The 458,420-nt window shown below is 71.7% G+C and carries 430 protein-coding genes, 7 tRNA genes, 3 rRNA genes, 2 other RNA genes and 2 pseudogenes (2 of these 444 running past the window's edge); 246 read left to right on the top strand and 198 right to left on the bottom strand.

Annotated features, from left to right (window positions below):
- The 3 genes and pseudogenes from AB0F89_RS02790 to glgA all read right to left on the bottom strand — a co-directional run.
- A pseudogene (locus AB0F89_RS02790) lies at positions 1-52 on the bottom strand (LysR substrate-binding domain-containing protein); its annotated part reaches 278 nt to the left of the window's first position; the annotation flags it as partial.
- 210 nt (positions 53-262) lie between these two features.
- On the bottom strand, positions 263-1,615 hold the full coding sequence (locus AB0F89_RS02785) for a hypothetical protein (protein ID WP_367132224.1): 1,353 nt from the start codon (positions 1,613-1,615) through the stop codon (positions 263-265).
- A gap of 102 nt (positions 1,616-1,717) precedes the next feature.
- Positions 1,718-2,881, bottom strand: coding sequence for a glycogen synthase (glgA, locus tag AB0F89_RS02780; RefSeq protein WP_367132222.1), 1,164 nt, complete (start codon positions 2,879-2,881; stop codon positions 1,718-1,720).
- A 103-nt stretch (positions 2,882-2,984) separates the two neighbouring features.
- Here glgA and glgC point away from each other — a divergent pair, with 103 nt between their 5' ends.
- The gene (gene glgC / locus AB0F89_RS02775; protein WP_367132220.1) at positions 2,985-4,199 is read left to right on the top strand and encodes a glucose-1-phosphate adenylyltransferase; all 1,215 of its coding nucleotides are present in this window, start codon (positions 2,985-2,987) and stop codon (positions 4,197-4,199) included.
- Positions 4,200-4,241: 42 nt separating this feature from the next.
- Here the strand turns inward: glgC and AB0F89_RS02770 are convergent, their stop codons facing one another.
- Positions 4,242-4,868: an O-methyltransferase gene (locus tag AB0F89_RS02770; RefSeq protein WP_367132218.1), complete on the bottom strand. Its 627-nt coding sequence runs from the start codon at positions 4,866-4,868 to the stop codon at positions 4,242-4,244.
- A 259-nt stretch (positions 4,869-5,127) separates the two neighbouring features.
- Between AB0F89_RS02770 and sigE the strand changes: the two genes are divergently transcribed.
- From sigE to AB0F89_RS02745, 5 genes are all read left to right on the top strand, one after another.
- The gene (sigE, locus tag AB0F89_RS02765; protein ID WP_367132216.1) at positions 5,128-5,703 is read left to right on the top strand and encodes an RNA polymerase sigma factor SigE; all 576 of its coding nucleotides are present in this window, start codon (positions 5,128-5,130) and stop codon (positions 5,701-5,703) included.
- Positions 5,700-6,308, top strand: coding sequence for an anti-sigma factor (locus tag AB0F89_RS02760; protein ID WP_367132214.1), 609 nt, complete (start codon positions 5,700-5,702; stop codon positions 6,306-6,308). Before sigE ends, AB0F89_RS02760 begins: the two co-directional genes overlap by 4 nt.
- 81 nt (positions 6,309-6,389) lie before the next feature.
- Positions 6,390-7,916, top strand: a complete 1,527-nt coding sequence (locus AB0F89_RS02755) for a trypsin-like peptidase domain-containing protein (RefSeq protein ID WP_367132212.1) — start codon at positions 6,390-6,392, stop codon at positions 7,914-7,916.
- Positions 7,917-7,965: 49 nt separating this feature from the next.
- Positions 7,966-8,346, top strand: coding sequence for a sec-independent translocase (locus AB0F89_RS02750; RefSeq protein WP_367132210.1), 381 nt, complete (start codon positions 7,966-7,968; stop codon positions 8,344-8,346).
- Positions 8,347-8,454: 108 nt separating this feature from the next.
- Positions 8,455-9,087 (top strand): hypothetical protein, encoded by a 633-nt coding sequence (locus AB0F89_RS02745; protein ID WP_367132208.1) that lies wholly within the window; start codon positions 8,455-8,457, stop codon positions 9,085-9,087.
- Between the two features lie 18 nt (positions 9,088-9,105).
- Here the strand turns inward: AB0F89_RS02745 and AB0F89_RS02740 are convergent, their stop codons facing one another.
- Positions 9,106-10,239, bottom strand: coding sequence for a P-loop NTPase (locus AB0F89_RS02740; RefSeq protein WP_367132206.1), 1,134 nt, complete (start codon positions 10,237-10,239; stop codon positions 9,106-9,108).
- Positions 10,240-10,413: 174 nt separating this feature from the next.
- Between AB0F89_RS02740 and AB0F89_RS02735 the strand changes: the two genes are divergently transcribed.
- On the top strand, positions 10,414-10,833 hold the full coding sequence (locus tag AB0F89_RS02735) for a MarR family winged helix-turn-helix transcriptional regulator (RefSeq protein WP_367138668.1): 420 nt from the start codon (positions 10,414-10,416) through the stop codon (positions 10,831-10,833).
- 6 nt (positions 10,834-10,839) lie between these two features.
- Here AB0F89_RS02735 and AB0F89_RS02730 read toward each other — a convergent pair whose 3' ends face one another.
- Genes AB0F89_RS02730 through AB0F89_RS02715 form a run of 4 tightly spaced genes read right to left on the bottom strand, consistent with a single transcriptional unit; the run spans position 10,840 to position 13,887 of the window.
- Positions 10,840-11,394 carry a DUF1003 domain-containing protein gene (locus AB0F89_RS02730; RefSeq protein ID WP_367132204.1) on the bottom strand — a complete coding sequence of 185 codons (555 nt, stop codon included), beginning with the start codon at positions 11,392-11,394 and terminating at the stop codon, positions 10,840-10,842.
- On the bottom strand, positions 11,387-12,640 hold the full coding sequence (locus AB0F89_RS02725) for a CBS domain-containing protein (protein ID WP_367132202.1): 1,254 nt from the start codon (positions 12,638-12,640) through the stop codon (positions 11,387-11,389). Before AB0F89_RS02725 ends, AB0F89_RS02730 begins: the two co-directional genes overlap by 8 nt.
- A 57-nt stretch (positions 12,641-12,697) precedes the next feature.
- Positions 12,698-13,555, bottom strand: a complete 858-nt coding sequence (locus AB0F89_RS02720) for an aminoglycoside phosphotransferase family protein (RefSeq protein WP_367132200.1) — start codon at positions 13,553-13,555, stop codon at positions 12,698-12,700.
- Positions 13,552-13,887, bottom strand: coding sequence for a hypothetical protein (locus AB0F89_RS02715; protein ID WP_367132198.1), 336 nt, complete (start codon positions 13,885-13,887; stop codon positions 13,552-13,554). Before AB0F89_RS02715 ends, AB0F89_RS02720 begins: the two co-directional genes overlap by 4 nt.
- 113 nt (positions 13,888-14,000) lie before the next feature.
- Between AB0F89_RS02715 and AB0F89_RS02710 the strand changes: the two genes are divergently transcribed.
- The 12 genes and pseudogenes from AB0F89_RS02710 (at position 14,001) to AB0F89_RS02655 (ending at position 25,523) form a co-directional block, all read left to right on the top strand.
- On the top strand, positions 14,001-14,960 hold the full coding sequence (locus AB0F89_RS02710) for a CoA ester lyase (RefSeq protein WP_367132196.1): 960 nt from the start codon (positions 14,001-14,003) through the stop codon (positions 14,958-14,960).
- A gap of 50 nt (positions 14,961-15,010) precedes the next feature.
- Complete coding sequence (locus AB0F89_RS02705; protein WP_367132194.1) at positions 15,011-16,078, top strand: AAA family ATPase; 1,068 nt, start codon at positions 15,011-15,013, stop codon at positions 16,076-16,078.
- Positions 16,033-16,275 (top strand): annotated as a pseudogene (locus AB0F89_RS02700) (hypothetical protein); the annotation flags it as partial. The gene AB0F89_RS02705 and the pseudogene AB0F89_RS02700, both read left to right, overlap by 46 nt.
- 113 nt (positions 16,276-16,388) lie before the next feature.
- A complete protein-coding gene (locus AB0F89_RS02695; RefSeq protein ID WP_367132192.1) occupies positions 16,389-16,736 on the top strand; it encodes a DUF4276 family protein in 348 nt (115 codons plus the stop codon).
- A gap of 150 nt (positions 16,737-16,886) precedes the next feature.
- Complete coding sequence (locus tag AB0F89_RS02690) at positions 16,887-18,083, top strand: acyl-CoA dehydrogenase family protein (RefSeq protein ID WP_367132190.1); 1,197 nt, start codon at positions 16,887-16,889, stop codon at positions 18,081-18,083.
- Between the two features lie 107 nt (positions 18,084-18,190).
- The gene (locus AB0F89_RS02685) at positions 18,191-18,727 is read left to right on the top strand and encodes a general stress protein (RefSeq protein ID WP_367138666.1); all 537 of its coding nucleotides are present in this window, start codon (positions 18,191-18,193) and stop codon (positions 18,725-18,727) included.
- A gap of 172 nt (positions 18,728-18,899) precedes the next feature.
- A complete protein-coding gene (locus AB0F89_RS02680) occupies positions 18,900-20,156 on the top strand; it encodes an ABC transporter substrate-binding protein (RefSeq protein ID WP_367132188.1) in 1,257 nt (418 codons plus the stop codon).
- Positions 20,157-20,215: 59 nt separating this feature from the next.
- A complete protein-coding gene (locus AB0F89_RS02675; protein WP_367138664.1) occupies positions 20,216-21,124 on the top strand; it encodes a carbohydrate ABC transporter permease in 909 nt (302 codons plus the stop codon).
- On the top strand, positions 21,124-21,969 hold the full coding sequence (locus AB0F89_RS02670) for a carbohydrate ABC transporter permease (RefSeq protein ID WP_367132186.1): 846 nt from the start codon (positions 21,124-21,126) through the stop codon (positions 21,967-21,969). The genes AB0F89_RS02675 and AB0F89_RS02670 overlap by 1 nt, the downstream gene beginning before the upstream one ends.
- A 4-nt stretch (positions 21,970-21,973) precedes the next feature.
- Positions 21,974-23,155 (top strand): ABC transporter ATP-binding protein, encoded by a 1,182-nt coding sequence (locus AB0F89_RS02665; protein ID WP_367132184.1) that lies wholly within the window; start codon positions 21,974-21,976, stop codon positions 23,153-23,155.
- Positions 23,156-23,429: 274 nt separating this feature from the next.
- A complete protein-coding gene (locus AB0F89_RS02660) occupies positions 23,430-24,317 on the top strand; it encodes an SDR family NAD(P)-dependent oxidoreductase (protein ID WP_367132182.1) in 888 nt (295 codons plus the stop codon).
- Positions 24,318-24,551: 234 nt separating this feature from the next.
- A complete protein-coding gene (locus AB0F89_RS02655) occupies positions 24,552-25,523 on the top strand; it encodes a hypothetical protein (RefSeq protein WP_367132180.1) in 972 nt (323 codons plus the stop codon).
- 214 nt (positions 25,524-25,737) lie between these two features.
- Here AB0F89_RS02655 and AB0F89_RS02650 read toward each other — a convergent pair whose 3' ends face one another.
- Positions 25,738-26,577 carry a chromosome partitioning protein ParB gene (locus tag AB0F89_RS02650; RefSeq protein ID WP_367132178.1) on the bottom strand — a complete coding sequence of 280 codons (840 nt, stop codon included), beginning with the start codon at positions 26,575-26,577 and terminating at the stop codon, positions 25,738-25,740.
- A gap of 11 nt (positions 26,578-26,588) precedes the next feature.
- Positions 26,589-27,245 (bottom strand): metallophosphoesterase, encoded by a 657-nt coding sequence (locus AB0F89_RS02645; RefSeq protein ID WP_367132176.1) that lies wholly within the window; start codon positions 27,243-27,245, stop codon positions 26,589-26,591.
- 105 nt (positions 27,246-27,350) lie between these two features.
- Between AB0F89_RS02645 and AB0F89_RS02640 the strand changes: the two genes are divergently transcribed.
- Positions 27,351-28,436: a DUF2332 domain-containing protein gene (locus tag AB0F89_RS02640; RefSeq protein WP_367132174.1), complete on the top strand. Its 1,086-nt coding sequence runs from the start codon at positions 27,351-27,353 to the stop codon at positions 28,434-28,436.
- Between the two features lie 136 nt (positions 28,437-28,572).
- On the opposite strand, the gene corA is transcribed toward AB0F89_RS02640, so the two are convergent.
- Positions 28,573-29,649 (bottom strand): magnesium/cobalt transporter CorA, encoded by a 1,077-nt coding sequence (gene corA, locus AB0F89_RS02635; protein ID WP_367132172.1) that lies wholly within the window; start codon positions 29,647-29,649, stop codon positions 28,573-28,575.
- A gap of 296 nt (positions 29,650-29,945) precedes the next feature.
- Between corA and AB0F89_RS02630 the strand changes: the two genes are divergently transcribed.
- Complete coding sequence (locus AB0F89_RS02630) at positions 29,946-30,452, top strand: MaoC family dehydratase (RefSeq protein WP_367132170.1); 507 nt, start codon at positions 29,946-29,948, stop codon at positions 30,450-30,452.
- Between the two features lie 103 nt (positions 30,453-30,555).
- The gene (locus AB0F89_RS02625) at positions 30,556-31,641 is read left to right on the top strand and encodes a DUF2332 domain-containing protein (RefSeq protein ID WP_367132168.1); all 1,086 of its coding nucleotides are present in this window, start codon (positions 30,556-30,558) and stop codon (positions 31,639-31,641) included.
- A 14-nt stretch (positions 31,642-31,655) separates the two neighbouring features.
- On the opposite strand, the gene AB0F89_RS02620 is transcribed toward AB0F89_RS02625, so the two are convergent.
- Complete coding sequence (locus AB0F89_RS02620; protein WP_367132166.1) at positions 31,656-32,069, bottom strand: NUDIX hydrolase; 414 nt, start codon at positions 32,067-32,069, stop codon at positions 31,656-31,658.
- A gap of 143 nt (positions 32,070-32,212) precedes the next feature.
- Here AB0F89_RS02620 and AB0F89_RS02615 point away from each other — a divergent pair, with 143 nt between their 5' ends.
- From AB0F89_RS02615 to AB0F89_RS02595, 5 genes are all read left to right on the top strand, one after another.
- Positions 32,213-32,371 carry a hypothetical protein gene (locus AB0F89_RS02615; RefSeq protein WP_367132164.1) on the top strand — a complete coding sequence of 53 codons (159 nt, stop codon included), beginning with the start codon at positions 32,213-32,215 and terminating at the stop codon, positions 32,369-32,371.
- A gap of 37 nt (positions 32,372-32,408) precedes the next feature.
- Positions 32,409-32,969, top strand: a complete 561-nt coding sequence (locus AB0F89_RS02610) for a PH domain-containing protein (RefSeq protein WP_367132162.1) — start codon at positions 32,409-32,411, stop codon at positions 32,967-32,969.
- A gap of 14 nt (positions 32,970-32,983) precedes the next feature.
- Positions 32,984-33,841 carry a PHP domain-containing protein gene (locus AB0F89_RS02605; protein ID WP_367132160.1) on the top strand — a complete coding sequence of 286 codons (858 nt, stop codon included), beginning with the start codon at positions 32,984-32,986 and terminating at the stop codon, positions 33,839-33,841.
- A 169-nt stretch (positions 33,842-34,010) separates the two neighbouring features.
- Positions 34,011-34,850 carry a RecB family exonuclease gene (locus tag AB0F89_RS02600; RefSeq protein WP_367132158.1) on the top strand — a complete coding sequence of 280 codons (840 nt, stop codon included), beginning with the start codon at positions 34,011-34,013 and terminating at the stop codon, positions 34,848-34,850.
- A gap of 10 nt (positions 34,851-34,860) precedes the next feature.
- The gene (locus tag AB0F89_RS02595; protein WP_367132156.1) at positions 34,861-35,163 is read left to right on the top strand and encodes a hypothetical protein; all 303 of its coding nucleotides are present in this window, start codon (positions 34,861-34,863) and stop codon (positions 35,161-35,163) included.
- A 60-nt stretch (positions 35,164-35,223) separates the two neighbouring features.
- Here the strand turns inward: AB0F89_RS02595 and AB0F89_RS02590 are convergent, their stop codons facing one another.
- From AB0F89_RS02590 to AB0F89_RS02575, 4 genes are all read right to left on the bottom strand, one after another.
- Positions 35,224-35,697 (bottom strand): RICIN domain-containing protein, encoded by a 474-nt coding sequence (locus tag AB0F89_RS02590; protein WP_367132154.1) that lies wholly within the window; start codon positions 35,695-35,697, stop codon positions 35,224-35,226.
- A 159-nt stretch (positions 35,698-35,856) separates the two neighbouring features.
- On the bottom strand, positions 35,857-36,729 hold the full coding sequence (locus AB0F89_RS02585; RefSeq protein WP_367132152.1) for an alpha/beta fold hydrolase: 873 nt from the start codon (positions 36,727-36,729) through the stop codon (positions 35,857-35,859).
- 42 nt (positions 36,730-36,771) lie between these two features.
- Entirely contained in the window at positions 36,772-38,091 is a 1,320-nt protein-coding gene (locus AB0F89_RS02580; RefSeq protein ID WP_367132150.1) for a PQQ-binding-like beta-propeller repeat protein, read from the bottom strand.
- A gap of 164 nt (positions 38,092-38,255) precedes the next feature.
- A complete protein-coding gene (locus tag AB0F89_RS02575; RefSeq protein WP_367132148.1) occupies positions 38,256-39,914 on the bottom strand; it encodes a DEAD/DEAH box helicase in 1,659 nt (552 codons plus the stop codon).
- 353 nt (positions 39,915-40,267) lie between these two features.
- Here AB0F89_RS02575 and AB0F89_RS02570 point away from each other — a divergent pair, with 353 nt between their 5' ends.
- Positions 40,268-40,966: a ferritin-like fold-containing protein gene (locus AB0F89_RS02570; protein ID WP_367132146.1), complete on the top strand. Its 699-nt coding sequence runs from the start codon at positions 40,268-40,270 to the stop codon at positions 40,964-40,966.
- A gap of 41 nt (positions 40,967-41,007) precedes the next feature.
- A complete protein-coding gene (locus AB0F89_RS02565) occupies positions 41,008-41,238 on the top strand; it encodes a DUF3107 domain-containing protein (protein ID WP_367132144.1) in 231 nt (76 codons plus the stop codon).
- Between the two features lie 81 nt (positions 41,239-41,319).
- On the opposite strand, the gene AB0F89_RS02560 is transcribed toward AB0F89_RS02565, so the two are convergent.
- Complete coding sequence (locus AB0F89_RS02560) at positions 41,320-41,622, bottom strand: DUF4873 domain-containing protein (protein ID WP_367132142.1); 303 nt, start codon at positions 41,620-41,622, stop codon at positions 41,320-41,322.
- Positions 41,622-42,359 carry a TetR/AcrR family transcriptional regulator gene (locus AB0F89_RS02555; RefSeq protein ID WP_367132140.1) on the bottom strand — a complete coding sequence of 246 codons (738 nt, stop codon included), beginning with the start codon at positions 42,357-42,359 and terminating at the stop codon, positions 41,622-41,624. Before AB0F89_RS02555 ends, AB0F89_RS02560 begins: the two co-directional genes overlap by 1 nt.
- Positions 42,360-42,424: 65 nt before the next feature.
- On the opposite strand from AB0F89_RS02555, the gene AB0F89_RS02550 reads away from it, so the two are divergent.
- Complete coding sequence (locus AB0F89_RS02550) at positions 42,425-43,324, top strand: diiron oxygenase (protein ID WP_367132138.1); 900 nt, start codon at positions 42,425-42,427, stop codon at positions 43,322-43,324.
- Entirely contained in the window at positions 43,321-44,190 is an 870-nt protein-coding gene (locus AB0F89_RS02545) for an alpha/beta fold hydrolase (RefSeq protein WP_367132136.1), read from the top strand. The genes AB0F89_RS02550 and AB0F89_RS02545 overlap by 4 nt, the downstream gene beginning before the upstream one ends.
- Before the next feature lie 46 nt (positions 44,191-44,236).
- Here AB0F89_RS02545 and AB0F89_RS02540 read toward each other — a convergent pair whose 3' ends face one another.
- Complete coding sequence (locus tag AB0F89_RS02540; RefSeq protein WP_367132134.1) at positions 44,237-44,884, bottom strand: TetR/AcrR family transcriptional regulator; 648 nt, start codon at positions 44,882-44,884, stop codon at positions 44,237-44,239.
- 139 nt (positions 44,885-45,023) lie between these two features.
- On the opposite strand from AB0F89_RS02540, the gene AB0F89_RS02535 reads away from it, so the two are divergent.
- From AB0F89_RS02535 to AB0F89_RS02475, 13 genes are all read left to right on the top strand, one after another.
- The gene (locus AB0F89_RS02535) at positions 45,024-46,007 is read left to right on the top strand and encodes an alpha/beta fold hydrolase (protein ID WP_367132132.1); all 984 of its coding nucleotides are present in this window, start codon (positions 45,024-45,026) and stop codon (positions 46,005-46,007) included.
- A 64-nt stretch (positions 46,008-46,071) separates the two neighbouring features.
- Complete coding sequence (locus AB0F89_RS02530) at positions 46,072-47,103, top strand: DUF3152 domain-containing protein (RefSeq protein WP_367132130.1); 1,032 nt, start codon at positions 46,072-46,074, stop codon at positions 47,101-47,103.
- 115 nt (positions 47,104-47,218) lie between these two features.
- Positions 47,219-48,391, top strand: a complete 1,173-nt coding sequence (gene moeZ / locus AB0F89_RS02525; RefSeq protein ID WP_367132128.1) for an adenylyltransferase/sulfurtransferase MoeZ — start codon at positions 47,219-47,221, stop codon at positions 48,389-48,391.
- A gap of 233 nt (positions 48,392-48,624) precedes the next feature.
- Complete coding sequence (locus AB0F89_RS02520) at positions 48,625-49,422, top strand: TIGR02569 family protein (RefSeq protein ID WP_367132126.1); 798 nt, start codon at positions 48,625-48,627, stop codon at positions 49,420-49,422.
- Between the two features lie 94 nt (positions 49,423-49,516).
- A complete protein-coding gene (locus tag AB0F89_RS02515) occupies positions 49,517-51,562 on the top strand; it encodes a molybdopterin oxidoreductase family protein (RefSeq protein ID WP_367132124.1) in 2,046 nt (681 codons plus the stop codon).
- Positions 51,559-53,001, top strand: coding sequence for an FAD-dependent oxidoreductase (locus AB0F89_RS02510; RefSeq protein WP_367132122.1), 1,443 nt, complete (start codon positions 51,559-51,561; stop codon positions 52,999-53,001). Before AB0F89_RS02515 ends, AB0F89_RS02510 begins: the two co-directional genes overlap by 4 nt.
- Before the next feature lie 100 nt (positions 53,002-53,101).
- Complete coding sequence (locus AB0F89_RS02505; protein WP_367132121.1) at positions 53,102-54,454, top strand: MFS transporter; 1,353 nt, start codon at positions 53,102-53,104, stop codon at positions 54,452-54,454.
- A gap of 119 nt (positions 54,455-54,573) precedes the next feature.
- Positions 54,574-57,078, top strand: a complete 2,505-nt coding sequence (gene nirB / locus AB0F89_RS02500; RefSeq protein ID WP_367132120.1) for a nitrite reductase large subunit NirB — start codon at positions 54,574-54,576, stop codon at positions 57,076-57,078.
- Positions 57,075-57,395 (top strand): nitrite reductase small subunit NirD, encoded by a 321-nt coding sequence (nirD, locus tag AB0F89_RS02495; protein WP_367132118.1) that lies wholly within the window; start codon positions 57,075-57,077, stop codon positions 57,393-57,395. Before nirB ends, nirD begins: the two co-directional genes overlap by 4 nt.
- Entirely contained in the window at positions 57,392-58,507 is a 1,116-nt protein-coding gene (locus AB0F89_RS02490; protein ID WP_367132116.1) for a uroporphyrinogen-III synthase, read from the top strand. Before nirD ends, AB0F89_RS02490 begins: the two co-directional genes overlap by 4 nt.
- Entirely contained in the window at positions 58,504-59,169 is a 666-nt protein-coding gene (locus tag AB0F89_RS02485) for a sirohydrochlorin chelatase (RefSeq protein WP_367132114.1), read from the top strand. The genes AB0F89_RS02490 and AB0F89_RS02485 overlap by 4 nt, the downstream gene beginning before the upstream one ends.
- A 170-nt stretch (positions 59,170-59,339) precedes the next feature.
- Positions 59,340-60,299, top strand: a complete 960-nt coding sequence (locus tag AB0F89_RS02480; RefSeq protein WP_367132113.1) for a pirin family protein — start codon at positions 59,340-59,342, stop codon at positions 60,297-60,299.
- Positions 60,296-60,685, top strand: a complete 390-nt coding sequence (locus AB0F89_RS02475; RefSeq protein ID WP_367132111.1) for a tetratricopeptide repeat protein — start codon at positions 60,296-60,298, stop codon at positions 60,683-60,685. Before AB0F89_RS02480 ends, AB0F89_RS02475 begins: the two co-directional genes overlap by 4 nt.
- Here the strand turns inward: AB0F89_RS02475 and AB0F89_RS02470 are convergent.
- Positions 60,648-60,974, bottom strand: coding sequence for an MGMT family protein (locus AB0F89_RS02470; protein WP_367132109.1), 327 nt, complete (start codon positions 60,972-60,974; stop codon positions 60,648-60,650). The genes AB0F89_RS02475 and AB0F89_RS02470 overlap by 38 nt on opposite strands.
- A 199-nt stretch (positions 60,975-61,173) precedes the next feature.
- On the opposite strand from AB0F89_RS02470, the gene AB0F89_RS02465 reads away from it, so the two are divergent.
- Together AB0F89_RS02465 and AB0F89_RS02460 are read left to right on the top strand one after the other, a co-directional pair.
- Positions 61,174-64,344: an ATP-dependent helicase gene (locus AB0F89_RS02465; protein WP_367132107.1), complete on the top strand. Its 3,171-nt coding sequence runs from the start codon at positions 61,174-61,176 to the stop codon at positions 64,342-64,344.
- Between the two features lie 90 nt (positions 64,345-64,434).
- Complete coding sequence (locus AB0F89_RS02460; RefSeq protein ID WP_367138662.1) at positions 64,435-67,737, top strand: UvrD-helicase domain-containing protein; 3,303 nt, start codon at positions 64,435-64,437, stop codon at positions 67,735-67,737.
- On the opposite strand, the gene AB0F89_RS02455 is transcribed toward AB0F89_RS02460, so the two are convergent.
- Together AB0F89_RS02455 and AB0F89_RS02450 are read right to left on the bottom strand one after the other, a co-directional pair.
- Positions 67,734-68,270: a hypothetical protein gene (locus AB0F89_RS02455; protein WP_367132105.1), complete on the bottom strand. Its 537-nt coding sequence runs from the start codon at positions 68,268-68,270 to the stop codon at positions 67,734-67,736. The genes AB0F89_RS02460 and AB0F89_RS02455 overlap by 4 nt on opposite strands.
- Before the next feature lie 79 nt (positions 68,271-68,349).
- Positions 68,350-68,730 (bottom strand): hypothetical protein, encoded by a 381-nt coding sequence (locus tag AB0F89_RS02450; RefSeq protein ID WP_367132103.1) that lies wholly within the window; start codon positions 68,728-68,730, stop codon positions 68,350-68,352.
- Between the two features lie 58 nt (positions 68,731-68,788).
- Here AB0F89_RS02450 and AB0F89_RS02445 point away from each other — a divergent pair, with 58 nt between their 5' ends.
- Positions 68,789-70,201: a M20/M25/M40 family metallo-hydrolase gene (locus AB0F89_RS02445; protein WP_367132101.1), complete on the top strand. Its 1,413-nt coding sequence runs from the start codon at positions 68,789-68,791 to the stop codon at positions 70,199-70,201.
- On the top strand, positions 70,198-71,265 hold the full coding sequence (locus AB0F89_RS02440; protein ID WP_367132099.1) for a TrkA family potassium uptake protein: 1,068 nt from the start codon (positions 70,198-70,200) through the stop codon (positions 71,263-71,265). Before AB0F89_RS02445 ends, AB0F89_RS02440 begins: the two co-directional genes overlap by 4 nt.
- A gap of 13 nt (positions 71,266-71,278) precedes the next feature.
- On the opposite strand, the gene AB0F89_RS02435 is transcribed toward AB0F89_RS02440, so the two are convergent.
- A complete protein-coding gene (locus AB0F89_RS02435; protein WP_367132097.1) occupies positions 71,279-72,742 on the bottom strand; it encodes a sensor histidine kinase in 1,464 nt (487 codons plus the stop codon).
- Positions 72,739-73,422, bottom strand: coding sequence for a response regulator transcription factor (locus AB0F89_RS02430; protein WP_367138660.1), 684 nt, complete (start codon positions 73,420-73,422; stop codon positions 72,739-72,741). Before AB0F89_RS02430 ends, AB0F89_RS02435 begins: the two co-directional genes overlap by 4 nt.
- A 508-nt stretch (positions 73,423-73,930) precedes the next feature.
- On the opposite strand from AB0F89_RS02430, the gene AB0F89_RS02425 reads away from it, so the two are divergent.
- Positions 73,931-74,368 carry a hypothetical protein gene (locus tag AB0F89_RS02425; RefSeq protein WP_367132095.1) on the top strand — a complete coding sequence of 146 codons (438 nt, stop codon included), beginning with the start codon at positions 73,931-73,933 and terminating at the stop codon, positions 74,366-74,368.
- Here AB0F89_RS02425 and AB0F89_RS02420 read toward each other — a convergent pair.
- Entirely contained in the window at positions 74,338-75,237 is a 900-nt protein-coding gene (locus tag AB0F89_RS02420; protein WP_367132094.1) for a neutral zinc metallopeptidase, read from the bottom strand. The two genes, AB0F89_RS02425 and AB0F89_RS02420, sit on opposite strands and share 31 nt — an antisense overlap.
- 15 nt (positions 75,238-75,252) lie before the next feature.
- The gene (locus tag AB0F89_RS02415; RefSeq protein ID WP_367132092.1) at positions 75,253-76,566 is read right to left on the bottom strand and encodes a neutral zinc metallopeptidase; all 1,314 of its coding nucleotides are present in this window, start codon (positions 76,564-76,566) and stop codon (positions 75,253-75,255) included.
- 75 nt (positions 76,567-76,641) lie between these two features.
- On the opposite strand from AB0F89_RS02415, the gene AB0F89_RS02410 reads away from it, so the two are divergent.
- The 6 genes from AB0F89_RS02410 to AB0F89_RS02385 all read left to right on the top strand — a co-directional run bounded on the left by AB0F89_RS02410 (position 76,642) and on the right by AB0F89_RS02385 (position 83,843).
- A complete protein-coding gene (locus AB0F89_RS02410) occupies positions 76,642-78,294 on the top strand; it encodes a DUF2207 domain-containing protein (RefSeq protein ID WP_367132090.1) in 1,653 nt (550 codons plus the stop codon).
- A 332-nt stretch (positions 78,295-78,626) separates the two neighbouring features.
- Positions 78,627-79,913, top strand: a complete 1,287-nt coding sequence (locus tag AB0F89_RS02405; protein ID WP_367132089.1) for a M16 family metallopeptidase — start codon at positions 78,627-78,629, stop codon at positions 79,911-79,913.
- A complete protein-coding gene (locus AB0F89_RS02400; RefSeq protein ID WP_367132087.1) occupies positions 79,910-81,298 on the top strand; it encodes a M16 family metallopeptidase in 1,389 nt (462 codons plus the stop codon). The genes AB0F89_RS02405 and AB0F89_RS02400 overlap by 4 nt, the downstream gene beginning before the upstream one ends.
- On the top strand, positions 81,295-82,245 hold the full coding sequence (gene nudC, locus AB0F89_RS02395; RefSeq protein ID WP_367132085.1) for an NAD(+) diphosphatase: 951 nt from the start codon (positions 81,295-81,297) through the stop codon (positions 82,243-82,245). Before AB0F89_RS02400 ends, nudC begins: the two co-directional genes overlap by 4 nt.
- Positions 82,246-82,420: 175 nt before the next feature.
- Positions 82,421-82,591 (top strand): hypothetical protein, encoded by a 171-nt coding sequence (locus AB0F89_RS02390; RefSeq protein WP_367132083.1) that lies wholly within the window; start codon positions 82,421-82,423, stop codon positions 82,589-82,591.
- A gap of 49 nt (positions 82,592-82,640) precedes the next feature.
- On the top strand, positions 82,641-83,843 hold the full coding sequence (locus AB0F89_RS02385; protein WP_367132081.1) for an ROK family protein: 1,203 nt from the start codon (positions 82,641-82,643) through the stop codon (positions 83,841-83,843).
- Here the strand turns inward: AB0F89_RS02385 and AB0F89_RS02380 are convergent.
- The 3 genes from AB0F89_RS02380 to AB0F89_RS02370 are packed head-to-tail and all read right to left on the bottom strand — an operon-like array spanning position 83,840 to position 90,752.
- Positions 83,840-88,102 carry an SbcC/MukB-like Walker B domain-containing protein gene (locus AB0F89_RS02380; RefSeq protein ID WP_367132080.1) on the bottom strand — a complete coding sequence of 1,421 codons (4,263 nt, stop codon included), beginning with the start codon at positions 88,100-88,102 and terminating at the stop codon, positions 83,840-83,842. The genes AB0F89_RS02385 and AB0F89_RS02380 overlap by 4 nt on opposite strands.
- On the bottom strand, positions 88,099-89,271 hold the full coding sequence (locus AB0F89_RS02375; RefSeq protein ID WP_367132078.1) for a TIGR02678 family protein: 1,173 nt from the start codon (positions 89,269-89,271) through the stop codon (positions 88,099-88,101). The genes AB0F89_RS02380 and AB0F89_RS02375 overlap by 4 nt, the downstream gene beginning before the upstream one ends.
- A complete protein-coding gene (locus AB0F89_RS02370) occupies positions 89,271-90,752 on the bottom strand; it encodes a DUF2397 domain-containing protein (RefSeq protein WP_367132077.1) in 1,482 nt (493 codons plus the stop codon). The genes AB0F89_RS02375 and AB0F89_RS02370 overlap by 1 nt, the downstream gene beginning before the upstream one ends.
- Positions 90,753-90,803: 51 nt before the next feature.
- Here AB0F89_RS02370 and AB0F89_RS02365 point away from each other — a divergent pair, with 51 nt between their 5' ends.
- Complete coding sequence (locus AB0F89_RS02365; protein ID WP_367132075.1) at positions 90,804-91,772, top strand: cobalamin biosynthesis protein; 969 nt, start codon at positions 90,804-90,806, stop codon at positions 91,770-91,772.
- On the opposite strand, the gene AB0F89_RS02360 is transcribed toward AB0F89_RS02365, so the two are convergent.
- The 4 genes from AB0F89_RS02360 to AB0F89_RS02345 are packed head-to-tail and all read right to left on the bottom strand — an operon-like array spanning position 91,714 to position 94,402.
- Positions 91,714-92,517 (bottom strand): SURF1 family protein, encoded by an 804-nt coding sequence (locus AB0F89_RS02360; protein ID WP_367132073.1) that lies wholly within the window; start codon positions 92,515-92,517, stop codon positions 91,714-91,716. The two genes, AB0F89_RS02365 and AB0F89_RS02360, sit on opposite strands and share 59 nt — an antisense overlap.
- A gap of 16 nt (positions 92,518-92,533) precedes the next feature.
- Positions 92,534-93,097: a DUF1349 domain-containing protein gene (locus AB0F89_RS02355; protein ID WP_367132071.1), complete on the bottom strand. Its 564-nt coding sequence runs from the start codon at positions 93,095-93,097 to the stop codon at positions 92,534-92,536.
- Between the two features lie 7 nt (positions 93,098-93,104).
- Entirely contained in the window at positions 93,105-93,950 is an 846-nt protein-coding gene (locus tag AB0F89_RS02350; protein WP_367132069.1) for a fructosamine kinase family protein, read from the bottom strand.
- A complete protein-coding gene (locus AB0F89_RS02345) occupies positions 93,947-94,402 on the bottom strand; it encodes a low molecular weight protein-tyrosine-phosphatase (RefSeq protein WP_367138658.1) in 456 nt (151 codons plus the stop codon). Before AB0F89_RS02345 ends, AB0F89_RS02350 begins: the two co-directional genes overlap by 4 nt.
- 111 nt (positions 94,403-94,513) lie before the next feature.
- Here AB0F89_RS02345 and AB0F89_RS02340 point away from each other — a divergent pair, with 111 nt between their 5' ends.
- The 6 genes from AB0F89_RS02340 (at position 94,514) to AB0F89_RS02315 (ending at position 99,944) form a co-directional block, all read left to right on the top strand.
- Positions 94,514-94,987, top strand: a complete 474-nt coding sequence (locus AB0F89_RS02340) for a hypothetical protein (protein WP_367132067.1) — start codon at positions 94,514-94,516, stop codon at positions 94,985-94,987.
- A gap of 242 nt (positions 94,988-95,229) precedes the next feature.
- Entirely contained in the window at positions 95,230-96,222 is a 993-nt protein-coding gene (locus tag AB0F89_RS02335; protein ID WP_367132065.1) for a polyprenyl synthetase family protein, read from the top strand.
- Between the two features lie 26 nt (positions 96,223-96,248).
- The gene (gene cobC, locus AB0F89_RS02330; RefSeq protein WP_367132063.1) at positions 96,249-97,292 is read left to right on the top strand and encodes an Rv2231c family pyridoxal phosphate-dependent protein CobC; all 1,044 of its coding nucleotides are present in this window, start codon (positions 96,249-96,251) and stop codon (positions 97,290-97,292) included.
- Positions 97,289-98,116, top strand: a complete 828-nt coding sequence (locus AB0F89_RS02325) for a Nif3-like dinuclear metal center hexameric protein (RefSeq protein WP_367132062.1) — start codon at positions 97,289-97,291, stop codon at positions 98,114-98,116. Before cobC ends, AB0F89_RS02325 begins: the two co-directional genes overlap by 4 nt.
- Positions 98,113-98,850: a zinc ribbon domain-containing protein gene (locus AB0F89_RS02320; protein WP_367132060.1), complete on the top strand. Its 738-nt coding sequence runs from the start codon at positions 98,113-98,115 to the stop codon at positions 98,848-98,850. Before AB0F89_RS02325 ends, AB0F89_RS02320 begins: the two co-directional genes overlap by 4 nt.
- Positions 98,847-99,944 (top strand): bifunctional RNase H/acid phosphatase, encoded by a 1,098-nt coding sequence (locus AB0F89_RS02315; RefSeq protein ID WP_367132058.1) that lies wholly within the window; start codon positions 98,847-98,849, stop codon positions 99,942-99,944. Before AB0F89_RS02320 ends, AB0F89_RS02315 begins: the two co-directional genes overlap by 4 nt.
- Here the strand turns inward: AB0F89_RS02315 and AB0F89_RS02310 are convergent.
- Positions 99,941-100,510, bottom strand: a complete 570-nt coding sequence (locus AB0F89_RS02310; RefSeq protein ID WP_367132057.1) for an NAD(P)H-dependent oxidoreductase — start codon at positions 100,508-100,510, stop codon at positions 99,941-99,943. The genes AB0F89_RS02315 and AB0F89_RS02310 overlap by 4 nt on opposite strands.
- A gap of 221 nt (positions 100,511-100,731) precedes the next feature.
- On the opposite strand from AB0F89_RS02310, the gene rnpB reads away from it, so the two are divergent.
- Positions 100,732-101,130: RNase P RNA component class A (gene rnpB, locus AB0F89_RS02305), an RNA gene on the top strand.
- Positions 101,131-101,447: 317 nt separating this feature from the next.
- On the opposite strand, the gene AB0F89_RS02300 is transcribed toward rnpB, so the two are convergent.
- Complete coding sequence (locus AB0F89_RS02300) at positions 101,448-101,672, bottom strand: hypothetical protein (protein ID WP_367132055.1); 225 nt, start codon at positions 101,670-101,672, stop codon at positions 101,448-101,450.
- A 503-nt stretch (positions 101,673-102,175) separates the two neighbouring features.
- Here AB0F89_RS02300 and AB0F89_RS02295 point away from each other — a divergent pair.
- The 11 genes from AB0F89_RS02295 (at position 102,176) to AB0F89_RS02245 (ending at position 112,944) form a co-directional block, all read left to right on the top strand.
- Positions 102,176-102,448, top strand: coding sequence for a hypothetical protein (locus AB0F89_RS02295; protein WP_367132053.1), 273 nt, complete (start codon positions 102,176-102,178; stop codon positions 102,446-102,448).
- A gap of 3 nt (positions 102,449-102,451) precedes the next feature.
- The gene (locus AB0F89_RS02290) at positions 102,452-102,922 is read left to right on the top strand and encodes a hypothetical protein (protein ID WP_367132051.1); all 471 of its coding nucleotides are present in this window, start codon (positions 102,452-102,454) and stop codon (positions 102,920-102,922) included.
- 25 nt (positions 102,923-102,947) lie between these two features.
- Positions 102,948-105,764, top strand: coding sequence for an ATP-binding protein (locus tag AB0F89_RS02285; RefSeq protein ID WP_367132049.1), 2,817 nt, complete (start codon positions 102,948-102,950; stop codon positions 105,762-105,764).
- Positions 105,761-107,638 (top strand): hypothetical protein, encoded by a 1,878-nt coding sequence (locus AB0F89_RS02280; protein ID WP_367132047.1) that lies wholly within the window; start codon positions 105,761-105,763, stop codon positions 107,636-107,638. Before AB0F89_RS02285 ends, AB0F89_RS02280 begins: the two co-directional genes overlap by 4 nt.
- On the top strand, positions 107,638-108,246 hold the full coding sequence (locus tag AB0F89_RS02275; protein ID WP_367132045.1) for a hypothetical protein: 609 nt from the start codon (positions 107,638-107,640) through the stop codon (positions 108,244-108,246). Before AB0F89_RS02280 ends, AB0F89_RS02275 begins: the two co-directional genes overlap by 1 nt.
- A gap of 1 nt (position 108,247) precedes the next feature.
- Positions 108,248-109,249: a C40 family peptidase gene (locus AB0F89_RS02270; RefSeq protein WP_367132043.1), complete on the top strand. Its 1,002-nt coding sequence runs from the start codon at positions 108,248-108,250 to the stop codon at positions 109,247-109,249.
- A gap of 12 nt (positions 109,250-109,261) precedes the next feature.
- Positions 109,262-109,789 (top strand): hypothetical protein, encoded by a 528-nt coding sequence (locus tag AB0F89_RS02265; protein ID WP_367132041.1) that lies wholly within the window; start codon positions 109,262-109,264, stop codon positions 109,787-109,789.
- 37 nt (positions 109,790-109,826) lie between these two features.
- On the top strand, positions 109,827-110,015 hold the full coding sequence (locus AB0F89_RS02260) for a hypothetical protein (RefSeq protein WP_367132039.1): 189 nt from the start codon (positions 109,827-109,829) through the stop codon (positions 110,013-110,015).
- Positions 110,016-110,036: 21 nt separating this feature from the next.
- On the top strand, positions 110,037-111,443 hold the full coding sequence (locus AB0F89_RS02255) for an RNB domain-containing ribonuclease (RefSeq protein ID WP_367132037.1): 1,407 nt from the start codon (positions 110,037-110,039) through the stop codon (positions 111,441-111,443).
- 92 nt (positions 111,444-111,535) lie between these two features.
- Positions 111,536-112,204 (top strand): NADPH-dependent F420 reductase, encoded by a 669-nt coding sequence (gene npdG, locus AB0F89_RS02250; RefSeq protein WP_367132035.1) that lies wholly within the window; start codon positions 111,536-111,538, stop codon positions 112,202-112,204.
- Positions 112,204-112,944, top strand: a complete 741-nt coding sequence (locus tag AB0F89_RS02245; RefSeq protein WP_367132034.1) for a helical backbone metal receptor — start codon at positions 112,204-112,206, stop codon at positions 112,942-112,944. Before npdG ends, AB0F89_RS02245 begins: the two co-directional genes overlap by 1 nt.
- A gap of 4 nt (positions 112,945-112,948) precedes the next feature.
- Here the strand turns inward: AB0F89_RS02245 and AB0F89_RS02240 are convergent, their stop codons facing one another.
- From AB0F89_RS02240 to panB, 4 genes are all read right to left on the bottom strand, one after another.
- Entirely contained in the window at positions 112,949-118,141 is a 5,193-nt protein-coding gene (locus AB0F89_RS02240) for a hypothetical protein (RefSeq protein WP_367132032.1), read from the bottom strand.
- On the bottom strand, positions 118,134-119,558 hold the full coding sequence (locus tag AB0F89_RS02235) for a hypothetical protein (RefSeq protein ID WP_367132030.1): 1,425 nt from the start codon (positions 119,556-119,558) through the stop codon (positions 118,134-118,136). The genes AB0F89_RS02240 and AB0F89_RS02235 overlap by 8 nt, the downstream gene beginning before the upstream one ends.
- A 126-nt stretch (positions 119,559-119,684) precedes the next feature.
- Positions 119,685-120,629, bottom strand: a complete 945-nt coding sequence (gene pip, locus AB0F89_RS02230; RefSeq protein ID WP_367132028.1) for a prolyl aminopeptidase — start codon at positions 120,627-120,629, stop codon at positions 119,685-119,687.
- Positions 120,630-120,709: 80 nt separating this feature from the next.
- On the bottom strand, positions 120,710-121,567 hold the full coding sequence (gene panB, locus AB0F89_RS02225) for a 3-methyl-2-oxobutanoate hydroxymethyltransferase (RefSeq protein ID WP_367132026.1): 858 nt from the start codon (positions 121,565-121,567) through the stop codon (positions 120,710-120,712).
- 123 nt (positions 121,568-121,690) lie between these two features.
- Between panB and AB0F89_RS02220 the strand changes: the two genes are divergently transcribed.
- Positions 121,691-122,050, top strand: a complete 360-nt coding sequence (locus AB0F89_RS02220; protein WP_367132024.1) for a VOC family protein — start codon at positions 121,691-121,693, stop codon at positions 122,048-122,050.
- Here AB0F89_RS02220 and AB0F89_RS02215 read toward each other — a convergent pair.
- On the bottom strand, positions 122,028-123,761 hold the full coding sequence (locus tag AB0F89_RS02215) for a right-handed parallel beta-helix repeat-containing protein (protein ID WP_367138656.1): 1,734 nt from the start codon (positions 123,759-123,761) through the stop codon (positions 122,028-122,030). The two genes, AB0F89_RS02220 and AB0F89_RS02215, sit on opposite strands and share 23 nt — an antisense overlap.
- A 65-nt stretch (positions 123,762-123,826) precedes the next feature.
- Here AB0F89_RS02215 and AB0F89_RS02210 point away from each other — a divergent pair, with 65 nt between their 5' ends.
- Entirely contained in the window at positions 123,827-124,645 is an 819-nt protein-coding gene (locus AB0F89_RS02210; protein WP_367132022.1) for a TetR/AcrR family transcriptional regulator, read from the top strand.
- A 45-nt stretch (positions 124,646-124,690) separates the two neighbouring features.
- Here the strand turns inward: AB0F89_RS02210 and AB0F89_RS02205 are convergent, their stop codons facing one another.
- Positions 124,691-125,440 carry an SDR family oxidoreductase gene (locus AB0F89_RS02205; RefSeq protein ID WP_367132020.1) on the bottom strand — a complete coding sequence of 250 codons (750 nt, stop codon included), beginning with the start codon at positions 125,438-125,440 and terminating at the stop codon, positions 124,691-124,693.
- A 120-nt stretch (positions 125,441-125,560) separates the two neighbouring features.
- On the opposite strand from AB0F89_RS02205, the gene AB0F89_RS02200 reads away from it, so the two are divergent.
- Entirely contained in the window at positions 125,561-126,385 is an 825-nt protein-coding gene (locus tag AB0F89_RS02200; RefSeq protein ID WP_367132018.1) for a helix-turn-helix transcriptional regulator, read from the top strand.
- On the opposite strand, the gene AB0F89_RS02195 is transcribed toward AB0F89_RS02200, so the two are convergent.
- The 4 genes from AB0F89_RS02195 to AB0F89_RS02180 are packed head-to-tail and all read right to left on the bottom strand — an operon-like array spanning position 126,350 to position 128,654.
- Complete coding sequence (locus AB0F89_RS02195) at positions 126,350-126,868, bottom strand: Imm1 family immunity protein (RefSeq protein WP_367132016.1); 519 nt, start codon at positions 126,866-126,868, stop codon at positions 126,350-126,352. The genes AB0F89_RS02200 and AB0F89_RS02195 overlap by 36 nt on opposite strands.
- A 4-nt stretch (positions 126,869-126,872) precedes the next feature.
- Entirely contained in the window at positions 126,873-127,622 is a 750-nt protein-coding gene (locus AB0F89_RS02190) for a hypothetical protein (protein ID WP_367132014.1), read from the bottom strand.
- 28 nt (positions 127,623-127,650) lie between these two features.
- Positions 127,651-127,827, bottom strand: a complete 177-nt coding sequence (locus AB0F89_RS02185) for a DUF397 domain-containing protein (protein ID WP_367132012.1) — start codon at positions 127,825-127,827, stop codon at positions 127,651-127,653.
- Entirely contained in the window at positions 127,824-128,654 is an 831-nt protein-coding gene (locus AB0F89_RS02180; protein ID WP_367132011.1) for a helix-turn-helix domain-containing protein, read from the bottom strand. Before AB0F89_RS02180 ends, AB0F89_RS02185 begins: the two co-directional genes overlap by 4 nt.
- A gap of 108 nt (positions 128,655-128,762) precedes the next feature.
- Here AB0F89_RS02180 and AB0F89_RS02175 point away from each other — a divergent pair, with 108 nt between their 5' ends.
- Positions 128,763-128,975 carry a hypothetical protein gene (locus AB0F89_RS02175; protein ID WP_367132009.1) on the top strand — a complete coding sequence of 71 codons (213 nt, stop codon included), beginning with the start codon at positions 128,763-128,765 and terminating at the stop codon, positions 128,973-128,975.
- A 73-nt stretch (positions 128,976-129,048) separates the two neighbouring features.
- Positions 129,049-129,330: a DUF4287 domain-containing protein gene (locus AB0F89_RS02170; RefSeq protein WP_367132007.1), complete on the top strand. Its 282-nt coding sequence runs from the start codon at positions 129,049-129,051 to the stop codon at positions 129,328-129,330.
- 12 nt (positions 129,331-129,342) lie between these two features.
- Here AB0F89_RS02170 and AB0F89_RS02165 read toward each other — a convergent pair whose 3' ends face one another.
- Positions 129,343-130,905 (bottom strand): alpha/beta hydrolase, encoded by a 1,563-nt coding sequence (locus AB0F89_RS02165; protein ID WP_367132005.1) that lies wholly within the window; start codon positions 130,903-130,905, stop codon positions 129,343-129,345.
- A 73-nt stretch (positions 130,906-130,978) separates the two neighbouring features.
- On the opposite strand from AB0F89_RS02165, the gene AB0F89_RS02160 reads away from it, so the two are divergent.
- Complete coding sequence (locus tag AB0F89_RS02160) at positions 130,979-132,694, top strand: NAD+ synthase (protein WP_367132004.1); 1,716 nt, start codon at positions 130,979-130,981, stop codon at positions 132,692-132,694.
- 101 nt (positions 132,695-132,795) lie between these two features.
- Here the strand turns inward: AB0F89_RS02160 and AB0F89_RS02155 are convergent, their stop codons facing one another.
- Positions 132,796-133,428 (bottom strand): HdeD family acid-resistance protein, encoded by a 633-nt coding sequence (locus AB0F89_RS02155; RefSeq protein ID WP_367132002.1) that lies wholly within the window; start codon positions 133,426-133,428, stop codon positions 132,796-132,798.
- A 167-nt stretch (positions 133,429-133,595) separates the two neighbouring features.
- Here AB0F89_RS02155 and AB0F89_RS02150 point away from each other — a divergent pair, with 167 nt between their 5' ends.
- Positions 133,596-134,765 (top strand): MFS transporter, encoded by a 1,170-nt coding sequence (locus AB0F89_RS02150; RefSeq protein ID WP_367132001.1) that lies wholly within the window; start codon positions 133,596-133,598, stop codon positions 134,763-134,765.
- Here AB0F89_RS02150 and AB0F89_RS02145 read toward each other — a convergent pair.
- Genes AB0F89_RS02145 through AB0F89_RS02135 form a run of 3 tightly spaced genes read right to left on the bottom strand, consistent with a single transcriptional unit; the run spans position 134,749 to position 137,532 of the window.
- Positions 134,749-135,336, bottom strand: a complete 588-nt coding sequence (locus AB0F89_RS02145) for a TetR family transcriptional regulator (protein ID WP_367131999.1) — start codon at positions 135,334-135,336, stop codon at positions 134,749-134,751. The two genes, AB0F89_RS02150 and AB0F89_RS02145, sit on opposite strands and share 17 nt — an antisense overlap.
- 31 nt (positions 135,337-135,367) lie before the next feature.
- Positions 135,368-136,882 (bottom strand): MFS transporter, encoded by a 1,515-nt coding sequence (locus AB0F89_RS02140; RefSeq protein ID WP_367131998.1) that lies wholly within the window; start codon positions 136,880-136,882, stop codon positions 135,368-135,370.
- Positions 136,879-137,532 (bottom strand): LppX_LprAFG lipoprotein, encoded by a 654-nt coding sequence (locus AB0F89_RS02135; protein ID WP_367131996.1) that lies wholly within the window; start codon positions 137,530-137,532, stop codon positions 136,879-136,881. The genes AB0F89_RS02140 and AB0F89_RS02135 overlap by 4 nt, the downstream gene beginning before the upstream one ends.
- A gap of 151 nt (positions 137,533-137,683) precedes the next feature.
- Between AB0F89_RS02135 and glnA (AB0F89_RS02130) the strand changes: the two genes are divergently transcribed.
- The 6 genes from glnA (AB0F89_RS02130) (at position 137,684) to AB0F89_RS02105 (ending at position 149,671) form a co-directional block, all read left to right on the top strand.
- Complete coding sequence (glnA, locus tag AB0F89_RS02130) at positions 137,684-139,027, top strand: type I glutamate--ammonia ligase (protein ID WP_367131994.1); 1,344 nt, start codon at positions 137,684-137,686, stop codon at positions 139,025-139,027.
- Positions 139,028-139,086: 59 nt separating this feature from the next.
- Positions 139,087-143,091: an FkbM family methyltransferase gene (locus AB0F89_RS02125; RefSeq protein WP_367131992.1), complete on the top strand. Its 4,005-nt coding sequence runs from the start codon at positions 139,087-139,089 to the stop codon at positions 143,089-143,091.
- Positions 143,092-143,559: 468 nt separating this feature from the next.
- A 16S ribosomal RNA gene (locus tag AB0F89_RS02120) occupies positions 143,560-145,078 on the top strand.
- Positions 145,079-145,420: 342 nt separating this feature from the next.
- Positions 145,421-148,501: ribosomal RNA gene (locus AB0F89_RS02115) — 23S ribosomal RNA — on the top strand.
- Positions 148,502-148,629: 128 nt separating this feature from the next.
- Positions 148,630-148,746 (top strand): 5S ribosomal RNA (rrf, locus tag AB0F89_RS02110).
- The 16S, 23S and 5S rRNA genes sit together here, the layout of an rRNA operon.
- 67 nt (positions 148,747-148,813) lie before the next feature.
- On the top strand, positions 148,814-149,671 hold the full coding sequence (locus tag AB0F89_RS02105) for a GNAT family N-acetyltransferase (protein ID WP_367131990.1): 858 nt from the start codon (positions 148,814-148,816) through the stop codon (positions 149,669-149,671).
- Here the strand turns inward: AB0F89_RS02105 and AB0F89_RS02100 are convergent.
- The 3 genes from AB0F89_RS02100 to AB0F89_RS02090 form a co-directional block, all read right to left on the bottom strand.
- Entirely contained in the window at positions 149,652-149,858 is a 207-nt protein-coding gene (locus tag AB0F89_RS02100; RefSeq protein ID WP_367131988.1) for a helix-turn-helix domain-containing protein, read from the bottom strand. The genes AB0F89_RS02105 and AB0F89_RS02100 overlap by 20 nt on opposite strands.
- Positions 149,855-150,466 carry a hypothetical protein gene (locus AB0F89_RS02095; RefSeq protein ID WP_367131986.1) on the bottom strand — a complete coding sequence of 204 codons (612 nt, stop codon included), beginning with the start codon at positions 150,464-150,466 and terminating at the stop codon, positions 149,855-149,857. Before AB0F89_RS02095 ends, AB0F89_RS02100 begins: the two co-directional genes overlap by 4 nt.
- A gap of 131 nt (positions 150,467-150,597) precedes the next feature.
- A complete protein-coding gene (locus tag AB0F89_RS02090) occupies positions 150,598-151,062 on the bottom strand; it encodes an Lrp/AsnC family transcriptional regulator (protein WP_367131984.1) in 465 nt (154 codons plus the stop codon).
- Between the two features lie 79 nt (positions 151,063-151,141).
- On the opposite strand from AB0F89_RS02090, the gene AB0F89_RS02085 reads away from it, so the two are divergent.
- The 6 genes from AB0F89_RS02085 to AB0F89_RS02060 all read left to right on the top strand — a co-directional run bounded on the left by AB0F89_RS02085 (position 151,142) and on the right by AB0F89_RS02060 (position 157,723).
- A complete protein-coding gene (locus AB0F89_RS02085; RefSeq protein WP_367131982.1) occupies positions 151,142-151,576 on the top strand; it encodes a rhodanese-like domain-containing protein in 435 nt (144 codons plus the stop codon).
- A gap of 15 nt (positions 151,577-151,591) precedes the next feature.
- Positions 151,592-152,317, top strand: coding sequence for a type 1 glutamine amidotransferase (locus AB0F89_RS02080; RefSeq protein WP_367131980.1), 726 nt, complete (start codon positions 151,592-151,594; stop codon positions 152,315-152,317).
- Between the two features lie 126 nt (positions 152,318-152,443).
- Positions 152,444-153,577, top strand: coding sequence for an anion permease (locus AB0F89_RS02075; protein ID WP_367131978.1), 1,134 nt, complete (start codon positions 152,444-152,446; stop codon positions 153,575-153,577).
- On the top strand, positions 153,574-153,798 hold the full coding sequence (locus AB0F89_RS02070; protein WP_367131977.1) for a hypothetical protein: 225 nt from the start codon (positions 153,574-153,576) through the stop codon (positions 153,796-153,798). The genes AB0F89_RS02075 and AB0F89_RS02070 overlap by 4 nt, the downstream gene beginning before the upstream one ends.
- Before the next feature lie 40 nt (positions 153,799-153,838).
- Entirely contained in the window at positions 153,839-156,781 is a 2,943-nt protein-coding gene (locus AB0F89_RS02065) for a bifunctional [glutamine synthetase] adenylyltransferase/[glutamine synthetase]-adenylyl-L-tyrosine phosphorylase (protein ID WP_367131975.1), read from the top strand.
- 12 nt (positions 156,782-156,793) lie between these two features.
- Positions 156,794-157,723, top strand: a complete 930-nt coding sequence (locus AB0F89_RS02060) for an NADP-dependent oxidoreductase (RefSeq protein ID WP_367131973.1) — start codon at positions 156,794-156,796, stop codon at positions 157,721-157,723.
- A 42-nt stretch (positions 157,724-157,765) separates the two neighbouring features.
- On the opposite strand, the gene AB0F89_RS02055 is transcribed toward AB0F89_RS02060, so the two are convergent.
- Positions 157,766-157,981, bottom strand: a complete 216-nt coding sequence (locus AB0F89_RS02055; protein WP_367131971.1) for a hypothetical protein — start codon at positions 157,979-157,981, stop codon at positions 157,766-157,768.
- A 189-nt stretch (positions 157,982-158,170) separates the two neighbouring features.
- Between AB0F89_RS02055 and AB0F89_RS02050 the strand changes: the two genes are divergently transcribed.
- Positions 158,171-158,836, top strand: a complete 666-nt coding sequence (locus AB0F89_RS02050) for a hypothetical protein (protein WP_367131969.1) — start codon at positions 158,171-158,173, stop codon at positions 158,834-158,836.
- Positions 158,837-159,229 (top strand): YkvA family protein, encoded by a 393-nt coding sequence (locus AB0F89_RS02045; RefSeq protein ID WP_367131967.1) that lies wholly within the window; start codon positions 158,837-158,839, stop codon positions 159,227-159,229.
- A 126-nt stretch (positions 159,230-159,355) separates the two neighbouring features.
- On the opposite strand, the gene glnA (AB0F89_RS02040) is transcribed toward AB0F89_RS02045, so the two are convergent.
- Positions 159,356-160,780, bottom strand: a complete 1,425-nt coding sequence (gene glnA, locus AB0F89_RS02040) for a type I glutamate--ammonia ligase (RefSeq protein ID WP_367131965.1) — start codon at positions 160,778-160,780, stop codon at positions 159,356-159,358.
- 194 nt (positions 160,781-160,974) lie between these two features.
- Here glnA (AB0F89_RS02040) and AB0F89_RS02035 point away from each other — a divergent pair, with 194 nt between their 5' ends.
- Entirely contained in the window at positions 160,975-161,448 is a 474-nt protein-coding gene (locus AB0F89_RS02035) for an RDD family protein (RefSeq protein ID WP_367131963.1), read from the top strand.
- Positions 161,449-161,517: 69 nt separating this feature from the next.
- Here the strand turns inward: AB0F89_RS02035 and AB0F89_RS02030 are convergent, their stop codons facing one another.
- Entirely contained in the window at positions 161,518-162,258 is a 741-nt protein-coding gene (locus AB0F89_RS02030; RefSeq protein ID WP_367131961.1) for a DUF4191 domain-containing protein, read from the bottom strand.
- Positions 162,259-162,330: 72 nt separating this feature from the next.
- On the opposite strand from AB0F89_RS02030, the gene AB0F89_RS02025 reads away from it, so the two are divergent.
- From AB0F89_RS02025 to AB0F89_RS02000, 6 genes are all read left to right on the top strand, one after another.
- Complete coding sequence (locus AB0F89_RS02025; RefSeq protein ID WP_367131959.1) at positions 162,331-164,388, top strand: ATP-dependent DNA helicase UvrD2; 2,058 nt, start codon at positions 162,331-162,333, stop codon at positions 164,386-164,388.
- Positions 164,389-164,788: 400 nt separating this feature from the next.
- Complete coding sequence (locus AB0F89_RS02020) at positions 164,789-165,013, top strand: hypothetical protein (protein ID WP_367131957.1); 225 nt, start codon at positions 164,789-164,791, stop codon at positions 165,011-165,013.
- A 148-nt stretch (positions 165,014-165,161) separates the two neighbouring features.
- Positions 165,162-165,560: a WhiB family transcriptional regulator gene (locus tag AB0F89_RS02015; RefSeq protein WP_367131955.1), complete on the top strand. Its 399-nt coding sequence runs from the start codon at positions 165,162-165,164 to the stop codon at positions 165,558-165,560.
- Positions 165,557-165,781 (top strand): hypothetical protein, encoded by a 225-nt coding sequence (locus AB0F89_RS02010; RefSeq protein ID WP_367131953.1) that lies wholly within the window; start codon positions 165,557-165,559, stop codon positions 165,779-165,781. Before AB0F89_RS02015 ends, AB0F89_RS02010 begins: the two co-directional genes overlap by 4 nt.
- 124 nt (positions 165,782-165,905) lie before the next feature.
- On the top strand, positions 165,906-166,835 hold the full coding sequence (locus tag AB0F89_RS02005) for a trans-aconitate 2-methyltransferase (protein WP_367131951.1): 930 nt from the start codon (positions 165,906-165,908) through the stop codon (positions 166,833-166,835).
- Positions 166,832-167,011: a hypothetical protein gene (locus tag AB0F89_RS02000; RefSeq protein WP_367131949.1), complete on the top strand. Its 180-nt coding sequence runs from the start codon at positions 166,832-166,834 to the stop codon at positions 167,009-167,011. Before AB0F89_RS02005 ends, AB0F89_RS02000 begins: the two co-directional genes overlap by 4 nt.
- A gap of 243 nt (positions 167,012-167,254) precedes the next feature.
- On the opposite strand, the gene AB0F89_RS01995 is transcribed toward AB0F89_RS02000, so the two are convergent.
- The 4 genes from AB0F89_RS01995 to AB0F89_RS01980 all read right to left on the bottom strand — a co-directional run bounded on the left by AB0F89_RS01995 (position 167,255) and on the right by AB0F89_RS01980 (position 170,655).
- The gene (locus tag AB0F89_RS01995; protein ID WP_367131947.1) at positions 167,255-167,878 is read right to left on the bottom strand and encodes a hypothetical protein; all 624 of its coding nucleotides are present in this window, start codon (positions 167,876-167,878) and stop codon (positions 167,255-167,257) included.
- An 81-nt stretch (positions 167,879-167,959) separates the two neighbouring features.
- Positions 167,960-169,270 (bottom strand): ABC1 kinase family protein, encoded by a 1,311-nt coding sequence (locus AB0F89_RS01990; RefSeq protein WP_367131945.1) that lies wholly within the window; start codon positions 169,268-169,270, stop codon positions 167,960-167,962.
- 85 nt (positions 169,271-169,355) lie between these two features.
- Positions 169,356-170,366, bottom strand: coding sequence for a ThiF family adenylyltransferase (locus AB0F89_RS01985; protein WP_367131943.1), 1,011 nt, complete (start codon positions 170,364-170,366; stop codon positions 169,356-169,358).
- A 133-nt stretch (positions 170,367-170,499) separates the two neighbouring features.
- Positions 170,500-170,655 (bottom strand): DUF5679 domain-containing protein, encoded by a 156-nt coding sequence (locus tag AB0F89_RS01980; protein WP_015098458.1) that lies wholly within the window; start codon positions 170,653-170,655, stop codon positions 170,500-170,502.
- 204 nt (positions 170,656-170,859) lie between these two features.
- Here AB0F89_RS01980 and AB0F89_RS01975 point away from each other — a divergent pair, with 204 nt between their 5' ends.
- Positions 170,860-171,387: a M48 family metallopeptidase gene (locus AB0F89_RS01975; protein ID WP_367131940.1), complete on the top strand. Its 528-nt coding sequence runs from the start codon at positions 170,860-170,862 to the stop codon at positions 171,385-171,387.
- Positions 171,388-171,394: 7 nt separating this feature from the next.
- Here the strand turns inward: AB0F89_RS01975 and AB0F89_RS01970 are convergent, their stop codons facing one another.
- Positions 171,395-172,744: a zinc-dependent metalloprotease gene (locus AB0F89_RS01970; RefSeq protein ID WP_367131938.1), complete on the bottom strand. Its 1,350-nt coding sequence runs from the start codon at positions 172,742-172,744 to the stop codon at positions 171,395-171,397.
- Positions 172,745-172,825: 81 nt separating this feature from the next.
- On the opposite strand from AB0F89_RS01970, the gene AB0F89_RS01965 reads away from it, so the two are divergent.
- Positions 172,826-173,911 (top strand): PDZ domain-containing protein, encoded by a 1,086-nt coding sequence (locus AB0F89_RS01965; protein ID WP_367131936.1) that lies wholly within the window; start codon positions 172,826-172,828, stop codon positions 173,909-173,911.
- On the opposite strand, the gene AB0F89_RS01960 is transcribed toward AB0F89_RS01965, so the two are convergent.
- Entirely contained in the window at positions 173,908-174,450 is a 543-nt protein-coding gene (locus AB0F89_RS01960) for a PPA1309 family protein (protein ID WP_367138654.1), read from the bottom strand. The genes AB0F89_RS01965 and AB0F89_RS01960 overlap by 4 nt on opposite strands.
- 130 nt (positions 174,451-174,580) lie before the next feature.
- On the opposite strand from AB0F89_RS01960, the gene AB0F89_RS01955 reads away from it, so the two are divergent.
- The 3 genes from AB0F89_RS01955 (at position 174,581) to AB0F89_RS01945 (ending at position 177,944) form a co-directional block, all read left to right on the top strand.
- Positions 174,581-177,565: a UPF0182 family protein gene (locus tag AB0F89_RS01955; protein WP_367131934.1), complete on the top strand. Its 2,985-nt coding sequence runs from the start codon at positions 174,581-174,583 to the stop codon at positions 177,563-177,565.
- 94 nt (positions 177,566-177,659) lie between these two features.
- Positions 177,660-177,736: transfer RNA gene (locus AB0F89_RS01950), tRNA-Met, on the top strand.
- A 134-nt stretch (positions 177,737-177,870) separates the two neighbouring features.
- Positions 177,871-177,944 (top strand) — tRNA-Met (locus AB0F89_RS01945).
- A gap of 56 nt (positions 177,945-178,000) precedes the next feature.
- On the opposite strand, the gene AB0F89_RS01940 is transcribed toward AB0F89_RS01945, so the two are convergent.
- Positions 178,001-178,198 carry a hypothetical protein gene (locus tag AB0F89_RS01940; RefSeq protein WP_367131932.1) on the bottom strand — a complete coding sequence of 66 codons (198 nt, stop codon included), beginning with the start codon at positions 178,196-178,198 and terminating at the stop codon, positions 178,001-178,003.
- 391 nt (positions 178,199-178,589) lie between these two features.
- On the opposite strand from AB0F89_RS01940, the gene AB0F89_RS01935 reads away from it, so the two are divergent.
- The 6 genes from AB0F89_RS01935 to AB0F89_RS01910 all read left to right on the top strand — a co-directional run bounded on the left by AB0F89_RS01935 (position 178,590) and on the right by AB0F89_RS01910 (position 183,342).
- On the top strand, positions 178,590-179,090 hold the full coding sequence (locus AB0F89_RS01935; protein ID WP_367131930.1) for a PadR family transcriptional regulator: 501 nt from the start codon (positions 178,590-178,592) through the stop codon (positions 179,088-179,090).
- A gap of 51 nt (positions 179,091-179,141) precedes the next feature.
- The gene (gene prfB / locus AB0F89_RS01930) at positions 179,142-180,242 is read left to right on the top strand and encodes a peptide chain release factor 2 (RefSeq protein WP_367131928.1); all 1,101 of its coding nucleotides are present in this window, start codon (positions 179,142-179,144) and stop codon (positions 180,240-180,242) included.
- A gap of 77 nt (positions 180,243-180,319) precedes the next feature.
- Complete coding sequence (gene ftsE / locus AB0F89_RS01925; protein ID WP_360797428.1) at positions 180,320-181,009, top strand: cell division ATP-binding protein FtsE; 690 nt, start codon at positions 180,320-180,322, stop codon at positions 181,007-181,009.
- Between the two features lie 52 nt (positions 181,010-181,061).
- Positions 181,062-181,964: a permease-like cell division protein FtsX gene (ftsX, locus tag AB0F89_RS01920; protein WP_367131926.1), complete on the top strand. Its 903-nt coding sequence runs from the start codon at positions 181,062-181,064 to the stop codon at positions 181,962-181,964.
- Positions 181,965-181,993: 29 nt separating this feature from the next.
- Positions 181,994-182,470 (top strand): SsrA-binding protein SmpB, encoded by a 477-nt coding sequence (gene smpB, locus AB0F89_RS01915; RefSeq protein ID WP_367131924.1) that lies wholly within the window; start codon positions 181,994-181,996, stop codon positions 182,468-182,470.
- Positions 182,467-183,342, top strand: a complete 876-nt coding sequence (locus AB0F89_RS01910; protein WP_367138652.1) for an amidohydrolase family protein — start codon at positions 182,467-182,469, stop codon at positions 183,340-183,342. The genes smpB and AB0F89_RS01910 overlap by 4 nt, the downstream gene beginning before the upstream one ends.
- Here AB0F89_RS01910 and AB0F89_RS01905 read toward each other — a convergent pair.
- Together AB0F89_RS01905 and AB0F89_RS01900 are read right to left on the bottom strand one after the other, a co-directional pair.
- A complete protein-coding gene (locus tag AB0F89_RS01905; protein WP_367131922.1) occupies positions 183,329-183,973 on the bottom strand; it encodes a response regulator in 645 nt (214 codons plus the stop codon). The genes AB0F89_RS01910 and AB0F89_RS01905 overlap by 14 nt on opposite strands.
- Positions 183,961-185,208 (bottom strand): sensor histidine kinase, encoded by a 1,248-nt coding sequence (locus AB0F89_RS01900; RefSeq protein WP_367131920.1) that lies wholly within the window; start codon positions 185,206-185,208, stop codon positions 183,961-183,963. The genes AB0F89_RS01905 and AB0F89_RS01900 overlap by 13 nt, the downstream gene beginning before the upstream one ends.
- Before the next feature lie 166 nt (positions 185,209-185,374).
- Here AB0F89_RS01900 and ssrA point away from each other — a divergent pair.
- Positions 185,375-185,747: a transfer-messenger RNA gene (ssrA, locus tag AB0F89_RS01895) on the top strand.
- Positions 185,748-185,804: 57 nt separating this feature from the next.
- Here the strand turns inward: ssrA and AB0F89_RS01890 are convergent.
- From AB0F89_RS01890 to AB0F89_RS01880, 3 genes are read right to left on the bottom strand one after another with little or no spacing between them, the layout of a single operon-like run.
- Positions 185,805-186,197 (bottom strand): hypothetical protein, encoded by a 393-nt coding sequence (locus tag AB0F89_RS01890; protein WP_367131918.1) that lies wholly within the window; start codon positions 186,195-186,197, stop codon positions 185,805-185,807.
- Positions 186,198-186,249: 52 nt separating this feature from the next.
- Positions 186,250-186,576, bottom strand: coding sequence for a hypothetical protein (locus tag AB0F89_RS01885; protein WP_367131916.1), 327 nt, complete (start codon positions 186,574-186,576; stop codon positions 186,250-186,252).
- Complete coding sequence (locus AB0F89_RS01880) at positions 186,573-187,151, bottom strand: bifunctional DNA primase/polymerase (protein WP_367131915.1); 579 nt, start codon at positions 187,149-187,151, stop codon at positions 186,573-186,575. Before AB0F89_RS01880 ends, AB0F89_RS01885 begins: the two co-directional genes overlap by 4 nt.
- A 599-nt stretch (positions 187,152-187,750) precedes the next feature.
- Between AB0F89_RS01880 and AB0F89_RS01875 the strand changes: the two genes are divergently transcribed.
- The 4 genes from AB0F89_RS01875 to AB0F89_RS01860 all read left to right on the top strand — a co-directional run bounded on the left by AB0F89_RS01875 (position 187,751) and on the right by AB0F89_RS01860 (position 192,953).
- Complete coding sequence (locus AB0F89_RS01875) at positions 187,751-188,911, top strand: helix-turn-helix transcriptional regulator (protein WP_367131913.1); 1,161 nt, start codon at positions 187,751-187,753, stop codon at positions 188,909-188,911.
- A 10-nt stretch (positions 188,912-188,921) separates the two neighbouring features.
- The gene (locus AB0F89_RS01870) at positions 188,922-189,644 is read left to right on the top strand and encodes a 5-formyltetrahydrofolate cyclo-ligase (RefSeq protein WP_367131912.1); all 723 of its coding nucleotides are present in this window, start codon (positions 188,922-188,924) and stop codon (positions 189,642-189,644) included.
- A 92-nt stretch (positions 189,645-189,736) separates the two neighbouring features.
- The gene (locus tag AB0F89_RS01865; RefSeq protein WP_367131910.1) at positions 189,737-191,176 is read left to right on the top strand and encodes a HEPN domain-containing protein; all 1,440 of its coding nucleotides are present in this window, start codon (positions 189,737-189,739) and stop codon (positions 191,174-191,176) included.
- 133 nt (positions 191,177-191,309) lie between these two features.
- Positions 191,310-192,953, top strand: coding sequence for a hypothetical protein (locus tag AB0F89_RS01860; protein WP_367131909.1), 1,644 nt, complete (start codon positions 191,310-191,312; stop codon positions 192,951-192,953).
- Here AB0F89_RS01860 and AB0F89_RS01855 read toward each other — a convergent pair.
- The 4 genes from AB0F89_RS01855 to hrpB form a co-directional block, all read right to left on the bottom strand.
- Positions 192,950-193,261: a resolvase gene (locus AB0F89_RS01855; RefSeq protein WP_367131907.1), complete on the bottom strand. Its 312-nt coding sequence runs from the start codon at positions 193,259-193,261 to the stop codon at positions 192,950-192,952. The two genes, AB0F89_RS01860 and AB0F89_RS01855, sit on opposite strands and share 4 nt — an antisense overlap.
- A 66-nt stretch (positions 193,262-193,327) precedes the next feature.
- Complete coding sequence (locus tag AB0F89_RS01850) at positions 193,328-194,206, bottom strand: SDR family NAD(P)-dependent oxidoreductase (protein WP_367131905.1); 879 nt, start codon at positions 194,204-194,206, stop codon at positions 193,328-193,330.
- A 105-nt stretch (positions 194,207-194,311) separates the two neighbouring features.
- Positions 194,312-194,890: a TetR/AcrR family transcriptional regulator gene (locus tag AB0F89_RS01845; protein ID WP_367131903.1), complete on the bottom strand. Its 579-nt coding sequence runs from the start codon at positions 194,888-194,890 to the stop codon at positions 194,312-194,314.
- 37 nt (positions 194,891-194,927) lie between these two features.
- Positions 194,928-197,279, bottom strand: coding sequence for an ATP-dependent helicase HrpB (gene hrpB / locus AB0F89_RS01840; protein ID WP_367131901.1), 2,352 nt, complete (start codon positions 197,277-197,279; stop codon positions 194,928-194,930).
- 40 nt (positions 197,280-197,319) lie between these two features.
- On the opposite strand from hrpB, the gene AB0F89_RS01835 reads away from it, so the two are divergent.
- The 5 genes from AB0F89_RS01835 (at position 197,320) to AB0F89_RS01815 (ending at position 201,625) form a co-directional block, all read left to right on the top strand.
- Positions 197,320-198,420: a glycosyltransferase family 2 protein gene (locus AB0F89_RS01835; RefSeq protein WP_367131899.1), complete on the top strand. Its 1,101-nt coding sequence runs from the start codon at positions 197,320-197,322 to the stop codon at positions 198,418-198,420.
- Between the two features lie 4 nt (positions 198,421-198,424).
- Positions 198,425-199,237, top strand: a complete 813-nt coding sequence (locus tag AB0F89_RS01830) for a GNAT family N-acetyltransferase (RefSeq protein ID WP_367131897.1) — start codon at positions 198,425-198,427, stop codon at positions 199,235-199,237.
- Positions 199,238-199,298: 61 nt separating this feature from the next.
- On the top strand, positions 199,299-200,606 hold the full coding sequence (locus AB0F89_RS01825; RefSeq protein WP_367131895.1) for an MFS transporter: 1,308 nt from the start codon (positions 199,299-199,301) through the stop codon (positions 200,604-200,606).
- Positions 200,607-200,672: 66 nt separating this feature from the next.
- A complete protein-coding gene (locus tag AB0F89_RS01820) occupies positions 200,673-201,428 on the top strand; it encodes a DsbA family protein (protein WP_367131893.1) in 756 nt (251 codons plus the stop codon).
- 124 nt (positions 201,429-201,552) lie between these two features.
- Positions 201,553-201,625, top strand: a tRNA-Ala gene (locus AB0F89_RS01815).
- A gap of 290 nt (positions 201,626-201,915) precedes the next feature.
- Here the strand turns inward: AB0F89_RS01815 and AB0F89_RS01810 are convergent.
- Genes AB0F89_RS01810 through AB0F89_RS01800 form a run of 3 tightly spaced genes read right to left on the bottom strand, consistent with a single transcriptional unit; the run spans position 201,916 to position 202,898 of the window.
- The gene (locus AB0F89_RS01810; protein ID WP_367131891.1) at positions 201,916-202,404 is read right to left on the bottom strand and encodes an Imm1 family immunity protein; all 489 of its coding nucleotides are present in this window, start codon (positions 202,402-202,404) and stop codon (positions 201,916-201,918) included.
- Entirely contained in the window at positions 202,401-202,553 is a 153-nt protein-coding gene (locus AB0F89_RS01805; RefSeq protein WP_367131889.1) for a DddA-like double-stranded DNA deaminase toxin, read from the bottom strand. The genes AB0F89_RS01810 and AB0F89_RS01805 overlap by 4 nt, the downstream gene beginning before the upstream one ends.
- A gap of 18 nt (positions 202,554-202,571) precedes the next feature.
- Positions 202,572-202,898, bottom strand: coding sequence for a hypothetical protein (locus AB0F89_RS01800; RefSeq protein WP_367131887.1), 327 nt, complete (start codon positions 202,896-202,898; stop codon positions 202,572-202,574).
- Between the two features lie 87 nt (positions 202,899-202,985).
- On the opposite strand from AB0F89_RS01800, the gene AB0F89_RS01795 reads away from it, so the two are divergent.
- The 4 genes from AB0F89_RS01795 to AB0F89_RS01780 all read left to right on the top strand — a co-directional run bounded on the left by AB0F89_RS01795 (position 202,986) and on the right by AB0F89_RS01780 (position 204,610).
- Positions 202,986-203,489 carry an RHS repeat-associated core domain-containing protein gene (locus AB0F89_RS01795; protein ID WP_367131885.1) on the top strand — a complete coding sequence of 168 codons (504 nt, stop codon included), beginning with the start codon at positions 202,986-202,988 and terminating at the stop codon, positions 203,487-203,489.
- A 66-nt stretch (positions 203,490-203,555) separates the two neighbouring features.
- The gene (locus AB0F89_RS01790) at positions 203,556-203,831 is read left to right on the top strand and encodes an HNH/endonuclease VII fold putative polymorphic toxin (RefSeq protein WP_367131883.1); all 276 of its coding nucleotides are present in this window, start codon (positions 203,556-203,558) and stop codon (positions 203,829-203,831) included.
- 52 nt (positions 203,832-203,883) lie between these two features.
- Positions 203,884-204,282 carry a hypothetical protein gene (locus AB0F89_RS01785; RefSeq protein WP_367131882.1) on the top strand — a complete coding sequence of 133 codons (399 nt, stop codon included), beginning with the start codon at positions 203,884-203,886 and terminating at the stop codon, positions 204,280-204,282.
- Positions 204,269-204,610, top strand: a complete 342-nt coding sequence (locus AB0F89_RS01780; RefSeq protein ID WP_367131881.1) for a hypothetical protein — start codon at positions 204,269-204,271, stop codon at positions 204,608-204,610. Before AB0F89_RS01785 ends, AB0F89_RS01780 begins: the two co-directional genes overlap by 14 nt.
- 6 nt (positions 204,611-204,616) lie before the next feature.
- Here the strand turns inward: AB0F89_RS01780 and AB0F89_RS01775 are convergent, their stop codons facing one another.
- The 3 genes from AB0F89_RS01775 to AB0F89_RS01765 form a co-directional block, all read right to left on the bottom strand.
- On the bottom strand, positions 204,617-206,281 hold the full coding sequence (locus tag AB0F89_RS01775) for a hypothetical protein (protein ID WP_367131880.1): 1,665 nt from the start codon (positions 206,279-206,281) through the stop codon (positions 204,617-204,619).
- 682 nt (positions 206,282-206,963) lie between these two features.
- Positions 206,964-208,115: a serine hydrolase domain-containing protein gene (locus AB0F89_RS01770; protein WP_367131878.1), complete on the bottom strand. Its 1,152-nt coding sequence runs from the start codon at positions 208,113-208,115 to the stop codon at positions 206,964-206,966.
- 241 nt (positions 208,116-208,356) lie between these two features.
- Positions 208,357-209,487 carry a serine hydrolase domain-containing protein gene (locus AB0F89_RS01765; RefSeq protein WP_367131877.1) on the bottom strand — a complete coding sequence of 377 codons (1,131 nt, stop codon included), beginning with the start codon at positions 209,485-209,487 and terminating at the stop codon, positions 208,357-208,359.
- Between the two features lie 279 nt (positions 209,488-209,766).
- Between AB0F89_RS01765 and AB0F89_RS01760 the strand changes: the two genes are divergently transcribed.
- Together AB0F89_RS01760 and AB0F89_RS01755 are read left to right on the top strand one after the other, a co-directional pair.
- Positions 209,767-210,969 carry a sensor histidine kinase gene (locus AB0F89_RS01760; RefSeq protein ID WP_367131875.1) on the top strand — a complete coding sequence of 401 codons (1,203 nt, stop codon included), beginning with the start codon at positions 209,767-209,769 and terminating at the stop codon, positions 210,967-210,969.
- On the top strand, positions 210,957-211,613 hold the full coding sequence (locus AB0F89_RS01755) for a response regulator (RefSeq protein WP_367131873.1): 657 nt from the start codon (positions 210,957-210,959) through the stop codon (positions 211,611-211,613). Before AB0F89_RS01760 ends, AB0F89_RS01755 begins: the two co-directional genes overlap by 13 nt.
- A gap of 203 nt (positions 211,614-211,816) precedes the next feature.
- Here AB0F89_RS01755 and AB0F89_RS01750 read toward each other — a convergent pair whose 3' ends face one another.
- From AB0F89_RS01750 to AB0F89_RS01735, 4 genes are all read right to left on the bottom strand, one after another.
- Positions 211,817-212,674 (bottom strand): hypothetical protein, encoded by an 858-nt coding sequence (locus AB0F89_RS01750; protein WP_367131871.1) that lies wholly within the window; start codon positions 212,672-212,674, stop codon positions 211,817-211,819.
- A 465-nt stretch (positions 212,675-213,139) separates the two neighbouring features.
- On the bottom strand, positions 213,140-213,925 hold the full coding sequence (locus tag AB0F89_RS01745; protein ID WP_367131869.1) for a hypothetical protein: 786 nt from the start codon (positions 213,923-213,925) through the stop codon (positions 213,140-213,142).
- Between the two features lie 137 nt (positions 213,926-214,062).
- Positions 214,063-214,584: a hypothetical protein gene (locus AB0F89_RS01740; RefSeq protein WP_367131867.1), complete on the bottom strand. Its 522-nt coding sequence runs from the start codon at positions 214,582-214,584 to the stop codon at positions 214,063-214,065.
- Positions 214,585-214,804: 220 nt separating this feature from the next.
- Positions 214,805-215,248 (bottom strand): ATP-binding protein, encoded by a 444-nt coding sequence (locus tag AB0F89_RS01735; protein ID WP_367131865.1) that lies wholly within the window; start codon positions 215,246-215,248, stop codon positions 214,805-214,807.
- Positions 215,249-215,474: 226 nt separating this feature from the next.
- Between AB0F89_RS01735 and AB0F89_RS01730 the strand changes: the two genes are divergently transcribed.
- The 4 genes from AB0F89_RS01730 to AB0F89_RS01715 are packed head-to-tail and all read left to right on the top strand — an operon-like array spanning position 215,475 to position 221,435.
- The gene (locus AB0F89_RS01730; RefSeq protein ID WP_367131863.1) at positions 215,475-216,065 is read left to right on the top strand and encodes a TIR domain-containing protein; all 591 of its coding nucleotides are present in this window, start codon (positions 215,475-215,477) and stop codon (positions 216,063-216,065) included.
- Positions 216,065-217,693, top strand: coding sequence for a tyrosine-protein kinase family protein (locus AB0F89_RS01725; protein ID WP_367131862.1), 1,629 nt, complete (start codon positions 216,065-216,067; stop codon positions 217,691-217,693). Before AB0F89_RS01730 ends, AB0F89_RS01725 begins: the two co-directional genes overlap by 1 nt.
- Before the next feature lie 11 nt (positions 217,694-217,704).
- Positions 217,705-218,313, top strand: a complete 609-nt coding sequence (locus tag AB0F89_RS01720) for a hypothetical protein (protein ID WP_367131861.1) — start codon at positions 217,705-217,707, stop codon at positions 218,311-218,313.
- Positions 218,310-221,435: a DUF87 domain-containing protein gene (locus tag AB0F89_RS01715; protein WP_367131859.1), complete on the top strand. Its 3,126-nt coding sequence runs from the start codon at positions 218,310-218,312 to the stop codon at positions 221,433-221,435. The genes AB0F89_RS01720 and AB0F89_RS01715 overlap by 4 nt, the downstream gene beginning before the upstream one ends.
- Positions 221,436-221,489: 54 nt before the next feature.
- On the opposite strand, the gene AB0F89_RS01710 is transcribed toward AB0F89_RS01715, so the two are convergent.
- Positions 221,490-222,386 (bottom strand): hypothetical protein, encoded by an 897-nt coding sequence (locus AB0F89_RS01710; RefSeq protein ID WP_367131857.1) that lies wholly within the window; start codon positions 222,384-222,386, stop codon positions 221,490-221,492.
- A gap of 246 nt (positions 222,387-222,632) precedes the next feature.
- Here AB0F89_RS01710 and AB0F89_RS01705 point away from each other — a divergent pair, with 246 nt between their 5' ends.
- Both AB0F89_RS01705 and AB0F89_RS01700 read left to right on the top strand, forming a co-directional pair.
- Positions 222,633-222,812, top strand: a complete 180-nt coding sequence (locus AB0F89_RS01705) for a hypothetical protein (RefSeq protein WP_367131855.1) — start codon at positions 222,633-222,635, stop codon at positions 222,810-222,812.
- 108 nt (positions 222,813-222,920) lie between these two features.
- Positions 222,921-224,138, top strand: coding sequence for a helix-turn-helix transcriptional regulator (locus tag AB0F89_RS01700; RefSeq protein WP_367131853.1), 1,218 nt, complete (start codon positions 222,921-222,923; stop codon positions 224,136-224,138).
- Positions 224,139-224,192: 54 nt separating this feature from the next.
- Here the strand turns inward: AB0F89_RS01700 and AB0F89_RS01695 are convergent, their stop codons facing one another.
- Positions 224,193-227,123, bottom strand: a complete 2,931-nt coding sequence (locus AB0F89_RS01695) for a tetratricopeptide repeat protein (RefSeq protein ID WP_367131851.1) — start codon at positions 227,121-227,123, stop codon at positions 224,193-224,195.
- A 160-nt stretch (positions 227,124-227,283) separates the two neighbouring features.
- Between AB0F89_RS01695 and AB0F89_RS01690 the strand changes: the two genes are divergently transcribed.
- Both AB0F89_RS01690 and AB0F89_RS01685 read left to right on the top strand, forming a co-directional pair.
- Positions 227,284-227,859: a hypothetical protein gene (locus AB0F89_RS01690; protein WP_367131849.1), complete on the top strand. Its 576-nt coding sequence runs from the start codon at positions 227,284-227,286 to the stop codon at positions 227,857-227,859.
- Between the two features lie 85 nt (positions 227,860-227,944).
- Positions 227,945-228,868, top strand: coding sequence for a hypothetical protein (locus tag AB0F89_RS01685; RefSeq protein WP_367131847.1), 924 nt, complete (start codon positions 227,945-227,947; stop codon positions 228,866-228,868).
- Between the two features lie 15 nt (positions 228,869-228,883).
- Here the strand turns inward: AB0F89_RS01685 and AB0F89_RS01680 are convergent, their stop codons facing one another.
- A complete protein-coding gene (locus tag AB0F89_RS01680) occupies positions 228,884-230,284 on the bottom strand; it encodes an endonuclease NucS domain-containing protein (protein ID WP_367131845.1) in 1,401 nt (466 codons plus the stop codon).
- Positions 230,285-230,422: 138 nt separating this feature from the next.
- Between AB0F89_RS01680 and AB0F89_RS01675 the strand changes: the two genes are divergently transcribed.
- Positions 230,423-230,788, top strand: a complete 366-nt coding sequence (locus AB0F89_RS01675) for an STAS domain-containing protein (protein ID WP_367131843.1) — start codon at positions 230,423-230,425, stop codon at positions 230,786-230,788.
- A gap of 52 nt (positions 230,789-230,840) precedes the next feature.
- On the opposite strand, the gene AB0F89_RS01670 is transcribed toward AB0F89_RS01675, so the two are convergent.
- From AB0F89_RS01670 to AB0F89_RS01650, 5 genes are all read right to left on the bottom strand, one after another.
- Complete coding sequence (locus AB0F89_RS01670; RefSeq protein WP_367131842.1) at positions 230,841-231,524, bottom strand: dihydrofolate reductase family protein; 684 nt, start codon at positions 231,522-231,524, stop codon at positions 230,841-230,843.
- A gap of 100 nt (positions 231,525-231,624) precedes the next feature.
- A complete protein-coding gene (locus AB0F89_RS01665) occupies positions 231,625-232,872 on the bottom strand; it encodes an RNA polymerase sigma factor (protein ID WP_367131840.1) in 1,248 nt (415 codons plus the stop codon).
- Positions 232,873-232,882: 10 nt separating this feature from the next.
- Positions 232,883-233,242 carry a YciI family protein gene (locus AB0F89_RS01660; RefSeq protein ID WP_367131838.1) on the bottom strand — a complete coding sequence of 120 codons (360 nt, stop codon included), beginning with the start codon at positions 233,240-233,242 and terminating at the stop codon, positions 232,883-232,885.
- Positions 233,243-233,261: 19 nt separating this feature from the next.
- A complete protein-coding gene (locus tag AB0F89_RS01655; protein ID WP_367131836.1) occupies positions 233,262-234,401 on the bottom strand; it encodes a hypothetical protein in 1,140 nt (379 codons plus the stop codon).
- Complete coding sequence (locus AB0F89_RS01650; protein WP_367131834.1) at positions 234,398-234,721, bottom strand: PadR family transcriptional regulator; 324 nt, start codon at positions 234,719-234,721, stop codon at positions 234,398-234,400. The genes AB0F89_RS01655 and AB0F89_RS01650 overlap by 4 nt, the downstream gene beginning before the upstream one ends.
- A gap of 82 nt (positions 234,722-234,803) precedes the next feature.
- Between AB0F89_RS01650 and AB0F89_RS01645 the strand changes: the two genes are divergently transcribed.
- Positions 234,804-235,493, top strand: coding sequence for a hypothetical protein (locus AB0F89_RS01645; RefSeq protein WP_367131832.1), 690 nt, complete (start codon positions 234,804-234,806; stop codon positions 235,491-235,493).
- A 40-nt stretch (positions 235,494-235,533) separates the two neighbouring features.
- On the opposite strand, the gene AB0F89_RS01640 is transcribed toward AB0F89_RS01645, so the two are convergent.
- Together AB0F89_RS01640 and AB0F89_RS01635 are read right to left on the bottom strand one after the other, a co-directional pair.
- Positions 235,534-237,054: an arabinogalactan endo-beta-1,4-galactanase gene (locus tag AB0F89_RS01640; RefSeq protein WP_367131831.1), complete on the bottom strand. Its 1,521-nt coding sequence runs from the start codon at positions 237,052-237,054 to the stop codon at positions 235,534-235,536.
- Positions 237,051-239,111 carry a beta-galactosidase gene (locus AB0F89_RS01635; RefSeq protein ID WP_367131829.1) on the bottom strand — a complete coding sequence of 687 codons (2,061 nt, stop codon included), beginning with the start codon at positions 239,109-239,111 and terminating at the stop codon, positions 237,051-237,053. The genes AB0F89_RS01640 and AB0F89_RS01635 overlap by 4 nt, the downstream gene beginning before the upstream one ends.
- Before the next feature lie 168 nt (positions 239,112-239,279).
- Between AB0F89_RS01635 and AB0F89_RS01630 the strand changes: the two genes are divergently transcribed.
- The 4 genes from AB0F89_RS01630 to AB0F89_RS01615 are packed head-to-tail and all read left to right on the top strand — an operon-like array spanning position 239,280 to position 243,360.
- Positions 239,280-240,563: an ABC transporter substrate-binding protein gene (locus AB0F89_RS01630; protein ID WP_367131827.1), complete on the top strand. Its 1,284-nt coding sequence runs from the start codon at positions 239,280-239,282 to the stop codon at positions 240,561-240,563.
- Positions 240,564-240,567: 4 nt separating this feature from the next.
- Positions 240,568-241,497 (top strand): carbohydrate ABC transporter permease, encoded by a 930-nt coding sequence (locus AB0F89_RS01625; protein ID WP_367131825.1) that lies wholly within the window; start codon positions 240,568-240,570, stop codon positions 241,495-241,497.
- The gene (locus tag AB0F89_RS01620) at positions 241,494-242,330 is read left to right on the top strand and encodes a carbohydrate ABC transporter permease (RefSeq protein ID WP_367131823.1); all 837 of its coding nucleotides are present in this window, start codon (positions 241,494-241,496) and stop codon (positions 242,328-242,330) included. Before AB0F89_RS01625 ends, AB0F89_RS01620 begins: the two co-directional genes overlap by 4 nt.
- 7 nt (positions 242,331-242,337) lie before the next feature.
- Entirely contained in the window at positions 242,338-243,360 is a 1,023-nt protein-coding gene (locus AB0F89_RS01615) for a LacI family DNA-binding transcriptional regulator (RefSeq protein WP_367131821.1), read from the top strand.
- A gap of 18 nt (positions 243,361-243,378) precedes the next feature.
- Here the strand turns inward: AB0F89_RS01615 and AB0F89_RS01610 are convergent, their stop codons facing one another.
- Together AB0F89_RS01610 and AB0F89_RS01605 are read right to left on the bottom strand one after the other, a co-directional pair.
- Positions 243,379-244,518: a hypothetical protein gene (locus AB0F89_RS01610; RefSeq protein WP_367131819.1), complete on the bottom strand. Its 1,140-nt coding sequence runs from the start codon at positions 244,516-244,518 to the stop codon at positions 243,379-243,381.
- 347 nt (positions 244,519-244,865) lie between these two features.
- Complete coding sequence (locus AB0F89_RS01605; protein WP_367131817.1) at positions 244,866-245,489, bottom strand: GTP cyclohydrolase II; 624 nt, start codon at positions 245,487-245,489, stop codon at positions 244,866-244,868.
- An 89-nt stretch (positions 245,490-245,578) separates the two neighbouring features.
- Here AB0F89_RS01605 and AB0F89_RS01600 point away from each other — a divergent pair, with 89 nt between their 5' ends.
- From AB0F89_RS01600 to AB0F89_RS01585, 4 genes are read left to right on the top strand one after another with little or no spacing between them, the layout of a single operon-like run.
- Positions 245,579-245,977, top strand: coding sequence for a 6-pyruvoyl tetrahydropterin synthase family protein (locus AB0F89_RS01600; protein WP_367138650.1), 399 nt, complete (start codon positions 245,579-245,581; stop codon positions 245,975-245,977).
- The gene (locus AB0F89_RS01595) at positions 245,974-246,993 is read left to right on the top strand and encodes a glycosyltransferase family 4 protein (protein WP_367131815.1); all 1,020 of its coding nucleotides are present in this window, start codon (positions 245,974-245,976) and stop codon (positions 246,991-246,993) included. The genes AB0F89_RS01600 and AB0F89_RS01595 overlap by 4 nt, the downstream gene beginning before the upstream one ends.
- The gene (locus AB0F89_RS01590; RefSeq protein ID WP_367131813.1) at positions 246,990-247,769 is read left to right on the top strand and encodes a class I SAM-dependent methyltransferase; all 780 of its coding nucleotides are present in this window, start codon (positions 246,990-246,992) and stop codon (positions 247,767-247,769) included. The genes AB0F89_RS01595 and AB0F89_RS01590 overlap by 4 nt, the downstream gene beginning before the upstream one ends.
- Positions 247,770-247,788: 19 nt before the next feature.
- The gene (locus AB0F89_RS01585; protein ID WP_367131811.1) at positions 247,789-248,706 is read left to right on the top strand and encodes a lysylphosphatidylglycerol synthase transmembrane domain-containing protein; all 918 of its coding nucleotides are present in this window, start codon (positions 247,789-247,791) and stop codon (positions 248,704-248,706) included.
- Here the strand turns inward: AB0F89_RS01585 and AB0F89_RS01580 are convergent.
- Positions 248,629-249,318, bottom strand: a complete 690-nt coding sequence (locus AB0F89_RS01580; protein ID WP_367131809.1) for a creatininase family protein — start codon at positions 249,316-249,318, stop codon at positions 248,629-248,631. The genes AB0F89_RS01585 and AB0F89_RS01580 overlap by 78 nt on opposite strands.
- Positions 249,305-250,270: a zinc-binding alcohol dehydrogenase gene (locus tag AB0F89_RS01575; RefSeq protein ID WP_367131807.1), complete on the bottom strand. Its 966-nt coding sequence runs from the start codon at positions 250,268-250,270 to the stop codon at positions 249,305-249,307. Before AB0F89_RS01575 ends, AB0F89_RS01580 begins: the two co-directional genes overlap by 14 nt.
- 33 nt (positions 250,271-250,303) lie before the next feature.
- Here AB0F89_RS01575 and AB0F89_RS01570 point away from each other — a divergent pair, with 33 nt between their 5' ends.
- Complete coding sequence (locus AB0F89_RS01570) at positions 250,304-251,041, top strand: CDP-alcohol phosphatidyltransferase family protein (RefSeq protein WP_367131805.1); 738 nt, start codon at positions 250,304-250,306, stop codon at positions 251,039-251,041.
- Positions 251,034-251,426 (top strand): DoxX family protein, encoded by a 393-nt coding sequence (locus AB0F89_RS01565; RefSeq protein WP_367131803.1) that lies wholly within the window; start codon positions 251,034-251,036, stop codon positions 251,424-251,426. The genes AB0F89_RS01570 and AB0F89_RS01565 overlap by 8 nt, the downstream gene beginning before the upstream one ends.
- Here the strand turns inward: AB0F89_RS01565 and AB0F89_RS01560 are convergent.
- Entirely contained in the window at positions 251,408-252,079 is a 672-nt protein-coding gene (locus tag AB0F89_RS01560; protein ID WP_367131801.1) for a RibD family protein, read from the bottom strand. The genes AB0F89_RS01565 and AB0F89_RS01560 overlap by 19 nt on opposite strands.
- Positions 252,080-252,153: 74 nt before the next feature.
- Here AB0F89_RS01560 and AB0F89_RS01555 point away from each other — a divergent pair, with 74 nt between their 5' ends.
- The 4 genes from AB0F89_RS01555 to AB0F89_RS01540 all read left to right on the top strand — a co-directional run bounded on the left by AB0F89_RS01555 (position 252,154) and on the right by AB0F89_RS01540 (position 258,119).
- Complete coding sequence (locus tag AB0F89_RS01555) at positions 252,154-253,761, top strand: sulfatase (RefSeq protein WP_367131799.1); 1,608 nt, start codon at positions 252,154-252,156, stop codon at positions 253,759-253,761.
- A 189-nt stretch (positions 253,762-253,950) separates the two neighbouring features.
- A complete protein-coding gene (locus AB0F89_RS01550) occupies positions 253,951-255,261 on the top strand; it encodes a serine hydrolase (protein WP_367131797.1) in 1,311 nt (436 codons plus the stop codon).
- A 178-nt stretch (positions 255,262-255,439) separates the two neighbouring features.
- The gene (locus tag AB0F89_RS01545; RefSeq protein WP_367131795.1) at positions 255,440-257,800 is read left to right on the top strand and encodes an NACHT domain-containing protein; all 2,361 of its coding nucleotides are present in this window, start codon (positions 255,440-255,442) and stop codon (positions 257,798-257,800) included.
- Positions 257,801-257,888: 88 nt separating this feature from the next.
- The gene (locus AB0F89_RS01540) at positions 257,889-258,119 is read left to right on the top strand and encodes a hypothetical protein (RefSeq protein ID WP_367131793.1); all 231 of its coding nucleotides are present in this window, start codon (positions 257,889-257,891) and stop codon (positions 258,117-258,119) included.
- A 17-nt stretch (positions 258,120-258,136) separates the two neighbouring features.
- Here the strand turns inward: AB0F89_RS01540 and AB0F89_RS01535 are convergent, their stop codons facing one another.
- From AB0F89_RS01535 to AB0F89_RS01520, 4 genes are all read right to left on the bottom strand, one after another.
- Positions 258,137-260,167, bottom strand: coding sequence for an iron ABC transporter permease (locus AB0F89_RS01535; RefSeq protein WP_367131791.1), 2,031 nt, complete (start codon positions 260,165-260,167; stop codon positions 258,137-258,139).
- The gene (locus tag AB0F89_RS01530) at positions 260,167-261,132 is read right to left on the bottom strand and encodes an ABC transporter substrate-binding protein (protein WP_367131789.1); all 966 of its coding nucleotides are present in this window, start codon (positions 261,130-261,132) and stop codon (positions 260,167-260,169) included. Before AB0F89_RS01530 ends, AB0F89_RS01535 begins: the two co-directional genes overlap by 1 nt.
- Before the next feature lie 40 nt (positions 261,133-261,172).
- Positions 261,173-261,991, bottom strand: a complete 819-nt coding sequence (locus AB0F89_RS01525) for an ABC transporter ATP-binding protein (RefSeq protein ID WP_367131787.1) — start codon at positions 261,989-261,991, stop codon at positions 261,173-261,175.
- 89 nt (positions 261,992-262,080) lie between these two features.
- On the bottom strand, positions 262,081-262,539 hold the full coding sequence (locus AB0F89_RS01520) for an SRPBCC family protein (protein ID WP_367131784.1): 459 nt from the start codon (positions 262,537-262,539) through the stop codon (positions 262,081-262,083).
- A 200-nt stretch (positions 262,540-262,739) separates the two neighbouring features.
- Between AB0F89_RS01520 and AB0F89_RS01515 the strand changes: the two genes are divergently transcribed.
- Positions 262,740-264,947 (top strand): germacradienol/geosmin synthase, encoded by a 2,208-nt coding sequence (locus AB0F89_RS01515; protein ID WP_367131782.1) that lies wholly within the window; start codon positions 262,740-262,742, stop codon positions 264,945-264,947.
- 48 nt (positions 264,948-264,995) lie between these two features.
- Here AB0F89_RS01515 and AB0F89_RS01510 read toward each other — a convergent pair whose 3' ends face one another.
- Both AB0F89_RS01510 and AB0F89_RS01505 read right to left on the bottom strand, forming a co-directional pair.
- Complete coding sequence (locus AB0F89_RS01510; RefSeq protein WP_367131780.1) at positions 264,996-265,157, bottom strand: DUF397 domain-containing protein; 162 nt, start codon at positions 265,155-265,157, stop codon at positions 264,996-264,998.
- A 9-nt stretch (positions 265,158-265,166) separates the two neighbouring features.
- Positions 265,167-266,006 carry a helix-turn-helix domain-containing protein gene (locus AB0F89_RS01505; RefSeq protein ID WP_367131778.1) on the bottom strand — a complete coding sequence of 280 codons (840 nt, stop codon included), beginning with the start codon at positions 266,004-266,006 and terminating at the stop codon, positions 265,167-265,169.
- 87 nt (positions 266,007-266,093) lie between these two features.
- Here AB0F89_RS01505 and AB0F89_RS01500 point away from each other — a divergent pair, with 87 nt between their 5' ends.
- Both AB0F89_RS01500 and AB0F89_RS01495 read left to right on the top strand, forming a co-directional pair.
- Positions 266,094-266,324, top strand: a complete 231-nt coding sequence (locus AB0F89_RS01500; RefSeq protein WP_367131777.1) for a hypothetical protein — start codon at positions 266,094-266,096, stop codon at positions 266,322-266,324.
- 197 nt (positions 266,325-266,521) lie between these two features.
- Positions 266,522-268,291: a family 20 glycosylhydrolase gene (locus AB0F89_RS01495; protein ID WP_367131775.1), complete on the top strand. Its 1,770-nt coding sequence runs from the start codon at positions 266,522-266,524 to the stop codon at positions 268,289-268,291.
- Positions 268,292-268,425: 134 nt separating this feature from the next.
- Here the strand turns inward: AB0F89_RS01495 and AB0F89_RS01490 are convergent, their stop codons facing one another.
- On the bottom strand, positions 268,426-269,241 hold the full coding sequence (locus tag AB0F89_RS01490) for a hypothetical protein (protein ID WP_367131773.1): 816 nt from the start codon (positions 269,239-269,241) through the stop codon (positions 268,426-268,428).
- Between the two features lie 258 nt (positions 269,242-269,499).
- Here AB0F89_RS01490 and AB0F89_RS01485 point away from each other — a divergent pair, with 258 nt between their 5' ends.
- Both AB0F89_RS01485 and AB0F89_RS01480 read left to right on the top strand, forming a co-directional pair.
- Positions 269,500-270,591 carry an XRE family transcriptional regulator gene (locus AB0F89_RS01485; RefSeq protein WP_367131771.1) on the top strand — a complete coding sequence of 364 codons (1,092 nt, stop codon included), beginning with the start codon at positions 269,500-269,502 and terminating at the stop codon, positions 270,589-270,591.
- 176 nt (positions 270,592-270,767) lie between these two features.
- Complete coding sequence (locus AB0F89_RS01480) at positions 270,768-271,763, top strand: hypothetical protein (protein WP_367131769.1); 996 nt, start codon at positions 270,768-270,770, stop codon at positions 271,761-271,763.
- 46 nt (positions 271,764-271,809) lie between these two features.
- Here the strand turns inward: AB0F89_RS01480 and AB0F89_RS01475 are convergent, their stop codons facing one another.
- Complete coding sequence (locus AB0F89_RS01475; RefSeq protein ID WP_367131767.1) at positions 271,810-274,068, bottom strand: tetratricopeptide repeat protein; 2,259 nt, start codon at positions 274,066-274,068, stop codon at positions 271,810-271,812.
- A 304-nt stretch (positions 274,069-274,372) separates the two neighbouring features.
- Here AB0F89_RS01475 and AB0F89_RS01470 point away from each other — a divergent pair, with 304 nt between their 5' ends.
- From AB0F89_RS01470 to AB0F89_RS01450, 5 genes are read left to right on the top strand one after another with little or no spacing between them, the layout of a single operon-like run.
- On the top strand, positions 274,373-275,497 hold the full coding sequence (locus tag AB0F89_RS01470; protein ID WP_367131766.1) for an acyl-CoA dehydrogenase family protein: 1,125 nt from the start codon (positions 274,373-274,375) through the stop codon (positions 275,495-275,497).
- Positions 275,497-276,504 (top strand): s-methyl-5-thioribose-1-phosphate isomerase, encoded by a 1,008-nt coding sequence (locus AB0F89_RS01465; RefSeq protein WP_367131764.1) that lies wholly within the window; start codon positions 275,497-275,499, stop codon positions 276,502-276,504. Before AB0F89_RS01470 ends, AB0F89_RS01465 begins: the two co-directional genes overlap by 1 nt.
- Positions 276,497-277,162: an acireductone synthase gene (mtnC, locus tag AB0F89_RS01460; RefSeq protein WP_367131762.1), complete on the top strand. Its 666-nt coding sequence runs from the start codon at positions 276,497-276,499 to the stop codon at positions 277,160-277,162. Before AB0F89_RS01465 ends, mtnC begins: the two co-directional genes overlap by 8 nt.
- The gene (gene mtnB, locus AB0F89_RS01455) at positions 277,159-277,743 is read left to right on the top strand and encodes a methylthioribulose 1-phosphate dehydratase (RefSeq protein WP_367131760.1); all 585 of its coding nucleotides are present in this window, start codon (positions 277,159-277,161) and stop codon (positions 277,741-277,743) included. The genes mtnC and mtnB overlap by 4 nt, the downstream gene beginning before the upstream one ends.
- Positions 277,744-277,748: 5 nt before the next feature.
- Positions 277,749-278,321, top strand: coding sequence for an acireductone dioxygenase (locus AB0F89_RS01450; protein ID WP_367131758.1), 573 nt, complete (start codon positions 277,749-277,751; stop codon positions 278,319-278,321).
- Here AB0F89_RS01450 and AB0F89_RS01445 read toward each other — a convergent pair.
- From AB0F89_RS01445 to AB0F89_RS01435, 3 genes are read right to left on the bottom strand one after another with little or no spacing between them, the layout of a single operon-like run.
- Positions 278,296-278,904 (bottom strand): hypothetical protein, encoded by a 609-nt coding sequence (locus AB0F89_RS01445; protein WP_367131756.1) that lies wholly within the window; start codon positions 278,902-278,904, stop codon positions 278,296-278,298. The genes AB0F89_RS01450 and AB0F89_RS01445 overlap by 26 nt on opposite strands.
- The gene (locus tag AB0F89_RS01440) at positions 278,897-280,183 is read right to left on the bottom strand and encodes a histidine kinase dimerization/phospho-acceptor domain-containing protein (protein WP_367131754.1); all 1,287 of its coding nucleotides are present in this window, start codon (positions 280,181-280,183) and stop codon (positions 278,897-278,899) included. Before AB0F89_RS01440 ends, AB0F89_RS01445 begins: the two co-directional genes overlap by 8 nt.
- Positions 280,180-280,848, bottom strand: coding sequence for a response regulator (locus AB0F89_RS01435; protein ID WP_367131752.1), 669 nt, complete (start codon positions 280,846-280,848; stop codon positions 280,180-280,182). Before AB0F89_RS01435 ends, AB0F89_RS01440 begins: the two co-directional genes overlap by 4 nt.
- 371 nt (positions 280,849-281,219) lie before the next feature.
- Here AB0F89_RS01435 and ctaD point away from each other — a divergent pair, with 371 nt between their 5' ends.
- The 4 genes from ctaD (at position 281,220) to AB0F89_RS01415 (ending at position 286,458) form a co-directional block, all read left to right on the top strand.
- Positions 281,220-283,007 carry a cytochrome c oxidase subunit I gene (gene ctaD, locus AB0F89_RS01430; protein WP_367131750.1) on the top strand — a complete coding sequence of 596 codons (1,788 nt, stop codon included), beginning with the start codon at positions 281,220-281,222 and terminating at the stop codon, positions 283,005-283,007.
- Between the two features lie 89 nt (positions 283,008-283,096).
- Positions 283,097-284,323 carry a phosphoserine phosphatase SerB gene (gene serB / locus AB0F89_RS01425; RefSeq protein ID WP_367131748.1) on the top strand — a complete coding sequence of 409 codons (1,227 nt, stop codon included), beginning with the start codon at positions 283,097-283,099 and terminating at the stop codon, positions 284,321-284,323.
- A 14-nt stretch (positions 284,324-284,337) separates the two neighbouring features.
- A complete protein-coding gene (locus AB0F89_RS01420; protein WP_367138648.1) occupies positions 284,338-285,018 on the top strand; it encodes a peptidyl-tRNA hydrolase in 681 nt (226 codons plus the stop codon).
- 30 nt (positions 285,019-285,048) lie between these two features.
- Positions 285,049-286,458, top strand: a complete 1,410-nt coding sequence (locus AB0F89_RS01415) for a phosphatidylserine/phosphatidylglycerophosphate/cardiolipin synthase family protein (protein ID WP_367131746.1) — start codon at positions 285,049-285,051, stop codon at positions 286,456-286,458.
- Here the strand turns inward: AB0F89_RS01415 and AB0F89_RS01410 are convergent.
- Both AB0F89_RS01410 and AB0F89_RS01405 read right to left on the bottom strand, forming a co-directional pair.
- A complete protein-coding gene (locus AB0F89_RS01410; RefSeq protein ID WP_367138646.1) occupies positions 286,455-288,392 on the bottom strand; it encodes an ATP-dependent DNA helicase in 1,938 nt (645 codons plus the stop codon). The genes AB0F89_RS01415 and AB0F89_RS01410 overlap by 4 nt on opposite strands.
- 165 nt (positions 288,393-288,557) lie before the next feature.
- Positions 288,558-289,133, bottom strand: a complete 576-nt coding sequence (locus AB0F89_RS01405; RefSeq protein WP_367131744.1) for a biotin transporter BioY — start codon at positions 289,131-289,133, stop codon at positions 288,558-288,560.
- 425 nt (positions 289,134-289,558) lie between these two features.
- Between AB0F89_RS01405 and AB0F89_RS01400 the strand changes: the two genes are divergently transcribed.
- The 4 genes from AB0F89_RS01400 (at position 289,559) to AB0F89_RS01385 (ending at position 292,535) form a co-directional block, all read left to right on the top strand.
- Positions 289,559-290,323: a choice-of-anchor P family protein gene (locus AB0F89_RS01400; protein ID WP_367131742.1), complete on the top strand. Its 765-nt coding sequence runs from the start codon at positions 289,559-289,561 to the stop codon at positions 290,321-290,323.
- Positions 290,324-290,325: 2 nt separating this feature from the next.
- Entirely contained in the window at positions 290,326-290,493 is a 168-nt protein-coding gene (locus AB0F89_RS01395) for a peptidase (protein ID WP_367131740.1), read from the top strand.
- Positions 290,494-290,580: 87 nt separating this feature from the next.
- Positions 290,581-291,744, top strand: coding sequence for a non-hydrolyzing UDP-N-acetylglucosamine 2-epimerase (gene wecB, locus AB0F89_RS01390; protein ID WP_367131738.1), 1,164 nt, complete (start codon positions 290,581-290,583; stop codon positions 291,742-291,744).
- 131 nt (positions 291,745-291,875) lie between these two features.
- The gene (locus tag AB0F89_RS01385) at positions 291,876-292,535 is read left to right on the top strand and encodes a hypothetical protein (protein ID WP_367131736.1); all 660 of its coding nucleotides are present in this window, start codon (positions 291,876-291,878) and stop codon (positions 292,533-292,535) included.
- A gap of 141 nt (positions 292,536-292,676) precedes the next feature.
- Here AB0F89_RS01385 and AB0F89_RS01380 read toward each other — a convergent pair whose 3' ends face one another.
- Positions 292,677-293,246, bottom strand: coding sequence for an isochorismatase family protein (locus tag AB0F89_RS01380; RefSeq protein WP_367131734.1), 570 nt, complete (start codon positions 293,244-293,246; stop codon positions 292,677-292,679).
- 11 nt (positions 293,247-293,257) lie between these two features.
- The gene (locus AB0F89_RS01375) at positions 293,258-294,532 is read right to left on the bottom strand and encodes a nicotinate phosphoribosyltransferase (RefSeq protein WP_367131732.1); all 1,275 of its coding nucleotides are present in this window, start codon (positions 294,530-294,532) and stop codon (positions 293,258-293,260) included.
- A gap of 78 nt (positions 294,533-294,610) precedes the next feature.
- Here AB0F89_RS01375 and clpS point away from each other — a divergent pair, with 78 nt between their 5' ends.
- From clpS to AB0F89_RS01340, 7 genes are all read left to right on the top strand, one after another.
- Positions 294,611-294,910, top strand: coding sequence for an ATP-dependent Clp protease adapter ClpS (gene clpS / locus AB0F89_RS01370; protein ID WP_367131730.1), 300 nt, complete (start codon positions 294,611-294,613; stop codon positions 294,908-294,910).
- Complete coding sequence (locus AB0F89_RS01365) at positions 294,907-295,464, top strand: DUF2017 domain-containing protein (RefSeq protein ID WP_367131728.1); 558 nt, start codon at positions 294,907-294,909, stop codon at positions 295,462-295,464. The genes clpS and AB0F89_RS01365 overlap by 4 nt, the downstream gene beginning before the upstream one ends.
- Positions 295,464-296,042, top strand: a complete 579-nt coding sequence (locus AB0F89_RS01360; protein ID WP_367131726.1) for a peptidase S58, DmpA — start codon at positions 295,464-295,466, stop codon at positions 296,040-296,042. Before AB0F89_RS01365 ends, AB0F89_RS01360 begins: the two co-directional genes overlap by 1 nt.
- A 161-nt stretch (positions 296,043-296,203) precedes the next feature.
- Positions 296,204-296,752 (top strand): DUF2231 domain-containing protein, encoded by a 549-nt coding sequence (locus AB0F89_RS01355; RefSeq protein WP_367131724.1) that lies wholly within the window; start codon positions 296,204-296,206, stop codon positions 296,750-296,752.
- A gap of 51 nt (positions 296,753-296,803) precedes the next feature.
- Positions 296,804-297,259: a Mov34/MPN/PAD-1 family protein gene (locus AB0F89_RS01350; RefSeq protein ID WP_367131722.1), complete on the top strand. Its 456-nt coding sequence runs from the start codon at positions 296,804-296,806 to the stop codon at positions 297,257-297,259.
- A gap of 83 nt (positions 297,260-297,342) precedes the next feature.
- The gene (locus AB0F89_RS01345) at positions 297,343-297,615 is read left to right on the top strand and encodes a MoaD/ThiS family protein (protein WP_158846499.1); all 273 of its coding nucleotides are present in this window, start codon (positions 297,343-297,345) and stop codon (positions 297,613-297,615) included.
- A gap of 34 nt (positions 297,616-297,649) precedes the next feature.
- Entirely contained in the window at positions 297,650-298,600 is a 951-nt protein-coding gene (locus AB0F89_RS01340; RefSeq protein ID WP_367131720.1) for a PLP-dependent cysteine synthase family protein, read from the top strand.
- Between the two features lie 49 nt (positions 298,601-298,649).
- On the opposite strand, the gene AB0F89_RS01335 is transcribed toward AB0F89_RS01340, so the two are convergent.
- Together AB0F89_RS01335 and AB0F89_RS01330 are read right to left on the bottom strand one after the other, a co-directional pair.
- Complete coding sequence (locus AB0F89_RS01335; RefSeq protein WP_367131718.1) at positions 298,650-299,963, bottom strand: PHB depolymerase family esterase; 1,314 nt, start codon at positions 299,961-299,963, stop codon at positions 298,650-298,652.
- Complete coding sequence (locus AB0F89_RS01330; protein WP_367131716.1) at positions 299,960-300,631, bottom strand: polysaccharide deacetylase family protein; 672 nt, start codon at positions 300,629-300,631, stop codon at positions 299,960-299,962. The genes AB0F89_RS01335 and AB0F89_RS01330 overlap by 4 nt, the downstream gene beginning before the upstream one ends.
- Positions 300,632-300,983: 352 nt before the next feature.
- On the opposite strand from AB0F89_RS01330, the gene AB0F89_RS01325 reads away from it, so the two are divergent.
- On the top strand, positions 300,984-301,754 hold the full coding sequence (locus tag AB0F89_RS01325; RefSeq protein ID WP_367131714.1) for an MBL fold metallo-hydrolase: 771 nt from the start codon (positions 300,984-300,986) through the stop codon (positions 301,752-301,754).
- Positions 301,755-301,763: 9 nt separating this feature from the next.
- Here AB0F89_RS01325 and AB0F89_RS01320 read toward each other — a convergent pair whose 3' ends face one another.
- On the bottom strand, positions 301,764-302,609 hold the full coding sequence (locus AB0F89_RS01320; RefSeq protein ID WP_367131712.1) for an SMP-30/gluconolactonase/LRE family protein: 846 nt from the start codon (positions 302,607-302,609) through the stop codon (positions 301,764-301,766).
- A gap of 130 nt (positions 302,610-302,739) precedes the next feature.
- Here AB0F89_RS01320 and AB0F89_RS01315 point away from each other — a divergent pair, with 130 nt between their 5' ends.
- The 5 genes from AB0F89_RS01315 to AB0F89_RS01295 are packed head-to-tail and all read left to right on the top strand — an operon-like array spanning position 302,740 to position 305,907.
- A complete protein-coding gene (locus AB0F89_RS01315) occupies positions 302,740-303,384 on the top strand; it encodes a rhomboid family intramembrane serine protease (RefSeq protein ID WP_367138644.1) in 645 nt (214 codons plus the stop codon).
- Positions 303,381-304,178, top strand: a complete 798-nt coding sequence (gene murI, locus AB0F89_RS01310) for a glutamate racemase (RefSeq protein ID WP_367131711.1) — start codon at positions 303,381-303,383, stop codon at positions 304,176-304,178. The genes AB0F89_RS01315 and murI overlap by 4 nt, the downstream gene beginning before the upstream one ends.
- A gap of 17 nt (positions 304,179-304,195) precedes the next feature.
- Positions 304,196-305,005 carry an MBL fold metallo-hydrolase gene (locus tag AB0F89_RS01305; RefSeq protein ID WP_367131710.1) on the top strand — a complete coding sequence of 270 codons (810 nt, stop codon included), beginning with the start codon at positions 304,196-304,198 and terminating at the stop codon, positions 305,003-305,005.
- Positions 304,995-305,498 carry a hemerythrin domain-containing protein gene (locus tag AB0F89_RS01300; protein ID WP_367131708.1) on the top strand — a complete coding sequence of 168 codons (504 nt, stop codon included), beginning with the start codon at positions 304,995-304,997 and terminating at the stop codon, positions 305,496-305,498. Before AB0F89_RS01305 ends, AB0F89_RS01300 begins: the two co-directional genes overlap by 11 nt.
- 10 nt (positions 305,499-305,508) lie before the next feature.
- Positions 305,509-305,907: an OsmC family protein gene (locus tag AB0F89_RS01295; RefSeq protein WP_367131706.1), complete on the top strand. Its 399-nt coding sequence runs from the start codon at positions 305,509-305,511 to the stop codon at positions 305,905-305,907.
- A gap of 162 nt (positions 305,908-306,069) precedes the next feature.
- Here AB0F89_RS01295 and AB0F89_RS01290 read toward each other — a convergent pair whose 3' ends face one another.
- Positions 306,070-306,588, bottom strand: a complete 519-nt coding sequence (locus AB0F89_RS01290; RefSeq protein WP_367131704.1) for a DUF2231 domain-containing protein — start codon at positions 306,586-306,588, stop codon at positions 306,070-306,072.
- Between the two features lie 54 nt (positions 306,589-306,642).
- Between AB0F89_RS01290 and rph the strand changes: the two genes are divergently transcribed.
- Together rph and rdgB are read left to right on the top strand one after the other, a co-directional pair.
- Positions 306,643-307,407 (top strand): ribonuclease PH, encoded by a 765-nt coding sequence (gene rph, locus AB0F89_RS01285; RefSeq protein ID WP_367131702.1) that lies wholly within the window; start codon positions 306,643-306,645, stop codon positions 307,405-307,407.
- Positions 307,404-308,009: an RdgB/HAM1 family non-canonical purine NTP pyrophosphatase gene (rdgB, locus tag AB0F89_RS01280; protein WP_367131700.1), complete on the top strand. Its 606-nt coding sequence runs from the start codon at positions 307,404-307,406 to the stop codon at positions 308,007-308,009. Before rph ends, rdgB begins: the two co-directional genes overlap by 4 nt.
- Before the next feature lie 71 nt (positions 308,010-308,080).
- Here the strand turns inward: rdgB and bcp are convergent, their stop codons facing one another.
- The 3 genes from bcp to AB0F89_RS01265 all read right to left on the bottom strand — a co-directional run bounded on the left by bcp (position 308,081) and on the right by AB0F89_RS01265 (position 310,431).
- Positions 308,081-308,554, bottom strand: a complete 474-nt coding sequence (bcp, locus tag AB0F89_RS01275; protein ID WP_367131698.1) for a thioredoxin-dependent thiol peroxidase — start codon at positions 308,552-308,554, stop codon at positions 308,081-308,083.
- Positions 308,555-308,573: 19 nt separating this feature from the next.
- Entirely contained in the window at positions 308,574-309,104 is a 531-nt protein-coding gene (locus tag AB0F89_RS01270) for a hypothetical protein (RefSeq protein ID WP_367131696.1), read from the bottom strand.
- A 289-nt stretch (positions 309,105-309,393) separates the two neighbouring features.
- Entirely contained in the window at positions 309,394-310,431 is a 1,038-nt protein-coding gene (locus tag AB0F89_RS01265) for an LLM class flavin-dependent oxidoreductase (protein WP_367131694.1), read from the bottom strand.
- 94 nt (positions 310,432-310,525) lie between these two features.
- Between AB0F89_RS01265 and AB0F89_RS01260 the strand changes: the two genes are divergently transcribed.
- Positions 310,526-311,566, top strand: coding sequence for an NAD(P)-binding domain-containing protein (locus tag AB0F89_RS01260; protein ID WP_367131692.1), 1,041 nt, complete (start codon positions 310,526-310,528; stop codon positions 311,564-311,566).
- On the opposite strand, the gene AB0F89_RS01255 is transcribed toward AB0F89_RS01260, so the two are convergent.
- Entirely contained in the window at positions 311,532-312,818 is a 1,287-nt protein-coding gene (locus AB0F89_RS01255) for a styrene monooxygenase/indole monooxygenase family protein (RefSeq protein WP_367131690.1), read from the bottom strand. The two genes, AB0F89_RS01260 and AB0F89_RS01255, sit on opposite strands and share 35 nt — an antisense overlap.
- Before the next feature lie 113 nt (positions 312,819-312,931).
- On the opposite strand from AB0F89_RS01255, the gene AB0F89_RS01250 reads away from it, so the two are divergent.
- Both AB0F89_RS01250 and AB0F89_RS01245 read left to right on the top strand, forming a co-directional pair.
- A complete protein-coding gene (locus tag AB0F89_RS01250; protein WP_367131688.1) occupies positions 312,932-314,005 on the top strand; it encodes a sensor histidine kinase in 1,074 nt (357 codons plus the stop codon).
- Positions 313,996-314,634 (top strand): response regulator, encoded by a 639-nt coding sequence (locus AB0F89_RS01245; protein WP_367131686.1) that lies wholly within the window; start codon positions 313,996-313,998, stop codon positions 314,632-314,634. Before AB0F89_RS01250 ends, AB0F89_RS01245 begins: the two co-directional genes overlap by 10 nt.
- Here the strand turns inward: AB0F89_RS01245 and AB0F89_RS01240 are convergent.
- Together AB0F89_RS01240 and AB0F89_RS01235 are read right to left on the bottom strand one after the other, a co-directional pair.
- On the bottom strand, positions 314,619-315,263 hold the full coding sequence (locus AB0F89_RS01240) for a DedA family protein (RefSeq protein WP_367131684.1): 645 nt from the start codon (positions 315,261-315,263) through the stop codon (positions 314,619-314,621). The genes AB0F89_RS01245 and AB0F89_RS01240 overlap by 16 nt on opposite strands.
- A gap of 87 nt (positions 315,264-315,350) precedes the next feature.
- Positions 315,351-315,767, bottom strand: a complete 417-nt coding sequence (locus AB0F89_RS01235) for an SRPBCC family protein (protein WP_367131682.1) — start codon at positions 315,765-315,767, stop codon at positions 315,351-315,353.
- 35 nt (positions 315,768-315,802) lie between these two features.
- Here AB0F89_RS01235 and AB0F89_RS01230 point away from each other — a divergent pair, with 35 nt between their 5' ends.
- On the top strand, positions 315,803-316,357 hold the full coding sequence (locus AB0F89_RS01230; RefSeq protein ID WP_367131680.1) for a TetR/AcrR family transcriptional regulator: 555 nt from the start codon (positions 315,803-315,805) through the stop codon (positions 316,355-316,357).
- 11 nt (positions 316,358-316,368) lie between these two features.
- On the top strand, positions 316,369-317,319 hold the full coding sequence (locus AB0F89_RS01225; RefSeq protein ID WP_367131678.1) for a GTP-binding protein: 951 nt from the start codon (positions 316,369-316,371) through the stop codon (positions 317,317-317,319).
- Positions 317,320-317,359: 40 nt separating this feature from the next.
- Here AB0F89_RS01225 and AB0F89_RS01220 read toward each other — a convergent pair.
- Positions 317,360-317,433: transfer RNA gene (locus AB0F89_RS01220), tRNA-Leu, on the bottom strand.
- A 130-nt stretch (positions 317,434-317,563) separates the two neighbouring features.
- On the opposite strand from AB0F89_RS01220, the gene AB0F89_RS01215 reads away from it, so the two are divergent.
- Positions 317,564-317,785 (top strand): DUF3618 domain-containing protein, encoded by a 222-nt coding sequence (locus AB0F89_RS01215; protein WP_367131677.1) that lies wholly within the window; start codon positions 317,564-317,566, stop codon positions 317,783-317,785.
- 19 nt (positions 317,786-317,804) lie between these two features.
- On the opposite strand, the gene AB0F89_RS01210 is transcribed toward AB0F89_RS01215, so the two are convergent.
- Positions 317,805-318,419 (bottom strand): TetR/AcrR family transcriptional regulator, encoded by a 615-nt coding sequence (locus AB0F89_RS01210; protein WP_367131675.1) that lies wholly within the window; start codon positions 318,417-318,419, stop codon positions 317,805-317,807.
- Between the two features lie 95 nt (positions 318,420-318,514).
- Positions 318,515-318,775, bottom strand: a complete 261-nt coding sequence (locus AB0F89_RS01205; RefSeq protein ID WP_367131674.1) for a hypothetical protein — start codon at positions 318,773-318,775, stop codon at positions 318,515-318,517.
- A gap of 211 nt (positions 318,776-318,986) precedes the next feature.
- On the opposite strand from AB0F89_RS01205, the gene AB0F89_RS01200 reads away from it, so the two are divergent.
- Positions 318,987-319,487: an LPXTG cell wall anchor domain-containing protein gene (locus AB0F89_RS01200; RefSeq protein ID WP_367131672.1), complete on the top strand. Its 501-nt coding sequence runs from the start codon at positions 318,987-318,989 to the stop codon at positions 319,485-319,487.
- Here AB0F89_RS01200 and AB0F89_RS01195 read toward each other — a convergent pair.
- Entirely contained in the window at positions 319,465-320,094 is a 630-nt protein-coding gene (locus AB0F89_RS01195; RefSeq protein WP_367131670.1) for a TetR/AcrR family transcriptional regulator, read from the bottom strand. The genes AB0F89_RS01200 and AB0F89_RS01195 overlap by 23 nt on opposite strands.
- A 77-nt stretch (positions 320,095-320,171) precedes the next feature.
- Between AB0F89_RS01195 and AB0F89_RS01190 the strand changes: the two genes are divergently transcribed.
- Positions 320,172-321,659: a flavin-containing monooxygenase gene (locus AB0F89_RS01190; protein WP_367131668.1), complete on the top strand. Its 1,488-nt coding sequence runs from the start codon at positions 320,172-320,174 to the stop codon at positions 321,657-321,659.
- A gap of 142 nt (positions 321,660-321,801) precedes the next feature.
- Here AB0F89_RS01190 and AB0F89_RS01185 read toward each other — a convergent pair whose 3' ends face one another.
- The 5 genes from AB0F89_RS01185 to AB0F89_RS01165 form a co-directional block, all read right to left on the bottom strand.
- Positions 321,802-322,518 (bottom strand): type 1 glutamine amidotransferase, encoded by a 717-nt coding sequence (locus AB0F89_RS01185; protein WP_367131666.1) that lies wholly within the window; start codon positions 322,516-322,518, stop codon positions 321,802-321,804.
- Positions 322,515-323,693 carry a MurT ligase domain-containing protein gene (locus AB0F89_RS01180; RefSeq protein ID WP_367131664.1) on the bottom strand — a complete coding sequence of 393 codons (1,179 nt, stop codon included), beginning with the start codon at positions 323,691-323,693 and terminating at the stop codon, positions 322,515-322,517. The genes AB0F89_RS01185 and AB0F89_RS01180 overlap by 4 nt, the downstream gene beginning before the upstream one ends.
- Positions 323,694-323,808: 115 nt before the next feature.
- Entirely contained in the window at positions 323,809-324,291 is a 483-nt protein-coding gene (locus AB0F89_RS01175; protein WP_367131662.1) for a helix-turn-helix domain-containing protein, read from the bottom strand.
- Positions 324,292-324,421: 130 nt separating this feature from the next.
- Positions 324,422-325,093, bottom strand: coding sequence for a vancomycin high temperature exclusion protein (locus AB0F89_RS01170; protein ID WP_367131660.1), 672 nt, complete (start codon positions 325,091-325,093; stop codon positions 324,422-324,424).
- 23 nt (positions 325,094-325,116) lie between these two features.
- Positions 325,117-326,793: an LCP family protein gene (locus AB0F89_RS01165; protein WP_367131659.1), complete on the bottom strand. Its 1,677-nt coding sequence runs from the start codon at positions 326,791-326,793 to the stop codon at positions 325,117-325,119.
- A 372-nt stretch (positions 326,794-327,165) separates the two neighbouring features.
- Between AB0F89_RS01165 and AB0F89_RS01160 the strand changes: the two genes are divergently transcribed.
- Complete coding sequence (locus tag AB0F89_RS01160; RefSeq protein ID WP_367138642.1) at positions 327,166-330,126, top strand: glycine--tRNA ligase; 2,961 nt, start codon at positions 327,166-327,168, stop codon at positions 330,124-330,126.
- 64 nt (positions 330,127-330,190) lie between these two features.
- Here AB0F89_RS01160 and AB0F89_RS01155 read toward each other — a convergent pair whose 3' ends face one another.
- On the bottom strand, positions 330,191-330,364 hold the full coding sequence (locus AB0F89_RS01155) for a hypothetical protein (protein WP_367131657.1): 174 nt from the start codon (positions 330,362-330,364) through the stop codon (positions 330,191-330,193).
- A 310-nt stretch (positions 330,365-330,674) separates the two neighbouring features.
- Here AB0F89_RS01155 and AB0F89_RS01150 point away from each other — a divergent pair, with 310 nt between their 5' ends.
- Positions 330,675-331,784: a sugar ABC transporter substrate-binding protein gene (locus AB0F89_RS01150; RefSeq protein ID WP_367131655.1), complete on the top strand. Its 1,110-nt coding sequence runs from the start codon at positions 330,675-330,677 to the stop codon at positions 331,782-331,784.
- 3 nt (positions 331,785-331,787) lie between these two features.
- On the opposite strand, the gene AB0F89_RS01145 is transcribed toward AB0F89_RS01150, so the two are convergent.
- On the bottom strand, positions 331,788-332,282 hold the full coding sequence (locus AB0F89_RS01145) for a winged helix-turn-helix transcriptional regulator (protein WP_367131653.1): 495 nt from the start codon (positions 332,280-332,282) through the stop codon (positions 331,788-331,790).
- A gap of 80 nt (positions 332,283-332,362) precedes the next feature.
- Between AB0F89_RS01145 and AB0F89_RS01140 the strand changes: the two genes are divergently transcribed.
- Together AB0F89_RS01140 and AB0F89_RS01135 are read left to right on the top strand one after the other, a co-directional pair.
- Complete coding sequence (locus AB0F89_RS01140; RefSeq protein WP_367131651.1) at positions 332,363-333,019, top strand: DUF899 domain-containing protein; 657 nt, start codon at positions 332,363-332,365, stop codon at positions 333,017-333,019.
- 5 nt (positions 333,020-333,024) lie between these two features.
- On the top strand, positions 333,025-333,459 hold the full coding sequence (locus tag AB0F89_RS01135; protein ID WP_367131649.1) for a pyridoxamine 5'-phosphate oxidase family protein: 435 nt from the start codon (positions 333,025-333,027) through the stop codon (positions 333,457-333,459).
- On the opposite strand, the gene AB0F89_RS01130 is transcribed toward AB0F89_RS01135, so the two are convergent.
- Positions 333,456-334,178 carry a hypothetical protein gene (locus AB0F89_RS01130; RefSeq protein ID WP_367131647.1) on the bottom strand — a complete coding sequence of 241 codons (723 nt, stop codon included), beginning with the start codon at positions 334,176-334,178 and terminating at the stop codon, positions 333,456-333,458. The two genes, AB0F89_RS01135 and AB0F89_RS01130, sit on opposite strands and share 4 nt — an antisense overlap.
- Positions 334,179-334,200: 22 nt before the next feature.
- Positions 334,201-334,533, bottom strand: a complete 333-nt coding sequence (locus AB0F89_RS01125; protein ID WP_367131645.1) for a hypothetical protein — start codon at positions 334,531-334,533, stop codon at positions 334,201-334,203.
- 245 nt (positions 334,534-334,778) lie between these two features.
- On the opposite strand from AB0F89_RS01125, the gene AB0F89_RS01120 reads away from it, so the two are divergent.
- Positions 334,779-334,985 carry a cold-shock protein gene (locus AB0F89_RS01120; protein WP_015098655.1) on the top strand — a complete coding sequence of 69 codons (207 nt, stop codon included), beginning with the start codon at positions 334,779-334,781 and terminating at the stop codon, positions 334,983-334,985.
- Between the two features lie 93 nt (positions 334,986-335,078).
- On the opposite strand, the gene AB0F89_RS01115 is transcribed toward AB0F89_RS01120, so the two are convergent.
- The 10 genes from AB0F89_RS01115 to AB0F89_RS01070 all read right to left on the bottom strand — a co-directional run bounded on the left by AB0F89_RS01115 (position 335,079) and on the right by AB0F89_RS01070 (position 346,731).
- Complete coding sequence (locus AB0F89_RS01115; RefSeq protein ID WP_367131642.1) at positions 335,079-335,498, bottom strand: ester cyclase; 420 nt, start codon at positions 335,496-335,498, stop codon at positions 335,079-335,081.
- Between the two features lie 146 nt (positions 335,499-335,644).
- Positions 335,645-337,351, bottom strand: a complete 1,707-nt coding sequence (locus tag AB0F89_RS01110) for an acyl-CoA dehydrogenase (RefSeq protein ID WP_367131640.1) — start codon at positions 337,349-337,351, stop codon at positions 335,645-335,647.
- A gap of 73 nt (positions 337,352-337,424) precedes the next feature.
- Positions 337,425-338,234, bottom strand: a complete 810-nt coding sequence (locus AB0F89_RS01105) for an SWIM zinc finger family protein (protein WP_367131638.1) — start codon at positions 338,232-338,234, stop codon at positions 337,425-337,427.
- Complete coding sequence (locus AB0F89_RS01100) at positions 338,227-340,371, bottom strand: DEAD/DEAH box helicase (protein WP_367131636.1); 2,145 nt, start codon at positions 340,369-340,371, stop codon at positions 338,227-338,229. The genes AB0F89_RS01105 and AB0F89_RS01100 overlap by 8 nt, the downstream gene beginning before the upstream one ends.
- Before the next feature lie 2,040 nt (positions 340,372-342,411).
- Positions 342,412-342,681, bottom strand: coding sequence for a GlsB/YeaQ/YmgE family stress response membrane protein (locus tag AB0F89_RS01095; RefSeq protein WP_367131634.1), 270 nt, complete (start codon positions 342,679-342,681; stop codon positions 342,412-342,414).
- 39 nt (positions 342,682-342,720) lie between these two features.
- Entirely contained in the window at positions 342,721-343,251 is a 531-nt protein-coding gene (locus tag AB0F89_RS01090; protein ID WP_367131632.1) for a hypothetical protein, read from the bottom strand.
- A 51-nt stretch (positions 343,252-343,302) separates the two neighbouring features.
- The gene (locus AB0F89_RS01085) at positions 343,303-344,391 is read right to left on the bottom strand and encodes a DNA cytosine methyltransferase (protein ID WP_367138640.1); all 1,089 of its coding nucleotides are present in this window, start codon (positions 344,389-344,391) and stop codon (positions 343,303-343,305) included.
- A gap of 13 nt (positions 344,392-344,404) precedes the next feature.
- On the bottom strand, positions 344,405-344,791 hold the full coding sequence (locus tag AB0F89_RS01080; protein WP_367138638.1) for a very short patch repair endonuclease: 387 nt from the start codon (positions 344,789-344,791) through the stop codon (positions 344,405-344,407).
- 53 nt (positions 344,792-344,844) lie between these two features.
- Complete coding sequence (locus AB0F89_RS01075) at positions 344,845-345,561, bottom strand: hypothetical protein (RefSeq protein WP_367131630.1); 717 nt, start codon at positions 345,559-345,561, stop codon at positions 344,845-344,847.
- A gap of 48 nt (positions 345,562-345,609) precedes the next feature.
- A complete protein-coding gene (locus AB0F89_RS01070) occupies positions 345,610-346,731 on the bottom strand; it encodes a DUF2786 domain-containing protein (RefSeq protein ID WP_367131629.1) in 1,122 nt (373 codons plus the stop codon).
- Between the two features lie 84 nt (positions 346,732-346,815).
- Here AB0F89_RS01070 and AB0F89_RS01065 point away from each other — a divergent pair, with 84 nt between their 5' ends.
- Positions 346,816-347,487, top strand: a complete 672-nt coding sequence (locus AB0F89_RS01065) for a hypothetical protein (protein ID WP_367131627.1) — start codon at positions 346,816-346,818, stop codon at positions 347,485-347,487.
- Positions 347,488-347,639: 152 nt separating this feature from the next.
- Here AB0F89_RS01065 and AB0F89_RS01060 read toward each other — a convergent pair.
- Positions 347,640-347,712: transfer RNA gene (locus tag AB0F89_RS01060), tRNA-Lys, on the bottom strand.
- A 297-nt stretch (positions 347,713-348,009) separates the two neighbouring features.
- On the opposite strand from AB0F89_RS01060, the gene AB0F89_RS01055 reads away from it, so the two are divergent.
- Positions 348,010-349,149, top strand: a complete 1,140-nt coding sequence (locus tag AB0F89_RS01055) for an Ig-like domain-containing protein (protein WP_367131625.1) — start codon at positions 348,010-348,012, stop codon at positions 349,147-349,149.
- Positions 349,150-349,177: 28 nt separating this feature from the next.
- Here the strand turns inward: AB0F89_RS01055 and AB0F89_RS01050 are convergent, their stop codons facing one another.
- The 11 genes from AB0F89_RS01050 to AB0F89_RS01000 all read right to left on the bottom strand — a co-directional run bounded on the left by AB0F89_RS01050 (position 349,178) and on the right by AB0F89_RS01000 (position 361,513).
- A complete protein-coding gene (locus AB0F89_RS01050) occupies positions 349,178-350,809 on the bottom strand; it encodes an ABC-F family ATP-binding cassette domain-containing protein (protein WP_367131623.1) in 1,632 nt (543 codons plus the stop codon).
- A 58-nt stretch (positions 350,810-350,867) separates the two neighbouring features.
- A tRNA-His gene (locus AB0F89_RS01045) sits at positions 350,868-350,943 on the bottom strand.
- A 62-nt stretch (positions 350,944-351,005) separates the two neighbouring features.
- A complete protein-coding gene (gene orn / locus AB0F89_RS01040; protein WP_367131621.1) occupies positions 351,006-351,617 on the bottom strand; it encodes an oligoribonuclease in 612 nt (203 codons plus the stop codon).
- A gap of 153 nt (positions 351,618-351,770) precedes the next feature.
- The gene (locus AB0F89_RS01035) at positions 351,771-354,848 is read right to left on the bottom strand and encodes a BTAD domain-containing putative transcriptional regulator (RefSeq protein WP_367131619.1); all 3,078 of its coding nucleotides are present in this window, start codon (positions 354,846-354,848) and stop codon (positions 351,771-351,773) included.
- Between the two features lie 248 nt (positions 354,849-355,096).
- Positions 355,097-356,587: a PH domain-containing protein gene (locus AB0F89_RS01030; protein WP_367131617.1), complete on the bottom strand. Its 1,491-nt coding sequence runs from the start codon at positions 356,585-356,587 to the stop codon at positions 355,097-355,099.
- Positions 356,584-357,075, bottom strand: coding sequence for a PH domain-containing protein (locus AB0F89_RS01025; protein WP_367131615.1), 492 nt, complete (start codon positions 357,073-357,075; stop codon positions 356,584-356,586). The genes AB0F89_RS01030 and AB0F89_RS01025 overlap by 4 nt, the downstream gene beginning before the upstream one ends.
- 59 nt (positions 357,076-357,134) lie before the next feature.
- Positions 357,135-357,278, bottom strand: coding sequence for a hypothetical protein (locus tag AB0F89_RS01020; RefSeq protein ID WP_367131613.1), 144 nt, complete (start codon positions 357,276-357,278; stop codon positions 357,135-357,137).
- 225 nt (positions 357,279-357,503) lie between these two features.
- Positions 357,504-358,841, bottom strand: coding sequence for a response regulator transcription factor (locus tag AB0F89_RS01015; protein ID WP_367131611.1), 1,338 nt, complete (start codon positions 358,839-358,841; stop codon positions 357,504-357,506).
- Between the two features lie 49 nt (positions 358,842-358,890).
- Entirely contained in the window at positions 358,891-360,471 is a 1,581-nt protein-coding gene (locus AB0F89_RS01010) for an AMP-binding protein (RefSeq protein WP_367131609.1), read from the bottom strand.
- Between the two features lie 166 nt (positions 360,472-360,637).
- Positions 360,638-360,841 carry a hypothetical protein gene (locus AB0F89_RS01005; protein WP_053722955.1) on the bottom strand — a complete coding sequence of 68 codons (204 nt, stop codon included), beginning with the start codon at positions 360,839-360,841 and terminating at the stop codon, positions 360,638-360,640.
- A 204-nt stretch (positions 360,842-361,045) separates the two neighbouring features.
- Positions 361,046-361,513, bottom strand: a complete 468-nt coding sequence (locus AB0F89_RS01000; RefSeq protein ID WP_367131607.1) for a MarR family winged helix-turn-helix transcriptional regulator — start codon at positions 361,511-361,513, stop codon at positions 361,046-361,048.
- Between the two features lie 104 nt (positions 361,514-361,617).
- Here AB0F89_RS01000 and AB0F89_RS00995 point away from each other — a divergent pair, with 104 nt between their 5' ends.
- The 6 genes from AB0F89_RS00995 (at position 361,618) to AB0F89_RS00970 (ending at position 367,591) form a co-directional block, all read left to right on the top strand.
- Positions 361,618-362,229, top strand: coding sequence for an FMN-dependent NADH-azoreductase (locus AB0F89_RS00995; RefSeq protein ID WP_367131605.1), 612 nt, complete (start codon positions 361,618-361,620; stop codon positions 362,227-362,229).
- A gap of 101 nt (positions 362,230-362,330) precedes the next feature.
- Positions 362,331-363,323 carry a tetratricopeptide repeat protein gene (locus AB0F89_RS00990; protein WP_367131603.1) on the top strand — a complete coding sequence of 331 codons (993 nt, stop codon included), beginning with the start codon at positions 362,331-362,333 and terminating at the stop codon, positions 363,321-363,323.
- Between the two features lie 22 nt (positions 363,324-363,345).
- Positions 363,346-363,678, top strand: coding sequence for a hypothetical protein (locus AB0F89_RS00985; protein WP_367131601.1), 333 nt, complete (start codon positions 363,346-363,348; stop codon positions 363,676-363,678).
- A 37-nt stretch (positions 363,679-363,715) separates the two neighbouring features.
- The gene (gene secD / locus AB0F89_RS00980; RefSeq protein WP_367131599.1) at positions 363,716-365,869 is read left to right on the top strand and encodes a protein translocase subunit SecD; all 2,154 of its coding nucleotides are present in this window, start codon (positions 363,716-363,718) and stop codon (positions 365,867-365,869) included.
- A 709-nt stretch (positions 365,870-366,578) separates the two neighbouring features.
- Positions 366,579-366,848: a hypothetical protein gene (locus AB0F89_RS00975; protein WP_367131597.1), complete on the top strand. Its 270-nt coding sequence runs from the start codon at positions 366,579-366,581 to the stop codon at positions 366,846-366,848.
- A complete protein-coding gene (locus tag AB0F89_RS00970; protein WP_367131595.1) occupies positions 366,845-367,591 on the top strand; it encodes a DUF6338 family protein in 747 nt (248 codons plus the stop codon). Before AB0F89_RS00975 ends, AB0F89_RS00970 begins: the two co-directional genes overlap by 4 nt.
- Here the strand turns inward: AB0F89_RS00970 and AB0F89_RS00965 are convergent.
- Complete coding sequence (locus AB0F89_RS00965; protein ID WP_367131593.1) at positions 367,562-368,377, bottom strand: inositol monophosphatase; 816 nt, start codon at positions 368,375-368,377, stop codon at positions 367,562-367,564. The genes AB0F89_RS00970 and AB0F89_RS00965 overlap by 30 nt on opposite strands.
- Positions 368,374-369,261: a DUF5919 domain-containing protein gene (locus tag AB0F89_RS00960; RefSeq protein WP_367131591.1), complete on the bottom strand. Its 888-nt coding sequence runs from the start codon at positions 369,259-369,261 to the stop codon at positions 368,374-368,376. Before AB0F89_RS00960 ends, AB0F89_RS00965 begins: the two co-directional genes overlap by 4 nt.
- Positions 369,262-369,406: 145 nt before the next feature.
- On the opposite strand from AB0F89_RS00960, the gene AB0F89_RS00955 reads away from it, so the two are divergent.
- The 9 genes from AB0F89_RS00955 to AB0F89_RS00915 all read left to right on the top strand — a co-directional run bounded on the left by AB0F89_RS00955 (position 369,407) and on the right by AB0F89_RS00915 (position 377,369).
- The gene (locus AB0F89_RS00955; protein WP_367131589.1) at positions 369,407-369,916 is read left to right on the top strand and encodes a hypothetical protein; all 510 of its coding nucleotides are present in this window, start codon (positions 369,407-369,409) and stop codon (positions 369,914-369,916) included.
- A gap of 3 nt (positions 369,917-369,919) precedes the next feature.
- Positions 369,920-370,255, top strand: a complete 336-nt coding sequence (locus AB0F89_RS00950) for a hypothetical protein (protein ID WP_367131587.1) — start codon at positions 369,920-369,922, stop codon at positions 370,253-370,255.
- Positions 370,236-370,487, top strand: coding sequence for an AMED_5909 family protein (locus AB0F89_RS00945; protein ID WP_367131585.1), 252 nt, complete (start codon positions 370,236-370,238; stop codon positions 370,485-370,487). Before AB0F89_RS00950 ends, AB0F89_RS00945 begins: the two co-directional genes overlap by 20 nt.
- Positions 370,477-371,199: a hypothetical protein gene (locus AB0F89_RS00940; RefSeq protein WP_367131583.1), complete on the top strand. Its 723-nt coding sequence runs from the start codon at positions 370,477-370,479 to the stop codon at positions 371,197-371,199. Before AB0F89_RS00945 ends, AB0F89_RS00940 begins: the two co-directional genes overlap by 11 nt.
- Before the next feature lie 339 nt (positions 371,200-371,538).
- The gene (locus AB0F89_RS00935) at positions 371,539-373,053 is read left to right on the top strand and encodes an FtsK/SpoIIIE domain-containing protein (protein ID WP_367131581.1); all 1,515 of its coding nucleotides are present in this window, start codon (positions 371,539-371,541) and stop codon (positions 373,051-373,053) included.
- Positions 373,050-374,654 (top strand): replication initiator, encoded by a 1,605-nt coding sequence (locus AB0F89_RS00930; protein ID WP_367131579.1) that lies wholly within the window; start codon positions 373,050-373,052, stop codon positions 374,652-374,654. Before AB0F89_RS00935 ends, AB0F89_RS00930 begins: the two co-directional genes overlap by 4 nt.
- Before the next feature lie 18 nt (positions 374,655-374,672).
- Positions 374,673-374,861 (top strand): helix-turn-helix domain-containing protein, encoded by a 189-nt coding sequence (locus tag AB0F89_RS00925; RefSeq protein ID WP_360789187.1) that lies wholly within the window; start codon positions 374,673-374,675, stop codon positions 374,859-374,861.
- Between the two features lie 35 nt (positions 374,862-374,896).
- Positions 374,897-376,177, top strand: a complete 1,281-nt coding sequence (locus tag AB0F89_RS00920; RefSeq protein ID WP_367131577.1) for a tyrosine-type recombinase/integrase — start codon at positions 374,897-374,899, stop codon at positions 376,175-376,177.
- Between the two features lie 28 nt (positions 376,178-376,205).
- On the top strand, positions 376,206-377,369 hold the full coding sequence (locus tag AB0F89_RS00915; RefSeq protein ID WP_367131575.1) for a lactate 2-monooxygenase: 1,164 nt from the start codon (positions 376,206-376,208) through the stop codon (positions 377,367-377,369).
- Here AB0F89_RS00915 and AB0F89_RS00910 read toward each other — a convergent pair.
- Genes AB0F89_RS00910 through AB0F89_RS00895 form a run of 4 tightly spaced genes read right to left on the bottom strand, consistent with a single transcriptional unit; the run spans position 377,341 to position 380,569 of the window.
- Positions 377,341-378,159: an ESX secretion-associated protein EspG gene (locus AB0F89_RS00910; protein ID WP_367131573.1), complete on the bottom strand. Its 819-nt coding sequence runs from the start codon at positions 378,157-378,159 to the stop codon at positions 377,341-377,343. The two genes, AB0F89_RS00915 and AB0F89_RS00910, sit on opposite strands and share 29 nt — an antisense overlap.
- A gap of 27 nt (positions 378,160-378,186) precedes the next feature.
- Positions 378,187-379,533 carry a hypothetical protein gene (locus AB0F89_RS00905; RefSeq protein WP_367131571.1) on the bottom strand — a complete coding sequence of 449 codons (1,347 nt, stop codon included), beginning with the start codon at positions 379,531-379,533 and terminating at the stop codon, positions 378,187-378,189.
- Positions 379,534-379,538: 5 nt separating this feature from the next.
- Positions 379,539-380,150 (bottom strand): DUF3558 domain-containing protein, encoded by a 612-nt coding sequence (locus tag AB0F89_RS00900; protein ID WP_367131569.1) that lies wholly within the window; start codon positions 380,148-380,150, stop codon positions 379,539-379,541.
- A complete protein-coding gene (locus AB0F89_RS00895) occupies positions 380,147-380,569 on the bottom strand; it encodes a hypothetical protein (protein WP_367131567.1) in 423 nt (140 codons plus the stop codon). Before AB0F89_RS00895 ends, AB0F89_RS00900 begins: the two co-directional genes overlap by 4 nt.
- A gap of 149 nt (positions 380,570-380,718) precedes the next feature.
- Here AB0F89_RS00895 and AB0F89_RS00890 point away from each other — a divergent pair, with 149 nt between their 5' ends.
- The gene (locus AB0F89_RS00890; protein ID WP_367131565.1) at positions 380,719-381,582 is read left to right on the top strand and encodes a hypothetical protein; all 864 of its coding nucleotides are present in this window, start codon (positions 380,719-380,721) and stop codon (positions 381,580-381,582) included.
- On the opposite strand, the gene AB0F89_RS00885 is transcribed toward AB0F89_RS00890, so the two are convergent.
- The 3 genes from AB0F89_RS00885 to AB0F89_RS00875 form a co-directional block, all read right to left on the bottom strand.
- Positions 381,564-382,238 (bottom strand): helix-turn-helix domain-containing protein, encoded by a 675-nt coding sequence (locus tag AB0F89_RS00885; RefSeq protein WP_367131563.1) that lies wholly within the window; start codon positions 382,236-382,238, stop codon positions 381,564-381,566. The two genes, AB0F89_RS00890 and AB0F89_RS00885, sit on opposite strands and share 19 nt — an antisense overlap.
- 57 nt (positions 382,239-382,295) lie before the next feature.
- A complete protein-coding gene (locus tag AB0F89_RS00880) occupies positions 382,296-383,693 on the bottom strand; it encodes a carbohydrate-binding protein (RefSeq protein WP_367131561.1) in 1,398 nt (465 codons plus the stop codon).
- A 115-nt stretch (positions 383,694-383,808) separates the two neighbouring features.
- Entirely contained in the window at positions 383,809-385,482 is a 1,674-nt protein-coding gene (locus tag AB0F89_RS00875) for a bifunctional 3'-5' exonuclease/DNA polymerase (protein ID WP_367131560.1), read from the bottom strand.
- A gap of 99 nt (positions 385,483-385,581) precedes the next feature.
- Between AB0F89_RS00875 and AB0F89_RS00870 the strand changes: the two genes are divergently transcribed.
- The gene (locus AB0F89_RS00870; protein WP_367131559.1) at positions 385,582-388,392 is read left to right on the top strand and encodes a hypothetical protein; all 2,811 of its coding nucleotides are present in this window, start codon (positions 385,582-385,584) and stop codon (positions 388,390-388,392) included.
- Here AB0F89_RS00870 and AB0F89_RS00865 read toward each other — a convergent pair.
- Positions 388,379-389,302, bottom strand: coding sequence for a proline dehydrogenase family protein (locus AB0F89_RS00865; protein WP_367131558.1), 924 nt, complete (start codon positions 389,300-389,302; stop codon positions 388,379-388,381). The genes AB0F89_RS00870 and AB0F89_RS00865 overlap by 14 nt on opposite strands.
- A 2-nt stretch (positions 389,303-389,304) precedes the next feature.
- Positions 389,305-390,930 carry an L-glutamate gamma-semialdehyde dehydrogenase gene (gene pruA, locus AB0F89_RS00860; protein WP_367131557.1) on the bottom strand — a complete coding sequence of 542 codons (1,626 nt, stop codon included), beginning with the start codon at positions 390,928-390,930 and terminating at the stop codon, positions 389,305-389,307.
- A gap of 117 nt (positions 390,931-391,047) precedes the next feature.
- On the opposite strand from pruA, the gene AB0F89_RS00855 reads away from it, so the two are divergent.
- Complete coding sequence (locus AB0F89_RS00855; protein WP_367131555.1) at positions 391,048-392,589, top strand: PucR family transcriptional regulator; 1,542 nt, start codon at positions 391,048-391,050, stop codon at positions 392,587-392,589.
- A 32-nt stretch (positions 392,590-392,621) separates the two neighbouring features.
- Complete coding sequence (locus tag AB0F89_RS00850) at positions 392,622-393,656, top strand: fatty acid desaturase (RefSeq protein WP_367131553.1); 1,035 nt, start codon at positions 392,622-392,624, stop codon at positions 393,654-393,656.
- Here AB0F89_RS00850 and AB0F89_RS00845 read toward each other — a convergent pair.
- From AB0F89_RS00845 to AB0F89_RS00825, 5 genes are all read right to left on the bottom strand, one after another.
- Positions 393,565-394,233: a YidC/Oxa1 family membrane protein insertase gene (locus AB0F89_RS00845; protein WP_367131551.1), complete on the bottom strand. Its 669-nt coding sequence runs from the start codon at positions 394,231-394,233 to the stop codon at positions 393,565-393,567. The genes AB0F89_RS00850 and AB0F89_RS00845 overlap by 92 nt on opposite strands.
- A 40-nt stretch (positions 394,234-394,273) precedes the next feature.
- Entirely contained in the window at positions 394,274-394,549 is a 276-nt protein-coding gene (locus tag AB0F89_RS00840; RefSeq protein ID WP_367131549.1) for a DUF6412 domain-containing protein, read from the bottom strand.
- A gap of 27 nt (positions 394,550-394,576) precedes the next feature.
- Positions 394,577-395,182, bottom strand: a complete 606-nt coding sequence (locus AB0F89_RS00835; protein WP_367131547.1) for a uridine kinase — start codon at positions 395,180-395,182, stop codon at positions 394,577-394,579.
- Positions 395,179-395,778, bottom strand: coding sequence for a DUF402 domain-containing protein (locus AB0F89_RS00830; RefSeq protein WP_367131545.1), 600 nt, complete (start codon positions 395,776-395,778; stop codon positions 395,179-395,181). Before AB0F89_RS00830 ends, AB0F89_RS00835 begins: the two co-directional genes overlap by 4 nt.
- A gap of 76 nt (positions 395,779-395,854) precedes the next feature.
- Positions 395,855-397,264 carry a GAF domain-containing protein gene (locus AB0F89_RS00825; RefSeq protein WP_367131543.1) on the bottom strand — a complete coding sequence of 470 codons (1,410 nt, stop codon included), beginning with the start codon at positions 397,262-397,264 and terminating at the stop codon, positions 395,855-395,857.
- 132 nt (positions 397,265-397,396) lie between these two features.
- Here AB0F89_RS00825 and AB0F89_RS00820 point away from each other — a divergent pair, with 132 nt between their 5' ends.
- Positions 397,397-398,704, top strand: a complete 1,308-nt coding sequence (locus AB0F89_RS00820) for an aldehyde dehydrogenase family protein (RefSeq protein WP_367131542.1) — start codon at positions 397,397-397,399, stop codon at positions 398,702-398,704.
- A gap of 7 nt (positions 398,705-398,711) precedes the next feature.
- Here AB0F89_RS00820 and AB0F89_RS00815 read toward each other — a convergent pair whose 3' ends face one another.
- The gene (locus AB0F89_RS00815; RefSeq protein ID WP_367131540.1) at positions 398,712-400,301 is read right to left on the bottom strand and encodes a beta-N-acetylhexosaminidase; all 1,590 of its coding nucleotides are present in this window, start codon (positions 400,299-400,301) and stop codon (positions 398,712-398,714) included.
- A gap of 86 nt (positions 400,302-400,387) precedes the next feature.
- Positions 400,388-401,878 (bottom strand): CHAD domain-containing protein, encoded by a 1,491-nt coding sequence (locus tag AB0F89_RS00810; RefSeq protein ID WP_367131539.1) that lies wholly within the window; start codon positions 401,876-401,878, stop codon positions 400,388-400,390.
- Positions 401,879-402,027: 149 nt separating this feature from the next.
- On the opposite strand from AB0F89_RS00810, the gene AB0F89_RS00805 reads away from it, so the two are divergent.
- Complete coding sequence (locus AB0F89_RS00805; protein WP_367131537.1) at positions 402,028-402,819, top strand: hypothetical protein; 792 nt, start codon at positions 402,028-402,030, stop codon at positions 402,817-402,819.
- Positions 402,820-402,855: 36 nt separating this feature from the next.
- Here the strand turns inward: AB0F89_RS00805 and AB0F89_RS00800 are convergent, their stop codons facing one another.
- Together AB0F89_RS00800 and AB0F89_RS00795 are read right to left on the bottom strand one after the other, a co-directional pair.
- On the bottom strand, positions 402,856-403,512 hold the full coding sequence (locus tag AB0F89_RS00800) for an HNH endonuclease family protein (protein ID WP_367131535.1): 657 nt from the start codon (positions 403,510-403,512) through the stop codon (positions 402,856-402,858).
- 85 nt (positions 403,513-403,597) lie between these two features.
- Entirely contained in the window at positions 403,598-404,545 is a 948-nt protein-coding gene (locus AB0F89_RS00795) for a methionyl-tRNA formyltransferase (RefSeq protein ID WP_367131533.1), read from the bottom strand.
- A gap of 72 nt (positions 404,546-404,617) precedes the next feature.
- Between AB0F89_RS00795 and AB0F89_RS00790 the strand changes: the two genes are divergently transcribed.
- Positions 404,618-406,207, top strand: a complete 1,590-nt coding sequence (locus AB0F89_RS00790) for an amidohydrolase (protein WP_367131531.1) — start codon at positions 404,618-404,620, stop codon at positions 406,205-406,207.
- A gap of 52 nt (positions 406,208-406,259) precedes the next feature.
- On the opposite strand, the gene AB0F89_RS00785 is transcribed toward AB0F89_RS00790, so the two are convergent.
- Both AB0F89_RS00785 and AB0F89_RS00780 read right to left on the bottom strand, forming a co-directional pair.
- Positions 406,260-406,889, bottom strand: coding sequence for a hypothetical protein (locus AB0F89_RS00785; RefSeq protein ID WP_367131529.1), 630 nt, complete (start codon positions 406,887-406,889; stop codon positions 406,260-406,262).
- Between the two features lie 106 nt (positions 406,890-406,995).
- Positions 406,996-407,421: a MarR family winged helix-turn-helix transcriptional regulator gene (locus AB0F89_RS00780; RefSeq protein ID WP_367131527.1), complete on the bottom strand. Its 426-nt coding sequence runs from the start codon at positions 407,419-407,421 to the stop codon at positions 406,996-406,998.
- A gap of 123 nt (positions 407,422-407,544) precedes the next feature.
- Here AB0F89_RS00780 and AB0F89_RS00775 point away from each other — a divergent pair, with 123 nt between their 5' ends.
- Entirely contained in the window at positions 407,545-408,336 is a 792-nt protein-coding gene (locus AB0F89_RS00775; RefSeq protein ID WP_367131525.1) for an SAM-dependent methyltransferase, read from the top strand.
- Between the two features lie 223 nt (positions 408,337-408,559).
- The gene (locus tag AB0F89_RS00770) at positions 408,560-409,834 is read left to right on the top strand and encodes a hypothetical protein (RefSeq protein ID WP_367131523.1); all 1,275 of its coding nucleotides are present in this window, start codon (positions 408,560-408,562) and stop codon (positions 409,832-409,834) included.
- Between the two features lie 733 nt (positions 409,835-410,567).
- Here the strand turns inward: AB0F89_RS00770 and AB0F89_RS00765 are convergent.
- The gene (locus AB0F89_RS00765) at positions 410,568-411,977 is read right to left on the bottom strand and encodes a hypothetical protein (protein ID WP_367131521.1); all 1,410 of its coding nucleotides are present in this window, start codon (positions 411,975-411,977) and stop codon (positions 410,568-410,570) included.
- 81 nt (positions 411,978-412,058) lie between these two features.
- On the opposite strand from AB0F89_RS00765, the gene AB0F89_RS00760 reads away from it, so the two are divergent.
- Positions 412,059-412,631 carry an NUDIX hydrolase gene (locus AB0F89_RS00760; protein WP_367131519.1) on the top strand — a complete coding sequence of 191 codons (573 nt, stop codon included), beginning with the start codon at positions 412,059-412,061 and terminating at the stop codon, positions 412,629-412,631.
- Here the strand turns inward: AB0F89_RS00760 and AB0F89_RS00755 are convergent.
- On the bottom strand, positions 412,599-413,618 hold the full coding sequence (locus tag AB0F89_RS00755) for a tetratricopeptide repeat protein (RefSeq protein WP_367138636.1): 1,020 nt from the start codon (positions 413,616-413,618) through the stop codon (positions 412,599-412,601). The genes AB0F89_RS00760 and AB0F89_RS00755 overlap by 33 nt on opposite strands.
- 303 nt (positions 413,619-413,921) lie before the next feature.
- On the bottom strand, positions 413,922-414,296 hold the full coding sequence (locus AB0F89_RS00750; RefSeq protein ID WP_367131518.1) for a hypothetical protein: 375 nt from the start codon (positions 414,294-414,296) through the stop codon (positions 413,922-413,924).
- Between the two features lie 199 nt (positions 414,297-414,495).
- Between AB0F89_RS00750 and AB0F89_RS00745 the strand changes: the two genes are divergently transcribed.
- The 5 genes from AB0F89_RS00745 to AB0F89_RS00725 are packed head-to-tail and all read left to right on the top strand — an operon-like array spanning position 414,496 to position 418,334.
- Positions 414,496-414,732 (top strand): helix-turn-helix domain-containing protein, encoded by a 237-nt coding sequence (locus tag AB0F89_RS00745; protein ID WP_367131516.1) that lies wholly within the window; start codon positions 414,496-414,498, stop codon positions 414,730-414,732.
- Positions 414,729-415,070, top strand: a complete 342-nt coding sequence (locus AB0F89_RS00740) for a WhiB family transcriptional regulator (RefSeq protein ID WP_367131514.1) — start codon at positions 414,729-414,731, stop codon at positions 415,068-415,070. The genes AB0F89_RS00745 and AB0F89_RS00740 overlap by 4 nt, the downstream gene beginning before the upstream one ends.
- Positions 415,067-415,396, top strand: a complete 330-nt coding sequence (locus tag AB0F89_RS00735) for a hypothetical protein (protein ID WP_367131512.1) — start codon at positions 415,067-415,069, stop codon at positions 415,394-415,396. The genes AB0F89_RS00740 and AB0F89_RS00735 overlap by 4 nt, the downstream gene beginning before the upstream one ends.
- A 14-nt stretch (positions 415,397-415,410) precedes the next feature.
- Entirely contained in the window at positions 415,411-416,202 is a 792-nt protein-coding gene (locus AB0F89_RS00730; RefSeq protein ID WP_367138634.1) for a hypothetical protein, read from the top strand.
- A gap of 47 nt (positions 416,203-416,249) precedes the next feature.
- Positions 416,250-418,334, top strand: coding sequence for a cell division protein FtsK (locus tag AB0F89_RS00725; protein WP_367138632.1), 2,085 nt, complete (start codon positions 416,250-416,252; stop codon positions 418,332-418,334).
- A 176-nt stretch (positions 418,335-418,510) separates the two neighbouring features.
- Here the strand turns inward: AB0F89_RS00725 and AB0F89_RS00720 are convergent, their stop codons facing one another.
- The 3 genes from AB0F89_RS00720 to AB0F89_RS00710 are packed head-to-tail and all read right to left on the bottom strand — an operon-like array spanning position 418,511 to position 419,892.
- On the bottom strand, positions 418,511-419,365 hold the full coding sequence (locus tag AB0F89_RS00720; RefSeq protein WP_367138630.1) for a helix-turn-helix domain-containing protein: 855 nt from the start codon (positions 419,363-419,365) through the stop codon (positions 418,511-418,513).
- Positions 419,349-419,693 carry a hypothetical protein gene (locus AB0F89_RS00715; protein ID WP_367131511.1) on the bottom strand — a complete coding sequence of 115 codons (345 nt, stop codon included), beginning with the start codon at positions 419,691-419,693 and terminating at the stop codon, positions 419,349-419,351. The genes AB0F89_RS00720 and AB0F89_RS00715 overlap by 17 nt, the downstream gene beginning before the upstream one ends.
- The gene (locus AB0F89_RS00710) at positions 419,671-419,892 is read right to left on the bottom strand and encodes a hypothetical protein (protein WP_367131509.1); all 222 of its coding nucleotides are present in this window, start codon (positions 419,890-419,892) and stop codon (positions 419,671-419,673) included. The genes AB0F89_RS00715 and AB0F89_RS00710 overlap by 23 nt, the downstream gene beginning before the upstream one ends.
- A gap of 131 nt (positions 419,893-420,023) precedes the next feature.
- Between AB0F89_RS00710 and AB0F89_RS00705 the strand changes: the two genes are divergently transcribed.
- Positions 420,024-421,178, top strand: a complete 1,155-nt coding sequence (locus AB0F89_RS00705; protein WP_367131507.1) for a hypothetical protein — start codon at positions 420,024-420,026, stop codon at positions 421,176-421,178.
- Between the two features lie 3 nt (positions 421,179-421,181).
- Here AB0F89_RS00705 and AB0F89_RS00700 read toward each other — a convergent pair whose 3' ends face one another.
- The 3 genes from AB0F89_RS00700 to AB0F89_RS00690 all read right to left on the bottom strand — a co-directional run bounded on the left by AB0F89_RS00700 (position 421,182) and on the right by AB0F89_RS00690 (position 424,130).
- On the bottom strand, positions 421,182-422,762 hold the full coding sequence (locus tag AB0F89_RS00700) for a tyrosine-type recombinase/integrase (protein ID WP_367131505.1): 1,581 nt from the start codon (positions 422,760-422,762) through the stop codon (positions 421,182-421,184).
- 113 nt (positions 422,763-422,875) lie between these two features.
- Positions 422,876-422,948 (bottom strand) — tRNA-Arg (locus AB0F89_RS00695).
- A gap of 126 nt (positions 422,949-423,074) precedes the next feature.
- A complete protein-coding gene (locus tag AB0F89_RS00690; protein ID WP_367131503.1) occupies positions 423,075-424,130 on the bottom strand; it encodes a LacI family DNA-binding transcriptional regulator in 1,056 nt (351 codons plus the stop codon).
- A gap of 62 nt (positions 424,131-424,192) precedes the next feature.
- Here AB0F89_RS00690 and AB0F89_RS00685 point away from each other — a divergent pair, with 62 nt between their 5' ends.
- Positions 424,193-425,380 carry an MFS transporter gene (locus tag AB0F89_RS00685; protein WP_367131501.1) on the top strand — a complete coding sequence of 396 codons (1,188 nt, stop codon included), beginning with the start codon at positions 424,193-424,195 and terminating at the stop codon, positions 425,378-425,380.
- On the opposite strand, the gene AB0F89_RS00680 is transcribed toward AB0F89_RS00685, so the two are convergent.
- Entirely contained in the window at positions 425,346-425,921 is a 576-nt protein-coding gene (locus AB0F89_RS00680) for a DUF3558 family protein (protein WP_367131499.1), read from the bottom strand. The genes AB0F89_RS00685 and AB0F89_RS00680 overlap by 35 nt on opposite strands.
- A 79-nt stretch (positions 425,922-426,000) precedes the next feature.
- On the opposite strand from AB0F89_RS00680, the gene AB0F89_RS00675 reads away from it, so the two are divergent.
- A complete protein-coding gene (locus AB0F89_RS00675; RefSeq protein ID WP_367131497.1) occupies positions 426,001-427,953 on the top strand; it encodes a cytochrome c oxidase assembly protein in 1,953 nt (650 codons plus the stop codon).
- On the opposite strand, the gene AB0F89_RS00670 is transcribed toward AB0F89_RS00675, so the two are convergent.
- The 3 genes from AB0F89_RS00670 to AB0F89_RS00660 are packed head-to-tail and all read right to left on the bottom strand — an operon-like array spanning position 427,950 to position 430,345.
- Positions 427,950-428,756, bottom strand: coding sequence for an ABC transporter permease (locus tag AB0F89_RS00670; protein ID WP_367131495.1), 807 nt, complete (start codon positions 428,754-428,756; stop codon positions 427,950-427,952). The genes AB0F89_RS00675 and AB0F89_RS00670 overlap by 4 nt on opposite strands.
- Before the next feature lie 13 nt (positions 428,757-428,769).
- On the bottom strand, positions 428,770-429,699 hold the full coding sequence (locus AB0F89_RS00665) for an ATP-binding cassette domain-containing protein (RefSeq protein WP_367131493.1): 930 nt from the start codon (positions 429,697-429,699) through the stop codon (positions 428,770-428,772).
- 10 nt (positions 429,700-429,709) lie between these two features.
- Positions 429,710-430,345 (bottom strand): TetR/AcrR family transcriptional regulator, encoded by a 636-nt coding sequence (locus AB0F89_RS00660; protein ID WP_367131491.1) that lies wholly within the window; start codon positions 430,343-430,345, stop codon positions 429,710-429,712.
- Between the two features lie 174 nt (positions 430,346-430,519).
- On the opposite strand from AB0F89_RS00660, the gene AB0F89_RS00655 reads away from it, so the two are divergent.
- From AB0F89_RS00655 to AB0F89_RS00635, 5 genes are all read left to right on the top strand, one after another.
- Entirely contained in the window at positions 430,520-431,011 is a 492-nt protein-coding gene (locus tag AB0F89_RS00655; RefSeq protein ID WP_367131489.1) for a single-stranded DNA-binding protein, read from the top strand.
- Positions 431,012-431,332: 321 nt separating this feature from the next.
- Positions 431,333-433,009 (top strand): energy-dependent translational throttle protein EttA, encoded by a 1,677-nt coding sequence (gene ettA, locus AB0F89_RS00650; RefSeq protein WP_367131487.1) that lies wholly within the window; start codon positions 431,333-431,335, stop codon positions 433,007-433,009.
- 54 nt (positions 433,010-433,063) lie between these two features.
- Entirely contained in the window at positions 433,064-436,462 is a 3,399-nt protein-coding gene (locus AB0F89_RS00645; RefSeq protein WP_367131485.1) for a hypothetical protein, read from the top strand.
- A gap of 195 nt (positions 436,463-436,657) precedes the next feature.
- Complete coding sequence (locus AB0F89_RS00640; RefSeq protein WP_367131483.1) at positions 436,658-441,634, top strand: NAD-glutamate dehydrogenase; 4,977 nt, start codon at positions 436,658-436,660, stop codon at positions 441,632-441,634.
- 111 nt (positions 441,635-441,745) lie between these two features.
- Positions 441,746-442,534, top strand: a complete 789-nt coding sequence (locus AB0F89_RS00635) for a hypothetical protein (protein WP_367131481.1) — start codon at positions 441,746-441,748, stop codon at positions 442,532-442,534.
- Between the two features lie 82 nt (positions 442,535-442,616).
- On the opposite strand, the gene AB0F89_RS00630 is transcribed toward AB0F89_RS00635, so the two are convergent.
- Entirely contained in the window at positions 442,617-444,224 is a 1,608-nt protein-coding gene (locus tag AB0F89_RS00630) for a carbohydrate-binding module family 20 domain-containing protein (RefSeq protein ID WP_367131479.1), read from the bottom strand.
- A gap of 172 nt (positions 444,225-444,396) precedes the next feature.
- Between AB0F89_RS00630 and AB0F89_RS00625 the strand changes: the two genes are divergently transcribed.
- From AB0F89_RS00625 to AB0F89_RS00605, 5 genes are all read left to right on the top strand, one after another.
- Positions 444,397-445,947, top strand: coding sequence for a glycoside hydrolase family 13 protein (locus AB0F89_RS00625; RefSeq protein ID WP_367131477.1), 1,551 nt, complete (start codon positions 444,397-444,399; stop codon positions 445,945-445,947).
- Positions 445,948-445,958: 11 nt separating this feature from the next.
- The gene (locus AB0F89_RS00620; RefSeq protein ID WP_367131475.1) at positions 445,959-446,948 is read left to right on the top strand and encodes a LacI family DNA-binding transcriptional regulator; all 990 of its coding nucleotides are present in this window, start codon (positions 445,959-445,961) and stop codon (positions 446,946-446,948) included.
- Positions 446,949-447,027: 79 nt separating this feature from the next.
- The gene (locus tag AB0F89_RS00615; protein WP_367131474.1) at positions 447,028-447,459 is read left to right on the top strand and encodes an acyl-CoA thioesterase; all 432 of its coding nucleotides are present in this window, start codon (positions 447,028-447,030) and stop codon (positions 447,457-447,459) included.
- Positions 447,452-448,078 (top strand): hypothetical protein, encoded by a 627-nt coding sequence (locus AB0F89_RS00610; RefSeq protein WP_367138628.1) that lies wholly within the window; start codon positions 447,452-447,454, stop codon positions 448,076-448,078. The genes AB0F89_RS00615 and AB0F89_RS00610 overlap by 8 nt, the downstream gene beginning before the upstream one ends.
- 64 nt (positions 448,079-448,142) lie before the next feature.
- Positions 448,143-451,145: a BTAD domain-containing putative transcriptional regulator gene (locus tag AB0F89_RS00605; protein WP_367131472.1), complete on the top strand. Its 3,003-nt coding sequence runs from the start codon at positions 448,143-448,145 to the stop codon at positions 451,143-451,145.
- Between the two features lie 107 nt (positions 451,146-451,252).
- On the opposite strand, the gene AB0F89_RS00600 is transcribed toward AB0F89_RS00605, so the two are convergent.
- Positions 451,253-452,848, bottom strand: coding sequence for a glycoside hydrolase family 13 protein (locus AB0F89_RS00600; RefSeq protein WP_367131470.1), 1,596 nt, complete (start codon positions 452,846-452,848; stop codon positions 451,253-451,255).
- A gap of 57 nt (positions 452,849-452,905) precedes the next feature.
- Positions 452,906-453,292, bottom strand: coding sequence for a globin (locus AB0F89_RS00595; protein ID WP_367131468.1), 387 nt, complete (start codon positions 453,290-453,292; stop codon positions 452,906-452,908).
- Positions 453,293-453,454: 162 nt separating this feature from the next.
- Between AB0F89_RS00595 and AB0F89_RS00590 the strand changes: the two genes are divergently transcribed.
- Entirely contained in the window at positions 453,455-454,819 is a 1,365-nt protein-coding gene (locus AB0F89_RS00590; RefSeq protein ID WP_367131466.1) for a hypothetical protein, read from the top strand.
- Between the two features lie 36 nt (positions 454,820-454,855).
- On the opposite strand, the gene AB0F89_RS00585 is transcribed toward AB0F89_RS00590, so the two are convergent.
- Both AB0F89_RS00585 and AB0F89_RS00580 read right to left on the bottom strand, forming a co-directional pair.
- Positions 454,856-455,701, bottom strand: a complete 846-nt coding sequence (locus AB0F89_RS00585) for a mechanosensitive ion channel family protein (RefSeq protein WP_367138626.1) — start codon at positions 455,699-455,701, stop codon at positions 454,856-454,858.
- A gap of 67 nt (positions 455,702-455,768) precedes the next feature.
- Positions 455,769-457,862, bottom strand: coding sequence for a prolyl oligopeptidase family protein (locus AB0F89_RS00580; RefSeq protein WP_367131464.1), 2,094 nt, complete (start codon positions 457,860-457,862; stop codon positions 455,769-455,771).
- Between the two features lie 152 nt (positions 457,863-458,014).
- Between AB0F89_RS00580 and AB0F89_RS00575 the strand changes: the two genes are divergently transcribed.
- On the top strand, positions 458,015-458,420 hold the 5' portion of the coding sequence (locus AB0F89_RS00575; protein ID WP_367131462.1) for an HNH endonuclease. Its footprint extends 260 nt past the window's final position; only the first 406 of its 666 coding nucleotides appear in the window; the start codon lies at positions 458,015-458,017; the stop codon falls past the right edge of the window.

Raw genomic sequence — 458,420 nt, 5'->3', positions numbered from 1 at the left:
ACTCCTCGCCCGCCAGCTCCGCCACCCGCACCGCCACCCGCACCGCCACCCGCACCGCCACCCGCACCGCCACCCGCACCGCCACCCGCACCGCCACCCGCACCGCCACCCGCACCGCCACCCGCACCGCCACCCGCACCGCCACCCGCACCGCCACCCGCACCGCCACCCGCACCGCCGCGCGCCCGTCCAGGCAGTGGCCCGGCGGGACGCCGAGGACCAGTTCCTCCTCCCGCACGCCGGCCGTCGCCGCGCACCGGCTTCAGAAGTCCAGCGGCACCTCGACCCCCGCCCCGCCGGCCACCCCGACCGTGCCCAGCTGCGGCACCGTCACCGTCCCCGCCGCCACCGAGAACGTCACCGCCCGCACGTCCTCCGGCACCTCGAACACGACCACCGCCGGGAACATGTCACCGCCGTAGCGCGCGCCGACCTGCTGCGCGGGCCGCCCGTCCGGCAGCGTGACGCTCGCCAGCCGCGCGGTGTGCCCGGCCCCGAGCGCGCTCGGCACCCCGTGCCCGACCATCCGCAGCTCCAGCAACGCCGTCCCGGGCGACGCCGTGGCCAGCTCGTACTGCCCCTGCTTCGACACCGGCCGCTGCCGCCCCAGCCGGGCGCGCACGACCTCCAGCGTCCCGGCGGCCGTGCCGACGGTCACCGGCGTCGACAGCGCCACCGACTCCGGTCCGGGCGCGCGCCGCAGCACCGCCGGCGCCTCGCCGACGACCTGCCCGGACGGCACCTCGACCCGCTGTTGCAGCGACTTCGTCCCCACCGTGTCGAGCACCAGCGCCTCCGGGCCGCCGGCCGCCGGCACCGTGTAGACGATCAGCGCCGACCCGTCGTCCGGCAGCCGGTCGGCGGGCAGCCGGTGCCGCCGGCCCGGCACGTCCAGCGCCAGCTCCGGCCGCTGCGGCAGCCAGCCGCGCCACGGCGTCTGCCCGAACGCGGAGTCGACCTCGCTGTGCCGCGTCACCCGCACCCGCAGCACCCGCAGCGCGACCCCGTGCTCGGCCCGCAGCTCGCCCTCGGCGGTCGGCCACGACGTCGGCGACGCGTACCCGGTGGCGTGCACTTCGAGCTGGTCGTCGCGCACCATCGCGAACGCCGGGTCGAGCACCTGCCCGTCGTCGGGCAGCACGGCGAGGAAGTCGGGCCCGGCCGCGCCGACGCCCTGGTCGGCCTCGGTCTCCCGGCCGTCGGTGCGCACCAGCTTCCCCACCGGTGTGCTGCGGGCGCCCTGCGCGGGCACCTGCGGCGGCTGCACCTCCAACCGGACGCCGGGGCCGTCGTGCCCGACCTCCTTCAACGGCACCGGCACCCAGTCGGTGGTCGCCGCGGTGCCGGGCACCTGCACGGGGCCGCACCACAGCCGGGTGTCGATCTCGAACGCCTCGCCGGTCCGGGCGAACCAGCAGCTCACCGCGTCCCGACCGGTCCGGGCGACGTACCCGAACGACAACGTGTAGCTCAGCTCGGCCTCGGCCCGCGACTGCAGGCCGGGCGCGTCCAGCACCGCCTTCCCCCCGATGGTCAACCTGACCTGCTCCGCGCTGAACGCGGGCGTGGCACACCCACCGGCCACCAGCGCGAGCAGGAGCACAAGCCACCGCATGCAACCCCCACCCAGTAGTCGCCCTACTGGTTAAAGGCGGTCGTCGTGCCGAGGCGTTGCATCACGTTCGAGTGGCGACCGTCACAGTGCGGCGCCGAACGATCACCTGACGCTGTTCAGCGCCGTCTCGTACACGGCCACCGTCTGCTCGGCGACCGTCGCCCACGAGAACTCCTCGACGGCCCGCTGCCGCCCCGCCGCGCCGAACGCCGCTGCCCGCTCCGGGTCGCCCAGCACCTCGTTGACGGCGTCGGCCAGCGCCACCCGGTACGCCTCGACGTCCTTCTCGTCGTAGTGCACCAGCAGCCCGGTGCGGCCGTGGTCGACCACCTCGGGGATGCCGCCGACGTCGGAGGCCACCACGGCCGTGCCGCACGCCATCGCCTCCAGGTTCACGATGCCGAGCGGCTCGTACACCGATGGGCACACGAACACCGTCGACCGGCTCAGGATCTGCCGCACCTCGGCCGGCTGGAGCATCTGCTGGATCCAGAACACCCCCGGCCGCGACGCCGCCAGCTCCGCCACCGCCAGCCGCGTCTCCTCGGCGATCTCCGGCGTGTCCGGGGCGCCCGCGCACAGTACGACCTGCGCGTCCGGCGAGATCCGGTGCGCGGCGGCGACCAGGTGGCCGACGCCCTTCTGCCGGGTGATCCGCCCCACGAACGTCGCGATCGGCCGGTGCGGGTCGATCCCGTGCCTGGTCAGCGCGTCGGTCTCGGTGACGGGGTGGTACGCGGTGGTGTCGATGCCGTTGCGGACCACGTGCACCCGCGCCGGGTCCAGCGAGGGGTAGCAGTCGAGCACGTCGGCCCGCATGCCCTCGCTGACCGCGATCACCGCGTCCGCCGCCTCGTACGCCGTCCGCTCCACCCAGGAGGAGATCCGGTAGCCGCCGCCGAGCTGCTCGGCCTTCCACGGCCGGCGCGGCTCCAGCGAGTGCGCGGTCACCACGTGCGGCACGCCGTGCAGCAGTTTGGCCAGGTGACCGGCCATGTTCGCGTACCAGGTGTGGGAGTGCGCGAGCTGCACGTCACCCAGCGCGGCGGCCATCTCCAGGTCGACCGACAGCGTGGCCAGGGCGGCGTTCGCCTGCTCCAGGCCGTGCGCCGGGTTGTGCGCCCTGGCGTCCGCGCGCGGTCCGCCGAAGGCGTGCACGTCCACGTCCACCAGTTCGCGCAACCTCGGCACGAGGAAACCCACGTGAACCCCGGCTCCGCCGTAGACCTCCGGCGGGTACTCCCTTGTCAGCAGTCCAATTCGCACGGGCTCACCGTAACCCCGAGGTCGGGGGCAGCCGGGTGAACGAGTGGAGTTTGCGTTACTTCGCCGTTGGTGGGCCGGTGCTCACCCGGTTAGGGTCGTTGCTGTGAAAGGGCAACCGCACGTTCTAGGAATTGTCCTCGCCGGTGGCGAAGGCAAACGGTTGTGGCCGTTGACCGCCGACCGGGCAAAGCCGGCGGTGCCCTTCGGCGGTAACTACCGGCTGGTGGACTTCGTCCTGTCCAACCTGGTGAACGCGGGTTTCGTCAAGCTCTGCGTGCTCACCCAGTACAAATCCCATTCCCTGGACCGGCACATCTCGACGACCTGGCGCCTGTCCAATGTGCTCGGCCAGTACGTCACGCCGGTGCCGGCGCAGCAGCGGCTCGGGCCGCGCTGGTACACCGGCAGCGCCGACGCCATCTTCCAGTCGCTGAACCTGGTCAACGACGAGAAGCCGGAGCACGTGATCATCTTCGGCGCCGACCACGTCTACCGGATGGACCCGGGCCAGATGGTGGAGCAGCACGTGGCGGCCGGCGCGGGCGTGACCGTCGCCGGCATCCGGGTGCCGCGGGCCGAGGCCAAGGCGTTCGGCTGCATCGACTCCGACGAGACCGGGCTGATCACCCGGTTCCTGGAGAAGCCGTCCGAGCCGCCGCACGTGCCGGGCGACCCCGAGGTCACCTTCGCGTCGATGGGCAACTACGTGTTCACCACGGAGGCGCTGATCGAGGCGTTGCGCGCGGACGCCGCCAACCCCGACTCCGACCACGACATGGGCGGCGACATCATCCCGATGCTCGTCGACCAGGGGCAGGCGCACGTCTACGACTTCGCCGACAACAAGGTGCCGGGCGAGACCGACCGCGACCGCGGCTACTGGCGCGACGTGGGGACCATCGACGCCTACTACGAGGCGCACATGGACCTGGTGTCGGTGCGGCCGGTGTTCAACCTCTACAACCAGGCGTGGCCGATCCGGACCGCGACCCCGCCGCTGCCGCCGGCGAAGTTCATCGCGGGCGGCAGCGCCGAGGACTCGATGGTGGGGCCGGGTTCGATCATCTCCGGCACCGTCCACGGGTCGGTGATCAGCTCGGACGTGATCGTGGAGTCCGGGTCGGTGGTGCAGGGCAGCGTGCTGCTGCCCGGCGTGCGGATCGGGCGCGGCGCGGTCGTGCGGCGGGCGATCCTGGACAAGAACGTCGTGGTGCCCGACGGCGCGCTGATCGGCGTCGACCCGGCGACGGACCGGCAGCGCTACACCGTGTCGGCCGCGGGTGTGACGGTGCTCGGCAAGGGCGTCACGGCTCACTGAAAGCCCTGGTGACGAGGGTCGGGGACCTCGGTCCCCGACCCCTCAGCCCGCCTTGGCGGCCACCAGCAGGCCGTCGCCCAGCGGCAGGATCACCGGCACCAGGCGGTCGTCCTCCCGCACCGCCCGGGCCACGTCCCGCATCGCGGTCGTGTCCGGGTCCCGGTGGGACGGGTCGACCACCCGCCCGTGCCACAGCACGTTGTCGAACGCGATCACCCCGCCGGGGCGCAGCAGCCGCACGCCCTCCGCCAGGTACCGCGGGTACTCGGACTTCGCCGCGTCCACGAACACCAGGTCGTACGCGCCGTCGGTCAACCGGGGCAGCACCTCCAGCGCCCGGCCCATGATGAGCCTGGTCCGCGACACCGCGATCCCCGCCTCGGCGAACGCCACCCGCGCCGCCCGCTGGTGCTCCGGCTCCACGTCGATCGAGGTCAGCACCCCCGCCGCGGGCATCCCGCCGAGCAGGTACAGCGCGCCGACCCCGGCGCCGGTGCCGATCTCCACCACGGCCCTGGCCTGCAGCGCCGCGGCGAGGAACCGCAGCGCCGCCCCGCCGCCGGACCCGATCGGCACGCACCCCAACTCGGCGCCACGAGCCCGGGCGGCCTTGATCACCGCGTCCTCGGGCAGGTAGCGCTCCACGTACTCGCGCGTCGGCGCATCCACAGCACGAAGGCTAACGCCGCCGACGGCGGTTCGGGCGAATCCCGCCGCATCCGGAGCGCGACCGACCGCGCCCCGGGGCGCAACCCGCCGAATCCCGGATTCTCAGCGTGCTCTCAGCCGCCTCTCACGATGGTTATAAGGGAGGACGTCACTCTGGTCTCAACGCTTGACGAGCTTGATCAACGGGAACACGTGGGGAGACCCGGGCGTTGACCCGTGCAGCAGGGCAGCCAGCCCACTGGAGGTGCTTAACCGCCCGATGCCAAAGCAGCCGACCGCCGCACTGACGGCGCCCATCGACGACGTGGAGTGGATCCCGCCCACGTGGGACGAAGTCGTGCGCGAGCACGCCGACCGGGTGTACCGGCTGGCCTACCGCTTGACCGGCAACCAGCACGACGCCGAGGACCTGACCCAGGAGACCTTCATCCGGGTGTTCCGCTCCCTCGCGTCCTACAAGCCCGGCACCTTCGAGGGCTGGCTGCACCGCATCACCACCAACCTGTTCCTCGACATGGCCCGCCGCCGCTCGCGCGTGCGGATGGAGGCCCTGCCCGAGGAGACCGACCGCATCCCCGGCGACGACCCGACCCCCGAAGAGGTCTACGACGACACGCACCTGGACCCGGAGCTGCAGGCCGCGCTGGACGAGCTGCCGCCCGAGTTCCGCGCCGCCGTGGTGCTCTGCGACGTGGAGGGTCTCTCCTACGAGGAGATCGGCGCCACCCTCGGCGTCAAACTGGGTACCGTGAGGAGCAGGATCCACCGGGGCCGCCAGGCCCTGAGGGTCGCACTGGAACGCCGTCGGGGTCTCGCCCAGGAGGACTCTGCATGACCGACCTGCGAGGTTGGCAACTGCCCGAGCAGCACCTGCTGCCCGACGCGGTCGTCGCCTTCGTCGACGGCGAGCTGTCCGCGTCGGCGCACGGCCGGGCGTCCGCGCACCTCGCGCGCTGCCCGTTCTGCGCGGCCGAGGCGTACTCGCAGCAGCAGGCGCGCTCCGCCGTGCGCGCCGCCGACGCGCCCTGCGCGCCCGCGAGCCTGCTGGCCAGGCTCGGCGCGATCCCGCAGGAGGTCGAGCTGCCCAGCGCGCCGGACGGCCTCGCGGTCACCGAGGACGGCCAGCTCGTCACCGTGCAGCGACCCGACCGGGCCGCGTTCGGCAGCGGTCCCGTGCTGGGGTCCAGCCGCCCTTTCGGCACCGGCGGCGCAAGCCGCTTCGGCGGTAAGCGGGCCAGGCAGGGCGCCGGCGTCGTCGTCTCCGGCCTCATGCTCGGCGCCCTCGCCCTCGTCGCGCCCGGCGGCGACGACCCCGCGCCGCGCCCCGCGCAGGGCAACACCCCGCAGCCCACGCCCGCCGTCGCGCCGTCGCTGACCGACGCGCCGCACGACCGGATGGACGTGCTCCAGCCCGTGTCCGACACCCGCCTGGGTCGCTGACCGGCCCGCTGACGGCAACTTCACCGGTGGCCGGGCACGATTGCCCCGCGACGACCATGGTGTGACGACGTGCGGGGAGCGATGAGCGAGCCAGAGCAGGGCAACGGGACCCCCAGGTCGGGTGTTGACGACGGGGCGCACCGCAGGCTCGCACCCCGTCCGCTGAACCGCCCGCCCGTCGACCCCGGCCAGCAGGCCGTGTTCGGCCGGCCGCGGGGCGTGGCGGGCGCGTTCTCCGCCGACCGGCCCGATCTCGACGGCAACGGCTCCGTCCGGTACGCCCCACCGCCGCCGGAGGCGTTGACGACGGCGTTCGGCCGGCCGCGGGGCGACGCCGGGACCAAACTCCAGCGCCCGCCGGTCGACGCGAACGGCGAGCCGGAGGTGGAGCCCGTCTTCTGGGAGGGCAGGCCCGCGGGCGACGCGTGGCGCGACCCGGGCGCGTCGGCCGTCATCGGCCCGCCCGCCGTCACCGAGCAGCCCGAGGCCGACCCGGAGCCCGCGCCGCGGCCGGGTCCCCAGCTCAGCGTCCCGGAGCTGCTGTTCGGCCGGCGCGTCAAGCCGATGGGCCTGGTGCTGCTGATGGTGGCGGCGCTCGTGGTCGGCGCGGGCGGCGGCGTGGTCGGCTGGCTGCTCGGCCGGGCCGGCAACCCGCTCACCGACGGCGGCGTCACGCTCGCCGAGGTCAAGGCGGCGAAGGAGCGCCCCGTCGGCTCCGTCGCCGAGATCGCGGGCCGGGTCACGCCCAGCGTCGTGTCGATCGAGTTCAAGGGCGCGAACGTGGCGGGCGTCGGCTCCGGCGTGGTCATCGACGGCGAGGGGTACGTGCTGACCAACGACCACGTGGTCGCCCCGGCGGTGCAGGACACGTCGGCGAAGCTGACCGTGGTCTTCACCGACGGCAAGCGCGCCGCGGCGGAGGTCGTCGGCCGGGACTCCAAGACCGACCTCGCGGTGATCAAGGTCGCGGTGGACAACCCGACCGTGCTGCAGTTCGGGAACTCCGACGAGCTGGCCGTCGGCGACACGGTGCTGGCCATCGGCTCGCCGCTGTCGCTGTCGAACACCGTGACGGAGGGCATCGTCAGCGCCCTGCACCGGCCGGTGACGGCGGCGGGCGAGAACGGCGGGCCGCAGGTCACCTACGACGCGATCCAGACCGACGCGGCCATCAACCCGGGCAACTCGGGCGGCGCGCTGGTCGACTCGTCCGGCGCGCTGGTCGGCATCAACTCGTCGATCCGCACCGAGACGGGCGGCTCGGTCGGGCTCGGGTTCGCCATCTCCGGCAACTACGCGCGCAAGGTGTCGCAGGCGCTGATCCGCGACGGCCAGGTCAAGCACGCGGACATGAACATCAACGTGCGGTCGGCGTCGGCGGAGACGGCGGAGGGCGCGCAGGTGCAGAACGTCCCCGACGGCGGCGCGGCCGACGCGGCGGGCATCGAGGAGGGTGACGTGATCACCCGGGTCGGTGACCGGGTGGTGCGCAACGCCGCCGAGCTGACGGTCGCGGTGAGGGACCGTGAAATCGGCGAGACGGTGCCGGTCGTGCTGGCCAGGCAGGGCCGCGAGCTGACCGTGCAGGTGACTTTGAGGTCCGACTGACGGCTAGGCTGGCGGTCAGGGGCCGGGGCGCGGAAGGTGGGGCACGCGGGTGTTCGACAGCATCGGGTGGCTTGAAATCCTCGTCATCGTGGTGGCGGGGCTGTTCATCCTCGGTCCGGAACGACTGCCCTCGGCGGCGGCCTGGGTCGGCAAGACCATCCGCCAGGTCCGCGAGTACGCGACCGGCGCGCGGGACCAGCTGAAGCAGGAGATGGGCCCGGAGTTCGAGCAGCTGCGCAAGCCGCTGGAGGACCTGCGGGAGCTGCGCAACTTCGACCCGAAGCGCGCGATCACGAAGCACCTGTGGGACGACGACCCGGCGGAGAAGCCGAACGGCCACCCGGCGGTCCCGCCGGCCCGCGACGCGGTCAGCCGGGACCGCCCCCTGCAGCAGGGCGAGCGCCCGCCGTACGACCCCGACGCCACCTGACCCGTCCCGCCGCCCGACCCGTCCCGCCGCGCCCCCGTTGGGGTGAACGTCGCGGCCGGTCGTTGTGCGGGAGCCGCCGCCCGGCCACGTTGAGCGCGGAGGTGGCGCATGGAGGGACCCTGGACCAGGACCGGGGCGCTCGCGGGTGTGGGGGCCTTCCTGGTGGGCGTGCTGGCGCTGGTGGTCGCGGTGCTGGCCTGGACGCTCCCGCGGCAGCCCGCCGCGTCGCAGTCGACCGGGTCGTCCACCGACCGGCTCGACGTGCGCGTCCCGCCGTCGTCCTACGACGTCACGGCCTCGTGGTGGCACAACCACGGGCCCATCTACGAGGCCGACAGCGGGCTGCACTCCGACTACGGGGTGACCCACGCCCACGCCTACGGCAACGCCGTCGGTCGCTTCGTGTACCGGGTGACCCTCGGCGAGTTCGCCGGCGAGCGGGTCGAGCTGGGGGCCCGCCTGTCCGCCGACACCCACGGCTACCACGACCCCGAGAACCGGCACACGGACGTCACGGTGATCGTGAACGGCGTGCGGCTGCCGGTCCGGAGCGTGGCGCCCGACGACGGGCGCGGCACGCGCTACCGGTGGTGGTTCGACGCCTCGGTGCTCCGACGCGGCCAGAACACCGTCGAGTTCGCCGTCGAGGAGAGCGCGGCGCTGCCCAACGGCCTGGCGATCTACGGCGCGGCGATCGCCGCCGGCGAAGCCGACGAGCACATCACGCTCCGCAGCGAGTAGGGCTCCGGCGCCCCGCCGTCAGCGGCCGGCGGGGGAGACGCTCAGCAGGCGGCCGGCCAGGCCGCGGGAGCGGGTGGAGAGCTTGCCGGCCACGGCCGTCAGCGACTGCCCCGCCACCGAGTCCGGGTGGGTCAGGACGATCGGGGTGCCCGCGTCGCCCTGCTCGCGCAGCCGCGGGTCGAGGGGGACCTGGCCCAGCAGCGGCACGTCGGCGCCGACGGCCTGGGTCAGGGAGTCGGCGACGGCCTGGCCGCCGCCCGAGCCGAACACGTCCATCCGGGTGCCGTCCGGCAGCTCCAGCCACGACATGTTCTCGATGACGCCGGCGATGCGCTGGCGGGTCTGCAGCGCGATCGAACCGGCCCGCTCGGCCACCTCGGCCGCCGCCTGCTGCGGGGTCGTCACGACCAGGATCTCGGCGTTCGGCACCAGCTGCGCGACCGAGATGGCGATGTCGCCGGTGCCCGGCGGCAGGTCCAGCAGCAGCACGTCCAGGTCGCCCCAGAACACGTCGGCCAGGAACTGCTGCAACGCCCGGTGCAGCATGGGCCCGCGCCACACCACCGGGGTGTTGCCCGGCGTGAACATGCCGATCGAGATGAGCTTCACGCCGTGCGACTGCGGCGGCATGATCATCTTCTCCACCTGGGTCGGCCTGGCCTCCGTGCCCAGCATGCGCGGGATGGAGTGGCCGTAGATGTCGGCGTCCACGACGCCGACCGACAGGCCGCGCGCGGCCATCGCGACGGCCAGGTTCACCGTCACCGACGACTTGCCGACCCCGCCCTTGCCGGACGCCACGCAGTACACCCTGGTCAGCGAGCCGGGCTGGGCGAACGGGATCACCGGCTCCTCGACGCCGCCGCGCAGCGACTTGCGCAGGTCGGTGCGCTGGGCGTCGCTCATCACGTCCAGCTCGACCCGGACGCCGGTCACGCCGCCCAGCGCCGACACCGCGGCCGTCACGTCGGCGGTGATCTTGTCGCGCAGCGGGCAGCCGGCCACGGTGAGGTACACCGCCACGTCGACCACCCCGTCGTCACCGACCACGACGCCCTTGACCATGCCCAGGTCGGTGATGGGACGCCGGATCTCCGGGTCCTGCACACCGGCCAACGCCTTCTGCACGTCGTCAACGGAGGGAAGAGTCACGGGAACGCCTTCGGGAGAGGTGGTGGGACCGCCATGCTACGGCGGGCCGTGCACCTCCAAGCTACCGGTTGGTCACCCCCGATCCGGGGGCAGCGCGCACCCGGTCGCGTGCTTTCCGTAACATCGGTATCCGTGCCGGAAACCGGATCTGCCCGGTTGCCCACCCGTACCGAGCTGGGGGTGTGGCGATCCTTCCTCCGGGCGCACGCGAGGCTCACCCGGGTCCTGGAAGCCGAACTGATCGGCGAGCAACGCCTGTCGCTCGCGGCCTACGACGTCCTGGTGCAGCTGGCCGAGGCGCCGCAGCACCGACTCCGGATGACGGAGCTGGCCGACGCGGTGCTGCTGTCCCGCTCCGGCGTCACCAGGCTCGTGGACCGGCTGGAGCGCGCGGGCCTCGTGCTGCGGGAACGCGCCGACGGCGACGGCCGCGGCGTGGTGGCGGTCCTCACGTCGCAGGGCCTGGAACGGCTGCGCGTCGCGTCGGGCACGCACCTCGCGGGCGTGGTGCGGCACTTCGCCGAGGCGTTCGGGCACGCCGAGCTGGAGGCGTTCGGCCGCACGTGCGACCGGCTGGGCGCCGATGAGCCCTGAGCGGGCTCACGGTGACGGCACGTCGTCCTTGACGGCGTCCTTGGCGTCCCTGGTGTCCTTGACGGCGTCCTTGGCGCCCTTGGCCTCCTTGTTGGGGCGCTTGCGCTCGCGGAACACCCGCTCCAGCTCGCTGCGCAGGTAGTCGCGGGTCACCACCTCGCCGACGGCGAGCCGCAGCGCCGCCAGCTCGCGCGCCAGGTACTCGGTGTCGGCCTTGGTCTGCGCGGCCCGCGCCCGGTCCTCCTCCAGCGACACCCGGTCGCGGTCGTCCTGCCGGTTCTGCGCGAGCAGGATCAGCGGCGCGGCGTACGCGGCCTGGGTGGAGAAGGCCAGGTTGAGCAGGATGAACGGGTACGGGTCCCAGCGCAGCGACACCGCGACCAGGTTGGTGGTGATCCACGCGATCACGGTCAGCGTCTGCCAGAACAGGAACTTGCCGGTGCCCAGGAACCGGGCCAGCCGCTCGGAGAACCGGCCGAACGTGTCCGGGTCGAGCGACAGCCGGAACCGGCCCTCGGTGCGCGGCTGGTCGAGCCGTCGGCGCGGCAGCAGCTCAGGCATGGGACAGCCCCGTCTCGCGCCAGTTGGCGGGCAGCAGGTGGTCCAGCACGTCGTCCACGGTGACCGCGCCGAGCAGGTGGTCGCTCTCGTCCACCACCGGCCCGCACACCAGGTTGTAGGTGGCGAAGTAGCGGGTCACGTCGCCGAGCGACGCGGTCGGCGACAACGTCGCCAGGTCCGTGTCCAGCACGCCCGCGACCAGGCCGGACGGCGGTTCCCGCAGCAGCCGCTGGATGTGCACGCAGCCCAGGTAGCGGCCGGTGGGCGTGGCCGTCGGCGGTCGGCAGACGAACACCATGCTGGCCAGTGCGGGCGTCAGGTCGGGGTTGCGCACGTGCGCCAGCGCCTCGGCCACCGTCGAGTCCGGGGCGAGCACCACCGGCTCCGGCGTCATCAGGCCGCCCGCGGTGTCGTAGCTGTACTCCAGCAGCCGCCGCACCGGCGCGGACTCCTCCGGCTCCATCAACCCGAGCAGCCGGTCCTGCTCCACCTGGGGCAGCTCGGCCAGCAGGTCGGCGGCGTCGTCGGGGTTCATGGCCTCCAGGACGTCCGCGGCGCGCTCGTCGTCCAGGTGCGCCAGCAGGTCCTTCTGGTCCTCCTCGGCCATCTCCTCGATGACGTCGGCGAGCCGTTCGTCGTCCAGCGCCTCGGCCACCTCGTAGCGGCGCTTGAACGGCAGGCTGTGCAGGGCCAGCGCCACGTCGGCGGCGCGCATCGTCTCGAACACCGCGACCAGGTGCTGCGCGCCCTGCGGCTGGCCCGCCAGCTCGGTCACCGACAGCCCGGTCAGCTCCTCCCAGCGCAGCACCTGCACCGGGCCGCGCCGGGCCAGCCGGCCGGTGCGCTCCCGCACCGCGACCCGCGTCATCCGCCAGTCGCGGGTGCGGCTGGGCTCCATCGCGGCGTCGACCAGCACGGCCTGCGCGCCCGAGCCGAGCGTGACGCGGGCGTCGAGCAGTTCGCCGACGACCAGCACCTCGTTGCTGCGCTGGTGGAACTGGCGCAGGTTGACCGAGCCGGTGGCGAGGCCCACGGCGTTCGGCTCGATCGAGGTGACCCGCAGCATCGGCACGAAGATGCGCCGCCGGGTGGCCAGTTCCAGCACCAGGCCGAGGACGCGCGGCGGTTGGCGGTCCACCCGCAGGCCGATGACCAGGTCACGGACCTTGCCGATGGACTCGCCGTCCGGTCCGAACACGGGCAGGCCCGCGAGCTGAGCGGCGAAGACCCGGTTGGCGGCGACCACGTGATCAGGTTAGTCCGCCGGCCGGGCCGCCGCTGCGCTCCACAGTGGACGGGGTGCTCACGGCCGCAGGGCGTCGGCGATGGCCTCGACCGACACGGCCATCCGGTCCAGCTCCTCCTCCAGGCACCACAGCCAGTTGTCGACCGCGCGGCAGAACGTCCAGGCGCGGGCCCGTTCGGCGTCCAGCTCGCCGACGTCGCACAGCGCGGCGAACCGGTCGCGCAGCCCGCGCGCGCCGTCCAGCTCGTCGAACCTGTTCCACAGCAACGGGATCACGCCGAACTCGGGGTCGCCGGACAGCGGTTTCGGGTCGATCAGCAGCCACGGCTCGCGGTCGCCGCGCAGCACGTTCCCGTAGTGCAGGTCCTGGTTGACCAGGGTGTGCCCGGCGCTCGACGCGAGGTCGCGGCCCAGCTCGTCGGCGTGCCCGAGCAGCGCGGCGGGCAGCGGGTCGCCCAGCGCGGCGTTGCGCGCGACCAGGTCGGACGCCTCGTGCCGGCGGAACTCCGGGTCCGCCGGGACGCGCAGCCGGCGCAGCAGCCCGCCGGCGACAGCCAGCGCCTCCTCGATCGGCGCGTCCTCCAGCGACCGGGTGTGGTCGAGGCGTTCCAGCAGCAGCGCGCCCCGCTGGTCGTCGTGCTCCAGCAGCTCCACCACGCCCTGCCCGCGCCACGCCCGCAGGGCCAGGGGCTCCTGCCGGGTCTCCACGTCCAGCCAGGTCAGCTTGAGCGCGGCCGGGTGGCCGTCGGCGCGGCGCACCGGCAGGACGACGGCGATGTTGCCGTGCAGCGGGTCGCCGTCCGGGGTGAGGCGCCACCGGGCGCAGAAGTGCGTGGCCAGCGACGGCAGGGTGGCCCGCCACGGCAGCGCCTCGTCGCCCAGGATCGAGCCGAAGCCGGCCGGGACGGTGATCACGCGAACTCCAGGCGGTAGACCGATTCCCACTCCGACCCGCCGTTGAGCCGGGCCGCCCGCAGGGCCGCCGCCACGGCGTCGTCCGGTTCGACCAGCCGGGCCGTCGCGGGCGCGTCGAGCAGGTGCGAGTGGGTGGTGGGCGAGCGGACGGTGACCGTGCAGGCGACGCCGTCGGCCAGGCCGGGCACCGGTTGCTCCGCGCCGCCGACCGCCACCAGCACCGCGCCGTCGCGCCACAGCGCCCACACCAGCCGCGGCCCGTGGCCGGCGGGAGCCACCCAGATCGCGGCGGCCTTGCGCAACGCGTTGTCCAGCACCTGCTCGATCTCCACCGGTTCAGCCTGCCACGGACCTGTGAATCGGGACTCACGAAATAGCGGGCGGCACCCGTGCGTGCCACCCTTCGCACGTCAGTAGTTACCGGCCGGTACGAGGAGGTACCCCAGTGGTCGACCAGCAGCGCCCCCGTCGCTCGTGCCTGGCCGTGCCCGGATCGAGCCAGAAGATGATCGACAAGGCTCGCACGCTGCCCGCGGACCAGGTGTTCCTCGACCTGGAGGACGCGTGCGCGCCGCTGGCCAAGCCGGGCGCGCGCAAGACCATCGTGGCCTCGTTGAACGAGGGCGACTGGGGTTCGCGGACGCGGGTGGTCCGGGTCAACGACTGGACGACCGAGTGGACCTACCGCGACGTCACCGAGGTCGTCGAGGGGGCGGGTGCGAACCTGGACTGCGTCATGCTGCCGAAGGTGCAGACCGCGGAGCAGGTGCACGCGCTGGACCTGCTGCTCACCCAGATCGAGAAGACCATGGGCTACGAGGTCGGCCGCATCGGCATCGAGGCGCAGATCGAGAACGCCCTGGGCCTGATCAACGTCAACGCGATCGCCACCGCCTCGCCGCGGGTGGAGACGATCATCTTCGGCCCGGCCGACTTCATGGCGTCGATCAACATGAAGTCGCTGGTCGTCGGCGAGCAGCCGCCCGGCTACGACGTCGGCGACGCGTACCACTACATCCTGATGCAGATCCTGATGGCGGCCCGCGCGCACGACAAGCAGGCCATCGACGGGCCGTACCTGCAGATCCGGGACGTCGAGGGGTTCAAGCGCGTCGCCGGCCGGTCGGCCGCCCTGGGCTTCGACGGCAAGTGGGTGCTGCACCCCGGCCAGATCGACGCGGCGAACGAGGTGTTCAGCCCGAAGCAGGAGGACTACGACCACGCGGAGAACATCCTCGACGCGTACGACCACTTCACCTCCGAGGCGGGCGGCAAGCGCGGCGCGGTGATGCTCGGCGACGAGATGATCGACGAGGCGTCGCGCAAGATGGCCCTGGTGATCTCGTCCAAGGGCCGCGCCGCCGGCCTGTCCCGCACGAACGTGTGGTCCCCGCCGGAGGAGTGAGCTTCGCGAGCGCTCCCGGTCGGTAGTGTGATCGAGTGACCGGCCGGTAGTTGACGTCGATCGAGGTGGAGGGTTACACCTCGATCCGCTCGGCGCGCGTGGAACTCGGTCGGCTGAACGTGCTGATCGGCGCGAACGGCGCGGGCAAGAGCAACTTCACCCGGGTCTTCGAGTTGCTGGGACGGCTGGTCGAGTCGGACCTGGGCTACTTCGTCGGCCTGAACGGCGGGGCCTCGGCGCTGCTCAACGCGGGTGGGGATCGACTCCGCATCGCGATCGAGGCGGCTCCCGGCGAGTACGAGATCGAGCTGGTCCCGGCGAGCGAGGACCGGCTGATCACCGAGCGCGAGGTGCTGACCCCGGCAACGTCCAGGCCGTTCGAGTTCTCGCGGGGGGAGCGCGAGGCGATCCTGCCCGGCGCCCCCGGCGTCCTCCCGCGAGGGGACGAGATGGTCGGCCTGCTGCGCGGTTGTCGGGTCTACCACTTCCACGGCACGAGCCAGAACGCGCCGGTCAAGCAACTGGTGCCCACCGCCGACAACCTGTCGCTGCGCAACGACGCCGGCAACCTCGCGGCCGTCCTGCTGGCGCTCTCGGACAGCGACGACCGGGCCGACCAAGCGGCCTACCGGCGGATCGTCGGCGTCACCCGGCAGGTCGCGCCGTTCTTCCGCGACTTCGTCCTGCGTCCCGAGAAGAACGACCGGCTCCGGCTCAGGTGGCGGCAGAACGGGTCGGACGCGGTGTTCTCCGCCGACCAGATGTCCGACGGCACCCTGCGGTTCACCTGCCTCGCGACCCTGCTGCTGCACCCCGAGCTGCCCGCCTTGGTCGTCCTGGACGAACCGGAACTCGGGTTGCACCCCCACGCCGTGGTCCAGTTGGCCGGCCTGCTGCGACAGGCGTCCGCGCGCGGCCAGGTGCTCGTCGCGACCCAGTCGGTCACCCTGGTGAACCAGTTCGACCTCGATGACCTGATCGTGGTGGAGCGCGTCGACGGCGGCTCGACGTTCACCCGACCCGACCGCGAACGGCTCGGTCGGTGGCTCGAGGAGTACTCGCTGGGTGAGCTGTGGGAGAAGAACCTGATCGGGGGCAGGCCGGGCGGGCGGACGTGACCGGTGCCATCCGGCGAGTCCACCTGCTGGTCGAGGGGCAGACCGAAGAGGTGGTGGCCGACTCCGTCATCCGCCCGCACCTCGAAGAGCTCGGGTGGGTCACCAGCCTTTCGCTGGTGAAGACCAAGAGGCCGGCGGCGGGACCGTCGCACAAGGGTGGCGTCACCGGCTGGGCCCAGGTCCAGCGGGACGTCGGGCTCCTGTTGCAGGACACGAGCCTGGACGTGCTCACGACCCTGTTCGACTACTACGCGTTCCCCTCGGACTGCCCCGGCATGGTCGACCGGCCGCCGGTGACGTCCACCAGCGGGTGGCGCACGTCGAGCGCCGCCTGGCCGAGGAGGTCGGCGACCGGCGGTTCCGGCCGAACCTGGTGGTCCACGAGCTGGAGGCGTGGGTATTCGCCGCCGCTGACGAGCTGGGGCAGTTCCTCGGCCCCGAACTGGCGGACCGGCTCCGCGGCGACGTCCGCGCCGCGGGCGGTCCCGAGTCGGTGAACGACGGACCCGCCACCGCGCCGTCGAAGCGGCTGCTCGCCTACTGCCCCGGGTACGTCAAGACCCTCGACGGTCCGCTCGCGATCCAGGCCCTGGGGCTCGTGCGCCTCCGGGCGGTGTGCCCGCACCTCGACGCCTGGCTCCGGACCTTCGAAGGCTGATCGGCCGGTGCGCCGCCGGGAGCCGGCGGCGCGCTGGAGCTGCGGGCGTCCTGACCGGTTCAGCGCGTGGCGAGGAGCACTCTCGTGGCGCGAACGGGCGTTAACCGGGCCATACTCGCCGGTAACCCGTGAGCTACGAAGGGAAACGCGATGGCGCGCCTGGCCCGGACCGCTGGACTGACCGACGTCCAGGAGGAGATCCTGTCGACGGTCCGCACCTTCGTGGACAAGGAGATCATCCCGCACGCCCAGGCGCTGGAGCACGGCGACACCTACCCGGCCGACATCGTCGAGGGCATGAAGGAGATGGGCCTGTTCGGGCTCACCATCCCGGAGGAGTTCGGCGGGCTCGGCGAGTCGCTGCTGACCTACGCGCTGGTGGTCGAGCAGATCGCCCGCGGCTGGATGTCGGTGTCCGGGGTGATCAACACCCACTTCATCGTGGCGCACATGCTCAAGCAGCACGGCACGCCCGAGCAGCAGCGCAAGTACCTGCCGCGGATGGCCGCCGGCGAGGTGCGCGGCTCGTTCTCGATGTCCGAGCCGGAACTGGGCTCCGACGTGGCGGCGATCCGCACCAGGGCCGTGCGCGAGGGCGACGACTTCGTGGTCGATGGCCAGAAGATGTGGCTGACCAACGGCGGCACGTCCAACCTCACCGCCGTGCTGGTGAAGACCGACGAGGGCGCCGAGAAGGCGCACCAGAACCTGACCGCGCTCCTGGTCGAGAAGCCCGAGGGCTACGGCGAGGTCGCGCCCGGCCTCACCATCCCCGGCAAGATCGACAAGATGGGCTACAAGGGCGTCGACACCACCGAGATGGTGTTCGACGGCTACCGGCTGCCCGCCGAGCAGGTGCTGGGCGGGCGGACCGGCCAGGGCTTCCGGCAGATGATGGACGGCGTCGAGGTCGGCCGGGTGAACGTCGCGGCGCGGGCGTGCGGCATCGCGCTGCGGTCCTTCGAGCTGGCCATCGAGTACGCGCAGCAGCGCAAGGCGTTCGGCAAGCCGATCGCGGAGCACCAGGCCATCGCGTTCAAGCTGGCCGAGATGGCGACCAAGGTCGAGGCCGCCCACCTGATGATGGTCAACGCGGCCCGGCTGAAGGACTCCGGCGCGCGCAACGACGTCGAGGCGGGCATGGCCAAGCTCATCGCGTCCGAGTACTGCGCCGAGGTGACGCAGGAGGCGTTCCGCATCCACGGCGGCTACGGCTACTCCAAGGAGTACGAGATCGAGCGCCTGATGCGCGAGGCGCCGTTCCTGCTGATCGGCGAGGGCACCAGCGAGATCCAGAAGACGATCATCAGCCGGGGCCTGCTGCGCGACTACCGCTCCCGCGGCTGACCGGCGCGCCCCCCGGCCCAGGTCACGTTCGAGTCAGTTTCCCGGCGGTCCGTTTCGCGTCGGTCGCCCGGTGTTGGCAGGATGGGGTGATCAGCACCGCGATAGGGGTGGTCACCGTGACGGGTTCCTTCTCCAACCAGAACCGACCCGGGGGGCCTCCCCGCCTGCCCACCCCGCCCACCGGCTGGCCCATCGGCTCGTACGGCACGTACGAGGAGGCGCAGCGCGCGGTCGACCACCTGGCCGACGGTGACTTCCCGGTCCAGGAGGTCACGATCGTCGGCGTGGACCTGATGCTCGTCGAACGGGTCACCGGCAAGCTCACCTGGGGCCGCGTGCTCGGCACCGGCGCGGCTTCGGGCGCTTGGTTCGGGCTCTTCGTCGGCGTCCTGCTCAGCCTGTTCAACACCAGTCCCGGCACCAGCCTCGGGCCGATCGTCGCCGGTCTGGTGGTCGGCATCGCGTTCGGACTGATCTTCGCGGCCGTCGGGTACGGCTCGGCGCGCGGCAAGCGCGACTTCCAGAGCGCCAGCCAGCTCGTCGCCGGCCGCTACGACGTGCTCTGCCAGCCCCGTTCCGCCGAACGCGGTCGCGACCTGCTGGCCAAGCTGGCGATGCGCCCCGCCGATCCCGGCAAAGATTGAGGTTTCCGCTCCCGCACCTTCGGGTAACGCCGTTCCGTGCTTCGGTGGTTGCGGCACCTGATCATCGGGCCTAGGTTCGTCCCACCCGGTCGGCAGGGTCGGCCGGTGGGGCACGACGAGGTGCCGGGCACTGCGGTCTGGCTCCTCCGTTGTCAGGAAGGAGGCAGGACCGATGAGGGGCAAGGGTCATCGGTTGGCCGCCGCAGGGGGCGCCGCGCTGATCGCGACGTCCGTGCTGGCGGGCTGTGGTTCAGGTGACGGCGGGATCACCATCAACGTCTACAAGTACCCGCAACAGAACTTCCAGAAGATCGTCGACAACTGCAACGCGGCTGCCGACGGCTACGAGATCGTCTACCACAAGCTGCCTCGCGAGGCGGACGGCCAGCGCGAGCAGATGGTCCGCAGGCTGGCCGCCGAGGACGCCGGGATGGACGTGCTGGCGCTCGACGTCACGTGGACGTCCGAACTGGCCAAGGCGGGCTGGATCAAGGAGTTCACCGGCGAGGCCAAGGCCGAGGTCGAGGACGGCACGCTGGAGACGCCGCTGGAGACCGCCCGCTACGAGGGCAAGCTGTACGGCGCTCCGGACAACACCAACGTCCAGCTCCTGTGGTACCGCGCCGACCTGGTGCCGACGCCGCCGAAGACCTGGGACGAGATGATCGAGATGGGCTCCCGGCTGGAGGCGGACGGCAACGACGAGACCCCCGGCCTGGTGGCCGCCCAGGGCAAGCAGTACGAGGGCCTGGTCGTCCTCTACAACACCCTGGTCAACTCCGCGGGCGGGCAGATCATCGACGAGTCCGGCACCAAGGCCGTCGTGGACGACGGCGCGGTGAAGGCGCTGGAGGTGCTGAAGAAGTTCGCCACCTCCGACGTGGTGGACCCGTCCTTCTCCAACGCCGCCGAGGACGACGCGCGCCTGGCCATGGAGGGCGGCAAGGCCGCGTTCGAGCTGAACTGGCCCTACGTCTACGCCGCGGCGCAGGCGAAGCCCGAGTTCGCGAAGAACTTCAAGTGGGCGCCGTACCCGGCGATCGAGGGTGGCTCCGCCGAGGTCACCGTCGGTGGCATCAACTACGCGGTCAGCTCCTACACCCGGCACCCCGACGAGTCGTTCGACGCGGTGATGTGCCTGCGCAACGCGGAGAACCAGAAGTTCGCCGCGATCAACGACGGCGTGCCGCCCACCATCGAGTCCGTCTACGAGGACCCGGAGATGGCCAAGCCGTACCCGATGAAGGAAGCGATCCTGGAGACGCTGAAGAACGCGAGCTCGCGCCCGGTGACCCCGGCGTACCAGAACGTCTCCACCGTCATCTCCACGATCCTGTCGCCGCCGGCGTCCATCGACCCGCGGAGCACGGCCGAACGGCTGCGCTCGGAGCTGCAGGACGCCCTCGACTCGAAGGGGGTGCTGCCGTGAGCCAGCCGTTGAGCGCCACCGGCGCCGAGGTCCAGGCGGAGGCGGCGGCCGGCCCGGCGCTGTCGCCGAAGGCGAAGGCCGCGCTGAGCGAGGGCAAGAAGGCCGAGCGCAGGCTGGGCCTGCTGCTCTGCGCGCCCGCGATCATCATCATGGCCGCGGTCGCGGGCTGGCCGATCCTGTACTCGGTGTGGCTGTCCCTGCAGCGCTACGACCTGAAGTTCCCGGACCGCACCGAGTTCGTCGGCCTGGACAACTACGTCACGGTGCTGTCCAACCCGTACTGGTGGAACGCCATGTGGGTGACGGTGCTGATCACCGTCGTCTCCGTGGTGATCGAGCTGGTGCTCGGCATGGCGCTGGCGCTGATCATGCACCGGACGCTGGTCGGCCGGGGCATCGTGCGCACGTCGTCGCTGATCCCGTACGGCATCGTCACGGTCGTGGCCGCGTTCTCCTGGCGCTACGCGTGGACGCCGGGCACCGGTTACCTCGCCGAGACCTTCGCGGGCGGCGAGCCGGTGCTCACCGAGAAGATCCCGGCGATCATGGTGGTGACGCTGGCCGAGATCTGGAAGACCACGCCGTTCATGGCCCTGCTGCTGATGGCGGGCCTGGCGCTGGTGCCGGACGACCTGCTCAAGGCCGCCGCGATGGACGGCGCGAGCGCGTGGCAGCGGTTCACCAAGGTGATGGTGCCGGTGATGAAGCCCGCGATCCTGGTGGCGCTGCTGTTCCGCACCCTCGACGCGTTCCGCATCTTCGACAACCTGTTCGTGCTCACCGCGGGCTCGCAGGGCACCGCGTCGGTGTCGATGCTGACCTACAACAACCTGATCAAGGGCCTCAACCTCGGCATCGGCTCCACCATGTCGGTGCTGATCTTCATCGCGGTGGCGATCATCGCGTTCGTGTTCGTCAAGCTGTTCGGCACCGCTGCCCCCGGCAGCGACGGCGGGGGGAGGCGCTGATGGCGGGCATCGGCGGGGCCGTGACCACCGGCCGCAAGGCGCGCTGGACCGTCCTCAACGTCCTGGTCGTGGCGTACGCGCTGATCCCCGTGCTGTGGATCGTGTCGCTGTCGTTCAAGACCAAGGAGACGCTGGCCGACGGCAACTTCATCCCGCGCCAGTGGACGTTCGACAACTACAAGGCGATCTTCTCCACCACCGAGTTCGTCCGCGCGCTGGTCAACTCGATCGGCATCGCGCTGATCGCCACGGCCGTCGCGGTGGTGTTCGGCACGATGGCCGCCTACGCCATCGCCCGGCTGGACTTCCCCGGCAAGCGGCTGCTGGTCGGGGTGTCGCTGCTGATCGCGATGTTCCCGCAGATCTCGCTGGTCTCGCCGCTGTTCGAGATCGAGCGGACGCTGGGCCTGTTCGACACGTGGCCCGGCCTGATCCTGCCCTACATCACGTTCGCGCTGCCGCTGGCGATCTACACGCTGTCGGCGTTCTTCCGCGAGATCCCGTGGGAGCTGGAGAAGGCGGCGAAGATGGACGGCGCGACGCCGGGCCAGGCGTTCCGGCGGGTCATCGCGCCGCTGGCCGCGCCCGGCGTGTTCACCACGGCCATCCTGGTGTTCATCTTCTGCTGGAACGACTTCCTGTTCGCGATCTCGCTGACCTCCACCGAGAGCTCCCGCACGGTGCCGGTCGCGCTGTCGTTCTTCACCGGCAGCTCGCAGTTCGAGGACCCGACCGGGACGATCGCCGCCGCCGCGGTGGTGATCACCATCCCGATCATCCTGTTCGTGTTGTTCTTCCAGCGTCGGATCGTCGCCGGGTTGACCTCCGGCGCCGTCAAGGGGTGAAGCAATGGCCGAGATCGTTCTGGACAGCGTGACCAAGCAGTACCCCGACGGCGCGGTGGCCGTGCGGGACGTGGACATCGAGATCGCCGACGGCGAGTTCATCATCCTGGTCGGCCCGTCCGGCTGCGGGAAGTCCACCACCCTCAACATGATCGCGGGCCTGGAGGACATCACGTCCGGCGAGCTGCGCATCGGCGGCGAGCGGGTCAACGAGCGGGCGCCCAAGGACCGCGACATCGCGATGGTGTTCCAGTCCTACGCGCTGTACCCGCACATGACGGTGAAGGAGAACATGGCCTTCCCGCTGCGGCTGGCCAAGGTGGACGACGCCACGGTGGAGAAGAAGGTCCGGGACGCCGCCGAGATCCTGGACCTGACCCAGCACCTGGACCGCAAGCCGTCGAACCTGTCCGGCGGGCAGCGGCAGCGGGTCGCGATGGGGCGGGCGATCGTGCGCAGCCCCAAGGCGTTCCTGATGGACGAGCCGCTGTCCAACCTCGACGCCAAGCTGCGCGTGCAGATGCGCACCTCGGTGTCGCGGCTGCAGAAGCAGCTGGGCACGACCACCGTGTACGTCACGCACGACCAGACCGAGGCGATGACCCTCGGCGACCGGGTCGTGGTGATGCGCGGCGGCGCGGTGCAGCAGGTCGGCGCGCCGCAGTTCCTCTACGACAACCCGGCCAACCTGTTCGTCGCGGGGTTCATCGGCTCGCCCGCGATGAACTTCGTGCCGGCCGCGCTGGAGAACGGGGTGCTGCGCTCGCCGCTGGGCGACGTGCCGCTCACCGACCGGGTGCGCGGGCTGGTGGAGAGCGCCGACGCGCCCCGCGAGGTGATCGTCGGCCTGCGGCCCGAGCACTTCGAGGACGCCCGGCTGGTGGACGACGCCGTCCGGTCGAGGGGCGTCACGTTCACCGACCACGTGGACGTGCTGGAGTCGATGGGCTCGGACAAGTTCGCCTACTTCAGCCTCCAGGGCGAGCAGGCGACGTCGGCGGAGCTGGCCGAGCTGGCGGCCGACACGGGCTCGGCCGACGTGCCCGGCGGCGGCGTGTCGCTGGTCGCCCGGATCTCCGCCACGTCCGGCGCGACCGAGGGCGAGCCGGCCGAGATCTGGTTCGACGCGGACAAGGTGCAGCTGTTCGACCCGAAGAACGGTCGCAACCTCACCTACAGCGGCTGAGCCCGAGCGCGCGAACAGGGGCCGTTCCCGGTGCGACCGGGGACGGCCCCTGCGTGTTCAGCGGGGTTTTCACAGAGGTGACGGACGTCGCTGACCAGCCGAGACCATCGGCTAGGACGAACTCCGTAGTCCATTCAGCGCAGCAAACGGACATCTCGTCGCAATTGTCGCGCCGCCGTTGCCCCGGTTCCCCACCCTGGGTCGCAGGCGGAAACGACTCCGGCCGGAAAGCGCCGGGGCAGGGGAGTCCGCCGAGCACAGAGAAGAGCGCGAGATGGGGATTCTTGACGGCAAAGCGGTCGTGATCACCGGGGCGGGACGAGGGTTGGGCGAGGCCTACGCGATGCACGCGGCACAGGCCGGTGCGGCGGTCGTGGTCAACGACGTAGACGCTGACCAGGCAGAACAGGTCGCGGAGCACATCCGGGGGTACGGCGGGCGGGCGGTGGCGAGCACGCACACGGTCGCCGACCCCAGCGAGGCCGAGAAGATCGTGGGAATGTGCGTGACCGAGTTCGGCCGGGTCGACGGCCTGGTCAACAACGCGGGGCTCAACTACGAGGCGCTGCCGTGGGCGGACGAGCCGGAATCCATCCGGCGGATCGTCGAGGTGAACCTGCTGGGCGTCATGTTCACCGGAATGGCGGCGATGCGCGTGATGCGCGAGCAGGGTTCCGGCTCGATCGTGAACATTTCTTCAGGAGCGTTCCTGGGGCAGCGCAAACTGGCCGCCTACGCCGCGACCAAGGGCGCGGTGGCCTCGCTCAGCTCGTCGTGGGCGCTGGACCTGGAAGGGGACAACGTCCGGGTCAACGCCGTCTGCCCGGTCGCGCACACCCGGATGGTGTGGAAGTCGGAGCGCTCGCTGCGGGCCATCCCCGCCGACCGCACCCCCGGCAAGGTCGCGCCGCTCGTGCTGTTCCTGCTCAGCGACGCGGCCGACGGCATCACCGGGCAGATCGTCCGGTGCAACGGCAGGCAGCTGCACCTGGTCGGCCACCCGTACTTCAAGCAGCCGATCCTGGAGAGCGACACCTGGGACACCACCTCGGTGAAGCGCGCGTTCGACGGCGTCCTGCAGGCCCACCTGGAGCCGTTCGGCCTGGAGAAGCGGATGCCCCCGCGGCTGCGGGAACTGGTCGAGCCGAGCCGTTCGGCCTGACGCCTGGGTCTGACGCCGGAGCCTGGGCCTGACGCCTGGGCCTGACGCCTGGGCCGGAGCCTGACGCCTGGGCCGGAGCCGGTAAGTCGAGCGGGGGAAGTGCCTTCCGAGCCGGCGCTTCCCCGCTCGTGTGCGAGGTTCACCTGTTTGCCGGGGGCTCAACCGTCCTTTTCCGCCTGACCACCCCTTCGGGTGATCGCCTGACCGTCGGACGTGCCTGTCACGATGCTGGTCATGGGCGCGCGCACCCCCCGGGTCACCGACTGGCGGCTGGTCGTGCAGTCGCGCCTGGACCGGGTCCGCGCCGACCTGGCCGCGCTCGGCCCACCCGATCCGCTCGACCCGGAGAGCCGGCAGTGGCGGGCGGCGGCCGAGCAGGAGGCCGCCGTGGTCGAGGACATGATCACGCGCGCCGAGTCGCGGTGGCGGACGGTGGCGTCCTGGTGGTCGGGGTGGCACATCGAGCGCGCCTGGCGATCGCTGCACGAGGCCGAGATCGCCGTGGTGGCCGCGGGCAGCGGGTTCCTCGGCAGGTTGCCGGGCCTGAGGGCCAGGGTCGCCGAGAACCTGGACGAGGACGACCCGCGCCGCGTCGCGCTGGAGGAGCTGCGTCCCGGCGAGCTCCCGCTGGCGGTGGAGCGGGAGCTGGTGGTCGACGCGCTGCGGGCGGCGTTCGACGCGTCCGACTTCGCCCACGCCGGGTCGCGGGCGCTGCGCAACAAGCTGATCGCGACGTCGGTGGTGCTGTTCGCGGTGAACACCGCGCTGGGCGTCATCGGCCTGCTCGAACCGGGCCTGATCCCGATGTGCGTCAGCGCCGAGAAGCTGCCGACGGTGTGCCCGGCGGGCAAGACCGCGGCCGGTCCGGACGTGTGGCTGGTCCAGTTGTTCGGGGCGTTCGGCGCGGTGCTGTCGGCCGTCGTGCTGCTGCTGCGAAGACGCCCCAGCCTCTCGCCGTACGTGATGGTCGGTTACCAGGCGATGATCAAGGTGCTGCTCGGCGCGGCGCTGGCGGTGGTCGGCATCCTGGCCCTCGGCGCCGGCGTGACGACGGGCCTGATCGGCGTGGCTTCGCAGGCGGCGCTACTGCTGTGGGCAGTGATCCTCGGCTACGGCCAGCAGGTCGCCACACGCCTGCTCGACAGCTACACCGACCGAGTGATGGACCGCGCCCGCCCGATACCGAAGCTGGAAGAACAGCGCTAACCCCGCCTACTGCCCCATCACCACCCAGCCCCGCCAGCACCACCCGCGCCGCCTCTCCGCCGGTACGGCCCCTCGCCAACACCAGCGCTGCCCCGCGCCACCCGCCCGGTCCTACCTCGCCGGCGCCACCCGAACCGCCGGCCACCCGCGCCACATGAGGTCGGCGCTACCTGCGCCTCTAGCGCCGCTAGAAATTTTGGCAGTGCTAGAGGCGCTAGCGTTGCGTTCGGAGCGTGGAGATCACGTCCTGGTCCCACCGGTGCGTGCGGATCAACCGGTACCGCTCGCCCGCGACCCACAGGTACGCCTCGGTCTCGGTGCGGTCGCCGACCAGGTCGGCCTGCCGCAGCATCCCCACCACCGGCTGGTACTCCTCCTCGAACCACCTCCCGGCGACCGCGACCCGGTCCAGGAACGCACCCTCGTCCTGCATCAACCGAAAGCCCCACGCCTCCACGTGCTCACCCAACTCGGCGTAGTCCCACGGATCCGACAACAGCACAGCCGCCCGCGCCTGCCCACCCAGCGGCACCCGCTCCAGGAACAGCCGCCGGTAGTCCTTCACGATCAAGTCACCCCGGTGCCGGATGCCGTGCGCGGCCACCCGCGTCACCACCTCCGTCACGTACGCGTCGATCACCTCCAACCCCAACGCGTGCGCCACCGACACCCGGTGGTGACCGTCCTGGACGAAGTGCAGGTCACCGACCCGGTACACCTCGATGGGCGGCACCGCCTCGCCGCGCCGCTGCGCCAGCGCCAGCCGCTGCCACCGCTCCCGCACCCGGACCGACGTCGGCCGGAACCGCCGGTCGAAGTCGCGGGTCCGGTCCACGCTGCCGACGACCGAGTCCAACCGGACCACCTGGAGCCCCAGCCGCCGCTCGCCGACCATCCCCAGCGCCTCCACCACCTCGTGGAACGGCAGCATGATGTTCACGTCGTCCGGCTCGCGCCGCAGCCAGGCGGCCAACCGCGACAGCACCTGGCGCCGCCGAGCGCGCAGGAAGTCGTTCTCCGCGTCGGCCCGCGGGAAACCGGTGTCACGTGGCACGGCACTCCTCCTCAGCCCGCCGGGATGTCCAGCACCTTGTAACCGACCACGTTCACCACGCGGGTCGAGCCGAGCACCCGGTCCTCCTTCACCGCCCCGTGCGGGTGGATGTGCCCGTGCAGCATCAACGGCGGCCGCAACCGCGCCACCGCGTCGCGCAGGCACGCGAACCCGCGGTGCGGCGGGTCCGGCTCGTCACCGCACCCCAGCGGCGGCGAGTGGGTGAGCAGCACGTCCACCCCGCGCCCGTCGCGCCACCGCCGCCACCGGGCCGTCCGCAGCACCCGTCGCAACCGCCGCGCCTGCTCCCGCTCGGTCCACTGGTTCGGCCCGCCGCTGTACCGGATCGACCCGCCCAGGCCCGCGATCCGCAACCCGGCGACGTCGACCACCCGCAGGTCCGCGTTCACCCCGCCCACCGGACCCGGCCAGCTCGCCGGCAGACCCGCCCGCGTCCACAGGCCGCGGACGTCGGCGTACCCGGTCAGGTCGGCGTCGTGGTTGCCCGGCACGAACACGCACGGCCGGTCCAGCGCGTCCGCCAGGAACTCCAGGTAGTCGAACGGCAGGTCGCCCGCCGCGACGACGAGGTCCACGTCGTGCCGGCGCACCTGCTCGGTCCACAGCCGCTCGACGACCTCGTCCGCCACCGCGAGCACCTTCGGCATCCACCGAGCCTAGGCGCTGCCACCGTCGGCGACACCTCGTCGGTGAAAGGGTGAAACCGGCGTCGTCCCGGCGCTCGGCGTGGAAAACCGGGTTAGCGTCACGGGGTGCTCGCCGAGCTGTTCCTCGACGCGTCCCGCTCCTGCCTGCCGCACAGCCCGCTGACCCACGCGCTGCTGGTGTCGGCCGCGGCCGACCTGGCCCGCGGCGGCGTCACCGCGCGGGTCATGGCGGGCGCCGAGTGCGACCGCCGCGGCACGGTGCCCGGCCTGCGGTTCGCCGGCGCGCTGCACCGGCTGGTGCTGGAGGGCCGCGCGCCCGCGCTGGCCGCGCACTACCCGACCGCGGGCGGCGAGCCCGACCTCGACACCCTGTGGGGCGACGCGCTGGCCGTGCTGCACGAGCAGGCCGAGGAGCTGCGCGCCCTGGTCTCGTCCACCGTCGTGCAGACCAACGAGCCGGGCCGCAGCGCGCCCCTGTTCGGCGGCCTCCAGACCGCGACCCACCTGGCCGCGGGAGCGGTCGGCCGGCGCGCCGCGTTCCCGGTCCGGCTGCTGGAGGTCGGCGCGTCCGGCGGGCTGAACCTGCGGCCGCACCGGATCGCCTACCGGGTCGACGGCGCCACGTTCGGCGACCCGGGCAGCCCGTTCACCCTCGACCCCGGCTGGACCGGCCGGCCACCGGTCGACCCGCGGCACGCCCTGCGCCTGGTCGGGCGGGCCGGCTGCGACCTCGAACCGGTCGACGTGTCCACAGAGGACGGCCGGCTGCACCTGTCGTCGTTCGTGTGGGCCGACCAGCTGCCCCGCTTCCGCCGCCTCCAGGCCGCCGTCGACCTGGCCAGGCTCGACCCGGTGCCGGTGCGGCGGGCCACCGGCCCGGAGTGGCTGGCCGAGCAGCTGGCCCGACCGGAGCGCGACGTGCTGACCGTCGTCTGGCACTCGGTGGTCTGGCAGTACGCGTCACCGGCCGACCGCGCCGCGGGCCGCGCCGTCCTCGCCGACGCCGCCGCCCGCGCCACCCCGATGGCCCCGCTGGCGCTGCTGGTCTACGAGCCGCGGCGCGCGTCGGCGGGGGAGCGGTACGAGTTCCGGCTGCTGCTCAAGCTCTGGCCGGCCGGCGTCTCGCTGTGCCTGGGCACGGGCGGCGGCCACGGCGTCCCGTTCACGTGGGACACCCGGCCGTGGTCCTAGTGGCCGGTGGCGATCAGCAGGGTCACCGTGGCGAGCCAGCCGAGCAGGAACGTGAGCACCCAGAACCGCAGGTTGGTGAGCATTCTGGTCATGTCGGATCATCCCGTCGCAGGAGGGGGCAGGTGGTGGGCGGACCTCAGAGCCACTGGTTGCGACGGAATATTCGGTACAGCGTCAGGCAGACCACCAGGATCACCGCGATCACCATGGGGTAGCCGTACTTCCAGCTCGTCTCCGGCATGTGGTCGAAGTTCATGCCGTACACGCCGACCACCATCGTCGGCACGGAGATGATCGCCACCCAGGCGGCGAGCTTGCGCATGTCCGAGTTCTGCTGGAGCGTGATCTTCGCCAGCACCGCGTTGACCAGCGTGGTCAGCAGCTCGTCGAAGTTGATCACGCGCTCGGACACCTCGGTGAGGTGGTCGTCGACGTCGCGGAAGTACGAGCGCACCTGCTCGGGGATCAGCGGCGTGTAGCCCTCCGCCAACCGCCGCAGCGGCACCGCCAGCGGCATCACCGCCCGGCGCAGCTCCAGCACCTCGCGCTTCATCAGGTAGATCTGGTCGGCGCTGACCCGGCTGCGCGGCTGGAAGACCAGCGCCTCCATCTGGTCGATGTCGTCCTCGATGTGGTCGGTCACGTCGAGGTAGTTGTCCACCACGTGGTCGGCGATCGAGTACAGCACCGCGGCCGGGCCGTGCCGCAGCCGCTCCGGCTCCTCCTCCAGCTCGCGCCGCACCGCGGCCAGCCCCGAGTGGTTGCCGTGCCGGACCGTCACCACGAAGTCGCGGCCCAGGAACACCATGATCTCGCCGCTCTCGACGATCTCGTTGGCCGTGTCCGGCGAGGAGTTCTGGATGTAGCGCACGGTCTTGAGGACCATGAACAGCATGTTGTCGTAGCGCTCCAGCTTGGGCCGCTGGTGCGCGTGCACGGCGTCCTCGACGGCCAGCTCGTGCAGCCCGAACGTCTCCGCGACGCCCTGGATCTGCTCCTCGTCCGGCTCGTGCAGCCCGATCCAGACGAACCCGTCGCCGCGCTTGCGCACCTCCTCGACCGCGTCGACGTGCGACCAGCGGCCGGGCAGGCGCGCGCCGTCGACGTACACGCCGCAGTCCACGACGTACGCCGACAGCGGCACGGGGATGGGCACGCGGGGACGGTCCGGCGCACGGCCTCTCAGGCCGCCGAGCGAGGGCAAGCTGGGCACGGGTCCTCCAGTGGGGGAGCGTCGACTCGACGAACGACGACGGCACGTCCCCGACCGGTACCGCTGGGCCTAGCTGTGGAAAGCCGGCTCCCCGATGAGGACGCGCGAGGTACTCGCAGGATGGGGGTCGTTACTCATCGGTAGTCCTCACCTCCTCGGGTTGGCGGCCGCAGCGGTGTAGTCGCTCACAGACCAGTTGCCGAGGGTACTCCCCCGGTGCTCACACTGTCGTCCCGGCCGCCGCGGTCCTCGACCGCGGCGGCCGACGACCAGTTGCCGGCCAACGGAGGCGTGCGGTGCAGTTCGGGCGTTACTACGAGGAGTTCGAGGTCGGCGCGGTCTACAAGCACTGGCCCGGGAAGACGGTCACCGAGTACGACGACCACCTGTTCTGCCTGCTCACGATGAACCACCACCCGCTGCACCTGGACGCGCACTTCGCCGCGGAGACCACCGAGTTCGGCAAGAACGTCGTCGTGGGCAACTACGTCTACTCGCTGCTGCTGGGCATGTCGGTGCCCGACGTGTCGGGCAAGGCCATCGCGAACCTGGAGGTCGAATCGCTCAAGCACGTCAAGCCGACCTTCCACGGCGACACCATCTACGGTGAGACCGAGGTGCTGGCCAAGACCCCCTCCAAGTCCAAGGACGACCGCGGTGTGGTCCACGTCGAGACCCGCGGGTACAAACAGGATGGAACGGTCGTCTGCGTGTTCCGCCGCAAGGTCATGGTGCCCAAGCGCTCCTACGGCGAGGCGCGCGGCGGCGAGCAGCCGGGCAGGCCCGAGCCTTCCACCGGCTGAGCCGGCAATCTGGCGCGAGCCGGCTGAGCCGGCGACCTGGCGCGAGTCTCCTGGCCCGGCGCGAGTCGGCCGGGCCAGGAGATCGACACGACGGAGGAGCGACGTGACCCCGCTGGACCTGGTGCGGCAACGACTGGCCTCGTTCGCGCGGCGGGAGGCGCACGGCGTCTCACCGCTCTACGAGCACCTGGCCGCGCACGCCGCCGACGATCCGGAGGTCGCCGGGCTGCTGACCGCCGCCCCGGAGCGGTTCGCGCACGCGACCCTGTTCCTGGCGGCGGCGCACCGGCTGGTGCAGGCCGAGCCGTTCCACGAGCTGTCGCACTACTACCCGTCCCTCGGCGGCACGTACGGCGCGGACGACAACACGTGGCCGCTGTTCCGGCGGTTCGTGCTCGACCGCGCCGACCGGGTGCGCGAGCTGGTCTCGACCCGCACCACGCAGACCAACGAGGTGCGCCGCGCCACCCTGCTGTACCCGGCGCTGGCGCAGGTCAAGGGACCGGTGGGGCTGCTGGAGGTCGGCTGCTCGGCCGGGTTGCTGCTCAACCTCGACCAGTACGCCTACCGCTACCAGACCCAGCAGGTCGGGCAGCTGGCCGCCGGACCGGCCAAGGCGGCGCTCGGCCTGCACTGCGCGCTGGAGCTGGAGCCGGGCGCGGAGCTGCCGAAGATCCCCAAGTCGGTGAAGGTCGCGGCCAAGGTCGGGCTGGACCGGGCGCCCGCCGACCTGACCGACGAGGACACCTACGCCTGGCTGGAGGCGTGCGTCTGGGCCGACCAGCCGGAGCGGCTGCGGCTGTTCGGCGTGGCGGCGACCGTGCAGCGCAAGTCGCCGCCGGAGTTCGTGGTCGGCGACGCGGTGGCGGACCTGCGGCGGGCCGCCGACCGGGTGCCCGCCGAGCTGCCGCTGGTGGTCCTGACCAGCAGCGTGCTGGCGTACCTGCCGGGGGAGGAGTTCGTGCGCGCGCTGCGCGACCTCGGCCGGCCGGCGTGGTGGCTCAGCCACGAGGGGTACGCGGCGGGGCTGGCGCACGTGCTGCCGGGGCGGGAGGACCTGCGGCCCGGACCGGACGAGCCGGCGTTCGGCGTGGTGGGCCTGGTCCGGGTCGAGGACGGCGAGGTGCGGTCCGCGCGGGCGCTGGCGAAGACCGCCCCGCACGGCCAGCGGCTCACCTGGCTCGCCTGATCGGGCGAAGTCGATCAGCGGCGGGGGAGCTGGTCCCAGTCCCGCAGGGTGTCGTGCAGCATCTCGACCAGTGGAAGTGTGGCCAAGATCGCAGCGTCGGCCCAGCGCGTGTCCGAAGCGTCGTCGCCCGCCCGGAGCACCCCCGATCGCACCTGGCAGGCGTAGTCGTGGATCTCGTAGAGACCCCGCGGCGCCGGCCTGGTGACGGTCCCGATCAACGCTCCGACGGTCACGGAGAGTCCCGTTTCTTCGAAAAGTTCCCGCACTATTGCGGTCTCGTCATCCTCTCCGGGCTCAACTCGGCCACCCGGTAACGACCACAGTCCCTCACCTGGGGGATTGCGTCGTCTAACGAGTAATAGTCGTCCGTCGGGGTCGTGCACGATGCCCCCGACACAGCGGATCCGGGGCTCACGTTCGGCCGTCACAGTTACTCAGTGTAGTGACCCCGGGTTGGCGGTGCTGATCGCTGACCCAAGTGCGGTACAAATCTCCCGACGTGTCGCGGAGTGCGGTACAACGGTTTTCACTGGCGCCAAACGGGTGCGGGTAGCGAACGGGGTTGATCACCGTGAATCTGAAGAAGATTCTCACTTTCGCCGGGGTCGGCTTGGTCCTGTTCTTCCTCATCGCCGAGCCGCAGAACGCGGCTCAGCTGGTGCAGAACATCCTGGGCACCCTCCGGGAAGCAGCTGAGGCGCTCATCACCTTCGTGCAACAATTGTTCTGAGTCGCCCGGTCCTCCCCCACGGCGAGAGGTCGAAGGCATGTTCGCACCACGGGACCCCGACGAGTACCTGCTCCCCACGGAGCGTCGGGTCATCCGGGTCCGCAGGCACTGGAGCAGTCTGCTCTGGGATCTCCTCGAGGCGGCGGCGCTGCTCGCCGGCGCGATGATGATCTCGTACCTGCTGCCCGACAACGCGACGATCATCCAGAACATCCTCTGGTACGCCGCGCTGTTCGTGCTGCTCAGGCTGGCCTACTTCGTCATGGAGTGGTGGGTGGAGCGGATCGTCGTCACCGACAAGAGGTTCATGATCTCCTCGGGGGTCTTCGAGACCAAGGTCGCCATGATGCCGATCAGCAAGGTCACCGACCTCACCTACGAGCGGACGGTGCTCGGGCGCATGTTCGGCTTCGGGACGCTCGTGGTCGAGTCGGCCGGTCAGATCCAGGCCCTGAACCGGATCGAGTACCTGCCCAACCCCGAGGAGGTCTACGACGCCATCTCGGAGTTGACCTTCGGCGACAAGAAGGCACAGGCGGAGCGCTTCTCGATGATCAAGGCCCAGCGGGCGGCGCGCGGCAAGAAGATGGTGCCGTAGTTCAGACTGGTCGGGTGCGCATCGACCTGCACACCCACTCGACCGAGTCCGACGGCACCGACACGCCCGCGGAGTTGGTGGCGGCCGCGGCCGCCACCGGCTTGAGCGCGGTCGCGCTCACCGACCACGACACCGCCGCGGGCTGGGCGGAGGCGGCCAACGCGCTGCCCCCCGGCCTGAAGCTGGTGCGCGGCGCCGAGCTGTCCTGTGCCTCCGACGACGGCCGGGGCCGGGTCATCACCGTCCACCTGCTCGCCTACCTGTACGACCACACCTCGCCCGCGCTGGTCGAGGAGCAGCTGCGGCTGCGGCTCGAACGACGCCAGCGGCTGCGCCGGATGGCCGAGCGGATGGTCGCCGACGGCTTCCCCGTCGACCCGGACGAGATGATGGCGTCCATGCCGGCCGACGCGCCCGCCGGACGCCCGCACCTGGCCATGGCGCTGATGCGGGCCGGCGTCGTGTCCAGCGTCGACGAGGCGTTCGCCAGGTACCTCACCGGCGGCCGCTACTACGTGCCGCGGACCGACACGCCGGTGGAGCGGGCCATCGAGATGATCACCGAGGCCGGCGGCGTGACGGTGCTGGCGCACCCGTTCGCCGTGTCGCGGGGGCCGATCGTCGCCGACCGGGTGCTGGCCGACCTCGCGGGGCTGGGGCTCGCCGGCGTCGAGGTCGACCACCCCGACCACGACCAGGGGACGCGGGCGCGGCTGCGCGGGCTGGCGGGGGAGCTGGGCCTGCTGACCACGGGGTCCAGCGACTACCACGGCACGAACAAGACCGTGCGCCTCGGCGCCGAGACGACGTCACCGGACGTGCTGGACGCCCTGGCCGACCGGGCCACCGGCTGCAAGATCCTGGTGGGCTAGGGCTAGGGCTAGGGCGAGGTCGCGTCGACCGTTCGTGCCCGGTTTCCGGCGATCACGCCCTTCGATCGCCGGAAACCGGGCACGAACGGCCGACTTCCGGCGACCTCGCCCCGCGACGCCGGAGGCGGCGCAATCCAACACTGTCGGTGGTCATCGGTAGCTTGTCCCCGTGGAGGAACAGCTGGGGTTCGACTTCGGCGCGATGCCGAAGAAGCTGGTGCGGGTGACGCCGGCGAAGCTCGCCACGTGGGCCGACTGCCCGCGTCGCTTCCGCATGGCCTACCTCGACCGGCCGTCGCCGCCGCGTGGTGGGGCGTGGGCGCACAACACCCTCGGCGCGGTGGTGCACAACGCGCTCAAGGCGCTGTTCGACCTGCCCGCCCAGCGCCGCACCCCGGAGCAGGCGGTGGCGCTGCTGCACCGGCAGTGGAAGAACGACGGCTTCCGGGACGCCGAGCAGGCCGCCGGGTACCGGGACCGGGCGGTCGGGTGGGTGCGCGACTACGTCACCGACCTCGACACCTCGATCGAGCCGGTCGGCATCGAGCGCTGGGTGTCCACGCCCACCTCGAAGATCGTCGCCGAGGGCCGGGTGGACCGGATCGACCTGCGCGACGGCGAGCTGGTGATCGTCGACTACAAGACCGGCCGGCACGCGCTGACGGTGGACGACGCGCGCGGCTCGCAGGCGTTGGCGCTGTACGCGCTGGCCGCCCGGCGCACGTTGCGCAAGCCGTGCCACCGGGTGGAGCTGCACCACCTGCCGACCGGCACGGTCGCGGTCTGGGAGCACACCGAGGAGAGCCTGGGCCGGCACGTGACCCGGGCCGAGGAGGCGGCGGACGAGCTGCGGCTGGCCACCGACACCCTCGACGCGGGCGGCGACCGGGAGATCCTGTTCCCGCCGCGCACCGGCAGGCAGTGCACCTGGTGTGACTTCCGCCGCTCCTGCCCCGAAGGGCAGCAGGCGGCGCCGACGCTCGACCCGTGGGCGTTGCTCGCGCCGTAGAGTTGGCCGCGTGACGATGGTGGACAGCGGCCCCGAACCACGCCTGGCGAGGCTGTGGCGCGGCGTCAGCGGCGCCCTCGCCGTCGGCCTGGTGCTGCTGGCGTTGGCCTTGATCGGCGTGCAGGTCTACGCGGGCAGCCAGGACCTGCCCGGCCCCGGGCTGGACGTGGTGGCGGGCCACGTCGGCGCGGCCGTGGCCGCGGTGGTGGCGCAGGTCGTCGCCGACCGCCGCAAGGGCTGGGCGGTCGGGGTGTGCGGCCTGGTGGTCGTGCTGCTGGCGGTGTTGACGCTGTGGTTCTTCTGGTGGGCCTGATCCCGCGCTGACCGGGCCCGTCGGCCGGGACCCGCCCGGCCGACGGGCCGCGTCGGCCCGTCAGAAGGCGGGAACGCGCCAGCGCTGAGCGCTCAGGTTCACGTTGCAGTTCGCGAGGAGCAGCGGTCGCCCGGCGCCGTCGTGCTCGACGCAGGCGGCCGTCGCGAGGTTCTGGAACACCACGACCGTGCCGCTGCTCAGGAACGAGACCTTCCACCTCTGGGCGGGGACGCCGACGCACGCCCTGCCGACGACCTTGCCCCCCTCCGCGGTCGCGCAGAGCCCTTGCCCCTGCTCCCTGATGGCGCCGTAGTCGACGACCACCCACCCCTCGTTCGCGCTCCCGCTGAAGGGCCGCGCGATGACCGGCGCGCCGGCCTGGTCGGACTGCTTCCACACCGTGCCCGGCTCGGCCACGCTGTCGATCCTGATCACCGTTTCCGGAGCGGCAGCCTCTCGGGCGTCGGCCGCCGGCGCGACCGACAGCGCCGAAGCGGCCACGACGACGGCGGTCAACGCACGTCGGAACGTCATTCGAACCTCCCCTGTCGAGGGCACCCACGTTAGGGCGACGGCAGGGTGTCCGAGCGGCGTTCGGGCGGCGGAACACCCCTGGTGGCGGTGAACGACACCTCCGGCGCAGCGCGGCCGGCAGTCGTCACGCTCGGCGAGCCCGCACCGGTCGCAGCGGGGTCAGGAGAGCCAGGCCCGCCAGGTCGGCAGGAGCGTGGCCAGCAGGGCGTCCGGCGCCTCGGTGTTCGGGCTGTGCACGGCACCGGGCAGCACGGCGAAGTCGGCGTCCAGGCGCTCGGCCATGTCCCGCTGGCTCGCCGCCGACCAGGCGTCGTCCAGCTCGCCGCACACCACCAGGCACGGGACGCGCGCCGACCGCGTGGCGCGGGCCAGCTTGGCGACCAGGTCCGGCTCGGTGCGCAGCGCCTCGCCCATGCCGAGCAGCCCGGCGGGCGACGAGCGGACGAACCGCTCCCGGTAGAAGTCCTTCAACCGCTGCGGCACCGCCCGCCACGCCGGGTCGAGCGCGTACCGCGTCTCGTTGACCTCCTGCGCCGCCTCGACGCCCTGCTCGCGCAGCACCACCTCGCCGTACTCCAGAGCGGTGCGCCGCGCGCCCGGCGGCAGCTCCGACGGCCCGGACGCCATCAGCGTCAACCCGGCCACCGGCGCGCCCGCCAGCACCGCGCCGCGGGCCACGAGCCCGCCGTACGAGTGGCCGAGCAGCAGCACGCGCCTGCCCTCGGCGGCCAGCTTCGCGACCAGCTCGGCCACCACCGCGCCCAACGCCTCGGGCCGGTAGTCCGACTCCGGCACCGGGCCGACCGACTCGTACTGGCCGGGCAGGTCGACCGCGACGGCCTCGACGCCGGCGTCGGCGATCGGGTCGAGCAGCGGCGCGAAGTCCTCCTTGGACCCGGTGTAGCCGGGCAGCAGGAGGGCGGTGGCGCCGAGGTCGCGGCCGGCGGCGGGCGCGCGCAGCGCCGCGATCGGGCCGTGCCTGCCGGGCAGGTCCACGCGTTGGCCGCGGTGCGGGCTGAACTGCGAGTGCACGCCTGGCAGTCTGCCGCACCGGCCGGCTGGGCGCGTGGCGCGTTACCGCAGTGCGACGAGCGTGCCGCCGCGCTGCTCCAGCACCACGGGTCCCTCGGTGGCCATCTCGATCGGGCCGGTGTGGTCGCCGCGGTCGACCGGCACCCGGCCGACCTCCTCGCCGGTGACCTGGTCGAGCACCGCCAACGCGCCCTGGACCGGCAGCAACAGCCGACCGGCGAGCGTGGTGCCCGCGCCGAGGGTGTCGTCGGCGGTCCACAGCGGGTTCAGGTCGTTCAGCGACAGCGCCACCGTCTTCGACCCGGTGAACCAGTAGGTGTTCGCGGTGCTGGTGAAGGTCGACGCCACCCGACCGGGCGGATCGCCCGCCAGCTCGTCGGCGGTGACGTCGACCGGGTAGGTCCCGATCGAGCTGCCGGTCTCGGAGTCGAACACCACGATCCGGCCGGGCACGGCCAGCGCGACCCGGTTCGCCGTCACCGCGATCACCCGCGCGCCGGTCTCGCCGGTCAGCACGGTGGTGATGACCTGCGGCTCGTCCGACTTCTCCGGGTTCGGCTTGAGGATCGTGAGGCGGTCGGACGGGTCCTGCGCGGGGCAGCGCTCGATCAGCGCGACCTTGCCGCCGGTGACCGCGAACGAGTGGTACGTGCAGCCGGTGCGCGGCTGCTTGCCCGGGTTCACGATGGCGCGCAGCGCGCCGTACTCCATCGAGCGGACCAGGTCGTCGCGGCGGTAGACCTCGACGTAGCTCCCGCCGGTGGTGAGCACGTGCGAGCCCTCGTTCAGCAGCCGGGCGCCCAGCTCGGCGTCGCCGTTGCGCTGCGGGCCGCGCTTGCCGGAACCGGTTTCGAGGGTGGTGACCTCGGAGCAGTTGGTGTCCTTGCGGTGCACCGCGAACACCCGGCCCCAAGCCGTGGTGACGGTGCACAGCGGCCAGTCGCGGGCGTAGCGCCAGCGGACGTCGCCGCTCAGCGCGTCGCGGCCGACGACCTCGCCGCCGTCACCGGTGACCACGACCGAGTCGAGGTTCACCGGGACCGGCGTCGCGCCGCTGGGGGCGCGCCAGCTCTCGGCCAGCGTCGGCGGCATGGCGGTGACCGGTTGGAGCGGGGTGATCGCGGACGGGCCGGTCTGGCTGACGGTGTTGCGGGCGTCGCTGGTCAGCCACACGGTGAGGGTCGCGACCAGCACGCCGACCACGACCAGGGCCAGGCCGATGAAGTCGCCCCTGGTGCGCCACGACCGGGCCGGCAGCCGTTCGGGGGTGTCCTCGTCCCGCGGCTCGACGGGCTCGGCCAGGACGTCTTCCCCGTCCAGCACGACCTGCCCGTTCGACTCCGCCTGCTCCGGCTGGCCCACTGCCCGGCTCCCGATGGTCGGTGATCTCGTCTGGCGACATGCTGCCACCACCGGGACGAGGTCGGTGTGAGGCGGCGGCACCCGACCGTTCCCGCGTGCGGCGGCTCGGCGAGCGCGTCGCGCCGGGCAGCGCCCGGATGCGCGCTGCCCACCACGATCCTGCCCTACTCGGCCGTCGGCGCGGCCTCGCCCGCCTCGCCTCCGGTGCGCCGGCGACGACGCCTGCGCGGGCGCTCGCCCTCGCCCGCCGCACCGGACGCGGCCGACTCCGCCGGCGCGCCCGCAGTGACCTCGGCCGACGCTTCGGCCGTCGCACCGCCCTCGCCGGCCGCCACCCCGCCGCGGCTGCGACGGCGACGACGCGGACGGGTGCCGCCTTCCTCGCCCGAGCCGGAGCCGGTGGTGCCGCTGCCCGCCGTCGAGCCCGAGCCGGACTCGGTGGCCGGGGCCGCCTCGCCGCCGGAACGACCGCCGCGGCGGCGCTTGCGGGTCTTCTTCTCGCCCTTCAGGTTCTCCTCGGGCTCGGCGTCCAGCCCCGCGCGGGTGCGCAGGCCGAGCGGCAGCCGTCCGGTCGAACCCGCCGGGATGTCCAGCTCCGCGAACAGGTGGTCCGACGTCGAGTACGTCTCCACCGGCTCCGGCTTGCCCAGGTCGAGCGCGTCGCTGATCATCTTCCAGCGCGGCATCTCGTCCCAGTCCACCAGCGTGACCGCGACACCCGTGCGCCCCGCGCGACCCGTGCGGCCGATGCGGTGCACGTAGGTCTTCTCGTCCTCGGGGCACTGGTAGTTGATCACGTGCGTGACGCCCTCGACGTCGATGCCGCGGGCCGCCACGTCGGTGGCCACCAGCACGTCGATCTTGCCCGAGCGGAACGCCCGCAGCGCCTGCTCGCGCGCGCCCTGCCCCAGGTCGCCGTGCACGGCCGCCGCGGCGAAACCGCGCTCGACCAGCTCGTCGGCCACCTTCTGGGCGGTGCGCTTGGTCCGGGTGAACACCATGGACAGGCCGCGCTCGCGGGACTGCAGCGCCCGCGCCAGCAGCTCGGACTTGTCCAGCGCGTGCGCGCGGTAGACGAACTGCTCGGTGCGCTCGTGGATCGCGCCGGCGTCGTTCTCCTCGGCCCGCACGTGCGTGGGCTGGTTGAGGAACGTGCGGGCCAGCGTGATGATCGGGCCGGGCATGGTCGCCGAGAACAGCATGGTCTGCCGCTCGTCGGGCACCATCCGCAGGATGCGCTCGATGTCGGGCAGGAAGCCCAGGTCCAGCATCTCGTCGGCCTCGTCCAGCACCAGCCCGCGCACCTTGCCCAGCACCAGGTGCCGCTGCTCGGCCAGGTCGAGCAGCCGGCCGGGGGTGCCGACGACCACGTCGACGCCCTTGCGCAGCGCCGCGATCTGCGGCTCGTAGGGCCGGCCGCCGTAGATGGCCAGCACCCGCACGCCCAGGTGCTTGGCCGCGTCGGTCAGGTCGTGGGTGACCTGCAGGCACAGCTCGCGGGTCGGCACGACGACGAGCGCCTGCGGCGTGCCGTCACCCGGAACGGTGATCCGCTGGAGCAGCGGGATGCCGAACCCGAGCGTCTTGCCGGTGCCCGTGCGAGCCTGGCCGATGACGTCGCTGCCGGCCAGCGCCAGCGGCAGGGTCAGCTCCTGGATGGCGAACGTCCGGTGGATGCCCGCCTCGGCGAGCGCGCGCACGATCTCGTCGCGCACGCCCAGCTCGCCGAACGCGGGCGAGTCGGGCTTGACCGGGGCGTCGGCCACCAGGGGGTGGGAGGTGTCCTCGGCGGGCACGCCCGCCTCGCTGTGCTCCAAGGCCACCGGGTCTGCGTGGTTCTGTTCGTTTGTCGCGGTCAGGGTGATCGCCTCTCTCGTACCAGCGCGCACGGCCTGTACGGGCCGCTCGACCGCGTCACCGCCGGCTCGGGCCACCGGGAAGGGGCCGGGCGGGTCGCGGGAGGGCCAGCGAGGTGTGTGCGCGCACCCTCTCCTGGCGGCACGGTGCCGCCGCAGTTCAGCCTTCGGCACCGCTGCGAGCCCCCACTGGGCCGCGCCGCGCCGGGCGTCGTCTGCCCAGTCTACCCGCCGACTAGGCCGATCGGGCTGGTTCGCGTCGCAAGGTGCGGTTTCACGTGCGTGGGTGTCGCGAAGGACACCCGACTAGGCTCGCCGCCATGAGCGACCCTGGTGTGGAGCGAGCGGCGGGTCAGGCGGTTGCGGTGGGTGACGGGGGCCAGGTGGCGGAGGGGGTCGTCGACCTGCTCGGCGCCCTCGCGTACGGCGAGCTGTCGGCGTTCGACCGCCTGGCCGAGGACGCCCGGACCGCGCCCACGCTGGCCGGGCGGGCCGCGTTGTCGCGGATGGCGGCGGCCGAGATCGGCCACTACGCGCTGCTGGACCGGTACCTGGCCGAGCGCGGCCACTCGCTGGAGGAGGCCATGCGGCCCTTCGCCGCGGGCTTCGACGCCTTCCACGCCTCGACCGCGCCGCGCTCGTGGCTGGAGTCGCTGGTGAAGGCCTACGTGGGCGACGCGCTGGCGGCCGACTTCTACCGCGAGGTCGCCGGGTGGCTGGACGAGCCGACCGGCGAGCTGGTGCTCGCCGTGCTGGCCGACACGGGCCACTCGGCGTTCGCCGAGCGCGAAGTCCGGGCCGCCTGCGAGGACGACCCGACGCTGCGCGACCGGCTCACGCTCTGGGGCCGCCGGCTGCTCGGCGAGGCATTGACGCAGGCCCAGTACGTGGTGGCGGAGCGGGACGGGCTCGCGGAGCTGATCGTGCGCGGCTCGGGCGACCTGGCGGGCATCGCGGCGCTGTTCCGGCGGCTGCAGCAGAGCCACACGCGACGCATGACGGCGCTCGGGCTCGGCTAGGGTTGGTGTTCGAAAGCCATCAACGCCGCACGGAGGTCAGCGTGGAGGTCAGGGTCGGGATCGCGGACAGCCCGCGGGAGCTCGTGGTGTCCAGCGGGCTCACCCCCGAAGAGGTCGAGGCGCAGGTCGCGGACGCGCTGAAGGCGGGCACCGGGCAGCTCGTGCTGGTCGACCAGAAGGGCGCCCGCTACGTGGTGCCCGCGGCGCGCATCGCCTACGTGGAGATCGGTCCGAGCGATTCCCGCCGGGTCGGCTTCATCTCCGGCGGCTGAGCGGCGCGAGACTTCGGGTCCGGGTGGCCGGGCACGGGAAGGGGCGCCCGTTCGGGCGCCCCTTCCGCGTTCCCGTCCGCGTCAGCCGACCGCGAACGGCGGGGTGGAGGTGCCCGCCACCCGGTAGCGCCGCCACGGGTCGGGGTCGGTCAGCGAGCCGGTCGCCGAGCCGTCCGGCGTGCGCAGCAGCGCGGTCCGCGCACCGCCCTCCACCAGCTCGGTGACCTGCTCGTTCGCGCCGACCCGGCCGTACCAGTGGTAGCGGCCGTCGATGGGCTGGAAGTAGCCGCGCAGCTGCACGCTCACCGGCACCTCGCGCTCGTCGAACACCAGCACGGCCTCGCCGGTGTAGCCCTCCTCGTCGTGCTCGTGCTCCTCGGACATCACGCCTCCTCGACGTCGACGACCCGCAGCCGGGGTCCCTCGTGCGGCTGCCCGGCGGGCAACCCGGTGGTCAGCGGCGCGTCCGGGTCGAGTTCCACGCCCGCGGAGCGGAGCAGGCCGTCGATGGCGTGCCAGATGATCGTGGTCAGGTAGTCGCTCAGGCTCGCCCGCGACATCGACTGCCGGTCCAGCCACCAGTCACCCGCGTTCTGCACCATGCCGACCAGCGCGTGCGCCCACGGCTCGGCGCCGCCGGAGTCCATCCCGAACGCGCGCAGGTAGTCGCCGAGCAGCCGGGCCAGGGCCGCCGCGATCAGCTGCTTGTCCTCGGTCACCACGTCCTGCTCGACCGGCCGGTCGGCGAACGACTTGCGCACCACGAACCGGTACAGGTTCGGGTGCTCCTCGATCACCGACAGGTAGGCGTCCACGATCCGCTTGATCCGGGTGCGGATCGAGCCGTCGTCGTGGCCGATCGCGGGGCCCATCCGGTCCATCAGCATCTCGGTGCCGCGCTGGCCGACGGCCAGGTACAGGTCCGACTTGTCGGCGAAGTGCCGGTAGAGCACCGGCTTGCTGACGCCCGCCTCGGCGGCGATCTCGTCCATGCCCACGTCCGGGCCGTGCTTGGCGACGGCGCGGACGGTGGCCTCCACGAACTCGGCGCGCCGCGCCTCGCGGTGCCCCTTCCAGCGCTCCCGGCGCGCGTCCGTCCCGCCCTTGACAGTTCGAGCCATGTGACGCACGCTACCAGAAGTAACCGTTACCTCAAGTAACAGATAACCGCTGGGGAGGGACCCCGATGACGAGGACTCTGAAGGTCGCGGACCGCGAGAAGACCGCCGAACGGCTGCTCAACTCCTCGGCCGACAAGTTCTACGACCCCGAGGTCGACATCGACTGGTCCGCGCCGCTGGTGGACGGCCTCCGGTACACCCCCGAGCACCGGTGCTCGCTCTACGGCACCGAGCTGTGGGACCGGATGAGCCCCGAGCAGCGCATCGACCTGTCCCGGCACGAGGTCGCCAGCGTGGCCAGCGTCGGGCTGTGGTTCGAGATCCTGCTGATGCAGATGCTGCTCAAGGAGGTCTACCGGACCGATCCGACCACCAAGCACGCCCAGTACGCGCTGACCGAGGTCGCCGACGAGTGCCGGCACTCCACGATGTTCGCGCGCATGGTCGAGGCCATCGGCTGCCCGCCCTACGGGCCCCGGCAGCACACCTACCAGCTGGGCAAGCTGCTCCCGGTGGTCGGTTACGGGCCCGCCCTGTACGGGTCGATCCTGGTCGCCGAGGAGGTCCTGGACCGGTTGCAGCGCGAGACGATGGCCGACGAGACCGTGCAGCCGCTGGTGCGCATGGTCAACCGGATCCACGTGCTCGAAGAGGCGCGGCACGTGCGGTTCGCCCGGGAGGAGGTCGTCCGGGGCATGGAGAAGCTGACGAAGAAGGAGCTGCCCTACCAGCGGTGGCTGATCGCGACCACGTCCATGTTCATCACCCGGTCGTTGATCAACCCCGAGGTGTACGCGGCCGTCGGGCTGGACAAGGAGCAGGCGCACAAGGCCGCGCTGGGCAACCCGCACTGGCAGGAGAGCATCCGCTGGTCCGGCGAGCGGATCATGAAGTTCCTGGACGAGGTCGGCCTGGTCGGCAAGCCCGGCATGCGGGCGTGGCGCCGGTCCTTCCTGCTCGGATGAGCGCCCCCGCGCAGGTCGACCAGCGGTTCGTGACGTCCGACGGCACGGCGCTGCACGTCGTGGACGAGGGCCCGCGGGACGCCGGGGTGACCACCGTGCTGCTGCACGGCTGGACGTTGGACCACACGTCGTGGGACGCGGTGGCGGCCGGGCTGCCGGGCCGCGTGCTGCGGTACGACCACCGCGGCCACGGCCGCTCCGACCCCGCGCCGGTCGGGACCGCCACCATCGCGCGGTGCGCCGACGACCTGGCCGAACTGCTCGCGGCCAGGGCCCCGACCGGGCGGGTCGTGCTGGTCGGGCACTCGATGGGCGGCATGACGGTCATGGCGCTGGCCGAGCAGCACCCCCCGCTGCTCGACCGCGTCGCCGGGGTGGTCCTGGTCGCCACCTCATCGGGTGAACTCGCGGGGTCGACGCTGGGGCTGCCCGGCGCGGTCGGCCGGGCGTTCGTGCTGGGGGAGAAGGCGGTGAACCGCCGGATCGCCCGGTTGCGCCGGGCCGAGCTGCTGAAGCGCACCGGCGCGGCCCGGCCGGGGCTGCGGTGGCTGCTGTTCGGCAGGCGGGCGTCGTGGCGGCACGTGGCCCTGACCGCCGCCATGGTCGGCCGGTGCCACCCGGTCAGCATGGTCGGGTTCCGCGACTCGCTGGACGAGCACGACCGGCGGAAGGCGCTGGCGGAGTTCGCGGGCGTCCCGGCGGTGGTGCTGGCGGGCGCGCAGGACCGCCTCACCCCGCTCCGGCACGCCCGCGTGCTGGCCGACGAGCTGCCGCACGCCGAGCTGGTCACCTATCTGGGCGCCGGCCACATGCTGCCCTTGGAGAGGGCGGACGAGGTCACAGCAAGAGTAACCGCGTTGCTGTGAGCACGGGTGAAGGGCCGTCGTCGGGGACGGCCCTTCACCGCGCGGCTCAGTGTTGCAGGGGGAAGCCGCCGCCGATGCCGCGCCAGGCGAGGTTCGAGATCAGCGCGATCGCGTCCTCCTTGGCGAGCTTGCGGTCGTCCGCGAGCCACGACCGCGCCGTGACCTGCGACAACCCCACCAACCCGACCGCCAGCAGCCGGGCCCGGTGCTCGTCCAGGCCCGCGTCGGCGGTGATGGTGTCGGTGATGGCCTCGACGCTGTCGGTCGTCGCCCGCTCCACGGCCCGCGCCACCGCGGGCTCGCTGCGCAGGTCCGACTCGAACACCATCCGGAACGCCTGGCCCTCGCCGTCCACGAAGTCGTAGAACGCGGCCACGGCGGCCTTCACCCGCTGCTTGTTGTCCGTCGTGGACGCCAGCGCGCCGCGCACCCGGTTCACCAGCTCGTCCACGTGGGACTCGAGCAGTGCCATGTACAGCTCGAGCTTCCCCGGGAAGTGCTGGTAGAGAACCGGTTTGCTGACCCCGGCCCGCTCGGCGATCTCGTCCATCGCCGCGGCGTGGTAGCCGTTGGTCACGAACACGTCCTGCGCCGCGGCCAGCAACTGGGCACGCCGAGCGGTCCGCGGGAGCCGTACACCCCGCCCCGCCGCGCCGCCTTGGTGCCCGACCGCAGTCTGGGCCGTCTCCGTCATGGTGCCTCCAGCCGACCAATCACATCGCGGAACCGGAAAGGGGTTGCCCCGCCGGCTCGTCCGGCAACCTTACTCGCTGGTAGCAGCGATCCGGGAAAGCTTCTCGTTTCGTAGGACGCCCGGGAGGCATCCTGGGGTGGTGACCGAGACGCTGGAGGCGCGCCGAACCGCCATCACCCACGTGCCCCTGTCCACCACGCCGCTACCTCCGCTGGACACAACGATCCAGCCGTGGCCTGGTGACTACGTCGAGGTGGGCGGCCACAGCCTGTACGTCCGGCGCACCCCCGGGCCGCCCGGTTCGAGGGCCGTCTACGTGCACGGGCTGGGCGGGTCGTCGACGAACTGGACCGACCTGGCCGCCCAGCTGAGCGGGCACGTCGAGGGCCACGCGCTGGACCTGCCGGGGTTCGGCCGGTCCGAGCCGATCGACGGCTACGACTTCCGGATGGCCACCCACGCGCGGGTCGTCATCGAGTACATCGAGTCCCTGGGTCCGGGCCCGGTTCACCTGTTCGGCAACTCCATGGGCGGCGCGATCACGCTGATGGTCGCCTCCGCCCGGCCCGACCTGGTGCGCACCCTGACCCTGGTCTCGCCCGCCGTGCCGGACCTGCGGCTGAGCCTGCGCCGGGTGTCGGACCGCCGGCTGCCGCTGGCGTTCCTGCCGGTCGTGGGCGCGCGGGTGCGGCAGCAGCTGGCCGCGGTGTCGGCGCGCGAGCGCACCGACCAGATGCTGCGGCTGTGCTTCGCCGACCCGACCACGGTGCCGGAGAACCGCATCGAGCAGAGCGAGGAGGAGTACACCGAGCGGTCCGCGCAGGCGTGGGCGGGCAACGCGCTGAGCGCCAGCACGATCGACCTGATCCGCACCTGGCTGGTGCCGCGGTCCAAGTCGATGTGGCTGCTGCCGCCCCGGATCGCCGCGCCGACCCTGGTCGTGTGGGGCACCGAGGACCGGCTGGTCAGCGTGCGCAAGGCGCCCAGGGTGACCAGGCTGATCCCGCGCGGCCGGCTGTTCGTGCTGCCGCGCACCGGCCACGTGGCGCAGATGGAGCGGCCGGTGACGGTGGCCCGCGCGGTGGTCGGGATGTGGGAGGCGGCCGAGCGGGGCGAGTGGTGACGGCGGGGAGCGCACAGGTCACCTGGAATCCGCCCCGGTGGCGCGCTTGTGGCACCCTGGTCGCGTGAACCGGACGTCGCAGGGCGAGCGCGACGCGGCGCCGTCCGCCGATGACCGGCCGCCGCTGTCGGAGGACCGCTACCGCCGCGGCACGCGCCGCACCGGCGCGGAGCCGCTGGCCGCGTCCTGGGAGCCGGCCGGGCAGAGGCGCCGCAAGCGCCGCAGGGGGCTGAAGGGCCTCGTCGCCAACTACGGCTGGCGGATCTACGCGATCCCCGTGCTGCTCGTGCTGACCGCCCTGGTCGTGCTCGACACCGCCGCGCCGGGCAACACCGGTGGCTCGACGGACGCCGCGGGCGACCCGGCCACCAGCGCGCCGACCACGTCCACCCCGGAGGCGCCCGCGGCCGTCGAGAAGCCGCCCGTCCCGATCGACCTGAAGAGCGTGCCGACGGCCGTGCTGCCGGAGGGGCCGAAGTACTCCGAGCAGGGCGCGGGCACGTTCCAGGTGGTGCCGGGCGCGACCGAGAAGCTGGGCGGCGGCGAGCTGTACCGGTACAACATCGCGATCGAGGACGGCGTCGAGCCGGCCGACTACAACGGCGACCGCGACGCGTTCGCCCGCACGGTCGACGGGTTCCTGGCCGACCCGCGCAGCTGGACGGGGACCGGCACCACCGCCCTCCAGCGGGTCGAGGGCGACGACGTCGACTTCACCATCGCCCTGACCACGACGAACACCGCGCACGCCATCTGCGGCTACTCGATCCAGTTCGAGGCGTCGTGCTGGCACCGGTCGTCCAGCCGGGTGATCATCAACGTCGCCCGGTGGGTGCGCGGCGCGAAGGCGTACGGCAACGACATCGGCGCCTACCGCACGTACGCCATCAACCACGAGGTCGGGCACGCCCTGGGCAACCCGCACGTGGGCTGCGCGGCCGACGGCGGCTTCGCCCCGGTGATGATGCAGCAGTCGTTCGGCGTGGCCAACGACTACGTCGCCCAGCTCAACTCGGTGCCCGGCGGCGACGCCAACGCGGTGCCCGCCGACGGCAAGGTGTGCAAGCCCAACCCGTTCCCGGTGGCCCCCCAGTAAGGGCTGGTGCGGCCGGGCCGTCCCGCGCCTTGGGACGACTTCCCATCGGGGAAGACGGACGGGCAGGCTGGTGTTGTCCGTCGGTACAGGACATGTTTCGTCTAGGAGGACTCAGATGGCGCTTCCGCCGCTCGTGGAGCCCGCAGCGGAGCTGACCAAGGAAGAAGTCGCGCGGTACAGCCGCCACCTGATCATCCCGGACGTCGGGGTCGACGGGCAGAAGCGGCTGAAGAACGCGAAGGTCCTGGTCGTGGGCGCGGGCGGGCTGGGCAGCCCGGCCCTGCTCTACCTCGCCGCGGCGGGCGTCGGCACGCTGGGCGTGATCGACTTCGACATCGTCGACGAGTCGAACCTCCAGCGCCAGGTCATCCACGGTCAGTCCGACATCGGCAAGCCCAAGGCCGAGTCGGCGCGCGACTCGGTGGCCGAGATCAACCCGTTCGTGAAGGTGGTGCTGCACCAGGTCCACCTGAACTCGGAGAACGCGCTCGACATCTTCCGCGACTACGACCTGATCCTGGACGGCACGGACAACTTCGCCACCCGGTACCTGGTCAACGACGCGGCCGTGCTGCTGGGCAAGCCGTACGTGTGGGGCTCGATCTTCCGGTTCGAGGGCCAGGTGAGCGTCTTCTGGGAGGACGCCCCGAACGGCCAGGGCCTGAACTACCGCGACCTCTACCCCGAGCCGCCGCCGCCCGGCATGGTGCCGTCGTGCGCCGAGGGCGGCGTGCTGGGCGTGCTGTGCGCGTCGATCGGCTCGATCATGGTGACCGAGGCGATCAAGCTGCTGACCGGCATCGGCGACCCGCTGCTCGGCAGGCTCATGGTGTACGACGCCCTGGAGATGTCCTACCGGACCATCAAGATCCGCAAGGACCCGGAGAGCGTCAAGATCACCGAGCTGATCGACTACGAGGCGTTCTGCGGCGTGGTGTCCGACGACGCCCAGCAGGCCGCCGCGGGCAACACCATCACGCCGCTGGAGCTGAAGCAGAAGCAGGACGCCGGTGACGACTTCCTGCTGGTGGACGTCCGCGAGCCGCACGAGTACGAGATCGTGAAGATCCCGGGCTCGGTGCTGATCCCGAAGGACCGCATCCTGTCCGGCGAGGCGTTCGCCGAGCTGCCGCAGGACAAGCAGGTCGTGCTGCACTGCAAGTCGGGCGCGCGTTCGGCGGAGGCGCTGGCGGCGCTGCACCGGGCCGGCTTCAAGGACGCCGTGCACGTGGGCGGCGGCGTGCTCGCCTGGGCCCGCGAGGTCGACCCCTCGCTGCCGACGTACTGATCTGCGCCGCCTTCGGCGTCGCGGGCTCGGTCGCTGGGAAGTCGACCGTTCGAGCCCGGTGTTCGAGGACCGGAAAGCGTGGTCCTCGAACACCGGGCTCGAACGGTCGACGCGACCTCGCGGGTCGGGTCGGGTGAGACCGCAATAGTGCGGTTGGGCCGAATGCGTGGACACCGCGCGTTCCGGGCATGAGGTCCACCAAACGGGCCCCCGGTGCAGGTAGCGTGCCCCGCGTGACCTCGACTCCGGAGCCGCCACCGTCGCACGTGCGCGCCGCGTTCGGCGCGCGGGACGCCGAGCCGGAGCTGATCGACGGCGGCCCGGTGTGGCGGTGCGGTGACGCGGCCATCCGGCCCGCCAACAAGCCCGCCGAGGCCACCTGGGTCGCCAAGACCCTCGACGCGCTGGACGTCGACGGCCTGCGCGTGGCCAGACCGCTGCGCTCCACCGACGGCCGCTACGTCGTCGGCGGTTGGGCCGCGACCAAGTACCTGTCCGGCCGGGCCGAGCCGCGGCACGACGAGGTCGTCGACGTGGCCGTCAAGCTGCACCGGGCGACCGCCGAGCTGGCCAGGCCGCGCTTCCTGGACGCCCGCACCGACCTGTTCGCCACCGCCGACCGCTGCGCGTGGGACGAGGAGAAGGCCGACCTCGACCCCGACCTGGGCGGCCGGTTGTTCGAGGTCTGCGCGGGCTACCGCAAGCCGGTCGCGGTCGAGCCGCAGGTCGTGCACGGCGACCTGTTCGGCAACGTGCTGTTCGCGGGCGACGCCGCGCCGGCCATCATCGACTTCGCCGCCTACTGGCGCCCCGGGCCGTACGGCGCGGCGGTCGTCGTGGTCGACGCGCTGTCCTGGGGTGGCGCGGATCACGGTCTGGCGCAGCGCTGGTCCCACCTGGACGAGTGGCCGCAAATCCTCCTGCGCGCGACCCTGTTCCGGCTCGCGGTGCACGCGTCGCACCCCCGTTCCAGCAGACAATCCCTCGCCGGGCTCGAACGGACCGCCGCGCAGGTGCTCGACCTGATGTGACCTCACCCCCTGCGGGGGTGTGCTGAGCAGTCAAGTTCGCGTGGACGAAACAATCCGCGTCCTGCCGTTAACAGCCACTTCCTACCGTCGGCTCGTGACCGCCTCCGCGAGCATCGACACGACCAGGGTCGACACGCACTGCCCGTACTGCGCGCTGCAGTGCGCCATGTCCCTCGACAACGGCAAGGTGTCGCCCCGGGAGTTCCCGACCAACCGGGGCGGCCTGTGCCAGAAGGGCTGGACGTCGGCCGAGCTGCTGACCTCGCCCGCCCGGCTCACCACGCCGCTGGTCCGCCGCGACGGCGAGCTGCGCCCGGCCACCTGGGACGAGGCCCTGGACCTCGTCGCCGCCAAGCTCGCGGAACTCCGGCGGGTCCACGGCCCCGACTCGGTCGGCGTGTTCGGCGGCGGCGGGCTGACCAACGAGAAGTCCTACCTGCTCGGCAAGTTCGCCCGGGTCGCGCTGGGCACGTCCCAGATCGACTACAACGGCCGGTTCTGCATGTCGAGCGCCGCCGCCGCGGGCCTGAAGGCGTTCGGGCTGGACCGGGGGATGCCGTTCCCGGTCACCGACCTCGACCACGCGGACGCGATCCTGCTGGTCGGCAGCAACCCGGCGGAGACCATGCCGCCGTTCGTGCAGCACCTGAAGAACGCCGAGCTGATCGTCATCGACCCCCGGCGCACGCCCACCGCCGAGCTGGCCACCCTACACCTGCAGCCCGCGCCCGGCACGGACCTCGCGCTGGCGCTCGGCCTGCTGCACACCGCCGTCGCCGACGGCCACCTCGACCAGGCGTACCTGGACGAGCGCACCACCGGCTTCGCGGACGCCTGGCGCGTCGCCGCGACGTGGTGGCCGGAACGGGTCGAGCGGGTCACCGGCGTGCCGGTGGCCGACCAGCGGGCCGCGGTCCGCGTCCTGGCCGAGGCCGCCAACGCCTACGTCCTCACCGGCCGCGGCACCGAGCAGCACGCCAGCGGCGCGGACACCGTGTCGGCGTGGATCAACCTGGCCCTGGCGCTCGGCCTGCCCGGCGTGAAGGGCTCCGGCTTCGGCTGCCTGACCGGCCAGGGCAACGGCCAGGGCGGCCGCGAGCACGGCCAGAAGGCCGACCAGCTGCCCGGCTACCGCAAGATCACCGATCCGGCGGACCGCGAGCACGTGATGAACGTCTGGGGCGTGGACGAGCTGCCCGGACCCGGCCGCTCGGCCTACGAACTCCTCGACGCCCTCGGCCGACCGGGCGGGCCGAAGGCGCTGCTGGTGTTCGGCAGCAACGTCGTCGTCTCCGCGCCGCGCTCGCAGCACGTCGCCGACCGCCTGGCGGCGCTGGACCTGCTGGTCGTCGCCGACCTGGTGCTGTCGGAGACGGCCGCGGTCGCCGACGTCGTGCTGCCGGTCACGCAGTGGGCCGAGGAGAGCGGCACGATGACCAACCTCGAAGGCCGCGTCCTGCTCCGCCAGGTGGCCGTGGCGCCGCCGGAGGGCGTGCGCAGCGACCTGGACGTGCTGCGCGGCCTGGCCACCCGGCTCGGCCAGCCCGCCGAGCGGTTCCCGACCGAGCCCGAGGTGGTGTTCGAGGAGCTGCGCCTGGCGTCCGAGGGCGGCGCGGCCGACTACTCCGGCGTCACCTACGAGCGCCTGCGCAACGGCGAGGCGCTGCACTGGCCGGTCGTGCGGGAGAGCACCCCCCGCCCCTTCCTGGACCGCTTCGCCCACCCCGACGGCCTGGCCAGGTTCGTCCCGGTCGAGCACCGCGGTCCGGCCGAGCCGCCGGACGCCGAGTACCCGCTGCAGGCCACCACCGGCCGGGTGCTGCAGCACTACCAGTCCGGCGCGCAGACCCGGCTGGTGCCCGAGCTGAACCGGGCCGAGCCCGAGGCTTACGTGGAGGTCCACCCGGACACCGCGACCAGGGCCGGCCTGGCCGACGGCGCGATGGCGGCCGTGGTGTCGCGGCGCGGTCGGACCGCGGCCCGGGTGCGCTGCGTGCCGTCCATGCGGATCGACGTGGTGTTCCTGCCCTTCCACTACGCGGGCGAGGGCCGGGCCAACCTGCTGACCAACCCGGTGCTGGACCCGACCAGCCGGATGCCCGAGTTCAAGGTGTGCGCGGTCCGATTGGAGTCGCTATGAGGAACGTTGTCATCGTGGGCTACGGCATGGCCGGCGCCCGGCTGGCCGACGAGCTCCGCCACCGCGACCCGAAGGCGGAGCGGGTCGCGGTGACCGTGCTGGGCGACGAGGAGCACCCCGCGTACAACCGGGTGCTGCTGTCCAGCGTGGTGGCCGGCTCGCTGACCCCGGAGGCGGTCCGGCTGCACGGCCCGGACTGGGCCGCCGAGCACCACGTCGACCTGCGGCTCGGCGGTTCGGTGACCAAGATCGACCGGACCCGCCGGGTCGTGCACGTGGACGACACCGAGGTGCCCTACGACGCGCTGGTGCTGGCCACCGGGGCGCGGTCCTGGATGCCGCCGACCGAGGGGCTGCTGGACGGCAACGGCGCGCCGGCCGCCGGCGTGGTGGCGTTCCGCTCGCTGGACGACTGCGCCCGGATCGTGGCCAAGGCGTCGCCCGGCACGCCGGTCGCCGTGCTCGGCGGCGGGCTGCTCGGGCTGGAGGCCGCCCGCGGCCTGGCCGGCCGGGGCTGCCTGGTCACCGTCGTGCACCCGGTCGGGCACCTGATGGAGCGCCAGCTCGACCCCGGCGCGGGCCGGGTGCTCGCGGGCACGCTGCGGGGCCTGGGCATCGAGTTCCGGCTCGGCGTGCCGGCCACCCGGTACTCGTCCGGCGAGGGGCTGGAGCTGGCCGACGGCACGCACGTGCCCGCCGACCTGGTCGTCGTCTCGGCCGGCGTGCGCGCCGAGACCGGGCTGGCCGAGCAGGCGGGCATCGAGGTCGACCGGGGAATCCTGGTGGACGACGCGCTGCGCACCAGCGACCCCAGGGTGCACGCCATCGGCGACTGCGCGCAGCACGTCGGCACGGTGTCCGGCCTGGTCCAGCCCGCGTGGGAGCAGGCGGCGGTGCTCGCCGACCGGCTCACCGGCGTCGCGCCGGCCGCCCGCTACGCCGGCACCACCGTGGTGACCAGGCTCAAGGCCCGCGACGTCGACCTGGCCGCGCTGGGCGACGTGCACGTGGGCGTCGACTCGGCCGACGACGAGGTGCTGTGCTTCCAGGACCCGGCCCGCGGCCGGTACGCCAAGCTCGTGCTGCGCGACGACAAGGTCACCGGGGCGATCGTGCTCGGCGCGCCGGACGCGGCGGCGGCCATCACCCAGCTGTTCGACCGCGGCCTGCCCGCGCCGACCGACCGGCTCGCGCTGCTGCTCGGCCGCGCGCTGCCCGCCGAGAACGAGGCCAGCCCGGCCGACCTGCCCGCGTCCGCCGTGGTGTGCCGGTGCAACACGGTCAGCAAGGGCCAGTTGGTCGGCGCGTGGCGCGGTGGCGCGACCACGTTGTCCGCGATCGCCGAGGTCACGCGCGCCGGCACCGGTTGCGGGGGTTGCAAGGATGCTGTGTGCGGGATCGTCGACTGGCTCGCGGCCTCACAGCCCCAGTCCGCGTGATGTGCGGGGGAGTTGCCGCCGACGACACCTGCCCGAACGTCGGGGTAACTGGTCTTCTTTACGTTTCCCACAACGGGAAATCGGTGTCCGGGAGGGTCCAATGAGCACGGTGGTGGAGACCGACAGCGTTGCGCCGCAGGCGAAGCGGCGCGGCCGGTGGATCGAGCACTGGGAGCCGGAGGACCCGTCGTTCTGGGAGGCGACCGGCAAGCGGGTCGCCCGCAAGAACCTGGTCCTGTCGATCCTGGCGGAGAACCTGGGCTTCACGGTGTGGAGCCTGATGAGCATCGTGGTGGTCAGCCTCGGCCCGGTCGGCTTCGACTTCAGCGTCGGCCAGACGTTCTGGCTGCTGATCGTGCCGAACCTGGTCGGCGCGGTGCTGCGCATCCCGTACACCTTCGCGGTGCCGAAGTTCGGCGGCCGGGCGTGGACCGCGATCAGCGCGGCGCTGCTGCTGATCCCCTGCGCGATGCTGATCATCGCGGTCACCGACACCGGCACGCCGTACTGGTTCTTCCTGCTCACGTCGGCCGCGATGGGCTTCGGCGGCGGCAACTTCTCGTCGTCCATGGCGAACATCTCGTTCTTCTACCCGGAGGGCAAGAAGGGCCTGGCGCTCGGCCTGAACGCGGCGGGCGGCAACCTCGGCGTGGCGATGGTGCAGCTCGTCGTGCCGATCGTCATCTCCATCGGGACCGGCGTCAACCTGGCCTACGCGGCGGTGTTCTGGCTCCCGTTCATCGTGGTCGCCGCGGTGTGCGCGTGGTTCATGATGGACAGCCTCACCCAGGCCAAGCCGGACGGCACGTCCTACAAGAAGGCGATGTCGAACAAGCACACGTGGGTGATGTCGTTCCTGTACATCGGCACGTTCGGCTCGTTCATCGGGTTCTCGTTCGCGTTCCCGTCGCTGATCAAGCTGAGCTTCGTCGACTACAAGAGCTTCGTCGGGCTGGCCTTCATCGGCGCCCTCATCGGCTCGGTGAGCCGGCCGTTCGGCGGGTGGCTGTCGGACCGGTTCGGCGGCGCCCGGATCACCGTGGCCACCTTCTTCGGCCTGGCGATCGGCACGGTCGGCCTGCTGGTCAGCATCGAGGTCCGCAGCTTCCCGCTGTTCTTCGGCTCGTTCATCGCGCTGTTCGTGCTGGCCGGCGTGGGCAACGGCTCCACCTACCGGATGATCCCGGCCATCTTCGCCACCCAGAGCGACGACCCGCGGTCGGCCAAGCGGCAGGCCGCGGCGGTGGTCGGCATCGCGGGCGCGGTCGGCGCGTTCGGCGGCGTGCTGGTCAACCTGGTGTTCAAGTTCTCGCTGGAGGGCAGCAAGACGCTGGCGCCCGCGCTGACCGCGTTCCTGGTGTTCTACGGCGTGTGCGTGGCCACCACCTGGTGGTTCTACATGCGGCGTCGCGTCTTCGCGCGCGTGCCGAGCCTCGCCTACGCCGGTGTATGACCCACACAACGCCCTGAAGTGCGGTGTGAGGCTGCTTTAACGCCTGCGCAACATTCGCGACCTTGGCACGACACGGTGCCCGGTGAGCATTGACCCCGGCAGAAGGAGGGATTGGTCCCATGACGCGAACGCTCGTGGTGGTCGGTCACGGCATGGTCGGTCACCGGTTGGTGGAAGCCCTTCGCGAGAAGGACGTCGCCGGCCGGTGGCGGATCGTCGTGTTCGCCGAGGAGACCCGTCCCGCGTACGACCGGGTCGCGCTGTCGTCCTACGTGGACACCTGGGACGCGGGGTCGCTGAGCCTCCCGCCGCACGACGACGACACCGTGGAGCTGCACCTGGACGACCGGGTCGCGGACGTCGACCGCGCCGCCAAGGTCGTCCGCAGCGCCAAGGGCCGGGTCCAGCCCTACGACGCGCTGGTGCTGGCCACCGGCTCGACGCCGTTCGTGCCGCCGGTGCCCGGCCGCGACCTGCCCGGCTGCCACGTCTACCGCACCATCGACGACCTCGACGGCATCCGCGCCACGGTCGAGTCGGCCCGCGGCGTCGGCCGGCACGCCGGCATGGTCCTCGGCGGCGGCCTGCTCGGCCTGGAGGCGGCGAACGCGCTGCGCGGCATGGGCATCTCGCCGCACGTGGTCGAGCTGGGCCCGCGGCTGATGCCGCTGCAGGTGGACGAGGGCGGCGGCGGCCTGCTCAAGCGCCTGGTCGAGAAGCTGGACCTGACCGTGCACACCGGCACGTCCGCGTCGTCCATCGAGCGGGACCGCGGCCGGCTGCTCGCCAAGCTGTCCAACGGCGTCGAGCTGGACCTCGACGTCGTGGTGTTCTCCGCCGGCATCCGGCCGCGCGACGAACTGGCCCGGGCGTCCGGCCTGGAGGTCGGCCCGCGCGGTGGCGTCATCGTGGACGAGGCGTGCCGGACCTCCGACCAGGACGTCTACGCCATCGGCGAGTGCGCCAACCTGGACGGCGTGGTGTACGGCCTGGTCGCGCCCGGCTACTCGATGGCCGAGGTGGTGGCGGACCGGCTGCTCGGCGGCGCCGCCGAGTTCCCCGGCGCTGACCTGTCCACCAAGCTCAAGCTCCTCGGCGTGGACGTCGCCTCGTTCGGCGACGCGCACGCCGAGGAGGAGGGCGCGCTGGAGGTCGTGGTCAACGACGCCGTGGCGGGCACGTACGCCAAGGTCGTGGTGTCCGACGACGCGAAGACCCTGCTCGGCGGCGTCCTGGTCGGCGACGCGACCAAGTACACCGTGCTGCGGTCCCTGGTCGGCAGGCCGGTGCCGGGCGACCCGGTCGCGCTGATCGGGCCGGAGGGCGGCGTCGAGCTGACCATGCCGCACGACGCGCAGGTCTGCTCGTGCCACGCGGTCACCAAGCAGCAGGTCGTGGACGTCGTCGACTCCGGCGACGCCGTCGACGTGCCCGGCATCAAGGCGTGCACCAAGGCGGGCACCGGCTGCGGCTCGTGCGTGCCGATGCTGAAGAAGCTGCTGGCCGAGTGCGGCGTCGAGCAGTCCCGGGCGCTGTGCGAGCACTTCGACCACTCGCGCGCCGACCTGTTCGAGATCGTCCGCTCCACCGGCATCACCACGTTCTCCGAGCTGATCTCCCGGCACGGCCGCGGCCTCGGCTGCGACCTGTGCAAGCCCGCCGTCGCCTCGATCCTCGCGTCGCTGGACAACGGCCACGTGCTGGAGGGCGAGCAGGCGGCGTTGCAGGACACCAACGACCGCTACCTGGCCAACATGCAGCGCAACGGCACCTACTCGGTCGTGCCGCGCATCCCCGGCGGCGAGATCACGCCGGAGAAGCTGATCGTCATCGGCGAGGTCGCCCGCGACTTCGGCCTCTACACCAAGATCACCGGCGGGCAGCGGATCGACCTGTTCGGCGCGACCGTCGACCAGCTGCCGCAGATCTGGAAGCGCCTGGTGGACGCCGGGTTCGAGTCCGGCCACGCCTACGGCAAGGCGCTGCGCACGGTGAAGTCGTGCGTCGGCACCACGTGGTGCCGCTACGGCGTGCAGGACTCGGTGTCGCTGGCCATCGAGCTGGAGCTGCGCTACCGCGGCCTGCGGTCGCCGCACAAGCTCAAGTCCGCCGTGTCCGGCTGCGCGCGCGAGTGCGCCGAGGCGCGCGGCAAGGACTTCGGCATCATCGCGACCGAGAAGGGCTGGAACCTCTACGTCGGCGGCAACGGCGGCTTCACGCCGCGCCACGCCGACCTGATCGCGTCCGACGTGGACCACGAGACCCTGATCAAGCTGATCGACCGGTTCCTGATGTTCTACATCCGCACCGCGGACCGGTTGCAGCGCACCTCGACCTGGATCGAGTCGCTGGAGGGCGGGCTGGACCACCTGCGCGCGGTCGTGGTGGACGACAGCCTCGGCATCTGCGCCGACCTGGAGGCCGCCATGGCCAAGCACGTCGACAACTACGCCGACGAGTGGCGCGGCGTGCTGGAGGACCCGGAGAAGCTGTCCCGGTTCACGTCGTTCGTCAACGCGCCCGGCACGCCCGACCCGACGATCTCGTTCCGCGAGGAGCGCGGGCAGAAGGTGCCGGTCCTGCTCGGTGTCCCCAGTGTCGGCCAGGCGGAGGTTCCCCGATGACACCCGTGTGCGAGTTGAGCGTCCTGCGACCCGACCAGGGCGTGGCGGCCCTGCTGCCGGACGGCTCCCAGGTGGCGGTGTTCCTCACCGCCTCCGGGGCGGTGCACGCGCTGGGCAACGTCGACCCGTTCAGCGGCGCGGCCGTGCTGTCGCGCGGCATCGTCGGCGACCGGGGCGGCGTGCCGGTGGTCGTGTCACCGGTCTACAAGCAGGCGTTCGAGCTGAGCACCGGCAAGTGCCTGGACGACCCCTCGACCGGGGTGCCGGTGCACCCGGTGGTCGTGACCGACGGCGTCGTCCAGGTCGGGTCGCCGTGACCGCCGCCCCGCTGGCGGGGTACACGGTCGGGGTGACCGCCGCCCGGCGGGCCGACGAGCTGGGCGCCCTGCTGGAGCGCAAGGGCGCGACCGTGCTGCACGGTCCCGCCATCAGGATCGTGCCGCTGCCCGACGACGCGGAGCTGCTGGCCGCGACCAGGGCCGTGGTGGACGAACCGGTGGACTTCGCCGTGGCGACCACCGGCATCGGCTTCCGGGGCTGGGTGGAGGCCGCCGAGGGCTGGGGGCTGGGCGCGCGCCTGCTGTCCCGGCTGTCCGGGGCGCGGGTGCTGGCCAGGGGGCCGAAGGCCCGGGGCGCGGTGCGCGCCGCCGGGTTGGTCGAGACGTGGTCGCCGGAGGGCGAGAGCAACGCCGAGCTGCTGGAGCACCTGGTGCGGTCCGGGGTGGCCGGTCGGCGGGTGGCCGTGCAGCTGCACGGCGACGTGCTGCCGGAGTTCACGTCGACCCTGCGCGCGGCCGGCGCCACGGTCGTCGAGGTCCCGGTCTACCGCTGGACCGGCCCGTCCGACCCCGCGCCCCTGGAGCGGCTGCTGGAGGCCGTGCTGGCGGGTCAGGTGGACGCGCTCACGTTCACCAGCGCGCCCGCCGCCGCCTCCGTGCTGCGCACCGCCGCCGCGATGGGCCGGCGCACCGAGCTGCTGGCCCTGCTCAGCCGCGAGGTGCTGGTGGTGGGCGTCGGCGCGATCACCGCCGGACCGCTGGTCGGGGCCGGTGTCCCGGTCGTGCAGCCCGCGCGGGCCCGCATCGGCGCGCTGGCCCGCGAGCTGACGCTGGAACTGCCGGCGCGGGCGACCAGGCTGCGGATCGCCACCCGTGACGTCGAGCTGCGCGGCCAGGCCGTCGTGGTGGACGGCGAGCTGCGGCCCGTCCCGCCCGCCCCGATGGCCGTGCTGCGCGTCCTGGCCGCCGCGCGCGGCCGGGTGGTGTCCCGGCGCGACCTGCTGGCGGCGTTGCCGAGCGGTGGGGAGGAGCACGCCGTGGAGACCGCGATCGGCCGGCTGCGCTCGGCGCTGGGCGAGCCGCGGATGGTCGCGACCGTCGTGAAGCGCGGCTACCGCCTGGCCCTGGATCCCGCGGAGGTGGCGGTATGACCCTGGTGCTCGTCGCGCACGGCACCCGTGACCCGGCCGGGGCCGTGGTGGTGGAGGAGATCGCGTCGCTGGTGCGCGCCCGCCTGGGTGGCGTGCCGGTGCGGGTGGCCTACGCCGACGTGCGGCAACCGGACGTCACGTCGGTGCTGTCGTCCACCTCCGGCCCGGCCGTCGTCGTCCCGGCCTTCCTGGCGGCGGGCTACCACGTCCGAACGGACATCCCGGCCCAGGTCGAGGCATCGGGTCACCCGGACGTGGTGATCACCGACCCGATCGGCCCGGCCCTGCTGCCCGCCCTGCTGGCCCGCCTGGTCGAGGCGGGCTGGACCGCGGGCGACTCCGTCGTGCTGGCCGCCGCGGGCTCCTCGGACCCCCGCGCGCTGGCCGACGTCCGCGCCGTGGCCGCCGCCCTGGCCCGCCGGGTGGGCCCGGTGGCCATCGGCTACGCCGCCACCGCCGAACCCCGCGTCGGCGACGTCGTCGCGTCGGCGCCCGGTCGGGTGGCCGTCGCCTCCTGGCTGCTGGCGCCCGGCCTGTTCCACCGCGTCGTCGCCGACTCCGGCGCCGCCGTCGTCGCCGCCCCGATCGGCGCCCACCTGCGCGTCGTCGAAGCCGTCCTGCTGCGCTACTACGAGGCCCGCTGCTTCCAAGACGCCGCCTGACCCGCGTGTCCTACCTCCAGAACGCGAGAGTCCTACGTTCAGGACCACCGTGTCCTACGTTCACGACCCCCGAGTTCAACGCTCGGCACTGTCGGAATAGTTGAGGCTTCAACTAGGTTGACGCGGGTACGACCGCCGGAACCGGGCGGTCACCGCCCGAGGAGGCAGTCATGCCCGCCGTCACCGCCGACACCCTGACCCTGCCCCGCCTGCCCGAGCTGCCCGAGGCCACGACGCCGTGGCGCGGGGTGCGGAAGGTCGTCCGGGCGCGCCGGTTCCTCGAAGGCGAGGGCTTCGGCGTCCGCCGCCCCTTCCCGGGCGTCGAACTGCCCGACGCGGACCCGTTCCTGCTCCTGGACCACATGGGCGCGGTCGAGTACGCGCCCGGTGAGGCGAAGGGCGCGCCCTGGCACCCGCACCGCGGCTTCGAGACCGTCACCTACATGATCGACGGCGTCTTCGAGCACCGGGACTCGACCGGCGGCGGTGGGGTGATCACCAACGGCGGCACGCAGTGGATGACCGCCGGCAGCGGTGTCCTGCACTCCGAGCTGCCGTCCCAGGAGCTGGTGGCCAAGGGCGGGCTGTTCCACGGCGTGCAGCTGTGGGTCAACCTGCCGAAGGCCGCCAAGTGGACCCCGCCCCGCTACCAGGACATCAACGCGGCCGACACCGTGCTGCTGTCCAGCGACGACGGCGGCGCGCTGGTCCGCGTGATCGCGGGCGACGTGGCGGGCCACCGGGGTCCCGGACGGACGCGCACGCCGATCACCTACCTGCACGCCACGCTCAGCCCGAACGCCCGCCTGACCCTGCCGTGGCCGCGCGACTTCACCGCGATGGTCTACGTGCTGTCCGGTCGCGGCACGGTCGGCGCGGACCACCGCCCGCTCGACGAAGGCCACCTGGCCGTCTTCGACGACGGCGCCGCGCTGACCATGCGGGCGGACACCACCTGGGACGTCCTGGTCCTGGGCGGACTGCCGCTGCGCGAGCCGGTCGCGCGCTACGGGCCGTTCGTGATGAACACGCGTGCCGAGATCCTGCAAGCCATCGAGGACTTCCAAGCCGGGCGACTGGGCGTGACCGACGTCCCGCACGTCACCTCGGCGGACGAGGAGCTGTCATGACCGACGTCCTGGAACTGCTGCGCAAGGGCCGCCTGTTCCGCGCCTCCGGCGACCCCAGCGGCGCCGCCCGCTACCTGGCGGAGGCCGCCGAGCACGCGCCGCGCGACCGGACCGTGCTGACCGAGCTGGCGCTGGCGCACTTCCAGTCCGCCGCGCTGGGCAAGGCCGAGGACGTCCTCACCGCCCTGGTCGACCTCGACCCGTCGGACGGCTACGCGCGCCTGCTGCTCGGCCGCACGCTCAGCAGGCAGAGCAGGCACGCCGAGGCGCTGCCCCAGCTGCGGCTGGCCGCGGCGCTGACGCGCGACCCCGAGGTCGAGGCCGAGGTGACCCGCGTCGAGGCGAGGGTCACCACAGACCGGGGGGCTCCTCCGCCTCTTCCTTGACCGCGTCCTCCCAGCGGTACGTGCGCAGGTCGACCTTGCCGTCGTCGGCCACCACGCCTTCTTCGCGCAGCAGTTGCAGCTGCCAGTCGGCGATGTGCGGCGCGCACGTGCCGTTGGCGCGCAACACCCGTTGCCACGGCAGGTCGTGCCCGTCCTGGTTGAGCACCTGCCCGACCATCCGGGGCGACGGGGCGCGGGCGATGTCGGCGACGTCCCCGTAGGTGGCGACCCGGCCGCGCGGGATCCTGCGCACGACCTCGCGGATCATCTCGTGCAGTTCTTCCTCCACCCGCACAGCTTCGCACGCGAGGTCGCGTCGATCACCCGCACCGCTTCGCACGCGAGGTCGCGTCGATCGTTCGCGCCTCATTTCCGGCGATCACGCTTTCCGATCGCCGGAAATGAGGCGCGAACGATCGACTTCCCGGCGACCTCGCCGCCGCCTGCGGAGCAGCGGCCGTTCAACACTGTCGGGGGCACGTGGTTGTATGCCCTCCGTGGTCAACCGCGCCCCTCTGCTGGTGCGCCGGGTTCGCGAGGAAGAGCCCCGGCGCGAGTGGGACGCGTCCGCACGCGCCGTGTTCGAGCACGTCGGCGGCCCGCTGAGGGTGCTCGGCGGGCCCGGCACCGGCAAGACGACCCTGCTGGCCGAGGTGGTCGCGCACCGCGTGCTGGAAGGCGGCGTGCACCCGGAGAACGTGCTGGTCCTCACCGCGAACCGCCGCGCGGCCGAGGCCATGCGCGCCCACATCACCCGCCTGCTCACCGGCGCCGGGGCCGACGGCGTGCTGCCGACCACGCAGGAACCGCTGGTCCGGACCGTGCACTCGTACGCGTTCGCCGTCCTGCGCGCCCAGGCCGTGCGGACCGGCGACCCGGCGCCCCGCCTGCTGTCCGGTCCCGAGCAGGACGCGGTGGTGCGCGAGCTGCTGGCCGGCGACGTCGCCATGGGCGCGTCGAAGTGGCCGGAACGGCTGCGGCCCGCGTTGGCGCTGCCCGGTTTCGCCGGCGAGCTGCGCGACCTGATGCTGCGCGCCACCGAACGCGGCCTCGCCCCCGAGGACCTGACCGAGCTCGGCCGCAAGCACGCGCGCGAGGAGTGGGTGGCGGCCGGCCTGTTCGCCACCCAGTACGAGCAGGTCAACCTGCTGTCCAGCAGCGGCCAGGGGCACGCGCCGTCGTTCGACGCGGCCGAACTGGTCGGCAGCGCGCTGCTGGCGTTCGAGACCGAGCCGGACGTGCTGGCCGGCGAGCGCGAACGCGTCCGCCACCTGCTGGTGGACGACGCCCAGCACCTCGACCCGCTGCAGCACGAGTTCATCCGCGTCCTCGGTGGGACGGCTCGGGAGTTCGTCCTGGCGGGCGACCCGGACCAGGCCGTGTTCACCTTCCGCGGCGCGGACCCGGCGGCGCTGACCGAGGCGGACGGGCCGGTCGTGGTGCTGCGGCACGGCCACCGGATGGCGCCGGAGGTCCGGGCCGCGGTCGGCAGGCTCGCCGCGCGGCTGCCGGGCGCGTCCCCGACGCGCGAGGTCACGCCGGTGGACGGCACGGGCAACGTGCAGGTGCGGCTGTTCGCCTCGGCCGCGCAGGAGGCGAGCTGGGTGGCCGACCAGCTGCGCCGGGCGCACCTGATCGACGAGGTGCCGTGGTCGCGGATGGCGGTGGTGGCGCGGTCGGCGGTCCGGTCGCTGCCGGTGCTGCAACGGGCGCTGCTGGCGGCGGGCGTGCCGGTGGCGGTGCAGCGCGACGAGCTGCCGCTGGCGCGACAACCCGCGGTGGTGCCGTTCCTGGCGTTGCTGCGCTGCGCCGCCGTGCCCGGGAGCCTGGACGAGGACACCGCGGCGATGCTGCTGTCCTCACCGCTGGGCGGCGCGGACCCGTTGGCGCTGCGGCGGTTGCGGCGCGGTCTGCGCCGGCTGGAGCTGGCCGCGGGCCGGGACCGGCCGAGCGGCGAGCTGCTGGTCGAGGTGATCGAGTCGGCCGACCGGCTGGCCGCGCTGGAGGACGCCGAGGCGCAGCCGGCGCGGCGGGTCGGCGGCCTGCTGCGCAAGGCGCGCAAGGGCATCGCGGACGGCCTGACCGTCGAGCAGGTGCTGTGGGAGCTGTGGCAGGCCACCGGCCTGGAGCTGCGGTGGGTGGCGCAGTCCGGGCGGCACGGCACCGTCGGCATGCAGGCCGACCGGGACCTGGACGCGATCGTGGCGCTGTTCGAGTCGGCGGCGAAGTACGTGGACCGGCTGCCCGGCTCGGGCGCCGAGGGCTTCGCGGACTACCTGGCGGCGCAGGAGATCGTCGGCGACACGCTGGCCGCGTCCGCGCCGATCGGCGAGGCGGTGTCGGTGCTGACCGCGCACGCCGCCGCCGGTCGCGAGTGGACGGTCGTGGCGGTGCCCGGCGTGCAGGAGGGCAGCTGGCCGGACCTGCGGCTGCGCGGGTCGCTGCTCGGCGTGGAGCGGATGGTCGACGTGGTGGCGGGCGTGTCGGCGGAGACGGTGTCCGCGGTCGCGCCGATCCTGGCCGAGGAACGGCGGCTGCTGCTGGTCGCGGCGAGCCGCGCGCAGCGGACGCTGCTGGTCAGCGCGGTGCGCGGCGAGGACGAGCAGCCGTCTCGGTTCCTGGACGAGATCGAGGAGCTGTCCACCGACGAGCCCGAGCGGCCGACGTTCACGCCCGAGCGCGGCCTGGTGCTGGCCGAGCTGGTCGGCGAGCTGCGCCGGGTGGTGTGCGCGGACGAGGAGCCGGCCGAACGGCGGGAGCGGGCGGCGGCGCAGCTGGCCCGGCTGGCGGCGGAGGGCGTGCCGGGCGCGCACCCCGACTCCTGGTACGGCCTGGCGGAGGTGACCACCGACGATCCACTGTGGACCGAGGAGCACACGGTCAGCGTGTCGCCGTCCACGGTGGAGGTGCTGGCGAAGTGCCCGCTGCGGTGGGTGGTCGAGCGGCACGGCGGGCAGGACCCGGCCGAGCTGGCGTCGATCACCGGCACCCTCGTGCACGCGCTGGCGCAGGCCGCCGCGAACGGCGCGGACGAGAAGGAGCTGCGGGTCCGGCTGGACGAGGCGTGGGCCGCGGTGGACGCGGGCGCGCCCTGGTTCTCCCGGCGCGAGCGGATCCGGGTGGAGCGGATGCTCGACACGTTCCTGGCGTGGCTGGCGTCCAGCCGCTCCCAGCTCACCCAGGTCGCGGTCGAGGAGGAGATCTCGGTCGAGGTGCCCAAGCGGGAGGGCGGGCCGTTCCTGCGGGTGCGCGGCCGGGTCGACCGGCTGGAGACCGACCGCGACGGCCGACCGGTCGTGGTGGACGTCAAGACCGGCAAGAGCCCGGTGAGCAAGGACAAGGCGCAGGAGCACCCGCAGCTCGCGATCTACCAGCTGGCGTCCGCGCTGGGCGGCTTCACGCACCTCGGCCTGGGCAGCGACCCGGGCGGCGCGCGGCTGCTGTACGTGGCCAAGGAGGACCGCAAGACCGGCGCCGTCGAACGGGAGCAGGCGCCGCTGGACGAGCAGGGCGTGCGGGTGTGGCTGGAGGCCGTGCAGCTGGCCGCCGGTTCCAGCGTCGGGCCGCGCTACCAGGCGGCGGAGAACGCGGACTGCGACCGCTGCCCGGCCCGCACCACCTGCCCGGTGCACTCCTCCGGCCGCCAGGTCAGCCAGTAGCCGCCGGCCCCGGCCGACCTGCGGATACGTCCTCGGTCTGCGGGTCGCCGAAGGTATCGGCGAGCGACCACGGAGAATGCCCGTGTGGTCCTGCCGAGCGGAGTCGAGCGCGCGGGCGAGCAGCCGGTGGCGCTCGCCGGCCCGTTCGAGGTCGCCGAAGCCCTGGGCCTGCCCAAACCCACCCCCGAACAGGCCGCGGTCGTCGCCGCGCCCACCGCGCCCGCGCTCGTCGTGGCCGGCGCCGGCGCCGGCAAGACCGAGACGATGGCCGCCCGCGTCGTCTACCTGGTCGCCAACGGCTTCGTCACCCCCGACCGCGTCCTGGGCCTGACGTTCACCCGCAAGGCCGCGCGCCAGCTGGCCGACCGGGTCCGGCTGCGGCTGCGCCGGCTCGGCGGCTCGCCGCTGCTGGACCGGCTCGACCCCAGCGGTGAGCGGCGGGCCGCCGTGCTCACCACCGAACCGGTGATCCTGACCTACCACGCCTACGCGGGCAGGCTCGTCGGCGAGCACGGCCTGCGGCTGCCGGTCGAACCCGGCGTGCGGCTGCTCACCGAGACCGCCGCGTGGCAGCTCGCGCACCGCGTGGTGTCGACGTGGAACGACGACCTGGACACCGACAAGGTGCCCGCCACCGTCACCGGCTACCTGCTCGCGCTGGCCGGGGAACTCGGCGAGCACCTGGTCGACCCGGTCGCGCTGTGGCGGCACGCCGAACGGCTGTGCGCGGCCATCGAGAACGCGCCGAAGACCGCGCGGCAGCGCGACGGCCTGCCCGAGTCGCTGAAGGCCGTGGTGTACGCCCAGCGCCTGCGCGTCAACCTGCTGCCGCTGCTGGAGGCGTACCAGGCGCGCAAGCGGCGGGAGGCGGCGATGGACTTCGCCGACCAGATGTCCCTGGCCGCACGGCTCGCGTCCGAGCACCCGGAGGTGGTGCGCGGCGAGCGCGAGCGCTACGGCGCCGTGCTGCTGGACGAGTACCAGGACACCGGTCACGCCCAGCGCGTGCTGCTGCGGTCGTTGTTCGGGCGGGGCGAGCCGATGCCGGTGACCTCGGTCGGCGACCCGGCGCAGGCGATCTACGGCTGGCGCGGCGCGTCCGCGGCCAACCTGCCCCGGTTCGTCCACGACTTCCCGCCCGCGCGCAAGTACGGCCTGCTCACCAGCTTCCGCAACCCGCCGGAGGTGCTGGCGCTGGCCAACGCCGTGTCCGCGCCGCTGCGCGCCATGGGCCTGGACGTGGACGAGCTGCGCGCCCGTCCCGGAGCCGGACCCGGCGACGTGCGGGTGGCGTTGTTCGGCGACGTGCGCGAGGAGCTGGACTGGCTGGCCGACACGGTGGCCGCGCAGTGGGAAGCGCACCTGGACTCCAGCGACGAGCCGCCGACCGCGGCGGTGCTGGTGCGCCGCCGCTCGGACATGGCGGACATCGCGGCGGCGCTGCGGCAGCGCGGCCTGCCGGTGGAGGTCGTCGGCCTGGGCGGGCTGCTCGACGAACCCGAGGTGCGCGACCTGACCAGCGCGTTGCGCGTCCTGGTCGACCCGCTGGCGGGCACCGCCGCCGCCCGGCTGCTCACCGGTTCCCGCTGGCGGGTCGCCGCCTACGACCTGGCCGCGCTGTGGACGCGGGCGCGTGACCTGGCGGGCGCGCCGAGCAGGCAGGCCGTGGTGGGCGACCCGCTGGCCGTGCTGGCCGACGCCCTGCCCGGCGAGCACTCCGAGCAGGCCGGTCTCGCGGACGCGCTGGACGACCCGGGCGACCCGAGCGCGTACTCCGCCGAGGGCTACCGGCGGATCCGGCGGCTGGGCGCGGAACTGGCGTCGTTGCGGCGACGGCTGGACCAGCCGCTGCCCGAGCTGGTCGCCGACGTGGAGCGCACGCTGCTGCTGGACATCGAGGCGATGGCCCGGCCGGGCGGCGTCGGCCGGGCGCACCTGGACGCGTTCGCCGACGTGGTCAACGACTTCGCCGCGGCCAGCCCGTCGGCCACCCTGCCCGCGCTGCTCGACTACCTCTACACCGCCGAGCAGGCCGAGGACGGGCTGGAGCCCGGCGAGGTCGAGGTGGCCGAGAACCGGGTGCAGGTGCTGACCATGCACTCGGCGAAGGGCCTGGAGTGGCACATCGTCGCCGTGCCGCACGTGGTCAAGGACGTGTTCCCGGGCCGGAAGAAGTCGTCCAGCTGGCTGCGCTCGGTGGCCGAGCTGCCCGCCGACCTGCGCGGCGACGCCGAGGACCTGCCCGTGCTGCGCATCGCGCCCGACGCCAACCGCAAGGAGGTCGAGGAGGCGCTGGTCCGGCACGAGGACGACTTCGACGCCCGCCGGCTGGTGGAGGAGCGCCGGCTGCTGTACGTCGCCCTGACCCGGTCCGAGCACAGCCTGCTGGTGTCGGGGCACTGGTGGGGCGAGACGGGGGACAAGCCCAAGGGCCCCTCGGCGTTCCTGACCGAGATCCGCGAGTCGGTGCTGGCCGCCGACCACCCGCCCGCCGACATCGCCCACTGGGCCGACCGACCGGCCGAGGACGACCCGAACCCCCTGGCCTCCCAGACGAAGACGGCCCAGTGGCCGGCCGACCCGCTCGGCAAGCGCCGCGCCGCCGTCGCCGAGGGCGCCGACCTGGTCCTGACCGCCCTCGACCACCTCGACCGCGAGTCGAACCCCCAGGACCCGCGTGTCGAACCTCCAGGACCCCCGAGTTCAACGCTCGACGACGACCCGGAGGGCTGGGCGCGGGACGTCGACGTGCTCCTGGCCGAACGGGCCGCCGCGGCCGACCGGCGGGAACGCGTCGTCCTGCCCGACCACCTCTCGGTCAGCCAGCTGGTCGAGCTGGCGGCCGACCCGGACCTGCTCGCCCGCAGGCTGCGCCGCCCGCTGCCGTTCCCGCCCAACCCGCTGGCCCGCCGCGGCACGGCGTTCCACACCTGGCTGGAGCAGCGGTTCGGCGCGAGCCGCCTGTTCGACCTGGACGACCTGCCCGGCGCGGCCGACGACGGCGCGGCGCCCGACACCGACCTCACCCGCCTCCAGGAGGCGTTCCTGGCCAGCGGCTGGGCCGACCGCGTCCCGCACGACGTCGAGGTGCCGTTCGAGGCGGAGGTCGACGGCCTGTCCGTGCGCGGCCGGATGGACGCCGTGTTCGCCGACGACGACGGCGGCTGGACCGTGGTCGACTGGAAGACCGGCGCGGTGCCCGAGCCCGACCGGCTGCCCGCGCTGTCCGTGCAGCTCGCCGCGTACCGGCTGGCGTGGGCGGCGCTGACCGGCACACCGGTCGACAAGGTGCGGGCGGCGTTCCACTACGTCCGCCAGGACCACACGCTGCGCCCCGCCGACCTGCTCGACGCCGACGGCCTGCGCGCGCTGATCCGCTCGATCCCGAGCTAGCTGCTCACCCGCGCGTTGGCGGGCACGTCCTTCACCACGCGCTCGTAGAGCACTTCCAGCAGCCACCGCCCGAACAGCGACGGCCCGAACTCCTTGGACCGGTCCTCCGGCGGCACCAGCAGCTCGGCGGCGCCCGCCTCGTCCACCGCGACCACGCCGATGCCGTAGTAGTCCAACTCCAGCAGCGGCCACGACTCCGCGCCCTGGGCCGCGGGCAGCACCACCGAGCAGGGCGCGAGCGTCATCAGCGTGCCGCACGACTGCAACGCGCGGTCCGCCGTGGACTCGCCCACCAGGACACCGATCAGCTCCACCGCGGGCACCGGCAACCGGTCGTGCGTGGCGGGCTCCAACCAGGACAGGAACCACGACGGGTCGGCCTGCGGCGGCCAACCGTTCGCACTGCGCCACTCGTGCACGTCGGCACGGACCCGCACGACGGCCGAAACCTGGTGGCCCAGCACGGCGACGTCGGGGACGACGATGCCGCGCCAACCCAGCGCCGACGCGGCATGGTGGAGGAGCGGTTGCACTCGGGCATCCTAGGACTGGTGGCGGTGTCGATGACAGACCCTCGGCCGCGCTGGGTGTCGAGCCCAGTGCGCAGGGTGATCAGGGAGTTGAGCGCCCCACGCGCAAGGCCCACAGGATCAGCGGGACCTGCAACGGCAGCCGGCCGTACGCGATCGCCCTCGCCTTGGGCGACTTCGAGCGGAGGTCGTAAGCCATTTTGATGTTGGCCGGGAACACCGCCGCGAAGAACCCGGCCGCCAACTTCCCGCCCAGACCGCGGGTGCGCGGCGCGGCGACCGCCGCGGCCAGCGCCAACTCGGCGACGCCCGACGCGTAGGTCCAGGTCCGGGGCTTGCCGGGCAGGGACCGGGGAACGATGGCGTCGTACGGCTTCGGCTTGGCGAAGTGCGTGACACCGGCGGCGCCCAGCAGCCCGGCCAGCGCGAACGCCGACCAGGAACGGGAACGAGTGGGTTCCATGGGACCACCCTGTCATGACCGCCACCGCACGGCGCTGCCAGGGTTATCCTCCCGCACCGTGAGCGGTGATCCCGAAGAACCCGAACATCCCGAGCGGACGGCCGTGGCCGCCCTCGCGGACGACTTCCTGAGCGGCCTGCGCGAGTGGCTGGCCATCCCGTCGATCAGCGCGGACCCGGCGCACCACGCCGACGTGGGCGCCTCGGCGCACTGGCTGGCCGAGGCGCTGCGCCGCGACGGCTGGCCCGACGTCCGCGTCTGGGACGAAGGACCCGCACTGCCCACCGTCTACGCCTGCTGGCCCGCCGCCGACCCGAACGCGCCGACGGTGCTGGTCTACGGCCACCACGACGTGCAGCCGGTCGACCCGGTCGAGCAGTGGCAGCGCCCGCCGTTCGAGGCGGAACTGGTCGGCGAGGAGCTGTTCGGCCGGGGCGCCAGCGACGACAAGGGCCAGGTCGCGATGCACCTGCTCGGTGTGAAGGCGCACCTCGCGGCGACCGGCGCCGAACGGCCCGAGGTGACGTTGAAGCTGCTCGTCGAGGGTGAGGAAGAGTCCGGCTCGCCGTACCTGACCCGACTCCTGGACGACCACCGCGACGACCTCTCGTGCGACCTGGTCGTGTTCACCGACACGCCGCTGTACGGGCGCGACGCGCCGACGGTGTGCACCGGTCAGCGCGGCGTGTACGGGGCCGAGGTGGTGTTCACCGGCGGCACGTCCGACGTGCACTCCGGACGCGCGGGCGGCAGCGTGCCGAACCCGGCGACCGCCATCGCCCGCCTCGTCGCGGCCCTGCACGACGCCGACGGGCGGGTGCGGCTGCGCGACTTCTACACCGACGTGACGGAGCCCACGGCGGCCGAGCGCGCCGACTACGCAGCGTTGCCGTTCGAGGAGTCGGTGTGGCTGGCGAACGCGGGCGGCGCCCAGGGACTGGCCGGTGAGCCCGGTTGGTCGACCCTCGAACGGGTCTGGGTGCGCCCCACCGCCGAGGTGAACGGCATCCAGGGCGGCTACACCGGACCCGGGCTGAAGACGATCGTGCCCGCTCAGGCGTCGGTGAAGCTGTCGTTCCGGCTCGTCCCCGACCAGCGGCCGGAGCGGGTCGCCGACGCGCTGCGCGAGTTCGTCGCCGCCCACACCCCGGCCGGTCTGCGCGCCGAGGTGATCGCGAGCGGGGACGGCGCGCCGCCCTACGCGGTGGACGTGTCCCACCCGGCCGTGGGCGCCGTGCGGGACGCGGTGCAGGCCGCGTTCGAGCAGCCCGTCAGGTTCAGCCGGACCGGTGGTTCGGGTCCGGCGGCGCTGCTGCACGGGTGGCTCGGCGTGCCGGTCGTGTACCTCGGGGCCACACTGCCGGATGATCGGATCCACGCGCCGAACGAGCGCGTCGTCGTGCCGCTGCTCCTGCGCGGAGCCGAGGCCGCCGCCCGGCTGTGGCGACTACTCCCCGAGAGGCTGTCATGATCCGCCGCACCACCGCGGGCGAGCCGCTGGCCAGCCGGCCGGGGCACTCGCTCGTCGGTGTGATCAGGATGCCGGACACGGTGCAGAGCCCCGTCCGGGCGATCCTCAAACGGGTCATCGGCGCGCTGACCGCGCTGATGGCGGCTGTGCTGATCGTGTTCATCGACCGCGACGGCTACCGCGACGTCAACGGCGACGGCCTGTCCTTCCTGGACGCCGTGTACTACGCGACGGTGTCGCTGTCGACCACCGGCTACGGTGACATCGCACCCGCCAGTTCCTCGGCCCGGCTGGTCAACGTCCTGGTTATCACCCCCCTGCGAGTGCTCTTCCTCATCGTCCTGGTCGGTACGACGCTCGAAGTGCTCACCGAGCGTTCACGGCAGGCGCTGCGCATCCAGAAGTGGAGGATCAAGGTGCGGGACCACGTGGTCGTCGTCGGGTACGGCACGAAGGGCCGCTCCGCCGTCAGCGCCCTGATGGGCGACGGGGTGGAGGCAGGCGCGATCGTCGTGGTCGACACGACCCAGGAGGCCCTGGACGCGGCGTCGGCCATCGGCCTGGTCACCGTGCACGGTTCGGGGACGAGCAACGACGTCCTGCGCGTCGCCGGCGTCCCCCGCGCCCGCGCGGTGGTCGTCGCCGCCAACCGCGACGACACCGCGGTCCTCGTCACCCTCACCGCGCGCGAGCTGGCCCCGAAGGCCCAGATCGTGGCGTCGGTGCGGGAACGCGAGAACGAACACCTCCTGCGCCAGTCCGGCGCCGACTCGGTGGTCGTCTCCAGCGAGACGGCGGGCCGGCTGCTCGGGATGGCCACCGCCACCCCGTCGGTGGTCAACATGGTGGAGGACCTGCTGACCCCGGACGCGGGCCTGGCGATCGCCGAACGCGACGTCGAACCCTCCGAGGTCGGCGGCTCGCCACGCCACCTGCCGGACATCGTGCTGGGCGTCGTCCGCGACGGCACCCTGTACCGGGTGGACGCCCCCGAAGCCGACGCCGTCGAGGCAGGCGACCGCCTCCTCTACGTCAAGAAGGTGACCCCACCAAGGGAATCCTGACCCGCTCGCGGGCTCACTCGACCACCGGAATCCACACCTCGAACGCGGCCCCGCCCCTCGCCGGCCACGTGCCCCCGCTCACCTCCTCTTCTTCGTCATCCTGACCGTCCGTTTCCACAACCCGCGCGTCACCTCCTTCGCCCGCACCCGTGCCCCGGGCACCGGTGTCGTACTCGGCCGAGGTGGCGAGGTGGGCAGACCTGGCTGCCTCGGACCTGGCCGTCTCGGACCGGACTGCCTCGGACCGAGCTGCCTCGGGCCCGATGCACGTCAGGTCCCCACCGTGTGCCCGGACCACACCGCGGGCGATGGGCAGGCCCAGCCCCGAGCCGCCGGAGCGCTGGTCGCGTGCCTCGTCCAGCCGCACCAACCGGTCGAAGATCCGCTCCCGGTCCTCCGGCGGCACGCCCGGCCCGTCATCGACCACCACCAGCCGCGCGCAGCTGCCCGCCCTCGACACGCGCAGCCGCACCCGACCCGTCGGACCGGTCGCCTGGCGGGCGTTGTCGGCGAGGTTCGCCAACACCTGCGCCAACCGCTGCGGGTCGCCCGAGACGAACGCCGACTCGCCCTCGGCGGCGATGTCGAAGTCCGGCGCCAGCAACTGCGTCCGCCCCACCTCGGCCTCGGCCAGCGCGAGCAGGTCCACCCGTTCCCAGTGCAGTTCGAGACCGGCCTCGATGCGCGCCAACGCCAACAGGTCGTCCACCAACCGCCCGGCCCGCCGCGACTCACGCACCAGCAGCAGGTTCAACCGCTCCCGCTCCTCGGCACTGGCCGTCTGCATCAGGGCTTCCGCGACCGCCTGCACACCCGCGATGGGTGTGCGCAGCTCGTGCGCCGCGTCCGCCACGAATCGCTTCGTCCGCTCCTCCGATCCCTCCAACGAGTCCAACATGTCGTCGAACGCGGCCGCCGTCCGACCGAGCTCGTTGTCCGCCCGCGACGGGTTGAGCCGGTACCCCCGGTCACCCCCGGCGATCGAACGGGCCAGCGTGGTCATCGCGTCCAGCGGCGCCAACGCCCGCCGCACCACCCACACCATCGCCCCGGCCGTCACCGCCAGCGCACCGATCCCGGCCAGCAGCAGCAACCGCCGCAACCGCGCCTGCGCCGCCGTGATGACCGACGCCTCGGCGTACACGGTGATCTCCGACCCGTCGACCAGCGGTCGGCTGACCTCGTTCGCCACCTCCTCTCCCGGCGCCTTCCCGAACGCCGACCCGTCCGGCATGACCAGCCGGACCTCCACACCCCGGCCCGACAGCCGCTCCACCAGCTCCGCGCCCTGCACCCGCTGCTTGACCAGCTGCTGCGCCACCCGCGCCTTCTCCAACAGCGCCGTGTCGACGTCCCGCCTGGACTGCGCTGCGAACAACGCGTCCACCGACAACACGACCCCGATCAGCACCACCCCGAGCACACCGATCGCCGAGAACGTGACCCGGCGGCGCAACGAGACGGTCCGCAGGCTCACGTCTCGTCCGCCCGGAGCACGTAACCGAGCCCTCGCACGGTGTGCAGCAGCCGCGGCCCGTGCTCCTCCAACTTCCGGCGCAGCGCACTGACGTGCACCTCGACCAGGTTCGGGTCGTAGTCCTCGTAACCCCACACCGCGGTGAGGATCTGGGTCTTGCCCACGACCCGCCCCCGCTGCGCGGCCAGGTACCGCAGCAGGCGCAGCTCGGTGGCGGTCAGCTCGACCTGCGCGTCGCCCCGGAGCACCACCGCCGAGTCGGCGTCCACCACCAGGTCGCCGATCTGCGCGGTCGACGGCGTGCGCCCCAGCCGCCGCAGCACCGCGCTCACCCTGGCCACCAGCTCGGCCAGCACGAACGGCTTCACCACGTAGTCGTCCGCGCCCCGGTCGAGCCCGCGCAGCCGATCGGACACCCCGTCCCGGGCGGTCAACATCACCACCCCGGCCCCGCTGGCCCGCCGGATCACCTCCAGCAGCGCGAAGCCGTCCCGGCCGGGCAGCATCACGTCGAGGACCACCAGGTCCGGGCGGAACCGGACCAGATCGCCCTCCAGGTCACGGCCGTCCGACCGGACCTGCACCTGGTAACCCGCATCCCGCAGGGCGGAACTCACGGCAGCGCCGATCGCCTCCGCGTCCTCGATCACCAGCACCCTGGCAGCAGTCGACACCCCCACATTCTCCGTCGCGTCGCCCGGCACGGCCCGGAACCGGTGAGCCGTGACGATCTTGATCACCTGACCGCCACCGACAACCCGGCGCCGCGCCGCCGCCGTGCTGCCATCGCTCCGCGAGCGGTGGACGTGACCTATCAACCGGACCCGGGCGTGGGCCGACCCCGGGCAGTGCGAGTGCACCCGGGCCGTGCGAACTCAGGGGGGCGTCGGCGCACGCTCCCGGCACGACGGCCACCGAAGCCGCGCCGAGCCGGGCTCGCGGACCCGCCCGGAACCTCTTCGCCGCGGTGGGCAGGCCCAGGGTCGGAGACCTCGACGCGCGCGGTGCGGCATCCGGCGGTGCGCCGGCGGTCGGACGGGTTCGGTGAGCTTGTTCTTGAGGTTCATGGAGTTAGTGTCGAACAGGAGTTCGAGGGTGGGCAAGATCACGATCGAGTGATGTTCGGCGTGGCGGAACACCCGGCCGCCCCCACGACAACCGACCGCCGGGTCTGCGACCATCCACGCTGTGGCGGTTCCGCGAAGCCCGGTCAGACGGGCGCTGGTGCTGCTGGTCGTGGGGCTGGCAGCCGTCGCGGCAGCGGTCGCGTTGTGGTGGCCCCGCACGTCGGCCGACGTCCAGCGGGTCGCCGCCACCGTCGTCGCACCGGCCTCCTGCGGCGGGGCCGACGCCTACGACCGGGTCGAACTCACGATCGGTGACCGAGTGCACACCGCGAAGCTCGACGGCTGCGGCCACCAGCCGGACGAGGTCGTCGATGTGGTCGTCCCAGCCGAGACCGACGGTGAGTTCACCGTGCAAGCGGCCGCCAGCGCACCCGTCGGCACGCCGTTCGGAACCAGGCTGGCGTTCCTGCTGGTGTGCCTGAGCGGACTGGCCGGCGGCCTCTACGCCTACCTGCTGATCAGGCGCTCTCAGGCCACGTCTGCCGCTGACGCCGTGTAGGTGTTGCACGCCGTCGTGACGCCCGTCGTGAACCCCTGGGACGCCCACTCGGCCTGATTGTCCGGGTTGCCGTGGGCGTTCTTCTCCGGCGGCTCCTCCATGGCGTACTGGAAGTCGCCCGCCGCCTCCTGCGCCAACCCGGTCCCGATCGACCCGGACGCCGCCGCCAGGAACATCCCGGCGAAGCAGTTCGCCTGCAGCTCGATCCGCCGCGACATCTCCAGCCCGGCCGGCGTCTGCTCGCCCGCGGCGACGATCTTGCTGTCCGCGGCGCGCAGCATCCCCGTCAACGCCTGCACGTGGTGCCCGTACTCGTGCGCCAACGTCGCCAGGTGCGACCCCGCGCGCTCGCCGCCGCCGTTGTCCCGCAACCGCCGCGTGGGCATGTAGATCGTCCTGTTGCGACCGCAGTAGTACGCGACCGCCTCGCTCTCCGCGGGCGCCGAGCCGCACGGCCCCTCGACCAGGTCCGGCGACGTGTCCAGCGCGGGCGGGTCGAACGGCAGGTTCGCCTGCTCCAGCACCGGCTTCCACGCCTGGTCCAGGCACAGCACCCCGGCCCGGTAGTACGCCGACAGCTCGCTGTCGGACACCCCGAACCCCGGCAGCGGGCACGCCACCGCGGGCAGCTGGACGGGCGTCGTGAGCAATGGGTGGTCGTCGAGCCGGTGCACCGCACGCGGCCTGGGGGCCTCGGTCTCGGCGGGCTGGGCGACCTGGACGCCGGGCGCGGCCATCGCGCGGCCGTTGATCCGGCGGGACGTTTCGAGCTGTGTGATACCGCCGAGGCCCAGCACGCACAGGACGATCAACGAGAACACGCCGATGAGGACGATCGGGTTGTTCTTGGGCTCCTCGGGCGTGTGCACGGTCCTCCAGTCGGGTCAGCTGACGTCCGCCGCGCTCGCGACCCAAGTGTTGCACGCGCTCGTCTCGTTGTTCTTGAAGCCGTGGTTGACCCACGCGGCGTTCCTCTCGGGCGCGCCGTGGTCCCGGTTGGGGTAGATCGGGTAGTCACCGCGGTTGCCCGCGTCCGTGAGGGCCACCGAGATGACGTCGGAGGGCACCGCGCCGTGCGACAGGGGCGCCAGCGTCATCCCGCCGAAGCAGGTGGCCTGCAGCTCCTTGCGCCGGTTCAGGTCGAGCCCTTCCGGGGTGTCCCAGCCGCCCTTGTCGTACTGGGCCTGGCCGGAGGCGCGCAGGATGCCGGACAGCCACTGGATGTGGTGGCCGTACTCGTGCGCGAGCTGGCCCAGGTACTTGCCGGGGTGGTTCGGGTTCGCCGAGCCCTGCTCGTTGGCGTAGTGGTTCGGCGTCCAGTAGATCGTGCCGTCGCAGTACATGGCGGTCCGGTCGGGACCCATGGAGCCGCACGTGTTGGTGATCTGGGACGTCACCATGACCAGCTCCACCGGCTGGTAGGGCAGGTTCGCGCGCTCGAACGACGGCTTCCACATCGCCTCGATGCACGGCAGCGCGGCGCGCAGGAACCGGTCCTGCCCGGCGGGCGAGTAGTCCATCGAGGGCAGGGCGCAGCCGTCGATGTCGAACGCGCCCAGGCCCGCCGCGTGGATCGGGTTGTCACCGAGCGTGAAGACGGCCTTGGGACCGGCCTTCGTCGAGGTGGTGGACGGGGACCGGCTGCTGCTCTCAGTGGTCGCCGTCGTCTCGGGGGCAGTGGTCGTGGTGGTGCGCTCCGGCGAGTACGTGCTGCTGGAGTAGCCCGCGTTGGCCGAGTCGTTCGCCGACTTCGAACCGCTGTTCGCGGCCACGATGCCGATCACGGTGACGCCGAGGACGAGGAAGCCGACGACGATCACCGCCACCAGCGGGCCCTTGTTCTTCTGCCGCGGCAGCGGCGGGTAGGGCATCGGCGGGGGACCCCAGCCGGGTGGCGGCCCGGGTGGCGGCCCCCAGTTGGCGGGCGGCGGCTGCGGCGGCGCCACCGGCGGCGGCATCACGGGGCGCTGCTGGGGCCACTGCGGCGGCGGACCGGCGGGCGGCTGCTGGGGGAACGGACCGGCGGGCGGCTGCTGAGGGGGCGCGGGCCACTGCTGCTGCGGTTGGGGACCGGTGGGCGGTTGCCGGGGCCACTGCTGGGTCGGGCGGGGCTGCTGGGGGTCGAGCGGGGCGGGCATCGGCGGCGGTCCGACCGGTCGTGGTGGCGGCCAGCCACCCGGCGGCGGTGGTTGCGTCATCGCTGGTGGTCCCCCATATCGCGGATGCCCGAATCAGCACAAGAGCTTAGGGGAACTCCGCTATCCTCCGCGGCCGTGTTAAAAAACTGGGGAGCCGCGCTGATCTGCGCGGTCGCGCTGTGCGCGGGGGCCGGCGCGGGGGCCGGCGCGGCGTCCGCGCAGCCGAGCAGCACGGCCGGGCTGCCCGGGACGGTCGGCGCCGACGTGCGGCTCAAGCTGGAGCGCGACGGCAGGCTGACCGTGATCGAGGCCGTCACCGTCCCCGAGGGCCGGACGGCCACCCGGGTCGTCCCGCTGCGCGTCCCGGCCGGCGCCGACCGGGACCGCGTGTTCCAGGTCGCCGACGCGTCCGTGGAGGGCGAGGGCACGGCTACAGCATCGGCCGACGAGCTGACGATCGCACTCCGGGCGGGCACCTCGACGGTCAGGTACTCGGTGCTCGGCGCCGTCGCGAAGATCGGCGACACCCTGGAGCTGGGCTGGCAGCCCGCGAGCGGCTGGGACACCGCGCTCGACTCGGTGAAGGTCTCGGTGATCACGCCGGACACGCCGAGGTCGGTGAGCTGCCTGGCGGGCGAGCCGGGCACGACCAAGCCGTGCACCAGCGCCGACCTGGGCGACGGCCGCGGCGTGCGGGCGACCGAGATCGGCCTGGCGGCCGGCGAGCGGGTCGACGTGGTGGTCGGGCTGCAGGAGGGCGCGGCGCCGGTGAACGCGGTGGTCGAGGAGTCGGCGGGGTTGGCGGCGGCGTTCGCGCTGACCCCCGCCACCGGCGCGGGCCTCGGCGGTCTCGTCGTGCTGCTGCTCGGTGGCGGGGTGATGCTGTGGTACCTGCGCGGTCGGGACGCGCGGGCGCTGGCCGGTGACGTCGCACCGGTGGACGTGCTGGTCGCCGACGGCTCCGGGCGGGTGGCGTTCGCCTCGCCGGACGGGGTGCTGCCCGGCCAGGTGGGGACCGTGGTGGACGAGCACGTGGACGTGGTCGACGTGACCGCGACCGTCGTGGACCTCGCCGTGCGCAACTACGTGTGGATCGAGGAGGTCGACGGGCACGACTGGCGGTTCGTGCGGCGCAACCCGGCCGACCCGTCGCTGTCCGGGTACGAGCGCGCGGTGTACGAGGCGCTGCTGCCCGACGGGGTGGACGCGGTGCTGCTCTCGGAGCTGCGCGGCAGGCGGATCGACCTGTCCCGGGTGCGCGACGAGCTGTACGCCGACGTGGTGGCGAAGAACTGGTTCGCCCGCAGGCCGGACGCCGAGCGCAGCCTCTGGTGGTGGGCGGGCGTCGGGGTGGCCGTGCTCGGCGCGGTGCTGACGGTGGTGTTGGCCCTGGTCGGCGCGGCGGCGTTGTTCGGGCTGGTGGTCGTGGTCGCCGGGGTGGCGCTGGCGGTGGGCGCGCGGACCATGCCCGCTCGGACCAAGCGCGGCAGTGCCTTGTTGGAGCACGTGCGCGGGTTGCGCGGGTACCTGCACACGGCGACGCCCCAGGACATCCCGGAATCCGACCTGGAGATGGTGTTCTCGCGGTCGCTGCCCTACGCGGTGGTGCTGGGCGAGGCGGAGCGGTGGCTGGAGGCGTTCGCGGGCGCGCGGCCGGGGCTGTACTGGTTCGGCGAGGCCGAGCAGGGCGGTGACCTGCGGCGGTTCGCGCAGCGGTTCCCGGCGTTCCTCGGCGCGCTGGACGGCGTGCTGGCGCAGGCCGGTCACCTGCGCTCGCTGCGGGGCTGACCTCCTTTCACCCGAACGTGATCTTGCCATCCCTCGAACACCGGTTCGACAATTGACCCATCCCGGAGCCGAGCCCCAGGGCAGGGGCGAAGTTTCCGGGCAGTAGGCCGAAGCCAACCCGGTGTCCACACGCGCCGGCTCCACCGGGTGGGCGGCCTGCTGAGACAGGTGGTGGTCCGGCCTGGGCGAGGCGTGTCCCCGTGGTCGGATCAAGCCCTCCCGCGCTGGTCGACCGGTCCCGGTCCGGTCGGTTCGCGCTGGGCTTAGCGGGGTGCTCCGACAGGCGGGCGACCATCGAGCCCGGTGGTGGTGTGAACCCGTAGGCTGCGTCCATGGCGCTACCCGAACTGCACAGGTTCACGCTCCCCAACGGTCTGCGGGTGGTGCTCGCACCCGACCGCAGCGCCCCGGTCGTCGGGGTGAGCGTGCACTACGACGTGGGCTTCCGCTCCGAGCCCGAGGGGCGGACGGGGTTCGCGCACCTCTTCGAACACCTCATGTTCCAGGGCAGCGAGAGCCTGGAGAAGCTGGCCCACTTCCGGCACGTGCAGTCCTCGGGCGGCACGTTCAACGGGTCCACGCACCCCGACTACACCGACTACTACGAGGTGCTGCCGTCGGCGGCACTGGAGCGGGCTCTGTTCCTCGAGGCGGACCGCATGCGGGCGCCGAAGATCACCGAGGAGAACCTGCGCAACCAGATCGACGTCGTGAAGGAGGAGATCCGACTCAACGTATTGAACCGACCGTACGGGGGGTTCCCGTGGATCCTCCTGCCGCCGGTCCTGTTCCAGACCTTCCCGAACGCGCACAACGGCTACGGCGACTTCACCGACCTGGAGAACGCCACCGTGGACGACTGCGCCGCGTTCTTCGACACCTACTACGCGCCGGGCAACGCCGTGCTGACGGTGGCGGGCGACTTCGACCCCGAGCGGGCGAAGGCGCTCGTCGAGGAGCACTTCGGTGACGTGCCCGCCCGACCGGTGCCGGTCCGGCCGTCGTTCGCCGAGGCCGCGCCCAAGGGCGAGCTGCGGTCCGAGCACATCGACAAGCACGCGCCGATGCCCGCCATCGCCGTGGGCTACCGCATCCCGGACCCGGTCAACGAGGTGGAGGGCTACCTCGCCTACCTGGTCCTGGCCGGTGTGCTGACCGACGGTGACGGGTCGCGGCTGCAGCAGCGGCTGGTGCACCGCGACGCGATCGTGGTGGACGTCGGCGCGGGGTGTGGTCTGTTCGGGCCGTTGGAGGCGCGCGACCCCGACACGTTCAGCATCACCGCGATCCACCCGCCGGAGGTCACCTCCGAGCAGGTGCTCGCGGCGGTGGACGAGGAGCTGCTGCGACTGGCCGAGGAGGGACCGACGGAGCAGGAGCTGGCGAAGGTCACCGCCCGCTGGGTGTCGACCATGCACCGCGAGCACGACCGGCTCACCAGCCGGACGCTGGGCCTCGGGTCGGCCGAGCTGCTGTTCGGGCGTGCCGAGCTGCTGTACGAGCTGCCGGACAAGCTGGCCGGCATCACCACCGACGCGGTCGCCGCGGCGGCCAAGGCGCTGCGGTCGGACTCGCGCGCCGTCCTGACCCTCAAGCCCGCCAGTGGAGGTAACGAGTGAGCGCCCCGACCAAGCACCGCAGCGCCGACGAGATCGGCCGTACGGAGCTAGGGCCTCGCCCGTTCCCGGAGCTGGGCGAGCAGCGGGCGGCGGCGGACCTGGACACCGTCGACACGACGCTGGCCAACGGTCTGCGGGTGCTCGCGGTGCGCCGGTCGTCGGTGCCGCTGGTCGAGGTCCGGCTGCGGATCCCGTTCGGCGACCCGGCGTCCACCAGCGTCGGCTCGACGCACGCGGCGCGGGCCGAGGTGCTGGCGAGCACGGTCCTCACCGGCACCGCGACCCGGAGCCGGGTGGACGTCGACACCGAGCTGGCGCTCGTCGGCGGCGAGCTGGACGCGGTGGTCGACCCGGAGCGGCTGGCGTTCTCCGGCAACGCGCTGGTGTCCGGCTTCGGCACGGTGCTGGACGTGCTGCGGGACGTGCTGACCGGCGCGACCTACCCGGCCGAGGAGGTCGAGCGGGAGCGCGCGCGGCTGGTGGAGCGGATCAGGCTGGCGCGGTCGCAGCCGAACGTGATCGCGCGGGAGGCGCTGCAGCGCCACCTGTACGGCGACCACCCGTTCGCCAAGGAGATGCCCGAGGCCGAAGAGGTCGCGGCCGTGACGCGGGACGACGTGCTCGCGCTGCACGCGTCGGCGGTGCTGCCGCGCGGGTCGGTGCTGGTCGTCGTCGGCGACGTCGCGCCGGACGCGGCGGTGCGCGCGGTCGAGGAGGCGTTGGGCGGCTGGACCGGCGAGGGCACCGCGGTGGCGCTGTCGCCGCTGTCCCCGGTGCAGGGCGGCGACGTGCTGCTGGTGCACCGGCCTGGCGCCGTGCAGTCGCAGATCCGGCTCGCCGCGCGCGGGGTGGCGCGGACCGACGAGCGGTACCCGGCGCTGCAGCTGGCGAACCTGGTGTACGGCGGGTTCTTCTCCTCCCGGCTGGTGGAGAACATCCGCGAGGACAAGGGCTACACCTACAGCGCGCGGTCGCACCCGGAGTTCACGCCGGGCGGGGCGACGCTGCTGGTGGACGCCGACACGGCCAGCGAGGTGACCGCGGCGGCGCTGCTGGAGACCCGGTACGAGCTGGGTCGGCTCGGCCTGGTGCCGCCGACGGAGTCCGAGGTGGACACCGCCCGCCGGTACGCGATCGGGTCGCTGCTGACCGCGACGTCGTCGCAGGGCGGGCTGGCGTCGTTCCTGGTGAACCTCGCCGGTCTGGGCCTGGACGTCGAGTGGTTCACCGGGCACCCCGAGCGGCTGGCGGCGGTCACCGTCGAGCAGGTCGCCGAGGTGGCGCTGGAGTTCTTCGCGCCGACCGCGTTCACCGGCGTGCTGGTGGGCGACGAGGAACTGCTGGCGCCGCAGCTGCGGGCGTTGGGCGGTGTGACCCTGCCGTGAGCTTCGAGCTGGTGGAGCTGCCGGCCCTGTCGCGGTTCACCGTGGACCGGCGGGAGCCGTTGCGCGGTGACGCGCAGCGCCTCGCGCAGTCGTGGCCGAAGGCGCGCGTCCTCACCGTGGACGTGCACGGCCGCGCATTGGTGGTCGACCGGGCTTCGCGCCTGGTCGACCACCCGGCCACCGACTTCGGCGACGGTCCGCCGGACACCGCCGTGCTGCTGGGCGAGCAGGACGGCGTCGCGTACTGGGCGGTGCCGCTGGCCGAGGACGAGACCGACGTCAGCGCGCCGACCGGTCGGTCGTGGGTGCGGCCGGAGCTGACCGACGAGCCGCAGTGGCTCGACCTGCGGGCGTGCGGCGCGACGCTGGACGACACCGGCGCGGGCCTGTTCACGTCGGCGGTCGCGTTGTTCCACTGGCACCGCTCGGCGAAGTTCTGCGCGGTGTGCGGCGGGCCGACGGAGTCGATCAAGTCCGGGTGGGCGCGGGTCTGCGAGCGGTGCGGGCACGAGGAGTACCCGCGCACCGACGCGGCCGTGATCTGCCTGGTGCACGACGGCGCGGACCGGGTGCTGCTGGCGCGCGGCGCGGGTTGGCCCGAGGGGCGGTACTCGGTGCTGGCCGGGTTCGTCGAGGCGGGCGAGTCGCTGGAGGCGTGCGTGGCGCGGGAGGTCGAGGAGGAGGTCGGCGTCGAGGTGCGCGGCATCCGCTACCTCGGCAGCCAGCCGTGGCCGTTCCCGCGGTCGCTGATGGTGGGGTTCGAGGCGGTCGCCGACCCGACCGAGCCACTGCGGCTCGCGGACGACGAGATCGCGCAGGCCAAGTGGGTCGACCGGGCCGACGTGCGGCGGGCGTTGGCCGAGCCGGGCAGCGTGCCGGACCTGCTGCTCGCGCCGGGCGCGTCCATCGCCTACCGGATGATCCAGTCGTGGGTGGCGGCAGGCTGATCCGGAGGCCGCCGTCCGGCAGTGGGCGGTGGTGACGGATCGGGCGGCATCGGCAGAGTGACGGGCGCCGTCCCGCAAGCCCCGTGACGTCCAGTCGCCGGACTTGTCGGCGATGAACGCCGCCGGTCCGAGGACCGTCCACCGAGGACCGGCGGCGACCAGGTGTTCCCCTGATGTGCTGTTCGCTGGGACGACGTCCGCCCCGGCGGAGTTCTTGCGCGGCAGCGCTGTCCGGGGTTCGGGTGAGAGCTCGGACGTGGTGCGGGTCGCCGATCTCAAGCGCATCGGGCGGAAACTGCTGGAGGCGCACGGCGAATGGGGCACCAAGCGGTTCGCAACCGACTAACGTCGGAACTTCGACGCGCCCGTGTGGCGGCCGTGGTCCTACTCGCCCGTTGGGGGTCGCCGTGCACCGCAAGCTGACCGTGCGCGACCTGCGCGCCGGTAACCGGGCGCGGGTGCTGCGCGCGCTGTACTTCGACCAGCCGCGCAGCCGGCAGGAACTCGCCGGCGTCACCGGGCTCAGCCAGGCGTCGGTCAGCAACGTCGTCGCCGAGCTGATCGCCGACGGCGTGGTGGTCGAGGCGGGCCAGGTCGACTCCGACGGCGGGCGCCCGCGCGTGCTGCTGCGGGTGAACCCCGCCTACGCGGCCGTGGTCGGGGTCGACGTCGGCGAGACGCACGTGCTGGTCGAGGTGTTCGACCTGACGTTGCGGCGGCTGGCGGAGGCGACGTTCCCGATGGAACCGGACGTCCACTCGGTGCACGACGTGGCGCGGCGGGTGCTCGAAGGGCTCGAACGCTGCCTGGCCGACAGCGGGGTCGGCGACGTGCTCGGCGTCGGCATCGGCGTGCCCGGCCAGGTCGAGCAGGGCCTGGTGTACGCGCAGACCGTCGGCTGGCACGGCGTCGAGCTGGAGCAGCTGCTGCGCACCGGCACCGACCTGCCGCTGTTCCTGGACAACGGCGCGAACACGCTGGGGCAGGCGGAGGTCTGGTTCGGCGCGGGCCGCGGCACGGGTGACGCGGTGGTCGCGCTGATCGGGTCCGGCGTCGGCGCGAGCGTCATCACCGGCGGCGTGCTGTACCGGGGCTCGTCGGGCGGCGCGGGGGAGTGGGGCCACACGACGGTCGCGCTGGACGGCCGCCCGTGCCGCTGCGGCGCCCACGGGTGCCTGGAGGCGTACATCGGCGCGTCGGCCGTGGTCGACCGGTACCGCGCGGTCCGGGGCGACGCGCCCGCCGAGCAGGAGGCGGCGCTGGCGGCGCTGGTCGCCGACGGGTCGCGGGCCGCGCGGGACGTGCTCGCCGAGACCGCCCGGTACGCCGGGCTCGGCATCGCGAACCTGATCAACCTGTTCAACCCGTCGCAGGTGATCGTCGGCGGGTGGGCCGGGTTGCTGCTCGGCGCGCGCATCCTGGACGACGTGCGCTCGCAGGCGTCCCGCCACGCCCTGCACCGGCCGTTCGAGCAGGCGTCGATCACCCTGTGCGAGCTGGGGCCGGAGTCGGTCGCGCTCGGCGCGGCCACCCTGCCGGTCGCCGAGTTCCTGGCCGCGGGCGGGGTGCGCCACCGCGCGGCCAGCGGCGTCCGCTAGGGGTCGACGCGGTCCAGCGCCGCGCCGTCCCACGTCGTCTGCGTGCACGCCACGCCGCGCCCGTTCTTGGGCCGCAGCACGTCGTAGATGTGCATCCGCGGGATCTTGTCGGACACGCCCCAGCCGCTCGGCCAGGTGATCACCCAGTCCATGTCCAGGTCCACCAGCAGGCCGAGCATGCGCGCGATCGTCGGGTCGTCCAACCGCTCGAACGCCTCGTCCAGCAGCACCAGCCGCAACGGCGAGAACTCGCCGCTGACCGCGTCGTAGAACGAGGCCGCCGCCGCGAACAGCGTCACGTACGAGATGAGCCGCGTCTCACCGGACGACAGCTGCCGCAGCCTGCGCTCCCGCGGCCCACCGTCCGGGCCGGTGTCGGCGACCGTAACGGTGAACTGGTGCCACGTCCGGTAGTCCAGGGCGCGGGACAGGATCTCGGCGTAGTTGCCGGTGTGGGCGTCGCGCTCGGCTTCGATGCGCTCGGTGAACACCCGCCGCAGCGTCGCGTCCTGCTCGGGGTCGCGTTCCGCGTACGGCAGGCGGACCAGCGCCAGCGCGTCGCGCGTCCCCTCCTCCAACGCCGCCGACGGCTTCCACGCCAGCTTCACGTGCACGCCCTGGCTGGACCGCGCCCGGCCCAGCACCTCGTTCATCCGCTTGCACAGGTCCTCGGCGACGGCGATCTGGCCGCGCAGCCACTCGGCCAGGTCGCGGATCAGGTAGTCGGCGAAGATGTCCTGGTACCGCTCGTCCAGGAAACCGCGCTGCTCGGCCAGCTTCGTGGTCACCTGACGTGCGGCGACGGCGACCGGGCGGGCGCCCTCCTCACCGGTGACGGTGACGGTCAGCAGGCCGACGTGCTGCTCGGCGGCGATGTCGTGGCTGCCCGCCAGCGACGTCTGGAGCGCCTGGAGCTTGGTGATCACCGTCGCCTCGCCCGCGCCGCGCCGGTCGGACGCCATCAGCGCCGCGCGGACCGACGTGACGTCGTCGGGCACGTCCGGCAGCGCGGCCACCAGGATGCCCGGCGCCCGCACGGTCGCCTTGAAGTGCTCGTTCGCGCGGGTCAGGGCGTCACGGGCGGAGGTGAGCTGCTCGGCTGACGTTTCGAGCTGGGCGCTCAACTTGGCCGCCTGCTCGCGGGCCGAGACGACCTGCTCGCGGACGCCCTTCAGCTCGCCGCGCATCTCCCGCCGCGAACGCTCCAAAGTGGACAACTGGTCGGCGATCTCCCGCGCCTCGCCGCCGATCGCGTCGGTCAGCTCGGCCAACGTCGACGCCTGCGACGCGTAGTCCACGCACCGCGCCTCCGCGTCCGCCTCCGCCGCGACCCGGTCCTCCACCGCCGCGTGGTACCGGTGCGCGGCGTCGGTCAGGTCGACCACGGTGCCGCGGCACTGGCGGCGCAGCACGTCACCGAGCCGGTCGGCCGTCCGCTGCGCCTCGGCCGCCGCCTGCCGGGCCTGCTGGAGGCCGTCGGTGGTGGCCGGGAGGCCCGCGTCGCCCGCTTGGCGCACCACGTCGGCGGCGGCGGCCTCGCCGCGGGCCTGGGCGGTGGCCAGCTCGTCGCGCAGCTCCTCGGCGCGGCGGGCGGCGCGGTCGGCGGATTCCTGGGCGGCCTGCAGGCGGCCGTGGCGGGCGACCAGGTCGCGGTCGGCGGGGAAGCGGTCGAGGTGGGTCTCCCAGCGGTCGACCAGGCCGTGGGCGGCGGCGAGGTCGGCTTCGGCCACGCCCAGGGCGGCGCGCAGGGCGGCCAGCTCGTCCTCCAGCTCCGCGATGCGACGGTGGCGGGCGGCTTCGCGGGCGCCGGCGCCGATGAACTCGGCGGCGTCCTTGCGCCACGCGCCGGTCAGCACGCCCGCCTGCCAGCGCCCGTCCGGCGACACCGCGAAGGCGGTCGGGGTCAGGGTGCGCAGGGACACCGACGCGAGCAGGTCCGCGACCACGGCGGCCGGGACGGGGGAGTTCGGCTCGACGGCCGGGACCAGGGCGGTGGCCAGGGACGGGCCGTCCACGGGGGCGCCGGGCACGGCCAGGGTCGTGGCGAGCGGGGGGTGGTCGGCGGAAGTGGGCGGGGTGGCTGGGGACGGGGTGGCTGGGGCTGGGGACGGGGTGGCCGGCAAGGCGCCGGAAGTGGCCGGGGTCGTGGTGGTCGGCGGGGTGTCGGAGGCGGTCGGGGTCGTGGTGGGTCGGGGGTGGTCGGCAGGGGTGGGGGTCTCGGCCGGTTCGGTCTCTCTCAACCGAGGTGGCGTAACGGCGTTTCCGTACATCTCCGGGCCATGTTCACCCGATGGTGTAACCCAGGCGTCCAGCAGGCCCGACGCCTCCAGGGCCGCCTCCAACCCCGCACGAGCGGCATCGTCCACCTCGGGGCGGAAGTCCACCAGTCGGTAGAACGGCGCGCCGGTCGCGTCGTCCCGCGTCGCCACGCCGAACCGGCCGGGTTCCGGGACCCGCGCGGTGCCCGAGCGCAGGCCCGCCAGTTCGGCGTCCAACGCGTTGATCGACGCCGCCAGCTCCGCCCGCCGCCTCGCGGCGGTGTGCGCGCCGTCCCGCGCCGACGTCACCAACGGCCCGACCCAGTCGCGGGCGGCACTGGTCAGGGAGCGGGCGCCGGCCGGGTCGACCGACGTCGGTAGCGCCAGCGGCGACGACGGCCGCACCTCCGCCAACGGGCCGGACCCGCGCCAGGCGTCCACCTCCGCCAGCCACGACTGGGCGACCTCGGCCAGCTCCTGCGCCTCCTGGTTCCGCAACGCCGCCGCCTCGGTCGCCGCGTGCTGCGCGTCCCGCGCGGTCTGCCGCAGGGCATCCACCCGCCGCTGCGCGGAATCCAGCTCCGCCGCCTGCGCACCCAACGCCAACGCCAAAGCCCCGCGCTGCCGCGCCGACGAAGCGATCTCCCCGGCCCGCGCCGCCACCGCCTCCAACGCGCCCTCGTCCACCCCGACCGCCGGCGGCACGCGACGCTCGATCGGGAGCGGTCCGGCCTCGGGGTCCGGCTTGGCCCGCACGGACTCCACCCGCACGACCGCGTCCGAAGTGGACACCCGGGGCACGTCCGGCACGGCGTCGGACGGCAGGCCGGCCGCCCGCAGGTGGCGCCCCAGCGGTTCGACCAGCTCGTGCGCCGTGCCCAGGTCCTCGGCCAACCGCCGCAGCAGCCGCAGCACGCCGTCGACCGCGCCGTCCTCCTGCGACCGCTGCTTGTTCGCCATGTCCAGCGCGGCCACCGCCGACGAGCGCTTCTCGGCCACCAGCTTCTCGCGCGTCCGCAGGTCCTGCAGGTCGCGGAACGCGGGCAGCTCCTTCAACGCCCCGATGGTCTCCTCGGCCTGCTGCTCACCGGTCTCCAACGACGCCAGCGAGTGCTCCGCCGCCGCACGGGCCGCCAGCGTCTCCTCCAGCGACGCCGACAGCCGGGCCGCCGCCCGCTCCTGCTTGCGCACACCGTCCTCGGCCGCGCCCAGCGACACCGCCGCCGCGCGCAGCCCGCCGAACGCGTAGTCCGAGTACGTCTTCAGGAACGTCCCGAGCGCCGCGTCGGCCGACGACAGCCGGGTGATGTTCTCCCGGATCGACTCCAGGTCGTCGAACGACGTCGCCAGCTGCTCGACCATCACCTGGTCCAGCGGCGGCAGCGCGTCGGACAGGATCTGCTCCAGCTGCCCCTCCAGCACCTTCAACCCGACGTCGGGGTTGCGCAGCGTCCGCTGCAGGTGCAGCAGGTCGCCGTACCGGGGCGCGGGCACGCCGTACACGGTCTCCGCGACGCGCGCCCGGAACGCGGCCTCCTCCAGCACGCAGTCCGCGCCGATCAGGTCGCGCAGCTGCACGGGTCCCAGCGGCGTGCGGTCCGGGCCGACCAGCGCCAGCGAGGAACCGACGCGCAGGGGCGTGACGAACCGCCACGAGTCGGTGATCGCCTGCGACGTTTTGGACGCCTTCACGCCCAACCCGCAGGTCAGGTACTCGTCGGGACCTCGGGTCAGCTCCACCCACGCGTACCCGATGCGGTTGGGCCCGCCGTCGTAGTCGTCCAGCATGAGCCGCCGCAGCGACACGGTGTCGAAGCCCTTGGAGCCGACCTGCCGCAGGTCGCCGTCCAGGCACAGCGGCAGCAGCAGCTCCAGGGTGCGCGACTTGCCGGACCCGTTGGTGCCCTGGAAGATCGCCCGCCCGCCGGAGAAGTCGAACGTCTGCTCGGTGTACTGCCAGATGTTGACGATGCCGCCCCTGTGCAGCCGCCACCTGTTCACGCGGTCTCCTCATCGAACAACGACCAGCTCCGCACTTCCGGCACGACGGCGGCCGGCTCGACCTCGCGCTCCGGATCGCCGTCGGGCATCGGCAGCCACCGGTGCGCGACGGCGTTCAGCAGCCACCCGCCCCCCGCGGCCGGCACCGCCAACCCCATGCGGCGCAACAGCTCCAGCACCTCGTCGACCAGCCGGTCGAGGTCTTCGGTGAACTGCTTGGACCACGCGGTCGGGTAGTCCTCCACCAACCGCGCGCACACCTCGCGCAACGCCGCCACGTCCACCTCGTGCCGCCCGTCGGGCCGGGGGTCGGCGGCCGACAGCTCCGGCAGCGCCAGCAGCGCGAGCCGCGCCACCGTGGACGTGCCCGGGAAGTACAGGTCGGTCAGGTAGTCCTCGGGGTCGGCCGCCAGCACGCCCTCGACCCGGCACTCGGTGCGCAGGCCGAAGCACGTCTCCAGCAGCGCGGACTCCTTGCGCTGGTTGCGCCGCAGCCACTCGGCCTGCTCGGGCGGCAGGTCGGCGTACAGCACCACGGGGTCCTCCACCAGCTTGCGCCGCACCGCGTGCTCGACGCCGCGCGGTCCCGGCCGGGCCGCCAGCTCCACCAGCCGCGCCGGCGACGTCGCCTCGGCCACCGGCCCGGTCAGCAACCGGCCCAGCAGGTCGGTGTCGATGGTGATCAACGCCTCGGCGTGCACGTCCACCGTGCCCTCGGTCTCGTGCAGCACGCCGAGCGACACCAGGTGCCGCAACGCCGCCGTCAGCGCCCGCCGGTCCGCCACGTCGTCCACCACGGTCAGCCCGGCCTCCACCGCCGCCGCGCGGACGTCCGCCACCAGCCGCGACAGCAGCGCCTGCCGCCCGACGCCGGTCAGCACCGCCATGGTCAGCGCCACGTAGGCGTAGCCGCGCGGCGACATGCCGAGCAGGCCGCGCGAGTCGTCGGGACCCGGTCCGGCCTTGTGGAGCCGCGCGAACCGCCGTTCGACCACCAGCCGGTAGCCGAGCACGCGGGCGAACAGGTCCTGCAGCGCGGCCCGGTGCCGGTAGACGAGGGTCAGCAGCTCGCCGTCGGGCCCGTCGGCGCGCAGCAACGGCCGCCGCAGCAGCGCGCGGGCGCAGCGCACGACGTTCGCCGCGTCGATCTCGGACAGGTCCTCGAACATCAGTCGAGCACCAACGTCGAGTCGTGCAGGGTCAACGTGCCCGCCGCCGAGCGGATGCGCGTCGAACGCCCGCGCGCGTGCTCGACGGTCACCCGCAGCCCGCGCACCGGGTCGGTCGCCGAGCCCGCGTCGGCCGCCGTGTCGCGCTGCGCCATGGCCAGCGTCAGCAGCTCGCACAGCACGCCGAGGGCTTCGCCGGACAGCGTCGCCTCGGCCAGCCGGGGCGCCGCCTCGGCCAGCTCGGCCACCGACGCGGCCCGCCGCTCGTCGGCCTCCCGCGCCTCGGCCAGCAGCGACTGCTCGGTCATCGGGTCGTCCAGGATGCGCGACGTCCGGCCGCGCGCGCCCCGGTCGCCGCGGCTGCGCACGCTCACCGGCACGTCGACCACCGGCCCGTCGCGCCACGCCGTGCGCTCGTTGTCGCTGTCGTGCTCGGGCGCGGGCGACAGGTGCCGCGCCGAGTGCAGCCCGAACGCCGCCGCGTACAGCTCGTGCGCCTGCGACCGGGTGCCCGAGTCGAACCACGCGGCCAGCTTCAGCAGCTCGGCCCGCCTGCCCGGCAGCAGCCCGCCGCCGGACGTGGCCCGCTTCACGCTGGCCAGCAGCGACCCGATCGCCCGCGCGGTCGCCTCGCGCAGCGCCGTCACCTGGCTCGGCCTGCCCGGCCGGTCCACGAACCAGTCGGTCAGCTCCTGCCAGTCCTCCGGGGACCGGCCGCGGGCCCGCTCGACCCGGTCGCCGAGGTCGGCGCGGCCCAGCAGGCGCAGCAGCTCCGAGCGCGCCGGGCCGATCCGCGCCAGCGCGTCGGCGATGGCCGGGGTGTGCCGCAGCACGTCCTCCACGACCATCTGGATGTACTCGACCAGCAGGTCGCGGAACCCGGAGATCTCGTCCGGCGCCAGGTGGTGCCTGGTCACGACCTGGCCGAGGTAGGCGTAGAAGTCGCGCACGGTCGCGGCCAGCTCGGCGTGCTGGAGGAACAGCGTGGTGACCTGCTCGGCCAGCGCCTCGCGGGACCGGGGAGCGCCGCCCGCCACCGCCTCGGCCAGCGACCGGCCCAACCGGTCCAGGCCGCGCTCGACGGCGGGCAGCAGCTCGCGCGACACCTCCCGCGCGCCCTCCGGCACCCGCAGCAGCTCGTCCACGTCCCGCTGCACCCGGACCGCGAGCTTGCCGACCTGGTAGCGCACGCTGCCGTGCTGGAACTCGGCGATGCTGGTGGCCACCACCTCGCGCCTGCCCTGCACCAGGTTGCCCCACTCGACCAGCTGCCGCAGCCGGTTGATCACGTTCTCGATGCGGGACTCGCCCGGCTCGACCCGGCCCTCCCGCTCGGCGCCCGCCAGCGCGCCCGCGACCTCGCCCGCGGACAGGTCCGCGAGCAGCGTGGACGTGAACAGCCGCATGATCGCCAGGTACGTGCGCTGGTGGTCGCGCGCGTCCAGGTAGGCGTACAGCTTGAGGCGGCCGGCTGGTTCCACGGTGCGCCACCCTAGTGCGGCGGTCCGACAGGTGCGGGCTACCGTGCTTCCGTGAGTCTGGGGCGCGCGGTGGGGTTGGTGCTGGGCGTGGCCGCTGACGCGGTGTTCGGCGACCCCCAGAGGTATCACCCGGTGGCCGGGTTCGGGCGGGCGGCGGCGGCGCTGGAGCGCAGGCTGTACCGCGACCGCGAGGTCGCCGGCGCGGCGCACACCGCCGCGCTGGTCGGCGGCGCGGTCCTCGCCGGGATCGCGGTGCAACGGCTCGGCGGGCGCGGCCAGGTGGCGCAGGCGCTGACCACGGCCGCGGCCACGTGGGTCGTGCTCGGCGGCTCGTCGCTGGCCGACGAGGGCACCGCGATGGGCCGCGAGCTGGACGCCGGCGACCTGGCGGCGGCGCGCGACCGGCTGCCGCACCTGTGCGGGCGCGAGCCGCGGAAGCTGGACACGATGGGCCTGGCGAAGGCGACCGTCGAGTCCGTGGCGGAGAACACGTCGGACGCGGTGGTCGCGCCGCTGTTCTGGGGCGCGGTCGCGGGCGTGCCCGGCCTGCTGGCCTACCGCGCGGTGAACACGCTGGACGCCATGGTCGGCCACCGCAACGAGCGGTACCGGCGGTTCGGCTGGGCCTCGGCCAGGCTGGACGACGTGGCGAACCTGCTGCCCTCGCGGCTGGCCGCGCTGCTCACGGTGGCGGGCGCGCCGGTCGTCGGCGGGTCGGCGGGCGAGGCGTGGCGCACGTGGCGGCGGGACGCGGCGGCGCACCCCAGCCCCAACGCCGGGCAGGTCGAGGCGGCGTTCGCGGGCGCGTTGGAGGTCCGGCTGGGCGGTCGCACGGTGTACGCGCACGGCGCGGAGGACCGGCCGGTGCTCGGGCACGGGCGCAACCCCGACGCGGGTCACGTGACGCGGGCGGTGGAGCTGTCGCGGGTGGTCGGCGCGTCGGCGGCGGCCGTGACCGCGGTCATCGCGCTGGCGCGGCCTCGTCTTCGGCGAGCTGTTCGGCGACGGACTTCCGCCTGACCCTGGCGCCCGGGTCGGCTTCGCGCAGCGCGCCGCCGGGGCGCACCTCGCGGACGGTGAAGTACAGCCAGCCGCCGAGCGCCATCGCGCCGAACGCGATCCACTGCAGCGCGTAGGAGAAGAACGGGCCCGCGTCGAGCTTCGGCAGCGGCAGCGCCTCCTCGACGCCGGGCTGGCCCTCGGTGAGCTGGAAGTAGCCGGGGCGCAGGTCGAGCCCGGCGGCCCGGCCGACCACGGCGGAGTTCACCGAGTACACCTGCCGGTGCCGGTCCTCCTGGAACGCGTCGCGGCTGTCCGACTCGTCCCGGCGGGCCAGTGCGACCAGCGTCACGTCGCCGGTCGGCACGGGGTCGAGGTCGGGCACCTTGATGCCGTTCACCGGCCGCACGTAACCGCGGTCGACCAGCACGACCGGACCGTCGACCAGCTGGAACGGGGTCAGCACCTCGAACGCCGCCTCGCCCTGCACGGTCCGCAGCCGGGCCACCGCCTGCCCCTCGGGCAGGTAGCGGCCGGTCAGCGCGACGCGCCGCCACTCGACGTCGGCGTTGGGCCGGTCGAGCAGCGTCGCCACGGGGACCGGGTCGGTGCGGACGGACGAGGTGACCGCGTCGTTCTGCGCCTCGCGCTCCGCGTCGCGGGTGAACTGCCACGGCGCGAGCAGCGTGAAGCACGCGCCCGCGAACACCCAGACCGTCAGCGTCAACGCCAGCCAGCCGGGCTGCAACAGGAACTTCCACCGCACGTGACCACGGTAAGCCCTAGGCCGTTGTGACCTGCACCCGGTCGAAGCGGGTGGTGAAACCGGGGCCCGTCGGGGCCGCCGCCATCACGCCGGCCAGCGCCGGGACCTCGGGCGGGAAGTACGCCAGCCGCAGCATCGTGGTCGGCTCGGCGTCGCCGATGCCGTAGCGGACGGTCACCGCGTCGCCCTCGCGCACGGCGGCGATGGTCACCCGGCCGACGTGCCCGACCGGCACCACCGACCAGTCGGAGAAGTCCCTGGTCACGACCGTGCTGACCTGGAACTCGTCGTCCACCAGCTCGACGCCCGCCTTGATCCAGTTCCGGTCGTCCACCCGCAGCGCGATGCCCGCCTGGTCGTACTGGGCGGCGTAGTCGGCGGTGAACGACGCGCTGATGGTGAAGTCGCCCGGGAGGCGCACGCCGAGCACGTGCCCGCTGTCCCGGTCGTAGCCGTAGTGGGTGGTGCGCCAGAAGTCGGTCTCCGGGTCGCTGGTGACGGTCAGCCCGTCACGGTCGCTCCAGGAGCGCGGCTCGTTGAGCCACTGCCAGTCGTCCCGGCCGAACGCCTCGATCCCCATCGGGCCATCATCGCAGCGAACGCGCCGCTGACAAGACCTGTCGGGCGTAGCCGCGGCCGAACAGCGCGGCGTGCACGAGCAGCGGGAAGAGCTGGTGCAGCGGGACGCGCTCGCGCCACCCGTCGGCGAGCGGGGCGGTCTCGTCGTAGGCGGCCAGCACGCGGTCCAGGTGGGGGCAGCCGAACAGGGCCAGCATGGCCAGGTCGGTCTCCCGGTGACCGCCGTGCGCGGCCGGGTCGACCAGCCACGCGCGGCCGTCGGCGGCCCAGTGCACGTTGCCGCTCCACAGGTCGCCGTGCAGCCGGGCCGGTGGTTCGGCCGGGGCCTCGACGCGCACGGCCTCGACGGTCCGCGCCTCGGCGGGCGTCAACGCGCCCGCGTCCACCGCGAGCCGGGTGTAGTGGGCGATCCGGTGTTCGCGGAACCACTCGGACCAGGTGTCGGACGGGACGTTGAGCAGGGGCGCGAGGCCGATGGCGGCCCTGGTCGGGCCGCCGGGCGGGGGAGCGCCGAACGCCGGCGCGCCGCACGCGTGCAGCGCCGCGAGCCCGCGCCCGAACTCCTCGGCGGCCCGCGGCGACGGCCGTCCCGGCGGGACGTGGTCCAGCGCCAGCCACCGCTCGTCGTGCCCGCGAACCCGCGGCACCGGCGGCGCCGGCGGCACCTCCGGCGGCCCGGCGGGCTCGGCCAACCACGCCAGCGACGCCACCTCGGCCACCACCGCGCCCGGCTCGTCGTGCCGCTTGACGACGACCGGCCCGACCTCCCACACGGCCGCGCCGAGCTGCCGCACTTCACCCGCCGCCGCCCCGGCCAACCGCGCCGCGGCCCCGGCCGCCTCCGTCGCCGTCACAGCCGCTCGCGCACCCACGCCAGCAGCCCCGGCACGGCGGCCTCCACCATGTCCACCACGCGGTCGAAGCCCTCCTTGTCCCCGTAGTACGGGTCGGGCACGTCCACGCCGTCCGCGTCCGGGTCGAACGAGCGCAGCAACCGGACCCGCTCCGGGTCCCCGACCATCCGCCGCAGCGCCCGCGCGTGCCCCGTGTCCAGCGCCACCAGCAGGTCGGCGTCCAGGTGGTTCCCGCCGACCTGGGCTGCGGTGTGGTCGGTCGGGTAGCCGTTGTCCGCCAACGACTGCTCGGCCCGCGGGTCGGCCGGGTCGCCGACGTGCCAGCCCCCGGTGCCCGCGCTGGTCACCTCCACAAGATCACCCAGGCCGGACCGGCGCAGGTGCTCGCGGAATATGATCGCGGCCACGGGGGAACGGCAGATGTTGCCGGTGCAGATGAACGAGACGGTCAGCGCCACGGCGGGTGAGTCTGCCAGGTTGGGCGCTCCGGGTGAGGGCGCTGGACGACGGCGCGCCACGCGCACGACCATCGGATGGACCGGCTCTCGTTGGGGGTTGCGCGCATGTCCGGGGTCGTGGTCGCTGTCGTCGTGCTGCTCGCGGTCCTGGTGGCCGCCGGGGCGGTGGTGGCGCTGCGCCGCCACGCCCGGCCGAAGACGCCCGCGTTCGCCCGGCCGCGCCCGGTGGCCTCGCCCGGCGGGCTGGAGCGCGACCCGAACGCCGGCTTCTTCACGCACCGCCGCTTCGCGTTCCGGAAAAGGCATTTCTTCGTCGCCACCGGGTGCCCGCCGGTGCCGGTCCCCGATTTCCCGTCACTCGACGTGTCACGTCGGGAACAGCCCGTGCGCATTGCCCGGCACGGCATTCGGGTGTGGTGGTGGTTCGAGGACGACTTCTACCGCGAGGCGGCCGGCCTGGGCGCCGACGACGTGCGGGCCTGGGTGCGCGAGCAGGAGCGGAAGCGACTGGCCAGGCAGGACCGGGCCCGGCTGCTGGAGGCCGCGGAGGAAGTCCTGCGAAAGCGCGAGAACGGGTAACGAACCGGACCGCAATTCCGACGCCATTGTGTGGGGAATGTCCGGGGAGGAAAGCGGATGATTCGCAAGGGTAACGGGGTGCGCCGGTGACCGAACCGTCGCTGTGCCGCGCGGTCAGGTGTGCCACGCCGACGCTCGCGCACCTGGTGATGAGCTTCGCCGTGCTGCTGCTCGCGGTGGCCGTCTCCATCGTCTGACCGGTCCTCAGCGGCCTCTCAGGTCGGTCGGGAGACGATCACGGCGTGTCCACCGTGAAGCCGCCGACCATGCCGACCATGCCGGCGCTCGCCCGCGCGCTGCCGAAGGTCGAGGACGAGATCCGGGAGCTGGCGACGTCGTCGTCGCTGCCGATCGTGAACAGCCACGCGGGCCGCATCACGGCGGCCGGCGGCAAGCGGCTGCGCTCGGTGCTGATCCTGGCCGGCTCGCTGGCCGTGTCCGGCGGGATCACCGACCGGGCCGTCACCGCCGCCGCGTGCGTCGAGCTGCTGCACGCCGGCTCGCTCGTGCACGACGACCTGATGGACGACGCCGAGCAGCGGCGCGGCGTGCGCACCGTCAACGCGGACTGGGGCACCGGCCCGGCCGTGCTGGTCGGCGACTTCATGCTGGCCCGCGCCAGCCAGGCCGCGCTGGACCGGATCTCGCCGTTCGCCGCGAGCCTGCTCGCCAAGGCGGTGACCGACCTGGTCGAGGGCCAGGTGCTGGAGGTCGTGGACCTCTACGACCCGCACCGCGCGCCGGAGAGCGCCCTGCGGTCCATCGAGCTGAAGACCGGCGCGCTGTTCGAGGTCGGCTGCGTGCTGGCCGCGCACTGCGCCGACGCCGACGAGGCGACCACCGCCGCCATGGCCCGGTTCGGCGCGCTGTTCGGGCTGATGTTCCAGGTCCTGGACGACCTGCTCGACCTGGCGTCCACCGCGCAGCGGCTCGGCAAGCCCGTCGGCAACGACATCCGCCAGGGCGTCTACACGTTCCCGCTGCTCAAGGCCCTCACCGACGACCAGCGCGCGCTGCTCGCCGAACGGGGCCGCGAGCTGACCGACGCCGAGGTGACCCGGCTGCTGGTCGAGCTGCGGCAGACCAGCCTGGTCGCCGACACGCTCGCGCACTGCACGTCGCTGGCCGCCCAGGCCGTGCGCGCCCTGCCGGACCTGCCCGACTCCGACGCGCTGGGCATCCTGCGCGAACTGCCGGCCGCCTACCTGGACTGGGCCGCCTCCCAGCTGGGGTAGGCCGCAGGTCGCCTAGACTCGCGGCGATGACCAGCCAGGATCCCGGCCGGGCGCTGCTGCGCCACCACGGCGACGTCGACGCCGCGCCCGGACTCGCCGACTTCGCGGTCAACGTGCGGGCGCCCGCGCCGCCCGCGTGGCTGCGCGACCGGCTGGTCGCCGCGCTCGACTCCCTCGGCGCCTACCCGGCCGCCGCCGCCGACGACCGGGCCCGCGCCGCCGTCGCCGCGCGGCACGGCCGCTCCGCCGACGAGGTGCTGGTGCTCAACGGCGCCGCCGAGGGCTTCGCGCTGCTGCCGGACCTGCGCCCCGCGCTGGCCGCCGTGGTGCACCCGTCGTTCACCGAGCCGGAGGTGGCGCTGCGGGACGCGGGCGTGCCGGTGCGCCGGGTGCTGCTGCGGCCGGAGGACGGCTACGCGCTGCGGCCCGACCTGGTGCCCGACGAGGCCGACCTGGTGGTGCTCGGCAACCCGACCAACCCGACGTCCGTGCTGCACCCGGCGGACGTCGTCGCCTCGCTGAGCCGGCCCGGCCGGGTGCTGGTGGTGGACGAGGCGTTCGCCGACACCGTCCCCGGCGAGCCGGGGTCGCTGGCCGGCCGCGCCGACGTGCCCGGCCTGCTGGTGCTGCGCAGCCTGACCAAGACCTGGGGCCTGGCCGGACTGCGCGCGGGCTACCTGCTCGGCGCGCCGGAGCTGCTGGCCCGGCTCGCGCTGCGCCGCCCGCCGTGGCCGGTGGGCAGCCTGGTGCTGGAGGCCGTCGCGGCGTGCTGCGAGCCGGCGGCCGTCGCGGAGGCGGACGAGCTGGCCCGTGCGGCGCGCGAGCACACCGCGCACGCCGTCGCGCGGCTCGGCGACCTGGTCGTCGTGCCGCCCGACGCGCCGTTCGCGCTGCTGCGCGTGCCGGACGGCGTACGGGTGCGGCAGGCGTTGCGGGACAAGGGGATCGCGGTCCGGCGCGCCGACACGTTCCCCGGCCTGACCCCCGACCACCTCCGGGTCGCGGTCCGCGCGCCCGAGGAGTTCGACGTGCTGGTGGACGCGCTGCGAGTCGCCTTGGAGGAGCTGTGACCACGCTCGGGGACGTGCTGGCGGTCCTGGAGGCGGCCTACCCGCCCGCGACCGCCGAGTCCTGGGACGCCGTCGGCCTGGTCTGCGGCGACCGCGCCGAACCGGTGTCCAGGGCGCTGTTCTGCGTCGACCCGGTCGAGTCCACAGTGGACGAGGCCCTGGCGGTGGGCGCGCAACTGCTGGTGGCGCACCACCCGCTGATGCTGCGCGGCGTCACCGGCGTGCCCGCCGACGACCCGAAGGGCGCGCTGGTGCACCGGCTCATCCGCAACGGCGTCGCGCTCTACACCGCGCACACCAACGCAGACGTGGCCAACCCCGGCGTCTCGGACGCCCTCGCCGAGGCCATCGGCCTGCGCGTCACCGGCCCGCTCGTCCCCTCGCCCGACGACCCCGCGACCGGCGCCGGCCGCATCGGCGAGCTGGACCGGCCCGAACCGCTGCGCGAGTTCGCCGACCGCGTCGCCGCCGCACTGCCCGCCACCGCGTGGGGCGTGCGCGCGGCGGGCGACCCGGACCGCCCGGTCCGCCGGGTCGCGGTGTGCGGCGGCGCGGGCGACAGCTACCTGGCCGCCGCCACGAGCGCGGGCGTCGACGCCTACGTCACCGCGGACCTGCGCCACCACCCGGCGGGCGAGCACCTGGCCGCCGGCGGACCCGCTCTGGTCGACGTGGCGCACTGGGCCAGCGAGCAACCCTGGTGCGGCCAGGCGGCGCACGTCGTGCGCGCCGCGCTCGGCGGTACCGTCGAAGTCCTCGTCTCGACCCGCCGGACCGACCCGTGGACCGTCGGCGCGACGAGCCGAACAGGAGGATCCCAGTGAAAGCCGATCCCGCCGTGCAGCGCAGGCTGCTCGACCTCGCGCAGGTCGACGCCGAACTGTCGCGCGTCACCCATCGGCGCCGCACGCTGCCCGAGATCGCGGAGATCGCCGAGGCGGAGAAGCAGGTCCGCGCCAAGCAGGACGCGCTGACCACGATCGAGACGACCCTGGGCGACCTGGACCGCGAGGTCAAGCGGCAGGAGACCGAGATCGACCAGGTCCGCGCCCGCGAGGAGCGCGACCGCAAGCTGCTCCAGGGCGGCTCCGTCGGCGCCAAGCAGCTCACCGACCTGGAGCACGAATTGGCCACCCTCGGCCGCCGGCGCGGCGCGCTGGAGGACGACCTGCTGGAGCTGATGGAACGCCGGGAGGCCGTCGAGGCCGACATCCAGCACGCCCGGGTCGCGCTGGACAAGGCGCAGGAGGCCCTGTCGGACGCGGCCCGCCGCCGGGACAGCGCGCTGGCCGACCTGGAGTCGACCGAGACCAAGCGCACCGCCGACCGCTCGCAGCTGACCGGCCAGTTCCCCCAGCCGCTGCTGGCGCTCTACGACCGGGTGCGCGCGCACAAGGGCATCGGCGCGGCGCTGCTGCAGTCGCGGCGCTGCGGCGCGTGCCGGATCGAGCTGGACCGCAACGCGTTCGCCAAGGTCAAGGATTCGGCGGCGGACGAGGTCGTGCAGTGCGACGAGTGCGGCGCGGTCATGGTGCGCACCGGGGAATCGGGGCTGTGAGGGTCGTCGTCGAGGCCGACGGCGGCTCGCGCGGCAACCCCGGGCCCGCCGGGTACGGCGCCGTCGTGCTGGACGGGTCCGGCGCGGTGCTGGCCGAGCGGGCCGAGGGCATCGGCGTCGCCACCAACAACGTCGCCGAGTACCAGGGGCTCATCGCGGGGCTGCGCGCGGCGGCCGACGTCGGCGCGTCCGAGGTGGCCGTGCGGATGGACTCCAAGCTCGTGGTCGAGCAGATGGCCGGCCGGTGGAAGGTCAAGCACCCGTCCATGCAGCCGCTGGCCGCGCAGGCCCGCGAGCTGGCGCGGGCGTTCGACCGGGTGAGCTACGAGTGGATCCCGCGCGAGCGCAACCAGCGCGCCGACCGGCTGGCGAACCGGGCGATGGACGACCAGGCGGGGCTGCCCCGGCAGGAGGCGGAACCGGAGCCGCAGCAGCCGGACGCGGCGATCACGTCACCGGCGTCGTGGACCGGCGCGGTCGGCGAGCCGACCCGGCTGTACCTGCTGCGGCACGGGCAGACCGAGCTGTCGGTGGCCCGCCGGTACTCCGGGCGCGGCAACCCGCCGCTGACCGAGGTCGGCCGCGGCCAGGTCGAGGCCGCAGCCCGCCGGTTGGCCAAGGTCGAGGGCCTGACCGCGGTGGTGGCGTCGCCGCTGGCCCGCGCGCAGGAGACGGCGCGGGCCGTCGCCGCGGCCACCGGCGTCGACCTGACGTCGGACGACGACCTGGTCGAGACCGACTTCGGCGGCTGGGAGGGGCTGACCTTCACCGAGGCCGCCGAGCGCGACCCCGACGCGCACCGGCGGTGGCTCGGCGACCCGTCCGTGCCGACGCCCGGCGGCGAGAGCTTCGACCAGGTGCACCACCGGGTGCGGCGGGCGCGCAACGCGATCGTCGCCCGGCACGGGGGCGCGAACGTGGTCGTGGTCAGCCACGTGACGCCGATCAAGGCGCTGCTGCGGATGGCGCTGGACGTCGGCCCGAACCTGCTGTTCCGGCTGCACCTGGACCTCGCGTCGCTGTCGGTGGTCGAGTTCTACCCGGACGGCCACGCCTCCGTCCGGCTGGTCAACGACACCTCGCACCTGGGCTAGCCGGCGGGCCGCAGGCGGGCGCGGTCCCGGCGGGAGCGGGCGTCCTCGACGGCCGAGGCGAACCGGTCCACCGCGCCGCGGACCGCCTCGGCCGCCCTCGGCGCGAAGGTCCCGCCGCCGGTGCCCGGGTCGATGTCCCGGTCGAGCAGGAATTCACCGCGCAGCACCGAGTCCGCGCCTTTCCCGGCGAGCAGCGGGTTCAACGCGTAGTCCATCGCGACCACGAAACCCTGGCTGCCGCCGGTGGCCAGGGGCAGGATCACCCGGCCGCGCAGCGCTTTCTTCGGCAGCAGGTCCAGCAGCGCTTTCACCAGCCCGCTGTACGCCGCCCGGTAGACCGGGCTGACGACCACGATGCCGTCCGCGCGCAGCACGGCGGCGACCGCCTCGCCGACCTGCGGGTCCCGCAGGTCCTCGGTGAGCAGCGACAACGCGGGCAGCTGCCGGACGTGCAGGGTGCGCACCCCGTGCCCGGCCTCGTGCAGCAGCCGTTCGACGCGCGTGACGACGACACCGGCGTGCGAGGTCGGTGACGGGCCGCCGGAAATCACCAGAATGGAGGACATGGTTCGCTGACGCCTTTCACTGGAAATGCTCGGGGTCCGAGGTAAAAGGTCAGCGACAACAGATCGCGGCGGCGGTGCGGCCGAAGTCGACGTGCCGGCGGCGGGTGAGTCCCCCGATTCCTGCCATGGTGGCGAGTAGAGCACCGGGACCGCGCCGCGACAACGTTCCCGGGACCTGTTTCCACCGACTGGGAACCCGCCGGTACCCTGGTGCCCGCGGATGAGTCGGCAGGGCGGCCGCGTCGACGGGTTCACCCCCGTCGCCGAGGAAAGTCCGGACTCCACAGGGCAGGGTGGTTGTCAACGGCAACCAGGGGCGACCCTCGGGACAGTGCCACAGAGAACAGACCGCCTCGGCGCGAGCCGGGGTAAGGGTGAAACGGTGGTGTAAGAGACCACCAGCGCCGCCGGTGACGGCAGCGGCTAGGTAAACCCCACCCGGAGCAAGGCCAAGAGGGCGCCTCAGGGCGCCTGCGCAGGCGTTCGAGGGCTGCCCGCCCGATGCCTGCGGGTAGGCCGCAAGAGCCTGTCGGCAACGGCAGGCCGAGATGGATGGCCGCCGAACGGGACCGCCGCGAGGCGCCCGGGAACAGAATCCGGCTTACACGCCGGCTCATCCGCCCCTCTTCGCCGTGACGGCGCACTCGCCCGCCTGTACATCCCTGGTGCGCCGACGGCGTTACCGGAATGGGGCCGTTCGAGTGGTTCTCGGTATCAACCCCGGCCGACGCGAGTCCTCTTCGCAGACCGCGCCGCTGGACGACTGCTCCTGGAACAGGGGACCGGTCGGCCGGACACCCTTCAGAACAGCGGCTTCCGGCGCATCTCCGGTTGGAGTGACGCCGCGCGTGGGTCGAGGGGGTCCCTTCCGCACCTGGGGGTCGGAAGGGGCCCTCTCGCGTTGCCCGGCAGTCGGCCCGGGGATCGGGCGCGGAGGTCAGGCGCGGCGGGAGGGGCGGCCGGGTGGCATCCGGAAGACCGGGCGGAACGCCTCGCCGCCGTTGTAGCGGCGCTCCAGCTCGGCCACGTACGCCTCGACGGCCGGGTTGACGATGTCGGCCAGGCTGCGCACGCCCGCGTCCGCCTCGTACGCCGCCAGGTACGTCGCCGCCGCCCGGGCCCGTTCCAGCACGTCCTGGTCGAAGTTGACGGTCCGCTGCACCCGCCGCCCCGCCGGCCGGTCCGCACCGGTAATCTGATCTTCGCCCGAAACGGTCACGGAGACGGTGATTTCGTTCACTCCGGTGGCTGGTTCGGGCGCGGCCTCGGGCGGCTGGGTCATCGGCGAGCCTCCTCGGCGTCATCACTCCGCTGTGCGGACCGTTCGGGTGTCCGGCGCTCGGCCGGTCGGGGGAGTCGAAGTGGCCGGCGGCTGAGGGGCCGGAAGTCGCGCACACGGTGCGTGACCAGGGTGTTCGCAGGTGGGTGAAGTATCCCGGCAATCGGGAGAATCCCGGGACGTCGGTTCTCCACCGGCCTCCCCCGAACCATGATGTCTGTGGTCAGATTAGACGTAATCGACTGCCAGGGGAACGGTTATTGATCTACCCACCGCCAGCCGCTCGCCACCCCTCGTGACGAAGACGTGTTCTACTCGATAGCGCACCAACCGGACGGGCACCCCTCGGCCCGCCCGGCGAAGTCCTGCGTACTCAGGAGTACGAGATGACCGCCATGACCCTGGTAACACTCGCCCAGGAACAGCCCAACCTGGGCACAGGTGGGTTGCGCCAGTGGATGCTCGACAACTTGGTCCCCCTCCTCTTGCTGACAGTCGCCGTCCTGCTGCTCTGGCTCGGTGGCGGCAAGGGCGACAACGCCGGGGTCATGCGCCGCCTGGGCGGCGTCATCATCGCGCTGGCGATCATCGGACTGGCCGTCGGCGGCAACGCGGGCGCCATCGGTTCGTGGATCGCCGGCCTGTTCACCGGCGGGTGACCCTTGCGGGTACGCACTGACGACGAGGTCTACCGGGTCGACGCCGTCTGGCTCGGCCCGCCCAAAGCGACTTTCCCGTGGCGTGCCCGATACGTCGCGTGGGGTGTCGGCATCGTGGTGTTCTTGCTGGTCACCGCTGTCCAGCGGCAGGTCGGCTTCGGGTTCGACTTCATCAACACCGGCTGGGGCTTCGTGATCACGGTCGCCCTGACCAGGTTCATCTGCGCGCGGATCAGCCACGAGCGCCCGCTGTCGTCGGTCACGACGATGTGGGTGCGCGAGCTGACCGCGCCGCGGGAGACCACCTCGGGCCGGGGCGGCGCGGCCAGCGCCGCCCGGATCCGGGTCAACCCGAACCGGCCGCGCAAACGTCCCAAGAAGGGCGCGGGCAGCGCCGGCGCCGCCACCCGGTCCCAGCAGCGCAAGCAAGACCGCCGTCAGAAGGAGGTGCGCGGTGTTCGGACGCCGGCGTGACCGTGACCGACGCTCCGCTGCGCACGTGGCCCAGCACGCCGCCGCGGCGCGCGACGACCGCAAGGTCTACAGCAAGCGCGGTCGGCGCCTGCCGGGCGAGCAGGCCGTGCCGAGCTACACACCGTCGATCGCCGCCCGCAGCATCGACGGCCACCTGCTGCGCACCGGCCAGGAGGTCTACGCCTGGTACCGGCTCGCGCCGCAGCGCTGGTCGTTCCGGTCGGACTCGCAGCGCCAGGACCTGATCGCCGCCATCGCGGGCCAGTACGCCGAGCTGCAGGGCCGCTGGATGCACCTGCGCGTGACGACCCGCCCGTACCCGATCCGGATGTGGGCCGAGGCGCACGTGCACAACGCCGTGCGCCGGCTGCCGGACGCGCCCGGCACGCTGAGCTTCGACGACTACATGGTCGGCGAGCAGCAGCAGCTGATGGGCCGGTCGATGGCCGAGAAGGAGGTCTACCTCGGCGTCCAGGTGCAGACCCGCAACATGATGGACCGCGCGGTCGAGCGCGCCGCCCCCGTGCTGCGGAAGGTGTTCCCGGACGCGGTGGACGCCGAGCTGGTCGCGATCGAGTCCGAGATCGACCACCTCGACCAGGTGATCGGCTCGGCCGGCCTGGAGGGCCGCCCGGCGACGGCCGAGGAGATGTCCTGGCTGATGCACCGGTCGTGCTCGCTGGGCCTGCCCGCGCCGCGCAACCTGCCCGCCGTGCCCGGCGCGCCGTGGGAGCCGGAGGACCTGGCCAGCTTCACCGACGCGGCCGACTTCCACCAGGAGCCGTACTCGCCGACGGTCACCGTGCGCGGCCGGACCGGCTCGAACGCGGGCGTCAAGCGGCACGTCGCGGTGCTCACCGTCGGTCTGATGCACGGCCTGCAGATCCCCGAGGTGGACGACCCGTGGGTGCAGCGCTCGGACCGGCTGCCCGCCGCCGTCGAGTGGTCGGCGCGGATCTACGTCCGGCGCCCCGAAGAGGTCTCCGGCGAGCTGCAGCGGCAGATGAGCAAGGTGCGCTCGCAGGTGCGGCACTACACCGACGAGCACGAGCTGGACCCGCCGCAGTCGCTGGCCCGCCAGGCGTCCCGGGTGCTGGAGATCGACGACGAGATGACGTCGGGCTTCACCGCCCTGGGCACCAGGGTGCGCAGCTGGTGGCGGCTCGCGGTGTCCGGCCCGACCGAGCGCGAGGCGCTGCGGCTGGCCCAGGGCCTGCTCGACCTCTACAAGCCGAAGGTGGCCATCGAGCACCCCGAGGCGCAGTACGCGATCGCCCGCGAGTTCATCCCGGGCGAGCCGCTGTCGTCGTCGGCCTACCTGCGCCGCGGCTCGGTGCTGTGGGCGGCCTCGGCCGTCCCGACCGCCACCGCCGAGGTCGGCGACCGGCGCGGCATCCTGCTGGGCGAGACGGTGACCGCGACCCGCCGGCCGGTGGCGTGGGACCCGTGGATGGCGCAGGAGCTGCGCGACTCGTCCGGCCTGACCGCGATGGTCGCGGGCCTGGGCGCGGGCAAGTCGTTCCTGGGCGGCGGCATCGTCTACAAGACGTTGCGCTCCGGGGCGCACTGGACGCTGCTCGACCCGTCCGGCCCGCTGGCCGCGCTGTGCGAGCTGCCCGAGCTGAAGCCGTACGCGCGGCCGATCAACCTGCTCAACGCGCAGGCGGGCATCCTCAACCCGTACCGGGTGGTGGCCGAGCCGCAGCTGGACCACTTCATGGACGAGGAGGACCCGGAGCGGGCCTGGCGGCGGGAACGCGCGCTGGCCGCCGCCACCCGCCGTCGCCTGGTGCTCGACGTGCTGTCCGGCCTGCTGCCGTTCGAGGTGGCCAGGCTGCCGCAGACCCGGATCGTGCTGCTGCGCGCGGTCCGCACGGTCGGCGGCCGGCCCGACGCGCACCCCGGCATGGTGTTCGAGGCGCTGCGGCGGGACGCGAGCGAGCACCACGAGCACGCGGTCGTCGTCGCCGACTTCCTGGACGAGATGCGGGAGCGCATGTCGCTGCTCATCCCCGAGCAGGACGCGGACCCGTACAACGAGGCGCGGGACGACCGGCTGACCGTGCTGACCATGGCCGGGCTGAACCTGCCGAAGGACGGCGTCGGGCGCGAGCACTGGACCGACGCGGAAGCGCTCGGCGTCGAGATGCTGAACCTGGCGGCGTGGCTGACCCAGAGGTCGATCTACGAGCGGCCGAAGGACCTGCGCAAGGGCGTCTGGATCGACGAGGCGTTCTTCCTGTCCGAGGTGCCGACCGGTCGCGTGCTGATGAACCGGTTCGCCCGCGACTCCCGCAAGTGGAACGTGCGGGTGCTGCTGTCGTCGCAGATCCCGGCGGACTTCCTGAAGATCCAGGGCTTCGTCGCCCTGCTCGACTCGGTGTTCGTCGGCAGGCTGGACGACGACGACGCCCAGGCGGACGCGCTGCGCCTGCTCAAGGTCCCGGTCGGGGCCGGCTACGAGCAGGTCGTCGCGTCACTGGGCCGGCGTCCCGGCGTGGTGCAGAACAACGTCGAACGCGACCGCGCGCCGCGCCAGTTCATCTTCGGCGACGGCGCGGGCGGCGTGGAGCGCATCCGCATCGACTTCTCCGGGCCGCACCTGGAGCACCTGCGCAACGCCCTGGACACCACCCCGGACGCCATGCGCGACGGCGGGGAGTCGGCCGAGGTGGAGGTCTCGTCGCCACCCCAGGACCCGTTCGCCTACGCGGAGCAGTACACCGACGAGTACGACGACGAACTGGCCGCCGACCTGGAAGTCGGCCTGGCCGACGAACTGGTCGACTCGGCGCACGGTGAGGGAGGAAACCGCCGACCGGGCCGGGAAGGTGCGGCATGAGCACCCTCGTCCTGGTGGCACTGGTCGCCGTCGCGCTCTACGCGCGACGGCGCTTCAGACGGGCGCAGGACCACGCCCGCACCCCGGGCCGCGCCCGGTGGCGGGCGATGGTCGTGGTGGTGGCGATCACCGGTCTCCAGGTCGTCATCGGCGCCGCTCCCGCCCAGGCCGCGCCCTGCGGTGAGGCGCCCAACCCGGAACGGCCCGGGTCGGGCATGGTCGGCGCGATCGACCCGCCGATCGGCAACGGGCTGCCGAACACGCCCTACCTGACCTACGGGTACGCGGGCATGATCTGGCACACCTACCAGGAGAAGTGCCTGGTGCCCAACGCCACCCCGGTGCTCGACACCTGGATGGGCAACGAGCTGTTCAACGTCGGCAAGAACATCGTCGGCGCGACGAACGCCCTGCACTACACGGTCGTGGGCCAGGGCCTGCTGCAGCCGCTGGACGAGGCGGTGAAGGAAGGCGTCCAGCGCGTCTACGACAACGTCTACCTGCGCTGGTTCGGCCTGGTCGCGCTGATCCTGGCGGTCTTCATGTTCCGCCAGATCTGGCAGGGCGACCTGGCCGCGATCAGCAAGCGGGGGCTGTGGGCGCTGGCCGCGATGTGGCTGGCGACGTCCACCCTGGCGCTGCCCCAGTTCTACGACCTGCTGGACAACACGCTGGTCACCAAGACGTCGGAGATCCAGGCGGGCTTCATCAGCGTCGAGGAGGGCCAGGACCAGCTGGACGTGCTGCCGTCGAGGCTGCACGACTCGGTGGTGTACCAGAGCTGGCTGCGCGGTGAGTTCGGGTCGCCCGACGCGCCGCAGGCGACCGAGTTCGGCCCGCAGCTGCTGGCCGCGCAGGCGTGGAGCGTGCAGGAGCTGGCCGAGCACAAGGACGGCGACCAGACCGCGCTCAACGCGAAGAAGGCCCAGTTCGACAGCATCTACAAGCAGCTGGGCCCGACCCAGGGCTACTTCACCGGCGACGACGGCGGCCGCACCGGCGCCGGGTTCCTGTCGCTGCTGCAAGCCGTCGCGTTCTCGCTGTTCCAGCTGTTCGCGAAGGCCGCCGTGCTGCTGGCGCAGCTGCTGCTCCGGGTGCTCACGCTGGCCGGCCCGCTGATCGGCCTGGTCGCGCTGATCCACCACGACCTGCTGCGCAAGGTCGCCCGCGCGGCCGCGGTGACGGTGTTCAACGTGCTGGTGCTCGCGGTGCTGGCGGGCACGCACGCGCTGCTGCTCCAGGCGATCTTCAACGCGACCGGGCTGACGCTGCTGACCAAGGCGCTGCTGGGGCTGATGCTCACGCTCGTCTGCTTCATGGTGGGCAAGCCGCTGCGCCGGATGTGGCAGATGGTCGAGATGTCGGTCGGCTCGGCCAGCAACGCCCTGCCCATGCGCGGCGGCGTGCTGTCCAGGCTGCGCAAGAAGAAGGAAGGCCCCTCGCCCCAGGAGGAGTTCTGGGACACCGTGCGCGACTCCGACCCCGACGGCCCCGAGGTGCCGCAGCGGGACCGGCGGCGGGTGCGGCCCGAGGCGGCCAACCCGGTGGTCGCCACCGCGCAGCGGTTGGACCGGAACGGGAACAGCGAGGTCGGCGGGGGCAGTGCGGCGCCGGCGCTGCCCGCCGGGTACGGCGGTGCGGCGGCGTTGCCGGTCGCGCGGTCCAGGGTGGTCGACGCGCCGCCCGTCGCCGACCGGAACTACGACCGGTTGGACGACGCGGTGCTGGTGCCCTCACGGGTGAGCGGGAGCGGTCGGGTGCTGGACGCGCCCTCGGTCCCCGGGCCGCGGCGGGCGGGGACCGAGGTGGTGGCGGGACGGCAGGTGCACGTGATCTACCGGCCGTCACGCGGGCTTGAGGTCAGGGACAGCTGATGCCGATTCGGACCAATCGTGGCCGGGTGGCCGTGTACCGACGCCTGTGGGGGTGGCCGCTGCGCTCGCCGCGGCACCTGATGGGCACGATCATCGCGGTGATCGCGCTGATCACCACGATCAGCGTGGTGGTGCCGAGCGCGATCGACCCGAAGCGCGGCGGTGGCACGGCGGGCACCACGTCGGTCGTCCCGACCGGCGGCAGCGGCGGCAACCAGGTCGGCGTGCTGCCCAGCACGACGTCCACCCCGTTGCCGACCAAGGCGCCGAGCCCCACCGCCGCGCTCACCTCCGCCCCGGTGAACCCGAACACGCAGCTGGTCGCGGACATGTGGGTGGACGCGTTCAGCTCGTTCGAGCCGGGCAAGACCACCAAGGCCCAGTGGCTGGCCGGGCTGGAGCCCTACACGGCGGACGAGAAGTTCCCTCAGTTGGAGTCGGTCGACCCGGTGCAGGTGCCCGCGGTGGTCGACAAGGCGGTCAAGCCGATCAAGTCGTTCACCGATTCGGCGGAGTTCGAAGCGGAGCTGGAGGACGGCAGGCTGATCGTCACGGTGGCGAAGCTGCCGGAGGGTTGGGTCGTGACCGACTGGGCCAAGGTGGGGTGACATGCTGAAGATCGGAATCGTGGTCGCCGCGGTGGTGGCGGTGGTCGCCGTGACCGTGACCAACGGCGTCTCCACCGTGATCAACGAGAACACCCCCTCCGAGGAGGCCGCCGGCATCCGGATGGCCAGCTGCAACGCCTCGATCGGCCCGTGGGGCGGTGGCGGCGAGGAGAAGGGCCGCGCGGAGGCGGACCGGCTCACCGAGGAGCAGCGCACCACCGTCGCCAACATCATCTCCATCGGCCGCAAGCGCGAGCTGCCGCCGCTGGCCTGGCAGATCGCCATCCAGGCGGGCATGACGGAGTCCGGGCTGCGCAGCCTCGACTACGGCGACCGCGACTCGCTGGGCATCTTCCAGATGCGCCCCTCGATGGGCTGGGGCACGCCGGAGCAGGTGACCGACCCCGAGTACGCGATCAACAAGTTCTACGACGTGCTGCTCAAGCTGCCGGACTGGGAGGAGCGGCGGCCCGGCGACTCGGCGCAGAACGTCGAGCGCTCGGCGTTCCCGGACCGGTACCACAACTGGGAGGCCATGGCCGCGTTCCTGATCGCCCAGGAGGGCGACGTCAGCGACCCGGCCGGGTGCGGCGAGAGCGTCGGCGACTTCCTGCTCGCGTCGAACGCGGCGGCCACCGCGATCGACTTCACGAAGGAGCAGCTGGGCGAGCCGTACCTGTGGGGCGGCAACGGCCCGGACGCGTGGGACTGCTCGGGCATCCTGGTCAAGGCGTTCGCCGCGGCCGGGGTGAAGATCCCGCGGGTGGCGAACGACCAGTACATGTCCGGCGGGGCCTACCTGCCCGTGCGGGAGGCCAAGGCCGGTGACCTGATCTTCTGGGCGACCAACCCGGGCAACCCGGTCACCGTGCACCACGTCGCCATGTACCTGGGTGGCGACGAGTACATCCACGCGCCGCAGACCGGTGACGTGGTGAAGATCAGCAAGATCAACTGGGACTACTACGAGTTGATGCCGCTGGCCGTCCGGCCGGGCGTGTAGGGAGGCACGACGGTGTTCAACCACGACCCCATCCGGCGGCATGCCGGGCCGCCCGCGTCGAGCACGCCGACGCGGGACTACCTCAACACCCGGCCGCCCGGCACCGACCAGTCCTACGCGGTGCTGCCGCGGTCGCTGGTCGAGGCGATGCCGCTGCCGTGGCAGCAGCAGATGGCGCACCTGCTGGCCGACTTCCACCGCGCGTACGCGCACCTGAACTGGCCGGTGTACCGGGTGGTGCCGTCCCGGGTGGAGCGGCTGGTCGACCTGGACGAGGACCAGCTGGCCGAGGTCGGCGCGATCGTCGAGATCGACTCGGACGGCGAGCTGGTCTACCGGGACCGCAGCGGCGCGCTGATCCCCGACCCGGAGCACCGCACGGTGCTGGTGTCGGTGCTCGACCCGATCCCCGGCGAGCACGCCAACGCCAACCAGAGCACGCCGCCGCGCGGCTTCCCCCAGCCGCCCGCGGTGCCGCAGCCGTCCTACCCGCAGTCGGGTCCGCTGCCGGTGCAGGCGCCCGCGCCGCCCAAGTGGTGAACATGACATGCGCCCCCGCGCGTGGAAACCTGGGGGCATGGCTGCTGATCCGAACGCTTGGTACTACTGCCTGACCCACAAGACGGTCGAGCACGGCGTTGGCTGCCGGGGCGGCGACCGCATGGGTCCCTACCCGGACGAGGCCACCGCGCAGCGCGCCCTGGACCTGGCCCGGGAGCGGACGAAGGCCGAGGACGAGTCGGACAAGGAGTGGGGGAAGCGCTGAAGCCGGCCTAGGGTGCACCCCATGGTGATCCGCACCGGCCGAGCGGACCTGGACTTCGGCGGCATCCGCACCGAGTTCGGCCTGCCCGAGGACTTCCCGGCCGCCGCCCTGGCCGAGGCGCGGGCGGCGGTGTCGCGCGACGTCGACCCGGCCGACCGCGAGGACGCGACCGCGCTGCCGCTGGTGACGATCGACCCGCCCGGCGCGAAGGACCTGGACCAGGCGCTGCTGGTGCAGCGGGTCGGGTCCGGCTTCCGCGTGCACTACGCCATCGCCGACCTGGGCGCGTTCGTCGTGCCGGACGGCGCGCTGGACGCCGAGGTGCGCCGGCGCGGCCAGACGCTGTACCTGCCCGACGGCAACGTGCCGCTGCACCCGCCGGTGCTGTCGGAGGGCGCGGCGAGCCTGCTGCCCGAGCAGACCCGGCCCTCGGTGCTGTGGACGTTCGAGTGCGGCCCGGACGGCGAACCGGTCGACGTGCGGGTGCGCCGGGCGGTGGTGCGCTCGACCGCGCGGTTCGACTACGAGGGCGTGCAGGCGCAGTTCGACGCGGGCACGCCGCACCCGTCGGTCGAGGCCCTGCCGGACTTCGGCCGGTTGCGCCGGGAGCGCGCGGTCGAGCGCGGCGCGGTCGAGCTGCAGCTGCCGGAGCAGGAGATCGTGCCGAACGGCGACGGCGACTGGAAGCTCGCCGTGCGGCCGCGCGCCGACGTGGACGCCTGGAACGCCGAGATCTCCCTGCTGACCGGCATGTCGGCGGCGAAGATCATGCTGGACGCGAAGGTCGGCGTGCTGCGCACGCTGCCGGACGCGGATGACGGCGCGGTGGACGCGTTGCGGCGGTCCGCGCACGCGCTCGGCGTGCCCTGGCCGGACGGCGTGACGCCGGCGAAGCTGCTCGCGGGCCTGGACCCGAGCCGGCCGGAGGCGCTGGCGCTGTTCGTCGACGCGACCCGCCTGCTGCGCGGCGCGGGCTACACGGCGTTCAACGGCGAGGTGCCCGCGATCTCCACGCACGCCGGCCTGGGCGCCGCGTACGCGCACGTCACCGCGCCGCTGCGCCGGCTGGTGGACCGCTTCGCCACCGAGGTGTGCCTGGCCGTGACCGCCGGGGAGGAGGTGCCGGAGTGGCTGGCCAAGGCGCTTCCCCAGCTGCCGGGCCTGATGGGCGGGTCGGACGCGCTGGCGGGCAAGGTGGACCGGGCGTGCCTGGACCAGGTCGAGGCGTGGGTGCTGGCCGACCGGGTCGGCCGGCACTTCGAGGCGGTCGTGCTGCGGTCCGACGCGAACGGCGCGGACGTGTTCGTCGCCCAACCGCCGGTGATGGGCCGCTGCACGGGTGAGGACCTGCCCGAGGGGGAGCGGATCGGGGTGCGCCTGGTCGAAGCCGACCCCGAGCGCCGCAAGGTCGTCTTCGAACGGGCCTGACGCCTCATGCGACGCAGCGGCCCCCGCGGCTTGACCGGTCAGGTGATCGTCATCGCACGGCCGGTCCCGACCACCTGTGATGTGATGGCCGGGTGACTGATATTCGTGCGCTCACCGTCGGCGTGCTGGGTGGCACCGGCGCGCAGGGCAGGGGCCTGGCGCTGCGGTGGGCCAAGGCCGGCCTGGAGGTCGTCATCGGGTCGCGCAGCGCCGAGCGCGCCGAGGCCGCCGCCGAGGAGGTGCGCGCGCAGACCGGCGTCGGTCACGTCAGCGGCGCGGACAACGAGGGCTGCGCCCGGCGGGCCGACGTGGTGCTGATCGCCGTGCCGTGGGACGGGCACGCGGAGACCGTGGCGGCGTTGCGCGAACCGCTCGCCGGCAAGGTCGTGATCGACTGCGTGAACCCGCTCGGCTTCGACAAGCAGGGGCCGTTCGCCCTGCCCGTCGAGGAGGGCAGCGCCGCCCAGCAGGCCGCCGCGCTGCTGCCGGACTCCCGGGTCACGGCCGCGTTCCACCACGTCTCCGCGGTCAACCTGGCCGACCTGTCCGTCGAGCGGGTCGACAACGACGTGCTGGTGCTCGGTGACGACCGCGAGGCCACCGACCTGGTCCGCGCGCTGGCCGAGGTCGTGCCCGGCTTCCGCGGCGTCTACGGCGGCCGGCTGCGCAACGCCCACCAGGTGGAGGCGTTCACCGCGAACATCATCGCGATCAACCGCCGGTACAAGGCGCACGCCGGCCTGAAGATCACCGACATCTGATGCTGCCGGTCGACGACCTCGGCGAGCCGGTCGCGCTGCCCGGCCCGCCGCGGCGCGTGGTCAGCCTGGTGCCCTCGCTCACCGAGTCCGTCGACCCGGCCGTGCTGGTCGGCGCCACGGACTACTGCACCCACCCGCCGGACCTGGACGTCACCCGGGTCGGCGGCTCGAAGTACCCGGACGTGGACCGGGTTTTGGCGCTGCGACCGGACCTCGTGCTGGCCAACAGCGAGGAGAACCGGCCGGAGGACGTCCAGCGGCTGCGCGCCGACGGCGTCCCGGTGTGGGTCACGGCCGCGCCCGCCACCGTTCCCGCCGCCCTGGGCTCGCTGCGCCGCCTGCTCGGCACGGCGTGGGACGCGGAGCCGGAGTGGCTGGTCGAGGCCGAACGGCTGTGGCGCGACGTGACGCCGCCGTGGACCCGCGCCGTGGTCCCGGTGTGGCGCAAGCCGTGGGTCGTCCTGGGCCGCGACACGTTCGCCGGCGACGTGCTGCTGCGCCTGGGCGTGGTCAACGCGTTCGCCGACCACGCCGAGCGCTACCCGCGCCCCGCCCTGGCCGAGCTCCAGGACGCCGAGGTCGTGGTGCTGCCCGACGAGCCGTACCTGTTCACCCCGGACGACGGCCCGCAGTTCTTCCCCGACCTGCGCCCGGTGCACGTCTCGGGCCGCTTCCTCACCTGGTACGGCCCGTCGCTGGTCCCGGCGCGGGCGGCGCTGGCAGCGGCGCTCAGACCATGAGGATTCAGTCGGAGAGGTCTTGGCTCTCGGCGCTCTGCACCGCATCCAGCACCCCTTCGACAGCGGTGTGCTCAGGGTGCGCCCGTGTCCAGGCGAGTGCGGCCCCGACAACTCGTGTGCGGTCGGTCGGTGCTGCTGCGGGCGTGGTGAGCAGCGACCGCAACAATTCCGGCACAGCCTCCTCTCCGGAATGTCCGTCGACCCAGTCGAGGCCCTTCCGCATGGCCGACTCCGCGAGTAGCGGGTCGACGAGGGGGTTGCCCACCATCGCGCGCACCAGTTGAGGCACGGCGTCGCTGTCGGGATGGTCGTCGATCCAGCCGAGCGCCAGGCTCGCCCCCCGGTTCACGTGGCCCTCGTCGGCCAAGACCTCAGTCAACGAGCGCAGCAAGTGTGGGGTGCTGTCACCGTTGGGGTGGGTCTCGACCCAGGTCAGAATGGTTCGTGCGGCTTTGTCCACGTTGTCTTGGGTGGCGTTGGGGTTGCCGATCAGCGACCGCAGGATCTCGGGAGCCGACTGGTGCTCGACGTGGGTATCGAGCCAACGCCACGCCTCGGCCGTGATGCGTTCGAGGTGGGTGAAGTCAGGGTGCCACGTGCTCGTCATCGATTTGAGGAGCCGCGGGGTCTCCTCGTGGTCGGGGTGGGTGCGGGCCCAGGCCAGACCTGTCCCGGCCGCGCGGTTGACGTGTCCGATATCGGCGGAGCTGCCGCCGAGAGCGCGTAACAGGTCTGCGGTGGCCACATCGTCGGAGTGGTTTTCGAGCCAGGCGACGATGGTCTGTGCGGCTTTGTCCACGTTGCCTTGAGCGGCATGGGGGTTGCCGATCAGTGAGCGCAGGAGGCGGGGTGTCATGTCGTGCTCGGGGTGGGTGTCGAGCCATTTCCATGCTTTTTCGGCTACTTGTTCGAGGTAGGTGAATTCGGCGTCCCACTTGCTTGCCATCGATTGCAGGAGTCCGGGGACGTGTTCGCTCTCGTGATGGGTGTCCATCCAGTCGAGCGCCGTGTCCATGACCATGTTGACCTGCTGTACGTCGGAGTTGGGGTTGCCGATCAGTGAGCGCAGCAGGTGGACCACCTGTTCATGGCCAGGGTGTTCTTCGATCCACTTCCTTGCCGTCTTCGCCGCCCGAGTGGCGTTGGCCTGCTTCACTGTGGGGTTGCCGATCAGTGAGCGCAGGAGGCGGGGTGTCATGTCGTGCTCGGGGTGGGTGTCGAGCCATTTCCATGCTTTTTCGGCTACTTGTTCGAGGTAGGTGAATTCGGCGTCCCACTTGCTTGCCATCGATTGCAGGAGTCCGGGGACGTGTTCGCTCTCGTGATGGGTGTCCATCCAGTCGAGCGCCGTGTCCATGGCCATGTTGACCTGCTGTACGTCGGAGTTGGGGTTGCCGATCAGTGAGCGCAGGAGGCGGGGTGTCATGTCGTGCTCGGGGTGGGTGTCGAGCCATTTCCATGCTTTTTCGGCTACTTGTTCGAGGTAGGTGAATTCGGCGTCCCACTTGCTTGCCATCGATTGCAGGAGTCCGGGGACGTGTTCGCTCTCGTGATGGGTGTCCATCCAGTCGAGCGCCGTGTCCATGGCCATGTTGACCTGCTGTACGTCGGAGTTGGGGTTGCCGATCAGTGAGCGCAGCAGGTGGACCACCTGTTCATGGCCAGGGTGTTCTTCGATCCACTTCCTTGCCGTCTTCGCCGCCCGAGTGGCGTTGGCCTGCTTCACTGTGGGGTTGCCGATCAGTGAGCGCAGGAGGCGGGGTGTCATGTCGTGCTCGGGGTGGGTGTCGAGCCATTTCCATGCTTTTTCGGCTACTTGTTCGAGGTAGGTGAATTCGGCGTCCCTCTTGCTCGCCATCGATTGCAGGAGTCCGGGTAATTGCTCGCTCTCGCGGTTTTCCGTCATCCACTCGAAAGTCATCTTGGCGACCCGGTTCGCGTGCGCCGAATTCACTTCAGGTTGGCTGATGACCAGCCTCGCAAGAGATGGAAAGTCTGGTGAGGACCGATGCGTGGCCAGCCAGTCGTCGGCAGTGGCGCAGATTTCATCCATATGCTCCGGCAGGGCTTCCCGCACCAAGTGGATGAGGGTGGACGGGACTGTGGAGTGTTCTGCGTGTTTCACCACCCAAGTAAGCGCGAGGGTGATGATCTGGGACCGCTCGGACTGGGCTGGCCACGACGCCGTGGCGAGCAACCCGAAGATCTGACCGGCTTCCGGCTCGTCGAGGTTGGATCCCAGCCAGGCAAGTGAGTGGTCGAGGGCCTTGGCCTTGATGTCGGCGCTCTTCACCTCTTTGACGCAACCGATCAGCGAGCGCAGGACGTAGAACGCGTTGGTGGCCTCATCTCGGTGATCCAGCCATTGCAGGGCATACCGCGCGTGTTGCGCGGCATCGGCCGGTGACACCGGAGACGCGCTGAGGAGTCGCGGCAGCACGAAAGACGCTGCCGCAGTGTCACTGCGGACCCGCACCCACGCACTGGCATAGCTCACCAGACGCGCGTGGTCGGGTGACTCCGGTGTCACCCAATCGAACAGCGGGCGCAGCACGTGGCTGGAGCGCTGGTCCTCCCGGTATCGCTCGGCCCAGTCGAGGGCGAGCGAGACGAGCCGTGCCGATCGCCCGTCGTCCAGGCCGGTCATCCGCAACAGCCGCGACAGCACGAAACTGGCGCGGCTCTGTCGCCCGTAGCGGTCCAACCACTGCAGTGCGTGGTCGACCGCGGACGACCGGTCGTCGGACAGCACGCGATGGGCGAGCAACCCGCTGAGCACGAAGTCCGCGTCCGGAGCGACGGGGTTGACCGCCAACCAAGCCAGGGCGGCGGCGATCGACCGGCGGTCGACCTCCTCGACCTCTGTCGGGAAGTCGAGGAGGCCCCGCAGCGCGAAGGTAGCGTTCTCGATGGTCGTCCCCGAGGACAACCACTCCAGGGCGTGCTTGACCGCGACAGTGCGTTGCTCGCGGCTGAGGTCACTGCGGCGTAGTAGCCTGCTCAGGACGGGTTCGACGTTCTCCCTGTTGCCGGCCAACCACACCAGGGCGGCGATGGCCAGTGGCCCCGCACCGTGCTCGGGCACGCTCGCCAGTGAGTAGCGGAAGAACCTGACCTGGTCGACGTCGGGGATTGCGGTGCGCAGCCAGGGCTCGACGACGGTATCCCACGCAGAGATGACACCCGTCTGCCACGGTTCTGCGTGCAGCAGCGTGTACAACGTGTGACCGCCGTCCGGGGAAGCGGCGAAGGTCGCTCCCAGTTCGTGAGAGCGCTCATCGATCCACTTCACGCATGCATCGGTCAATTGCTGCGCGTGAGTCGAGCGGACGAGGTCCGCGTGCATCCGAGCGATGTTCCCGGTGACGTGGTCCAGCGCGTCGGCCTCGGTCCGCACCAGGTCCAGCAGTGTGTTCAGCGCGGTGTCGCGGACCCGCAGCGCGGCTGCCGGCGCCAGGGCTTCGACCAGGAACTGGTCTGTGACGATGTCGTGGACGATGTCCAACTCGCCACTTCTTGATTCCAACCAGCCCATCGTCAGCAGGACATCGATCAGCACCTCGGCGCGGGTGGGATCGCCGAGCCGGTCGAGCAGCAGTTGGATCGTTTCCCGCACCCGGGCCACGGGCATCGGGCACAACGCTGTGGCGAGGGCGCATGCGAGTAGCACCGCTTGCGGCGCGTCGTCGACGAAGGGCGAATCGCCGGGTGTGTCGGCTGACGACGGGATGATCCCGTCCTCTTCGAGGCGTCGGTGCAACCAGCGCACGAGCACGTCGGGCCCGCCACCGGCACGTGGTGTCCGCCCGAGCCGCACCCGGCGCTCGACGTCCCCGGCCACCAGCAGCGCGATCACCGGTCGACGGCTGCAGATCTCGATCATGGTCTCCATGCCGAGCCTCTTGAGTGCTGTTGGCGCGACCGAGGCGAAGATGTGCTCGGCCACCTCGTCCTGATAACCGGTGTCAAGGCGCAGTTCGACCTGGTCGAGCACGTCCAGGGCACCCAACGAGCGCACGTGCCGCAGCCTGTTGGGCCTGCTCGTCGCGATGATGGCCAGGTGCCGCCCGCGTTCGGCGAGGTAGGGACCTGACTTCGCAAGCAGGTCCGGTAGGTCGAGGCTGCCGCACACCTCCAGGTAGTCGATCACCAGCAGGGTCCGGTGCGAGGAGGTGTCGCGCACCGCTGCGGCCAAGTGGTCGTTCGAGACCTCGCTGTCGGGACGGACGTGCAGCACTCGCCATCCCTTGCGTTGGGCGCGGATGGCGACCTCCAGCGACGTCCTGGACTTGCCCGCACCTGCCGGGCCGATCAGCAGGACGCCGGTGCCGCTCTCCAGCCGCCCGATGAGGCCGGCCGGGTCCGCCTCGTGGTCGGCGCCCGGGGTTACGAACCTCAGCTGCTTATCCAGCAGGTACTTCGCCCGGCCGCTCAACTCCCGGATCGCCTGATTGTGCGGGATGACGTACTGGTTCATCTCGGCTTCGACGGCGAGGGCGCGCAGGTTCGGCAACCTGTGGGGCTCGACTCGCTGTACGTTGCGCATGATCGCCACGTCGAAGGCGAACCGGAACCCCGCTTCGCCGTCGAGCACCTTCTTCCTGCCGACCTCCACCGCCCGGTCGAACCGGAGCATGCCGTTCACCCGCTCCGCAGCAGCCAGGGTGCCGTCCGGATCGGACCCGGTGGAGGCGAAGCCGGTGCACTCCACCGCGATGAAGCGCCCCGACTCCACGAGGCGGCGCGCGACCGCGGGATCGGCGACCACGCCCGAGCGGAACTCCTCGGACCCGGGGCGGTAGTCGTTCCACTCGCGGATGCCGTGATCCGGGGAGAATAGGACCAAGGCGTGCGAGTCCAGCACCACCACGACGGCCAGGAGTTCGTAGTCCGCCAGGAGGCCGGCGTACACCAGGGCCAGGTCGAGGCAGGTACCGCGGCGCGGCGCGGAGAGGACCTCAACCGGGGTGCGAATGCGCTGGAGCGCCTCGGACGGGTGGTAACCCTCCACGTCGTAGTGGATATCTTGGTCGACGAGCCCTTCGTACAACGCCTTCGCGACGGCAACCAACTTCCCTGGCCCGTCGGAGAGCTCACGCCGGTTCACCCCCGGGAGGAGCCGTTCCACCCCGGGGACGACGTATCGGCTGAGGCCCACCTGGTCGATCAGGGGCCACGGTGGCCACTCCTCACTCATCCACGACCTCGAAGAGGTCGTGGATGTCCGGTGGGAAACGCCCATTGCCGCGCGCACGCACCGTGACCCGGTACGTGCCGGGCCGCAAGCCCCCCATAGTGGTCGACCACTCGTGCCCCGACCGCGACAGCACCGCGGTGTCGGTTTTCCCGGTGGCCACCTCCACCACCTCGGCGATCACATCCGCGGGTTCGGCCGCGCAGTGCACTACAGCTGTGATGGTGACGGGTTCGCCGACCCCGTACTCGTCGTCGATCTCGAGACTGGTTCCCTCCAGGCCCGGGTCCACTTGAGGTTCGGGGCCGCGCAGCTTTTCGAGCTGGCGAGCCTGCATCTTCGCCAACCTGCCCACGAGCGTGTTAAGCACCTCCGGGTTGCACTGCAGCGAGCCGTGCTTCTCGGGGTGGTACACGTCGAAGTAAGTGTTCGACTGGTCGATCGGCGACGCGGATGAGATGGGCACGGTGCCGTCCCCGTCCTTCAGCCCGTCACCGAAGTAGCGGTCGACGCCGTCGCCGACATCGGGCCGCAGGGCGAGCGTGCCGCCTTCCAGCACTGCGGACTGCATGGTGGTCTGGTGCGTGCCGACCACTGGCAACAACGCGTACCGGTGTGGGTCCACGAGGTCGTTCGCCGCTACGGCGGCCTCTATTTCCCGGTGGAACGCGAGCCCGGACACCGCCAGTTCCCCGTCGATCCCCGCTATGTCGCCCGCTTCAGTGACGCGGTGCGCGCCCGTTGCGCTGTGGATCGCCTTGTAGATCGGGAGCAGCTGGTAGACCGACGGGAACGTCCGCATCGTGTCGGTGAGGTCGACCCGCAGCTTCTTGTACCCGTTCGCCAGATACCCGAGCGAGTCGAGCGAACCCCGGAACGGTGTGCCCAGGGTGATGAGAGCGCGGCACAGCTTCCAGCCTTCGAGGACTTCCAGGAAGTAGCGCGCCACCAAGCCTCCCATGCTGTGGGCGATGATGACCAGCCGTGCGTCCGGGATGCCCGTGTGGACCTGCCACCGGCCCAGCGCGCGTTCGGCGACCTCGCCGAGGCGGCGGGCGTTCACCCTGTTGTCGAGGCGCCAGTCGTAGGGGAACTCGATCAGGTTGGCGGGCGGGAGCTCACCGGGACGCGCGGTGTTGACCCGCCGGACGTCGAAGTTGTTCGCCAGGGCGTCGATCAGCCGGGTGTAGCCGTCGACCTTCTTGAGCCCGCCCACCAGCTTCGCGTCGGGCATCAAGCCATCGGCTGTGATCCCATCACCGTCTCCCGACCGCAGCGCCTGGGCCAAGGCCTCGGGGCGGAGCACGGATTCGGCGGCCAGTCGGTGAGTCGGCGCCCAGATCACCTTGCCGCGTCGGCTCAACGTGCTGCCGGTGATACCGGGCACGACGACCACGACGTCGTGCAACCGTCGCTTCACCGGAGCACCCGTTCCGCCGGTCGGTCACATGCGTAGCCCATGATCGCTCCTCGTCGTGACTCCTAGTGACGGCTTATCGCCTACCGGGAGTGCTCCGTTATCGGTGGCGCGCCGAGTAGGGGCCGATCAGGCGCTGCGGAACCGGTCGGTCGCCGCGAGCAGCGCGCGCAGGGTGCCCGGCTCGTCGAACGCGTGCCCGGCGTCCGGCACCACCACCAGCTCCGACCCCGGCCACGCCCGGTGCAGGTCCCAGGCCGTCGTGGCGGGCGTGGCCACGTCGTAGCGCCCCTGCACGATCACGCCCGGGATGCCCGCCAACCTGCCCGCGTCCCGCAGCAGCTGCCCCTCGTCCAGCCACCCCGCGTGCCGGAAGTAGTGGTTCTCGATCCGCGCGAACGCCAGCGCGTACCGGGGCTCGGCGAACGCCTCCACCAGCTCCGGCCGGGGCAGCAGGGTGACCGTCGACCCCTCCCACACGCTCCACGCCACCGCCGCCGACTCGCGCACGACCGGATCGGGGTGGTTCAACAGCCGGTGGTACGCCTCGATCACGTCGTCGCCCTCGGGCACGAGCGCCACCACCCGCTCCCACACCTCCGGGAACAGGGACCCCGCGCCGCCGCCGTAGTACCAGTCCAGCTCCGCGCGCCGCAGCGCGAAGATGCCCCGCAGCACCAGCTCGGTCACCCGCTCCGGGTGCGCCTGGGCGTACGCCAGCGCCAGCGTCGAGCCCCACGACCCGCCGAACACCTGCCAGCGGTCGACGCCCAGGTGCTCGCGCACCCGTTCCAGGTCGGCGACGAGGTGCCAGGTGGTGTTGACCGACAGGTCCACGTCGGGGTCGGACGAGTGCGGGACCGACCGCCCGCAGCCGCGCTGGTCGATCAGCACGATCCGGTACGCCGCCGGGTCGAACAACCTCCGGTGCACGGGCGCGCAGCCGCCACCGGGCCCGCCGTGCAGGAACACGACCGGCTTGCCGTAGGGGTTGCCGCACACTTCCCAGTAGACGCGGTTGTCGTCGCCGACGTCGAGCAGGCCCTGGTCGTAGGGCTCGATCTCGGGGTACATGGGCACCACTCTGCCCGAGGAGGACCCTGGGTGATCAAGTCGCCGCACGGGCGACCAACCCGTGCGGCGACCGAAACCCGTCAGTGGAAGGTGTGCTCGGGCCCGGGGAACTGGTGGCCCTTCACCTCGGCGGCGAACTGCTCCGCCGCCGACTTCATCACGCCGGCCACGTCGGCGTACCGCTTCACGAACCGGGGCGCCCGGCCGCGCCGCAGGCCCATCATGTCCTGCCACACCAGCACCTGCGCGTCGGTGTCCGGTCCCGCGCCGATGCCGACGGTCGGGATGCGCAGGTCGTGCGTGATCTGCTTGGCGACCTCGCCGGTCACCATCTCCAGCACCACGGCGAACGCGCCCGCGGCCTCGACGGCGTGCGCGTCCTCCACCACCGAGTCGAACGCCTCCCGGCGTCCCTGCACCCGGTAGCCGCCGAGCTGGTGCTCGCTCTGCGGGGTGAAGCCGACGTGCGCCATGACCGGGATGCCCGCCCGCACGATGGCCTCGACGTGCGGTGCGAAGTGCTTCCCGCCTTCGAGCTTCACCGCGTGCGCGCGGCCCTCCTTCATGAACCGCACCGCGGTCGCCACGGCCTGCTCGACCGAGACCTGGTAGGAGCCGAACGGCAGGTCGGCCACGACCAGCGACCGCTGCACCGCCCGGGTCACGCCCCGGACCAGCGGGATCAGCTCGTCCACCGTCACCGGCAAGGACGTGTCGTAGCCGTAGACGTTATTGGACGCCGAGTCGCCGACCAGCAGCACCGGGATGCCGGCCTCGTCGAACAGCTCCGCGGTGTACATGTCGTAGGCGGTGAGCATGGGCCACGGCTCGCCGCGTTCCTTCATCTCCCGCAGGTGGTGGATGCGCACCTTCTTGCCGGTGGGGGCGTTGTTGCCGGCCCCGTTCCCGTAGGGCGCGGTTACCTCAGTCGAGGCCATGTCGACCGTCCTCCCTCGAGGCCCGCTCCGTCGCGGGTCCCCGGGCGCTTGTTGCACGGTTACCCACTCAGCCTGACACCGACGCAAGGGGAATTGCACGGAGTGCGAGTAGCTTCACACGCCATGGCCTGCCGCATCACAGAACTGGTCCTGGACTGCGCCGACCCGGGAGCGCTCGCCGCGTTCTGGTGTGAAGTGCTCGACTACCAGGTGCTCGACCGCGACGAGGAGAGCGTCGAGATCGGCCGCGCGGGCGAGTTCCCGACGCTGCTGCTCCTGGCCGTCCCGGAGCCGAAGGCGCAGAAGCTGCGCCTGCACATCGACGTCAACGCCACCGACCGCGAGCAGGACGCCGAGCTGGAACGCCTGCTCGCGCTCGGGGCGCGTCACGTCGACATCGGCCAGGGGGACGTCGGCTGGCACGTCCTGCAGGACCCCGAGGGCAACGAGTTCTGCCTGCTCAAGCGCCGCGTGGAGCCCTGAGCCCCGGAGCCCTGAGCCCCGGCGTCGCGGGCCCGCGGGCCGTGAGCAGGCCCGCCCGCGCCCGGACCTCGGCGGTGGCGGCGGCGAAGTCCGGGCCGGTGACCGTGGTGTTCCCCCGGTAGGTGACGCCGGGCGGCACGTCGTCGCCGCCCACCGGGTCGGCGTCCCACGTGTTGCCCTCGAACACGACGTGCTCCAACGGCGGGCCGACGTGCAGCACGGCGGTGTTGTCCGCGCGGGAGACCGCGTTCCCCTCGATCCGCACCCACCTGGCGCCGTAGTCGGCGTAGAGGCCGAAGTTGTACGGCGTGCGGACGTTCTCGATGACGTTCCCGCTGATCAGCGCGCCGCTCTCGAAGGAGTCGCCCTGCGGTCCGGACAGGTAGACGCCACCGCCGTCGGCCAGCACGCCCATGGAGTCGGTGACCAGGTTGTGCGCGATCCGGGTGCCCCGACCCGGGTTGGCGACGATGCCGTTGTGCGGCACGTCGTGCACGTGGTTGTGCTCGACGGCGCACCCCTCGGTGCCCTGGACCGTGATCCCGGCCGACCCGGAGTGGTCCAGCCCCACCCGTTCCACGAGGTTGTCCTCGACCAGCGCCCCCCTGGTGCCGGTGACCGCGATGGCGGACGCGGCGATCGCGTCGAAGTCGCAGCCGCGCACCACGAGGTCCGCGCCGCCGGTCGCGCCGAGCCCGGTGGCGCCCAACCTGGTGAACCGGCACCCCTCGAACCGCACACCGGTCGTCCCGTCGAGCCGCACGCCCGCGGGGATCAGCTCGTGCTCCTCCGGCACGGTCAGCCACGCGCCCTCGGCCACGTCGACCCTCCCGATCCGGCCGCCGTCGTAGTAGCCGTTCGCGTGGTAGTGCAGGAACCCCCGCTCGCCACCGGGCCGCAGCCACGTCGTGTCGGCGAACACCAGGCCCCGGAACGCCACGTCACGGGTGCCGGTGGCGCGCAGCAGCACCTCCAGCGCGGGCGCGACGACGTGCGGGTCGTCCTCGTCCGGGAGGGGGAGGTAGTGCAGCACGTGGTGACCGGGCCGCGACCGGTCCAGGGCGAACGTGCCGGGCGTCAGGAACGCCGGGTCGTTCTCCACCCGGGTCGGCTCGGGCAGCCCCGACGACACCTGGCCGGACCACTCCGAGTTGTAGACGTCCTGGGCCCAGCCGAACGCCGGCTGCGCCATGGTGATCACCGTCCCGTCGCCCTCGCGGGTGGTGGAGGCCACCGCCGCGCGCGCCTCGGTCCACGGGTAGACGCCCCGGTGCACGAACTCGACGCCGGTGGTGCTGTGCCAGTCCAGCGGGGCGTCGGTGACGTAGCCGGTGGCCGTGCGGCGGACCGCGCCGGGCAGCCCGTCGACCCCCGCCCGCTCGACCCGCCGCCCGTCGACCACGAGGTGCCGGGTGACGAGGTCGCCGACCTCGGCCCGCCAGACCCCGTCCGGGTCGCGCCGACCGGTGACCGCGCGCCCGCCGCTGATGACCGCCTCCTCCCGCTCGAACGCCTGGTAGACGACCCCGGAGTCGTCCTCGTCCAGCTCGAACGGCTCGGTGAGCACGTGCGTGCCCGCCCTGAGGTGCACGGTGACGTCGCCGCGCACCTCCCGTGCCGCCCGCCGTGCGCGTTCGACCGTGCCGAACGGCCGGTCGGCGGTGCCCGCAGTGGAATCGTCCCCGGTGGGGGAGACGTAGAACTCGACCATGATCACGCCCCAGGTTGTTTATGCCGTAAACCGCGAGATGTATATCATGGAATCGGAGGTGGGTGATGGGGAAGGCGGACGACCCGGACCGCGGCGTCGAGCTGCTGTGGGGCGCCCGGTCGGGGCTGAACCTGGAGGTGATCGTCGGCGCCGCGGTCGGGGTGGCCGACGCCGAGGGCCTGGCCGGGCTGTCCATGCGCAAGGTCGCCGAACGGCTCGGCTTCACCACCATGTCCCTGTACCGCCACGTGCCCGGCCGCGACCACCTGGTCGACCTGATGCGCGACGCCGTGCTCGGCGAACCGCCCGCGACGACGCCGGGCAGCGGGTGGCGGTCGCAGCTGGAGGAGTACGCCCGGTTCGCCTGGGAGCTGCGGGAACGCCACCCCTGGCTGGCCGAGGTGCGGGGCGGTCGGCACGTGCCGGGGCCGAACGCGCTCGCCCACTACGAGCACGCGCTGGGCATCCTCGTCGGCACCGGCCTCACCCCCGCCGAGGTGGTCGCGTCGGTCGGCCTGGTCGGCCGGTTCGTGGACGCCGAGGCGTCGGCCCTGGTCGAGGCCGCGCGGGCGGAGCGCAGCACGGGGGTGAGCGACGAGCAGTGGTGGGGGGCGCGTGACACGCTGTTCGCCCGCTTCGACCGCTACTCGACGTTGTCCGGGCTGTGGGAGGCCGGCGGTTACGACCAGCCGGAGTCGCCCTTCGAGTTCGGCCTGGCCCGCCTGCTGGACGGCATCGAACTGCTGGTCAACAAGCGTGATGTAAAGCGTGATGAAAGCTGTCAGGTGTGCGGCAATCCGGTGGTGCAACCCGCCTCCGGCCGACCGCGCGCGTACTGCTCGCGCGCGTGCCAGCAACGCGCCTACCGCCGGCGCAAGACGTGAACCGCCCACCGACCGGGGTCGGTGGGCGGTGTCCGCGTCCGGGGCTCAGACCTGCACGGTCGGCAGCACCACGAGCTGCCGCAGGTTCACCTGCCTGGGTCGGCTGGTGGCGAACCCGACCACGTCGCCGATGTCGGCCGGGCTCAGCGGCGGCACCTCTTCCCGCCACGCCGCCAGGTGCGCGTCGACCTCGGGGTTGTCCATGTGGTCGGCCAGCTCGCTGCTGACCAGGCCGGGCTCGACGTTGGTCACCCGCACGCCCTTCGGGCCCAGCTCGGTGCGCAGGTTCGCCGACAGGTGCGTGACCGCCGCCTTGGTCGCGGTGTAGACGGCGTAGTTGGGGAACGTCAGGTGCGCGCCGACGGACGAGATGTTCACCAGGTCCGCGGCGCCGGTGGCGCCCGCCTCGACCAGGTCGGCGGTGAACGCCCGGGTCACGTTCAGCAGGCCCTTGAGGTTGGTGTCGATCATCCGGTGCCACTCGTCGTCCCGGCCCGCGGTGAGGGGGTTCGCGAGCATCACGCCCGCGTTGTTCACCACCAGGTCGACCCGGCCGAAGGCGGCGTGCACCGCCTCCACCGCCCCGGTGAGGTCACCGGTCACGTCGGCGGCCACCGCAAGCGCTTGCCCGCCCTCGGCGGCGATCTGGTCGGCCAGCTCGGCGAGCCGGTCCGCCCGGCGGGCCAGCAGCGCGACCCTCGCCCCCGACCGGGCCAGGACGAGCGCGATCTCGGAGCCGATGCCACTGGCGGCGCCGGTGACGACGGCGGTGCGGTTGTTCAGGTCGTAGGTCATGGCACCAACACTGGGCCTGTTCGGGCGAGGTACCGGAGGCCCTGCTCCACCTGTGGAACCGCGTTCCCCAGGTCCGGCAGTACCCAGGCTCCGGGGGTCGCCGGCCGCCATACTGGGTGGGTGAACCACGACCTCGGCGAATTCCTCCGCAGCCGCCGGGCTCGCGTCCGCCCGGACGACGTCGGCCTGCCCGGTGGCGGTCGCCGACGCGTGCCCGGCCTGCGACGCGAGGAGCTGGCGCTGCTGGCCGGCGTCAGCGTGGACTACTACATGCGCCTGGAACAGGGCCGGACCCCGGCGGTGTCGGACGCGGTGCTGGACGCGGTCGCCCGCGTGCTGCGCCTGGACGAGACCGAACGCGCCCACCTGCGCAACCTCGTCCGCCCCGCGCCGTCCAAGCGCCCGGCCCCCCAACGAGTCCGCCCGGGACTGCGCCGGTTGCTGGACATGGTCGACGACGTCCCCGCGTTCGTGATGGGCCGCCGCGCCGACATCCTGGCCTGGAACCCCCTGGCCGACGCCCTGTACGGCTTCACCGACCAGGCGCCGGAGGAGCGGAACTCCGCCAGGCACACGTTCCTGCGCCCGGAATCCCGCACCTTCTACCGCGACTGGCCCGCCGTCGCCGCCGACATGGTGGCGTTCCTCAGGTTGGACGCGGGCCGGAACCCGAACGACGCCAGGCTGGCGGCGCTGGTGGGGGAGCTGTCGGTGAAGGACGAGACGTTCCGGAAGCTGTGGGCGCAGCACAAGGTGCTGGAGAAGACGCACGGCACCAAGCTCGTCCACCACCCGGTCGTCGGCGACCTGGACCTGGACTACGAGACCCTGCAACCGGTCGGCGACCAGGACGTGGTCCTGGCCGTCTACACCGCCAAGGTCGGCTCACCGACCGAGGACCGCCTGAAACTACTGGCGAGCTGGGCCGCCTCCGTCGACGCCTGACGGTTCGATCAGCACGAAGTGCCGGGCCTCCTCCGGCTCGTCGGCCACCCAACCGGGGAGTTCGTACACCTCGAACACCTGCGGCTCCCACTCCACGGCCGTGGGCTGCCCACCGGTCTCCACGTACTGGTACAACGCCTCCCGCGCCACCTCCACCGAAACGTACGAGCTCCGCGCCATGTGGATCAACGGGTCGTCGTCGTAGTTGTGCGCGATCAGCGGGGCGTCGGCGAAGGGCGTCGGGTTCTTCGACTGGAGGTACCCGCTCCAACTCAAGGTCACGTAACCGGTCCCCGGATCGACGATGACCTCGATGCCGTCGACCGTGTCGCTCCGCGAGACCACCACCTGCGTGTCCTCCTCAGAGGGGGAAGTGGTCAGGAGGTGATCGACCACCGCCTTCGCCTCCTCCACCGTGGTGGCCAGGGGCTCCTCGCTGCGGTTGTACCTGCCCTTCACGTGCCCGAAGAAGTTGAAGTGCACTCCTTCACCCCCTTGCCTTGCCGCGGATGACGATCGGCCGTGCCTCGCCGACGACCCACACCCGCATGGTCTGCCCCCTGCGGAGGATGAGTTCGACGGCCTGGAAACACCGCACTGCGGCTTTCGTCTCCACGTGTGTCGCAGCTTGCTTGAGCATCCGGGCGTGACCGACGACGAACCGGACCGGCTTGCCTTCGAAGAATCCGTTGCCGATGGCTTGCGGGATGTGCTTTTCGGCTTCTCCGGTCAGTCCGCCGTTGCGGTCCACACCACTGAGCAACCGCCAGGAGCGGTCGCTGTCCACGTACAGGGCGCCGTCAGTCTTGCCGGCTTCGTACTCGGGTAGTCCCCGTCGCACCCGGGTGGCCCAGGTGTTCGTCCGGTGCGCCGGTTCACCGGCTCTCACCAACGGCACCTTCACGAGGGCCGGGTAGTGGCGGTTCGGATTCGGGCCGAAGTGGGCGTCGGGTTCCACGTGGCCGGGGAACTCGACAGCCCTCGGCGGTGGGGTGCCGTCGAGGCTCTTGATGTACGCGTTGATCAGCCGTTCGGCGTCGAGGTACGCCAGCTGGAGAGCCCAGAGCACCCTGGCGGCCACCGCAACGGTGTCCAGCACCTCCTCCACGGCCGCTCGCGTGCCGCCCTGGCTGCCGTGGAGCGTCGTGTGCAGGCGGTCGATCGCGTCGCAGAACAGGCCGAAGGCGGTGTTGAGGTGGTGGGCCGCCTCGGCTGCCCTGTCGAGCGCCGTGACCACCTGCGTCCAGACCCCGGCGAGGAGGGAGTCAGCCGTCGAGGACACCTGCCTTCACAGCGCCCACGAAGGCCCGCAAGCGATCCGGCTCGAACTCCAGCACCGGCCCGTCCGCGTTCTTGGAGTCCCGAACGGCGTCCAGGCCCGCCCGCAACTCGACGCAATCACCACCGCTGTTCCCGCTGTAGCTGCTCTTCCGCCAAGTCATGCCTCAACGCTATCAAGCAGATCGGTGACCGAGATCGCCAGAAGTTCCCGGAAAACGGCTTCGTAGTGGGAGATCCGGCTCTCCTCGTCCACCAACAGCCCGTCCGTCAACGTCTCCAGGTACACGGTCTTGGCGCGGTCCGCAGGCGGCGTGAGGATCATGAACGGGAAGTAGAGCGCGCTCGTCAGGCCGACGCTGTCCGGGATGACCCGGATCGTCACGTGTGGCAGCCCGGCCAGCTTCTTGAGGTGCGCCAACTGCTCGAACCGGATCTCCGGCGTCCCGACCGGTGCCCGCAGCACCGACTGCCTGATCACCAGCGTGTAGTCCGGCGGGTTCGGCCCGGTCAGCCGCGCCTGCCTGGCCATCCGCGCCTGGACCAGGCGCTCGACGTCCTCCGGGCGCAGCGTCGCGTTCGTTTCGATCACCGCCCGCGCGTAGGCCTCGGTCTGGACGAGACCGTGCAGCAGGTCCGGCCGGTACAGCTCGATCCGCCGCGCCGTCTCCTCGGTGTTGAAGAACTTCCGCAGCCGGTCCGGGATCGCCGATCCCCACGGCGTCTTCGGCCGCCGCCGACGCGCCTCCTCGCCCAGGTGCAGCAAATCCGCCCGCTCCTCGCCCTCGACCCCGAACAGGTCCAGCAGCGCGGCCAGCTCCAACGGCGGGACCGAGGTGTCGCCGCGCAGGATCGTGCCGACCTTGGACACCGAGCAACCCAGCGTCCGCATGATGTCGGCGCGCTCCTTGCCGCTGCGCCGCATCAACTCCTTCAGCCGCTCGGCGAGTCGTGCGCGATAGTCGGTCGGGCTCTGACCGCTGGTGGTCACTCTGTCTCCTCGAAGTCGATCGCCGCCAGTCTGCCCGAGCCCCGGCGGCCATCTCGTCACCTGATCAGGCGACTGGTCAACCTGAACGTTCAGATTTAGCGTTCAGGCATGACCGAAGAAGAGCGCGAGTCGGTGTCCGAGGTGGCTCCCCGCCTGTTCGCCGTGGTGGAGCGCGACCCGGACCTGCAGGTCGCCGCGTGGGGTTTGGCGTTCGAGGAGAGCGCTCAGGTCGTCACCGAGGACGGCATGCTTCGCATGGACCTCCAGGGTCCCGAGAGCTGCCTGCACCTGTTCAAGGGCTCCGAGCTGCTCTGGCTATGACCGAATAAAAAAGTTGTCATGACAGACAAACTTGTCCTACGCTGAAGCGGCACCCGACGAACAGGAGCCGACGATGTCCTTCCAGGCGTACCTCGACACCATCGAGCGGAAGACCGGCAAGACACCGGCGGAGCTGCTGGCGGAGGCCGGTGACCGCGGCTACGGCGCGACCACCAAGGCGGGCGTCGTCCTCGACTGGCTGAAGAACGACTACGACCTGGGTCGCGGTCACGGGATGGCGCTGTACCACGTGCTCAAGAACGGCACCGCGATCAGCGACAAGCACGTCGGCGGCTCCGGCGCCCACCGGGACGCCTCCGCGACCCTGCGGGTGGACGGCCTGGCCAACCGCTGACCCGCCACGAGGTCAGGAGCAGCGCGTCCCCTCGGCGGGCAGCTCCAACCCGATCAGGTACTCGTCCCCGGCGTCGTCCACGCACGAGTTGCCCTGCAGGTAGACGGTGTGCTGGTTGCCCTCGAACGTCAGCAGCCCGCCGCCCAGCTCCTTCGCCAGGCTGACGCCCGCCTCGTACGGCGTGGCCGGGTCGCCGGTCGTGGAGATCACCAGCACCGGCGGCAGGCCGGACACCGGCTCCTGCTCCTGCACGGTCGGCGGCACGGGCCAGAACGCGCACGAGTCCAGCGCACCGGCCGCCGGCTGGCCGTCGTCCAGGAACGGCGCGGCCGCCTTGTACCGCCGCGCGACGTCGTCCAGCACGGCCCTGTCCGTGATCCGCGGCTCGTCCACGCACTTCACCGCGACGAACGCGTCCGTGATGGTCGAGTACCGGCCTTCCTTGTCGCGGTCGAAGTAGTTGTCCGCCAGCAGCATGAGCACGTCACCGCGGTTGTTCTTCAGCTCGGTCAACCCGGCGTTCAGCGGCGCCCACAGCTCCTCCGAGTACATCGCCTGGATCGCGCCGGTGATCGCGTCGTTGTACGACAGCTTCCGCTCGCCCACCGCCACCGGCCGCTGCACGAGCGGCAGCGTCAGCTCGCGGAACGCCTGGTTGGCCTTCGCCGGGTCGCTGCCCAGGGCGCAGTCCTGCCGGGTCGCGCACCACGCGGCGAACGCGTCGAACGCCTTCTGGAACCCGGCGCCCTGCGCGATCAGCGACTCGACCTGGTTCTGCGTGGGGTCCACCGCGCCGTCCAGCACGAGCGCCCGCACGTTGCCGGGGAACGCCTGCGCGTAGGCCGCGCCGATGTGCGTGCCGTAGGAGTAGCCGAGGTAGGTCAGCTTCTCGTCGCCGAGCGCGGACCGCATCACGTCCAGGTCGCGCACCACGTCCCGGGTGCCGATGTTGGCCAGCACGTCGACGCCGGTCGCCTCGGCGCACTTCTCCGCGTACGCCTTGTTCTCGGCCTCGGTCTCCGCCACACCGCTGGGTGACGTGTCCACGTCGGTGTCCAGCCGGTCGGCGTCCCGTTCCTCGTTGGTCAGGCACCTGACCTGCGGCTCGCTCGCCCCGACGCCGCGCGGGTCGAACCCGATCAGGTCAAAGCTGTCACCCACCGGGGAACCCTTGACCTGCGTGCCCAGGCTCGCCGCCGCCGCCATGCCGGACGCGCCCGGACCGCCGGGGTTGATGATCAGCGACCCGATCCGGTCACCGGCCGCGCGCTGCCGCAGCAGGCCGACCCGGATCGTGCGGCCCTCGGGCTCGGCGTAGTCGAGGGGCACTTCCAGCCGGGTGCACTCGATCGACTTCTTGTTCTTGAACAGCGTCGTGGACGACCCGGTCGTGGCGTAGGGCGCGCAGTCCTCCCAGCCCAGCTGCTGGCCGTAGAACCGCTCCAGCCCCGCCGGCACCGCCCCGGCCGGCCCTCTCCGCTCCAGCGCGGTGCCGGCGGTGGGCGACCCGGGCAGCACGCTCGTGCACGACGCGAGCAGCGGGAGGGCGAGGAGGAGCATCATCCGACGGCGCACGCGTTCGATCGTAGGTGTGACTCGTCCGCCACAACGCCCGCCAAGGCCGCCCCGGGTGAGCGAGAATGCCTGCATGCCACAGCTCCGACTCGCCCTCGCCCAGGTCAACGCCTGTGTCGGCGACCTGACGGGCAACACCGAACTCGTCCTCGAGTGGTCCCGCAAGGCCGTCGAGGCCGGCGCCCACCTGGCGGTCTTCCCCGAGATGGCGCTGACCGGGTACCCGGTCGAGGACCTGGCGCTGCGGGTGTCGTTCGCCGAGGCGTCCAAGGACGCCCTGACCGGGCTCGCCACCGCGCTGGACGACGCGGGGTGCGGCGAGCTGGCGGTGTTCGTCGGCTACCTCGACCGCGACGAGCACGGCATGCGCAACGCCGCCGCCGTGCTGCACCGGGGTGAGGTGGTGGCTCGGCAGTACAAGCACCACCTGCCCAATTACGGGGTGTTCGACGAGCGCCGGTACTTCACGCCCGGCGACACTCTGGACGTCGTGCGCGTGCACGGTCTTGAGGTCGGCATGGTGATCTGCGAGGACCTGTGGCAGGACGGCGGTCCGATCGCGGCGCTCGGCGAGGCCGGGGTGGACCTGGTGGTCTCGCCGAACGCGTCGCCCTACGAGCGCAAGAAGGACGACGCCCGGCTGCCGCTGGTGGCGCGGCGGGCGGTCGAGGCGGGCGCGCCGCTGGCGTACGTGAACCTGATCGGCGGGCAGGACGAGCTGGTGTTCGACGGTGACACGATGGTGGTCACCGCGGACGGTTCGCTGATCACCCGCGCGCCCCAGTTCGTGGAGCACCTGGTCGTGCTGGACCTGGACCTGCCGGGCGGGACGCCCAGGACCGAAGGTGGTTACGGCGGGTTTGTGGTCCACCGCCGATCCTTGACCCATGACCCGCTCCCGACCTACGACCCGCTGCCCGTCCCGCAGCCCGCCGAGCCGCTGTCCGACGAGGCGGAGGTGTGGCACGCCCTCGTCACCGGCCTGCGGGACTACGCGCACAAGAACGGCTTCCGCTCGGTCGTCCTCGGGCTGTCCGGCGGCATCGACTCGGCCGTGGTGGCCTCCCTGTCGGTGGACGCCCTCGGCGCCGACAACGTGTACGGCGTGTCCATGCCGTCGGTGTACTCGTCGGACCACTCGAAGTCCGACGCGCACGACCTGGCCCAGCGCACCGGCTGCCACTACTCGGAGCAGCCGATCGCGGACATGGTCGCCGTGTTCGTCGACCAGCTCGGGCTGACCGGGCTGGCGGAGGAGAACGTCCAGGCCCGGTGCCGCGGCGTGACGTTGATGGGGTTGTCGAACCAGCACGGCCACCTGGTGCTGGCCACCGGCAACAAGACCGAGCTGGCGGTGGGCTACTCGACCATCTACGGCGACGCGGTCGGCGGGTTCGCGCCGATCAAGGACGTGCTCAAGACGCTGGTGTGGGACCTGGCGCGGTGGCGCAACGCGCAGGCGGAGAAGCTGGGGGAGGTGCCGCCGATCCCGGAGAACTCGATCACCAAGCCGCCGTCGGCCGAGCTGCGCCCGGGCCAGGTCGACACCGACTCGCTGCCGGACTACGACCTGCTCGACTCCGTGCTGGACGACTACGTGGAGGGGGACAAGGGGTACCGCGACCTGATCGCGATGGGCTTCTCGCACGAGCTCATCGACAAGGTCCTGCGCATGGTCGACAAGGCCGAGTACAAGCGCCGCCAGTACCCGCCGGGCACCAAGATCACCTTCAAGGCCTTCGGCCGCGACCGCCGCCTGCCGATCACCAGCGGCTGGCGCGAGGGCTGACAGAGGGGCAACCGGCACCCCACCCCGCTGCCCGCGCCCATCCCTCCGAGCTGTCGGCCGTGCAATCCCACCGGCCGCAGTCGGCGTGCGTCGAGCGTGGCCTAGGCGGTTGCCGTGGTGCCGGTCGTGCCCGTCGGCCCGCTCGTGCCGGTGGTGGGCGCGGTGCGGGTGCCGGCCTTCGGCGAGTGACCGGCGCCGATCGCGCCCGCGATGGCCAGCGCCCCGAACACCACCAGCACGACGGCGAGCAGCCAGGCCAGCGCGATCACGCTCGCCACCGGCCACACCAGCACCACAATTCCCCCGATCGTGGTCACCACCCCGGAGAACACCGCCCACCCGCTGTTCCCGAACCCGTGGAAGACCTCGGCCACCCCGCCGACGACCCAGGTCGCCCCCAGCAGCAACGCCAGCACCGCCACCGTCTGGAACGGCTCGCGCAAGCACAGGATCCCCGCCACCAGCGCCAGCAGCCCGGCCACCGCCGACAACCACCGCCGGTGGCCCATCGAGTCCGCGCTGAACGAGCCCACCAGCCAGAACACCCCGGTGACCAGCAGCTGCACGCCGAACAGGACGGCCGCCGCGAGCACCGTCAGGCCCGGCCACAGCATCACCGCCAGTCCGATCACCACGGTGATCACCCCAAAGGTGATCCACAACGCCTTCGGCTGACCGGCCCGCAACTCACCCCGCGCGGCCTGACCAGCGGTGTTCGCCTCTGGATACGTCATGCGGGCCATGGTCCGTCCGTTGCCGCCCGCCCGCAGCGCATGTCACCCGCCCGAGTGGTCCACCTGCACCCCGGTGACTCGCCGCACATTCCATCTCCACCGTTGGAGTCGGCGACGGCTCCGGCGTACGGTCAAGTCCAACCCGAGCGTTGGAACCGAGGAGCGCCGTGCCCAGGCCGACCCGCCCACCCCTGCTGATCGCCACCCTCGTCGCCGCCGTGATCCTGGCGGTGGGCCAGCTCTACCTGACCGTCCCGCTGCTCCCCGGCGTGGCCGACCGCTACGACGTCACCCTCTCCGCGGCCTCGTGGGTCGGCGGCGGCTTCGGGTTCGCGTTCGCGCTGGGCAACCTGGTCTTCGGCACCATCTCCGACCGCTACGACCGCCGCCACGTGATGGCCTTCGGCCTCGCCGCGGGCGCCGTGGTCGGCCTCGTCGCGGGCACGTCCACCGCCTTCGCCCCGCTGCTGGCCGCCCGCGCCGTCCAGGGCTTCCTCGCCGCCGCGATCCCGTCCGTGTCCCTGGCCTACGTCGCCGAAGCCCTCCCGCCCGCACGCCGCGCGGTGGGCGTGACGGCGGTGTCCGGCTCGTTCCTGCTGGCGGGCCTGATCGGCCAGGCGTACGCCCTGGGCGTGGACAAGGCCATCGGCTGGCGCTGGGTCTTCTGGCTCCTGGTCCCCGCACTGCTGGCAGTGGCACTGGCGGTCACCCGCCTGCCCAAGATCCCCCGCCCGACTCCCACCCCACTGGCGACGACGTTCACCAGCCTGGGTGGTCTTCTCCGCCGTCCGCCACTCCTCGTGGCCTACGCGGGCGCGATCACCCTCCTGCTGACGTTCGTCGGCATGTACACCGCCCTGACCACGACCGTCGGTGAGCGCTACGGCATCCACGCCGCCGCCGACCTCCTGCTACTGCGCCTGCCCGGCCTGCCCGGCATCGCGCTGGGCCTGTTCGCCGGCCCGCTGATCACCCGCTTCGGCCCGCACCGGGTCGCGCCCGCGGCGTTCCTGGTGGCCGCCGCCGGCCTGGCGCTGGAAGCCGGCTCCACCACGCTCCCGGTGCTGCTCGTCGGCAGCGCGGTCTTCGTGGCGGGCCTGGCGGTCACCATCCCGGCCCTGGTGGCGCTGGTCGGCCGGGCGTCCGGCGAGTCGAGGGGCGCGGCCCTGGCGGGCTACGGCTTCCTGGTCGGCCTGGGCTGCGGCATCAGCCCGGTCCTGGTGACGGCCCTGGCCCCGGCCGGTTTCGCCGCGATCTGCCTCACCCTCGCCGCCCTGCTGGTGGTCGCGGCGGGCGTCGTCGCCCTCGGCCCGGCGCCCGCTACCGCGCCGGCGTGACCTGCGCCGCCAGCCGCCGCGCCGCCTCGACCACGGCCGCACGGCGGCGGTCGGCGTCCTCCGGGCCCGTCACCATCCGGGCCACCTGGGGCACGGCCAGCCACCACGACGTCAACGACATGATCATGAACACCAGGTCGGCCGCGCCCGGCGACGCGTCCAGCACGCCGTCCGCCTGCGCGGTCCGGAAAGCCTCGACCTTCCGCCGGTAGTGCGCCGCCCGCCCCTCCTCGTCGGCCACCGCGCCGTCCCCGTACGCCAGCGCCTCCCACTGCAGCAACCGCACCAGGTGCGGGTTCGCCAGGTGGTAGTCGAAGCACCGGCCCGCGTACTCGCCGACGTCCCGCACCGGCTCGAACGGCACCGCCGCCGCGATCCTGGCCAGCTCGTCCGACAGCACGGCGTTGAACAACTGCTCCTTGTCGCCGAAGTAGTTGTAGAGCCGTTCCTTGTTCACCCCGGCCCGCGCCGCGATCCGCTCCACCCGGGTGCCCGCCAACCCGTGCGCGGCGAACTCGACGACCGCCGCCTCCTTCAGGCGCCGACGCGTCTCCTCGGTGTTCCAGGCCACGCCGCGATGATAACCAACCGAACCGTTGCGATCACCGGACGCGGGGCAGCAGCAACGACACCGCCGCGCCGACCGCGCAGATCACCGCCGTGATCCAGAAGATCTCGTGGTACTCGGTCAGCAGCGCGGCCGTCAGCGCCTCCCGGTAGGCCGCCGCCTTCTCGGCGAACTCCTCCGGCGACACCCCGAACGGCAGCGGCGTGTCCAGGTCCGCCGTCAGCTCCCGGAACCGGTGCAGCCCCCAGGCCGACAACCCGGCCACGCCGACCAGCATGCCCGTCATCCGCGCGACCACCACGGCGGCGGAAGCGACACCGTGCCGGTCGTCGGGCACCACCCGCAGCACCGCCGCCGACACCGGCGCGATCACCAGCCCCAGCCCGAACCCGGCCACCGCCAGGTCCCGCCCCACCACGAACGACGACACCGACGCGGGCCACTGCGCGATCAGCACGTACGCGCCCGCCGCCAGCGCCAGCCCCGCGAACGACACCCACCGGTCACCGAGCCGCGTCCGCGCCGCCAGCCACCCGCCGACCAGCGCGCCCACCGGCAGCGCGACCAGGAACCGCGCCAGCATCCCCGCCGCCGCGGCCGAGTCGCGCCCCAGCACGGTCTGCGCGAACAGCTCCACGTCCACCAACGTCACCATCAGCGCCGCACCGGTCGCCAACGACACGCCCAGCGACGCCAGGAACGGCCGCATGGCCACCCCCGCCGGGTCGAGCAGCCGCACGGACGACCGCCGCTCCCACAGCACGAACCCGGCGAACACCACCGCCGACGCCCCGAGCGCGGGCCACCCCCACGGCGGCAGCACCGCGCGCGCCGGGTCCGGGTTGTAGAGCCCGACCACCAGCGACGACAGCGCCAGCGCCAGCAACCCGCCGCCGACGACGTCGATCCGCACCGCGGACCGCACCGACCGCGGCACGGTCAGCTGCACGACCACCATCGCGACCGCGGCCAGCGGCAGGTTCACCCAGAACACCCACCGCCAGCTCTGCGGCTCGACGGACTCGAAGAACGACCAGGCGTTGAACAACGACGCCAGCCCCACGCCGTACAACGTGCCCAGCACGCTGCCCAACTCCTGCGCCGCGCCCACCACGCCCAACGCCGACGCCCGCCGTTCGGCCGCCCACAGGTCGGCGACCAGCGCCATCGTCACCGGCAGCAGCGCGCCACCGGCCAGCCCCTGCACCACCCGCCCGGCCACCAGCAGCGGCAGGTCGCCCGCCAGCGCGGTCACCGCCGAGCCGACCGCGAACCCGATCAGGCACAGGTGCAGCACCAGCCGCCGGCCGAACCGGTCCGACAGCTGGCCGAGCAGCGGCATCCCGGCCACGTACCCGAGCAGGTAGCCGGTCACCACGGGCGTCGCGCGCTCCAGGTGGTTCACCGGGATGCCGAGGTCGCGCACCACGTCCACGAGCACGCCGACGACCACGTACGCGTCCAGCGCGCCCAGCAGCACCGCCGTCGCGCCCGCCCCGATCGCCAACCGCCGCGCCCGGACCGCCGAGCCGGCCACCACCGCGCTCACGCCGGCGGCGACACGGTGACGGGCTTGTTGAAGTCGGACAGCCCGATCGTCACCTTCGCCCCGCCCGGCAGCGTGAACAGCGCCTTCTGCAGCTTGTCGTCACGGATCGAGAACTCCGACGCCACGTCCGCGTCGATGCCCGGCACCAACCCGGCGACCACGTCCTTCGGCACGGTCGCCGTCACGACGGTCACCCCGTCGTCCGAGGACACCGTCTTCGCGTCCCGCGCGTCGGCCAGCACCCTGGCCACGCCCTCGTCCGGGTCGAGGATCGCGGTCGGGTCGTACACCTGGCCCGCCAGCGCCGCGGGCAGCTTGGTGAACCCGCCGGTCGGCCCCTTGAAGTACAGGTCCTGCTCGACCAGCACGTACTCGACCTCGATGAGCTGGCCGAACTGCACGACCTTCGCCCGACCCGTGGACTCGCCCCGGGCGTTCAGGTCGCCCTCGGCGTCCTTCACCGGCACGTCCGGCAGCTCGCCGTCGACCTCGATCGTGAAGTGGGTGCTGGTCACCGCCTTCATGCCCTCGGCGGTCCTGGCCAGCAGTTCCGGTCCGGCGGGCAGGGAACCGGCGCCGCCGCCGGAGGACGTGCAGCCCGCCACGAGCGCGAGCACGAGCGACCCGATCAGGGCGCGACGAGGGAGCATGGGTCGAATCGTAGATCCAGCCGCCCCGCGGGTTCGGCCGAACACCGACGCGAACCCGTGACCAGCGCAATCGCCGGACGTCGGCGACGGCTCGGCGCTTTCCGCCGAGTCGGCAACGCGGGGTTAACCGTCCTTACCTAGGCTTCGGGTCATGAACCGCCAGCAGGAGTTCGTGCTCCGCACCCTTGAGGAACGCGACATCCGGTTCGTCCGGCTCTGGTTCACCGACGTCTTGGGCTTCCTCAAGTCGGTGGCCATCGCGCCCGCCGAGCTGGAAGGCGCCTTCAGCGAGGGCATCGGCTTCGACGGTTCGGCCATCGAGGGCTTCGCCCGGGTGTACGAGTCGGACATGGTGGCCAAGCCGGACCCGTCGACGTTCCAGGTGCTGCCCTGGCAGACGCCGGACAAGAGCCACTACTCGGCGCGGATGTTCTGCGACATCGCGATGCCGGACGGCTCGCCGTCGTGGGCGGACCCGAGGCACGTGCTGCGCCGCGCCCTGGCCAGGGCCAGCGAGGCGGGCTTCACCTGCTACGTGCACCCCGAGATGGAGTTCTTCCTGCTCAAGGGCCTGCCGGACGACGGGCGCGAGCCGGTCCCGGCGGACAACGGCGGTTTCTTCGACCAGACCAGCCACGAGACCGCGACCCACTTCCGCCGGCACGCCATCGAGGCGCTGGAGGCGATGGGCATCTCGGTCGAGTTCAGCCACCACGAGGGCGCGCCCGGCCAGCAGGAGATCGACCTGCGCTACGCCGACGCCCTGACCATGGCCGACAACGTGATGACGTTCCGGTACGTGATCAAGGAAGTGGCGATCACCCAGGGCGTGCGGGCCTCGTTCATGCCGAAGCCGTTCACCGACCAGCCGGGCAGCGGCATGCACACGCACGTCAGCCTGTTCGAGGGCGACCGCAACGCGTTCTACGACGCCGAGGACCCCTACCAGCTGTCGGACACCGGCAAGATGTTCGTCGCGGGCCTGTTGAAGCACGCCCGGGAGATCTCCGGTGTGACCAACCAGTGGGTGAACTCCTACAAGCGCCTGATCGTGGGCGGCGAAGCGCCGACGGCGGTGTGCTGGGGCCACGCGAACCGGTCCGCGCTGGTCCGCGTGCCGATGTACTCGCCGGGCAAGTCGTCGTCCCGCCGGGTGGAGATCCGGTCGCTGGACTCGGCGTGCAACCCGTACCTGGCGTACGCGGTGATACTGGCCGCCGGCCTCAAGGGCATCGAGAAGGGCTACGAGCTGCCGCCGCCCGCCGAGGACGACGTGTGGTCGTTGACAGACCGGGAGCGCCGCGCCGCCGGGTACGACAACCTGCCGCAGAACCTGGGCGAGGCGTTGACCGAGATGGAGAACTCCGAACTGCTGCCCGAAGCCCTCGGGGAGCACGTGTACGACTTCTTCCTGCGCAACAAGCGGGCAGAGTGGGACGGGTACCGCCGCAGCGTGACGCCGTACGAGCTGCGCAACCTCCTTCCGGTCCTGTGAAGGACACACCGGTGCGGGTGGTCCACACCGGGCACTCGGAGAAGCTAGGTTTGCAGACCGTGACCGAGGTGCCCGCGCGTTCGGAATCCCGTCCCACGTTCATCGCCTGCACGGTGGCCACCGCCGCCGAGCTGCCCGCGGTGAAGGTGCTGTCCAGCTCGTTCCTGGCCAACCACCCGCAGGCCAGGTTCATGGCGCTGGTGGTCGACGCCCAGCCGGAGAACTCCGGTCCCGGCCTGGTCACCCCCGCCGACCTGGGGATGAGCCGGGAGGAGCTGGCCGAGCTGGCGACCGGCTGCACGGCGTCGCAGCTGTGCGGCGTGCTGCGGCCCGCGCTGCTGGAGCAGCTGCTCGGCCAGGGCGTGCCGGTGCTGTTCCTGGACCCGTGGGTGCAGGTGCTCAGCCCGTTGACCGACCTGGTGGAGGCGGCGGTCCGCCGCGGCCCGCTGGTGCTGCTGCCGAGGTCGCTGCGGCCGTTGCCGGACGACGGCCTGCGGCCGACGCCGACCGAACTGCTGGAGACGGGCGTCTTCGACCCGGGCTTCCTGCTGGTCGCGCCGGGCGCCGAGCCGTTCCTGCGCTCGCTCGGCGAGCAGCTGCGCCGCACGCCGGATGCCACCAAGGCCGTGCTCGACATGGCGCCCGCGCTGGTGAACGTGCACGTGCTGCGGGACGCGACGGTCGGCCTGTCGGTGTGGAACGCCGCCCAGCGGGACCTGCACCGGCGGCCGGACGGGACGTTGACGACCGTCGGCGAACCGGTGCGCAGCGTGCACTTCGCGGGCTTCGACCCGAACCGGCCGTGGCTGCTGTCCGCGGCCTTCGCCGACCGGCCGCGCGTGCTGTTGTCGGAACACCCGCTGCTGGCGGACCTGTGCACGGCGTACCGGGCGGAACTGGTGCGCAAGGGCCACACGCCGCAGCGGGTCCGGTACGGCTTCGGGCAGCTGCTGGACGGCACCCAGCTCCCGGACGAGTTGCGAGCGGACTACCGCGAGGCGGCCCGCACCCACCCCGGCTCCGCCTTCAGCCCGGACGGCTGGTCAGCGCCCGAACCACCCGCCGACCCTGCCGCCGACGCCGCACCGACCAGGGTGAACGGCACCAAACCGAGCTTCGCCCCGGCCGCCCCTGTCGCTCCTGCCGCGCTGAGCGACACCCCGGCCACCGAGCCCGACACCGAGCCCGACACCGATGCCGCCGTCGGGGCGAGCACCGAACCCGCCGCCGAGCCGCCCCAGGCCGGGCAGCTCCCCCTCGACCGGCCTGCCGACCCCGCCGAGCCGCCCGCCGCCGACCAGGTCACCCCCGACCCGGCCGCCGAGCAGCCCCAGGCCGAGCAGCCCGCCGCCGAGCCCGACTCCGAGCCCGTTGCCGCACCACCGCGCCCCGCCGCACCACCGCGCTCGACCGAAGCCCCCAAGCCACCCCGCTCCACCCCACCCCCGGCCTTCGGTCCCGACAACGGCGCGGCCTTCGTGGCCTGGGCCAGCGAGCCCGCACCCGACCTCCCCGGCAGCACGCGCTGGTCCGCCGCCCTCTGGCGCTCCGACCAGGCCCTCCGCACCCAGTTCCCCCACCCCTTCGACAACGACGCCCAGGCGTTCCGCGACTGGTGCGCGAGCGTCGGCGTCGCCGCGGGCCGGCTGCCCGTGGAAGCCGTGCCGAGCGCCCGCGCCGACGCGCCCGTCCTGCACGACCAGCTCGGCGTCAGCGTCCTCGGCTCCGGACCGATCGCCGAACTCGTGCACGCCGCCGCCCGCGCGTCCGGCCTCCCGACCTCGACCACCGCCGGCTACCCGGTCGTGGTCCGCGTCGGCACCGCCGAACGCGTCCCGGACAGCCGCTTCGTGGTCGACTACCTCCTGGACGACGACCAGCCGACCGGCGCCACCGAGGTCTGGGTCCCCTCCGAGACGACCCGCGCCGCACTCGAACGCCAAGGCGGCCCGACCGTCCGGGTCCTCCCGCTCCCGGTCCCGGAAGCCGAGCCCGCGACCCCCGGCGACGACACCGAAGGGGTGATCTTCGGAGCCCTCGCCGACCACGCCATCGACCGCGAGGGCAACGTGCTGGGCGCGGTCTCCGCGTTCCTCTCCGCCTTCCCCGACCGCAACGACGTGACGCTGCGCATCGAGGTCACCAACGCCGCCGCGCACCCCGAGGCCGCCGAACGGCTGCGGCTGGCCACCGCCGCCGACCCGCGCATCGAGCTGGTCGACGCGCTCGGCGCCGTCGACTGCCTCGTGCACCTGCACCGGGGCGGCGCGTGCGACCGGGTCGCGCACGTCCTCGCCGGGCACGCCGCCGCGGCCACCCCGATCCTCACCTCGGACCACGGCGCGGTCGCCGAGCTGTTCGACAAGGCCGCGGTGATCTTCGTGCCGTGCCGCCACGGCGTCGAGCCGGACGTCCAAGCCGCCGCCAAGCTCATGCGCGCCCTCGCCGAGGACCTGCCGGCAGCCGCCGCCATCGGCATCAAGGGGCGCGACCACGTCCGCGCCACCCGCGACGTCGCCAAGATCGGCGACCTCCTCCGCGAACGCGTCGAGCACGCCTACCGCGGCTGGCGCGCCCGCCGGGCCAAGCCCGCGCCGACCGTCGACCCGCTGACGGCGCTGCACTCGGCGAAGCACGCCCTGCTGCGCCAGCCGGACGTGGGCACGGCCAGCCGCACGCCGATGGCGCCGCAGCTGCGCAAGGTCGTCCTGCGCGTGCTCGACCACTACGACAACCACATGCGCGACGTGCTCGGCACCCTGGTCGACGGGGTCGAGCGCACCGCTTCCGAGCTGGTCCGCCGCCAGGACGACCTGTCCACCGGCGTCGGCCTCGGCGAGCTGGAGGTGCTGCGCGCCGAGCTGGAGCAGCACGCCGAGCACCAGGGCCACCTCGCCGACCAGCTCGTGGGCGTGGACGACGGCGTGGTCCGCGTCCGCGCCGACATGGCGGGCCAGGGGCGGCGGCTGCGCGAGATCGAGGACGCCGTCGTCGCCGAGGCCGCGAAGCGCGCCAAGCAGAGCGACGCCCTGGCCAAGCGCATCGACAAGCTCACCGTCGCGCTCGAACGCACCCTCGACCGGATCGACTCGCTGGAGTCCAAGGTCGTCGACGTGCTGCGGGACCGCGACACCAAGCTCGACGCCGGGCTGCGCGCGGCCAACCAGGCCCAGCACACCGCCGACGCCCTGCGCCGGGTCGTGGTGCGCGAGCACGAGCGGCACAGCGACGGTGTGCCGCGCAGCTCGCTCGTGCTGACCGACGTCGGCCTGCTGCGGCTGCCGTCGGACGACGCGTTCATGCTCCCGATGCTGTCCAGCAACGGGGTGTGGGAGACCGACCTGTCGGAGCTGATCGACTCGGTGGTCGAGCCGGACGGCATCTTCCTCGACGTCGGCGCGTACGTCGGCTACCAGACCGTGCGGATGCTCAGCCGGTTCGGCACGGGCGGCGCGGTGGTCGCGGTCGAGCCGTGCCCGTCCGCGCGGGCGCTGCTGCGGCACAACGTCGACGTCAACCTGCCCGAACGGGTGGCGCAGCAGCTCGTCCTGGTCGACGCCGCCGCGTGGGAGACCACCGGCGAGCTGATCACCCAGCCCGCGCTGACCGGCGGGGTGTCGGTGGCGCCGCTGCCGGAGGACGCCGGTGACGACGTGCCGAAGGTGCGCGCGGCCAGGCTCGACAAGGAGCTGGAGGCCGTGCCGTCGCTGCAGGGCCGCAAGCTGTCCGTCGTTCGGGTGGACGCGCCGGGCCGAGGTCACCGCGCGTTGGCCGGACTGGTGCGCCTGCTGCGCCGGGATCGCCCGCACGTGTTCCTGGAGTTCTCCGCCTCGGCGACGGAGGGTTTCGGCGACGATCCGGTCACGGTGCTGAAGGAGTTCCGGATCTGGGGCTACGACCTGGTGCCGGTGGCGACCCGCGAAGCGGCCTCGCCGGAGCAGATCGTGGCCGCGATGCGGGGCGTGCGGACCACTTCGCTGTGGCTGCGCCCGCGCCCGATCCAGGCGAAGGCGCCCGGTCCCCAGCTCGCCGTGCCGGCCCGCACCGCTCCCGCAGCGCCCTGACCAGGCGATTTGACACGGGCGAAGGTCATGAGTAACTTTTACCGAGTCGCCAGCAAGAACCTCGGAACGAGCGGTTGACACCGCGAATCGGGCCGAGTAGACTACTGCGGCGTCAAGCCTCCAGAAACGAATAAGCAGCACAGCGTGCTGCCTCCGCTCTGGGACTCAGAACAAATTGAATGCAAAGCGAGTTTGTCGCGGCGCCGAGCAGGTCGAAACGGCCGATTTGACACCGCGAAAACGAACGAGCTAAGCTTCAAACACAAGCGAAACACCGGAAACACAAAGCCCCGGAATGAACTGCGGTAAGACGCGGGACGTGATGGTGAGCGCGTGTTCTTTGAGAACTCAACAGCGTGCCGAATAGCCAGTAAATTGTATGACCTCGTCAAGAGGTTTTCCTTTGAGATTGTTACTGGACAACTGACATTACTTGTCAGTGTTGTTCGGAGCGATCGAACTCATTCCTTATTGGAGAGTTTGATCCTGGCTCAGGACGAACGCTGGCGGCGTGCTTAACACATGCAAGTCGAGCGGTAAGGCCCTTCGGGGTACACGAGCGGCGAACGGGTGAGTAACACGTGGGTAACCTGCCCTGTACTCTGGGATAAGCCTGGGAAACTAGGTCTAATACCGGATATGACCTGCCTCTGCATGGGGGTGGGTGGAAAGTTCCGGCGGTATGGGATGGACCCGCGGCCTATCAGCTTGTTGGTGGGGTAATGGCCTACCAAGGCGACGACGGGTAGCCGGCCTGAGAGGGTGACCGGCCACACTGGGACTGAGACACGGCCCAGACTCCTACGGGAGGCAGCAGTGGGGAATATTGCACAATGGGCGAAAGCCTGATGCAGCGACGCCGCGTGAGGGATGACGGCCTTCGGGTTGTAAACCTCTTTCAGCAGGGACGAAGCGTGAGTGACGGTACCTGCAGAAGAAGCACCGGCTAACTACGTGCCAGCAGCCGCGGTAATACGTAGGGTGCGAGCGTTGTCCGGAATTATTGGGCGTAAAGAGCTCGTAGGCGGTTTGTTGCGTCGGCTGTGAAAACTTCACGCTTAACGTGGAGCCTGCAGTCGATACGGGCAGACTTGAGTTCGGCAGGGGAGACTGGAATTCCTGGTGTAGCGGTGAAATGCGCAGATATCAGGAGGAACACCGGTGGCGAAGGCGGGTCTCTGGGCCGATACTGACGCTGAGGAGCGAAAGCGTGGGGAGCGAACAGGATTAGATACCCTGGTAGTCCACGCCGTAAACGGTGGGTGCTAGGTGTGGGGGACTTCCACGTCCTCCGTGCCGCAGCTAACGCATTAAGCACCCCGCCTGGGGAGTACGGCCGCAAGGCTAAAACTCAAAGGAATTGACGGGGGCCCGCACAAGCGGCGGAGCATGTGGATTAATTCGATGCAACGCGAAGAACCTTACCTGGGCTTGACATGCACTGGAAACCAGTAGAGATATTGGCCCCCTTGTGGCCGGTGTACAGGTGGTGCATGGCTGTCGTCAGCTCGTGTCGTGAGATGTTGGGTTAAGTCCCGCAACGAGCGCAACCCTCGTTCCATGTTGCCAGCGCGTTATGGCGGGGACTCATGGGAGACTGCCGGGGTCAACTCGGAGGAAGGTGGGGATGACGTCAAGTCATCATGCCCCTTATGTCCAGGGCTTCACACATGCTACAATGGCCGGTACAGAGGGCTGCTAAGCCGTGAGGTGGAGCGAATCCCACAAAGCCGGTCTCAGTTCGGATCGGGGTCTGCAACTCGACCCCGTGAAGTCGGAGTCGCTAGTAATCGCAGATCAGCAACGCTGCGGTGAATACGTTCCCGGGCCTTGTACACACCGCCCGTCACGTCACGAAAGTCGGTAACACCCGAAGCCCGTGGCCCAACCAGCTTGCTGGGGGGAGCGGTCGAAGGTGGGACTGGCGATTGGGACGAAGTCGTAACAAGGTAGCCGTACCGGAAGGTGCGGCTGGATCACCTCCTTTCTAAGGAGCATCTGCACTCCGGTTTTCCGGAGTGGAGGCCACGCTGGCGGCGAACGATCGTCGGGTGGAGCTCATTATTGTGGATGCTGGCTATATGCAGGACTTCGGGTTGTCTGGAGAGTTAGTACTGTCCGCTTGCGGGCGTGGAAGGGTCTTCAGAGGGTTCAAAGCTTCTGTTCGGTACGCTGTTGGGTCCTGAGAGAACACGTGAGTGTTTTCCTCAGCGAGAAACGACAGGGCTGTCTCAGTCTTCGAACCGCCGGGTTGCCGGTAGGCGTTGGCAGGGAAGAGATGGTGTCTGGTTGTTCTTTGAGAACTGCACAGTGGATGCGAGCATCTTTGTGGCAAGTTATTAAGGGCACACGGTGGATGCCTTGGCACCAGGAGCCGATGAAGGACGTAGGAGACTGCGATAAGTCTTGGGGAGCTGTCAACCGAGCTGAGATCCAAGAATTTCCGAATGGGGAAACCCGGCCTCAGTCATGTGGGGTCACCCACGCCTGAACACATAGGGCGTGTGGAGGGAACGCGGGGAAGTGAAACATCTCAGTACCCGCAGGAAGAGAAAACAACCGTGATTCCGTGAGTAGTGGCGAGCGAAAGCGGAAGAGGCTAAACCGTATTCGTGTGATACCCGGCAGGGGTTGCGTGTGCGGGGTCGTGGGACCTACTGGTCAGTTCTGCCGGACTGGCAAGGAGTCAGAAAATGTCGCGGTTAGCGGAACGCGTCTGGAAAGCGTGGCCGTAGAGGGTGAGAGTCCCGTACGTGAAAACCCGACATCTCCTAGTGGTGTTCCCAAGTAGCAGCGAGCTCGTGGAATTTGCTGTGAATCTGGCGGGACCACCCGCTAAGCCTGAATACTCCCTGGTGACCGATAGCGGACTAGTACCGTGAGGGAAAGGTGAAAAGTACCCCGGGAGGGGAGTGAAATAGTACCTGAAACCGTGTGCCTACAATCCGTCGGAGCCTTTAGGGGTGACGGCGTGCCTTTTGAAGAATGAGCCTGCGAGTTAGTGCTGCGTGGCGAGGTTAACCCGTGTGGGGTAGCCGTAGCGAAAGCGAGTCCGAATAGGGCGCCCATAGTCGCGTGGTCTAGACCCGAAGCGGAGTGATCTAGCCATGGCCAGGGTGAAGCGTGGGTAAGACCGCGTGGAGGCCCGAACCCACCAGGGTTGAAAACCTGGGGGATGAGCTGTGGTTAGGGGTGAAAGGCCAATCAAACTCCGTGATAGCTGGTTCTCCCCGAAATGCATTTAGGTGCAGCGTCGTGTGTTTCGTGCCGGAGGTAGAGCACTGGATGGTCTAGGGGGCCCACAAGCTTACCGAAATCAACCAAACTCCGAATGCCGGTACGTGAGAGCGCGGCAGTGAGACTGCGGGGGATAAGCTTCGTAGTCGAGAGGGAAACAGCCCAGAACGCCGGCTAAGGCCCCTAAGTGTGTGCTAAGTGGGAAAGGATGTGGGGTCGCCCAGACAACCAGGAGGTTGGCTTAGAAGCAGCCACCCTTTAAAGAGTGCGTAATAGCTCACTGGTCAAGTGGTCCTGCGCCGACAATGTAGCGGGGCTCAAGCACACCGCCGAAGCCGTGTCATTCAGATGTATGTCTGGATGGGTAGGGGAGCGTCGTTCAGCCATCGAAGCGCCGGAGGAATCCAGGTGTGGAGGCTGGACGAGTGAGAATGCAGGCATGAGTAGCGAAAGCAGAGTGAGAAACTCTGCCGCCGGATGACCAAGGGTTCCTGGGCCAGGCTAATCCGCCCAGGGTAAGTCGGGACCTAAGGCGAGGCCGACAGGCGTAGTCGATGGACAACGGGTTGATATTCCCGTACCCGTGTGAACGCGCCCATGGCGAACCTTGTGATACTAACCGCCCAAAGCCTGTCCTGAGTCTTCGGACGAGGGACTACGTGGAGCGCGGGACCTGAACTTGTAGTAGTCAAGCGATGGGGTGACGCAGGAGGGTAGCTCCGCCAGTGAGTGGTAGTACTGGTGTAAGCGTGTAGGGAGAATCGTAGGCAAATCCGCGGTTCATATATCCTGAGACGTGATGCATAGCCGATTGAGGCGAAGTAGGGTGATCCCATGCTGCCGAGAAAAGCCTCTAGTGAGTGTTCATGCGGCCCGTACCCCAAACCGACACAGGTGGTCAGGTAGAGAATACCGAGGCGATCGGGCGAACTGTGGTTAAGGAACTCGGCAAAATGCCCCCGTAACTTCGGGAGAAGGGGGGCCGAGGGATTTGAAGCCCCTTGCGGGCTAGGATTTTTCGGCCGCAGAGACCAGCGAGAAGCGACTGTTTACTAAAAACACAGGTCCGTGCGAAGTCGCAAGACGATGTATACGGACTGACGCCTGCCCGGTGCTGGAACGTTAAGGGGACCGGTTAGCTCTTCGGGGCGAAGCTGAGAACTTAAGCGCCAGTAAACGGCGGTGGTAACTATAACCATCCTAAGGTAGCGAAATTCCTTGTCGGGTAAGTTCCGACCTGCACGAATGGCGTAACGACTTCTCGACTGTCTCAACCACAGGCCCGGCGAAATTGCACTACGAGTAAAGATGCTCGTTACGCGCGGCAGGACGGAAAGACCCCGGGACCTTTACTATAGCTTGGTATTGGTGTTCGGTTCGGCTTGTGTAGGATAGGTGGGAGACTGTGAAGCGGCCACGCCAGTGGTTGTGGAGTCGTCGTTGAAATACCACTCTGGTCGTACTGGATGTCTAACCTCGGTCCGTGATCCGGATCAGGGACAGTGCCTGGTGGGTAGTTTAACTGGGGCGGTTGCCTCCCAAAGGGTAACGGAGGCGCTCAAAGGTTCCCTCAGCCTGGTTGGCAATCAGGTGTCGAGTGCAAGTGCACAAGGGGGCTTGACTGTGAGACCGACGGGTCGAGCAGGGACGAAAGTCGGAACTAGTGATCCGGCCATGGCTTGTGGAAGCGTGGTCGCTCAACGGATAAAAGGTACCCCGGGGATAACAGGCTGATCTTGCCCAAGAGTCCATATCGACGGCATGGTTTGGCACCTCGATGTCGGCTCGTCGCATCCTGGGGCTGGAGTAGGTCCCAAGGGTTGGGCTGTTCGCCCATTAAAGCGGTACGCGAGCTGGGTTTAGAACGTCGTGAGACAGTTCGGTCCCTATCCGCCGCGCGCGTAGGATACTTGCGGAAGGCTGTCCCTAGTACGAGAGGACCGGGACGGACGGACCTCTGGTGTGCCAGTTGTCCTGCCAAGGGCATTGCTGGTTGGCTACGTTCGGAAGGGATAACCGCTGAAAGCATCTAAGCGGGAAGCCTGTTCCTAGATGAGGTATCCCACCCTTTGTGGGTTAAGGCCCCCAAGAGACCATTGGGTTGATAGGCCGGAGATGGAAGGTCGGTAACGGCTGGAGTTGACCGGTACTAATAGGCCGAGGACTTGTCATGAAGGCGCTACGCATCCACTGTGCGGTTCTGAGAGAGCCGAACCGGACCACCACGGTCCACCTGTCCCCGACGGAGGTCGGAGGGTTTGGGTGGGTCGGGGTGCCTACGGGTTGGTAATTTCATAGTGTTTCGGTGGTCATAGCGGTTGGGGAACACCCGGTCCCATTCCGAACCCGGTAGTTAAGCCTTCCAGCGCCGATGGTACTGCACTCGTGAGGGTGTGGGAGAGTAGGACGCCGCCGAACAATTCTTCCCTCAGGGGCACTCGGTTATCCGAGTGCCCCTGAGGGCTTTTTGCGTTACGGTCCGGACATGGCCGAGGTGACCAGACACGACGACCTGGCGGAGTTCTGGGCGTTAACCAGCGACTTCTTCAACACCGATCCCGTCTTCCACACGATCCCGATCGCGGCGGTCGACCGGCGGCTCAACCACCCGGACCCGGACGACGAACCGCCGCTGCTGGTGACGGTCGCCGAGGACGGCGTCCTGGTGGCCGCCGCACTGCGCACGCCGCCCTGGCCGTTCACGCTCAGCGGTGTCGCGCCCCGGTGGGCCGAGACCGTCGCGGACGCCTTGGCCGGTGAGGTCGAACTCCCCGGTGTGAACGGACCGCGCGAGTCGGTGGAGCCGTTCGTCGTCGCGTGGGCCGCCCGCACCGGCTGCGCCGCCCGGGAGCACATGGCGCTGCGCCTGTACCAGCTCGACGACCTGGCGCCGCCCGATGACGTGCCCGGCGCGGCCCGCTTGGCCACCGAGGACGACCTCGACCTGCTGGTCGGCTGGCGCACGGACTTCGCCGTCGAAGCGACCGGGCAGGCTCGTGACGCGGAGCGGTCGCGGCTCATGATGCGCGCCGGCCTGGCCGCCGGGCACGGCCACCTGATCTGGCAGCACGGCGACACGCCGGTGGCGTGGGCGGTGGCGGGCGCACCGGCGTCCGGCATGTCCCGCATCGGTCCCGTCTACACCCCGCCCGAGCACCGCAGGCACGGCTACGGCGCGGCGGTCACCGCGGCCTGCGCGTCGTGGGCGAGGGAGAGCGGCGCCGAGCACGTCGTGCTCTACACCGACCTGGCGAACCCGACGTCCAACTCGATCTACCAGCGGATCGGGTTCCGGCCGGTGGTCGACTCGGCGGAGTTCGTGTTCACCCCGGCCGGTGGCTGAGCAGGTCGCCCGGCTGGCAGTCCAGCACCTCGCACAGCGCGGTGAGCGTGCTGAACCGGATCGCCCGCGCCCGGCCGTTCTTCAGCACGGACAGGTTGACCACCGTCACGCCGACCCGGTCGGCCAGCTCCGTCAACGTCATCCCGCGCTCGGCCAGCAGCCGGTCGAGGTGCACCTGGATGCTCACACCGTTCCCTCTAGGTCCTCTCGCATGTCCGCGCTCGTGCGCATGATCTTGCCAAGCGCCAGCAGACCCACGCCGGTGACCACCGCCCACCACGGCACGTCCCAGTCGGCGAGGAACCGGATCGCCTCGTGCTCCCGGTCCACGACGCGCCGAGACAGCCAGTCGGCCGCGAGCGCCTGGACCAGGGTCGCCGTGGGCAGGGCGATCAGCACGAACCACCCGAGCCGGCGGAGCCCGGAGGCCGTCGCCTCGGTGTGGACGCCGTCGCGGGACGCGCGTTCTAGCACCAGGAGCAGCAGGAGCAGCGCGATGGCGTAGCCGAACGCGCTCGGTCCCGCGTTCAGGAACCCGAGCACCCGCTCCGCGCCGGTCGGCTCCTCGACGCAGATCCGGAACTGCTCGGCGGAACTGCTCGCCCCCGTCCGGAGGGCTTCGCCGTCGACGTACCCGCCGGGCGGTCGGCCGGTCCGGAAGCACACCGGCAGCGACTGCACGGCCCCCATGACCGCGGACACGGTCGTCAGGCCCGCGGTCAGCACGACCGTGACCGACCACAGGAGCCGGACGACCTTGGTCAGCGGCCGCAACGGGTCCGCGGTCGCGCTCACACCGTTCCTTCCAGGTCGGCGCGCAGTTCGGCGCTCGTGCGCATGGTGAACAGCGCCGACACCGCGCCGGTCAACGGCTCTAACGGATTCCCCCTCGACATGACATGCCCCCCGCATATCGTTTATCGATGTTATCGAGAAACGATACCGCCGAACACCTCCCGCGTCACGGGGCGGTTGCGCGCGTGCGACGAGAACACCAGCGACGTGGTGGTGTCGCCGTACCGCTGGGCCAGCTCCACGAACTCCTCCAGCTCCACCATCGACCGGCACACCACGCGCAGCAGCCAGCAGTCGTCCCCGGTGACGTGGTCGGCGTCGCGCACCTGCGCCATCGTCACCACCCGCTCCCGGAACCGGGGCGTGTCGAGGCTGCGCACCCGCACCCGCACGATGGCCTCGATCGGCAGGCCGAGCCGCTGCGGGTCGACCACCGCCGCGTACCCGGTGACGATCCCGGCCTGCTCCAACCGCCGCACCCGCTCGGTCGTCGCGGGCGCGGACAGCGAGACCCGCTTGGCCAGCTCGGTGAACGTCATCCGCCCGTCGCGCTGGAGCAGGTCCAGCAACTTCCAATCCAGGTCGTCCAGTTCCACCGTGGAATCGTAAGTCGGACCGGCCGAACGCCGTGACTTCTCCCTGGGGCGGAACGCGCTGGTCAGCCACCATTTCCCCATGACCAACACGCTCCGCTTCCCCGCCGCCGACCCCGCTGCCGCCGCCGCGTTCTTCGCCGCCGAACTCGCCTTCGAGGCCGACCCGGACGACGTGGTCCGCGACCTGGCGGCGGGGTCGACCGAGGGCTTCCGGCTGGTCGAGACGCGCAGCCCGGAGGCGTTCGCCCGGCTCCGCATCCCCGGCGCGATCAACCTCCCGCACTGGGAGGTCGACGCGACGACGACCGCCGCCTGGGACCGGGACCTCGTCTACGTCTGCTACTGCGAGAGCTCCGAGTGCAACGCCGCCACCAAGGGCGCGCTGGCGCTGTCCCGGCTGGGGTTCAAGGTGAAGCGGCTGGCCGGCGGCATCACCGCCTGGCACGCCTCGGGCTACCCGGTCGAGGGCGATGCCGGCGGCGCGGACCTGCACGGCATCTCCTGCGACTGCTGAATTACCCTCGGTCAGGTGACGCGCCTGCTCGTGCTGCAACTCGACCACGACAACCAACCCGCCCGCCTCGGCGAGTGGCTCTCCGCCGCCGGGGCGGTGCTGGACGTGGTGAAGCCCTACGAGGAACCACTGCCGGCCGCGCTCGACGGCTACCAGGGCGTGGTGTGCCTGGGCGGCGCCATGGGCGCGCTGGACGACGTCGAGCACCCGTGGCTGGCCGACGTGCGCAAGCTGCTGTCCCACGCGGTGTCCAAGAGGGCGCCGCTGCTGGCGATCTGCCTCGGCGCGCAGCTCCTGGCGGCGGCCACCGGCGGGCAGGTGCGGCGCAGCCCGCAGGGGCCCGAGGTCGGGGTGCAGCTGGTGGCCAAGCGGGACGCGGCGAGCGGTGACCCGCTGTTCGCGGACCTGCCGTGGACGCCGGACGTGCTGCAGTTCCACCACGACGAGGTCTCGCTGCTGCCGCCGACCGCGCTGCTGCTCGCGTCGTCGCCGAAGTGCGCCAACCAGGCGTTCCGGATCGGTGACCGCGCCTACGGCGTGCAGTTCCACATCGAGACCACGCCGGAGGTGGTTCTGCGCTGGGCGGCGGGGTACCCGGAGGTGCGGCCGCGGTCGCTCGAACCGGACCGGCTCGACCGAGGGCACGAGGACATTCGGGAGGTGTGGCAGCCGTTTGCCGAACGATTCGTGCGCCTGGCGGCGGGTGAGCTGACGATCCACCGGAGCCTGCCCCTGGTGTGACGAACATCCGTTGATGCCGGCGTTCACCCAGTGGACAGGTAGCGTTCACCTCGTTGTTGTGAGCGTTCATCGACCAGACAGGTAGCGTTTACCTTCGACTGTGTCGATTCAGTTGGAGGAATCAGCGTGGATGCCTCGCTCCTCGTCATCATCGTGGTCATCACGGCGTTGGTCTTCGACTTCACCAACGGCTTCCACGACACCGCGAACTCGATGGCGACCTCCATCGCCACCGGCGCGCTCAAGCCGCGCACGGCCGTCGCGTTCTCCGCGGTGTTGAACCTGGTGGGGGCGCTGCTGTCGGTCGAGGTCGCCAAGACCATCTCGGGCGGGATCGTGGACGACGCCCTGATCACGCCCGCGATCGTGTTCGGCGGGTTGATCGGGGCGATCATGTGGAACCTGGTGACCTGGTACGTCGGGCTGCCGTCCAGCTCGTCGCACGCCCTGTTCGGCGGGCTGATCGGCGCGACCTGGATCGCGTCCGGCGCGGACGCCGTGCACTTCGGGAAGGTCGTGGACAAGGTGATCGCGCCCGCGATCGCCGCGCCGCTGGTGGCGGGCATCGTCGCGCTGCTGGCCACCTACCTGACCTACCGGCTGACCAAGCGCGCCCGCGCGTCGGTGACCGACAAGGGCTTCAAGAGCGGGCAGATCGCCTCCGCCGCGCTCATGTCGCTCGCGCACGGCACGAACGACGCGCAGAAGACCATGGGCATCATCACGCTGACCCTGATCACCGCCGGGACCCTCGCGCCCGGCGCGGAACCGCCCCTCTGGGTGATCCTGAGCGCGGCCGTCGCCATCGCGCTGGGCACCTACCTGGGCGGTTGGCGGATCACCAAGACCCTCGGCTCGGGCCTGACCACGATCGAGGCGCCGCAGGGCTTCGCCGCGCAGACCAGCGCGGCGACCGTGATCATGGCGTCGTCGCACCTGGGCTTCGCGCTGTCCACGACGCACGTCGCGTCCGGCGGCATCATGGGCTCCGGCCTGGCCCGCCAGCGCGACGGCGTGCGGTGGGGCGTGGCCGGTCGGATGGCGGCGGCGTGGGGCCTGACGCTGCCGGCGGCGGGCCTGGTCGGCGCGCTCGCGGGCAAGGTCGCGTCGCTGGGCACGGCCGGCGTGGTGGCCGTGGCGGTGGTCGGGATCGGGGTGTCGCTGGGCATCTGGCTGCTGTCCCGCCGCGAGCCGGTGCGACCCGAGCACGTGGTGGACGAGATCGCGGCGCAGGCCGAGACGCACAAGGTGGCGGTGTGAAGATCGACTGGGCGGCGCTCGGCGCCGTGTTCGGGGTGAGCCTCGCCGTGGTGCTGGGGCTGGTCCTGCTGTTCTCCGGCGGGTTGCGCGCGCTGTCGGCGCGGGAGGCGGCGCAGGAGCGCCAGGCGTCCACCGCGCTGCCGACGGCCGCGGCGGCGGCCTGCCTGCTGGCGTGCGTGACCGTAGTGTTGTTCGGCATCTACTTGATCGTGGCCGGCTGAACCGCTCCCGCGGCGGCGGAGCCGACTACCGTGTCCTCCGATGACCGATCCATCCCGCCTCCCCACGTCGCCCGCGCGGTTCGGCCTGACCGGGGCGCGCGGCGGTGAGCACCTGCACGACGCCGGCTGGTGGGAGGGCCGCAGGCCGAGCGAGGGCAACGAGCCGATCCTGGTGGCGTTGTCCCGCAGCCCGGACCCGGACCTCGCGCTGCTCGGCGTCGACCGGCTGAGGGTCGCCCTCGGCGACCGGTGGCCCGAGCTGGACCAGGCGTTGCGGGACGACGACGCGCTGCGCGGCAGGCTGCTGGCGGTGCTGGGCTCGTCCACCGCGCTGGCGGACTTCCTGGTCGCCAACCCGGACCGCTGGCGCGGCCTGGCCGGGGGCGAACCGGTGGACGCCGGGGCGTTCGCGCCGGCGCTGGTCGCCGCGGTCGACGGGCTGACCGGCGCGGAGGCCGTGCGGGCGCTGCGGCTGGAGTACCGGGCGCTGCTGTGCCGGATCGCCGCCGCCGACCTGGCGCACGTGGTCGAGCCGGACCAGCCGTACGTCCACTACGACGACGTGGCCGCCCTGCTGTCGGACCTGGCCGTGGCCGCGCTGCGGGCCTCGCTGGACGTCGCCGCGCGGCAGGTGCCGCGGTCGGACGAGTGCCGGCTCGCCGTGATCGCCATGGGCAAGTGCGGCGCGCGTGAGCTGAACTACGTCAGCGACGTCGACGTGGTGTTCGTCGGCGAGGGCGACCTCGCGGTGGCCACCCGGTTGGCGGGCGCGGTGATGCAGGTGGCCGGGCAGGCGTGCTTCGAGGTGGACGCGGCGCTGCGGCCGGAGGGCAAGGCGGGCGCGCTGGTGCGCACCCTGGACGGCCACGCCACCTACTACCAGCGGTGGGCGCGGACGTGGGAGTTCCAGGCGCTGCTCAAGGCCCGTCCGGTGGCGGGCGACGAGGAGCTGGGCCTGCGGTACATGGACGTCGTGCGACCCCTGGTGTGGACGGCCGCCGAACGGGAGAACTTCGTGCCCGACGTGCAGGCCATGCGCCGCCGCGTCGAGGACCACGTGCCGGCGGACCTGACCGACCGCGAGCTGAAGCTGGGCCGCGGCGGGCTGCGGGACGTCGAGTTCGCCGTGCAGCTGCTGCAGCTCGTGCACGGGCGCGGTGACGAGGAGCTGCGCATCACCACGACCACCCAGGCGCTGGCCACGCTCGGCCGCGGCGGGTACGTGGGCCGGGCGGACGCCGCCGACTTCGGCCGCGCCTACCGGTTCCTGCGCACGCTGGAGCACCGGTTGCAGTTGCAGCGGCTGCTGCGCACCCACCTGTTCCCGGCCGACGACGACACGAGCGGGCTGCGGTGGCTGGCGCGCGCGTCGGGGCTGCAGGCCGAGGGCGGGCTGTCGGAGAGCCAGGTGCTGCTCGCCGAGTTCCGCAAGCGGGCCAACCAGGTGCGCAGGCTGCACGAGAAGCTGTTCTACCGGCCGCTGCTCCAGGCCGTGGCGAACGTGCCCACCGAGGCGCTGCGGCTGACCACGTCCCAGGCGGCGGCACGGCTGGCCGCGCTCGGCTACGCCGCACCGGACGGCGCCCTCAAGCACATCGAGGCGTTGACCAAGGGCGTCTCGCGGCGGGCGCGGATCCAGACGGCGCTGCTGCCCGTGCTGCTGGACCTGTTCGCCACCACGCCGGACCCCGACCGGGGGCTGCTGGCGTACCGGCGGGTGTCGGAGGCGCTGGCCGAGACGCCCTGGTACCTGCGGCTGCTGCGGGACGAGGGCACCGTGGTCGACCGGTTGGCCGCGCTGCTCGGCACGTCGAAGTTCGTGCCGGACCTGCTGGTGCGCGCGCCGGAGGTGCTGCGGCTGCTGGCCGACACCGCGGCGCTGGTCGGCGGCGACCCGATGGCGATCGGCAACCCGCTGCGCAGCACCGTGTCCCGGTACAGCGACCTGGACCGCGCGGTCACCGCCGCCCGGTCGCTGCGCAGGCAGGAGCTGCTGCGGGTGGCGTCGGCGGACCTGCTCGGGCTGGTGCCGCTGCGCACGGTGTGCGTGTCGCTGTCCGAGGTGTGGGTGGCGGTGCTCCAGGCGGCGCTGGACGCGGTGGTGCGCTCGGCCGGCGAGCGGGTGGCGTCCATCGCGGTGATCGGCATGGGCCGGCTCGGCGGGCGCGAGCTGGGGTACGGGTCGGACGCCGACGTGATGTTCGTGTGCGAGCCCGCTCCCGGCGTGACCGACGCGGACGCCGCACGGTACGCGTCGTCCGTGGTCGAGCAGGTGCGGCGGCTGCTCAGCGCGCCCAGCCAGGACCCGGCGCTGCAGGTGGACACCGACCTGCGGCCGGAGGGCAGGCAGGGGCCGCTGGTGCGCACGCTCGACTCCTACCGGGCGTACTACGCGCAGTGGGCCGAGCTGTGGGAGGCGCAGGCGCTGCTGCGGGCCCGGCACATCGCGGGCGACGCGGAGCTGGGCGCGCGGTTCATCGAGATGATCGACCCGGTCCGCTACCCGGAGCGCGGGCTGGACGCGGGCGCGGTGCGCGAGATCCGGCGCATCAAGGCGCGCGTCGAAGCCGAGCGGCTGCCGCGCGGCGCCGACCCGTCCACCCACACCAAGCTGGGGCGCGGCGGGCTGGCCGACGTCGAGTGGACCGTGCAGCTGCTGCAGCTGCAGCACGCGTTCGAGGTGCCCGGCCTGCGCACGCCGTCGACCGTGCGCGGGCTGCGCGCGGCGACCGACGCGGGACTGGTGTCGGCGGACGACGCGTCCGCGCTGACCGACGCGTGGGTGATGGCCACCGAGGCGCGCAACGCGGTCGTGCTGGTCCGCGGCAAGCCCGGCGACCAGCTGCCGACCGCCGGGCGCGACCTGGCCGCGGTGGCGTCGGCGATGGGGCACGCGGGCGACCCCGGCGAGTTCCTGGACTCCTACCGGCGCACGACCAGGCGTGCGCGGGCCGTGATCGAGCGCATCTTCTACGGGTCCTGAACACTGGGGTCCGTGAGAGCGATCGCGCAGAACGAATTCGGAGACGCCGAAGTCCTCGTGGTGCGGGAGCTGCCGGACCCGCCGATCGCGCTGGACCAGGTGCTGGTCGAGGTGCGGGCGGCCGGCGTGAACCCGGTCGACCGGCTGGTGCGGATGGGGTACGCGGCCGCGTCGATGCCGCACCACTTCCCGCTGGTGCCGGGCTGGGACGTGGCGGGCGTGGTGCGCGCCGTCGGACCGGCGGTGGACGGGTTCGCCGTCGGTGACGAGGTGTTCGGCTACCAGCGCAAGGACCACGTGCAGCACGGCGCGTACGCGGAGCTGATCGCGGCCACCGAGCGCGGGCTGGCGCACAAGCCCGCGTCGCTGTCGTTCGAGGAGGCCGGTGGGCTCGCGCTCACCGGGCTGACGTCGTTGCAGGCGTTGCGGAAGGTCGGCGTCGGCGAGGGCGACACGGTGCTCGTGCACGCCGCCGCCGGCGGTGTCGGGCACCTCGCCGTGCAGGTGGCGCGCATCCTGGGCGCCGCGCGGGTGATCGGCACGGCGTCACCGCGCAACCACGGGTTCCTGCGGTCGCTCGGCGTGGAGCCGGTGGCCTACGGCGACGCGCTGGTCGACAACGTGGCCGAGCTGGTGGGTGGCGACGGGCTGGTCGACGTGGCGTTCGACTGCGTCGGCGGCGCGGCGCTCAACGACTCGCCCGCGCTGGTCCGCGACCCGTCCCGGATCGTGTCCATCGTGGACACGAACGTGCTGGAGCTGGGCGGGCGGTACGCCTACGCCAAGCCCGTGCGGGCCGACCTGGACTGGCTGGCCGAGCAGGCGGGCTCGGGGACGTTGAAGGTGGAGGTCCAGCAGACGTTCCCGCTGGAGCAGGCCGCCGACGCGCACCGGCTGCTGGAGGGCAGGCACGTGCGGGGCAAGGTCGTGCTGATCGTGTGAGGCGGTGGAGTGCCCCCGTCGAGGCGAGGGCACTCCGGCCGGTCACTCCTCGTCGACGGTCGGGACCGTGGTGAGCAGTTCGACGATCCACTCCTCCACGAGCGAGTCGTCGGACTCCTCGTCCTGCACGAGGCGGTTCGAGACGCGGACGCCGAGGCCGAGCACGTCGGCTGCGGCGATCGCCTCGATCGCCTCGGCGGCGGAGTCGAAGATGTTGGTGGACAGCACCTGCGCGGGGGTTGCGACGTCATCAGACACGGCGCGACCCTAACCGCACATCCCGATGGTGGGACGGGCAGCCCTGGTGTCGACGGCGTGTTCACCGAGGGCTACGCACCGTTGAACTGGGGTTCACCTGCATTGACTATTGGTGTGGCTTGTGTCGAGACTGTCGTCACTCATGGGGGGTGCTCACGTTCGCACGCGTGCGCCCGGACGAAGGACGTCATGGTCGACGGAACCCATCGCAAGAAGAGCAGCGCGGCTCTGAAGATCAGCTTGGTGGTGCTCGGCGTGCTGGTGGTGCTCGGGGTGGTCCAGGCGGTCACCGCGGGCACGATCGGTGTCGGCGCGCTGAGCGTCACCCTCGGTGGCACGTCTTCGACGGCGCCGACCCCGCTCCCCACCGGGGAGTCGACCGGGTCCGAGGAGCCCACCGGCAGCCTGGAGGGCGCGGTGGGCGCGGCGCCGTCGTCCGCTTCGGAGTCTGCCTCCGAGTCCTCTTCGGAGCCCGTGGCGCAGAGCGCGGTCCTCACCGGATCGTGGAAGCAGGCGCGCGGCCTGCTCACCGTCGAGGTCACCAAGGTGGAGAACGTGGGCGGTCGGCTGAAGGTGTTCGTGACCGCCGTCAACGCCAGCACCGCGAAGATGGACCTGCCGGTCGCGTCCATCTCGGCCGTGGACGACGCCGAGCGCTCGTACGGCGCGTCCCTGTCGACCAGCCGGTGGCCGGTGTCGATCGCCAAGGGCGGCAGCGTCAACGGCTACGTGGAGCTGGACAAGAAGGTCGGCGCCGGGAGCACGTCGTTCTCGTTGACGTTCGCCGGGATCATCGGTCAGCTCGCGCCCACCGGGGGCGCGGTGACCGTGACCGGCATCCCGGTCCCCAAGTAGGTGGACGTCCTCCTCGGCGTCGCCATCGGGCTGGTCGGCGCGTGGCTGCTGCTGCTCCTGGGCCTGTTCCTGGTGCGTCCGCGCGGCAACGCGCTGTCGCTGGCGATGCGCCTGCTGCCCGACGTCCTGCGCCTGGTCGCCCGCCTGGCCCGCGACCCGCGCGTGCCCCGTTCGGCCAGGGTCCGGCTGTGGGTGCTGCTGGGGTACTTGGCCCTGCCGTTCGACCTGGTCCCCGACTTCATCCCGGTGCTGGGGTACGCGGACGACGTGATCGCGGTGAGCTGGGTCCTCCGCTCGGTGATCCGCTCCGCGGGGCCCGAGGTGGTCGCGGAGCACTGGCCGGGCACGCCGGAGGGGCTGGCCGTGGTGCGGCGGTTGACGAGGACCCTGTAGTGCTCTGTGCCGGCCTTTCTCCGCTTCCGTGAGAGCGGGAGAAAGGCCGAAGGCCGGGGGACTGTGGCAGTCACCCGGCCTTCGGCCTGTGGAGGCGTTGAGCGGGACCTCAGGGCCCCGCACCGATCACACGTCGTAGTAGAGCGCGAACTCGTACGGGTTCGGGCGGAGGCGCAGGGGGTCGATTTCCTGCTCGCGCTTGTACGAGATCCAGGTGTCGATGACGTCCGGCGTGAAGACGCCGCCCTCCAGCAGGAACTCGTGGTCCGCTTCGAGGTTGTCCAGCACCGCGTCGAGGGACGCCGGCACCTGCTTGACGTCGCGGGCCTCCTCGGGCGGCAGCTCGTAGAGGTCCTTGTCGATCGGGGCCGGCGGCTCGATCTTGTTCTTCACGCCGTCCAGGCCGGCCATCACCATGGCCGAGAACGCCAGGTACGGGTTGCCCGACGAGTCGGGGCAGCGGAACTCGATGCGCTTGGCCTTCGGGTTGTTGCCGGTGATCGGGATGCGCACGCACGCCGACCGGTTGCGCTGGGAGTAGACCAGCGACACCGGGGCCTCGTAGCCCGGCACCAGGCGGTGGTAGGAGTTCACCGTCGGGTTGGTGAACGCCAGCAGCGACGGCGCGTGGTGCAGGATGCCGCCGATGTAGTGGCGCGCCGCGTCCGACAGGCCCGCGTAGCCGGACTCGTCGTGGAACAGCGGCTGGCCGTCCTTCCACAGCGACTGGTGCGTGTGCATGCCCGAGCCGTTGTCGCCGAACAGCGGCTTCGGCATGAACGTCACGGTCTTGCCGGCCTGCCAGGCGGTGTTCTTGATGATGTACTTGAACAGCATCAGGTCGTCCGCGGCGTGCAGCAGCGTGTTGAACCGGTAGTTGATCTCGGACTGGCCGCCGGTGCCCACCTCGTGGTGCGCGCGCTCGACGGTGAAGCCCTGGGCCTCCATGTTGAGGACCATCTTGTCGCGCAGGTCGGCGTAGTGGTCGGTCGGCGTGACCGGGAAGTAGCCGCCCTTGTACTTGACCTTGTAACCCCGGTTGCCGCCGTCCTCCTCGCGGCCGGAGTTCCACGCGCCGGAGATGGCGTCGATCTCGTGGAACGACGCGTTCGCCGTGGTGTCGAAGCGGATCGAGTCGAAGATGTAGAACTCCGCCTCGGCGCCGAAGTACGCGGTGTCCGCGATGCCCGACTCGGTGATGTACTGCTCGGCCTTGCGCGCGATGTTGCGCGGGTCGCGGCTGTACGCCTCACGCGTGAACGGGTCGTGCACGAAGAAGTTGACGATCAGCGTCTTCTCGATCCGGAACGGGTCGAGGCGCGCGGTGTACAGGTCGGGCAGCAGCAGCATGTCCGACTCGTGGATCGACTGGAAGCCGCGAACCGACGAGCCGTCGAACGCGAGGCCCTCGGCGATGGCCTCGGCGTCGAACGCGGAGGCGGGGAGCGTGAAGTGCTGCATCACGCCGGGCAGGTCGCTGAAGCGGACGTCGATGAACTTCACGCCCTCGTCGGAGATGAACTTCAGGACCTCGTCGGGATTCTTGAACACCCTCGTCGACTCCTCTGCTGCGGTGGGGGCGTGGTTGTACGCCGCTGCGTGGTGCGGCCTGCCATCGTGGCGAAACTATGACTGCGGTGTTGCCCAGCCATCACCCGCGTGTTTCGCCAGTGTTAACGGGCCGCCCCGGTCGGGCAACCCGACCGCCGGTCCTCACCCGCTGAGCACGGCCTTACTCTGGAGGGGTGAGCAAGTGGACCGGTTCGTGGCTGTCAGGACCCCGCTCGGCGCTGGAACCCGGCGCCGACTCCGGCGACGGCGCCGGGCAGCGCTGGCGAGGTGAACGCCTCGGCCTGCCGCAGTCCGGTCCCGGCTCGATCGCGTCCACCGGCCGCCGCGCGATCGCCATCCTGGTCGACTTCGCGCTGTCGGCGGGCGTCGCGGGCCTGTTCACCATGCCCGACCTGCCGAAGAACTGGAGCCTGCTGGCCTGGTTCGCCATCACCGTCACCGCGGTCGGCTTCTTCGGCTTCACCCCTGGTCACGCGTTGTTCGGGCTGCGGGTCGCGCGGCTGGACGGCGCCGGGACCGTCGGCGTGCCCCGGGCCGCGCTGCGCACGGCGTTGATCTTCCCGATCATCCCGGCCGTGGTCTGGGACGCCGACGGCAGGGGGCTGCACGACAAGGCCGCCGGCACGGTCGTCATCCGAGTCCGCTGACGCGCCCGGCAACGCGCCAGGCCCGCCCCGGATGACTGCCGGAACGGGCCTGAGCTGCGAGGACGTCGGTCAGCGACGCCGCATGGCGCGCTGCACGTTGCGCATCTTGGCGCCCTGGGGCATCGGGCCCTTGGGCAGCGCCGCGCCGCGGCTGGCCAGCGCGGCCAACCGGTTGTCGATCGTCTCGACCTGCGCGGTCGTGATGTTGCGCGGCAGCTTCATCAGGTGGGCCTGCAGCTTGCGCAGCGGCACCTGGCCGTCCTCCGCGCCGACGATGACGTCGTAGATCGGCGTCTCGCCGATCACCCGCGCCACCCGCTTCTTCTCCTGCGCGAGCAGGCCCTTCACCCGGTGCGGGGCGCCCTCGGCGACCAGCACCACACCCGGCCTGCCGAGCACCCGGTGCACCATGTCACCGCTCGTCGTGCCGGCCACGGCCTGGGTGACCCGCCACTTGCCGCGCAGGTTGTCCAGCGCCCACGCCGCCGCGCCCGGCTGGCCGTCGGCCTTCGCGTACACGGTGCGCTGCACCCGGCGGCCGAACACGATGACCGCGAGCAGCGCGCCCACCGCGATGCCCATGGGCAGCAGCACCCACTGCATGTCCCAGATGAGGCCGATCAGGAACGCCGCGGCCGTCGCGCCGAGCAGGCACGCCAGCATCAACGGCACGAGCGCCTTGTCCTCGCGGCGCTGCATCTTGAACGCCTCGAAGATCTGGCTGCGCTTCGCCTTCGATGCCGCGCGCCGAGCCTTCGCCGCTTCCTTGGAGGCCGCCTTGGCAGCCGCCTTGTCCTGCTTACCAGCCATACCCACCAGGATACGGCGCGCCGCGTCGCCCCATGACGGGAGTACTCGCTGTGCTCTGCGAGGATGCAGCGCATGGACCGGCTGCTGGAGGGACTCGACCCGGAACAGCGCGCCGCCGTGGAAGCACCGCGGGGCCCGGTCTGCGTGCTGGCGGGCGCGGGCACGGGCAAGACCCGCACCATCACGCACCGCATCGCTCACCTGGTCCAACGCGGCCACGTCGCCGCCGGTCAGGTCCTCGCCGTCACGTTCACCGCACGTGCCGCGGGCGAGATGCGCACCCGGTTGCGCGCGCTCGGCGTGCACGGCGCGCAGGCCCGCACGTTCCACGCCGCCGCGCTGCGCCAGCTCCGCTACTTCTGGCCGCGCGTGGTCGGCGGCGAGCAGTGGCAGCTGATCGACCGCAACAAGCTGCGGCTGGTCGCCCAGGCCGCCAACCGGACGGGGCTGTCCACCGAGTCGGACTCGCTGCGCGACCTCGCGGGCGAGATCGAGTGGGCCAAGGCGTCGCTGGTCGCCCCCGACGACTACCCGGCCGCCGCCGGGCGCACGAGCCGCGACACGCCCGCGCCCGCCGAGCAGGTCGCGCAGGTGTACCGGACCTACGAGCAGCTGAAGAACCAGGCGCAGCTGCTCGACTTCGACGACCTCCTGCTGCACACCGCGGCGGCGCTGGAGGAGCACGGCGAGGTCGCGCAGGAGTTCCGCGACCGCTACCGGTGCTTCGTGGTGGACGAGTACCAGGACGTCACGCCGTTGCAGCAGCGCGTGCTCGACGCGTGGCTCGGCGAGCGCGACGACCTGACCGTCGTCGGCGACGCGAACCAGACCATCTACTCGTTCGCCGGCGCCTCGCCGCGTCCGCTGCTGGACTTCCCGCGCCGGTTCCCCGAGGCCGTCGTGGTGCGGCTGGAGCGGGACTACCGGTCGACGCCGCAGGTCGTTGGCCTGGCCAACGAAGTGATCAAGTGGGCGCGCGGCAGGCCGGCCGGGTCGCGGCTGTCGCTGATCGGGCAGCGCCCGGACGGGCCGAAGCCGACGTTCACCGAGTTCGACGACGAGTCGCTGGAGGCGGCGGCCGTCGCCCGGCGGGTGAAGGCGCTGCTGGACGAGGGCGTGTCGGCCAGCGAGATCGCCGTCCTCTACCGGGTGAACGCCCAGTCGGAGGTGTTCGAGCAGGCGTTGGCCGAGGTCGGCGTGCCCTACCAGGTGCGCGGCGGCGAGCGGTTCTTCCAGCGGGCCGAGGTGCGGCAGGCGGTGGTCGCGCTGCGGTCGGCGGCGGCGCACGAGCCGACCGGCGAGCTGCCGAAGGTGGTGCGCGAGGTGCTGGCCGGGATCGGCCTGACCGACGAGCCGCCCGCCGGCGGGACGGCCCGGGAGAAGTGGGAGTCGCTGCTCGCGCTGGTCGAGCTGGCCGAGGAGCTGGTCACCACCGTCGAGGGCGCGGACCTGCCGAAGTTCGTCGCCGAGCTGGAGCTGCGGGCCGAGGCGCAGCACCCGCCGACCGTGGAGGGCGTGACGCTGGCGTCCCTGCACGCGGCGAAGGGTCTGGAGTGGGACGCGGTGTTCCTCGTCGGGCTGGTCGAGGGGACGTTGCCGATCCAGCACGCCGACGGCGACGACGCGGCGATCGAGGAGGAGCGCAGGCTGCTGTACGTGGGCGTGACGCGCGCCCGTGAGCACCTGTGGATGTCGTGGGCGCTGGCCAGGGCCGCGGGCGGTCGCCGGTACCGGCGGCGCAGCCGGTTCCTCTACGGCCTCGTGCCGGACGACCACCCGGCGTCGCGGACGGCGGCCAAGCGCGAGCCGCTGCAGAAGCGGCCCAAGCCGCAGTGCCGGGTGTGCGGCTCGGCGCTGGTGGACTCGCGGTCGGTCAAGCTGAGCCGGTGCGCCTCCTGCCCGTCCGACCTGGACGAGGAGCTGCTGACCAAGCTGCGGGCGTGGCGGGCGGACCGCGCGCGCGAGCTGAAGGTGCCCGCGTACGTGGTGTTCACCGACGCGACGCTGGTCGCGATCGCCGAGCAGCGGCCCGAGGACGTCGCCGGGCTGGTGTCCATCTCCGGCATCGGCGCCGCCAAGCTCGACCGCTACGGCGAGGACGTGCTGGCGCTCGTGCGCGGTGGCCGCTGACTCCTGGGCACGCTGACCCCTGGGCGCATCGACCCCAGCCGTTGACCTCCGGCCGTTGACCTCCGGGCGGCCGGCTCCCGGCCGACGGTGCCGGTGGTGCCACGGCCCGCCGGTCCTGCGCCGGTGGTGCTTTCAGCCGACAGCCAACCTCGTGGTGGTCGACGGGTCCGGTCGCGCCCGGCTCGCCCGGCGGGCGGGTGGTCCGCGGGTGTGTTCACCCCCTGCCCCTCTGTGCAGGGCAAACGCAGAAATCTCACCCGATCGACAGGTATTTGGAAAAAGCAGTTGCACCCGTCCTGCGCGGGGTCATAACCTGCTGAGGCCGGGCGCGAAGCGCCCGCTGGGGATTCAGAGCTAGAGCTGGCAGTCGAGTCAAGAGCACCCGAGGAGGTGACCGGTCGTGGACGCAATCATCAAGTGCCTCCGCACTCCCGGTGACCTGATGACCGGGGTGCGACTGGTTTCCGGCGCCGCTCACCTCTCGTGGGAGAAGTCTGCCCGCGATCGCCACGCCTTCATGCGGGGCGTCGAGCGAGTTCAGCTGATCCAGGTGCCGGCGCCGTACGCGCCGACCGTTGTCCCGACTCAGAACGTTGCGCCGTCCGCGCAAGAGCGAAGTACCTGACCACCTCGTAGTCAGGCCACCAGCTCACGAAGGCCGCGGACCCGTAACCGGATCCGCGGCCTTCGTGCTGTTCACACCCGTTTTGCCGCAAGACCGCAAGTGCGCACGACAAATACCCCGTGCAAGACCCTTGACAGGAGTCCACCTGATGTTGACCGCGACCGTCCCCATAAACGGGACGTTGTCCACCGAGTCGGAGCTCGCCGGAGCGGGTGTCGCCACCTTGATCGACACCGCGCCCGACGCCGGCTTGGAACTTCCTTGCCGCACCAACAACCCGGACCTGTGGTTCGCCGACGCGCCGGCGGAGCTGGAGGAGGCGAAGCGGTTCTGCGCCACCTGTCCGGTCATCGCGGAGTGCCTGGCCGGTGCGATCGCTCGCCACGAGCCCTGGGGGGTCTGGGGCGGCGAGATCTTCGAGCGCGGAGCTGTGATCGCGCGGAAGCGTCCCCGTGGGCGCCCGCGCAAGGACGCAGCACCCGTTGTTCCCGCGGCGCCCGCCGCGACCGTTGTCCGGGGGGCTAACGACCAGGAGGCCGCCGCGTGACCACGTACCGATCGACCGCAGACGAAGCGATGCTCATCGAAGCCAACCCCAAGGGGAACCCCATGCTGCTCGAAGAAAACCTCGCCAGATCCCGAATGCATGACGCGGAGATATTCGCGCGACAGCATCGGCTGGCCCACCGGCTCGTCGTCGCCCGCAGGTGGCGTCGGCTGGCCGGATGGGCCCAGCGCAGGGCGGCCCTGAAGGCCCACGCGCTCTGATGCACGCCCCGGCCCGCCGCTCCCGTCCCATGACGGGGCCGGCGGGCCTCGGCGTACCCGCTCGCGGTCGGCCGAGGGGTGTTCCGGTGGGAAGGTCCGACATCCCGTAGGTACGGTTCGGCGTGTGGCCGCTCACTCTCACCACCATGCCCACGCCCACACCCACGCCCACACCCATGACGGCATCGACTGGGCGTCCCGGCTGACCTCGCTGCGGCAGGTCGACGAGCTGGACGCCGAGGCGCGGCGCGTGGTCGCGCGCAGACTCGTGCGCACCCTGCCCGACAACCCGACCGTGCTCGACGTCGGCAGCGGTTCCGGCGGGATGAGCGTGGCCCTGGTCGAGGCGCTGACCGCCCGGGGCGGTGGCACCGTCGTCCTGGTCGACGCCACGCCCGAGCTGCTGGACGCCGCCGCCGGCGCGGCCCGTGCCGCGGCCAGCTACGAGGCGGACACCACCACGGCGACCGTGCGCGTCCGGCCGGTGCTCGCCGACCTCGCGACCGAGCGGCCGGTCGGGATCGCCGGGCCGGCCCACTTGGTGTGGGCGTCGAACGTCGTGCACCACCTCCCTGATCAACGTGCGGCTGTGTTCGGGTTGGCCGAGGCCCTGGTGCCCGGCGGTTGGCTGGCGCTCGCCGAGGGCGGGCTGGACGGCAAGTTCCTGCCGTTCGACCTCGGGATCGGTGAGCCCGGGTTGCAGAACCGGCTGACCGCGGCGCGCGCCCAGTGGTTCTCGCGGATGCGGGAGGACACCGGGGGCGAGACCCGGATGCCCGGCGGCTGGAACACCGTGCTCGCCGACGCCGGACTGGTGGACGTGACCGCGTTCAGCTACCTGGTCGACCACCCGGCGCCGCCGGGGCAGGCGGTGCGCGACTGGGCGGTGGACCAGCTGAAGTGGCACGAGCAGGTCGCCGGCGACCTGCTCCACCCCGCCGACCGGCGCACGGTCAGGAAGCTGCTCGATCCACAGGACCCCTCCTTCCTGGGGTTGCGCGATGACGTGTTCCTGCTGACGGCCAACACCGTCCACCTCGGTCGCAAGCCGTGAGCGAGGTGTGCGCCCGCTGCGGGCGGACTCGGTCGTCCGTCACGGACCCGGCCCAGCTGCTGGCCTGGGTGCGGGAGCGGGAGCGCGGGGTCGACCAGTGGTTGTGCCACGTGTGCGCGCGGGCGCACGTGCGGGACATCGAGGGCAAGCTCCCTTCGGAGTACTGGTCTGGTTGAGGCCGGTTCCGGGGGCGAGTCGGGACCAGGTCGGGGCGGGCCGAGCAGGGGTGAGCCAAGCCGGGTCGGGTGGGTGTGGGGCGTGGGCTCGGGGTGCCCGGTGCCCGGTGGCCGGTGGCGGGTGCCTGGTGGCGGGTGCGCGGTGGCGGGTGCTCGGGGCGATGCTGGCGCACTGGCGCGTGCCGGGTGCTGCTGTGGGCGGACGACTGCGCGGCGGTCAGTGGTGGCGGTCAGTGGTGGAGGTCAGCGGAGGCGGGCAGGGGCTGTGGTCAGTGGTGGCGGTCGGTCGGCGCTTGTGGTCGGCGGTTGTGGTTGGCGGAGGAGGGTGGAGAGGAGCTTCAGGGCCGATCTCGGCGTCGCGGTGCCGCGTTTGCTGCCCGCGTTCAGCTCCGCCGTCAGCCCCCGGACGGTGCACAGGCCCTCGCGCACCGCGGTGGCGAGCAGGTGGTGCTGGCGCAGGGCGTCCGGCTCGTGGCGGGCGGCGTCGAGGACGGCACGGGTCGGTTCGGCCAGGGGCAGGCCGGATCGCCGGACCACGGCCGGTGGTCTGGTGGTGCGCTCCACCAGCACGTGGTCGGGGCACGAGCGGCGGGTGGCGGCCGGTTGGAGCAGGTGTATGCGGGGCGGGGGCGGTAGTGACCGCAAACCGTGGGCCCGCAGCGCGTCGATGCCGGTCACCACGGCGCGGGGGCCCGCGTAGGCCAGGGCCGCGCGCAGGCGCTGGTCACGGGTCGGCGGCGCGGCGCCGAGCAGGAGGACGCCCGGCAGGATGCGCTGCCAGGGGCCGCCGGGGCGGCACTTCAGGTCGATGACGTGGGCGGGCACGCCCGCGGCCTTCAGGTCCGACGCTTTGATCACTGGGGTCATGGGGTCGATCCTCCGGCGGGCGCCGGAAGACTGCCACGGGGTGTTCGTGATCTGTGGACAAGTGGGCGGGCTGTGGACAACTCAGTCGTCGAAGCCCGGTTGCCAGCGGGCGACGATGGCCCTGGCCCGCACGTTCGCGTCGAGCTGGCAGAGGATGCCGGTCGCGCCGAGCGTCACCCTGTGGATGAGCAGGTACTGCGGGGGCAGGTTCAGCGACCTGCCGGTCTGCGAGTCCGGGCTGCGGAGGTCGCCGACGCGCTCGGCCTGCTGCTGCAGCCACCGGCGGGTGAAGTGGAACGTCTCCGCCCGCAGCGGCTCGACGAACGGCGCCAGGTAGTTCAGCACGTCCTCCTCGCGCAGCTCCGTCCCCGGCCGGATGAAGTGCTCGGACCGGAGCAGTTCCACCAGGTCGTTGGACCGGCCGTCGAGCGCCAGCCTGGTCATCAGGCCGAGCGTCCTGGGCAGCCCCTCCGGCAGCCGGGCGACGGCGCCGAAGTCGAGCACGCGCAACCGGCCGTCCGCGCCGAGCATGAAGTTGCCGGGGTGCGGGTCGGCGTGCAGCAGCCCGGACCGGCTGGGCGCGGAGAAGTGGAACTCCGACAGCAGCTGCCCGGCCAGGTCGCGCTCGTCCCGCCCACCCTCGCGGATGATCTTCGACAGCGGCGTCCCGTCGGTCCACTCGGTCACCATGACCTTCGGCGAGCTGGCCACCACCCGCGGCACCAGCACCCGGTCGTCGCCGTCGAACGCCTTGGCGAACACCCGCTGGTTGGTCGCCTCGGTCCGGTAGTCCAGCTCCTCCAGGTACCGGTCGCGCAGCTCCTCCAGCAGCGGCTTGACCTCGGCGCCCGGCACGACCGCCTGCAGCACCCGGCTGAACCGCAGCAGGGTGTTCAGGTCGCTCTGCAACGCCTCGTCGGCGCCGGGGTACTGCACCTTGACCGCCACGTCGCGGCCGTCGTGCCACACCGCCCGGTGCACCTGCCCGATGCTCGCCGACGCGGCGGGGGAGTCGTCGAACGACGTGAACCGCTTCGCCCACCCCGAGCCCAGCTGCTCGGCCAGCACCCGGTGCACGGTGCGCGCGGGCATCGGCGGCGCGGCGGTCTGGAGCTTGGTCAACGCCTCGCGGTACGGCTCGGCCAGCTCGTCCGGCACCGCCGCCTCGAACACGCTCAGGGCCTGGCCGAACTTCATCGCGCCGCCCTTGAGCTGCCCGAGCACCGCGAACACCTGCTCCGCGGTCTTCGCCGACACCTCGGCGCTGACCTCCTCGGAGCTGCGGCCTGCCAAGCGCTTGCCCCAGCCGCCCACCACCCGGCCGGCCACCCCGAGCGGGAGGCTGGCCAGCTTGGCGGTGCGCTGCACGGCCTTGCGCGGGATCTCGCTCACCCGGTGATTCTCCTCCGCCGGTTCACGTGTTCGCAGTGGTTCACGCCTCTCCCACAGAACCTACACAGCCCACCCTGAGGGTGGTTCACCTCGCGTGACGGCACTCGCAGCGCGGGTGCACCGGCGCGATCCGGTGCTCGACCACCCCGGTGAACGCGTCCACCTCCAGCGTCGCGTCCCAGGTCGGCGGCCTGGTCACGGCGGGTTCCGAGCGGTCGAGCGCCAGCAGCGCCTGCCCGACGGCGACCCCGGCGGTGGCCGTGACGGTGGCCAGGTCGGCCTGCTGCGCCCGGTCGACCAGCTGCGCGGCGATCAGCGGCCACGCCGGGTCCGCGTCGGCCCGGTGCCGGTCCGCGCACCTCAGGCAGCTGCTCCGACCAGGCACGACGAGCGGCCCCACCACGCCGAGCCCCTCCCGCACCCGCACGGCCAGGTGCGGCGTGCCGTCGGCGACGAGCTGGTGCAGCAGCTCCGGGGCGGGCACCAGCGCGTCGGCCAGCACCACCAGGTCCACGCCGCGCCCCACCGGCCGCACGGTCGGGCACGCCCGCCGCACGGCGTCCCGGGCCGCCTCCGCGCGCGGCCTGCCGACGTCCGCCTCGGTGTAACCCGATCCGGTGTCCTCAGGCCCGACCCGGCCACGCGCTACCACCCGAACGTGTGCCACTCCAGAGGCGGCCAGGAGGGCGGCGACCGTCACGGCGAGCCGGCCTTCACCGTGCACGACGACGGACGCGGCGGCACGGGCGGCGGGCAGCCCCACGGCGCGGCGACGGGTCCGCAGCGCCCACCCGGTCACCTCGGCGACCAGCCGGGGGTGCGGCGCCGGCACGGACTCCTCGACCAGCCCGGCCTGCGCCAGCCCGTGCAGCACACCGGTGAACTCGGCCGCCTGATCGCCGTGCCCGGCGAGGCGTTCACGCAGGTCGGAGAGGGTGTGCTCGCCGTTGAGGTCGAGCAGGGCGGACGCCATGGGCTCGGGCACGTCCTCGACCAGCATGGCGTGCCGGGGGTCGGTCCCGATCTGCACCACGTCGTCCCGGCGGCGCAGCAGCGGCAGCCCGGGCAACACCCTCGGGCGGTTGGGTAGGTCCACACCGGCAGCCTGCCCGCGTCGGCCGGAACGGCAAAATGCCTGTCCACAGGCTTCGGATTTGTCCACAGGGGACCATCGGGGGCTTGACGGGCGGCCGGGCGCGCACTCCGGGAGCCCGGCCACCCGCCCGCGATCAGACCTTCGCCTTGCCGAGGATCCGGGTCACCGTGGTACCGCAGACCGGGCACTTGCCCTTGGCCATCCTGCGGTTGTTGCTCTCGTGCACCTCGCCCGTGAAGTCCCGCTTCTCACGGCACTTGACGCAGTAGCCGTTGTAGGTCTCGGCCACGGCTTCCTCCCTTGTTTCGAGAGTGCGGGGCGATCTGCGCCACACTCGGGGGTTGCGCTGAACGCTACCTCCGGGAACGCGCCTCCGCTGCACGCCGCGTCGAGCGTGTCCAGCCGCCTTTCGGAGGAACCTTCCGGCACGCCCCCGCACGGACCGCCGCTTGGCCGCCGCGGATTGTCGGTCCCTGGCCTTACCGTGAACGCCATGCCCGAACCGCAGGTGGAGGTGCGGCGCAGCGCCCGGCGCCGTCGCATGGTGAGCGCGTACCGCGAGGGGGACACGGTCGTGGTCCTGCTGCCGGCCCGCATGAGCAAGAGCGAGGAGAAGCACTGGGTGGCGGAGATGCTGAGCCGCCTGCAGCGCAGCGAGACCCGCCGGCGCTCGCCGACGCGCACGTCCGACGCCGCCCTGCTGGCCCGGTGCGAGGAGCTGGCCGGGAAGTACCTGGACGGCGTGCTGCCGAGCAGCGTGCGGTGGGTGCCGCCGATGCGCACGAGGTGGGCGTCGTGCACGCCGAGCGAGGGCACGATCCGGATCAGCGAACGGCTGCGCGACGTGCCCGCGTGGGTGCTCGACTACGTGCTGGTGCACGAGCTGGCGCACCTGACCGTGCCCGGCCACGGCAAGGACTTCTGGCTGCTCGTGCACAGGTACCCGAAGGCCGAGCGGGCCATCGGGTACCTGGAGGGCATCTCGGCCGCGGCGGGCCTGGGGATCACCGAGGAGGACTGACCGGGGCCTACTCCCCGGTCTTGCCCTCCGGGCCCTTGTCGTCCGAACCCTTGTCGGTCTCCGCGCCCTCGCCGTCCTCCGCGCGGAGCGTCCGCTCCAGCTCGGCCATCGGGTCTTCCAGCGCCTTGCGCGTCCGGCCGAACCGCTCGGCGAACTCCATCGGGTCGTCCAGGTCCTCCGCCGTGGGCACCAGGTCGGGGTGGTCCCACACGCCGTCCCGCTGCTCGACGCCGTGCTGGTCGGTCAGCAGCTTCCACAGCGCCGCCGCCGAGCGGTGCCGGCGCGGCCGCAGCTCCAGGCCGACCAGCGTGGCGAACGTCTGCTCCGCCGGACCGCCGGACGCGCGCCGCCTGCGCAGCGTCTCCCGCAGCGCCTCGGCGCCGGGCAGCCGCTCGCCGACCGCCTCGTTCACCACCACGTCCACCCAGCCCTCGACCAGGGCCAGCAGCGTCTCCAGGCGGGTCAGCGCGGCCTTCTGCTCGGGCGTGGTCTGGGGTTCGAGCATCCCCGACTTCATCGCCTCTTCGATGCTCGCCGGGTTCGCCGGGTCGATCTGCCCGGCCAGCTGCTCCAGCGCCGACGTGTCGACGGTGATGCCGCGGGCGAACTCCTCCACCGTGTCCAGCAGCCGCTGCCGCAGCCACGGCACGTGGCTGAACAGCCGCTGGTGCGCCGCCTCGCGGGCGGCCAGGAACACCAGCACCTCGCTGGCGGGCCGCTCCAGGCCCTCGGTGAACTTCTCGATGTTCGCCGGCAGCAGCGCCGCGGTGCCCTCGGGCCCGAGCGGCAGGCCGACGTCGGTCGAGGTCAGCACCTCCGCGCCGAGCTGCGCCAGCGCGCCGCCCAGCTGCGAGCCGAACGCCATGCCGCCCATCTGCCCGAGCATCGACAGCAGCGGGCCGGCGGCCTCCTTCGCCTCGGCGGGCATCGCCTCGACCCAGGCGCCGGACACGCGCCGGGCCACCGGGTCGCACAGCCGCTGCCACGTCGGCAGCGTGCGCTCCACCCAGTCGCGCGCGCTCCAGCCCTGCGTCGTGCGCGAGCCGGCGGGCAGCGCCGTCACCGGGTCGAGCCACATCTCCGCCAGGTGCACGGCGTCGGTCACGGCGCTGTTCTGGTCCGGGGTGAACCCGATGCTCGGGCCGCCGGCGCCGGCGAGCTGCTGGAGGGCGATCTGCTTCGCCAGGTCGTAGTTGACCGGCCCGGACGACGTGCCCGAGTTGCTGAACATCGCACCGAGCTGGCTCAGCATCGCGCCGAGCTGGTTGAAGTCGAAGGGATTCTCCCCCTGGTCCCCGGGTTTGCGGTTGCGGTCGTCGGGGTCCTGCGGGCCGAACCCGAAGGGCAGGTCACTCATGGGTCCACGGTACGCGGCACGGGCACCCCGCGTGGGACCGGTTCGCCGGCAGCGTGACGCCGTGGTCGTACCCTGTCGGGCGTGACCGAAGGCACCGACACCGCCGTGGACCAGGCACCGACCCCACCGCACGCGCCTCGGCGCGGCCTCACCCGGCGGACGTGGACCCTCGTGGTCAGCCTCGCGGTCGTGCTGGCGCTCGGGTTGCTCGGCGGGTTCGCCCGGGTGCCCTACGTCGCCCTCGGCCCCGGGCCGACCTACGACACGCTGGGCCAGGTCGACGGCGGCGACGTGGTCTCGGTCGATGGCCAGGAGACGTTCCCGACCGGCGGCAGGCTCACCATGACGACGGTGTCGCTCACCGACGACGTGTCGCTGTTCGGCGCGCTCGGCCTGTGGATCAGCGGCCGGTACGCGCTCGCGCCGCGCGAGGAGTTCTTCCGGCCCGGCGAGTCGGAGCAGGAGGTCCGCGACCAGAACGTGAAGGCGTTCAAGGACTCGCAGAGCAGCGCCGAGGTCGCCGCGCTGAGCTACCTCGACTACCCGATGAAGGTCGTCGCCGCCGAGATCACCAAGGACACCGCGGCCGACAGCGTCCTGGAGCCGGACGACCGGCTGCTGGAGGTCAACGGCAAGCCGATCGCCAGTGCCGACGACGTGCGCGCCGCGCTGGAGAGCACCAAGCCCGGCGACGCGGTCGAGCTGACGTTCCAGCGCGGGACCGAGCGCAAGACCGCCACCGTCACCCTCGGCCGCACCGAGGGCCGGGAGACGGGCTTCCTCGGCGTGCTGCCGCTGGACCGCGCGGACGTCCCGTTCGAGATCAAGATCAGCCTGAGCGACGTCGGCGGCCCGTCCGCGGGCCTGCTGTTCGCGCTGTCGATCGTCGACAAGCTCACCCCGGGCGAGCTGAACGGCGGCCAGTCCGTCGCGGGCACCGGCGAGATCAACGACCGGGGCGAGGTCGGCCGGATCGGCGGCATCCAGTTCAAGATGGTCGCCGCCCGCGAAGGCGGCGCCACCGTGTTCCTCGTGCCCGCCGGCAACTGCGACGAGGCCAAGCAGCACGCCCCCGAGGGCCTGCGCCTGGTCCGGGTCGAGAAGCTGGACGACGCCGTCCAGTCCCTGGAGTCCCTGAGCAAGGGCGGCGACGCGCCGAGCTGCTAGGGCTTCAACGTCTCCAGCAGCGCCCTGGTCAGGTTCGGCGCGAGCTCGGGGTGCGCCACGACCTCCTCGGGCACGTCCACGCTGCCGCGCAGCCGCAGCACGCACGCCGCCGAGCCGTCCCGCAGCACCGCCGCCACCAGCCGGGCCTCCCGGCGCTGGGGGTGCTCGGCGGCGAACCGGCGCGCCTCCTCGTCGTCCAGCTCCTGCTCGGTGAGCTGGGCCTCGGCGTCCGGCGGCAGCACGACGATCTCCTGCGCCAGCGCGCACCCGCGCACCACGTCGGGCCAGACGATGCCGGCGAGCGCCCGGTCCAGCTCGTCGTCCGGCAGCGAGTCCTGCGCGATCGGGGTCAGGGGCGAGGTCTCCGGGTCGAGCTGGCCCGCCAGCTCCGGCTGCTGGGCCAGCAGCTCCGACGTCGGGACCAGCGCGAACAGCTGGGTCGGCTGGTTCCACCCGGCGGTGGACACGAACTCCTCGACCTCGCGGGCGACAGCGGGCAGCACCACGGGCGGCGTTTCACTGGCTGACACGCCCGCAATGGTCGCATCCGCGCCGGTGAAGCCGACAATCAGATCAGAACGACCGACCCGGCGGGGAACCCTCAGCGGCCTCCGTAGAGTTGGACAGAACGTCAGCAAACGCCACTACCGCGATCCAGGAGCGTGCCCCGTGGCCACACGGCCCCCGGTCGGACTGCCCAGGCTGTCCCGTCGCAGCCGGATTCTGCTCATCGTCGGTGCGGTGCTCCTGGTCGGTCTGATCACCGGCTCAAGGCTGCTCGGCACCTACGTCAACTGGCTCTGGTTCGGCGAGGTCGGCTTCCGCAGCGTCTACGGCACGGTGCTCGCGACCCGGTTCGGGTTGTTCTTCGCCGTCGGACTGCTGGTGGGCGGCCTCGTCGCGCTGAACCTGTACCTCTCCTACCGCACCCGGCCGGTGTTCGTGCCGGTGTCCGGCCCCGACGACCCGGTGGCCCGCTACCGCGCGGTGGTCGGCAAGCGGATGAAGCTGTTCGGCATCGGCCTGCCGGTGCTCGTCGGCCTCATCGCCGGCACCTCGGCCCAGGCCGACTGGCAGGTCGTCCAGCTGTTCCTCAACTCCACCCCGTTCGGCGTGGGCGACCCCGAGTTCGGCCACGACATCGGCTTCTACGCCTTCCAGCTGCCGTTCTACACCTGGCTGCTGTCGTGGCTGTTCATCGCCACGGCCGTCGCGTTCGTGGCCGCGGTGGTGGCGCACTACCTGTTCGGCGGCATCCGGCTGGCGGGCCGCGGCGGGCAGCTGTCCGGGCCCGCGCGCACCCACCTGGCGATCGTGGCCGGCGTGTTCATCCTGCTCAAGGCGGTCGCGTACTTCTTCGACCGGTACACGCTGCTGTTCTCCGAGCGCAACAGCAAGTTCAACGGCGCGAGCTACACCGACCTCAACGCGGTGCTGCCCGCCAAGCTGATCCTGCTGTTCATCGCGGTCTTCTGCGCCATCGCGTTCTTCGCGGGCGCGGTGCTGCGCAACCTGCAGCTGCCGGCGATCGCGACCGTGCTGCTGGTGCTGTCCTCGATCCTGGTCGGCGCGGCGTGGCCCGCGGTGCTGGAGCAGTTCTCGGTGAAGCCGAACGCCATCGAGAAGGAGGCCGAACCCATCGGCCGCAGCATCGACGCCACCCGGCAGGCCTTCGGGTTGACCGAGGACAAGGTCGAGAGCGTGCCCTACGCGGGCAAGCAGAACGTCTCGCTGGACGAGCTGAAGAACGACCAGGCGACGGTGGGCAACGTCCGGCTCCTCGACCCGGCCGTCATCTCCAAGACGTTCACCCAGTTCCAGCAGCTGCGGCCGTTCTACGCGTTCCCGGAGAAGCTGGACGTCGACCGGTACCAGGTGAGCGGGCAGCCGCAGGACTACATCGTCGCGGTGCGCGAGCTGTACACCGCGGGCATCCCGCAGGGCCAGCGCGACTGGATCAACCAGCACCTCATCTACACCCACGGCAACGGCATGGTGTTCGCCGAGGCCAGCAAGGTGAACTCGCCCGCGGACGAGGGCGGCAACGGCGGCTACCCGGTGTTCGAGGTGGCGCAGGTGGGCCAGGACGGCAAGGTCCAGCCCGGCCCGTTCGGCGTGGAGCAGCCGCGCACCTACTTCGGCGAGATGGGCCTGCCCGGCGACTACGCCATCGTCGGCGGCCGCGGCGAGGGCGCGCCCGGCGAGTACGACACCGACGGCTCGCAGTACACCTACGAAGGCCAGGGCGGCGTCCGCATCGGCGGCCTGTTCAACAAGATGGTCTTCGCCGCCGCGTACGGCGAGCGGAACATCCTGTTCAACTCGGCCGTCGACGACGAGTCGCGCATCATCTTCAACCGCAACCCGCGCGACCGCGTGCAGAACGTGGCGCCGTGGCTGACCGTGGACGGCGACCCGTACCCGGCCGTGGTCGACGGCCGCATCACGTGGATCGTCGACGGCTACACCACGCTCGACAACTACCCGTACGCGCGCCGCACGGCGCTGGGCGACGCCACGAACGACTCGCTGCCGGGTGTCGCGCAGCAGCCGAACCGGGAGATCAGCTACATCCGCAACTCGGTCAAGGCCACTGTGGACGCCTACGACGGCACCGTGACCCTGTACGAGATGGACACCCAGGACCCGGTGCTCAAGGCGTGGATGGGCGTGTTCCCGGGCACGGTGAAGCCCAACAGCGACATGACGCAGTCGCTCAGGGAGCACCTGCGCTACCCGGAGGACCTGTTCAAGGTCCAGCGCGAGATGCTGTCGCAGTACCACGTGGACAACCCGCGCGACTTCTACTCCGGCGTCTCGTTCTGGGACGTGCCGTCCGACCCGACCATCGACAACGCCACCACCGTCGAGGCCCAGCAGCAGGGCGTGCAGCAGCACCGCGACCGGCAGCCGCCGTTCTACGTGCTGGCGGGCGACCCGACCGGCGCCTCGGACAAGGTCAGCTTCCAGCTCACCAGCGCGCTGGTGCGGCTGAACCGCGAGTTCATGGCCTCGTACGTGACAGTCGGGTCGGACCCGGACAACTACGGCAAGATAAAGGTGCTGACGCTCAACAACGAGGCCAAGGGTCCACAGCAGATCCAGACCACGTTCCTCACCAACGGCGAGGTCAGCGGTGAGCTGAACCTGCTCACCCAGCGGCAGACCAAGGTCGTCTACGGCAACCTGCTGACCCTCCCGGTGGGTGGTGGCCTGCTCTACGTGGAGCCCATCTACATCGAGCGGGCCAGCCAGAACACCCAGTTCCCGCAGCTGTTCAAGGTCCTGGTCAGCTTCGGCGACAAGGTGGGCTACGCGCCGACGTTGAGCGAGGCGATGGAGAAGGTGCTGTCCGGCGCCTCGTCCCAGGTGCCCGACCCGGGCAACGGCGAGCAGCCGCCGACCTCCACGCCGTCCACCACGCCCACCCCTCCGGGTGACGGGCAGCAGGGCGGCACGGAGGTGGAGCAGGCCGTGCGGGACATCCAGTCGGCCCTGGCCCGGGTGCGGGCGGCCACCGCCAGCGGTGACTTCTCCGAGCTGGGCAGCGCCTACGAGGCGCTGGACGCGGCGACGAAGAGGTTCGAGACGGCCAGCGCGTCGACCTCGCAGCCGCCGTCGTCGGTCCAGCCCTCGCCGACGCCGACCGGCTGACCTGCGCCGATATTGCCGTCGGGTGGCCCCGGACACGTTCGGGGCCACCCGATTTGCATTCCTGTAGACCAGGGGCGTAGAGTTCTAAATGCAGCGCGGGGTGGAGCAGCTCGGTAGCTCGCTGGGCTCATAACCCAGAGGTCGCAGGTTCAAATCCTGTCCCCGCTACCACGTGAATGGCCCTGGAGTTCCGACTCCGGGGCCATTCGCATTTCCGCCCTCGTAGGGCGGTTGAGCTGCGGTGGAGGTGTTGAGGGGACCCCCGTGAAAAGGGGTTCCGGGGACGTGTATAGTTGTCCTTGCAGCGCGGGGTGGAGCAGCTCGGTAGCTCGCTGGGCTCATAACCCAGAGGTCGCAGGTTCAAATCCTGTCCCCGCTACTACGTGAAAGGCCCCTCGGAGTTCCGACTCCGGGGGGCCTTTCGCTTTGCCGGGCTCAGGTCATGTTCTCGGCCCAGTACTGGGCGCAGGTGAGCGAGCACACCCGGCCCTCGCCGCTGACGGTGCGGTGCCTGCGGACCTGCTTGCCGCAGACCATGCACTCGTCCTTGCCTGCCTGCTCCGGGATCGTGCCGGACGCCCAGGCGCGGGCGTTGCGGACCACCTTCGTCCCCGTCTGCCATTTGATGCCCACCGCTGACCTCCAGTCGAACAAGCGCATGCGAACGAACACCCGTGGTAATGGTCCCACCACCCGACGTGTTTGCCACGTCGAAAGCCGCACATCACCGTGTTGTGCTATCCGGGACGGCCCCCGCGGGGGCGGAACGAACGCGGCGCGTGACCCGCGCTGCCGTTCGAGTGAACGCAAAAGTGCGGTTTCCCTTGTGTTCCAATGGATTTCCACTCCGGGTGGACAAGGGCGGTCAAGCGGCCGAACGCGTGGCGTTGATCAGCGGGCGGTTACGCAGCGATGCTTTGCGTTGCTCCGCTTGGCCCAACTCCACTAGCCCGTGATCAGCCACAGTGGACAGAACGGCTGACCATTGTGGACAGCGACCGGTGAGCGTGGCACCGTTGGCGGTGTGTCGGACCTGAATGCTACGGCGGCCGCCCTGCTCGGGCTGCTGCACGACGGACCCAAGACCGGTGGCCAGCTCGTGGCTGAGGCCGGAGAGCGCTTCGGCGCGTTCTTCAGCGTCACCCGCAGCCAGGTCTACCGCGAGCTGCCCGCGTTGGCCGACGCGGGCCTGCTTCGCCTCGGCAAGCAGGGCCCCCGTTCCAGCCAGCAGTACGTGCTGACCGCGGCGGGCAAGAAGGCGTTCAAGAACTGGCTGCTCTCCGAGCCGGGGCCGGACCACCTGCGCAGCCCGTTGATCCTGCGCCTGGTGCACGCGGGCTCCCTGACCGCCAAGCAGCGGCAGGCGCTCGTGGACTCCGCCCGCGCGCGCTACGGCGCCGAGCAGGAGGCGGCCAGGACGGCGGTCAAGACCGCCGAGGACGCCTACGCCAAGGCCGTGGCCGAGTTCGGCCTCGCGCACGCCAAGGCGGTGCTCAAGCTGCTCGACGCCATCCCCACGGCCTGAACCGCGCCCACCGGTCGCACTCGGCGGCCGGTGCCGGCGTAATCTTGGCACGTGAATCCCGACGTCGAAGCAGACATCAAGGACCTCTCCGCCACGCTTTCGAGCATCGAGGCGGTGATGGACCTCGATGCGCTGCGCGCCCAGGTCGCCGAGCTGGAGCAGGCGGCGGCCCGGCCGGACCTCTGGGACGACCAGGAGAAGGCGCAGCGGGTCACCAGCCAGCTCTCGCACAAGCAGGGCGAGCTGCGGCGCGTCACCGGCCTGCGCGACCGGATGGACGACCTCTCGATCATGTACGAGCTGGCCGAGGACGAGGGTGACGCGGGCAGCCTCGCCGAGGCCGACACCGAGCGCGCGAAGCTGCGCGAGGAGATCTCCTCGCTGGAGGTCCGCACGCTGCTGTCCGGCGAGTACGATGAGCGCAACGCGCTGGTCACCATCCGCGCCGAGGCGGGCGGCGTCGACGCGGCCGACTTCGCCGAGATGCTGCTGCGGATGTACTCGCGCTGGGCCGAGCGCCACGGCTACGGCGTGGACGTGTTCGACACCTCCTACGCGGAGGAGGCGGGCATCAAGTCCGCGACGTTCCGCGTCACCGCCCCCTACGCCTACGGCACGCTGAGCGTCGAGCAGGGCACCCACCGGCTCGTGCGCATCTCGCCGTTCGACAACCAGGGCCGCCGGCAGACGTCGTTCGCGGGCGTCGAGGTGGTGCCCGTGGTCGAGCAGACCGACCACGTCGACATCGACGAGAAGGACCTGCGGGTCGACGTCTACCGCTCGTCCGGCCCCGGCGGCCAGGGCGTCAACACGACCGACTCGGCGGTGCGCCTGACGCACATCCCGACCGGCATCGTGGTCTCCTGCCAGAACGAGCGCTCGCAGCTGCAGAACAAGGCCACCGCGATGGCCGTGCTGCAGGCGAAGCTGCTGGAGCGCCAGCGCCAGGAGGAGCAGGCGAAGATGGACGCCCTCAAGGACACCGGTTCCAGCTGGGGCAACCAGATGCGCTCCTACGTGCTGCACCCCTACCAGATGGTCAAGGACCTGCGCACCGAGCACGAGGTCGGCAACCCGTCCGCGGTGCTCGACGGCGAGATCGACGACTTCCTGGAGGCCGGCATCCGCTGGCGCAAGCAGCACCAGTCCTGATCGGTCAAGCCCCCGGAAGTGGGTAAGGGGCGGGCGAGACGGAGGCTTTACCCGGCCCGCGAGTACACTCGCCCCTCGTGATTCGCCTCGAACACGTGTCCAAGGTCTACAAGAGCTCCGCGCGTCCCGCGCTCGACAACGTCTCGGTCGAGATGGACAAGGGCGAGTTCGTGTTCCTCATCGGGCCTTCCGGTTCCGGGAAGTCCACGTTCCTGCGGCTGCTGCTGCGGGAGGAAGTGCCCAGCAAGGGCCGCGTGTACGTGTCGAACTTCGACGTGGCCAAGATGTCCCGGCGCAGGGTCCCCCGCCTGCGCCAGTCCATCGGCTGCGTGTTCCAGGACTTCCGCCTGCTGAGCAACAAGACGGTGGCGGAGAACGTCGCGTTCGCGCTCGAAGTCATCGGCAAGCCCCGCAACACCATCGTGAAGGTGGTGCCCGAGGTGCTGCAGCTGGTCGGCCTCGACGGCAAGGCGGACCGGATGCCGCACGAGCTGTCCGGCGGTGAGCAGCAGCGGGTCGCGATCGCCCGCGCGTTCGTCAACCGGCCGCTGGTGCTGCTCGCCGACGAGCCGACCGGGAACCTGGACCCGGACACCAGCCAGGACATCATGCTGCTGCTGGAGCGGATCAACCGCACCGGCACGACGGTGCTGATGGCCACCCACGACCACTCCATCGTCGACTCCATGCGCCGCCGCGTGGTCGAGCTGGACCACGGCCGCATCATCCGCGACGACGCGCGGGGTGTTTACGGCGTGGGCCGCTGAGCCCGGCGCCGCCGACCCCCTCATCCCCCGACCCTGAGGAACGTTCCCCCCGATGCGTACCAGCTTCGTGTTCAGCGAGGTCGTCACCGGCCTGCGCCGGAACGTCACGATGACCATCGCGATGATCCTCACGACCGCGATCTCGCTCTTCCTGTTCGGCGTGGGCCTGCTGGTCGTCAACATGGTGGGCAAGATGCAGGACGACTACCTCGGCCAGCTCGAGGTGGCCGTGATGCTCACCAACGACATCAGCGTGAACGACAAGGACTGCACGCAGCAGCCGTGCACCGGCCTGCGCAGCCAGCTGGAGACCACGTCCGGGGTCGAGTCCGTCGTCTACGAGAACCGCGACAAGGGCTACGAGCGGTTCAAGAAGCTCTTCGAGTCCCAGCCCGAGCTGGCCGAGCTGGCCCGCCCGGAGGCCATCCCGGCCATGTTCCGGGTCAAGCTGGAGGACGCCGAGCGGTCCGACGTGATCGTGCAGGCGTTCACCGGCAAGGCCGGCGTGAAGAAGGTCGACGACCAGCGCGAGGACCTGGACCGGCTGTTCGGCTTCCTGAACGGCGTGCGCGACGCGGCGCTGGCGCTGGCGCTGCTCCAGGCGTTCGCGGCGCTGATGCTGATCTCGAACACCATCCAGGTGTCGGCGTTCACCCGGCGCACCGAGGTCGGCATCATGCGGCTGGTGGGCGCCACCCGCTGGTACACGCAGCTGCCGTTCCTCATCGAGGCGGTGGTCGCCGGCGTCATCGGCGCGGTCGTCTCGATCGGGCTGCTCGTGGCGACCAAGGTCTTCCTGCTCAACCGGGTGCTGGGCGACCTGTTCGCGTCCAACATCATCCCCGAGGTGAGCATGGTGGAGATCCTGTTCATCTCACCCATCCTGGTCGGCGTGGCGGTGCTGATCTCGGCGTTGACCGGCTACGTCACGCTGCGCCTCTACGTGCGCCTTTAACCGCTGGCGCGCTCGCGTAAGGTTTCCCCATGGTCAAGGAACGCGGTCAGAAGGTGATCGCGTCGAACCGCAAGGCTCGGCACGACTACACCATCCTCGACACCTACGAAGCGGGTGTCGTGCTCGTCGGCACCGAGGTGAAGAGCCTGCGCATGGGCCGGGCGTCCCTTGTGGACGCGTTCGGCCAGGTGGACGACGGCGAGATCTGGCTGCACGCGCTGCACATCCCGGAGTACGTGGCGGGCACCTGGACCAACCACGAGGTGCGCCGCAAGCGCAAGCTGCTGCTGCACAAGAGCGAGATCGAGCGGCTGATCGGCAAGACCAAGGAGAGCGGTCTGTCGCTGATCCCGCTGTCGATGTACTTCAAGGACGGGTACGTCAAGGTCGAGCTGGCGCTGGCGCGCGGCAAGAAGTCGTACGACAAGCGGCAGGACCTGGCCAAGCGCGACGCGCAGCGGGAGATCCAGAAGGCGCACGGCCGGGCGTTGAAGGGGCGGTACTGACGCTGATCGGCGGGGTGCCGGGACTGGTCGACGTGCACGTCCACTTCATGCCCCAGCGCGTGCTGGACAAGGTGTGGGCGTTCTTCGACGAGGCTTCCCGGCACTACGGCGTCGACTGGTCGATCCGGTACCGGCTGCCCGAGGCCGAGCGGCTGGCCGCGCTGCGGTCGTTCGGCGTGGTCGGGTTCGCGCCCCTGGTCTACCCGCACAAGCCGGGCATGGGCGAGTGGCTGACGGACTGGGCGCTGGACTTCGGCGCCAGGGTCGACGGCGCGGTGCCGACCGCGACCCTGTACCCGGAGCCGGGCGTCGAGGCGTACGTGGCGCGGGCGCTGTCGGCCGGCGCCCGGTGCTTCAAGGCGCACGTGCAGGTCGGCGGCTACGACCCGCGCTCGCTGGACGGCGCGTGGGGGCTGCTGGCCGAGGCGCGGGCGCCGGTGGTCGTGCACTGCGGGCACGGGCCGGTGCCGGGCGCGCACACCGGGCTGGACGTGTTCGAGGACGTGCTGCGGGCGCACCCGTCGCTGGTGGCGGTGCTGGCGCACGCCGGGATGCCGGACTACCTGGGCGCGTTGGACCTGGTCGCCCGGTACGACGGGGTGCACCTGGACACCACGATGGTCGGCGTGCCGTTCACCGAGGCGCGGGCGGCGCTGCCCGCGGACTGGGCGGCGCGGCTGGTCGACGTCACCGATCGGGTGGTCCTCGGTTCGGACTTCCCGAACATCCCGTACGACTACTCGGCGCAGCTGGACGCGATCGAGGGCTGGGCCGCCGCCGACGACCGGCTGGGCGAGCCGTTCCTGCGGGCCGTGCTGCACGACAACGGCGCCCGGCTGCTGGGTATCGGCCCCGGTCTCAGCCCAGGTTGAGGTAGGCGAGCACGGCGCGCACCCGGCGGTGCTCGGACGTGCTCGGCTCCAGGCCGAGCTTGGCGAAGATGTTGCCGACGTGCTTCTCCACCGCGCCGTCGGAGACGACGAGCGAGGCCGCGATGGCGCCGTTCGACAGGCCCTCCGCCATCAGGCCCAGCACCTCCCGCTCGCGCTGGGTCAGCGAGTCGACCGGGTTGCGCCTGGACCGGACCATGAGCTGCGTGATGACCTCGTGGTCGATGCTCGTGCCGCCGCCCGCGACGCGGCGCACCGAGGCGACGAACTCCGAGACGTCGGCCACCCGCTCCTTGAGCAGGTAGCCGACGCCGTTCGCGCCGCCCGCCAGCAGCTCCACCGCGTACCGCTCCTCGACGTACTGCGAGAGCACCAGCACCGGCAGGCCGGGCACGCGCCTGCGCGCCTCGATCGCGGCCCGCAGGCCCTCGTCGGTGAACGTCGGCGGCATCCGCACGTCCACCAGGGCCAGGTCGGGGCGGTGCTCGTCGATCGCGGCGAGCAGCGCGCCACCGTCCTCCACCGCCGCGACCGTCTCGATCCCCTCGTCGGCGAGCAGGCGCTGCACGCCCACCCGGAGGAGGACCGAGTCCTCCGCGATCACCACGCGCACGGCAGCTCCGTCCGGATCACTGTCGGCCCGCCCAGCGGGCTCACCACGACGACCACGCCGTCGATCGTCGCAGCCCGGTCCGCGAGGCCCGCGAGGCCACCGCCCGGGCGCACCTCGGCGCCACCGTCGCCGTTGTCGGTGACCTCGACCACCACGGAGTTCTCGGTGCGGGAGACCCTGACGTGCGCCGCGGTCGCGCCGGAGTGCTTGGCGACGTTCGTCAGCGACTCGGCGACGGTGAAGTACGCGGTGCTCTCCACGGCTGTCGGCGGGCGCGGCTCGACGTCCACCTCCACCTCGACCGGGATCGGGCAGCGCGCGGCCAGCGACGACAGCGCCGCGTCCAGGCCGCGGTCGCCCAGCACCGACGGGTAGATGCCGCGGGCCAGGTCGCGCAGCTCGGAGATGGCCAGCTTGGCGTCGGCGTGCGCCTCGGCGATCAGCTCGCGGGCCGCGTCCGGGTCGGACTCCATCTTGCCGCGGGCCCGGCCGAGGCCCATGGCCACCGCGACCAGCCGCTGCTGCGCGCCGTCGTGCAGGTCCCGCTCGATGCGCCTGCGCTCCGCCTCGGCCGCCTCGACGCCGCGGGCCCGGCTGGCGGACAGCCGCTGCGCCTCGGCGGACAGCACGCTGGCGCGCGACGGGCCGAGCAGCGTCCGCGCGAGCGCCGCGTGCCCCCGGGCGAGCGCCTTGAGCAGCCGGTACGACAGCAGGCCGAGCAGCAGGCCGAGCGCGCTCACCGGGAGCGCCTTGGCGAATGTGTCGATCACCCACAGGTTGCCGCCGCCGAAGTCGACCTCCCAGGTGGCGGGCAGCGTGTGCAGGTAGAACGGCAGGCCGACGGTGGCCGCGACGGCCGACCACAGCGCCACCGTGACCGCGAACTCGACCGCGCCGAGCGGCAGCATCAGCAGCCAGTAGGAGAAGTCGCGCCACGTCGCCGGGTCCTTCGCGATGGCCTTCGCGCGGGCCGTGGCGGTGTCCGGCAGCGGCCGGTAGGGCCGGGGGATGTCCACGCCCAGCGTCAACCGCAGCCAACCGCGCTCGGCCGTCGCCGCGGCCCGCGCCAGCACCATGGTCAGCACGCCCAGCGGGACGCCGACCCAGATCACCGCGGTGCCCAGGCTGACCGCGCCCAGGGTCACCAGCAGGACGAACCAGAAGATCCCGGTGACCAGGTTCACCAGGAAGTAGCCGCTGATCCGGCCGATGTTCGGGTTGACCCGCGTCACCATGTTCCCCCACCTCCGTGCCGATGTGCCCGACCAGCATCACCCGGACGGGGCGGTCGGAACCATCAGGTCCGCCGGTCGGCGGGGGGTGGGGACAGCCCTACCAACCCAATCGGGATGAAGGCGGGGGCCGGGGGCGTTATGCTGTGCGGAGCAGGACCCACGACACGGGGGTGAACGGTTTCGACTTTGTTCGTTGATTCAAGGGAAGCGTGCCGGTGCAGGCGAGAGACCACCGCAAGCGTCATCGCAAACCAATAAGCGCCGAGTCTAAAGACCAGCGCGCGTTCGCCCTCGCCGCCTGAGGCTAGGAGCAACGCTGTCGGCCCGGAGGAGCCTCCGCTCCGGTCGCCGGCATCAGCTAGGAGGCTCACCGCCGTCCCCGGCCACGGGGGACGGTCGGGACACCCACAGTGGCTGGGCTCATCACGGTGACTTGTCCGCGTGATCACCGGAGCCGAGTAGAGATCTAGCGGACTGCGCACGGAGAAGCCTTGATGAGCCGGCAGAGGACCCGGGTTCGATTCCCGGCACCTCCACCAGCGCGGCCCTACTTGAACCGTGGTCCGCAAGGACCACGCCAAGCAGGTCAGCGTCGGTCATGAGATCAAGAGCGGTCTCTTCCTCCGGGAGGGGCCGCTCTTGGCGTTGGTGACCGAAGTCACATCGACGCCAATCAGTCCGCCGATGCCGTCCGTGAGGGCTTGGCCTTCGATCACGCTCAGTCCGTCGGTAGGCTCGGCGTCGACGTGCAGCTTGCTGAAGATGACCTTGGTGATGGCGCGCTTCACTGCGTCGCTGTCACGGCGGTAGAAGCCCCTGCAGGTCGGCGAGGAGCGTGAGGGCCGCTCCGAAGAAGCTTCGTCCGGCTTCCAGCTTGGTGGTGGTGTCGGCCAGTTGGGCTTGGATCTCCCCGCGTTCCCGCTCGATCGCCGCGAGCTTGCCCTCCCAGCGGTTGAAGGCGACAAGCGCAGGAGGTAGCCCTTGCTCACCTCGGCCACCTCCTGCGGTTCGTGTCTGACTGTGCCCGCCGGTAGTCGGCCCTCAGCGCTGTTGGGCGGTCGCCGCGGCTTCATCGAGCCACACCACATGAACCCGCTGCACCCCAGCCGACTGAGAGCTGATCTCGAACAGCGTCCGGGCGCTCTCCACGCTCTGGGCGTGCAGTTGGAAGTCACCTTCCACGGAATTGACGTCGGCACGGTCCTCGTAGGCCAGGCCGTAACCCGCAACGCGGACGTCCTCGCCGCAGCCGTACTCTTCCACAAGCGCGAACAGCCGTGGCGCCTTCTCCCGCGCCACCTCATGGAGCACGGAGGTCAGCACCTCCATGTTCTCGGCGCTCAGCCCGACATCTGCCAGCCCTGTCATGCGCTCTTCCTCTTCTCGAAGCTCTGGATCAGGTCGGCCAGGGCGTCACCTGGCATCAGGCGGCCACCCGCCTGTTCGGGCGTCACCAGCCAGATCAGCGGCGTGGTTTCCAACGTGCTCGGCGGCAAGGGCATCGGCATCCCGGCCTCCACGACTCGCGCCTCGTGGTTCATGAGCACCGACGGCATCGGCGGCCGGACTAGGAAGTAGGCGATCGGCATGTTCGGGAACGCCAGCACCGGTGTCGGGAACGCGGCGAACCACGGGTTATCCGCAAGCGTCATGACCAGCGACTCGGCCACGGCGAACGCTCCCAGCTCGGAACCGGTCACCATGAAGACGTTCGGCTCGTGCAGTCCCGGCGTCGACCACCACTCGCGGACCAGTTCGGCGTTGGTGGTGGCTTCGTGAATCGGTCGGAGGCAGGGACTGGTGACACGTTGCTCGTCTACGGGGCTAGCGAAGTGTCCGTCCTTCCAGACGGCTCCCGGCAGGACGGGCCAGCCCAGCTCGGCGTAGCTCAGGGCGGCTTGCAAGGTCGTGGACGGTTCGGTGTCCGGTGTGCTGGTCGGCACTGCCTTGCCTCTCTGTTGAGTGATCTTCTGTTGGACTGGAAGCAGGAACGACCTCGAACAGGTCGTCAAACTGCATCGGGGTGAGGGCGACCAGCGCCCCGCCGATGAATGCCGGGCCAGGCTGCAACTCGCCGCCCAGCACCCGTGCGACCGTGGAGCGGTTGACGTCCATCGCCTTGGCGAGGGCGTAGTCCGAGCGGAAACCCGCGAGTCGCGCGGCCTTGGTGAAGACGTCGGTGCGTAGGTGGACGGTGTGCGGCATAGGGCCCAGCCCGGTTCGCGTCCTAAGTGGATAGGTTGGTACGGGTGGATGTCATCGCTGAGTCGTTCCTCTACGGTGAGCCTTCGTTGGTGGGGCACCCAGCGCCAGGGAACAGCGAGCGACATACCGGTAGACGGTGTTCGTCGGGGCAATCCGCCGGTGTGCCCGTCCAGGTACACCGCCTGACGCTGGGGCCGAGATCAAGAATGGAATCCCACCGGGGCGATCAACAGGGACAAACTCACGCCCAGGTGGAGCCATAGTGGCGCACGGGTACCCTTGACCAGGCGAAACACCAACCGGATCACCGGCAAGACAATGCCAGGGAGGTCATCCGATGGCGGTACGACGAATCGGTCTTGCACGGGCACGGAAAGCGGCCGGGTTCACCCAGGAGTCGTTCGCTGAGGCCATGCACGTCGACCGTTCCACGGTGGTGCGTTGGGAAGCTGGCGAAAGAGAGCCTCTTCCGTACCAGCGCCCGAAGCTGGCCCGCCTGCTGAGGATGTCACTCGATAGACTTGATCAGGTACTCGCGGCTGGTGGGCATGGCGAGCCACGTGATCGCCTCGCTCACTCCTTGGAGCAGCCTGGCTCTGTGGACCTCATGACTGTGGCGCAGCTGCGGCAGCATGTTCACGAACTCGATGAACGCTACGACCGGGCGCCCTCGACCTCGCTCCTCGCGGAAACAGGCCAGGCGCTGGGGCAGATCACCTTTCTCTCAGCACACGCCAAAGCGCACCGTGTCCGCCGGGAGTTGAGCGCCGTCGAGGCCGAGAGTGCGATCTTGATGGGGCAGCTTGTCTGGGACGCCTCGCAGCGTCGTGACCATCGCACCGCTCACCGCTACTTCGCCCAAGCCGTCACAGCCGCCAAACGAGTCCGCGACCCTGCGACCGAGGGCTTGGCCTGGTTGCGCAAGAGCTACGTGGCGCTCTACGGCGAGAACGATCCCTCTACTGGGTTGGCGCTGACTCTGCGGGCAGCCGAGACCACTGCGGAGACGAGTCAGGCGCTCAGCGGCCTTGCCACGCTCCACGCCGCCGAGGCCCACGCCATGATGGGACAGTTGACCGACTGCGAGCGGATGCTCGGAGAGGCTGATCGTCGCCTTGAACAGGTCGACGCCGATGACGTGGCGTTCGATCTGTTCTCCCCGACCCACCGCGGGCGACTGGCTGGGTCGTGCTACCTCTTCCTCGGCCAGGCAGAGAGGGCCGCACGCATCCTCGACGCCACGGCTGCCGAACTCCGCGAGCGCTCGAAGTCTGCGGCCATCGTGCTCGGCAACCTCAGCCTGGCCCGTCTGCGCCAAGGCCAGGTGGACAAGGCCGCCGGGACGCTGCACGAGGCGATGGACATGATCGAGCTGACCTGGGGCGGGGGCGGACTCAACATCCTGTTCGATGCCTGCCGCGAGATGCAGCCGTGGCGTCAGGAGCCCGAGGTGCAAGATGTCTACGACCGGGTGATGACGCTGATGGCAACGAAGTAGGAGGGCCGACGTGGCGGACGTCGATCAGGCGAAGCAGGCTGCCCGCGAACACGTATGGGCACTGCTGGAACACGAACATGCCGTTCCGCCTGACGTCCACGGCCGCATCCCCTCCTTCCACGGTGCCGAGGAGGCCGCCGACCGCCTGGCGGAGCTACCCGAGTGGAAGGCTGCACGGGTGATCAAGGCGGTACCGGATACTGCTCAGCAACCGGTACGCGCCAGAGCGCTGCGCGAAGGCAAGCTCGTCTACATGGCGGTTCCCAAGCTTGCCGGTGAACGACCCTTCATCGTGCTCGACCCGAAGAATCTCGACATCACGCCCGAAGAGGCGGCTGTGCGGCATACCGCCGCTCAAGTCGGTCACCACGTGGATGTTGATGCCATGAGTTCCGTCGACCTGATCGTCTGCGGCAGCGTGGCGGTGAACCGGCGCGGGGTCCGTCTCGGCAAGGGCGCTGGGTACTCGGACATCGAGGTGGCACTGCTTCAGGAAGCTGGTCTCATTGGGCCCGACACCACGATCGTGACGACAGTGCACGCGCTCCAAGTGGTGGACGACGAGCTGCCCGAGACTGCACACGACTTCAGCGTCGATGTGATCGTGACACCAGAGACGACGATCCGTTGCCCGGAGCCACGGCGGCCGCAGGGCCTGCTGTGGGATGAGCTATCGGCTGAGAAGATCGCGGCGATCCCCGTGTTGGCGGCACGTCAGCAGTCACGTCGGTAACGAACCGTAGGCGGTTGTGCTCGTAGGGCTATCCAAGGTACCCCTCGGCGCGTCGCTTCTACGCTCTGTCCTGGACAGTGGTATAAAGCGATATGTCGCAGCTTGACGTCAATCAACCATTCGATCTATTTGGGCAGTTCTGGAAAGCTGGCGAAGAGGAAAAGCGCACACCGGGTCGCTTGTACCGAACGGCGGACGGTATCCGGATACAACTCTTCGAAGACTTGCGCCCAGGGCCGAGTTACGTTGCGGTGAAGCAAGATGAGCAAAATTCGGTCTTCGAAGTAATCGACTCTCCTGAAAAGCATGAACCGCTAACTCTGTACGGACGCGTCGGTCAAATGGTTGGCAGTATTACCGCTTATGACTGTATAACTGTGCACTCGCAGTCGGATCTGTTCGATAGCGGCGTCGGCGAATATATCCTTGCACCGCGCGGCGTCATCTTCGGTGCTCACACGTTAGGCGTGAAGCAAACATACTCTGGTGTGCGCGTGCGTACTAGAGACGTGGATGAATGGGCCAACCTGCCAGGTTTCTTTTCCAGTGAGGCGGATGACGGTACAAGAAGCCTAAGCTACCGAATGCCGAAGTTTGAGCCCGTCGCTTTGACTGGCGGGGCCAGCTTTACCGTTTCGCAAACGGCGCGTCTAACTTGGCCTACCGTTCGCGGCGGTTCGATGATGCGTGAAGTCTGGTTGCAGGTCACTGATCTGCAACTGAGTAACTGGCAAGAGATCGACCGTCGGATTGTGACACCTCTGTCGAGTCTTATCACCTTGTGTGTAGGCGAAGTGAACGACTTGACCAGCATTGAGCTGACTATTGATGGTCGCGATTGGTTCCCTCTGGTATCGAACTACATAAATTACGTTGAGCCGCGCAGTGAACGTCTTAGGGTACTTGCCGGACTTTCGGATCTGGGGTTCGCTGGTGTAGCTAATTGGCTGAATAAAGTCGAAACACTGGGACCTCTGCCGCCGGTTATTGCCCATTTTTCAGCAAGGCGTGACGTCGTCAAGCTTGAGACCGAGCTTCTCGAGATGACGACCGTCGCCGAAGGACTTCACAGACGTCTTCGTCCCGATCAAAAGCGGATCAGCGATGAAGATCGCAGGCAAGCACGGAAACTTGTTCTTGAAGCACTCAAGGACATGGAAGATGTAAAAGACGTTTTGCGCGGGGTGTTCAATCATATTGGCGAGTTGAGCTACCCTAACCGATTGAGAGGGCTGGCGGACATCATCCACGATGTGGCTCCGGAAATCTGTGGCGACCAAAATAAGTGGTCTAAGGTTGTCTCGGACGCCCGGAATTCCTATGCACATCGCAGTGCCGGCTTCCTGGATGAATCTAATATCGATTCGCTATTTACTGTAGTGGAGTCGTTGAGATGGCTGCTTCGCTGCATTCTCCTGCTTGAGGCGGGACTAGATGGCGCGCTACTCGGAGAACGCCTCCGAGATGTCAGTGGGTTTCGACTCTTCCTCGAGCGGGCTGCCGAGAACTTGCCTGCCATTTATGGTCCATGATCAGTGGCCTGCGGTCGGCTAGCATCGCCTCTCGGCGCTTTATGTGTTAGCTCGAAATGTGCGATAATGACTCTAATGAATGTACAGAGGCTTGGAATAACTTATGAAACCTCGGGATGATGAGACCGCGCGGATGATGTTCGCTGACCTGCGTGACCATGTCGTACAGCGGCTTGGCACAGAGGAGTGGCTGACTCTGTATCGATTTGATCCGTTGGGTTCGCCTGATACTGAAGTTACGTACTTCTGCGCGCTCGTACAGCCAGAGCATCTCGGCGAAGCTCTATCTGACGATGAATGGGACCTGCTTGTAGGTAACGGAGGCCCTGGTTTTGAGAGTTACGGCGAGGATACATTCCGCTATGTTCGTATCGGCGATGGCCCGGTAGAACCGTTCGTTCACTCGCGGAGCTTCCCGGGAGCGGTCAAGTCATTCAATGAGCTGTCTGAAGAATTTCGACTTTTTCACAATCTGTATGTGGACCAAAAGACGGGTCGCCACTTCCTATTTGACGAAGCGGGCGACGAAGTCAATGTTGCGCGTGTGACTCCTGATCGAGTCGAGATTCGACTTCGCTATCTGAAGGAGTATTTGGCCGTGCGCGACATGTGCTTGCTTATTTTCTTCGAGTACAACCGTACTTCTGTCCTGACGCCTCTTGAGCTTGGGGTTACCGATGAGGGACGTTGGGAGGAGAAGGGCACCGATTATAGGTTCAATCAATTCCTGGTCAAGCCGTGGTTCAGCATCGATGCCTACAAGTCAGCGAACTCGATTTCTCGATTGCGCGGTAAGAAAGTTGTCCGGCCTGGCTCGCTGGCAGTTGGTCGCAAGCCTTGGGAAAGTCAAAGGAAGTACGAAAGCTTTATCATCGGCACTGACGACGATGGTGAGGATCTTAGTTTCACTAGTGATGATGACCACCTGGGGAATTACTTCGGGAAGAATCCCGATGCTCCTCATTATCTTACGCCAGTATTCTTCCGCAAGCAGGTTTTGGCTAAGTACTATGCCGACGCTAGGCGTTATAAGATCACTGACAGCAACCTATCGTGTGTCAATTCGTGGAGTCTAAAGATCGATAACAACCACTCGTCCTACGTCACAGTCTTCCTTGGAGACCTCGGTCACCTCCCCCATAAAGAGCAGCTATATTGGAAGAGTTTCAATGTTGTGCCGGATGGCGACATCAGTGCTACCTACTTCGGTCGAAGCATACTCGGGCAGTGGCTAGAACCCGAAGCTCCGGATCTCCTGTTCAAGTCTCGTTACGAACGGTTTGGTCAGAAGTGGCATGAGAAATACGGATGGTACTTCTTCAAGCCACTGAAGGCTGCCGACTCACACTACTTCGACACTCTTCATCTCCCCGACGATAGTAATCAAGCCGAGTTCGACTCTCAAGTCATGGCGCTGGCCAAGGTCCTGATAGAGCGCATCAACGAGGAAGAGATCAGGAAATACATCGAGGTCGAAGATCGTGAAGCGGGGATCAGCAAGCTGGAGAAGTACCTTACAGTCAAAGGACTTCTTGACGCAGGTGAACGCCTCCCGTTGCTGCGTAATCTGCAGGATCTCAGAAGTGGGCCTGCCCACGTTAAGGGGAAGAAGTATGAGCGTGCGCTCGTCTACTTTCAGGTAGAGCAACTTGGGCACAATCGGGCTTTCGGTGCAATTCTGACGTCAGCGATCGAACTATTGGATAGCTTGTCCGCTCACTTTGGTATTAACGATGACCCCGACGACTTGAACGACCTCGAAGAGCCACTTACTTAATCGCGAGTCATCGTGGTCCGGCGCACTCCGTGCTTCCTCAGCTTCTTCTTGATTGTGCTGACATGGACGCTGTATCGCTCCGCCAGCGCCTTCGCTGTTGAGCCTGTGCGGTAGGCGTCAATCAGCTCGGTGATGTTCTGCTCTATGAGTACCTGCCGGACGTAACCAGGAGAGGCTGTCCTGCCCTCGATGGTGGTGACCCTCTCGTGACCATCTGCGGCCGGATCGTTGATCTTCTGCATGACGCTGACCAGCGGCCCAAGGAGGTCGGGACGGTTTGAATATCGGCGGAGAAGCTCCACCACCACCGCGACGGCCCCTCTTCCGGGAGGGGGCCGTCGCGGTTTTCGGCAACGGGGATCGGCGCCGTCCCGTCAGGCTCCGGCGACGGGCGCGTGCAGTCGGCTGAGCCGGGCGACGGCCTCGGCGACGGCCGGGTCGGTGGCCGCTCGGAGCGGCGTGACCGGCCGCGCCCCGGGGCCGATGACGACGCCGGTCCGACCGGTCAGCGAGTCGTCGGTGGCGGCGAAGATCGAGGACCTGGCCGCCGTGGACGCCGGTCCGGAGGTGGAGCGCTCGAAGACCCGGCGCACGAGCGGCCAGAGCAGTCGCAGCCCGGGGGAGACGATCCGGGGGTCGCGCATCCGGCCGGTGGTCATGCCGGTCGCGGCGCCGCCCGGGTCGGCGGCGAACACCGACACGCCCGAGCCGTCGAGGCGCCCGGCCAGGTCCAGGGTGTAGGCGAGGTTGGCGAGCTTGGCCCGCCCGTACCAGTGGAAGCCGTAGTAGCCGCCGGGCGGTTCGACGGCGTCGAACGAACGCCGGGCGGTCCGGACGGCGCCCGTGGTCACGTTCACCACCCGGCTCGGCGCACCGGCGCGCAGCACCGGCAGCAGCAGTTCGGTCAACAGGTAGGGCGAGAGGTGGTTGACGGCGAACGTCGCCTCGACCCCGTCGACCGAGTCCCGGCGCTCGGGGAACATCGCCCCGACGTTGTTGACCAGTGCGGTCAGCGGGCCGTCGGCCGCGATCCGGTCGGCCAGGTCGCGGACCTCGGCCAGCGAGGCCAGGTCGGCGGCCAGGAAGCGGGCCGGGTGCGCCGGGTCGGCGGCGTTGATCCGGTCCACCGCGCGGGCGCCGCGCTCGGCGTCGCGCCCGACCGCGGTGACCGCGAACCCGGCCGCGGCCAGTCCCACCGCGGTCTCCAGACCGATCCCCGCTGTTCCCGCCGTGACCACTGCTGTGCGTCTCATCAGTGCCGCCCTATCCGGATAGTCATCCGCTTTTCTGCACCGTAGCAGATTCGGATAGCTATCCGGTACGGCGCGCACGGGGGTGCCCGACCGGGACGAGCCTGGTCAGCGCGCCGGTCTCAGGCCCGCCACGAGGATGTCGAGGTACAGCTCGGCGTAGCGCGGGTCGTCGTCGCCGGAGCGCACCGCGTGCTCCACCCCGCACAGCAGGCGCCTGACGTCGTCGGCCACCACGTCGGAACGGACGGCGCCCGCCTCGCGGGCCCGGTCGAGCAGGGGCGTGACGGCCTGGTCGAGTTCGGCCTTCAGCGCCGAGGTCGGAGCGCCGGCGCGGTCGGCCGACTCCAGCACCGCCGCGAACCCGGGGTCCGCCAGCGACAGGTCGAGGGTGTGGCGCAGCAGGGCGCGCAGGCCGCGCGCCGGGTCCGGGTCCGCCGCCACCTCCCGCGCCCGCTCGACCAGGCGCCGGAAGCGCTCGGCCACCAGCGCCTCCAGCAGCGCGTGCCGCGTCGGGAAGTGCCGGTACACCGTGCCCACGCCCACCCCGGCGAGCTTGGCGATGGCGTTGAGCTGCAACGAGTCGTCGCCGGAGGCCAACCGGGACCGGGCCGCCTCCAGCACCCGCTCCCGGTTGCGCGCGGCGTCGGCGCGCAACGGCGTTCCATCTCCACCCTTCGCGCTCACGCCGCCAGCATAGGTGCGCCCGACACCGGCGATCCCGTCAGCGGCGGGCCGGTGGCGCGGTCATCGGGTCCTCCGGCCAGCGGTGCTTCGGGTAGCGGCCCCGCAGCTCGGACCGGACCCGCGGGTAGCCGGTCCGCCAGAACGACGCCAGGTCGCCGGTCACGGCGGTCGGCCGACCGGCCGGGGAGAGCAGGTGCAGCACGACCGGGACCCGGCCGTCCGCCAGCCGGGGCGTCTCGGTCCAGCCGAAGACCTCCTGCACCTTCACCGGCAGCACGGGCCCGTCGGCGGAGTAGTCCACCCGGATGCGCGAACCCGAGGGGACTTCGAGCCGGTCCGGCGCGAGCTCGTCGAACCGGGCGGCCGCCGGCCACGGCAGCAGCCGCCGCACCACCTGCTCGCCGCTGATGCGCGCCAGGTCCGCCTTGCGCCGGGCGTCACCCACGTCCACCACGGCGAGCAGCGCCTCGTCGTCCACCGACGGCCACGGGTCGCCGACCACGCGGTGCAGGAACGCCATCCGCTCACGCGTGCGCAGCCCGTCCGCGTCCCACCGCAGCAGGCCCGAGCCCTCCACCCGCAGCCCTTCGAGCAGCGCCCGCCGGATCGCCTCGCGGTCGTGCGACGGCTTGCTGGACAACGTGATCGCGCCCAGCTTGCGCAGCCGGTTCGCCACCACGTCACCGTCCCACCGCACGTCGTCCTCATCGGACAGCAGGGACGACGCGGCCCGCACCGCCAGCTCCTCGTCGGCCCGCGCGGCCAGCCGGATGCGCCCGTGCGCGCGGCCCGCCTCCCGGTCGGCGACCGCCACCGCGAGCCACTCGGCGTCGGCCAACCCGCTGCCCGGCGGCAGCTCCACCGCCGTGCCGCCGGCCATCAGGTAGACCGGCGAGCCGGGGGAGCGCCTGCGCGCCAACCGCTCCGGGTGGGCCAGGGCGACGACCAGCGCCGGGTCGCCACCCGAGCCGCCGCTGCCGCCCGTGCCGCCGCTGCCCGAGCTGTCCACCATCGCGGCCAGTCGGCGCACCTCGCGCGGGTCCGCGTCGCGGGTCGTCAGCTCGACCCCGGAGTTCGCCCGGTCGTCGTCCAGCAGGGCCACCACCTCGGCCGCCCCGCGCGCCCCGACGACCGCCGCGCCGTCCAGCAACGCCCGCGCCAGCCGGGGGTGCAGGCCGAGGTCCGCCATCCGCCGGCCCCGGTCCGTGACGCCGCGATCGTCGAACGCGCCCAGCGCCCGCAGCACCGACCGCCCGGCGTCCAGCGCGCCCGGCGGCGGCGCGTCCCACCAGCCGAGCCCTTCGCCGTCCGGCACGCCCCAGCAGGCCAGTTCCAGCGCCAACCGGGTCAGGTCGGCGGTCCGGATCTCCGGCTCCGGGTAGCGCGGCAGCGTGCTGTGCTCGTGCGCGGGCCAGCACCGGTAGACCCGGCCCGGCGCCTCCCGCCCCGCCCGGCCCGCGCGCTGGTCGGCCACCGCCGCGCTGACCCGGACCGTCGCCAGGCCGGACAACCCGCGCCGGTGGTCCACCCGCGGCACCCGGGACAGCCCCGAGTCCACCACCGCCCGCACCCCCGGCACGGTCAGGCTCGACTCGGCGATCGCCGTCGACAGCACCACCCGGCGCCGGGTTCCCGGGCGCAGCGCGTCGTCCTGCGCGGTGGCGGCCAGCCGACCGTGCAGCGGGAGCACGTCCACGTCGCCACCGAGGAGCGCCGCACAGCGCCGGATCTCCGCCACACCGGGCAGGAACACCAGCACGTCGCCGTCCACTTCGGACAAAGCGCGGCGCGCGGCGCGGGCGACGGTGGCCTCCACGCGCTCGTCGCGGACCGGCGGGGTGTGCGCGACCTCCACCGGGAACGCCCGCGCGTCCACCCGGACGACCGGCGCACCACCCAGGAGCTGCGCCAACCGGTCGGCCGCCACGGTCGCGGACGTGGCCAGCAGCCGCAGGTCCGGCCGCAGCCCCGCCCGCGCGTCGAGCAGCAGCGCCAGCAGCAGGTCCGCGTCCAGGTGCCGCTCGTGGCACTCGTCCAGCAACACCGTGCCGACGCCCGCCAGCTCCGGGTCGTGCTGCAACCGCCGCACCAGCAGACCCGACGTGACGACCTCGACCCGGGTGTTCTTCGAGGTCTTCCGGTCACCCCGGACCGAGTAGCCCACGGTCTGCCCGACCGGCTCGCCCAGCAGGCTCGCCATCCGCGCCGCGGCGGCCCTCGCGGCCAACCGCCGCGGTTCGGCCACCACCACGCGACCGTCCAGCGCCAGCGGCACCAGCGTCGTCTTGCCCGTCCCCGGCGGCGCGACCAGCACCGCGGTCCCGTGCGCGGTCAGCGTGGCCGCGATCTCGCCGAGCAGCGGGCGGATGGGCAGGTTCGGCAGCTCCACGCCGACCAGTGTTGCCCCAAAAGTGTGCCAATGTGGACCCATGGGGAAATGGGGAGCCCTCGGCGCGGCAGTGGCCCTGGCCCGCGCGGCCGTCGCGATCAAGGTCTGGCAAGAGGTGCGCAGGCTGCCCGCGGGCCAGGTCGACGCCGGACCCGTCACGGTCGTCGTGCCCGCGCGCAACGAGGAGCGCAACATCGACCGGTGCATCGCCGGGTTGCGCGGACAGGACCACGCCGACCTGCGGATCGTGGTCGTGGACGACGCGTCCACCGACCGCACCGCCGAGATCGTGCGGCGGCACGCCGACGAGGACCCGCGGGTGCGGCTGGTCAGCACCTCCGGCCCGCCGTCCGGCTGGGCGGGCAAGGTGCACGCGCTGCACGTGGGCAGCGCCGACGTCGACACCGACTGGCTGCTGTTCGTGGACGCCGACACCGAGGCCGCGCCCGACCTGGTCGGCAGGCTGCTCGCGGGCGCCCGGCGCGACCACGTCGACCTGGTGTCCACGTCCGGGCGCGGCACCAAGCCGAGCGCGGGCTGGTGGCTGCTGCTGCCGCCGGTGAACCAGCTGCTGTTCGAGACGACCACGATCGACGGCCGGCGCGGCATGGCGCTGGCCGTCGGCCACTGCATCCTGGTCAGCCGCGCGGCGTACGAGCGGGCGGGTGGTTGGGCCGCCATCGCCGGGTCGCGCGCCGACGACGTCGGCTTCGCCACCCTGGTCCGCGACACCGGCGGCCGGACGCGGTACGTCGACGGCGCCGACTCGCTGACCACGTCCGGGCTGGACGGGTTCGGCGACACGTGGGCGTCGATGCGCAAGAGCATGGTGGCCGGCACGTCGATGTACGCGAAGGGGCCCGCCAGCGCGTTCCTGTCGCTCTCGTCGACCGGCCTGGCGCACATCGCGTACGGCGTCGTGCCGGTGGTGACGGCGTTGCGCGGGTCGAAGCTCGGCCTGCTGGCGTGGCTCGGGCAGTCGGTCGCCCAGTGGGCCTTCCTGCGGCGGACCGGGCAGCCGCGATCCGCCGCCGTCCTCGCGCCGCTGGCCTACGCGACGTTCGGCGCGATGTCGGTGGAGGCGGCGTGGCAGGCGTTGCGCGGCACCACGAAGTGGAAGGGCCGGGACGTGCGAGGCTGACGCCGTGGTTGACCCGCTGCGCGACCCCGACGACCCCGAACTGCTCGACCCGTACCGGGCCCGCGACCTGGCCGGGCTGGTGGAAGCCGCCCGGCTGGCCGCGGGCGCCGTCCGGTACGGCAAGGTCGGCCGCGTCGGCGCGGCGCAGGTCGTGGTGAACCGCGACAACCCGCTGCCCGGCGGCAACCACGCGTGCGCCGTGTACGGGTCGTCGGCCGAGGTCGCGGGCACGCTGATGCGGCTGGAGCAGACGTTCGCCGACGTCGGCCGGGCCGAGGCGGTGCTGTACGCGTCGCCCACCACGGTGGCCGAGATCGAGGGCATCGCCGACGACACCGGGTGGCACGCGGTGGAGGAGTCGCTGGCCGTCGTGCACCGCGGCGAGGTGCGGCGGTCGTCGCTCGTGCGGCCGGCGGGGGACGCCGACCTGCCCGGCATCGCCGAGCTGCTGGCCGACGACCTGGGCGTGGACGGGCCGCGGCTGCTGCGCCACCTCGGCCAGCGGCTGGACGACCCGCGGTGCGTGTTCGTCGTCGTGGACGACGGCGAGCGGATCGGCGGGTTCGCCTCGGGGTTCGGCGAACGGCGGGTGGGGCTGGTCGAGCACGCGGTCGTGCGGCCAGCCCGGCGTCGGCGAGGGCTCGGCGGGGCGCTGGTCGGCGGGGTGGTGGCGGCGTTGCGCGAGGCGGGGGCGCTGCTGGTGGCGTCGCACGTGGCCGAGGGCGGCGGGGGCGAGCGGTTCGTGGAGGCGTGCGGTTTCGACGCGTGCTACCCGGTGGCGGCGTACGCGCGCAGGGTGGACGAACTGCTCGATTGAGTGTTCGCCCGCCGGAGCGCATATCCTTAGCACAGCTAACGGAGATCGGAAGGGGCGCACAGTGCTGGGGACCGACTCGCAGTCAAAGCCCCGGCTGCCCGGCGAGGTGTGGGTGCTCGTCGTGGCGAGCTTCATCATCGCGCTCGGGTTCGGCATCGTGGCGCCCGTCCTGCCCGCGTACGCCAAGAGCTTCGACGTCGGCACGTTCGCCGTGTCCGCCGTGGTCAGCTCGTTCGCCCTGGTCAGGCTGCTGTTCGCGCCGATGAGCGGGCGGCTCGTCAACCGGTTCGGCGAGACGTGGGTCTACATCGTCGGCATCCTCATCGTGGCCGTCGGCACCGGCGCGTGCGGCTTCGCCACCGCCTACTGGCAGCTCATCGTGTTCCGTTCGTTCGCGGGCATCGGCTCGACCATGTTCACCGTCGCCGCCGTCGGCCTGCTGATCCGGATCACCCCCGCCCCGATGCGCGGCCGGGCGTCCGGGCTCTGGGCCACCGGGTTCCTGCTCGGCAACATCGGCGGCCCCATCGTCGGCGCGGTGCTCGTGGAGATCTCCATCCAGGTGCCGTTCGTGACGTACGCGGCCGCGCTGGTCGTCGCGGCGCTCGTCGTCTGGTGGTTCCTGCGCCGGTCCACGCTCACCGCGCTGGACAAGTCCACCGACCAGGTGACGATGCCGGTGCGCGACGCCGTGCGGCTGCCGGCGTACCGGGCGGCGCTGGCGTCGGCGTTCGCCAACGGCTGGGCGGTGTTCGGCGTGCGGATCTCGCTGGTGCCGCTGTTCGTGGTCGAGGCGCTGCGCAGCACGCCCGCCATCGCGGGCATCTCGCTGTCCGTGTTCGCCGCCGGCAACGCCGCCGTGCTCATCGTCTCCGGCAAGCTGTCCGACAGCGTCGGCCGCAAGCCGATGGCCATCGCCGGGCTGGCCGTGTCCGCCATCGGCACGGTGTGGCTCGGGTTCAGCGGCAACGTGCCGATGTTCATGGTGGCGTCCCTCGTCGCCGGCGTCGGCGCCGGACTGCTCAACCCGCCGCAGAGCGCCGTCGTCGCCGACGTGATCGGGACCAAGGCCAAGGGCGGGCCGGTGCTCGCGGCGTTCCAGATGGTCGCCGACTGCGGCGCCATCGTCGGACCGCTGCTCGCCGGCGTGCTGGTCGACCAGTTCTCGTACGAGGCGGCGTTCACCCTGACCGGCGCGATGGCCGCCCTGGCGCTGGTGTTCTGGCTCTTCGCCCCCGAAACCCTGCCGCGGGCGGAGGAGACGCACGTCGCGGAGGAGGTCGCCGGCGAGTCCGGGTGCCTGGACGAGGGACCCGAGGTCCCCGTCGGCGAGCGCGTGGCAGGCCGCCCGCGTCAGCCGGACGCGTGAGCGCTCAGGTTCCGCTCAGCATCTCTCGGTAGCCTGCGTGCGGGTTTTGACCGGGAGGGCAGTGCGGTGGGTGGCGCGGAGCGCAACGCTCGGAAGAAGAAGCAACAGCAGCAGGCGTCGAGGGCCGTGGTCGCGGCGCGCGGGTCGTCCGGTGATCGGAACAAGGTCATCGTCGGCGTGGTGGTCGTCGTGGTGCTCGCGGCAGCCGTGATCGGCGGCGTCGTGTGGTCCAACTCGGGTGACGAGGACTCGCTCGCCAACCTGCCCCCGGTGACCGGGATCAGCGCGCCGATCTCCCGCGACGCCGGCGTGGTCGCGGTGGGCGAGGACGACGCGAAGGTCACCATCGACCTCTACGAGGACTTCCTCTGCCCCGCGTGCGGCAGCTTCAAGAAGGTCTACGGGGACCAGATCAAGCAGGAGATCGAAGCGGGCAACCTCAAGGTCCGCTACCACGCCCTGCCGTTCTTGATCAAGTACTCGTCACCCGAGGGCTACTCCCGCGACTCGGCGAACGCGGCGCTGTGCGCGGCCGACCAGGGCAAGTTCTGGGAGTACCACGAGGCGTTGTTCGCCAGGCAGCCGGAGGAGGGTGGGCCGGGGCACACCAAGGAGGAGCTGGTGAAGCTCGGTACCGACCTCGGGATCACCGGCGAGGCGTTCAAGCAGTGCGTGGACAGCGGTGCGCACGAGGCGGACGCGCAGGCCCAGCTGGACGCCGTGAAGGGGACCGGCAACTTCGCCGGCACGCCGACCGTGATGAAGGACGGCCAGGTCGTGGAGTGGGACGACCAGGACTGGCTGACCAACCTGCTCAAGTAGGGCACACCCCCGTCTAGCTGGGTGAATGCGACGGGGGACCCCCGATTTCGTCGGCGCGGGGGCGGTGTTGTAGGGTATTGCCACACGGGAACGCCGGGTCGAACCGGCGGGAACGTGCAGGCAAGGGGCTGTGGCGCAGCTGGTAGCGCATCACACTGGCAGTGTGAGGGTCAGGGGTTCGAGTCCCCTCAGCTCCACAAGTTAATAGCTCGTCTGACTCGCCCGCTGACCTGCGGTAATGCAGGTAGCGGGCGATCTTGTTTTTCGGTCCGCTGTGGACTGCGGTGGCCGGTCTGGAGCAAATCTGGAGCAGGCGGTCGCTCCGCAGGAAATGTTGTCAGTGCTGTGCTCCAGGTCTCGGTGACCCGGTCGGGTGGTTCTGCCCAGCGACTTTCGACGGCCGTAGCGGTTGCCGATGCCCGGCTCCGGTAACCAACCCCAAACGTTCCTGGACGACCGTCAACGGGCGCGTGGGGTCGTGTTGTCGCTAGAAGATGTCGGTCCGCTGCCAGTCGACACATGTGGGGCGTTTGCCGGTCCGCATGAACTCGTGCAGGAGACTGCGAAGCACGCTCAGAGGCAGGGCGGCTTCCCTGGGGAACTCGGTGCGGGTGTCCCTGTCGATGTAGAGCGTCACGCCGTTGGGGACTCGGGTGTCCGCCTGCCGCGGTAGAGCGATCCATGCCGTGGTGTCGTCCGCCTCGCCTGTCATGCCGGCTGGCAGGAAGTCTTTCGGGCCGAACAGGTGGACGGCGGCGATGTGGTGCTCGGTGTCGAGGTCGAACTTGAGCTGGTGGTCCGGGAGCTCCGCCGGTCCGATCGTCGGCCGATCCTTGGCGTACACCACGGTCGGATGCGGTTGTGGATTGGCCAGGATGTCTGTCATGACCTCGTCCAAGGCGACGTCATCGTCCACGGTGACAGGCTTGTCGGCGCGGTTGTCGCCGCTGAAGTAGTAGATGTCGAGCGGGGTCACAACGGGCTCCTTCCGTGGAAGACCCGCGACGTTACCGGGTCGTGGATGACCAAGGTTTGTCCTGGCCGGAGGATGAACGGGACGAGTTTGCGGCACGAGTACATGCCCTGGCACATCTCGTTGTTGACCACGAGTTCGACGTGGCCCACTCCGCTGTTGCGCTGTCGCTAGGCCACCTTGCCTTCGACGTGCTCACCCATGGTCACGCGTTCTCTGGTTCCTGCCGGGAAGCCGAGGTTGCGTAGGTGGTCGGCGACCTGCTGGTGCGTGCCGTCGACCTCCTGGCCGCTCTGGACAATCTCGGTGTTGCCGTCGGGGTCGGCATAGATTCCGCTGGTGATGTACTTCGGCAATTGTTCGCGCTGCCGCTCAGCCCAGGTTATCTCCGGCAGCGGATCAGCACCCGCGTGCGGTGGTTTCGGTGGTCGGTCCTTCGTCGGCTTATGCGATGAGCCGTCGCCCACCAAGCCGTGCAGGAGCTGCTCGATCTGCATGCGGATGGTGGAGACAAGGTCGAGGAGGGTGGACGTGCTCTCCGCAACGTCGGTCCATCGGCCCACTACCTGGCTGAATTCGTACTCTTGGGCACTACCGGCACCAGCAGCTCTGAGCTGGTCAGTAGCCTCTTTGACTGGGACGGCACGCGACTGGCCGAGCACGTCCACAGCAGCGGCACGACCAGCACCTGGGAGTACCAGCCGGGGTCGGCCACCCCGATCGCCCAGGTCGACCAGGACGAGGTCGACCGGCGCTTCTACGCGATCGTGGCGGACGTCGTCGGCAGCCCGACCGAACTGGTCGACGCCCGTGGCGAGGTCGGGTGGCGACGCACGAGCACCTTGTGGGGGCGGACGCTGGCCCAGGCGGGCGGGGCGGCCTGTCCGCTGAGGTTCCCGGGCCAGTACCACGACCCGGAGACCGGCTGGCACTACAACCACTTCCGCTACTACGACCCGGAAACCAGGCGGTACGCCTCACCCGACCCCGCTGGGACTGGTGCCGTCGGTCAACCCCGGCGCCTACGTGCCCAACCCCACCCGGCAGATCGACCCGCTCGGCCTGCAGGGCTGCGACATCAGTGGTAACGAGGCCAAGCAGCAGGCGCTCGCCGACGCCGGCGTCCCGCCGGGTTCGGAGCCCTGGACAGCCGCATGGTGCCGTCCACCACGCCGAGCGGTCGGCAGATCCTGGACGAGAACTACCAGCCCGTCTACTTCCCCGAGGAGATCTACCTCGACAACCGGGACGAGCTGATCGCGTTCCAGGACCACTACACCGGCCACCAGTTCGGTGAGGGTGGAGTGGGCGACCAACTCCCGCATGTCCATGTGCGACCCTACGAGAACACCCGCAACGGCCAGGTCCCCGGAGCGCAGGAATACTACTATTACAACCCCAGCCTGGGCAGACCGACTCCTGCCCGATGACGCCAAGCTACTGGCCCGGTTCTACCCGCAGGGGCCGGACTTCACCGGACTGGTGCTGCGGTCGATCCGGTTCGAGCGCCGCGGTCCGGGTTGCACGCTGCGCGTCGACCTGCCGGTTGCCTCGGACGTGCCCGGCTACAGCCGCGTGCAGGCGCACCTGGGGTTCCTGGCGGTCGAGGACGTCCGGATGTCAGGCGCCGTGTTGCCTGCCGTTGTCTCGGTCGAGTTAGAAGAACGGCCGAGGGCGAGGCTGGCCGTGTCGGTGACCGGGGAGTCGCTGCGGCTGACGCTGACGTGCGCCGAGCAGTTTCGCTTCGGCAAGATCAGCGCCCACGACTCGCCCCCGGACGCGGTGGACGACGGGCAGCACGAGTTCGCGAGCAGGTTGGATCAGCGGCTGTACACGACGGTTCCCGGAGCGGAGGTCGACACCTACCATGAGCACATCTGAGCTGTCGGCGTTCGAGCTCTACGCCCTGCACTGGGACGAACGCGACCACGCGATCACCGCATCCTTCGAAGGGCTGCTTGACGACGCTGCCCGTGGGACGTGGGACGCGCCGCCCGAGCACGACTGGGTCCGGTTCCACCTCAGGTTCGCCGCGGTCGAGGACGTGGAGGTGCGCGGCTGGAGCTATCAGTTGCCCACCAGGGTGGAGCAGGTGCCGGTGGGGGAGCGGGTGTCGGTCACGGTGACGGGCGAGGGCACCGACGTCCGGTTCACCGCCGTCCCCGCCGTGCGGGTGGGGAGCCGGACGTCCCAAGCCGGGCCCCTCTGAGCAGCATCAGCTGACGTGCTGATCCCCTGTTTGCGCTGGTCGGCTCGTGGCCTCGGAGTCGGTCGGTTCGATGGAGGCGTAGCGACGCCGTTGGAGCTCATCGCGTTCGGCGTCCGGGATCGTCATCGACTCGGCGAGCACGGCGGCGAGCGCGTCCACGTGAGTGTTGTCGATGTCGGCGTCGAACACCCATCTGATGTTCTCGTCGCGCGTGATGAGGTCGATCGCCGAGCGTGAGTTCCTGTCCTGGGTGGTTGCCCGGACGTAGCGCACCTGGTCGACCGGGATGTCCCGGTGGATCTCGACTTGTTCGAGGAACGCGCTTGGCTTGGCTGTGATGATGCGGCGATCCGTGATGGCGAGCAGTGTCTTCGTCTCGGGGAAACCGAGGACGCGCAGGGTCTCCCCGTCCTCTAAGAGCCATCGCAGAATGCGGAGGTACGGGTCTGGGTCCAGCGATTCGGGTGCGCAGACGACGTCCGGAGCCTCAAGGGGAGGGACCGGAGGGCGAAGGGCGTCGGCAAGGGGCTGGATCGCCTCCAGGAGCCGGGCGGAGACTTCGCGGGCGGCCTTCACGTCCTTCCGCTTCCCCAGCAGCGGCCACGAGTCGGGGCTGCGGAGCTCGGTGGTGATCCTCAGCTCCCGCGTCAGCGCGTCGACGAGGCTCGTCGCCTCGGCGAGGGCGGAGTCGAACTCCGCTCGGGTGTCGCGCGCGATGATCTCGGCGTACTGCGCCTCGGCGGCGTCTTCGCGTCCAGCGGCTCTCGCTCTTGAGGCGCGAAGCGCCTGATACCCGGTCCAGGCGTTGAGGGAGGACAGGAGGGCGTGGACGTCGAAGGCGATCACCTCGGCGTTCGTCTGGAGGTACTCGCGGTGGCTGCGTGTGTCGGCCCGATCGATCTGCTTGACGTGGCCGCGGACGTTCCCCTGGTAGAGGTCGAGCTGCTTCTGCAGCAGCGCTCCACTGCCCGCGACGTCCTCCCACAAGGAGGTCGGGACCGACTCGATCTCCCGCGCCTGGTCGACCGCGCGATCGATGGCGGCGACGAGCCCTGTCAGTTCGGCCCACTGATCCTTGCGGATGGTGGTGAGGACCTGGTTCGTCACCGCGAGGTTGGTCCTGACCAGGCCCGAGACCTCGCTCAGCATCATCTGGAGAGCGACCATGGCCAGCGCCGGCCCGACCGACGCCGCGATCGGCGCCTTGCTGAGCGCGTTCACGGGGTAGAAGCGGGCCTGGTGCACGACGCGGCCAGAGACCAGCACGGCTCCGAGGTTCCCGCCGTCCTTGACGGCCAGCGTCGCGCCGCTGTTCAGCAGGGCCTGTGCCGTGTCGCCGATCCTGTAGAGCCCCTGTGCGCCGGCGAACGCGTTTCCGAGATTGCCGACCACGGTCGCCGCGTTCCCGATCGAGGCGAGGATCGCCGAGATCTGCTTGCGGTCGGCAGCCGGCACGATCCCGAAGTCGATCAGATCGGGCTTCAGCTCCGGCGGGACCTCACCGGCGACGACAGCCACCCCCGGGAGCACCTCCACCAGGACTGTCGACGTCATCGCCGGGTCGATGTCCGAGTCGGACGTCGGATCGTCCACAACAGGTGAGTCGGTGGTACCACTCCGACCGCTCACCTCAGGCCCTGCGATCTCCACCGAGTCTGAAGGGTCCTGCATGCGATCTCCTCCCGCAGGCGCCGCGCAACGGCCGGACCTCTCGGCGTTGACCGCCGGAGTCTACGGCCCAATGCTTTGCGCACAGCCCTGTTCCACCGGGGTCGATTCCGGACTGGCCGGTGCCAGGCGTGGGTGCACTCGGTGGCGCAGAACGGCTCCCAGCGGTGCTATCGGCCACTCCGAGCAGAGGTGCCAGAAGCCGAGGTGGAGCTGGGCACGACGAGTGGCGTCGTTCGCGGATCGTGCGGCGGGCGCTGAGGGCGGGGCGCGGTGCTGGGGTCGGGAAGGCGTGTCCTGGGGTTTCCGGGGCGGGGCAGGTGGGTGCTGAGGAAGCACCGCACGAGGACGTCGCTGATGGCGGCGGCCGGACGTAGGGTGATCAGCGACGCCGGGTCCGCGGTTCCGGCGGGTGCGGAGCGGTGGGGGCGCTGCGGCGTGGCCGGCATGGCTGCTCGGGCTCGTGGGCCGGGTGCGTGTCTTCACCGAGGCGGTGGATGCGCCAGGTCGGTATCGAGCCTCGGCGGTGGCCGAGGGCTACCGCCGAGGCTCGATCACGTGACGCCTCGCTGCCGGCCATCGCACGGCAGCGGGGCGTCGCGAGCGGCGGCCATCTTCGTTCCGCACCACGCCGAGACCCGCCACCAATGCGCCAGCCCATGGGTGCGTCGAGCGTGCGGGGTTTCTACTTCGTGGCGCACAGGGCCTTGTCGAAGAGGGCGATGACCTCGTACTGGCGGACTTCGTCGTTCGTCCCGGCGACGGTGACCGCCCGGCCGTCGGGGGTGATGGCGGCGCGGGTTTGGAAGCCGTCGGCGTCGCCGCCGTGGCCGTACGCGGTGATCCCGCAGCTGAGCTTCATCTCGATGACGCCCAGGCCGTAGCGCCAACCATCGAAGAGGCCGGGCGCGTCGACCGCCTGACGCATCTCCGCCAGCCGGCCGGGCTTGAGCAGCCGACCGTCCTGCAGGGCGACGAGGAACTTGTTCACGTCACTGGGAGTGGCGATCATCTGCCCCGCGGCGCTGGCGACGGACGGGTCGAAGCGGGTGATGTCGATCAGGGCGCCACCGGTCGGCTTGCCCTGGTCGTCCCTGGGCGGCAGGTAGCCCTGCGGGTGCGGGTCGCGGATGTCCCGGTCACCCGGGCCGGGGTAGTAGGTCTCCCTCAGCCCGATCCGGTTGATGATCCGGTCGGTGACGACCTCGGCGAACGGTCGTCCCGCCACCTTCTGCGCCACCAGGCCCAGCAGGACGTACCCGCTGTTGCTGTAGCCCCACACCCGGTCCTGCCCCGGGGCGAACGTCGGCGCCTGCGCCAACGCCGAGTCCAGCAGTTCCCGGGCGTCGAAGTAGCGGTCCCTGATCGGCAGGATCCCCTTGGCCAGCTGCGGGACCCCGGTGGGCATCCCGCTGGTGTGGTTCAGCAGCTGCCTGATCGTGATCGTCCGACCGTCGATCGCCGCACCGTCGCCGGTGCCCCGCACCACGCCCGGCAGGAACTTCTCCACCGTGTCGTCCAACGCGAGCTCGCCCTCGTCGGCCAACTGCAGGATCGCCACAGCGGTGAACATCTTCGTGATGCTGGCGATCCGGACGTAACCGTCCGTCGGCACCTTCGACTTCGTCCGGACATCACCCACCCCGGCGGTGTAGTTCGTCACCCGCCCGTTCCGGTCTCGCACCGACATCAGCATCCCGGGCAGCGACCCGTCGGCGACCAGCGCCTCCAAGCCCGCCTGCAACGCCTTGTCGTGGCCTGCCCTCGACCTGTCACCGGAGGCGCCGGCCGACGCCACATCGGTCAGCGTGAGCCCGGCAACCGCTACTGCCGCCATTGCCGCTGCGACCACACGACGCCGGCGCGCGGGGCCCAGGCGGATTCCGGCCGGAGGACTGAGATCATTCGACAAAGGACACTCTCCAATTGAACGCATTGCACTGACCCCACCCAGTGTTGTCACCGTTTCACCGCCCCACGACCCCCCGTGCTGAACACCTCCGGTACAGCCAGCACTACCTCCGAGCCCTCGCCGTCAGGTGACTTCCCAGGCGCAGGGTCGAACTCTCAGCCGGGCGTCAGGTCGCGCACAGCGCGGCGTCGAAGAGGGCGGCGCGGTCCGCGGCGACGGACTCGTCCTTCACCGACCCGTTGAGCGAGGTGACCACGAGGGTCGCCGCGCGACCGTCGTCGGTGGCCGCGTTGACCGTCGAGTAGCCCGGGATGTCGCCGCCGTGGCCCCACGCGACTCCTCCGCAGCTCAACGGCGTGCTGAACAGGCCGAGTCCGTAGCCCGACCCGGACTTCGGGTCCGTCGGGATGGTGGTGCGCATCTGGGCCAGCTGGGCCGGTTCGAGCAACTTCCCGTCCAGCAGCGCGCGCAGGAACGCGTTGAGGTCGCTCGGCGTGGAGACCAGGTGACCGGCGGCCCAGCCCCAGCTCGGGTCCATCCGCGTGAAGTCGACCAGCTCGTCGGTCGCCGGGTCGCGCTGGTAGCCCCCGGGGTGCCGGCCGCGGATGTCCTCTTCTCCGACCTCGGGCGCGTACGTGTCCCGCAGACCGATCCGCTGGATGACCCGGGTGGTCACCAGCTCGTCGAACGGGCGGCCGGTGACCCGCTGGGCGATCAGGCCGGCCAGGAGGTAGTTCGTGTTGCTGTAGGACCAGCCGCCGCCGGCGGCACGCCCGTCCTCCCTGGCGTTCGCCAGGTCGAGCAGTTCGCGGGGTTCGAGGTAGACGTGCTGGTACAGCAGGAAGTCGCCCTTGGTATCGAACATCGAGTCGGTGTAGTCCGGCAGGCCGCTGTTGTGCTGGAGCAGTTGGCGGACCGTGATCCTGTCGGCGTCCACGCCCTTGGCCCGGACCAGGCCCGGGAGGTACGTCTCGATCGACGCGTCGAGTTCCACGCGGCCCTCACCGACGAGCTGCAGCACGACGACGGAGGCGAACATCTTGCTCGCGCTGCCGATCCGCACCCTGCCGTTCGTCGGCACCTTGCCGCCGGTCCGCAGGTCGCCGATCCCAGCCGTGTAGTGGCGGGTCCGGCCGTGCCGGTCCCGGACGGCGGCCAGCGCCCCGGGGTGCCGGTCGACACCGACGAGCTTGTCCAGGCCCTGCTGGACCACGTCGGGGCGGTGCTCGGCTTGGACGGCCTGGATCGGGCCGCCGAACGCGAGACCACTCGCCGCAGCCACCACCACCGCCGTCATGGCGACCACGCGGCGGTGCGGCGAGGAAGAAAACCGATATCGCTGAGAAGATGACGTGAACAAAGTAGACAACTCCCGGGTTCCGCGGACGTCGGTCCTGCGATGACCGACGGATTCAGGCTGCTCACCTCCACTTCGGTGCACAATCCAGCCCACTGGACAACCGGGGTGGTGGTGGCACCCCGAGGCCGTCGTTCAGCCGGACAAACCACGACGGGCAGCTCGATCGGCGTGCACCATGGGGTTCTGTTGATCGGTTGAGGTCGACCGGGGGGTGGCGTGGCACAGGTGCGGAAGCGCTTGCGGGCGTCGTTCGACGCTGTCGCGCGCTTGGTCGGCGGCCTCGGCACGGCGCTGCTCGCGCTGGCCGTCCTGGCCTGGCTCGGCGTGGTCGCGCTGCTCAGCTGCGTCGGTGTCGGCATCGTCCTGCTGCCCGCCGCCCTGCGTGCGCTGCGGACGGCCGCGAACCGGGAACGGGCCCGACTCGACGTCCTCGTCCCCGGCCCGGTGCCGCGTCGGGTGCGCGACGCGCTGCGCGACGTGACCGTGCGGCGTGAGCTGGCCTGGCTGCCGCTGCACGCCACGGCCGGCCTGGCGGTGGGGTTCACCGGGCTCGCGATGCCGGCCACGGCGCTGCAGAACACGACGTACCCGTTCTGGTACCACCTGCTGCCGCCCGAGGACAACGCTCCCAGCTTCTTCTTCTGGACCATCACGGGTCCCCTGGCCGTCGGGGTGACCGGCGTGCTCTGCGCCGCCCTCGTCGTGTGGCTCGGGCCGGCGCTCGTCCGGGCGCAGGAATGGCCTGGCCGGCACCTGCTGGCGCCGCCTGCGGGCGTCGACCTCTCGCTGCGGGTCACCGAGCTGACCGCCACCCGCGCCGCCGCTCTCGACGCGCACGCCGCCGAGCTGCGCCGCATCGAGCGGTCGCTGCACGACGGCACGCAGAACCGGTTGGTCGCGGTGGCCGTGCTGCTCGGCGCCGCGCGGCGGGCCGTGGACCGGGACCCGGCCGCGGCGGCCGCCGTGCTGGACCGGGCCCAGGACGCAACCGAACAGGCGCTCGCGGAGCTGCGGGCGGTGGTCCGCGGCATCCTGCCCCCGGTGCTGGCCGACCGCGGGCTCACCGGCGCCCTGGCCGGCCTCGCGGGCAGCTGCGGCGTGCCTTGCGAGCTGGTGGTGGACGTGCCTGGCCGGTGCGCCGCCTCGGTCGAGGCGACCGCGTACTTCGTGGTGGCCGAAGCCCTCTCCAACGTGTCCAAGCACAGCGGCGCCGCGAGCGCCGTGGTGGCGGTGAGGCGGGAGGGGGATCGGCTGCTGCTGCGGATCGGCGACGACGGCCGGGGTGGCGCGGACGAGCGCGGCGGGTCGGGCCTGTCCGGCATCCGCCGACGGGTCGAGGCGCACGACGGGCGCCTCACCCTCGACAGCCCGCTCGGCGGGCCTACGACGATGGAAGTGGAGCTGCCGTGCGGATCGTGATCGCGGAGGACGACCCGCTGCTGCGCGAGGGGTTGGCGCTGCTGCTGCGCGCCGAATCGCTCGACGTGGTGGCCACCACCGACACGCCGGAGTCGTTCCTGGCCGCGGTGGCCGAGCACGAGCCGGACGTCGCCATCGTGGACGTGCGGATGCCGCCCACCCACACCGACGAGGGGATCGTGGCGGCCGTCGAGGCGCGACGACGCCGGCCCGGCCTCGCGGTGCTCGTGCTCTCGGCGTACGTGGAGCAGGCGTTCGCCACCGAACTGCTCGCCGCCGGCGCCGATCGGCTCGGTTACCTGTTGAAGGAGCGGGTGGGAAGGGTCGAGGAGTTCTTGAGCGCGCTGCACCGGGTGGCGAGCGGTGGCACCGCCGTGGACCCCGAGGTGGTGGGCCAACTGCTGGCCCGCAACCCCCACACCAGCGCGCTGGGCCGGTTGAGCCCCCGGGAACGGGACGTGCTCGCGCTCATGGCCGAAGGGCTCGGCAACGCCGCCATCGCCGAGCGGCTCTTCATCACCGAGGGCGGGGTGCACAAGCACATCCGCAGCATCTTCGCCAAGCTCGACCTCGCCCCCGACGACCGGGCCGACCGGCGCGTCACCGCGGTCCTGCGCTACCTCAAAGGCACCGGACCGAAGTAACGCCGCCGCGCCGGCTGGTCACGATCATGAGTGGTGCTGCGGCGCCTGTGGTGGCGATGCGGGTGACCAGCCTGGTCGCCGAGATCGCCGATGCCCTGCGCAAGCTGTCAAGACCATCGCCGACGTCTCCCAACGGCTTGATGGGCCGGCGAGGTGCTGCGCCTGTGTTCGGTTGACCTGCGGTTACGTGGTCGGCCGTCCCGCTATTGCCGTTCGGCGCGTCTGCGAGCCGTCTCGTCCAGGAGTTCGCCGACGGTGCGGTGTGGCGGTGTGGTGGCGGGAGGGGTGGTGCGGTCGCGGAACCGGTGCAGCAGTTCCGTCCGCACGGTCGTGGTTCGGTCCTGGATGACGCGCAGCAGCAGATGGTCTTTTTCGGTGCCGGGTAGTGCCGCTACCCAGGCCGCGAGCTGTTGAGGGTCGTCGATGGTCTTGGTCAGCGACGGGCTGGCCTCGGCGGCGACGGTGAGCAGGTCGTTGTCGAGGCGGAGGAAGTCGGCCAGGGCGCGCTGCGCCGCGGTGAGGGTGCGCAGTCCGGCGGGTACGGGTGGTTCCGGGTCGTCGTCCGCGTCGCGGTCGAAGGCGTCCTCGTCGCGTTCCCAGGTGCCGTACCCGGCGAGCCATGCCAGGTACAGCGCGCGGTGGTCACCGGCGGCGAGTTCGTCTCGGACGCCGGCGATGGCGGACAGCGCTTCCTGCGGCTCGTAGTCCTGGTCGTCGGTCTCGTCGTGGTTGTGCAGGTCGAGGATGAGGTGCGTGTCCGTCGTCCAGGCCCCGACCTGCTCGTCGACGAGGTAGGGCTCGACCGCGTCCAGGTCGAGCGAGGTGCGCGGCAGGCGCAGCAGGAGGCGTCGGGTTCCCCAGTCGGCGAGGTAGAGGTGCGCGTCGTAGTGGCGTTCGACCAGTTGGTCCGGGTCGCCGCGGAAGTCGCCCCAGTCGTACTCGTTGACGAAGCTGGTGGCGGTGATCTGGGCACGGGTGGACAGGGCGCGGACCTCGGCTTGGGCCGGCGCGTCGAGCGGCTGGTCCAGAGCGATGAATTCGTAGTACTGGTACTCGCTCAACGCCCGCCTCGCGTGAATTCGATGAACCCGGGCTCGACGGTGGCGATGGCGTCCTGGCCTCGCTGGTCCATCTCCACGATCCGCCACCGATCGGTCGCGGGCTTCGTCACTCGTCGTCCCCTCGGGTCTGAGTCGCTGCGGTCGGGTCGGATCGCCTTTCGGAGCGACCGGGTCGGGGTGAGGGTAGCGCCGAGCCGGTGGACGTCGACAGCGCCGGCTCTGGTTCCAAGCCGGACCGGGATGTCATGTTGTGTGGGCCGACTCCAGCCCGGTTGGTCGAAGACCTTTGCGTCAAGCTGCGCACGTTCACCGAACGTGTGGCTTTCGCTGGTGAGCGCGAGGGAGGGGCGTTCTGCGGTAACCGAGGATGACAACGACGACGACAGCAGCGGCAATGTCCGGGTTGGCGGGGCGCAAGAAGTACCACGTCACCAAGCCTCGTCTTGGTGGTGCTGTCGGTGCTGCTCACCGTTCGGCTGAACGTCGTGCTGTGACGATCGGTGCGGCGTGGACGACCCGGGGGCCGACCAGCGCGATCGGGCTCGGGCAGCGGTCGAGCAGGCGGCGGCTCGTGGCCTCGTCGGTGGTCGGGGTGCAGCCGATGACCAGCAGTGCGGCGAGCCTGGCGTGGCGGGTCAGGCCGGTGACCGGGTGTGACCGGGCCACCCGCAGGTCGACCGGCACGTCGGGGTAGCGCTGGGCGCACGCCGCGACCGAGGTCGCGGCGGCACGTGCGGTCGTTCCGCCGGTGGACGGCTCGCGCGTGCAGCAGATCGCGCGGACACCCGTGCCCAGCACGGAGGCCAGGGCGAAGCCGGACAGCAGGGGCGCCTCGTCGCCGGCGCCGATCAGCGTGGGCAAGTCATCGCGCCAGGTCGCACCGGGCGGGACGGCGACGACGGGGCACCGCGCCGAGGCGGCGACGGTGAGCGAGAGGGCCCGGTCCGCTTCCGTCCGGGAACTCGTGATGATCAGGTCTGCCGTCAACGACTCGACCACCAGCGCGTGGGCGGTGGCGGAGTCGAGGGCGTCGACCTGCGGCGAGCCCGTTCGCAGGGGTGCCAACGGCCCTGCTGCCGTGCTGTCGACGGCCGGGCGGCGTCGCACCACGGCGGTGCCGTTGCCGCGCCGCTTCGCGTAGGCCGTCGCCCACCGAGTGGCGTCGAGGTCGTCCAGTTCGCACGCCGTCCCCAGGACGACGCGGGCGATCCGGGTCGGTGTGGTGATCGTGGCGTGCCTCCGGTGGTTCACGCGTGCACGTCGCCCTGAGCGTCCGGGCACGTCCGGCGTTGGTCGGTCACCGGACGGTGACAGGCCGGCCGCCCCTGCCGGTAGGGTCCTTCGGCCCGCATGGCGGTGGGGCGGTGCCGGTCGTCGGCGACGGCGCGTCAGGCGAAGACGTAGGTGCCGATGCCCGAGGCCGTGGTGAGGCCCGGTTCCCCGAGGCAGGCGAGGAGGTCGAGGGTGAGCAGTTCGACGACGTGCGTGGTCGAGCTCCCGGCGAACTTGCCCGCCGTCACCGTTCCGCTCTCGATGATGACCAGCGTCCCCAGGACGTAGTTGGCGGACCGGGTGTAGCCGATCGTGCTGGTCTCACCGGTGTTCCACGTGATGGTGTACGAGCCGTTGCCGGACGCGGCGAGGTCCGTGCACGAGCGGTTGAGACCGCGGACGGTCGCCTGCACCTGCCCTCCCGTCACGGTCGGGTGGGTGAGGGATGTGCACGAGAGGACGTTGTGCACGCTCACGTCCACCGGCCGACGCGTGGCCAGCAGGCCGGGGGAGTAGGACACCGACTCCTGCTCCGTGCAGGTGAGGTCGCCCGGCACCGCGTGGGACGGGGATGTCGAGGACAACAAGGACGACGTGATCACCGCGATCACGGCCAGCAGGCTCGGAACGCTTCGCACCGCGTGCACCTCCACGACGACGGCAACGGCCACCGCCATCCGCGCGACGTGAAGCGAATGAGGGTTCCTCGTTCTACCGGAAGAGCGATTCTTCCGTCGAGTTTCACGACTTGGCCGTTGGTCCTCAATCGGCTGAACGGCTTGCGGTGGAACACTGTGGGTGCGCGTTATTCGCCGCAAAAGTGCGGCATGACCGCATATCTACTGCTGTTGTCCGCGCTCAGCCCGACAGCGCTGTGTTGGGGTGCCGGGACTGGTGGGCCAGGACGGCCCACACCGTCTTGCCGACCGCGTGGCGCACCGCTCCCCACTGGCGGCACAGCCGGCCCACGAGCACCATCCCGCGACCGCGCGTCGTGCGGACCGACGAACTGCCCACCACCGGCAGCCGCGGGGACAGGTCGGTCACCTCGACGCGGACCACGTCGCCGTCGCGTCGAAGCCGCAGGCGCAGCGGGTGCTGGCCGTGCTCGTAGGCGTTGGTCAGCAGTTCGCAGACCACCAGCTTCGCGTCGGCGATCTCGTCCTCGGTGAGGTCCGCGAGGATCTCGGCGGTCCACTGCCGTGCCTCGGCCAGGTCGGGTTTGTCACCGGGTAGTTCGAGCACGCGGGTGTCGAACGGGTCGGTGGGTCTGGGCGGGTACGCGGTGCTGTCGACCGTCATGGGTGCCCCTCCTGCTTGTCGAAGACGTGGGTCGCAGTCACGTGGTACCCCCGTGGGGGCGTCTTGCAACACCGCATCGGCGGTACTTCCCTTCCCGCAGCCCGTGTTCTATCGAGTGCGGGCACGACCGGGACGCGCGGCAGTTGTCCAGTTTTTGTCCCGTCCGGCGGTGATTGCCCACTTTTTGGTCTTCTTTCGGCGGTGGGTGCTCCCTACTATTTGCCGCGTGTCCGACTACAAGTTCGATTTCTTCATCAGCTATGCCCGTCGCGGCAGCGTTCAGAAATGGTTGCTGAACCACTTCCACGACAAGCTCCTCGAATGCCTCGCGGACCAGTTGGCCCCGACGCCGAAGGTGTACGTGGATCGGACGATGTCGCGTGCCGTGCACTGGCCGTCCAGCCTGAAGCACGCCCTGCGGCACAGCAAGGTGATGATCCAGCTGCTCACCCCGCACTACTTCGAGTCGAAGTGGTGCCGAGCCGAGTGGTACAGCATGCAGGCCAGGGAGGCGATGCTGGGGCTGGCCAACTCGGATCGGCCGCACGGGCTGATCTACCCGATCCTCTACTCGGACTCGGACAACTTTCCGCCGGAGGGCAGGGAACGTTCCTGGCAGGACTTCAAGGAATACGCCCACCCAGACCCGCCGTACCAGGAAACGCGTGAGTTCATCCACTTCCACCGCCGGGTGAACAGGCTCGCCGCCGACCTCGTCGACCTGCTCAAGCAGGTCCCTCCCTGGCAGCCCGACTGGCCGGACGTGGACCCGCCCGATCCCGTGCTCGTCCCGTCGCCGCTGCTGCCGAGGTTCTGATGGCCACCGGGACGGTCATCACGTTCTACTCCTACAAGGGCGGTGTCGGGCGGAGCTTCACGCTGGCCAACGTGGCCGTGCTGCTGGCCCGCTGGGGTTACCGCGTGCTCACCGTCGACTGGGACCTGGAAGCCCCCGGCTTGCACCACTACTTCAGGCCGGTGCTGTCCGAGGAGCCCGAAGGCGGCGTGATCGACCTCGCCCACGACTTCATGGCGGGAGCGGAGGAGCCGCGTCCCCACGCCGTCCGGGTCGACGTCGAGGGCAGCACCCTCGCGCTGCTGGCCGCCGGCCGGGACGACGCCTCCTACATGGAACGCATGCAGGGCATCGACTGGGAAGACCTCTACCGCAACGGGTTCGCCACCTTCCTGGAGCGCTGCCGGGAGCAGTGGACGGCTGACTACGACTTCGTGCTGATCGACAGCCGCACCGGCATCTCCGACATCGCGGGCATCTGCACCGCGCAGCTCCCCGACCGGCTGGCCGTCGTGTTCACCGCCAACGAGCAGAACCTCAAGGACGTCGTGGGCATCGTGCAGCGGGTCGACACGGCCCGGGACCGGCTGCCCTACGACCGGCCGCGCCACATGGTGCTGCCCGTGCTGTCCCGGCTGGACAACCGGGTGGAGTACGAGAGGGCGGAGAAGTGGCAGCGCAAGTGCGCCGAGGTCATGGCGCCGCTGTTCGGCAACTGGCTGGCCAAGGACGTGTCGGAGGAGCTGATGCTGCGGCACCTCACCGTGCCGTACGTCTCCTACTGGAGCTTCGGCGAGCAGCTGTCGGTGCTGGAGGAGCAGGTCCCGTCGGCGGACCAGATCTCCTACGCCCTGGAGACGGTGGCGGCCGTGGTCGCGCAGCAGTTCGACCGCACCGACCTGCTCGCCGACAACCGGGACGCCTACGTGGCGGCGGCCCGCGAGCGCCGCCGGGAGTTCGGGCTCGACGTGGTGGTCTCCAGCCCCCGGCACGCGCTGCGCGTCGCCGACCAGCTGATCGAGGAGCTGCGCCTGCTCGACGTGCGGGTCGAGCGCTCCTCGTCCGGCGACCCGGAGATCCTGGACCGCAACAGCGAGCTGGCCGAGCACCTGTGCCTGGTGGTGGACGGCACGCCGAGCCGCTGGCAGGTCACCGAGGCGGAGCGCTTCCTGCGCCACACGATCAGCTCGGACGGCGGTCAGCGGCGGCTGTTCTGCGTGCTGACCGACGGCACCGACGCCGAGGTCCTGCCCGGGTTCCTGCGCAACCTGCGTCACCTGAGGTTCGAGCCGGACGCGCGGCCCACCCGCGTGGCGCGGGACCTGCACGCCCTGATCACGGGCGCACCGGCCGGTGACGACAGCCCGGACCGGGACGCCCTGCGCGACGCCGCGGCGGCGCTGCGCGGCGTGCCGGAGGCGATGCCCACCGCCGGGCGGTTGGCGCTCGTCGAGCAGACCGTGCGCGGTATGTCGGCGGCGCTCGACAACGGTGACCTGACCTCGTTGCAGGACCTGTCGGTGGACCTCGACGTGCTGTCCAAGTCGCACGCGGCCGGTGACCGGCTCGCCGTGCCCCAAGACCTGCTGGTGGTGATCCGCGCCCTGCTCGGCCGGATCGACCGTCGGATCGAAGCGACCGAGAACTGAGAGGCGGCGAAATGCCCGAGAAGTACGGCCCCCAGGAAAAAGCGGCGCTGATGGTGCTGATGCTGGAGGGCGGGGCGGTCCTCAACCGGGACCTGACGAACCAGCACAAGATCAGGATCAGCCCGCCGGGCCGCGACAAGCTGAACGCGGACGGCCTGCTCCGGACCTGGTCGGAGAAGCGGCGCCTGGTGCACCAGATCACCGAAGAGGGGATCGCCTGGTGCCTGAAGGACCTCAGCGAAGGCGAGCCGCCCGCGCGGTCGGGACCTTGGGCGCGAGCGCAGAACGAGGTGCTGAAGCGCTGCGTCCGCTACCTGCTGGGGCAGGGTGTCCGCTTGGCGGACGTGCTCAACCCCGCTGACCTGGAGTCGGTGATCCGGGCCGCTTACCTGGCGCTGTCGGTCAAGCCGCAGGACTGGGTCCGCCTGGCCAGGCTCCGCCCCGAGCTCAACGGCGCGGAGCGGGACGAGGTGGACGGCGTGCTGCTGGAGATGTTCAAGGCCGGCGAGGTCCACCTGGTGCCGGAGTCCAACCGCAAGGCGCTGTCCGAGGCCGACCACGCCGCGGCGATCCGGATCGGCAGCGAGGACAAGCACCTCATGGCGATCGAGGAATCATGAGCGAGCAGCAACGCGAGGCGCTGGCGGCGCTGCGGTTCAACTCCGCCGAGACGCCGGATGACGTCTGGCACACCTCGCCTTCCCACGTCGACGGTTTGCACGTCAACGCGGAGCGCCGCATCCGGGCCGGTATCAGGGATGCGGCCGCGAGCACCGGGTCCAGCCCGATCGGCCTGGTGCTCCAGGGGCAGAAGGGCGTCGGCAAGACCCACCTGCTGGGCTCGGTCCGGCGGATGGTGCAGGCGGAAGGGGGCTACTTCTTCCTGGTCGAGCTGACGACCGGCGCGGAGTTCTGGAACGACGTCGCCGACGCCGTGCGCAGCGAGCTGCGCCGCACCAACGACGACGGCGAGCTCCAGCTCACCGTGCTGCTGCGGCAGCTGTGCGAGCGGGCCGGTGTGCCCGCCGTGGTGGCGGCGGAGATCAAGGGTGACGTGCCGCTCACGCCCGAGGGCCTGCGCAAGTTCCTGCACCACCTGAGCAGCCTGGACAGCCGGGTGATGGTCGAGTGCGGTGACACGATCCGCGCGCTGGTGCTCTACGCGTCCGAGCACTTCGACGTCGGTCTCGCCTACCTCCACGGCGTGCGGGACGCCGGCGACGAGCGCCGGTACTGGGGCATCCACGGCCGGCCGAAGACGCCGCGCGAGCTGGTCGGGGACATGTCGCACGTCCTCGCCCTGACCGGCCCGAGCGTCATCGCGGTCGACCAGTTGGACACGTTGGTCAACATGAGCCAGGCGCGCACCGACGAGGAAGACGCGGACGCGGACCTGGTGCAGGAGATCGCGCTGGTCTCCAACGGGCTGATGCAGCTGCGCGAGACGACCAGGCGGACGTTGTCCATCGTGGCGTGCCTGCCCCACACGTGGAAGCTGGTGCACGGGAAGGCGATCGACACGGTCTCCGACCGGTTCACCGAAACGCCGTTCCTCAACTCGATCGTCGACGCGCGGATCGGCCAGGCGCTGGTCAGCCGCTGGCTCGGGGTGGTCTACCAGCGCATCGACTTCACCCCGCCCCACCCGACCTGGCCGGTGTCGCCGGACGTGTTCGGTCGCGCGTGGCTGCCTCAGACGCCACGGCAGCTGCTCAGGGCCATCCACGCGCATGCCGAAGCCTGCCTGCACGGCGACGTCCACGAGCTGTCGTCGTTCGCCGAGAAGGTCGTCGAGGCGCCCGTGCCCGTGCCCCCGCCGAGCGGGCCGGAGCCCGACTACCTGCAGGAGTTCGACGCCCGGTTCGAGCGCCTGCGGCAGAAGGCGGAGGTGTCGGTGGCGGCGTTGCAGCGGCACAACGAGGACGACGTGATGCCGGCGCTGCTGCTGGCCGGGCTCAAAGCGTGGATCAACGAGGTCGGCAACGACGACATGGCGTGGCAGGCCGAGCAGCTCCAAGGCGGCAGCGACGTGCACGCCCGGCTGCTCCGCACATTGGACGAGGACCTGGACACCGACGAGCGGTGGGGGTTCCGGCTCATCGCCAGCGCTCAGGGGAACTCCGTGCTGCACCGGATGCGCAAGGTCCGCACCGTGGCGCACTTCGGTGCTCAGAACCGGCACTTGGTCCTGCTCCGCAACGGCGACCTGGGGTGGAGCGGCAGGGTGACCCGGGCCGAGCTCGCCGAACTGGAGAGCACGGGTGGTCGGCGGGTGGAGATCTCCGATGACGACCTGCGGACGTTCAGCGCGCTCAAGGAGATGCTGTCCACCCAGACGCACCAGCTGTTGACTTGGCTCGTCGCGCGGAAGCCCGCCAGCCGGAACACCTTCCTCCGGGAGGTGCTGCCCGGTTCGGCGCGTCCTGCGGCAGGTCACCAGGAGACGCGGCCGCCGCCGGAACCGGTCGTGGCGGCCACGCCGCCGGCACAGGAACCGGTCGTGCCGGCCACGCCGCCGTCGCCGACGGAGATCGTGCTCGGCATGGACGGTGAGATCCGCATCGAGCTGGAGTCGCTGCGCAAGCACGTCATGGTGTTCGCGGGGTCCGGCAGTGGGAAGACCGTGTTGTTGCGGCGGATCGTCGAGGAGTGCGCCCTGCGGGGGGTGTCGGCGATCGTGCTGGACCCGAACAACGACCTGGCGCGGTTGGGTGACGCGTGGCCGGAGCCGCCGGTGGACTGGTTGCCGGGGGACGCGGGCAGTGCCGCCGACTACCTGGAGAACACCGAGGTCGTGGTGTGGACGCCCGGTCGCAGTGGTGGGCGGCCGCTCAGCTTCCACCCGTTGCCGGACTTCGCCGAAGTGCTCGGGGACGGGGACGAGTTCGGCGCCTCCGTCGAGGCGGCGGTGGCTCGTCTCGTCCCGCACGCGAAGGTCGGCGGCGGTTCGAAGACGGCGGCCCGCGGCCAGGCGGTGCTCCGCGAGGCGTTGACGCACTACGCGCGCAGCGGCGGGCGTGAGCTGTCGGAGTTCGTCGAGGTGCTGGACGACCTGCCGGAGGGGGTCAGCAAGCTCAGCACGGCCCGGGAGACGGCGGCGGACCTGGCGGAGACGTTGCGGGCCGCGATGGTGAACGACCCGCTGCTCGGCGGTTCGGGTGAGCCGACGGACCCGGCGGTGCTGCTCACGCCGACACCGGGCAAGCGGGCGCGGATCTCGGTGATCAGCTTCGTCGGGCTGCCGTCGGAGGAGCAGAAGCAGGGGTTCGTCAGCCAGCTCCAGCTGGAGGTGTTCGCCTGGATCAAGCGCAACCCGGCGGTGGACCGGCCGCTCGGCGGGCTGGTCGTGATGGACGAGGCGCAGACCATCGCGCCGTCCGGCGGGTGGACGGCCAGCACGCAGAGCACGATCCTGCTGGCCTCGCAGGCCCGCAAGTACGGGTTGGGCCTGCTGCTCGCCACCCAGGCGCCGAAGGGCGTGCACAACCAGGTCGTCGGCAACGCGACCACGCAGTTCTTCGGCAGGCTGAACAGCCCGGCGCAGATCGCGGCGGCCACCGAGATGGCCAGGGCCAAGGGCAGTTCGGTGGGCGACATCTCGCGGTTGGAGCGCGGCCGGTTCTACGTCACGGGGGAGACCTTCGGGTTCCGCCGGATGCGGACGCCGCTGTGCCTGAGCCACCACCCGCCGAGCCCGCTGCGGTTGGAAGAGGTGCTGGACCGGGCGCGCGACGACCGGTGACGACGAGAAGCGCTCCCCGCCCGAAGGGGGTGGGGAGCGCTTCTCGTCGCACGATCAGCCGACGGTCGAGGTGAGCGCCGCGCCGATCCGCTCCCACAGCGCGGTGAACAGCTCCTCCCGGCGGTAGGCGCGTGGTGCGCCACCACCGCCGAGCACGGAGAAGTCGTGCACTTCGAGCACGGCCGCGCCCGCCTCGGTGTCGTAGACGGGGCGGGCCCAGCCGTTGGTGAGGGCGCTCCCGTCCTGCCTGCCGACCACGAAGTTCACCGTCTCGTCGCCGCCGATCCCGCCGCGCTGGACGTCGAGCGCGTACACGGTGTCGCCCTGGCGCTCGACCCGCACGGCGATCCGCGTGCCGTCCACGTGCGCGGTGCCGACGAAACCGCGCCGGGCCAGGCCGGGCAGCGCCGCGGCGAACTGCTCGGCCAGGTAGCGCAGCGCCGCGTCCTGCTCGGCGTACCGGCTGAAGGTGGCGGGCACGACCGGCGCCGCTTCCTCCTCCACGGGGGCGGCGCCCTTGGTCCCGGCCAGCACCTCGGCGACCGGCACGTGCCCCGTCCCGGCCGCCTCCGCCGCCTCGACCCGGGCGGCCAGCGCCTCGGCGAGCTGGGCCGGCTGGTAGGTGACGCCGCGCACGTAGGCCACGTGGGGGTGCAGCAGGTCCGAGGACACCTTCAGGTCGCCCAGCAGCACCGGCAGCACGTGCTCGTCCCCGGCCTTGACCGCCCGCAGCGCGGCCGCGGTGAAGTCGTCCACCTCCGACACGAACGGGACGAAGAACCGCACCCGCGCGTCGGGGAGGTCGCCGCCCTCCTTGTGCCCCCACCACTCGTGCGTCTGCTCAGGCCCGTGCAGCACGGTCAGCCCGCGCTGCTCGAACGCCTTGACCACCTCCTCGACGGCGGAGCCCTGCTCCTCCTCGAACGACACGGCGACGTCGTACTCGGTCACGACCGAACCTCCCTGTCCACACCGGCCCGGCGGCCGGCTGCGCTGTCTGCGGGCACAGCATCGGGACCGCCTGTCGACCAGAAGTGGACGAGGAGTGGATGGGCCGCCGTCGCCCGTTGACCCCGCCGTCGGGAAACGGGAAACACCTGTTCGGCCACAGCGCGCCGGTGAACCATTGTCGGTGAGGGCGGAATGGTTCGGAAAACGCCCTCGACAACATTCACCGATTCCCTGTGGAGGATTGTCATGTCCGTTTTCGCGTCCCGTTTCGCGGCCAAGGCCGGTTTGTCGCTGGCCGGTTTGTGCGTCGCCGCCGCCGTGCTCGCGTCCGGGGGCGGCGCGGCCTCCGCGTCGTACGAGGAGTGCCCGCCGCCCAGCACCACCACGGTGACCGTGGATCTGTACGGCAACCCGTGGTACGGGTGACGGAGGCGTGAATGCCCGGCCGTTCGCGGGTATTCCGCGAACGGCCGGGCGATTGCGCCGGACCAGGAGCAGTGGTGTACTCGACATCAGCCGGACCGGGAGGCTTGGGTGAGTGGATCGTTCGGTGAATTACTCCGTGAATGCCGTGTCGCGGCCGGCCTGTCCATGGGTCAGCTGGCCAAGCGCGTGCACTACAGCAAGGGTTATCTCAGCAAGATCGAGAATGACCTGAAGCTGCCGCACGAGACCCTGGCCAGGCTCTGCGACGGCGTGCTGAACGCGGGCGGCGGCCTCATCGACGCGGCCCGCGCGGCGCGCGACCAGGCCGTCGAGCGGGCGGCCGACGCCGGGCTCGCGCTCGACCGCCGCCAGGTGCTGGTCGCGGGCACGGTGCTCGGGATGGCCCTCGCGGGTGGCTCCCGGCCCGCGCCGGACGAGCGGGTGGTGGCCGGGATGCGCACCTCGTTCGAGCACCTGCGCGCCCTGGGCACGCAGACGAGCCCCGTCGTGATCCTCGAACCGCTGGTCGCCCTGTTGCGGACGGTGCACGCGCTGGCGCACGAGAACCCCGAGCCGATGCGGGCGCGGCTGCTGCTGCTCGCCGCGCGGGTCGCCGAGTACACGGGGTGGATGAACCAGGAGGCGGGTGACGAGCAGCGGGCGCTGTCGTGGACCCGGCACGCCTCCGAGCTGGCGCGGGCGGGCGGCGACCGGGAGATCGTGAGCTACGCCTTCGTCCGGGAGGCCGGGCTGGCGCTCTACCGGCAGGACGCGACCGCGACGATCGAGCTGGCCGAGCAGGCCCAGCGGGTCGACCGGGCGAGCCCGCGGACCCGGGCACTGGCCGCCCGCCGGGAGGCGCAGGGGCACGCGTTGGCGGGCGACCGCGGCTCGTTCGACCGGGCGATGGACCGAGCGGCCCGCCTCTTCGACGAATCCGGCCCGGACACCCGGGCCTACCCCGTGCTCGGCTCGACCGCGCCGGACCCGGCGGAACTGGCCAGGGGGTGGTCGCTGTGCGACCTCGGGCGGACGGCCGAGTCGGCCGCCGTCCTGGACCGGGAGCTGATCCGGCTGCCGGCCGCCTCCCGCCGCTCACGGGCGCGCTTCGGGGCGCGCCGGTCGCTCGCCCTGGCCTTCGCGGGCGAGATCGACCAGAGTTGCGCGACCCTGGCCCGCACGCTGGACGACGCGGCGCACGTCGACTCGGCGACCGTGCGGACGGACCTGCGGGAGCTGTCCAGGACCCTCGGCCGGTGGCACAACCACGGCGCGGTCCGGGAGGTCTACCCCCAGCTCCGGCGCGTGATCCAGCAGCGGTACTGAGCGCGACGCCCGGCGGGGCGCGGTCCGACGACCCGCCGGGCACGTCCGCGCCGGTCAGCGGCACCCACAGGTCAGGTCCGAGTGCTCGGCCCGGACCTCGTCCGCCTCGGGCTGGCCGAGCGCGACGAACTCGGCCTCGGCCGCGTCCCAGTACCCGGCGGCCTCGCTGTGCCGGCCCAGCGCGTGCAGCGCCTGCGCGACGCCGAGGTGGGCGCGGGCGCCGTGGCCCCGGTTCCCGGCTCCCGTCGCCAGGTCCAGCGCCGCCCGGTAGGCGCTCAACGCGCCCTCCCGGTCACCACCGGCCTGCGCGGTCGCGGCGCGGTCGAGGAAGAGGCGGGTGCGCAGGTCGGCGTTGGACACGTCGGCCGCGACCTCCTTGGCGCGCTCGTGGTAGCGGACGGCTTCGGCCAGCCTGCCCAGGGACCGGTGCACGTTGCCGGTGTAGTTCAGCGCGTAGGCGGCCAGGCACTTGTCGTCCAGTTCGGTGGCCAGGTGGTGGGCCTCCAGGTGGGCGACGAGCGCTTCGTCGTCCAGGCCGAGCCGCTGCTGCACGGTGCCGAGGTTGTTCAGCGCGTGCGCGAGCCCCTGCCTGTGGTCGACCTCGCGCAGCATCGGCACGGCGGCCCGGTGCTGGCGCAGGGCGAGGTCGAGGTTGCCGCGCTCCTCGTTGAGCGTGCCGAGCATGCTCAACGCGTGCGCCTGGCCGCGCTGGTCACCGCACCGCTCGTACTTCTCCAGCGCCGCTTCCAGGTGCTCGATCGCCTCGGCGTGCCGGCCGAGCTGCATCAGGGAGATGGCGAGCATGATCAGCGTGTCGGCCTCGCCGAGCACGTCGCCCAGCCGCCGCCACGCGGTCAGCGCGCTGGTGGCCAGCTCCAGCGCCTCCTCCAGCCGCCCGAGCTGGTCGTAGGCGGTGGCGAGCCGGAGCATCACGTGGGCTCGGCCGTGCTCCTCGTCCGGTTCGGCGCGCACGCGCTCCCAGGCCAGCTCCACGGTCTCGACCCAGTCCTCGAACCGGCTGGTGGTGTGGAAGTGCCGCCAGATCAGCACGGCCAACCGCCACACGTGACCGGTCAGGTCGTGCTCGGCGGCGCAGCGGATGGCGGCCACCAGGTTGTCCCGCTCGGCGGCGATCCACGCGGTCGCGTCCCGCTTGTCCCGGAAGGCGGGGACGACCTGGCTGGCGCGGTGCACGGCGGGCAGGTGCGCGCGGTCGAAGGGGTAGGCGGCGCCCACCGCTTCGGCCAGGCCCACGAGGTAGAAGTCGAGCAGCCGCAGCAGGGCGTCCGCGCGTTCGGTCGGGGTGGTGGGGGGCGGTTCGGCCGCGGCGAACTCCTTGAGCGGGTCGAGCATCCGGTAGCGCTCCGGCGCGACCTCCTCCAGCAGGCACACCTCGTGCAGGTCGTCGAGCACCGCACGGGCTGAGACCACGTCCCAGCCGGCGAGCGCCGCAGCGCCCGCCACGTCGAGGTCCGGCCCCGGCAGGTGCCCGAACAGCCGGAACACCTCCCGCTGCGGCACGCCGAGCTGCTGGTAGGACACGCGCACCGCGGCGGTGCCGTCGGAGTCGTCGGTGTCCGCGCGCCACGGCCCGCTCTCCTCCAACTGCCGCAGCAGGTGCTCCAGCGGCCACCGGTCGTGCCTGCGGAACAGCGCCGCCGCCACCCGGATCGGCATCGGCAGGTAACCGCACCGCTTGACCACCCCGGCCACCTCGGCCGCCCGGCCGCGCAGCCGCAGCGGCCCCGCCAACGTGCGGAACAGCGCGCACGCGTCCTCGGGCGGCAGCTCGGGTAACCGGACCTGCTCGCCGGTGTCCGGCTCGCCCACGTGCCTGCTGGTCACGATCGCCAGGCAGCCCGCCGCCTCCGGCAGCAGCGACCGGACCTGCTCCGGCGAGTGCGCGTTGTCCAGCACCACCAGCGTCCGCGTGCCGTACAACTCCGTCTGGTAGAGCGTGAACTTCCGGTTCACCGACGCCGGGATCTGCTCCGGCGGCACGCCCAGCTCGGTGAGCAGCTGCGTCAGCGCGTCCGACACGGCCACCGGGGGCAGGTTCGGCGTGTACCCGTTCAGCCGCACCAGCAGCTGCCCGTCCGGGAACCGGTGGCGCAGCCGGTGCGCCGCCTCCACGGCCAGCCCGGTCTTGCCCACCCCCGGCGCGCCGCTCACCCACACCGCCCGCCGCTCACCCGGCGCCGAGGCGACCGCCTCCACCGCCTCCAGCTCGGCGTCCCGGCCGGTGAACCCGCCCGGCCGCGACGGCAGCGAACTGGTGGGCTCACCGCGCTCCGCCCGCGCGGCCAGCTTGCGCAGCCGCGGTCCCGGCTCCATGTCCTCCTCGGCCAGCGCGGCCTCGGCGCCGCGGAAGACCCGGACCGCCTCGACCCGGTCACCGCTCGCGATCAGCGCACGCATGAGCAGTTCGGCGTGCCTCTGGCGGTCCGGGTTGGAGCGCACCACCGGGCGCAACCGGTCCCGCGCCGACCGGTGGTCGCCCGCGTCCAGCTCCAGCTCGGCCAGGTCGCCGACCGCGTCGAAGTAGCTGTCCGCCGGGGACATCACCTCGGTGCCGCCGATCCGGTCGGGGTCGATGTCCTCCAGGAACTGCCCGCGCCACAGGTCCACGGCGGCGCGCAGCAGCACGATCGCCCGACGCGGGTCGCCGGCCTCCAACGCCTCCGCGCGCAGCCGGTCGAACCGGACGGTGTCCAGCCGGTCCTCGTCGACCCGCAGCAGGTAGCCGGTCGCCGTGGTGTCGATCGACACGCCGTCCACGCCCCGGAAGGCGATGCGCAGCTTGTTGATGTAACCGCGCACCAGGTTCTGGCGCTCCGGGTTGCCGCCCCACACGATCTCGGTCAACTTCTCCTTGGACACCGGTCGGTTCGCGTGCAGCAGGAGCACGACGAGGACGAACCGCTGCTGCTGGTCGCCCAGCGGCACCGGAGCGCTCCCGTGCCACGCCTCCAGTGGACCCAGCATCCGAAATTCCACGCCGCCTCCCGGTTCGCGAGCTTCACCTCTACGGCGGATGTCGCACAAGGGGCCGTCCGTGTGTCGGAATCCGCCCGTGATCCACCGCCGGTAGACAAGCACCGGCCAGGCTCCGCCCTGTCCGCAGAAGTGTGCGAAGGAGGAGCCGATGGGATCGGACGTGCTGCCGTGCTACCTGGTGTGCGACGTGTCGCTCTCGATGACCGACCACCTGGACGAGGTGAACGCGGGACTCCGGGAGTTCCGGGGCGCCGTCCACGCCGACCCGTCGGCGGCGGCGCGGATCAGGGTCTGCGTGATCGGGTTCGCGGCCGTGCCGGCCGTGCTGCAACCGCTGCGGCCCGCGGCGGACCTGACCGGGCTGAGCGGGTCGAGACCCCGGTCGGGGAGCAACTTCGGCGCCGCGTTCGCCCTCCTCCGGGAGACCATCGCGCGGGACGTCCGCGACCTGAAGGCCCGTCGCCTCCTCGTTCACCGCCCGGTCGTCTTCTTCGCCTCCGACGGCCGGCCGACCGACCCGGCGACCTGGCCCGACGCCTTCGCCGCCCTGGTGGACCCCGGCTGGCCACTGCGCCCCGAGGTGGTCGCCTTCGGGCTCGGCGCGGTCGACCGGGGCACGCTCGACCGCATCGGCGCCGCCCGCGTCTTCCTCGGCGCGGACGGCATCCGGTTGGGCACCGCCCTGGCGGTCTCGACGACCGCGCGTCGACCCGACCGCGTCTAGGCATCCACGATCTGCCCACCGCCGGTCCACCGGTCGGTCGCACCCTGTGCGGCAGACATCGTGGAGATCGACGGGGGGTGAGCCGATGAACGCGTACGTGGACCTGGTCCGGGAGCTGAAGTCGCTCCGCAAGGGCCGCGGGGTGCTGGCCGGCCGGATCGGGGACCGGCTCGGCCCGACCCTGCGGGCGACCTGCGGGGTGGCCGAGGGCGACACGCCGGGCGCGATCCGGCGGAAGGTCTCGGCGCGGTTGGAGGAGCTGGCCGGGCTGCTGCCGGTGGACCTGCGGCTGGCCGTGCGGGCGGCGTTCGCGATCGAGGACGAGGCGCGGCTGCCGCTCTACCAGGACCGGGTGCACTGGGCGGCGGTCAGGATGAACCGCGACCCGCGGACGGTCCGCCGCCGGGTGGACGAGGCCATCGACCACCTCGCCGAACTGGCCGCCGACGCCGACCAGCCTTCCGACCAGCCTTCCGGCCAGCCCTCCGACGAGCCGGACGCGTCGCCGGGGGGCTGGCGCACCACCGAGCTGCACGCCGTGCTCACCCTGGACCGGCCACGCCCCGAGGTGATCGAGCGGCACCGGGTCGTCGCCGACGACGGCCTGCGCGAGCTGACCCTGACGCCGCCGCTCACCCTGGACCGGCCCGACCTCGACGTGCGGGTGCTCTACGGCGGCACCCTGGTCGACCGCTCCACCCTGGCACTGCCGACCCCCGTCCCCGCGGGCCGGTCCCACGACTTCGCGGTCCGCTTCCGCCCGCCGTCCGCGCACGTCGTGCGGTCGTGCCTGGTCTACGTGCCGCGGCGCCCGGTGGACCTGCTCGACCTGAGGGTCCGCTTCGGCCGCACGTCCACCCCGCCGCGCGTGTGGGCGCTGGAGGGCGCGCCGGGGTCCGACGAGGACGATCCGGGCCGGCCGCACCCGGTGGACCGGGCCGGTGAGGTGCACCTGGTGTTCCGCCACCTCACGCCCGGGTTGCCCTGCGGGGTGCGGTGGGACGCCTGACGGGCGGTGCGGTGATCAGAACTCGACGACGTGGAACAGGTCGGCCAGTTCTTCGACGTAATTCGAATTGGCGCGGAGGAAGGTGACGATGGGCTCTTCTCCGGGCGGGCCGTCCTCGACTTCGAAGACCTCGCAGAAGAGGCCGTGACGGGTGAGCAGGGCGTCCTCGTGATCGCCGAGCCGGTCGAAGTGGTACAGGTCGAAGTAGGAGTCCAAACCTCCGGGGAATTCATCGCCGATCAGGCGAGCGGGATCCTGCGGACGGGTTTTCCCGTCCCAGCGCAGTCGTCCGGCGTGCAGTTCCGGCTCGGGGCGGTCACCGCGGTGGATGACTACTTCGAGACGTGGGAACGCGTCGGTTCGTCCGGTCCGGGCGAAGTGCAGCAGGGCGGTCGTGAGGTCGCACGGGTTGAACGACCGGATCGAGACGGTGGCCCGACCATCGTGGCCGATCCCGTCCAGCAGGTGGTTGACGCTGGTCCGCCAGGCTTCGTTCGACGCGAAGAAGTCGTCGACGTCGGTCCGGAACTCCGCCCAGGACGGTCGGTGCCGAGGTGAGCCGATCAGGGACGTGGAACGCGAGTGCCGTCCCCGGTCCGAGCGGAGGAGGGCCTGCAAGGCGTCTGCCGGCCAGATCTCCGCTGAAGCGAACCGACCACCGCGGTGGATTTCCCCCACCTCCCACCCGGCCAGGACCTGGCGGAACTTGTCCGGGTACCCGATTTCGGCGGAGTCGGGAACGAGGGCGTCCTGCACCAGGTCGTACAGGCGCTCGACCCTTCGTTCGAGTTTCCGGTCCGGGTTTTCGAGAGAGACCGCCAGGTAGATCGCGTACGAATAGACGACGGAACCCCGGGTGTGATCCAGGTCCACGAAGATGTAATCGTGACAACCGTGTCGCCCGATCAGGTCCGGGATCTTCTCGGCAGCCGAGTCGCGGGCTTCGGCGGACTCGTACAGGAACACGTGGTGCCACGGGGCGATGGCGAGATCCGACGGGTTGTCCAGTGGCGGGACGGTCCGGGTCGCCACGGGGGCGCCGTCGTCGTCCAGGACCAGCTGCTTGCCCTCGGTTTCGCAGTCGGAGACTCGGACGTACTCCGAGAACGGCACCCGCAGCTCGCTCCAGTCCGTGGCGAGGAGCACGCACCTGACCTGGTTCGCGCCGAGGCCGTGCCGGGCCCGGAACAGCGCGGCGTACTTGAACAGCTCGTGGATGGCCTCGCGAGAGGTGGACCGGCTCCGCTTGACCTCGATGATCACGATCTTGCCGAGGCGGTCCCTCGCCAGGATGTCGACGTAGCCCCTGGTGCCGTGCTCGTTCGGCAGGTGGAACTCGTTCCCCAGGTGCGTCAGGCCGGGTTCGACGATGTCCAGGTCGGCGGCGAGGAGGTCCCGGATCCGGCTTTCCCTCACAGCCCACCTCACCCTCGGGCCGGCAATCGTAGCCAGGCACGGCGAGGTGGGGGATGGGCGGGTGCTCGTGACGTGGCCGACTCCCAGTTGGGCACGGGGAGGGCTGCGTTCACCCATCCGGGCAGTCATGATTGACCGGTGAATGCTGCTGACCTGCCCACGCCGGAACTGACCACCGAGACCCGGGGCGACGTGACGATCGTCCGCGCCACCGGGGACATCGACATGTCCAACAGCGACGAGCTGCGCGACGCGTGCGCCGACCTCCTCGACGCCGAGGTGGCGGTGCTGGTGATCGACCTGTCCCAGGTGACGTTCTTCGCCTCCTCCGGCATCGCCGCCCTCGGGCACATCCGCACGCACAACGCGTCGAGACGACCGGTGCACGTGGTGGCCGGGCGCAGCGTCCGCCGTTCGCTGGAGGTCACCGCGATGGACAAGCTCCTGCCGCTGCACGACACCGTGGACGAAGCGCTCGCCGCGGCCCAGGCGGACGTGTCGTGACCGGGCGCCCGCCGACCTCCGCGGCACGGGGTCGGCGGGCGGTCGCGTCCTCTCACTCCCCGCGGCCGCGGTCGTCCAGCACGAGGGGCGCGCGGCCGTCGACGCGGTAGCGGATGTGGGTGGCGTTCGGGGTGGGCAGGACCCTCAGCGGGGTCAGTTCGACGCCCTCCTTCTCGCCCAGGCCCAGGTCGGCGTCGAGCAACCGCAGGCCCGTGCCCAGGACGACCGGCACGACGTGCAGTTCCAGCTCGTCCAGCAGACCTGCGGCGAGCACCTGGCGGACCAGCGTGCCGCCGCCCGCGATGGCGACGTCCTTGCCGCCGGCGACGGCCTTCGCCTGCTCCACCGCGCTCGCGACGCCGTCCGTGACGTAGGTGAAGCTGGTGCCGCCCCGGCGCTCCAGCCGCGGCCGCGGCCGGTGGGTGACCACGAACACCGGAGCGCGGAACGGCGGCTCCTCGCCCCACGGCGCCTCGCCGCCGTCGGCCATGCGCCGGCCCATCACGTACGCGCCGGCGGCGTCGAACGACTCCTGGATGACGTCGGAGTCGACGTCCCGCACGCCGCCGGCGATGCCCTGCCGCTCCCGCCACGCCTGTGCGCCGATCGCCCAGCGGGTGATCCGGAAGAACGCCGCCGCCTCGGCGGACTGCAGCCAGTCGCCCTCGCCGTCGTGGCGCGGTCCGGCGTAGAAGCCGTCGAGGGACACCGACAGCTGGGCGGTCACCTTGGTCATCGCGTTCCTTCCTCCCGGCGAGGCCCGACGGGCTCGCTCGGAGGGGATCGGAGCCGGCGACCGGATTTCTACGTCGCCCCCCAAGATCTTTCCGACTGGTTCAGCCGGTGCCGCAGCGCTCGGCCCGCAGCCGCAGGAACCGCTGCTCGGCGGTGTTGCCGGCCAGGTCGGCGGCCTGCCGGAACGCCTCGCGCGCGGCGTCCGGGTCGCCCGCCCGTTCGAGCAGGTGGGCCCGCACGGCGAGCAGCCGGTGGTTGCCCGCCGGCGCGCCCCGCTCCAGGTCGGCGACGACGTCCAGCGCGGCCCGGGGACCGCGCACCTCGCCGAGCGCGACGGCCCGGTTCAACGCGGCGACCGGGCTGGGCGCGAGGCGTTCCAGCACGTCGTACAGCGCGAGGACCTGCGGCCAGTCGGTCTCCTCGACGCTCGCGGCCTCGCTGTGGACGGCCGCGATGGCCGCCTGCACCTGGTACGGGCCCACCGGGTTGGCGGCCAGGCTGCGGGTGATCAGGGCAGTGCCCTCGGCGATCAGCGCCCGGTCCCACGTCGACCGGTCCTGCTCGGCCAGCGGCACCAGGACGCCGTCGGGCCCGGTGCGGGCCGCGCCGCGGGCCTCGGTCAGCAGCATCAGCGCGAGCAGCCCGGCCGTCTCGCCGGAGTCGGGCAGCCGGTGGTGCAGCCGCCTGGTCAGCCCGATCGCCTGCTCGGTGAGGTCGGGCCGGCGCAGCCGGGGGCCGGCGCTGGCGCTGTAGCCCTCGTTGAACAGCAGGTACAGCACGTGCAGCACGACGGTCAGCGCCGGTCCGCGCTCGTGGTCGGGTGGCAGCTCGAACCGCGCGCCCGCCCCCAGCAGCCGCTGCTTGGCGCGGGAGATCCGCTGGCCCATGGTCTTGTCCGGGACGAGGAACGCGGCGGCGATCTCGGCGGTGGTCAGCCCGGCGACGGCGCGCAGCGTGAGCGCCATCTGGGACGGCGCGGTCAGCGCCGGGTGGCAGCACAGGAACAGCAGCTCCAGCAGGTCGTCGCGCACCGGTTCGGCGTCCGGCGGCGGCGCCAGCAGCGCGTCGCGCGGCACGGCGTCGAACACCGCCCGCTCGCGGCGTTCCCGGGCGGCGTCGGAGCGCACCTGGTCCACGTAGCGGCGGCCGGCCACGGTGGTGAGCCAGCCGAGCGGGTGGTCCGGCACGCCGTCGCGCGACCACGCGCCGGCGGCGTCGACCAGGGCCTCCTGCACCGCGTCCTCGCACCGCGCGAAGTCGCCGTGCCGCCGCACGAGGGCGCCGAGGACCTGCGGCGTCACCGTGCGCAGGAGCTGCGCGATCGGTTCGATCGGTTCGCCGCGGGTCAACGGCCGCTCATCAACGGCTGCCCATCAGCGGCCACACCTCGATGCCGCCGCCCAGGCCCCGGCTGTGGCGCAGGGCGGGGTAGGAGCGGGCGATCTCCAGCGCGCGCTCCTCGCTGTCGACGTCCACGGTGAAGTAGGAGCCGACGTGCTCCTTGGCCTCCAGGTAGGGGCCGTCGGTGACGACCGGCGCGCCGTCGACCACGCGCACCGCGTGCGGGCGCGCCTCCAGGCCCTGGGCGGCGACCAGTTCACCGGAGTCGCGCAGCGCCGCGTTGAACGCGTCGACCTCGGCGACCAGCCGCGCGAACCCCTCCGCGTCGACGCTGTTCCACACCTGCTCGTTGCCGTAGATCAGCATCAGGTACTTCACCGCGGACTCCCCTCGGAGGTCAGCCGGTCGGCGGCGGGGCGGTGGTCGTCACCGCCGGGGTCGTGGTGACGGTAGTCGGCGGCGCGGTGGTGGTGGGCACGGCGGTCGTGGTCGGCACGGCGGTCGTGGTGGTGGTCGGCAAGGTCGGCATGACGACGGTGAACGGGACGCCGGACTCCTCGTGGCAGCCGGTCTCGTCGCGCACGACCCGGGGCCGGGGGTAGCGGTTGTCGTGGCGGTCCTCACCTTCGCAGCCGTACCACGGCGCGTTGAGCGGGCGGCCGTTCTCGTCGTAGAGGTGCACGTCGGTCAGCGGCTTGCCGTCCTTGTCGAACACGTAGACGTTGTCCGGCGCGGAGGGCTGCGGCGCGTACGAGACGGGTGCGCTGAGGGGGTAGCTGTCGAAGCGCGACGCCAGCGAGCCGACGATGTACAGCAGCAAGCCGAGCGCGAAACCGGTCGCGGGCAGGCTGATCCACAGCCAGCGGCGGTCCGCCTTCGCCTTGGGACCGGCGATCAGCGACAGCGCGGCCAGCGCCAGGGTCACCACGACCAGGGCTTCCGACTGGTACCGGTACAGCGCCAGACCTCCCGCGCCGATGAGCAGCGCGCGACCGATCCACCACACCGGCTGGAAGACGCTCAGCGCCGCCAGGGTCTTGCGCAGGTCGGACTTCCCGGCGCGGACCAGCGCGCCCCTGATCGCGACGGTCTCCGGCAGCGCCGCGACCTCGGCGACCAGGCCGCGCTGCCGGAACACCAGCAACGCGCCCACGCCCGCGATGAGGGCGACCAGCAGCGTCAGCTCCTCGCCGTCACCGCCGGTGAGGGCGAAGCCGAACGCCACGACCACACCGGCGACGAGGCTCCACAGCGCGAACCGGGGGACCAGCGCCTGCGGGGTGCTCGTCTGCTTCGGGGCGGAGGGCGGGGGATAGCCGGCGGCCGTGCGCAGCTCCTGGGCGTACGCCTGCGGGGTGCCGAGCCGGTCGACCAGCGTGGCCAGCGAGAAGTCGTCGCCCATCTCCTCGGCGACCTCGGCGACGTGCGCGCCCGCGTCGTCCATGATCTCGGCGACCTCGGCGGCGGGCAGGTCGGCCAGCGCCTCGCGCATCCGGTCCAGGTAGTGCCGGACCTCGGTGTTCGTCTGCGTGTTCATGCACCCTCCCCCAACAGGTCGTCCAACGCCTTCGCGAACGACTTCCAGGTCTGGCCCGACTCGAGCAGCCGCGCGCGGCCCGGCTCGTTGAGGCTGTAGTACTTGCGGTGCGGGCCCTCCTCGCTCGGCACGACGTACGAGGTCAGCAGCCCCGCGTTGTAGAGGCGGCGCAGGGTGCCGTAGACCGAGGCGTCGCCGACGCCGTCCAGGCCGCCCGCGCGCAACCGCCGCAGCACGTCGTAGCCGTACCCGTCGTCCTTGCGCAGCACCGCGAGGACGGCGAGGTCCAGCACCCCCTTGAGCAGTTGACTGGTGTCCATCAGTTCTCCCCGGTGGTCTGCGGTGAATGCTACTACGTAATGCGCAGTACCGCGTGCAAGGGGGTACCGCCATGCTGGTGCGGTGGCGAGCGAGTTCGTGGGGGACCCGTCCTGGGTGCGGGGTCTGGTGTCGTGTGACGACAACGTCCGCCGCAACGCCCTGGAACGGCACCGGGCGTTGATCGAGGGCGCGACGAGCGCCCTGCGCTGGTCCAACGACGTGTGGCGACGCGCGGGGAGGCCCGCCCCGGACGAGCCGCACCTGTCCGCCGAGTGGGACCAGGCCACCGCCTCCCACCGCTACCACGTGGGTCAGACGATCTTCGGCCTGGTCGACTCGCTGTGGGACGACGACTCGGAGGTCCGGGAGCGGCACGCGCCGTTCGTGCTGTTCTACCTGGTGTGGGAAGGGCGTTACCCGGACGACTGGCGTGCGCCCGAGAACAACATGTGGTCGGCGTGGGGCCGCAAGGAGGTGATCCTGCGCAGGATGGGCGAGGCCGGCGTCCCCGAGGCCATCCGGCCGCAGCTGACCGATCTGATCACCGACGTCGTGCGCCGACGGCACCGCTGCAAGGACTGGATGTACGCGGGCCTGGTCCGGCACCTCGGCGAACGGGTCCGCGACCGGATGCGGGAGCTCCTGGACGACGGCGACCCGCTCGTGCGGCTGCGCGCCGAGTTCCTGCTGCACGTCGCGGCGCACCCCGGGGTCAAGGTGTCGCGCAAGAGCTGGCAGCGGTGGTTGGCGGGCGTGGACGCGCCCCGTTGACCTGCGCGGGCCGGGCGCGCCTGCCCGGCCCGCGCAGGCGTCAGCGGGTGAACGCGGTGATCGCGGGCAGCGCCTTGCCCGACCAGTCGAACAACGCCTGGTTGTCCCAGCCGCTGCCGGTCGACGGGTCGTACGGGTCCCAGTTGTTGCCCGGCACGGCGGTCCAGGTCGGCTCCCAGTACACCGCGCCGAGACCCCGGCCGCCCGGCACGGCCTGCACGACGCTCAGCACGTCGCGGAAGTTGGCCAGCTGGCCCTCGGACGTGGCCGGGTAGCCCGGCACCAGGGCGGACGTGTCGCTGAACGCGTTGCCCTCGTGGTCGGCGTTGGCCATGGTGAACGGGTAGGCGGTCTCCACGACCAGGATGTCCCGGTTGTACCGGGGCGCCGCCTCGAACATGGTCCGCTGCAGCTCGCCGAGCGTGCCGTGCCAGTAGCCGTAGTACGACAGGCCGATGACGTCGAACGGCACGCCGCGCGCGACCGCCGAGTCGTACCACCACCGCACGGCGCCGGTGTCGGTGCCCTTGGCGACGTGCAGCACCACCCTGGTGGACGACGAGACCGCCTTCACGGCGTTGGCGCCGCTCTTGAGCAGGGCGGCGAGCCGGTCCCAGTTGTCCGTGGAGCCGTCCGGCCACAGCATGCCGCCGTTGATCTCGTTGCCGACCTGCGCCATGTCCGCCGTGGTGCCCTGCGCCTTGAGGGCGTCGAGCACGTCATAGGTGTGGTCGTAGACGGCCTGCGTCAGCCGCTGGAAGTCGTACGACGCCCACGCCGCCGGCTTGTTCTGCCTGCCCGGGTCGGCCCACGTGTCGGAGTAGTGGAAGTCGACCAGCAGCTGCAGGCCCTGCGCCTTGACCTGCTTCGCCATGGCCAGGACCTTGGCCTTGTCGTTGTAGCCGTCGGCCGGGTTCACCCACACCTTCAACCGGGCCAGGTTCATCCCGTTCGCCTTGAGGATCTGCAGCGCCTCCTGCTGCTGCCCGGCCGCCGTGCGGTACACGGCGCCCACGTCCTCGGCCCTCTTCAACGTCGACACGTCACCGCCGCGGATGGGCAGCGCCGTCTGCCCGGCGGCGAACTGCACGTCGTCGAAGTTGACCCAGTTGCCCGCCCGCGCGTCGGACGACAGCACGACCGTGCACCGGCCGCCGCTCACCGCCGCGGTGACCGCGACCTGGACCCACAGCTCGCCCGCGCTCACCGGCACGTGCGTGCGCTGCTCCGCGCCGCCGCACCCGCGCAGCGCGACGTAGGACTGGACCTGCCCGCCGCCGGAGCGGACCCAGACCCGCGCGGTGAACCGGCCGCTGCCCAGGCCGGTGAGGACCTGGCTGGTCTCGACCCGGTACGCCGACGACGACCAGTGCGACAGCCGCCTGCCTGACCGCCCGCCCGCCTCGGTGAACGACGCGGCGGTCGTGCCGCTCGTCGTCCAGCCGGTCGTGCCGGACTCGAAGCCGCCGTTGGTGATGGTGGACGCGGCTCGGGCCGCCGGCGCCCCGACAGCGGCGACGGCCAAGACCGCCGCGGCCGCGAGCAGTTTCCTGCCTGTCATTCGTCCTCCTCGTTGAGAACTTCCCTGAGCACGGCCACGCCGCCCGCGGGCACGCGCAGCTCGGACGCGCAGTGCCGCCCGGTGAGCAGTTCGGCGCCGGACGCGGCCAGGCGCACCTCGGCGTCGGTGTGGTTGAGCACGAACAGGTAGTCGGCGCCGTCCCCGTGGCGGCGCACCACCTCCACGTCGCGCGGCACGTCGTCGCGCGGTTCGACGCCCGCGGCCGGGTAGACCTCGCGCAGCACCGCGTCGAGGTCCGCGCCGCGCAGCCGGGTCGAGACGTACCAGGCGCTGCCCGCGCCGAGCCGGTGCCTGGTCACCGCCGGACCGCCCGCCGCCGGGCCGTCGACGTAGTCGAGCACGCTCTCCGCGCCGGCCGGCCGGACGTGCTCGGCCCACACGTCGCCGCGCAGCCCGCCGCCCAGCGCGACCTCCTCGCCCCGGCGCAGCGGCAGGAACTCCTCGACCTCCAGGCCGAGCACGTCGCGCAGCGCGCCGGGGTGCCCACCGGGGTGCACGGCGTCGTTGGCGTCCACGATGCCGGAGAAGTACGAGACGACGAGCGTGCCGCCACCGACCACGTAGTCGTGCAGCACCCGTGCGGCGGCCGTCGTCGTCAGGTACAGCGACGGCACGACGACGAGCCGGTAGCCGCTCAGGTCCGCCTCGGGCGCGACGAAGTCGACGGTCAGCTTGGCGTCCCACAACTGCTCGTAGAACGCGCCGACGCGCTCCCGGTAGGACAGGTCCACCGACGGCCGCCAGTCCAGCTCCAGCGCCCACCACGACTCCCAGTCCCACAGCACCGCGACGTCGGACCGCACCGCGCTGCCGCGCACCTCGCGCAGCGCGCCCAGCTCGTCGCCCAGCCGGACGACCTCCCGCCACAGCCGGCTGCGCGTGCCGGAGTGCGGCAGCATCGCCGAGTGGAACTTCTCGGCGCCGAACCGGGACGCGCGCCACTGGAAGAACATCACCGCGTCCGCGCCGCGGGCCACGTGGGCCAGGCTGTTGCGGCGCATCTCGCCCGGCCGCTTGGCCAGGTTGCGCGGCTGCCAGTTCACCGCGCCGGTGGAGTGCTCCATCAGCATCCACGGCCGCCCGCCCGCCACCGCGCGGGTCAGGTCCGCCGACATGGCCAGGTCGACGTGGTTGCGCCTCGCCTCGGCGGTCAGGTAGTGGTCGTTGGCCACCACGTCGACCTCGCGGCCCCACCGCCAGTAGTCGATCGACTTGCAGTTGGTGGTCATGAAGTTCGTGGTGACGGGCGCGGTCGAGTGCTGCCGCAGGACGTCCCGCTCGGCGGTGTAGCAGGCCAGCAGCTCGTCCGAGCAGAACCGGGCGAAGTCCAGCTCGTGCGCCGGGTTGCCGGTGGTGCCCGACCGGCGCGGCGGCTCGACCTCGGCCCACTCGCCGTAGCGCTGGCCCCAGAAGCTGGTGCCCCACGCCTCGTTGAGCGCGGCCAGGTCGCCGTGCCGGGCCCGCAACCAGCGCCGGAACGCCTCGGCCGACCGCGGGCAGTAGCACGCGCCGACCGGTGCGCCGTACTCGTTGTGCACGTGCCACAGCGCGACGGCCGGGTGGTCGCCGTACCGCGCGCCGAGCTGCCGGGTGATGGCGGTGGCGGCCCGGCGGTAGGCGGGCGCGCTGGGGCAGAACGTCGCCCGCGACCCGCGTTCCAGCTCGACGCCGTCCCGGGTGACCGGTCGGATCTCCGGGTGCGCGCGGTAGAGCCACGCGGGCGGCACGACGGTGGGCGTGGCCAGGTTGACCGCGATGCCCGCGCCGCGCAGCAGGTCGAGCAGCCGGTCCAGCCAGCCGAAGTCGTGCTCACCGGGCCGCGGCTCCAGCAGCGCCCACGCGTGGATCGCGACGCTGACCAGGTTCACCCCGGCCTGCCGCATCAGCTCGACGTCCTCGGCCCAGACCTCTTCGGGCCACTGCTCGGGGTTGTAGTCCCCGCCGTAGACGAGCCCGTCCACGCCGACCGGCATCCGTGGTGCGAAGGGGTCCGGCGCGGCCTGGCCGTCGGCTCGGCTGGGCACCACGAACGTCATGAACACTCCAGTGGCTGTGAACGTGCACGGTCACTTCGCAGGTTACGGCCCAGATAAGACCGGGTGTCAAGAGGTTGACAGGCGAGATGAACAGCCAACTACTGTGCACGTTCACAGCGTGGTTCTCGCTGGCAGCGGCGTCAGCGACGCGGAACCCCCGGAGACCTCATGCGACTCGACATCGCGAAGAAGGCCGTGGCACTCGGCCTCGGCCTGGTCCTGCTCGCCGGCTGCGGCGGCGGCGCCGAGCAAGTCGACGGCCCGGTCGAACTGTCCTTCTGGGCGTGGGCGCCCGACATCGACAAGGTCGTCGACAGGTGGAACGCGACCCACCCGGACGCCAAGGTCGTGGTGAGCAAGCAGGCCCAGGGCGACGACCTGGTCACCAAGCTGCTGACCAGCGCGAAGGGCGGCAACCCGCCGGACCTCGCGCAGGTGGAGTTCCAGTCGCTGCCGACCCTGGTCAGCAACGACGTGCTGGCCGACATCTCCGAGGGCGCGGCAGCCGCCGAGGACGAGTTCGCGCCGGGGATCTGGGACCAGGTCACCCTCGGCGGCAGCGGCGTCTACGCCGTGCCCCAGGACTCCGGGCCGATGATGTTCTACTACCGCGCCGACCTGTTCGAGCAGTACGGCCTGCGGGTGCCGACGACCTGGGACGAGTACGCGCGAACCGCCCGTGACCTGCGGGCCAAGGCGCCGGACAAGTTCCTCGGCACGTTCTCGGCCAACGACCCCGGCTGGTTCGCGGGCCTCGTGCAGCAGGCGGGCGGGTCGTGGTGGTCGGTCGACGGCGACACCTGGGAGGTCTCCGTGGACGACGCCGCCACCAGGAAGGTCGCGCAGTACTGGAGCGGCCTGATCGCCGAGGGCGCGGTCGACAAGTCCCCGATGTACACGCCGGAGTGGAACAAGGCGCTCAACGACGGCACGCAGGTCGGCTGGCTCAGCGCCGTGTGGGCGCCGGGCGTGCTCAAGGGCAACGCGGAGAGCACGCTGGGCAAGTGGGCCATGGCCCCGATGCCGCAGTGGGACGCCGCCGCGCCGCGCACCGGCAGCTGGGGCGGCTCCACCACGGCGGTGACCGCGGGGTCGAAGAAGCAGAAGGCGGCGACCGAGTTCGCGGTCTGGTTGAACACCGACCCGGCCGCCGTGGAGGCGCTGGTCACCGTCAGCGGCATCTACCCGGCGGCGACCTCGGCGCAGGAGGCGCAGTCCCGGCCGCCCGCGTTCTTCCCGAACCAGCCGGACTTCTACGCGCGGGCCGCGGCCATCGCCGCCACGTCCTCGGGCTTCACCTGGGGGCCGAACGTGAACGTCACCTACACCGCGTACAAGAACGCGATGGGCGAGGCGATCAGCGGCGGTGCGGACCTGGCGCCCGCGTTGGCGAAGGTGCAGGCCGCCACCGTGGACGACATGAAGGCCAACGGCTTCACGGTCGGCGGCTGAGCCCGTGGCGTCGACACGCGCGCGCCGGCGGGGAGGTGCGGCGCCGAGGCTGGCGCCGTACGCCTTCGTCGCGCCGGCGGTGGTGCTGTTCCTGCTGGTGTTCGCGCTGCCCATCGGCTACACCGTCCACCTGAGCCTGTTCCGGACCGAGGTCGAGGGCCTGGGGCTGGGCAGGGGCAGCCGCACCGAGGTGTTCGTGGGGCTGGACAACTACTGGCGCGCGCTCACCGACTCCGAGCTGGGCGCGGGCGCGTTGCGGGTGCTCGGCTACGGCGCGATCCTGGTGCCGACGATGCTCGGGCTGGCGCTGGTGTTCGCGCTGCTGCTGGACGAGGACCGGGTGCGGGCCCGCGGGTTCGGCCGGATCGCCATCTTCCTGCCGTACGCGATCCCCGGCGTCATCGCGTCGCTGCTGTGGGGGTTCCTGTACCTGCCCGGCACCAGCCCGCTCAACCAGGTGCTGGAGCGGCTGTCGCTGCCCGGCGTCGACCTGCTGTCGCCGACCGGGATCTACTTCGCGCTGGCCAACATCGCGGTGTGGGGCGGCGTCGGCTACAACATGGTCGTCCTCCACACCGCGCTGCGGTCCATCCCGCGCGACCTGTACGAGGCGGCCCGCATCGACGGCTGCACGCCGTGGCAGGTCGCGGTGCGGGTCAAGATCCCGCTGCTGGCGCCCGCCCTCGTGCTGACGTCGCTGTTCTCGGTCATCGCGACGCTCCAGGTGTTCGCCGAGCCGACCACGCTGGCGCCGCTGACCAATTCGCTCTCGCTCACCTGGACGCCGTTGATGAAGGTCTACCAGGACGCGTTCGGCCGCGGCGACCTCTACTCCGCCGCCGCCACGTCGGTGCTGATCGCCCTGGTGATGTTCGCGATCTCGTTCGGCCTGCTGCGGGTGACGCGGTCGCGGGCGTTCGGGGGTGAGCGGTGAGGAGGTCGCCGCTGGGCCCGTTCCCGACGTTCGTGCTGCTGCTGGGCGCGGCTTACTGCCTGTTCCCGGTGGCGTGGGTGCTGGTCGCGGCGACGAAGAGCAGCGGCGAGCTGTTCTCCACGTCGACGTTCTCGCTCGGCTCGTCGCTGGTGGCGAACCTCGGTGAGCTGCACGCGTACCGCGACGGCGTGTTCTGGCAGTGGGTGGCGAACTCCGCCCTGTACGCGGGGGTGGGCGCGCTGCTGTCCGCGGCGCTGTCCGGCGTCACCGGGTACGCGCTGGCCAAGTACGCGTTCCGGGGCCGGGCGCTGATCTTCAACGCGTTGATCGCGGGCGTGCTGGTGCCCGCCGTGGTGCTGGCCATCCCGCAGTACCTGCTGCTGGCCGAGGTCGGGCTGACCGACACCTACCTGTCCGTGCTGCTGCCGAGCGTGATCAGCCCGTACGGCATCTACCTGGCCCGGATCTACGCGGCGGCGTCCGTGCCGGAGGACGTGGTCGAGGCGGCCCGGACGGACGGCGCGGGCGAGGCGCGCATCCTGGGCTCCATCGCGCTGCCGATGATGCTCCCCGGCCTGGTCACCGTGTTCCTGTTCCAGTTCGTGTCCATCTGGAACAACTTCATGCTGCCCCACATCATGCTCGGCGACGACGGGAAGTTCCCGGTCACGCTGGGCCTGTACACGATGCTCAAGCAGGGCAACACCACGCCCGCGCTGTACACGCTGGTCGTCACCGGCTCCCTGGTGTCGGTGCTGCCTCTGATCGCGCTGTTCCTCACGTTGCAGCGATACTGGCGCATCGACTTGCTCTCCGGAGCGGTGAAAGCATGAGGGAGCCATGAGCGTCGAGCGCAGCAAGGCGGCGCGGAACCGGCCGACCATCCACGACGTGGCCGCCGCCGCGGGCGTGTCGCGCGGCACGGTGTCGCGCGCGCTCAACGGCGGCCGCAACGTCAGCCCGGCCGCGCTGCAGGCCGTGCTGAAGGCGGTCCGGACCACCGGCTACGTCGCCAACCCGGCCGCGCGGAGCCTGGTGACGCAGCGGGCGCACTCGGTGGCGTTCGTGCTCACCGAGCCGCAGCAGCGGCTGTTCGAGGACCCGAACTTCAGCATCCTGCTCCAGGGCTGCACGCAGGAGCTGGCCGAGGTGGACGTGCCCGTGCTGCTGATGACCGCCAGCACCGAGGTGGAGCGCAAGCGGACCAGCCGGTTCATCGCCGCGGGCCACGTGGACGGCGTGCTGCTGGTGTCGTCGCACACCGGCAACCCGCTGCTGGAGGAGCTGCGCGACTCGGGCATCCCCGTGGTGGCCTGCGGCAAGCCGATCGGGCACGAGGGCCAGGTGGCGTACGCGGCGGCCGACGACCGCTCCGGCGCGCGGCTGATGGTGGAGCACCTGCGGTCGCGCGGTCGGCGGCGGATCGCCACCATCACCGGTCCGCCGGACACCCCCGGCGGTGTCGAACGGCTCGCCGGGTACCGGGACGTGCTGGGGGCGGGCGCCACGGCGGACCTGATCGCGCACGGCGACTACAGCCGGGCGGGCGGTGAGGCGGCGATGGCGTCGCTGCTGGCGCGGTCGCCGGACCTGGACGCGGTGTTCGTGGCGTCCGACCTGATGGCGGCGGGCGCGCTGAACGTGCTGCACGACTCGGGCCGGCGCGTGCCGGAGGACGTCGCGGTGGGCGGGTTCGACGACTCCAGCATCGCCACCTCCACCCGACCGGCGCTGACCACCGTGCGCCAACCGTTCCAGCGCATCACCCGCGAGATGGTCCGGCTGCTGCTGGACCAGATCCGCGGCGAGCCGCCGGCGGCGTCGATCCTGCCGACCGAGCTGGTCGTGCGCGCTTCGACCTGAGGGTCCCCGCCAAGCCGGTCAGCGGCGGAACCGCGATTCCAGCGCGTGGCGGCGGGCGGTGACGTCGTGCGGGTCGTCGCCGTGGACCAGGAGTTGCAGGGTGCTCAGCACGACCGGGCTGTCGGTGCGGGTGCTGTCGTGGCCGGACGTGACGAGCACGCCGCCCGCGGCCAGCGCGGTGCGCAGGTCGGTGAGCAGGTCGGCCAGCGGGGCGGCGGCGGTCAGCTTCACGGACTCGGCGTGCCCGGCCAGCGCGTCGGGCCGGACGGACCGCAGCGCGAGCAGCGGGATGGAGCCGCTGGTGATCCGGAAGTTCAGGTCGAGCATGACCAGCTGCCCGTCCAGGGTCTCGGCGCAGTCCAGGCTGCACAGGCCGCGGTAGCCGACGTCGGCGGCGCGCTGGGTGATCGCCAGGCACTCCGCGAGCAGGTCCGCCGGCGGCTGGTCGACCAGGCCGAACAGCCCGCCGACGTAGACGCCGGTCACGTCGACGCGTTGTTCGGTGACGGCGAGCAGGCGGGCCACCGCGTCCGGGCCGACGTAGAGCTGCACGCCCCAGTTGCGCGCGAGGCGCAGGTACTCCTCGACCACGAACTCGCCGAGCACGTCGGTGAACGCCGGGAGCGCGACCGGTTCACCCGCCTCGTGCAGGTACACGTCGAGGCTGGCGCCGTGGGCGTCGTTCGTCGCGGCCTTGAGGACCCACGACTTCTCCGCCGGTGTCGCGTCGGCGAGGTCGTCGCGGGTGACGACGCTGCGCCGGGCGTGGAAGCGGGGTGCGACGAACGTGCTGATGGTGGCCTTGTTGTTCAGGTAGCCGACGAGGTGCGCGGTCTTGACCACGCGCTCGTCCGGGCACAGCGCGGTCGGCTGCGGGTACTCCATCGCCAGCAGCAGGCCGTCGGCCATCGCCTCGGTGACGCGGGCGGCGAACCCGGCTTCGTCGCGGAACTCGCGCAGGTCGTCGCCGACGGGCAGGCCGCCGTCCCGCAGCTGCGCCAGCAGCGCCGGGTCCGTGCCGCCCGCGCTGCAGATCACCGGGGTGTCACCGGCGACGGCGATCGGCCGGGCGGAGAGCGCGTCGACGGTGTGCCGGTGCCGGTCCTCGGTGGTGTCGGCGGCCGGGCGCGCGCAGACGGCGACGCCGGGGCCGTACACGTCGGTGAGCGCGCGAGGTGCGCCGACGGCCGGTGGCAGCGGGGTGGAGATGCTGATGGCGTGCTCCCGTGGGGGGTGAGTCGGGACGGCAACGCACGCCACACGGTGGTGTGGACGTCATGCCGCGAGGACCGCGTGGTGCGGGGTGGGACTGGAGAGCGGTGTCGCCCCGGCCGGTGCTCGACAGCCTGATCCGCGAACCGCGGGCGAACAGCCCGGATCCGGGCTGTGTGACCTCAGAGTGCCACGACTTCGCCGTCTCACCCAATCGCCACCCCCAATGGCCCAACCCCCGCGCGCGGGCAGCGGCCCCCGGTGGCCGCCTTCCGACGGGTCTTCCCCCGGGGTCACTCCGCCGCGAACACCTCCACCTGCGGCAGGTCGTGGCCGAGCCGGTCGCGCTTGGCGGTCAGGTAGCCGATGTTGTGGGGGTTCGGCGGCATCAGGTGGGGGACCCGGGCGGTCACCGCGATCCCGTTGTCCTCCAACGCCTCGACCTTGTCCGGGTTGTTGGACAGCAACCGCACCGACGTGACGCCCAGGTGCTTCAGGACGCGGGCGGCCGGCGCGTAGTCGCGCACGTCGACCGGCAGGCCGAGGGTGGTCGCCGAGTCGAGCGTGTCCAGGCCCTGCTCGTCCTGGAGCACGTGGGTGCGCACCTTGGCCACCAGGCCGATGCCGCGCCCCTCGTGGCCGCGCAGGTAGACCAGGACGCCGCCGCCCTCGGCGACGATCCGGTCCAGCGCCGCGTCCAGCTGGTCGCCGCACTCGCAGCGCATCGCGCCGAAGATGTCACCGGTCATGCACTCCGAGTGCACGCGCACCAGCACGTCGTCACGCAGGTCCGAACCGTGGACCAGCGCCATGTGCTCGTGCCCGTCCGCCCGGAACGCCACCGCCCGGAACGTGCCGCGACGGGTCACCAGGTCCGACTCCGCCACGTCCTCGTCCTTGAAGGCTTCCTCGTGCACCCTGCCCCCTCGTCACGCGACACCCGGTCGGGAGTTCACTACGCTCGGCCGGACCTGCACGGTAACTCGCGCACTCGGCGGAGGTCACCCTGTTCAGCATCACCGTTCGCGACCACGTGATGGTCGCCCACAGCTTCCGCGGCGAGGTCTTCGGCCCGGCGCAACGCCTGCACGGCGCGACGTTCGTGGTGGACGCCCGGTTCAAGCGGGACGGTCTGGACGCCGACAACATCGTGGTCGACATCGGACTGGCGACCGAGCGGCTGCGCGCCGTCCTCGGCGACCTGAACTACCGCAACCTGGACGACGAGCCCGCGTTCGCCGGGGTCAACACGTCGACCGAGTTCCTGGCCAAGCACATCGCCGACCGGCTCGCGGACGACGTGCACGCGGGCGCCTTGGGCGAAGGCGCGCGGGGGTTGGCGGGCATCGAGGTCACGCTGCACGAGTCGCACGTGGCGTGGGCGAGCTACGAACGCGCGTTGTGACCCTCCACTTCGTCCTGCCCGGCGGGGTGGACGACCCGGCGTCGCCGAGCGGCGGCAACGTCTACGACCGCAGGGTGGTCGACGGCCTGCGCTCGGCGGGCGTGCCGGTGCGCGAGGTCGTGGTCCCCGGCGACTGGCCGCGGCCGGACGAGCGCGCCCGCGCGGAGCTGGGCCGGGCGTTGGCGGGGATCGGCGACGACGCGGTCGTGCTGCTGGACGGGCTGGTGGCGTGCGGTGTGCCCGAGGTCGTCGTGCCGCACGCCGGTCGGCTGCGGCTGGTCGTGCTGGTGCACCTGCCGCTGGCCGACGAGACCGGCCTGCCGCCCGCCGTCGCGGCCCGGCTGGACGCCGCCGAGCGGGAGTGCCTGCGCGCCGCGCGCGCGGTCGTGGCGACGAGCCCGCGGGCGGCGCGGGAGCTGGCCGACCGCCACGGGTTGCCGGAGGTGCGCGTCGTCGTGCCCGGCGTCGACCCGGCGCCGCTCGCCACCGGCACGGACGGCGCGTCCCGGTTGCTGTGCGTCGCCTCGGTGACGCCGCGCAAGGGGCACGACGTGCTGCTGGCGGCGTTGGCCGAGGTCGCCGACCTGCCGTGGACGTGCGCGTTCGTCGGCCCGGTGCGAACACCGGCGCGGACGCAGGTGGAGGAGTTGGTCGACCGCAGTGGGTTGCGTGACCGGATCGAGCTGGTCGGGCCCCTGACGGGTGCGGCGCTGGACCGCGCGTACGCGACCGCCGACCTGTTCGTGCTGGCGTCGCGGGCCGAGACCTACGGCATGGTCGTGACCGAGGCGTTGGCGCGCGGCGTGCCGGTGATCGCGAGTTCGGCGCCGGACGCGCTCGGCGGCGGCGGGCTGCTGCTGCCCGCCGGTGACGTGCCGGCGTTCGCGCGGGCGCTGCGGCGGTGGCTGACCGACGACGGGTGGCGGCGCGACCTGCGCGGGCGCGCGCTGTCCCGTCGCCGTGAACTGTCCACTTGGGACGAAACGGCGGCGGCGCTGGCTAGTCTTCGGCCATGAGCACCTTCGCACCGGAATGGCTGTCACTGCGCGAGAAGGCCGACGCGGAGGCCCGCGCGCTCGACCTGGTGGACCGGCTCGACGAGATCGATCTGAACCGGACACCCCTCGTCGTGCGTGATCTCGGGTGTGGGACGGGATCGATGGGTCGGTGGCTCTCCGGGCGGTTGGGCGGACGGCAGCGCTGGGTGCTGCACGACCGCGACCCCCGGCTGCTCAGCATCGCGGCGGCGACCATGACCGGGGTCGCGATCGAGACCCGGGAGGGCGACCTGACCGGGCTGACCGCCGCCGACCTGGCCGGGACGTCGCTGGTCACGGCGTCCGCGCTGCTCGACCTGCTGACCGCGGACGAGGTGGACGGGCTGGCCGCCGCGTGCGTCGGGGCGGGTTGTCCGGCGCTGCTCACGCTGTCGGTGGCGGGGCGGGTCGAGTTCGACCCGGCCGAGCCGGTGGACGCCGAGTTCGAGGCCGCGTTCAACGCGCACCAGCGGCGGGTGGTGGGCGGTCGGCGGCTGCTCGGGCCGGACGCGGCGCAGGTCGCGGTGGCGGCGTTCGAACGGCGGGGCGCGGCGGTGACGACCAGCCCGAGCCCGTGGCGGCTGGGCCCGGACCAGGCGGCGCTGGCGGGCGAGTGGCTGCGCGGGTGGGTGGCTGCGGCCGTCGAGCAGGAGCCCCGGTTGGCCGGCGAGGCGCCCGGTTACCTGCGGCGCAAGCTGGACGGCGGGCCGCGGGTCGTGGTGCACCACACGGACCTGCTGGCGGTGCCGCGGTGAAGCGGCCGGAGGTCTCCCGGTGACCCGCGTGTGGCCCTGGCTGCGGTTGCTGGGCGCGGTCGGCATTCTGGTGGCGCTGGCCGTTCGCCTGGGCGCGGACGCGTTCGTGGCCGGTCTCCGTTCGGTGACCGGCTGGTCGGTCGCCGCCGCCCTGGGCATCGGCCTGCTGACCACCGCGGCGAGCGCCTGGCGGTGGTGCGTCATCGCCCGCCGCCTCGGGCTGCCGCTCACCCTGGGCGCCGCTGTCTCCGACTACTACCGCGGCCTGCTGCTCAACGCCGTGCTGCCCGCGGGCGTCCTCGGTGACGTCCACCGGGCGGTGAGCCACGGTCGGCAGGCCGGCGACCTCGGGCGCGGTGTGCGGGCGGTGGTGTTCGAGCGGGCCGCGGGCCAGGTCGTGCTGGTCGCCGCGGTGCTGCTCACCCAGCCCGTGCCGCTCGACGTCCCCGGGTCGCCGGTGCTGCTCGTCGCCTTGGCGCTCCCGGTCGCCTGCCTCTCGCCGAGGGTCCGCCGGGTCCTGCGGACGACGTGGGCCGACGCCCGCGCCGGCCTGCTGCACCACCGGGTCCTGCCGAGGGTGGTGCTGCTGTCGGTGGTGGCGCTGGCCGGGCACGTCGCCCTGTTCCTGGTCGCCGCGAGGGCCGCCGGCGTGACCGCGCCGACCGCCCGGCTCGTCCCGCTGCTGCTCCTCGCGCTGCTGGTGATGGCCGTCCCGCTGAACGTCGGCGGCTTCGGGCCGCGGGAGGCTTTCCTGGCGGTGGCGTTCGGCGCGGCCGGGCTCGGCGCCGCCCAAGGGCTCACCACCGGCGTCGTCTACGGCGTGCTGGCGCTGATCAGCAGCCTGCCCGGCGTCCTCGCGCTACGACCGCAGCACCGCCAGGTACGGCCCGAACGCCTCGACCAGCGCCGCGATCACGTCCCGGCCCTTGTCGGCTGACGCCAGCGACGGCCGCCCGACCACCCCCGTCGACGTGTACGGCGCGAGCCCGAGCGTGAGCAGGTGCGGCCGGTCGTCGGCCAGGTGGTCGCCGGTCTCGTAGCCGTCCCGCACCAGCTCGGGGTGGGCGTGCAGGAGGATCGACGTCTCCAGCTCGCCCGCGTGCATGTCGCCGCGGGACGTCGTCCCCAGCCCGGCGGCGGTCCGCGCGGCGGCCCAGTCGCCGCTGCCGGGGAACAACGCCATCCCCTCCGACTCCTGCACCACGTTCGACAGCACGTAGTTGCCGCCGTGCCCGCTGACCAGCACCAGGTTCGGCACGCCGGACCGGCGCAGCGAGTCGGCGACGTCCAGCACCACCGAGTGCAGCGTCCGCGCCGAGATGCTGACCGTGCCCGGCCAGGCCGCGTGCTCGTGCGAGCACGAGATCGCGATCGGCGGCAGCAGCTGCACCGGGTGGGCGCGGGCGATCGCCCCGGCGATCGTGCAGGCGACGACCGTGTCGGTGGCCAGCGGCAGGTGCGGGCCGTGCTGCTCGTGGCTGCCGACCGGCAGCACCGCCACGGTCGCCGCGCGCTCGCGCACGTCTTCGGTGGTGTCAGGCAGGTACATGCCCGGCACCGTAGTCAACGCGGTGGCACAGCGGCGGCAGCTGCCCCGCCAGCACCGACGGCAGGTCGTCGAACCGGCTCTCCCCGGTGATCAGCGCGTCGAACACGGGGTCGGCGAGCAGGTCCAGCGCCAGCGCCATCCGCTCGGAGTAGGTGCGGTCCGGCCGCGCGACCACGCCCACCTGGCTGCCGCGCACCCGCAGCCGGCGGGAGTGGAAGAACTCGCCCAGCGGCACCGAGACCCGCCGGTCGCCGTACCAGCTCAGCTCCAGCACCTGCCCCTCCGGCGCGAGCAGCGCCAGCGACCCGGCCAGCCCCGCCTCGCTCGCGCTCGCGTGCACCACGAGGTCGCAGCCGCCCACGGCGTCGTCCGGCAGCGCGAAGTCGACGCCGAGCGCGGCGGCCACCGACGCGCGTTCCGGGTCGGCGTCGACCAGTTGCAGCCGCACGCCGGGGAACCGGGCCAGCAGGGCGGCCACGGCGCACCCGACCATCCCGCCGCCGATGACCGCGATCCGGTCGCCGACCATCGGCTTGGCGTCCCACAGGGCGTTGACCGCCGTCTCCACCGTCCCGGCGAGCACGGCCCGGGCCGCGGGCACCGAGTCGGGCACGGGCGTCACGGCGTCGGCCGGGACCACGTAGTGCGTCTGGTGTGGATAGAGGCAGAACACCGCGCGGCCGAGCAGCGGACCGCGCTCCACCACGCCGACGTTCAGGTAGCCGTACTTGACCGGCCACGGGAAGTCGCCCTCCTGGAACGGCGCCCGCATCAGGTCGTGCTGGCTCTCCGGCACACCACCGCGCAGGACCAGGCTCTCCGTGCCGCGGCTGATGCCCGAGAACAGGGTCCGGACCAGCACGTCACCGGGTCCGGGCTCGGGCAGCTCGACGGGTCGGATCGCACTTCTCCCGGCTGAGGTGAACCAAAGGGCCCTCGCGGTGCGTGTCACTTGTCAAACCTCCGATTCGGCACGAGGGGCACGATGACCACACTCCAGCACAGCTCGACACCGTCCGCGGCGCAGTGGCGGTCCCGCGCGGAGCCCGCCGCGTGGGCCGGCGGCCAGGTGGTGCTGCTCGGGGTGTTGGAGAGCACCGTCGGCCTGGGCGCGCTCGGCTGGCTGGCGGGCGCCGCCTTCGCGGTCGCCAACCAGGCGCTGCTCAGCGGCGCGGTGCAGCGGTCGCGGCACGTGCTGGGACCCGCCGACCGCGTCACGCTGGCCAGGGGCCTGCTGGTCGGTGGTGTCACGGCGCTGGTGGCCGACGGCGGTCGGACGACGGCGCTCATCGTCGTGCTGGCGGCCGTCGCGCTGGCCCTGGACTTCGTGGACGGCCGGGTCGCCCGCCGCACCGGCACCGCGTCACCGCTGGGCGCGCGGTTCGACATGGAGGTCGACGCGTTCCTGATCCTGGTGCTCAGCGTGCACGTCGCGCTGGCGTTCGGGCCGTGGGTGCTGGTGATGGGCGCGCTGCGGTACGCGTTTGTCGCGGCGTCCTGGGGCCTGCCCCGGCTGCGTGGTGCGCTGCCGCCGAGTTACGCGCGCAAGGTGGTGGCGGCCGTGCAGGGCATCGCGCTCGTCGTCGCCGCGTCGGGGCTCGTGCCGCACTCCGAGGTCGTCGTCGGCTTGGCGCTGGCCTCGCTCGTCTGGTCGTTCGGCCGTGACATCGTGCGCTTGTGGCGCGGTGCCGCGATTTCGGTGGAAGGAGTCGAGAATGTCTGACACGGCCCGGGTGACCTCGGTCCGCAACACCGGCAACCTCGCCCTGTGGGCGTTGCAGGTGCTGCTGGCCGCGTACTTCGTCTACAGCGGGATCTCGCTGCTGGGCGACGACTTCGTCGGCAAGTTCGACAAGATCGGGTTCGGGCAGTGGCTGCGGTACGTCACGGGTGTGCTGGAGCTGGCGGGAGCGCTCGGCCTGCTCGTGCCCCGGTTGTGCGGGCTCGCCGCGCTGGGGCTGGTCGGTGTCATGGCCGGCGCGGTCGCCACCGAGCTGGTCCTCCTGAACGACCCGGACGGCGCGGTGCTGCCCGCCGTCCTGCTGGCCCTGGCGGCCGTCGTGGCGTGGTTCCGCCGCGACACCGCCCGTCAGCTCCTGGGGAAGTAGCGCAGCACGGCGACGTCGCCGAGCCTGGTCACGTCCTCCAGGTGGAAGCGCCGCGCCGGTCCGCCGGGGAACCGCGCCGGGTTGACGAACCGCGGCGCGGCGGCCTGGCCGATCAGCATCGGCGCGACGGCCATCCGGATCTCGTCGGCCAGCCCGGCGGACAGGAACGCGGTGTGCACCGACGCGCCGCCCTCCACCATGAGCCGGTCGACGCCGCGCGCGCCGAGGTCGTCCAGCAGCGCTCCGAAGTCGACGGTCGCGCCGAGGGGCACGACCTCCGCCAGGTCGCCGACCGCCGCGCGGGCCCGACCGGCGCCGGTGGCCGCGGTGTAGACGAGCTTGTCGCCGCCGCAGTGCCAGAAGTCCCGCGCCGGGTCCAGGTCGCCGCTGCCGGTCACGGTGACCTTCACCGGGTACTCGGGACGTCCGGCGGCGACCCGCGCCGCCCGCCGCTCGGCGCTGTTGACCAGCAGGCGCGGGTTGTCCCTGCGGATCGTCGCCGCGCCGACCATGATCGCACCGGACTCCGCGCGGACCCGGTCGACGTGGTCGAAGTCCTCGGCGTTGGACAGGGGGAACCGGGCCGCGCCGCAGTCGTCTATGTAGCCGTCCACGCTGACCGCGACGCTGAGCAGGACGTACGGACGAGTCACGCGACCACCGTACCGACGGGTGAACCGCCCAGGGGTTCGCGCGCGTTCTACTCAGCAGCAGAAGGGGGAACGTCGTGGAGCACCGCGGTCGCCGGGTCGTGGTCACCGTCCTGGCGGCGCTGCTCGTGCTGTTCGCCCTGGTCGTGCCGAGCGATGCCGACCAGGTGACGCCGGCCGCGTTCCTGCGCGTGCCGGCGGAGGCGCTGCTCGGCCTGGTGCTGGTGCTCGTGCTGCCGGACCGGGCGCGGCGGGTGGCGGCGGTGGTCGGTGGGGCGGCGCTGGGGTTGCTGCTGGTGCTGAAGGCCGTGGACATGGGCTTCGACGCGGTGCTGTACCGGCCGTTCGACCTGGTGCTCGACTGGCCGTTGCTGATGCCCGCGGTGGACTACGTGGACGTGACGGCGGGACGGTTCGCGGCGGTCGCGGCAGTGGTGCTGGCCGTGCTGCTCGCGGTCGCGGTGGTGTTCCTGATGGCGCGGTCGGCGTTGCGGTTGAGCGGGGTGGCGGTGCGGCACCGGCTCGTGGTGACGCGCGTGGTCGCGGTGCTGGCGGTCGTCTGGATCACGGTCGCCGCGCCCGGTCTGCACCTCGCGCCGGGCGTGCCGATCGCGTCGCACAGCACGGCGGCGTTCGTCGCCGACCGCGTGCGCCAGGTGGGGGAGGGACTGCGCGACCGGGAGCGGTTCGCGGCCGAGGCGGCGGTGGACGCGTTCGACGGCGCGGCGGGTGACGGGATGCTCACCGCGTTGCGGGGCAAGGACGTCGTGGTGGCGTTCGTGGAGAGCTACGGGCGTTCGGCGGTGGAGCACCCGGACATGGCGGCGGAGGTCGGCGCGGCGCTCGACTCGGGCACCCGGCGGTTGGCCGCGGTCGGGTACTCGGCGCGCAGCGCGTTCCTCACCTCGCCGACCGCGGGCGGCGGGAGCTGGCTCGCCCAGGCCACGCTGCTGTCCGGGCTGTGGGTGGACAACCAGCAGCGCTACCGCACGCTCGTCGCCGGCGACCGGCTGACGCTCGGCGGCGCGTTCCGGCGGGCGGGCTGGCGGTCGGTCGGCGTCATGCCGGGCATCACGAAGGCGTGGCCGGAGGGCGAGTTCTTCGACTACGACCGGATCTACGCGTTCGACGACCTCGGCTACCGGGGTCCGCGCTTCGGCTACGCGACCACGCCCGACGAGTTCACGCTGTCCCGGTTCCAGCAGTTCGAGCGCGCCGCCGGGCACGCTCCGGTGATGGCGGCGATCCCGCTGCTGTCCAGCCACGCGCCGTGGTCGCCCGCGCCGGTCGCGGTCGGCTGGGACGGGCTCGGCGACGGCTCGGTCTACCACTCGATGACGTCGGGCGAGGCGCCTGCGGAGGACATGTTCGGCCGCGATCCGGCGTTGGTGCGCGGTGATTACGCGCGGACCGTCGTGTACTCGGTGGACACCCTGGTGTCGTACGTCGAGACCTACGGCGGTGACGACCTCGTGCTGGTGTTCCTCGGCGACCACCAGCCCGCGCCGTTCGTCACCGGTCCGGACGCGGGGCGGGACGTGCCGATCACCCTCGTCGCCCGCGACCCCGCCGTGCTCGCCCGCACCGCCGGTTGGGGCTGGACCGACGGCCTCAAGCCGGGTCCGCAGGCGCCGGTGCGCCCGATGGACGCCTTCCGCGACCAGTTCCTGACCACGTTCAGCTAGACCTCTTTCGTGTCAATTAGGTCACGCAACGGCCACGAATGCACTACGGTCGGACGTGCAGGCAGGTTTCACACTTGGGGGAGTGCGATGTCGGTTCGACGCAAGCTGTTCGGGGCTACCGCGCTGACGGCGGCAACGGTGCTGCTCAGCGCAGCGGCAACGGTGCCGACCGCAGTTGCGGGGGGTGACGTGAGCGCTCGGCTGGCCGAGTCGCTGCGGCAGGCCGTGGTGGCGCAGGACTTCAAGGACGTCCTCGACCTGACCCCGCCGGACCAGGCCGGGTCGGCGTCGCGAGCGGGCGCGCCGGAGAAGTACGACGCCGTGCCCCTCGACAGCCCGGTCCGGCTCGGCGCCGCCGCCCGGCCGCTGCACCAGACGCCGAACCTGGACCTCGCGGTGATCGAGCTGGACCGCTTCGGCCGCCCGGCCGCGATGGCCGACGTGCTGCTCAGCCCGCAGCACCCGAACGGCGTCGTGGTGCCGGTCGATGAGCGGGAGCTGGCCACCGACCAGGTGCGCTACCGCTGGTGGGACGACGCGGAGTGGGACGCCAACGGCGGTCGGGGCACCCGGGACGTGCTCGCCGGCCGGGAGGGCGCGCCGATCGACTTCTCGTCGCCGTACCCGGCGTCGGTGCTGAAGCTGATGGTGGGCTTCGGCGTGCTGCGGCTGGCCGACCGGGGCCGGGTGGACCTCGACGCGGTCTACGACTACCGGCCGGTGACGCCGCACCCGGTGTGCGGCGGACCGTCCGCCGAGGTGGTCCGGTGGCACTTCGACGAGATGATCACCAAGTCGCGGAACGAGTCCACCTGCGCGTTGATCAAGATGATCCACGACCTCGGCGCGTGGGACGAGGTCAACCGGGTGTTCGTGGAGCTGGGCATGCCGACGCTGATGGTGACCGGCACCAACCCGGAGAACGGCGGCCGGTGGATCGGGTCGAACATGAGCGGCCTCGACACGGCCAAGCTGCTCCTGCTGGTCAACGGCGGCCCCGGGACGTTGTGGACGACCGACGCGGGCCGGCGGGTCACCCGCGCCGAGCTGAGCCCGTCGGCCCGCGACCGGTTCCTCCGGTCGCTGGGCGACCAGGGGCACAACGAGATGCTGTCCACCACGAACTGGTGCGGGCGCGAGTACCCGGTCCAGGGCATCCCGCAGAAGACGCCACCGCGCTGGATCCAGCCCGACGGCACCGTCAAGGTCGGCGACGCCGTGTACGACCGCGACGTCCGCCCCTGCGACGCCGTCGCCGAGGTGGCGTTCAGCCACAAGACCGGCTGGGTCGACACCACCGGCAGTGACGCGGGGATCGTGAAGTCGTTGCGCGGAAAGGGAAATCGCAACTACATCGTGGTCGCGTTCTGCAACCTGGGCACCGACTACGTCGACACCCACCGGCCCGCCGACCCACCCGGCGTCTTCCCGGTGCTGTACACCGAGAAGTACGCCGAGCTGGGCGCGGCCGTTGACAGGATCATGAAGTCCCTGCGCTGACCGCTCCACCGACCACGTTCCCGTCCACTGTGGACCTCTCGGCCCACGCTCGGCGCGGCGAGGCGTCCGACACGAAGGGGTGAAGTTGCTCTGAGACCGCTCGACTGCCCGTGGCCACGGGCCACCGCGTCAGCATGATGAGCCGATGCGATCCGCTCGCACCCGTCACCACAGGCGGTTGATCCCGATCCTGGCCGGTGTCCTGCTGCCCGCCATCGGCCTCACGCTGGTGCTGGGCGGGAAGAGCCTGGAGATCGCCGACCAGACCGCCAGCGTGATCGGCGCGGCGGCCGGGGTGGGCGCCCTGCTGCTGGGGGTGCTCCAGGAACGGCGGCACCAGCGGACCACGCGACAGGGTCGGTCCGTCGACCTCGACGAACTGGCCGACCGACTGGCCGAGACCGTGGCCGCCCAGTGGTCGGACGAGGAACGCGTCCGGGGCGTCCACGACCCGTTCCCGCTGCCGGTGCGCTGGACCAACGCGCCCGACCACCTGGCCGACCACTGGGCCGCCATCCACCGCACGCCCCGGCGCGACGAGCCCGTCGACCTCACCGGCCACCTGGCCGACGTCGTGGACGTGTTCGAGCGCATCCCCTCCAGGCGACTGGTGGTGCTGGGCAAGCCCGGCTCGGGCAAGACCACCCTGACCACCCGGTTCGTCCTGACCTACCTCGACCGCGCCCACCGCGCACCCGGGCAGCCGGTGCCGGTGATCTTCTCCCTCACCTCCTGGGACCCCGGCCGGCAGGGGTTGCGGGCCTGGATGGCCGACCGCCTCGCCACCACCTACCCGGTGCTGGCCGTGCTCACCGAAACCGGGGACACCGCCGCTCACCGGCTGCTGGCCGGCGGCCGGATCCTGCCCGTCCTGGACGGCTTCGACGAGATCGCCCCGGAACTGCGCGACGACGCGATCCAGCAGGTCAACCGGGCACTGGGCCCCCGCGACCCGCTGCTGCTGACCAGCCGGTCCGCCGAGTACGCCCGCGCTGCCGGCGTGATCACCGGCTCCGCCGTCGTCTGCCTCGCCGACCTGGCCCCGGACGACGTCGACACCTACCTGCGCCTGTCGACCTCGGGCAGGACCACCGCCGCCCGCGCCAGGTGGGCGCCGGTGCTGGCCCGGCTCCGCGCGCCCGACCCCGATCCCGCCGCGCAGGCCCTCGCCGCGGTCCTGCGCACTCCGCTGATGCTGTCGCTGGCCCGTGCCGTCTGCAGCGGCGGCTCCGCCGACCCCGCCGACCTCCTCCGGACCGCCGCCGCCCACGACACCCCCCGACAGCGGCAGCACCACCTCGAAACCCTCCTGCTCAGCCACTTCGTCCCCGCCCTCTACCGCGCGCACGGCGACACCCCCGACCACCGCTGGAACCCGGAGCGGGCACACCGCTGGCTGGCCTTCCTCGCCCACGCCTCCCAGCGACGCCACACCGACGACCTGGCCTGGTGGCGACTTCGGCAAGTCCTGCGCCACCCCCGCCTCGTCGGAGGGCTCGTCATCGGGCTCGCGGTCGGTTCGGCGAGCTGGCTGGTGATCGGGCTCGTCTTCGGGTTCGCGACCGTGCTCGCGGTCGGCCCCGACTGCGGGGTCGACTGCGTGAACGGTCACGGGCTCACGTACCTCCAGTCGGGTCGTGAGCTCGACTGCGGGCTCGGCCTGGACTGCGCGCTCGACCACGCGCTCAAGTACGGGTTCGACCGCGGGATCGGTCCCCGGTTCGTGCTGGGCCTCGACCACGGCATCACGTTCGGGCTGGCGGCCGGGCTCGCGACGGGCGTCACGGCCGGGCTCACCGCCTGCGTCGCCACGTCGATCGAGCCGCGTCCCCGCCGGCCCCGGTTCACGTGGCGCGGCCTCCTGCGCGACATCGCGTCCGGTCTCGCCGCCGGGCTCCTCGCCTGGCTCGTGTCCGGGCTCGTGATCGGGCTCGGCTACGCGCTCCACTCGGGGTTCGTCAGGGATTCCGACCTCGTGACCCACCTCCGCACCGGCTTCCGCCACGCGCGCGAGCACGGGCTCACCGTCGGTCTCGTCGTCGGGTTGATCGTCGGGCTCAGGGGCGAGGCGGCGGGTGGCTCCACCGGCGTCGTCAGCCCGGATTCCCTGCTCCGGGCGGATCGCGGCGTCGCCTTGGTCCGCATCGCCACGGTCGGGATCGTCGCCGGGTCCACGGGCTGGCTCGTGTTCGGGTTCACGGACGGGAGCGTGGAAGCGCTCATGTACGGCGGACTGGTGTTCGGACTCGGCGGCGCGGCCGTGGGCAGCACGTTCACGGCGTGGGGAGCTTCCCTCCCCCTTCGCCTCTACCTCGCCGCGTCCGGCCGCGCACCCTGGGCGCTCATGGCCTTCCTGCGGGACGCCCACCACCGGGGCGTGCTGCGCCAAGCCGGCCCGGTCTACCAGTTCCGCCACGCCCGTCTCCGGGACCAGCTCGCCACCGAGTACCGGGCCGGACCGGACCGGTCGGGTCGAGCTGCGGTGGCTGGACCGGATCCGGGCGCCGAGGAGGGGCGGCTGGGGCTGCACTCGACCTGACCGTGCCGTTGGCGCGGTACGCGGCGCAGCACTTCGACGAGCTGGTCTTCCCGTTCAAGCGCTACCGGGCGCCGAGCTGCCGCACGTCGTGCATGAGGTGCTGACCTCGCTGGACTTCGTCCTGCGGGAGCTGTCCGACCTGCCCGAGGTGGTCGCGGACTTATCCGTCGCGCGCGGCCGGTACGCCTCGCGCGAGGGCATCCCGTTCGTGTGGTTCCCGTCGTTCCGGGACGGCCGGTCGCACGAGGTGGAGGAGCCGGCCACCGGCGCGCAGGTGATCGCGGACCCGCTGACGTGGTCGCGCGTGGCCGGCCGGTAGGCCGCCCAGGCGAACGGTCAGGTGCGCATCTCCCGCGTCCGCCACAGCACCAGCACGAAGTACGGCGTCCCGATCAGCGCGATCACCAGCCCGGCCGGCACCTGCGCGGGCGCGATGACCGTTCGCCCCAGCGTGTCCGCCGCGCTCACCAGCACCGCGCCCACCGCCGCCGCGACCGGCAGGACGCGGGCGTTCCGGCCGCCGACCAGCGACCGCGCCAGGTGCGGCGCGACCAGGCCGACGAACGCCACCACGCCGATCGCCGACACCGCCGTCGCCGCCAGCACTCCCGCCGCCAGCAGGATCACCAGCCGCGACCGCTCCACCCGCATCCCGAGCACGCGCGGCGTGTCCTCGTCCAGGCCGTGGATGTCCAGCTCGCGGTGCCGGGCCCACAGCAGCGGCGTGAGCAGCAGCAGCGCCAGCGCCGTCGGCACGACCTGGTCCAGCGTCCGCCCGTACGTCGAGCCGGACATCCACGTCAACGCCTTCGCCGTGTTCCACGGGTCCGACGTCACGATCAGCAGCGTGATCAGCGCCATCCCGGCCGACCAGGTCGCGATGCCGATCACCACCAGCCGGTCGGAGTCCAGCCCGGACCGCCAGGCCAGCCCGTAGACCAGCGCGAACGCCGCCACCGCCCCGGCGCCCGCCGCACCGGCGATGTGCCACGCGCCGGCCAGCGGCACGGCGGTGATCAGCGTGATCGCGCCCAGCCCCGCGCCGGCGGTGATGCCGAGCAGCCCGGGTTCGGCCAGCGGGTTGCGGCTCACCGACTGGATGCCGCACCCGGCCACGGCCAGCGCCGCGCCCGCCAGCAGCGCGGCCAGCACCCGCGGCAGCCGTTGGTCCAGCACGAACGTCAGCGCGGTGCCGGTCCGCCCGGCGAACCAGTTCGCCAGGTCGCCGAGCAGCACCAACCGGTCGCCGAACATCAGCCCGACGGCCGGCGCGGCGACCAGCAGCACGGCCAGCACCACCGACGTCACCGCGAACCGGCGCGTCGTCCCGGCCACCCCGACCCGACCGGCGGGCGCCTGCCGCGGCGTCCCGCTGGACCGCCCGCGCCGCGCCAGCCAGATCAGCACGACCGCGCCGAGGATCGTCGTCATGACCCCGGTCGGCACCCGGACCGCCGCCGCCGACCCCATCACGGCCCGCAGCAGCACGTCCGCGCCGAGCACGATCACCACGCCGACCAGCCCGGACACCGGCAGCAGCAGCCGGTGCCTGCCCAACCCGGGCACGAACGGCGTCAGCAGCCGGGTGATCACCGGCGCGCTCAGCCCGACGAACCCGAGCGGTCCGGCGATCGTCACCGCCGCCGCCGTCAGCGCCACGGTCAGCAGCACCGCGCCGACCCGCGTGCGCCGCACCTTCAAGCCCAGCACGGTCGCGTTGTCGTCACCCAGGGCCAGGACGTCCAGCGACCGCCCCATCACCACCAGCGCCGCCACCGCGACCACCACCACGGGCGTCATCTGCGCGGTCGCGTCCAGGTCGCTCACGGTCAGCGACCCGGAGCCCCACGCGAACAGCCCGTTCGTCTCCTGCTCGAACATCAGCAGCAGGAGCATCACCGCGGACTGGAGCGTCAGCATGACCGCCGAGCCGACGAGCACGAGCCGGGGACTGGCCGAACCGCCGCCGGACAACCCGAGCACGAGGACCGCCGCCGCCAACCCGCCGACGAACGCCGCACCGCCCGCGGGCAGCGTGGGCACGCTCAGCCCGAACGCCGCGATCGCGACCACGGCCAGGTGCGCGCCCGCGTTCACGGCGAGCGTGTCCGGTGACGCCAGCGGGTTGCGCGCCACCGACTGCATGCCCGCGCCGGCCACGCCGAGCGCGACGCCGAGCAGCAGCGCGGCCAGCAGGCGCGGCACGCGCGAGCCCTCCAGCACCGCGAGGGTCTGCGCGTCGCCGCTGCCCACCACGGCGTGGAGCACGTCGAGCACACCGGTCGACGCGGTGCCCTGGGTGAGGTGGACGGCGGAGAGCACGGCGATGAGCGCCACGATCCCCGCCGTCACGACGGCGGTGCGCATCAGGCGGTGATGGCCTTCACGAACTGCTCGGCGACGTGGACGACCGACTTCGGCCCGCCGAACATCCACGTGCCCGGCTCCAGCTTCACGACCTGCCGGGAGCCCACGAACGGCAGCCGCTGCCACACCGGGTTGTCCGCCAGGCCGGTGGTGAACACGTCCTCCTCGGAGGCGGCGTAGAACAGCACGGTCTTCGGGTCGGTGATCGCGGTCAGGCCCTCGACGTCGGTGGCGCCCAGGCCCCACTGCGCGTCGACCTCGCCGGTCCAGGCGTTCTTCAGACCGACCGCCTCGGCGGTGTCGGAGACCAGCGAGCCCTTGCCGAACGGGCGGATGTTGACCGTGCTGCCCTCCATCCAGCCGTCGGCCATGACGAACGGCGTGCCGCCCGCGCCCTTGGCCTCGACCGCCTTCTTGCCGTCGGCGAGCGCGGTGTCCATCTCGGACAGCAGCTCGTCGCCCTCGGCGGACTTGCCGATCGCCTGGGCGATCACCTTCACGTCCTCGCGCAGCCGGTCGAAGTTGCGGGAGGCGTCGCTGGACTTGGTCACGATCACCGGGACGTACTGCTCCAGCTGGCCCGCCAGCGTGGTGTCCCGGCCCTCGGGCATGATCACCACGTCGGGGTCGAGCGCGACGATCGAGTCGACGCTGGGCTCGTTGCGCTTGCCGACGTCCTTGACGTCGGCGGCGAGCGGCGCGATGACGTTCCACGTCTTGTAACCGGCGGCGTCCGCGACACCCACCGGCATGACACCCAGTGAGGCGACGATCTCGGCCTCGCCCCACTCCAGCACCACGACCTTCTTCGCGGCGGAGTCGAGCTTGACCTCCTTGCCGCGGGAGTCGGTCACGGTGACCGGGCCGCCGGCGGGTTCCGTCGGTGCGGGGGCGGGCGTCTCGGTGGTGCCGCACGCGGACAGCAGCACGGCCGCCGTCACGAGGGCAGGGGCAAGCAGGCGCATCGCTCGAACCTCTCAGCTCTTCGGGGGAAGGGGGAACTGCTCAGACCGGTCGCGGGGTGTGCCTGCCGAGGGGGCGGCAGTGGATCGCGCCGGTCACCGGGTCGTCCGCGACGTGCACCGCGACGCCGTAGGCGTGGGTGAGGTGGTCGCCGGTGAGGACGTCGCGGACCCCGCCCGCCGCGACGACCTTCCCCTCCGACAGCAGCACGACCTCGTCGGCGACGATCGCCGCGTGGTCGAGGTCGTGCAGCACCACGCCGACCGCCACGTCGTGGTCGTTCGCCAGGTCGCGCACCACGTCCAGCACCTCGACCTGGTAGCGCAGGTCGAGGTGGTTGGTCGGCTCGTCCAGCAGCAGCACGGAGGTCTGCTGCGCCAGGCACGACGCGAGCCAGACGCGCTGCAGCTCGCCGCCGGACAGCTCGTCCACCCCGCGGTCGGCCATCGGGGTGACACCCGTCAGGTCCATGGCGCGCCGGACGGCGGCGCTCCCGTCCGGGTCGACGCCCCGCCACCCGGTCCGGTACGGGTACCGGCCGTAGGAGACGACGTCGCGCACGGAGACCCCGGACGGCGTCGGCCGCTGCTGGGTGAGCAGGGTGACGTTGCGGGCGAACTCCTTGCCGGACAGCGGGGAGTGGCCCCAGACCGAGCGCTCGCCGACCTTGACCCGCCCCTCGCGCGGCCGGTGCAGGCGGGCGAGGGAGCGCAGGACGGTCGACTTGCCGGACCCGTTGGGCCCGACGAGCGCCGTCACGGTCCCCGCGCGCAGCCCGAGCGAGACGCCGTGCACCACCGCGCGGTCGTGGTGCGCCAGGACCAGGTCCTCACCCGCGAGCAGCGCGTCTCCCTTAGACATGAGGGGAGCCTAACCTAAGCGAACGAATCACCCATATGGGCGTGATCTAGTGCACTTTCCAGCCCAACCAGTAACGCGGGGCGACTGGTTCAGCCGCCGAAGTGGCGTCGCGTGTCCGCCACCATCGAGCTGAACACCACCGAGTTCACCCGCCCGTGGACCTTCGCCCCGGGCTCGTACGCGAACGTCCAGGTCAGCCGGCACCCGTCGCCCGCCCGCTCCACCAGGTAGTCCTCGCCGAACCGCCGGAACACCGGCAGGTTGGCCCGGTCGACCAGGAACGACTGCCGCCGCCCCTCCTCCCACCGGATGAAGTGCTCGCGCAGCCGCAGCACGCCCAGCAGCACCGCCGTCCTCGTCGTGCCCACCCCGAAGGGGCGCGGCGAGGTGTACTCCACCGACGACAGCAGGCGGCACCACCACAGCGGGTTGGAGGCGGAGAGTCCGCGCCAGACACGTTCGGGTGACACCGGCAGGTCCAGCACGTAGCTGTGGCGCTGCGGCGCCGAGTCGAAGAAGTCCACGTCGAACGGCTCCAAGCGGGGCACGTCCTCCAGTGTGCCGCCTGCTCGCCGATCACGCCGCCCGCCTGGCGCCCGCACCGCCGAAACCCACCCAAAGCAGCACGCGTTGATCCGGACGGGCGGACCCGCTGCTCGAACGTGTGGATCAGCGCCCGCGGGTCTTGGCCCGCGTGCCCGCGCACTGGTTGCGTACACCCTGGTAAGCCACGACGAGAGGTGCGCAGATGCAGCCGTTCCAGTTGCCGGACTTCTACCTGCCCCATCCGGCGCGGCTGAACCCCAACCTGGAGCGCGCCCGCACGCACACCAAGGCGTGGGCCCACGAGATGGACATGATCGACGTGCCCCAGCACGGCACGGTGATCTGGACCGAGCACGACCTCGACTCGCACGACTACGCGTTGCTCTGCGCCTACACCCACCCCGACGCCTCGCCGGACGACCTCGACCTGGTCACCGACTGGTACGTGTGGGTCTTCTACTTCGACGACCACTTCGTCGAGCTGTACAAGCGCAACCCGGACATCGCCGGCGCGAAGGCCTACCTGGACCGGCTGCCGCTGTTCATGCCGGTCGACGGCCCGATCACGGAGGCGCCGACCAACCCGGTGGAGAAGGGCCTGGCCGACCTGTGGACGCGCACCGTCGGCTCGCACTCGGCCGACTGGCGCCGTCGGTTCGCCGACAACACCGAGCACCTGCTGGACGAGTCCATGTGGGAGCTGCTGAACATCTCCGAGGGCAGGCTCTCCAACCCGATCGAGTACATCGAGATGCGCCGCAAGGTGGGCGGCGCGCCGTGGTCGGCGAACCTGGTCGAGCACGTCACGGGCATGGAGGTGCCCGCCCGCATCGCGCTGAGCCGTCCCCTGGGCGTGCTGCGCGACACGTTCGCCGACGCCGTGCACCTGCGCAACGACCTGTTCTCCTACGAGCGCGAGGTGCTGGACGAGGGCGAGCTGAGCAACGGCGTCCTGGTGCTGGAGAAGTTCCTCGACCTGCCGACCCAGGAGGCCGCCGAGGCGGTCAACGACCTGCTCACGTCCCGCCTGCACCAGTTCGAGCACACGGCGGTCACCGAGGTGCCGTCGCTGCTGGACGAGCACGCCGTCGACCCGGCGGGCAGGCTGGCCGTGCTGGCGTACGTGAAGGGCCTCCAGGACTGGCAGTCCGGCGGGCACGAGTGGCACGCCCGCTCCAGCAGGTACATGAACCAGGGCGCGGTCGCCTCGAACCCGGTGCTCGGCGGCCCGACGGGCATCGGCACGAGCGCGGCCCGCTCGCTGCTCGCGACCGCGCCGCAACGCCTGCGCAGCTTCAGCCACGTGCCGTACTCCGCGGTCCCGCCGATGCCCGAACCGGCGCTGGACATGCCGTACCCGCTGCGGGTGAGCCCGCACTGGGCGCACGCGCGCGAGGCGAGCGTCGCCTGGGCGCGGGAGGTGGGCATCTTCGACGACGTGCCGCGGGTGTGGACCGAGGAGCGGCTGCGCGACATCGACCTCGCGCTGTGCTCGGCGGGCATCGCCCCGGACGCCACGGCGGACGAGCTGGTGATCAACGCCCTGTGGCTGACCTGGGGCACCTACGGCGACGACTACTACCCGCAGGCGTTCGGCCGGACCCCGGACATGGCCGCGGCGAGGGCTGTCACCGAGCGGCTGAAGCAGATGATGCCGCTGGAGGGCGCGTCGCCCGCGCCGGTGACGCCGATGGAACGCGGGCTGGCCGACGTGTGGCAGCGCACCACGGCCCCGATGCCGCTGGAGAACCGGCGGCAGCTGCGCGAGGCGCTGGACAAGATGCTCGACAGCTGGGTGTGGGAGCTGAAGAACCAGCACGAGAACCGCGTGCCCGACCCGGTCGACTACGTCGAGATGCGCCGCGCCACGTTCGGCTCCGACCTGACCATGAGCCTGGCCCGGTTCGGCCACGGCCGGCTGGTGCCCGACGAGCTGTACCGGTCGCGGGCCATCCGCAACATCGAGAACTCGGCGATCGACTACGCCACGCTGCTCAACGACCTCTTCTCGTACCGCAAGGAGGTCCAGTTCGAGGGCGAGGTGCACAACATGGTGCTCGTCGTGCGCAACTTCCTCGACGTGGACCACGAGCGGGCGTTCCGGATCACCACCGACCTGGCCAACGCGCGGCTCGCGCAGTTCGCGCACTCGGTCGCGGTCGAGCTGCCCGCGCTGTTCGAGGAGTTCGACCTGGACGCCGACGTCCGCGCCGCGCTCACCGCGCACGCCACCGAGCTGGAGGACTGGGTGGCCGGCATCCTGAACTGGCACCGGGAGGTCGTCCGCTACCACGACGCCGACCTGGCCAAGCACTTCGGCGGCCGGGACGTCGCGCCGAGCCTGCGGACGCTGCGCGGCCCGACCGGCCTGGGCACCGCGTCCACCCGCATCCTGGTGAACCACGGGTGACGCGGCACTGAGCCGAACGGGCCGGGGTGGCGACACCCCGGCCCGTTCTCACTTGCTGCGCTTGACGAACCCGGCCCACGCGCTCGCCGGGAAGGCGAGCCCCGGCCCGGCCGGGTTCTTCGAATCACGGACGCCGACCGGTCCGGCGGCCGGGAACCTCACGGCGACGCAGCTACCGTTCTCCGAGCTGTAACTGCTGGTGCGCCACACGGCGGACTCCTACGTGATCAACGATTCGATCAGAGCCACGCTCTCCCCGGGCGACAGCGCGACTCGCTCCAGGCTCTGCGTGCTCAGCGTATAGGTCCGCACCCGCGCCGAGTCATCCACGAACACCGCCGCGTCCTGGATCTCGATGTACACGATCGACCGCGCGTCGATGAAGTCCAGCAGCATGAACTGGCCGGTCGTCGCCGAGTGCAAGCCGGCCTCCGGGCGCACCACCTGGATCGTCACGTTGGGCTGCTCGCTCAGCTTCACGAGGTGCCGGTACTGCTCGTCGCGCACCTCCTGATCACCCACCCGGAGCCGCAGGGCCTGCTCGTTGATCACCGCGTGCAGTTCGAGCGGCTCGTCCTTGCCGAGCAGCAGGGTGCGTTGCATCCGGAGTTCCACGAGCCGGTCGGCGAGATCCGGGCGCACTCGGCTGGCCCCGCTCGTCATGGCCATGGCGTAAGCCTCGGTCTGGAGCAGGCCGGGCAGCACGATCGGTTCGAAGACGAACTCCCTGCGCGCCAGCGACTCCAGTCCGAGCAGGGTGCGCAGCCAGTCCGACACCACATCGGCCCACGGGCCGACCCACGAGGCGTCGTCGGCCCGGCTGCTCAACAGCACGAGCCGGTCGATGTTCTCGCGCTCGACGTCGCAGGCTTTGAGGATCTTGCGGATGTCGCCCGGGTACTGCGTGCTCCGGCCGGTCTCCATGTGGCCGAGCTTGGGCTTGCCGATGCCGCACGCCGCCGACAGCTCGCTCAGCGACAGGCCGGCTTCCTTCCGGTACCGCGCCAGTTCGATGCCGATCAACCACTGAAGCGCCGAAGGCGCGGCCAACTCGAACATGACCCGAGCTTAGCCGCATCGCCTTGATAAACGTATCACTCAGTTGTGCGATAGATTCTTGTAGACGTTTAGTCGTACCGTCGGTCAATGCACATCAGCGACAGGTCCGTCTACAGCCACACCTACGTCGAGGTCGCCTCGGCCTCGGAGGTGAGCGTCGAACTGCTGGCGGACGACCACGTCGAGGTCTTCGTCGGCGAGCGCAGCGACGTCCTCGGCGTGACCAACGGCGTGACGATGGTGCTCGGGGAGGGCGCCATCGGCCACCTGCTCGGCAAGCTGACCGAGGGACTTGACGCCCTCAAGGCGCGGTCCTGATCAACGACGTCCCAGCGCTACTCGCCCGACGTCGGCGCGCTCACCCCACGAACACCAGCAGGGCCGCCCAGCACGTCCGCGACGTGGCAGGGCACGAGATCGAACTCGGAAGCTCACTTTGGTCTAGACCCATTGACAGGGCCTCGGCGGCGTCAGCACCCTTGACGTGAGCCGCCCGCCTCTAGGGAGGACCAACGGTGAAACTCCAAGTGAGGACGGCGAGAGCGCTCGCCGTCCTGGTGCTGGTGCTCGGCACGACCGTCGTCTGGGCAACGGGCTCGGGTACCACCACCGCCTCGGCCGCCGAACCCCTGCGGAGCATCGTCCCGGCACCCGTGTCGGTGCAGCCGACCGCCGGCGTCACGCACGCGATCACCGCCGACACCCGCATCCGCACCACGGCCGCCGCGCGCGCCGTCGGCGATCACCTCGCCGCGCTGCTGCGCCCGTCGACCGGCTACGCCCTGCCCGTCACCGACACCACCGGCACACCGGCCGACGGCATCTCGCTGCTCATCGGCGGCGCGCCGGCGTCCGTCGGCGACCAGGGCTACCAGCTCTCCGTCACCGCCGCGTCGGTCCAACTGCGCGCCAACACCGCCGCGGGCCTGTTCGCGGGCGTGCAGACGCTGCGCCAGCTGCTGCCCACCAAGGCCGAGAGCCGCACCGCCCAGCCGGGGCCGTGGACCGTGCCCGGCGCGACGATCACCGACCACCCGCGGTTCGCCCACCGCGGCGCGATGCTCGACGTGGCGCGCCACTTCCACCCGGTCGCCACCGTCAAGCGGTACATCGACCAGCTCGCGCTGTACAAGGTGAACTACTTCCACCTGCACCTCACCGACGACCAGGGCTGGCGCATCGCCGTCGACAGCTGGCCGCGCCTGACCACCCACGGCGGCAGCACGCAGGTCGGCGGCGGGCCGGGCGGGTACTACACGAAGGCGCAGTACCAGGAGATCGTGGCGCACGCGGCGGCCCGGCACATGACCGTCGTGCCCGAGGTCGACCTGCCCGGCCACACCAACGCGGCGCTGTCGTCGTACGCCGAGCTGAACTGCAACGGCGTCGCGCCCGCGATGCGCACGGACATCGCGGTCGGCTACTCGTCGCTGTGCGTGTCCAAGGAGATCACTTACACGTTCGTGGAGGACGTGATCCGCGAGATCGCGGCGCTGACGCCCGGCCCGTACCTCCACATCGGCGGCGACGAGGCGCACGCGACCACCGACCAGGAGTACCTGACGTTCATGAGCCGGGTGCTGCCGCTGGTCGGCAAGTACGGCAAGAAGCCGATGGGCTGGCACGAGTTCGTCAAGACGACCTCGGACACGTCGGCGGTCGCGCAGTACTGGGGGACGACGACCTCCAACGCGGTCGTCCAGAACGCCGCCGCGCGTGGTCAGAAGATCCTGATGTCGCCCGCGAACAAGGCGTACCTGGACATGAAGTACCACTCCGGCACGCCGCTCGGCCTCAGCTGGGCGGGGCTCATCGAGGTCCAGGACGCCTACAACTGGAACCCCGGCACGCACGTCTCCGGCGTCCCGGAGTCCGCCGTGCTGGGCGTGGAAGCTCCACTGTGGACCGAGACGGTCGTGACGTCCGCGCACATCGACTACCTGGCGTTCCCGCGCCTGGTCGCCATCGCCGAACTGGGCTGGTCGCCGTGGTCGACCCACAACTGGGACGCCTTCCGCTCCCGCCTGGCCGCCCAGGCCCCGCGCTGGACCGCGATGGGCATCGACTTCTACCGCTCGACCCAGGTCCCGTGGGAAACCGGCGGCCCCACGACCACCACCACGACCACCACCAACCCCTCCTCCGGCACCTGGACCGCCAACACCGCCTACTCGACCGGCGCCCGAGTCACCTACAACGGCGTCACCTACCAGTGCCGCCAGCCGCACACCTCCCAGCCCGGCTGGGAACCGCCGAACGTCCCCGCCCTCTGGCAACGCCTCTGACCCCCCGAACGTAGGACACACGCGACCCGAACGTACGACTCTCGCGAGAGTCCTACGTTCGGAACGCGCGTGTCCTACGTTCGGAACGGGTGAGCTGAACGCTCAGGGCGCTTCCGGGTCGCTTCGGGGGCGCTTCAGGGCGTGACGCGGACGGCGGCGACGGGGCGTTGGGCGGTGGTGTAGGTGCCCGAGGACGCGGTGTTCACGCTCCACCGGTACCGGGTGAACTCGCCGGTGGCGTCGGACGCGTAGAACATCATGTGCCCGTACCCCGCGCCGTCGGTCCACGCGGTGGCGTTGAAGATCCGGCTGTCCGGGAACCGGAAGTAGTTGCCCACCCCGTACACGCCGTGCGGCTCGGACGTGCAGTCCACGACCTCCACCGCGTACTGCGTCTCACCGGCGAAGTTCAGGCTGGAGCCGGGCGCGGTGTACACGCCCCGCACCGACCGCACCATCACCACGTGCCCGGTGTTGGTGTCCTGGTCGTTCCGGTAGTCGACGGCGATCAGATCACCCGGACGGAGGTCGCCCACCCTCGTGACGCGCTCGAAGTGCGGCAGGTCGCGCTCGGCGAACGCCTCCCGGTAGTCCCGCGCGAACGGGCTCGCCGTGCCGAAGTGCCTGCGGAAGTACGCCGAAGACGCCCACTTGTACGTCCGCTTCAGCACCGCCGTCAGGAACGACGCGCACTGGCTCTGGTTGACCCACCCGGACGCGTCGCCGGGCGAGCCCCACCGGACCACGTTCGGCTGGTCCGGCTCCTTGTAGGTGTTGTTCGCCAGCGGGCACGTCGGCAGCGACAGGTAGCCCACCAGCTGCTCGGCTTCCAGCAGGTGCGGTGTGGACGTCCGGTGCGGACGCGACGCCAGGGCCGACGCGGCGGTCGTCCCGGGCGCCGCCGGTGCGACGGCGGTTCCCCCGGAGAACGATCTGCGCGACAGGTCCATCGTGCGACTCCCCCTTCGACGTGGGCCCGCACACGGTAATCGAAAGGAGCGGTTCGCACGCGGCGGTTCGGCCTGCGCGCCGGAGCGAACTTCAGCTGAAGTTCAGCTGAAGTTCGCTGAACCTCAGCGACTTGAGCGTAAGACCAGGACTGGAAACCGGCAAGGAGTCAGGCGAACCGACGTCTCGTGACTTTTCTTCGCAATAGTGTATGTTCCGAAATTCAGTTGTACTGCTGAAGTTCGCTGAAGGGTGCGAACGTGGCCATCGCGGAGGGATCCCACTCGCTGGCGCACCGCCTCCGGGCACTGCGCGAGGAGCAGTGGCCTGATGTGACCATCACCCAGAGCGACCTGGCCCAGGCGTTCAGCGCGGACAAGCCCGCCAGCGTGCCCCTGCTGTCGTCGTGGGAGAGCCGCGCCAAGCCGAAGACCCCGCCACTGCACCGCCTTGCCGCCTACGCCACGTTCTTCGCCACCAAGCGCTCCGTCGAGACCCATCCGTACCGGCTGATCCCGGTTGACGAGCTGACCATCGACGAACAGCGCCGCCGCGACGAACTGCTGCGCGAGCTGACCGACCTGCGCCCTGCCGACCGGGGTGACGACGGCCGAGTCGGGCAGGACACCGCGGACCGCAGCTTCTGGCACTTCGACGACCGGCACGACGTCACCATCGTCGTCGCCCAGCTCCCGGCCGACATGCGTGCCCGGATGCCCTACTCCGACCCGACCCAGCCGGACTACGTCGAGCTGTACACCTACGCCGACCTCGACGCCCTGATCGAGCTGCACGGCCACATCCGCGCCCTGAACCCCCGCAGCCCGGTCAACTTCCGCATCGCCTCCGACCTCGCGCCCGACGACTACACCACGCACCTGGTGCTGCTCGGCGGCGTCGACTGGAACCTGGTCACCCGCGAGCTGCTGGACCGGGTCGACCTCCCGGTCACCCAGGTCGCCCGGCACGACGACGCCGAGGCGGGCGGGTTTCTGGTGCGCCGGCCGGACGGTGGCGAGACGCTGTTCGCGCCGCAGTTGAGCACGCATGGGGGGCGCGAGGTGCTGCACGAGGACGTCGCGCACTTCTACCGCGGGCCGAACCCGTTCAACCACAAGCGGACGGTCACGATCTGCAACGGCCAGTACGGTCGGGGAACCCTCGGCGTCGTGCGGGTGCTCACCGACGTGAGGTTCCGCGACCGCAACACGGAGTACCTGGCCACCCGGTTCGCGGGCGTGCGCGCCTACAGCGTCCTCACCAAGGTGCTGGTGGTGAACGGTCAGGTCGTCACCCCTGACTGGAACCTGCCCGACCAACGCCTCTTCGAGTGGCCGGAGGGCGGGAGTTGAACGCCGCGGCGCTTCCGCTGGCCGGTTCCCCCGCGGGAGCAGGTCCTCCCAGGTCCTCGAACTCCAGGTCGGCGAACCACCACGGCTCCCACCGCCACCTGCTGGCGCGAGAGGTGGCCCCCACCCCGGCGCGGGTGGACGCGATCATCGTGGCAACGGCGAGACCCACCGCTTACTTGCACAACGCCGTAGCGCTGGCCAGGCACCACGGGTGCACGCTGGTCACCTTGTGCAGCCGCCGGTCGTCGGCGGATGCCGCCGCGGTGCTCGCCGGGCGTGCCGGGGTGGAGATCATGGCCGTGGACGTCACCGAAGTCCCCGACGACGTCGTGCCGCGGTTCCGAACGACCTCGATGCTGCGAGGCGGTGTGTTCGACCGGCGCACCGACACCAGTGCGAAGCGGAACCTGGGGCTGCTGATCGCTGCCGTGGCGGGCTGGGAACGCGTCATCCTCCTGGACGACGACGTCGTGATCCCGCGACCCGACGACCTGAGCGACGCCGCGGGCCTGCTCGACCGGTTCACCGGGGTCGGGCTGTCGGTCGGTGGCTATCCGGACAACTCGGTGGTCTGCCACGCCTACCGCGAGGCTGGCGGTGATCAGGACACGTTCATCGGCACGGGAGCGCTCGCGATCGGTCGCGGGTCGTTCACGTCGTTCTTCCCCGACATCTACAACGAAGACTGGTTCTTCCTGCTCGACGACACCGGCTTGTCGCCGTCGGCGGTCACGGGTCTGGCGCTCCAGCAGGCCTACGACCCGTACCGGGACACCGCGCGCGCCCGCACGGAGGAGCTGGGGGACTGCCTCGCCGAAGGGCTGTTCGGACTGCTCGACACCGCGCACGGCCTGCCCGAGGCCACCGTCGGCTACTGGCAGTGGTTCCTCGGCCGACGCAGGCGGTTCATCGACGAGGTGATCGCCATGGTCGCCGACGTGCACCCGGACGGTCCCGCCAAGTCGAAGGTGATCGCCGCTGTCCGGGCCGCCCGTGCCCGGAACCTGCTCATCGAGCCGCGCCTGTGCCTCGACTACATGACCGCGTGGCGTGCCGACCGCGGGGTGTGGCGCGACCACGTCGAAGAAACCTGCCGCCGTTACGAGGGCCAACCCGTGCGGAGACTGCTGGCGGATCTCGGCCTGCTGCACCGCTACCGCCTGGTGGCCTGATCACCGGCGGATCCCGCCACCCCTCTTCCCACCTGGACCGACGGGCTCAGCCGTCCAGCCGCTCCAACCGCCGACGGACCTCTTCGGCTTCGGGGGAGCCCAGGTCGAGGTAGATCTCCAGTGCGAGCCGCCACCGTTGTCGAGCTTCGGCGGTGTTCGCCAACGCCTCGTAGGCGTTGGCGGCGCCCTCGTGCGCCTGCGCCTGCTCATGGCGATCGCCGATGTCCAAGGCGATCGCGAGCGCTTGTTCGTGGTACTGCAGAACCTCTTCCGTGACCTCCATCCGGCGTAGCGCGCCGCCGAGTCCGTTGAGCGCTTCCGCCTCCAGCGCCCGATCGTGGGTGGCCCGCGCGAGACCCAGCGCGTCCTCGTGGTGCCCCAGTGCCTCGTCGGAACGGTCCAGGTGCTGGAGGACCACGCCGATGTCGTTGAGCGCGTAGCCCATGCGCGGCTGGTCGTCCGTCTCCTGGAACAGGGCCAGCGCTCGCTGCAGGTGCTCGACGGACTCCTCGTGGCGGCCCAACCGGTCGAGCACCAGTCCCATGTTGTTGAGCACCTGCCCCTGCCCGGTGCGGTCGCCCACACCTTCGAACAACCGCAGGGCGGAAGCGTCGCGTGCCAACGCCTCGTCATGTCGGCCCAGGAGCATCAGCACGTTGCCCAGGTCCGCCAGCGCCAGCGCCTGGATCAGCGGCCGATCCGTGCGGTCGAGCACGACGATCGCCTGTTCCAGGTCGTCCCGCGACGGCAGGTAGTGCCCCAGGCGCTGGTGCACGACCCCGAGGTTGTGCAGAGCGCGACCCTCGGCCACGCTGTCGCCCAGCCGTCTCGCCGCGGTGACCGCGAAGCCGTGCAGGGTGACCGCTTCGTCGAAGTGGCCGTGTATGTCGAGGAACCGGTAGAGGGTCGTGGAGAGCAGCGTCGCGTAGACCGCCCACACGGGGTCTGCCGTCAGCGCCGCCATCGCGGAGAACGTGATGCGCTCGGTTTCCAACCACTGCTCCGCCTCAGCGCGGTTCGCGAGCTTCACGGGCGAACCGCCGCCGACGGGCAGCGCCGGCCTCCGGTCGCGCTCGTGGGGGAAGAGGATTTCCATGGCGAGTGACGCGGTGTGGAGGAAGAAGTCCAGCAACCGCCGCAACGCCGCGTCGTGCACCTCGGGGGTCTCTTCCCGCGAAGCGAGGCCGGCCGCGTAGACGCGGAGCAGGTCGTGCATCTGGTAGCGGCCGAGCCTGGTGCGTTCCAGCAGGTGTGCGCGGACGAGCGAGTCGAGCAGCCGGCGCGTGCGGATCAGCGTGCTCTCGAACAGCACCGACGCGCTGATCGGGTCGAAGTCGCGACCGGGGTGCAGGCCGAGCAGGCGGAACGCCCTGGCCTGTGCGGGATCGAGGTTCCGGTAGGACCAGGAGAGCACGGCGCGCACCGCCGTGCGCGGGTCCTCACCAGCGTCGAGCAGGTCCAGCCTGCTCTGCTCGTCCGCGAGTTCGGCGACGAGTTCCGCGAGCGTCACCTCGTGGGTGGTGGTGACCAGGTCCGCGGCGATCCGCAGGGCCAGGGGTAATCGGGCGCAGTGCCGGACGAGGGCGTCGGCGGCTTCCGGTTCGGCGTCCACCCGGGGGCCGACCAGCATCCGCAACAGGCTCACCGCCTGGTTGTGGGCCAGCAGGTCCAGGTTCATCCGGCGAGCGCCATCCCGGGAGACCAGACCGGGCAGGGCATCACGGCTGGTCACGAGGACCAGGCAGGAGGACGTTCCCGGGAGCAGCGGTCGCACCTGCTCGGCGGAACGAGCGTTGTCCAGCACGATCAGCATCCGACGACCGGCGGCCAGGCTCCGGAACCGGGTTGCCCGCTCGTCCAAGTCGTGGGGGATGTCCGAGTTCGGCACGCCCAGCGATCGCAGCAGGTTGGCCAGGGCCTCTGCGGGCGGCACCGGCTCGTCCGGGCTATAACCGCGCAGGTTCACGTAGAGCTGGCCGTCGGGGAACCGGTGGCTGACGCGGTGCGCCCAGTGCGTGGCGAAAGCGGTCTTGCCCACGCCGGCCGTGCCGGACACCGCGGAGATCACCACCGCGTTCGTCGAGGGCACCTCCTCCGTCGACGCGAGCAGCAGGTCCATCTCGGCCAGCTGTTCCGCCCGGTCGATGAACGGGTGCACGTCCGGAGGCAGCTCGCGGGGCGGCCGGACCGGGTCGGCGTGAGTGGCGTGGAGGTGCACGCCGCCCGCTATGGAGGCGGCCTGCACGACGGCGCTCGCCGTGCCGGACATGTCGTTGGACCTGGCGGTCCGAGGCTGGTCCGGCACCCACGGCCTCCCATCCTGATCTTTCGAGCGTAGCCGCGTCCGGCCGCTCCACAATCCGCCCATCAGTGGTCGTGCCGCGCGGCGAAGCCGACCCGGGGCAGGCAGGTGACGTCCGGACGACATCTCCATTGTGAGGCCGACTGCCCTCAACGCACCTGCCGTGGTTCGACGGGGGCTCCGGACGTGGTCGGGCGAGGACGAACGCCGCGCGCCAGCGCTCCCATGTGGCGGAACGCTCAGCCCACGCCGCGCCACGGCCACTAGGCTGACCTGCTGGAACGTGGACGACGCGGGAGGCTGGGCGATGACGAGCACCGATGGTCGGCAGAAGTGGCTGACCGTCGCCGAGGAGCTGGCGACCGCGTTGCGGGTGGACGCGGCGGAGCGGGATCGGCGCGGTGCGGAGCCCGTGGCCGAGGTCGAGGCGTTGCGCCGGTCCGGGGTGTTGACGGTCGACGACTGGGCCACGCAGCAGGCGGTGACCAGGGTGGTCGGCGCGGCCGACGCCAACGTCGGGCACCTCCTCGGCTACCACTACCTGCAGGTCTGGCGCAGCGGGCTGTTCGACAACCCGGCGTTCGACGCGGGTGACGACGTGTTCTGGGCCGGGGTCAGCAACCCGCTGGACGCGGCGCTGGAGCTGCGGCCCGTCGACGGCGGGTTCGAGGTCAGCGGGCGCAAGACGTTCGCCACCGGCGCGTCGGTGGCCGACCGGCTCGTGGTCAGCGCCACCCGCACCGGGACGGGCGAGAAGGTGACGTTCACCCTCGACGCGAAGGCCGACGGCATCACGTACGCGAGGGACTGGGACAACATCGGCCAGCGCCTCACGGCCAGCGGCGGGGTGGTGTTCGACCGCGTGCGCGTGCCCGCCCACCAGGTGCTCGGGCCGCACGACGACACGAGCCCGCGGCTCTCGCTGGCAGCGCTGGGTTTCCAGCTCGTGCTGGCCCAGCTGTACGTGGCGATGGCCGAGGGCGCGCTCGCCGAGGCCGCCCAGTACGCCCGCACGACCACCCGCCCGTGGTTCCTCAGCGGCGTGGACAAGGCGACCGCCGACCCCTACCTCCTCGGCACGTACGGCGAGCTGGTCGCCGAAGCGCGGGCCGCCGGCCTCCTCGCCGACCACGCGTCCGCCGAGCTGCACCGGGCATCCGGCCGCGGCGCCGCGCTGACCAGGGACGAGCGCGCCGCGACCGCCGCCGCCATCTCGGCCGCCAAGGTCGTCGCCACCAGGGTCGCGAACCAGACCACCAGCCGGGTGTTCGAGCTGTGCGGCGCCCGCGCGACCGCCGCCGGCTACGCCTTCGACCGGTTCTGGCGCAACGCCCGCACGCTCACCCTGCACGACCCGGTGGCGTACAAGGCGCGCGAGGTCGGCGCGTACCACCTCACCGGCGAGCACGCCCCGTTCACCGGGTACAGCTGATGGAGCCGGTGCTCGCGCGCAGCGTGCGCCTGGAGGACGACGGCGTGCACGTGCTCGATCGGCGCGGTTTCCCGTTCGAGCGCACGTGGGTGCGCTGCGGCACGGTCGAAGAGGTCGCCAAGGCCATCGAGGACATGGTGACCCAGTCCTCCGGCCCGTACTTCGCCGCGCTGTGGGGCATGGTGCTGGCCGCCCGCGAGGCCCGCGGCCTGCCCCGGTCCGACGCCCGCGCCCACCTCGACCGGGCCGGGCGGCGGCTGATCGCCACCCGCCCCACCAACAACCACCTGCGCAAGGCCGTCGCCGCCGTGCTGGCGGGCGTGGACGCGCACGAGGACGTCGAAACCGGCGCCCTCGAAGGCGCGAAGGCGGGGGACGAGCGCTACCGGGGCCGCAGCCGGGCGCTCGGCGCGCACACCGCCGAACTGCTGCCGGACGAGGGCGCGGTGCTCACGCACTGCTGGGCCGACCTCTACCTGACCGAAACCGTCGCCGCCGCTCAGAGCATGGGCAAGCGCTTGCGGTTCATCTGCACGGAGACCCGCCCGTACCTCCAGGGCGCCCGCCTCACCGCCGAAACGCTGGCCGAGATGGGCGTCGACACGACCCTGATCACCGACGGCATGGGCGCGGCCGTGATGTCGACCGGCGACGTGGACGTGCTGCTGACCGCCGCCGACCGGGTCACCATGGACGGGCACGTGGTGAACAAGGTCGGCACGCTCGGCCTGGCCGTCGCCGCGCACGCGTTCGACGTGCCGTTCCTGGCCATGGTGCAGGCGCCGGACCGGCTCGCGCCCACCGCCGCCGACGTGCCGATCGAGCACCGACCGGGCGACGAGGTGCTGCACACGCTGGGCCGCCGCACGGCCACCGACCGGGCCCGCGGCCTCTACCCGGCGTTCGACGTGACGCCGCCGCGGTTCGTCACCGGGGTGGTGACCGACCGCGGTGCGTACGCTCCGCACGGTTTGGCCGATTACTACGTTGGGGACGTTCATGAGTGAGTGGGTCGTGCTGGACATCGAGGGCACGCTCAGCGCCACCGACCAGGTCCTGGTCACGCTGTACGACTACGCCCGGCCCCGGCTCGGGCCGTGGATCGACGGGCACGCCGACGACCCGGCCGTGGTCGAGGCCGTCGCGCAGGTCCGCGAGCTGTCCGGTGTGGACGGTGGCACGGACGAGCTGGTCCGGGTGCTGCACGGCTGGATGGACGCCGATCGGAAGGTCACGCCGCTCAAGACCCTGCAAGGTCTGATCTGGCAGCGGGGTTACGCCGACGGCGACCTGGTCGCCGAGTTCTTCCCGGACGTCGTGCCCGCCCTGCGCGCGTGGGAGGCCGACGGCACCAAGCTCGCCGTGTTCTCCTCGGGTTCGGTGGCCGGCCAGGTGGCGTTCTTCGCCCACACCACCGACGGCGACCTGACCTCGCTGTTCGCCTACCACTTCGACACCGTCAACGCGGGCCCGAAGCGCGAGGCGTCGTCGTACCTCAAGATCGCCTCGGTGCTCGGCTCGACCGACATCACGTTCTACTCCGACGTCCCCGCCGAGCTGCACGCCGCCGCCGAGGCCGGCTGGCAGACGGTCGGCGTGCGCCGTCCCGGCGAGCCGTACGGCGACGCCGACTTCGGTCCGCACCGGACGGTGGCGGCGCTGTGACGCCGGGCGAGGCGCTGGCCGCCGAGTGCGCCCGCTACACCGCGATGGGCTGGATGCGCGGCACGTCGGGCAACCTGTCGGTGGTCGTGGACCGCGACCCGCTGCGGCTCGCGGTGACGGTGAGCGGCAAGGACAAGGGCGAGCTGACGCCCGACGACGTGGTGGTCGTGGACGCCGACGGCCGCACGGACGACCCGGTGCGCGTGCCGTCGGCCGAAGCGGGCCTGCACGGGCGGATCGCGGCGGTGTCCGGCGCGGGCGCGGTGGTCCACGTGCACGCGCTGGCCCCCGTGGTGGCCGCCGAGCACTGGCCCGACGGCGTCGAGCTGCGCGACCTGGAGATGCTGAAGGGCTTCGGCAGGCGGGCGGACGACGTGGTCGTGGTCCCGGTCGTGCCGAACAGCCAGGACATGGGCGTGCTCGGCGACGCGTTCGAGGCCGGGTTCCGCGCCGACGTGCCGGCCTTGATCGTGGCCCGGCACGGGGTGTACGTGTGGGGTGACGACCTCCACCGGGCACGGCACCGCCTGGAGTGCCTGGAGTGGCTGTTGCGCTTCAAGGTCGAAACCCAGAGGAGGTAGGCGCGATGACGTTGCTGACCGTGTGGTCCGACACCGACCCCGAGGCCGTGGTGGTGCGCACCTCCGACCCTGGTGAGATCGCCGTGCGGCTGAAGCAGCTCGGCGTCCGCTACGAGCAGTGGCCCGTCGTGCCCGGCGTGACCAGCGAGAACGCCCTTGAGGCGTACGCCGAGCGGATCGCCGGGGTGACCGAGGCCGAGGGGTACACCCTGGTCGACGCGATGGAGATGACCCCCTCGGACGACCCGGAGTGGCGGGCGTCGGCCGGGCAGGCGCGGCTGAAGTTCCTGGCCGAGCACACCCACGACGACGACGAGGACCGGTTCTTCGCGCGCGGCTCCGGGGTGTTCTACCTGCACGTCGACGGGCACGTGCACGCCGTGCTGTGCGAGGCGGGCGACCTGCTGAGCGTGCCCGCGAACACCACGCACTGGTTCGACATGGGCACCCGGCCGGACTACGTGTCGATCCGGTTCTTCCACGACGACGACGGCTGGGTCGGCAACTTCACCGGCAGCGAGATCGCCAAGGCGTTCCCGACGTACGACGTGCTCATGGCCGGTCACCGAGCGAGCTGAGCTCGGCGGCCAGGTTCGTCCTGGCGCGCTCCTCCCAGCGGTCGCGCGCCGCGCGCGTGGCGTACAGCGGGTCGCGCCCGGCGAGGGTGCGCAGGACCTTCGCGCGCCCGACCCGCCACGCGTCGTCCGGCACATGCGCGTACTCGGCGCGCACGGCGGCCCGGTAGCGCTCGTAGCCCGCCGGGTCGGAGCCGAGGACGGCCAGGTCGGCGTCCAGGAGCAGGCACGTCAGCGGGTCGTCCGAGACGTGGTCGGCGGTGGCCAGCACCAGGTCGGCCACCGCGTCCGCCTCGGGCAGCCCGGCGAGCCGTTCCCGGACCCACTCGGCGCTGCGCCTCTCGTCGACGCCCGGCTCGCCGTCGTAGACGACGTCGTGCGCCAGGGCGGCGAGGGTGAGCACAGCGCGCTCGCGGGCCGTGCGGTCGACGGCCAGGAGGTTCACGTCCCGCACGACGGCCAGCGCGTGGTCGGTGTTGTGGTAGCCGCGGTGCGGTTCGGCGTACCGGTCGGCGAGGTCCCCGGGCCCGCGAGCGCCGCCCAACTCGCCGACCGCCTCCCACCAGCGCACTTCCAGCTCACGCATCCGGCAACCCCACCGTGAACGCCGCGCCGCCCTCGGGCGCGGGACCGACCTCGATCGTGCCATCCAGCCTGGTCACCAGGCCGTGCACCAGGGCGAGGCCGACACCGGTGCCGACCGGCCGGGACCGCTCGTACTTCGCGTGCAGCGCGCCCTTGCGGAACGCCACCCGGTAGTCCTCCTCGGACAACCCCGGGCCGCCGTCGCGCACCTGCAGCACGTCGTCCAGCGACAGCACCACCGGCCGACCGGCGGGCGTGAGCCGCAGCGCGTTCTCCAACAGCCCGTCCAGCACCTGCCGCAACCGGCGCGGGTCGGTCGTCCGCACGACCGGGTGCGCGGGCGCCTCCAGCCGGAACTCGACGCCCTTCGCCGCGCACCGCGCCCGCCACACCTCGGCCGCCGCCGCCACCAGCCCGGTCAGGTCGACCGGGGCGAGGTCCACCCGGAAGTCGTCCGCGCCCAGCCGGGCCAGGTCGAGCAGGTCGGTGACCAGCCGGTCCAGCCGGTGGGCCTCCTGCTGGATGGTGCGGCCGACGCCCGGCACGTCCGGCCCGGACACCACGCCGTCGGCCAGCGACTCGGCGAACCCGGTCACCGCGGTCAACGGCGTGCGCAGCTCGTGCGAGACCGACAGCAGGAACTCCCGCTGCCTGGCCTCGCTGCGCGCCAGCGCGTCGGCCAGCGCGTTCACCGCCCCGCCGACCTCGGCGACCTCCGCCGGCCCGTGCTCCGGCGCCCGCAGGTCCCGCCGACCGCCGCTCATGGTGTGCGCGACGGCCGCCGTCCGCCGCAGCGGCCGGGCGACCAGCTTGCCGAGCAGCGACCCGGCCACCGCCGCCACCAGCAGCCCGACGCCCAGCGCCAGCGCGATGTCGCGCAGCAGCGTGCGCCCCGGCCCGTTGCCGGTCGCGGTCTCCTGGACCAGCGCGACACCGGGCCGGACCTCCACCAGCCGAGTGCCCGCCGTGCCGGACCCGCCGCCGACCTGGCGGACCGCCCGGACCGCCTGCGGCTCGCCGCGCAGCCCGCCGTCCGGCCCGATCAGCACCACCGCGATGCCCTGCCCGCGCAGCACCTCGACCACCCGCAGCCGGCCGGCCCGGCCGACGTCCAGCTGCTCGGCCACCACGTCCGCCTGGTCGGCCAACGCCTCGCGGGTCACCTCGCGGGACGCGGTCAGCACCAGCCGGGCCGACACCAACCCGGCCACCACCACCGCCACCGCGGCCACCGCCAGGCACAAGGCCGCGATCCGGAACGCCAGGCTCGTCCGCCTCACGAGGGCTCCGCCGAGTACCCGACGCCGCGCACGGTCCGGATCGGGCTGCGCCCGCCGAGCTTCGCCCGCAACTGGGCCACGTGCACGTCCACCGTCCGCGTGCCCGCCGCCGCCGCGTAACCCCACACCGCGCTGAGCAGCTGCTCCCGCGCGAACACCCGGCCGGGGTGCCGCATCAGGTGCGCCAGCAGCTCGAACTCGGTCGACGTCAGCGCCACCTCGACGTCACCCGCCCACACCCGCCGCCGGTCGCCGTCCAGCCGCACGTCGCCGAGCACGTGCACCGGGTCGACCCGCGGCGCGCCCCGCCGCAGCACCGTGCGCACCCTGGCCACCAGCTCGCGCGGGCTGAACGGCTTGGTCACGTAGTCGTCCGCGCCCAGCTCCAGCCCGAGCACCCGGTCCACCTCGTCGTCACGGGCGGTGACGAACAGCACCGGCGTCCAGTCACCCGCCGCGCGCATCGCCCGGCACACCTCGACCCCGTCCAACCCCGGCAGCCCGACGTCCAGCAGCACCGCCACCGGCCTGAGCCGCCGAACCGCCGCCAACGCCGCGCGCCCGTCCACCTCCACCTGCACCCCGAACCCATCACGCCGCAGGTAGAGCCCGATCAACTCGGCTATGGCCCGTTCATCCTCCACCACCAGCACGAGTCCCTGCACCCACCGATCGTGGCACGCACCACCCCCCACCACCCCCACCCCAACATTCGAATCACGTAAGACCCCGCCTCCCTTCCCCCCGCCCCCTCTCTCCCCCCTCACCCCCACGCGAGGTCGCGTCGACCGTTCACCCCTCGATTCCCGACGATCACGCTTTCCGATCGTCGGGAATCGAGGGGTGAACGGTCGACTTCCCAGCGACCTCGCCCGCCGCCTGCGAAGCAGCGGCAATCCAACACTGTGACCTGCGCTACCTCAGTTGATCCGGGGACCGGCCCAGCGCAGCCCCCCGGAACCCAGCCGTCTACGATCCGATGAGCCGGCGGCGCCACCCACCGGCAACGCCAGAACCAGACAGTGCAGGAGGCACCGTGACGGCCGTAGCCCCGCAGCCGATCGCAACGCGGCCCTTCGGGACTCGCGAGGCGGTCAAGGGTTCGTTCCTGCTGCGGATGTTCCGCACCACGGACCACAAGCAAATCGGCATCATGTACCTGGTCACGTCGTTCGCCTTCTTCATGGTGGGCGGCGCGATGGCCATGCTGATGAGGACCGAGCTGGCCCGCCCGGGCATGCAGTTCCTGTCCAGCGAGCAGTACAACCAGCTCTTCACCATGCACGGCACGGTGATGCTGCTGCTCTACGCGACCCCGATCGTCTTCGGCTTCGCCAACTTCATCCTGCCGCTGCAGATCGGTTCGCCGGACGTCGCGTTCCCGCGGCTCAACGCCTTCTCGTACTGGCTGTACCTGTTCGGCGGCCTGATCGTGATGGGTGGCTTCCTCACCCCCGGCGGCGCGGCGGACTTCGGCTGGTTCGCCTACACGCCGCTGTCCAACGCCATCCACTCGCCCGGCGTCGGCGCCGACCTGTGGATCTCCGGCCTGGTCGTCGGCGGTCTGGGCACCATCCTCGGCGCGGTCAACATGATCACCACCGTGGTCTGCCTCCGGGCGCCCGGCATGACCATGTTCCGGATGCCGATCTTCACCTGGAACATCCTGGTGACGTCGGTGCTGGTGCTGCTCGCGTTCCCGATCCTGACCGCGGCCCTGCTGGGCCTGCTGGCCGACCGGCACCTGGGCGCGCACGTGTTCGACCCGGCCAACGGCGGCGTGATCCTCTGGCAGCACCTGTTCTGGTTCTTCGGCCACCCCGAGGTCTACATCGTCGCGCTGCCGTTCTTCGGCATCGTGTCCGAGATCTTCCCGGTGTTCAGCCGCAAGCCGATCTTCGGCTACAACGGCCTGGTCTACGCGACGCTGGGCATCGCGGCGCTGTCCGTGGCGGTGTGGGCGCACCACATGTACGCCACCGGCGCGGTGCTGCTGCCGTTCTTCGCGTTCATGACGTTCCTGATCGCCGTGCCGACCGGCATCAAGTTCTTCAACTGGATCGGCACCATGTGGAAGGGGCAGTTGACGTTCGAGACACCGATGTTGTTCAGCATCGGCTTCATCGTCACCTTCCTCTTCGGCGGCCTGTCCGGCATCCTGCTGGCCGCGCCGGCGATCGACTTCCACGTGTCGGACACGTACTTCGTGGTGGCGCACTTCCACTACGTGCTCTACGGCACGATCGTGTTCGCCACCTTCGCGGGCATCTACTTCTGGTTCCCGAAGATCACCGGCCGGATGATGGACGAGCCGCTGGGCAAGCTCCACTTCTGGACCACGTTCCTCGGCTTCCACGCCACGTTCCTGGTGCAGCACTGGCTGGGCAACGAGGGCATGCCGCGCCGGTACGCGGACTACCTGGCCAGTGACGGCTTCACCACGTTGAACGTGATCTCCACGATCGGCGCGTACATCCTGGGCGCGTCCACGTTGCCGTTCATCTGGAACGTGTTCAAGAGCTACCGCTACGGCGAGACCGTGCACGTGGACGACCCGTGGGGCTTCGGCAACTCGCTGGAGTGGGCGACCTCCTGCCCGCCGCCGCGGCACAACTTCACCGAGCTGCCCCGGATCCGCTCGGCGCGCCCGGCCTTCGAGCTGCACTACCCGCACATGATCGAGCGGATGCACGACGAGGCGCACGTGACGTTCACCGGCAAGGCGATCGCGCACGAGGACGCCAAGAAGGCGCCGTCCGAGGTGGCCGCCGAAGCTGTGCAGTCGGGCACAGCCTCGGAGGGAACCGAGGGCGACCACAAGTGACGCTTGTAACCTGAGCGCAGGTTCAACGGCGAGCCCCGACGACCACCCCGGTCGTCGGGGCTCGCCGCTGTCTGGCATAGGAGCCATCAGTGACCAAGCCCAGCGCCACGCCCGTCCTGATCACGGTCACCGGACCGGACAAGCCGGGGGTGTCCTCGGTGCTGTTCGCGGTGCTGACCCGGCACGGCGTGGAGATCCTCGACGTCGAGCAGGTCGTCATCCGCGGCCGGCTGGTGCTCGGCGTGCTCGTCGCGGCCGACCGCGACCCCGAAGGGCTCCAGGAGGCCGTCGAGCAGGCCATGGCGACGGTGGCGATGCAGGTCGAGGTGGAGATCGGCGCCGACTCCAGGCGGACCGCGCGGCTGGAGTCCAGCCACGTGCTGATCCTGCTGGGCCGCCCGGTCACCGCCCGCGCGTTCACCGAGGTGGCGCGGCTGCTGGCGTCGCTCGGCGTGAACATCGACGCGATCCGCGGCGTCGCCGACTACCCGGTCACCGGCCTTGAGCTGCGGGTTTCCGTGGCCGACGACACGCCGGAGAGCGACGGGCAGCTGCGGTCGGCGCTGGCCGAGGTGGCGGTGCGCGGCGGGCTGGACATCGCGGTCGAGCGGGCCGGGCTGACCAGGCGGGCGAAGCGGCTGGTGGTGTTCGACGTCGACTCCACGCTCATCCAGGGCGAGGTGATCGAGATGCTGGCCGCGCACGTCGGGGTGGAGCCGCAGGTCAAGGAGATCACCGACGCGGCGATGCGCGGTGAGCTGGACTTCACCGAGTCGCTGCGCCGCCGGGTGGCGTTGCTGGAGGGCCTGGACGAGGCCGTGCTGGACGAGGTCGCCGAGTCGCTGGAGCTGACGCCGGGCGCGCGGACGACGGTGCGGACGCTGAAGCGGCTCGGGTTCCGCTGCGGCGTGGTGTCCGGCGGGTTCACCAGGGTGATCCAGCGGCTGGTGGACGACCTGGGGCTGGACTTCTGCGCCGCCAACGAGCTGGAGGTCGTGGACGGCAGGCTGACCGGCCGGGTCGTCGGCGACGTGGTCGACCGGGCGGGCAAGGCGGTGGCGCTGCGCCGGTTCGCCGAGGAGCAGGGCGTCCCGATCGCGCAGACCGTGGCCGTCGGCGACGGCGCGAACGACATCGACATGCTCGGCGCGGCCGGGCTGGGCATCGCGTTCAACGCCAAGCCCGCGTTGCGCGAGGTGGCGGACACGGCGCTGTCGCACCCGTTCCTGGACGCGGTGCTGTTCGTGCTCGGCGTGACCCGCGCGGAGGTGGAGGCCGCCGACGCGGCGGACGGACTGGAGCTGAACCGGCTGTGAACCCGATCCTGCGGATGCTGGTGGACCGGAACTACTCGACCGACGAGGAGGACCCGGCGTCGGTGCGGGCGATGCCGGTGGTGCTGCGGATCGAGCGGTCCGCGCCGCCGTCCCGGACCGACGTGCTGGAGGCCGCGGCGGCTGCCGCCATTGCGGTGTGCCTGGACGAGCGCGCGCTTCCGGACGGGGAGTGGCACGACGAGCTGGTGGCGTGGGTGCGCGGGCGCATCCGCAAGGTGACGCGGCGGGCGCGCGGGGCGCACTGGGAGGCCGTGCAGGCGTTGCCGGGCGTGACGATCACGGTCGGCGGCGCGTCGGTGCGGGCGTTCGTGCCGGGTCGGGTGGTCGACCTGCCCAAGGAGCTGAGCCGGTTGCAGATCTCGGGCAGCGAGCTGCCGCTCGACGAGCCGGGCCCGGCGCCCGCGGGCGTGCCGGAGCTGTGGCTGAACCCGCGGGTGGAGATGACCGCGGGCAAGGCGGCGGCGCAGGTCGGGCACGCGTCGATGCTGCTCGCGCCGCACCTGTCCGACGCCGAGCTGGCGGGGTGGGCGGCGCGGGACTACCGGTGCGCGGTGCGGACGCCGTCGGAGGCGTCGTGGGACGCGCTGGTGGCGCGGCCGGACGTGGTGCTGGTCCGCGACGCCGGGTACACCGAGGTCGCCCCCGGCACCGCCACGGTGGCCGTGAACGTTTGAGCCGTCCGATTCGCGGTAACCACTCCCGGCGTGGGCCTGCTGGACGTGGTGGACGCCAAGCTCGGTGACGGGCTGGAGAGCATGCTGTGCGCGCATCACGCGAGACGGTTGCGCAAACTGGGCTGGGGCGCGGTGTTCGGCTCCGAGTCGGGCTGGTGGGCGGCGCGCCCGCCGGTGCGGACCGGCAACCGGGTCGAGGTGCTGGTGGACGGGCGCGAGGTGCTGCCCGCCATCGCCGAGGCGATCGGGTCGGCGCGCAAGTCCGTGCACCTGGCGGGGTGGTGCGCCAGCCCGGACTTCCGGCTGACCCGCGAACCGGGCTCGCCGACGTTGCGCGAGCTGCTGGCGTCGGCCGCCGAACGGGTGCCGGTGCGGGTGCTGCTGTGGGCCGGGCCGCCGGTGCCGATGTTCGAGCCGACCCGCAAGCGGGTGCTGGCGAGCCGGCGCGAGTTCACCAGGGACAGCGCGGTGCGGTGCGAGATCGACGCGCGGGAGCGGACGCTGCACTGCCACCACGAGAAGATCGTCGTGGTGGACGACGAGATCGCGTTCGTCGGCGGCATGGACCTGACCGCGGTCGAGGGCGACCGGCACGACGACCCGTCCCACCCGCCGCGCGAACCGCTGGGCTGGCACGACATCGGCTCGCGGCTCGAAGGCCCGATCGTCGCCGACGTGGCCGAGCACTTCCGGCAGCGCTGGCAGGAGATCGCGGGGGAGGAGCTGCCCCCCGTCCCGGCGCCCGCCCCCGTCGGGTCGTCGTCGGCGCAGCTGGTGCGGACGATCCCCGAGCGGACCTACGACTTCATCCCGAACGGCGAGTTCAGCCTGCTCGACTCGTACCTGCGGGCGCTGCGGGCCGCCGAACGGATCGTCTACATCGAGAACCAGTTCCTCTGGTCGCCCGAGGTGACGGAGGTGCTGCTGGACAAGCTGCGCAACCCGCCGCACCCGGACTTCCGCGTGGTGCTGGTGCTGCCGCGCAAGCCGAGCAACGGCGCCGACACGACCCGCGGCCAGCTGGGCCGGTTGCTGGACGCCGACGACGGCAGCCGCCGCCTGGTGGCCGCGACCCTCGCCTCGCACGACGGCGAGACGTCGACCTCGGTGTACGTGCACGCCAAGCTGGCGATCGTGGACGACCGCTGGCTCAGCGTCGGCTCGGCCAACCTGAACGAGCACTCGCTGTTCAACGACACCGAGGTCAACCTGGTGACCGACGACGCCGACGTGGCCCGCGACGCCCGCCTGCGCCTGTGGTCCGAACACCTCCAGCGCCCGGTCGAGGAGGTCTCCGGCCCACCGCACGAGGTGGTCGACGAGCTGTGGCGGGGCGCCCTGGAGTCGTCCGGCAAGCACCGCCTGACCGCGCTGCCCGGCGTCTCCCGCCGCGCCGGCCGCCTGCAGGGGCCCCTGCGCGGCCTCCTGGTGGACGGCTAGTCGCGGCTCGCCGCGGCGAGCCGCCGCAACGCCGCGCGCACGACCTCCGGGTCGTACGTCGTCCAGAACGGCGGCAGCGAGGCGCGCAGGAAACCGCCGTAGCGGGCCGTGGCCAGCCGCGGGTCCAGGATCGCCACGACGCCCTTGTCGTTCATCGAGCGCAGCAGCCGACCGGCGCCCTGCGCCAGCAGCAGCGCCGCGTGGGTCGCCGCCACGGTCAGGAAACCGTTGCCGCCGCGCGATTCCACCGCCTTCTGCCGCGCCGACGCCAGCGGGTCGTCCGGGCGCGGGAACGGGATGCGGTCCATGATCACCAGTTGCAGCGACGGCCCCGGGACGTCCACGCCCTGCCACAGCGACAGGGTGCCGAACAGGCAGGTGGCCGGGTCCTCGGCGAACCGCTTGACCAGCTGGCCCGTGGCGTCGTCGCCCTGGCAGAGCACCGGGTGGTCGACCTTGCCGCGCACCGCCTCGGCAGCCGCCTTCGCCGCGCGCATCGAGGAGAACAGGCCCAGCGTCCGCCCGCCGGCCGCGTTCACCAGGCCCTCGATCTCGTCCACGTAGGCCGGTGGCAGCCCGTCCCGCCCCGGCGGCGGCAGGTGCCGCGCCACGTACAGGATGCCGCTGCTGCCGTGCTCGAACGGCGAGCCGACGTCCAGCCCGCTCCACCGCGGCCCGCCCGCGTCCGACGGCGGCTCCTTGTCGGTCGCCGTCCCCTCGGCCTTGCGCGCCCCGGACGCCGCCGGCAGCCCCCACTGCCGCGCCAGCGTGTCGAACGTGCCGCCCAACGTGAGCGTCGCCGACGTCAGGACCGTCGTCCGCTTCCCGAACAGCCGCTCCCGCAGCAGCCCGCCGACGCCCAGCGGCGCGACCCGCAGCGACGGCGGCTTGTCGCGGTCGGCGAAGTCGCCCGACACCCAGACCACGTCGTGGTCCTCGTCGAACGCCGACAGGATGCGGGCGGCGCAGTCGTGCACCTCGTCCAGCAGCGTCATCGCGAGCTTGCGCGACGTCGCGCCGTCGACGTCCTCCTTGCGCTCCGGGCCGAGCGACGTGATGCACGCGTGCGCCGCGTCCTTGGTCGCCCGCAGCGCGCCCGCCAACGCCTGCGGCAGGCTGTCGAGCCGGCCGGCCGGCAGCTCTTCGAGGATCATCGCCAGGCCGTCGCTCGCCTCGGCCATCCGGTCGGCCACGCCCTGGTCGATGAGCCGCCCGCAGCGCCGCGCGGCCGTGGCGACCAGGGACGCGCTCAGCTCCTCGGTGGCGACGGACGTGACGCGGTCGACCAGGTCGTGCGCCTCGTCGATCACGACCACGTCGTGGTCGGGCAGGACCTGGTAGCCCTCCAGGGCGTCCACGGCGAGCATCGCGTGGTTGGTCACCACGACGTCCGCCCGGCCCGCTTCGGCGCGCGCCTTCTCGGCGAAGCAGTCGACGCCGACGGGGCACTTGTTGACGCCCAGGCACTCGCGCGCCGTCACCGAGACCTGCCGCCACGCCTGGTCGGTGACGCCGGGCACCAGCTCGTCCCGGTCACCGGTCTCGGTGTCGGAGGACCACTCGTGCAGGCGCTTGACCTCGCGGCCCATCTTGGACACCGCGAACGGGTCGAACAGGCCCGCTTCCTCCGGCTCGTCCGGCGCGCCGGAGTGCAGGCGGTGCATGCACAGGTAGTTGCGGCGGCCCTTGAGGATGGCGAACCGGGGCTCGCGGCCCAGCACCTTGCGCAACGCCTTGGCCAGGCGCGGCAGGTCGCGGTCCACGAGCTGGCGCTGCAGGGCGATGGTGGCGGTGGAGATGACGACCGTGGTCTCCTCGGCCACCGCGTGCCGCAGGGCGGGCACCAGGTAGGCCAGCGACTTGCCCGTCCCGGTGCCCGCCTGGACGGCCAGGTGCTCGCCGGTGCGGATCGAGCGCTCGACGGCCTCGGCCATGTCGACCTGGCCCTGGCGCTCGGCTCCGCCCACCGCCTCCACGGCGACGGCGAGCAACGTCCTGGTGTCGGGGATGGCGGTGGTGGCGGGCACGGCGAAGACCGTACCCGCCCACCCCGTCAACCCGACCCGGACCCGCGCGGGCCGGAAATCGGCCCCCCGGCGCTACTTCCGGTCGACCAGCGCCCAGGTGGCGGGCAGGAGACCGGCGGCCAGGGCGACCTTCAGGGCGTCACCCAGCAGGAACGGCGTCACGCCCAGGGCCAGCGCCTTGCCGAGCCCGACACCGGCGGCGGCCATCAGCCACGGGACGCCGCACGCGTAGATCACCAGGTTGCCCACGACCATCGTGCCGACCACGCGCAACGGCGTCCGGTCGCCGCCGCGCGCGGCCAGGTGGCCGACCAGGGCGCCGGCGAACACGAACCCGACCACGTACCCGAGCGACGCGGGCATCCCCGACGAAGCGCCCTGGAACCACGGCACACCGGCCACGCCGGCGATCAGGTACAGCACCATCGACGCACCACCGCGCCGCCACCCGAGGGCCGCGCCGACCAGCAGGGCGGCGAACGTCTGGCCGGTGATCGGCACCGGGCTGCCCGGCACGGGCAGCGCGACCTGGGCGGCCAGGCCGGTCAACCCGGCGCCCGCGACGACCAGGGCGATGTCACGCGCGAGAGCGCCCGGGACCAGGTCGGCGAGCACCGCGCGACGGCCGGGAACGGCGAGGACGGACACTTGGGACCTCCCAGAGGATCGACTGCTCCCGGAGGTTAACCGGCGGTCACTGGTCCGGTCTCCGTCGAAGGTCTACAAAGTTGGGCATCTCACGCAGGAGCGGCAGCACGATCACCCGGTCGAGGTCTTCGGTGCGGGGTACCGCAGTCATCGCAGTCATCGCAGTCGCCGCAGGACGCGTCCTTTCCTCGATCGGGGATCGCTCGAAAGGGCTGCCTCGTGGACATCGGATGCGCACAACCCCAACCGAACCCCCGGATCGAGTGACAACGTGAGGCAATTTCGGGCTCGGCACCCACTTTCGGTGGTAACTGCTGGGCGGTTCGAGTGGACGCGATCCCTCTTTACGGTCAGCAACCCTTAATCCGACGGATGGAAAGCCGATAGGGGGAATTACCGGTAAGTCGTTGCGAGAAAGGAGCTTCATGCGTGCCCGAATGACGCGCCGCGCCGCGGTGGCCGGACTGGTCGCAAGCGCGGCGCTGGTGGTCGGCGCCGCGCCTGCCGAGGCGGCGCCGGGGGACGCCACGGCTCACGGCGCGAGCCTCGCCCTGTCGCTGCCGGACCACGGAACGGCGCCGTCGGCGCCGTTCGCCGCCGCCGACGCGAACGGCCCGGTCACCGGCACGTCCGCGGGCGTGGACGTGCCCGCCGTCCTCAGCACCGGCGCGATCGGCACGTCCGCGTCGCGCGACGAGAAGACCGGCGGCGCCCACTCCGCGGCGAGTGCCGCCGACGTCCGGCTGGACCTGCTCGCGTCCGTCACCGGCGGCGTGTCCGCCGACCTGGTCGAAGCCCGGTGCTCGGCCACCCAGAAGGGGCTCACCGGCGCCTCGGAGCTGGTCGGGCTGGACCTCGGCCGGCTGGGCGCGGTCGACGCCGCCCCCGCGCCCGGCACCACCGTCGGCGTCGACCTCCGCGGCGCGGTCGTCGCCGAGCTGGTGCTCAACGAGCAGGTCCGCAACGCCGACGGCAGCCTGACCGTCAACGCCCTGCGCCTCACCCTGCTCGACAGCGCGCACGGCTCGGGCGACGTGGTGCTGGCGTCCGCCACCTGCGGTCCCGCCGGCCTGCCCGTGCCGATGGCCTCGGGCGCGGGCCTCGGCGCCGGGCTCGGCCTGCTGGCCCTGTTCGCCGCGCCCGCCGCCGCGGTCGCCCTCCGCCGCCGGCGCGAGTGCACGGCGGTCTGACCGTGTGCCGGGCCCCGGGCGGCGGTGTCGCGCTCGGCACCGGAACCGGCTCGTCGGCGGGCCTCGGCGCCGGCGTCACGTGGTGGGTGGTGGTCGGCGCGGTGCTCCTCGCCGCCGGCCTGCGCCTCACCCGCGTGGCGCGCGGGCGACGAGCCACGACCGACGAGTAGCGCGCGTGCGCCCCGGTGCGCGCCGACCCCCAGTCGCGCGCCGGGGCGCCGCACCCCCACGAGACCACTCGCAGAGGAGTGACCCAGGTGAAGGAAGTCGTCCTGCTCGCGGGCACCCGGCCCGAGGCGGTCAAGGTCGCGCCGGTGGCGCTGGCGCTGGCCGACCACCCGGTGCTCCGGCCCGTGATCGTCCACAGCGGGCAGCACACCGGCGTGGTCGAGCAGGCGCTGCGCGCGTTCGACCTGCGCGTGGACGTCGAGCTGGACGTGCCGCGACCGACCGGCGGGCAGGCCGAGCTGCTGGCCCGGCTGGTGGCGCGGTTCGACCGGGTGCTGCGCGAGCGCCACCCGGCCGTCGTCCTCGTCCAGGGCGGCACGACGACGGCGCTGGCGGGCGCGCTGGCCGCGTTCTGGCTCGGCATCCCGGTGGCGCACCTGGAAGCCGGCCTGCGCACCGGCGACCTCGCCGGGCCGTTCCCCGAGGAGGGCAACCGGCAGATGATCGCCCGGATCGCCGCGCTGCACCTCGCGCCGACCGACGACGACGCCGCGACGCTGGTCGGCGAGGGCCTGCCGGACCGCGAGATCGTGGTCACCGGCAACACCGTGGTCGACGCCGTGCAGCGGGTCGCCGCCGCCGACCTGCCCGCCCGCGACCCCGACCTGGTTCGGCTGGAGCGCGTGCTGGACGAGCGCTCCGACCGGCTGGTGCTGGTGACCGCGCACCGGCGGGAGTCGTGGGGCGAGCCGCTGGCCAGGGTGCTGCGCGCGGTGCGGGCGCTCGCCGACCGGCACCCCGACGTGCGGGTGCTGCTGCCCGCGCACCCGAACCCCGGCGTGCGGGCGGCGGCGCGGACCGCGCTCGGCGGTCACGACCGGATCGTGGTGACCGAGCCGCTGGACTACTCCGACCTCGTGCGCGCGTTGCGCCGGGCCGCGCTGGTGCTCACCGACTCCGGCGGCCTCCAGGAGGAGGCGCCCTCGTTCGGCGTGCCGGTGCTGGTGCTGCGCGAGGCGACCGAGCGGGTGTCCGCGGTGGAGGCGGGTTGCGCGTGGCTGGTCGGCACCGACCCGATCCGCATCCTCGCCGAGGCGGGCTGGGTGCTCGGCGCGCGGCTGCGCCTGCCGCTCGGGCACAACCCGTTCGGCGACGGCGGCGCCGCGGCCCGGGTGCGCGGCGCGTTGGAGCGACTGGTGGGCCTGCCGAGTGATTTCTCCGGCACGCCGCTGCCGGTGCGCATCCCGTGCTGACCGCGGACCGGCGGTGTGGTCACTCGTCCGGGTGTTGCTGTTTCCCCTGGCGGGTGATGTGCGCCCGAGATCATCAGCTCCCGTCCGCGCGGGCTCGATAGTCCGGGGAGGCGAAGCAGAAGGGCAACACGATGAAGCACATCCGAGCACGTCGGGTCGGGTCGCTGACCGCGGCGCTCGTCCTCGGCCTGGTCGCGGCGCCGTCCGCGTGGGCGGCCAACCCGGCCGGGGTCGCGGCGGTCGGTTCCGCCGGGTTCACCAAGGCGGGTCAGCGGGTCGACATCGCGCCGCTGGCCCCGTGCGCGGTCAACGGCACGCCGGCCAACTCGTCCGAGGCGGTGAGCCGCACGGGCGTCCGGTTCGGTCCCGGCTCGTCGTCGTGCACCGTGGAGGTGGTGGACCCGGAGACCGGCACGACCAAGTCGAACTCCGAGGCGGTCGGCGCCGACTTCGAGCTGTCCGCGCTGGTCTCGGTCGGCGGGCCGCGGCTGCGGGTGGCCCGGTGGAAGGTCACCTGCACGGGCACCGAGTCCGGCTCGGCCGCGGGCTGGTCGGCGGACGGCCTCCAGGGCTTCCCCGGCCTGCCCCCCGAGATCCCGCTGAACCACGTGCACGAGGTGAAGGACGGCGGCGGCGTGGTGCTGGCCACCGCGACGTTCGGCGAGACGACCTACCCCGAGCCGAACGACGGCAGCATCGCGATGAACATGCTGCACCTGCGCTTCACCGAGGCGTCCACCCTCACCGGCGAGGTCGTCCTGGGCTCCTCCGCCTGCTCCCCAACCCCCTGACCCCCCGCGTGTCCCACATCCCGAACGCGAGAGTCCTACGTTGAGGACGCGAGAGTCCTACGTCCAGGACCCCTGAGTTCAACGCTCAGGACGCGCCAGGGCACCCCGGAACGATCGTTCCGGGGTGCCCCGAGCCAGTTCTCAACCGACGCGCGGCGTCCCCGCCAGCGTCACGCCGGCCTCGCCGAGCCGCGCCAACGCGCTGTCCACGGTCGCCCGCGCCACGCCCGCCGTCAGGTCCAGCAGCACGGTCGTCGCGAACCCGGCGCCCACCGCGTCCAACGCGGTCGCCCGCACGCAGTGGTCGGTGGCGATGCCCACCACGTCCACCTGCTCCACCCCGCGCGCCCGCAGCCACTCCACCAGCCGCTCACCGCCGCCGGACGCGCCCTCGAACCCCGAGTACGCCGCCGCGTACTCGCCCTTCGAGAACACCGCCTCCACCGCCGTCACGTCCAGCTCCGGGTGGAACGACGCGCCGGCCGTGCCCGCCACGCAGTGCACCGGCCACGAGTCCACGAAGTCCGGCGTCTCGCTGAAGTGCGACCCCGGGTCGACGTGGTAGTCGCGCGTCGCCACGACGTGGTCGTACGACGACGACGCGACGTGCGCCGAGATGGCCGCCGCCACCGCCGCGCCACCCGTCACCGCCAACGAGCCGCCCTCGCAGAAGTCGTTCTGCACGTCCACCACGATCAGCGCCTTGCCCATTGAAAGCCCCCTCACAGGAACGTCGTCGGAATCGCGGGCTCGCCGCGGGACAGCTTCAAACCCTCCCACGGCACGGTCACGAGCGCGGCACGCAGCCGTTCCCGGCTCTCCGCCAGGGTGTCCAGCCCCTCCACCCGCTCGCCGCCGCGCACCATCGGCACGGCGAGCAGCCGGTCGTGCGGACCCGTCGCGGGCTGCTCCGAGTGCGGGAACACGACCTCTTCGAGCGCCGTCCCGGTCTCCTTGTGCCGCCGCAGCGCGCTCTTGCGCCCGCCCCGCGACTCCTTGTGCGAGCTGCGCTTGGCCACCGGCCGCCCGTCCACGTCGACCAGCTTGTAGACCATGCCCGCGGTCGGCGCGCCGGAACCCGTCACCACGGACGTGCCGACGCCGTACGCGTCCACCGGCTCCGCCCGCAGCATCGCGATCGAGTACTCGTCCAGGTCGCCCGACACCACGATCCGGGTGTTCCGCGCGCCCAGCGAGTCCAGCTGGTCCCGCGCCTGCCTGGCCAGCACGCCCAGGTCGCCGGAGTCGATCCGCACCCCGCCCAGCGACGGCCCGGCCACCTCGACGGCCGTCTTGATGCCGTTGGTGATGTCGTAGGTGTCCACCAGGAGGGTGGTGTCCACGCCCAGCGCCTCGACCTGCGCCCGGAACGCCTCCTCCTCGGTGTCGTGCAGGAGGGTGAACGCGTGCGCGACCGTCCCGGCGGTCGGGACGCCGTGCCGCCGTGCCGCCTCCAGGTTGGACGTCGCGGTGAACCCGGCCAGGTACGCGGCGCGGGACGCCGCCACCGCCGCCTCCTCGTGCGTGCGGCGCGACCCCATCTCGATCATCCGCCGACCGTTGGCCGCGCCAACCATCCGCGCGGCGGCCGAGGCGATCGCGCTGTCGTGGTTGAGGATCGACAGGGCCAGCGTCTCCAGCACCACGCCGACCGCGAACGGCGCCCGCACGGACAGGATCGGCGAACCCGGGAAGTACAGCTCGCCCTCCGGGTAGCCGTCCACGTCGCCGGTGAACCGGTAGTCCGCGAGCCACGACAGGGTCGCGTCGTCCACCACGCGCGTGCGTTCCAGCAGTTCCAGGTCCTGCTCGGCGAACGTGAAGTCGGCGATCGCGTCCAGCAGCCTGCCGGTGCCCGCGACCACCCCGTACCGCCTGCCCTCGGGCAGCCGCCGGGCGAAGACCTCGAAGACGCACGGCCGTTCGGCGGTGCCGTCGCGCAACGACGCGGCGAGCATCGTCAACTCGTAGTGGTCGGTGAACAGCGACGTCGACATGGGTGCAAAGCCTAAGCCCGCGCGCGCAGGTGGACCTGTGGGCTTCACCACCGGCTGGAACATGACACCATTGGCGGTATGACCACGCCCGTCGAGCATGAGCGGACGCAGGTTGACCCGGCCGGCGAGGAGGTCCGCACCGAGGATCGCCCCTGGCAGACCCTGGTCTGGAACGACCCGGTGAACCTGATGTCCTACGTGACGTACGTGCTCCAGAAGCTGTTCGGGTACAGCCGCGACCACGCGACCAAGTTGATGCTGGACGTGCACCACAAGGGCCGGGCGATCGTGTCGTCGGGCAGCAAGGACAAGGTGGAGGCCGACGTGGCCAAGCTGCACGCGGCCGGGCTCTGGGCGACCATGCAGCGGTCGTCGTGAAGAAGTGGACGCGCACCGGCGACCAGGTGCTCGGCCGGTTCGACCGGCAGGAAGCCGCCGTGGTGCGCGGTCTGGTGAGCCAGATCCAGGACATGCTGCTGGCGCGCGCCGAGGAGGCGCCGCAGGACGAGCTGGCGGAGCTGACCGGCATCCGCACCGGCCCGTCCACGCCGCCGGACGACCCGATCCTGGGCAGGCTGCTGCCCGACTTCCACCGGCTCGACCCCGACGCGCCCGACCCGGGTGAGGTCGACTCGGCCAACGCGCTGCGGTCGTTGCACGAGCCGGAGCTGCTGGACCGCAAGACCGGGGTCGCGGCGGTGGTGCTGGACACGTGCCCGCCGGACGGCGGTGAGGTGCGGTTGGCGCTGGAGCAGGCCGAGGCGTGGCTGTCGGCGTTGAACGACGTGCGGCTGGCGCTGGGGACGGCGCTGGACGTGCAGGAGGAGATGCCGGACGAGCTGCCGCCGGACGACCCGCGCTCGCCGCACCTGGGCGTGTACCACTGGCTGACGTGGGTGCAGGAGACGCTGGTCGAAGCGGTCATGGACTGATGCTGGTCGGGCGCGTGCCGGGGGTGGCGGTGCTGCTGGCGCCCGCCGGCGCGGTGGCCGGGGTGGACGTGCGCGGCGCGCCCGTGGGCACGCGTGAGCTGGACCTGCTGGACCCGTCGACGCTGGTGCGGCGGGTGCACGCGGTCGTGCTGGCCGGGGGTTCGCTGACCGCCGCCGACGGCGTCGTGCGGTGGCTGGAGGAGCGCGGGCACGGGTTCCCGGTGGGCTCGCGGCCGTTCGAGGTGGTGCCGATCGTGCCCGCGGCGGCGGCGTTGGGGCTCGCTCCGGGTGACGGTTACGCGGCCTGCGAGGCGGCCCTGCCCCTTGACGCGCCCGCGCTGGCGTTCGTGGGCGAGACGGCGGTGGGGCTCGTCGTGGTGGACGCCGACCTGGACCCGGCGGAGTGCCGGCGGGTCGCCATGTCGGCCCACGACGGCTTCGCCCGCGCGGGCGTCACCGCTCCGGCCACCGTCTTCGCCGTCGCCACGGGCGCCCCCACCGGCACCCCGCTGGCCGACCTCTGCACCACCGCCACCACCGCCCTCGAACTCGCCACCCCCGCGCGAGTCGAACACTGACGTCCCGCGAGTCGAACCCCCGCGTACCCCGAGTTCAACGTTCGCGTACCCGGCTGAGTGGACGCGAACGTTGAACTCGGGGGTCCTGAGTGTTCGACACGCGGGACGTGGAGGTTCGACTCGCGGGGCTTGCGGTGGGGGTGAGGTGGGTATCCGGGGTTATGGCGGGTGTGCAGAGGGCGTTGAGGTGGGTGCGGACCAGTCCGGCGGTCGGGAAGGCGGCCGGGGCGTTGGCGGAGGCGGTGCCGGCGGCGTTGCGGCGGCGCGAGGTGACCGACCTGTTGCGCGCGCGGGCGCTGGGGCGGCCGGTGCACCCGGCGGTCGTGGCGCTGCCCATCGGGCTGTACGCGGCGTCGGCGGCGCTGGACGTGATGCCCGGCGGCAGCAAGGCGGCGCGGGCGTTCATCGGGGCCGGGCTGGCGGTCGCGCCGGCGGCGCTGACGGCCGAGCTGGCCGAGTACGGGACCCTGCCCGAGGAGCAGCGGCGGACGGCGTTCGTGCAGCTGGCGGCCAACGCGGCGGCGACCGCGTGCTACCTCACGTCGTTCCGGCTGCGCGGTCACGGGTTCGGGCTGGTGGCCAGGGCCGTCTCGGCGGTCGGGCTGGCGGCGCTGGGCGCGGGCGGCCTCCTGGGCGTGCCGCACGTCGACGCGACGGCCGAGCGCGCCACCGACCCGTCCACCCCCGCGGGCGTGCGCGAACCGGTGTAGTGCGGGTTCTCACACGGCGGGACGACTTCCCCCACGACGTAGGATGGGGGTGTGTTGGTGATTCGCCGTGACCTCGTGGACGCGATGGTGGCTCATGCCCGTCGCGACCACCCGGACGAGGCGTGCGGGATCATCGCGGGCCCGGAGGGCTCCGACCGCCCGGAGCGGTTCATCGCGATGGACAACGCCGAGCGCTCGCCGACGTTCTACCGCTTCGACTCGATGGAGCAGCTGCGCGTCCACCGCGAGATGAGCGCGAACGACGAGGAAACGATCGTCGTCTACCACTCGCACACGGCGACGGAGGCGTACCCGTCCCGCACGGACGTCTCGTACGCGAGCGAACCGCAGGCGCACTACGTCCTGATCTCCACCCGGGACCCGGAGCAGCACGAGCTGCGCTCCTACCGGATCGTGGACGGCGTGGTGACCGAGGAGCCGGTCGAGGTCGTCGAGTCGTACATGTTCGCCCACACCGGCGCCGACGACACCCCCGACTGTCCCTGAGGTCTCCCCGAGCGCGTCCGCCCCGCGGCGCACCGGCACGTCGGCACCACCTTCACCAAACCCGGCTCCTCGGAGGTACCAGCATGGCCGTCATCGTCTCCATCCCCACGATCCTGCGCACCCACACCGGTGGGCAGAAGTCGGTCGAGGCCGCGGGCGCGACGCTCGCCGAGGTCATCGACGACCTGGAGACCAACCACGGTGGCCTGAAGCAGCGCCTGGTCAAGGAGGGCGCGCTCCACCGCTTCGTCAACGTCTACGTCAACGACGAGGACGTGCGGTTCGCCGGTGGCCTGGAGGCCGCGGTCAAGGACGGCGACACCGTGACGATCCTCCCGGCCGTCGCGGGCGGCTGACCCGCCGGTCGACCCCACCACCGGAGGACTTGTCGTGGCCCGGTACGAGTCACTGCTGGACGCGGTCGGCGGCACGCCCCTGGTGGGCCTGCCCCGGCTGTCGCCGTCGAAGGACGTGCGGCTGTGGGCGAAGCTGGAGGACCGCAACCCGACCGGCTCGATCAAGGACCGCCCGGTCCTGATGATGATCGAGGAGGCCGAGCGGTCCGGCGCGCTCACGCCCGGCTGCACGATCCTGGAGCCGACGTCGGGCAACACCGGCATCGCGCTGGCCATGGCCGCCAAGCTCAAGGGCTACGGCCTGGTGTGCGTGATGCCGGAGAACACCTCCTCCGAGCGCAAGCAGCTGCTCCAGGCGTACGGCGCGCGGATCGTGTTCTCGCCGGCGGCGGGCGGGTCCAACCAGGCCGTCGCGATGGCCAAGGAGCTGTCCGCGCAGAACCCCGACTGGGTGATGCTCTACCAGTACGGCAACCCGGCGAACGCGGGCGCGCACTACCACGGCACCGGGCCCGAGCTGCTGAAGGACCTGCCGACGATCACGCACTTCGTCGCGGGCCTGGGCACCACCGGCACGCTGGTCGGCGTCGGCCGGTACCTGCGCGAGCACAAGCCGGAGGTGCAGATCATCGCGGCCGAGCCGCGCTACGGCGAGCTGGTGTACGGCCTGCGCAACCTGGACGAGGGCTTCGTGCCCGAGCTGTACGACGCCGAGGTGCTGACCGGCCGCTTCTCGGTCGGCTCGTACGACGCGCTGCGCCGCACCCGCCAGCTGCTGGAGGTGGAGGGCATCTTCGCGGGCATCTCCACCGGCGCGATCCTGCACGCGGCGCTGGCCGCGGCGGAGAAGGCGGCGGTCCGCGGCGAGTCGGCGGACGTGGCGTTCGTGGTGGCGGACGCGGGGTGGAAGTACCTGTCCACCGGCGCCTACGCGGGCACGTTGGACGAGGCCGCCGAACGGCTCGACGGGCACCTCTGGGCTTGATCCGGGAGCGGAGAAGGGCCCCGCGACACTGCGGGGCCCTTCTCCTGTGTCAGCCGATCGCGCACGCGACGCCGTTGAGCGTGAACGAGGTCGGCTTGTCGGTGTTGCCGCCGTGCGCGGCCTGGAAGCCGATGCCGACCGACGCGCCGGCGTTGAGCGCGCCGTTGTAGGACGCGTTGCGCGCCGTGACCGCACCGCTGGTGGGCGAGTAGGTGGCGTTCCACCCGCTGGTGATGGTCTGCCCGCCGGGCAGGGTGAACGCGAGCTGCCAGCCGTTGAGCGCGCTGGTGCTGGTGTTCGCGATGGCGATGCTCGCGGTCAGGCCGGTGTTCCAGCTGTTGACGGTGTAAGTGACCTTGCAACCACCAGGCGGCGGCGTGGTCGTGGTGGTTGTCGTCGTTGTGGTCGTGGTCGTGGTGTCCGTGGTCGTCGTCGTGGTGCTGGTGGTGGTGTTGTTGTTCTGGTCCAGCCCGAAGAACTGGATCACGCGCAACGCCATGCCCGAAGCCAGCAGGTTGTGGCCGGTGCCCTGGAGCGAGATGGCCTCGACCTTCGTGCCGTAACGGGTGCGCGTCCACCCGGACTGCGGGCTGTCGGTGGACGTCGGCGTGCTGGACAGGCCGTGGACGTTGGTCCACTGGTCGATCGTCTCGCCGAAGTTCGGGTACCGCAGCGTGTCGTCCGCGGTGCCGTGCCAGATCTGCACGCGCGGTCGGGCGCCGCTGTAACCGGGGTAGGCGTTGCGGGCGATGTCGCCCCACTGCTGTGGCGTCCGGAGCACCTGACCGTTGGCGCAGGCGCTGTTCCAGCCCGAGCCGTCGGTGGTGGCGAAGCAGCCGTCCGGCACGCCCGCGAACGGCGCGCCCGCGGCGAACACGTCCGGGTAGTTGGCCAGCATGACGTTCGTGGTCATCGCGCCGGACGAGACGCCGGTGACGAACACCCGGCCGGTGTCGCCGTTGTAGCGCTGGAGCACGTACCGGACCATCGACATCAGGCCGACCGGGTCGCTGCCGCCGTCGCGCCGCAGCGCCTGCGGGCTGGACACGTCGAAGCACTGGCCGCTGCGGGTCGCCGACGGGTAGATCACGATGAAGCCGTACTGGTCGGCGAGCCGGGCGTACTCGGTGCCCGAGTGGAACGCCGGGCCGGTGCCGGTGCAGTAGTGCACGGCCAGCAGCACGCCGGGCCTGGCCTGCGTGCGGTCCGGCACGTACAGGTGCATGCGCAGGTTGCTCGGGTTGCTGCCGAAGCCGGTGACCTCGGTCAGCGCGGCGGCCGACGCCTGCGGCGTGACGACGAAGGCCAGCACGAACGCCGCCACGGCGGCCAGCGACGACACGATCGCGCCTACGGCCTTCACGGGGCCACGACCCTTCCGGAGTTGTCGATCCGGCCGGGGCACAGGTTCTTGGCCGCAAGGCCCTGCACGATCCGCGGCACGGCGTTGACCGTGTTCTGGTAGCTCGCGTGCATGAGCACGACGCCGCCCGCGTTGGCGCCGGTCGCGGCGCGCACGATGGCGTCGGTGGACGCGCCGTTCCAGTCCTGCGTGTCGACCGACCAGATGACCTGGGTCAGGCCGAGCTTGCGGGCCTCGTTCTGCACGGTCGAGTTCGTCGCGCCGTAGGGCGGGCGGAACAGCGTCGGCGACTGGCCGGTGGCGTTGCGGATCGCGTTCTGGGTGTCGCCGAGCTCCTTGGCCACGGCGGCGGCGCCCAGGTTCGTCAGGTACGGGTGCGACCACGAGTGGTTGCCGACCCACATGCCCGCCTGCGCGGTCTCCCGGGTCAGCTGCGGCTGCTGCTGCACGCGTGAACCCATGTCGAAGAACGTGGCCCGCGCGCCCGCCGCGCGCAGCGCGCTCAGCAGGGGACGGGTGAACTGCGCGTTCGGGCCGTCGTCGTAGGTCAGCGCCACGTACCCGTTGCAGGCAAGCGCTTTCGGGCCGGGCGCGGCGCCGGCGGTGTTCGCGGACAGCAGCGGCGCGGCCAGCAGCAGCGCCACGGCCAGAAGGGTTCTCAAGACCATTCCCTCCTCCTTGAGGATCACGGCGTGAGTTGTCGTCACTATCTGTCGCCGAGCCGTCGCGAACAACGTGTTTCGTGAATGTTGCGAGTCTCAAATGGCGTGTTGAGCTGCGGCAACGCCGAGTGCACCCGTTTGGCCGCGTGGGCCGGGCGGTGAAAGTTTCGGGTACCCGCCGCAGTAGGCGGGCCGCGCCCCGGTCGCGCGACCGCCGATACCGCCCCGAGGGCAATGGGCGGAATTGCGGAACGGGCCGGGTTGGGGCGTTCGAGTGAATCTTTCACAGTTCTCGAACGCCGTCCGACGTCGTCTTTCCGCATTCTTGCCCCCGTTCGCGGCTGCTAGCGTTGCGCCCATGCAATTGACGGTGCTCGGTTGTTCGGGCAGCGCGCCGGGACCCGGTCTGCCCACCTCCGGGTACCTGGTCGAGGCGGGCGGCGTGCGGATCGTGTTAGAGCTGGGCAGTGGTGTTTTCGGCCCGCTCACCCGGCTCTGCGACCCGTTCGACCTCGACGCCGTGCTGCTGTCGCACCTGCACCTCGACCACTGCGCCGACTTCAGCTCGCTCACCGTGTACCGGCGTGATCACCCCGAGCCGCCTTATGACGTGACCGAGCGCAAGCTGCCGGTGTTCGCGCCGGCCCACGCGCCGTCCCGCCTCGCCAACGCGCACGCCGCCAGCCGCGCCGACCTGGCCAGGACGGACCTCACCGACACGTTCGACTTCGTGCCGCTGGCCACCGGTCGGTACGAGGTCGGCCCCGTGCAGGTCGAGGTCGCCGCCATGCGGCACATCTGCGAGGCGTACGGGTTCCGCATCACGCACGGCGGCGTGTCGCTGGTGTTCTCCGGCGACACCGTGCCCTGCCCGGAGCTGGTGCGGCTGGCCCGCGGCGCGGACCTGCTGCTGGCCGACTCGGCGTGGCGCGAGCAGGCGGGCCGGGCCAACTACCTGCACATGAGCGGCCGGGAGGCGGGCGAGGTGGCCGCGTCCGCCGGCGTCGGGCGCCTGGTGCTGACCCACGTGCTGCCGTGGTCGGACCGCCAGGGCGTGCTCCAGGACGCGACCGAGGCGTTCTCCGGCCCGGTCACCCTGGCCACGCCCGGCGCCACCTACGCGATCTGACGGCCGGGGCTAGCCCGCGAACGCGGCCGACGGCAGGCCCTCGCCCACGCCCGGCAGCACCAGCACCGAACCGGCCAGCTCGCTCAGCGCGTCACCGCTCAGCCCGGTGCGGGCGGTCGTCACGTACAGGTCGGTGAAGTCCACCCCGCCGAAGCAGCACGAGGTCGGCTGACCCACCGGCAGCTCGATCTCCCGGTCCAGCCGGCCGTCCGGGGTGTACCGGTGCAGCGCCGCCCCGCCGAACAGCGCGACCCACACCGCGCCGGACGAGTCCACGGTCAGGCCGTCGGGCAGCCCGCGCCCCACGTCGGCCAGCGGGCGGCGGTTCGTCGCCGCGCCGGTCTCGCGGTCGTAGTCGAGCACGTCGATCCGCCGCTCGCCGGAGTCGATGAAGTACATCGACTTCGCGTCCGGGCTCCAGCCGATGCCGTTGCTGACGCTGAGCTTGTCCAGCACGACCTTCGCGTCACCGCTCGGCTCGATCCGCGCCAGCCAGCCGCCGGGGTCCTCGTCGTAGCGCATCGTGCCCGCCCACAGCCGCCCCGCCGGGTCGACCGCGGCGTCGTTGCCGCGCACGCCGTCGCGCGCCCAGTACACGAGCCACGTCTTGTTGCCGTCGCGGTCGATCAGCGCCACGCCGTCGCGCAGGTTCACCACCAGGCCGCCGCCGGAGCGGGGCTTCGCGGCGCCGACGTGCTGCGGCACGTCCAGCACGGCGTCCTCGTCGGTGGAGGGGTTGTAGCGGTGCACCTCGCTGCCGAGGACGTCCACCCAGAGCAGCGTCCCGCTGGCGTGGTCCCACGTGGGGCCTTCACCAAGCTGCGCTTCGGCCCGCACCGCCACTTCGATCGACACCCGGACAGCCTACGGTCACGCTCGGCGACGCCACCCGCGAACCGCGAACTCGCCGCTCGAACGGCTGTCCCGCGCGTAACCTGGACCCGTGGAACCCACCGGCCCGTTCACCCCGCCGACGCCAGAGCCGGTGGTTGCCGCGCCCAAGCCGGCCAGAGCCGCCAAGTCGCCGGCCAAGCGCGTCGTGCCGCCCCGGCCCGTGCTGTCGGCGGTGGTGGTGCTGGCCTTCGTCGGCCTGCTCTACGTCGTGGAGGCGGTCGACACCGTCCTCGGCGGCCGGTGGGACGACGACGGCGTGATCCCGCGCGACTTCGGCGAGTGGGACAACATCCTCTGGTACCCGCTGCTGCACGGCGACTGGACCCACCTGACCGGCAACGCCGTGCCGCTGCTCGTGCTGGCCTACCTGGCGACGTCCGGCGGCATCAGGCAGTTCCTGCAGATCACCGCCGTCATCTGGTTGACCAGCGGTCTGGGCGTGTGGCTGTTCGGCTCGTACGGCAGCCACATCGGCGCGTCCGGGCTGGTGTTCGGCTTCCTGGTGTTCCTGCTGGTGCGCGGCATCTTCGCGCGCAGCGCGCTGCAGATCGTGCTGGCGGTCGTGGTCTTCGCGATCTACGGCGCGGCGCTGTGGGGCGTGCTGCCCGGCCAGCCCGGCATCTCCTGGGAAGGCCACCTGTTCGGCGCGCTCGGCGGCGTGCTGGCGGCGTGGGGCGTCGCCCGTGACGCCGCCAGGGACGCCGCGAAGGGCGCCCGCACTACGCTGAACGCGTGACCGTCACCGCCGATTCCCCCATCGGGATCTTCGACTCCGGGGTCGGCGGCCTGACCGTCGCCCGGGCGATCATGGACCAGCTGCCCGAGGAGCGGATCCGGTACGTCGGCGACACGGTCCACTGCCCGTACGGCCCGCTGCCCATCGCGCGGGCGCGGGAGTACGCCCTCGAAGTGACCGACCGGCTGGTGGCCGACGGGGCGAAGATGCTGGTCATCGCGTGCAACACGGCGTCGGCGGCGTGCCTGCGCGACGCTCGCGAGCGGTACGACATCCCGGTGATCGAGGTCGTGCTGCCCGCCGTGCGCCGGGCCGTCGCCACCACCCGCACCGGCCGCGTGGGCGTCATCGGCACGCTCGGCACGGTCAACTCCGGCGCGTACCAGGACGCGTTCGCCGCCGCGCGGGACGTCGAGGTCACGGCGGTCGCGTGCCCCCGGTTCGTGGACTTCGTGGAGCGCGGCACCACGTCCGGCCGGCAGGTCCTCGGCATGGCGCAGGCGTACCTGGAACCGTTGCAGCGGGCCGAGGTCGACACGCTCGTCCTCGGCTGCACGCACTACCCGCTGCTGACCGGCGTGCTGCAGATCGTGATGGGTGACGGGGTGACGCTCGTCTCCAGCGCCGAGGAGACCGTGAAGGACGTCGTGCGGGTGCTGACCGAGCGCGACGAGTTCCGCTCCGGCGACCCCGACCAGCGGTTCAGCTGCACGGGACCGGTGGAGCCGTTCGCCAGGCTCGCGCGCCGGTTCCTGCCGGGGCTGGACAGGGCGTCCTTCCAAGCCCACGGCTGACCTGGCACGCTCCACGGGTGCTGTTGACCATCCTCGGCTGCTCGGGCAGCCTGCCGGGACCACACGGGCCCGCATCCGGCTACCTCGTCGAGGCGGATGGCTGCCGGCTCGCGATCGAGCTGGGCAGCGGGGTGCTGGCCGCGCTCCAGGAGCTCCACGACCCGTTCTCGCTGGACGCCCTGCTGTTCTCGCACCTGCACCCGGACCACTGCGCGGACTTCACCACGCTCACCGTCACGCGCCGGTACCACACCCATCCGCCGCACGACACGCGTGAACGCCGGCTGCCCGTGCACGGGCCGGCGGAGACCGCCGACCGGTTCGCCCGCGCGTACGCCGAGACGGCCGACGAACTGCTCACCACCGACCTCAGCGACGTGTTCGAGTTCCACGCCCTGGGGGAGGAGGTGACCCGCGTCGGGCCGTTCGAGATCACCGCCGTCCGGGTCGACCACCCCGGCGAGTCGTACGGGTTCCGCATCGCCACCGAGAACGCCACCCTGGCGTACACCGGCGACACCGGGCCGTGCGAGGCGTTGGGCGTGCTGGCGCGGGACGTCGACGTGCTGCTGTCCGAGGCGACGTGGACGCACGCCGACGACCGGCCCACCGGCAGGCACCTGTCGGGCGTGCAGGCGGGGCAGGCGGCGGCGGAGGGCGGTGTCGGGCGGCTGCTGCTCACGCACGTCGCGCCGTGGACCGACCGCGCCGCCGTGCTGGCCGAGGCGCGCAGCGCGTTCAGCGGGCCCGTTGAGGTGGTCAGCCAGGGCGACACCTACGCGGTTGACGAACCGGTGGTCCGGGTAATCGGCGGCCATGGCAACTGATGTCGTCGAGCTGATCCTGGCCGACCACCGCAAGTTCGAGGAGCTGTTCCGCGGGCTGCGCGACCGCGAGTCCGACCGGGCGACGCTGCTGGGCGAGCTGGCGGCGCTGCTGGTGGCGCACGCCGAGGCCGAGGAGTCCGAGGTGTACCCGGCGCTCAAGCGGTACAAGGAGGTCGACAACGCCGAGGTCGACCATGGCGCCGAGGAGCACGCCGAGGGCCACCAGGCGCTGCTGGCGCTGATGGAGGTCTCCGACACCGCGTCCGAGGAGTGGGAGGACAAGCTGGAGGAGCTGGTCCAGGCGCTCAACCACCACGTGGACGAGGAGGAGCGGACGATCCTCAACGACGCGCGGTCGGAGGTGCCGGACGAGCGGCGGGCCGAGCTGGGGGAGCTGTTCACCGAGATCCGGCAGAGCCGGCTGGCCGACGACTGCGGTGACATCGACTACGTGCGCAAGATCGCGGCAGCCACGGCGGACCGGATCGACTAGCGTCGGTGGCGTGTCGAACGTCGAGGTGCGTCGGGTCGGTGAGCACGACTTCGTGGCGACGAACGACCGGGGCGCCTCGGTGCGCGTCGGTCGGAAGGGCGCCGAGGGCGCGTTCACGCCGGTGGAGCTGCTGCTCGCGGCGGCGGCCGGTTGCGCGGCGGTGACGGTGGAGACGCTGGTGACGCGGCGGGTCGAGGGTGACCTGGTGGCGCGCGCGGACGACGTCCGCTCGGCGGACGGGAACTCGCTGACGAGCGTCCCGGTCGACCTGGCCTACGACATCTCCCAGCTGACCGAGGCCCAGCGCACGGCCCTCGAAACCACCGTCCGCCGCGCCATCGACCAGCTGTGCACCGTCACCCGCACCCTGAAGTCCACCCCACCGACCCCCCTCACCCTCCCCACCTGACCCCGCGAGTCGAACGCTCACGTCCCGCGTGTCGAACGCTCAGGACCCCCGAGTTGAACATTCGAGGCCGGTGGCAATGTGCCGCCCCGGTACGCGAGCGTTGAATTCGAGGGTCCTGAATGTTCGACTCGCGGGACGTGAGCGTTCGACTCGCGGCGGGGGTCAGGTGGTGGCGATGCCGTCCCAGACGGCGGTGGAGCCGCTGTGGCCGATGCGGACGGTCTGGACGGTGGCGGCGGCGCCGGCGGCGATGACCAGGACGGCCACCACCACGGCGATCCGGCGCCACGTCTTCGGCACGGCCGGGTCGTCGGTGGCGGCGGCGCGTTCGCGGTCGGCCAGCCGGCCCGCGACGAGGAGCGCCACGACCACGACGCCGAAGCCCAGCGCGAACGGCAGCAGGTCGTTGCCCAGGTCCGCGTGCCGCTGGATCAGCGGGTTCTCCAGCGACGCCAGCCGCGCGTAGAGCTGGTCGCCCGCCCACTGCGCCAGCGGCACCGAGCCGACCGCCAGGACCGTCACGCCCAGCAGCGGCCACGCGTAGCGCTGCCGCCACCGCGGCACCACGGCCATCGCGGCGGCGCCCGCCGCGGCCAGCGGGAGCAGCACCACCACCGCGTGGACCAGCAGCGGGTGCGCGGGTAGACCGAAGATCGTCACCAGGTCGTCTGCGAGTGCCATGCCTCTCCCTACGCCGGTGGGTCGCTCCCGGGTTCAGCGACATAGGGTAGTGCCGTGCTGAGGACCGATGGCAGGAACGACGACGTACTGCGCGACATCCGGATCACCCGCGGCTTCCAGCAGTGGCCAGCGGGGTCGGTGCTGATCGAGTTCGGCAACACGCGGGTGTTGTGCGCGGCCAGCGTGACCGAGGGCGTGCCGCGCTGGCGCTCCGGCTCGGGTCTCGGTTGGGTGACCGCCGAGTACGCGATGCTGCCGTCCGCCACGCACACCCGCAGCGACCGCGAGTCGGTCAAGGGCCGGATCGGGGGACGCACGCACGAGATCAGCCGACTGATCGGGCGATCGCTGCGCGCGTGCATCGACCTGGCCGCGCTCGGCGAGAACACGATCGTCATCGACTGCGACGTCATCCAGGCCGACGGCGGCACCCGCACCGCCGCCATCACCGGCGCGTACGTCGCCCTGGCCGACGCCGTGACGTGGCTCGGCGCGGCCGGCCGGCTGGCCGACCCCCAGCCGCTCTCGTGCGCCGTGTCGGCGGTGTCGGTCGGCGTCGTGGACGGCCGCGTGCGCCTCGACCTGCCGTACGAGGAGGACTCGCGCGCCGAGGTCGACATGAACGTCGTCGCCACGGACGCCGGCACGCTGATCGAGGTGCAGGGCACCGGCGAGGGCGCGACGTTCGCGCGGTCGACGCTGGACAAGATGCTCGACCTGGCCCTGGCGGGTTGCGCGCAGCTCAACCGGATCCAGGCGGAGGCGCTGGCCCTGCCGTACCCCGGCGTGCTGCCCGAGCCGAAGGCGAGGAAGAGGTGAAGCTGCTGCTCGCGTCGCGGAACAAGAAGAAGCTCGGCGAGCTGCGCCGGATCCTGCTGGCCGAGGGGCTGGACGGGATCGAGGTGCTGGGCCTGGACGACGTGCCGGAGTTCCCGGAGGCGCCGGAGACCGACCCGACGTTCGAGGGCAACGCCCTGGCGAAGGCCCGTGACGCGTTCAACGCCACGGGGCTGCCGTCGGTCGCGGACGACTCGGGCATCGCCATCGACGCGCTGAACGGCATGCCGGGCGTGCTGTCGGCCCGCTGGTCCGGCGTCCACGGCAACGACCAGGCCAACCTGGACCTGGTGCTGGGCCAGCTCCGCGACGTCCCGGACGAGCGGCGCGGTGGGGCGTTCGTCTGCACGGCGGCGTTCGTGGCGGGACCGGGCAACGAGACCGTCGTGCGCGGCGAGTGGCGCGGCGCCATCACCCGCGAGCCGCGCGGCACGAACGGCTTCGGCTACGACCCGATCTTCCAGCCGGAGGGCCACGACGTCACCTCCGCCGAGCTGACCCCGGACCAGAAGGACGAGATCTCCCACCGGGGCCGCGCCCTGCGCCTCCTGCTGCCGCACCTGCGCGAGCTGGCTCAGCCGTAGATGACACCCTCCCCGCCCGTCCCGACGGGTTCGGGCAGGGGAGGGGAGGCGGCAATCGGGCGGACGGGTGATCAGGCGGGCAGTTCGCGCAGCAGCTTGGCGACGTGGCCGGTCGCGCGCACGTTGTACATGGCCTTCTTCACGTTGCCCTCGGGGTCGACCAGGAACGTCGAGCGGATCACGCCCATGACGGTCCTGCCGTAGTTCTGCTTCTCCCCGAACGCGCCCCACTCGGCCAGCACCGAGCGGTCGACGTCGGACAGCAGCGGGAAGGTCAGGCCCTCCTCCTCGACGAACTTCGCCAGTTTCGCGGGCTTGTCCGGCGAGATGCCGACGACCTCGTAGCCCGACGAGGCCAGCTCGCCCAGGTTGTCGCGGAAGTCGCACGCCTGCTTGGTGCAGCCCGGCGTGCCGGCGGCCGGGTAGAAGTAGACGACCACGGAGCGGCCGAGGTAGTCGGAAAGCGAGACGGGCTTGCCCTCGCTGTCGGGCAGCGTGAACGCCGGGGCCTTGTCGCCCGGTGCCAGGCGCTTCTGCTCGGTCATGCCCGCAGACGCTACAAGGTCAGGCGACGCCCTCGAACGTCGCGCTCGGCTCCTGGTTGGCGCCGTTCGGCTCGACCACGAGCTGCAGCCGCACCGGGTCGGCGGGCACGGCGAACGCCACGGTCAGCACGGTTTCCGCGCCCGGCGCGACCTCGTTGACGGCGGCGCCGACACCGTTCAGCCCCTGCACGGAGTCGTGCACTTCGGCCGCGGGCTGGCCGGCGACCAGCGCGCGGACCGACAGCTGGCTGGTCCGGTAGGCCGCCTTGGTCCCGTTGACCAGGGTCAACGTGAACACCGCGGCCCGCGGTGACTGCGGGAAGGACGTGTCGCTCGGCTTGAGCGAGGTGGGCGGCGACACGGTGATGGCCATGCCGTTGGACCACACCCGCTGCGCGCCGAACGAGGTGAACGAGGACGACGCCGGCGCTTCGGCGGCCTGCTTGGCCACCGCGGAGGGCTCGGGAGGCGTGGGAACGTCCGGGTGCTCCGCACATCCCGCCATCGCCAGGCCCAGGCAAGCAGCAGCGGCCAGTCTGGCGAACTTCACGAACCTCCCCTTCCCGCCCCGGCGGTGGGCTTGACTGCGACTGCCACCACCATGACGGTGCCGGGGGGTGCTCGGGGACCGATTCAGTGCCTTGATTCGCACCTGGTGCGCGCTTGTGGCCAACCCGTGATGACGCGCGGCTGCCCGCGTGGGCGGCGCCACACCTGGCGGGCGCCCACGCGGGTCGGCGGCGGCCGAGCTCCGGGCGTGGCCCGGAAGTTTGGGGAGCGCGTCGGGGGGCGTGCGCGCTCCACTACGATCATCGCGCTCCGTCTCGGAACCGCTACACCTATACTTCGGTCTTCACCCGAATGGATGAGTCCAGAGCGGGTGAACGGCCGGCCAACTCGGCCAACAGCTCGTAAGAGTGGAGCCGGTCCGCCTGCTCGGCGACCATCGTCGTCACCATCAGCTCATCGGCCCGCGTGTCCTCCAGCAGCCGCTCCAGCCCGGCCTCGACGGTCCGCGGCGAGCCGATGACCTGCGACGCGATCCGGTCCTCGAAGATCAGCCGCTCGACGTCGGTGTAGGGGTAGTCGGCGGCTTCCTGGTCGGTGGCCAGGGGGCCGGGCCGCCCGCTGCGCAGCTTCACGAACGCCAGCGCGCCGGGTCCGGCGATCCGGTTGGCCCGCTCGTCGGTGTCGGCGACGATCACCGAGGCGCAGACCAGCGCGTACGGCTCCGCCAGCCGCTCGGACGGCCGGAACCGCTCGCGGTACAGGGCCAGCGCGGGCAGCGTGTTCTCGGCGCTGAAGTGGTGGGCGAACGCGAACGGCAGCCCGAGCAGGCCCGCGACCTGCGCGCTGTACCCGCTGGACCCGAGCAGGAACACGTCCGGCTTGTTGCCGACGGCGGGCATCGCCAGCAGTTCCTCGGTCCCGTCGAAGTAGCCGGTCAGCTCGCCGAGCTGCTGCGGGAAGTCGTCCACCGACAGCGGGCCGGTGGTGCGGCGCAGCGCCTGGGCGGTGCGCTGGTCGGTGCCGGGCGCGCGGCCGATGCCGAGGTCGATGCGGCCGGGGTGCAGGGCGGACAGCGTGCCGAACTGCTCGGCGACGACCAGCGGCGGGTGGTTGGGCAGCATCACGCCGCCGGAGCCGACCCGCAGCGTCGTGGTGGCGTCGGCGACGTGGCCGATCAGGATCGCGGGGGAGGAGCTGGCGACGCCGGGCATGTTGTGGTGCTCGGCCAGCCAGAACCGGGTGAACCCGAGCCGTTCGACGTGCTGGGCCAGCTCGCGCGTGTGCCTCAGGGCCGTGCGCGTGTCCGTGGCCGTGGTGACCGTGGCGAGGTCGAGGGCGGACAGCGGCACGTCGCGAAGTCGACTCATGACTTCGACCAACGCCGAAGACCCCCGATGCCTTCCTGGTGTGACCGTTCCGACACCGGGAAGCGACCGGCGCCGCGCCGGCGTTGACGGTGGTATGGACGTGGTGGTCATCGGCGCAGGTCAAGCGGGGCTGTCCGCGGCGTACTCCCTCGGCCGCGCGAACCTCGACCACGTCGTGCTGGACGCCGAGGCGGGGCCGGGGGGCGCGTGGCGGCACCGCTGGCCGACCCTGCGGATGGCGACCGTGCACGGCATCCACGACCTGCCGGGCATGCCGTTCGCCGAGCCGGACCCGGCCGCGCCCGCCAACGAGGTCCTGCCCGCCTACTTCGCCGACTTCGAGCGCCGCAACGGCATCGAGGTGCGCCGCCCGGTGCGGGTGCGCGCCGTCCGCGACCTCGGCGGCCTGCTGCGCGTCGAGACCGACAGCGGCGCCTGGGAGGCGGAAGCGCTGGTGAACGCGACCGGCACGTGGACGCGGCCGTTCTGGCCCCGCTACCCCGGCCAGGAGCTGTTCGCCGGTCGTCAGCTGCACTCGTCGCAGTACCGGGGGCCGGCGGAGTTCGCCGGGCAGCGCGTGGTCGTGGTCGGCGGCGGCACGTCCGCGGTGCAGCAGCTGCTGGAGATCGCCGGGCACGCCGCCGCCACCACCTGGGTGACCCGCCGCGAGCCGGAGTTCTCCGACCGGCCGTTCACCCCGGAACTGGGCCGGGCGGTGGTCGCCCAGGTGGAGGAGCGCGTCCGCCGGGGCCTGCCGCCGCGCAGCGTGGTCAGCGTGACCGGCCTGAGCCTCACGCCGGCCGTCCGCGCGGCCCTGAGCGCCGGCGTGCTCGACCGCAGGCCGGTGTTCGACCGGATCACCGAGGACGGCGTGATCTGGTCCGACGGCACGCGCGAGCGGGCCGACGCCATCCTGTGGGCGACGGGGTTCCGCGCCGCGCTCGACCACCTGGCGCCGCTGCGCCTGCGCGGACCCGGTGGCGGCATCCGGCTCGACGGCACCGCGGTCGTCGCCGACCCGCGCGTGCACCTCGTCGGCTACGGCCCGTCGGCCAGCACGGTCGGCGCGACGCGGGCCGGTCGGGCGGCGGCGCGCGCGATCAGGGAGTCGCTGTCCCGCCGACGGGCCGCTTGAACAGCCGGGACGCCTTCTGGGCCAGCAGGTTCACCCCGACGCCCAGCTTGTACCGCAGCACGTCGAGCTGCCCGATGTCGCGCCGCGCCAGGAACTCCCTGGTCGCCGCCGCGTCGAAGAACCACGGGAACAGCGACGACGGGTCGTTGAAGCCCTCCCACAGCTGCTCGCCGATGTCCTCCCGCCGCGACGCGGCGAGCAGCACCTGCTTCTGCGCGTCGGTCAGCGGCGCGAGCAGGCCGTTGGAGAAGTCGTTGGTGTAGCGGCCGTGCTCCCACCACTCGTCGAACCGCTCGGACAGCCACGACGCGGTGAACGGGCCGTCGTGCGCGGCCAGCTCGGCGGCGAAGAACCGGGCCATCCGGGTGGCGTTGTTGGCGCCCTGGCCGGCCAGCGGGTCGTTCAGCACGACCGCGTCGCCGAGGCCGAGCACGTGCCGCCCGGACGGCAGCACGGCCACCGGCTTGCGCACCACCGGCACGACCTGGCCCTTGATCCAGGTCACCTGGCTGGCCGGGAGCGCGGGCCGCAGGAACGCCGACTCGTGCGGCAGCAGGTCGTCCACCACGGACTTCAGCACGGCCAGGCCCTCGTCGCCCGAGGTCACGTCGCCGAACCGGTCGGCCCGGCCGCCCGGCGCCGCCTCCACCACGATGCTGCGCGACTCGCCGACGTCCTTGTCGAAGAACGGGACCCAGAAGATCTCGACCGTGCCGGGCAGGAACGAGAACACGCCCTCCCGGTGCTCGGGCCGGGCCGCCATGTCGTACCCGTGGATGTTCATCGAGAACAGGTTGCGCTGCGGCTCGGAGTGCACCGACCGGGCCGGGTCGCGCTCGAACAGGCCGGTCAGCGACCGGTGCCCGGCCGTGACGACGACCAGGTCGTGCTCCGCCGCCAGCTGGTCCAACCGGTCGACCGTGACCGCGCCGATCACCACCGACGCGCCGCGCGACTCGACCTCGCGCAGCCCCGCGGAGAACTTCAGCCGCTGGTCGACCGCCAGCGCGGGCTTGCGCAGCGGCGCGTCGACGGAGAACGCCAGCGAGCGGTCGTCGGTGAACAGGTCGAGGTGGATGCGCCGCATCGGGGACGCCTGCGGCCAGAAGTCCAGGCCCAGCTCGGCCTCGTACTCGACCTGGTCGCCGAACAGGCAGGCGGTCGGCCTGCCCCGGTCCGCCAGGTGCTCCTCCGCCGTCCGATCGGAGTAGAGGGTGACCTGCCATCCGGCGCGCAACAGCGCCGCTGACAATACGAGACCCGCCTGACCTGCACCTATGACCGCAATTGTGCCCACGTCTCAAATCCTCGGTAGCGGATGTGCGCTCGGCCAATAGCACAATCGGGTCGACTAACCTCGACCAGGTGCACAGGGGGTTGCGCGCCGTTGCCGGACTGTTGCTCGGCTTCCTGACGGCGCTGCTGGATCTGCTGGTCGTGGCGTTCGCCCGGGGTTCGACCGTCGCGGTCGCCGAGCTCGAACGGCGGCGGCTGCGGTTCTGGTTCGGGATCGAGAGCGCCGAGCCGACCAGGGAGCGGGCGGTGCGCTACCTGGCCGTCCGCGCGCCGGTCGGGCTGTTCGGCGGGTTCGTGCTGGCCTGGCTGTTCTACGGCCTCGCGATGGGCGTGATCGTGGTGTACCGGCTGTTCGCCGGCGGCCCGCGCAGCGGCTTGGACCCGTCCGACGGCTTGACCGCGTTCCTGTGGACCGGCTTGATCGGCCTGGTCCTGCTCTACATCGAGGTGCAGGGCATCATCGGCGTGGTCGCGCTGGAGGGCAGGGTCGCCCGCCGTTGGCTCGGCCCGAGCGAGGCCGAGCTGCTGCGCCTGCGCATCGACGAGCTGGCCGCGAGCCGGGCGGGCATCGTGGCGGCCGTGGACGCCGAGCGCAGGCGCATCGAGCGGGACCTGCACGACGGCGTGCAGCAGCGGCTGGTGGCGCTGGGCGTGCTGCTCGGCCGGGCCCGCCGCCACCCCGAGCACGCCGACGACCTGCTGGCGCAGGCGCACGAGGAGTCCCGGCACGTGCTGGACGACCTGCGCGAGGTCGCCTGGCGGGTCTACCCGGCGGCGCTGGACTCGTTGGGCCTGGTCGACGCGCTGGAGGCGGTGGCGGACCGCTCGGCGATCCCGGTGCGCATCCGGTGCGCGCCGCTGCGCGCCGAGCCGTCGGTGGAGACGGCGGTGTACTTCGTGGTGTGCGAGGCGGTGACGAACGCGGCCAAGCACTCGGGTGCGACCATGATCGGCGTGGACGTCACCGAGGAGGCGGGCGCGGTGCGGGTGCGGGTCGCGGACGACGGCGTCGGCGGCGCGGACCCGGCCGGCGGCGGGTTGGCCGGCCTGTCCCGGCGGGTGCTCGCGCTGGACGGCGCGTTCGACGTGACCAGCCCGGCGGGCGGACCCACGGTGATCACCGCGGAGGTGCCGTGCGGGTGATCCTGGCCGAGGACTCGACGCTGCTGCGCGAGGGCCTGGTGCGGCTGCTGGTCGAGGAGGGGCACGAGGTGCCCGCCGCCGTCGGCGACGCGGAAGCGCTGCTCAGCGCGGTCGCCGAGCACCGGCCGGACGTCGTGGTGACCGACGTGCGGATGCCGCCGACCAACTCCGACGAGGGCCTGAGGGCCGCGCTGGAGATCCGCAGGCGGTTCCCCGGCGTCGGCGTGCTGGTGCTGTCGCAGTACGTCGAGCAGCGCTACGCCGTCGACCTGCTCACCGGGCACGCCGACGGCGTGGGCTACCTGCTCAAGGACCGGGTGGTCCAGGTGGAGGAGTTCCTGGACGCGCTGCGCCGGGTCGGCGCGGGTGACGTGGCGTTCGACCCGGAGGTGGTGCGGCGGCTGCTGGCGCGCACGAGCCACCCGCTGGACGTGCTGACCGAGCGGGAGCGCCAGGTGCTGGCGCACATGGCCGAGGGCCACACGAACGACGCGATCGCGTCCCGGCTGCACGTCTCGCGCAGCGCGGTGGAGAAGCACATCAACTCGATCTTCGACAAGCTCGGCCTGTCCGGTGTGGACGGCTACAGCAGGCGGGTGCTGGCGATCCTGCGCTACCTGCGGGCCTGAGCCTCCTCGTCCTTCTCCTCGTCCGGCTCCTTGTTCCGCTGCTTGAGCCGCGACACCACGAACCAGCCGAGGGCCAGCACCACCAGGCCGATGACGACCTTCGTGACAACGCCGAGGTACTGGTCGACCAGGTGGTAGTTCTCGCCGAGCACGTAGCCCGCGAGGATCAGCGCGGTGTTCCAGATCAGGCTGCCCGCCGCGGTGAGCAGCAGGAACCCGGGCAGCGGCATGCGCTCGACGCCCGCCGGGATGGAGATGAGGCTGCGGAAGACCGGCACCATCCGGCCGAAGAACACCGTCGCCTTCCCGTGCCGGGCGAACCAGTCCTCGGTCTTGTCCACGTCGGACACCTTCACCAGCGGTACCCGCTGCGCGATGGCCCTGATCCGGTCACGGCCGAGCACCGCGCCCAGGTAGTACAGCGCCAGCGCGCCCGCGACCGACCCGGTGGTGGTCCACAGGATCGCCGCGAACAGGTTCATCTTGCCCTGGCTGGCGGTGAACCCGGCCAGCGGCAGGAACAGCTCGCTCGGCAGGGGCGGGAACAGGTTCTCCAACGCGATCGCGATCCCGGCGCCGGGCGCGCCGAGCGTTTCCATCAGGTCGGTCACCCACGAGACGACATCCATGGTTCCACCGTACGAACGCGCCGAGGTCGCCACCATGAAGCCGGCCGCACAGCCGGGGTGCGGAAAACCCCAGTCCCCGGGCGACGGTCAACGTGCGGCGTGCGCCGCCAGGCCGTTGGCGTAGCGCGAGAGCACGGCCTGGAGCAGCAAGCGGTAGAGCCCGCCCGTGCCCCGCGTCCTGGGCTCGAACGACGAGTGCCAGTGGATCGTCGTCCCGCCGCCGTCCGGCGCGAGGTCGATGAACGCCCGGTAGTCGCGGATCGCGAGCCCGGACAGCAGGACGTAGCCCACCCGCCGGTTCGGCGTCAGTTCGACGACCTCCTCCCTCGTGAGCGACTTGCGGCCTTTGTTCTTGAATACCCGGACTTCGCCGACCCCATACGCGTCACCGGCGCGTTCCCGCTCGTACCGCACCACGGGCGACCACTCGGGCCACGTCGAACTGTCCGCCACCAGCCGGTAAACCCGTTCCGGCGGCGCGGAACTGCGCACTCGGACGTCCACTCTCTGTACCATGTGGTACATGTACCATCCGGTACATGGCAGGACAAGGGACGTCCAGGCAACGCCTGCTCACCGCCGTGGTCGAGCACCTGGCCGGGCACGGCCTGGGCGAGGTGAGCCTGCGCCGGCTGGCCGAGGCGGTGGGCACCAGCCACCGGATGCTCCTCTACCACTTCGGCTCGATGGAGGGCCTGCTGGTCGAGGTCGTCCGGGCGGTCGAGGCGAAGCAGCGGGCCGTGCTGGCGGCCCTGCCGGCCGACGACCCCGCCGAGGCCGCGCGCGCGTTCTGGCGGGTGCTGACCGACCCGGCGCTGCGCGCCCACGAGCGGCTGTTCTTCGAGCTGTACGCCCAGGCGGCGCAGGGCCGTCCGGGCACGACCGCGCTGCTGGACGGCATCGTCACCGACTGGCTGGAACCGGTGGCCGCCGCCGAGCGCGCCCGCGGCCACCCGCCCGAGGTCGCGCTGGCCCGCGCCCGGCTCGGCCTGGCCGTCACCCGCGGCCTGCTGCTCGACCTGGTCGCCACCGACGACGAGCCCGCCGTGACCGCGGCCATGGAGCAGTTCATCGCGCTCATGGCCGGCACGTAGGATCGCTCGGCGTGAAGCGGATCCCGGTGATCGTGGTGGCGGGGTTCCTCGGCTCCGGCAAGACCACGCTGCTCAACCACCTGCTGGCCGGCAGTCGCGGCACCAGGGTCGGCGTCGTGGTCAACGACTTCGGCGCCATCGGCGTCGACGCGATGAGCGTGGCCGGCCAGGTCGACTCCACCGTCTCGCTGAGCAACGGCTGCCTGTGCTGCGCGATCGACGTCAGCGAGCTCGACGCCATGCTCGCCAAGCTCGCCCCGCTGGTCGACGTGATCGTGATCGAGGCCAGCGGCCTGGCCGAGCCGCAGGCCATGGCGCGCATGGTGCTGGCGAGCGAGAACCCGCGCCTGACCTACGGCGGCCTCGTGCTGCTGGTCGACGCCGCCGAGTTCCCCGACGACCTGGCCCGGCACCTGCGGGTGGCGGACCTGGTGGTGCTGAACAAGGTCGACCGGGTGGCCGACGCGTCGGCGCTGGTCGAGGAGGTCGACCGGCTCAAGCCCGGCGTGCCCGTGGTGCGGTCGACGTTCGGCGCGGTGGACCCGGCGCTGCTGTTCGACCCGCGGCCGCGCGAGCGGCACGGCCAGCTGTCCTTCGAGGACCTGGTGGAGGAAGAGCACGACCACGTGCGCTACGACAGCGTCGAGTTCACCGGCGGCGCGATGGACCCGGTGCGGCTCATGGCGTTCCTCGACGCCCGCCCCGAGGGGCTGTACCGGATCAAGGGCTTCGTCCGGTTCGACGTGCCCGGCCACCGGCAGCGGTTCGGCCTGCACACCGTCGGCGCGTTCCTGCGGTTCGAGCGCTCGGCCTGGCCGGGACCGCGCCGCACCGAGCTGGTGCTCATCGGCGCGGGCCTGGACGTCGACGCGACCCGCGCCGCCCTGGCCGCCTGCGAGGAGCCGGACCCGGCCGCGGTCGACCCGCAGTCGATGCTCGAAGTCCTGCGCTACACGGGTTGAGCGACCCTCGGCGGACGCCGCCGAGGGACCGCCGGTGACGTGGGCTCGGAGAGACTCGAACTCTCACTGGCACGGACCTAAACCGTGTGCCTCTGCCAATTGGGCTACGAGCCCGGCGTGGGTCAGCTTATCGGCAGGGTGCGGCGGCCCGGTGTCGAGGGACACCGCACCCGTCGCCGGGTTGGGCCCGCCCGGCCGACCTCCCTCCACTACGGTTGAGGTCAGACCGCAGCTAGGAGGAATTGTGGCCCGCGACCCCGACACCATCCAGCGCGAGATCGAGCAGGCTCGCAACGCGCTGGCGGCGACCCTGGACGAGCTGGGGACCAGGGCGAACCCCCAGCGCTTCGTCGAGTCCGGCAAGGAGAGCGTGCGCGCGAAGCTCGACGAACCCAAGATCCGGTACTCGCTGATCGCGGTGGCCGTGCTCGTCGGGTTCGCCTTGCTGCGCAAGCTGTTCCGCTGACCGCGGAGCCGGAGGTGCGCTACTGCCCCTCGGCGACGAGGGGCATCAGCACCTGGTCGACCACGCGGTCGACGAAGGCGAGGTCCAAGGGGTCACCGGTGAGCATCAACCGGTAGATGAGGGCCGCGCCGGCGATCTCCACCGCCATGCCGCGCGGCGCGTCCGGCCGCAGCTCGCCGCGTTCGTCGGCGCGGTCCAGGATGTGGCGCAGCACGTTGCGCTGGGCGATGAGGAACGTGTCGCGGAACGCCGTGGCCAGCTCGGGCTCGTGCGGCAGTTCGCCGACCAGCGCCTGCGCGGCCTTGCCGATCGGGCCGGACAGGAACGCGGCGAACGCGCTCAGGAACTCGCGCAGGTCGCCCGCCAGCGTGCCGGTGTCCGGCTCGGCCAGGTTGCGCTGCGCCAACTGGGTGCACGTGTCGATCACCAGGTCCAGCTTGGACTCCCACCGCCGGTAGATGGTCGCCTTGCCGGCCCGGGCGCGCGCCGCGACGGCGTCCATCGTCAGCGCGCGGTACCCGACTTCGGCCATCACCTCCAGCGCGGCTTGCCGCAACGCGTCGTCCCGGCTGGCGTCTCTCGGTCTACCTCGTTGCGGGGTCCGAGTCGCCCCGCTGAACACCGGTGTGGCCATCTCTGCGCTCCTGTCGCCTTTGGCCGGACATCCTAGGCCGCGGCACGCCGAACGCAGGCTCCGGAAGCCGGCTCACGCGTGGCGCGGCTTCGGGTTCACCCCCTTGCCGGCGGCGCCAGGCCCGCGCGGGTGTGCAGGTACGCCACCGAGAACGCGAACGCGTCGCCGTCCAGCATGTGCACGACGGCCCGCTTGGCGAACCCGGCCGCGATCTCGTCCACCAGCTGGTCGGCCGCCAGCCTGGCCGCGATGAGGCCGGGCGCGGTGGCGTCGAGCTCCTGACCGTCGGCGCGCACCGTCACCTCCCAGTCGTCGCCTGCGCGCCGGTAGTTCGCGGTGATGGGCAGAGTGATCATGATCGGCCTTCCGTCGGACGTCTTGCTCCCATCTGACCTGGTTCTATCGTGATCAGCTCGTGGTCCCGGCTATCGGGTGCGGCTGTCGGGCGGTCTTCTCCACTCGAATGGCTTACCTCTCGGCTGCCACGGAGGGTGCGCGTTCGGTAACGCGGAGCGCTGGGTGTTCGATAGGCCGTTCAGACCAACGCAGTTAGTCCGGGAGGACCTGATGAGCCGTCGAACGACCGTTGCGGTGTGCCTGGCGCTGGGGCTGCTGGCCACACCGGGGGTCGCGCTGGCCGACTCGCCGTGGCCGGCGCCCGACGTGCCGGGCGGGTGGAGCGAGCAGACGCCCAGGGGTGACGTGTGCGAGGAGGAGGACCGGCAGGAGCGCGGCGACCCGCCTTGCCACACCACGACCGACGTGTCGCCCACGACCACGTCGGCGGGCACGTCGACCCAGGCGACCACGACGACGACCGACGTGGCGGGCACGTCCGCGACCTCCGCGACGACCACGACCACGGACGTCGCCGGCACGTCGGCCACCGCCACCACGTCCGGCGTGCTCGGCACGAGCGCCGCCGTCGTGCCGAAGGCGCCGCCGCGGTCCGAGCGCCCGGCGTTGGCCCGCACGGGCGCCACGCCGCTGTGGGTGGGGGTCGGCGGGCTGGCGCTGCTGCTGTCCGGCGCGGGCCTGCTGCTGGTCAGCCGCCGTCGGCGGGCCTGACCGGGCTGAGCCTGCCGGCCACGCCCCGCCAGACGACCTCCATGACGTAACGGGTCGCGAGCGCGGGCCCCACCTCGGGCCTGCGCTCGCACCACAGCGCCAACCGCTCGGTCGAGCCGACCACGATCTCGGCGAACGCCTCGGCCTCCACCGGGTCGATGTCGGAGTCGAAGCTCCCGATCACGGCCGCGATCAGGTCGGTCTGCTGCCGCCGGATGCCCTCGACCTCCTCGACCGCGGAGGGCACGGTGATCGCCGCCTCCTGGCGCAGCAGGGACCACGACTGCTTGTGCTCGGCGATGAACTCGAAGAACGCCGTCAGGCCGCGGCGCAGCACCTCCTCCGGCCCGTCCGCGCCCGTGACGGCCTGCTGCGTGCGTTCGAGCAGTTCGGTGCGGGCCCGGTGGATGCAGCCGATGAGCAGGCCCTCCTTGGAGCCGAAGTACTCGTAGAGCATCGGCTTGGACACCCCGACCCGTTCGGCGATCTCGTCCATCGACGCCGCCAGGTAACCGCGCTCGGCGAAGACGACCTCGGCGACGTCGAGCATCTGCGCCTTGCGCTGCGCCTTGGGCATCCGCCGGCGGCGCGGCTCGGTGGTGGTCACGAGTCGAGACTACCGGAGGTAACTTACTTCGAGTAACCTACTGACCGGTATGTCAGCCGAACGTGGAGGAGACGGGCATGCACCGTGAGGTGAAGGTCCTGGTCATCGGCACGGGCTTCGCCGGCCTGGGCATGGCGATCGAGCTGAAGCGCACCGGGGAGCGCGACTTCGTCGTGCTGGAGAAGGCGAGCGACCTCGGTGGCACCTGGCGGGACAACTCCTACCCCGGCTGCGCCTGCGACGTCCCGTCCCACATGTACTCGTACTCGTTCGAGCTGAACCCGCGCTGGTCGCGGATGTTCGCCCGGCAGCCGGAGATCAGGGACTACCTCCAGCGGGTGGCCGAGAAGTACCGGCTGCGCGAGCACATCCGGTTCGACAGCAAGGTCGGCGGCGCCCGGTGGGACGAGGACGCGAAGGTCTGGCACGTCTCCACCGAGAACGGCGACACGTACACGGCGAAGTCCGTGGTCGCGGGCGTCGGCGCGCTGCACATCCCGAACATCCCCGTGCTGCCGGGCATCGAGCGGTTCGAGGGCAAGGCGTTCCACTCCGCCGAGTGGGACCACGACTACGACCTCACCGGCAAGCGGGTCGCGGTGGTCGGCACGGGCGCGAGCGCGATCCAGTTCGTGCCCCGGATCGCCGACCGGGTCGGGCGGCTGACGCTGTTCCAGCGCACGCCGCCGTGGGTCATGCCCAAGATGGACCGGGGGATCACCACGTGGGAGCAGAAGCTGTTCCGCGCGCTGCCGTTCACGCAGCGGCTGTACCGGGACTTCGTGTACTGGACGCGTGAGTCGAGCGCGCTGGGGTTCGCGGTGAACCCGAAGATCATGGAGTTCGCGCAGAACATCGCCAAGCGGCACCTGCGGAGCCAGGTGCCGGACGAGGCGTTGCGGGCGAAGCTGACGCCCGACTACACCATGGGCTGCAAGCGGGTGCTGATCAGCAACGACTACTACCCGGCGCTGACCAGGCCGAACGTCGAGCTGGTGACCGACGGCATCGCCGAGGTGCGGGCGAACGGCGTGGTCGACCGGGCGGGCGTCGAGCACGAGGTCGACGTGATCATCTACGGCACCGGGTTCCACGTGGTCGACTCGTTCGACTACCTGGACATCACCGGCAAGGGCGGGGTCGACCTGGCCGGGATGTGGCGGGAGAAGGGGATCGAGACCTACTACGGGATCACCGTCTCGGGCTTCCCGAACCTGTACTTCCTGCTCGGCCCGAACACCGGCCTGGGGCACAACTCGGTGGTGTTCATGATCGAGTCGCAGATCCGGTACGTCCGCCAGTGCCTGCAGCTGCTGGACCGCCACCACGCCGACGAGCTGGACGTGCGGCCGGACGTGCAGGCCCGGTTCAACCGCGAGCTGCACCGCAAGCTGCGCAAGGGCGTGTGGACCGAGGGCGGCTGCAAGAGCTGGTACCTGGACGCCCAGGGCGTCAACCGCACCGTCTGGCCCGGCTTCACCTGGCGCTACTGGATGCGCACCAAGACCGTCCGCGCCGAGGACTACACCCTGACCCGCGCCCGCCGCACCCGAATCCCCGCCTGACCGCTCACCACACCCATCCCGAACGCAGAACTCGGGGTACCTGAGCGTTCGACTCGCGAAACGTGAGTGTTCGACTCGCGCGAGTCGAACACTCAGGACCCGCGAGTCGAACGTTCGCGTACCCCGAGTTCTGCGTTCGCGGTCAGGTGGAGACGCCGGCGGCCTTGGCGCGCTCGGCGCGCAGGCGCGTCACGTCGGGCAGGTCGAGGGGGCGCAGCTTGACGCCCGTCGCCCACTCGATCAGCAGGTCGGCGATCTGCGGGTTGCGCGGCAGCACGGGCCCGTGCAGGTAGGTGCACAGGATGCGGCCCTGGACCGCGCCCTCCACCGAGCCGTCGTTGCCGGTGCCCACCTTCACGTGCGCCAGCGGCCGGGCCGACGGGCCCAGCACGGTTCGGCCCTGGTGGTTCTCGAACCCGGTCAGCAGGCCCTCGAACAGGCCGTCCGCCGGGGTGGCGATGACCTCGCCGATGGCCCGGCTGCCACCCGCGTGCGACGTCGAGTCGAGCAGCCCGAGACCGGGGTGGGTCACCTGGTCGGCCCGGGTGAACGACTCGCCGAAGATCTGGATGCCCGCGCACACGCCGAGGATCACCGCGCCGCGCGCCGCCGCCCGCTGCATGCCCGGGTGCTCGCGCAGGTGCCGCACGGCCAACGTCTGCGCCGTGTCCTCACCGCCGCCGACCACGTAGATGTCGCACGACTCCGGCACCGGCTCGCCGAACCGGATGGTGACGATCTCGGCGGAGATGCCCCGCCACGTCATCCGCTTCTCCAGCACGACCGCGTTGCCGAAGTCGCCGTACGTGCCCAGCAGGTCGGGCAGCACGAGCGCGATCTGGACCTTGCTGGTGCTCACTGGGCGGCCCTCGCGTTCAGGTCGCGGAATGCGGTGTAGTTGGCGATGACCTCGACCGGTCCGGTCGGCATGGCGTCGATCGCCAGCAGCGGGTCCGGCACGATCGTGTGCTCGACCTCGGCGTAGGTCAGCCGCACGGCCAGGTCCGTCGCCCGCTCACCGGACGCGATCACCTGCCGCCCGCGCAGCCGCTCGAACGGCACGTCCCACAGCCACGACAGGTCGCGCCCGTCGGCCTCGTGCGCGTTGATCACGAGCACCGCGGGGTGGTCGGCCTCGCGCACGACGGTCAGCGTCTCGCTCCACCCGGCCGGGTTCTTGGACAGCAGCAGCCGGGCCCGGTGCCCGGACCGCTGGATCGTCCGGTACCGACCGGCCACGTTGGACACCGCGCGCAACCGCTGCACGGCCTCCTCCACGGGCACGCCGAGCGCCACCGCGGCGGCCGTGGCCATCACGGCGTTGGCCTGGTTGAACTTGCCCGGCAGCCGCAGCGCCAGCTCGACCTTCACGCCGTTGGGCGCGACCAGGTATCCGTCGCCGGTCACCCACTGCGGGCGCGGCCGGGCCAGGTCGCACCCGGTGCAGTGCCAGTGCTCGCCCTCCCAGCGGATCGGGTCGCCGCAGCGCGGGCACGAGGCGGCGTCGTTGTGCCAGCCCGTCCCGGTGGCGACCCACACCACGTCGGCGCAGTCGCGGGCCGCGGACGTGACCATGATGTCGTCGCAGTTGGCCACCACGACCCCGGTCACCGACCCGAGCGCCGTGCGCAGCGACCGCTCGATGGTGCGCACCTCGCCGACCCGGTCGAGCTGGTCGCGGCTGAGGTTGAGCAGCACCGCCACGGCGGGCGACGCGGCCCGCACGACCTCGGGGAAGTACCCCTCGTCGACCTCCAGCACCGCGTACGGCGCGTCGGGCTGCTTGGACAGCGCGGTCACGTGCCCGTCGGGCATGTTCGCGCCGCCGTGGTTGGTGGCGACCTCGCCCAGGAACGACACGGCGCGACTGAGCATCATCGTGCTGGTGGTCTTGCCGTTGGTCCCGGTCACCAGGGCGACCGAGCGGCCGGACGTCAAGTGCGCCAGCGCCTGCGGGTCGAGGCGGAGCGCGACCCGGCCGCCGATCATGCCACCGGCGCCCAGACCCATCTTCTGCGACAGCTTCGAACTCATGTTGCCCAGTCGCACGGCGGCTGCGGTGCGCAGCGGCAGGCGGCCTGGGTCTGCACCTGGAGTGTTCGGCAAGCGACTTCCTGCGTCCGTCAGGGGAGGGGGGAGGACCCCGATGCTACCGGGGACGCTGGTTGTCCAGCTCCCGCAGGGTCCGGATCAGGTCCACCGTGCTGAGCTGGCACAACTGCGCCATGTACTCCAGCGCGGGCAGGTCGAGGTGCACCTCGGGCGGCTGGCCGGGGACGAGGTGCGCGAGCTTGCCCTGCGCCCAGCGGCGCAGCGGCAGCAGTTGCGGTCGCGTGTCGGCGACGACCGTGGCCAGGTCGACCGCGAGGTGCCCGGCCGGTGCGTCACCGAACACCCGTTCGTGCACCCGCGCCAGCACCTGGTGCGCCGGCACTCCCAGGGCGACGCAGATCTCCACCAAGCGGACCACCGAGCACTGGCGGGTGCCCAGTTCGTAGGTGGCCAGCGTTTGCAGCGAGATCTCGCTCTGCAGCCGGCGGTTGAGCTCCTTGCGGGTCCATCCGCGCTGCTTGCGAAGGCTGCGGAGCTCATCACCGAGCACGCGCTGGTACGCCGCTGTGTCGATCTGCACCGTCGATCCTCCAGTCCACCGGGGCCCGGCAGACCCCACGCAGATGGAAAGCGCGACAAGCCGATCGCTTACGCGAGATGTCCGATTTATCGCCCGATCAGTCTAATCGAATGGTACCGAGAGTAGAGTTTCAACGCCGTTCGAGCGCACTGGTGACGCCGTCCTCGCGCGGTCCGAGGAACCGCGGGTCCGGCTTGGCCACCAGGCCGTCCCACATCGCCTTGCCCGCCGCGACGCCCTCCCGGAAGTGCCCGTAGGCGGTGGTCGACCACCACCGGCCGGACGTGTCGTGCCCGACCCCGAACGCCTCGATGCCCGCCGAGCGGCACAGCGCCACCGCGCGCGGCAGGTGGAACTCCTGGGTCACCACGGTCGCCCGCTCGACGCCGAAGATCCGCTTCGCCCGCGTGCACGAGTCCCAGGTGTCCAGCCCCGCGTAGTCGGCCACCACGACGTCCGCCGGCACGCCCTTCCCGATCAGGTAAGCGCGCATCGCGCTCGGCTCGTCGTACTCGGTGGTGCTGTTGTCGCCGCTGACCAGCAGCACCTCGACCTTGCCGCGCCGGTGCAGGTCGGCGGCCACGTCCAGCCGGCCCGCCAGGAACGGCGTCGGCGTGCCCGCCCTGGTCAGGCCCGCGCCAAGGACCAGCGCCACCGGCGCGTCCGGGACGTCGGCCGCCGAGTGCCGGTACCCGGCGCTGCTGGTCTGCACCCACACCCACGGCGTGACCGCGAGCACCGCCAGCAGCCCGAGCGCGACCAGCACCCGCTTCCAGCGCAGCCGTCTGATGAAGCTCCCCACGTGACTACCCCCCGAGTCGACGGTCAGTTGACGCAGCGCACCCCGTCCGCCGCGATGGGCGGCTCGGTCGTCGTGGTCGTGCCCGGCTGCTGCCGCGCGCCGTCCAGGCCGACGAGCGGCGCGCCGACCAGGCCCTGCGTGCCCGGCCCGGAGTAGTCGGAGCCGACGAACACCCTGGCGCGGCCGGCCGGGATGTCGTCGTCCTGCTCCAGCTCCAACCCGCCCAGCGCGTCCGCGACGGCCTCGGCGCCCGCCTCGCCGCCCACGCCGTAGCGCACCACGGACGTGTCCAGGGGCGCGGCGTTGTCGGTGTCCCCGCTGGTGAACCCCTTGGCGACCAGCGCGTCGAGCACCCGGCCCGCCAGCCCCGGCGAGCCGGAGGCGTTGCGCACCTCGACGGTGACCGCGGCGTGGTCGATGGCGGGCGCGGTGGTGGTCGTCGCGTTCGGGTCGGCGTTGAGGTTCTTGAAGAACTTCTTGACCTCGCGCTGGTCGACCTCGACGGCCAGGCCGTCCTCGGGCGTCGACAGCTCGGGGTTGCCGGTCGGGATGGTCTCGAACGTCAGGTTGCCGCCGGTCAGGTCCTTCATCTGGTTGGCGAACCGCAGCACGTCCCAGTCCTGGTCCAGCACGATCGACTTGGTCAGCGCGTCGATCAGCGAGCTGAGCTTGCCGGGGTCGGACAGCGTGCCCGCGGACAGGATCTGCTTGGCCAGGCCCGCCATGAACACCTGCTGGCGCACGATGCGGTCGAGGTCGCCGCGCAGCAGCCCGTACCGCTGCCGGACGAACGCCAGCGCCTCGCGGCCCTGGATCCGCTGCGGGCCGGCGGCGAAGTTCGCGCCGGACATGTCGTCGCGGGTGGCCTGGTTGAGGCACACGTCCACGCCGCCGACGGCCTTGGTGATCTCGTAGAACCCGACCAGGTTGATCTCGGCGTAGTGGTCGATGGTGACGCCGGTCAGGCCCTCGATGGTGCCGATGAGGTTCTTGGCGCCGCCCTGCCGGGACTGCACGTCGAGCTGCGCCGGGTCGCTGACGCCCTTGCCCTCCAGCTCGGCGATCGCCTCGCTCTTGCCGTACCCGTACGCCGAGTTGATCTTGTGCCGGCCGTAGCCGCCGGCGATCTGCACGTAGGAGTCGCGCGGGAACGACACCGCGACCGCCTTGCCGCCGTCGTTCGGCACGTGCATCAGGATCAGCGTGTCGGTGTTCAGGCCGCCGTCGTTCTCGTTGCCCGCGTGCAGCTCGTCCAGGATTTCCTGGGGCAGCGGGTTGCCCTGGGCGTCGGTGCGGCTGTCCATGCCGACCATCAGGATGTCGACCGAGCCGTCGGCGGGCTTCTCGCCGCCGCCCTCGGCGCTGATGACGTCGGTCTTGGTGATCTTCTCGGTGAGCGCCGTGTAGTTCGCCCAGCCGTAGCCGGTGCCCAGCAGCACGGCGACCGAGAACAGCGCGAGGACCGCGCGGCCGAAGAGGGAACCGCCGGTCGACCTCGCGGGCGGACGTCGGCGCGGCGGACCGGCCGCCGGTCGCGGTCGCTGCGCGGCCGGTCGCTGAGCCCCGGGGCGCTGGGCGGGGCGGTCACCGGCGGCGCGCTGACCGGTCGGTCGCTGACCCGCGGCCGGCCGGGGTCGGCCGGCGGGCTCGCCGCCCGCCCTGGCGCGTTCGGGCCTGACCGGGTTCACCCGTTCCGGCATGGCACGTCGCGGCTGGTCACCGGGCACCTGCCCGCGTTGACCCGCCGGACGGCCGGGGTGCGCGTCGAACCCCCGCCCCGGCGGCTCCTGGCCGCGCGGGGGTTGGCCTGCGGAAGGACTCCGAGGGTGAACGGGTCGCCTGCGGAACCCGTCGGGTTCGCCTGGCCTCGGCGGCCGGTTGTCCACTCCCACTCCTCCCATGTACCCGGGTATGACCCAATGGACGCACGGCGGGCCACCCGGGTTGCCATCAGCGTCGCACAGCCGTTGCGCCGGACGTGGTGATACCGGCAGGCGACGGGGCCTGACCAGGTCGGTTACCCGATTGTGAGGTCGGCCCGGGTGCGTTCGTAGACTGCTGCCGTGCTGACCATGCAGGATGCGCTGCTCGCGCTGACCAGGTACTGGACCGAACGGGGCTGCGTCGTCGTGCAGCCGTACAACACCGAAGTCGGCGCCGGCACGCTGAACCCGGCCACCGTGCTGCGGGTGCTGGGTCCGGAGCCCTGGCGCGTGTCCTACGTCGAGCCGAGCGTGCGGCCCGACGACGCGCGGTACGGCGAGAACCCGAACCGGCTGCAGACCCACACCCAGTTCCAGGTCATCCTCAAGCCCGATCCGGGTAACCCCCAGGAGCTGTACCTGGGCAGCCTCGAAGCCCTGGGCATCGACGTCCGGGCGCACGACGTGCGGTTCGTGGAGGACAACTGGGCCTCGCCCGCGCTCGGCGCGTGGGGCCTGGGCTGGGAGGTGTGGCTGGACGGCTTGGAGATCACCCAGTTCACCTACTTCCAGCAGGCCGGCGGCATGTCGCTCGACCCCGTGTCGGTCGAGATCACGTACGGCATCGAGCGCATCATGATGGCACTCCAGGGCGTCGACCACTTCAAGGACATCGCCTACGCGCCCGGCATCTCCTACGGCGAGGCGTTCGGCCAGGCCGAGTACGAGATGAGCCGCTACTACCTCGACGACGCCGACGTGGAGGCCAACAAGCGGCTGTTCGAGGAGTACGCCGCCGAGGCGCGGCGGATGCTCGACGCGCGGCTGCCCGTGCCGGCGCACAACTACGTGCTGAAGTGCTCGCACGCGTTCAACGTGCTCGACGCCCGCGGCGCGATCAGCACCACCGAGCGGGCCCGCGCGTTCGGGCGGATGCGCGGCCTGGCCCGCGAGGTCGCCCAGCTGTGGGCGGCCCGCCGCGAGGAGCTGGGCCACCCGCTCGGCCTGGCCGAGGCGCCCGCCGCGGCCGCGCCGCCGGCGTCGTTCGCCGAGGTCCCGGAGCCGGGCACACTGCTGTTCGAGATCGGCGTGGAGGAGCTGCCGCCGGCCGAGGTGACGCGGACCGTCGAGGCCGTCGCCAAGGCCGTCGCGGACAAGCTGGGCGCGACCAGGCTCGCGCACGGGCCGGTCGAGGCGCACGGCACGCCGCGCCGCGTCGTGGTGCTGGTGCCCGACGTCGCGCCGCGCGAGCCGGACGCCGAGAAGACGGTGCGCGGGCCCCGCGTGTCGGCCGCGTTCGACGCCGACGGCAACCCGACCAAGGCCGCGCAGGGCTTCGCCCGCGGCCAGGGCGTCGACGTGGCCGCGCTGGGCCGGGTCACCGAGAACGGCGTGGAGCACGTCGCCCTGGTCCGCACCGACCCCGGTCGCGGCGCGGTCCAGGTGCTCAGCGGGTTGCTCGGCGAGGTGGTGTCCGAGCTGCGCGCCGAGAAGAACATGAAGTGGAACGACCCGAAGCTGTCGTTCTCCCGCCCCATCCGCTGGCTGCTCGCCCTGCTGGGCACGACGCCGGTGCCGGTCGCGGTGTCCTCGCTGACCGCCGAGCCGAAGACCCGCGTGCACCGCACCGCGGCCGTGCCGGTGGTCGAGGTGCCCGCGGCGGACGGCTACCTGGACTTCCTGGCCGGGCACGGCATCGACGCGTCGGCCGACCGGCGGCGGGAGGCCGTCGTGGCCCGCGCCGAGGAGCTGGCCGCGTCCGTCGGCGGCGTGGTGGACCTGGAGGGCGTGCTGGACGAGGTCACCAACCTGGTCGAGCGCCCGACGCCGATCCTCGGCTCGTTCGAGGAGCGGTACCTGGAGCTGCCCGCGCAGATCCTGACCACGGTGATGCGCAAGCACCAGCGGTACCTGCCGGTGCGCGCGCAGGACGGTTCGCTGCTGCCGCACTTCGTGGCGGTGGCCAACGGCGAGGTGGACGTCGACCTGGTCCGCGCGGGCAACGAGGCCGTGCTGCGCGCCCGGTACGAGGACGCGGCGTTCTTCTGGCGGGCCGACCTGCGCACGCCGCTGGCGGACATGCGGGCCGGGCTGGAGAAGCTGACGTTCGCCGACAAGCTCGGCTCGATGGCGGACCGGGCCGGTCGGATCGCGGTGCTGGCGCGGCGGCTGGCCGAGGTGGTCGGCGCGGCCGACGACGCGCTGGACCGGGCGGGCGAGCTGGTCAAGTTCGACCTCGGCTCGCAGATGGTGATCGAGCTGTCCAGCCTGGCGGGCGTGATGGCCCGCGAGTACGCCGTGCGGGCGGGGGAGTCGCCGCAGGTCGCGCAGGCGCTGTACGAGATGGAGCTGCCCCGGTCGGCGGGTGACGCGCTGCCGTCGTCCACGCCCGGCGCGCTGCTGTCCCTGGCCGACCGGTTCGACCTGCTGGCCGGGCTGTTCGGCATCGGGGCCAACCCGACCGGCAGCTCCGACCCGTTCGGGCTGCGGCGGGCGGCGCTGGGCGCGGTGAGCGTGCTGCGGGCGTTCCCGGAGCTGAAGGACGTCACGGTGACGAAGGCGCTGGCGCTGGCGGCCCAGGAGGTGGAGGCCCAGGGGCTGGAGGTGTCGGCGGAGGCGTTGGACGCGGCCCGCGAGTTCACCGTGCGGCGCTACGAGCAGCAGCTCCTGGACGCCGGGCACGACCACCGGTTCGTCAACGCCGTGCTGCCGCTGGCCGACGCGCCCGCGGTGGCCGACACGACGCTGGCCGAGCTGACCGGGCTGGCGGGTGACCCGGACTTCGCCGCGCTGGTCGCCGCGCTGCAGCGGGTGCGGCGGATCGTGCCGGCGGACACCGCGGGCGAGTACGACGCGCAGGCGTTGACCGAACCCGCCGAGGTGGCGCTGCACAAGGCGCTGGCCGACGTGCCCGCGGGCGTCACCGGGCCGGCCGCGTTCGCCGTCGGGGCGGCCGGGCTGACCGGGCCGGTGAACACTTTCTTCGACGAGGTGCTGGTGATGGCCGAGGACGCCGACGTGCGGCGGGCCCGGCTGGGGCTGCTGGCCGCGATCCGCGACCTGGCCGCGCCGGTGCTGGACTGGCAGGCGCTGGGCGCCGCGCTGGGCTGATCCCCGGGAAAACCGAAGATCCCCGCCCCCCGGTCACCCGGTGGGCGGGGATCGCCGCATGTGGCTACATGTCGCGGTTGTCGGCCAGGACGCTCGACTGGGACTGCGCCAGTGACTGCGAACTGGTGACGGCGACGGTGTGGTCCGGCGTGACCTCTTCGGCGGCAGCCGGCCCGGCGCCCAAGGCGAGCAGTGCCGCGGCGGTCGCGGCCACCAGCGCTGCGGGGACGATTCTCACGCTGCTTCTCCTCACACACCCGGCCAGGGTTCGGCACGCGACACCATCGCACAAAAATCCCCGGAACGGGAGCCCCCTTTCACAACCGCTTGGTTCCGTGACCAATCGGGTGCGGAGCGTGATAACAGCGGTGTGTAACGGTCCCACCTGCGAGTTCGATGTTCCCGGAAGCCTGGCTGACCGAATGTTGCGGCCCATTTGGAGCCGCCGGGTTGCTACGTCTTGACGAACCCGCACCCGGGAAGGTGGAATTCCGCGACATTACGTATTTCCGCTGTCAGGTCGATGTGCCCGTGCAAGGGGTTGGCGAATGCGAAGGCTGGCAAGGGCCGTGTCCTGCGGTCTCCTCGTCCTGTTCGTCGCCGGCTGCGCGGCGGAGGTCGACCCGCTCGCCCCGCCGACGGGGAGCCGGGCGCCGAGACCGGTCGTCGGCGTCATCCTGCCGGACCGCTCGTCGTCGGACCGGTGGGAGGAGCAGGATCGGCCGCTGCTGCTCCAGGCGCTGAACTTCGCGGGCGTCGAGGGCATGATCGAGAACGCGGACGGTGACGAGAAGAGGTTCGCGAGCATCGCCGACGAGATGATCGCGCGCGATGTGAAGGTGCTGATGACGACGCCCCTGAGCCCCGAGGGCGGCGCGGAGGTCGAGCGCAAGGCCAAGGAAGCGGGCATCCCGGTCATCAACTACGACCGGATCAGCCTCGGCGGGCTGGCCGAGTACTACGTGTCGTTCGACAACCTGAACGTGGGCGAGCTGCAGGCCGAGGGCCTGCTGCGGTGCCTCGGCGACAAGCGGGGCGCGCAGATCATCGAGCTGCAGGGCTCGCCCACGGACAACAACGCCACGCTGTTCTTCGACGGCCAGCGCCGCAAGCTCGGCCCGATGTACGACAGCGGCGCGCTGGACCTGGTCGACAGCAAGGCCATCGACCGGTGGGACCCGCTGATCGGCAAGGCGGCGTTCGAGCAGGTGCTGTCGGCCAACGGCGGCAAGGTGGACGGCGTGGTCGCGGCCAACGACGGGCTGGCCGCCGTGGCGATCGAGGTGCTGAAGGCCGAGGGCCTGGCCGGCCGGGTGCCGGTGACCGGTCAGGACGCCACGGTGGAGGGCCTGCGGGCGATCCTGCGCGGCGACCAGTGCATGACGGTGTACAAGCCGATCCGGGACGAGGCCGAGGCGGCGGCGCGGCTGGCCATCGCGGTGGCCCGCGGCGACCTGAGCGGCGCGGACGACCTGGCCACCGGGAACACCCGCGACCTCGTCGCGCGGCGGGACGTGAAGTCGGTGCTGCTGGGCGCCGACCTGATCACCCGGGACAACGTGCGGTCGCTGGTGGCGGAGGGCGCGGTCAAGCCGATCGACCTGTGCGCGGACGACACCGCGGACGACTGCGCCGAGCTGGGCATCCTGGCCAACTGAGGGTCACGTCGGCTGAGCGGCGGGCGTGGGCTCGGGTGCGGTGGGCGTGACGGCTCCGGGTCCCGGCAGCACGTCGATGTCGGTCGGGCCCATCGGCTCGCCGCACGCCGAGCAGTGCAGCTCCACGTGCGCGATCCGGCCGCACGCCCGGTGGCGGTAGAGCGCGGGCGGACCGGCGTCGCCCGCCGTCCAGCGGTCGCCCCAGCGCACCATGACCATCAGCAGCTCGACCAGCTCGGTGCCCTTCGCGGTCAGCGCGTACTCGTGCCGCGGCGGCTTGGCCGAGTACTCGCGCCGTTCCAGCACGCCCTGCTCGACCAGCCACCTCAGCCGCTCGGCGAGTACCTTGCGGGAGATGCCGAGATCGTCTTGGAGCTGGTCGAAGCGGCTCACGCCCACGTAGACGTCGCGCAGGATCAGCGGTGACCACGGCTCGCCGATGACGTCCATGGTGCGTGCGATCGAGCAGGCCATGTCGCCGAACCGGGTTCGCTGCACGGCGCCAGTCTACGCCAACAGTTCCCTTAAGGAACTAAGTGCGCTACGGTCAGTTCCCTCAAGGAACTTGGAGGTGCGCGATGGCTCGACCGACCGTGGTCACACCGCAGGAGTGGCAGGCCGCCCGGGACGAACTGCTGGCCGAGGAGAAGGAGCTGACCCACGCGCTGGACGCGTTGGCCGCCCGGCGCCGCAGGCTGCCGATGGTCCGGCTGGGCGCCGACCACGAGTTCACCGCGCCCGACGGCGCCGTCGTCGGCCTCGCGGACCTGTTCGACGGGCGTCGGCAGTTGGTCGCCTACCACCACATGCTCGCGCCCGGCAGCGACCACCTGTGCACGGGCTGCTGCTCGTTCACCGACAACCTCGGCGACCAGACCCACCTCAACGCCCGCGACACCCGGCTGGTCCTCATGTCCCGCGCGTCGCAGGAGCAGATCGCGCCGGTGCGGGAGCGGATGGGCTGGACGGTGCCCTGGTACACGTCCGGCCAGGCGTTCTACGACGAGCTGGGCCTGGGTGGCGGGTTCGGGCTGAGCGTGTTCCTGCGCGACGGCGACGAGGTCTTCCGCACCTACTTCACCACCGGGCGCGGAGTCGACCGGCTGCGGCTCGACTTCACCCTGCTCGACCTCACCCCGTACGGGCGCCAGGAGCGGTGGGAGGACTCGCCCGAGGGCTGGCCGCAGACGCCCACCATGGAGTGGCTGCGCCTGCGCGACGAGTACGAGGTCTGACCGCCGTGCCCAGGACCATGACCGAGGCCGAGCGCGCCGACTTCCTCGACCTGCCGCACGTCGCCGTGCTCAGCGTCGCCGCCGCCGACCGCCCGCCGCTGACCGTGCCCGTGTTCTACGCCCACCGGGACGGCCTGATCACGTTCTTCACCGGCACGCGGGGTCGCGCGGCGCGCAAGACCCGGCTGCTGGAGGACGCGGGCGCGTTCAGCCTGTGCGTGCAGCAGCCCACCGCCCCCTACCGCTACGTCACCGTCGAGTGCGAGGTCGAGCGCGCCGACCGCGCGCCGTCCACCGCCGACGTGCACGCCGTGACCGGCCGGTACCTGCCCGACGAGCACGCCCGCGCGTTCGCGGAAGCCGAGACCGCCGACCCGTCGGGCACGTTCGTCCTGTTCACCGGCCGACCGGTGAGGTGGCTGACCAGCGACTTCGGCTAGCCCTCCTCGTCGTGCCGCCCGGAGATGAACTCCTGCACCCGGATCTTCACCTGGATGAGCGGCTGGCGGATGCGGGCCTCCCGGCGGTACGCGCGGCGCAGCTTCCGCGAGCCCTCGGTGTAGCGCCAGCGCGCCCACGGCGAACCCGGCCTGGCCAGCCGCAGCGCGCCGATCTCCGGCAGCACGGGCACCAGCAGCCCGAGCAGCCCGGTCCACACCTTGCCCTTGAGCAGCGCCACGATGGCGAACCCGAGGTTGACCAGGATGATCAGCACCCGCAGCGCGACGCCCTCGCCGTAGAACTCGTCGTAGCCGAGCGGCCGGGCGCCGAGCAGCAGCAGGCCGGTCATCCCGATCGCCAGGAACACCGCGTCGACCGACAGCCGGCCGTCCTTGGTCCAGTACACGTCCCGCAGGTGCAGGATCAGCGCGAACTCGTCGAGCACCAGGGCCGCGCCGACGCCGAGCAGCGCCGCCGCGCCGACCCGCACCCCGTGCTGGTCGTCCGGCACGGCCAGCCCGATCACGCCGCCCAGCATCAGGAAGACGGCGCCGAACACGACGTGGTGGATGTGCGTCCCGCCGGGGGTGATGTTCCCCGGCCACCAGCGCACCTTGGCGCGGATCAGGCGGACGCTGATCCGGATCAGGACGAAGGTGAGCACCAGGCCGACGAAGAAGAACAGCAGCCGGGACTGGGGCAGGTCGAGCGAGCGCACACCCCATCTTCACCCAGGGGGCCTACTTGAAGTGGACGCCACCCTGGATGTCCCCGGCCTGCACTACGGGACCGTGCGTGGTGCCGGATATCTGGTTGGTCACCCGGCCGGTCTGCGTCACGGCGTGGTGCGCGCGCAGCTCGGCGCCGAACGCCGGGTCGTCCCCGATGGTGCGCTCCAGCGTCTCGCTCAGCGCTCTGACCTGCGGCGAGCCCGGTGGAGCGCCTTCGGCGGCGGTGAGCGCCGCGGTGGCGACGGGGTCGTCGGCGAACTTCACCCGCACCAGCTCGTACAGCCCCGCGACGGTGCGCGCGGCCAGCGAGGCGGCGATGGAGAGCAGGACCGGCTCAGGCATCGTGGACTCCCGGTGATCGAACCCCTGCTCACCGTAGCAGTGCGACTCGCCGCATTCTTCCGCTCGACTGACGCCGGGATCTCGTGGTTGACTGTCTTCGGTCGTACCTTTCTGTGTTCGTGTTCCACCACGCTCGCGGAACGGAGTTGCGGGCGCCGAACTTTCCTCGCCAGGAAGGGCCGGGGCCCTAGCTGACCCGGTGGTCGCAAGCGCGATCCGGCACCTGTTAGAGGAGAAGTAGCAAGATGGCAGTTCAGGGCACCGTCAAGTGGTTCAACGCGGAGAAGGGCTTCGGCTTCATCTCCCCGGACAACGGTGGCGCCGACGTGTTCGTGCACTACTCGGAGATCCAGAGCAACGGCTACCGCACCCTGGAAGAGAACCAGCGGGTGGAGTTCGAGATCGGCCAGGGCCAGAAGGGCCCGCAGGCGCAGGCGGTTCGACCGCTCTGACCTAATCCGGGTCACCACCAGGACCTGGATCTTTTCGGGCCGCCACCTCCGCCAGCGCGGGGGTGGCGGCCCGAATCGTCGGACCGGGTGCTCTCAGGTGGTCAGCGCGGGCGCCGGGTCGACCCCGCCGCCGTAGACCCGCTTGCCGACCAGCCGGGCGTCGTCGAAGACGAAGAACGCCGTCGTGCGGACCTGGAACGGCCGCCCGGTCGGCTCCTCGCCGCGCAGGCTGCCCAGGTGGGTGCCCCGCAGCTCCAGCTCCACGATCACCGCGTCGTCGGCGTGGTGCAGCTCCACCAGCGTGCTGTGCTGGTCCGGGATCGCGTCCCGGACCCGGGCGTAGTAGCCGGCGACCTCGGCCCGCCCGTCGAACACCTGCCCGGTCGCCACGATCTCGCAGCGCGGGTGGTCGAAGGCGCCGACGGCGGTGTCGAACTCGTGCTCGTTCTCCGACTCCAGGTGCTCCAGCACGATCGCCTCCCGCAGCGCCCGCAGTGCTTTCGACGCGGTCATGCGCGCGATTCCCTCCGGTTCGTCGGTAGCTGACGACGAAACACGGACGTGGGACACCAGTCAAGACGGCATCCGCCGCACCGGGCGCGCGCTGGTCCGTTCGCGCACCCGGGTTCGGCCGGTCGGCGGATGCCGCCGACCTCGGCTCAGGGGCGCATCTCGTACGCGCCGGACAGCGCGGCCACCCTGCCCCAGACGCGGTCGAAGCGGTCCTGGTCGACCACCGGCTTGCGGACCTGCTCGACCGCCCAGCGCTGCTGCGCCTCGGTGGACGACGCCTTGCCGTGCAGCGCGACCGCGTACGCCGAGAAGTCGCGCACCAGGACGTCGAAGACCTGGTCGAGCACGTCGGCGTCCAGGCCGGTGATCTTCGCCTGCTCCAGCACCAGCTGGCCGTAGACGACCAGCGTGAACAGGTGGCCGAGGTTGAGCAGGAAGTCCAGGTCCCGCTGCTGCTCCTCGTCCGGCGCGGCGGTGGTCAGCAGGGTGCGCAACGCCTGCGCCTGCTCGTGGAAGCGGGCCGCGTTGGGCACGTGCGCGTGGTCGCGGTACGCCGCCTCCCAGTCGTGGAACCGGACCTGCCCGAGGCCGCGAGCCGGTCCCTGGCGCCAGAAGAACTCGTCGTCCGCCGGGTCGTGCCTGGTCGGGACGTCGGCGTAGGAGGTGGGCTGGAACAGGTAGTTCGGCATGAACTTGAGCACCAGGGCCAGGTTCACGTGGACCGTGCCCTCCAGCTTGGGCAGCGCGCGGATGTCGCGGGCGGCCATGGAGAAGTAGGTGTCCTTCTCGAAGCCCTTGGCCGCGATCACGTCCCACAGCAGGTCGAGGACCCGTTCACCCTCGCTGGTGACCTTCATCTTGGTGATCGGGTTGAACAGCAGGTAGCGGCGGTCCTCGGGGGACGCGCTGCGGAAGTAGTCCACCGCGCGGTCGGAGAACAGCTTCATCGCGGTGAGGCGGGCGTGCGCGTCCACGAAGTTCTGCCGGACGTGCGGGAAGTCGGTGACCCGCTTGCCGTACAGGACGCGGTTGTGGGCGTGCGTGATCGCCTCGTGGAACGCGTGCTCGTCGATGCCGATCGAGGCCGTGCACAGGTTGAACTTGCCCACGTTGACCGTGTTGAGGGCGGCGCTGAACGCGTCGGCGCCGGTGTGCAGGACGTCGTCGGCGGTGACCGGGTAGTCGTCCAGCCGGAACTCGCTGACGAACATCTGCGAGTCCACCACGTTCTTGACCAGCGTGAACTTCTCGTGCTGCGAGTCGACGGCGAAGAACACGTACCCGTCGGGGCCCTCGACGTCCGCGCGGCGGCCGAAGACCGACACCATGCCCGCCACGTTGCCGTTGCCGATGTAGTACTTGCCGCCGGTCGCGGTGAAGCCGTCGGCGGTGGGCGTGAGGACCATGTCGGTGGAGTAGACGTCCGCGCCGTGCTCCTTCTCGGACAGCCCGAACGCGAAGACCGCGCCGCCGTCGAGCAGTGCGGCGGCCTTCTCGCGGGCGGCCGCGTTGTCGCTCATCCAGATCGGGCCGAGGCCGAGCACGGTGACCTGCCAGGCGTACCAGTACTGCAGGCCGTAGAAGGCGAGGACTTCGCTCAGCGCGGCGTTGCGGGCGGCGTCCCAGCGCTTGTCCGGGTCGCCGCCGGCTTCGGCGGCCGGCGTGCAGAAGGTCGCGAACAGCTTCTCGCGGGCGACGAAGTCCAGGAACTCGGCGTACCAGACCTTGGCCTGGTCGTCGGCGATCAGCCGGCGCTTGCCGCGCTCCTCGAACCAGTCGATGGTCGCGCGCAGCAGCCGGCGGCTCTCCGCGTCCAGGTGGGCGGGGTCGTAGGTGTTCGGGTCGAACAGCACCGGGGTTCTCCCTTCGTCGCCGCCCGAACGCTACCAGTCGGTAACTTAAGTGGCCCACCCGGCGTTCCACGGGCTACTCGGCCAGCCGCCGGTACAGCGGGCGCAGCTCCTCGGTCACCGAGCGGCCGTCCACGACGAGCGGTTCGAGCTGGTCGAGCAGCGCGTCCGGCCGACCGGTCGTCGGCCGGGGGACGTCCGGCGCCACCTCGGCCACCTTCGGCCGGGCCCAGAACGACTCGAACGAGTCCTCGGGCGCGGGCTCGGGCGGCGGCTCGTGGGCCGGGACGGGCGCGCGCAGGTCCCGCAGCCGGTCCAGCAGGTCCTCGCGGGACCGGCCGCGCCAGGCCAGGATCTCGAACGGGTCGGTGTCGAACGACTCGGCGAGCAGGTAGCAGGTGGCGGCGAGGTGCTTGCACGGCACCTCCCAGTCCGGGCACGTGCAGTCCATCGACAGCTCGCGCATCGTGCCCGGGAACAGGGTCAGGCCGAGGTCGGCGAACACGTCCTCGACCTCCGGCGGCATCTCGCCCGCCAGCAGCTTGGCCGCGAAGATCGCCTGGTCCGCCAGCGCGTGCTCGATGCGCCGCCAGTCGTCGTCGCCGAACTTCCGCACCCCGATCCGCGCCCGGTACGGCTCCGGGCGCGTCCCGGCCACCAGCGCCACCACCAGGCTGGTCGACAGGGACAGGCTCATCACCTGGCCGGTGCGGGCGTAGGCGCGGCCGCGGCTGAGCCGGTCCGCCATCCCGAACGACTCCAGCACCTCGATGAACCGGCGCGACCACCACGTCCGCGCGATGTCGCCCCGCTTGCTGCGCAACGTCAGGCCGCCCTCGACCCGGATGGGGCGGGACGGCGGGCGCGAGCCGTGCCGGTCAACCACCGACGGCCTCCCCGGACAGGGCGAACAGCTCGCGCAGCTCGCCGGTGGACAACTCGGTCAGCCAGTCCTCGCCCGCGCCGACCACCAGGTGCGCCAACCCGCGCTTCTCCTCGATCATCCGGTCGATCCGCTCCTCCACCGTGCCGACGCAGACGAACTTGCGCACCTGCACGTGGTCGCGCTGGCCGATCCGGAACGCCCGGTCGGTGGCCTGGTCCTCGACCGCCGGGTTCCACCAGCGGTCGAGGTGGATGACGTGGTTGGCGGCGGTCAGGTTCAGCCCGGTGCCGCCCGCCTTCAGCGACAGCACGAAGATCGACGGGCCGCCCCGCTCCTGGAACCGCCGCACCATCTCGTCCCGCTGCCGCTTCGTCGTGCCGCCGTGCAGGTACAGCACCTCGGTGTCGAAGCGGGCGGCCAGGTGCGGCACGACCAGCGAGCCGAACGCGGTGAACTGGGTGAAGCACAACGCCTTGTCGCCGTCGGCGAGGGCTTCCTCCAGGACCTCCTCCAGCCGGGCGAGCTTGCCGGACCGCCCGGCGACGCGCGAGCCGTCACCGAGGAGCTGCGCCGGGTGGTTGCAGACCTGCTTGAGGCGGGTGGTGGTGGCCAGCACCAGGCCCTTGCGCTTGACGCCCTCCGCCTCGTCGATCTTGGCCAGCATGTCGTCCAGCACCGCCTGGTAGAGGGTGGCCTGCTCGGCGGTGAGCGTGCACAGCTGCGTGACCTCGATCTTGTCCGGCAGGTCGGTGATGATCCGCGGGTCGGTCTTGAGCCGGCGCAGCACGAACGGGCCGGTGATCCGGCGCAGGCGCACGGCGGCGTCCTCGTCGTGGTGGCGCTCGATCGGCACGGCGAAGCGGGCGCGGAACGTGTTGATCGTGCCCAGCACGCCGGGGTTGACGAAGTCCATGATCGACCACAGCTCGGCCAGCCGGTTCTCCACCGGCGTGCCGGTCAGCGCCACCCGGTGCCGGGCGGGCAGCGCGCGCACCACCCGCGACTGGCGGGTCGCGCTGTTCTTGACGTTCTGCGCCTCGTCCAGCACCACCCGGTCCCAGGCGATCCCGGACAGCTCCCCGGCGTCCCGCGCGACGACCGCGTAGGTGGTGATCACCAGGTCGCAGTCGGTGTCGAGGACGCGGCCCGCGCCGTGGTGGACGCGCACCTCCAGGTTCGGCGTGAAGCGGGCGGCCTCGCGCTGCCAGTTGCCGACCACCGACATCGGGCAGACCAGCAACGTCGGCAGGCGCTTGCCGTGCGCGCGGTTGTGCGCCTCCAGCGCGAGGAGTTGGACGGTCTTGCCCAGGCCCATGTCGTCGGCCAGGCAGGCGCCGAGGCCGAGCCGGTCCAGGAACGCGAGCCAGGCCAGGCCGCGCTGCTGGTAGGGGCGCAGTTCGGCGACCAGGCCCGGCGGCCGGGCGACGGGTTCGAGGTGGTGCTCGACCTCGCCGGACAGCAGGTCGCCCAGCCAGCCGGTGGCGCTGACGCCGTTCAGGGGCAGCGGCAGGTCGGCGTCGTCGGGGTGCAGGCCGGAGTGCAGCAGGACCTGCGCGGCCGTCATCTGCCCACCGCCGCGCTTGAGGAACGCGAGCCCGGCCGCGAGCCGTTGCGGGTCGACGTGCACCCACTGGCCGCGGACCCGGACCAGCGGCACCTTGGCCTCGGCCAACGACCGCAACTCGCCCTCGGTGAGCGGTTCGTCCCCGACCGCCAGCTCCCAGCGGTAGTCGACCAGGACCTTGAGGCCGAGCTCGCTCTCCTTGGCCACCTGTCCGGCGGTGCCCCGGCTGGTGACGTCGAGCCGCAGCCCCAGCCGTTGCGGGTGACGCCACCACGAGGGCAGCATCACGCCGAAGCCGGCCTCGGACAGCGCGGAGGCGTGCCGCAGGAAGTCGTAGGCGCCCTCGACGTCGAGTTCCAGCTCCACCGGCCGGCGGGCCGCCAGCGCGCGGTCCAGCGCCGGGTAGAGCCTGCCCGCGCGGCCGAGGTCGCCGAGCAGCACGTCCTCGGGCCGGGTGACCCAGCGGCGCAGGACGGCGTCCTGCTTGTGCCACAACTGCTCGGCGGTCACCACCACGCTCGGCTCGTCGACGGCCTGGAGCAGGAACTCCACCCGCCAGCTGTCCTTCAGCATGCCGCCCTGGTCGGGCGAGCTGAGCCGGAAGCAGGTCCGAACAGGACTTTCGCGGAGGGAAGCATCCCGCCAAGCCGCCAACCTCGCCCGCAACGCACCAACTTCGCCCGCGATCACGGGATCACCGACCAACGCGCCCAACCACCGCCCGACAACCCCCTCCCCACCGACTCCCTTACTGCCGACCACCTCCCCACGGGCCACCTCCCCACGGGCCACCTCCCCACGGGCCACCTCCCCACGGGCCACCGAGCCGGCCAACAACCCCCGAACCCCACGATCGACAACCCGGTCCAACACGTCGACCACCAACTCACCACCTCCGTCGACAGCCCGGAACGACGGCGGCACCCCACCCCTCAACCCACCGACCCGCACCAGGTCGACCCCTGACAACGCCGCCCGCCACCGCGCACACCCATCACCGTCGATCGAGGGCAAAACCCGCCCCCTCCTCACCAACTCGTCGCCGAACCCCTGGACCTCGGCCAGGAACTTCGCCGACGCCCCCACCCGACAATCGGGAATCGTCGAGGGCAGCGCCCCCTCCACCCACACAACCGGCACCACCCACTCCCGCCACCGAAGCGCACCGCGTCGTCCACCGGAGGACTCCCGAACCAACTCGGGCGACTCCACCGGCCCAGCGGCATAGGACGGCAAGCGGACGGACAGGGAACCCACCTCACCCCCACCGACCAACCCCACAAGCTCATCCCCCGCAACCGCGAACGGATGCCCAACCGCCACCTTCGGCAACCGCCCAACCACCCGCCCGGGCAACCGCGAATCCTCAGCCCAAACCGCCACCCGCCCACCAGCCACGCCCAACGCGTGCAGCACCAACACGAACAGCACTATGCGCGCCAACCCTCACCCCACCAAACCCACCCCCGTCGAGCCCAGTACGCCAAACCCACCCCTCATCCCAACCTCAGCCAACCCTGCCCACCACAGCCCCTCGCCCCACCCAACCCTCCCGACTCGGCCACCCAACCCAGCTCACCCCGCGCCAACTCGTCATGGCCCAACCCACACCACTCCGCCCCGCCCCATGCCGACCCGGCCCGGCGCGACCCGCACCAACCCGCGCCAAGCCCATTCCTGCCAACTCCGGCCCGGCACGACCCGTGCCAAGCCCGACTCGTGCCGACTCGTGCCGACTCGATCCGCGCCGGGCCGCGACCGCACCGCACCGCGCCAAGCCAGGCCAAGCCCGAGCCCGAGCCCGAGCCGGGCCGGGCCAGACCGGGCTGAGCCGGGCCGAGCCGGCCCAGGCCGAGTTGGGCCGGGTCGAGCCAAGCCGGGCCGAGTCGGGTCGGGCCGAGTCGGGTCGGGTCGGGTCGGGTCGGGTCAAGCCGGGTCGGGCCGGATCGGGTCGAGCCAAGCCGGGCCGGGTCGGGCCGGGCCGAGTTGGGCCGAGTCGGGTCGGGCCGGGTCGGGCCGGGTCGGGTCGGGTCGGGTCGGGTCGGGTCAAGATTGGCTGGACTGCCGACCGAACCTGAACCGGCCCGACAAGCCAGCCCGACCCAGTCGACCCGCGCCAGCAGGACACAGCCCGACTCGGCCCCGACCCAGCCAAGCCCGATCCTGAGCTGAGCCGACGCGATTAGTGCCGGGCGCAGAGGTGGCCCGCCCCGGCCTGCCCCAGCCCGCCCCGCCCTACCCCAGCCCGGCCCGGCTCAGCCCGACCCGGTCGCCGGGCCCGCCCCGGCCCGGCGACTAGCGCCGCGCAGGGGTCGAGTTGTGCTGCTTCGGCCCTGAAATGGGTCTGCCAAGCCGCGCTGAGCCGGGCCGGGCGACCGGGTCGGGTGATGCGAGCCGGGTCGGGTCGACTACCCCCGTGCCGTGCCGTGCCGTGCCGTGCCGTGCCGTGCCGTGCCGTGCCGGTACGCCAAGCCAAGGCCGGCCAGGCCGGGGGGCGTGCCGGGTGGGTCGGTGATGCCTTGCAGAGCTGGGTCGGGCCTGGGTTGGTGGGGGTTGGCCCGGCTCTGTGAGGTGAGTGGTTGGGTTGGGGTTGGTGGGCACGGGGTTGTTGGGTTATTGGGGTTGGTGGGTCCTTCGGCGGGCCAGGGTGGTGACGCCCACGCCGGCCAGGCCGACTTGGAGGGCCAGTTCGATCCAGTCGATGCCCGAGGTGTCGGCGACTCCCATGGCCGAGGCCGCGAGCGTGCCCAGCAAGGCCGCCGCGATGCCGACCAGCAGCGTCATCACCATCGAAATCTTCTGCCTGCCCGGCACGACCAGCCGTCCCAGACCGCCGACGATCACGCCGATGATCAGCGCCGAGATGAGCCCGGTGATCTCCACGAGAGGTCCTTTCCTCGCCCTACGCGTCCACCACGAGCATCACCCCGCCCCCTCCTGCGCCGAATCGGGTTCACCCCTGACCCGCCCCTGATCCGGACCCTGAACGCGGAACACCTGGGCGCCCTCGTCGGACAGCGCCCGGCCCGGCACGTCGGGGTCGCAGCCCACCTTCGCCAACCGCGACCTGATCGAGGTGGGGGAGCGTTCCAGGCGCTTGGCGATCGAGCGGATCAGCTCGGCGGTCGGGGTGTCCTGGGGTGCGGCCAGCCAGTCGGTGCGCAGGTCGTCGTCCAGTTCCTGGCTCCACGGCTGGTTGGCGTTGGCCGGGCGGTCCCGGGCGCCGGGTGATGACGGGGTGCTGAGCTTGCCCAGGGCCTCCAGCACCTGGGCGAGCAGCTTGCCGATCCTGGCGCCCGCGTCGGCGGGCAGGCGGAGGGCGCCCTCGGCCACCAGGACTCCCGTGCCGTCGACGCCCGCCAGGTTCACCGACAGGTCGGGGTCGGCGGTGGCCACCAGCTGGTAGGTCGTGGTGCCGATGCGGACCGAGTTCTCGTACGTGGTTGTCGTCATGGCGATGACGTTACGGACGGGGTCCGACAGTTTCGGGGGTGTGGAGCGGTGTCAGGGGCAGAGTGGACACGATGGGGTGATCGGGGCGCCGCCGGTCAGGTAGGGCTTCAGGTGCTCGGCGATGGCCCTGGCCAGGGACGGCGGCACGGCGTTGCCGATCTGCCTGGCCACTTCGATCTTCGTGCCGCACCACTCGAACGAGTCGGGGAAGCTCTGCAGGCGCGCGGCTTCCAGGTGGGTGATCGGGCGGTCGACCCGGTGCCCGTCCTCGCCCGGCTCCCACTGCGGGTGCAGGTAGCGGCCCTTCTCGGGCTTGTAGAACTCGGTGCGGATGGTCAGCGACGGCTCGTCCCACCGCATCCGGCCCATCACGTCGGTGGTGCCGGTCTTCTTCTCCCGCCAGCACCGCGGCAGCAGCTCGTCCGGCAGGTCGAACCGCCCGCCGCCGGGCGGGACGTGGCGGTACCGCGCCAGCGACATCGGCGTCGGGTTGCGGCCGATGTGCAGGTCCGGGCTCTTGAACGGGCCGGGCAGCTCACGGCCGAAGAACTCCACCACCGAGTCCGGCAGGGCCGTGGTCACCGGCTGCTCCGGCAACCCGCGCAGCACGTCGCCCACGGTGTGCCAGCGCCCCCGCGGGTGGGTCGCCGCGGGCAGCGGCACGCGACCGATCCGCGAGCCGATCACGATCGCCCGCCGACGCCGCTGCGGCACGCCGAAATCCGCCGCGTGCAGGATGCCCGCGCTCAGCTCGTAGCCCTCGGTCTCGTCCTGGAGCAGCGCGAACTCGGTCGACGCCAGGAACCGGTCGACGTTCTCGATCACGAACACCGACGGCCGGGCCCGCCGCACGAACCGCAGGTACTCGCGCCACAGCGAGTTGCGCGGGTCGTCGACGTCCCGCGAGCCCAGGTTCGAGAACCCCTGGCACGGCGGACCGCCCACGATCACGTCCACCTCGGGGATCGCGCTGTCCGGCACGGCCGCGATGTCCGACCAGCGGATGTGGTCCTCGCCGAAGTTCGCCGCGTACGTCGCCGCCGCGTGCAGGTCCCACTCGACCGCCATGACCGACCGGTAACCGCCCGCCGCGGCGAACCCGGAGGTCATGCCACCGCAGCCGGCGAACAGGTCGATCATGGACAGCACGGGATCAGGCTAGCCGACCACGCCGCTCCAGCACCGCCGTCCGCACCCGACTCGCCGCGACCGACGGCTCCTCGTGCTCCCACACCCGCACCGCGAGCCACCCCGCCTCCGCCAGCACCTGGTCGGTGTTCACGTCACGGGCCTGGTTCGCCTCGATCTTGGCGCGCCAGAACTCGCCGTTGCGCTTCGGCCACGTGCCGTGCTCCGGGCAGCCGTGCCAGAAGCACCCGTCCACGAACACCGCCACCTTCGCGGGCCCGAACACGACGTCCGCCTCGCGCCGCACCGCCCGCACCGGCCGCTGGTGCACCCGGTAGCGCAACCCGAGCCGGTGCAGCTCGCGCCGCAACGCCACCTCGATGCCCGTGTCGCGCGAGCGCTGCTTGCTCATCCGGGCGCGGACGTCGTCCGTCGTCTCCAGGTTCGCCACCCGGCCATGATGGCTCACGCCGGGTGCAGCACCTCCCGCAGCCTCCGCGCCGCCCGGTCGAGCTGGTCGCGCGACGGCAGCACGGCGGCGCCGACCCTGGTGGTCCCGGTGACCCCCAGGTCGGCGAAGAAGAACGGCGGCGCCGCGTGCACCAGCAGTCCGGCCGACCGCTGCCCGCCGCCGCGCGGGTTGAGGATCAGCCGATCCGCCCACGCGTCGACCCGGAACACGGTGTCCGCCAACGGGTGCACCCGCACGTCGAGCCCGTGCCCGCGCAGCACGGCGAGCACGTACACGTCCCGCAGGAACCCGAGGAAGTCCGACACGACCCGGTCGCGCAGCGCGGCCCGCCCCTCCGGGCCGACCTCCGCGACCACCTCGCGCGCCGGCGTCCACAGCATCGCCCGCGCCCGCTCGTCGGCCTCGCAGAACTCGCGGAACTCCGGCCAGCCGGGTAATCGGCCCAGCGCCTCGACCACGTGGTGCGCGACGTGGGCGAAGGCGAAGTCGGGCCGCCACTCCCGGACCTCCGGCACGTCGGCCGGACCCGGTCGCGGCGCGCTCCGGCACGCGGCCTCGACCTCGTCCGCGGTGATCCGGTGCACCGCGACGGCCTCGTGCGCCATCACGTGCGCCACGACGTGCTCCCGCCCGCCGTACCAGTGGTTGAAGCGGGACCGGGTCTCCTGCGTGACGTTGAACAGCCTGCGCACTTCCATCGCGGTGGTCATGGCGCGGAGGGTACGGACGGGCACCGACAGTTCCGGGGGACCGCCGGGTCAGGTGATCGACAGGTTGGCCCGGTCGGCCGCCGAGCGGCCCGCGTCCCACCCCGCCGCGCTGCGCACCGGCGTCGTCTTGGCGACGGTCCTGGTGAACATCGCGCCGAAGTACTCCTCCACCGCCTTCTTGCGCTCGGCCAGCACCGGCAGCAACCGGTCGTCGTCGGCGGGCACCTCGTTCGCCGCCCGCAGCCGTTCCCCGATCCGGTGCGCGTAGGACAGCAGGAACGACTTGCGGAACGACGCCGACCGCGCCTCGTCGCCCTTGCGCGCCTTCTCACCCGCCGCGACCATCGCCCGCGTGGCCTGGACCAGCAACGACGCCGACAGCAGCTCCACGATCTCCAGGTCGAGCTCCTCGCCGACCAGCGCCACGAACCCCAGGTCGTACACCACGGCCCGGCAGCGGTTGGCCTCCGCGACCACGTGCACGACCTGCGCCTTGCCGTCGAAGTACCGCTTGTCCAGCCACAGCCGGCGCGACGTCGTGGTCGGCGCCTCCAGCGGCATCCGCTCCAGCGCGTGCCGCGTCACCAGCTCCTGCGCCTTGGCCGACAGCGCCTCGGCCTCCTCGGCGAACGCGGTCGACTCGGCCTTGGCCAGCAGCCCGCGCACCCGGTTGAGGATCTTCGGGTGGACGTGGTGGTGGTCGACGGCGGCCAGCGGCGTGCCCGGCTTCGGCACGATCACCGGCAGGGCGGGCAACCCGAGCAGCACCGCCAGCACCGCCACCGCGACGGCCACGGCGTCGTCGCGCAGCTCGATGTGCCTGCCCGCCCACTGGTCGACGTGCGGCTGGTCGGCGTCCCACCAGATCGTCGCCCCGATCTCCGCCAGCTGCTCCTGCCAGCGCGGGTGCAGCGCGGGGTAGCGGGACGCCTCCAGGGCCAGCGAGTCGACCAGGAACGACAGCGCGCGCTCGTCCCCGTTGCGCCTCACGATCTCGAACACGTCGTAAGGCAGCCAGCCGTGCTCCCACAGGTGCTCGAAGGCGTGCCTCAACACCACCCGCACCGCGTCGTCCACTTCGGCCGGTGGGAGGTCGGAGGTGCGCGGCAGCGCGGCCCGGCGGTTCACCGCGGCCCGCCACAACGCCTCGCGCAGGGAGTCCACGACCACCGATTGTCCTCTTTCGGGTGCGGTGTCGGCGCAACCGGTGCGCGTTGCCGTCCGGCACGTGCCCGGACGTGCCAGCCTCGGCCGGTGAGCCGGAAGTCGCAGCCCGCCAAACGACGGCCGATCGTGGTCGTGCACCGTCCACAGGGGATCGCGCTGACCCCGGCGCAGCGCCGGGTCGTCCACCGCTGCCGAGCCCTGCCGAACGTCCTCGACCCGCTGGAGGCGGAGCTGACCGTCAGCAGCGCGGTCGCCGACGTCCGGCCGGACGAGGAGTTCTGGGCGGGGTTGATCGAGCACGCCGTGTCGCTGCCCAGCCGCCGCAACCACGCCCTGCTGCGCGTCCTGGCCGCCGTGCTCGTCGGGCGCCCCCGCGAGTGGGCCGCGAACGCCGTCACGCCCGCCGGCCCGGCCCTGACCGTCGGCGGGGCCTGGATCTGCGACCGGTCGCTGGACGCCGGCTACCTGGCCCTGATCTGCGCCTACCGGTTCGCCGCCGACGAGCACGCCATGGTGTTCCTGGTGGACGAGCTGGCCGGCGGCGTCATCCGGACCGCCTTCGTCACCCGGGACGTCGACGTGGCGCACCACCGCCTGTCCGAACAGGGCCCGCTCACCCCGATCGGGGCCGAGGCGGCGCACTGGCTGCTGGCCAAGTCCTACGACCGCTTGGACCGCCAAGAGGACGCGGCCACGGACCTCGACGTGCAGCGGACGCGATTGTTGGCGAAGAGGCGGATCTCGCTCGGGTTCGGCTGATCGCGACCTGTTCCACCGAATGCGGAGCACGTCGGGAAGCATTGCCGCGGTGAATGGGGCAGCGGCTGCTCGCGGTGCTATTCGCGCTGATGGCGGGCCTGGTGAATAAACAGCGAGAGGGCCACCGGAATGGTGGCCCTCTCGCTGTGTTGTGCGCCGCCAGGGACTCGAACCCCGAACCCGCTGATTAAGAGTCAGCTGCTCTGCCAGTTGAGCTAGCGGCGCTCGGACGTTGTTGCTCTGTCCGACGCGGAGAACATTAGCACAGCGTCTGACGCAGCTCCCAATCGCCTGGTCAGGGCCCGTGTGCCGCCCTGTCGCAGGGGGAACTTCGCCTTGGTAACGATCCAGCATCTCGGGCAACATCGTCAACCCTTCAGGCGTCCCCTTGTCAGGGGACGCCACCGGACTCCTGTTGCAGGCAGTCACGGGCGTTTCGGGGACGAAGCGGAGGATGGGATGCACCGCAAGCGGGGGGCGCGTGGAGCGCTGGGAATCGTCGCGATCGGGCTCGTTGCGACGTTGGTCACAAGTTGCTCGTCCGGCTCGGTCGCGACCGAGGGCGGCGCGGCGGGGGAGAGCACCACGACCACCTCGTCCACACCGCCGCCGAAGCCCGTGTCGCTGAGCACCGGCCCGGCGGACGCGGCGGTCGACGTGCCGCCCGGCGTGCCGGTCGTCGCCACGGCCACCGACGGCAAGATCACCGACGTCGCGCTGACCAACGGCGACGGCAAGGCCGTCACCGGCCAGTTGAGCCCCGACGGTCTCCAGTGGACCAACACCGAGCCGCTGGGCTACCAGAGGACCTACACGCTGGCCGTGACCGGCGTGGGCTCGGACGGCAAGCCCGTCACCAAGACCTCCAGCTTCACCACCGTCAAGCCGCGCACGCTGACCTACCTCTCGATCAACCCGCTGGACGGCACGACGGTCGGCGTCGGCCAGCCGCTCGCCTTCTACTTCGACGAGCCGATCGCCGACAAGGCCGCCGCCGAGGCGATGATCTCCATCACCACCGAGCCGCGGGTCGAGGGCGCCTTCTACTGGTTCGACGAGGAGACCGTGCACTGGCGCCCGCAGGCCTACTGGGCGCCCGGCACCAAGGTCACCATCAACGCCAAGATCTACGGCAAGCACGTCGGCAACGGCGTCTACGGCGAAGAGGACCGCCTGGTCACCACCACGATCGGCGACGCCGTCATCCACGAAGCGGACGGCCAGACCCACCAGGTGGTCACCAAGGTCAACGGCCAGGTCGTGCGCACCATGCCCACCTCGATGGGCGACGCGCAGAACCCGACTCCCACGGGCGTCTACGTGCTCACGGAGAAGCACGCGCACATGGTGATGGACTCCCGCACCTACGGCCTCTCGCTGGAGGCGGGCGGCTACGTGACGCCGGTCGACTGGGCCTTCCGGATGTCCACCTCCGGCATCTTCTTCCACGGCGCGCCGTGGTCGATCGGCGACCAGGGCCACCGCAACGTCAGCCACGGCTGCCTGAACCTGTCGCCCGAGAACGCCAAGTGGGTGTTCGACAACTCCAAGCAGGGCGACGTCGTGGTCGTCACCAACTCCGGCGGGCCGGAGCTGCAGCCCTGGGACGGCTTCGGCGACTGGCAGATCCCGTGGGACCAGTGGGTGAAGGGCAACCGCTAGGACCCCATCGCGCTAGGACCCCATCGCGCTAGACCTCGGTCACCCGACCCGCCGCCACCACCAGGCGGCGGGTCGTGCGCACCGCGTCCAGCATCCGCCGGTCGTGGGTGACCAGCAGCAACGTGCCGGTGTAGGTGTCCAGCGCGGACTCCAGCTGCTCGATCGCGGGCAGGTCCAGGTGGTTCGTCGGCTCGTCCAGCACCAGCAGGTTCACCCCGCGCGCCTGGAGCAGCGCCAACGCGGCACGCGTGCGCTCGCCGGGTGACAGCGACGCCGCCGTCCGCAGCACGTGCGCCGCCTTCAGCCCGAACTTCGCCAGCAGCGTGCGCACGTCGGCGGGCGGCAGGTCCGGCACGGCCGCGCCGAAGGCGTCCAGCAGCGACTCCTCGCCCAGGAACAGCCCGCGGGCCTGGTCGATCTCGCCGACGACCACACCCGGGCCCAGGGACGACGACCCCGACGCCAGGTCGACCCGGCCGAGCAGCGCCGCCAGCAACGTCGACTTGCCGGAGCCGTTCGCGCCGGTGATCGCGATCCGGTCGGCCCAGTCCACCTGCAGGTCCACCGGTCCGAGCGCGAACGACCCGCGCTCCACCACCGCCGACCGCAGCACCGCCACCACCGCGCCGGACCGGGGCGCGGCGGCGATCTCCATCCGCAGCTCCCACTCCTTGCGCGGCTCCTCGACCACGTCGAGCCGTTCGATCAGCCGCTCGGTCTGCCGGGCCTTGGACGCCTGCTTCTCGGTCGCCTCGGTGCGGAACTTGCGCCCCGACTTGTCGTTGTCCGGGGCCTTGCGCCGGGCGTTCTTGACGCCCTTCTCCATCCACGCCCGCTGCGACCGCGCGCGCTCCTCCAACGACGACCGCGTCGACGCGTACTCCTCGTACTCCTCACGCGCGTGCCTGCGGGCGATCTCGCGCTCCTCCAGGTACGACTCGTACCCGCCGCCGTAGGACCGCACCTGCTGCTGCGCCAGGTCCAGCTCCACCACCCGGGTCACCGTGCGGGCCAGGAACTCGCGGTCGTGCGACACCACCACGGCGCCCGCGCGCAGACCCGTCACGAACCGCTCCAGCCGGGCCAGGCCGTCCAGGTCCAGGTCGTTGGTCGGCTCGTCGAGCAGGAACACGTCGTACCTGCTGAGCAGCAACGACGCCATGCTCACCCGGGCCGCCTGGCCGCCGGACAGAGCGGTCATCGGCAGGTCGAGCGACACGTCCAGCCCCAGTTCGGCGGCCACCTCCAGCGACCGCTCCTCCAGGTCCGCGCCGCCCAGCGCCAGCCACCGCTCCAGCGCGTCGGAGTAGTCGTCGTCACCCGACCCGGCGGCCAACGCCTCGGTGGCGCGGTCCAGCTCGGCTTGCGCCGCCGCCACCCCCGTGCGGCGGGCCAGGAACTCCCGCACCGCCTCGCCCGGCCGGCGGTCCGGTTCCTGCGGCAGGTGGCCGACGGTGGCCGTGACGGGGGAGAGGCGGATCACACCCTGCTCGGCGGGCAGCAACCCGGCCAACGTCCTCAGCAGGGTCGACTTGCCCGCGCCGTTGGCGCCGACCAGGCCGATCACCTCACCCGGTCCGACGACCAGGTCCAACCCGGAGAACAGCACGCGGTCGCCGTGCCCGGCGGCCAGGTCCTTCGCGACGAGGGTGGCGCTCATGAACGACTCCAGGGCAAAGGAAGACGCCCCCCGACAGGGCGTCGAGGGGCGTTCCGCTTGGGGTGAGTGACGGGACTTGAACCCGCGACACCTGGGATCACAACCCAGTGCTCTGCCAGCTGAGCTACACCCACCAAGACCGGTTGACCCGGCGCGTGAAGCATACAGTGCCCTACCGCCGGGTCTGAAATCGACCCTATTTCCGCTCGTCGGCGGCCAGCAGCTCGGCGGCGACGGCCTGCGCCTGCTCCGACGTCGGCCCCGGTTGCGGCACGAACGCCGTCCGCCGGTAGTAGGCCAGCTCGCGGATCGACTCCTTGATGTCGGCGAGCGCGCGGTGCGCCAGGCCCTTGCCGGGCTGCGCGTAGTAGATGCGCGGGTACCAGCGCCTGCACAGCTCCTTGATCGAGGAGACGTCGACCATCCGGTAGTGCAGGTGGGCGTCCAGCTCGGGCATGTCGCGGGCGATGAAGCCGCGGTCGGTGGCGATGGAGTTGCCCGCCAGCGGCGCGGTGCGCGGGTCCGGCACCCACTCCTTGATGTAGGCCAGCACCTGCGCCTCGGCGTCGGCGAGCGACGCGGTGGAGCGGCGGACCTCCTCGGTCAGCCCGGACTTGGCGTGCATCTGCATGACGACGTCGGGCATCGAGTCGAGCGCGGTGTCGTCGGCGTGGATCACCACGTCCACGCCCTCGCCGAGCACGTTCAGCTCCGCGTCGGTCACCAGTGCCGCGATCTCGATCAAGGCGTCCTTGCCGAGTTCGAGTCCTGTCATCTCGCAGTCGATCCACACCAAGCGATCCATCACCTGGGCGAGCCTAGTCGTCCCACGTCCCCGACCCCGCGTCGCTTCGGGTGGCGGGCCCTACCAATCTCATCACGCTCGTGGTGGCGCGCCGGGTCTCCGGGGGCGCGTGGTGGGCGCTGCGGTCCTTGATGGACACGATCGAGTGGAACGCGATCAGTCAGGTGGACCCGACGAGGACTCCTGAGCGAAGCCACCGGCACGGGCGAGGTCACGGGCCGTTCGCACCGACTCCGGGTCGCCGAGGCCGAGCAGCGCGTTGATCTCGGGGTAGCGGACGCCCGTCCGCCTGGCCAGGGTGAGGGCCTGCCGGTGGCACTCCTGGCTGCGGGCGGGGTCGCCCTTGAGGCCGGCGATCACGCCCAGGGTGTTCAACGCGTCCATCTCAGCGAGGCGGTCGCCGGAGCGACGGGTGATCTCCAAGGCGGCTTCGGCGGTGGCGAGTGCGCCGTCCAGGTCGCCGGAGTCGCGCTCGACCTCGGCGAGGGTGGCCAGGCCGCGCCCCACCGACGCCTCGTCCTGCACCTGCCGGAAGAACGCCAGGGCGGCGAGGACGTGCTCGCGCGCCTCCTCGAACCGCCGGCCCATGCGCGCCAGCTCGGCCATCGAACCGCGGGCCATCGCCTCGATGTAGGGCGAGCCGATCTCGCGGCACAGCGCGGCCGCCTGCCCGTACCGCCGCCCGGCCTCGACCGGGTCACCGGCCAACAGGGCCACGTTGCCGAGGTTGACCAGCGACGTGGCGGTCACCCGCTCGGCGCCGAACCGAAGGGTCTCCTCGAACAACGCCTTCGCCTCGGTCAACCGGCCGAGGTTGAACACGACGGAGGCCAGCGTCCCGGCCGCGGCGGCCTCGCCCGCGGTCCACCCGGCTTCCCCGGCCAGGGACAACGCGGCCGAGGCGTGCTCCGCCACGGCCTCCAGGTCGGACCGCTTCAGGTGCGCGCCGCTCAGGCTCAGGTGGGCTGCCGCGGCTGCCCGCGGGTCGTCGCCCTCGGTGGCCGCCGCGACCGCGGCCTCGGCGGTCGACTGCCACAGCCCGGTCCTGCTGGACAGCCGGAAGTAGCCGCGCACCGCGTCCGCCAGCGACAGCACCGTGCCGCGCGACGCGGGGAACCGGCGGTCGCCGACGGCGGCAGCGATGTTGGCGATCTCCTCGTCCAGCCAGGCCAGCGCGGCCCCCGCGTCGTCGAACGGCGGTCGCTCGGCCGGCGCGCCCGGCAGCCGCAGCATGTCGGGGTACAGCAGTCGGGCCGCGCCGTCGGCGTGGTCGAGGTACCAGGCGTGCAGCCGGCCCGCCGCGTCCGCCTCCGACTCGGCGAGTTCCCGCGCGTACAGCCGGAGCAGGTCGTGGAACCCGTACCGACCGGCCGACCGCTCCTGCACCAGGTGCAGGGACAGCAGCGCGCGCAGCCCCTGCTCGGCCTGACGCCGATCCGCCTCGAGCAGCGCCGCCGCCGCGTCAGCGGTGAACGTCGAGCCGGGCACCGCGCCGAGCACCCGGAACAGCCGCCGCCGCGCCTCGGGGAGCCGCCGGTAGGACAGCTCGAACGCGGTCCGCACGGCCGCTTCGCGCGCGCCGTCGATGGTCAGCTGGGTCAACCGGTTGCCCTCCCGCAGCGCCTCGACCTGGTCGGCGATCAGCCGGTGCGGCTGGTCGGCCAGGTTCGCCGCGACGACCCGCAGCGCCAGCGGCAGGTGAGCGCACAGCTCGGCGAGCTGCCGGGCGGCGTTCGGCTCGGCGGCCACGCGGTCCGCGCCGAGCGTCCGCTCCAGCAGCACCACCGAGTCCTCCTCGGCGAGCACGTCCAGCGCGAGCCGCACCGCGCCGTCGTGCGCGACCACCCCGCCGAGCCGGTCCCGGCTGGTGATCAGCGCCGTGCTGCCGGGGCTGCTCGGCAGCAGCGGGCGCACCTGGTCCGCGTCGGCCGCGTTGTCCAGCACCACCAGCACCCGCCGCGCGGCCAGCACCGACCGGTACACCGCGGCGGCTTCGTCCACATCGGACGGCACGAGCTCGGGGCGGACGCCGAACGCGCGCAGCACCCGTCCCAGCGCCTCGACCGGGCGCATCGGCTCGTGCGCGGCGAACCCGCGCAGGTCCAGGTGCAGCTGACCATCCGGGAACCGGTGGCGGACCCGATTGGCCCAGTGCAGCGCCAGCGCAGTCTTCCCCACGCCCGCGGCGCCCGCGATGGCGGTGATCAGGACCGCACCGGCGTGCTCGTCGAGCAGCGCGTCCAGCCTGGCCAGTTCGTCGTCGCGGCCGGTGAAGTGGCTGACCCCGACCGGCAGCTGGGCGGGCGTCGGCAGCTCGACCACCGGGTCGTCCGGCAGGTCCTGCCGCAGCACTCCCACGTGCGCGGCCCGCAGCTCGGGACCCGGCTCCACACCCAGTTCGCCCACCAGCCTGGCCCGGACGCGGGCGAACTCCTCCAGCGCCGCCGCCTGCCTGCCGTCGGCCGCCAGCGCCGTCAGCAGCCGGGCGTGCAGGCCCTCGTGCAGCGGCTCGTCGGCGACCAGCCGGCGCAAGTGCTCCACCGCTGTGCCCGGCGTGCCCGCTTCGAGCGCCAGGTCGGCCAGCGCGATCGCGGCGGTCGCCCGGCGGGCGGTGATGGCTCGCACGGTCGGGTGCGAGTGGAGTTCGGGCAGGTCGGCCAGCACCGGCCCGCGCCACAGGTCCAGCGCCTCGCCGAGCGCGGCCAGGTCGGACCGCGCAGCCAGGGCGTCGAACCTGGCCAGGTCGAGCCGGTCGGCGGGCAGGTCCGACCGGTAGCCGCCGCGCTCGGACCGCACCACCGACGCGTCGCCCAGCGCAGTCCGGAGCCTGGCGACGTAGCCGTGCACCAGGTTCCGGTGCGCGGCGGGCGGGTCGCCGTCCCACAGCACGTCGACGATCTCGCCGTGCCCGACGACCTGGCCGGGGTGCACCGCGAGGAGGGCCAGCAGCACTCGGGGTTTGCGCGATTCCCACCGCGGCACGCCGTCCTCGGTCCGCACCACCAGCGGGCCCAGCACGTCGACCCGCGGTCCGGCGGGCGGCCAGTCGAGTCCGACCGCCGCGGCGAGCTTCGCCAACGACCCCGGCCGGGCGGGCCTGCCCTGCTCGACGGCGCGGACCGTGCGGACGCTGATCCCGGACGCGGCGGCCAGTTCCGCCTGGGTCAGCCCGGCCTCCCGGCGGCGCCTGCGCAGGGCGCGCGCGAATCGAGCCGGCTGTTCGGCCTCCCGCATGGGCACATCGTGTCAGCACGTCACCGGGGTTGCCGCCGGATTTGCCCCCGACCGGTCACCGTTTAGCCTCAGAGCGTTATAACCGCAGTTCAGAGGGGTTTCGTGAACTGGTTGACGCATGCAGCGAAACCTCCACCCGGCCGACCTACCGTGGTCACGTGCACAGCGCCACGTCGTCTCCCAAGGGCGTGCGCGGTGCGTTGAGAGGGGTGTCCCGGTCAGGGGGGAAAGCGCCGGGACACCCCGCCTCACCGCTCCAGGAACGGCCGCAGCAGGTCCGGCACCGCCGCGTCGGCCAGCGCCAGGCCGTCGGCCTCGGCCACGTCGACGACGTGGTAGGCGCCATCGCCCGCCGCGGTGGTGGCGGTGATCGTCACCAGGCCCGCCCGGCGTTGGAAGAACGAGCGGGACACGCGCCAGCCGATGATGCCGGTGCGTTGCAGCGCAACGGTTTCCCGGATCGCCGAACCGGCTCGGGCGAGCAGGTGGCGGTCGGTCAGCGCGTGGCCGAGCGAGCGGTAGCGGTCCCAGCCCAGGGCGGCGGAGAACGGCACGAGCGCGAGCACCACCTGCCACGTCCAGCTCGGCGCGAGCCACGCCAGGACGGCCGCGAGGACCAGCAGCGGCGCCACGGCGCGCACCATCCGCCGTCGCAGCGCGGCCACCGGGTGCCGGCGCAACGGGGTCAACGTCGGCGCCTCGTCCTGTCGCAGGACCTCCGCGGACACCCGGTGCGCCTCGGCGACCGGGGCCGGCGGCAGCAGCAGGTTGCTCTCGCCCTTGCGCCCCAACCCCGTCGTCACGGTCTTCGCGTGCGCGCCGCGCCCGGCTCGCAGCAGCAGCGGCTCGACCAGCTCGACGCCGCGGAGTCGTTGCTCGGCAACGGAAACCGAGCGCGTGGTGAGCAGGCCGCGGCGCACCCGGACCGTGTCGTCCGGCTCGCGGGTCAGCCGGTAGCCCCAGAACTGCACCACGTACACCAGCACCGAGCCGAGCGTGGCCACGACCAGCACGACACCGGTGAACAGCGCGATGGTCAGCCCGAGCGGTTGTTCCACGACCCAGTGCGCGGCCTCGGTCATCGGCTCGAACACCTCGATGTCCAGCTCCCGCGCGAAGTTCATCACGAAGCCGAACAGCGCGCCCGCCGCCACCAGGCCGGACAGCGTCAGCGGCGCGTACCGCAGCCACCGGTTGTCCCACTCGGACAGCACGACGCCCGGCCGCTCCTCCGCGGCGTCGGCCGCCGGCGCCCCCGCCGTCGCGATCGTCAGCAGCAGCACGCGCAGCCGCTCCGCCTCCGCCGACGACACCGCGTCCAGCGTCAGGCCGTCCTCGCCGGGCTGGTCGCGCTGCCCGGTGCCGACCCGGATCGCGGACAGCCCGAACAGCCGGTGGCCGAGCTTCGCGGTCAGGTCGACGGTCCGGATCCGGTCGCGCGGCACGGCCAGCCGCTTGCGCACGAACAGGCCGGTGTGCATCTCGACCTGCTCGGTGGTGATCCGGTAGCGGGTGGTGAACCAGCGCAGCAGGCCGAACAGCACGATCGCGGCGATCACGCCGACGCTGACCAGGATGCGCCACGTCTCGCCCTTGCCCAGCACGATCAGGCCGACGAACAGCGGGACCAGGCCCAGCAGCTCGTTGAGCGGTCGGACGACCAGCATCCGCACGTCCAGCCGGTGCCAGTCCACCACCGGCTCGGCGTACTCCGGCGCGGCGGGCAGCTCGGTGGTCACGTGGCATCACCCGGCGTGGCCTGGGTGGTGGTGGTCAGCTCGTCGGCCAACCGCACCGCGTCGTCGTGGTCGAGGCCCTCGATGAGCACCGGCCCGGCCGCCGAGGCGGTGGTCACGGTCACCGTGGACAGGCCGAGGAGCTGTTGCAGCGGGCCGCGCTTGGTGTCCACGGTCTGGATGCGGGAGACGGGCGCGATGCGCCACTCCTGGTTGAGCCAGCCGGCCAGCGTGTACACCGCGTCCGGGGTGGCCTCCCAGCGGTGCACCCGGTAGCGCCAGCGCGGCATCACCAGGGTGTGCGCGGCGCCGAGCACGGCGGTCGCGATCGCGGCGGCCAACTGCCACGGTGACCGGGAGAAGACCAGCACGACCAGTTGCGGCGCCAGCAGCACCGCCCAGCCGATCAGCGCGTGCAGGGTCCAGAGGGTGATCGACTTGCGGCTCACCTGGTGCCGCGGCGCACGCAGGCGCAACGCTTCGCTGCTCACGCCGTCCACTGTGCCTCAAGGCCGAGCCCACGCGCGCGCGAACCCGGCCTCGGGCGGTGTCACCGGAGCGCGGAGTACGGCGGCATGTACGGCCCGCCGTGGGCGGTGGCCTCGTCGGCGGTCGCGAGCGGTGCGCCGATCACGGCGATGCCCGCGCAGAGGGCGAGCGCGGCCACGATTCTCTGCAGGGAGTGCGCAACCATCGTCAAACTCCGTTCAATAGGCAGCGGCTTCGTCGGCAGGGGGAAGCCGAACGGTGATCCGCCGGAGAACGCCCAGGAGCGTTCAAGCGGAGCATGGCACAGAGCGGTCATCACGGTCATCACCCACTTCTGACTCGGCCGACTGGGCAATTCCCCCGAAGTCGGCGACTCGTCCGTCGCGGACATCCCACCATTGCGACAACGAGCCGGAAACCCTGAAGTGACTCAGTCGAGCACCGGTCGTGCCCGCGACTCGTCGTCCAGGTCGACCCACCAGACCGCCGCGCCCGCCCGGTCGCGCACCCCGATCGTCCGGTAGATGCGCTGGAGGTGGTTCTGCACGGTCTTCGGCGACAGCGCCAGCTCCGCCGCGATGGCCGTGGTGCTCCCGCCGGCCGCGATCCGGCGCAGCACCTCGATGCCGCGCTTGGTCAGCCCGGCCCGCAACGCCCGCGCGATGCGCCGGTTGTCCCGCTCGGCGGTGGCCGAGCTGCGCAGCGGGTCCGGCCGCGACGCGCGGGTGAACCCGCTCTCCCGGCGCGGCCCGAACGTGTGGTCGGCCAGCTGGTCGACCAGCCGCGCGGACAGGTCGTGCTCGCGCATCCGCAGCAGGTCGCGACCCTCCTGCAGCTCCCACAGCCGGTACTGCTCCAGCTGGAACCGGGCGTGGTGCAGCGCCGCGTCCAGCTTCCCGGCGCGCTCGTGGGCCAGGCTCAGCGCGCCGTGCGCCCGCACCGCCACCTCCCGCGCCAGCACGCCCATCGCCAGCTCCGCCGCCTTGGACAGCAGCCGCACCTGGTCGCCGTAACGCCCGCGCACGCCGTCGATCCGGGCCCGCGCCATCAGCAGCTCGGCCCGCAGCACGGGCCGGTCGAGCCCGCCCAGCAGCCGGTCGGCCCGCTGGCACGAGCGCAGCGCGCGCTCCACGTCGCCGAGGTCCAGCCGCACGTGCGTGAGCAGCAGGTTCAGCCGGGCCATCCGCAGCGGCTGGTCGAGGTGCTTCCACCGGTCCCTGGCCTGCGCGCACAGCGCCTCGGCGCGCTTGAGCTTGCGCGTGCACGGCTCGCCGTCGAGGCTGCACCGGCTCGCGGCCGTGCGCGCCATGCAGTGCTCGTGGTACTGCGTGCGCAGCACGTTCGCCTGCTCGTACAGGATCGAGCCGATCAGCTCGACGTCCCTGGTCAGCTCGGCCAGTCCCAGGGCGCGCGCCAACGAGTGCAGCGACCGCTCCCGCGAGTCCAGCCGCAGCTCGACCACGGCCTGCGAGAAGCCGCACCACGCCTGCAGCCCGACGTGCCGGTTGGCCGCCGCGATCCGCTGGACCCGGTCGATGGTGTCCAGCGCGCCGGGCAGCAGGCCGCGCTTGCCCAGCGCCACCGACTGCGCCAGCACGCTGTGCGCCACGCCCTCCGCGTCGTCCAGCCAGGAGAACGCGGCCACCGCCTTCTCGGCGGACTCCAGCGCGTCGCCGGGACGGCCCTCGTCCAGCGCCATCCGCGCCTCGCGCAGGTTGGCCGCCGCCGCCTCCCGCGGGTCGGGCGCGCGCTGGACCGGAACGGTCATGGCCTGCTCGCTCCCTGTGGTCGGCTCGCCGGGGCCCAACCGACGGTACTCACCGCAGGTCCCGCTTCAGCACCTTTCCCGTCTCGTTGCGCGGGAGGGCGTCGAGGAAGACCACCTCGCGCGGCACGGAGAACTTGGCCAGGTTGCCGCGCACGTGCTCGCGCACCGCGTCCTCGTCCAGCGCGCCCGGCTCCTCGCACACCACGTACGCGGCGAGCCGTTGGCCGAACCGCTCGTCCGGCACGCCGACCACGGCCACCTCGCGCACCCCGGCCAGGCCCGCGAGCAGGTCCTCGACCTCGCGCGGGTACACGTTCTCACCGCCGGAGATGATCATCTCGTCGTCCCGGCCCGCGACGAACAGCAGGCCGTCGCCGTCGCGGTGGCCGATGTCGCCGGTGGACATGAGGCCGTCGCGGACCTCCTTGCCCGCGCCGTCGGTGTAGCCGTCGAACAGCATGTCGTTGGCGACGAAGATCCGGCCGGTCGCGCCGACGGGCACCGGTTCCCCGTGCTCGTCCAGGATCGCCAGCCGGGTGCCGTGCGGCGGCCTGCCCGCCGTGTCGGGGCGCCGGGCCAGCTCGTCCGGCCGGGCGATGGTCACCCACGACACCTCGGTGGAGCCGTAGAGGTTGTAGAGCACCGGGCCGAAGTCCTCCAGGCAGCGCCGGGCGACCGGTGTCGGCAGCGCCGAGCCGCTGGACGCGATCACCCGCAGGTTCGGCAGGTGCGGGCGCCCGGTCAGCTCCAGGACGCGTTGCAGCATCACGGGGACGACGAACATCGCGTCACTGCGGTGCTCGCGCGCGTCGGCCAGCACCAGCGCCGGGTCGAACTTCCGCCGCAGCACGAACGTCGCGCCGAGCACCAGCCCGATCTGGAACGCCGCCAGCCCCCAGGTGTGGAACAGCGGCGCGGGCACCGAGAACCGGTCACCGGCCTTGAGCGGGATGCGGGACAGCAGCGCGGCGGCGGGCGTGAGGCTCGCGGGTTCCGGGCGCTTCGCGCCCTTGGGGGCGCCCGTGGTGCCGGAGGTCAGCACGATCATCCGGCCGCGCGGCGGGCGCTTCGGCAGCGGCGTGGCGGGTGAGCCGGCGATCAGCTGCTCCAGCGTCCTGCTCTTGGTGGCGCCGTCCACCCACGCCATCACCCGGCGGACCTTGCGCGGCGCGTTGACCAGCAGGTCGCGGAACTCGGTGTCGGCGACGACCACGGACACGTCCTGCTCGCGCAGCACGACGGCGATCTGCCCCGCGCTCAACCCCGTGTTCAGCAGCACGGCGTGCGCGCCGAGCTTCACGCACGCGGCCACCGTCTCCACGAACCCGCGGTGGTTGCGGCACAGCACCGCGACCTTCGAACCCGCCCGCACGCCCAGGTCGTGCAGGCCGTGCGCGAGCCGGGTGCTGCGCTCGTCGACCTGGGCGTAGGTGAGCGCGCCCGCGTCGTCGACGATCGCCGGCCGGTCGGGGTGGCGGGCCGCGCCGGTGGCGAACCCGAACGCCACTGTGATGTCCCACCGCAGGTAGGCGTCCACCACGCCGAGCAGCCTGCCGGGGGCCATCGGCCGCACGACGCCGGCGCGCACCAGCGTCGCCAACGCCCGCAGCGCTCCCACGACGCGCTTCACCGGGTCGCCCGCAGGACGACGTCGACCGCCCGGTGCGCGTCGATCGGTGAGGTGAGGTCGCCCAGCACGGGTGTCGCGTCGGTGACGAGGTAGGTGCTCACACCCCGATACTGACACTACCTACCCGTGAGTAGGAAGAGAATCGGGCGAATCGGAACGCCGGCGATCAGTTCTCGGGGGTGCCGGACGCGTTCACCACCGCGTCGCGCAGGGCCGCCCGCAGGCGTCCGACCTCCAACGGCGTCAGCACGGCCGCCTCGCCCGGCGGCACCGTCACGACGACGTGGCCCTGGCTGACGAAGACGGTCATGTCACGGCGGCGCGACGCGATGTCGCGGCAGGAGATCTGCCACTCCTTGCCTGTACTCACGGCCCCCAACCTCCAGCTGTCTCGACACGGGGTGCTCGGACCAATCCGGGCGCTCGCGGAGAGGAGACGCACGTGGGTCGGCGCCATGACGGGAAACCGTCGGGCGACCGTGCCGAGCTGCGGACAGCGTCGCACGGAGTCACCGCTGGAGTCACCTGAATGGGTTAGAAAAGGACTGACCGGCAACGGATCGTGATAATCCGTTCAGAGACAGGAACCGCTGTCCGGCCCGTGGTCCACGGCCACCAGCCGCCCCAGCAGCGTCCGCAGGGCGTGCTCCTCGTCCGGCGTCAGCTCGGCGGTGAACTCGCGCTCCACTTCGGCGTGCAGCCTGGCCACCTCGGCCTGCACGACCCGGCCCTGCTCGGTGATCGCCGGCACCCGCACGCGCCGGTCGTTGGGGTCCGGCTTGCGCACGATCAGGCCCGCGCGCTCCAGCCGGTCCAGCTCCGCGGTCAGGGTGGTCTTGTCCAGGCCGAGCGCGTGGCCGAGCGCGAGCTGCGTCGGCTGGAAGTCGCTGACCAGCGCGGTCAGCACGATCTGGCCGCGGGTGGTGATGCCGTGCCTGCCCGCCGCCTCCTGGGAGACCGCGCCCAGCTTCTGCGCCACGCGGTGAACCATCCAGTTGAGGCCCGCGTGGCCGGCGCAGCCGTGGTCAACGGGGTGATCCATGACACCGATCATACGCGAGCGTCGAGACATTCTTGCTTGAGAACATCTTGACTCGGAACGCATCTACTCATATGTTCCGAGTCAAGAACTTCTTGGGAGGAACTATGGTCAACCTGCTGCACATCGACACCAGCCTGCGGTTCGAGGGCTCGGTGTCGCGCCAGGTCACGGCGGCTTTCGCGGAGGCGTGGCGGATCGCGCACCAGGACGGCGGCTACACCTACCGCGACCTGGCCGCCGACCCGCTGCCGCACGTCGACCCCGCGTCGCTGGCCTCGCGCGAGGCGGCGGGCGACCGCCCGTTGGAGGAGCGGTTGATCGCCGAGCTGACGTCGGCGGACACCGTGTTGATCGGCGCGCCGATGTACAACTACGGCGTGCCATCGAGCCTCAAGGCGTGGCTGGACTGGGTCCTGGTGCCCGAGCTGTTCGCCGACCAGGAGACCGGCGAGGGCGTGCTGACCGGCAAGCGGGTCGTCGTCGTCACCGCGCGGGGCGGCTCCTACGCGCCGGGCTCGCCACGGCACGCGTTCGACTTCCAGGAGCCGTACCTGAGGGCCGTGTTCAGCACGATCGGCCTGGGTCGGGACGTGGAGTTCGTGCACGCCGAGCTGACCATGGCCCACACCGCGCCGAAGCTGGCCCAGTTCCGGGAGCTCGCGGTCGCCTCGCTGGAGGACGCGCACCGCGTGGTGCGCGAGCTGGCCGCCGTCTGAGGGACCGGGTCACGGGTCGGGTGACGGGGTCGGGTGACGGGTCGGCCAGGGGGCGGCCCGTCACCCGATCGAGGCTTTTCACCCCTGCGAGACTGTGGCCCATGGGTGAGCCGATCGCAGTGGTCGTGATGCGCGCCGCCGAGTTGACTGCCCGCGGCCTGCCGCACCAGGCGATCCGACTGCTCCAGCCGGCCCTCGTCGTCAACCCCGGGCACGGCGAGGCGTGGTGCCGGCTGGCCGCCGCCCACCTCGACGCGGGCGAACCCGACCCAGCCCTGAACGCCGCCAAGCGCGCGCTCGTCCTCGACGGCGACCCGGTGTGGGCGCAGCGGCTGACCGCGCTGGCGTTGAGCGAACTCGGCCGCCACGCCGAGGCCGCGGTCGCGGCCCGGGAGTGCGCGCGCCGCGAGCCCGGCGACTGGCGCTGCCAGGTCGTGCTCGCCGAAGTGCTCGCGCACAGCCCGGACGGGCAGCGCGAAGCCGTCGAGGTCGCCCGCGCGGCGGCGCACCTCGCGCCCTCGGAGGCCCGCGCGTTCCAGGTCCTCGGCGACGCCGCCCTGCGCGTCCGCGACTGGGGCACCGCCGAACGCGCCTACCGCACGGCGCTGCGCCTCGACCCCGGCGCCGACGACGTGCGCGCGAACCTCGCCACCGTGCGGCGCAAGCGCGGCGGCGCACCCGTGCCGCCGCCGTCGGGCGAAGCCCTGAGCGCCGCCAACGCCCTCGTGTGGCCCGCGCTCTCACGGCTCGCCGCGCTCCTGGTCACCGGCGGCCTGATCCTGCTGCTGGCCGGGATGCCCGAGCCGACGCCGCTGGTCGGCGGGTTGGCCGCGCTGCTGGTCATCGGCTGCGCGGCGGTCGTCGCGGTGACGCTGCTGCGGGCCGGGCGCGGTGTGCGGCGGGCGCTGGTCCGGTTGCCGAGGCACCGGCCGAAGGTCGCCGCGGCGGTGGCGGCGTTCGGGTTGTCGGCGCTCGTGCTCCTCGGGTGGTCGGCGGCGCTCCTGCTCGGCGCGACGACGACGCAGCCGCTCGTGGTCGCCTGGCTGTCGTCGCTGCTCGGCGGAGCGGTCGTCGTGCTCGGCGGCGGTCGCTAACCTGGACGCGGGAAGGAGGCCGATGACCCGACGCGCGCTGCTCGCGATCCTGGCGTTGATCGCGGGTTTCGTCGTGCTCGGACCCGGACCCTCCGCGCCCGCCGAGGCGGTCGCCGCCTCGGCCACCGTCGACGCCGCCCACCTGCTCGGCGCGGCCACCCGCGGCACGACCGCCGCGCAGCACCCGGTGCAGGTCGACCTCGGCCAGCCGCTGGACGGCGTCCAGCCGGCCGTGCACGTCCCGCCCGCGCCACCGGTGCCGGCCGACGTCGTCGACCCGACCCACCGCCTCCCCGAGCGCAACGGCCGGAGCCCGCTCGGCGGACGCGCGCCGCCCCCGACCCCCGGTAGCTGAACCCACCCCGTTCACCTCACCCGGAGGTCCCTCCGCCATGCCGCGCCCCAGCGCGCGGCGAGCACTGCTGGTCCGTGGGCTGCTTGCCCTCGGCGTGCTCGCCGCGTCCGCGTTCACCCTGCTCACCGCCCAACCGCGCCTCGGCCTCGACCTGCGCGGCGGCACCCGGATCGTGCTGGAAACCCCGACCGAAGCCACCTCCGACGCCACCGACCGCGCGATGGAGGTGCTGCGCCGCCGGGTGGACGAACTCGGCGTGGCCGAACCGGTGCTCGCCCGGTCCGGCGACCACCGCATCGTCGTGGAACTGCCCGGCGTCCAAGACCCGACCGAGGCCATCGACGTGCTCGGCCGCACCGCCCAGCTGCGGGTGCGGCCCGTGACCGGACCCGGCGACGTGCCCACCCCGGACGGTGACGCCGTCGGTCTCGGCGAGGTCGTGCTCACCGGCGAGGGCATCAAGGACGCCCGCGCCACGCTCAACTCGCAGGGCGTCGGTTACGTCGTCGGCGTCGACTTCCAGGGGGACGCCCCGCGGGCGTGGCAGCGGGTGACGGCCGAAGCCGCGTGCTCACCACCGGGTGACTTCAAGCGGCGGGTGGCGTTCGTGCTGGACGACGAGGTGGTGTCCGCGCCGCAGGTCGACCCGTCCGTGGCGTGCGGCACCGGCATGATCGGCGGCAGCACCCAGATCACCGGCCGGTTCGGCCAGGCCGAGGCCGAGGAGCTGGCGCTGGTGATCCGGTCCGGCGCGCTGCCGGTGCCGGTCGAGGTGGTCGAGCAGCGGACCGTCGGCCCGACGCTCGGCGCCGAGGCGATCGAGGCCAGCGCTCGGGCGGCGATCATCGGCGTGGCCCTGACCGGGCTGTTCCTCGTGTTCGTGTACCGGCTGGCCGGGCTCGTGGCGGTGCTGGCGCTGGCCGGCTACGCGGCCCTCGCGTACGCCGCGATGCTGGCCGTCGGCGCGACCCTGACGCTGCCCGGCCTGGCCGGGTTCGTGCTGGCCATCGGCATGGCGGTGGACGCGAACGTGCTGGTGTTCGAGCGGGCGCGGGAGGAGTACGCCCGCCGCAAGCGCCTGCCGAGGTCGGTGGACCAGGGGTTCCGCGGCGCGCTGAGCGCGGTCGCCGACTCGAACGTGACCACGCTGCTGGCCGCCGGCCTGCTGTTCTGGCTGGCCACCGGTCCGGTCAAGGGGTTCGGCGTCACCCTGTCGATCGGCGTGCTGGCGTCGCTGTTCAGCGCGCTGGTGCTCAGCCGGGTGCTGCTGCAGCTCGTCATGCCGCTGCTGGAGCGGCGGCCGGCGTGGAGCGGGCTGCACTCGTTGGGCCGGGTCCGCACGTGGCTCACCGCACGGGGGTTCACCCTGTTCCGGCGGCCGCGGCGGTGGCTGCTCGCGGCCGGTCTCGTGCTGCTCGCCGCCGTCGGCGGCCTGGTCGTGCGCGGGCTGGAGCTGGGGGTGGAGTTCACCGGCGGGCGGCTGCTGGAGTTCACCGCGTCCGCCACCGACACCGGTCGGGTGCGCGCCGAGCTGGCGTCCGCCGGGTTCGGCGACGCGGTCGTGACCACCTCCGGGTCGGACGGCATCTCGGTGCGCACCGGCCCGATCGACTCGGCCGCCGCGGTCCGGGTCGGCGAGGCCGTCGACCGGGCCACCGGCGGCGCCGAGCAGGTCAGCAACGAGCTGATCGGCCCCAGCCTCGGGTCCGAGCTGCGCCGCAACGCGCTGATCGCGCTGGCCATCGCGGTGGCCGCGCAGCTGGTGTACCTGGCCGTGCGGTTCGACTGGCGGCTCGGCGTGGCGACCGTGGTCGCGCTGGTGACCGACGTGGTCGTGCTCGTCGGCGCGTTCGCGTGGCTGGGCAAGACGGCGGACGCGGTGTTCCTGGCCGCGCTGCTCACCGTCATCGGGTACTCGGTGAACGACTCCGTCGTCGTGTTCGACCGGGTGCGCGAGCTGCGGCGGACGCGGGCCCCGGCCCCCGACGTGATGAGCTCCGCGGTGCTGCAAACCCTGCCGCGGACCGTCAACACCGGCATCGGCGTGCTGTTCGTGCTGGCCGCGCTGCTGGTGCTCGGCGACGGGTCGCTGGCCGACTTCTCCACCGCGCTGCTGATCGGGCTGGTCGCCGGCACGGTCTCGACCGTGCTGACCGCGGCGCCGGTGGCGGTCTTGCTGGAGGACCGGTGAACACGGGCCACGCGGTGCTCGTGGACGACCCGGGGGAGGTGGCCGTGCCGCGCTCGGACCGCCTGACCCGGCTCCTGCCGAAACGGCTGCTCGTGTAGCAAGGTGTGACCATGACCGGATTCGCCGCGTACCAGAACGAGATCTTCTGAGTGCTGTTCTGGCTGACCAGTCCTCTTCGGACTCGGCAAGCCTTTGACCAGCGCAGACTCTCTCGTCAGTTCTCGGTGGTTCTCGTGACCGCCCGACGTTGTACGGCCTGGTGACGGCCTGGAAGTTGATCACCACACGGGCGCTGCCCTTGATGCGAACGACGCGTCAGGGACAGCGCCCGTCGTGAATCCTGGGCCTGGTGCTCATCGCCGGTGGCCTTCTCGATGGCAAGACGGCGCAGCCGTCGCGGCAGCCGATCGCCGTGCCCAGCCCGACCAAGCCACGTGACCGCGCGATCGTCCCGACCGGTGTCGCTCCCGAGCTGCTTGTGGTTGTGGCCTCTGTGGCGGCGCGCCGCTCCCCGGCCACGTGCACCGACTCCGCGCACGGCCGACGGGCGGAGCGAAGCGGGAGCCCGGCGTGCCGTGATGCGGGGAGTCGGTGCCCACGTGAGTCGGGCAGTGCCGCGCGAGCTGCCGCAGGCGGCGCGCCTTGATCCCATAGAGCTAAGTTCGGCAGTAACGCCTAGGGTGCTTCCACGGATTACAGTTCTATCAGTGTGCGTCGCCAGGAGTTGGTCAACATGGTAGAGAAAAACCCAAAATCTAAGAATAAAGACGTTTCCACGACTGGTCGATCTGCGAAAACAGGTCGATTCATGCCGAAAACGAAGAAAACGACCGGGCAAACTGAAAAGAAATTGCCGGCTGGTTCAAGTAAGGCCGACGAGAGCCGTAGAAAGGTTTCGAACAACGCCGATGTAATCAGCACAGAGGCTGGAAAGGGTGTGACCAAAAAGGGTGCGATTGACGACGTGGAGAAGCGATGATCCCGCAGAGCTTCGGCGCTTTTGTGGTCTTCCTGGGGCTGGTTGCTCCAGGCATTCTATTCGAGCTGTTGCGATCACGTCACCGACTAAATTCGTCTGAGTCGGCCTTCAGGGAGATTGCACGGATCGCGATAGCTAGTTTGTCATTTACTGTTGCAGCGCTCACTGTGATGACGTTGGCTCGCATATGGCTTCCATCGTTGGTAGTCGATGTGGGGGCGTGGGTCCGAGATGGTAATCGTTATGTGCAAGAAAACTTCAAGCTGATCGCAGTAAACGGTCTAGTGGGACTCCTTCTCGCATGTGGGCTCGCGACGGTTTGGCATTTTTGCCTTTCAAAGAAGTCTGGTAGCGGTACTCTGAGCGCCCAAAGTCTATGGTTTCAGAGCTTCCACCTGGCCAGGCCTGTCGGAACTTCAACATGGGTACGGGTGCAACTAAATGATGGCACGACGTTCTTCGGAATGGTGAAGGCTTATACGGCAGGTGGGAAATTCGATGAGCGTGAGATTCTCCTCGAAGGTGTTCATCTTACTCGGATTGACCCTCCGGTCCAGGGTGGCGACCCGCGTGTCGTTGAAGTTGGGAGTCAATGGGAAGGTGTGATAATTCGCGGCGCAGAGATTCGCCACATCACTTATCATTACGTTGACGACACGACGGGGGAGCGAAAGTTCTCCAACAGATACGAGGAACTGCTTGAGGAAAACCCCTCAGATCTTCCCGCTGCCCTTCAGGAGTGAGCGAATCGAAGGCATGAGATGCTCGGCCAAGAAAGGTGTAAGTACTACTGTTTCTTTCGAGTCGATATTGTGAGGCTGTCCTTGGCCGTCGAGCGCAAGTGCGCCTGCCTCAACCGCTATCAAGGTGCCAGCGACGGTGTCAACTGTGTTGTTCGACAACATTACGGCTGCTTCAGTGCGTCCTTCAGCCGCCCAGACGAGATCATGTGCGGCGGAACCGAACATGCGGATTCGCTCGACTTTCTGTGCCAATAGAGCGGTTAGTGCAATGCGTAGGTCATTTTTTCGCTTTGATCCTTCGCCGGTGGCGTAATCTCCTATAGAGACAACCGATTTCTCTAGTTTTTGAGTGTTGCTCACTCGGATGCGCCGACCATTGACGTATGCACCGCCGCCCTTTACTGCGACATATCGACTATTCGTTACTGGAAGATCGACGGCTGCGACGAGCGCTTTGCCTTGCTCGACCAATGCAATTTGAACGGCGTAGAGTGGAATGCCGTGGGCAAAGTTGGAGGTTCCGTCGATCGGGTCAAGTACCCAAGTCGGCATTTCTGAAGCCTGCAGGTCGGCCCCGCCCTCTTCTTCGCCTAGGAAGCCGAATTCAGGGGTTATTTGACTCAAATGGGCGCGAATGCGGCGCTCAATGTGCACGTCCACATCCGTATATACATCACGGTCCGACTTTGATGTCACCGTATTGGGGCGAGTTGACTTCAAGATCTGGTGCCCAATGTCGACGGCCTGTTGAGCAATCTCGGCCAGTTCATTGCGGGAGCGCTTCACGCGGTTTCCTTTGCGCGGTTCCACATGGAGTCGAACACCTGGGAGAAGGTGGCGAACAGGCCGGGTGCGGTGTCGTCCTTCTCGATCACGAGGGTAGGGGATTCGACGCCTCGGGCGTCGGGCAAGTAGGGCTGGACCACGCACTTGGTCTGGTCGGTGATGAGGATGTTGTAGCGGAGTGGTTCGTCGTAGACGCGGATGTGGAGCTGGCCGTGTGCGTTGGGTGAGACCTTGGCTCCGACTCGGCGTAGGGCTTCGATGTTGAGGCGGGTGAGCATGGAGAGGTGGCCTTCGGGTAGGCCTTCCTCCTGTTCGCGGGCGGTGATGTTGTGGCCGTTCGGGTCGAGGAACAGGGCCTTGATGACGGTGCCAGTCTCGATCGAGTCCAAGAGGGCCTTGTCGGAGTACTGCTGGCACAGGACGTTGAGGGACAGGCCCGCGATGTCGATGGCCTTGGCGCCTTCGAAGAGGTCGCGTGGGGTGACGTTGTGCAGGAACTCGGTGCGGCTGGGGTAGACGGCGGTGACGTCGGCCAGGCGGGCCTGTTGGGGCATCTGGACCGGGCGCGGGACGGGGTGGGTGGAGGCCGCGGTTCGTTGGGGTGGGGTGATGAGGCTGTTGGTGTCGCCCTCGTGTGGGGACAGCAGCTGCTCGGCGGTCCAGCCGGGGAACATCTTTTCGAGGATGCGGCAGTGGTCGGCGTAGGGCAGGCCGAGTAGGTCGCCGGACAGCCAGCGGTAGAACTGGGCCTTGCTGGGGTAGCGGCCGATCAGGTCGGTGTCGAGCTGCTTGGCGACGCGGTCGTACTCCTTGCAGAAGGTGCGGTAGCCCTGCATGTGGCGTTGTCGAAGCAGGACTCTCAAGAGAGTGGACTCTGTGGCCATGTGGTCTCCCCCCACGTGGTTCCTTCGGTCGAGGCTAGCACCGGGACGAGACCAAGACGAGACAACCTGAGATCGACACGCGGGCGGTACGCGGCAGGTGAGACCGCTGCGGACCTGGGACGGGACCATTGGCCAACGAATCTGAATGGGCAAGCCGCGATACAGCGGCACCAGTCAGAGGAGTGAAGCCGATGGCGATCAGCAAGGGTACCGGTTCCCCGTCTCGTTCGATGACGCGTTCCCTCAGGGCCTGGTGATGGTCGGGGAGGTCATGCCGGACACGGAGTACCAGACGCGTGACGAGAGGGCGGCCGGTCGGCCGGTGCGTCAGCGGGTGGACGAGGCGACCGGTAAGCGGCAGTGGAAGGTCACGGTCACCGATCCGCACGAGCCCAACGCCAAGCGCAAGAGCTTCGAGATCACGTTGCTGGCCGATGTGCAGCCGGTGCCGACCACCGGTGAGGTGTTGCCGGGAATGCGGCCGGTGGAGTTGGAAGGGCTGACGGCTGAGCCGCGCATCGCGGGCAACGGGGAGTTCAAGTACCAGTCGTTCCTGTTCCGGGCGACCGGGTTCCGGGCGGTGGGGAGGTCGACGGGTTCGGCTCCAGCCGGTGGCAAGTCGAACGGTGGCAGCGCTGAGGCCAAGGCGGCATGAGCCGTGTCGGATCTTCAGCAACTGACCGTGCAGTGGCAGGCGGCGTACCGGACCTACACGGAGGCGCATGAGGCGAACCGGTACGTCGCGGCCGATGATCCGGCGGCTGCGGCTCGGATCGCGCCGACCTATCGGCGGGTGGCGTGGTTGTGGCGGCAGCTCGCGGCGTTGGAGAGCACGCCGTGGTGGGCCAAGGCGGCGGCGCTGCACGCGGCTGAGACGTTCGACCACCAGGCCGACGTCAACGAGCGCGTTGCCGGTGGTGATCGGCAGGCCGGTGGGCATCGCGTGCACGCTCCGGTCGAGGGGGTGAGCGGTCGTGGCGAAGACCAAGCCTGACCGGTGGGCAGCGGCGTACGCGGTGACGTCGCTCAAGGACGCCCACGAGGCGTTGACGCATCTCATGCCCGGTCCCGACGCACCACCTGACGTGTGGCGGGAGTTCTACACGCGATCGGCCGAGGTGTACGCGCGGGTCGCGGAAGTCGATCGGGGTCATCACCACGAGGCGCTGTATTGGGCCAAGCGCGAGCGTGCCAAGGCGGAGGGGATCGAGACGGATGAGCGTTGATCGGGATGTGCAGCGGAGTCGTGGCCACGCCGGTGGCGGGTTGGCTCGTGTCGTCGGGGAGGGGTTGCCGCTGGCGGAGTTGTCCGATGCCGGGTACGCGCCGTTCATGTTCGAGGCGGTGATGCAGCACATCGTCGGCTACCCGCACGAGGAATGGTCGGTGCGGGCGTTGGAGAAGGCGGCGAAGGTGCCGTACTCCCCAGTGCGTGACATCTGTCGTGACCTGGTCGAGCTGGGGCACCTGACGGTCGATAAGGGACCTTCGCGGAGTGCGGTGTCCGTGCAGCGGCATCGTCTGTCGCCCGAGGGGCTCGCCTACTGGGGTGGGCCGGTCGTGGCGCACGACTGGTTGCGAGATGCGGATATGTGGCGTGATCCACGGTTGATGCCGGTGATGGGGTCGCGTCTGTCGGACGAGGACCGGGCGCGTGGCGAGTTGGTGGGCTACTCGTTCCCGGTGCTGTACCGGGTGGCGGATGCGCTGGTGTTGGTGCCGTCACGGGCGTGGGCGATCGAGGACTTGGTGACGGCGGCGGGCGCGGCTGAGGAGATGGTGCGGCTGGCCTGTCTGGACTTGGTCGCGGCCGGTCATGTCACGGCGCACGAGTGGCGGGAGGACGGCGGGGAGGAGCGCGAGGAGACGCGGTTCAAGATCACCCTCGGCGGTCTCGCGGCCTGGTTGCGCTGGATGCCCGACCCGTTGGACTACTAGCTAGCCGGTGATGCGGGCGGGCATCGGATGCGGCGGTGTCCGCCCGCACTGTCGGGTGACAACTGAAGACGATCACTGACCTGTCGGTCGTGGTCGTCGGTGAACGGACCTCAAGTCTTGGCGGGCCTGGAGCAGTTCACCGACGACGCATCGACCGGTCTTCTCGCGCGCTTTTGTTGACACACAAGGGGTTCCGGTCATGACAAGGCTATCGGTACGTGGGGGTCACGCGTCAAGTCGGCGCGGTGCCCCGTCTGTGTGGAAGCTGTCCAACGGTCGCCCCTGCGGGGCGTGCAAGCGGTTCGGCGTCTACGCGCCCAACCAGCTCGTCTGCTGCTCGTGTCTGGGGTGGCTGCCGCTGATCTTCGCCCCGGCGGGGCGTGCGTGATGGGCGGCAAGTGGGTGGACCCGGCTCCGTTCGAGGGTGTGCGGCCTCGGGTGCCGTGGTGGGCGCTGGTGCCCGGTAAGGCGAAGTGGCTGGCCCTGCTGGTGGTCGCGGTGTGGCTGGTCTTGGTCGGCGTCGTGCGCCTGGTGCTCGTTGTCGTCCGGTATCCAGTGGTCACGTTGGTGCCGTTGTCGGCGGCCTGGTGCTGGTGGCGGTTCGGCCTCTCGCCGCTGGTGCTGGCGTTGTTGTCGCTGGTCGCTGCCCTGACCATCTGGGCCGGATTGGATCGCGGGTCGTTCCTGAGGCACGGCTGGTACCGGCTCGTCACGGAGTGGCGACGCGCCACCGTGTACGTGCCCCGGTGGCGGTCGGTGATGCGCCTTGCAGACCTGGCCAAGCGGGACCGGGGGCGTGAGTTCCGGCCGAAACTGCGGCGGGTCCGGTCGGACGGCTGGCGGGATCGGGTCCGGGTGCGGATGGTGCCTGCCCAGTCGCCGGAGGCATGGGAGCTGCGGCGGGACGGCCTGGCGCACTCGTTCGGCGCTCGCTCGTGCCGGGTCCGGGTGCTGCGGCCGAGGGTGATCGAGCTGGACTTCGTCCACCGTGACCCGCTGCTGCGCCCCCTGACCGTGCCCGCGCTGACGGATGCCGAGGTGGATCTCAAGCGGGTGGTGGTGGGCAGGACGGAGACGGGCAAGCCGTGGCGACTGCGGTTGCTCGGGTCTCAGGTGCTCGTGGTCGGCGTGCCGGGTGCGGGCAAGGGCTCGGTGCTCTGGTCGCTGGTCTGGCAGCTCGCTCCGGCCATCCGGACGGGGTTGGTGCGGCTCGTGGGGATCGACCCGAAGGGCGGGATGGAACTCGGTCAATGTCCAGACGCCTTCGACCGTGTCGTGTACGACAACGGACCGGAAGCCGTTGCGCTGCTTGAGGAAATCGCCGCAGAGGTCAAGGAGCGGGCGACGCGGTACCGGGGTGTCCGGCGGCTGTGGGCGCGGTCGACGGGGGAGCCGTTCACGGTCCTGGTGGTGGACGAGCTGGCGGACCTGATCGCCTACCAGCCGGACAAGCAGCTCCGCGAACGAGCCGTGCGGGCTATCCAGACGATCACCTCACAGGGCCGCGCACCCGGCTACGCCGTCGTGGGCCTCGTGCAGGACCCGCGTAAGGAGGTTGTCGGGTTCCGGCACTTGTTCAGCACCCGCGTGGCGCTGCGCCTGGATGAGCCGCAACAAGTGGACATGGTCCTCGGTGATGGCGTCCGGCAGCGCGGCGCGGCGGCCCATGAGATCAGCGAGAACACGCCCGGCGTCGCGTGGGTCAAGCACGACGGGCAGCGGGAACCGGAACGGGTTCGGGCCTTCCACATCACCGACGCCGATCTTGTCGAGCTTGGCGTCTACCTGGCTAACGCGACTGTGCACGACTTCCCCAACCAACCGGGCGGCACCGAAGGGAGGACGGCGGCATGAGCGGCGAGACTCGCGCGGAGCGAATGCGTCAGCCCATCGCCCTGGACGTGGCCAAGGCTGCCGCCGAGAAGTACGGCGTCTGCGTCCGGCCCTTCACGATGGAAGTGGAGGACCGGGCCACCTTCGAAGTCCGCTACGTGGCAGTGCCCTGCGGGTCGACGGCCGAAAGCGTCTGTGTGCCGTGCGCCAAGAAGGCCAAGGCGTTGCGGATGGTCCAGTGCCGTGAGGGCTGGCACATGGCCGAGGAACCCGACTTCACCCCGACCGCGCCGACTGAAGACCAGAAGGAGCTCCTGACGTTCCGGGCGGACCTGGTCAAGGCATACCGGGAAGCGGTCGAGACCGGTGAGGCGGGCGACGCTGACGAGCTGCGGGAGGAGATCCACAGCGTCGACGCCGAACTTCGGCAACTCGGTGTCCGGGGCCGCTTTCCCTCGCCCGACGCACCTGGCAAGCGGCCGGTGAAGCGGTCGACCAAGCGTCGGCAGGACGCGCCGAACCTGCCTCGGCGGCGCGTGGAGAAGCGCACGGTGGGCCGGGAGTACGCGGGAGGATTCCGGCCCTCGATGTTCGTCACGCTCACCCTCGACACCTACGGGCGGGTGTGGGACGACGGGACTCCGGTCGATCCGGACACCTACGACTACCGGCGGGCGGCTCGGGACGCGGTGCACTTTGCCTCCCTGGTCGACCGGTGGTGGCAGAACCTGCGGCGGGTCGTCGGCTGGGACGTGCAGTACTTCGCCACGGTCGAGCCACAGAAGCGAGCGGCGCCACACCTGCACGCGGCAATCCGCGGTTCGATCCCGCACGGGACCATCCGGCTCGTCACGGCGGCCACGTATCACCAGGTGTGGTGGCCCAACCACGACGAACGGGTCTACAGCGGTGACCACCTGCCGGTCTGGGACGCACGGGCCGAAGCGTTCGTTGACCCCGACACGCGTGAGCCGCTGACGGCCTGGGCGGATGCGGTCGAGGCCATTGACGAACCGGCGCACGTGGTGACCTTCGGGCGTCAGGTGCACTCCAAGGGCATCCTCGGCGGCTCGGAAGAGGCCGGACGACACATCGGCTACCTGACCAAGTACCTCACCAAGTCCATCGGTGAAGTGGTCGAGCAGACCACCGACCGGCAGCGCAGGCACGCCGACCGACTGGCGGACGAGCTGGCCGTGACGCCCTGCTCCGACCGCTGCCCGGTCTGGTTGCTCTACGGCGTTCAGCCACGCGGGGCCGGTTCGCGCACGACACCGGGGCACTGCAAGGGACGGGCGCACCGCCGAACCACCCTCGGCCTGCCCGGTCGACGCGTGCTCGTCTCGCGCAAATGGTCCGGCAAGACGCTCGCCGACCACCGGGCGGACCGGAAGCGGTTCGTCATCGAGGCCCTGAAGGCGGTCGGGATCGAGAAGCCGGAACCCGACATGTCACAGCTCGTCTGGCACAAGGTCCGGCCCGGCGACCCCAACGTGCCACCACGGGCGCACCAACTCATGCACGCCATCGCAGAACGGACGCGGTGGAAGGCGGAGTACGACCGAGCAATGCTCGCGGCCGGTGAACCTCCGGATCTTTCGGCAACTTCGCTAGCAGCTTGACAACCGTGGGGGGAAGTCATGACTGAAATCGAACCGCTCTGGGGTGTGGACGAAGTATCGGCATTCCTCGGCGTTCCGGTCAAAACCCTTTACCAGTGGAAGTGGCAGCGCATCGGGCCGCCCGTGAAGAAGGTGGGGAAGTACCTCCGGTACGTCCCGGCCAAGGTTCGGGCGTGGGCTGACCAAGCGGACGAGAACGCCGCCTGATCTTTCGGCAATTCGATCGACAGGAGAAGACTGTCATGGGGCACATCCAAGACCGCTGGTGGCGGCCGAAGTCGGACGAGTCCGGCAAGCCTGTACTCGACGGCAAGGGTAAGCCGGTACGGGAGAAGACGGAACTCCACGGTGTCGGGATGCGGTACAAGGTCCGCTACATCGACCCGTCCGGGCAGGAACGCAGCAAGAGCTTCCCGGACAGGCAGCGGAGTGCTGCTGATGCTTTCCTGCTCGAAGTCGAGAACCAGAAGCGCACCGGTACGTACCTCGACCCGGAAGCGGGCAAGGTGTCGTTTCAGGTGTACGCGGATTCGTGGCTGAAAGATCAAGCTTTCGACGGCAGTACGCGCAACGCGGTCGAGCGGCGGTTGAAGAAGTTGGTCTATCCGTATCTGGGCGGCAAGGAGATCGGCTCGATTTTGCCGACTCACATCCGTAGTTGGCTGCGTGCGTTGCAGCAGAAGAAGTTGGCCGGTGGAACGCGGGCTGTCGTGTTCGTGCATGTCTCGGCAATCTTCAACGCCGCTATTGACGACAAGATGATCGCCGAGAACCCGTGCAAGGCCAAGAGCGTCACCCGACCACAGCCGGACAAGCGGAAGATCGTCCCGTGGTCGGCGGGCAAGCTGGCGGCCGTCCGGCTCGCGTTGACAGCCAAGTACAAGATCATCGTTCCGCTGGCGGCCGGTTGCGGGCTGCGTCAGGGCGAAGTCTTCGGGCTCTCGATGGACGACGTCGACCGTGACGAGAAGGTGTTGCACGTTGTTCGGCAAGTGCGCGTCGTGGACAACGTGCAGGTGTTCGCGCCTCCGAAGGGTGGCAAGGAGCGGGACGTGCCGCTGCCGGACAGCGTCCTGCGGGACCTTGACGCCTACGTGGAGGAGTTCCCGCCGGTCGACGTCACCTTGCCGTGGAAGGAACCGGACGGGGAGCCGGAGACGGTCTCGCTGATCTTGGTCAACAAGGACGGCAACCCGATCCGGCGGGATGGGTTCAACCAGTACGTGTGGACGCCTGCGCTCGAACGGGCGAAGGTCACGCGGGTGCCGCAACAGGACGGGATGCACGCGCTGCGGCACTTCTACGCCTCGGTGCTCCTGGACGCGGGGGAGTCGATCAGGGCGCTCGCAGAGTGGTTGGGCCACTCCGACCCGGCCTTCACGATGCGCGTCTACACGCACCTGCTGCCGTCCAGCAGTGATCGCACCCGAAAGGCGGTCGATCGTGTGCTTGCGGGCGGCGCGGACGAGGCAGAGCATGATCGGCAGACCGACGACGCGGACGGTTCCGCAGACGGCCTGTAGACGGCCTGAGCGGGGGATGGGGTGCAAAGTGGCTGGTCAGTTCGCTGCCTACCAGAACGAGATCTACCTCCAGGGCCTGGCGGGCACCGTGCCGCCGTTCACCACGGACCCCGAAGCGCTGGAGGCGTCCGCCCGCGAACGGCTCGGGCCCGGGCCGTTCTGGTACGTGGCGGGTGCGGCCGGTGGTGGGGCGACGGCCCGGGCCAACCGGCAGGCGTTCGACGACTGGCGGATCGTGCCGCGGATGCTCACCGACGCCACCCGGCGGCACCTCGGGACGTCGTTGCTCGGCACCGACCTGCCCGCGCCGGTGCTGCTCGCGCCGGTCGGCGTCCAGTCGATCCTGCACCCCGACGGCGAGCTGGCGACCGCCCGCGCCGCCGCCGAGCTCGGCGTGCCGTTCGTGCTGTCCACCGCCTCCTCGCACACGATCGAGGAGGTCGCCGAGGCCGCCGGCGACGCCGCCCGCTGGTTCCAGCTCTACTGGCCGAACGACCCGGACGTGGCCGCCAGCATCCTCGACCGCGCCCGCCGGGCCGGTTACCGCGTCCTCGTCGTCACCCTCGACACCTGGACCCTGGCCTGGCGACCGCACGACCTGGACCAGTCCTACCTGCCGTTCCTGCGCGGCGTCGGGACGGCGATCCCGTTCTCCGACCCGGCGTTCCGGGCCGGGCTCGCCGCGTCGCCCGAGGACGACCTGCCGATGGCGATCCTGCGCTGGGTGCAGCTGTTCACCGGCACCGACAAGTCGTGGGACCAGCTGTCGTTCCTGCGCGAGCACTGGGACGGCCCGATCGTGCTCAAGGGCATCCAGCACGTGGACGACGCGCGCAAGGCCGTCGACGCCGGTGTGCAGGGCATCGTCGTGTCCAACCACGGCGGGCGGCAGGTGGACGGCGCGGTCGGGTCGCTGGAGGTGCTGCCGGAGATCGCCGACGCGGTCGGCGAGCAGGTCGAGGTGCTGTTCGACTCCGGCATCCGCAGCGGTGCGGACGTCGTCAAGGCCCTCGCGCTCGGTGCGAAGGCCGTGCTCGTCGGCCGCCCGTTCGCCTACGGCCTGGCGCACGGCGGGCAGGTCGGCGTCCGGCACGTGCTGCGCGGCCTGCTCGCCGACTTCGACCTCACCCTCGGCCTGTCCGGGCACCGCAGCCCGGCCGAGCTCAACCGCGAGGCGCTGCGTCGGCGCTGAGCTGCCGCACCCTGTTCTGCACCGCGGCGAAGTCGGCCGGCTGCACGGTGATCCACGGCGTGCCGTCGCCGCCGGTCGTCTTCGCCGACAGGTAGCGCCCGGTGGCCGTGTCGAAGTACGTCAACGGCGCGGCGCACCGCTGCTTGCGCCCGTACCGGTCACGCCGCGCGGCGTACACCTGGCCGCCGCCGGTGCGCGGCTCGGCCAGCAGCTTGCGCAGTTGCTGAACCTCGGCCGAGTGCGCCCCGGTCGGCCTGCTGGCCTGCAGGAACGACCCGCCTTCCTGGTCCGGCCGGGGCTGCCGCGGCTTGTCGTGCACCGCGTCCGCGGGCAGCGAGATCACGCCGCCGCGCCCCGGCCTCGCCTCCGGCAGCGCCGACACCAGCGACTGCACCGCGTCCTCGGCCCGGACCGGCTCCAGCACGAAGTGCCCGTCACCCCGCAGCACGACGCGCAGCGCGTCGTCACCGGACCGCGCCACCAGGGCGGTGCGCGTGCCGCCGTCGCCCTCGTTGAAGAACGCGTAGTACTCGGCGCCCGCCTCGGCGATCAGGCGCAACGACCGGCTCAGGTCGGCGTGCACCTGCCTGCCGCGGGCCAGGCCGAGCCGTTCCAGCTCGGCCCACCCGCGGCGGGCCAGGTCGGCCAGCCCCGTGAGGTCGCCCTCGGCCAGCCGGTCCTCGTCGAAGTCGACCTGGGTCAGCAGCGCGTTGTGCAGCGCCGGCAGACCCTCGGCCTGCCAGGCGTTGTAGAGCGCGACGGCCGGGACCGCCACCCTGGTGCGCAGCACTTTGCCCCCTGTTCCAGCTGCTCGCGGCTACTCGCCGATGACGGGCGGGGCCACCATCGTGCCGTCGCCGAAGATGTCCTCGGTCTCCTGCAGGTACGACGCGGCCTTGTGCTCCTTGTCCTCGTCGCCCTGGCCACCGCCGGCGCCGGCCCCCATGCCGCCCATGCCGGCCGCTCCGGGACCGCCCCGACCACCGGCCGAGCCACCGGGCCCGAACCCGCCCGCGCCACCGGCTCCACCGGGGCCGAACCCGCCACCGCGACCTTCACCGTGCCCCATCGCGCCGGACATGCCGCCGGGCCCGAACCCGCCGGCGCCACCGCCCATGCCGGGGATGCGCCCGGCGCCCATGCCCCCGGCGCCACCACCGCCGCTGCCGCCACCACGACCGCCGCCGCCGGACCCGCCGGGACCACCGCCACCGGGCAGGTGCGGCGCACCGGGCGTGCCGGGAGGCCGGTTGCGCGGGTTGTTGGGGTTGCGGGGGTCGTTCGGGTTGCGCGGGTCGTACGGCAGCCTGGGGTCGTAGGGCAACCGCGGGTCGTACGGCTGGCGCGGGTCGTTCGGCAGCGGGGGCGGCCGGTAGCCGATGTCGGGCGGCGGCCTGGTGGGGTCGGGCTGCACCCAGGAGGGCCGGGTCGTGTTCTCGTTGCCCGTGGTGTTGGGGAGCGTGATCCCCGGATCGGTCCACGAGGGCTTCGTCGTCCCCGTGCCGTTCGTGCCGCCCGTGTCGTCGCCGGTGCCCTTGCGGTTGTTGTTGCTCTCCTGCTCGCCGGTCCCGGAGGGGTCGACCTTGTCGACCTTCCCGCCGTCGGTGTTCTCGACGTCCGCGCCCAGCTCGTCGGGCGACTGGAACGTCGGCATCGCGGCGCCGGCCGAGTTCGCCGTGCTGCCGTACGCGCCGAGGACCGACATGTTGTGGGAGTTGACTTCCTGGCTCTTCTCGACCGCGTCGTCGTAGTCGGTGTCCCACGGCAGCGCGTCGTTGTACCAGGGCTTGTCCGGCACGTCGACGGGCTTCTGCAACGAGTCCTTCGCCTCGCGGAACGCCCGGCTGATCTCAGCCGTGTTCTCGCCCGCGGTCACGGCGCTGCTGCTCGCGGTGTCGGACCAGCTGGCCAGCGGGGTGGTGGAGGAGCGCGCCTGGTCACCGGCCGCACCCTCCCAGGCGGCGCCGGAGGCCCGGACCGCCTGGTTGATCATGTCGCTGACCTCGGCCTGTCCCTCGGAGATGGTGCGCCACGTCTCCTGACCGGAGTCCGTAGTCTGCTCCGGTCCCTTGCCGTCGTGGAACCAGCCGTAGATCTTGTCGGCGCCGAAACCCATCTGGAGGAGCGCGAAGCCCCCCAGGTCCATGTCCACCTCGCCGGCCATGCCCCCTACCCCTTCAGGTTCGCGACGATCGTCTCCGCGACGGCGCCCGAGATGGAGCACGGGTTGGTGTACTCCGGCAGCGTCTCGTCGTTCACGTGGGTCTGGACCATGAAGCCCTCGCCCTTCGCCACGCCGACAGCGGTCGAGCAGGCGCCGCTCTTCGCGTCGGTGGCGTCGCTGTTGACCGCGGGGTAGCCGGCCACCTCGGTCGGTTCGAACACCCCGCCGGAGCTGCCGCGGTTCTCGTAGAAGCCCTCCAGCCCCTTGGACTTCTCCAGGATCACCACGCTGAAGCTGGTGCCGTCCACGCGGTCGTCCGGTCGCCACTGGCAGGCGGGCCCGGCGGGATCGGTGCGCTGCGTGCCGGGCTTGGTCACGCCCCGGGCCGACAGCTGGTCGGCCTGCAGCAGCTCGCACGGGCCGGCGAACCTGGACAGGTCCAGTTCGGGGCCGGTGATCGCGGGCACGTCGCTCGCCTCGGACGGCTGGGTGGTGGTGCTGTCGGAAGCGGTGGTGCTCGTGCTGCCGGTAGGCGTCGCGTCGCCGTCGCTCTTGGTGGTGCACCCCGCCGCCACGAGCGCGGCCGCGGAGAGGACTACCAGCACTGCTCGCCTCACGCCTGATTCCCTTCGCGCTTGAAGGCGTCCTCGGATTCCCGGTCCTGGTTCTTGTAGGTCTCCAGGGCGGCTTCGATGTTCTTGATGGTGTTGTCCAGGGCTTTGTAAGCCTCTTGGTTCGCCCATCCATAACCGCCCGCTTCGGTTCCCCCCGCGCGGTGGATCGCAAGGGTGGCGAATCCGCTGTACGGGTCCTTGCCGGGTGACGAGATACCGGTGAGCTGGTGCGACTGGTCGTACAGCTCCTGCAGCCTGTCCCGGGCGTCGAGCAGGCCGTCGATCAACTTCTGCGCTTGCTCCGGGTCGACGCTGAACCTCGTCCGAGTCGCCACCAAGCCGGCCCCCGCTGGTCCGGCCGCCACGGTGTCGGCCACGAATCCGATCTTCTTGGCGCCCCCGCCGCCTCCGGCGTCCAACATCGTCCTGCTCCCCTCCCGCTGAACTGCCCGAAGTGATGATGGCACAGGGCCCGGGCCACGACGGGGGTATCGGGGCGGTTGCTCCTGCCGGGGGACGCACGTCCGATTCGTTCAAGACCGGAGGACCCGTTCGGCCTACCGTCGGGGGCATGATCGAAGCAGCACGCAACTTTCTGTGGCACAACGCGCGGGTCCTGGAGCAGCGGCGGTTCCTGCACCTCTTCGACGGCGGGCCGGGGGAGCCCGTGGTCGTGGCCGTTCTCGCCCACCGGAATGACGACGGCGGGTTCGGGCACGCGTTGGAGCCCGACGGGCGGGGGCCGACGAGTCAGCCGTTGCACACGTTCACCGCGTTGTCCTTGTTCCGGGAAGTGGGCAATAACGACCACGTGGACAAAGCGTGCGACTTCCTCACCACCATCACGAACGCGGACGGGGGTGTGCCGAATTGCCTCGAAACCGCGCGCGACCACCCGCGCGCGCCGTGGTGGCAGGTGTCGGGCGACAGCGACCTGCTGATGACGGCACTGCTCGCGAGCGTCCTGCACGACACGGGGGTCGAGCACCCCTGGCTGGACCGCGCCACGGAGTTCTGCTGGCGGCGCATCGCGGACCTCGGCAAGACCCACCCCTACGAGGCCAACGCCTGCGCGCGCTTCCTCGACCACGTCCCCGACCGGCCGAGGGCGGAGCGGGAGGCGGAGCGGTTGGGCGCGCTGGTGCGCGAGCAGGGCCTGGTCGACGTCGGCGGCGGGCAGGCGCCCGAGGGGTACGCGGCGGGGGAGACGCACAAGCCGCACCACTACGCGCCGACGCCGGACAGCCTGGCCCGGCGGTGGTTCGGCGACGACGAGGTGGACGCCGACCTGGACGCGCTGGCCGCCGGGCAGCAGGACGACGGCGGCTGGACGTTCCCGTGGCCCGCGTGGACCCCCGTGACGACCTACGAGTGGCGGCCGGTCGTCACGATCGAGGCGTTGCTGGCGCTGCGCGCCTACGGCCGGATCAGCTGACCCAGCGGCACGCCGGCCAGCTCGCGCACCTCGCGCGACAGGTGCGCCTGGTCCGCGTACCCGGCGCGGTGGGCGACGTCGGCGAACGGGACGCCCCGCCACGCCAGCTTGACCGCCCGGTCGAACCGCAGCACCCGGTGCAGCACCTTGGGCCCGTAGCCGAACGCGGCCAGGCTGCGCCGGTGCAGCTGCCGGTCGCTCAGGCCGAGGGCGGACGCCAGCTCGCGCACGCTGGTCGACGTCACGGCCGACGTGATCGCGCCGACCAGGGGATCGGGCGGACTGGCCCGCAGCCGAGCCAGGGCGGCCGACGCGAGCACCGCGCCCGGGTCGTCGGCCGTGCCCAGCGCGTCCTCCAGGCCGCCCAGCGGACCCCACAGCTCTGCCAGCGGGACGCGCAGGTCGCGCAGCTCGACCGCGGGCACGCCGAACGCCGAGGGCCCCACGCCGGGACCGAACCGCACGCCGAACACCGTCCCCAACCCCGGTGACGACACGTGCCCGACCGTGTCCGGACCGGCCACGAACACCTCGCCGGTGGCCGTCGAGCAGATGATGTCGGTGCACCCGTCCGGCACGACCAGGCCGGGACCGGTCGACGTCGCCGTCCGGCTCCACACGCAGGCCAGACCGGGGAACGGGCGTTCCGCGTACACGCGTCGATGGTAGTGGCGGGCCGCGCAGGAGGAGGCATGCGCGGCCCGCCACGAGCCTCAGGTGCCGAACCTGACCCAGTTCACGCTCACGTACGGCGAGGGCTGGCCGCTGGTGAACGTGATGTAGACGTCGTGCGTGCCGGTGACGCCGGAGATGTTCGCGGGCACCGTGCGCCAGCTCTGCCAGCCGCCGGTGCTGCCGACGGCGAAGCTGCCGATCGGCGTCGCGGTCGGACTGCCGAGCCGCACCTCGACCAACCCGCTCACCCCGCCGGACGCGCCGGACGCGACCCGTGCGACGAACTGCGTCGCGGTGCGCGAGCCGAACCGGACGCCGGAGAACCGCAGCGAGTTGCCGTTGCGCAGCTGCGCGACCGCCTGACCGCCCTCGGCGCCCTCGATCGTGCCGCCGGACCGGGACGTGGCCTGCTCGGCCTGCATGTCGCTGAACGCGTCCCACCCGCTGCCGCCCGGCGGGTTGGTGGTCGTGGTGGTGGTCGGCTGGGTGCCGCCGCCCGCGGACCACACCGCGACGTAGTCGACCACCATCGAGTGCCCGGACTGGGTGGCCGCGGTGGGCGTGCCGAAGCCCGCGACGCCGTTGGGGAACGCGCCGCCCATGGCCAGGTTCAGCAGCAGGAAGTAGCCCGCGTGGCTGGTCATGTTGTTCCACGTGGTGGCGTCCATCTGGTTCTGGGTGACGCTGTGGAACTGCTGCCCGTCCACGTACCAGCGCAGCGCCTTGGGCGAGGAGCTGTCGTCCCACTCGAACCGGTAGGTGTGGAACGCCGACTGGCACGACGAGCCGGGGCACGCCCGGCTCGCGCCGAGGCCGTTCGTCTCGTTGCACGGCCCGCCGGGGTTCACGCCGCAGTGCAGCACGCCCCACACGGAGTTGATGCCGTTGACGTTCTCCATGACGTCGAACTCGCCGATGGCGGGCCAGTTCCAGTAGTTGCCGCGGTAGGGCGAGCCGAGGGCCCAGAACGCGGGCCAGTAGCCGAGCGCGGCCTGGCCGGTCACGTTGGGCATCTGGATGCGGCCCTCGATGGCGAGCTTGCCGCCCGCGGGGGGCTTGAAGTTGCCGCGCTGGGTCTCGATGCGGGCCGACGTCCAGTTGCCCGCACCGTCGCGCAGGGCGGTGATGCGCAGGTTGCCCGAGCCGTCGAGCTTGATGTTGTTCGTGCTGTTGGTGTAGTTCTGGATCTCGCCGGTGCCCCAGTTGCCCGGTCCGCCGGGATAGCCGTGGCCGAGGTCGAAGATCCAGTTCGAGGACGACGGCAGGGTGTTGGCGGCGCCGTTGAAGTCGTCGCTCCACTGCAGCGTCCAGCCCGGCGGGGTGGACGGCACCGAGGCGTTGGCCGACATCGTGGCGAGGACCGCGAGCGGCACGGCGGTGATCAGGGCGGCGGCGGTCGCGATGACCCGTCGTCGTCGGCTCCGGCTGAGCTCCATGAGCGGTGACCTCCTTGTCACTGTCCTGAGCGTTCGGCACGACAACAAATTGCCTTGGAGACCATGAGAGCGCTCTCACACTGATCGTTCAAGCGCCCGAACGGTCCAAAAGGGCCTACTTCGCGTCGGCGTAGGAGTCCACGGCCACCGCCTTGAGCGGGAACCGGACCGGCGTCGCGCCGAACACCAGCCGGGACGCCTCCGCGCCCGCCGCCGTCACCTCCGCGCACACCACGTCCGCCAGGTCGCTCGGGCAGTGCACCAGCACCTCGTCGTGCTGGAAGAACACCAGGTGGGCGCCGCGCGCCGACTGGTGCAGCCGCCGCCGCAGCACGCCGAGCAGCGCCGCCGTCCAGTCCGCCGCGCTGGCCTGCACCACGAAGTTGCGGGTGAACCGGCCCCAGTCCCGGGCCGCCCGCCGTGACTGGCGCACCGCGTCCTCGCCGTCGTCGGCGCTGCCGGTCGTGGCGCGCCAGGCGTCCGACGGCGGCGGGCTCGTGCGGCCCAGGCGCGAGCGGACCACCCGGCCCTGCTCGCCCGCCAGCGCGGCGGCCTCCACGTACCCGACGGCCTCGGGGAACCGCCTTCGCAGCACCGCCATCGCCGGACCGGCGTTGCCGCCCGTGCCGCCGTACATCGCGGACAGCATCGCGAGCTTGGCCTTGTCCCGGTCGCCCGCGAACGCCTCCGCGGCCAACGTCGTGTACAGGTCGTCGTCCGAGGACACCTCGGTGAACCGGTGGTCGTTGGACAGCGCCGCCAGCACCCGCGGCTCCAGCTGCGCCGCGTCCGCCGCCACCAGCTTCCAGCCGGGATCGGCCCGCACCGCCGTGCGCAGCGCGCGCGGGATCTGCAGCGCCGCGCCGCCCCGCGTCGCCCACCGCCCGGACACCACGCCGCCCACCACGTAGTCCGGCCGGAAGCGGCCGCCCGCCACCCAGGCGTCCAGCCACGTCCAGCCGTGCGCCACCCACAGCCGGGCCAGCTCCTTGTACTCCAGCAGCGGCGCGACCGCCGGGTGGTCGACCTTCTTGAGCACCCAGGCGCGGGCCGACGGCACGTCGATCCCCTCCCGGGCGAACGCGCGCACGATGCCGGGCGGGTGGTCCGGGTTGACCTGCCTGCCGCCGAACGCCGCCGTGATCCGGTCGGCCAGCTCGGCCAGCCTGGCCGGCCGCACACCGTTGGCCGGCCGCGGGCCGAGCGCGTCGACCAGCAGCTCCTCGTGCACGTCCGCCCGCCAGGGCAGGCCGAAGTGGGTCATCTCGGCGGCGGCCAGCGCGCTGGCCGACTCGGCCGCGAACAGCAGCCGCAACCCGTCGGCGTGCGGGAGCGCGCCGGCCCGCCGCTGCTGATCGGCGTGCACCGCGACCACCGCGTCCAGCGGGTCGGCGCCGCCGGGCAGCGGCTGCTGCTCGGGCTCGAACAGGGTCGGCTGGGTGTCGCGCTTGCGCGGGCCCTGGTCGTCGGGCACGGGCAGCCCGCGCAGCCGGGCGACCGCCGCGCCCAGGCCGCGCGGCTCGCCGTGCCGACCCTGGTAGGCCAGCAGCAGGTACTCCGCGTGCGCCAGGTCGTGCGACCGCTCCACCCGGACGCCGCGGGCCAGCAGGCCGGGGTAGACCTCCGCCGTCTCCGCCCAGAGCCACCGGGGTCTGTGCCGGTCTTCGAGCTCGGCCACCGCCGCCGCCAGGTCGGCCGTGCGCACCACCGGTCCTTCGGGCGCCCCGGAGTCGGAGAGCACGCGCAACCGACCCGCGTTCCCGCCGTCCGGCGCCAGAGCTGTGAGCACGCCTCCGATTGTGCGCGGTGACCCCGACAATCCCGGGTTCGGGACCGGGGGGTGGCGGTCACTCGATCGTGGAGCGGGGGTGCGGGTGAGGATGTGCCGGTGGAAAGCACCCCGTCGCCCGGTGAGCTGCTGGACCCGCGGCAGGAGGTGGTGCCGCTGCTCGGGCGGGAGGACGAGCTGGCCGCCCTGGCGCGGTGGCGGGACGGTGACGGGATGCACTCCGTGCTGCTCCTGCACGGTCCGGCGGGCGTCGGCAAGACCCGGCTGGCCGAGCACTTCGCCGCCGGGACGGCGGTCCGGGTGGTGGACGACGCCGACCTGCTGCCGTGGGCGGACCTGCACCACCTGTTGCAGCAGCCGGTGCACGCCGCCGACGGCCGGACCCGGTTCCTGCTGGTCGCCCGCACGGCGGGCTGGTGGTGGTCGGCGACCAGGCAACGCGCCGCCGACCTGGACCACACCGCCGCCGACCTCGCCATCACGGCCCGCCCGGCGGAGCACGAGGACCCCTTCGCCGCCGCCTGCGCCCACTTCGCCACCGCCCTGGGCCGCCCGTACCCCACCGCCCCTGCGCCCACCTTCACCCCCGCCGCCACATTCGCCGCCGCCACCGCAACCGCCACCGCAACCGCCGCCGCCACTGCGACCGCCGACACCGACACCGCCGACACCGCCACCACTGCGACCGCTGCCGATCCCGCGACCGCTGCCACCGCTGCTCCCACCACCGCGACCGCTGCCACCGACGCCGACACCGACACTGCGACCGCCGCCGCGCTCGACACCGCCGCCGCACCGACCGCCGCCACACTCACCGGCACCGCTGCACCGACCGCCACCACAACCGCACCCGCCGCGCTGGCCGAGCCCGCCGCGCCACCCGCCGCCACGTGGCACGACCTGCACCTGGCCGCCGTCGCCGCCGTGCACGGCTCGCCCGCCGACGACCCGGTCGAACTGGTGCGCTGGCTGATCAACGTCGACCCGAACCCGCCCACCCGCGGCCGGCTCGCGGAGGACGTCCTGGCGGTCACGCTGCTGGACGAGCGCATCGCCCCTGAGCACACCCCCGACGCCCTGGAGACCCTGCTCCGCGCCGCCGAGCGCTGGCCGCACGCCCGCCGCCGCGCCGAAGAGCTGTTCACCGCCCACCCGGAACTGGCGAACACCGCCACCAGCGCCACCCTGCGAGCCCTGGTCGAATCACCCGGACCGGCGAAGGCCGTCGCCCGCCACGTCTTCGACGACCCGCGCTTCCACGGCGACCCGCTGCCCGCCGTGCTCACCCGGACCCTCCTCGACGACCGCGCCCGCGCCGGCGCCGGGAAGCTGGAGCTGGCCGAGCTGCACGGCGTCCTGAGCGCCCGCGCCGCCCTCGCCGCGCTCCGCGAAGAAGCCCTGGCCGCGGCCCGCCACGAGGTCGCCCTGTACCGGGAGCTGGCCGAGGAGGACCCCGCCGACCACCGCCCGGCCCTCGCCGACGCGCTGGGCGACCTGAGCCTGCGGCACATCGCGGTGAACCGGCCCGAGGACGCCCTGGCCGCGGCCGAGGAGGCCGTGGCGCTGTGCCGGGTCATCGCCGCCGAGGACGACGACTGCACCGCCCAGCTCGCCGGGGCGCTCGACCAGCTCAGCCTGCGCTACGCCGCGCTGGGCCGCTGCGACGACGCGACGATCGCGGTCGGCGAGGCGTCCGGGCTGTACCGCGACCTGGCCGCGGCGCACCCGGCGTGGTTCCGGGTCGAGCAGGCGAAGGTCACCCACCACCACGCGGTGCGGCTGTTCGAGGCCGGTCGCGGCCACGAGGCGGCCTACGTGTCGCGGCTCGCCGTCGAGCAGTGGCGCGAGGTGGCCGAGTCCGACCCGCGCTACCAGGCCGAGTTCGCCCGCACGCTCGGTTCGATCGCCGCCCTGCTGGCCGCGCGCAACCGGCGGGACGAGGCGCTGGTGGTGCTGCGCGAGTCGGTCGAGGCGCTGCGCAGGCTGGCCCGCGCCAACCCGCGCGACTTCGAGCCGGAACTGGCGTCCGCGCTGGGTGCGCAGAGCGCGGTGCTGCGCGCGCTGGACCGCCCCGCCGACGCGGTGCGCGCGTCCGAGGAGGCGGTGCTGGTGTGCCGCCGGGCCGCCCGGGACGGCGACCCGACCGCGGTGGCGCAGCTGGCGGGGGCGCTCGGCGACCTGGTCGGCGCGCTGACCGGCCCGGAGTGCCTGGCCGTGGCCGAGGAGGCGGTGGAGCTGCTGCGCCCGCTGGCGGCCCGCTCGCCGGCCGACCACCGGGCGCCCTTCGCCATCGCGCAGGCCAGGCTGGTCCGACCGCTGCTCGCCGCCGGCCGCGAGTACGAGGCGCGCCGGGTCGTGGACGAGGTGCTGTCGGTGTGCCCGGAGCTGCCGCACCGGCTGCTGGTGGTGCACGGCGCCGGGCTCGCGGCGGCGTTGGGCGACCTGGCCGACGACCTGGCCGAGCACGACCACCGCCGGCTCGCGCTGCGGCCCGCCGGTCAGGTCGCCGGGATCTGGCGGGACCTGCTCGGCCGCGACCGGTCCGCGTCGACCGGGTACGCCGTGGCCGTGCACCGGACCGCCGTGCTGACCCGCGGCCGGGAGGCGTTGGACCGGGCCCGGCACGCCGTGCTGGTGTGGCACCTGACCCGGACGCCCGACGAGCTGGCCGACGACCCGCGCTACGCCGACGCGTTGTTGTTGTGCGCGCGCCTGTGCGCCGAATCGGGTCGGCACGTGGAGCACGCGCTGTCGCTGGCGCACCGCGCCGTGGTGGTGCTGCACGACTCGGGGGCCGCGCCGGACCTGGTCACGCGCGCGGCGGAGGCCGTGGACGCGGTGGTCCGGGCGCACGCCGACCCGGAGGCGGCGCGCGCCCGGATGCGCACGATGACGGTCAGCCCGTGGTGACCAGCGAGCGCAGGAAGAACGCCACGTTCGCCGGTCGCTCGGCCAGCCGCCGCATGAAGTAGCCGTACCACTCGTCGCCGTAGGGCACGTAGACCCGCATCCGGTTGCCCGATGCGGCGATGCGGCGCTGCTCGTCGGGCCGGATGCCGTACAGCATCTGGTACTCGTAGCTGCTCGGCGAGCGGTCCTTGGCCAGCTCGCCCGCGATGGCGATCAGCCGCGGGTCGTGCGAGGCGACCATCGGGTAGCCCTCGCCCGCCATCAGCACCTTCAGGCACCGCACGTACGACAGGTCGACGTCGGACTTGTCCTGGAACGCCACCGAGTCGGGCTCCTTGTAAGCGCCCTTGCACAGGCGGACCCGGGACCCGGCGTGCGCCAGGTCCCGGCAGTCCTGCTCGGTCCGCTTCAGGTACGCCTGGAGCACCGCGCCCACCCACGGGAAGTCCACCCGCAGCTCGCGCAGGATGCCCAGGGTCGAGTCGGTGGTGGTGTGGTCCTCCATGTCCAGGGTGACCGTGGTGCCGACCGCGCCCGCCGCCGAGCAGATCCGGCGGGCGTTCTCCAGCGCGATCTTCTCGCCGTCCTCGGGCAGGAACTGCCCGACCGCGGACAGCTTGACCGACACCTCGGCCCGCTCGGTGTGCCCGGCGAGTTCGAGCCGGCGCAGCAGGTCCAGGTACGCCTCGACGGTGGCGGTGGCCTGCGCCGCGTCCCGGGTGTCCTCGCCGAGGTGGTCCAGCGTGACGTACCGGCCGTCGGCCAGCACCTCGCCGGTGGTGGCGACGGCCGCGTCCACGTCGTCGCCGGAGATGAAGCGCTTGACCACCGGCCGGGTCAGCGGCGTGCGTTCGACCAGCCCGCGGACGGCGCCGGAGCGGGCGGCGGCGAGCAGCGTGGAGCGGAGCATGATCACCCCTGGTGCGGGTAGCGGTAGGAGGTCGGAGCCGCGAACGTCTCCTTGATCGAACGGGGGCTGACCCAGCGCAGCAGGTTGTGCACCGAGCCCGCCTTGTCGTTCGTGCCCGACGCCCGGCCGCCGCCGAACGGCTGCTGCCCGACGACCGCGCCGGTCGGCTTGTCGTTGACGTAGAAGTTGCCCGCGGCGAACCGCAGCTCCCGCTGGGCGTGCGCGATGGCGGCCCGGTCCTGCGCGATGATCGCGCCGGTCAGGGCGTACGGCGCGGCGTTCTCCATCTGCCGCAGCACGGTGTCGTAGTCGGCGTCGTCGTACACGTGCACCGCGAGCACCGGGCCGAAGTACTCGGTGGTGAACACCTCGTGCCCGGGGTTGGCGCCCAGCAGCACGGTCGGCCGCACGAAGAAGCCCTCGGAGTCGTCCGCGGTGCCGCCCGCGACGACCTCCAGCTGGTCGTCCGCCCGCGCGGCCTCCAGCACGCCGTTCAGCTTGTCGAACGAGCGCCGGTCGATCACCGCGCCCATGAAGTGCGACAGGTCCGTGACGTCGCCCACGGTCAACGACTCGACGTCGGCCAGGAAGTCGTCCTTCATCCGGTTCCACACCGAGCGCGGGACGTACGCGCGGGACGCGGCCGAGCACTTCTGGCCCTGGTACTCGAACGCGCCGCGGACCAGCGCGGTGCGCAGCACGTCCACGTCGGCGGACGGGTGGGCGAGCACGAAGTCCTTGCCGCCGGTCTCGCCGACGATCCGCGGGTAGGACCGGTAGCCCGCGATGTTCGCGCCGACCTGGCCCCACAGGTGCTGGAACGTCCGGGTCGAGCCGGTGAAGTGGATGCCCGCGAGGTCGGGGTCGCTCAGCGCGACCTCGGACACGGCCAGGCCGTCACCGGGCAGCAGGTTGATCACACCCGGCGGCATCCCGGCCTCTTCGAGCAGCCGCATGGTCAGGTGCGCGGCGAAGCTCTGCGTCGGCGACGGCTTCCACAGCACCACGTTGCCCATCAGGGCGGGCGCGGTGGGCAGGTTGCCCGCGATGGCGGTGAAGTTGAACGGGGTGATCGCGTAGACGAAGCCCTCCAGCGGGCGGTGGTCCGTGCGGTTCCACACGCCGGGGGAGGACTGCGGCTGCTCGGCCAGCAGCTGCCTGCCGAACGAGACGTTGAACCGCCAGAAGTCGATCAGCTCGCAGGCGGCGTCGATCTCGGCCTGCACGGCGGTCTTGGACTGGCCGAGCATGGTGGCCGCGTTGAGCGTGGCCCGCCACTTCGTGGCCAGCAGGTCGGCGGCGCGCAGCAGGATCGCGGCGCGGTCGTCGTAGGACATGGCGCGCCACGCGGGCGCGGCCTGCTTCGCCGCCTCGATGGCGTCACGCGCGTCCTGCTGCGTGGCGCCGTGGAGGGTGCCCAGCACGGCGCGGTGGTTGTGCGGCTGCACGACGTCGAAGCGCTCGCCGCCGCCGACCCGCTGCTCACCGCCGATGGTGAGGGTCAGCTCGGTGGGCTCCTTGGCCAGCTCGGCCAGCTTCGCCTGCAGCTGCGCGCGCTCCGGGGTGCCGGGTGCGTAGCCGAGGACGGGCTCGTTCACCGGTGCGGGGACCGCGGTCACGGCATCCACAAGCAGCTCCTTCGCCACAAAGTTCAGGGGTGTCCCAACGGTAGGACTTCCAACCATGCGTCCCGTTGTGCGCGCGTCTAGGCTTGGCCGCCCGTCGTTGTGGAACTGGACAAGAAGATGAGCCTGCGGCAGGTCCTGATCGCGCTCGGCGATCCGCTGGTCGAGGTGCAGGTCGCGCCGCACGGGCTGGAGGCCGACGTCCTGGACGTGGTCATCCTCGACCCGGAGGACCCGCCCGACGTGCGGCCCGGCGACCTCGCGCTGGTCGTCGGCGCCCGCGGGCGGGCGGCGGCGCCGCTGGTCAGGGCCGCCGGCGCCGGGGGAGCGGCGGCGGTGGCGGTCAAGGTCGACGCGCCCTCGCCCGCGTTGCGGCAGGCGGCGGCGGACGCGGGCGTGGCCCTCCTGGCGGTGCGGCCCGAGGTCCGCTGGGACCACCTCGAAGCGCTGGCCAGGGGCGTCGTGCAGAACGCCAGGCTGATCGCCGACGCGGGCGCGGGCGAGGTGCTCGGCGACCTGTTCGGCCTGGCCCAGACCATCGCCTCGCTGACCGGCGGCATCGTCAGCATCGAGGACACCGCCAGCCGCGTGCTGGCCTACTCGCGCTCCAGCGACGAGGTGGACGAGCTGCGCCGGCTGTCCATCCTCGGCAGGCAGGGGCCCGAGCCGTACCTGAAGATGCTCCGCGAGTGGGGCGTCTACCAGCGGTTGCGCTCCGGCGAGGAGGTCGTCCGGATCGAGGAGCGCCCCGAGCTGGGCATCCGCCGCCGGATCGCGGTCGGCATCCACGCGGGCGCGCAGCCGCTCGGCACGATCTGGGTGCAGGAGGGCGGCACGCCGCTGACCGAGCGGGCCGAACGCGCGCTGCTCGGCGCGGCCCGGGTCACCGCCCTGCACCTGGTGCAGCAGCGCGAGCCCGCCGCCGCGTTCCGGGAGAACCTGCTCGCGTCCCTGCTCGACGGCCGGATGGACGCCGGGGCGATCGCCGAGCAGATCGGCGCCGACCCGGACAAGCCCGCCGCCGTCGTGGTCTTCGCCCTGCGCGGCCAGGAGCACGCCGACCGCACCCAGCACGAGCTGCGCCGCGCCGAGATGACCAGCCTGATCTCGGTGCACGCCGCCGCGTACCGGCGCAGCGCGCTCGTCAGCCGGCAGAACGGGCGCACCTACGCGCTGCTGACCGACCTGCCCGCGAAGGCGCCGCTGCTGACGTTGACCAGGGAGATCGTGGCCGCCGCGCGCAAGCACACGGGCCTGCGGGTGCAGGGCGCGATCGGCTCGACCGTGCCCACGGTGGACGAGGTGATGATCTCCCGCGCCGAGGCCGACCGGGTGCTCGACGCGATGTCGCGCGACCTGGACGCCGACGTGGCCACCCTCGAAGACGTCCGGTCCCGCGTGCTGATCAGCGAAACGCTCGCCCTGCTGGTCGAGCACCCCCGCATCCGCGATCCGCGGCTCGCCCGGCTCGACGGGGAACTGGCCCGTTCACTTTTGGTCTACCTGGACGAATTCGGCGATGTGAAGAGCGCGGCCGCGAAGTTGCACGTCCACCCGAACACCCTCCGGTACCGCGTCCGACGTGCGGCGGAGGTGGGCGGGTTCGATCTCGACGACCCGCTGCTCCGGCTGTTCGCGCAGTTGCAACTCAGGCTGAGCTGAACCGACGCCGCCGCGCGCCGTACCCTCCGGGGGTGAGCACCCAAGCCCGCGGCAGCGACTTCGCTGAATTGTCCAGGCTGGTCAAGCAGCAGGGTCTGCTGGACCGGCGCACCGGTTTCTACATCACCTTCCTGGTCGGCGTGGTCGCCGCGTTCGCCCTCACCGTGGTGGCGATGGCGCTGATCGGCGACTCGTGGTGGCAGCTCGTGCCCGCCGCCGTGCTCGCCGTCGTCTACACCCAGATCGCGTTCCTCGGCCACGACGCCGGCCACCGGCAGGTGTTCGCCGACAACAAGCTGAACCAGGCCATGGGCTTCGTGCTGGGCAACCTGCTCGTCGGCGTCGGCTACGGCTGGTGGATGAGCAAGCACAGCAAGCACCACGCCAACCCGAACCACGAGGACGAGGACCCGGACGTCGACATCGCCGTCCTCGCGTTCAGCGCCGAGCAGGCCGCCCGCAAGCGCGGCTTCTTCCGCTGGATCGTCAAGCGCCAGGCGTTCCTGTTCTTCCCGCTGCTGCTGCTCGAAGGCTTCAGCCTGCACGTCATCAGCACCGCCGCCGCGGCCCGCCGCGAGGTCAAGAGCTGGCGGCTGGAGCTGGCGATGCTGGCCGTGCACGCCGTGGTCTACCTGGGCGGTGTGTTCCTGCTGATGTCCCCCGGCAAGGCGATCGCGTTCATCGCGGTGCACCAGGGGCTGTTCGGCGTCTACATGGGCATCTCGTTCGCGCCCAACCACAAGGGCATGCCGGTGCTCCAGGCCGGCCACCAGCTCGACTTCCTCCGCAAGCAGGTCCTGACCTCCCGCAACGTCACCGGCGGCTGGTTCACCGACTTCCTGCTCGGCGGCCTGAACTACCAGATCGAGCACCACCTGTTCCCGAGCATGCCGCGACCGCACCTGCGCCGGGCGCAGGCGCTGGTCCGCGACTTCTGCCAGCGGCACTCGGTGTCCTACGCCGAGTGCGGCCTGTTCACGTCGTACGGGTTCGTGCTGAAGTACCTGCACGAGGCGGGAGCTGAACTGCGCGGTACAGGAAAGCTCGCTCCAGCAGCGTCCAGCTAGTCGTCGTCACCAGGTAGACACCGGCCGCCAGCGGCAGCACCGCGGCGATCAGCACGGTGCCGAACGGCAGGAGCCGCAGCAGCCCCGCGAACGGCGGCTGCGGCCCGCCGCTCCTGGCAGCCACCGCCGCCTGCCACCGGGACGTCGCGAACGCGATCCCGGCGAGCACGGCGAACAGCGCCAGGAACACCGGCGTGTGGCGCCACTCGCCGAACCAGTGCGCACCCAGCGGCACGCCGAGCAGCGTGCCGTCCAGCAGCGGGTTCGGGGTGGTGACCAGCCGGTACATCACCATGAAGAACGGCGCCTGCACGAGCGCGGGCAGGCAGCCGGCGAGCATGGACGTGCCGTTGGACCGGTACAGCTCCAGGGTCTTCTCCTGGAGCTTGACCCGGTCCTTGCCGTACTTCTCGGACAGTTCGCGCACTTCGGGCGCCAAGGCGGCACGGGCCTTCTCGCCGCGCACGGCGGCGCGGCTGAGCGGGTGGACGAGCAGGCGGACGACGGCGGTGAAGGCGACGATGGCCAGTGCGGGCGTGGCGAACGCGGCCAGGGCTGAGCCCAGGGCGTGGAACAAGGGGTGAACTCCGTCCTCAGAGCAAGGGGAACTGCGGGCCTCAGGAGCTGAGGCCGAGTCCCGGTGCTCGAGGACGGGGGCGACCCGCCGCGTCGGGGTCGCGCAACCGCAGGAACGCGGCGCGCAGCGACTTCTCGCGGATCGACAGCGACCGCACCCACGCGGGCGCGGCCTGCACCACCGGCGCGGTGGTGAGCAGCAGCACGACCAGGGCCGCGGCCGTCACGGCGGCCAGCAGCTCGGCGGGCGTGCCGAGGAGGGTGAGGGCGTAGAGCGCGGGCAGGCACAGCGCCGGCAGCACCTGCAGCCTGGCCATCCCCGCACCTCCCCCGGTCCTGCTCCACTATCCCACGAGCGCGGGCCGTGCGGGGTGGTCGTAGCGCACCGTCACATCGGCCCGCGGCTCGTACTCGGCGTACGCGGGCAGCGTCCAGCGCCACTCGTCGGGCATCTGCCGGGCCAACGCGCCCTCGGACAGCCACAGGTGCACGGTCAGCTCCGACGGCAGCCACTTGTCCAGCAGCACCGTGCCGTCCAGCAGCAGCACGCCGCCCGCGCCGAGCGTCGTGTAGCCGGCCCGGTGCGCCCGGTCCGTCGCGGCGTTCCACAGCGCCGGCAGCACCCGTCCCGACCCGCCGGGGTCGAGCGGTTCCAGCACCTCGCGGACCAGCCCGCCGACGTCCAGCCACGAGTCGCGGAACGAGTCCGGGTCTTCGCGGCCGTGCTCCAGCCGGACCGACGCGGGCCGCAGGAAGTCGTCGGCCGACACGCGCAGCACCGGGCGCCCCAACGCGCGCAGCGGCTCCACCAGGGCGTCCGCCAGCTCGCCGGGCCTGGTCGGCCGGGCGCCGTCGAGCAGCACCCGGGCCCACGTGGCGCGCGGCAACGCGTCGACGCGCCCGACCAGCTCGTCGACCAGGGCTTGCGGGGAGAGCGGGACGACCTTCACGGCAGCGGGTGGTCCAGCCAGCCGTGCGGCAGCACCGGCGCCGGCCAGGCCGGGTCCGGCTCCCACCGCCCCCACGCCGGGTCCCACCACGTGTCGCCGCTGGTCAGCATCGCCCCGACCGCCTCGGCGGTGCGCCGGATCGACTCGGCCTCGGCGGCGTCGTACTTGCCGTCGGCGACCATCTGCTCGAACTCGTCGCGGTCCAGCTCCCGCCAGTCGCCGTCGACCGGCGCCCAGAAGTCGATCGCGTGGTCGAGCGTGTCGAAGCCGAACGCCGTGCGCCGGAACGGCTCCTGGAGGTTCAGGTAGAAGCCCGCGAACCGGCGCTGCTCGCCCTGCCAGTACAGGTCGACCGAGTAGGCGTCGCCGGGGCGGTGCAGCTGGAGCTTGCCGATGCCGTTCCAGCGGGTGCGGCCCAGCTCCTGCCAGTGGTGGGTGCGCGGGTGCGGGTGGAAGCCGAACTCGGTGCCCGGCGCGGTGTACACGACCAGCAGGTCCGGGCCGTCGCGCACCACCCGGGTCGGCGTCACCGCCCACGGCGCGCCGTGCAGCACCTCGCGGCGCAGCGCCACGTCACCCGGCCGGAAGTACCCCATGTCGATCAGGCTAGTTCGTGCCGCCGCGGCCCTCGCGCCGCCGGACCAGGTCGAGCCGTCAGACCAAGTCGAGCCGTCAGACCAGGGCGCGTCGCAGCCGGGCGGAGGCCACCCCGCGGCGCGGGTCGGTGCGCGGCAGCAGGCGCACCAGCCGCTCCAGCACCGCCACGTCCTCCGCCACGAGCGCGAACGCCCACAGCGCCTCCGCGTCGCCCCGGTCGAGCAGGCCCCGGCGCAGCGCCGCCACCAGGTCCTCCCGCTCGTCGCGCACCACCGGCGCGTCGGACCGGGGCAGCAGCTCGCCCCGGTACGCCGCCGCGGCCGTCGTGACGTCGCCGGCGCGCAGCGCGTCGCGCACCGCCAGGAAGTCGCCGCGGACGTCGGCCGACAGCCGGTACGGCCTGGTCAGCAGCACCCCGCCGAGCCGGTCGCGCAACCGGTGCAGCTCGGCCCGCACGGTGGTCGGGTTGCCGCGCTCGCCGTACAGCCGCAGCGCCAGCTGCTCGGCGGTCAGCCCGCGCGGGTGCAGCGCCAGCGCCGTCAGCAGCTCGGCGTGCCGCAGCGACAGCGCCAGCGGCCGGCCGTCCAGGGAGCCGGTCGGCTCGCCCAGGAACCGCAGCGACAGCACGGGTCTTCGGTTGCCCGGTCGTGGCACCCGGAGCAGGTACCCCTCGTCCAACGGCTCCAGGAGCGCTTCCCGGCCGTCGGGCAACCGCACCCGGTCGGCCGTCACGTCTACCCGCGCGACCGGGAGGTCCGGCACGGCGGTCAGCACCCGGCCGCTCGGGCCGAGCAGCGCGCCCGGCTCGCCGCGCAGGCCGACCAGGTGCCGCAGGTTCACCGCCCGCAACCGCTCGTCGCGGGCCGCCAGCCGCACCTGCGCCTGGCTCTCGGCCAACCGCGCGGCGGCCGACACCAGCGCCGCCATCGCCGGGTGCGTGCTGCTCAACGGCCCGCTGACGTCCACCACGCCGATCGTGCGGCCGGTGTCGGGGTCGCGCACGGGGCTCGCCGAGCACGTCCACCCGTGGTAGGTCCGCACCAGGTGCTCGGCGGAGTGCACGGTCACCGGCGCGCCGACCGCCAGCGCGGTGCCCATCGCGTTCGTGCCCGCCGAGGACTCGGCCCAGCACGCGCCCTCGGTCAGCCGCACCCGTTCGGCCAGGCCGCGCACGGACGTCGAGCCCTCGCACCACAGGACGTTGCCGTCCGCGTCGGTGACGATCATGACGTGCTGCGCCTCGTCGGCGATGCCGAGCAGCGTCTCGCGCAGCACCGGCAGCACCGCCGCGAGCGGGTGCGCCCCGCGCAGGTCGGCGACCTCGTCCGGGTCGAGCACCACCGGCGCCTCGTGCCGCTCGGGGTCGACCCGCGCGGCCAGCGACCGCCGCCACGAGTCCACGATCAGCTGCCGCGCACCACGAGCCCGATCCCCGCCCAGCACCACGTCGCGCACGTGCGCGAGCCGTCCCGGGTCCGGTTGCATGGCGCCTCCCGGACCCAGGATGAACCGCTCCGGCCGCTCGCGGCAAGCCGATCGCTGGTCCGTTCGGGTGCAACGCGACTGCAACGTTGCGCTGCCCACGCTGCTCCGGCGATCAACGCGAGGAGGCGGGGCATGGCCAGACACGTGGCGCCGGGCGAGCCGGGCAGCACCGTGTCGTACCGGGACCGGTACGACCACTTCATCGGCGGCGAGTACGCGCCACCGGCCGGCGGCGGCTACTTCGCCGACCGGACCCCGGTCACCGGCGAGGTGTTCACCGAGGTGGCCAGGGGCTCCGCCGAGGACGTGGAACGGGCGCTGGACGCCGCGCACGGCGCCGCGCGGAGGTGGGGTCGCACGTCCGCGGCCGAACGGGCGACCGTGCTGAACGAGGTCGCCGACCGCCTGGAGGACCACCTCGACGGCCTCGCCGTGGCCGAGACGTGGGACACCGGCGCGCCGATCCGCGAGACGCTGGCCGACCTGCCCTCGGTGGTCGACTGCTTCCGCTACTTCGCGGGCGTGATCCTGGCCAGGGAGGGCGGTGTCGCGCGGCTCGGCGACGACCTGGTCGCCTACCACTTCCCGGAACCGCTCGGCGTGGTCGACCGGCCGATCCCGTGGGACTTCCCGCTGCTCACGGCCGCGGTGAACCTCGCGCCCGCGCTGGCCGCCGGCAACACCGCGGTGCTGCGGCCCGCCGAGCAGGCCCCCGCGTCGATCCACGTGCTGGTCGGCCTGGTCGCCGACCTGCTGCCGCCGGGCGTGCTCAACGTGGTCAACGGCGTGGCGGCGGGCGGGCCGCCGAGCGGCCGGGGCGCCGACATCTTCTTCGCCGACGTGGCCGCGCACAGCGACGCGTTCTACGAGCGGGCGCTGGCGGGCTTCCGCACGTTCGCCCTGGACCGGGCGCTGGTGCAGAGCCCGATCCACGACCGGTTCCTGGCCGACGCCACCGCGCGGGCCGAGGCGGCCGGGCTGGGCCACCCGCTGGACACCGGGACCACCGTCGGCGCGCTGATCGACCACGACCGGCTCGACCGGACCCTGTCGCTGCTCGACGTCGCCCGGCGGGACGGCGCCCGGGTCGTCTGCGGCGGCGAGCGCGCGGACCTCGGCGGCGGGCTGTCCGGCGGGTGCTACCTCACGCCGACGATCGTCGTCGGCGAGTCCCGCGTGGCCCCGGCCGAACTCGTCGGCCCGGTCGTGTCGGTGACCTCGTTCGACCACTTCGACGACGCGGTGAAGGAGCTGGGCGGCACCGCGAGCGGCGTCGGCGTGTGGTCCAGGGAGGCGGGCGTCGGCTTCGGCGCGGGCCGCCGGGTGCAGGCGCGCCGGGTGCGGGTGAACACGTTCCGGTCCGGTTCCGGCGCGGACCGCCGCTCCCTGCTCGACCAGTACCAGCGGACGAAGACGATCCTGGTCGAGCAGGGCTTCTGAGCGGGGACTACCCCTTCCAGGGCACCTGCGGCGAGGCGTAGTAGTTCACGCCCATCACGTCCCACCGGTCGGCCTGCGCCGCGAGCCGGACCTTGAACCGGTCCCAGTCGTGCGTCGACCACGGCGACCAGCCCAGCTCGGCGATCGCGGGCAGCCTCGGGAACGCCAGGTGCTCCAGGTCGGCGGTGTTCGTGATGGTCTCGCTCCACAGCGGCGCCTCGACGCCGCGCACCGCCTCGGCCGGCAGGCCCTCGACGTACGCGCCGGGGTTCCAGTCGTACGCGTCCATCACGTCGGTGTAGCCGGCCCAGCTCAGCCCGAGCTTGGTGTTCGCGTCGTACTTCATGTCCAGGTACGCCTTGGTCGCGGGCGACAGCACGATCCGGTTGCCGCGCGCGGCCGCCTCGACCACGTCCGGCGCGACCGTCCTCGTGCCCCAGAACTGCGGCACCGCCGACGCGGGCGGGGCGGCCTTGATGAACTCGTGCCAGCCGGTCGCGACCTTGCCGTGCTTGGCCACCAGCGGCAGCACCTTGTCCATGAACAGCTTGTAGTCGGGATCGGTGGTGGCGTGCGCCTCGTCGCCGCCGATGTGCAGGTACCGGCCCGGCGTCAGCGCGGCGACCTCGCGCAGCACGTCGTCCACGAACCGGTAGGTGATGTCCTTGTCGATGCACAGGGAGCTGAAGCCGACCTCGATGCCGGTGTAGAGCGGCGGCGCGACGCCGTCGCAGTTCAGCTCCGGGTACGACGAGAGCGCGGCGTTGGTGTGGCCCGGCAGGTCGACCTCCGGGATCACCGTGATGTGCCGCGCGGCGGCGTAGGCCACGAGGTCCTTGTACTGCTCCTGCGTGTAGAAGCCGCCGGGTCCGCCGCCGACCTCCGTGCTGCCGCCGTGCGCGGTGAGGTTGGGCCAGCTCTTGATCTCCAGCCGCCAGCCCTGGTCGTCGGTCAGGTGCAGGTGCAGCCGGTTGATCTTGTACAGGGCGAGCTGGTCGACGTACCGCTTGACCTCGTCCACCGAGAAGAAGTGCCGGGCCACGTCCAGCATCGCGCCGCGGTGGGCGTAGCGCGGGTGGTCCAGCACCCGGCCGCCGGGCGCGGTCCACGGCCCGCGCTGCCTGGTCTTCGCCTCCACCTTCGCGGGCAGGATCTGGCGGAACGTCTGCACGCCCGCGAACAGGCCCGCCGCCGTGCGGGCCCGGATCAGCACGCCCCGCCGCGTCACGTCGAGCTGGTAGCCCTCCGCGCCGACGCTCGGGTCCGCGCCGACGAGCAGCAGCGAGATGTGCCGACCGGACGCGCCCGGCACGACCGGCAGCCGGTAGCCCGTGGACGGGCGCAGCACGCCCGCCAGGAACTCGCCGACCTGCTTCGCCGCGGCCGACCCGGGGTGGGTGTGGATCCGGGTGTCCGCGCTGAGCGTGAACGCGTCACCCGGCCGCGGGGTGACTTGGACGGGAGCGGGCACGATGTGCTGCAACGGCGTCTCCGGAGCTGCGTGGGCGGGAACCGCCGTGCCGACCGCGCCCACGAAGAGCAGCGCGGTGAGCGCTCGACCGAACCCGCGCCGTCCGGCGCCTTCTGTGAGAAGCACTGACGTCCTCCTGGTCAGCGTGGATCACCGAGCGGCGGCACCGCCACCGTTTCAGCCGCACCAGGAGGTGTCAAGGTCCAGACCAATTACCGCAGCTTCGGCTTGCCCAGGTCCCGCCAGACGGCCGGGAAGCGGTCCTCCACCCGCTGCGCCGCCGCCGTCTCCAGGCCGTGCAGCAGGCCGAACGTGAAGCCGTTCTCCCCGTCCAGCTGCGCCTTCGCGCCGAGTTCGCGCAGCACCGGCCGGGCCACCACGCCGTCCTGGTGCTCGCCGAGCAGTTCCTGCACCGCCTTCAGCTTCTTGCGGTACTTCGCCGCCTGCTTGCCGAACGCCGGTTCGGACACCTCCACCGCGTACCGCAGCCGCTTGGCCGCCTTGCGCGCCTCGTGCAGCCCGAAATCGTCGTGCGCCTCCTCGGCCCGCTTCGCCAACCTGCGGTAGCTGCGGTCGATGAGCTTCGGCAGCACCTTGGCGGCCTTCCCGCGCGCCGCCGGCGTGAACGGCGGCGCGACGACCAGCGCGTCGACCGCGTCGAGCAGGGCGAAGTACCGCCCACCGTCCAGCGCCGTGACGACCGACTCGTGCGCGGCGGTCTCCAGCGGCGCGAAGTGCCTGGTCAGCTGCGCGGGCACCGGGCCGAGCACCAGTTCCTGGTCCAGCGCCGCGACGCCGTCCTCGAACCGGGCCCGCAGCACCTCCAGGTCACGGGCCTCGCCCAGCACGCCCGCGAGCCACTTCAGCTCCTCGGTCAGCGCACGCGTGCGCTCGCGCTCCACTATCGTGCCGAACGCCTGGAGCGCGCTGCGCATCCGCCGCGTCGCCACCCGCATCTGGTGCACGGCGTCGTCCCCGCCCCGGCGCACCCGCGGGTCCTCGTGCTTGAGCTTGTCGGCCTGCTCGCGCAGGTACGCCAGCACGACGTCACCGGCGGACACCGCCTTGCGCGCGCCGGTCGGCGACGTGGTCGTGGCGATCCGGTCGGCCAGCACGCGGCCCAGCTTCGACGACGACCGGGACCGGGCGATGCCCGCCTCCGCCAGCCGCGCCTCGACGCGGTCCAGCAGCGCGACGTCGCCGCGCTCGCCCAGCTCCACCTCGATCTCGCGCCACGAGTCGACGTGCGAGTCCTCCGCCGAGCCCTGCCCGGTGACCAGGTCCTCGACCACCTCGGCGAGCAGCCTGCCCTTGGCGTCCACGAGCTGCCGGCGCTCGCGCCTGGTCTGGATGCGCGCGACCGGCGCCAGCTCCCGGCCGCGGGCGTGCACCTGGACCAGCGAGCCGAGCTCCTTGGGCGGGTGCTTGGCCGCGCGGCCCGGCGGCAGCCGCACCTCCTCGCGGGTGTCCACGCCCGCCGGCAGCTTCAGGTGCCAGCCCGCGTCGTCACCGCCGGTGCGCCGGCGCAGCGTCAACCCGGCCCGCGCCAGCCTCAGGTCGGAGGTGTCGTAGTAGACCGCTTCCAGCCGCTGCTCCTCCGGGCCCGCCACCGCGGCGACGCCGGGCAGGTCGGCTAGCTCGGGCAGCGCGGTGCCGCCGGGCGCCTCGTACTTGCGTTCGGTCTCGTGCACGGACGTCGACATGTACCAGGCATACACCGTTTGACGGAGGTTCAGGCATGTCACCGTGCGTGATCGACCGTTAACCAGGGCGGGGGTTTGTGTCGGCCCGTACGCGTGGTTTTCCGGTTTCGTCCCTGGACAGGGTCGGCCGATGCGGTTCGCTGGTTCGCGTGCCCACCGAAAAGGAACGGCTCGACGAGGTCGAGCCGACCGTCGCTGATCTCGTCGCCACCACCCAGGCGCTGACGGCCGAGCTCGGTCGGGTGAGCGCCCGCCTGCACGTGCTGGAGCGCAGGCTGTCCGGCGCCGGGTCCGGACCGGACGAAGACCTCGACTCGGTCGAGGGCATCGCCGAGACCATCGGCGCGCTGCGCGCCGCGTGGGACGCCGAGCAGGAGCTGCTGGCCGACTCCGTGCGGGCCGACCTGCGGGCCGAGGTCGGCGAGTACGAGTCGATGCGCCAGCAGCTGGACGCCGGGCTGGCCAAGCTCTCGTCCGGCCGCATGCCGCGCTTCGAGCGGGACGCGTTGCAGCACGAGGTGCAGAACCTGGAGTGGCGGGTCAACGCGCAGCAGCCGGGCGCGATGGCCGCCGGGCAGCGGCTGGCCACCGACGAGCAGGCCGCCGAGGAGCCGTGGCGCGCCGAGGCCGTGGTGGCGGGGGAGAAGGCGCGCCAGGAGGTGCTGGACATCGCCCGCCGCCGGCTGAACCGGGCCCTGGCCGCCGACACCCGCCTGCCGCTGTGGTTCCGGGTCGGCCTGGGCGAGATCACCACCCCCGACCCGTCCCGCTGGGTCGAGGCCGCCGTCGCCCTGGTCGCCTACCGCCTGGAGTACGGCGTCACGGACCCGATCTCGCCGCTGGGCGAGGTCCCGTCGGCCTCGTCCGGCTTCGCCGCGTGGGTCCGCCGGGCCGAGGCGCACGCCGACGTCGTGGACCAGCTCGAAGACCTGCGGCCCTGACCCGGCGGGTCTTCGGTCTCAGCGGGTCTTCGAGCCTCAGCAGGTCTTCAGCATCGCCGCCAGCGCGTCGCGCTCGGCCTCGTCCACGGTCAGCGCGTACAGCGTCTTGACCGAGACCACGGCCCGCGCGTACGTGCACCAGTAGGCCTCCACCGCGGGCTTCCACTTCGCCGCGTCCTGGTCGCCCTTGGCCCGGTTGCTGCTCGCCGTCACCGCGATCAGCTGCAACCCGCCGAGGTCGTTGGCGAACTTCTCCCGCTGCTCGTCGGTCCACTTGTCCGCGCCCGACCGCCACGCCTCGGCCAGCGCCACGGTGTGGTCGATGTCCAGGTCGCCCGCCTCGGTCACGGCCACGCCGTCGTACGCGCTGGTCCACGTCCCCGCCGTGACCTTGCAGCCGGCGCCGATCTGGACGTCCGCGCCCTGCCGCTGCAGCACCACCTCGCGCGTGTCGCACCCGTCGCCCTGGCTGCTCCAGTGCGGGAACCGGTCCCGGCTGTAACCGGTCATCTTCCCCTCGGGCGCCAGGGTCAACGCCGCCAGCTGCGCCGCCGGGTCGTCACCGGGCGAGGCCGGGCCCGTCGGCCCGGGTGGGGCCGACGACGGGTCCGGCTGCAGGACGCCGGTCCCGCAACCGGCGAGGAGCAGGAGGATCAGCGCACTGACAACCGCGGTCGACCGCTTGCCGCTCATGCACCCATGATCAGCGATGATCGCGCCCACCGGAACACCGGGGCCGGAAATTTCCCGCGCTTTCCGCCACCTCCCGCGCCCGGCCTCAGGGGCGGCTCGTCAGGTACCCGCCCATGTGCGTGAAGTACTCGGACGCGCCCAGCTCCAGGCCGTCCTCCGTGCGCACCCGCTTGACCAGCAGCGCGTGGTTGCGGCCACGACGCGCCTCGGCGCCCGCGACGATCGCCACGCCGTCACCCTCGCGGTAGAAGATCCGACCGGGCGTGCCGCCGTAGCGCTGCCGCGAGACTTCGGCCTCGACGATCTCCAGCCGCTTGCCCCGGTGGAAGGCGAACGCGCTCGGGTACGGCGCGCACTGCGCGCGGACCAGCCGGTCCAGCTCCTCGGCCTCCCACGTCCAGTCGATGCGCAGGTCCTCCTCGGCGCGCTTGTGGAAGAAGCTGGCCTTCGAGCGGTCCTGCTTGGCGAAGTCCGTGCGGCCCTTGGCGATCTCGGCCAGGCCGTCCACGGTGATCGGCCCGAACAGCGCGAGGGTCTTGTGGAACAGGTCGGCCGTGGTGTCGCGCGGGCCGACCGGGACGGCGCGCTGGAGCACGATGTCGCCCGCGTCCAGGGTCTCGTCCATCACGTGCGCGGTGACGCCGACCTCCTTCTCGTCGTTGATCAGGGCCCAGATCAGCGGCGAGAAGCCCGCGTAGGCGGGCAGCAGCGAGTCGTGCACGTTCAGCGTGCCGTGCTTGGGGAGGGTGAAGACGTGCGGCGGGATCCAGGTGCGCCAGTTGGTGGCCACGATGACGTCCGGCTCGACCTCCTTGAGCCGCTGGAACAGCTCGTCGTCGTCCGGGCGCTCGCGGGTGATCGTCTCGACGCCGTGCTCGGCGGCCAGGTCGGCGACCGAATCGCTCCAGATGCGCTCGTAGGCGTGGTCGCTCTTGGGGTGCGTGACGACCAGCACCACCTCGTGCTCGGAGTCCAGCAGCGCCTGGAGCGTGCGGTGACCCCAGGTCTGGTAGCCGAACATGACGACCCGCATACCGTTCTCCTTGGATAGGCTGGCCTAAGTTACCCAACCCTAACCTAACCAGGTGTGAGCTAGCCTTCGCGGGTGATCCTCGATCTCAAGGTGGTGGGCGGGCGGGTCGTCACCATGGACCCGGACCGGCCGGCGGCGTCGGTGATCGGCGTCTGGGGCGGGCGGGTCGTCGGGCTGGACGAGGACGTGGCCGACCTGCCCGCGCGCCGGGTGGTCGACCTGGGCGGGGCGGTGGTGCTGCCGGGGTTCGTCGACGCGCACACCCACCTCGCGTGGGCCGGGAGGGCGGCGCGGACACCGGACGTCTCGTCGTGCGCGACGGTGGAGCAGGTCCTGGACGTGGTGCGCGGCGCCCCCCGTTCGTCGGGGTGGGTCGAGGTCGCGGGCTACGACCACCGCGCGCTGGACCGGCCGTTGACGTCGCGGGACCTGGACCCGGTGGGGCCGAGGATCTACGTGCAGGACCTGTCCGGGCACGCGTGCGTGGTGAGCGGCGACGTGCTCGCCCTGCTGCCGCCGTCGGTGCTGGGCGCGGCGCAGCGCGACGCGGCGGGCGCGCTGACCGGGTTCCTGGCGGAGGGCGCGCAGACGGCGGTGCGGGCGCTGCGGCTGCCGTACGCGTTGGACGACATCGCCGCAGACGTCGAGGCGGGCGCGCGGCAGTGCCTGCGCGAAGGGGTCGTGATGGCGGCCGAGGCCGGCGTCGGCGGCGGTCTGCTCGGCAGCAGCCCGTTGGAGGTCGAGGCGTACCAGCGGGCCTCGCTGCCGATCCGGGTGCAGCTGATGGTGTCGGCGGACCGGCTGGAGCCGGTGGCGGCCCACGCGGCCGACGGCATCGGCCGCGCCGTGCCGCTGGGCCTGCGCACGGGTCTCGGCGACGACCGGCTGTCGATCGGGCCGCTCAAGCTGTGGACCGACGGCGGGATGATGGCCCGCACGGCCGCGTTGACCTGGCCGTACGAGGGGATGGAGACGGCGGGGCAGCTGCAGGACGACCCGGCGCTGATGCGCGCGGCGATCCTGGACGGGCACGCCGCCGGGTGGCAGTTGGCGGTGCACGCCATCGGTGACCGCGCGGTGGACTTCGCGCTGGACTCGATCGCCGAAGCGCAGCGCCTCGTGCCGAGGGCGGACGCCCGGCACCGGATCGAGCACTGCGGGCTGGTGCGGCCGGAGCAGTTGGACCGGATCGCCGAGCTGGCGGTGATCCCGGTGGTGCAGCCGACCTTCCTGTGGGCGTACGGCGACGACTACGCGGCGATCATGGGGCCGGAGCGGGCGCCGTGGCTGTACCGGGGGCGGGGGTTCCTGGACCGGGGGATCGTCGTGGCCGGCAGCTCGGACCGGCCGGTGGCGGACGGGAAGCCGTTGCGGGCCATCCAGTTCATGGTCGAGCGGCGGTCGCGGCAGGGCGGGTCCATCGGGCCGGACGAGGCGGTGGCGGTGCGGGAGGCGATCGCCGCCTACACGGTCGGTGCGGCGTACGCGTGCCGGCGGGAGGGCGTGCTGGGCTCGATCGCGCCGGGCAAGCTGGCCGACTTCGCGGTGCTGGACGACGACCCGCTGACCTGCGAGGTGTCGGGGATCGGCGACATCGAGGTGGTGGCGACCGTCGTGGGCGGCGACTTCGCCCACGACCCGACCGGCCTCGCCCCCGCTTGACGCCTCGGCCCCACCCGCTTGACGCCTCGGCCCCCCATCCGCCACCGACCCCTCAGGCGCTCATCCGCCAGTGCACCACGTACCCCGCCGCCTCCGCGGCGATCAACGCGTCCAGCTTCGCCAGGTTCGTCCGCCGCGACATCCGGAACGCCCGCCCCCGCCGCGCGTCCAGCACCAGCGGCTCCGCGCCGGGCAGGATGTCCGGGACGGTCTGCTGGAGGATGCGCAGCCCCACGTTCGCCGCCTCCTGCGTCATCGGCGCCTCCTTCACGTACACCAGCACCGCCGCCCGCGACCCGTCCGGCAGCCGCAGCCCCAGGTGCGGCCGGACCCGCAGCGCCAGGTCGCCGGCCTGCCACCGGGCCGCCGCCGTCGGCACGCCGGTCGCCCTCGTCCCCCGCAGCCACGGCAGGAACCCCTCCCGCAGCTCCTCGAACGCGCGCGGCTGCCCGGCCCGTGGCTGGTGGTGCGCCGCCTCCACCGCCTTGTCCAGCTCCGCCGCCGGGTCGGGCGAGTTGGCCGCCCGCCGCATCGCGTCCCGCATCGGGTTGTAGAACCCCGCCACCCAGTGCTCGGCGGACAGGTAGATCCGGCGCTGCTCGGACACGATGCTGATCCGGCCGCGCTGGCCGCTCATGACGTACTCGGTGAAGGACAGGGCGGTGACGCTGATCGGCTCCACGACAAGCTCCCCTCGCACGCGCTCGAACTCACGTTCGATTCTACCGGCGGGGTCCGACAATCCTGAGGGTCGCGGACGGGCCGTGCGCGGGGTGCACTCGATCGGGCTAGTCGCGCAGCTTCCGCAGCAGCGGGCCCAGCTCCGGGTCGGCCTCGACCTCGTCGAAGATCCCCGCCAGCGTCCGGTCGTAGAACGCCAGCGCGTCGGCGTGCACCTCGCGACCGGACGGCGTGATGAGGCTGAACACGCCCCTCCGGTCGGACTCGCACACCTCGCGCCCGGTCAGCCCGGACTGCTCCAACCGGGCGACGAGCCGGCTCACCGAGCTCTGGTTCAGCCCGACCACCTCGGTCAGCTCCTGCATCCGCAGCTCGCCCGCCGGCGCGTCGGCCAGCGCGCACAGCGCGGTGAACTCGGACATCCCGAAGTGGAACTGCCGCTGCAGCGCGCGTTCCAGCCCGGCGTTGATCCGGTTGTGCAGCGTCCGGAGGCCGGACCACGTAGTGCGTGCGGACGACTCGCGTACCGGCAACTCGACCCCCTTGGAGGCACGGGTGTGAGCTTCCATCGTACGTGCGACCCGTCGCCCGCCGGCCCCGTGCGGCCCGTTCGGCGCAGCGCCCTAAGCTGCGGAACCCCGGGGAAGGAGCCAGTGGTGGGCGAACGACCGGACATCGACCTGACCAGGCCGAGCGCGGCCCGGGTGTACGACTACTACCTGGGCGGCGCGCACAACTTCGCGGTCGACCGGGAGATGGCCGAGCAGGCGATCGGGATGTGGCCGGAGCTGCCGCTGATCATGCAGGCGAACCGGGCGTTCCTGCGCCGGGCCGTGCAGTTCTGCGTGCGGGAGGGCGTCACCCAGTTCCTCGACCTCGGCTCCGGCATCCCGACCGTCGGCAACGTCCACGAGGTTGCGCGGGAAGCCGACCCCGGCTCGCGGGTGGTCTACGTCGACAACGACCCCATCGCGGTCACCTACAGCCGCACGATCCTCGGTGACGACGCGCGGACGACCGTCGTCCAGGAGGACCTGCGCCGGCCCGCCGAGGTGCTGGCCCGGCCGGAGGTCGCCGGGCTGCTCGACTTCGACCGGCCGGTCGCGGTGATGATGGTCGCGGTGCTGCACTTCGTCCAGGACGACCCCGCGGAGATCGTCGCCACCTACCGCGACGCCGTGCCGCCGGGCAGCTTCCTGGTCGTGTCGCACGCCACCCAGGAGGGCCAGACCGACCAGGCCGACGAGCACAGCGACCTGTACCGGCGGCGCACCGCGACCCCGATGAGGATGCGCTCCAAGGCCGAGGTCGCCGCCCTGTTCGACGGCTACGACCTGGTGGAGCCGGGCGTGGTGCACCTGCCGCTGTGGCGGCCCGCGTCGCCGGAGGACGTGGACGAGCGCCCGGAGCGGTTCGCCGGGCTCGCCGCCGTCGGCCGCAAGCGCTGACGTCCCGGTTCGCACCTTCGAGTGATCGCGCCCCGGTGGCCGGCCGGGTGTTGTAGTTTCGTGACCTGGCAGGTGCGGCTGCCACCGAGGCTCCTCCCGACCCGGCTGGAGTGGGTGCCTCCAGAGCGCGTCCCACGGGCGCGCCCCGCAGTCCGCCGGTTCCCGGGGTTCGGCGTTGGCGAACCCGGTGGCGTCGACCCGGTGGCGCCCGCGGAGGTTCCTCGTGTCCACAGGCTCCCAGCACCTGGTCAAGCGCTACCGGTGCACCGGCGAGACGCCGAACATGGTGCGCAGGCAACGCGGCGCGGACGTCGCGCCGGGTTCGCTGGTGCCGTGCGCCCGCACGCCGGGCCAGCGCCGGCTGGAGGCGGCGGTCCTGGAGGCGGCCACCCGCGCGATGGCCGGCATGCGCCGGTGCGGCTGGGCACTGCGCCCGACGTCGCTGGTGAGCCGGGTGCGGCCGGACGCGAAGGTGCTCGGCCTGCGCGTGCACGACGCGGCGCTGGACCACCTGCTGGCCGAGGTGCTGCCGGTCGTCGTCGGCGGTCGGGTCCGCGGTGTGCCGGGCCTGCGCGCGCGGCCCCGGCGCGAGCACCTGGAGCTGCGCTCGGCGGACGGCGAGATCCGCCTGCTCGGCGTGACGCGGGAGCGCTGGCGCCGGGCTGCCGCCACCGGCCTGCCGGTCGCCCTGGCCACCGGCGACGCCCTCGACCCGCGCGAGTGCGAGCCGCGGCCCTGGCTGCCCGCCGACCTGATGAGCGGCGTCCTGCGCCGGTTGCCGCTGTGGCGCGGCGCCGCGTGGCTGGACGGCGTCGTCGTCGGTGAAGCCCTGGAGCTGTACTGGCGCGGTGGCCCGCCGAGCGAGTCGATCGCCGCGATCCTGACCGGTTCGACCTGCGGCATCCCGGCATCGGCCGCCGTGCCCCACCACTTCCGCGACACCGTGCGGGGTGTTGTCCTGTCCACTGTGGACCGCGAAACCGCCGTGCGCGGCCCGGAGCCGGAGTGGGCGTGGGACGAGTGGGTCGCCGCCACCGCGCCCGGTCCGGCCGTGCAGGAGCGGGCCGTGCGACCGGTGCGCGTGCGGGCCGACCTGCCGGACGTGTGGGAGGAGCGCGAGATGCGCACCGCGCTGGCGTTGCGCGACATCACCACTGTCTACCGCCTGCTGGCCAACCACGGCGTGCCACCCGAGCGGATCGCCTCGATGACCGGCCAACCGGCCCACGACGTCGACCACGTGCTGACCGGGGCCAAGGTCGAGTCCTACGACACCCTGATCGACATCGCCACGGGCCTGGGCGTCCCGCTGGGCTACATGGGCCTGGCCCACGACGAACAACGGCCGCCCGACACCCCCTGCGCCTGCGAGGACCTGGACGAACGCACCAAACGCGACCGCTTCCTCGCCCACGCCGCCCTGGTCGCCGTGGGCTCCCCCACTGCTACCACCTGGGGCTGCCAGGCCGACGGCTGCCTCTCAGCCAGGCCGGTGTGATCGGCGCCACCAAGCACCCGTGATCCCCTGACCTGTCTGACCGTGCAGGTCAGGGGTTCACCGTTCCAGCGCCCCCGGCAGGATTCGAACCTGCGACCTCGGGATTAGAAGGGCTTGTGACGTTGCTCTCATGGGTAATCACCTGCACTCTTACGGCGCATCCCTGTCTCTCCAGTGCCTCTTGGGTCACCGTTGATCCCTAGTTGGCTCCACGTGAGGCTCCACGATTCGGTGTCGCTTCAGGCCGCGTCTAGATGATCATTCACAGTAGACTTAATATCTGACAAGGGACATTTAGATTAGTCGTGAACTTAAGTAGAGGCAGTTGAAGCGTCTCGGTGTGGATTCGTTTTTGTTGGTTCTGGATGGTTTTTCACGATTATGCTAAAGAGAAAGGGGTGGTCAGTGTATTAAATTACTTTCTGATGAATCGTATCGGTCCCGTTGGACTGCTCGGATTGAAGTCGGCGATACGGATAGACAAGCATGCTGCCAAGTTCTTGTTTCAGCTCTATACTGATCCGGGGCAAGCGGAACTCCAATGAACTAAAGACCATCTTGACTGGCGAACTCTTTCCGGAATTTTATCTTTAGTTGAGTGCTCCTACTCTACTGTAACGGCGAGTTCGGGCGACTACGAGTTCTCGATCGCCTTGATAAGTACGGTTTTTCTATGTCGCTTGTGCTCTCGCTTGTTGAAGGTCACATCTCGCAAAGTAGGGAATCTGCACCGTCAATTTGATGGCCAAGACCTCAAGCCCCATCGAAGGTCGTCGAATACCTCATCAAATTCTCGCTCATTCTGAGGATGAAAAGATTCATATAGCGCCATTAAGCGTTCGCTCGCCCACCGGACATCCGCAGACATTTTTCGAACGAAGTCATCCTCATCTGCTTCTTTGCTGCCTCTACCGTGTGCGATTGCGCTTCGCACTTTATAGAGTTCGGCGTGGCGGATAGCCAAATTGCGCCTAATCTTCGGATCTGCACCCAACAAGGCATATCGATCAGCCATGACTCGTCCAGGGAGACCAGACGGCGCTCCGATCAATGCGTCTAGGGCTACACCCAGAGCTAGCACAGCGTCGTCTGTAGCAATGGCCCAGTGAGCTTCCGCATGCCAGCGAGCAGCGATGCGAATACGTTGAAAAATGACACTCGAACCAGTGCAAACCATATCAATGGCAGCCTGCTTCTGTTCAGAATTCAGTAGCGCCGAGAGAGGGACGGGATCGGCACTATGCCATCTATGGTGTTTACGCAGGCCAGATTTGGAAATTGCTATGATCCGAGCTCCCAGCTCATGAACAGCATCAGATTTTTCTAGATACTTTTGCAGAGCAGGCCGGTCGATGCTTAATCCGCGAATGCCGGGCCTGTTCGCGGCACCCCGCAAGCTGAACATCTTGAGTCTGCCTAGGTCGGCCTCTAGAAGCATCGCCGTATCAACGATGTTCTCGAGTAGTCTTTCGGCTTGCTCCGTTGCTAATTGACTTTGACCTGGTACTCGACAAGCCATCAGAACTGTATCGCCCGGCTTTCGATGTTGCTCGAAAAAGTTCTCATTCCGTAGCAAGTGCATCAGCTCTTCTTGGTCAAGTTTTAAAGAAGGTGCGAGACGCTCTGATACTAGATTGATCCATCCATGTCCGCCGTCCCCAATAACCGCATCGGCCAAGTAGAGAGGGCTGTCGGTCCACTTGACGTTCGCTACCGGAAAAATAACCAGTGTGTGAGACGCTTTTCGCAAAGCGTCGACCATGGTGTGAATTTCATCGACATCTGCGTCACGGTTCCGGGCGTTGACCATCAAGCCGATCACGACGGACCAAAACTCTTCACGCGACCATCGATTTCTTACGTTCTGATCTTGCCATAGATTTTCGACAGCACGCTCGTAATCCAAAAGCTGCGCGCTGTCGATGTAGGCAGATCCATCCGGGGTTTCGAAAGCTGCCCTTGGAGATCTTCGATAATCAGCTACATACCATCCATAATTCCAAGGTTTTCTATCTTTGGTCAGCTTGATTCCGCTAATCGCCGAGAGGAGAAGGTCTTCCACCGATCTTCTATCTCTTCGGATCATTTCACCTCGCTGTGTGAGGGTAAGCTCTATCAGGGCAAGCTGTTGGCTATCGTTCACCTTTGGGTGAGTAGCATTTCATTGGGATAGCAAACTACCATAATAGCAGCCGCTCGGCATGTCCTAGACTATGATGGGCAGGTGACGGAGTATCCAGAGGGACTTAGGTGGAAGGTCCACGGTGAGCGGGCCATCTATGACAACCGGTGGGTCAGGCTCAACCTTGTTGACGTCGAACCTCCCGACGGTAGTCGGTTTGAGCATCATGTAGTCAAGTTGCATAATGTGGCGGTTGCACTGCTTTTGAATGAGCGCGAAGAGGTACTCACGCTGTGGCGGTATCGGTTCGCCGTAAATCAATGGGGTTATGAACTGATTGGTGGATTGGTCGAGGAAGGTGAAGATCCGGCGACTACGGCTGCACGTGAAGCCGAAGAGGAAACCGGTTGGCGGCCGATTGGCGAGCCTAAACACATTGCTACGTTTCAGCCGTTGCCCGGCATGGTCGACGCGCCGGTGAATGCCTACATCTGGCGCAACGCTGAAAAGGTCGGTGAGCCTACCGATGCCGAGGAGGCCGCGCGGATTGAGTGGATTCCGATTGATCGGATGTTGGAGCTGATCAAGCGCGGTGAGGTGCTTGGGTCGGGAGCGATTGTGCCGCTGTTGTTCTACTTGGCTTCACGCAACGCCGGGTCCGCCGATCTCGGGTAGTTGGAGCTTGGCTAGGCGCTGGCGTTGGCGGTCGGAGCCGATGCGGGAGGCTAGTTGGCGAGCCTTGGCCGCGTAGTTCAGTGCTCCCTTGCTGTCGCCTGCGGTGGCGTAGGCAAAGGCCAGGTCTGCATACATATGCAGTTGGGCGCGGATGGCGGAGTGTGGGGACGTCTCCAGTTCCCGCACTGCCGCTTCAAGATTGGTGACGGCGTTGTGATCGGCGAGACGCACCAAGGCGCTGCCGCGCCACCTGGCTAGGTGGCCATCGTTGAGCATGAGGTGTGGCAGCTCGGGGTCCATCGAGTTCGTGGGCAGGAGTGTCTGCGCCTCATCGAAGGCGCGTAGGGACTCGTCGTGGCGTCCGGCCGCTGCGAGTCCTTCTCCGTGCGCTGCGGCGAGCCAGCTCCGGAAGAGGAACGGGGCTTGGTTCTCGGCTACGTTGCGCGCGTACTCCAACAGTTCGACTGCGCCAGCAGGTTCGCCGATGTCCAAGAGGATCACGGCTTGCTGTGCTGTGGCGTGCGCCAGCAGATGCGGTGAGTCTGCTTCGCGGGCGGACACCTTGGCATCCTCGTGGTACTGCCAAGCCTGTAGTTGGGAACCTCGGTCGAGCGCTGTCCACCCGGCTAGAGTGCGGGCGTCGGTGAGGATCGCTGCCAAGCGTTCCCGGTGCTGCGTGCTCACGCTGAACGTCTTGACACTTTCCATCTGGCGGACGAGGTTGTTCAACTGGTCAAGAACGACGACGGCGCCGAATCGTGCATCAGAGTTGCGCAGGTCGTTCACTTGGCGTTGGAACAGATCGAGTGTTTCGCGGTCGATGCTGCGTGCGACGATCAAGCGGCTGCGGAGTTCTTCGGCCGGTTCGTTCAGGTGTCCAGGCGGGAAGCCTAGCTCTTCGTTGGTTCGGCCGTAGAACTCGCGGAACAGGCGTTGGTAGCCGGAATCGGTTACCTCTACGCGGCCGTTCTCCCAGCGGGACAGCATGACCGACAACGCCGACTCGCTGGCTACGGGTATGCCTAGTGCTTGTCCTCTGGCGAGGAAGTAGCGTACGACCTGTGCTTGGGTGCGTCCGGACTCCCTGCGGATGGCCTGTAGTCGCGTGAGCGGCGGGCGACCACGTCCCTGTCCTGCCACGCTCTCCCCCGTCCCCTGAGGCCGTGACCTGCGGACTTAACACCACCTAACAGGTGCGGTGTTAGCCGCTGACAATTATTTCGTCCCCCCGTTCAGCGGTCTGCTGTTGCCATGACAGCGACGCAGGAACCGCCGAACGACTACCGCGAATCAGTCCTTTCTTCGCGCCTCGTCGTCAAGCCGGTTGGTGAGCGTCCCGAGTTGGGCGCGCAGTCCGCGAATCTCGCGGATGATCGTGTTCAGCAGCGGAATCACTGGGTTGTCGACCGGTGCCGCGGTGGCGTCTGCCGCGGGCGGGTTCTGGCCGTTGAGAACCGCTGTCAGGTGCTGTGGGTGCCAGTCGAGCGCGATCGACAGCGCTTCGAGCGTACGCGGGTTGCGCCGGCGTTGGATTCGGCCCTGTTGGATCTCTCGCACGATCGCCAGGGAGACGCCCGACTTCTCCGCGAGTTCCCGCTGCTTCAGCGCCAGCTCGGTCGCACGGGCGTTGACCGCCCCCGCGACTGCCGACCAATCCTCTTTCACATACGCCTCCGTGCTCCGCCCTCAGCGCCGACATTAGCGCGCCGTTCAGACCGATTCCGGATCTATCGCTTACATCAGCGGTTATTGATTGATAATCAACGCTTATGTCAGCGCTCCGGGCGGTGAAATCAGTCTTTCGGAGGCATGACCAATGAGTGCGACAACTGACGGGGGCGCTGGTTCGCCCACCTTCTACACGGTGCGCGAGGCAGCGCGCCTCATGCGCATCGCGCCGGCGACGCTGTACCGGGCGATCCGGGAAGACGCCTTCCCTGCCATCCGCGTCCGCACGCGGTACGTGGTGCCGGCGCGGGCGGTTGAGGAGATGGCCCGGAGGGCCGTCGACTCCGGGGGAGTGGTCGACGTGGTCGGTATGGCGGCTGAACGGCGAATGGCCCGTGAGGCTGCCCGGCTGACCGGGGGTGCCTCGTGGTGAACCCGGAGGACTACTTCGAGGTGATCGCGGCGGACCTCGACCGGTTCGCGGCGGTACCGGACGAGGTGCTGTTGGAGATCGTCACGCGGGACGGCCGGTGCTTGTGGTTGGTGCCGGTTGACGAGTCTCCCGAGTGGGACGGGGAGGAGTTGACCGAACGGGAGTTGGCGGCCCGGTTGTGTGCTGAGTGCTCGGCGCGGCGTGCGTGTCTGGAGTTGGAGTTGCGCACGGCCGGTGCCGGCACGGTCGGTCTGTGGGGTGGCCTGTCCACCGAGGACCGGCGTGCCCTGTACCCGGTGTGGCTGTCGCGGCGTGGCCAGATGGGTGGGTCGTCATGACGATCAACCTGACGGTTACCCAGGTACTCGCTGGCGTCGGTGTGTTGCTGGCGCTGGTGATGGTGTGGCGGGCCGGCTCACGTAAGGCGAAAGCTGCGGCTGACACCGCGCGTGCCGGTGCCCGGTTGCTCTCACTCACGGGTCGGGTGCTCGTGACGGCCGGAGTCATCGTGAGTGTGCAGTGGCTGGTGATCACCCACGGCCGTGACTCCACGCTGCTCTGGGTGGTGCTCGGTCTACCGGCGTTGTTCTCCGCCTACACGCTCACGAAGGCACTGACGGTGACTGCGGTGGACGGCCCACGACGCAGGGGTGATCGACGGTGAGCGCACCGAAGGGCGTGGGAAGGGTGGTCGCCTCCGGGCGGCCACCCGCCGCGCCGGACGAGAGCACGGCGGCCAGGCTCGCACGGGAGGCTGTCGAAGCGGCGGAGCTGCGGGCGCACCAGGCGCGGCCGGACGTAGTGGCGTTGCGGGTCGAGCGGGTACGGGCGCAGGTCGACCGGTTGTGCTGGGCGGGGATCGTGCTCGGTCTCGGGTTCACCATGACCAACGTCCAGCACTTCGCGGCCGGTGACGCGCCGGTGTGGTCGCTGCCGTGGTTGGCGGCGTGGCTGCTCGATCCCACGGTGTCGCTCGTGCTGTTGGCGATCCTGCGGGCGGAGCAGGTGACGGCGCGGTATCGGGTGCGGACGGGGCCGTGGGTGCGGAGGGCGAAGTGGTTCACGCTCGCTGCCACCTACGTCATGAACACCTGGGCGTCGTACGCGGCCGGGTCGCTGTCCGGGGTCGTACTGCACTCGGTGCCGCCGCTGGTGGTGTTCGTCGCGGCGGAGGCGGTCACCGACCTCCGCGACAAGCTGACCGAAGCCGTATCGGCAGCGTTCACGGAAGCTGACCGGCGCACGCCCGCGACTGTTCATGAACCGCGACCGCGTGCGAGCACCAGGAGCAAGCGCGCGGGCAGCCGAACCACGTTCGGCGAGTACCTGGCGGCAGCACGGGCGGCGTGGACACCAGGGACCACAGTGACGCCCTCGTGGGTCCGGGAGGTCACCGGGTGCTCACGCGGACTGTCGCCACGTCTGGCGGCCACGCTGACACGTGAACTGGACCGGGGTGAGCAGTCGTGAACGGCGAGAAGGTCTCGCTTCCGGTGCAGTCGTCGCGCCGTGAACTCGTGAACGCCTTCGTGAACGACCAGCCGTCCCGCAAGCCGTGGACGCAGGGACTCGCTGACTGGTGGCAGCGTTCGCGACGTGTGCCCGCTGTGCTGAAGTCGCGGCGGCTGGTGGTGCAGGCCGTCAAGGATCTCGTGGTGGCGGTGCTGCGGTCGCCGTTCAGGTTCGTTGGAGCGGTTGCCCGTGGGCTGGTGGTCGCGGTGCGGTGGTGGCGGTCGTGGGTGCGGGTCGCCGACTACCGGGCCGCTGCCGAGCAGTCGGAGAAGCTGGCGGACAAGTTCACCGACATCCGGGCGTTGGGGTTGTTCCGGTGGAAGGTCACCGGCGCCACTCTCACGGCTGCTGGTGTGGTGGTCGCGGTGCTCGATCTCCTCTACGGGCACCGGGTGCTCTGGATCGGTGGGGGAGTGGTCGCGGTCGGCTTGGCGGTGCTCGGTCGCCGCAAGGATGGATCGCCTGGTCGCAAAGCGGTACTGGCCGGTCCACGGACGCTGACGTGGACGATGGACCCCCAGGTTCTCGTGGACGCGTTCCGGGACGCCAAGCTCATCGGCAAGGAGGAGACCCTACGGCTGGTCGAACGCGCCACGCGCCAGGGTGACGGATGGGCGGTCACCGTGGACCTGCCCGCCACACGCAAGGCAGCCGACGTGATCAAGAACCGGGAGGCGTTGGCGTCAGCGCTGGCGGTGGACGAGGTCCAGCTCATCGTGGAGCGCGTACGCGGCAACGGTGGCCACGCGGGCAGGGCAGCGCTGTGGGTAGCTGACGAGGACCCCTATGGGTTACCTCCGCTTCGGACCCCTCTACTGAGAGCTGAGCGGTGGGACGCGTGGCGTCCGGTGCCGTTCGGTCGTGACGCGCGGCAGCGGCGGGTGGACCTGCCGTTGGTGTGGACGTCGTTGCTCGTGGGCGCGATCCCGAGACAAGGCAAGACCTTCGCGGCACGGTTGGCAGCCGCGGGCTTGATCCTGGACCCGCACACCCGCCTGTACGTGGCCGACTTCAAGGCCGGAAAGGACTGGGCTGCGGTGGCCCAAGTCGCGCACCGGTTCATGGCCGGTGACGAGTCCGCGCACGTGCTGGCCCTCGTTGACTGGCTCGTGGAGCTGGTGGCCGAGGTACAGGGCCGCTACCGCCGGATGCAGGAGCTGGACGACGAGGTGTGCCCCGAATCGAAGATCACCCCCGCCATGTCCCGTGACCCGAGCCTGGACATGCCGGTAACAGCGATCTTCGTTGACGAAGTGCAGATCCCGCTGGAGGACCGGACGCCGCTAGAGGTGCAGGACAAGAAGCTCACGGCGGGTGAGTACGTCGGCGAGCTGCTGACGTGGCTGGCCCGCAAGGGACCGGCGGCCGGGATCGTCATCGTGCTGGCCACCCAACGCCCGGACAGCAAGACCATCCCCAGCAACCTCCGCGCCGTACTCGGCTCACGGTTCGCGCTGCGGGTCATGGACTGGCGCGACAGCAACATCGTCCTGGGCGAACAGATGAACACACGCGGCTACGACAGCAGCCGACTACTCGCCACGCACAAAGGCGTCGGCATCCTCCGACCGGACGGGGAGACCACAGCGGGAGCCGACGTACTCGCCACCACGGTCCGCACCTACTACATGCCCAACGAGGACTGGCGGACCATCTGCGCCCGTGGCCGAACACTCCGGGAAGCAGAGGGCACGTTGAGCGGTCACGCGGCCGGGCAGGACAACCGGCCGATGCTCGACCACGCTGCGGTCGCACGTGCCATCGGCGGCCGAACCGTGGTCCAACGAACGGAGGGAGTGGAGCTGCCTGAACCGCTGGCGTCCGTTGTGGAGTACCTGAGAGACGATCTCCGATCGGACGGACGTGACTTCGTGCCCACGGCGGAGCTGGTGACCGCACTGGAGATCGACCCGAAGTCGTTCGGACTCCAGATGGCGGAGGTGGGGTGCAGGCCGACACGTGACCGCGTCACCACTGACGAGGGCACCCGCCAGGTGCGCGGTTACCTCACGGCCGACATCAGGACGGCAGCGGTTCGGTTCCGTGACGCCGGAGTGCTCGACGCAGAGGTGGTCGAAGATGACCGATGACCCGTCACACCGGTCGCGTGCCGTCACACCACCGGGAGGGACGCAACCGAAGGCTTGACCAGCACAAACGAGTAGCTGTGACGGGTGCGGCGCGTGACGCCTGACCCGTCCCGACGTGCCGAAACGGCTGTGTGGCCGCACCCGGACCAGGTGCGGCCACACAGCCGTCACACGTCCTACTCGATCCGTTCCCTCCAGTGGTCGGCCTGCCGCGCGATCAACTCCCGAGACGCGTCGGGATCGAGCGAGACCTCTCCCAACACCGCGAACCGCTGCTGGTACGCCCTGACCACCGGCGGGTCGTCAACGAACGTCGTGATCCCGTCCAGCTCCAGGTACACCACCGGGTCCGCCGCACCGGAGAAGTGCATCTCCACCGCCCGACTCGTGAACACGGGTAGCCCTGCGGAGGAAGGCACGATCCGCACCACCGCGTCCGCGTGCTGCGACACGCCGTGCAGCCACAACATCTGCGCGTGCATCACCACCGGACCGCCGACCACGGTCGCCAGTGCGTTCTCCGCAACGTAGAACGCACTGGCGGTCTCCTTGTACCGCCACGCATCCTGACGGTTCAGCCGTGCCCAAACGGCTCTGGTGTGCGACTCGCCGAATCCGACCTCAGCGTGGAACACGGCGCGCATGTAGTCCTCGGTCTGCAACAGCGCCGGCACCACGAACGGCTCGAAACACCGCATCGACAACGCCAACCGCTCCTGCGACCTCACACCCGTCAACGTGTCGATCGTGCCCTCGACGCTCCGCACGAACGCCCGACGATCCGGCGACATCAGCCCACGGACGTAGTCACGCGTCCCCCGGTCAGCGCCGACCGCGCCGAGAAGGACGCCCACCTCCCACTCGTCAGTTCCACGCAAGCCCGATTCCAGCTTGCTCAACTTGGCCGACGACCACCCCACCCCACCGGCGACCTCACCGATGCCCAGACCACGGGCCTTGCGCAACCGGCGCAGCACCTCACCGAACTCCCGCCGGTACGCGGTCGAGGCGCGGTCAGGTGGTTCCGTCATGACCGGCACTCTTCGCGTCGTTCCCTCCGACCCACACCAGGTGCGGGACCGCACGTCCACCCTCCCTGAAGAAGATCAAGGCGGCCTCCGCAGATTGCAGGCTCATCTGCACTCCACCGTGCACCGGGACGACCTCGACGCCCTTCGCAGTGGTCATCCCCCACGCGGCGATCTGCGCGTCTTCAGGGTTGCGGGTCTCCTTCACCACGGCGAACAGGCGCGGTGCCTGGTAGTCGACCAACCCTTGGATCTCGGCGACGAACTCCGGGTCATCGAAGAGGGAGTCACCCTCGTCCCCGTCATCCTCACTCACCAGTGTCAACGTCATGATCTTCCTCCCTCTCATCCGCGCGGATCTGGCGCACCTCGTCACGCGCCCACACCGCCGCTTGAGCGCTCTCCTGGCATTGCCGGACGTACCGCCTGCCGAAGGCGACGACGTAGAGCAGGGGGATCACGAGCCAACTCAGGAACAAGGCGATCCCGGTGAAATCACTCGCCAACTCACTCCACACCACGATCATCACCACCTCAGACGATTCGCTGATGTCAGCCTCCCCGGTGGTCCGACAGAGGTAAATGACCTGCCAGCGACCTGGCTGGACCTATCAGGTTGTATGCTGGTCAGCGCTGACATTGGTGATATGGAGATCATCCGATGGGGTCAGAGCACCGCCGCACGCTGCTGAGCGAACTGCTCCACGAGCGCGGCCTGACCGCCGAGGAGTTCGCCGAACGGGCCAACCGGTTCGCGTACGAACACGGCATTGACGCCACGCTGAGCACTCGCCACGTCCACCGCTTGGCAACCGGCCAACGCGCTGACGGCCGACCGCTGGGGCCGGTACGAGCAGGCACCAAGCGGCTGCTTGAGGAAATGCTCGGAGTGCCGATCGACCGGCTGCTCAAGCCATCAGCGCCCACACCGTCCGAGACGCAGTCGTGGACCGGTGAGGCACTGGAGCTGCGAGCACGAATTACGTCCGGGCGGGCAGTCGACCAGGGGACCGTCTCGCTGTTCCAGCAGAAGCTGGACCTGACGCGGGTGATTGATCGACGGCTGGGAGCGTCGGCGCTGCTCGGCGAGCTGCGCGCCCAAATCGACCAGATGTGGGGACTGCTCGGCAACGTCCTTGATCAACGGTCGAGAGCCGCACTAGCGCGGGTGCTGGTCGACGCATGCACCCTCGCCGGATGGCAGTCGCTCGACCAGGGCTTGCTTCGCGAATCCTGGGAGCACTACGACAAAGCCAGGAGCGCGGCACGCGTCGCCGAGTCGAGTGCTCTGGAGGCTTACGCCTGCGCCGGCCAAGCGGTCGTCCTGCTCGACATCGGCGAACCGGATACCGCCGTCGAGCTGACCCGCTACGCGTGCGCTGTTGCGGAACACCGCGCGCCAGGACTGCTCACATCGTGGCTGTTGGCCGGTCATGGTGAAGCGCTGGCCGCAGCCGGCGACCGGGACAACGGTCTTCGCGCGTTCGACCACGCCGCGTGGATCATGTCCGATCGGCCAGGGGGTACCGAAGCGCCTTACCTGGTGTTCGATGAAACGCATCTTGCGAGGTGGCGCGGAAGTGCGTTGGCAAGGCTCGGCGAACCTGCGGCGGTGGAGGTGCTGTCAGGCGTTCTCGACCGTCTGCACCCCGACTTCGCACGGGCGGAAACGGCTCTCCGGGTAGACCTCGTACAAGTGTTGTCGGTACACGGTGAACGGCACGAGGTTTCCGCGCACGCCGAGCGCGCACGGCTTCTCGCTGCACAAGTCGGATCAGTTCGCCAACGGCAGCGACTCGAAGCGCTGATCAGTTGACGGCTAGCGACCTTTCTGGTTAGCCCGCAGTTCGACAATCTCGGCCGAATGCGTGCCGGTAGCGGATGGGTCGAGCACCACCGCCCGCTTACCGCGACTCGCGTGCACCAATCCCTGTTCCTTGAGTTCAGCGACCGCGCGGTTTGCCGTACCCGCTGACACGCCGTACCGCGCGGTGAGTTCGTGCACCGTCGGCAGTGAATCACCCGGACGGAGCGCGCCACATGCAATGGCTCCGCGAAGGTCGGCAGCGATCTGCCGATACGGCCCGGTGATCTTCGGCTCAAGTGTCGAAACCACCTTTCCGGTTTGATCCAGCTTGATGGGTGGCGTCGGCATCCGGCCGGTGAGCGTGGACGCCGCGCGCTGGTCGGCTTCCGACCGCCATGCCGAGTACACCTTGAGCGTCGTTGAACCGCCCCCACCGTGACCCAGGCGGCCTGCGACGGTCCGGGGGTCCACGCCTGCCGCGATCAGTTCAGTCGCGCTGTAGTGGCGCAGGGCGTGCAGGTTCGTCTTCACGTCAAGGCGCGCGCACATGCGCGAGTAGCGCTGGGAGACGGAGTCCGGCTTGAGTGGAGTGCTGTGGTCAATGGCCCGTGAGAACAACCTGCCCTTGGGCGCCAGTGCCACGCCTGCTTCAGCAGCAGTGCTCTTGATGTGCTCGAAGTAGACCAGGAGCAGACTCCAAGTCGTCTCGTCCAGTGCGATTCTCCGCTTCTGGTGGTCCTTCGGATCGGTCTCCCACGTCTGGCCGCCCTCTTGCCCCACGGCGACTTCGACGGTCAGGACCCGCTGGGCGAAATCGACGTCGGCGATCCGGACCCCGCACAGCTCGCCACGGCGGAAACCAGTCACCATCGTCAACCACACGAGCATTCCCCAAGTGAAGTCCCGGAAAGCCTCGTTGACGATGACAGCAGCCTCTTCGGCTGACGGGGGATGGGGCTTCGACTTGGGTGCTTTCGGCTGCGTCGCCACATCCAAGGGGTTGACCGTGATCCAACCCCACCGAAGCGCGAGCTTCATGGCTCCGCTCAAGCACGAGTAGACCTTGCGAATCGTCGAGTCGGACAATCCTTCACACTTGTGCACCCTGCACTTGTCCGTGCACTCGTGTTCGCCGGCCTTGCGGTGCTCGATGAACTTCCCCTTGCCTCCGCAGTGCTTCGAGCACTGCTTCAGCGTGGCGTTGAAGGAGTCCCAAGTCTCGCCGTGCAGGTCCTTGCCGAGCTGCAAGGTTCCGAGCAGTGGCCGGATGTGGAGCCGGATGTTCCGGCGGTAGCCGATCTCCGTGCTCCGGTCTACGTCCAGGTGCTGCTCATACCTGTCCATCAACATGTTGACTGTGGCGGTCGTGCGCGGGGCACGACGTTCGTCCACCTGGTTGAGCAGCTTGGTCCGAGTCCGCTCCGCGACCTTCCGGTAGTCCGGGGTCTTGTGGGAGATCGTCTCCGTCAGGAAGTTCTTCTTGCCGGTCAGGGGGTCCTTGCCCGCGTAGACGCGGACCTTGAGCGAGCCGCTGGGCAGGACCAGGATCTCGCCCCGCTGGGCAGCCTTCGTGGGGGTCTTACGAGGGCTCATAGAGCCAGTCTAGGACCGCCCAGACTCCACGTGAGGCTCCATGATCGAGCCTGCACCCGTCACCGTTGGTGACCCCTGACCTGTCTGTGCAGGTCAGGGGTTCACCGTTCCAGCGCCCCCGGCAGGATTCGAACCTGCGACCTCGGGATTAGAAGTCCCTCGCTCTCTCCACTGAGCTACGGAGGCTGGAGGGGCTGTTGACCACGCGCTGTAGCAGCGTAGCCGCCCCACCGGACACATCGTCCGGAAGACTCGTCGCGTTTCCGTCCAGGCACCGGAAGGGTGATCAAGATGGGTAGAAAGTGATGTGGATCACTTTCTAGGGGCCGTCGAGTCGCGCTGGACGAGGGAAACCGACAGTCTGGTCGGCTCGCCCGGTCTGCCGCCGTCGAGGAGGCGGAGGGCCAGTTCGCCCGCTTGGCGGCCCTTCTCGACCAGGGGTTGACGCACGGTAGTCAGAGGTGGGTCTGAGTGTTCGGCGGCGGGCACGTCGTCGAAGCCGATCACCGACACGTCGTCCGGCACGCGCAGCCCCAGGTCGCGAACGGCCTGCAGGGCGCCGAACGCCAGCTCGTCCGAAGCGCACAGCAGCGCCGTCGGCCGGGGTGACGCGGACAGCAGCGCCCGGGCGCCCGCCCGGCCCAGTTCCCGGCTGCTCCCCGAGCACTCCCACGCCGGCGTGTCCGCGCCCGTCACGTCCAGGTACCCGTGCAGCCGGTCCCGCGTCACCCGGAACGAGGTGGACGTCAGCCGTGCGGGTGTCACCGGTCCGTTGTGCCCGTCCGGGTGCAGCGCGAACGTCACCACGCCGAACCGCCGGTGCCCCGACGCCCACAGCGACGCCGCCGCCAGCCGGGCCCCGCCGAAGTCGTCCACCTCGACCCGCGCGCTGTCCGGCAGCACGGGCTGGTCGATCACCACCAGCGGCAGCCCGCGCGCCCGCACGGCCGCCAGCGCGGGCGCGTCGTCCGGCAGCGAGTAGGCCACCACGACGTCCGCCTGCGCCCGCGCCACGGTCTCCGGCCGCGGCCCGCCCTTGTCCCGCCCCGGCATCAGCACCAGGCAGTGGTCGTGCCCGTCCACGGTCGACGCGAGCCCGTCCAGCACGATCGACAGCGCCGCGTCGGCGAACGACGCCGACAGCCCCTGCCCGAGCATGAACCCGACGGCCGCGCTGTGCCTGGTCGCGAGGCTGCGCGCGACCGGGTCCGGTCCGCCGTAGCCGATGGACGCCGCCGTCTCCAGGATGCGCTCGCGCAACGCGGCGGAGAGCTGGTCCGGTCGGTTGTAGGCGTTGGACACCGTGGCGCGCGACACGCCGACCGCGCTGGCCACCGTGTCGAGCGTCGGCTTGCGAGGGCGGTCCACGTGATGAGCGTAACCAGGTAATCCGTTGGACGTTCTGAAGCGCTCTAGTTCACACTCGGGACATGCCCACGCCACGCCTGGCCGTCTTCGCGGTCTTCCTGTTCAACGGGGCGCTGTTCCTGTCCTGGGCCGCCCGGATGCCCGCCGTGGCGGCCCAGGTCGGTGCGACCGAGGCCACCCTCGGCCTGGCCCTGTTCGGCGCGAGCGTCGGCCTCGCGGTCACGGCGCCGTTCGCGGCCAGGGTGTGCGCGCGGTTCGGCGCCCGCAAGCTGGTCGTGCTCGGCGCGTCGATCACCGTCGTGGGCGTGCCCGCCCTCACGCTCGCCGACACGCCCTTCCAGCTCGGCCTGGTGCTGTTCGTGCTGGGCGCGTGCGGCGCTTCGCTGGACGTCGGCATGAACGTCGCCGCGGTGGCCGTCACGCGCAGCCTGGACCGGCCGCTGATGCCGCAGTTCCACGCGGGCTTCAGCGTCGGCGGCCTGGTCGGCTCGCTGGGCGCGGCGGGTGCGGCGGCCGCCGGCTGGAGCCTGACCAGGCACCTGATCACGGTCGCGGTGATCGGCGCGGTGGTGATCGCGTGGGTGATCAGGGCCGTGCCGGGCGCCACCGGCGAGACCTCGGGCGCGCCGAAGGACGACCGCCCGGTCCTCAAGCGGCCGCTGCTGTGGCTGCTGGCGACGGTCACGCTGTGCTCGGCCATCGCCGAGGGCGCGGCGTCGGACTGGTCGGCGCTGTTCTTCGTCAACGAGCGGGGTGTGAGCGAGGCCGCTGCGGCGGCGGCGTACGCCGGGTTCTCCATCGCGATGGCCGTCGCACGCCTGCTCGGCGAGCCCGCGCAACGCCGCGTCGGCCCGTACCGGCTGCTCGCGGCGGGCGCGGTGGTCGCCGCGACGGGGCTGGCGCTGGCCGTGCTGGTGCCGCTGGCCGCCGTCGGCTACGCCGGGTTCGCCCTGGTCGGCCTCGGCCTGGCCTTCGCGTTCCCGGTGATCATGGACCTGGCCGGTGACGCGGGCAAGCGCGCCGACGGCACCGGCGGTGAGCGCGAGATCGGCCTGGTGACGACGGTCGCCTACACCGGTTTCCTGCTCGGCCCGCCGCTCGTCGGCGGCTTGGCGCACGTGGCCAACCTGTCGGTCTCGCTCGGCTTCGTGGCCTGCGTGATCGCGCTGATGGTGCCGCTGGTGCTGCTGACGCGCCGGTCCCGCGCCCGCGAGGTCACGCGGCGGGAAGTCGGTTCAACGCGGCCTTGAGCAGCGGCTGCATGGCGGCGAGCATCTGCTCGGGCACGCCGCCCGGCTGGGCCATCGCCACCAGGACGCTGCGGTTGGCGTTCACCGCCAGGGTCGCGGTGCACGCCATCTCGCTGCCGCTCAGGTCGCACAGCACCCACGTCGAGTGCCCGTCCACGACCACCTCGCGGCCCTTGGCCTGCCGCTTCGCCACCTGCTCGTACTGCTGGTAGAGCGCGGCGACGACGGTGCGACCGGTCCGCGAGCCGTCGTCCAGCACGTACTGGCACGACTCCTGGATCACGTCGTCCTGCCGCACGGGGTCCTTCTTGTACGGCCCGATGGGCTTGAGGTCGTCGGCGGTGAGCAGCGAGCACGGCTCGACGCCGACGACCGTGCGCTGCTTGGCGATCTTCGGCGCGCCACCGGCGGCGGCGCCGGGCGTCGTCGTCGGCGGCGTGACCCCGGCCTGCGGCAGCGCGTCGCCGTTGACGGAGTAGCTGCACCCCGCCAAGAGGAGCAACGCGGACGCCATCCACAGCGCGGTGCGAGAGCTGGTCACGTCCAGCAACGGTAGTGGGTGTGATCTGCGCACGTCCGGCGGTTGGTGGCAGTGCGGTGGTGCCGCCTACGCTCGTGACGTGTCCACTGAAGCGCCTGCCCGCACCCCGCGCACCGGACTCGTGCCGCTCCTGGTCGTCGGCACGACGATAGCCGCGCTGGTCGCGGTCGGGCTGATCGTCCTGACCGGTGGTGACGCCTCCGGGTTGATCGCCGTGCGGGTGCTGACCGAGGCCGCCGCCGTGGTGGTGGTCGGCTCGCTGCTGATGGCCGCGTTCCTCGTGCCGCCGCAGGACAGCGGGACGCTGGCCGCGGACGGTTACGCCGCCGTGCGCACCGCGGGCTGGGCCGCCCTGGTGTGGACGTTGGGCGCGGTGCTGTCGGTGCCGTTCACGGTGGCGGACGCGCTGGGCCAGCCGGTGACGGCGCTGCTGGACCCGTCGGTGCTGTTCCAGGTCGCCGGGCTGGTGGAGCAGGCGAAGGCGTGGATGATCACGGCCGTGCTGGTGGCGCTGCTGGCGCTGGGCTGCCGGCTGGTGCTGTCCTGGGGCTGGACGGTGCCGCTGTTCTTCCTGTCCGTGTTCGCCCTGATGCCGGTGGCCGTGACGGGGCACTCGTCGGGCGGCGGTTCGCACGACGTGGCCACCAACAGCCTGCTGTTCCACCTGGTCGGCGCGGCGCTGTGGGTCGGCGGCCTGATCGCGCTGCTGGCGCACGGCAGGCGCGGCGGGGACCACCTGGGGCTGGCCACGACGCGGTTCTCGAAGCTCGCGCTGGTGTGCTGGGTCGTGATGGCGGTCTCCGGCGTGGTCAACGCCTGGGTGCGGCTGCCGCTGGACCAGCTGTTCGGCAGCGACTACGGCCTGCTGGTGCTGGCCAAGACGCTCGCGCTGGTCGTGCTCGGCGTCATCGGCTACTTCCAGCGCGAGCGCAGCGTCAAGGAGGTCGTGGCGACCGGCTCCGGCCGTGCGCTGGTGAGGCTGGCGGGCGTCGAGGTGCTGCTGATGTTCCTCACGCTCGGCCTGGCCTCCGCGTTGAGCCGCACGCCGCCGCCGGTGGAGGGGCGGGTGCTGCCGAGCACGGTGGAGCTGCGCATCGGCTACGACCTGTTCGGCGCGCCGACGTTGTCGCGGCTGCTGTTCGACTGGCGGTTCGACCTGGTCTTCGGCTCGATCTTCATCGCGCTCGGGGTGCTGTACCTGCTGGGCGTGCGGCGGCTGCGCAAGCGCGGCGACGCGTGGCCGGTCGGTCGCACGATCGCGTGGGTCGCGGGCTGCCTGACCGTGGTGGTCGCCACGTCGTCGGGGATCGGCCGGTATGCGCCCGCGATGTTCAGCATCCACATGGAAGCGCACATGCTGCTGTCCATGCTGGCGCCGATCCTGCTGGTGCTGGGCGGTCCGGTGACGTTGGCGATGCGCGCGCTGCCGGTGGCGGGCAAGGGCAACCCGCCGGGGCCGCGGGAGTGGCTGCTGGCGTTCGTGCACTCGCCGGTGGCGAAGGTGCTGACCAACCCGTTCGTGGCGCTGGCGCTGTTCGTGGGCTCGTTCTACGGCCTGTACTTCTCCGGGCTGTTCGACAGCGCGCTGGACTACCACTGGGCGCACCTGCTGATGAACGCCCACTTCATCCTGGTCGGCTACGTCTTCTACTGGCCGGTGATCGGCATCGACCCGGCGCCGAACCGGTTGCCGCCGCTGGGCCGGCTGGGCCTGCTGTTCGCCTCGATCCCGTTCCACGCGTTCTTCGGCATCGTGCTGATGAGCTCGCAGACCGTGATCGGCGACAACTTCTACCGCTCGCTCGGGCTGCCGTGGGTGACGTCGCAGCTGGAGGACCAGCGGCTCGGCGGCGGCATCGCGTGGGCGGCGGGCGAGGTGCCGCTGATCGTGGTGATGGTGGCGCTGCTGGTGCAGTGGGCCAGGTCGGACAGCCGCGACGCCCGCCGGGCGGACCGGCGGGCGGACGCGGACGGTGACGCGGACCTCGCCGCGTACAACGCGATGCTGCGCAAGATGTCGGGCAAGGACTAGAGCGGGCGCTTGAACCCGCGGACGGCCACCGCCCACCCGGCGGCGGCCAGCGCGGCACTTGTGACCAGGGCGCCGACCACGCCGGTGACGGGCTGGGCGAGCGCCAGGGAGCGCGCCGCGTCGACCGCGAACGTCAGCGGGTTGACGTTGGCGACCGCCTGGAGCCAGCCGGGCAGGCCGTTGATCGGCACGTACGCGCTGGACGCGAACATCAGCGGGAACATCGCCAGGAAGCCGACGGTCTGCATCAGCTCGGCGTTGCGCAGCCAGGCGGCGATGGCCAGGAAGATCCAGCTCAGCCCCCACCCGACGGCCAGCGCCAGCGCGAGCGCCGCCGCGATGCCCCCGAGGCCGCCCGCGGGGGAGAAGCCGAACACGACGACCGCGAACACCAGCATCAGCAGCAGCTGGGCGGCGGTGCGGACCAGGTCGGACAGGCTGCGCGCGACCAGCACCGAACCCGGCTGCACTGGCAGCGAGCGGAACCGGGCCAGCACGCCGTTCTTCATGTCGGTGACCAAGCCCACGCCCGCTTGGAGCGCGGACTGCATGGCCGTGTTGACCAGGATCGCGGGCATCAGGAAGTCGATGTAGTCCACGCCCTGCGGGAAACCGGGGGTGTTCGCGACGCTGGCGAAGATCTGGCTGAACAGCGTGAGCATGATCAGCGGCTGGAGGACGCTGAACACGATCATGCGCGGGTCGTTGACCAGGGCGCGCAGCGACCGCTGGGTCAGCACCAGCACCTGGGTGCCGAAGTCGGTGCCGCGCCAGCGCGGTGCGGCGGTGAGGGTGGCGGTCATCGGTGGCTCCTGTTCAGGCCGCGTGCTGCGCGAGGGTGAGGTAGACGTCGTCCAGGGTCGGTTCGCCGAGGGCCAGCTCGGTGGCCTCCAGGCCGACCTCGTCCAGGGCGCGGACGACGGTGGCGATCTCGCGGGACGACGTGACGGGCGCGGTCAGCGCGTTCTGCGCGGCCACGGGCTGCATCCCGGCCCGCTCCAGGGCTTCGGCGGCCTTCGGCAGGTCCGAGGCGTCGGCCAGAGTGACGGTGACCGTGCGCAGGCCGACCTGGGCCTTCAGCTCGGCGCTGGTGCCCGCCGCGACGACCCTGCCCTTCGCGAGCACGGTGATCGAGTCGGCCAGGCGGTCGGCCTCGTCCAGGTACTGGGTGGTGAGCAGGACCGTGGTGCCGTCGGTGACCAGGCCCTCCACGATCTCCCACAGGCCGAGCCTGCTCGCCGGGTCCAGGCCCGTGGTCGGCTCGTCCAGGAAGATCACCTCGGGGTGCCCGACGAGGCTCGCGGCGAGGTCCAGGCGTCGGCGCATGCCGCCCGAGTAGGTGCGCGACGGCCGCTTCGCCGCGTCCGCCAGCCCGAACAGGTCCAGCAGCTCGGCGCCCCTGGCCCTGGCCTCGCGCGGGGACGCGCCGAGCAGCCGGGCGATCAGGACCAGGTTGTCCAGGCCGGACAGCTGCTCGTCGACGGCGGCGAACTGGCCGGTCAGGCCGATCCGGCTGCGCACCTGGTGCGCCTGCGCGACGACGTCGAACCCGGCGACCGCCGCCCGGCCGGAGTCCGGCGGGAGCATCGTGGTCAGCACGTTGACCAGCGTCGTCTTGCCCGCGCCGTTGTGGCCGAGCAGGCCGAGCACGGTGCCCCTGGGCACGGCGACGCTCACCCCGTCCAGCGCCTTCTGCCCGCCGAACGCCTTGCCGACGTCGGTCGCTTCGATCATCAGGTCTGCCATCGGTTCCCCCTCAGTCCTGCTCCAGCACGCCGTGCAGGAACAGCTCCACGAGCTGGTCGGCGTCGGCGGTGGAGTCGCTGAACCCGTTGCCCTGCATGCGGTTGGTGAACACGAGCCCGAGCAGCAGCCGTGCGGCCAGGGACGGGTCGACGCGGAGGTCGTCGTCCGGGCCGAACAGGGAGGCGACGTGCTCGGTGAGGCGCTGCATCTCGACCGGTGGCCCCTTGCGCCCGCCCTGCTCGCCCCGTTCACCCGGTTCGCCGTGCTCGTCGTGCGGGTCGTAGCCGGAGTCGCGGAGCACGCTCATCAACTTCCACATCCGGTCCAGGTAGCCGGAGACGGCGCTGATGGCCCAGGAGAGGCGTTCGGCGAGCGTGGCGGCCCGCCTCGCCTCCTCGATCAGCTCCAGTTCGGCGTCGACCGTGAGCACGCTGCGCACGCACGTGCGGATGAGCTCCTGCTTGTCCTTGAACGCCCGGAAGACGGTGCCCTCCGCGATGCCCGCCGCCTTGGCGATCTGGCTGGTCGTCACGTCGGCGCCGTGGGTGAAGAGGAGCGGGACGGTGGCGGCGACGATCGCCTCACGGCGGTCCTCGGGGCTCATCGCGGGTGCGCGCCGACGTCGTCGGGTGAGGTCTTCGGGCATGTCCCCACTGTATGAGTGAGTCCTCACTCATGTCAACGAGTGAGCGCTCACTCATACAGTTATGCATGCTTCAAGCAGTTGTCCACAGATCCCGAACCGCCCCTGTCCACCGCCGCCGACCCCCGGCAACCTGGTCCCAAGCGATCGGCAAGAGGTCGACAAGAGGAGGCGGACGTGGCGTACAACGAGTGCCGGATCACCATCTGCGGGAACGTCGCCAGCAGGGTGGTGCACAGCACGGTCGGCACCGGGTTCAGCCGGGCGAAGTTCCGGCTGTTCACCGCGGAGCGGGTGTGGGAACCGGAGCAGCGCACCTGGGAGGACGGCGCGCGGATGTTCCTGTCGGTCTCGTGCTGGCGGATGCTCGCGGACAACGCGCTGGCGTCGTTGAGCAAGGGCGACCCGGTGGTGGTCACCGGCCGGTTGACGGTCAAGGACGTGGAGTTCGAGGGCGGCGCCCGCCCGTTGATCGAGGTCGAGGCCACCGCGATCGGGCCGAACCTGGCGATGTGCACGGCCGCGCCGGTGCGGACCAGGCTCACCCCGGACGCGGTCGAGGCCCGCGCCGCGCCGGAGATCGCGGCGCCCCGCAAGCCGGACGAGTTGCCGCTGGTCCTCACGGTGGAACCGGAGCGCCCGAAGGAGGTGACCGAAGTGCCGTTCTGAGCAAAACGGGTCACAGGGGCTTCCGCCGGCGCGATCGGGGCGGAGAATGCGCGGGCAGTCGTCGCCGTTGCGAGTCGTCGGAGGGGGGAGGTCGTCGGGTCGGCGCCAGGGCCGGGTCCCGCACGCAGGCATCGGGGGTTGACAGCGCACCGAGTTCGCGCATTCGGTCGGAGTCGCTGGTCGCAGGGTCGCGCCAGACGTGGTCGACGGCCGTGTTACGAGTGTGGGTGACCCACGTTCGCGTTAACTCTGCGTTGTGCCCGGGTCCGTTGCCGGCGTCCGAGGTTCGGGCCCGATCGGCACCGCTCTACGATCGCGGGCATGGCCGAGTACGTCTACACCATGAAGAAGGTGCGCAAGGCGCACGGGGACAAAGTCATCCTGGATGACGTCACCATCATGTTCCTCCCCGGTGCGAAGATCGGCGTTGTCGGTCCGAACGGCGCCGGCAAGTCGAGCGTGCTGAAGATCATGGCCGGCCTGGACACACCGGGCAACGGCGAGGCGTTCCTCTCGCCCGGCTACACGGTGGGCATCCTCCAGCAGGAACCGCCGCTGAACGAGGAGAAGACCGTCCTGGGCAACGTCCAGGAAGGGCTCGGCGAGATCAAGGTGAAGCTCGACCGCTTCAACGAGATCGCCGAGAAGATGGCCGTCGACTACTCCGACGAGCTGATGGAGGAGATGGGCCAGCTCCAGGAGGAGTTGGACCACGCGAACGCGTGGGACCTCGACTCCCAGCTGGAGCAGGCGATGGACGCCCTCCGCTGCCCGCCGCCCGACGCCGACGTCAAGACGCTGTCCGGTGGCGAGCGCCGCCGGGTCGCCCTGTGCAAGCTGCTGCTGAGCAAGCCGGACCTGCTGCTGCTCGACGAGCCCACCAACCACCTGGACGCGGAGAGCGTGCTGTGGCTGGAGCAGCACCTGGCGCAGTACGCGGGCGCCGTCCTGGCCGTCACCCACGACCGGTACTTCCTGGACAACCTCGCCGAGTGGATCCTGGAGCTGGACCGCGGCCGGGCCCACCCGTACGAGGGCAACTACTCCACCTACCTGGAGAAGAAGGCCGAGCGGCTGGCGGTCCAGGGCAAGAAGGACCAGAAGCTGCAGAAGCGGCTCAAGGACGAGCTGGACTGGGTCCGGTCGGGCGCGAAGGCCCGGCAGGCCAAGTCCAAGGCCCGCCTCGGTCGCTACGAGGAGATGGCCGCGGAGGCAGAGAAGACCCGCAAGCTCGACTTCGAGGAGATCCAGATCCCGCCGGGCCCGCGCCTGGGCAACGTCGTGGTCGAGGCCGAGAAGCTGAAGAAGGGCTTCGGCGACCGGGTGCTGATCGACGGCCTGTCGTTCAGCCTGCCGCGCAACGGCATCGTCGGCGTCATCGGTCCGAACGGCGTCGGCAAGACGACGCTGTTCAAGACCATCGTGGGGCTGGAGGAGCCGGACGCGGGCGTCGTCCGCATCGGCGAGACGGTCAAGCTGTCCTACGTCGACCAGAACCGCGCGGGCATCGACCCGAAGAAGAACGTGTGGGAGGTCGTCTCCGACGGCCTGGACTACATCCACGTCGGCAACGTCGAGATGCCGTCGCGGGCGTACGTCAGCGCGTTCGGCTTCAAGGGCCCGGACCAGCAGAAGCCGGCGGGCGTGCTCTCCGGTGGTGAGCGCAACCGGCTCAACCTGGCGCTGACCCTCAAGCAGGGTGGCAACCTGATCCTGCTGGACGAGCCGACGAACGACCTGGACGTCGAGACCCTGGGCTCGCTGGAGAACGCGCTGGAGCAGTTCCCCGGCTGCGCCGTGGTCATCTCGCACGACCGGTGGTTCCTCGACCGCGTCGCCACGCACATCCTGGCGTGGGAGGGCACGGACGAGAACCCGTCGCAGTGGTACTGGTTCGAGGGCAACTTCGAGGGGTACGAGAAGAACAAGATCGAACGCCTCGGCGCGGAGGCGGCCAGGCCGCACCGCGTCACCTACCGCAAGCTCACACGGGACTGAGAGCCGGGTACCTACATCGTGGCGGCGAGGGGCGAAGCGCAGGCGGACGTCGAGGTGAGCACGCTGGTCGTGCCCGCCTGGCGGCTGCGTTGGCGGGCACCGGAGCTTGCTCTGGTGCTGGGCGAGCGCGCCGTCGCGCTCGCCTCCGCCCGCCGTGACGAGGTCGACCGGTTGCGCGCGGAGGCCCTGGTGGTCTTCGCGAGCAACCGGATGGGCCGGGGCGTGCGGGTCGCGGACCGGGCACTGGACGCCCTTCGGGCGGCCGAGACCGCGTCCGAGCGGGAAACGGCCTGGCGCCTGCGGGTCGAGCTGGCCGACAGCGCCAGGTCGGTCGGCGCGCCGCTGACCGGCTTCGCCGCCGTCCGCCCGGTCCTGGAGGCGGACGACGTCCCGCCGGGCCTGCGGGCGACCGCGCTGGTCCAGGCCGGCGAGTGCCTGGTCTCGGTGGGCCGCGGGCCGGCGCTGGCGCAAGCGCTGGACGAGGCGGACGGCCTCTACCAGGCCGACCCGATGCTGGACCACGACACGACCCTCCTGCACCGCGGCCTGCTCCGCGCCGCCGCCGCGGGTCAGCACCGCCGCTGGGGCGACCTCCGAGCAGCCACCGCCGCCGCTCGCGAGGGCTTGGAGATGCTCGACCGGCTCAAGGAGCCCGCGACCGACAACGGCCAGGTCCGCGGCAGGCTCACGGTCGAACTGGTCTGCGCCCTGATGGACCTGAACAAGCCGGGCGAGGCGTCCGAGGCCGGGACGCCCCTCCTGGAGCGCCCGGTCCGCGCGCCGTCCGCGTCCACCGCGGGCTGGCTCAGGTTGGTCCTGGCCACCAGGGTCCACCTGCCCGCGGGTCGGGTCGACCAGGCCCGCGACCTGCTCCGCGACGCCGCCGACAGCGCCGAGCGCCACCAGTTGGACACCCTGCTCGCCGAGAGCCTGCTGGCCCTCGCCCACGTCCACGAGGTGTCCGGCAACCTGACCGAGGCCCTGTCCAACCTCCGCTCCGCCCACGCCGCCGAGCGCAGGCGTGCCAGGGCGGTCTACGCCGTGCGCGCCCGGTTGGCCGCCGAGTTCGCCGGCGTCCACCGCCAACCGCCGGGCGGCCTGCACGACGAACTGGCCCACCTGCTCCGCACCACGGCCACCGCCCAGGCGGCCCCCGCCACCCCGGACCCGGACCTGGCGCCCGAGGTCAAGCAGCAACTGCGCCAGTGGCGCCCGGTCCAGATGCACCGCAACGAGGGCGTCCGGGTGAAGCGCTCCCGCCGCGCCGCCGAGGACATGACCGTGGACGGCCTCTCCGCCGCCAGGGCCCACGCCGCCGACCGCTGGCGCCTGGTGCAACCCTTCGGCGACGCCGAGCCCACCCCGAAATCCACCACAGGACCCACTCCGGAATCCACCACGGAGCCCACCGCAGGACCTACCGCAGAACCCACTGCCGGACCCACTGCCGGACCCACTGCGGAACCAACCGGCCGCCGCCGAGCCCCGGAATCGCCTCAACCAACCCAGGGCCGCCCCGAACACGCCCGCAGCGGCCAGGCGAGGCCAATCCGACCGGCCACCCCACCGGCGGCCACCCCACCGCTTGCCACCGAGCCGCCCGCCACCGAGCCGCCCGCGATCAACCCCGCGACCGCCGGCCCCTTGGCTGCCAGCCCTGCACCCGCCAGCCCTGCACCCGCCAGCCCCGCACCCGCTGGGCCCTCGGCTGTCGAGCCCCCGGCCACCGGCCCTTCGGTCACGGGATTTCCGGCCAGCGGCCCTGCGCTCACCGGTCCTGCGCCGATCGAGCCCTCGGGTGCCGGTCCTGCGCTTACCGATCCTGTGCTTACCGATCCTGTGCTTACCGATCCTGTGCTCACCGGCCCCGCGCCGGCTGGTCCTGTGCTCACCGGTCCTCCGGCTGCCGAGCCCGCATCCACTGAGCTGCCGGCGCCGCAGAATCCGGGAGCGGCACCGGGAGCGGGGGCTGTTGCCGGTAGTCCGCAGCAGGTGTCCGCAGCGCCTACCACCCAATCCGTCGGCGGTGAGTTGCCTGCGCCTGTGCCCACCTCCGTGCCCGGCAGCGTGCCGCAGGTCGGCACTGGGGCTGCCGACGTGGTCGAGGGGGCTACCGGAGTTGGTGGCCGTCCTCTCGGCGGCGCGGGGCTTGGTGGGGGTGGGTTTGGTGTTGTCGAGCAGTCCCAAGAGGCGCAGGAGGAGCAGGGGGCTGCCGCTGCTGACGAAAGTGGCGAGCGGAGTGTTCCCGCAGCCGGGTTGATCGCTGCGGCCGGTGCGGTGCGCAGTGGGCGGCGGCGGGCGGCTCGGGAGGCGGCGGAGGAGGATGAGCGGCCGGTTGAGCAGGGAAGCGATTCCAGTGTTCTGGACACGCTGAAGGCCGCCGGGTTGCTCGACCCCCAGCGTGCGGGTGGGCGGCGGCGGGCTCCGGATGCTGATGAACAGGCCGTTGTCGTCGAGCAGGAGTCGGGGTCCGTGGAGCAGCCCGAGCCGCAGGTCGCAGTCGAGCCGGATTCGCAGGCGGAAGGCCGGTCGGATGCCCCCGCCGACGTTGAGCAGGTGTCGTGGCGGGTCGAAGCGCCGGCGCGGTTGCGCAGTGAGGTTCCACCGCCCGTCGACATGTTCGACTCGCCCACGATGGTCCAGCCCGTCGTGCGTGACGACGTGCCGCCGGTCGGGCTCGGTGCGGCCTTCGTGAAGGGGCCCGTCATCCCCACCGCCCGGGTGCCCGAACCGCCCGACTTCCCGTTGCCGCCGCTGCCCGACTTCGCGGCCCTGACTGTGCCGGAGAACACCGAGAACGCCGAGAAGACCGAGAAGGTGCAGGCGCCGCCGGTTTTCCCCACCGCGGATGTTGATCTGAAGGGCGAGGACGAGCCGGAAGCGCAGGTCGATCAAGCACAGGTCGATCAAGCGCAGGCGGAGCCCGAGCCGGAACCTGTGCCCGAGCCGGAACTGGCGCCGGAGCCCGTGCCGCCGGTTTCGTCGCAGTTCAGTCCGAGCGGTTTCCTCAGCGCTGCGGATGTGGAGCACGACGACACCCCGCCGCCGGCACCCCCACAAGCACAAGCACCTACACCGGCGACAGAGGCGGATGCCGGCGGTGAGGCGAAGGAGCCCTTCGTCACCGCTGTCGTCGTCGGCGGCAAGACGATCGACCTCCCGGCCCTCGTCGTCGAACCGCCCCCGCCCGCCGACTCGCCCAGCGCCACCCGCGCCTCACGCCGCCACAAGAGCGACCTCAGCCTGGCCGAACTGCTCGCCGAAGCCCTCGTCGCCTACGAGGACGCCCGCCGCGAGGACGAGGCCGCCGGCCGGGTCGACCCCGACGAGGCCACCGTCCCCATCCCACCCCTCGGGAACCCGCCCACGCCCGACAACGAGACCACCGCCCCGATCCAGCGCATCGACCCGACCCCGGGCCGCTTCGGCACCTGGACCCTTCCCGAGGCGTGAAATGATTTGAGGTTCTAATAAGGTTTCCCGCCGGTAACAAAGCGGGAAATTAGCCCGTGCCATCTCGAATTCCGGACTTCCGGCAAGTTGTTCGATTCAGTGCCAGGGTTGCGGCGAACGGGTTCGGGCGCGTCTGGTTAAGTGGTGCGCGGACCCGGTACACAGAGGTACCGGATAGCGTGGAGTCGCCTGAACATGACCTCGACTGGAGTCCCGTCCCGATCCGAGCACGCCGCCCGTGAACCCGGCGCGGCCCGCCCGGCCAGTCCCGAACAGGCTCGTGACGAATTGATCGAACGGGCCGCCGCCAACGCCCCCGAGCTCGCCGACCTGATCCGCCTGTACTACCGCCACGTCCCCGCCGAGGAAGTCAACGACGACGACCCGGTGGACCTGGTGGGCGCGGTGCGCTCGAACTACCAGCTCGCCGAGACCCGGGTCCCCGGCCGTCCCGTGGTGCGGATCCTCAACCCGACCCGCGACCACGACGGCTGGACGTGCCCGGCCACGGTGGTGCAGGTGGTCACCGACGACATGCCGTACCTGGTCGACTCGGTGGCCTCCGAGCTGACCCGCGGCGGCGTGCAGGTGCAGCGGGTGGTGCACCCGATCGTCGTGGTGCGCCGGGACCTGGTCACGGGCGCTCTGCTGGACGTCCTGCCGACCGCCGACCCGGCCGACCCGCCGGGTGACGCGCTGGCCGAGTCGTGGATGTACATCGAGGTCGACCTGCTCACGGACCCGGACCGGGCGCGCGAGCTGGAGGCGAAGCTGCACACGGTCCTCAACGACGTCCGCGAGGTCGTCGAGGACACCGAGAAGATGACGGGCACGGCCCTGCACCTGGCCGTGCAGCTGGAGTCCGCCCCGCCGCCGCTGCCCGACCACGAGGTGCGGGACGGCGCGAACCTGCTGCGCTGGCTGGCCGACGACCACTTCACGTTCCTCGGCTACCGCCGCTACGAGCTGCTGCACGACGACCCGGCCACCGACGGCGCCCCCGCGCTCAGGGCGGTCCTCGCGAGCGGTCTGGGCGTGCTGAGACAGGACAGCCTCGCGGCGCGCAGCCTGACCGCGGGCCCGGACGCGGGCGCGCAGGCACTGTCACCCGAACTGCTGGTCCTGACGCAGGCCAGCGCGCAGTCCAGCGTGCACCGGTCGGTCTACCCGTACTACGTCGGCGTGAAGACCTTCGACGCCGACGGCAACGTGACCGGCGAGCACCGGTTCCTCGGCGTCTTCTCCACCACGGCCCTGCACGAGGACGTGCTGGACATCCCGGCCATCGAGCGCCGGGTCCGCGACGTCATCCACCGCGCCGGCTTCCCGCTGCACTCGTACTCGGGTCAGCGGATGCTGGAGGTGATCCAGAACTACCCGCGCACCGAGCTGTTCTCGGTCGACACGGACACGCTCTACCAGACCGTGACGGGCGTGATCGCGCTCGCCGAACGCCGCCGGCTGCGGTTGTTCCTGCGCCGCGACCCGTACGGCCGCTTCTACTCCTGCCTGGTCTACCTGCCGCGCGACCGCTACACGACGACGTCGCGGCTGGCCATGCAGGAGGTGCTGATCGGCCAGCTCGGCGGTGTGAACCTGGAGTACAGCGCCCGCGTCGGCGAGTCCGCGCTGGCCCGCGTGCACTTCACCGTGCACACCGAGCCGAGCAGGCAGACCGAGCCGGACACCGCCCACATCCAGCAGCTGCTGGCCGCGGCGGTGCGCTCGTGGGACGACCGCATGGTCGAGGCGGTGCTGGACGACCACGGCACGGGCCTGGGCGCGGAGTCGTCGTCCGAGCAGGGTCAGCGGATCGCCGCGGCGTTCCCCGAGGCGTACAAGGAGGACTTCACCGCGGCCGAGGGCCTGGCGGACTTCCGGCGCATCGAGGCGTTGCGCCGGGGCGAGCTGGACCTGGTGTTCTACCTGCCGCGCGACGCCGAGCCGGGCGAGCGGCGGTTCAAGCTGTTCCTCGTGGGCGCCCGGTTGACGCTGTCCGACGTGCTGCCGATGCTCCAGCGCATGGGCGTGGTCGTGGTGGACGAGCGCCCCTACGAGCTGTCGCTCGACAACGGCGTGGAGTGCTGGATCTACGACTTCGGCCTGCGCATCGACCAGGTGACGCTGGACAAGCTGTCCGGCGAGGACCTGGAGTCGGTGCGGACCCGCTTCCAGGACGCGTTCGCGGCGGCGTGGCGCGGTGAGGCCGAGGTGGACGGCTTCAACACGCTCGTGCTCAAGGCGGGCGTCACGTGGCAGCAGGCGGCGATGATGCGCGCCTACGCCAAGTACCTGCGGCAGGCGGGCACCCCGTACAGCCAGGACTACATCGAGGACGCCGTCCTCGCGCACACCGACGTCGCCACGGCCCTGGTGCGGCTGTTCGAGACGCGGTTCGACCCGGCCCTGTCCGACGGGGAGCGGCCGGACCGCACCGAGCAGCTGGCCGACGAGATCACCGCGATGATCGACGACGTCACCAGCCTGGACGCGGACCGCATCCTGCGCAGCCTGCTAACGCTGGTGCAGGCCACGCTGCGGACGAACTACTTCGTCCGCGACGCCGACGGCAACCCGCGCCCGTACCTGGCGGTCAAGCTGGACCCGCGCGCGATCCCGGACCTGCCGCAGCCCCGGCCGCGGTTCGAGATCTTCGTGTACTCGCCCCGGCTGGAGGGCGTGCACCTGCGGTTCGGCCCGGTGGCCCGCGGCGGTCTGCGCTGGTCCGACCGGCGCGAGGACTTCCGCACCGAGATCCTGGGCCTGGTGAAGGCGCAGGCGGTGAAGAACGCCGTGATCGTGCCGGTCGGCGCGAAGGGCGGGTTCGTGCTCAAGCGCCCGCCCGCCCCGACCGGCGACCCCGGCGCGGACCGCGAGGCGCTGCTGGCCGAGGGCATCGCCTGCTACCGGCAGTTCATCTCCGGCCTGCTGGACCTGACCGACAACCTGAACTCGGGCGCGGTCGTGCCCGCGCCGCAGGTCGTGCGGCACGACGGCGACGACTCGTACCTGGTGGTGGCGGCGGACAAGGGCACGGCGTCGTTCTCCGACATCGCCAACGAGGTGTCGAAGTCCTACGGCTTCTGGCTGGGTGACGCGTTCGCGTCCGGCGGGTCCGTCGGCTACGACCACAAGGCGATGGGCATCACCGCCAAGGGCGCGTGGGAGAGCGTGAAGCGGCACTTCCGCGAGCTGGGCGTGAACACCCAGTCCGAGGAGTTCACCGTCGTCGGCGTCGGCGACATGTCCGGTGACGTGTTCGGCAACGGCATGCTGCTGTCCGAGCACATCCGGCTGGTGGCCGCGTTCGACCACCGGCACGTCTTCATCGACCCCGACCCCACCGCCTCGACCACGTTCGCCGAGCGCAAGCGGCTGTTCGAGCTGCCCCGGTCGTCGTGGGACGACTACGACCGCTCGCTGATCAGCGAGGGCGGCGGCGTGTGGCCGCGCACGGCGAAGTCGATCCCGGTCAGCGAGCAGGCCCGCCGGGCGCTCGGCCTGCCCGAGGGCGTGGTGAAGCTGTCGCCGCCGGAGCTGATGAAGGCGATCCTGCTGGCGCCGGTCGACCTGCTGTGGAACGGCGGCATCGGCACGTACGTCAAGGCGTCCGCCGAGTCGCACACCGAGGTCGGCGACAAGGCCAACGACGCGATCCGGGTCAACGGCGCCGACCTGCGGGTCAAGGTCGTCGGCGAGGGCGGCAACCTGGGGCTGACCCAGCGCGGCCGGATCGAGTTCGCCCGGGTCGGCGGCCCCGAGGAGCAGGGCGGCAAGGTCAACACCGACGCGCTGGACAACTCGGCGGGCGTGGACTGCTCCGACCACGAGGTCAACATCAAGATCCTGCTGGACGAGCTGGTCCGCGACGGCCACCTGGACCAGGAGCAGCGCAACGAGCTGCTGGGCCAGATGACCGACGAGGTCGGCGAGCTGGTGCTGGCCGACAACTACTCGCAGAACGCCGTCCTCGGCGTCTCCCGGGCGCACGCCGCGCCGATGCTGTCGGTGCACTCGCGGCTGGTCGCCGACCTGGAGGAGCGCGGTGTGCTCGACCGCGCCCTGGAAGCGCTGCCCAGCGCGGCGGAGTTCAAGGCGCTGGAGAAGGCGGGCGACGGCCTCACCTCGCCGGAGCTGGCCACGCTGCTGGCGCACGTGAAGCTCGCGCTGAAGGAGGAGGTGCTGGCCAGCGACCTGCCGACGATCGACGTGCTGGCCCGCCGGCTGCCCGAGTACTTCCCGAGCGAGCTGCGGGAGCGGTTCGCCGACGTGATCGGCAGCCACCCGCTGTCCCGCGAGATCATCACGACGGTGCTGGTCAACGAGGTCGTGGACGGCGGCGGCGTGTCGTACCCGTTCCGGCTGGCGGAGGAGATCAGCGCGTCGGCGACGGACGCGGTGCGCGCGTACACGGTGGTGACCGCGATCTACGACCTGCCGTCGCTGTGGCGGGAGATCCGGGCGCTGGACAACGTCGTGCCGACCGGCGTGCAGGACGACATGCTGCTGGAGACCCGTCGCCTGCTGGACCGCGCGTCGCGGTGGCTGCTGACCAACCGGCCGCAGCCGCTCGCGGTCGGGTCGACCATCAGCCGGTTCGCCCCGGTGGTCGGCGCCCTCGCGCCGCGCACGATCGACCTGCTCCAGGGCCGCGAGAAGGAGTCCGTGATCGAGCACGTCGAGCGCCTGGTGGCGCACGGCGTGCCGGAGGGGTTGGCGCGGCGGATCGCGTCGCTGCTCTACACCTACGGGCTGCTGGACGTCACGGAGGTGGCGGAGCTGGCCGAGCGCGAGGAGGGCGAGGGCGCGGCCGGGCAGGAGCGGACGCACGAGGAGACGGCGGAGCTGTACTTCGCGCTGTCCGAGCACCTGGACGTGGACCGGATGCTCAGCTCGGTGTCGGGCCTGGAGCGCCTGAACCGCTGGCACGCGCTGGCGCGGTTGGCGCTGCGGGACGACTTCTACTCGTCGCTGCGGTCGATCACCGTCGACGTGCTGCGGTCGGCCGACCCGGGTGAGAGCCCGGAGGAGAAGATCGCCGCGTGGGAGCAGGCCAACTCCTCCCGCCTGAGCCGCGCCCGCGCCGCGCTGGCCGAGATCAACCGGGTCAGCAAGCTGGACCTGGCGACCCTCTCGGTGGCGGCCCGCCAGGTGCGCAGCCTGATCCGCTGACGACGTGGGGCGTCCCGGAACTCCCCGGGGCGCCCCACCGGCAGCGGGAAGCCGTAGGTGGGAAAGCAACTGCTAGGCGCGTTCGGTGGTGAACCTCTACCGTCAGACGGCATGAGGCGTGTGGCGGCGTTGGCGTTGGCGGTCGTGGCGGTGCTGTTCCTGCCGCACCCGGCGGGCGCGTGGAGCATCGGCGTGAACCGGGTGCAGACGGCGGCCGAGGACGGCGCGCTGGGCGTCGGGTACGGGCCGGGCTGGGTGCTGCTGAGCTACAAGGCGAACGGGCCGATGGTCGGCTACCTGTTCGCCCGCGACTTCCGGTTCGCCGACGGCGTGGTCAAGGGCTCCTTCGACCACATGGACATCCGCGACACCGGCGACTCGTCGGCGGGCAACCCCGAGATCAGCCGCTGGCCGTGGGGTTTCGCGGGCGGGAGCTTCGACGGCTGCGCCTACGCCTACGGCACGCACAAGTTCGCCATCGAGCGCGACGGCTTCTTCTCCACGAGGTGCGCGAACGGCCCCACGGTGCAGGGGTCCAGCAACGGCGACGGCAGCATCGACGTCCTGCGGTGGTGGCACAGCGAGCAGGTGTTCTGCACGGCCAACGCGGTCGACCCGCTGTGCAGCCCGTACGGCGTGTGGAGCGAGAACAAGGGTGGCGGGCTCAAGGTGACCACCGCGACCGCGCCGTGCCCCGCTTACGGCAACATCGGCGCGGCGGCGGCCTACGGCTCCGGCCCCGCCCTCCCGGTCCACCCGCTCGGCACCGTGCCCGCCGGCGCGCAGGTCGACGTCCGCTACGTCACGAAGGACCGCGGGTGGGCGATGGCGAAGTGGCACGGGCAGGCGCTCGCGGGAGGCGTCCGCTGGGCGTTCCTGCCGCGCACCTGCCTGGCCTGAGCGGTCGAACGCGGTCGCCCGGATCGAGGGCGGGGGCTGATCCGCGGCGGGCCCGGGGGCGCCGCCGCGGATCAGCCGCGGCTCAGTTGCGCCAGGTGTCCGACAGCGCCGCGGGCGCCGTCGCCGAGCGGTTCGCGCCGCTCTCCCACGTCACCGACCCGTTCGACTCCTTCCGGATGTACTTGTACTGGAACGACGTCCCCGAGGGCAGCGACACCGAGCCCTTCCACAGCGGGTAGGAGGCCGACGACAGGGCCACCGCCTGGGCCGGGTTCCACGAGCCCAGCGACGGGTGGTCGCCGACCACGAAGACGTTCTGCCCCGACGACGTCGTCGCGTTCACCGAGAACGACGCCGACCCGACCGGCTGGTTGCCGCCGCCGGTCGCGCCGACGTGCAGCGCCAGCGCCTCGCCCGCGCCCAGCGTCGCGGTGAACTGGCCGTTCGACCCCACGGTGTGCGCCACGCACCCGTCCCTCTGCACGTCGCAGTACGACCCGGCGGGCAGCGAGGTCTGGAACGTCCGCGTCAGCGAGGACGACTCCCGGTTGATCGCCACGAACCCCTTGGCGCCCCGGCCGAACGCGATGGCGTCGCCGCCGTTGTCCCACCAGTTGCCGACCGACGTCCCGGAGACCGCGTTGCGGAACCCGACCATCGACGCGATCTGCGTCCACCGGTGCTGGCACTTCCACCCGGACGTGTAGCACTCCGACCCGGACGGCGGACCCGCGTCGTGGTTGGAGAACTCGTAACCCGAGTACACGTTCGGTGAGCCGTAGGGCCACGCCAGCATGAACACGTTCGCCAGCGTGTAGGTCGACCCGTCGCGGTAGGTCAGCGTCGACCCGTTGCGCTCGGTGTCCCAGTTGTCCACGAACGCCCGCGCCTGGCCGCTCGGCAGGTAGCCCCACGACTGGCCGAACGTGCGCAGGTACGCCAGGTTCTCGTTGTTGAAGATCCGCTTGACGTCGTACGCGTACCGGAACTCGTCGACGTCACCCGACCCGGTGTACTCGCCGGGCTGCACGGCCTCGCCGGCCCCGTAGATCACCTCGTGCACCCAGTACACGTTCGGGTTGCTGAGCCGGGACTTGATCGCGGAGAGGTCGGCCGCCGCCATGTGCTTGGCCGCGTCGACCCGGAACCCGTCCACGCCCAGCGAGATCAGGTGGTTGAGGTAGGTCGCGATCCGGCCGCGCACGTAGTCGCTGCCGGTGTTCAGGTCCGACAGCCCGACCAGCTCGCAGTTCTGCACGTTGTCGCGGTTGCGGTAGTCGCTGATGTGCGACCGGCACGAGTGGAAGTCCGGGTCGCTGTAGATGCCGGGGTAGTTGTACTTCGAGTACGACGAACCGCCGGTGCCCACCCCCGACCCGGCGCTCATGTGGTTGATCACCGCGTCCGCGATGACCTTCACGCCCGCCGCGTGGCAGGTGTTGACCATGTTCCGGAACGCGGCCTCGTCGCCGAGGCGGCCGGCGATGCGGTAGCTGACGGGCTGGTAGGAGGTCCACCACTGGGACCCCTGGATGTGCTCGGTGGCGGGGGAGACCTCGACGAACCCGTACCCCTTCGGGCCGAGGACGTTGGCGCACTCGGTGGCGACCCGCGCGAACGGCCACTGGAACAGGGTCGCGGTGACGTCCTTCGCGGACGGCGGCGTTGCAAAACTTTGCGGAACCGCCAAAAGGCTGAACAGGAGGATGGCTATCGCGCCCAGAGCGCGTCGACTAGCGGAAACCACGTTGTCTCCTAGGTGGCAGGGATGTGCTCTAGGTCATACCAGCTGCCGGACTTGCTGAAAACACTTGCAAAGTATTTCATTGCCCTCCGGCGGAACCGATCCGGAAGGACACCCCATGACGCAGGACTGGTGGCGCGAGGCCGTCATCTACCAGGTCTACGTGCGCAGCTTCGCCGACTCGGACGGCGACGGCGTCGGTGACCTGCCCGGCATCCGCTCCCGGCTGCCCCACCTGGCGGACCTCGGTGTCGACGCGGTGTGGATCACGCCGTTCTACCGGTCCCCGATGGCCGACGGCGGCTACGACGTCGCCGACTACCGCACCGTCGACCCGCTGTTCGGCGACAACGACGACGCGAAGGGGCTGGTGGCCGACGCGCACGCCCTCGGCCTCCGGGTGATCGTCGACCTGGTCCCCAACCACACCAGCGACCGGCACGAGTGGTTCCGGCAGGCGCTCGGGTCCGCTCCGGGTTCGCCGGAACGCGCCCGCTACCACTTCCGCGACGGCCGCGGCGACCAGCCGCCGAACGACTGGGAGTCCGTCTTCGGCGGCCCGGCCTGGACCAGGACCGCCGACGGCCAGTGGTACCTGCACCTGTTCGCGCCGGAGCAGCCCGACCTGAACTGGGACCAACCGGAGGTCCGCGACGAGTTCCTGGACGTGCTCCGGTTCTGGCTCGACCTCGGCGTGGACGGCTTCCGCATCGACGTCGCGCACGGCATGGTCAAGGCCGACGGCCTGCCCGACGTCGGCACGCCGAACCACCTCAAGCTGCTGGGCACCGAGGCCCTGCCGTTCTTCGACCAGGACGGCGTCCACGAGATCTACCGCGACTGGCGCAAGGTGCTCGACTCCTACCCCGGCAACCGGATCGGCGTCGCCGAGGCGTGGACCCCGAGCCCCGAGCGCACCGCGCGCTACCTGCGCGCCGACGAGCTGCACCAGGCGTTCAACTTCCACTACCTGACCGCCGCCTGGGACGCCGCCGAGGTCAAGCAGGTCATCGACGACTCGCTGGCCGCCATGGCGCCGGTGTCCGCGCCGACGACCTGGGTGCTCTCCAACCACGACGTGCAGCGGCACGTCACCCGCTACGGCAGCGTGGCCAGGGCCCGCGCCGCCGCCCTGCTGATGCTCGCCCTGCCGGGCAGCGCGTACGTCTACCAGGGCGAGGAACTGGGCCTGCCGGAAGTCCTGGACCTGCCCGAGGACGTGCTGCAGGACCCCGTCTGGGAGCGGTCGGGCCGCACCGACCGGGGCCGTGACGGCTGCCGCGTGCCCATCCCGTGGACCGCGACCGGCCCCTCCTTCGGCTTCGGCGACGGCGGCTCCTGGCTGCCCCAGCCGGCGACCTGGGGCGCCCTCAGCGTCGAGGCCCAGCAGGGCGACCCGAACTCCGTCCTGGAGCTGTACCGCAACGCCCTCCGCACCCGTCGCGAGCACCCGGACCTCGGCGCCGGCGCCGACGTCGAGTGGCTGGACGCGCCGCGCGACGTCCTCTCGTTCCGCCGCGGCGCGTTCACCTGCGTGGTCAACTTCGGACCGGACGTGGCACGCGTGCCGTCGGCCGGCCGGGTGGTGCTCGCCTCGGGTGGTTTCGCGACCGAGGACGCGGACGTCCTGGTGCCGCCGGACACGACCGTGTGGCTCTCCCGCCCGTAGAGTCACCCGGTGTGACAGCGCGGCTCAGTGACATCGCGACCCAGGCAGGCGTGAGCGAGGCGACGGTCAGCCGAGTGGTCAACGGCAAGCCGGGCGTCTCGTCCGCGACCCGCCAGGCCGTCGTCGCCGCGATGGACGTGCTCGGCTACGAGCGCCCGCCCAGGCTCAGACAGCGCAGCGCCGGGTTGATCGGCCTGATCACCCCGGAGTTGAACAACCCGATCTTCCCGGCGTTCGCGCAGGTCATCGAGCAGGTGCTCACCAGGGACGGCTACACGCCGGTGCTCTGCACCCAGACACCGGGCGGTTCGACCGAGGACCAGCTGACCGAGATGCTGGTGGACCGGGGCGTCACCGGCATCGTCTTCGTCTCCGGCCTGCACGCCGACACCACGGCCGACAAGGACCGCTACGTCAAGCTGGCCGGCCGGGGCGTCCCGTTCGTCATGGTCAACGGCTACACCGACCAGGTCTCCGCGCCGTTCGTCTCGGTCGACAACCGCGCGGCGGTCCGGCTGGCGGTCTCCCACCTGGTGGAACTCGGCCACGAGAAGATCGGCATGGCCGTCGGGCCGCCGAGGTTCGTGCCCGCGCTGCGGATGGTGGAGGGCTTCACCCTCGTCCGCCCCGAGGCTTCCCACTTGGTGGAACACTCCCTCTTCACGGTCGAGGGCGGCCAAGCCGCCGCCAACACCCTGCTCGACCGCGGCTGCACGGCCATCGTCTGCGGCAGCGACCTGATGGCGTTCGGCGCGATCCGGGCCGCCCGCCACCGGGGGCTGACCGTGCCGCGGGACGTCTCGGTCGTCGGCTTCGACGACTCGCCGCTGATCGTCTTCGCCGACCCGCCGCTGACCACCATCCGCCAACCGGTCGAGGCGATGGGCCAGGCCGCCGTCCACGCCCTGCTGGAGGAGATCGGCGGGACCCCGGCCCCGCACGCCGAGTTCGTCTTCCAGCCGGAACTGGTGGTGCGCGGCTCGACGGGCGCGCGCCGCTGAGGGACCACCGCCTCTAACCTGGTGGTAGCACGTGGATAAGGTCGGGTTCCACGCAACGACACCGGGAGGCGCGTTCAAGTTGGGTGTGTTCGTCACGGGTGTGCGCCCGCGCTGGTCGGACATGGACGCGTTCGGCCACGTCAACCACGCCAACACGGTGACGTTGCTGGAAGAGGCGCGCATCGACCTGCTGTTCACCGAAGCGGCCAGGCACGGCGTGCCGGAGATGTCGCAGGGCATGGTCGTGGCCCGGCTGTCGGTGGACTACCTCGCGCCGCTGGTGTTCACCGGTGACGAGATCAGGGTGGAGCTCTCGGTGCGGGAGCTGAAGTCGGCGTCGTTCACGCTCGACTACACGGTCCGCGGCGCGCGCCAGGAGGACAGCGCGGTCGTCACGAAGGCGGAAACCCTGGTGGTGCCCTACAACCTGGAGGCGGGCCGCCCGCGCCGCCTCCTCGAAGCCGAGCGCGACTTTCTCGCGGGCTGGCGTGCCGGAGGTAATGGTGCCTGAGCTGGTCCTGGCCGACCCCGCCGAGCGGGACGACCTCGGCGCGTTCGTCGCGCGCGCCGTCCGCTTGGACGCCCAAGCGGTCGTGCGGTTGCGCAACCGCCCGTCGAGCGACCTGCTGGACGCGTGGGTGGCGACCCCGTTCGACACCCTGGCCACCCGCACCGTCGCCGGCCGCGTCACGCCGGAGGACGTGACCGTGTCCGGCGCCGACCTGCTCACCGGCCTGGCCGTGGTGCGCAGCGAGACCGTCGACCCCGGTCCGGCGCGGGACATGATGTGGCGCTCGGCGCTGCCGCCGTCGTCCGGCTGGCTGCCGGTGGACCGGTTGCCCGGCGACGTCGTGTCCGAGCTGGCCGAGAAGGGCGTGGAGGTGGCGCGGGAGAACGCGGGCCCGCGCGGCACGCCGCCCGCGTCGCTGCTGGACCAGACCGTGATCACGGTCAGCGGTTCCGGGCTGGACGTGAAGGTGCCGATGCGGTGCCTGTTCGCGTTGTCCGGCATGGGTTTCCTGGGCGGTGACGACGTCCGCATCACCGCGACGGACTCGTGGCTGCGCATCGACGCCCGGTTCGGCGCCGTGGTCCGCCGCCGGCACTCGATGCTGCCGCTGCTGGTCTGACCGGGCGCCGTCGACGGCGGTTGGCCGTCGGTCCGGCCGGCTACCCTGGGACAGGGGGCCGGCGATGGAGTTCAGGGTGCTGGGGCCGGTGCGGGCCCGGGTGGACGGGAGTGCGGTCGAGGTCGGCGGGCCGAAGCCGAGGACGTTGCTGGCGGTGCTGGCCGTCGAGGCCGGTCGCGTCGTGCCCGTGCCGCGGTTGATCGACGCGCTGTGGGGCGAGGACCCGCCCGCGGGCTCCCGGTCGGCCCTGCACACCTACGTCTCGACGCTGCGCCGCGCGCTGGGCGACGTGCTGGTCCGCTCCGGCGGCGGTTACCTGCTGGCCGCCGAACCCCACCAGGTCGACCTGCACGTCTTCACCGCCGAGCTGTCCGAGGGCCGCCGAGCCCTGGCCGAGGGCGACCTGGAAGCCGCCGCGGCGCGCTTCGCCGCCGCCCTGGCCCAGTGGCGCGGCACGCCGTTGGGCGGCGCCTTGGGCGCGTGGGCCGAAGGCGAGCGGTCCCGCCTCGAAGAGCTGCGCTCGGGCGCTCTGGAGGACCGCTTCGACACCGACCTGGCCCTGAACCGGGGTGAGGCCCTGGTGCCCGACCTGACCGCGGCCGTGGCCGCGAACCCCCTCCGGGAACGGCTGCGCAGCCAGCTCATGCTCGCCCTGAACCAGGCGGGCCGCCAAGCCGAGGCGCTGGCCTGCTACCGGCGGGGCAGGCGCGTCCTGCTGGACGAGCTGGGCGTGGAACCGGGCCCCGGCCTGCGGGCCACGCACGAACGCGTCCTGCGCGGCGAAGCGGCCCCGGCGCCCGCGCCGCCCGCGCCCACCCCGAGCCAGCTCCCGCACGACATCGCCGACTTCACCGGCCGGACCGCCGAGCACGACCGCCTCACCGCCCGGTTGACCACCGCCACCGGCGCGACGCGCGTCTGCGCGATCTCCGGCCCGCCCGGCGCGGGCAAGTCGACGCTCGCCGCGCACGTGGCCCACGCGGTCCGCGAGCACTTCCCCGACGGCCAGCTCCACGCCAACCTCCGCGGTGTCCAGTCCCGCCCCGCCGACCCGGCCGAGGTCCTGGCGGGCTTCCTGCGCGCCCTCGGCGCGCCGGACGACGCGATCCCCGTCGACCTGGAGGAGCGGGCCCGCCTCTACCGCACCCTGCTGGCCGACCGCCGGGTGCTGATCGTCCTGGACGACGCCCGCGACGAGCGCCGCATCCGCCCGCTGCTGCCCGGCGGCGCGACCTGCGCCGTGCTCGTCACCAGCCGCGAGCGGCCGAGCGCGCTGAGCGGCGCGTCCCACCTGGAGCTGGGGGTCATGCGCGCCGCCGAGGCCCTGGAACTGCTCGACCGGGTGGTCGGCGACGGCCGGGTGGCGGCCGAACCGGGCGCCGCCGAGGACATCGTCCGCCTCTGCGGCCGGTTACCCCTCGCGCTGCGCATCGCGGGCGCCCGGCTGGCCGCCCGGCCGCAGTGGCGGCTGACCCGCCTGGCCGAGCGCCTGGGCGTGCAGCGCCGCGTGCTCCAGGAGCTGACCCTCGGTGACCTTGAGGTGCGCGGCAGCCTGGCGCTGAGCTACGACGGCCTGGCCGAGCGGGAGCGGACGGCGTTGCGCCGGCTCGCCCTGCTGGGCGTCGCCACGTTCAGCGGCTGGCTGGTCGCGCCCCTGCTCGACTGCGACCCGCACGACGCCGAGGAAGCCCTGGAGCGCCTGGTCGACTCACGCCTGCTGACCACCTCCGCCTCGACCACCGCCCTGCGCTACGAGATGCACGACCTGACCAGGGCGTTCGCCCGCGAACGAGGCGAGGCCGAGGAGCCGGGGGCCGCCGTCAGGGCCGCCTGCGCCCGTGCCGCCCGGGTCTGGCTCGACCTGATCCACCTGGCCGACAGCCACATGCCGCACACCGCGCTGAACCACCCGGCGCCGCACCACCCCGCGCCGGACCACGTCGACCCGGACGCGGCGGCCGAGATCGCGGCCGACCCCGAGGCGTGGTTCGACGCCGAGCAGGCGACGCTGGTCGACGTCGTGGAGCGGATCAGCGAACTCGACCTGACCGACGTCGCGACCGGGCTGGCCGCCGCCCTGTGCTCCTCCCGGTTCTCCGTCCGCAACCTGTTCAACCAGTGGTGGCGCACCCACTCGGCGGCCCTCGCGGCGGCCCGCCGGGCCGACGACCGGGCCGGTGAGGCGCACCTGCTGTCCGGCCTGGGCTGGCTGCGCTACGAGCAGGACCGCTTCGAGGAGGCCACCGCGTACTACGAGCAGGCGCTCGACGCCTACCGCCAGAGCCACGACCCGAGGGGCGAGGCCGCGACCCGCCTGGCGCTGAGCACCGTCCGGCGGGAGCGCGGCGAGCTGGCCGAGGCGCGCGACCTGCTCGACCTGGCCCTGCCGGTGCTGCGCGACCTGGGCGAGGACCACCTGGTCGCGCGGGCGTCGCACGGCCTGGGCCGCGTGCTGACCGAGCAGGGCCACCTGGCCGCGGCGCTGGAGGCGTGCGAGCGGACCGTGCGCGCCTACCGGGCCGCCGGCGACCGGCGCGGCGAGGCGATCGCGCTGCGCTCGGTGAGCCTCGTGCACCGGGCCGCCGAGCGCTGGGACGAGGCCGCCGAGCACGCCGCCCGCGCCGTCGAGGTGCTGCGCCCCCTCGGTGACCGGCTGATGTCGGCCTACGCCACCCAGGCGCTGGCCAAGGTCCGCGTCCGCCAGGGCCGCGGTGACGCCGTGCGCAGCGACCTGCTGGAGTGCCTGGCCACCTGCAACGAGATGCAGGACGGCTTCGGCCAGGCGCTGGTCCTGCGCACCCTCGGCGAACTGGAGCTGGCCGCCCCGCGCCCCGAGGTGGCCCGCCGCTACCTGGACCGCGCGCTGCACTGGTGGCAGGCGCTGTCGCTGCCGGTGTGGCGGGCGCGGACGCTGCGCGACCTGGCCGCCGCCCTCACCGCCCTGGACGACCCGGACGCCGCCGGGGCGGCCCGCCGGGAAGCCGAAGCGATCTTCCGCGCGCACGGCTGCCGCGAGGCGGGCGAGCCGACCCGCCCGGCGCCCGGCGCGTCGCACGCCATCGCCTGAGCGGGCCGTCCACCTGCGGTTTCAGCTTTCTTTGAGCCCTCTGCCCGAGGATGCCGCGACGCGGTGGTCGGAGGTGCGGTCGAGGGGTCCGCACCTCCCCACCGCGGTCAGACCAGCCAGACGGCGGTGTCCGGCGGCAGCTGGTTGCCGTCCATCGGTCCGCTGGACAGCAGCACCTCGCCGGGCGGCAGCGGCACGGGGCCGCCGGAGGTGTTGAGCGCGCAGATCAGCCCGCCGCCCTTGCGCCGGAACGCGAAGCACCCGGGCGGCGCGCCGTACCACTCCAGCTCGTCGCCGTTGAACGCGCCGTTCGACTTCCGCAGCTCCAGCGCCTGCCGGTAGAACGACAGCATCGACTCGGGGTCTTCCAGCTGCGACTCGGCGGTCAGCCCGGCCCACTCGTTCGGCTGCGGCAGCCAGGTGGTCACTGCCTGCGAGAACCCGAACGGCGGCGTGTCGCCCTCCCACGGCAGCGGCACGCGGCAGCCGTCCCGACCGCGGTCGGTGTGCCCGGACCGCAGCCAGATCGGGTCCTGGAGCGCCCACTCCGGCAGCTCCACGTCCGGCAGGCCCAGCTCCTCGCCGTTGTACAGGTAGACCACGCCGGGCAGCGCCAGCTCCACCAGCGTCATGGCCCGCGCCCGCCGCGAGCCCAGCTCGCCGCCGCCGTACCGGGTCACGTGCCGCGTCACGTCGTGGTTGGACAGCGTCCAGGTCGGCGGCGCGTCCAGCCCGCGCACCGCGCCCAGCGAGTGCTCGATGGCCGCCCGCACGCCGTCCGCGTCGAACGGCGCCTCGACCAGCCGGAAGTTGAACCCGAGGTGCAGCTCGTCGGGCCGCAGGTAGCGGGCGAACCGCTCGTCGTCCTTGACCCAGATCTCGCCGACGGCCATCCGGCCCGGGTACTCGTCGACGACCTTGCGGATCATCCGGTGCACCTCGTGCACGCCGTCGTCGTCGAACCGGGGGTCCAGCGCGTTGTCGTGCATGACGCCCGCGCCCAGCTGGGCCCGCGGGTCCATGTTCGGCAGCCCGTGCGGTTTGGCCATGCCGTGCGCCACGTCGATGCGGAACCCGTCGACCCCGCGGTCCAGCCAGAACCGCAGCGTGCGGACCAGGTCGGCGGCGACCTCCGAATTGTGCCAGTTCAGGTCGGGTTGCTCGGGCGCGAACAGGTGCAGGTACCACTGCCCGTCCGGCACCCGCGTCCACGCCGACCCGCCGAACTGGCTGGCCCAGTTGTTCGGCGGCACGGAGCCGTCGAACCCGCCACCGTCGCGGAACACGTACCGGTCCCGCTCGACCGAGCCCGGTCCGGCCCGCAGCGCGGCCTGGAACCAGGCGTGCCGGTCGCTGGTGTGGTTGGGCACCAGGTCGATGGTGACCCGGAGGTTGTGCGCGTGCGCCTCGGCGACCAGCCGGTCGAACGCGGCCAGGTCGCCGAACAGCGGGTCGACGTCGCGGGGATCGGCCACGTCGTAGCCGTGGTCGGCCATGGGCGAGGTGAAGAACGGTGTGAGCCAGAGGGCGTCCACGCCGAGCAGTTCGAGGTAGCCGAGCCGGGAGCGGATACCGTCGAGGTCGCCCACGCCGTCACCGTTCGCGTCGGCGAAGGATCGGACGTAGACCTGGTAGAAGACGGCGTCACGCCACCAGGCGGAGTCGTCGGCGATCTCTGGTTGTGGATCGGAGGATCGTCGCACGAGGAGTCATCCTGCCATTCGCGACCGACACCACGATCTCGTTCGGGTGATCAAGAATCACACCCAAGCGTTCATCATGCTGTTGGCGGCCATCTCCAGGTACGCCCAGAGCTGCTTGCGGTGCTCGGGGGACAGCTCCACCGAGTCGACGCCGGCCTTCGCGCAGCGCAGCCAGGCGTCCCGCTCGGCGGGGCCGATCACGAACGGGGCGTGGCGCATCCGCAACCGCGGGTGACCGCGTTGGTCCGAGTACGTGTGCGGGCCGCCCCAGTACTGCATGAGGAAGAGCCGGAACCGCTCCTCGGCGGGACCGAGGTCTTCCTCCGGGTACATCGGGCGCAGGACCGGATCGGCGGCCACTTCCTCGTAGAAGCGCGCGACGATCTTGTGGAACGTCTCGTACCCGCCCACTGCCTCGTAGAAGTTGTCGGCCGGAGTCGTCACCCCTCCATCCTGCCTCAGCCACCGGCGGGCAGCCCACACCGCACCTCCCGAACGGCCTCCCCGGCGCTTGGCGAACGGTTGGCGCACCGCCCCGATCCGTGGTGCGCGGACCGCGCGGCACCCCATCCTGGGCCGGTGATCCGCCGGGAGGGAGGGCACGACGTGGATGACGCCAACCACCAGCTCCGCCACTGGTTCCGGCTGGGCGGGTGGACGCAGTCGGAGCTCGCGCGCGCCATCGGGCGGCTCGGCCAGGCGCGGGGCCTCAACGTCGCGCCGGACAGCTCCCGGGTCCGCCGCTGGCTGGAGGGCGAACGGCCCCGGCACCCCGTCCCCGACCTGCTGGCGGCACTGCTCGCGGACCGGGCCGGCCACCCGCTCACCCCGGCCGACCTGGGGCTCGCGCCGAACCGCGACCGGGTCGCGTGGGACCACCGAACGCTGGTCACGACGTTGCAGGACTTCACCAGGAGCGATCTGATGATCAAACGCAGGGACGTGCTCGGCGCGACCGCCGCCCTGGCCACGGGCGCGGTGCTGGAGGGCAGGCTGGCGGGCTGGCTGACCCCGGCGGACGACGCCCCGGCGGACGACGCCTCGCCGCCGGCGCTGGGCCCGGGACGCATCGGCGCCGCCGAGATCGCCGAGATCGAGGCCGCGACCGGGACGTTCTGGGCCTGGGACGCCAAGCGCGGCGGCGGGCTGTACCGGGAGGCGGTGGTCGGGCAGCTCAAGGCGATGACCGACCTGCTGGACCACGCCTACCCCGACGCGATCGCCCGCCGGCTGTTCCGCTCGACCGCCGACCTGGCCCGGCTGGCCGGGTGGATGTCGCACGACGTCGGCCTCCAGGCGACCGCGCAGCGGTACTTCACCCTGGCCCTGCACTGCGCGAAGCGGGCCGGTGACACCGGTCTCGGCGTCGAGGTGCTGTCCCGGATGGCCCGGCAGATGGTGCACGTCGGCCGGCCGCGGGACGCCCTGTCCCTGGTCGCGCTGGCCGGGCGGGGCTCGGGTGGGCTGGACCCGGTGGTGTCGGCCATGCTCCTGACCTGCGAGTCGTGGGCGCACGCGACCCTGGGCGACGTCCGGGCGGTGGACCGGGCGGTCGGCGCGGCGGAGGAGCACTTCTCGCGCGCCGACCCGGGCGCGACGCCCCCGTGGCTGTCCTACTTCGACCGGGCGGGGCTGGAGGGCATGGCGGCGCTGGCGTACCGGACCGCCGCCGAGCACCACCCGGCAGCGGCGGGCAGGGCGGAACCGCACCTCGCCGAGGCCCTTCGCCTGCGCCGCGAGACCTACCGGCGGTCGAACCTGTTCGACGTCATCTCGCTGGTGGGCGTCCGCGTCCTGCAGGGCGAGCACGCCGAGGCGAACCGGCTGGCGGCCACCCTGCTGAGCCCGGCCGGCCGGATCAGCTCGACCCGCACCTCCGACCGGATCAGGGCCGTCCGCGACCGCGCCGAGGCCGACGCCGCCCGCTCGAAGGACGCGCGGCTGCTGGCCGACACCCTCGCCGCGGCCTGACGGTGGTGGCCGGCGGGAGCGCCGGCCACCACCCGGCTAGGACTTCAGCGAGATCCCGGCCTCGTCCAGCGCCGGCATCAGCTTGGCCCGCAGCGCCCGCTGCACGGCCCACTGCCGGCCCGGCCGGACCTTCACCGTGACCCGCATGGTGATGCCCTCCGGCGTGACCTTCTCCACGCCGAGCACCTGCGGCTTGTCGATGACGTCCTTGGCCAGCGTCTCCTCGTCCACGGCGTCCACCACGGCCTTGTCCAGCACCTCGGTGGCCGACGCCAGGTTCGCGCCGTACCCGAGCGGCAGGTCGACCACGGCCACCGCGAAGCCCTGCGAGGAGTTGCCGACCCGCAGGATCTCGCCGTTGCGGACGTACCAGACGGTGCCGTTGGTGTCGCGGATCGTGGTGATCCGCAGCGCCACCGACTCGACCGTGCCGGTGGCCGGGCCGAGGTCGACCACGTCGCCGACGCCGTACTGGTCCTCCAGCATCATGAACATGCCGGACAGGAAGTCCTTGACCAGGTTCTGCGCGCCGAAGCCGATGGCGACGCCGAGGATGCCCGCCGAGGTCAGGATCGGCGCGGGGTTCATCCCCAGCTCGGTGAGCACCTGGATGAACGCCACGCCGAACACGATGATCGTGACGAACGACTTGAGCACCGAGCCGATGGTCTTGGCCCGCTGCTCGCGCCGCTCGGAGACCAGCGCGCCCAGCGCCTGGGGAGCGCGCTCCCGCAGCGGCTTGAGCAGCTTCGGCTTCCGGTCGCCGCTGCCGCGGGTCATCCGGTCGATCAGCCGGCGGAGCAGGAACCGGATCACCACCGCGATGATCAACGTCAACGCGATCCGCAACGCGCCTTCGGCGATCTTGGGCCCGTTGGTCATCCACCACTCGACGGCGAGGGTCGACTTCACGTCCACGTCAAGCACCTGCACTCGAACAGTCCTCCGCTCACAACTCCAGGCCGGTCGCCCAGGCCAGGAAGGTCAACTGGTCCACGGCCAGGCCGACCGACCGGCTCACCGACCGGCCGGCGTGCCCCACCTCGGTCTCGCGGCGGAGCAGCACCGGGTGCTTGGTCGGATCACTCGACGTCGCGTGCTGGAGCGCCGCGCACATCTTCCGGGCGTGGTTGGGGTCCACGCGGCTGTCCGACTCGAAGACCGTGAACAGCACCGAAGGGTACTCAACTCCGGGCCGCACCCGGTGGTACGGGGAGTAGTCCAGCAGCCAGGCCAGCTCCTCCGGCACGGACGCCGAGCCGTACTCCTCCGCCCACAGCCGCCCCAGCAGGAACTTCTCGTACCGCACCATGTCCAGCAGTGGCGCCGAGCACACCACCGCCGCGTACAGCTCGGGACGCTGGGTCAGCGCCGCGCCGACGAGCAGCCCGCCGTTCGAGCCGCCCGTGATCGACAGCTGCTGCGGGGTGGTCCAGCCGTCGGCGACCAACCGCTCGGCCGCCGCGTGGAAGTCGTCGAACACGTTCTGCTTGCGCTCGCGCGTCCCGGCGGCGTGCCACTCCTCGCCCTCCTCGTCACCGCCGCGCAACGACGCGTGCGCCCACACGCCGCCCGCCTCGACCCAGGCCAGCGTGGTCGCGCTGTACCCCGGCCCGCGGCCGACCGCGAAGCCGCCGTAGCCGGTGAGCAGCGCCGGCCGGGGCAGGTCCGGGTGCTGCTCGCCGGACACCACGAACATCCGCACGACCGTGCCGTCGGCCGACGCGTACTCGACCTGCTGCGTGGTCACCCGCGGCAGCTCGACCGCCCCCGGCGCGGCGGCCTCCAGCTCGGTCCGGCCGGTGGACAGCGAGTAGCGGTACACCGACAGCGGCGTGGTGAAGTCCGACCAGCCGAACCACAGCACGTCCCGGTCGGCGGTGGTCAGCGCGTCGACCGTGGACAAGCCGTGCAGCGACCCGGTGCCGGGCAGCGGCACCTCGCCCAGGTGCTCGCCGGTCGCGGGGGAGTGCAGGTGCGCCTCCGACACGGCGTGCCTGGTCCGCAGCAGCACCAGCGAGCCGTCCAGCCACGTCACCGCGTCCAGCACCGAGTCCGGCTGCTCCGCGACCAGCTCGGTCCACTCGGTCGGCGTCGTCGGGTCGGCCACGCACAGCCGGAACCGGGGCGCGTCCAGGCTGGTCCACAGGTAGAGCCGGCCGTCCGGCGCGACCCACGCGGTGCACTGCACGGCGTCCTCGTCCCGCACGACCGGCGTCAGCTCGCCGGAGCCGGCCAGGTCGGCGATCCACACCGAGTCGCGCCGCACGGTGCCGGGCGCGCCGTTGACGATCAGCCACCGGCCGTCCTCGGAGAGGGACACCCCGTAGTAGTACGTGTGGTCCAGGCCGTCACCGTGCACGTTCACGTCGTCGGACGCCGGCGTGCCGATCCGGTGCCGCCACACCCGGCGGTGGAACTGCTGCTCGTCCTCGGGCACCAGCGCCGGGTCGATCCGCCGGACGTAGAAGAACTCCTCGCCACCGGGCAGCCAGGCGACCGGCGAGTACCGGCAGCGGTCGACCGGCCCGTCCAGCAGCTCGCCGGTGTCGACGTCCACGACGTGCAGCAGCGAGTGCTCGTCGCCGCCGACGGACACCTGGTAGGCCAGCCGCGTGCCCTCCCGGGAGGGTGACCACCGGTCGAGGGTGGTCCGGCCGGACGGGTCGAGCGCCGAGGGGTCCAGCAGCACCCGCTCCACGCCGTCCACCCGCACGTAGAGCACGGGGTGGTCCTGGTCGGGGCCGCGCCGGGTGTAGAACGCCCGACCGGCCCGCCACACCGGCGTGCCCACGGAACCGGTCCGCATCAGCTCGGCCAGCCGGTCGGCCAGCGGGTCGCGCCCCGGCAGGGCGTCCAGCCACGAGCGCGCCACCGAGTCCTGCTCGGCGGACCACTCCTCGGTGCGGGGGTCCGCAGCGTCTTCCAGCCAGCGGTAGGGGTCGGCGACCGCGTGGCCGTGCAGGTCCTCGACCAGGTCGAGCCGCGGCGCGGCGGGGTAGGTGATCGTCGCAGGCAGCGCTGCGCGGGAGGCATCGGTCACCTCGCCGAGGGTAGCGCGGCTGATGAAAACCATCTTCGATAGGTGCCTGTTCACCCGGGTTTCGCGCAGAGCTTCGTGACACGTCACATATCACAGGTGATTTTTGGGGTCGATCTGTGGTCTGCTATGGCTGAACCGGTGGAGGTGGTCGCGTGCCAGACCGACAACCCACCCCGATCGGCGCCCTGGTGAACGCCGGGATCGCGTCGTCGGTCCCGTCCGGCCAAAAGCAGCTCGCGGTGACCACCGTGCACGCCGTGGCCGACGGGCGGGGAGCCGGTCCGGCCCCCGTGGTGCTGCCCTGGGGCAGGCGCAAGGTCCTCTTGCTCAACGCCACGTTCGAACCCCTCACCGCGCTGCCGCTGCGGCGCGCGGTGGTGCTCGTGGTGTGCGGCAAGGCCGAGGTGGTGCACGGCGACCCGGCGGGCGCCGTCGTCCACTCCTCGACGTCCGCGGTGGTCGTGCCGTCGGTGATCCGGCTGGCGAACTACGTGCGGGTGCCCTACCGCGGTCGGGTGCCGCTCACCCGGGCCGGGTTGATGCACCGCGACCGGTACC

Origin of the sequence: Saccharothrix sp. HUAS TT1 (genome assembly GCF_040744945.1) — a bacterium.
In the GTDB taxonomy this organism is placed as follows: Bacteria; Actinomycetota; Actinomycetes; order Mycobacteriales; family Pseudonocardiaceae; genus Actinosynnema.
This window is presented reverse-complemented; position numbering and strand designations above follow the sequence as displayed.

Bases quoted from the DNA above. Each gene is read 5' to 3' on its own strand.
- AB0F89_RS02785 (WP_367132224.1), bottom strand. From the start codon at position 1,615: ATGCGGTGGCTTGTGCTCCTGCTCGCGCTGGTGGCCGGTGGGTGTGCC.
- sigE (WP_367132216.1), top strand. From the start codon at position 5,128: ATGCCAAAGCAGCCGACCGCCGCACTGACGGCGCCCATCGACGACGTG.
- AB0F89_RS02760 (WP_367132214.1), top strand. From the start codon at position 5,700: ATGACCGACCTGCGAGGTTGGCAACTGCCCGAGCAGCACCTGCTGCCC.
- AB0F89_RS02755 (WP_367132212.1), top strand. From the start codon at position 6,390: ATGAGCGAGCCAGAGCAGGGCAACGGGACCCCCAGGTCGGGTGTTGAC.
- AB0F89_RS02745 (WP_367132208.1), top strand. From the start codon at position 8,455: ATGGAGGGACCCTGGACCAGGACCGGGGCGCTCGCGGGTGTGGGGGCC.
- AB0F89_RS02730 (WP_367132204.1), bottom strand. From the start codon at position 11,394: ATGCCTGAGCTGCTGCCGCGCCGACGGCTCGACCAGCCGCGCACCGAG.
- AB0F89_RS02690 (WP_367132190.1), top strand. From the start codon at position 16,887: ATGGCGCGCCTGGCCCGGACCGCTGGACTGACCGACGTCCAGGAGGAG.
- AB0F89_RS02680 (WP_367132188.1), top strand. From the start codon at position 18,900: ATGAGGGGCAAGGGTCATCGGTTGGCCGCCGCAGGGGGCGCCGCGCTG.
- AB0F89_RS02670 (WP_367132186.1), top strand. From the start codon at position 21,124: ATGGCGGGCATCGGCGGGGCCGTGACCACCGGCCGCAAGGCGCGCTGG.
- AB0F89_RS02665 (WP_367132184.1), top strand. From the start codon at position 21,974: ATGGCCGAGATCGTTCTGGACAGCGTGACCAAGCAGTACCCCGACGGC.
- AB0F89_RS02660 (WP_367132182.1), top strand. From the start codon at position 23,430: ATGGGGATTCTTGACGGCAAAGCGGTCGTGATCACCGGGGCGGGACGA.
- AB0F89_RS02655 (WP_367132180.1), top strand. From the start codon at position 24,552: ATGGGCGCGCGCACCCCCCGGGTCACCGACTGGCGGCTGGTCGTGCAG.
- AB0F89_RS02645 (WP_367132176.1), bottom strand. From the start codon at position 27,245: ATGCCGAAGGTGCTCGCGGTGGCGGACGAGGTCGTCGAGCGGCTGTGG.
- AB0F89_RS02610 (WP_367132162.1), top strand. From the start codon at position 32,409: ATGTTCGCACCACGGGACCCCGACGAGTACCTGCTCCCCACGGAGCGT.
- AB0F89_RS02590 (WP_367132154.1), bottom strand. From the start codon at position 35,697: ATGACGTTCCGACGTGCGTTGACCGCCGTCGTCGTGGCCGCTTCGGCG.
- AB0F89_RS02570 (WP_367132146.1), top strand. From the start codon at position 40,268: ATGAGCGACCCTGGTGTGGAGCGAGCGGCGGGTCAGGCGGTTGCGGTG.
- AB0F89_RS02560 (WP_367132142.1), bottom strand. From the start codon at position 41,622: ATGTCCGAGGAGCACGAGCACGACGAGGAGGGCTACACCGGCGAGGCC.
- AB0F89_RS02555 (WP_367132140.1), bottom strand. From the start codon at position 42,359: ATGGCTCGAACTGTCAAGGGCGGGACGGACGCGCGCCGGGAGCGCTGG.
- AB0F89_RS02550 (WP_367132138.1), top strand. From the start codon at position 42,425: ATGACGAGGACTCTGAAGGTCGCGGACCGCGAGAAGACCGCCGAACGG.
- AB0F89_RS02545 (WP_367132136.1), top strand. From the start codon at position 43,321: ATGAGCGCCCCCGCGCAGGTCGACCAGCGGTTCGTGACGTCCGACGGC.
- AB0F89_RS02540 (WP_367132134.1), bottom strand. From the start codon at position 44,884: ATGACGGAGACGGCCCAGACTGCGGTCGGGCACCAAGGCGGCGCGGCG.
- moeZ (WP_367132128.1), top strand. From the start codon at position 47,219: ATGGCGCTTCCGCCGCTCGTGGAGCCCGCAGCGGAGCTGACCAAGGAA.
- AB0F89_RS02510 (WP_367132122.1), top strand. From the start codon at position 51,559: ATGAGGAACGTTGTCATCGTGGGCTACGGCATGGCCGGCGCCCGGCTG.
- AB0F89_RS02505 (WP_367132121.1), top strand. From the start codon at position 53,102: ATGAGCACGGTGGTGGAGACCGACAGCGTTGCGCCGCAGGCGAAGCGG.
- nirB (WP_367132120.1), top strand. From the start codon at position 54,574: ATGACGCGAACGCTCGTGGTGGTCGGTCACGGCATGGTCGGTCACCGG.
- nirD (WP_367132118.1), top strand. From the start codon at position 57,075: ATGACACCCGTGTGCGAGTTGAGCGTCCTGCGACCCGACCAGGGCGTG.
- AB0F89_RS02485 (WP_367132114.1), top strand. From the start codon at position 58,504: ATGACCCTGGTGCTCGTCGCGCACGGCACCCGTGACCCGGCCGGGGCC.
- AB0F89_RS02480 (WP_367132113.1), top strand. From the start codon at position 59,340: ATGCCCGCCGTCACCGCCGACACCCTGACCCTGCCCCGCCTGCCCGAG.
- AB0F89_RS02475 (WP_367132111.1), top strand. From the start codon at position 60,296: ATGACCGACGTCCTGGAACTGCTGCGCAAGGGCCGCCTGTTCCGCGCC.
- AB0F89_RS02465 (WP_367132107.1), top strand. From the start codon at position 61,174: ATGCCCTCCGTGGTCAACCGCGCCCCTCTGCTGGTGCGCCGGGTTCGC.
- AB0F89_RS02450 (WP_367132103.1), bottom strand. From the start codon at position 68,730: ATGGAACCCACTCGTTCCCGTTCCTGGTCGGCGTTCGCGCTGGCCGGG.
- AB0F89_RS02440 (WP_367132099.1), top strand. From the start codon at position 70,198: ATGATCCGCCGCACCACCGCGGGCGAGCCGCTGGCCAGCCGGCCGGGG.
- AB0F89_RS02415 (WP_367132092.1), bottom strand. From the start codon at position 76,566: ATGACGCAACCACCGCCGCCGGGTGGCTGGCCGCCACCACGACCGGTC.
- AB0F89_RS02405 (WP_367132089.1), top strand. From the start codon at position 78,627: ATGGCGCTACCCGAACTGCACAGGTTCACGCTCCCCAACGGTCTGCGG.
- AB0F89_RS02375 (WP_367132078.1), bottom strand. From the start codon at position 89,271: ATGTTCGAGGACCTGTCCGAGATCGACGCGGCGAACGTCGTGCGCTGC.
- AB0F89_RS02355 (WP_367132071.1), bottom strand. From the start codon at position 93,097: ATGGGGATCGAGGCGTTCGGCCGGGACGACTGGCAGTGGCTCAACGAG.
- AB0F89_RS02340 (WP_367132067.1), top strand. From the start codon at position 94,514: ATGTCCGGGGTCGTGGTCGCTGTCGTCGTGCTGCTCGCGGTCCTGGTG.
- cobC (WP_367132063.1), top strand. From the start codon at position 96,249: ATGACCAGCCAGGATCCCGGCCGGGCGCTGCTGCGCCACCACGGCGAC.
- AB0F89_RS02310 (WP_367132057.1), bottom strand. From the start codon at position 100,510: ATGTCCTCCATTCTGGTGATTTCCGGCGGCCCGTCACCGACCTCGCAC.
- AB0F89_RS02295 (WP_367132053.1), top strand. From the start codon at position 102,176: ATGACCGCCATGACCCTGGTAACACTCGCCCAGGAACAGCCCAACCTG.
- AB0F89_RS02280 (WP_367132047.1), top strand. From the start codon at position 105,761: ATGAGCACCCTCGTCCTGGTGGCACTGGTCGCCGTCGCGCTCTACGCG.
- AB0F89_RS02275 (WP_367132045.1), top strand. From the start codon at position 107,638: ATGCCGATTCGGACCAATCGTGGCCGGGTGGCCGTGTACCGACGCCTG.
- AB0F89_RS02270 (WP_367132043.1), top strand. From the start codon at position 108,248: ATGCTGAAGATCGGAATCGTGGTCGCCGCGGTGGTGGCGGTGGTCGCC.
- AB0F89_RS02260 (WP_367132039.1), top strand. From the start codon at position 109,827: ATGGCTGCTGATCCGAACGCTTGGTACTACTGCCTGACCCACAAGACG.
- AB0F89_RS02255 (WP_367132037.1), top strand. From the start codon at position 110,037: ATGGTGATCCGCACCGGCCGAGCGGACCTGGACTTCGGCGGCATCCGC.
- AB0F89_RS02245 (WP_367132034.1), top strand. From the start codon at position 112,204: ATGCTGCCGGTCGACGACCTCGGCGAGCCGGTCGCGCTGCCCGGCCCG.
- AB0F89_RS02240 (WP_367132032.1), bottom strand. From the start codon at position 118,141: ATGAGTGAGGAGTGGCCACCGTGGCCCCTGATCGACCAGGTGGGCCTC.
- pip (WP_367132028.1), bottom strand. From the start codon at position 120,629: ATGTACCCCGAGATCGAGCCCTACGACCAGGGCCTGCTCGACGTCGGC.
- panB (WP_367132026.1), bottom strand. From the start codon at position 121,567: ATGGCCTCGACTGAGGTAACCGCGCCCTACGGGAACGGGGCCGGCAAC.
- AB0F89_RS02220 (WP_367132024.1), top strand. From the start codon at position 121,691: ATGGCCTGCCGCATCACAGAACTGGTCCTGGACTGCGCCGACCCGGGA.
- AB0F89_RS02215 (WP_367138656.1), bottom strand. From the start codon at position 123,761: ATGGTCGAGTTCTACGTCTCCCCCACCGGGGACGATTCCACTGCGGGC.
- AB0F89_RS02210 (WP_367132022.1), top strand. From the start codon at position 123,827: ATGGGGAAGGCGGACGACCCGGACCGCGGCGTCGAGCTGCTGTGGGGC.
- AB0F89_RS02205 (WP_367132020.1), bottom strand. From the start codon at position 125,440: ATGACCTACGACCTGAACAACCGCACCGCCGTCGTCACCGGCGCCGCC.
- AB0F89_RS02185 (WP_367132012.1), bottom strand. From the start codon at position 127,827: ATGACTTGGCGGAAGAGCAGCTACAGCGGGAACAGCGGTGGTGATTGC.
- AB0F89_RS02175 (WP_367132009.1), top strand. From the start codon at position 128,763: ATGACCGAAGAAGAGCGCGAGTCGGTGTCCGAGGTGGCTCCCCGCCTG.
- AB0F89_RS02170 (WP_367132007.1), top strand. From the start codon at position 129,049: ATGTCCTTCCAGGCGTACCTCGACACCATCGAGCGGAAGACCGGCAAG.
- AB0F89_RS02160 (WP_367132004.1), top strand. From the start codon at position 130,979: ATGCCACAGCTCCGACTCGCCCTCGCCCAGGTCAACGCCTGTGTCGGC.
- AB0F89_RS02155 (WP_367132002.1), bottom strand. From the start codon at position 133,428: ATGACGTATCCAGAGGCGAACACCGCTGGTCAGGCCGCGCGGGGTGAG.
- AB0F89_RS02135 (WP_367131996.1), bottom strand. From the start codon at position 137,532: ATGCTCCCTCGTCGCGCCCTGATCGGGTCGCTCGTGCTCGCGCTCGTG.
- glnA (WP_367131994.1), top strand. From the start codon at position 137,684: ATGAACCGCCAGCAGGAGTTCGTGCTCCGCACCCTTGAGGAACGCGAC.
- AB0F89_RS02105 (WP_367131990.1), top strand. From the start codon at position 148,814: ATGGCCGAGGTGACCAGACACGACGACCTGGCGGAGTTCTGGGCGTTA.
- AB0F89_RS02085 (WP_367131982.1), top strand. From the start codon at position 151,142: ATGACCAACACGCTCCGCTTCCCCGCCGCCGACCCCGCTGCCGCCGCC.
- AB0F89_RS02065 (WP_367131975.1), top strand. From the start codon at position 153,839: ATGACCGATCCATCCCGCCTCCCCACGTCGCCCGCGCGGTTCGGCCTG.
- AB0F89_RS02050 (WP_367131969.1), top strand. From the start codon at position 158,171: ATGGTCGACGGAACCCATCGCAAGAAGAGCAGCGCGGCTCTGAAGATC.
- AB0F89_RS02030 (WP_367131961.1), bottom strand. From the start codon at position 162,258: ATGGCTGGTAAGCAGGACAAGGCGGCTGCCAAGGCGGCCTCCAAGGAA.
- AB0F89_RS02025 (WP_367131959.1), top strand. From the start codon at position 162,331: ATGGACCGGCTGCTGGAGGGACTCGACCCGGAACAGCGCGCCGCCGTG.
- AB0F89_RS02015 (WP_367131955.1), top strand. From the start codon at position 165,162: ATGTTGACCGCGACCGTCCCCATAAACGGGACGTTGTCCACCGAGTCG.
- AB0F89_RS01995 (WP_367131947.1), bottom strand. From the start codon at position 167,878: ATGACCCCAGTGATCAAAGCGTCGGACCTGAAGGCCGCGGGCGTGCCC.
- AB0F89_RS01975 (WP_367131940.1), top strand. From the start codon at position 170,860: ATGCCCGAACCGCAGGTGGAGGTGCGGCGCAGCGCCCGGCGCCGTCGC.
- AB0F89_RS01970 (WP_367131938.1), bottom strand. From the start codon at position 172,744: ATGAGTGACCTGCCCTTCGGGTTCGGCCCGCAGGACCCCGACGACCGC.
- ftsX (WP_367131926.1), top strand. From the start codon at position 181,062: ATGCGTACCAGCTTCGTGTTCAGCGAGGTCGTCACCGGCCTGCGCCGG.
- smpB (WP_367131924.1), top strand. From the start codon at position 181,994: ATGGTCAAGGAACGCGGTCAGAAGGTGATCGCGTCGAACCGCAAGGCT.
- AB0F89_RS01900 (WP_367131920.1), bottom strand. From the start codon at position 185,208: ATGGTGACGCGGGTCAACCCGAACATCGGCCGGATCAGCGGCTACTTC.
- AB0F89_RS01885 (WP_367131916.1), bottom strand. From the start codon at position 186,576: ATGACAGGGCTGGCAGATGTCGGGCTGAGCGCCGAGAACATGGAGGTG.
- AB0F89_RS01875 (WP_367131913.1), top strand. From the start codon at position 187,751: ATGGCGGTACGACGAATCGGTCTTGCACGGGCACGGAAAGCGGCCGGG.
- AB0F89_RS01865 (WP_367131910.1), top strand. From the start codon at position 189,737: ATGTCGCAGCTTGACGTCAATCAACCATTCGATCTATTTGGGCAGTTC.
- AB0F89_RS01860 (WP_367131909.1), top strand. From the start codon at position 191,310: ATGATGTTCGCTGACCTGCGTGACCATGTCGTACAGCGGCTTGGCACA.
- AB0F89_RS01850 (WP_367131905.1), bottom strand. From the start codon at position 194,206: ATGAGACGCACAGCAGTGGTCACGGCGGGAACAGCGGGGATCGGTCTG.
- AB0F89_RS01835 (WP_367131899.1), top strand. From the start codon at position 197,320: ATGGGGAAATGGGGAGCCCTCGGCGCGGCAGTGGCCCTGGCCCGCGCG.
- AB0F89_RS01800 (WP_367131887.1), bottom strand. From the start codon at position 202,898: ATGCAGATCGAGCAGCTCCTGCACGGCTTGGTGGGCGACGGCTCATCG.
- AB0F89_RS01790 (WP_367131883.1), top strand. From the start codon at position 203,556: ATGGTGCCGTCCACCACGCCGAGCGGTCGGCAGATCCTGGACGAGAAC.
- AB0F89_RS01780 (WP_367131881.1), top strand. From the start codon at position 204,269: ATGAGCACATCTGAGCTGTCGGCGTTCGAGCTCTACGCCCTGCACTGG.
- AB0F89_RS01775 (WP_367131880.1), bottom strand. From the start codon at position 206,281: ATGCAGGACCCTTCAGACTCGGTGGAGATCGCAGGGCCTGAGGTGAGC.
- AB0F89_RS01770 (WP_367131878.1), bottom strand. From the start codon at position 208,115: ATGGCGGCAGTAGCGGTTGCCGGGCTCACGCTGACCGATGTGGCGTCG.
- AB0F89_RS01765 (WP_367131877.1), bottom strand. From the start codon at position 209,487: ATGACGGCGGTGGTGGTGGCTGCGGCGAGTGGTCTCGCGTTCGGCGGC.
- AB0F89_RS01735 (WP_367131865.1), bottom strand. From the start codon at position 215,248: ATGACGGTCGACAGCACCGCGTACCCGCCCAGACCCACCGACCCGTTC.
- AB0F89_RS01725 (WP_367131862.1), top strand. From the start codon at position 216,065: ATGGCCACCGGGACGGTCATCACGTTCTACTCCTACAAGGGCGGTGTC.
- AB0F89_RS01720 (WP_367131861.1), top strand. From the start codon at position 217,705: ATGCCCGAGAAGTACGGCCCCCAGGAAAAAGCGGCGCTGATGGTGCTG.
- AB0F89_RS01715 (WP_367131859.1), top strand. From the start codon at position 218,310: ATGAGCGAGCAGCAACGCGAGGCGCTGGCGGCGCTGCGGTTCAACTCC.
- AB0F89_RS01705 (WP_367131855.1), top strand. From the start codon at position 222,633: ATGTCCGTTTTCGCGTCCCGTTTCGCGGCCAAGGCCGGTTTGTCGCTG.
- AB0F89_RS01695 (WP_367131851.1), bottom strand. From the start codon at position 227,123: ATGCTGGGTCCACTGGAGGCGTGGCACGGGAGCGCTCCGGTGCCGCTG.
- AB0F89_RS01690 (WP_367131849.1), top strand. From the start codon at position 227,284: ATGGGATCGGACGTGCTGCCGTGCTACCTGGTGTGCGACGTGTCGCTC.
- AB0F89_RS01685 (WP_367131847.1), top strand. From the start codon at position 227,945: ATGAACGCGTACGTGGACCTGGTCCGGGAGCTGAAGTCGCTCCGCAAG.
- AB0F89_RS01670 (WP_367131842.1), bottom strand. From the start codon at position 231,524: ATGACCAAGGTGACCGCCCAGCTGTCGGTGTCCCTCGACGGCTTCTAC.
- AB0F89_RS01655 (WP_367131836.1), bottom strand. From the start codon at position 234,401: ATGAACACGCAGACGAACACCGAGGTCCGGCACTACCTGGACCGGATG.
- AB0F89_RS01650 (WP_367131834.1), bottom strand. From the start codon at position 234,721: ATGGACACCAGTCAACTGCTCAAGGGGGTGCTGGACCTCGCCGTCCTC.
- AB0F89_RS01640 (WP_367131831.1), bottom strand. From the start codon at position 237,054: ATGACAGGCAGGAAACTGCTCGCGGCCGCGGCGGTCTTGGCCGTCGCC.
- AB0F89_RS01635 (WP_367131829.1), bottom strand. From the start codon at position 239,111: ATGACGTTCGTGGTGCCCAGCCGAGCCGACGGCCAGGCCGCGCCGGAC.
- AB0F89_RS01630 (WP_367131827.1), top strand. From the start codon at position 239,280: ATGCGACTCGACATCGCGAAGAAGGCCGTGGCACTCGGCCTCGGCCTG.
- AB0F89_RS01615 (WP_367131821.1), top strand. From the start codon at position 242,338: ATGAGCGTCGAGCGCAGCAAGGCGGCGCGGAACCGGCCGACCATCCAC.
- AB0F89_RS01590 (WP_367131813.1), top strand. From the start codon at position 246,990: ATGAGCACCTTCGCACCGGAATGGCTGTCACTGCGCGAGAAGGCCGAC.
- AB0F89_RS01580 (WP_367131809.1), bottom strand. From the start codon at position 249,318: ATGTACCTGCCTGACACCACCGAAGACGTGCGCGAGCGCGCGGCGACC.
- AB0F89_RS01570 (WP_367131805.1), top strand. From the start codon at position 250,304: ATGACCACACTCCAGCACAGCTCGACACCGTCCGCGGCGCAGTGGCGG.
- AB0F89_RS01565 (WP_367131803.1), top strand. From the start codon at position 251,034: ATGTCTGACACGGCCCGGGTGACCTCGGTCCGCAACACCGGCAACCTC.
- AB0F89_RS01535 (WP_367131791.1), bottom strand. From the start codon at position 260,167: ATGCGCACCGCCGTCGTGACGGCGGGGATCGTGGCGCTCATCGCCGTG.
- AB0F89_RS01530 (WP_367131789.1), bottom strand. From the start codon at position 261,132: ATGCGCCTGCTTGCCCCTGCCCTCGTGACGGCGGCCGTGCTGCTGTCC.
- AB0F89_RS01525 (WP_367131787.1), bottom strand. From the start codon at position 261,991: ATGTCTAAGGGAGACGCGCTGCTCGCGGGTGAGGACCTGGTCCTGGCG.
- AB0F89_RS01515 (WP_367131782.1), top strand. From the start codon at position 262,740: ATGCAGCCGTTCCAGTTGCCGGACTTCTACCTGCCCCATCCGGCGCGG.
- AB0F89_RS01505 (WP_367131778.1), bottom strand. From the start codon at position 266,006: ATGTTCGAGTTGGCCGCGCCTTCGGCGCTTCAGTGGTTGATCGGCATC.
- AB0F89_RS01500 (WP_367131777.1), top strand. From the start codon at position 266,094: ATGCACATCAGCGACAGGTCCGTCTACAGCCACACCTACGTCGAGGTC.
- AB0F89_RS01490 (WP_367131773.1), bottom strand. From the start codon at position 269,241: ATGGACCTGTCGCGCAGATCGTTCTCCGGGGGAACCGCCGTCGCACCG.
- AB0F89_RS01470 (WP_367131766.1), top strand. From the start codon at position 274,373: ATGACGAGCACCGATGGTCGGCAGAAGTGGCTGACCGTCGCCGAGGAG.
- AB0F89_RS01465 (WP_367131764.1), top strand. From the start codon at position 275,497: ATGGAGCCGGTGCTCGCGCGCAGCGTGCGCCTGGAGGACGACGGCGTG.
- mtnC (WP_367131762.1), top strand. From the start codon at position 276,497: ATGAGTGAGTGGGTCGTGCTGGACATCGAGGGCACGCTCAGCGCCACC.
- AB0F89_RS01450 (WP_367131758.1), top strand. From the start codon at position 277,749: ATGACGTTGCTGACCGTGTGGTCCGACACCGACCCCGAGGCCGTGGTG.
- AB0F89_RS01445 (WP_367131756.1), bottom strand. From the start codon at position 278,904: ATGCGTGAGCTGGAAGTGCGCTGGTGGGAGGCGGTCGGCGAGTTGGGC.
- AB0F89_RS01420 (WP_367138648.1), top strand. From the start codon at position 284,338: ATGCTGGTGGACCGGAACTACTCGACCGACGAGGAGGACCCGGCGTCG.
- AB0F89_RS01410 (WP_367138646.1), bottom strand. From the start codon at position 288,392: ATGGCCGAGGCCGTCGAGCGCTCGATCCGCACCGGCGAGCACCTGGCC.
- AB0F89_RS01400 (WP_367131742.1), top strand. From the start codon at position 289,559: ATGCGTGCCCGAATGACGCGCCGCGCCGCGGTGGCCGGACTGGTCGCA.
- AB0F89_RS01385 (WP_367131736.1), top strand. From the start codon at position 291,876: ATGAAGCACATCCGAGCACGTCGGGTCGGGTCGCTGACCGCGGCGCTC.
- AB0F89_RS01380 (WP_367131734.1), bottom strand. From the start codon at position 293,246: ATGGGCAAGGCGCTGATCGTGGTGGACGTGCAGAACGACTTCTGCGAG.
- AB0F89_RS01375 (WP_367131732.1), bottom strand. From the start codon at position 294,532: ATGTCGACGTCGCTGTTCACCGACCACTACGAGTTGACGATGCTCGCC.
- clpS (WP_367131730.1), top strand. From the start codon at position 294,611: ATGACCACGCCCGTCGAGCATGAGCGGACGCAGGTTGACCCGGCCGGC.
- AB0F89_RS01360 (WP_367131726.1), top strand. From the start codon at position 295,464: ATGCTGGTCGGGCGCGTGCCGGGGGTGGCGGTGCTGCTGGCGCCCGCC.
- AB0F89_RS01355 (WP_367131724.1), top strand. From the start codon at position 296,204: ATGGCGGGTGTGCAGAGGGCGTTGAGGTGGGTGCGGACCAGTCCGGCG.
- AB0F89_RS01345 (WP_158846499.1), top strand. From the start codon at position 297,343: ATGGCCGTCATCGTCTCCATCCCCACGATCCTGCGCACCCACACCGGT.
- AB0F89_RS01330 (WP_367131716.1), bottom strand. From the start codon at position 300,631: ATGGTCTTGAGAACCCTTCTGGCCGTGGCGCTGCTGCTGGCCGCGCCG.
- AB0F89_RS01325 (WP_367131714.1), top strand. From the start codon at position 300,984: ATGCAATTGACGGTGCTCGGTTGTTCGGGCAGCGCGCCGGGACCCGGT.
- AB0F89_RS01300 (WP_367131708.1), top strand. From the start codon at position 304,995: ATGGCAACTGATGTCGTCGAGCTGATCCTGGCCGACCACCGCAAGTTC.
- AB0F89_RS01290 (WP_367131704.1), bottom strand. From the start codon at position 306,588: ATGGCACTCGCAGACGACCTGGTGACGATCTTCGGTCTACCCGCGCAC.
- bcp (WP_367131698.1), bottom strand. From the start codon at position 308,554: ATGACCGAGCAGAAGCGCCTGGCACCGGGCGACAAGGCCCCGGCGTTC.
- AB0F89_RS01265 (WP_367131694.1), bottom strand. From the start codon at position 310,431: ATGAGTCGACTTCGCGACGTGCCGCTGTCCGCCCTCGACCTCGCCACG.
- AB0F89_RS01260 (WP_367131692.1), top strand. From the start codon at position 310,526: ATGGACGTGGTGGTCATCGGCGCAGGTCAAGCGGGGCTGTCCGCGGCG.
- AB0F89_RS01240 (WP_367131684.1), bottom strand. From the start codon at position 315,263: ATGGATGTCGTCTCGTGGGTGACCGACCTGATGGAAACGCTCGGCGCG.
- AB0F89_RS01230 (WP_367131680.1), top strand. From the start codon at position 315,803: ATGGCAGGACAAGGGACGTCCAGGCAACGCCTGCTCACCGCCGTGGTC.
- AB0F89_RS01210 (WP_367131675.1), bottom strand. From the start codon at position 318,419: ATGGCCACACCGGTGTTCAGCGGGGCGACTCGGACCCCGCAACGAGGT.
- AB0F89_RS01205 (WP_367131674.1), bottom strand. From the start codon at position 318,775: ATGATCACTCTGCCCATCACCGCGAACTACCGGCGCGCAGGCGACGAC.
- AB0F89_RS01200 (WP_367131672.1), top strand. From the start codon at position 318,987: ATGAGCCGTCGAACGACCGTTGCGGTGTGCCTGGCGCTGGGGCTGCTG.
- AB0F89_RS01190 (WP_367131668.1), top strand. From the start codon at position 320,172: ATGCACCGTGAGGTGAAGGTCCTGGTCATCGGCACGGGCTTCGCCGGC.
- AB0F89_RS01180 (WP_367131664.1), bottom strand. From the start codon at position 323,693: ATGAGTTCGAAGCTGTCGCAGAAGATGGGTCTGGGCGCCGGTGGCATG.
- AB0F89_RS01165 (WP_367131659.1), bottom strand. From the start codon at position 326,793: ATGCCGGAACGGGTGAACCCGGTCAGGCCCGAACGCGCCAGGGCGGGC.
- AB0F89_RS01160 (WP_367138642.1), top strand. From the start codon at position 327,166: ATGCAGGATGCGCTGCTCGCGCTGACCAGGTACTGGACCGAACGGGGC.
- AB0F89_RS01150 (WP_367131655.1), top strand. From the start codon at position 330,675: ATGCGAAGGCTGGCAAGGGCCGTGTCCTGCGGTCTCCTCGTCCTGTTC.
- AB0F89_RS01140 (WP_367131651.1), top strand. From the start codon at position 332,363: ATGGCTCGACCGACCGTGGTCACACCGCAGGAGTGGCAGGCCGCCCGG.
- AB0F89_RS01125 (WP_367131645.1), bottom strand. From the start codon at position 334,533: ATGCCTGAGCCGGTCCTGCTCTCCATCGCCGCCTCGCTGGCCGCGCGC.
- AB0F89_RS01120 (WP_015098655.1), top strand. From the start codon at position 334,779: ATGGCAGTTCAGGGCACCGTCAAGTGGTTCAACGCGGAGAAGGGCTTC.
- AB0F89_RS01115 (WP_367131642.1), bottom strand. From the start codon at position 335,498: ATGACCGCGTCGAAAGCACTGCGGGCGCTGCGGGAGGCGATCGTGCTG.
- AB0F89_RS01100 (WP_367131636.1), bottom strand. From the start codon at position 340,371: ATGCTGAAGGACAGCTGGCGGGTGGAGTTCCTGCTCCAGGCCGTCGAC.
- AB0F89_RS01090 (WP_367131632.1), bottom strand. From the start codon at position 343,251: ATGACGACAACCACGTACGAGAACTCGGTCCGCATCGGCACCACGACC.
- AB0F89_RS01085 (WP_367138640.1), bottom strand. From the start codon at position 344,391: ATGATCGACCTGTTCGCCGGCTGCGGTGGCATGACCTCCGGGTTCGCC.
- AB0F89_RS01080 (WP_367138638.1), bottom strand. From the start codon at position 344,791: ATGAGCAAGCAGCGCTCGCGCGACACGGGCATCGAGGTGGCGTTGCGG.
- AB0F89_RS01075 (WP_367131630.1), bottom strand. From the start codon at position 345,561: ATGACCACCGCGATGGAAGTGCGCAGGCTGTTCAACGTCACGCAGGAG.
- AB0F89_RS01050 (WP_367131623.1), bottom strand. From the start codon at position 350,809: ATGAGCGCCACCCTCGTCGCGAAGGACCTGGCCGCCGGGCACGGCGAC.
- AB0F89_RS01035 (WP_367131619.1), bottom strand. From the start codon at position 354,848: ATGCGGGAGGCCGAACAGCCGGCTCGATTCGCGCGCGCCCTGCGCAGG.
- AB0F89_RS01020 (WP_367131613.1), bottom strand. From the start codon at position 357,278: ATGGTTGCGCACTCCCTGCAGAGAATCGTGGCCGCGCTCGCCCTCTGC.
- AB0F89_RS01015 (WP_367131611.1), bottom strand. From the start codon at position 358,841: ATGACCGTTCCGGTCCAGCGCGCGCCCGACCCGCGGGAGGCGGCGGCG.
- AB0F89_RS01000 (WP_367131607.1), bottom strand. From the start codon at position 361,513: ATGGATCACCCCGTTGACCACGGCTGCGCCGGCCACGCGGGCCTCAAC.
- AB0F89_RS00995 (WP_367131605.1), top strand. From the start codon at position 361,618: ATGGTCAACCTGCTGCACATCGACACCAGCCTGCGGTTCGAGGGCTCG.
- AB0F89_RS00990 (WP_367131603.1), top strand. From the start codon at position 362,331: ATGGGTGAGCCGATCGCAGTGGTCGTGATGCGCGCCGCCGAGTTGACT.
- AB0F89_RS00985 (WP_367131601.1), top strand. From the start codon at position 363,346: ATGACCCGACGCGCGCTGCTCGCGATCCTGGCGTTGATCGCGGGTTTC.
- secD (WP_367131599.1), top strand. From the start codon at position 363,716: ATGCCGCGCCCCAGCGCGCGGCGAGCACTGCTGGTCCGTGGGCTGCTT.
- AB0F89_RS00970 (WP_367131595.1), top strand. From the start codon at position 366,845: ATGATCCCGCAGAGCTTCGGCGCTTTTGTGGTCTTCCTGGGGCTGGTT.
- AB0F89_RS00960 (WP_367131591.1), bottom strand. From the start codon at position 369,261: ATGGCCACAGAGTCCACTCTCTTGAGAGTCCTGCTTCGACAACGCCAC.
- AB0F89_RS00955 (WP_367131589.1), top strand. From the start codon at position 369,407: ATGGGCAAGCCGCGATACAGCGGCACCAGTCAGAGGAGTGAAGCCGAT.
- AB0F89_RS00940 (WP_367131583.1), top strand. From the start codon at position 370,477: ATGAGCGTTGATCGGGATGTGCAGCGGAGTCGTGGCCACGCCGGTGGC.
- AB0F89_RS00930 (WP_367131579.1), top strand. From the start codon at position 373,050: ATGAGCGGCGAGACTCGCGCGGAGCGAATGCGTCAGCCCATCGCCCTG.
- AB0F89_RS00925 (WP_360789187.1), top strand. From the start codon at position 374,673: ATGACTGAAATCGAACCGCTCTGGGGTGTGGACGAAGTATCGGCATTC.
- AB0F89_RS00920 (WP_367131577.1), top strand. From the start codon at position 374,897: ATGGGGCACATCCAAGACCGCTGGTGGCGGCCGAAGTCGGACGAGTCC.
- AB0F89_RS00905 (WP_367131571.1), bottom strand. From the start codon at position 379,533: ATGGCCGGCGAGGTGGACATGGACCTGGGGGGCTTCGCGCTCCTCCAG.
- AB0F89_RS00895 (WP_367131567.1), bottom strand. From the start codon at position 380,569: ATGTTGGACGCCGGAGGCGGCGGGGGCGCCAAGAAGATCGGATTCGTG.
- AB0F89_RS00890 (WP_367131565.1), top strand. From the start codon at position 380,719: ATGATCGAAGCAGCACGCAACTTTCTGTGGCACAACGCGCGGGTCCTG.
- AB0F89_RS00880 (WP_367131561.1), bottom strand. From the start codon at position 383,693: ATGGAGCTCAGCCGGAGCCGACGACGACGGGTCATCGCGACCGCCGCC.
- AB0F89_RS00865 (WP_367131558.1), bottom strand. From the start codon at position 389,302: ATGCTCCGCTCCACGCTGCTCGCCGCCGCCCGCTCCGGCGCCGTCCGC.
- AB0F89_RS00855 (WP_367131555.1), top strand. From the start codon at position 391,048: ATGAGCCTGCGGCAGGTCCTGATCGCGCTCGGCGATCCGCTGGTCGAG.
- AB0F89_RS00840 (WP_367131549.1), bottom strand. From the start codon at position 394,549: ATGGCCAGGCTGCAGGTGCTGCCGGCGCTGTGCCTGCCCGCGCTCTAC.
- AB0F89_RS00830 (WP_367131545.1), bottom strand. From the start codon at position 395,778: ATGGGGTACTTCCGGCCGGGTGACGTGGCGCTGCGCCGCGAGGTGCTG.
- AB0F89_RS00825 (WP_367131543.1), bottom strand. From the start codon at position 397,264: ATGCAACCGGACCCGGGACGGCTCGCGCACGTGCGCGACGTGGTGCTG.
- AB0F89_RS00820 (WP_367131542.1), top strand. From the start codon at position 397,397: ATGGCCAGACACGTGGCGCCGGGCGAGCCGGGCAGCACCGTGTCGTAC.
- AB0F89_RS00810 (WP_367131539.1), bottom strand. From the start codon at position 401,878: ATGTCGACGTCCGTGCACGAGACCGAACGCAAGTACGAGGCGCCCGGC.
- AB0F89_RS00800 (WP_367131535.1), bottom strand. From the start codon at position 403,512: ATGAGCGGCAAGCGGTCGACCGCGGTTGTCAGTGCGCTGATCCTCCTG.
- AB0F89_RS00795 (WP_367131533.1), bottom strand. From the start codon at position 404,545: ATGCGGGTCGTCATGTTCGGCTACCAGACCTGGGGTCACCGCACGCTC.
- AB0F89_RS00755 (WP_367138636.1), bottom strand. From the start codon at position 413,618: ATGCTGTCCCGCTGGGAGAACGGCCGCGTAGAGGTAACCGATTCCGGC.
- AB0F89_RS00735 (WP_367131512.1), top strand. From the start codon at position 415,067: ATGACGATCAACCTGACGGTTACCCAGGTACTCGCTGGCGTCGGTGTG.
- AB0F89_RS00720 (WP_367138630.1), bottom strand. From the start codon at position 419,365: ATGACGGAACCACCTGACCGCGCCTCGACCGCGTACCGGCGGGAGTTC.
- AB0F89_RS00715 (WP_367131511.1), bottom strand. From the start codon at position 419,693: ATGACGTTGACACTGGTGAGTGAGGATGACGGGGACGAGGGTGACTCC.
- AB0F89_RS00705 (WP_367131507.1), top strand. From the start codon at position 420,024: ATGGGGTCAGAGCACCGCCGCACGCTGCTGAGCGAACTGCTCCACGAG.
- AB0F89_RS00700 (WP_367131505.1), bottom strand. From the start codon at position 422,762: ATGAGCCCTCGTAAGACCCCCACGAAGGCTGCCCAGCGGGGCGAGATC.
- AB0F89_RS00685 (WP_367131501.1), top strand. From the start codon at position 424,193: ATGCCCACGCCACGCCTGGCCGTCTTCGCGGTCTTCCTGTTCAACGGG.
- AB0F89_RS00670 (WP_367131495.1), bottom strand. From the start codon at position 428,756: ATGACCGCCACCCTCACCGCCGCACCGCGCTGGCGCGGCACCGACTTC.
- AB0F89_RS00665 (WP_367131493.1), bottom strand. From the start codon at position 429,699: ATGGCAGACCTGATGATCGAAGCGACCGACGTCGGCAAGGCGTTCGGC.
- AB0F89_RS00660 (WP_367131491.1), bottom strand. From the start codon at position 430,345: ATGCCCGAAGACCTCACCCGACGACGTCGGCGCGCACCCGCGATGAGC.
- ettA (WP_367131487.1), top strand. From the start codon at position 431,333: ATGGCCGAGTACGTCTACACCATGAAGAAGGTGCGCAAGGCGCACGGG.
- AB0F89_RS00640 (WP_367131483.1), top strand. From the start codon at position 436,658: ATGACCTCGACTGGAGTCCCGTCCCGATCCGAGCACGCCGCCCGTGAA.
- AB0F89_RS00635 (WP_367131481.1), top strand. From the start codon at position 441,746: ATGAGGCGTGTGGCGGCGTTGGCGTTGGCGGTCGTGGCGGTGCTGTTC.
- AB0F89_RS00625 (WP_367131477.1), top strand. From the start codon at position 444,397: ATGACGCAGGACTGGTGGCGCGAGGCCGTCATCTACCAGGTCTACGTG.
- AB0F89_RS00605 (WP_367131472.1), top strand. From the start codon at position 448,143: ATGGAGTTCAGGGTGCTGGGGCCGGTGCGGGCCCGGGTGGACGGGAGT.
- AB0F89_RS00585 (WP_367138626.1), bottom strand. From the start codon at position 455,701: ATGACCAACGGGCCCAAGATCGCCGAAGGCGCGTTGCGGATCGCGTTG.